General features: G+C 64.9%; 389 protein-coding genes and 4 pseudogenes (2 of these 393 cut by a window edge). 168 read left to right on the top strand and 225 right to left on the bottom strand.

Features of this window, described 5'->3' with window-relative positions:
* Positions 1-296 carry the final stretch of an enoyl-CoA hydratase gene (locus ACVW1B_RS06620; protein WP_076833105.1) on the top strand. 484 nt of this gene lie to the left of the window's left edge, so the window shows 296 of its 780 coding nt (coding positions 485-780); its start codon lies off the left edge, out of view; its stop codon occupies positions 294-296.
* Between the two features lie 75 nt (positions 297-371).
* Here the strand turns inward: ACVW1B_RS06620 and ACVW1B_RS06615 are convergent, their stop codons facing one another.
* Positions 372-2,243, bottom strand: a complete 1,872-nt coding sequence (locus tag ACVW1B_RS06615; protein ID WP_456821372.1) for an acetyl-CoA hydrolase/transferase C-terminal domain-containing protein — start codon at positions 2,241-2,243, stop codon at positions 372-374.
* Between the two features lie 242 nt (positions 2,244-2,485).
* Between ACVW1B_RS06615 and ACVW1B_RS06610 the strand changes: the two genes are divergently transcribed.
* Positions 2,486-3,904: a TolC family outer membrane protein gene (locus ACVW1B_RS06610; protein ID WP_456781145.1), complete on the top strand. Its 1,419-nt coding sequence runs from the start codon at positions 2,486-2,488 to the stop codon at positions 3,902-3,904.
* A gap of 138 nt (positions 3,905-4,042) precedes the next feature.
* Positions 4,043-5,011, top strand: a complete 969-nt coding sequence (locus tag ACVW1B_RS06605; RefSeq protein ID WP_456821371.1) for an amidohydrolase family protein — start codon at positions 4,043-4,045, stop codon at positions 5,009-5,011.
* Here ACVW1B_RS06605 and ACVW1B_RS06600 read toward each other — a convergent pair.
* The 3 genes from ACVW1B_RS06600 to ACVW1B_RS06590 all read right to left on the bottom strand — a co-directional run bounded on the left by ACVW1B_RS06600 (position 5,004) and on the right by ACVW1B_RS06590 (position 11,059).
* Positions 5,004-8,138 carry an efflux RND transporter permease subunit gene (locus ACVW1B_RS06600; RefSeq protein WP_225641774.1) on the bottom strand — a complete coding sequence of 1,045 codons (3,135 nt, stop codon included), beginning with the start codon at positions 8,136-8,138 and terminating at the stop codon, positions 5,004-5,006. The genes ACVW1B_RS06605 and ACVW1B_RS06600 overlap by 8 nt on opposite strands.
* Before the next feature lie 115 nt (positions 8,139-8,253).
* Positions 8,254-9,501, bottom strand: coding sequence for an efflux RND transporter periplasmic adaptor subunit (locus tag ACVW1B_RS06595; RefSeq protein WP_456821370.1), 1,248 nt, complete (start codon positions 9,499-9,501; stop codon positions 8,254-8,256).
* Between the two features lie 151 nt (positions 9,502-9,652).
* Positions 9,653-11,059 (bottom strand): CoA transferase, encoded by a 1,407-nt coding sequence (locus tag ACVW1B_RS06590; protein WP_456781148.1) that lies wholly within the window; start codon positions 11,057-11,059, stop codon positions 9,653-9,655.
* A gap of 122 nt (positions 11,060-11,181) precedes the next feature.
* On the opposite strand from ACVW1B_RS06590, the gene ACVW1B_RS06585 reads away from it, so the two are divergent.
* A complete protein-coding gene (locus ACVW1B_RS06585; protein WP_018270628.1) occupies positions 11,182-11,469 on the top strand; it encodes a hypothetical protein in 288 nt (95 codons plus the stop codon).
* Positions 11,470-12,522: 1,053 nt separating this feature from the next.
* Here ACVW1B_RS06585 and ACVW1B_RS06580 read toward each other — a convergent pair.
* The 3 genes from ACVW1B_RS06580 to ACVW1B_RS06570 are packed head-to-tail and all read right to left on the bottom strand — an operon-like array spanning position 12,523 to position 18,276.
* On the bottom strand, positions 12,523-15,960 hold the full coding sequence (locus ACVW1B_RS06580; protein WP_456821369.1) for an error-prone DNA polymerase: 3,438 nt from the start codon (positions 15,958-15,960) through the stop codon (positions 12,523-12,525).
* Entirely contained in the window at positions 15,957-17,606 is a 1,650-nt protein-coding gene (locus ACVW1B_RS06575) for a Y-family DNA polymerase (RefSeq protein WP_456781150.1), read from the bottom strand. Before ACVW1B_RS06575 ends, ACVW1B_RS06580 begins: the two co-directional genes overlap by 4 nt.
* Positions 17,497-18,276 carry an ImuA family protein gene (locus ACVW1B_RS06570; protein WP_456781151.1) on the bottom strand — a complete coding sequence of 260 codons (780 nt, stop codon included), beginning with the start codon at positions 18,274-18,276 and terminating at the stop codon, positions 17,497-17,499. The genes ACVW1B_RS06575 and ACVW1B_RS06570 overlap by 110 nt, the downstream gene beginning before the upstream one ends.
* Positions 18,277-18,659: 383 nt before the next feature.
* Between ACVW1B_RS06570 and ACVW1B_RS06565 the strand changes: the two genes are divergently transcribed.
* Both ACVW1B_RS06565 and ACVW1B_RS06560 read left to right on the top strand, forming a co-directional pair.
* The gene (locus ACVW1B_RS06565; RefSeq protein WP_456781152.1) at positions 18,660-20,108 is read left to right on the top strand and encodes a UdgX family uracil-DNA binding protein; all 1,449 of its coding nucleotides are present in this window, start codon (positions 18,660-18,662) and stop codon (positions 20,106-20,108) included.
* Positions 20,109-20,647: 539 nt separating this feature from the next.
* The gene (locus tag ACVW1B_RS06560) at positions 20,648-22,270 is read left to right on the top strand and encodes an inorganic phosphate transporter (protein ID WP_057015669.1); all 1,623 of its coding nucleotides are present in this window, start codon (positions 20,648-20,650) and stop codon (positions 22,268-22,270) included.
* Positions 22,271-22,362: 92 nt separating this feature from the next.
* Here ACVW1B_RS06560 and ACVW1B_RS06555 read toward each other — a convergent pair whose 3' ends face one another.
* On the bottom strand, positions 22,363-23,271 hold the full coding sequence (locus ACVW1B_RS06555; protein ID WP_456821368.1) for a LysR family transcriptional regulator: 909 nt from the start codon (positions 23,269-23,271) through the stop codon (positions 22,363-22,365).
* Positions 23,272-23,408: 137 nt separating this feature from the next.
* Between ACVW1B_RS06555 and ACVW1B_RS06550 the strand changes: the two genes are divergently transcribed.
* The gene (locus ACVW1B_RS06550; protein ID WP_456821367.1) at positions 23,409-24,590 is read left to right on the top strand and encodes a cytochrome P450; all 1,182 of its coding nucleotides are present in this window, start codon (positions 23,409-23,411) and stop codon (positions 24,588-24,590) included.
* Between the two features lie 147 nt (positions 24,591-24,737).
* On the opposite strand, the gene ACVW1B_RS06545 is transcribed toward ACVW1B_RS06550, so the two are convergent.
* On the bottom strand, positions 24,738-25,910 hold the full coding sequence (locus ACVW1B_RS06545) for a M20 aminoacylase family protein (RefSeq protein WP_028331680.1): 1,173 nt from the start codon (positions 25,908-25,910) through the stop codon (positions 24,738-24,740).
* Positions 25,911-26,172: 262 nt separating this feature from the next.
* Here ACVW1B_RS06545 and ACVW1B_RS06540 point away from each other — a divergent pair, with 262 nt between their 5' ends.
* A complete protein-coding gene (locus ACVW1B_RS06540) occupies positions 26,173-26,598 on the top strand; it encodes a hypothetical protein (protein WP_057015672.1) in 426 nt (141 codons plus the stop codon).
* A gap of 43 nt (positions 26,599-26,641) precedes the next feature.
* Here ACVW1B_RS06540 and ACVW1B_RS06535 read toward each other — a convergent pair whose 3' ends face one another.
* Positions 26,642-27,268 (bottom strand): pyridoxamine 5'-phosphate oxidase family protein, encoded by a 627-nt coding sequence (locus tag ACVW1B_RS06535; RefSeq protein WP_456821366.1) that lies wholly within the window; start codon positions 27,266-27,268, stop codon positions 26,642-26,644.
* 164 nt (positions 27,269-27,432) lie between these two features.
* Entirely contained in the window at positions 27,433-28,203 is a 771-nt protein-coding gene (locus ACVW1B_RS06530; RefSeq protein ID WP_092079392.1) for an IclR family transcriptional regulator domain-containing protein, read from the bottom strand.
* Positions 28,204-28,373: 170 nt separating this feature from the next.
* Between ACVW1B_RS06530 and ACVW1B_RS06525 the strand changes: the two genes are divergently transcribed.
* From ACVW1B_RS06525 to ACVW1B_RS06505, 5 genes are all read left to right on the top strand, one after another.
* A complete protein-coding gene (locus ACVW1B_RS06525; RefSeq protein WP_028331684.1) occupies positions 28,374-28,865 on the top strand; it encodes a MaoC family dehydratase in 492 nt (163 codons plus the stop codon).
* 11 nt (positions 28,866-28,876) lie between these two features.
* The gene (locus tag ACVW1B_RS06520; protein WP_253609565.1) at positions 28,877-29,329 is read left to right on the top strand and encodes a MaoC family dehydratase; all 453 of its coding nucleotides are present in this window, start codon (positions 28,877-28,879) and stop codon (positions 29,327-29,329) included.
* A 235-nt stretch (positions 29,330-29,564) separates the two neighbouring features.
* Positions 29,565-30,872 (top strand): MFS transporter, encoded by a 1,308-nt coding sequence (locus tag ACVW1B_RS06515; RefSeq protein WP_456781158.1) that lies wholly within the window; start codon positions 29,565-29,567, stop codon positions 30,870-30,872.
* Positions 30,873-30,971: 99 nt separating this feature from the next.
* Positions 30,972-32,591: a GMC family oxidoreductase gene (locus ACVW1B_RS06510; RefSeq protein WP_456821365.1), complete on the top strand. Its 1,620-nt coding sequence runs from the start codon at positions 30,972-30,974 to the stop codon at positions 32,589-32,591.
* Between the two features lie 7 nt (positions 32,592-32,598).
* Entirely contained in the window at positions 32,599-33,501 is a 903-nt protein-coding gene (locus ACVW1B_RS06505) for an alpha/beta fold hydrolase (RefSeq protein ID WP_456781160.1), read from the top strand.
* Positions 33,502-33,527: 26 nt separating this feature from the next.
* Here ACVW1B_RS06505 and ACVW1B_RS06500 read toward each other — a convergent pair whose 3' ends face one another.
* The 6 genes from ACVW1B_RS06500 to ACVW1B_RS06475 form a co-directional block, all read right to left on the bottom strand.
* A complete protein-coding gene (locus ACVW1B_RS06500; protein ID WP_456781161.1) occupies positions 33,528-34,037 on the bottom strand; it encodes a DUF2721 domain-containing protein in 510 nt (169 codons plus the stop codon).
* Between the two features lie 133 nt (positions 34,038-34,170).
* Positions 34,171-35,172 (bottom strand): SphA family protein, encoded by a 1,002-nt coding sequence (locus tag ACVW1B_RS06495; RefSeq protein WP_456781162.1) that lies wholly within the window; start codon positions 35,170-35,172, stop codon positions 34,171-34,173.
* 212 nt (positions 35,173-35,384) lie between these two features.
* The gene (locus ACVW1B_RS06490; protein WP_225163357.1) at positions 35,385-36,818 is read right to left on the bottom strand and encodes a DUF1254 domain-containing protein; all 1,434 of its coding nucleotides are present in this window, start codon (positions 36,816-36,818) and stop codon (positions 35,385-35,387) included.
* A 91-nt stretch (positions 36,819-36,909) separates the two neighbouring features.
* Positions 36,910-37,251 (bottom strand): HdeA/HdeB family chaperone, encoded by a 342-nt coding sequence (locus ACVW1B_RS06485; protein ID WP_057015680.1) that lies wholly within the window; start codon positions 37,249-37,251, stop codon positions 36,910-36,912.
* A gap of 106 nt (positions 37,252-37,357) precedes the next feature.
* Complete coding sequence (locus ACVW1B_RS06480) at positions 37,358-38,026, bottom strand: hypothetical protein (protein WP_225163358.1); 669 nt, start codon at positions 38,024-38,026, stop codon at positions 37,358-37,360.
* Between the two features lie 106 nt (positions 38,027-38,132).
* On the bottom strand, positions 38,133-38,519 hold the full coding sequence (locus ACVW1B_RS06475; protein WP_456781163.1) for a helix-turn-helix domain-containing protein: 387 nt from the start codon (positions 38,517-38,519) through the stop codon (positions 38,133-38,135).
* A 205-nt stretch (positions 38,520-38,724) separates the two neighbouring features.
* Between ACVW1B_RS06475 and ACVW1B_RS06470 the strand changes: the two genes are divergently transcribed.
* Together ACVW1B_RS06470 and ACVW1B_RS06465 are read left to right on the top strand one after the other, a co-directional pair.
* Positions 38,725-39,777 carry a helix-turn-helix domain-containing protein gene (locus tag ACVW1B_RS06470; RefSeq protein ID WP_456781164.1) on the top strand — a complete coding sequence of 351 codons (1,053 nt, stop codon included), beginning with the start codon at positions 38,725-38,727 and terminating at the stop codon, positions 39,775-39,777.
* A 62-nt stretch (positions 39,778-39,839) separates the two neighbouring features.
* The gene (locus ACVW1B_RS06465; RefSeq protein WP_456823005.1) at positions 39,840-40,706 is read left to right on the top strand and encodes a hypothetical protein; all 867 of its coding nucleotides are present in this window, start codon (positions 39,840-39,842) and stop codon (positions 40,704-40,706) included.
* 254 nt (positions 40,707-40,960) lie between these two features.
* Here ACVW1B_RS06465 and ACVW1B_RS06460 read toward each other — a convergent pair whose 3' ends face one another.
* Entirely contained in the window at positions 40,961-41,452 is a 492-nt protein-coding gene (locus tag ACVW1B_RS06460) for a hypothetical protein (RefSeq protein ID WP_456781165.1), read from the bottom strand.
* Between the two features lie 14 nt (positions 41,453-41,466).
* Between ACVW1B_RS06460 and ACVW1B_RS06455 the strand changes: the two genes are divergently transcribed.
* The gene (locus ACVW1B_RS06455) at positions 41,467-41,913 is read left to right on the top strand and encodes a hypothetical protein (RefSeq protein ID WP_456821364.1); all 447 of its coding nucleotides are present in this window, start codon (positions 41,467-41,469) and stop codon (positions 41,911-41,913) included.
* 166 nt (positions 41,914-42,079) lie between these two features.
* The gene (locus tag ACVW1B_RS06450) at positions 42,080-42,313 is read left to right on the top strand and encodes a hypothetical protein (protein ID WP_028331701.1); all 234 of its coding nucleotides are present in this window, start codon (positions 42,080-42,082) and stop codon (positions 42,311-42,313) included.
* Positions 42,314-42,391: 78 nt separating this feature from the next.
* Here the strand turns inward: ACVW1B_RS06450 and cax are convergent, their stop codons facing one another.
* Entirely contained in the window at positions 42,392-43,495 is a 1,104-nt protein-coding gene (cax, locus tag ACVW1B_RS06445; RefSeq protein ID WP_225163363.1) for a calcium/proton exchanger, read from the bottom strand.
* A 403-nt stretch (positions 43,496-43,898) separates the two neighbouring features.
* On the opposite strand from cax, the gene ACVW1B_RS06440 reads away from it, so the two are divergent.
* Positions 43,899-44,273, top strand: a complete 375-nt coding sequence (locus tag ACVW1B_RS06440; RefSeq protein ID WP_411782445.1) for a Spy/CpxP family protein refolding chaperone — start codon at positions 43,899-43,901, stop codon at positions 44,271-44,273.
* Between the two features lie 180 nt (positions 44,274-44,453).
* Here the strand turns inward: ACVW1B_RS06440 and ACVW1B_RS06435 are convergent, their stop codons facing one another.
* Positions 44,454-44,861: a GFA family protein gene (locus ACVW1B_RS06435; protein WP_076833057.1), complete on the bottom strand. Its 408-nt coding sequence runs from the start codon at positions 44,859-44,861 to the stop codon at positions 44,454-44,456.
* A gap of 249 nt (positions 44,862-45,110) precedes the next feature.
* Here ACVW1B_RS06435 and ACVW1B_RS06430 point away from each other — a divergent pair, with 249 nt between their 5' ends.
* From ACVW1B_RS06430 to ACVW1B_RS06415, 4 genes are all read left to right on the top strand, one after another.
* Positions 45,111-46,064 carry a metallophosphoesterase family protein gene (locus tag ACVW1B_RS06430; protein WP_456821363.1) on the top strand — a complete coding sequence of 318 codons (954 nt, stop codon included), beginning with the start codon at positions 45,111-45,113 and terminating at the stop codon, positions 46,062-46,064.
* Positions 46,065-46,076: 12 nt separating this feature from the next.
* Positions 46,077-46,400 (top strand): cupredoxin domain-containing protein, encoded by a 324-nt coding sequence (locus ACVW1B_RS06425; protein WP_028338682.1) that lies wholly within the window; start codon positions 46,077-46,079, stop codon positions 46,398-46,400.
* 94 nt (positions 46,401-46,494) lie between these two features.
* Entirely contained in the window at positions 46,495-47,052 is a 558-nt protein-coding gene (locus ACVW1B_RS06420) for a sigma-70 family RNA polymerase sigma factor (RefSeq protein WP_456821362.1), read from the top strand.
* The gene (locus tag ACVW1B_RS06415; protein WP_057015688.1) at positions 47,049-47,819 is read left to right on the top strand and encodes an anti-sigma factor family protein; all 771 of its coding nucleotides are present in this window, start codon (positions 47,049-47,051) and stop codon (positions 47,817-47,819) included. The genes ACVW1B_RS06420 and ACVW1B_RS06415 overlap by 4 nt, the downstream gene beginning before the upstream one ends.
* A gap of 102 nt (positions 47,820-47,921) precedes the next feature.
* Here ACVW1B_RS06415 and hpnO read toward each other — a convergent pair whose 3' ends face one another.
* Positions 47,922-49,313 (bottom strand): aminobacteriohopanetriol synthase HpnO, encoded by a 1,392-nt coding sequence (hpnO, locus tag ACVW1B_RS06410; RefSeq protein ID WP_050387129.1) that lies wholly within the window; start codon positions 49,311-49,313, stop codon positions 47,922-47,924.
* Positions 49,314-49,415: 102 nt separating this feature from the next.
* On the opposite strand from hpnO, the gene ACVW1B_RS06405 reads away from it, so the two are divergent.
* A complete protein-coding gene (locus tag ACVW1B_RS06405) occupies positions 49,416-50,045 on the top strand; it encodes a DUF2147 domain-containing protein (protein WP_057015690.1) in 630 nt (209 codons plus the stop codon).
* A gap of 86 nt (positions 50,046-50,131) precedes the next feature.
* Here the strand turns inward: ACVW1B_RS06405 and hpnN are convergent, their stop codons facing one another.
* Complete coding sequence (hpnN, locus tag ACVW1B_RS06400) at positions 50,132-52,744, bottom strand: hopanoid transporter HpnN (protein WP_310880720.1); 2,613 nt, start codon at positions 52,742-52,744, stop codon at positions 50,132-50,134.
* Between the two features lie 449 nt (positions 52,745-53,193).
* Between hpnN and ispH the strand changes: the two genes are divergently transcribed.
* Both ispH and hpnH read left to right on the top strand, forming a co-directional pair.
* Positions 53,194-54,120, top strand: a complete 927-nt coding sequence (gene ispH, locus ACVW1B_RS06395; RefSeq protein WP_456821361.1) for a 4-hydroxy-3-methylbut-2-enyl diphosphate reductase — start codon at positions 53,194-53,196, stop codon at positions 54,118-54,120.
* A 44-nt stretch (positions 54,121-54,164) separates the two neighbouring features.
* On the top strand, positions 54,165-55,325 hold the full coding sequence (hpnH, locus tag ACVW1B_RS06390; protein WP_028331712.1) for an adenosyl-hopene transferase HpnH: 1,161 nt from the start codon (positions 54,165-54,167) through the stop codon (positions 55,323-55,325).
* A gap of 67 nt (positions 55,326-55,392) precedes the next feature.
* Here the strand turns inward: hpnH and ACVW1B_RS06385 are convergent, their stop codons facing one another.
* From ACVW1B_RS06385 to ACVW1B_RS06340, 10 genes are all read right to left on the bottom strand, one after another.
* Entirely contained in the window at positions 55,393-56,295 is a 903-nt protein-coding gene (locus ACVW1B_RS06385; protein WP_456821360.1) for a Rossmann-like and DUF2520 domain-containing protein, read from the bottom strand.
* Positions 56,292-57,134, bottom strand: a complete 843-nt coding sequence (locus ACVW1B_RS06380) for a class II aldolase/adducin family protein (RefSeq protein WP_229189446.1) — start codon at positions 57,132-57,134, stop codon at positions 56,292-56,294. The genes ACVW1B_RS06385 and ACVW1B_RS06380 overlap by 4 nt, the downstream gene beginning before the upstream one ends.
* 11 nt (positions 57,135-57,145) lie before the next feature.
* A complete protein-coding gene (locus ACVW1B_RS06375) occupies positions 57,146-58,834 on the bottom strand; it encodes an acyl-CoA dehydrogenase family protein (protein ID WP_456821359.1) in 1,689 nt (562 codons plus the stop codon).
* The gene (locus ACVW1B_RS06370) at positions 58,831-59,475 is read right to left on the bottom strand and encodes a TetR/AcrR family transcriptional regulator (RefSeq protein WP_057015695.1); all 645 of its coding nucleotides are present in this window, start codon (positions 59,473-59,475) and stop codon (positions 58,831-58,833) included. The genes ACVW1B_RS06375 and ACVW1B_RS06370 overlap by 4 nt, the downstream gene beginning before the upstream one ends.
* Before the next feature lie 349 nt (positions 59,476-59,824).
* A complete protein-coding gene (locus tag ACVW1B_RS06365) occupies positions 59,825-60,583 on the bottom strand; it encodes a phosphorylase (protein WP_376708411.1) in 759 nt (252 codons plus the stop codon).
* The gene (shc, locus tag ACVW1B_RS06360; RefSeq protein ID WP_456821358.1) at positions 60,580-62,541 is read right to left on the bottom strand and encodes a squalene--hopene cyclase; all 1,962 of its coding nucleotides are present in this window, start codon (positions 62,539-62,541) and stop codon (positions 60,580-60,582) included. Before shc ends, ACVW1B_RS06365 begins: the two co-directional genes overlap by 4 nt.
* Before the next feature lie 164 nt (positions 62,542-62,705).
* Positions 62,706-63,956, bottom strand: a complete 1,251-nt coding sequence (gene hpnE / locus ACVW1B_RS06355) for a hydroxysqualene dehydroxylase HpnE (RefSeq protein WP_456821357.1) — start codon at positions 63,954-63,956, stop codon at positions 62,706-62,708.
* On the bottom strand, positions 63,956-64,792 hold the full coding sequence (gene hpnD, locus ACVW1B_RS06350; protein ID WP_076833035.1) for a presqualene diphosphate synthase HpnD: 837 nt from the start codon (positions 64,790-64,792) through the stop codon (positions 63,956-63,958). The genes hpnE and hpnD overlap by 1 nt, the downstream gene beginning before the upstream one ends.
* Positions 64,789-65,667: a squalene synthase HpnC gene (gene hpnC, locus ACVW1B_RS06345; RefSeq protein WP_225641688.1), complete on the bottom strand. Its 879-nt coding sequence runs from the start codon at positions 65,665-65,667 to the stop codon at positions 64,789-64,791. The genes hpnD and hpnC overlap by 4 nt, the downstream gene beginning before the upstream one ends.
* Before the next feature lie 194 nt (positions 65,668-65,861).
* Positions 65,862-66,098 (bottom strand): hypothetical protein, encoded by a 237-nt coding sequence (locus ACVW1B_RS06340; RefSeq protein ID WP_092083335.1) that lies wholly within the window; start codon positions 66,096-66,098, stop codon positions 65,862-65,864.
* A gap of 403 nt (positions 66,099-66,501) precedes the next feature.
* Between ACVW1B_RS06340 and ACVW1B_RS06335 the strand changes: the two genes are divergently transcribed.
* A complete protein-coding gene (locus ACVW1B_RS06335) occupies positions 66,502-67,005 on the top strand; it encodes a hypothetical protein (RefSeq protein WP_456821356.1) in 504 nt (167 codons plus the stop codon).
* A gap of 95 nt (positions 67,006-67,100) precedes the next feature.
* On the opposite strand, the gene ACVW1B_RS06330 is transcribed toward ACVW1B_RS06335, so the two are convergent.
* The 4 genes from ACVW1B_RS06330 to ACVW1B_RS06315 all read right to left on the bottom strand — a co-directional run bounded on the left by ACVW1B_RS06330 (position 67,101) and on the right by ACVW1B_RS06315 (position 73,580).
* Complete coding sequence (locus tag ACVW1B_RS06330; protein ID WP_225641687.1) at positions 67,101-69,485, bottom strand: efflux RND transporter permease subunit; 2,385 nt, start codon at positions 69,483-69,485, stop codon at positions 67,101-67,103.
* Positions 69,486-69,682: 197 nt separating this feature from the next.
* Positions 69,683-70,477, bottom strand: a complete 795-nt coding sequence (gene eutC / locus ACVW1B_RS06325) for an ethanolamine ammonia-lyase subunit EutC (protein WP_456781177.1) — start codon at positions 70,475-70,477, stop codon at positions 69,683-69,685.
* 4 nt (positions 70,478-70,481) lie between these two features.
* Positions 70,482-72,068 carry a B12-binding domain-containing radical SAM protein gene (locus tag ACVW1B_RS06320; RefSeq protein WP_456821355.1) on the bottom strand — a complete coding sequence of 529 codons (1,587 nt, stop codon included), beginning with the start codon at positions 72,066-72,068 and terminating at the stop codon, positions 70,482-70,484.
* A gap of 129 nt (positions 72,069-72,197) precedes the next feature.
* On the bottom strand, positions 72,198-73,580 hold the full coding sequence (locus ACVW1B_RS06315; protein WP_456821354.1) for an ethanolamine ammonia-lyase subunit EutB: 1,383 nt from the start codon (positions 73,578-73,580) through the stop codon (positions 72,198-72,200).
* A gap of 336 nt (positions 73,581-73,916) precedes the next feature.
* Between ACVW1B_RS06315 and ACVW1B_RS06310 the strand changes: the two genes are divergently transcribed.
* Complete coding sequence (locus ACVW1B_RS06310) at positions 73,917-75,623, top strand: methyl-accepting chemotaxis protein (RefSeq protein WP_456821353.1); 1,707 nt, start codon at positions 73,917-73,919, stop codon at positions 75,621-75,623.
* A gap of 165 nt (positions 75,624-75,788) precedes the next feature.
* Positions 75,789-77,291, top strand: a complete 1,503-nt coding sequence (locus ACVW1B_RS06305; RefSeq protein ID WP_456821352.1) for a sensor domain-containing diguanylate cyclase — start codon at positions 75,789-75,791, stop codon at positions 77,289-77,291.
* Between the two features lie 47 nt (positions 77,292-77,338).
* On the opposite strand, the gene ACVW1B_RS06300 is transcribed toward ACVW1B_RS06305, so the two are convergent.
* The 11 genes from ACVW1B_RS06300 to ACVW1B_RS06250 form a co-directional block, all read right to left on the bottom strand.
* Positions 77,339-78,217: a transglutaminase family protein gene (locus ACVW1B_RS06300; protein ID WP_456821351.1), complete on the bottom strand. Its 879-nt coding sequence runs from the start codon at positions 78,215-78,217 to the stop codon at positions 77,339-77,341.
* Positions 78,214-80,757, bottom strand: coding sequence for a circularly permuted type 2 ATP-grasp protein (locus ACVW1B_RS06295; protein ID WP_456821350.1), 2,544 nt, complete (start codon positions 80,755-80,757; stop codon positions 78,214-78,216). Before ACVW1B_RS06295 ends, ACVW1B_RS06300 begins: the two co-directional genes overlap by 4 nt.
* 20 nt (positions 80,758-80,777) lie before the next feature.
* Entirely contained in the window at positions 80,778-84,035 is a 3,258-nt protein-coding gene (locus ACVW1B_RS06290) for a transglutaminase family protein (protein WP_456821349.1), read from the bottom strand.
* A 226-nt stretch (positions 84,036-84,261) separates the two neighbouring features.
* Complete coding sequence (locus ACVW1B_RS06285; RefSeq protein WP_253609598.1) at positions 84,262-84,765, bottom strand: GDSL-type esterase/lipase family protein; 504 nt, start codon at positions 84,763-84,765, stop codon at positions 84,262-84,264.
* A 226-nt stretch (positions 84,766-84,991) separates the two neighbouring features.
* Positions 84,992-86,515 carry a UxaA family hydrolase gene (locus tag ACVW1B_RS06280; RefSeq protein ID WP_456781184.1) on the bottom strand — a complete coding sequence of 508 codons (1,524 nt, stop codon included), beginning with the start codon at positions 86,513-86,515 and terminating at the stop codon, positions 84,992-84,994.
* 231 nt (positions 86,516-86,746) lie between these two features.
* Positions 86,747-87,523, bottom strand: a complete 777-nt coding sequence (locus ACVW1B_RS06275) for an HpcH/HpaI aldolase family protein (protein ID WP_018270573.1) — start codon at positions 87,521-87,523, stop codon at positions 86,747-86,749.
* Between the two features lie 41 nt (positions 87,524-87,564).
* On the bottom strand, positions 87,565-88,650 hold the full coding sequence (locus tag ACVW1B_RS06270) for a malate/lactate/ureidoglycolate dehydrogenase (RefSeq protein WP_456781185.1): 1,086 nt from the start codon (positions 88,648-88,650) through the stop codon (positions 87,565-87,567).
* A 36-nt stretch (positions 88,651-88,686) separates the two neighbouring features.
* Positions 88,687-89,415, bottom strand: a complete 729-nt coding sequence (locus ACVW1B_RS06265; protein WP_057015754.1) for an ABC transporter ATP-binding protein — start codon at positions 89,413-89,415, stop codon at positions 88,687-88,689.
* A complete protein-coding gene (locus tag ACVW1B_RS06260; RefSeq protein ID WP_253609601.1) occupies positions 89,415-91,187 on the bottom strand; it encodes a branched-chain amino acid ABC transporter ATP-binding protein/permease in 1,773 nt (590 codons plus the stop codon). The genes ACVW1B_RS06265 and ACVW1B_RS06260 overlap by 1 nt, the downstream gene beginning before the upstream one ends.
* Positions 91,184-92,059, bottom strand: a complete 876-nt coding sequence (locus ACVW1B_RS06255) for a branched-chain amino acid ABC transporter permease (protein ID WP_016841141.1) — start codon at positions 92,057-92,059, stop codon at positions 91,184-91,186. The genes ACVW1B_RS06260 and ACVW1B_RS06255 overlap by 4 nt, the downstream gene beginning before the upstream one ends.
* 75 nt (positions 92,060-92,134) lie before the next feature.
* Positions 92,135-93,286 carry an ABC transporter substrate-binding protein gene (locus ACVW1B_RS06250; RefSeq protein WP_456821348.1) on the bottom strand — a complete coding sequence of 384 codons (1,152 nt, stop codon included), beginning with the start codon at positions 93,284-93,286 and terminating at the stop codon, positions 92,135-92,137.
* 284 nt (positions 93,287-93,570) lie between these two features.
* Here ACVW1B_RS06250 and ACVW1B_RS06245 point away from each other — a divergent pair, with 284 nt between their 5' ends.
* On the top strand, positions 93,571-94,566 hold the full coding sequence (locus tag ACVW1B_RS06245; protein WP_092083321.1) for a GntR family transcriptional regulator: 996 nt from the start codon (positions 93,571-93,573) through the stop codon (positions 94,564-94,566).
* Positions 94,567-94,591: 25 nt separating this feature from the next.
* Here the strand turns inward: ACVW1B_RS06245 and hpaR are convergent, their stop codons facing one another.
* On the bottom strand, positions 94,592-95,119 hold the full coding sequence (gene hpaR / locus ACVW1B_RS06240) for a homoprotocatechuate degradation operon regulator HpaR (RefSeq protein ID WP_456781186.1): 528 nt from the start codon (positions 95,117-95,119) through the stop codon (positions 94,592-94,594).
* A 110-nt stretch (positions 95,120-95,229) separates the two neighbouring features.
* Between hpaR and hpaH the strand changes: the two genes are divergently transcribed.
* The 6 genes from hpaH to ACVW1B_RS06210 all read left to right on the top strand — a co-directional run bounded on the left by hpaH (position 95,230) and on the right by ACVW1B_RS06210 (position 101,675).
* Positions 95,230-96,036, top strand: a complete 807-nt coding sequence (hpaH, locus tag ACVW1B_RS06235) for a 2-oxo-hept-4-ene-1,7-dioate hydratase (protein ID WP_141339477.1) — start codon at positions 95,230-95,232, stop codon at positions 96,034-96,036.
* 21 nt (positions 96,037-96,057) lie between these two features.
* A complete protein-coding gene (locus tag ACVW1B_RS06230) occupies positions 96,058-96,456 on the top strand; it encodes a 5-carboxymethyl-2-hydroxymuconate Delta-isomerase (RefSeq protein WP_076832987.1) in 399 nt (132 codons plus the stop codon).
* Positions 96,449-97,993: a 5-carboxymethyl-2-hydroxymuconate semialdehyde dehydrogenase gene (gene hpaE, locus ACVW1B_RS06225; protein ID WP_456821347.1), complete on the top strand. Its 1,545-nt coding sequence runs from the start codon at positions 96,449-96,451 to the stop codon at positions 97,991-97,993. Before ACVW1B_RS06230 ends, hpaE begins: the two co-directional genes overlap by 8 nt.
* Positions 97,994-98,100: 107 nt before the next feature.
* Positions 98,101-99,084: a 3,4-dihydroxyphenylacetate 2,3-dioxygenase gene (gene hpaD, locus ACVW1B_RS06220; RefSeq protein ID WP_456821346.1), complete on the top strand. Its 984-nt coding sequence runs from the start codon at positions 98,101-98,103 to the stop codon at positions 99,082-99,084.
* A 64-nt stretch (positions 99,085-99,148) separates the two neighbouring features.
* Positions 99,149-100,021: a fumarylacetoacetate hydrolase family protein gene (locus ACVW1B_RS06215; RefSeq protein ID WP_310882592.1), complete on the top strand. Its 873-nt coding sequence runs from the start codon at positions 99,149-99,151 to the stop codon at positions 100,019-100,021.
* Between the two features lie 25 nt (positions 100,022-100,046).
* Positions 100,047-101,675 (top strand): thiamine pyrophosphate-dependent enzyme, encoded by a 1,629-nt coding sequence (locus ACVW1B_RS06210; RefSeq protein WP_456821345.1) that lies wholly within the window; start codon positions 100,047-100,049, stop codon positions 101,673-101,675.
* A 90-nt stretch (positions 101,676-101,765) separates the two neighbouring features.
* On the opposite strand, the gene ACVW1B_RS06205 is transcribed toward ACVW1B_RS06210, so the two are convergent.
* The 10 genes from ACVW1B_RS06205 to ACVW1B_RS06160 form a co-directional block, all read right to left on the bottom strand.
* Entirely contained in the window at positions 101,766-102,980 is a 1,215-nt protein-coding gene (locus ACVW1B_RS06205; protein ID WP_456781189.1) for an MFS transporter, read from the bottom strand.
* Between the two features lie 26 nt (positions 102,981-103,006).
* Positions 103,007-103,660 carry a DNA oxidative demethylase AlkB gene (gene alkB, locus ACVW1B_RS06200; RefSeq protein ID WP_057015725.1) on the bottom strand — a complete coding sequence of 218 codons (654 nt, stop codon included), beginning with the start codon at positions 103,658-103,660 and terminating at the stop codon, positions 103,007-103,009.
* Positions 103,661-103,673: 13 nt separating this feature from the next.
* Complete coding sequence (locus ACVW1B_RS06195; RefSeq protein WP_092083312.1) at positions 103,674-104,417, bottom strand: 2OG-Fe(II) oxygenase; 744 nt, start codon at positions 104,415-104,417, stop codon at positions 103,674-103,676.
* Between the two features lie 254 nt (positions 104,418-104,671).
* The gene (locus ACVW1B_RS06190) at positions 104,672-105,358 is read right to left on the bottom strand and encodes a DUF2848 domain-containing protein (protein ID WP_028331749.1); all 687 of its coding nucleotides are present in this window, start codon (positions 105,356-105,358) and stop codon (positions 104,672-104,674) included.
* Positions 105,351-106,700 carry an amidase gene (locus ACVW1B_RS06185; protein ID WP_456781190.1) on the bottom strand — a complete coding sequence of 450 codons (1,350 nt, stop codon included), beginning with the start codon at positions 106,698-106,700 and terminating at the stop codon, positions 105,351-105,353. The genes ACVW1B_RS06190 and ACVW1B_RS06185 overlap by 8 nt, the downstream gene beginning before the upstream one ends.
* Before the next feature lie 92 nt (positions 106,701-106,792).
* On the bottom strand, positions 106,793-107,512 hold the full coding sequence (locus ACVW1B_RS06180; protein WP_057015727.1) for an ABC transporter ATP-binding protein: 720 nt from the start codon (positions 107,510-107,512) through the stop codon (positions 106,793-106,795).
* Positions 107,502-108,230, bottom strand: a complete 729-nt coding sequence (locus tag ACVW1B_RS06175; protein ID WP_038386390.1) for an ABC transporter ATP-binding protein — start codon at positions 108,228-108,230, stop codon at positions 107,502-107,504. Before ACVW1B_RS06175 ends, ACVW1B_RS06180 begins: the two co-directional genes overlap by 11 nt.
* A complete protein-coding gene (locus ACVW1B_RS06170; protein WP_057015729.1) occupies positions 108,220-109,140 on the bottom strand; it encodes a branched-chain amino acid ABC transporter permease in 921 nt (306 codons plus the stop codon). Before ACVW1B_RS06170 ends, ACVW1B_RS06175 begins: the two co-directional genes overlap by 11 nt.
* Positions 109,133-110,056, bottom strand: coding sequence for a branched-chain amino acid ABC transporter permease (locus tag ACVW1B_RS06165; RefSeq protein ID WP_050386056.1), 924 nt, complete (start codon positions 110,054-110,056; stop codon positions 109,133-109,135). The genes ACVW1B_RS06170 and ACVW1B_RS06165 overlap by 8 nt, the downstream gene beginning before the upstream one ends.
* 45 nt (positions 110,057-110,101) lie before the next feature.
* Positions 110,102-111,349 (bottom strand): amino acid ABC transporter substrate-binding protein, encoded by a 1,248-nt coding sequence (locus ACVW1B_RS06160; RefSeq protein ID WP_456821344.1) that lies wholly within the window; start codon positions 111,347-111,349, stop codon positions 110,102-110,104.
* 231 nt (positions 111,350-111,580) lie between these two features.
* Here ACVW1B_RS06160 and ACVW1B_RS06155 point away from each other — a divergent pair, with 231 nt between their 5' ends.
* From ACVW1B_RS06155 to ACVW1B_RS06140, 4 genes are all read left to right on the top strand, one after another.
* Complete coding sequence (locus ACVW1B_RS06155) at positions 111,581-111,994, top strand: Zn-ribbon domain-containing OB-fold protein (protein WP_016841161.1); 414 nt, start codon at positions 111,581-111,583, stop codon at positions 111,992-111,994.
* Positions 111,995-111,998: 4 nt separating this feature from the next.
* Positions 111,999-113,138, top strand: a complete 1,140-nt coding sequence (locus ACVW1B_RS06150) for a thiolase C-terminal domain-containing protein (RefSeq protein WP_310882601.1) — start codon at positions 111,999-112,001, stop codon at positions 113,136-113,138.
* A gap of 109 nt (positions 113,139-113,247) precedes the next feature.
* A complete protein-coding gene (locus ACVW1B_RS06145; protein WP_028338734.1) occupies positions 113,248-114,162 on the top strand; it encodes an SDR family oxidoreductase in 915 nt (304 codons plus the stop codon).
* 170 nt (positions 114,163-114,332) lie between these two features.
* Positions 114,333-115,445: an SMP-30/gluconolactonase/LRE family protein gene (locus ACVW1B_RS06140; RefSeq protein WP_456781191.1), complete on the top strand. Its 1,113-nt coding sequence runs from the start codon at positions 114,333-114,335 to the stop codon at positions 115,443-115,445.
* Positions 115,446-115,580: 135 nt separating this feature from the next.
* On the opposite strand, the gene ppc is transcribed toward ACVW1B_RS06140, so the two are convergent.
* The 3 genes from ppc to ACVW1B_RS06125 all read right to left on the bottom strand — a co-directional run bounded on the left by ppc (position 115,581) and on the right by ACVW1B_RS06125 (position 121,164).
* Positions 115,581-118,388, bottom strand: coding sequence for a phosphoenolpyruvate carboxylase (gene ppc, locus ACVW1B_RS06135; RefSeq protein WP_456823004.1), 2,808 nt, complete (start codon positions 118,386-118,388; stop codon positions 115,581-115,583).
* 280 nt (positions 118,389-118,668) lie between these two features.
* The gene (locus tag ACVW1B_RS06130) at positions 118,669-120,213 is read right to left on the bottom strand and encodes an acyl-CoA synthetase (RefSeq protein ID WP_456821343.1); all 1,545 of its coding nucleotides are present in this window, start codon (positions 120,211-120,213) and stop codon (positions 118,669-118,671) included.
* A gap of 138 nt (positions 120,214-120,351) precedes the next feature.
* Complete coding sequence (locus ACVW1B_RS06125) at positions 120,352-121,164, bottom strand: crotonase/enoyl-CoA hydratase family protein (RefSeq protein WP_283062863.1); 813 nt, start codon at positions 121,162-121,164, stop codon at positions 120,352-120,354.
* A gap of 100 nt (positions 121,165-121,264) precedes the next feature.
* Here ACVW1B_RS06125 and ACVW1B_RS06120 point away from each other — a divergent pair, with 100 nt between their 5' ends.
* Positions 121,265-122,140 carry an SDR family oxidoreductase gene (locus ACVW1B_RS06120; RefSeq protein WP_456821342.1) on the top strand — a complete coding sequence of 292 codons (876 nt, stop codon included), beginning with the start codon at positions 121,265-121,267 and terminating at the stop codon, positions 122,138-122,140.
* Between the two features lie 243 nt (positions 122,141-122,383).
* On the top strand, positions 122,384-123,964 hold the full coding sequence (locus ACVW1B_RS06115) for a fatty acid--CoA ligase (RefSeq protein WP_456821341.1): 1,581 nt from the start codon (positions 122,384-122,386) through the stop codon (positions 123,962-123,964).
* Positions 123,965-124,306: 342 nt separating this feature from the next.
* Here ACVW1B_RS06115 and ACVW1B_RS06110 read toward each other — a convergent pair whose 3' ends face one another.
* Together ACVW1B_RS06110 and ACVW1B_RS06105 are read right to left on the bottom strand one after the other, a co-directional pair.
* Complete coding sequence (locus ACVW1B_RS06110) at positions 124,307-124,786, bottom strand: GFA family protein (RefSeq protein ID WP_057015736.1); 480 nt, start codon at positions 124,784-124,786, stop codon at positions 124,307-124,309.
* A 15-nt stretch (positions 124,787-124,801) separates the two neighbouring features.
* The gene (locus tag ACVW1B_RS06105) at positions 124,802-126,076 is read right to left on the bottom strand and encodes an acyl-CoA dehydrogenase family protein (protein ID WP_456781195.1); all 1,275 of its coding nucleotides are present in this window, start codon (positions 126,074-126,076) and stop codon (positions 124,802-124,804) included.
* A gap of 220 nt (positions 126,077-126,296) precedes the next feature.
* On the opposite strand from ACVW1B_RS06105, the gene ACVW1B_RS06100 reads away from it, so the two are divergent.
* Complete coding sequence (locus ACVW1B_RS06100) at positions 126,297-127,076, top strand: enoyl-CoA hydratase-related protein (RefSeq protein WP_456781196.1); 780 nt, start codon at positions 126,297-126,299, stop codon at positions 127,074-127,076.
* A 190-nt stretch (positions 127,077-127,266) separates the two neighbouring features.
* Here ACVW1B_RS06100 and ACVW1B_RS06095 read toward each other — a convergent pair whose 3' ends face one another.
* Genes ACVW1B_RS06095 through ACVW1B_RS06085 form a run of 3 tightly spaced genes read right to left on the bottom strand, consistent with a single transcriptional unit; the run spans position 127,267 to position 129,470 of the window.
* On the bottom strand, positions 127,267-127,638 hold the full coding sequence (locus ACVW1B_RS06095; protein ID WP_456781197.1) for a DUF6285 domain-containing protein: 372 nt from the start codon (positions 127,636-127,638) through the stop codon (positions 127,267-127,269).
* Between the two features lie 60 nt (positions 127,639-127,698).
* Positions 127,699-128,682: a phosphotransferase family protein gene (locus tag ACVW1B_RS06090; protein ID WP_456781198.1), complete on the bottom strand. Its 984-nt coding sequence runs from the start codon at positions 128,680-128,682 to the stop codon at positions 127,699-127,701.
* Entirely contained in the window at positions 128,679-129,470 is a 792-nt protein-coding gene (locus ACVW1B_RS06085; RefSeq protein WP_018270541.1) for an enoyl-CoA hydratase/isomerase, read from the bottom strand. The genes ACVW1B_RS06090 and ACVW1B_RS06085 overlap by 4 nt, the downstream gene beginning before the upstream one ends.
* Before the next feature lie 151 nt (positions 129,471-129,621).
* Between ACVW1B_RS06085 and ACVW1B_RS06080 the strand changes: the two genes are divergently transcribed.
* The 5 genes from ACVW1B_RS06080 to ACVW1B_RS06060 all read left to right on the top strand — a co-directional run bounded on the left by ACVW1B_RS06080 (position 129,622) and on the right by ACVW1B_RS06060 (position 133,771).
* Positions 129,622-130,404, top strand: coding sequence for an SDR family NAD(P)-dependent oxidoreductase (locus ACVW1B_RS06080; RefSeq protein ID WP_016845858.1), 783 nt, complete (start codon positions 129,622-129,624; stop codon positions 130,402-130,404).
* A 345-nt stretch (positions 130,405-130,749) separates the two neighbouring features.
* On the top strand, positions 130,750-131,127 hold the full coding sequence (locus ACVW1B_RS06075; protein WP_456821340.1) for a VOC family protein: 378 nt from the start codon (positions 130,750-130,752) through the stop codon (positions 131,125-131,127).
* Positions 131,128-131,301: 174 nt separating this feature from the next.
* Entirely contained in the window at positions 131,302-132,576 is a 1,275-nt protein-coding gene (locus tag ACVW1B_RS06070; RefSeq protein WP_456821339.1) for an acyl-CoA dehydrogenase family protein, read from the top strand.
* Between the two features lie 293 nt (positions 132,577-132,869).
* Positions 132,870-133,484: a flavin reductase family protein gene (locus ACVW1B_RS06065; protein ID WP_092083295.1), complete on the top strand. Its 615-nt coding sequence runs from the start codon at positions 132,870-132,872 to the stop codon at positions 133,482-133,484.
* An 11-nt stretch (positions 133,485-133,495) separates the two neighbouring features.
* Entirely contained in the window at positions 133,496-133,771 is a 276-nt protein-coding gene (locus ACVW1B_RS06060; RefSeq protein WP_456781200.1) for a GNAT family N-acetyltransferase, read from the top strand.
* A 68-nt stretch (positions 133,772-133,839) separates the two neighbouring features.
* Here ACVW1B_RS06060 and yghU read toward each other — a convergent pair whose 3' ends face one another.
* The gene (yghU, locus tag ACVW1B_RS06055; protein WP_456781201.1) at positions 133,840-134,718 is read right to left on the bottom strand and encodes a glutathione-dependent disulfide-bond oxidoreductase; all 879 of its coding nucleotides are present in this window, start codon (positions 134,716-134,718) and stop codon (positions 133,840-133,842) included.
* 278 nt (positions 134,719-134,996) lie between these two features.
* Between yghU and ACVW1B_RS06050 the strand changes: the two genes are divergently transcribed.
* The gene (locus tag ACVW1B_RS06050) at positions 134,997-136,130 is read left to right on the top strand and encodes a nitronate monooxygenase (RefSeq protein ID WP_456821338.1); all 1,134 of its coding nucleotides are present in this window, start codon (positions 134,997-134,999) and stop codon (positions 136,128-136,130) included.
* Positions 136,131-136,272: 142 nt separating this feature from the next.
* Entirely contained in the window at positions 136,273-137,784 is a 1,512-nt protein-coding gene (locus ACVW1B_RS06045; RefSeq protein WP_456821337.1) for an acetyl-CoA acetyltransferase, read from the top strand.
* 123 nt (positions 137,785-137,907) lie between these two features.
* Here ACVW1B_RS06045 and ACVW1B_RS06040 read toward each other — a convergent pair whose 3' ends face one another.
* The 6 genes from ACVW1B_RS06040 to ltnD all read right to left on the bottom strand — a co-directional run bounded on the left by ACVW1B_RS06040 (position 137,908) and on the right by ltnD (position 147,532).
* Positions 137,908-139,110: an efflux RND transporter periplasmic adaptor subunit gene (locus tag ACVW1B_RS06040; RefSeq protein ID WP_057017653.1), complete on the bottom strand. Its 1,203-nt coding sequence runs from the start codon at positions 139,108-139,110 to the stop codon at positions 137,908-137,910.
* Entirely contained in the window at positions 139,097-142,276 is a 3,180-nt protein-coding gene (locus ACVW1B_RS06035) for an efflux RND transporter permease subunit (protein WP_253609625.1), read from the bottom strand. Before ACVW1B_RS06035 ends, ACVW1B_RS06040 begins: the two co-directional genes overlap by 14 nt.
* Before the next feature lie 384 nt (positions 142,277-142,660).
* Positions 142,661-144,352, bottom strand: coding sequence for a methyl-accepting chemotaxis protein (locus ACVW1B_RS06030; RefSeq protein ID WP_456781204.1), 1,692 nt, complete (start codon positions 144,350-144,352; stop codon positions 142,661-142,663).
* Positions 144,353-144,521: 169 nt separating this feature from the next.
* A complete protein-coding gene (otnK, locus tag ACVW1B_RS06025; protein ID WP_456781205.1) occupies positions 144,522-145,811 on the bottom strand; it encodes a 3-oxo-tetronate kinase in 1,290 nt (429 codons plus the stop codon).
* Positions 145,808-146,590: a 2-oxo-tetronate isomerase gene (otnI, locus tag ACVW1B_RS06020; RefSeq protein ID WP_456821336.1), complete on the bottom strand. Its 783-nt coding sequence runs from the start codon at positions 146,588-146,590 to the stop codon at positions 145,808-145,810. Before otnI ends, otnK begins: the two co-directional genes overlap by 4 nt.
* Before the next feature lie 12 nt (positions 146,591-146,602).
* Positions 146,603-147,532, bottom strand: coding sequence for an L-threonate dehydrogenase (gene ltnD / locus ACVW1B_RS06015; protein WP_375167102.1), 930 nt, complete (start codon positions 147,530-147,532; stop codon positions 146,603-146,605).
* Positions 147,533-147,710: 178 nt separating this feature from the next.
* Between ltnD and otnC the strand changes: the two genes are divergently transcribed.
* Positions 147,711-148,367: a 3-oxo-tetronate 4-phosphate decarboxylase gene (gene otnC, locus ACVW1B_RS06010; RefSeq protein WP_253609630.1), complete on the top strand. Its 657-nt coding sequence runs from the start codon at positions 147,711-147,713 to the stop codon at positions 148,365-148,367.
* Between the two features lie 51 nt (positions 148,368-148,418).
* Positions 148,419-148,676, top strand: a complete 258-nt coding sequence (locus ACVW1B_RS06005; protein ID WP_253635992.1) for a hypothetical protein — start codon at positions 148,419-148,421, stop codon at positions 148,674-148,676.
* 176 nt (positions 148,677-148,852) lie between these two features.
* On the opposite strand, the gene ACVW1B_RS06000 is transcribed toward ACVW1B_RS06005, so the two are convergent.
* From ACVW1B_RS06000 to ACVW1B_RS05975, 6 genes are all read right to left on the bottom strand, one after another.
* On the bottom strand, positions 148,853-149,557 hold the full coding sequence (locus tag ACVW1B_RS06000; RefSeq protein WP_018270525.1) for an ABC transporter ATP-binding protein: 705 nt from the start codon (positions 149,555-149,557) through the stop codon (positions 148,853-148,855).
* Positions 149,541-150,272, bottom strand: coding sequence for an ABC transporter ATP-binding protein (locus tag ACVW1B_RS05995; protein WP_253640332.1), 732 nt, complete (start codon positions 150,270-150,272; stop codon positions 149,541-149,543). The genes ACVW1B_RS06000 and ACVW1B_RS05995 overlap by 17 nt, the downstream gene beginning before the upstream one ends.
* On the bottom strand, positions 150,269-151,246 hold the full coding sequence (locus ACVW1B_RS05990; RefSeq protein ID WP_016842863.1) for a branched-chain amino acid ABC transporter permease: 978 nt from the start codon (positions 151,244-151,246) through the stop codon (positions 150,269-150,271). Before ACVW1B_RS05990 ends, ACVW1B_RS05995 begins: the two co-directional genes overlap by 4 nt.
* Complete coding sequence (locus ACVW1B_RS05985) at positions 151,246-152,124, bottom strand: branched-chain amino acid ABC transporter permease (RefSeq protein WP_026192487.1); 879 nt, start codon at positions 152,122-152,124, stop codon at positions 151,246-151,248. Before ACVW1B_RS05985 ends, ACVW1B_RS05990 begins: the two co-directional genes overlap by 1 nt.
* A gap of 191 nt (positions 152,125-152,315) precedes the next feature.
* Positions 152,316-153,563: an ABC transporter substrate-binding protein gene (locus tag ACVW1B_RS05980; RefSeq protein WP_316397836.1), complete on the bottom strand. Its 1,248-nt coding sequence runs from the start codon at positions 153,561-153,563 to the stop codon at positions 152,316-152,318.
* An 87-nt stretch (positions 153,564-153,650) separates the two neighbouring features.
* A complete protein-coding gene (locus ACVW1B_RS05975) occupies positions 153,651-154,469 on the bottom strand; it encodes a putative hydro-lyase (RefSeq protein ID WP_057017644.1) in 819 nt (272 codons plus the stop codon).
* Between the two features lie 120 nt (positions 154,470-154,589).
* Between ACVW1B_RS05975 and ACVW1B_RS05970 the strand changes: the two genes are divergently transcribed.
* The 3 genes from ACVW1B_RS05970 (at position 154,590) to ACVW1B_RS05960 (ending at position 157,824) form a co-directional block, all read left to right on the top strand.
* Positions 154,590-155,507, top strand: a complete 918-nt coding sequence (locus ACVW1B_RS05970; RefSeq protein WP_057017643.1) for a LysR family transcriptional regulator — start codon at positions 154,590-154,592, stop codon at positions 155,505-155,507.
* Positions 155,508-155,630: 123 nt separating this feature from the next.
* Positions 155,631-156,881 (top strand): allantoate amidohydrolase, encoded by a 1,251-nt coding sequence (locus ACVW1B_RS05965; protein ID WP_456781211.1) that lies wholly within the window; start codon positions 155,631-155,633, stop codon positions 156,879-156,881.
* Positions 156,882-156,912: 31 nt separating this feature from the next.
* Complete coding sequence (locus tag ACVW1B_RS05960) at positions 156,913-157,824, top strand: NAD(P)-dependent oxidoreductase (protein ID WP_456781212.1); 912 nt, start codon at positions 156,913-156,915, stop codon at positions 157,822-157,824.
* 390 nt (positions 157,825-158,214) lie between these two features.
* On the opposite strand, the gene ACVW1B_RS05955 is transcribed toward ACVW1B_RS05960, so the two are convergent.
* Positions 158,215-159,294, bottom strand: coding sequence for a tartrate dehydrogenase (locus ACVW1B_RS05955; protein ID WP_310882617.1), 1,080 nt, complete (start codon positions 159,292-159,294; stop codon positions 158,215-158,217).
* A 168-nt stretch (positions 159,295-159,462) separates the two neighbouring features.
* Here ACVW1B_RS05955 and ACVW1B_RS05950 point away from each other — a divergent pair, with 168 nt between their 5' ends.
* On the top strand, positions 159,463-160,239 hold the full coding sequence (locus ACVW1B_RS05950; protein WP_057017642.1) for an SDR family oxidoreductase: 777 nt from the start codon (positions 159,463-159,465) through the stop codon (positions 160,237-160,239).
* Between the two features lie 116 nt (positions 160,240-160,355).
* Here the strand turns inward: ACVW1B_RS05950 and ACVW1B_RS05945 are convergent, their stop codons facing one another.
* Positions 160,356-161,210 (bottom strand): alpha/beta hydrolase, encoded by an 855-nt coding sequence (locus tag ACVW1B_RS05945; RefSeq protein WP_456821335.1) that lies wholly within the window; start codon positions 161,208-161,210, stop codon positions 160,356-160,358.
* 88 nt (positions 161,211-161,298) lie between these two features.
* Between ACVW1B_RS05945 and ACVW1B_RS05940 the strand changes: the two genes are divergently transcribed.
* Positions 161,299-162,723 (top strand): amidase, encoded by a 1,425-nt coding sequence (locus ACVW1B_RS05940; RefSeq protein ID WP_310882619.1) that lies wholly within the window; start codon positions 161,299-161,301, stop codon positions 162,721-162,723.
* Positions 162,724-162,923: 200 nt separating this feature from the next.
* Here ACVW1B_RS05940 and ACVW1B_RS05935 read toward each other — a convergent pair whose 3' ends face one another.
* Positions 162,924-163,556, bottom strand: coding sequence for a TetR/AcrR family transcriptional regulator (locus ACVW1B_RS05935; protein WP_076827173.1), 633 nt, complete (start codon positions 163,554-163,556; stop codon positions 162,924-162,926).
* A gap of 208 nt (positions 163,557-163,764) precedes the next feature.
* On the opposite strand from ACVW1B_RS05935, the gene ACVW1B_RS05930 reads away from it, so the two are divergent.
* The 5 genes from ACVW1B_RS05930 to ACVW1B_RS05910 all read left to right on the top strand — a co-directional run bounded on the left by ACVW1B_RS05930 (position 163,765) and on the right by ACVW1B_RS05910 (position 168,600).
* Positions 163,765-163,971, top strand: coding sequence for a ferredoxin (locus ACVW1B_RS05930; protein WP_016842874.1), 207 nt, complete (start codon positions 163,765-163,767; stop codon positions 163,969-163,971).
* 74 nt (positions 163,972-164,045) lie between these two features.
* Positions 164,046-165,272, top strand: coding sequence for a cytochrome P450 (locus ACVW1B_RS05925; RefSeq protein WP_141340861.1), 1,227 nt, complete (start codon positions 164,046-164,048; stop codon positions 165,270-165,272).
* Between the two features lie 81 nt (positions 165,273-165,353).
* Positions 165,354-166,676, top strand: a complete 1,323-nt coding sequence (locus tag ACVW1B_RS05920; RefSeq protein WP_456821334.1) for an MFS transporter — start codon at positions 165,354-165,356, stop codon at positions 166,674-166,676.
* A gap of 12 nt (positions 166,677-166,688) precedes the next feature.
* Complete coding sequence (locus ACVW1B_RS05915; protein ID WP_456781215.1) at positions 166,689-167,351, top strand: sulfite oxidase-like oxidoreductase; 663 nt, start codon at positions 166,689-166,691, stop codon at positions 167,349-167,351.
* Positions 167,352-167,379: 28 nt separating this feature from the next.
* A complete protein-coding gene (locus ACVW1B_RS05910) occupies positions 167,380-168,600 on the top strand; it encodes a bifunctional alpha/beta hydrolase/OsmC family protein (RefSeq protein WP_456821333.1) in 1,221 nt (406 codons plus the stop codon).
* Positions 168,601-168,867: 267 nt separating this feature from the next.
* Here the strand turns inward: ACVW1B_RS05910 and ACVW1B_RS05905 are convergent, their stop codons facing one another.
* Together ACVW1B_RS05905 and pdxR are read right to left on the bottom strand one after the other, a co-directional pair.
* Positions 168,868-170,184, bottom strand: a complete 1,317-nt coding sequence (locus tag ACVW1B_RS05905; protein ID WP_456821332.1) for an ISNCY family transposase — start codon at positions 170,182-170,184, stop codon at positions 168,868-168,870.
* A gap of 166 nt (positions 170,185-170,350) precedes the next feature.
* On the bottom strand, positions 170,351-171,835 hold the full coding sequence (gene pdxR, locus ACVW1B_RS05900; protein WP_456781217.1) for a MocR-like pyridoxine biosynthesis transcription factor PdxR: 1,485 nt from the start codon (positions 171,833-171,835) through the stop codon (positions 170,351-170,353).
* A gap of 47 nt (positions 171,836-171,882) precedes the next feature.
* Between pdxR and ACVW1B_RS05895 the strand changes: the two genes are divergently transcribed.
* From ACVW1B_RS05895 to ACVW1B_RS05885, 3 genes are all read left to right on the top strand, one after another.
* Entirely contained in the window at positions 171,883-172,824 is a 942-nt protein-coding gene (locus tag ACVW1B_RS05895; RefSeq protein ID WP_092083273.1) for a DMT family transporter, read from the top strand.
* Between the two features lie 65 nt (positions 172,825-172,889).
* Entirely contained in the window at positions 172,890-174,239 is a 1,350-nt protein-coding gene (locus tag ACVW1B_RS05890; RefSeq protein ID WP_253605578.1) for an IS701 family transposase, read from the top strand.
* 205 nt (positions 174,240-174,444) lie between these two features.
* Positions 174,445-175,812, top strand: coding sequence for an IS1182 family transposase (locus ACVW1B_RS05885; RefSeq protein ID WP_310883540.1), 1,368 nt, complete (start codon positions 174,445-174,447; stop codon positions 175,810-175,812).
* Between the two features lie 156 nt (positions 175,813-175,968).
* Here ACVW1B_RS05885 and ACVW1B_RS05880 read toward each other — a convergent pair whose 3' ends face one another.
* On the bottom strand, positions 175,969-176,292 hold the full coding sequence (locus ACVW1B_RS05880; protein WP_256558770.1) for a DUF1127 domain-containing protein: 324 nt from the start codon (positions 176,290-176,292) through the stop codon (positions 175,969-175,971).
* 157 nt (positions 176,293-176,449) lie between these two features.
* On the opposite strand from ACVW1B_RS05880, the gene ACVW1B_RS05875 reads away from it, so the two are divergent.
* The gene (locus ACVW1B_RS05875; protein WP_253609645.1) at positions 176,450-178,030 is read left to right on the top strand and encodes a winged helix-turn-helix domain-containing tetratricopeptide repeat protein; all 1,581 of its coding nucleotides are present in this window, start codon (positions 176,450-176,452) and stop codon (positions 178,028-178,030) included.
* 64 nt (positions 178,031-178,094) lie between these two features.
* Here the strand turns inward: ACVW1B_RS05875 and ACVW1B_RS05870 are convergent, their stop codons facing one another.
* The 18 genes from ACVW1B_RS05870 to ACVW1B_RS05785 all read right to left on the bottom strand — a co-directional run bounded on the left by ACVW1B_RS05870 (position 178,095) and on the right by ACVW1B_RS05785 (position 195,754).
* Positions 178,095-179,534 carry an IS1182 family transposase gene (locus ACVW1B_RS05870; protein ID WP_253607763.1) on the bottom strand — a complete coding sequence of 480 codons (1,440 nt, stop codon included), beginning with the start codon at positions 179,532-179,534 and terminating at the stop codon, positions 178,095-178,097.
* A gap of 138 nt (positions 179,535-179,672) precedes the next feature.
* On the bottom strand, positions 179,673-180,728 hold the full coding sequence (locus ACVW1B_RS05865) for a YeeE/YedE family protein (RefSeq protein ID WP_456781218.1): 1,056 nt from the start codon (positions 180,726-180,728) through the stop codon (positions 179,673-179,675).
* A 145-nt stretch (positions 180,729-180,873) separates the two neighbouring features.
* Positions 180,874-181,908: a quinone oxidoreductase family protein gene (locus tag ACVW1B_RS05860; RefSeq protein WP_456821331.1), complete on the bottom strand. Its 1,035-nt coding sequence runs from the start codon at positions 181,906-181,908 to the stop codon at positions 180,874-180,876.
* Between the two features lie 103 nt (positions 181,909-182,011).
* Complete coding sequence (gene iaaH, locus ACVW1B_RS05855) at positions 182,012-183,442, bottom strand: indoleacetamide hydrolase (RefSeq protein ID WP_456821330.1); 1,431 nt, start codon at positions 183,440-183,442, stop codon at positions 182,012-182,014.
* A 32-nt stretch (positions 183,443-183,474) separates the two neighbouring features.
* Positions 183,475-184,806, bottom strand: coding sequence for a phenylacetate--CoA ligase PaaK (paaK, locus tag ACVW1B_RS05850; RefSeq protein WP_456781222.1), 1,332 nt, complete (start codon positions 184,804-184,806; stop codon positions 183,475-183,477).
* A 20-nt stretch (positions 184,807-184,826) separates the two neighbouring features.
* The gene (gene paaI / locus ACVW1B_RS05845; RefSeq protein WP_456781223.1) at positions 184,827-185,282 is read right to left on the bottom strand and encodes a hydroxyphenylacetyl-CoA thioesterase PaaI; all 456 of its coding nucleotides are present in this window, start codon (positions 185,280-185,282) and stop codon (positions 184,827-184,829) included.
* Between the two features lie 177 nt (positions 185,283-185,459).
* The gene (gene paaE / locus ACVW1B_RS05840; RefSeq protein WP_456781224.1) at positions 185,460-186,539 is read right to left on the bottom strand and encodes a 1,2-phenylacetyl-CoA epoxidase subunit PaaE; all 1,080 of its coding nucleotides are present in this window, start codon (positions 186,537-186,539) and stop codon (positions 185,460-185,462) included.
* Positions 186,540-186,667: 128 nt separating this feature from the next.
* Positions 186,668-187,171 carry a 1,2-phenylacetyl-CoA epoxidase subunit PaaD gene (paaD, locus tag ACVW1B_RS05835; RefSeq protein WP_456821329.1) on the bottom strand — a complete coding sequence of 168 codons (504 nt, stop codon included), beginning with the start codon at positions 187,169-187,171 and terminating at the stop codon, positions 186,668-186,670.
* On the bottom strand, positions 187,165-187,941 hold the full coding sequence (gene paaC, locus ACVW1B_RS05830) for a 1,2-phenylacetyl-CoA epoxidase subunit PaaC (protein WP_456781225.1): 777 nt from the start codon (positions 187,939-187,941) through the stop codon (positions 187,165-187,167). The genes paaD and paaC overlap by 7 nt, the downstream gene beginning before the upstream one ends.
* A 143-nt stretch (positions 187,942-188,084) precedes the next feature.
* Positions 188,085-188,372: a 1,2-phenylacetyl-CoA epoxidase subunit PaaB gene (paaB, locus tag ACVW1B_RS05825; RefSeq protein ID WP_016842890.1), complete on the bottom strand. Its 288-nt coding sequence runs from the start codon at positions 188,370-188,372 to the stop codon at positions 188,085-188,087.
* A 12-nt stretch (positions 188,373-188,384) separates the two neighbouring features.
* Complete coding sequence (gene paaA, locus ACVW1B_RS05820; protein ID WP_456781226.1) at positions 188,385-189,377, bottom strand: 1,2-phenylacetyl-CoA epoxidase subunit PaaA; 993 nt, start codon at positions 189,375-189,377, stop codon at positions 188,385-188,387.
* Between the two features lie 76 nt (positions 189,378-189,453).
* The gene (gene paaX, locus ACVW1B_RS05815; protein WP_028331813.1) at positions 189,454-190,323 is read right to left on the bottom strand and encodes a phenylacetic acid degradation operon negative regulatory protein PaaX; all 870 of its coding nucleotides are present in this window, start codon (positions 190,321-190,323) and stop codon (positions 189,454-189,456) included.
* Between the two features lie 204 nt (positions 190,324-190,527).
* The gene (locus ACVW1B_RS05810) at positions 190,528-191,298 is read right to left on the bottom strand and encodes an alpha/beta fold hydrolase (protein ID WP_028331814.1); all 771 of its coding nucleotides are present in this window, start codon (positions 191,296-191,298) and stop codon (positions 190,528-190,530) included.
* Positions 191,299-191,488: 190 nt separating this feature from the next.
* Entirely contained in the window at positions 191,489-192,772 is a 1,284-nt protein-coding gene (locus tag ACVW1B_RS05805; RefSeq protein WP_141340846.1) for a DUF445 domain-containing protein, read from the bottom strand.
* A 238-nt stretch (positions 192,773-193,010) separates the two neighbouring features.
* On the bottom strand, positions 193,011-193,487 hold the full coding sequence (locus tag ACVW1B_RS05800; RefSeq protein WP_028331816.1) for a phasin: 477 nt from the start codon (positions 193,485-193,487) through the stop codon (positions 193,011-193,013).
* A 181-nt stretch (positions 193,488-193,668) separates the two neighbouring features.
* Entirely contained in the window at positions 193,669-194,265 is a 597-nt protein-coding gene (locus ACVW1B_RS05795) for a GNAT family N-acetyltransferase (protein ID WP_038383826.1), read from the bottom strand.
* Between the two features lie 26 nt (positions 194,266-194,291).
* The gene (locus ACVW1B_RS05790) at positions 194,292-195,374 is read right to left on the bottom strand and encodes a PHA/PHB synthase family protein (protein ID WP_456781229.1); all 1,083 of its coding nucleotides are present in this window, start codon (positions 195,372-195,374) and stop codon (positions 194,292-194,294) included.
* Entirely contained in the window at positions 195,371-195,754 is a 384-nt protein-coding gene (locus ACVW1B_RS05785; protein ID WP_057017659.1) for a hypothetical protein, read from the bottom strand. The genes ACVW1B_RS05790 and ACVW1B_RS05785 overlap by 4 nt, the downstream gene beginning before the upstream one ends.
* Positions 195,755-195,932: 178 nt before the next feature.
* Between ACVW1B_RS05785 and ACVW1B_RS05780 the strand changes: the two genes are divergently transcribed.
* A complete protein-coding gene (locus tag ACVW1B_RS05780) occupies positions 195,933-196,853 on the top strand; it encodes an alpha/beta fold hydrolase (RefSeq protein WP_057017618.1) in 921 nt (306 codons plus the stop codon).
* Positions 196,854-197,126: 273 nt separating this feature from the next.
* Positions 197,127-197,522, top strand: a complete 396-nt coding sequence (locus ACVW1B_RS05775; RefSeq protein ID WP_456781944.1) for a nuclear transport factor 2 family protein — start codon at positions 197,127-197,129, stop codon at positions 197,520-197,522.
* 65 nt (positions 197,523-197,587) lie between these two features.
* Here ACVW1B_RS05775 and ACVW1B_RS05770 read toward each other — a convergent pair whose 3' ends face one another.
* From ACVW1B_RS05770 to ACVW1B_RS05745, 6 genes are all read right to left on the bottom strand, one after another.
* Entirely contained in the window at positions 197,588-198,262 is a 675-nt protein-coding gene (locus tag ACVW1B_RS05770; protein ID WP_456821328.1) for a spermidine synthase, read from the bottom strand.
* Positions 198,263-198,396: 134 nt separating this feature from the next.
* Positions 198,397-201,630, bottom strand: coding sequence for a bifunctional cytochrome P450/NADPH--P450 reductase (locus ACVW1B_RS05765; RefSeq protein WP_456821327.1), 3,234 nt, complete (start codon positions 201,628-201,630; stop codon positions 198,397-198,399).
* A gap of 115 nt (positions 201,631-201,745) precedes the next feature.
* Entirely contained in the window at positions 201,746-202,741 is a 996-nt protein-coding gene (locus ACVW1B_RS05760) for an alpha/beta fold hydrolase (protein WP_411783097.1), read from the bottom strand.
* A gap of 12 nt (positions 202,742-202,753) precedes the next feature.
* The gene (locus tag ACVW1B_RS05755) at positions 202,754-204,304 is read right to left on the bottom strand and encodes a WS/DGAT/MGAT family O-acyltransferase (RefSeq protein WP_456821326.1); all 1,551 of its coding nucleotides are present in this window, start codon (positions 204,302-204,304) and stop codon (positions 202,754-202,756) included.
* A gap of 59 nt (positions 204,305-204,363) precedes the next feature.
* Complete coding sequence (locus tag ACVW1B_RS05750) at positions 204,364-205,155, bottom strand: esterase/lipase family protein (protein WP_456781234.1); 792 nt, start codon at positions 205,153-205,155, stop codon at positions 204,364-204,366.
* An 8-nt stretch (positions 205,156-205,163) separates the two neighbouring features.
* A complete protein-coding gene (locus ACVW1B_RS05745; protein WP_018270495.1) occupies positions 205,164-205,412 on the bottom strand; it encodes a DUF6489 family protein in 249 nt (82 codons plus the stop codon).
* 372 nt (positions 205,413-205,784) lie between these two features.
* On the opposite strand from ACVW1B_RS05745, the gene ACVW1B_RS05740 reads away from it, so the two are divergent.
* From ACVW1B_RS05740 to ACVW1B_RS05685, 12 genes and pseudogenes are all read left to right on the top strand, one after another.
* Positions 205,785-207,383, top strand: a complete 1,599-nt coding sequence (locus ACVW1B_RS05740; protein WP_456821325.1) for an ABC transporter substrate-binding protein — start codon at positions 205,785-205,787, stop codon at positions 207,381-207,383.
* A gap of 102 nt (positions 207,384-207,485) precedes the next feature.
* Positions 207,486-208,466, top strand: coding sequence for an ABC transporter permease (locus tag ACVW1B_RS05735; protein ID WP_038383837.1), 981 nt, complete (start codon positions 207,486-207,488; stop codon positions 208,464-208,466).
* A 10-nt stretch (positions 208,467-208,476) separates the two neighbouring features.
* Positions 208,477-209,436, top strand: coding sequence for an ABC transporter permease (locus ACVW1B_RS05730; protein ID WP_076827131.1), 960 nt, complete (start codon positions 208,477-208,479; stop codon positions 209,434-209,436).
* Entirely contained in the window at positions 209,433-210,416 is a 984-nt protein-coding gene (locus ACVW1B_RS05725; RefSeq protein ID WP_141340834.1) for an ABC transporter ATP-binding protein, read from the top strand. Before ACVW1B_RS05730 ends, ACVW1B_RS05725 begins: the two co-directional genes overlap by 4 nt.
* Positions 210,413-211,405: an ABC transporter ATP-binding protein gene (locus ACVW1B_RS05720; protein ID WP_456821324.1), complete on the top strand. Its 993-nt coding sequence runs from the start codon at positions 210,413-210,415 to the stop codon at positions 211,403-211,405. The genes ACVW1B_RS05725 and ACVW1B_RS05720 overlap by 4 nt, the downstream gene beginning before the upstream one ends.
* A gap of 112 nt (positions 211,406-211,517) precedes the next feature.
* Positions 211,518-213,323, top strand: a complete 1,806-nt coding sequence (locus ACVW1B_RS05715; protein ID WP_456821323.1) for a gamma-glutamyltransferase family protein — start codon at positions 211,518-211,520, stop codon at positions 213,321-213,323.
* Positions 213,324-213,338: 15 nt separating this feature from the next.
* Positions 213,339-214,049, top strand: a complete 711-nt coding sequence (locus ACVW1B_RS05710; protein ID WP_456781238.1) for a DUF1028 domain-containing protein — start codon at positions 213,339-213,341, stop codon at positions 214,047-214,049.
* Complete coding sequence (locus tag ACVW1B_RS05705) at positions 214,046-215,035, top strand: ABC transporter ATP-binding protein (RefSeq protein ID WP_456781239.1); 990 nt, start codon at positions 214,046-214,048, stop codon at positions 215,033-215,035. Before ACVW1B_RS05710 ends, ACVW1B_RS05705 begins: the two co-directional genes overlap by 4 nt.
* A complete protein-coding gene (locus ACVW1B_RS05700; RefSeq protein WP_456781240.1) occupies positions 215,032-216,129 on the top strand; it encodes an ABC transporter ATP-binding protein in 1,098 nt (365 codons plus the stop codon). The genes ACVW1B_RS05705 and ACVW1B_RS05700 overlap by 4 nt, the downstream gene beginning before the upstream one ends.
* 17 nt (positions 216,130-216,146) lie before the next feature.
* Positions 216,147-217,657, top strand: a pseudogene (locus tag ACVW1B_RS05695) (ABC transporter substrate-binding protein).
* A 31-nt stretch (positions 217,658-217,688) separates the two neighbouring features.
* Entirely contained in the window at positions 217,689-218,630 is a 942-nt protein-coding gene (locus tag ACVW1B_RS05690) for an ABC transporter permease (RefSeq protein ID WP_016842919.1), read from the top strand.
* A 4-nt stretch (positions 218,631-218,634) separates the two neighbouring features.
* Entirely contained in the window at positions 218,635-219,525 is an 891-nt protein-coding gene (locus ACVW1B_RS05685; RefSeq protein WP_456781241.1) for an ABC transporter permease, read from the top strand.
* A 275-nt stretch (positions 219,526-219,800) separates the two neighbouring features.
* Here ACVW1B_RS05685 and cnbZ read toward each other — a convergent pair whose 3' ends face one another.
* The 6 genes from cnbZ to ACVW1B_RS05655 all read right to left on the bottom strand — a co-directional run bounded on the left by cnbZ (position 219,801) and on the right by ACVW1B_RS05655 (position 226,941).
* Complete coding sequence (gene cnbZ, locus ACVW1B_RS05680) at positions 219,801-220,544, bottom strand: 2-amino-5-chloromuconate deaminase CnbZ (protein WP_456821322.1); 744 nt, start codon at positions 220,542-220,544, stop codon at positions 219,801-219,803.
* Between the two features lie 132 nt (positions 220,545-220,676).
* Entirely contained in the window at positions 220,677-223,778 is a 3,102-nt protein-coding gene (locus ACVW1B_RS05675) for a multidrug efflux RND transporter permease subunit (protein ID WP_253609674.1), read from the bottom strand.
* A gap of 81 nt (positions 223,779-223,859) precedes the next feature.
* The gene (locus tag ACVW1B_RS05670; protein WP_456781242.1) at positions 223,860-225,053 is read right to left on the bottom strand and encodes an efflux RND transporter periplasmic adaptor subunit; all 1,194 of its coding nucleotides are present in this window, start codon (positions 225,051-225,053) and stop codon (positions 223,860-223,862) included.
* A 1-nt stretch (position 225,054) separates the two neighbouring features.
* Complete coding sequence (locus tag ACVW1B_RS05665) at positions 225,055-225,756, bottom strand: TetR/AcrR family transcriptional regulator (RefSeq protein WP_026192475.1); 702 nt, start codon at positions 225,754-225,756, stop codon at positions 225,055-225,057.
* Between the two features lie 64 nt (positions 225,757-225,820).
* Positions 225,821-226,411, bottom strand: coding sequence for a thiamine pyrophosphate-dependent enzyme (locus tag ACVW1B_RS05660; protein WP_456781243.1), 591 nt, complete (start codon positions 226,409-226,411; stop codon positions 225,821-225,823).
* Positions 226,408-226,941 carry a phosphonopyruvate decarboxylase gene (locus tag ACVW1B_RS05655; RefSeq protein WP_456781244.1) on the bottom strand — a complete coding sequence of 178 codons (534 nt, stop codon included), beginning with the start codon at positions 226,939-226,941 and terminating at the stop codon, positions 226,408-226,410. The genes ACVW1B_RS05660 and ACVW1B_RS05655 overlap by 4 nt, the downstream gene beginning before the upstream one ends.
* A 204-nt stretch (positions 226,942-227,145) precedes the next feature.
* Between ACVW1B_RS05655 and ACVW1B_RS05650 the strand changes: the two are divergent.
* Both ACVW1B_RS05650 and rocD read left to right on the top strand, forming a co-directional pair.
* Positions 227,146-228,370, top strand: a pseudogene (locus tag ACVW1B_RS05650) (cytochrome P450).
* A gap of 117 nt (positions 228,371-228,487) precedes the next feature.
* On the top strand, positions 228,488-229,702 hold the full coding sequence (gene rocD / locus ACVW1B_RS05645) for an ornithine--oxo-acid transaminase (protein ID WP_456823003.1): 1,215 nt from the start codon (positions 228,488-228,490) through the stop codon (positions 229,700-229,702).
* Positions 229,703-230,224: 522 nt separating this feature from the next.
* Here rocD and ACVW1B_RS05640 read toward each other — a convergent pair.
* A complete protein-coding gene (locus ACVW1B_RS05640; RefSeq protein ID WP_456821321.1) occupies positions 230,225-230,680 on the bottom strand; it encodes a hypothetical protein in 456 nt (151 codons plus the stop codon).
* A 51-nt stretch (positions 230,681-230,731) separates the two neighbouring features.
* On the opposite strand from ACVW1B_RS05640, the gene ACVW1B_RS05635 reads away from it, so the two are divergent.
* On the top strand, positions 230,732-231,655 hold the full coding sequence (locus tag ACVW1B_RS05635; RefSeq protein ID WP_456781247.1) for a Spy/CpxP family protein refolding chaperone: 924 nt from the start codon (positions 230,732-230,734) through the stop codon (positions 231,653-231,655).
* A 144-nt stretch (positions 231,656-231,799) separates the two neighbouring features.
* Positions 231,800-232,477 (top strand): potassium channel family protein, encoded by a 678-nt coding sequence (locus tag ACVW1B_RS05630; RefSeq protein ID WP_225160765.1) that lies wholly within the window; start codon positions 231,800-231,802, stop codon positions 232,475-232,477.
* A 46-nt stretch (positions 232,478-232,523) separates the two neighbouring features.
* Here ACVW1B_RS05630 and ACVW1B_RS05625 read toward each other — a convergent pair whose 3' ends face one another.
* From ACVW1B_RS05625 to ACVW1B_RS05585, 9 genes are all read right to left on the bottom strand, one after another.
* Complete coding sequence (locus ACVW1B_RS05625) at positions 232,524-233,387, bottom strand: sugar phosphate isomerase/epimerase family protein (protein ID WP_456821320.1); 864 nt, start codon at positions 233,385-233,387, stop codon at positions 232,524-232,526.
* Complete coding sequence (locus ACVW1B_RS05620; protein WP_456821319.1) at positions 233,387-234,580, bottom strand: dihydrodipicolinate synthase family protein; 1,194 nt, start codon at positions 234,578-234,580, stop codon at positions 233,387-233,389. Before ACVW1B_RS05620 ends, ACVW1B_RS05625 begins: the two co-directional genes overlap by 1 nt.
* Before the next feature lie 14 nt (positions 234,581-234,594).
* Positions 234,595-235,746 (bottom strand): Gfo/Idh/MocA family protein, encoded by a 1,152-nt coding sequence (locus ACVW1B_RS05615; protein WP_456821318.1) that lies wholly within the window; start codon positions 235,744-235,746, stop codon positions 234,595-234,597.
* The gene (locus ACVW1B_RS05610; protein WP_456821317.1) at positions 235,743-237,149 is read right to left on the bottom strand and encodes a hypothetical protein; all 1,407 of its coding nucleotides are present in this window, start codon (positions 237,147-237,149) and stop codon (positions 235,743-235,745) included. Before ACVW1B_RS05610 ends, ACVW1B_RS05615 begins: the two co-directional genes overlap by 4 nt.
* A 14-nt stretch (positions 237,150-237,163) precedes the next feature.
* Positions 237,164-238,009, bottom strand: coding sequence for an ABC transporter ATP-binding protein (locus ACVW1B_RS05605; RefSeq protein ID WP_456821316.1), 846 nt, complete (start codon positions 238,007-238,009; stop codon positions 237,164-237,166).
* A 124-nt stretch (positions 238,010-238,133) separates the two neighbouring features.
* Positions 238,134-239,132, bottom strand: a complete 999-nt coding sequence (locus ACVW1B_RS05600; RefSeq protein ID WP_456821315.1) for an ABC transporter substrate-binding protein — start codon at positions 239,130-239,132, stop codon at positions 238,134-238,136.
* A gap of 136 nt (positions 239,133-239,268) precedes the next feature.
* A complete protein-coding gene (locus tag ACVW1B_RS05595; RefSeq protein ID WP_456821314.1) occupies positions 239,269-240,078 on the bottom strand; it encodes an ABC transporter permease in 810 nt (269 codons plus the stop codon).
* Between the two features lie 264 nt (positions 240,079-240,342).
* Positions 240,343-240,999: a TetR/AcrR family transcriptional regulator gene (locus tag ACVW1B_RS05590; RefSeq protein ID WP_375166778.1), complete on the bottom strand. Its 657-nt coding sequence runs from the start codon at positions 240,997-240,999 to the stop codon at positions 240,343-240,345.
* A 218-nt stretch (positions 241,000-241,217) separates the two neighbouring features.
* Positions 241,218-242,078 carry a VOC family protein gene (locus ACVW1B_RS05585; RefSeq protein WP_456821313.1) on the bottom strand — a complete coding sequence of 287 codons (861 nt, stop codon included), beginning with the start codon at positions 242,076-242,078 and terminating at the stop codon, positions 241,218-241,220.
* A gap of 226 nt (positions 242,079-242,304) precedes the next feature.
* On the opposite strand from ACVW1B_RS05585, the gene ACVW1B_RS05580 reads away from it, so the two are divergent.
* A complete protein-coding gene (locus ACVW1B_RS05580; RefSeq protein ID WP_018270479.1) occupies positions 242,305-243,198 on the top strand; it encodes a sugar kinase in 894 nt (297 codons plus the stop codon).
* 21 nt (positions 243,199-243,219) lie between these two features.
* The gene (gene rbsK / locus ACVW1B_RS05575; protein ID WP_456821312.1) at positions 243,220-244,155 is read left to right on the top strand and encodes a ribokinase; all 936 of its coding nucleotides are present in this window, start codon (positions 243,220-243,222) and stop codon (positions 244,153-244,155) included.
* Between the two features lie 107 nt (positions 244,156-244,262).
* Here rbsK and ACVW1B_RS05570 read toward each other — a convergent pair whose 3' ends face one another.
* On the bottom strand, positions 244,263-245,480 hold the full coding sequence (locus ACVW1B_RS05570) for an NAD(P)/FAD-dependent oxidoreductase (RefSeq protein ID WP_456821311.1): 1,218 nt from the start codon (positions 245,478-245,480) through the stop codon (positions 244,263-244,265).
* 257 nt (positions 245,481-245,737) lie between these two features.
* Here ACVW1B_RS05570 and ACVW1B_RS05565 point away from each other — a divergent pair, with 257 nt between their 5' ends.
* A complete protein-coding gene (locus ACVW1B_RS05565) occupies positions 245,738-246,532 on the top strand; it encodes an enoyl-CoA hydratase/isomerase family protein (RefSeq protein ID WP_253609689.1) in 795 nt (264 codons plus the stop codon).
* 14 nt (positions 246,533-246,546) lie between these two features.
* Here the strand turns inward: ACVW1B_RS05565 and ACVW1B_RS05560 are convergent, their stop codons facing one another.
* The 4 genes from ACVW1B_RS05560 to ACVW1B_RS05545 all read right to left on the bottom strand — a co-directional run bounded on the left by ACVW1B_RS05560 (position 246,547) and on the right by ACVW1B_RS05545 (position 251,358).
* Complete coding sequence (locus ACVW1B_RS05560) at positions 246,547-247,887, bottom strand: TRAP transporter large permease (protein WP_028331861.1); 1,341 nt, start codon at positions 247,885-247,887, stop codon at positions 246,547-246,549.
* The gene (locus ACVW1B_RS05555) at positions 247,884-248,468 is read right to left on the bottom strand and encodes a TRAP transporter small permease (protein WP_209909889.1); all 585 of its coding nucleotides are present in this window, start codon (positions 248,466-248,468) and stop codon (positions 247,884-247,886) included. Before ACVW1B_RS05555 ends, ACVW1B_RS05560 begins: the two co-directional genes overlap by 4 nt.
* Positions 248,469-248,492: 24 nt before the next feature.
* Complete coding sequence (locus ACVW1B_RS05550; RefSeq protein WP_456781260.1) at positions 248,493-249,494, bottom strand: TRAP transporter substrate-binding protein; 1,002 nt, start codon at positions 249,492-249,494, stop codon at positions 248,493-248,495.
* 160 nt (positions 249,495-249,654) lie between these two features.
* Positions 249,655-251,358 (bottom strand): IlvD/Edd family dehydratase, encoded by a 1,704-nt coding sequence (locus tag ACVW1B_RS05545; RefSeq protein WP_456821310.1) that lies wholly within the window; start codon positions 251,356-251,358, stop codon positions 249,655-249,657.
* A 172-nt stretch (positions 251,359-251,530) separates the two neighbouring features.
* On the opposite strand from ACVW1B_RS05545, the gene ACVW1B_RS05540 reads away from it, so the two are divergent.
* Both ACVW1B_RS05540 and ACVW1B_RS05535 read left to right on the top strand, forming a co-directional pair.
* Positions 251,531-252,223, top strand: coding sequence for a GntR family transcriptional regulator (locus ACVW1B_RS05540; protein WP_057017495.1), 693 nt, complete (start codon positions 251,531-251,533; stop codon positions 252,221-252,223).
* 34 nt (positions 252,224-252,257) lie between these two features.
* A complete protein-coding gene (locus tag ACVW1B_RS05535; protein ID WP_253609691.1) occupies positions 252,258-252,824 on the top strand; it encodes an invasion associated locus B family protein in 567 nt (188 codons plus the stop codon).
* Here ACVW1B_RS05535 and ACVW1B_RS05530 read toward each other — a convergent pair whose 3' ends face one another.
* Entirely contained in the window at positions 252,825-253,646 is an 822-nt protein-coding gene (locus tag ACVW1B_RS05530) for an NAD-dependent epimerase/dehydratase family protein (RefSeq protein ID WP_050384739.1), read from the bottom strand.
* Positions 253,647-253,759: 113 nt separating this feature from the next.
* Between ACVW1B_RS05530 and ACVW1B_RS05525 the strand changes: the two genes are divergently transcribed.
* On the top strand, positions 253,760-254,722 hold the full coding sequence (locus ACVW1B_RS05525) for an SMP-30/gluconolactonase/LRE family protein (protein WP_456821309.1): 963 nt from the start codon (positions 253,760-253,762) through the stop codon (positions 254,720-254,722).
* Positions 254,723-254,935: 213 nt separating this feature from the next.
* Here ACVW1B_RS05525 and ACVW1B_RS05520 read toward each other — a convergent pair whose 3' ends face one another.
* Together ACVW1B_RS05520 and ACVW1B_RS05515 are read right to left on the bottom strand one after the other, a co-directional pair.
* Positions 254,936-256,369, bottom strand: coding sequence for an aldehyde dehydrogenase family protein (locus ACVW1B_RS05520; RefSeq protein WP_076827004.1), 1,434 nt, complete (start codon positions 256,367-256,369; stop codon positions 254,936-254,938).
* 180 nt (positions 256,370-256,549) lie between these two features.
* Positions 256,550-258,916, bottom strand: a complete 2,367-nt coding sequence (locus tag ACVW1B_RS05515) for a transketolase (RefSeq protein ID WP_076827006.1) — start codon at positions 258,914-258,916, stop codon at positions 256,550-256,552.
* A 131-nt stretch (positions 258,917-259,047) separates the two neighbouring features.
* Here ACVW1B_RS05515 and ACVW1B_RS05510 point away from each other — a divergent pair, with 131 nt between their 5' ends.
* Positions 259,048-259,509 carry an Lrp/AsnC family transcriptional regulator gene (locus tag ACVW1B_RS05510; protein ID WP_016841346.1) on the top strand — a complete coding sequence of 154 codons (462 nt, stop codon included), beginning with the start codon at positions 259,048-259,050 and terminating at the stop codon, positions 259,507-259,509.
* Between the two features lie 731 nt (positions 259,510-260,240).
* Here ACVW1B_RS05510 and ACVW1B_RS05505 read toward each other — a convergent pair.
* Positions 260,241-261,413 (bottom strand): fumarylacetoacetate hydrolase family protein, encoded by a 1,173-nt coding sequence (locus tag ACVW1B_RS05505; protein WP_456781262.1) that lies wholly within the window; start codon positions 261,411-261,413, stop codon positions 260,241-260,243.
* Positions 261,414-261,561: 148 nt separating this feature from the next.
* Here ACVW1B_RS05505 and ppk2 point away from each other — a divergent pair, with 148 nt between their 5' ends.
* The 3 genes from ppk2 (at position 261,562) to ACVW1B_RS05490 (ending at position 264,338) form a co-directional block, all read left to right on the top strand.
* Positions 261,562-262,509 (top strand): polyphosphate kinase 2, encoded by a 948-nt coding sequence (gene ppk2 / locus ACVW1B_RS05500; RefSeq protein ID WP_456781263.1) that lies wholly within the window; start codon positions 261,562-261,564, stop codon positions 262,507-262,509.
* A gap of 339 nt (positions 262,510-262,848) precedes the next feature.
* Positions 262,849-263,271: a DUF6294 family protein gene (locus ACVW1B_RS05495; RefSeq protein WP_028331873.1), complete on the top strand. Its 423-nt coding sequence runs from the start codon at positions 262,849-262,851 to the stop codon at positions 263,269-263,271.
* Positions 263,272-263,459: 188 nt separating this feature from the next.
* Positions 263,460-264,338 (top strand): transporter substrate-binding domain-containing protein, encoded by an 879-nt coding sequence (locus ACVW1B_RS05490; protein ID WP_028331874.1) that lies wholly within the window; start codon positions 263,460-263,462, stop codon positions 264,336-264,338.
* A 163-nt stretch (positions 264,339-264,501) separates the two neighbouring features.
* On the opposite strand, the gene ACVW1B_RS05485 is transcribed toward ACVW1B_RS05490, so the two are convergent.
* From ACVW1B_RS05485 to ACVW1B_RS05450, 8 genes and pseudogenes are all read right to left on the bottom strand, one after another.
* On the bottom strand, positions 264,502-265,170 hold the full coding sequence (locus ACVW1B_RS05485; protein WP_016839817.1) for an amino acid ABC transporter permease: 669 nt from the start codon (positions 265,168-265,170) through the stop codon (positions 264,502-264,504).
* 58 nt (positions 265,171-265,228) lie between these two features.
* Positions 265,229-266,488 (bottom strand): NAD(P)/FAD-dependent oxidoreductase, encoded by a 1,260-nt coding sequence (locus tag ACVW1B_RS05480; RefSeq protein WP_456821308.1) that lies wholly within the window; start codon positions 266,486-266,488, stop codon positions 265,229-265,231.
* A gap of 4 nt (positions 266,489-266,492) precedes the next feature.
* A pseudogene (locus tag ACVW1B_RS05475) lies at positions 266,493-267,252 on the bottom strand (SDR family NAD(P)-dependent oxidoreductase).
* Positions 267,253-267,359: 107 nt separating this feature from the next.
* The gene (locus ACVW1B_RS05470; RefSeq protein WP_456821307.1) at positions 267,360-268,442 is read right to left on the bottom strand and encodes a zinc-binding dehydrogenase; all 1,083 of its coding nucleotides are present in this window, start codon (positions 268,440-268,442) and stop codon (positions 267,360-267,362) included.
* A 117-nt stretch (positions 268,443-268,559) separates the two neighbouring features.
* Positions 268,560-272,447: an autotransporter domain-containing protein gene (locus ACVW1B_RS05465; protein ID WP_456821306.1), complete on the bottom strand. Its 3,888-nt coding sequence runs from the start codon at positions 272,445-272,447 to the stop codon at positions 268,560-268,562.
* Between the two features lie 246 nt (positions 272,448-272,693).
* Positions 272,694-273,638 carry a DMT family transporter gene (locus ACVW1B_RS05460; protein ID WP_253590479.1) on the bottom strand — a complete coding sequence of 315 codons (945 nt, stop codon included), beginning with the start codon at positions 273,636-273,638 and terminating at the stop codon, positions 272,694-272,696.
* 276 nt (positions 273,639-273,914) lie between these two features.
* Positions 273,915-274,754: an aldo/keto reductase gene (locus tag ACVW1B_RS05455; protein ID WP_456821305.1), complete on the bottom strand. Its 840-nt coding sequence runs from the start codon at positions 274,752-274,754 to the stop codon at positions 273,915-273,917.
* A 266-nt stretch (positions 274,755-275,020) separates the two neighbouring features.
* Complete coding sequence (locus ACVW1B_RS05450) at positions 275,021-276,505, bottom strand: aldehyde dehydrogenase family protein (RefSeq protein ID WP_456781268.1); 1,485 nt, start codon at positions 276,503-276,505, stop codon at positions 275,021-275,023.
* A gap of 117 nt (positions 276,506-276,622) precedes the next feature.
* Here ACVW1B_RS05450 and ACVW1B_RS05445 point away from each other — a divergent pair, with 117 nt between their 5' ends.
* Positions 276,623-277,708: a substrate-binding domain-containing protein gene (locus ACVW1B_RS05445; RefSeq protein WP_456821304.1), complete on the top strand. Its 1,086-nt coding sequence runs from the start codon at positions 276,623-276,625 to the stop codon at positions 277,706-277,708.
* Between the two features lie 94 nt (positions 277,709-277,802).
* Here ACVW1B_RS05445 and ACVW1B_RS05440 read toward each other — a convergent pair whose 3' ends face one another.
* The 6 genes from ACVW1B_RS05440 to ACVW1B_RS05415 form a co-directional block, all read right to left on the bottom strand.
* Positions 277,803-278,702, bottom strand: coding sequence for an SMP-30/gluconolactonase/LRE family protein (locus ACVW1B_RS05440; protein ID WP_456821303.1), 900 nt, complete (start codon positions 278,700-278,702; stop codon positions 277,803-277,805).
* Positions 278,703-278,897: 195 nt separating this feature from the next.
* A complete protein-coding gene (locus tag ACVW1B_RS05435) occupies positions 278,898-279,323 on the bottom strand; it encodes a globin family protein (RefSeq protein ID WP_456781269.1) in 426 nt (141 codons plus the stop codon).
* Between the two features lie 115 nt (positions 279,324-279,438).
* Entirely contained in the window at positions 279,439-280,233 is a 795-nt protein-coding gene (locus tag ACVW1B_RS05430) for an ABC transporter ATP-binding protein (RefSeq protein ID WP_456821302.1), read from the bottom strand.
* A 10-nt stretch (positions 280,234-280,243) separates the two neighbouring features.
* Positions 280,244-281,146 (bottom strand): nitrate ABC transporter permease, encoded by a 903-nt coding sequence (gene ntrB, locus ACVW1B_RS05425; RefSeq protein ID WP_076827017.1) that lies wholly within the window; start codon positions 281,144-281,146, stop codon positions 280,244-280,246.
* A 61-nt stretch (positions 281,147-281,207) separates the two neighbouring features.
* Complete coding sequence (locus tag ACVW1B_RS05420; RefSeq protein WP_456781271.1) at positions 281,208-282,518, bottom strand: CmpA/NrtA family ABC transporter substrate-binding protein; 1,311 nt, start codon at positions 282,516-282,518, stop codon at positions 281,208-281,210.
* Between the two features lie 343 nt (positions 282,519-282,861).
* Entirely contained in the window at positions 282,862-283,776 is a 915-nt protein-coding gene (locus tag ACVW1B_RS05415; protein ID WP_253609703.1) for an intradiol ring-cleavage dioxygenase, read from the bottom strand.
* Positions 283,777-283,945: 169 nt separating this feature from the next.
* Between ACVW1B_RS05415 and ACVW1B_RS05410 the strand changes: the two genes are divergently transcribed.
* From ACVW1B_RS05410 to ACVW1B_RS05400, 3 genes are all read left to right on the top strand, one after another.
* Positions 283,946-285,220 (top strand): serine hydrolase domain-containing protein, encoded by a 1,275-nt coding sequence (locus ACVW1B_RS05410; RefSeq protein WP_456821301.1) that lies wholly within the window; start codon positions 283,946-283,948, stop codon positions 285,218-285,220.
* Positions 285,221-285,456: 236 nt separating this feature from the next.
* On the top strand, positions 285,457-286,914 hold the full coding sequence (locus ACVW1B_RS05405) for a sensor histidine kinase (protein WP_456781947.1): 1,458 nt from the start codon (positions 285,457-285,459) through the stop codon (positions 286,912-286,914).
* Positions 286,915-287,001: 87 nt separating this feature from the next.
* On the top strand, positions 287,002-288,321 hold the full coding sequence (locus ACVW1B_RS05400) for a dicarboxylate/amino acid:cation symporter (RefSeq protein ID WP_225163551.1): 1,320 nt from the start codon (positions 287,002-287,004) through the stop codon (positions 288,319-288,321).
* A 51-nt stretch (positions 288,322-288,372) separates the two neighbouring features.
* Here the strand turns inward: ACVW1B_RS05400 and ACVW1B_RS05395 are convergent, their stop codons facing one another.
* The gene (locus ACVW1B_RS05395) at positions 288,373-288,687 is read right to left on the bottom strand and encodes a hypothetical protein (RefSeq protein ID WP_456821300.1); all 315 of its coding nucleotides are present in this window, start codon (positions 288,685-288,687) and stop codon (positions 288,373-288,375) included.
* A gap of 564 nt (positions 288,688-289,251) precedes the next feature.
* Between ACVW1B_RS05395 and ACVW1B_RS05390 the strand changes: the two genes are divergently transcribed.
* The gene (locus tag ACVW1B_RS05390) at positions 289,252-289,647 is read left to right on the top strand and encodes a helix-turn-helix domain-containing protein (RefSeq protein ID WP_016844123.1); all 396 of its coding nucleotides are present in this window, start codon (positions 289,252-289,254) and stop codon (positions 289,645-289,647) included.
* Between the two features lie 511 nt (positions 289,648-290,158).
* On the top strand, positions 290,159-290,476 hold the full coding sequence (locus tag ACVW1B_RS05385) for a hypothetical protein (protein ID WP_076827027.1): 318 nt from the start codon (positions 290,159-290,161) through the stop codon (positions 290,474-290,476).
* 39 nt (positions 290,477-290,515) lie between these two features.
* On the opposite strand, the gene ACVW1B_RS05380 is transcribed toward ACVW1B_RS05385, so the two are convergent.
* From ACVW1B_RS05380 to ACVW1B_RS05345, 8 genes are all read right to left on the bottom strand, one after another.
* The gene (locus ACVW1B_RS05380) at positions 290,516-291,598 is read right to left on the bottom strand and encodes an isocitrate/isopropylmalate dehydrogenase family protein (RefSeq protein WP_456781275.1); all 1,083 of its coding nucleotides are present in this window, start codon (positions 291,596-291,598) and stop codon (positions 290,516-290,518) included.
* Positions 291,599-291,710: 112 nt separating this feature from the next.
* On the bottom strand, positions 291,711-292,781 hold the full coding sequence (locus ACVW1B_RS05375; RefSeq protein WP_028334327.1) for an alcohol dehydrogenase: 1,071 nt from the start codon (positions 292,779-292,781) through the stop codon (positions 291,711-291,713).
* An 84-nt stretch (positions 292,782-292,865) separates the two neighbouring features.
* Complete coding sequence (locus ACVW1B_RS05370) at positions 292,866-293,834, bottom strand: ABC transporter ATP-binding protein (RefSeq protein WP_057017523.1); 969 nt, start codon at positions 293,832-293,834, stop codon at positions 292,866-292,868.
* Positions 293,831-294,817, bottom strand: a complete 987-nt coding sequence (locus tag ACVW1B_RS05365) for an ABC transporter ATP-binding protein (RefSeq protein ID WP_057017524.1) — start codon at positions 294,815-294,817, stop codon at positions 293,831-293,833. The genes ACVW1B_RS05370 and ACVW1B_RS05365 overlap by 4 nt, the downstream gene beginning before the upstream one ends.
* The gene (locus ACVW1B_RS05360) at positions 294,814-295,686 is read right to left on the bottom strand and encodes an ABC transporter permease (RefSeq protein ID WP_456821299.1); all 873 of its coding nucleotides are present in this window, start codon (positions 295,684-295,686) and stop codon (positions 294,814-294,816) included. Before ACVW1B_RS05360 ends, ACVW1B_RS05365 begins: the two co-directional genes overlap by 4 nt.
* Positions 295,673-296,623 (bottom strand): ABC transporter permease, encoded by a 951-nt coding sequence (locus ACVW1B_RS05355; RefSeq protein WP_456781276.1) that lies wholly within the window; start codon positions 296,621-296,623, stop codon positions 295,673-295,675. Before ACVW1B_RS05355 ends, ACVW1B_RS05360 begins: the two co-directional genes overlap by 14 nt.
* A 6-nt stretch (positions 296,624-296,629) precedes the next feature.
* Positions 296,630-298,171 (bottom strand): ABC transporter substrate-binding protein, encoded by a 1,542-nt coding sequence (locus tag ACVW1B_RS05350; RefSeq protein ID WP_456781277.1) that lies wholly within the window; start codon positions 298,169-298,171, stop codon positions 296,630-296,632.
* 117 nt (positions 298,172-298,288) lie between these two features.
* Positions 298,289-299,521 (bottom strand): CaiB/BaiF CoA transferase family protein, encoded by a 1,233-nt coding sequence (locus ACVW1B_RS05345; RefSeq protein ID WP_456781278.1) that lies wholly within the window; start codon positions 299,519-299,521, stop codon positions 298,289-298,291.
* A gap of 153 nt (positions 299,522-299,674) precedes the next feature.
* Between ACVW1B_RS05345 and glgA the strand changes: the two genes are divergently transcribed.
* Positions 299,675-301,102 (top strand): glycogen synthase GlgA, encoded by a 1,428-nt coding sequence (gene glgA, locus ACVW1B_RS05340; RefSeq protein WP_057017576.1) that lies wholly within the window; start codon positions 299,675-299,677, stop codon positions 301,100-301,102.
* A gap of 180 nt (positions 301,103-301,282) precedes the next feature.
* The gene (locus ACVW1B_RS05335; RefSeq protein ID WP_057017529.1) at positions 301,283-302,341 is read left to right on the top strand and encodes a class I SAM-dependent methyltransferase; all 1,059 of its coding nucleotides are present in this window, start codon (positions 301,283-301,285) and stop codon (positions 302,339-302,341) included.
* Between the two features lie 111 nt (positions 302,342-302,452).
* On the opposite strand, the gene ACVW1B_RS05330 is transcribed toward ACVW1B_RS05335, so the two are convergent.
* The 5 genes from ACVW1B_RS05330 to ACVW1B_RS05310 form a co-directional block, all read right to left on the bottom strand.
* A complete protein-coding gene (locus ACVW1B_RS05330) occupies positions 302,453-304,069 on the bottom strand; it encodes a L,D-transpeptidase family protein (protein WP_456781280.1) in 1,617 nt (538 codons plus the stop codon).
* Positions 304,070-304,331: 262 nt separating this feature from the next.
* Positions 304,332-305,570, bottom strand: a complete 1,239-nt coding sequence (locus ACVW1B_RS05325; RefSeq protein ID WP_456821298.1) for an MFS transporter — start codon at positions 305,568-305,570, stop codon at positions 304,332-304,334.
* 88 nt (positions 305,571-305,658) lie between these two features.
* Positions 305,659-306,231, bottom strand: a complete 573-nt coding sequence (locus ACVW1B_RS05320) for a PRC-barrel domain-containing protein (protein WP_456821297.1) — start codon at positions 306,229-306,231, stop codon at positions 305,659-305,661.
* A 48-nt stretch (positions 306,232-306,279) separates the two neighbouring features.
* Positions 306,280-308,481, bottom strand: coding sequence for an amylo-alpha-1,6-glucosidase (locus ACVW1B_RS05315; RefSeq protein WP_092082668.1), 2,202 nt, complete (start codon positions 308,479-308,481; stop codon positions 306,280-306,282).
* An 84-nt stretch (positions 308,482-308,565) separates the two neighbouring features.
* The gene (locus ACVW1B_RS05310; RefSeq protein ID WP_076827043.1) at positions 308,566-310,329 is read right to left on the bottom strand and encodes an ABC transporter ATP-binding protein; all 1,764 of its coding nucleotides are present in this window, start codon (positions 310,327-310,329) and stop codon (positions 308,566-308,568) included.
* A 313-nt stretch (positions 310,330-310,642) separates the two neighbouring features.
* Here ACVW1B_RS05310 and ACVW1B_RS05305 point away from each other — a divergent pair, with 313 nt between their 5' ends.
* The 7 genes from ACVW1B_RS05305 (at position 310,643) to ACVW1B_RS05275 (ending at position 317,540) form a co-directional block, all read left to right on the top strand.
* Positions 310,643-311,710 carry a glycosyltransferase family 4 protein gene (locus ACVW1B_RS05305; protein ID WP_092082663.1) on the top strand — a complete coding sequence of 356 codons (1,068 nt, stop codon included), beginning with the start codon at positions 310,643-310,645 and terminating at the stop codon, positions 311,708-311,710.
* A gap of 303 nt (positions 311,711-312,013) precedes the next feature.
* A complete protein-coding gene (locus tag ACVW1B_RS05300; RefSeq protein WP_168857900.1) occupies positions 312,014-313,267 on the top strand; it encodes an ABC transporter substrate-binding protein in 1,254 nt (417 codons plus the stop codon).
* Between the two features lie 16 nt (positions 313,268-313,283).
* A complete protein-coding gene (locus tag ACVW1B_RS05295) occupies positions 313,284-314,153 on the top strand; it encodes a branched-chain amino acid ABC transporter permease (protein WP_456781283.1) in 870 nt (289 codons plus the stop codon).
* Positions 314,153-315,139: a branched-chain amino acid ABC transporter permease gene (locus tag ACVW1B_RS05290; RefSeq protein ID WP_456821296.1), complete on the top strand. Its 987-nt coding sequence runs from the start codon at positions 314,153-314,155 to the stop codon at positions 315,137-315,139. Before ACVW1B_RS05295 ends, ACVW1B_RS05290 begins: the two co-directional genes overlap by 1 nt.
* Before the next feature lie 10 nt (positions 315,140-315,149).
* Complete coding sequence (locus ACVW1B_RS05285) at positions 315,150-315,899, top strand: ABC transporter ATP-binding protein (protein ID WP_456781285.1); 750 nt, start codon at positions 315,150-315,152, stop codon at positions 315,897-315,899.
* Positions 315,892-316,596 (top strand): ABC transporter ATP-binding protein, encoded by a 705-nt coding sequence (locus tag ACVW1B_RS05280; protein ID WP_210189588.1) that lies wholly within the window; start codon positions 315,892-315,894, stop codon positions 316,594-316,596. Before ACVW1B_RS05285 ends, ACVW1B_RS05280 begins: the two co-directional genes overlap by 8 nt.
* A gap of 107 nt (positions 316,597-316,703) precedes the next feature.
* Positions 316,704-317,540 carry an IS5 family transposase gene (locus tag ACVW1B_RS05275; RefSeq protein WP_225164260.1) on the top strand — a complete coding sequence of 279 codons (837 nt, stop codon included), beginning with the start codon at positions 316,704-316,706 and terminating at the stop codon, positions 317,538-317,540.
* A 136-nt stretch (positions 317,541-317,676) separates the two neighbouring features.
* Here ACVW1B_RS05275 and ACVW1B_RS05270 read toward each other — a convergent pair whose 3' ends face one another.
* On the bottom strand, positions 317,677-319,620 hold the full coding sequence (locus ACVW1B_RS05270; RefSeq protein ID WP_456781286.1) for an alkyl/aryl-sulfatase: 1,944 nt from the start codon (positions 319,618-319,620) through the stop codon (positions 317,677-317,679).
* Between the two features lie 49 nt (positions 319,621-319,669).
* Positions 319,670-321,490 (bottom strand): flavin-containing monooxygenase, encoded by a 1,821-nt coding sequence (locus ACVW1B_RS05265; RefSeq protein ID WP_456821295.1) that lies wholly within the window; start codon positions 321,488-321,490, stop codon positions 319,670-319,672.
* 122 nt (positions 321,491-321,612) lie between these two features.
* On the opposite strand from ACVW1B_RS05265, the gene ACVW1B_RS05260 reads away from it, so the two are divergent.
* Entirely contained in the window at positions 321,613-322,401 is a 789-nt protein-coding gene (locus ACVW1B_RS05260; RefSeq protein ID WP_225163568.1) for an IclR family transcriptional regulator, read from the top strand.
* 209 nt (positions 322,402-322,610) lie between these two features.
* Here the strand turns inward: ACVW1B_RS05260 and ACVW1B_RS05255 are convergent, their stop codons facing one another.
* From ACVW1B_RS05255 to ACVW1B_RS05240, 4 genes are all read right to left on the bottom strand, one after another.
* Positions 322,611-323,714, bottom strand: coding sequence for an ABC transporter ATP-binding protein (locus ACVW1B_RS05255; protein WP_456821294.1), 1,104 nt, complete (start codon positions 323,712-323,714; stop codon positions 322,611-322,613).
* Positions 323,715-323,729: 15 nt separating this feature from the next.
* Entirely contained in the window at positions 323,730-324,755 is a 1,026-nt protein-coding gene (locus tag ACVW1B_RS05250; protein ID WP_456781288.1) for an ABC transporter substrate-binding protein, read from the bottom strand.
* Positions 324,756-324,778: 23 nt separating this feature from the next.
* Entirely contained in the window at positions 324,779-326,521 is a 1,743-nt protein-coding gene (locus ACVW1B_RS05245; protein WP_050385128.1) for an ABC transporter permease, read from the bottom strand.
* Positions 326,522-327,135: 614 nt separating this feature from the next.
* Entirely contained in the window at positions 327,136-327,498 is a 363-nt protein-coding gene (locus ACVW1B_RS05240; RefSeq protein WP_016846500.1) for a darcynin family protein, read from the bottom strand.
* A gap of 77 nt (positions 327,499-327,575) precedes the next feature.
* On the opposite strand from ACVW1B_RS05240, the gene ACVW1B_RS05235 reads away from it, so the two are divergent.
* The 9 genes from ACVW1B_RS05235 to soxA all read left to right on the top strand — a co-directional run bounded on the left by ACVW1B_RS05235 (position 327,576) and on the right by soxA (position 335,835).
* Positions 327,576-328,199, top strand: coding sequence for a TetR/AcrR family transcriptional regulator (locus ACVW1B_RS05235; protein WP_456821293.1), 624 nt, complete (start codon positions 327,576-327,578; stop codon positions 328,197-328,199).
* Positions 328,200-328,298: 99 nt separating this feature from the next.
* A complete protein-coding gene (locus ACVW1B_RS05230; protein WP_076827063.1) occupies positions 328,299-329,696 on the top strand; it encodes an MFS transporter in 1,398 nt (465 codons plus the stop codon).
* A 153-nt stretch (positions 329,697-329,849) separates the two neighbouring features.
* The gene (locus ACVW1B_RS05225) at positions 329,850-330,299 is read left to right on the top strand and encodes a (2Fe-2S)-binding protein (RefSeq protein WP_016846497.1); all 450 of its coding nucleotides are present in this window, start codon (positions 329,850-329,852) and stop codon (positions 330,297-330,299) included.
* Positions 330,300-330,309: 10 nt separating this feature from the next.
* The gene (locus ACVW1B_RS05220; protein ID WP_456821292.1) at positions 330,310-332,496 is read left to right on the top strand and encodes a molybdopterin cofactor-binding domain-containing protein; all 2,187 of its coding nucleotides are present in this window, start codon (positions 330,310-330,312) and stop codon (positions 332,494-332,496) included.
* Positions 332,497-332,553: 57 nt separating this feature from the next.
* Entirely contained in the window at positions 332,554-333,825 is a 1,272-nt protein-coding gene (locus ACVW1B_RS05215; RefSeq protein ID WP_456821291.1) for an FAD-dependent oxidoreductase, read from the top strand.
* A gap of 13 nt (positions 333,826-333,838) precedes the next feature.
* Complete coding sequence (gene soxX, locus ACVW1B_RS05210; RefSeq protein WP_456823002.1) at positions 333,839-334,267, top strand: sulfur oxidation c-type cytochrome SoxX; 429 nt, start codon at positions 333,839-333,841, stop codon at positions 334,265-334,267.
* 13 nt (positions 334,268-334,280) lie between these two features.
* Complete coding sequence (locus ACVW1B_RS05205) at positions 334,281-334,745, top strand: SoxY-related AACIE arm protein (protein ID WP_456781293.1); 465 nt, start codon at positions 334,281-334,283, stop codon at positions 334,743-334,745.
* Positions 334,745-335,065 (top strand): thiosulfate oxidation carrier complex protein SoxZ, encoded by a 321-nt coding sequence (gene soxZ / locus ACVW1B_RS05200; RefSeq protein WP_076827071.1) that lies wholly within the window; start codon positions 334,745-334,747, stop codon positions 335,063-335,065. The genes ACVW1B_RS05205 and soxZ overlap by 1 nt, the downstream gene beginning before the upstream one ends.
* On the top strand, positions 335,062-335,835 hold the full coding sequence (gene soxA / locus ACVW1B_RS05195) for a sulfur oxidation c-type cytochrome SoxA (protein ID WP_456781294.1): 774 nt from the start codon (positions 335,062-335,064) through the stop codon (positions 335,833-335,835). Before soxZ ends, soxA begins: the two co-directional genes overlap by 4 nt.
* Before the next feature lie 123 nt (positions 335,836-335,958).
* Here the strand turns inward: soxA and ACVW1B_RS05190 are convergent, their stop codons facing one another.
* The gene (locus tag ACVW1B_RS05190) at positions 335,959-336,732 is read right to left on the bottom strand and encodes a ferredoxin--NADP reductase (protein ID WP_018270450.1); all 774 of its coding nucleotides are present in this window, start codon (positions 336,730-336,732) and stop codon (positions 335,959-335,961) included.
* Positions 336,733-336,878: 146 nt separating this feature from the next.
* On the opposite strand from ACVW1B_RS05190, the gene ACVW1B_RS05185 reads away from it, so the two are divergent.
* From ACVW1B_RS05185 to ACVW1B_RS05175, 3 genes are all read left to right on the top strand, one after another.
* A complete protein-coding gene (locus ACVW1B_RS05185) occupies positions 336,879-338,075 on the top strand; it encodes an amidohydrolase family protein (RefSeq protein WP_076827077.1) in 1,197 nt (398 codons plus the stop codon).
* Between the two features lie 386 nt (positions 338,076-338,461).
* Positions 338,462-339,862, top strand: coding sequence for a selenium-binding protein SBP56-related protein (locus ACVW1B_RS05180; RefSeq protein ID WP_076827078.1), 1,401 nt, complete (start codon positions 338,462-338,464; stop codon positions 339,860-339,862).
* Positions 339,863-339,964: 102 nt separating this feature from the next.
* Positions 339,965-340,633 carry a hypothetical protein gene (locus ACVW1B_RS05175; RefSeq protein WP_456781296.1) on the top strand — a complete coding sequence of 223 codons (669 nt, stop codon included), beginning with the start codon at positions 339,965-339,967 and terminating at the stop codon, positions 340,631-340,633.
* Positions 340,634-340,824: 191 nt separating this feature from the next.
* Here the strand turns inward: ACVW1B_RS05175 and ACVW1B_RS05170 are convergent, their stop codons facing one another.
* From ACVW1B_RS05170 to ACVW1B_RS05135, 8 genes are all read right to left on the bottom strand, one after another.
* A complete protein-coding gene (locus tag ACVW1B_RS05170; RefSeq protein ID WP_229192287.1) occupies positions 340,825-341,280 on the bottom strand; it encodes a MarR family winged helix-turn-helix transcriptional regulator in 456 nt (151 codons plus the stop codon).
* 14 nt (positions 341,281-341,294) lie between these two features.
* Positions 341,295-341,999 (bottom strand): ABC transporter ATP-binding protein, encoded by a 705-nt coding sequence (locus tag ACVW1B_RS05165; protein ID WP_456781297.1) that lies wholly within the window; start codon positions 341,997-341,999, stop codon positions 341,295-341,297.
* Positions 341,996-342,787 carry an ABC transporter ATP-binding protein gene (locus ACVW1B_RS05160; RefSeq protein WP_456781298.1) on the bottom strand — a complete coding sequence of 264 codons (792 nt, stop codon included), beginning with the start codon at positions 342,785-342,787 and terminating at the stop codon, positions 341,996-341,998. Before ACVW1B_RS05160 ends, ACVW1B_RS05165 begins: the two co-directional genes overlap by 4 nt.
* Positions 342,784-344,673 carry an ABC transporter permease gene (locus ACVW1B_RS05155; RefSeq protein ID WP_456821290.1) on the bottom strand — a complete coding sequence of 630 codons (1,890 nt, stop codon included), beginning with the start codon at positions 344,671-344,673 and terminating at the stop codon, positions 342,784-342,786. The genes ACVW1B_RS05160 and ACVW1B_RS05155 overlap by 4 nt, the downstream gene beginning before the upstream one ends.
* A gap of 214 nt (positions 344,674-344,887) precedes the next feature.
* The gene (locus tag ACVW1B_RS05150) at positions 344,888-346,102 is read right to left on the bottom strand and encodes an ABC transporter substrate-binding protein (RefSeq protein ID WP_456821289.1); all 1,215 of its coding nucleotides are present in this window, start codon (positions 346,100-346,102) and stop codon (positions 344,888-344,890) included.
* Positions 346,103-346,130: 28 nt separating this feature from the next.
* Positions 346,131-346,715 carry an amino acid synthesis family protein gene (locus tag ACVW1B_RS05145; protein WP_456781301.1) on the bottom strand — a complete coding sequence of 195 codons (585 nt, stop codon included), beginning with the start codon at positions 346,713-346,715 and terminating at the stop codon, positions 346,131-346,133.
* Positions 346,716-346,731: 16 nt separating this feature from the next.
* Positions 346,732-347,640, bottom strand: coding sequence for a UPF0280 family protein (locus ACVW1B_RS05140; protein ID WP_456821288.1), 909 nt, complete (start codon positions 347,638-347,640; stop codon positions 346,732-346,734).
* Positions 347,637-349,076, bottom strand: a complete 1,440-nt coding sequence (locus tag ACVW1B_RS05135) for a 6-hydroxynicotinate reductase (protein WP_253587491.1) — start codon at positions 349,074-349,076, stop codon at positions 347,637-347,639. The genes ACVW1B_RS05140 and ACVW1B_RS05135 overlap by 4 nt, the downstream gene beginning before the upstream one ends.
* Positions 349,077-349,351: 275 nt before the next feature.
* On the opposite strand from ACVW1B_RS05135, the gene ACVW1B_RS05130 reads away from it, so the two are divergent.
* The 5 genes from ACVW1B_RS05130 (at position 349,352) to ACVW1B_RS05110 (ending at position 356,915) form a co-directional block, all read left to right on the top strand.
* Positions 349,352-349,819 (top strand): 2Fe-2S iron-sulfur cluster-binding protein, encoded by a 468-nt coding sequence (locus tag ACVW1B_RS05130; protein WP_438079305.1) that lies wholly within the window; start codon positions 349,352-349,354, stop codon positions 349,817-349,819.
* A complete protein-coding gene (locus ACVW1B_RS05125; protein ID WP_456821287.1) occupies positions 349,819-353,361 on the top strand; it encodes a molybdopterin cofactor-binding domain-containing protein in 3,543 nt (1,180 codons plus the stop codon). Before ACVW1B_RS05130 ends, ACVW1B_RS05125 begins: the two co-directional genes overlap by 1 nt.
* 61 nt (positions 353,362-353,422) lie before the next feature.
* Positions 353,423-354,727: a nicotinate phosphoribosyltransferase gene (pncB, locus tag ACVW1B_RS05120; RefSeq protein WP_028343682.1), complete on the top strand. Its 1,305-nt coding sequence runs from the start codon at positions 353,423-353,425 to the stop codon at positions 354,725-354,727.
* Positions 354,728-354,835: 108 nt separating this feature from the next.
* Entirely contained in the window at positions 354,836-356,131 is a 1,296-nt protein-coding gene (locus ACVW1B_RS05115) for an O-acetylhomoserine aminocarboxypropyltransferase (RefSeq protein ID WP_456821286.1), read from the top strand.
* A gap of 4 nt (positions 356,132-356,135) precedes the next feature.
* On the top strand, positions 356,136-356,915 hold the full coding sequence (locus ACVW1B_RS05110) for an alpha/beta fold hydrolase (RefSeq protein WP_456821285.1): 780 nt from the start codon (positions 356,136-356,138) through the stop codon (positions 356,913-356,915).
* Positions 356,916-357,156: 241 nt separating this feature from the next.
* Here the strand turns inward: ACVW1B_RS05110 and ACVW1B_RS05105 are convergent, their stop codons facing one another.
* The 5 genes from ACVW1B_RS05105 to ACVW1B_RS05085 form a co-directional block, all read right to left on the bottom strand.
* Positions 357,157-357,474 carry a DoxX family protein gene (locus ACVW1B_RS05105; protein WP_456781307.1) on the bottom strand — a complete coding sequence of 106 codons (318 nt, stop codon included), beginning with the start codon at positions 357,472-357,474 and terminating at the stop codon, positions 357,157-357,159.
* A 3-nt stretch (positions 357,475-357,477) separates the two neighbouring features.
* Positions 357,478-358,368 (bottom strand): NAD-dependent epimerase/dehydratase family protein, encoded by an 891-nt coding sequence (locus tag ACVW1B_RS05100; RefSeq protein WP_456781308.1) that lies wholly within the window; start codon positions 358,366-358,368, stop codon positions 357,478-357,480.
* 100 nt (positions 358,369-358,468) lie between these two features.
* Entirely contained in the window at positions 358,469-359,377 is a 909-nt protein-coding gene (locus tag ACVW1B_RS05095) for a LysR family transcriptional regulator (RefSeq protein WP_456821284.1), read from the bottom strand.
* 307 nt (positions 359,378-359,684) lie between these two features.
* The gene (locus tag ACVW1B_RS05090; RefSeq protein ID WP_456821283.1) at positions 359,685-361,196 is read right to left on the bottom strand and encodes a tetratricopeptide repeat protein; all 1,512 of its coding nucleotides are present in this window, start codon (positions 361,194-361,196) and stop codon (positions 359,685-359,687) included.
* A gap of 206 nt (positions 361,197-361,402) precedes the next feature.
* Positions 361,403-362,842, bottom strand: a complete 1,440-nt coding sequence (locus ACVW1B_RS05085; RefSeq protein ID WP_253607763.1) for an IS1182 family transposase — start codon at positions 362,840-362,842, stop codon at positions 361,403-361,405.
* Positions 362,843-363,151: 309 nt separating this feature from the next.
* On the opposite strand from ACVW1B_RS05085, the gene ACVW1B_RS05080 reads away from it, so the two are divergent.
* The gene (locus ACVW1B_RS05080) at positions 363,152-363,259 is read left to right on the top strand and encodes an alpha/beta fold hydrolase (RefSeq protein WP_456821282.1); all 108 of its coding nucleotides are present in this window, start codon (positions 363,152-363,154) and stop codon (positions 363,257-363,259) included.
* Positions 363,260-363,441: 182 nt separating this feature from the next.
* Here the strand turns inward: ACVW1B_RS05080 and ACVW1B_RS05075 are convergent, their stop codons facing one another.
* The 4 genes from ACVW1B_RS05075 to ACVW1B_RS05060 all read right to left on the bottom strand — a co-directional run bounded on the left by ACVW1B_RS05075 (position 363,442) and on the right by ACVW1B_RS05060 (position 368,123).
* Positions 363,442-364,476 carry a S1C family serine protease gene (locus ACVW1B_RS05075; protein ID WP_456821281.1) on the bottom strand — a complete coding sequence of 345 codons (1,035 nt, stop codon included), beginning with the start codon at positions 364,474-364,476 and terminating at the stop codon, positions 363,442-363,444.
* A 236-nt stretch (positions 364,477-364,712) separates the two neighbouring features.
* Positions 364,713-365,162 carry a hypothetical protein gene (locus ACVW1B_RS05070; RefSeq protein WP_456821280.1) on the bottom strand — a complete coding sequence of 150 codons (450 nt, stop codon included), beginning with the start codon at positions 365,160-365,162 and terminating at the stop codon, positions 364,713-364,715.
* Positions 365,163-365,179: 17 nt separating this feature from the next.
* On the bottom strand, positions 365,180-366,781 hold the full coding sequence (locus ACVW1B_RS05065) for a GMC family oxidoreductase (RefSeq protein ID WP_456821279.1): 1,602 nt from the start codon (positions 366,779-366,781) through the stop codon (positions 365,180-365,182).
* Positions 366,782-366,899: 118 nt separating this feature from the next.
* Positions 366,900-368,123, bottom strand: a complete 1,224-nt coding sequence (locus tag ACVW1B_RS05060) for a cytochrome P450 (protein WP_456821278.1) — start codon at positions 368,121-368,123, stop codon at positions 366,900-366,902.
* Between the two features lie 234 nt (positions 368,124-368,357).
* Here ACVW1B_RS05060 and ACVW1B_RS05055 point away from each other — a divergent pair, with 234 nt between their 5' ends.
* On the top strand, positions 368,358-369,992 hold the full coding sequence (locus ACVW1B_RS05055; RefSeq protein ID WP_456821277.1) for a flavin-containing monooxygenase: 1,635 nt from the start codon (positions 368,358-368,360) through the stop codon (positions 369,990-369,992).
* A gap of 184 nt (positions 369,993-370,176) precedes the next feature.
* Here ACVW1B_RS05055 and ACVW1B_RS05050 read toward each other — a convergent pair whose 3' ends face one another.
* From ACVW1B_RS05050 to ACVW1B_RS05000, 11 genes are all read right to left on the bottom strand, one after another.
* On the bottom strand, positions 370,177-373,479 hold the full coding sequence (locus ACVW1B_RS05050) for a carboxyl transferase domain-containing protein (RefSeq protein WP_456821276.1): 3,303 nt from the start codon (positions 373,477-373,479) through the stop codon (positions 370,177-370,179).
* Between the two features lie 17 nt (positions 373,480-373,496).
* A complete protein-coding gene (locus ACVW1B_RS05045; RefSeq protein WP_456821275.1) occupies positions 373,497-374,381 on the bottom strand; it encodes an ABC transporter permease in 885 nt (294 codons plus the stop codon).
* A complete protein-coding gene (locus tag ACVW1B_RS05040) occupies positions 374,378-375,334 on the bottom strand; it encodes an ABC transporter permease (RefSeq protein ID WP_057015154.1) in 957 nt (318 codons plus the stop codon). Before ACVW1B_RS05040 ends, ACVW1B_RS05045 begins: the two co-directional genes overlap by 4 nt.
* Before the next feature lie 3 nt (positions 375,335-375,337).
* Complete coding sequence (locus ACVW1B_RS05035; protein WP_456821274.1) at positions 375,338-376,885, bottom strand: ABC transporter substrate-binding protein; 1,548 nt, start codon at positions 376,883-376,885, stop codon at positions 375,338-375,340.
* The gene (locus ACVW1B_RS05030) at positions 376,882-377,907 is read right to left on the bottom strand and encodes an ABC transporter ATP-binding protein (protein WP_456821273.1); all 1,026 of its coding nucleotides are present in this window, start codon (positions 377,905-377,907) and stop codon (positions 376,882-376,884) included. Before ACVW1B_RS05030 ends, ACVW1B_RS05035 begins: the two co-directional genes overlap by 4 nt.
* Positions 377,904-378,980 carry an ABC transporter ATP-binding protein gene (locus ACVW1B_RS05025; RefSeq protein WP_456821272.1) on the bottom strand — a complete coding sequence of 359 codons (1,077 nt, stop codon included), beginning with the start codon at positions 378,978-378,980 and terminating at the stop codon, positions 377,904-377,906. Before ACVW1B_RS05025 ends, ACVW1B_RS05030 begins: the two co-directional genes overlap by 4 nt.
* Positions 378,980-381,412: a CaiB/BaiF CoA transferase family protein gene (locus ACVW1B_RS05020; protein WP_456821271.1), complete on the bottom strand. Its 2,433-nt coding sequence runs from the start codon at positions 381,410-381,412 to the stop codon at positions 378,980-378,982. Before ACVW1B_RS05020 ends, ACVW1B_RS05025 begins: the two co-directional genes overlap by 1 nt.
* Positions 381,413-381,585: 173 nt before the next feature.
* Complete coding sequence (locus ACVW1B_RS05015; RefSeq protein WP_456821270.1) at positions 381,586-383,022, bottom strand: amidohydrolase family protein; 1,437 nt, start codon at positions 383,020-383,022, stop codon at positions 381,586-381,588.
* Between the two features lie 103 nt (positions 383,023-383,125).
* Positions 383,126-384,151, bottom strand: a complete 1,026-nt coding sequence (locus ACVW1B_RS05010) for an ABC transporter substrate-binding protein (protein ID WP_456821269.1) — start codon at positions 384,149-384,151, stop codon at positions 383,126-383,128.
* A gap of 44 nt (positions 384,152-384,195) precedes the next feature.
* On the bottom strand, positions 384,196-384,972 hold the full coding sequence (locus tag ACVW1B_RS05005; protein ID WP_456821268.1) for an ABC transporter permease: 777 nt from the start codon (positions 384,970-384,972) through the stop codon (positions 384,196-384,198).
* Positions 384,973-384,974: 2 nt separating this feature from the next.
* Positions 384,975-385,829, bottom strand: coding sequence for an ABC transporter ATP-binding protein (locus ACVW1B_RS05000; protein ID WP_456821267.1), 855 nt, complete (start codon positions 385,827-385,829; stop codon positions 384,975-384,977).
* Positions 385,830-386,030: 201 nt separating this feature from the next.
* Here ACVW1B_RS05000 and ACVW1B_RS04995 point away from each other — a divergent pair, with 201 nt between their 5' ends.
* A complete protein-coding gene (locus tag ACVW1B_RS04995; RefSeq protein WP_253640405.1) occupies positions 386,031-386,789 on the top strand; it encodes a GntR family transcriptional regulator in 759 nt (252 codons plus the stop codon).
* Positions 386,790-386,913: 124 nt separating this feature from the next.
* Positions 386,914-388,077: an IS4 family transposase gene (locus ACVW1B_RS04990; RefSeq protein WP_057015126.1), complete on the top strand. Its 1,164-nt coding sequence runs from the start codon at positions 386,914-386,916 to the stop codon at positions 388,075-388,077.
* 165 nt (positions 388,078-388,242) lie between these two features.
* Here ACVW1B_RS04990 and ACVW1B_RS04985 read toward each other — a convergent pair.
* A pseudogene (locus tag ACVW1B_RS04985) lies at positions 388,243-388,663 on the bottom strand (nuclear transport factor 2 family protein).
* Positions 388,664-388,815: 152 nt separating this feature from the next.
* On the opposite strand from ACVW1B_RS04985, the gene ACVW1B_RS04980 reads away from it, so the two are divergent.
* Together ACVW1B_RS04980 and ACVW1B_RS04975 are read left to right on the top strand one after the other, a co-directional pair.
* Positions 388,816-390,078: an amidohydrolase family protein gene (locus tag ACVW1B_RS04980; RefSeq protein ID WP_456821266.1), complete on the top strand. Its 1,263-nt coding sequence runs from the start codon at positions 388,816-388,818 to the stop codon at positions 390,076-390,078.
* 238 nt (positions 390,079-390,316) lie between these two features.
* The gene (locus ACVW1B_RS04975; RefSeq protein ID WP_028334402.1) at positions 390,317-391,531 is read left to right on the top strand and encodes a mandelate racemase/muconate lactonizing enzyme family protein; all 1,215 of its coding nucleotides are present in this window, start codon (positions 390,317-390,319) and stop codon (positions 391,529-391,531) included.
* Positions 391,532-391,703: 172 nt separating this feature from the next.
* On the opposite strand, the gene ACVW1B_RS04970 is transcribed toward ACVW1B_RS04975, so the two are convergent.
* The 3 genes from ACVW1B_RS04970 to ACVW1B_RS04960 form a co-directional block, all read right to left on the bottom strand.
* Positions 391,704-392,942 (bottom strand): ABC transporter substrate-binding protein, encoded by a 1,239-nt coding sequence (locus tag ACVW1B_RS04970; RefSeq protein WP_456821265.1) that lies wholly within the window; start codon positions 392,940-392,942, stop codon positions 391,704-391,706.
* 339 nt (positions 392,943-393,281) lie between these two features.
* Positions 393,282-395,321, bottom strand: a complete 2,040-nt coding sequence (locus ACVW1B_RS04965) for a hydantoinase/oxoprolinase family protein (protein WP_456821264.1) — start codon at positions 395,319-395,321, stop codon at positions 393,282-393,284.
* A 7-nt stretch (positions 395,322-395,328) separates the two neighbouring features.
* Positions 395,329-396,981, bottom strand: coding sequence for a hydantoinase B/oxoprolinase family protein (locus ACVW1B_RS04960; protein WP_456821263.1), 1,653 nt, complete (start codon positions 396,979-396,981; stop codon positions 395,329-395,331).
* Between the two features lie 266 nt (positions 396,982-397,247).
* Between ACVW1B_RS04960 and ACVW1B_RS04955 the strand changes: the two genes are divergently transcribed.
* From ACVW1B_RS04955 to ACVW1B_RS04940, 4 genes are read left to right on the top strand one after another with little or no spacing between them, the layout of a single operon-like run.
* Positions 397,248-397,715, top strand: a complete 468-nt coding sequence (locus ACVW1B_RS04955; protein ID WP_057015145.1) for a DUF305 domain-containing protein — start codon at positions 397,248-397,250, stop codon at positions 397,713-397,715.
* A 12-nt stretch (positions 397,716-397,727) separates the two neighbouring features.
* A complete protein-coding gene (locus ACVW1B_RS04950) occupies positions 397,728-399,185 on the top strand; it encodes a YncE family protein (RefSeq protein ID WP_456821262.1) in 1,458 nt (485 codons plus the stop codon).
* Positions 399,182-399,709, top strand: coding sequence for an RNA polymerase sigma factor (locus ACVW1B_RS04945; protein ID WP_076824317.1), 528 nt, complete (start codon positions 399,182-399,184; stop codon positions 399,707-399,709). Before ACVW1B_RS04950 ends, ACVW1B_RS04945 begins: the two co-directional genes overlap by 4 nt.
* Positions 399,706-400,470 (top strand): anti-sigma factor family protein, encoded by a 765-nt coding sequence (locus ACVW1B_RS04940; RefSeq protein ID WP_456781328.1) that lies wholly within the window; start codon positions 399,706-399,708, stop codon positions 400,468-400,470. Before ACVW1B_RS04945 ends, ACVW1B_RS04940 begins: the two co-directional genes overlap by 4 nt.
* A 111-nt stretch (positions 400,471-400,581) precedes the next feature.
* On the opposite strand, the gene ACVW1B_RS04935 is transcribed toward ACVW1B_RS04940, so the two are convergent.
* The 8 genes from ACVW1B_RS04935 to ACVW1B_RS04900 form a co-directional block, all read right to left on the bottom strand.
* Complete coding sequence (locus tag ACVW1B_RS04935; RefSeq protein ID WP_456823001.1) at positions 400,582-401,817, bottom strand: MFS transporter; 1,236 nt, start codon at positions 401,815-401,817, stop codon at positions 400,582-400,584.
* Between the two features lie 209 nt (positions 401,818-402,026).
* On the bottom strand, positions 402,027-402,872 hold the full coding sequence (locus tag ACVW1B_RS04930; protein WP_456781329.1) for a CmcJ/NvfI family oxidoreductase: 846 nt from the start codon (positions 402,870-402,872) through the stop codon (positions 402,027-402,029).
* Between the two features lie 545 nt (positions 402,873-403,417).
* The gene (locus tag ACVW1B_RS04925; protein WP_456821261.1) at positions 403,418-404,359 is read right to left on the bottom strand and encodes an ABC transporter substrate-binding protein; all 942 of its coding nucleotides are present in this window, start codon (positions 404,357-404,359) and stop codon (positions 403,418-403,420) included.
* Positions 404,356-405,450, bottom strand: a complete 1,095-nt coding sequence (locus ACVW1B_RS04920) for an LLM class flavin-dependent oxidoreductase (RefSeq protein WP_456821260.1) — start codon at positions 405,448-405,450, stop codon at positions 404,356-404,358. Before ACVW1B_RS04920 ends, ACVW1B_RS04925 begins: the two co-directional genes overlap by 4 nt.
* Before the next feature lie 32 nt (positions 405,451-405,482).
* Positions 405,483-406,655, bottom strand: coding sequence for an acyl-CoA dehydrogenase family protein (locus ACVW1B_RS04915; protein ID WP_456821259.1), 1,173 nt, complete (start codon positions 406,653-406,655; stop codon positions 405,483-405,485).
* Positions 406,649-407,446 (bottom strand): ABC transporter ATP-binding protein, encoded by a 798-nt coding sequence (locus ACVW1B_RS04910; protein WP_456821258.1) that lies wholly within the window; start codon positions 407,444-407,446, stop codon positions 406,649-406,651. The genes ACVW1B_RS04915 and ACVW1B_RS04910 overlap by 7 nt, the downstream gene beginning before the upstream one ends.
* Positions 407,440-408,456: an ABC transporter permease gene (locus ACVW1B_RS04905; protein WP_456821257.1), complete on the bottom strand. Its 1,017-nt coding sequence runs from the start codon at positions 408,454-408,456 to the stop codon at positions 407,440-407,442. The genes ACVW1B_RS04910 and ACVW1B_RS04905 overlap by 7 nt, the downstream gene beginning before the upstream one ends.
* Positions 408,434-409,528, bottom strand: coding sequence for an ABC transporter substrate-binding protein (locus tag ACVW1B_RS04900; protein WP_028339421.1), 1,095 nt, complete (start codon positions 409,526-409,528; stop codon positions 408,434-408,436). The genes ACVW1B_RS04905 and ACVW1B_RS04900 overlap by 23 nt, the downstream gene beginning before the upstream one ends.
* A gap of 476 nt (positions 409,529-410,004) precedes the next feature.
* Between ACVW1B_RS04900 and ACVW1B_RS04895 the strand changes: the two genes are divergently transcribed.
* Together ACVW1B_RS04895 and ACVW1B_RS04890 are read left to right on the top strand one after the other, a co-directional pair.
* Complete coding sequence (locus tag ACVW1B_RS04895) at positions 410,005-410,991, top strand: ABC transporter substrate-binding protein (protein ID WP_456821256.1); 987 nt, start codon at positions 410,005-410,007, stop codon at positions 410,989-410,991.
* 331 nt (positions 410,992-411,322) lie between these two features.
* On the top strand, positions 411,323-412,102 hold the full coding sequence (locus ACVW1B_RS04890) for an SDR family oxidoreductase (RefSeq protein ID WP_310881804.1): 780 nt from the start codon (positions 411,323-411,325) through the stop codon (positions 412,100-412,102).
* Positions 412,103-412,265: 163 nt separating this feature from the next.
* Here the strand turns inward: ACVW1B_RS04890 and ACVW1B_RS04885 are convergent, their stop codons facing one another.
* Complete coding sequence (locus tag ACVW1B_RS04885; RefSeq protein WP_021077434.1) at positions 412,266-412,565, bottom strand: HU family DNA-binding protein; 300 nt, start codon at positions 412,563-412,565, stop codon at positions 412,266-412,268.
* 433 nt (positions 412,566-412,998) lie between these two features.
* Between ACVW1B_RS04885 and ACVW1B_RS04880 the strand changes: the two genes are divergently transcribed.
* From ACVW1B_RS04880 to ACVW1B_RS04865, 4 genes are all read left to right on the top strand, one after another.
* The gene (locus ACVW1B_RS04880) at positions 412,999-414,612 is read left to right on the top strand and encodes an ABC transporter substrate-binding protein (RefSeq protein WP_456821255.1); all 1,614 of its coding nucleotides are present in this window, start codon (positions 412,999-413,001) and stop codon (positions 414,610-414,612) included.
* Between the two features lie 237 nt (positions 414,613-414,849).
* Positions 414,850-415,827 carry an ABC transporter permease gene (locus ACVW1B_RS04875; RefSeq protein ID WP_038383993.1) on the top strand — a complete coding sequence of 326 codons (978 nt, stop codon included), beginning with the start codon at positions 414,850-414,852 and terminating at the stop codon, positions 415,825-415,827.
* Positions 415,828-415,829: 2 nt separating this feature from the next.
* Positions 415,830-416,660, top strand: coding sequence for an ABC transporter permease (locus tag ACVW1B_RS04870; RefSeq protein ID WP_456821254.1), 831 nt, complete (start codon positions 415,830-415,832; stop codon positions 416,658-416,660).
* Positions 416,657-418,282, top strand: coding sequence for an ABC transporter ATP-binding protein (locus ACVW1B_RS04865; protein ID WP_456821253.1), 1,626 nt, complete (start codon positions 416,657-416,659; stop codon positions 418,280-418,282). The genes ACVW1B_RS04870 and ACVW1B_RS04865 overlap by 4 nt, the downstream gene beginning before the upstream one ends.
* A 16-nt stretch (positions 418,283-418,298) precedes the next feature.
* On the opposite strand, the gene ACVW1B_RS04860 is transcribed toward ACVW1B_RS04865, so the two are convergent.
* The 3 genes from ACVW1B_RS04860 to ACVW1B_RS04850 all read right to left on the bottom strand — a co-directional run bounded on the left by ACVW1B_RS04860 (position 418,299) and on the right by ACVW1B_RS04850 (position 422,433).
* Complete coding sequence (locus ACVW1B_RS04860; RefSeq protein WP_456821252.1) at positions 418,299-419,516, bottom strand: fructose 1,6-bisphosphatase; 1,218 nt, start codon at positions 419,514-419,516, stop codon at positions 418,299-418,301.
* A gap of 143 nt (positions 419,517-419,659) precedes the next feature.
* On the bottom strand, positions 419,660-420,847 hold the full coding sequence (locus ACVW1B_RS04855; protein WP_283090066.1) for a 6-phosphofructokinase: 1,188 nt from the start codon (positions 420,845-420,847) through the stop codon (positions 419,660-419,662).
* 218 nt (positions 420,848-421,065) lie between these two features.
* The gene (locus ACVW1B_RS04850) at positions 421,066-422,433 is read right to left on the bottom strand and encodes an NAD(P)/FAD-dependent oxidoreductase (RefSeq protein WP_456821251.1); all 1,368 of its coding nucleotides are present in this window, start codon (positions 422,431-422,433) and stop codon (positions 421,066-421,068) included.
* 78 nt (positions 422,434-422,511) lie between these two features.
* Between ACVW1B_RS04850 and ACVW1B_RS04845 the strand changes: the two genes are divergently transcribed.
* From ACVW1B_RS04845 to ACVW1B_RS04830, 4 genes are all read left to right on the top strand, one after another.
* The gene (locus ACVW1B_RS04845; protein WP_456821250.1) at positions 422,512-423,366 is read left to right on the top strand and encodes a VOC family protein; all 855 of its coding nucleotides are present in this window, start codon (positions 422,512-422,514) and stop codon (positions 423,364-423,366) included.
* 115 nt (positions 423,367-423,481) lie between these two features.
* Positions 423,482-424,804: an ABC transporter substrate-binding protein gene (locus ACVW1B_RS04840; protein WP_092082514.1), complete on the top strand. Its 1,323-nt coding sequence runs from the start codon at positions 423,482-423,484 to the stop codon at positions 424,802-424,804.
* A gap of 143 nt (positions 424,805-424,947) precedes the next feature.
* Positions 424,948-425,820, top strand: a complete 873-nt coding sequence (locus tag ACVW1B_RS04835) for a carbohydrate ABC transporter permease (RefSeq protein ID WP_456823000.1) — start codon at positions 424,948-424,950, stop codon at positions 425,818-425,820.
* The gene (locus tag ACVW1B_RS04830; RefSeq protein ID WP_456821249.1) at positions 425,817-426,641 is read left to right on the top strand and encodes a carbohydrate ABC transporter permease; all 825 of its coding nucleotides are present in this window, start codon (positions 425,817-425,819) and stop codon (positions 426,639-426,641) included. The genes ACVW1B_RS04835 and ACVW1B_RS04830 overlap by 4 nt, the downstream gene beginning before the upstream one ends.
* A 144-nt stretch (positions 426,642-426,785) precedes the next feature.
* Here ACVW1B_RS04830 and ACVW1B_RS04825 read toward each other — a convergent pair whose 3' ends face one another.
* Complete coding sequence (locus tag ACVW1B_RS04825; RefSeq protein ID WP_283063114.1) at positions 426,786-427,397, bottom strand: LOG family protein; 612 nt, start codon at positions 427,395-427,397, stop codon at positions 426,786-426,788.
* A gap of 275 nt (positions 427,398-427,672) precedes the next feature.
* Complete coding sequence (locus tag ACVW1B_RS04820; RefSeq protein ID WP_456821248.1) at positions 427,673-428,350, bottom strand: cysteine hydrolase family protein; 678 nt, start codon at positions 428,348-428,350, stop codon at positions 427,673-427,675.
* A gap of 224 nt (positions 428,351-428,574) precedes the next feature.
* Between ACVW1B_RS04820 and ACVW1B_RS04815 the strand changes: the two genes are divergently transcribed.
* Entirely contained in the window at positions 428,575-429,588 is a 1,014-nt protein-coding gene (locus ACVW1B_RS04815) for a formamidase (protein ID WP_028339439.1), read from the top strand.
* 13 nt (positions 429,589-429,601) lie between these two features.
* On the opposite strand, the gene ACVW1B_RS04810 is transcribed toward ACVW1B_RS04815, so the two are convergent.
* On the bottom strand, positions 429,602-430,672 hold the full coding sequence (locus tag ACVW1B_RS04810; RefSeq protein ID WP_456821247.1) for a YeiH family protein: 1,071 nt from the start codon (positions 430,670-430,672) through the stop codon (positions 429,602-429,604).
* An 86-nt stretch (positions 430,673-430,758) separates the two neighbouring features.
* Between ACVW1B_RS04810 and ACVW1B_RS04805 the strand changes: the two genes are divergently transcribed.
* Complete coding sequence (locus ACVW1B_RS04805) at positions 430,759-431,730, top strand: LysR substrate-binding domain-containing protein (RefSeq protein ID WP_456821246.1); 972 nt, start codon at positions 430,759-430,761, stop codon at positions 431,728-431,730.
* Here the strand turns inward: ACVW1B_RS04805 and ACVW1B_RS04800 are convergent.
* From ACVW1B_RS04800 to ACVW1B_RS04790, 3 genes are all read right to left on the bottom strand, one after another.
* The gene (locus ACVW1B_RS04800) at positions 431,678-431,899 is read right to left on the bottom strand and encodes a hypothetical protein (protein ID WP_038377517.1); all 222 of its coding nucleotides are present in this window, start codon (positions 431,897-431,899) and stop codon (positions 431,678-431,680) included. The two genes, ACVW1B_RS04805 and ACVW1B_RS04800, sit on opposite strands and share 53 nt — an antisense overlap.
* Positions 431,900-432,048: 149 nt before the next feature.
* Complete coding sequence (locus ACVW1B_RS04795) at positions 432,049-433,287, bottom strand: ATP-binding protein (protein ID WP_456821245.1); 1,239 nt, start codon at positions 433,285-433,287, stop codon at positions 432,049-432,051.
* Between the two features lie 199 nt (positions 433,288-433,486).
* The gene (locus ACVW1B_RS04790; RefSeq protein WP_456821244.1) at positions 433,487-434,758 is read right to left on the bottom strand and encodes an allantoate amidohydrolase; all 1,272 of its coding nucleotides are present in this window, start codon (positions 434,756-434,758) and stop codon (positions 433,487-433,489) included.
* 373 nt (positions 434,759-435,131) lie between these two features.
* On the opposite strand from ACVW1B_RS04790, the gene ACVW1B_RS04785 reads away from it, so the two are divergent.
* The 5 genes from ACVW1B_RS04785 to ACVW1B_RS04765 are packed head-to-tail and all read left to right on the top strand — an operon-like array spanning position 435,132 to position 440,507.
* Positions 435,132-436,241, top strand: coding sequence for a BMP family ABC transporter substrate-binding protein (locus tag ACVW1B_RS04785; RefSeq protein WP_057015255.1), 1,110 nt, complete (start codon positions 435,132-435,134; stop codon positions 436,239-436,241).
* Positions 436,238-437,347, top strand: a complete 1,110-nt coding sequence (locus tag ACVW1B_RS04780; RefSeq protein ID WP_456821243.1) for an ABC transporter permease — start codon at positions 436,238-436,240, stop codon at positions 437,345-437,347. Before ACVW1B_RS04785 ends, ACVW1B_RS04780 begins: the two co-directional genes overlap by 4 nt.
* 1 nt (position 437,348) lies before the next feature.
* Positions 437,349-438,275 (top strand): ABC transporter permease, encoded by a 927-nt coding sequence (locus ACVW1B_RS04775; protein ID WP_018270387.1) that lies wholly within the window; start codon positions 437,349-437,351, stop codon positions 438,273-438,275.
* Positions 438,276-438,294: 19 nt separating this feature from the next.
* Entirely contained in the window at positions 438,295-438,978 is a 684-nt protein-coding gene (biuH, locus tag ACVW1B_RS04770; RefSeq protein WP_225643493.1) for a biuret amidohydrolase, read from the top strand.
* On the top strand, positions 438,975-440,507 hold the full coding sequence (locus ACVW1B_RS04765; protein ID WP_456821242.1) for an ABC transporter ATP-binding protein: 1,533 nt from the start codon (positions 438,975-438,977) through the stop codon (positions 440,505-440,507). Before biuH ends, ACVW1B_RS04765 begins: the two co-directional genes overlap by 4 nt.
* A 215-nt stretch (positions 440,508-440,722) precedes the next feature.
* Here ACVW1B_RS04765 and puuE read toward each other — a convergent pair whose 3' ends face one another.
* Positions 440,723-441,661 carry an allantoinase PuuE gene (gene puuE, locus ACVW1B_RS04760; RefSeq protein WP_456821241.1) on the bottom strand — a complete coding sequence of 313 codons (939 nt, stop codon included), beginning with the start codon at positions 441,659-441,661 and terminating at the stop codon, positions 440,723-440,725.
* Between the two features lies 1 nt (position 441,662).
* On the bottom strand, positions 441,663-442,076 hold the full coding sequence (locus ACVW1B_RS04755; RefSeq protein WP_016843084.1) for a DUF3830 family protein: 414 nt from the start codon (positions 442,074-442,076) through the stop codon (positions 441,663-441,665).
* Positions 442,077-442,272: 196 nt separating this feature from the next.
* Here ACVW1B_RS04755 and ACVW1B_RS04750 point away from each other — a divergent pair, with 196 nt between their 5' ends.
* The 4 genes from ACVW1B_RS04750 to ACVW1B_RS04735 all read left to right on the top strand — a co-directional run bounded on the left by ACVW1B_RS04750 (position 442,273) and on the right by ACVW1B_RS04735 (position 446,495).
* On the top strand, positions 442,273-443,007 hold the full coding sequence (locus ACVW1B_RS04750) for an SDR family NAD(P)-dependent oxidoreductase (protein ID WP_310881790.1): 735 nt from the start codon (positions 442,273-442,275) through the stop codon (positions 443,005-443,007).
* A gap of 1,126 nt (positions 443,008-444,133) precedes the next feature.
* Positions 444,134-444,982, top strand: a complete 849-nt coding sequence (locus ACVW1B_RS04745) for an Npun_R2479 family HD domain-containing metalloprotein (protein ID WP_057015250.1) — start codon at positions 444,134-444,136, stop codon at positions 444,980-444,982.
* A gap of 227 nt (positions 444,983-445,209) precedes the next feature.
* Complete coding sequence (trpS, locus tag ACVW1B_RS04740; RefSeq protein ID WP_456821240.1) at positions 445,210-446,211, top strand: tryptophan--tRNA ligase; 1,002 nt, start codon at positions 445,210-445,212, stop codon at positions 446,209-446,211.
* Between the two features lie 83 nt (positions 446,212-446,294).
* Positions 446,295-446,495 carry a hypothetical protein gene (locus tag ACVW1B_RS04735; RefSeq protein WP_456821239.1) on the top strand — a complete coding sequence of 67 codons (201 nt, stop codon included), beginning with the start codon at positions 446,295-446,297 and terminating at the stop codon, positions 446,493-446,495.
* 11 nt (positions 446,496-446,506) lie between these two features.
* Here the strand turns inward: ACVW1B_RS04735 and ACVW1B_RS04730 are convergent, their stop codons facing one another.
* The 3 genes from ACVW1B_RS04730 to ACVW1B_RS04720 all read right to left on the bottom strand — a co-directional run bounded on the left by ACVW1B_RS04730 (position 446,507) and on the right by ACVW1B_RS04720 (position 448,768).
* Positions 446,507-447,376: an aldose 1-epimerase family protein gene (locus ACVW1B_RS04730; RefSeq protein WP_456821238.1), complete on the bottom strand. Its 870-nt coding sequence runs from the start codon at positions 447,374-447,376 to the stop codon at positions 446,507-446,509.
* A 112-nt stretch (positions 447,377-447,488) separates the two neighbouring features.
* The gene (locus tag ACVW1B_RS04725) at positions 447,489-448,256 is read right to left on the bottom strand and encodes an enoyl-CoA hydratase-related protein (RefSeq protein ID WP_028334453.1); all 768 of its coding nucleotides are present in this window, start codon (positions 448,254-448,256) and stop codon (positions 447,489-447,491) included.
* A 77-nt stretch (positions 448,257-448,333) separates the two neighbouring features.
* Complete coding sequence (locus ACVW1B_RS04720) at positions 448,334-448,768, bottom strand: MarR family winged helix-turn-helix transcriptional regulator (RefSeq protein ID WP_057015246.1); 435 nt, start codon at positions 448,766-448,768, stop codon at positions 448,334-448,336.
* 303 nt (positions 448,769-449,071) lie between these two features.
* On the opposite strand from ACVW1B_RS04720, the gene ACVW1B_RS04715 reads away from it, so the two are divergent.
* From ACVW1B_RS04715 to ACVW1B_RS04680, 8 genes are all read left to right on the top strand, one after another.
* Positions 449,072-449,971 (top strand): CHAD domain-containing protein, encoded by a 900-nt coding sequence (locus ACVW1B_RS04715; protein WP_233475682.1) that lies wholly within the window; start codon positions 449,072-449,074, stop codon positions 449,969-449,971.
* 165 nt (positions 449,972-450,136) lie between these two features.
* Positions 450,137-450,409 carry a helix-turn-helix domain-containing protein gene (locus ACVW1B_RS04710; RefSeq protein ID WP_253603054.1) on the top strand — a complete coding sequence of 91 codons (273 nt, stop codon included), beginning with the start codon at positions 450,137-450,139 and terminating at the stop codon, positions 450,407-450,409.
* A complete protein-coding gene (gene hyfB / locus ACVW1B_RS04705) occupies positions 450,406-452,421 on the top strand; it encodes a hydrogenase 4 subunit B (RefSeq protein WP_310881785.1) in 2,016 nt (671 codons plus the stop codon). Before ACVW1B_RS04710 ends, hyfB begins: the two co-directional genes overlap by 4 nt.
* Positions 452,412-453,368, top strand: a complete 957-nt coding sequence (locus tag ACVW1B_RS04700) for a respiratory chain complex I subunit 1 family protein (protein ID WP_456821237.1) — start codon at positions 452,412-452,414, stop codon at positions 453,366-453,368. Before hyfB ends, ACVW1B_RS04700 begins: the two co-directional genes overlap by 10 nt.
* On the top strand, positions 453,368-454,030 hold the full coding sequence (locus ACVW1B_RS04695; protein ID WP_016843065.1) for a hydrogenase-4 component E: 663 nt from the start codon (positions 453,368-453,370) through the stop codon (positions 454,028-454,030). The genes ACVW1B_RS04700 and ACVW1B_RS04695 overlap by 1 nt, the downstream gene beginning before the upstream one ends.
* Positions 454,027-455,475, top strand: coding sequence for a hydrogenase 4 subunit F (locus ACVW1B_RS04690; protein ID WP_456821236.1), 1,449 nt, complete (start codon positions 454,027-454,029; stop codon positions 455,473-455,475). Before ACVW1B_RS04695 ends, ACVW1B_RS04690 begins: the two co-directional genes overlap by 4 nt.
* Positions 455,476-455,493: 18 nt before the next feature.
* Positions 455,494-457,005 (top strand): hydrogenase large subunit, encoded by a 1,512-nt coding sequence (locus ACVW1B_RS04685; protein WP_456821235.1) that lies wholly within the window; start codon positions 455,494-455,496, stop codon positions 457,003-457,005.
* Positions 457,006-457,017: 12 nt separating this feature from the next.
* Positions 457,018-457,551 carry an NADH-quinone oxidoreductase subunit B family protein gene (locus ACVW1B_RS04680; protein WP_456821234.1) on the top strand — a complete coding sequence of 178 codons (534 nt, stop codon included), beginning with the start codon at positions 457,018-457,020 and terminating at the stop codon, positions 457,549-457,551.
* A gap of 210 nt (positions 457,552-457,761) precedes the next feature.
* Here ACVW1B_RS04680 and ACVW1B_RS04675 read toward each other — a convergent pair whose 3' ends face one another.
* Positions 457,762-458,772: a LacI family DNA-binding transcriptional regulator gene (locus ACVW1B_RS04675; RefSeq protein ID WP_092090389.1), complete on the bottom strand. Its 1,011-nt coding sequence runs from the start codon at positions 458,770-458,772 to the stop codon at positions 457,762-457,764.
* A gap of 98 nt (positions 458,773-458,870) precedes the next feature.
* Here ACVW1B_RS04675 and ACVW1B_RS04670 point away from each other — a divergent pair, with 98 nt between their 5' ends.
* The 3 genes from ACVW1B_RS04670 to ACVW1B_RS04660 form a co-directional block, all read left to right on the top strand.
* Positions 458,871-459,743 (top strand): phytanoyl-CoA dioxygenase family protein, encoded by an 873-nt coding sequence (locus ACVW1B_RS04670; protein WP_316398695.1) that lies wholly within the window; start codon positions 458,871-458,873, stop codon positions 459,741-459,743.
* 126 nt (positions 459,744-459,869) lie between these two features.
* Entirely contained in the window at positions 459,870-461,216 is a 1,347-nt protein-coding gene (locus ACVW1B_RS04665) for an MFS transporter (protein WP_456821233.1), read from the top strand.
* A gap of 3 nt (positions 461,217-461,219) precedes the next feature.
* Positions 461,220-461,373, top strand: the start of a protein-coding gene (locus tag ACVW1B_RS04660; RefSeq protein ID WP_456821232.1) for a sugar phosphate isomerase/epimerase family protein. The gene runs 707 nt beyond the window's last position; 154 of the gene's 861 nt are visible here — the first part of the coding sequence; its start codon is at positions 461,220-461,222; the stop codon falls past the right edge of the window.

The raw sequence follows: 461,373 nt of genomic DNA, 5'->3' as shown, positions 1-461,373 counted from the left end.
TGACCGGACGGATGATGGATGCGGCGGAAGCCGAGCGCTCGGGCCTCGTGTCGCGGATCGTGCCGGCCGACAAGCTGCTCGAGGAGGCGCTCGCGGCAGCCGAGAAGATCGCCTCGATGTCGCGTCCGGCCGCCGCGATGGCCAAGGAAGCCGTCAACCGCGCGTTCGAGACGCCGCTCGCAGAGGGCATGAATGTCGAGCGCAATCTGTTCCACTCGACCTTCGCGCTCGAGGATCGCTCCGAGGGCATGGCGGCGTTCATCGAGAAGCGCAAGCCGGTCAACAAGAACCGCTAAAGCATGATCCGGAAAAGTGCGAAGCGGTTTTCCGGACAAGATCATGCTCAAACAACAGGCTAAGGCGCGACGATCTCATCGCGCTTTAGCCATTCGGCTCCGTTGCAAAGCCGCGGTGACGAGCGCGCGATAGGCGCGCTCGGCGAAATGCGTCGGCTTGTCGAGACCGAGCCGCGCCAGGCATTCGCGGTCGGGGGCATCGGGCGGATGCCGCATGCCCTGCCACAGCAGGCCGGCGAGTTGCAGCGGCGTGTGCTGCGCCTGCTGCAAGATCTGCAAGGCCGGAATCAACCGCTGCTCGACATCGGTGAAGTCGCTGCCGAACGGGAATGACGGCAGCAGCCCGGCATCGCGCGCGGGCCTCAGCGCATCGCCGATGCGCTCGGGATAATTTTCGCGATGCGCCGCAGGAATCTCGTAGCTGCGTTGCAGCTTGCCGGCATCCTTTGCCCGCCGCATCAATTCGCCCTGGAAGCGGGAGTCCGAGACCTGCAGCATCGCGGCGATCACGTCGGCATCGGATTTCCCCCTGACGTCGGCAACGCCATACTCCGTGACAAAGACATCGCGCAGATGCCGCGGGATGGTCTCATGTCCATAGGACCAGCGGATGTTCGACTGCGCTTGCTTGCCGGACTGACGGGTCGCCTCCAGCGCCAGCACAGAACGTGCGCCCTCGAGCGCGAATGCCTGCGCCACAAAATTATACTGGCCGCCGACCCCGCTTACGACCTGGCCGTCCTCGAGGCCGTCCGAGATCGCAGCGCCGAGCAGCGTCGCCATCATCGCATTGTTGACGAAGCGCGCATCGACCCGGGCGCGACGCTTGCCGTCCTCGTCGCCGAAGATCTCGTTGGTGAAGGAAACCGGCATCATCTGGATTCGCGCCAGCCGCTCCGGTGCCATCTCGCGCAGCACCCGGTAGAATGATGGCGGGCCCAGGAAGAATGCGCCGTGCAGGATCACGCCGCCGACCTCGCGCTTGAGGATTCCGGCGTCGATCAGCCCGAGGAACGCCTCGAACAGCATCTCGCTGACGCCGTAGAGCCCCTTTTCGAACGACCCAGTCTCGGCCGCGGCGAGTTGCCCGGTACCGGGCGCAAGGCGCTGCATGATGCCGTGGAATTCGGCGTTGTCGCGATGGCGGACCACGAGCCCCTGCGCCAGCGCGTCGCCGACCTGCCCGATGCCGATCTGCAACGTGCCGCCGTCGCGGACCAGACCGGCGGCATGCAAGCCGATCGCATATTTGGTGTCGCTGATCGGCTCGGACGGCGGCGCGAACAGCGGGAAATCGGTCTCTGGACTGTCGAGCACCGCGGCGAATTCATCCGCCGGCAGGTCGCCGGCGCCGGGCATGAACGGCAGCTCGGAATTGACCTGGCCGATCAGCTTGAACGACGCCCGCCCCTGCGCACGGGCGCGCAGCACGTCGAGCGTGGTGTCGGTGTTGCAGCTCAGGCTGTAGCGCGGCGCGCCGTCGACCATGCGCTTGGCAACTAGCTGAGGCACGACATTCAGTCCGCGCGACAACAAATATGACGCCGCATGGGTGTAGTTGGCGGAAATGTAGTGCTGTTGCGCGAATGGCTGGTGCAGCCACTGCCCCGCGAGGAAGAAGAACTCGATCACCTTGATGTTGGGCGGAAGTGCGCCAAGATGCAGCGCATCCGCATAGGCGAGATCCGGATAGCCGCCGAACAGGCGATCGATCACCGGACCGATGAAACGCCGTTCGAGCAGGCTCTTCGGTTTCGGCTTTTCCAGCGTCAGCGCGGAGAACAGCGTCAGGTTGATGGAGCGGTCGGCCACTGCTCGCGCATACAGCGCGTTGACGATGTGGTTGGCCTTGCCGAGGCCGAGCGGCAGCCCGACCACCAGTTCGGTTCCGACGTCACGAATGATGTGCTCCGCGATCGCCTCGGGGTCGGAGAAGAATATCGGCATCAGCAATGGACCCGGACGAGACGGTGGATAACCGGCATCGTTGAATCGACGGCCGGCGGTTCAAACTTATACTTCATATGACCGATACGTGCGCCTGTGACGAACCGGCAACAGACAAGAACTGAAATGATGTGCAGATGTCGCGCGGCGGTTTGTCTGTGGCGGCACCGCCCCGTAAACAGGTAGATGTGTCGGCGGCGTCGGCGGGGGCGCACTGCCGGAGTTTTGGTTTGCGGGATCACATGGTTGAGCGTGCCGCGAGGGTCGGCGACGTAGCGAGGCGCGTGCTTTTGTCGGGCATCGGCCTTGGCGTGCTGGCATGTGCGCTGCTGACGGAGACCGCGGCCCGCGCCGAGAGCCTGCCGGAAGCCCTGGTCAAGGCGTATCAGACCAATCCGCAACTCAACGCCGAGCGGGCGCGCCAGCGTGCGACCGACGAGAACGTGCCGCAGGCGCTGGCCGGCTACCGTCCCCAGATCATTGCCGGCCTGTCGGTCGGCCTGCAGGCGGTGCGCGACCAGCTGCCCGGCAATGTGATCCAGACCGCAACGCTGAAGCCGTGGCAGATCGGCGTCACGGTGACGCAGACCCTGTTCAACGGCTTCAAGACCGCCAACAGCGTCCGCGTCGCCGAGTTGCAGGTGCAGTCCGGCCGCGAGGCGTTGCGCAATGTCGGCCAGGGTGTGCTGCTCGACGCCGTCACCGCCTACACCAATGTGCTCGCCAACCAGACCCTGGTCGAGGCGCAGCGCGCCAACGTCGCCTTCCTGAAGGAGACCCGGGCAATCACCGAACGGCGCCTCAATGCCGGCGACGTGACGCCGACCGATACCGCACAGGCCGAGGCACGGCTCAACCGCGGCCTCGCCGACCTCAACGCCGCCGAGGTCAATTATGCGATCAGTCAGGCCACCTATGCGCAGGTGGTTGGCAGCGCGCCATCCCAGTTGCGTCCGGCCGAGACCATCGACCGGCTGCTGCCGCGCAGCCGCGAGGATGCGATCGCGCTCTCGCTCCGCGAGCATCCCGCCGTCACCGCGGCAGGCTTTGACGTCGACGTTGCCTCGACCACGATCCGCGTCGCCGAGAGCAGCCTGATGCCGAATGTCTCCGTGCAGGGCAGCGTCAGCCGCAGCCGCGACACCGACACCACGCTCGGCAGCTTCGGCACCGATCAAGCCTCGGTGATCGGTCAGGTGACGCAGCCGATCTATGACGGCGGCACCGCCGCATCGCAGACCCGGCAGGCCAAGGAGGTCGCGGCGCAGAGCCGGCTGGTGCTGGATCAGGTCCGCAATCAGGCCAAGACCGCCGTGGTCAGCGCGTGGGTCGCCAATGAGGGCGCCAAGATCGCGGTATCTGCCTCGGAGTCCGAGATGAAGGCCGCGGAGGTTGCGCTGGCCGGCGTGCAGAAAGAAGCCGCGGGCGGCCAGCGCACCACGGTCGACGTGCTCAACGCGCAGCAGGATCTGATCACCGCGCGAGCACGGCTGATCGGTGCGCAGCGCGACCGCGTGATCGCCTCCTACACGCTGCTCAGCGCAACCGGGCGCCTTGACGTCAAGACGCTGAACCTGAAGACGCCAGACTACCTGCCCGAGGTGCACTACCATCAGGTGCGCGACGCCTGGCACGGCCTGCGCACGCCGTCGGGACAATAGGCATCGTGGAACCGTTCGCACCGCGAACGGGCCCTTCCCGCCCGCTCTCTCCGCCGATAACCTCCGCCCCCGCCGGCAACCCATAATGCCGGCGCGCGTATGACGCGCATAACAGCCGAGCACGCAGGGAGACGTCCAATGCTGACGCGACGCGATATGATGGTGGCTTCCATCGCAGCCGGAGTGACCATGACCAGCAGCAACGCATTTTCCAAGGCAGCGCAGCCATCGACCGCGGTGAATTTCGACATGCCCGCCGGAGCGTGCGACTGCCACACCCACATCCATGGCGACCCCGAGAAATTCCCGTTCTTCGCCGGCCGCGTCTACACGCCGGAACCGGCCTCGCCGGAGGAGATGAGCGCGCTGCACAAGGCGCTCCATGTCGAGCGCGTGGTGATCGTGACGCCGAGCGTCTATGGCCCCGACAATTCGTCGACCCTGTTCGGCATCACGGCCCGCGGGCCAACCGCACGCGGCGTCGCCGTGATCGACGACAAGACCAGCGAGAGCGATCTCGATGCCATGAACAAGGCCGGCTTCCGTGGCATCCGCCTCAACCTCGCGACCGGCGGCGTCAACGATCCCAATGTCGGCCGGCAGCGCTTCTCGGCCGCGATCGAGCGGATGAAGGCGCGCGGCTGGCATGTGCAGCTGTTCACCAGCCTCGCCATGATCTCCGCAATCAAGGACCTTGTCGCTACAGCGCCGGTGCCGGTCGTGTTCGACCATTTCGGCGGCGCCGAGGCCGCGCTCGGTACAGGCCAGCCGGGATTTGCCGACCTGCTCGCGCTGGTCAAGTCCGGCAAGGCCTATGTCAAGATTTCCGGCGCCTACCGCGCCTCCAAGCTTGCGCCCGATTATGCCGACGCCACGCCGCTGGCGCAGGCACTGATCGCAGCCAATGCCGAGCGCATCGTCTGGGGCACCGACTGGCCGCACCCGGATTCGGTGACGCCGCAAGGCAGGAAGGTCACCGACGTGACGCCGCTGTTTCAGATCGACGACGGCCGCCTCCTCAACCAGCTTCCGGTCTGGGCGCCGGATGCCGCGATCCGCAAGGCGATCCTGGTCGACAACCCGGCGCGGCTCTACGGCTTCACCTGAGGCTGTCCTTCGGCCGGCGCGAGAAGTAGGAGATCAACACCGGCAGCGTGATCAGGATCACCAGCGGCGCCAGCATCATGCCGGTGACAACGACGATGGCGAGCGGCTTCTGCACCTGCGAGCCGATGCCCTCCGACACCGCCGCCGGCAACAGGCCGACGCCCGCCACCACGCAGGTCATCAGCACCGGACGCAGCTGCAGCTCGCCGGTGCGGATCACCGCGCGCATCCGGTCGTAGCCCTCGTCGATCAGCTGGTTGAACTGCGACAGGATGATGATGCCGTCCATCACCGCGATGCCGAACAGCGCGATGAAGCCGATCGCCGCCGAGACGCTGAACGGAATCCCCGAGATCAGAAGCCCGAGCACGCCGCCGAAGATCGCCATCGGGATCACGCTCATCGCGAGCATGGTGTCGACCATCGAGCCGAAATTGAAGAACAGCAGCACCGCGATCAGCGCGAGGCTGATCGGCACCACGATCGACAGCCGCCTGATCGCATCCTGCAGATTGCCGAACTCGCCGACCCACTCGACACGCGATCCCGGCGGCAGTTGCACCTGCTCGTCGATCTTCTGCTGCGCCTCCCGGATCGCGCTGCCGAGGTCGCGCTCGCGCACCGAGAACTTGATCGGCAAATAGCGCTCCTGCTGCTCGCGGTAGATATAGGCCGCGCCGGAGATCAGGTTGATCGAAGCCACTTCGGAGAGCGGGATCTGCGTGATGCCGCCATTGGCGTTGGCCACCCCGATCCGCAGGTTCTGGATCGCCTCCGCGCTCTTGCGATATTCCGGCGCAAGGCGGACGATGATCGGGAAGTGCCGGTCGCTGCCGGGCTCATAGAGGTCGCCGGCGCTGTCGCCGCCGACCGCAACCCGGATCGTGGCGTTGATGTCGCCCGGTGACAGGCCATAGCGCGCGGCGCGCGCGCGATCGACGTCGATCTGGATGGTCGGCTGGCCGAGCGAGGTGAACACCGCAAGATCGGTGACGCCCTGCACCGTCGACAGCACCGACTTGATCTTGTTGGCGGTGTCGGTCAGCGCCTGCAGATCATTGCCGTAGAGCTTGATCGAGTTCTCGCCCTTCACGCCGGACACCGCTTCCGACACGTTGTCCTGCAGATACTGCGAGAAATTGAATTCGACGCCCGGGAATTTCTCCTGCAACTGCGCCAGCAATTGCGCGGTCAGCACGTCCTTGTCGTGAGTATTTGGCCATTCGCTGGCCGGCTTCAGCGGCGCGAAGAATTCGGCGTTGAACAGGCCGGCCGCATCGGTGCCGTCGTCGGGACGGCCGTGCTGCGACACCACCGATACCACCTCGGGACGGCTGCGGATCAGCTTCCGCATCTCGTTGACATAGGCATTGCCCTCCTGCAGCGAGATCGTCGGCGGCAGCGTGGCGCGGATCCACAGATTGCCCTCTTCCAGCTTGGGCAGGAATTCGAGGCCGAGGAAGCGCGCGAAGATGATGGTCATGACCACGAGGCCGGCCGCGCCGGCCATCACCAGCTTGCGGTTGGCGATCGCCCAGTTCAGCACCGGCAGGTAGATCGCGTCGAGCTTCTTGACGATCCAGGTCTCGGTCTCGTGGATATGCGCCGGCAGGATGATCGCGCTGAACGCCGGAGTGACCGTGAACGTCGCCAGCAGCCCGCCGGCCAGCGCGTAAGCATAGGTGCGCGCCATCGGGCCGAAGATGTTGCCCTCGACGCCGGACAGCGTGAACAGCGGCAGGAACGCCGCGATGATGATCGCCGCGGCAAAGAAGATCGAGCGCGACACGTCGGCGGCCGCCGACAGGATCGCGTGGCTCTTCATCCCCATCACCGTGTCCTCGGAGATGTGGCTTCGCTCGTCTTCCGACAGCGCGGTGGTCTGCGACAGCCGGCGGAAGATCGCTTCCACCATGATCACGGTGGCATCGACGATCAGGCCGAAATCGATCGCGCCGACCGACAGCAGATTGGCGGATTCGCCGCGCAGCACCAGGATGATCACGGCGAAGAACAGCGCGAACGGGATCGTCGCGCCGACGATCAGCGCGCTGCGGAGGTCGCCGAGGAAGATCCACTGCAACAGCACGATCAGGAGGATGCCGACCACCATGTTGTGCAGCACGGTGTGGGTGGTGAGCTCGATCAGGTCCTTGCGATCGTAGATCCGCTCGATCTTCACGCCGGGCGGCAGGATCGAGGAATGGTTGATGTCGTGGACCAGCTGCTCGACGCGGGAGATCGTCGGCGAGCTCTGCTCGCCGCGGCGCATCAGGACGATGCCCTGCACGATGTCGTCGTCATTGTCGAGGCCGGCGATGCCGAGCCGCGGCTTCTCGCCAATCGTGACATGGGCGATGTCGCGCACCAGCACCGGATTGCCGCCGGACTGCGAGACCATAGTGTTGGCGAGGTCGTCGATCGAGCGGATCAGGCCGACGCCGCGCACCACGGCCGATTGCGAGCCGATGTTCACGGTGTTGCCGCCGACATTGATGTTGGCGTTGGACACCGCCTGCAGCACCTGCGGCAGCGTCAGTCCGTTGGCGACCAGCTTGTTGAAGTCGACCTGGATCTCGTAGGTCTTGGTCTTGCCGCCCCAGCCGGTGACGTCGATCACGCCGGGCACCGCGCGGAAGCGGCGCTGCAGCACCCAGTCCTGCAGCGTCTTGAGGTCGAGCACGCTGTAGTTCGGCGGTCCCTTCAGGCGGTAGCGGAAGATTTCGCCGATCGGGCTGAGCGGCGAGATGCCGGGCAGCACGTTGCCCGGCAGCGGCGCGAGCTGCGACAGGCGGTTGAGCACCTGTTGCAGCGCCTCGTCATAGGTGTAGTCGAAGGAGAACTGCAGCTTGACGTCGGAAAGGCCGTACAGCGAGATGGTACGGATGGTCTTGAGGTTCTTGATGCCGGCGACCTGGGTCTCGATCGGGATCGTGATGTAGCGTTCGATCTCCTCGGCCGAGAGGCCCGGGCTCTGCGTCACGATATCGACCATCGGCGGGGTCGGATCGGGATAGGCCTCGATGTTGAGCTGCTTGAACGCGAGCAGGCCGCCGATCAAGACGGCCACGAACATGGCCACCATCAAGTAGCGGCGATTGACGGCAAGGGCGACGAGGCGATCCATTCAGATCGGCGCTTTCAACTGGAAGGGAATTTTCTTGTTGAGCGTGATCTCCGCGCAAACGCGTTGCGCGTTTGTCGCGAGGGAAAACCGCTTCCCACTTTTCCGGATCATGCGCTTAGGTGCCTGATGCGGCGCGGTCGATGAAGAGGCTTCCCTTCGTCACGATCTGCTCGCCCGGCTTGAGGTTGCCGGCCACCTCGACGAGGTCGCCATTGATGAGGCCGGGCTTGATCTGACGCAGCTCGATGGTCTTGTCGTCGGCCCTCGCGACCCAGAGCCGAACCTGGTCGCCCTCGTAGATCAGCGCCTGCTTCGGCACGCCGACTGCCGGGTGATCGCCCTTCGAATACAGCGTCACATTGGCGAACATCTCGGGCTTCAGCCGCTTGTCGGCGTTGTCGATGGTGGCGCGAACCAGGAGCCGGCGCGAGGTCGCGTCGATCGCCGCGGCGACATAGTTGACCCGGGCGTTCAGCGTCTTGCCCGGCAGCGCCATCACGCTGAAGGTGAGGTCCTGGCCGACCGCGACATTGTCTGCGTCGGATTCGCGGACAAAGGCGATCAGCCAGACCGTCGACAGATCGCCGATCACGTAGACCGGGTCGCTGGCGCCGGTCGAGACATACTGGCCGGGACCGGCCTTGCGCTGGACCACGGTGCCGCCGATCGGCGCGAACACCGTCGTCTCCGGATTGAGGCGGCCCTTCTGCCGCAGCGTCGTGATGTCGTCGTCGCCGAAGCCGAGAATGTGCAGCTTGTTCTGCGCCGCGTCCAAAAGCGTCTGCGCCGAGCGCGCATCGTTCTGCGCTTGCACCAGCGCGGTCTGGGCCTGCTGATAATCCTTCAGCGGGATCGCCTTGCCCTCGGACAGATCCTTGGCGCGCTTCTCCTGGATCTGCGCCAGGTCGAGCGCCGACTGCGCCTTGTTGAGACCGGTCATCGCCGCGATGTAGTCGTTCTGTGCCTGCACGGTGTCGGCCGCCTCGATCACGAACAGCGGCTGGCCCTTCACCACGGCATCGCCCGGCCGCACCATGAGGCGGGTGACGCGCCCGGTATAGGGCGAGTAGACCGGGGTGGAGCGGTCCTCATCGATGCCGATCTTGCCCTCGGTCACCAGCTCGGAGCGGAAGGTGTGCTCGCTCACGGTCTGGAAGGTCAGGCTGGCCCACTCGGCCGCCGACGGCGCATAGCGCGCGCCGCCCTTGCGGGACTGGCTGGAGACTTCCGAAGATGTCTGCTTTTCCGAGCCGAAACGCGTGTAGCCATAGGCACCCGCGCAGGCAACCGCCAGCAGCGCCGCGGCCACGACCAGGCGCGGGCGGCTAAAGCTCTGCATTCTCTTGGTAAACTCTTTCACCATGCGGTCCGCGGGGTCAATCGTTGCAGCATCCGGCGGGACGGCCCCAGCGGTGCGCTAATAGTGCTGAATTGGCGTCTCAAACAACCTAAAAATCGCCCTTCGGCGATGCCTGTCGTTAAAGTTTGCATAGCCTGAACGGCAGCTGAATGTCTCATCCGGGAAACTCCGGGGCAGGAAACTCCGGAGGGTGGCTGCCGAGCGGCATGGCCGGACGGGACCAATGGGCCGGGGTCCTGGACAGCACGGCGGCATGCCGGACCGAGCTCAGCGTGCCAAAGCCTGACGGCAGCCGTTCGATGAAGGGCTGCACCGCATCCGCCTTCAGGTCCTCGGTCGCAAGGCCTCCTTCGAGGCGGCCGAGATTCCACAGCCAGCGTCCGGTCTGCGCCAGCGATACCCGGACGTGCCAGCTGCCGCCTTCGCGGGCCTGGCGGGCCTTCGCCATCATGGCACCGAACGCCATGAAATATCCGGTGGCGTGGTCGAGCATCTGGGCCGGCAATTCCTTCGGCCCATCTGTGCCGGCCGCCTGTCCTTCGGCATGATTGAAGCCGGTCGTGGTCTGCACCAGCGAGTCGAAGCCGCGGCGCCCGGCCCACGGGCCGGCATGGCCGTAGGCCGACAGTGTCACATAGACGATCCCGGGATTGATCCGCGCCGCTTCCTCCGGCGAGAAGCCGAGCCGCGCGATCGCCTGCGGCCGATATCCCTGCGAGAGAATATCGGCCTGCGCCAACAGCCCCTGCATCACACCCCGCCCCTCCTCGCTCCGCAGTTCGAGGAAGCTCGTGAGCTTGCCGCGGCCGGTGTCGATGGTGAGCCAGGGGATCGCCGGCAGATCGGGACCGGAGATCAGGAGTACGTCGGCGCCATGCGCCGCGAGCGTACGGCCCGCGACGGGACCGGCGATTACGCGCGACAGATCGAGCACACGGATGCCGGCCAGCGGCCGGTTGCCCGCGGGCCACGGCTTCGGTGCGGCCTCGCCGATCTTCTCGATCGAGATCAGCGGCAGTTTTGCCAGTTCTTTGGCATGCGTCGTCGCCGACCACTCGTCGTGCGAGCGCATCAAGGCGACGACGCCGCCGGCGGCGTAGGCCGCGGTCTCGAACGCCTCGCCGTCCCATTGCAGCAGCGCGGCCTGGACCTCGTCACGCTCGGCGTTGCAGCCGAGCACCTTGCAGACGGCGTCGCGATGATGCGGGAAATTGGTGTGCAGGCGGACAAAGCGGTTGTCTTTGACACGATAGACGCCGGCGATCTTGTCCCAGGCCGGCGGCGGCGGCTTGTCGTCGACGCGCAAATAGCGCTCGCTGCGGCATTCGACGACGGCATGGCGGATGTCGACCGCGACGTCCTGCTGCTCGCCGCTGCGGGCCTTCCAGATCTCGGCCGCGGCGAGGCCGGCTGCTGCGATCGGCGCCTGCGCTGCGGCTGCGACCCGAAACGACGACGGCAGCTGCGGCTCGCTGCCGGTCAATGTGACCGCATCGAGCGCGGCCGGCGCGCCGCCGGCGCCGGTCCAGACATCGGAAAGGATTTCACGAATGTCCTGCATGCGCATACCCGTTTGCGATTATCCTATGCCCGAGCATGATGACAAAAAGGCGGTGCCCGATCCCAACAATCATTTCCGGCCCTGCTTATATCCAGCTCTGCCCGACCCACACAGGAGTTGCAATGGCTGCCATCGATCCTCTCACCGCCGGCGCTGTCTTCCTCGCGACCGCAGCGACCGACGCGGTCTATGTCATGTTCACCTCGGCGGTCGTGGCGCGCAAGCGCGTGCCGGCGGCGACCTGGAGCAGCGTCTGGTATGTGCTCTCCTCCTATGCGGTGATCAGCTACACCGAAAACTGGCTCTACGTCGCCTTCGCCGCCCTCGGCTCGTGGGTCGGCGCCTATGCATCGATCACCTTCCTGCACCGCCCGCCGGGCGGACCGCCGGTCGGCGCCGCGGTGGAGTAGCATGCAGCGGCTGAGGAAGTCATCCGTCGTCGATGCGACGTGGGGCCCGTCCGACAGGGACCGGTTGTAAGCTACGTGTCAGCATTGGCGTGTAGGCTACGCGTTCGCATTCACGCGACATCAGTCGATGAACTGGTTGGATGGACAATGGCGCGTTCGCACCGCATGAACTCGGAGAACCCATACGCCGCGGCACCCGCGCATGCGGGTTTTGAACCGAGAGGACACGTCCTCCGCCGTCGTCCCGGCGAAGGCCGGGACCCATACTCCGCAGCGGGTGTTGTGAATGGGACTCGTCGTTCCGGCGTCGCGCAAGACAATTCCCATTTGTGGTTATGGGTCCCGGACGACACTGAATTTGTTACGGCATCGGTGGCATGCACCCGCGTTCTCGCGACATGATCTGTCCGAGCTTTGCATTTCGTTTCGCCACTCTGGAAACAGAGGGCGCAGGGAAAGCCGGGTGCCGATCGCACCCATGGGCCCCGAGCAATGGGTAGAAAGCTCGGGGGTAGGACCACAGGTGTAACCGGAAACAACCCGGCTTTCCCTGCGCGATGGCTTACGGCTTATACGTGCTCTCCCCGGCGAGACTGGGCTTTGTTGTCACCATCTTCAACGCGCATCGCGCAATGCGAAAAGACACCTACCGCTAGGGCGTCAGGCCTGCACGATTTCGCCGTCCGCCTCATGCGCACTCGTCAGTTGCGCAATCAGCGTCCACCGCATCTCGACCCACGTTCGTGACGACCGCGAAGCGCCCCTCGATCGGGTGAGACGGGCATATTGAACATCTGAGTTGGGTCTGCCGTCAAGTCAAATTCCGGAAAGCCGAAGAAAATATTCGGGGATCGACGGCAGAGGATGGGATTGTTTCGTTTCGCTCGCGATAACGTGGATAGAGGATACCGTCATCCTGAGGTGCGCGCGCTTGCGCGCCTCAGGATGCACGGCCCCGCTGGCAGTCGCGCGGAGAAAGCCGGACCGTCGCCCTTCGAGACGACCGCTCCGCGGCCTCCTCAGGGTGACGGTGAGAGAGCCGTCGCACGTGGTTCAATGGAAATCGCGGGACGGCGGCAGGATGCGGACGTTGCGCGGGTGGCGGATCTTTTGCGGCGAGTTGTCGCCGTGATCGCGGCGGTCGTCGTTGAGCGGCTCGATCAGCGCGGGGCCCGCCGGCACCGGATGCTTGCGGCTCAAGGATTCATTTGCGAGGCCGATCAGATCGTGGGAGCGATCGGTCATGCGCTGCGCCACCAGATGCGTCACGCCCTCCGGGCTGCTCTGGATATAGCCCTCGACCAGGATCAGGCGCGCGCCCATCACCTCCTTGCGGTACTGCTCCATCACCTTCGGCCACACCACGATGTTGGCGATGCCGGTCTCGTCCTCCAGCGTCATGAACACGACGCCCTTGGCGCTGCCCGGCCGCTGCCGCACCAGCACGACGCCGGCACAGCGGACGCGGCGGCGGTCGTTGCTCTGGTTGATGGTGTGACAGGCGACGACGCGCTCCTTCGTGAAGGTGTCGCGCAAAAACTCCATCGGATGGCCCTTCAGCGACAGGCGAATGGTCTGATAGTCGGCGACCACCTGCTCCGGACGCGGCATCTCCGGCAGCGGCTTGGCGCCCTCATCCGGCTGCTCGCGTGCGGTGGCGGCCTCGAACAGCGGCAGCGGCACGTCGTCGGGCAGCCGGCGCACCGCCCACAGCGCCTCGCGGCGGTCGAGCCCGAGCGAGCGGAACGCATCGGCGTCGGCGAGCAGGATCAGCGCGCGCTTGGGCAGGCCGGTGTCGCGGGCGAAGTCTTCCAGCGAGGTGAACGGCCGGCGGTTGCGCGCGGCAACGATGCGGTCGGCCCAGTCTGTCTCAACACCGTCATTCCGGGGATCGCGAAGCGAGAACCCGGAATCTCGAGATTCCGGGTCTGGTGCTAGCGCACCATCCCGGAATGACAGTTGAAGCTGTTTCAGCCTCTCCTCGTCCTCATCCAGCCAGTGAAATCCGTCGATCTGGCGAAAGCCGAGCCGCACCGCGCAATGATCGCCGACCTTCTCCTCCAGCGTGTTCTGCGCAAAGCTGAAGGAGACATCGACTTCGCGCACCGTGACGCCGTTCTTGCGGGCGTCGCCGATGATCTGGGCCGGTGCATAGAAGCCCATCGGCTGCGAGTTGAGCAGGCTGCAGCAGAACGCATCGGGATGATGGTGCTTCAGCCATGAGGAGATGTAGACGAGCTGCGCAAAACTCGCGGCGTGGCTTTCCGGGAAGCCGTAGGAGCCGAAACCCTTGATCTGGTCGAAGCAGCTGCGGGCGAAGTCGGGTGAATATCCGCGCGCCACCATGTTGCCGACCAGCTTCTCCTCGTAGCTGCCGATGGTACCGAGATTGCGGAAGGTCGCCATCGAGCGGCGCAGGCCGTTGGCTTCCTCCGACGTGAAATGGGCCGCCTCGATCGCGATCCGCATCGCCTGCTCCTGGAACAGCGGCACGCCGAGCGTCTTGTGCAGCACGTTGTAGAGCTCGTCCTTGTCGCCCTGGTCGGGCGCTGGCGATGGATAGCTGACCTTTTCCTGGCCGTTCCGCCGGCGCAGATAAGGATGCACCATGTCGCCCTGGATCGGCCCCGGGCGCACGATCGCGACCTCGATGACGAGATCGTAGAAGGTACGCGGCTTCAGCCGCGGCAGCATGTTCATTTGCGCCCGGCTCTCGACCTGGAACACGCCGAGCGATTCACCGCGGCACAGCATGTCGTAAACTTTCTTGTCGTCCTGCGGGATCGAAGCTAGCTCCCAGTGCTCGCCCTTGTGGTCGGCGATCAGGTCAAAACATTTGCGGATGCAGGTCAGCATGCCCAGCGCCAGCACGTCGACCTTCATCATGCTAAGGGCGTCGACGTCGTCCTTGTCCCATTCGATGAAAGTGCGGTCGTCCATCGCGGCGTTGCCGATTGGCACATAGGTGTCGAGCCGGTCCTGGGTCAGTACATAGCCGCCGACATGCTGCGAGAGATGACGCGGAAACTCGATCAGCTCGGTGGCGAGCTCGACCGCGAGGTTGATCATCGCATTTTTGGGATCGAGCCCGGCCTGTCGCACCTGCATGTCGTTGAGGCCCTTGCCCCAGCTGCCCCACACGGTGTCGGCGAGCGCCGCGGTGACGTCCTCGGTCAGCCCGAGCGCCTTGCCGACGTCACGGATCGCGCTGCGCGGGCGATAATGGATCACGGTGGCGATGATCGCGGCGCGGTGGCGGCCGTAGCGGCGGTAGACATATTGCATCACCTCCTCGCGCCGCGAATGCTCGAAATCGACGTCGATGTCGGGCGGCTCCAGCCGCTCCTTGGAGATGAAGCGCTCGAACAACAGATCGACCTTGGTCGGATCGACCGAGGTGACGCCAAGCACGAAGCAGACCGCGGAATTGGCTGCCGAGCCGCGTCCTTGGCACAGGATGTTCTGGCTGCGCGCATAGTGCACGATGTCGTGCACGGTGAGGAAGTAATGCGCGTATTTCAGCTCGGCGATCAGCGCGAGCTCCTTGTTCAGGGTGGTGCGAAGCTTTTCGTCGATCTCGCCGCCGAAATATTTGTCGACACCGGCCCAGGTCAAATCTTCCAGATGCTGCTGCGCGGTCTTGCCCGGCGGCACCGGCTCGTCGGGATACTGATATTTGAGCTGGTCGAGCGAGAAAGAGATGCGTGCAGCAAAGCGCATGGTTTCCGCGATCGCGTCCGGCAGATCGCGAAACAGCCTGATCATTTCATGCGCCGGCTTGAGATGCCGCTCGGCATTGGCCTCGAGCCTGCGGCCGACCGCCTCGATCGTGGTCTTTTCGCGGATGCAGGTCAGCACGTCCTGCAGCGGGCGGCGCGCCGGATGGTGATAGAGCACCTCGTTGGTGGCGATGAGCGGCACACCGGCGTCGGTGGCGAGGCCATGCAGCCGCGCGAGGCGGCGCCTGTCGTCGCCGCGATAGAGCAGGCTTGCGGCGAGCCAGACGCCGTCGGCGGCGCTTGCCTTCAGCTTTGCAAGCAGATCGAGCGTGCCTGCCTCCTCAAAGCGATGCGGCAGCGCCAGCACCAGGAGCTGCCCCTCGACGAAGTCGAGGAGGTCGGCGAGCTTCAGATGGCACTCGCCTTTCTCGATCCGCACGATGTCGTCGCCGCGCTTGCCGCGGGTCAGGAGCTGGCACAGCCGGCCATAGGCGGCGCGATCGCGCGGATAGACCAGGATGTCAGGCGTAGAGTCGATGAAGACGATGCGGGCGCCTATCAAAAGCTTTGGCGGATGGGCAACCTTCTCGCTGTCGAGCTCCTTCCAGGCGCGCACCACGCCGGCCAGCGTGTTGTGATCGGCGAGCCCGATCACGGGAATCCCGAGTTCGCTCGCCTGATGCACATAGGCGCGCGGATCGGAACCGCCGCGCAGGAAGGAGAAATTGCTGGTGATGCCGATCTCGGCATAATCAGGTGGAGGTGCGCTCATGCGAACAGCCCATGCACATACCAGTTGGCCGGAACGGGCTTGCCCTCCTCGTCGCGCAGCTCGCTCTCGTAGAGACCGTCGCGAAAGATCCAGAAGCGCTGGCCTTCGGCATCCTCGACGCGGAAATAATCGCGCGTCAGCGACGCGCCGTCCTGCTTCCACCATTCCATCGCGATGCGCTCGGGGCCCTCGACCCGCACCACCTCGTGCTGCGCGCGCCGCCAGGTGAATTGATGCGGCGGACCGTCGGGCACGGTCGCGAACGGCACCTTGATCGGTTCGGGCTGCTCGAATAGCCGCAAGGGACGCAGCGGTGGTTCGCTCGCAACGTGCTCCGGCCAGGCGGCGGCGCTGGCCGCGGCCAGATGATGCTGCGCCGGCAGCGCGAGCGCCGATCGTTCGGGGATGTGGCTCTCCAGCGGCAGATGCACGACGACGCGTTTTCCGCCGATGCGGGCGGCGATGCGGTCGATCAGCGCCGAGAGCTCGTCATTGTCGTGTATGGTGGCGTCGAGATCGCGCTGCTGCTGTACCACGATCTCGGTACGCCCTGCGGCGAGGCGAATGAGATCGAAGCCGAAGCCGGGATCGAGCGGATCATTCAGCGCATCGAGCCGCTCGCGGAACAGGCGATCGATCATCTCGGGCCGCGTCACCGGACGCCCGGTCTCGACCATGATCGCGCGCACCGCACCGTCGGTGCGGAAGAAGCTCGCTTCCAGCTGCCGCGCACCTTTGCCCTGCTTGTCCATCGCCGCAACCAGCATCTTGGCAAGGCTTGAGAGCGTCAGCGCGATCACGGTGTCGGTCGCGATCGGCTCGGGGAAACGCTTCTCGACGATGTAATCGGGCAGCGGCTTGCGCGGGCTGATCGGAGCATCGCCCTGCCCGAGCGCGTGGTTGAGCAAGGTGGTGAAGGCCGCACCGAACCGCGCCGAGATTTCATGCGGCGCGCGCGAGGCGACATCGCCGATGGTCTTCAAGCCGGCGCGGCGCAGGCCGGTGGTGACAGCGGCATCGGCGCCGAGCGCCGACACCGGCAGCGGGCCGACCGCCGCCGCCTCCTCGCCATCGGCGACAATCTTGCCCGAGGCGGTGCGCGTCAGCGTACGCGCCGCGATCGAGGTGCCGGCAATGGCCGCGCTGACGGCAAAGCCGCGCCGGCTCAGCGCCCCCGTCACGGTCTGTAGCAGCGCTCGCTCGCCGCCGAACAGATGCGCGCAGCCGGTGATGTCGAGAAACAGACCGTAAGGCAGATCGAGCGCGACCAGCGGCGTGAAGCGGTCGCACCAGTCGGCGATGTCGTTCAGCGTCTTCAGATCGGCGGCGGGATCGGCATCATAGACCGTGAGCTCCGGACAGATCGCCCGCGCATTGGCGAGCGGCAGCCCGATCGACAGCCCGGCGCGCACCGCGGCCTCGTCGATCGCGTGCAGCAGGATGGCGTTGTGGTCTTTTGCGACGACGACGCTGGGGAGTTCTGCTTTCTTCGCCTCTCCCGCTTGCGGGAGAGGGAGCCCTGCCACCTCCCGTGCATCAGCTTGCGAGGCGATGTCCTGCGCGAGCTTGCGCTTGATGCGGTCGATGGGCAGGCGTGGCAGCCACAGGCTGAGAATACGCCGACGGTTCACTGAATTGGCACTCATCACATTTCCATTCCATGATCCATCGCCCGACCGGGCCATGACGATTGCGCACGAGTTCGGCCTCGAAGCACGGCGCGCCCCACACGCTCGCGGCATTGCCCGGCGGCGAATGCGCCGCGCGCACGATCCAGCGCGTCTCCGCGGTCGAGGGGATCGGGGTTGCCGCGATCCGCAGCACCAGCGCGGTGACGCCGGAGGCCTGCGCGGCCAGGGTCAATTTGCGGCTGGCGACGAGATCGAGCTGGCGCGCCTGGCCCCAGACCTCGAGCACGACCGCGCCGAGCGCATCGCAGGCGAGCGCGTCGGCCGCGGTGCGCAGGCCGCTGTCGACATCGGCGGCGCGCACCGTGACCAAGAGGCGCGGATCGAGGCCGAGCTCGGCAAGCCCGCGTATCGATAGCGCGCCGTTTTCGCGATCGGAAAAATCCTGCCGCACCCAGACCAGCGGCTTGCGTGCCGACAGCCGTCCGGCGAGCCCCGCGATGAAACCGCTCGCCGCGCCGCCTTGATGGCCGGCCGCAAACACCTCGTGCAATGCCGCCGGCGCAAGTCCGCCGCGCAGCATCGCATCCGCGCCGGCGTGTCCGAGCGCGACGCGGTTCGGCATCGCCGCATCCGATGGCGCCTCGATGCGCGCGATGCTGCCGCGCAGAGACGCAAGCGTACCCATGCGTGCGGCGGCGCATGATCCGCCAAAGTGTGAGCGGTTTGGCGACAAGATCATGCGCCTTTCTTAAAAAAGAGGAGCGCGATCGGACGCAAAACCGGCGACCACTTTTGCTGATCGCGCTCCGGCATATGCGCCGCTCCTTCCAACCAAAATTTGAGGCCGTCACTGGTCTGAACAGAGAACCAGGGACTGGCTCATTTGTTCATGATATGTTCTAATATAAAGCTAACAGGGCCCGCAGAGTCAATCGGATTGGTGAGCTCATTGATTCATGAGTGGAATCAATGGGATTCAGCAGCCGCCGAACCGGACGGGCCCTGATCTTCCGCAGTGTTAGCCACGCAGGCCCCGAAAATGGCGCGTGACGGAAACGGAGCAATCGCATGCGCATCATCGTGCTCGACAACGACACCGATTTCGAGGGCTGGCGCAAGGCCGCGCGGCGATTGGCGCTGAACGATGTGAAGCCCGCAGAGATCACATGGACCGTACGCAGCGACGACGAATTGTCGTCGGCATCCTGCGTGAATGAATTGCCGGATACGCCGCAGGCGCGGTTCAATGTGTCGGCCAAATTCGTCGAGCTCGCAAAGGCCGCGATCCTGCATCGCAGTGACGAACGCTTCGCCCTGCTCTATCGCCTGCTGTGGCGGCTGCGCAGCCATCACGATCTGCTCAGTGCGACCGATGATCCCGATGTCGCCGAGGTCCACGCGATGGCGCGCGCGGTCTATGTCGATATCGACAGGATGCATGCGCATCTGCGCTTCCGCGAGATCGGCCGCGAACGGACGGCGCATTACGTCGCCTGGTTCGAGCCGGAGCATCGCATCGTCGAACTTGCCGCGCCGTTCTTCGCCGGCCGCTTCGCCGACATGCCGTGGTCGATCCTGACCCCCGACGTCTGCGCACATTGGGACGGGCACGCGATCTCGATCACGCCGGGCGTCGCCAAATCCGAAGTGCCGACCGAGGACCGGCTCGAGGAGGCCTGGCGGCGTCACGACAACGGCCGCTTCAATCCCGCACGGCTGAAAGTGATGGAGATGCCGCAAGCCTATTGGAGGAACCTGCCCGAGGACTCGATCATTAAACCCCTGATCGAAGACGCAATGCGCATGACCAGCGGCCCCTTCATCGCACGCAAGGCGGCCGAGCCGCAGAAGCGGCAGGATACGCCGATGCCCCGCAAGCAAGTTCAAGGCAAGCAAGTTCAAGACAGGCAAGCTCACGACACCATCGCGGCCTTGCGCGAGGAGGCCGCCGATTGCCGCGCCTGCCCGCTGTGGAAAGACGCAACCCAGACCGTGTTCGGCGAGGGACCGCAAAGCGCAACGCTGATGCTGGTCGGCGAGCAGCCCGGCGACAAGGAAGATCTCGCAGGCCACCCCTTCGTCGGACCGGCCGGCCAGATGCTCGATCGCGCGCTGCAGGAAGCCGGCATCGATCGCCGCAAGGTCTATGTCACCAACGCGGTGAAGCACTTCAAATTCGTGCCGCACGGCAAGATCCGGCTGCACCAGAAGCCGAGCACACCGGAGATCCGCGCCTGCCGCCAATGGTACGAGCGCGAGCTCGCCACCATCAAGCCGGACCTCGTGATGGCGCTCGGCGCCACCGCGGCGCAGAGCGTGCTCGGCAAGATCACGCCGATCAACAAGAACCGCGGCCATCTGATCGACCACGACGGAACCAAGGTGCTCGTCACTGTGCACCCGTCCTATCTGTTGCGGCTGCCGGATGAAAAAGCCAAGGCGCTGGAATATCAGCGCTTTATCGACGACCTGAAAATCGCCGCACATCAGTTGCGCAGATCAGTCGATGCAGCTTGAGTTCCGTAAAACCAGCGGAACCTGAGGAACCACATCGCAACGAGAAATTGTTCTAAGCTGCGGACAAATACCTACAACCTTTAATTGATCCGTGGTAGGGTAGCATGTTCCGCAGGTATCGGGCGTCATGTTCACGCCATGACGTACCCTGAGGCGGGCGCGCTGCGCGGTTTGCTAGCCCCGATCGTGCGGCGCGCCACCTCATCTCTCATCAATCCGCCTCCCTCATTCGCGATCCTCCCACTCGCAGGCGCCCGCCGAATTCTCCGGCTGCCCGGCCGGCCGGATGCCGGTGTGACGTCCTCCGCACATTGTCTCGCCCTGCGAAACGCAGGCCACAGCTTTCCGTCGCGATCCGCGATCCCTTTTTGCTGACGATTGCCACGAGGCCGCGAAGCCACGTGCGCGCTCAATGCGTTGCACAAAAATTCGGCTCGATGTCCACCGTCACCGCAAACCGGTGCATCTCGCGGGGCCGGATTTCAATTGCTTGTCATATGCATCGATCAAAATCGGGAGCATTGGGACAGGAGTTTACCATGAGCGATATGGCGTTACCCGGCTCGATCGAGCCCGCCCTGAAAAAGGGTCCGGACCTCGACAAGGGCTTTCATCCTCTCACCGGGGTTATCTATTTGGGCGTGGTTGCGGCCGCGCTGCTGTTCGTTGCCTACAGCATCTATGCCGATGTCGACGCCACCGGCACGCGCATCACCTCGTTCCTGCCGTACATCCTGCTGTTCGTCGCGCTGCTGATCGCGCTCGGCTTCGAATTCGTCAACGGCTTCCATGACACCGCGAACGCGGTCGCCACCGTGATCTACACCCGCTCGCTGCCGGCGCATGTCGCCGTGGTGTGGTCGGGCATGTTCAACCTGATCGGCGTGCTGCTCTCCAGCGGCGCCGTCGCGTTCGGCATCGTCTCGCTGCTTCCGGTCGAACTGATCCTGCAGGTCGGCAGCAGTGCCGGCTTTGCCATGGTGTTCGCGCTCTTGATCGCCGCCATCATCTGGAATCTCGGCACCTGGTGGCTCGGCCTGCCGGCCTCGAGCTCGCACACCCTGATCGGTTCGATCATGGGCGTCGGCATCACCAACGCGCTGCTGCGCGGCCGTGACGGCACCTCGGGCGTCGACTGGTCGCAGGCGACCAACATCGCGAAGGCGCTGCTGCTGTCGCCGCTGTTCGGCTTCGCGCTCGCCGCCGGCCTGCTCTACCTCCTCAAGATCGCGCTGCAGCGCGCGACGCCGGCGCTGTTCGGCGAACCGGTCGGCGACCAGCCGCCGCCGTGGTGGATCCGCGGCATCCTGATCCTGACCTGCACACTGGTCAGCTTCTTCCACGGCTCCAATGACGGTCAGAAGGGCATGGGCCTGATCATGCTGATCCTGATCGGCACCGTGCCGACCGCCTATGCGCTGAACCGCGCAATGCCCTCGAGCCAGATCGAGCTGTTCACGGCGCACTCGACCGCGGCCAGCAAGGTCATCGAAGGCAAGGCCGCCGGTTACAACGTGATCGGCAACCCGCGCCCGGCCGTGACCAACTATGTCGCGCAGCACCAGATCAACGAAGGCACCTTTCCGTCGCTTGCGGTGCTGGTGCGCGACATCGGCCAGCAGGTTGCCCAGTATGGATCGCTGGCCAAGTTCCCGGCTGACGCGGTCGGCAACACCCGTAACGACATGTACCTGGCGTCCGAGGCGATCCGTTTCCTGATGAAGGACAAGGAAGCCGAGCTGACCGCTGCCGACATCGCCACGCTGAACCAGTACAAGGGCTCGCTCGATGCCGCGACGAAGTTCATCCCGAGCTGGGTGAAGTTCGCCGTCGCCATCGCGCTCGGCCTCGGCACCATGGTCGGCTGGAAGCGTATCGTCGTCACCGTCGGCGAGAAGATCGGCAAGACCCACCTGACCTACGCGCAGGGCGCCTGCGCCGAGATCACGGCGGCCGCGACGATCGCGGCGGCCGACGGCTACGGCCTGCCGGTCTCGACCACGCACGTGCTGTCGTCAGGCATCGCCGGCACCATGGCCGCCAACGGCTCCGGCCTGCAATGGGCCACGATCCGCAACATCGCGATGGCCTGGGTGCTGACGCTGCCGGCCGCGATGATCATCTCGGGCGTTCTCTACTACGTGTTCTACCACCTGTTCTGACGCCCCACGCTTTCGGCGCAGCAACGCGCCGGACAAAGGCCCGCACCGATGGTGCGGGCCTTTTGCTTTGGACCTGCAGCCCGGCTCCTCGCTCAGGCGGCGCAGGCCTTCGCAACCTCGGCCAGCAGGCCGCGCGCCCATTTGTGCAAGCCGGATTTGGCCGTCCGGGCGCCCCAGTACATGTCGATCGAGATCGGCACGCGGAACGGCAGCGCAGCGACATGCCACCCGCCGCGCATCGCCCGCGCCAGATGATGCGGGATGGTCGCAACGAGACCCGTACCGACGATGATGCGCTCCAGACTGTCGTGGTTCGGAAGGTTGACCACCGGCTCGATCTCGATTTCCCTCACCTTCAGCGCCTCGAGATAGAGCGGCTGCCACTCGCCGCTATGGGTGATGAAGACATGCTCGGCCCTGGCATAGGCCGACAGCGCGATCCGGCCGCGCGCCAGCGGATTGGCCCGATCCATCACGCAGACGTAGTGGTCGGTGAGGATATGGCGCCGGAAGAAGCTCTCGCCGACGACCCCGACCGGACCGAGCACGATGTCGCACTGGTTCTGCTTGAGATGGACGTCGCCGTGGCCCGCGGCATCGAGCAGGACGAGACGGACCCGCGGCGCGCCGGCACGCAGCCGCGCGCTGAATTGCGGGATCAGGGTCTGGCGTTCGTGATAGTTGCAGGAGATCGTCACGCTGCCCTGCGCCGTCGCCGGATCGAACTCCGCCGGTGAGGCAAGCCCGTCGATCTCGCCGATCATCTCTCGCGCCCAGGCGACCAGCGCCACGCACCGTTCGGTCGCCGTCACGCCGTTGCCGCTGCGGACGAACAGTGGGTCATGCAGCGCGCCGCGCAGCCGCTCGATCGCATAGCTGATGGTGGACTGGTTGACGTCGAGCCGCTTGGCCGCCGCGGAGAACGACTGCAGGTCATAGACCAGCACGAGGGTCCGCAGAGTCCCGATGTCGATCGGATCGATCGAGGAATTGGCCACCACGCTGCACCTCCCTGCATTACTGGCGGCCAGCCTAGCACAAGGTCATAGAATATTTCGATGAGCCAGATCGATCCCATCGAATTGAGCGATCGCGCGCCTGGGCTAGCTTTGGCGAAAAAGCGCTTCCGGGAGGACCAATGACCAGCGCCGTGCCTGTCGTCACCGATATCGCGTATCAGGATCTGCTCGACGACCCGTATCCGATCTTCCGCCGCCTGCGCGAGATGGCGCCCGCGGTCTTCGTCGCGCCCGCGAAGCTGACGCTGGTGACGCACTTCGACGACATCACGCGGATCGAGCGCGATCCTGCGACCTACTCGGCCGACAATCCGGCCTCGCTGGTCAACAAGGTGATGGGGCCGACCTTCATGCGCAAGGACGGCGCCGAGCACGCGATCGGCCGCAAGGCGATCGAGCCCTCGTTCCGCCCGGCGACGATCAAGGAGCATTGGGCGCCGCAATTCACCGCGATCGCAGAAAAGCTGATCGATGATTTGTTGGCGACTGAAGAGGCCGATCTGTTCTCCGCCCTTGCCGCGCCGATGGCCTCGCTCAGCCTGATGGCGATGATCGGCTTTCGCGCGATGCCCTGGCAGACCCTCGCCGAGTGGTCGCAGGCGCTGATCGACGGCGCCGGCAACTATGCCGCCGATGCCGAGATCGAGCGTAAGGCGATGCGGGCGAGCGCCGAGGTCGATGCCGCGATCGACGTGGTGCTCGAGGAGCATCGCGGCCAGCCCAATCCCTCGATCCTGTCCTCGATGGTCAATGCCGATCCGCCGATGCCGATCGAGGCCATCCGCGCCAACATCAAGGTGATCATCGGCGGCGGCCTGAACGAGCCGCGCGACGCGATCCTGACGCTCGTGCTCGGCCTCCTGGAAAACCCGGCGCAGAAGAACAGCGTGCTGGCAAAGCCGGAGCTGTGGTCGGCCGCGCTCGAGGAAGCGGTGCGCTGGATCTCGCCGATCGGCATGTATCCGCGCCGCGTCACCCGCGATGTCGATCTTTCCGGCATCACGCTGCCGCAAGACCTTCAGATCGGCCTTTGCGTCGGCGCCGCGAACCGCGACGGCAGCCGCTTCGCCGAGCCGGATCGTTTCGACGTGACGCGGCCCAAGCAATCGCATCTGGCGTTCGGCGCCGGACCGCATTTCTGCGCCGGCACCTGGGTGTCGCGGCTGACCGTCGGCAAGATCGTGGCGCCGATGCTGTTCGCGCGCCTGCGCAATCTGCGCCTCCGCGCGGAGGCTCCGCCGGTCGTGCGCGGCTGGGTGTTCCGCGGTCCGGTGACGCTGCCGGTGCGCTGGGACGCTTGATGACGACGTCCTAAAGACAACCACACTCACCGTCATTGCGAGGAGCGAAGCGACGAAGCAATCCATCTATCACCGAGTTGAGGCATGGATTGCTTCGCTTCGCTCGCAATGACGGTCGAGAAGTAGCCCAGCGACTGACAGCGAGCCTCACGCCGCCAATGCGTTCTCGACGATCTTCACGAAATACGACGTGCCGAAGACGATCGCCTCGTCGTTGAAATTGTAGGCGGGGTGATGCAGGCCGGCGCTGTCGCCATTGCCGCAGAAGATGAAGGCGCCGGGTCGCGCCTCCAGCATGTAGGAAAAATCCTCGGCGCCCATCAGCGGCGGCATCTCGTGCACGTTGGATGCGCCCGCGACCTCGCGCGCGATGCGGCTCGCGAATTCGGTCTGCGCCTCATGGTTGACGGTCACCGGGTAGCCGCGCTCATAGGTCAGATCGATCTTGGCGCCGGTCATCTTGGCAACGCCATCCACCACCTCGCGCACGCGCTTCTCGATGAGATCGCGCACCTCGCGAGTCAGCGTGCGCACGGTGCCGCGCAGCTCCGCGGTCTGCGGGATCACGTTGCGGGCGTTGCCGGCGTGGAATTCGCACATCGAGATCACGGCGGAGTCGAGCGGATCGACGGTGCGCGCGACGATCTGCTGCAAGGCGGTGACGAGCTGCGCGCCGACCAGCACAGAATCGATGCATTTGTGCGGACGCGCGGCATGGCCGCCGAGCCCTTCGATCTTGATGTCGATCGCATCAGTTGCGGCCATGATCGGGCCGGTGCGGATCGCGAACGAGCCGATCGGAATCCCCGGACCGTTGTGCATGCCGTAGACCTGCTCGATGCCGAAGCGATCCATCAGGCCGTCCTTGATCATCGCGGCGGCACCCGCGCCGCCCTCCTCGGCCGGCTGGAAGATCACGACCGCATCGCCGGCGAAATTGCGCGTCTCGGCGAGATAGCGCGCCGCCCCCAGCAGCATCGCGGTGTGGCCGTCATGGCCGCAGGCGTGCATCTTGCCCGGCGTCTTCGAGGCGTAGGGCAAATTGGTCTGTTCGTGAATCGGCAGCGCATCCATGTCGGCGCGCAGGCCGATCACCTTGACGTCGCCCTTCGCCGGCCCCTTCTTGCCCTTGATGACCCCGACCACGCCGGTCTTGCCGAGCCCGGTCGCGACCTCGTCGCAACCGAACTCGCGCAACCGGTCGGCGACGAATGATGCAGTGCGGTGCACATCGTAGAGCAGCTCAGGGTTTTCATGGATGTCGCGGCGCCAGGCCTGGATATCGGGTTGCAGATCGGCGACGCGGTTCACGATGGGCATGAGAATTCTGGCCTCAGAGGTTGGACGTAAGTCATCTCTAGCATGCAAGAGCCGGTCCACCCAAACAGATGTGGCATGCTCGCGGCTGGAGCCTGCATTCGCAATCGGGATGCGGGCCGTCCCTCGCTGGACTTTGCGCAGACCTCAGGTCTGATATCATCGCATCCGACCAAAGCCTAATAGTGCGGCACATATCCCGCACGGATACTACCCCAGGTTTCCCGCACCGAAATCCTCTCGCCTTCCAACACGGAGCGGCTGCATGACGCCGGATCAAGCGGTCCTGTTTTCCACCATCATCCTGCTGGTGCCGATGGGATACTTCCTGCTGGCGGCGCCGGCGTTCCTGCTCGTGAAGCTCGACGTCCCGCCGGTCACACGGCTGCTGCGTGGCATGTTCAATGCCTACTTCCTGGTGCTCACTGTTTCGGGCGTGATCGGCACGCTCGCCTTTGCCACGGCCGGCCGGTTCGCCGTTGCGCTTGGCATCGCCTTGATCGCGGCGTTCGCGGTGCTGGCGCGCCGATGGTTCTTGCGGCGGCTCGATGCTGAGGCGGACGCGCGAGACTCGGGTGATCCCACCGCGGTGCGGCGGCTGCGCCAGCTGCATTGGGGCGGCATGCTGTGCAACGCGGTGCAGGTGTTCGCTCTGGTCGGCAGCATTCCCTACATGGCGCCGCTGCCCTGATCGCGGTTTGCTCGCTCGTCCGGATGCGGTTCCCGGCTGTCCGCTATGCGTCACGTTTCCGATGCGGATCGTACTTCGAAAGCACGTCCTTGAGATAATCCCGGCTTTTCCATTCCGGGGCGGGCGGCTCGTACCCGGGCCGAGGCACGTACAGATTCGCCGGTACGTCCGCTGAGGCGCCCATCAGGTCCGGAACGTAGCGCGGGCAATTTGGAAAGATCTCGCATTTGACGCGCACGACGACCTTCGCGCCGTGATGCACGGCAAGCACTTCGGCGCTGTCGTGGATCGTTGCCTTGCCTCGGATGCGCGTGCGAAACGTCTTGCCGTCGAGCCGTACAAACAACAATCCGACGTTCGGGTTGCGGTGAATATTGCCGAGCGTGCGGTACATGTTGTTGCCGTCGTACTCAGGGAATTCAAGCGTATCAGGCCCGGTGATCTTCACGAAGCCGGGATCGCCGGAACGCATCGAGCAATCGACGTTGTCCTGATAGCTGGTCGCGATGAAAAAGAAGCGCGTCTCCTCGATGAGCTTGCGGTCCTGTTCCCAGAACTCGAAGTGGAGGCGATGCTTCTCGAGGCCGTCGGCGACACGCCGACCGTCGAAGCGGTCCTGCAACTCACGCATTCCGTCGTGATAGAAAGGGGCGCGGACTGGGTCGGCCACGGCAATTCTCCGGCAAGTTGAGCAATCGATCTGCACTTTGACGTGGCCGCGATTTTCCTTGGCAGTTCACCCGGCCAGCAAGGCGAAAGACTATTCATTCGGCATGGGCGTGGAAAGCCATCCAGGTCCGGAGCGGGTGAAAAGGCGTCGATAACGGCCGTCCCCTACCCTGATGTCAGCATCTGGCTGCGGATCTCCTGCGCGGTGCGGCGCAGCGGCAGCAGGAACTTCTTGCGCGCGCCGGCTTCGCTCACCGTTCCCGAGATCGTGTTGACGCTGAGCGCGGCGACCACCGCGCCCGCGGGATCGCGCAACGGCACCGCGATGCCGCAGATCGCCGGATCGAGCTCGCCATCGACCCAGGCATAGCCGTCGCTCTCGACGCGCGCGAGCAACTCGCCGAGACGCTCCGGATCGGTGACCGTGCGCGGCGTGACCTGCTTGAAGCCCCCGGTCGCGAGATAGGCTTCGCGGGTGCCGGGCGGCAGCGCCGCGAGCATGACGCGGCCGAGCGAGACCAGATGCGCGGGCAGCCGGCTGCCGACGCCGAGATTGGCGGAAAGAATCCGTCGCGCCGGCAGCCTTAGCGCATAGACGATCTCATCCTCGTCGAGCACCGCCATCGCGCAGGACTCGCCGATTTCGTTGCGCAGGTTTTCCAGCGCACGCTGCGCATGACCCCAGTATGGCAGCGCGTTGAGATAGGACAGGCCGAGCCCGAGCGCGCGCGGCCGCAGGCTGAAATAGCGTCCGTCGGACGCGCAATATTTCAGCGCGACCAGGGTCGCGAGGATACGCCGCGCGGTGGCGCGGTTGAGGCCGGCAGTATCGGCGGCCTCCGCCAGCGTGTGCCGCCCGGGCGGCTTGCCGAGTGCCTCGATGATCGAGAAGCCGCGCGCAATCGCGCGCACGAAGCCGTCACTCTCTTTGCTCATGGCGGGCGCCCAGCTGGTTCCGTCATCGCGCTCACGACATCGCAGCCCGCATGGCTGCCTGCACATGACGCGGCCCTGCGCGCTTGTCAGGGGCTCCCGACCGCGCTAGCGTCAATTCATACAGCGAATGAATTGTTCGCCTGGCGAACTCACTAGCAGGAGGATGCACGATGGCGCAAGCAGAAAGTTCTGCGGCCACCCCGTTCGAAACCGATTTCTGGAAAGACGCGAAGCTGCGCAAGGTGTGGGACGACATCGTCCCCGGCGAGCCGCGCAAGACGCTGCCCTACAAGCTCACGCAGGAAGCGATCGCGCTTTACTGCCGCGCAGTCGGCGAGACCAATCCGCTCTATCTTGACGAAGCAGCTGCGAAGGCCGGGCCCTATGGCGGGCTGATCGCGCCGCCCGCGATCCATATCCTGCTGATGTTCGCCTGCACGCCGGCCGACGACTGGATGCGCTCACCGGGCACCGTCAATGCCGGACAGTCGTGGAGCTACAACATCCCGGCCCGCCCCGGCGACACCATCACCCTGCAGGCTCGCGCACTCGACAAGTTCATCAAGCGCGAGCGGCTGTTCGTGGTGCACGACAACGTCTTCTTCAACCAGCATGGCGACGTGATCTGCTCGGGTCGCGGCCAGACCATCCGTCCGATGTAAGGAGGATCACCATGACCCCGGCGAATTTCGAATCTCTCAAGGCCGGCGACACCATCGACGGCCCGGCATTCGCGGTTTCGCGCGAATCGATCCGCCTGTTCTGCGATGCGTCGCTCGACTACAACCCGCTGCATCTCGACGACAACTACATGAAGGGCGATTTCGGCAAGACCAATTTCGGCGGCATCATCATGCACGGCATGAACAATTTCGGCCTGATCTCGCGCATGTTGACCGACTGGGCGCTTCCGGCCGGCGCGATCCATCGCAGGCTCGAAACGCGCTGGCTGAAGCCGGTGAAGCCCGGCGACACCATCCGCCCGGCCGGCACCATCAAAGCCAAGCAAACGACCGCGAAGTCACGCTGGGTGCTGGTCGACGTCGCCGTACAGAACCAGCGCGGCGAGACGGTCGCGGCCGGCGAAGCGATGCTGGAGTTTCCGCCGAACGCGAAGGCGGGCTAGCCGCGCGCACTCGATCGGAGCAACGGGCTCGACTTACCCCGCCCGCCTGCGGGGAGAGGTCGGAATGCATCGCTGGATGCATTCCGGGTGAGGGGGAGCCTCCGCGAGGGTTGCTGTCACCGTCTATGGGAGACGGCCCCTCACCCCAACCCTCTCCCCGTAAGAACGGGGCGAGGGAGCCTACCGCCGTCGCGGCACCAACAAACAATCAAATAATCATTTCGAGGAGACTTTCATGCAGGATGCGGCCCATTCGCGGCTCTATGGACGGATCGCCTGGCGCCTGATCCCGTTCCTGCTGGCGTGCTACACGGTTGCGATTATCGACCGCTTCAACATCGGCTTTGCCAAGCTGCAGTTCCTGCACGATCTGCAGATCGACGACGCGGTGTTCGGGCTTGCCGCCGGCATCTTCTCGGTCGGCTATGTCGCGCTCGAAGTGCCGAGCAATCTCCTGCTGGTCAAGGTCGGTGTCCGCAAGACGCTGCTGCGGATCATGGTACTGTGGGGCGCAGTCACCGTGCTGCTCGCGCTGGTGCAGAACCAGTATCACCTCTATCTGCTACGCTTCCTGCTAGGCGCCGCCGAGGGCGGCTTCTTCCCCGGCATCCTGTATTATCTGACGCTGTGGTTCCCGGATCGCGTGCGCGGCCGCATGACGAGCCTGTTCGTGATGGCGGTGCCGCTCGGCGGCGTCATCGCGGGTCCCTTGTCGGGCCTGATCATGGATCACATGCAGGGCGTCCATGGCCTGCATGGCTGGCAGTGGCTGTTCATCCTCGAAGGCGGCCCGGCCGTGCTGCTCGGCATCGCCGCCTATTTCTACCTCGCCGACGGACCGCAGGTCGCGAGCTGGCTGAGCGCCGACGAGCGGCGGCAGGTCGCAAGCGACCTCGCCCGCGACCGCGCCGCTGTTCCCGGCACCACGCGGAGCTTCGCGGCGGCGCTGCGCGAGCCGCGCGTCTATCTGCTCTCCTTCATCTACTTCGCGTTCTTCTGCTCGCTCAACACCATCCTGTTGTGGACGCCGACGCTGCTGAAACGCGTCGGCGTGGCGACCACCACCGAGATCGGCTGGCTGAGCGGCGCGATCTCGGTTGCATCCGCGATCGGCATGGTGGCGATCGGCTACAGTTCCGACCGCACACGGGAACGGCGCTGGCACGTGGTCTGCTGCGGCCTCGTCGCGGCGGCCTGCTTCATCGCCTTGCAAGCCGCGCAAGACAGCGTGCTCCTGACCGTGACGCTGCTCGCCGTCGCCTCGATCGGCATCTTCGCGATCCTGTCGCTGTTCTGGACGATTCCGAACGCGATGCTGGAGGGCAGCGCCGCGGCCGGCGGCATCGCGCTGATCTCAGCGATCGGCTCGTTCGGCGGCGCGGTCTGCCCTGCCCTGATTGGCTGGATGACTGCCGCAACCGGGAGCATCTACGCACCGCTCGCCCTCGTCGGCGCCATGCTCGGCATCGGCATGCTGACGCTGATCGTCTGTGTTCCCCGCGCGAGACATGAGGTCACCCTGGCCGAACCGAGCCGCCCCTGATCATCCAGCGCACGCCCGGCATCCACTGCCGGGCTTGTGTCGGCCCGCTGCGTCTGACTAATAAGAACCCAACAAAAGACGCTTGCCGGGAACGAGGACATGCCGCGAAGGCTCGAGGGTGATTTCGACTACATTATCGTCGGCGCAGGCACGGCCGGCTGCATCATGGCCAACCGCCTGTCGGCCGATCCGAAGAAGCGCGTGCTGCTGCTGGAAGCCGGCGGCAAGGACAACTGGATCTGGTTTCATATCCCGGTCGGCTATCTATTCGCGATCGGCAATCCGCGATCGGACTGGATGTTCAAGACCGAGGCCGAGCCCGGCCTCAACGGCCGCGCGCTCGCCTACCCGCGCGGCAAGGTGATAGGCGGCTCCTCCGCCATCAACGCCATGATCTCGATGCGTGGCCAGGCCGAGGATTACGACCACTGGCGGCAGCTCGGCCTCACCGGCTGGAGCTACAGCGACGTGCTGCCGGCGTTCAAGCGGCTCGAGGATCACTTCCTCGGCGAAAGCGAGCATCATGGTGTCGGCGGCGGCTGGCGCATCGAGGCGCCGCGGCTGTCCTGGCAGATCCTCGATGCGGTCGGCGATGCCGCCGAGGAGATGGGCATCAAGCGCATCCCGGATTTCAACACCGGCGACAACGAGGGCACCAGCTACTTCCACGTCAACCAGAAGCGTGGCCGGCGCTGGTCGTCGGCGCGCGGCTTCCTCAAGCCGGTGCTCAACCGCAGCAATCTCAGGCTCGAGACCGACGTGCTGGTTGACCGCCTGGTCATCGAGAGCGGCCGCGCCGCCGGCGTGCTGTTCCGCCAGGGCAATGAGACCGTGGAGGCGCGCGCCAGGGGTGAAGTGATCCTTTGCGCCGGCTCGATCGGAACCACGCAGGTGCTGCAGCGCTCCGGCATCGGTCCGTCCGAATGGCTGTCGCCGCTCGGCATCGACATCGTGCTCGACGTGCAGGGCATCGGCCATAATCTGCAGGACCATCTGCAGCAGCGCGCGATCTACAAGGTCTCCGGCGTGCGTACGCTGAACGAAACTTACTACAATCTCGTGCGCCGCGGCCTGATGGGCCTCGACTACGCATTCCGCCGCCGTGGTCCCCTGACCATGGCGCCGTCGCAGCTCGGCATCTTCACGCGCTCGGACGCGACGCGCTCGCGCGCCAATATCCAGTTCCACGTGCAGCCGCTGTCGCTCGACAAGTTCGGCGATCCGCTGCACCGTTTCCCCGCGATCACGGTGAGCGCCTGTAATCTGCAGCCGAGCTCGCGCGGCACCGTGCGCATCAAATCGTCCGTTCCCGACGACAAGCCGTCGATCGCGCCGAATTATCTGTCGACCGACGACGACCGCCAGGTCGCGGCCGACGCAATCCGCACCACGCGCAGGCTGATGAAGCAGAAGGCGCTGGAGAAATATCATCCCGAGGAATTCCTGCCCGGCCCCTCGGTCGGCGACGACGATGCTTCGCTCGCCAAGGCTGCCGGCGACATCGGCACCACGATCTTCCACCCCGTCGGCACCGCGAAGATGGGAACGACCAATGATCCGATGGCCGTGGTCGACGAGCGGCTGCGCTTCTACGGCCTGCACGGCCTGCGTATCGCGGATGCCTCCGTGATGCCGACCATCACCTCGGGCAACACCAATACGCCGACGGCGATGATCGCCGAGAAGGCGGCGGCGATGATCCTGCAGGATGCGCGATAGAGCGACGATGAACGCCCCGAAGCGCTTCCTGGTTGGCGATGCCGGTGCACAGGTTGCGGTGGCGCAATGGGGCGAGCCGGCCGCGGACAAGCCGCCGACGCTGCTGCTGCACGGTACAGGCTTTGTCGCGGAGGTGTGGACCGAAGTCGCAGAGGCGCTGGCGGCCGATTACACGGTCTACGCGCTCGACCGCCGCGGCCATGGCTTGAGCCACAAGCCGCCGGCCGATCGCTATCACTTCCAGGATTTTGCCGAAGACGTCCGCATGGTGGTGGAGCGCCTCGACCTCCATGACATCTACGGCATCGGTCACAGTGCCGGCGCAACCGACCTGCTGCTCACAGCCAGACTGATGCCCGGTCGCTTCGCGCGCCTGCATGTCACGGAGCCGACCGCGATGGATCCGCGCGCGCCGCGCGCCGGAGGCCTCAGCGACATCGCGAACGGCTCGGTGCAGGGCGTGCTGCGCCGCCGGGCCGAGTTCGACAGCGCCGACGATCTGTTCCAGCGGCTGCGCGCCGCGCCGGCCTTCGCACCATGGACCGAACGGTCGCTGTGGGCCTATGTCCATCACGGCTTTGCGCGGCTCGACGACGGCCGCATGCGGCTGCTTTGTACGCCGGAAATCGAGTCGGCCCTGCTCGGGCCGATCTTCCAGGCCATGGAGCAAATCTACACCGGCGACGCCCGCGGTAATCCGTTCCCCTGGTTCTCCGACATTGCCTGCCCGGTCTGCATCGCGACCACCGAGCAGTCATGGCCGATCTACAAGGAAATGGCCGACCGCGCCGCGGCGCTGATCCCGCATGCGAGCCGCTGGACCTTCGACGGCGTCGGCCATTGCGTCGCGCAGGAAGCGCCGGAGCTGCTGGTGGCAGCGCTCGCGACATTTGCCGCGCGTGCGCGTTAAGGCGTGCACGTATCAATGCGTTGCGTCTAGCCGTAGTGATCGAACTCGCTCAGGGCAATTCGGACCTCTCGCGCGAAATCGACCAACGACACGATGAAAGCCACAACGGCAACAATGAAGAGAATGGCAACGCCCCGCTCGTGCTGGATGTGAAGGAACGCACTCACAAAGCCGACGACGATGACAACGCTGATCGAAATGCTTCCCATGATGGACCAGAAGATCGCGCGATTGATCATGGTGGCGCGCCGAGCAAGACGCGGCAGGTCTGCCTTGAGCCGGCATCTCGCCTGATCCTGATCCGAAATTTGGTTCAGGTAAATCGATCTGTCGATGATCCGGTTCAGGCGGGAAATCAGCAGCGCGATAAAGGCCGCCAATGCGCCAAGCAGAAATGCGGGCGCAGCCGCTTGAGAAATCACTTGAGAGAGCTGACTGACCGACGGCGTATCCGGTAACATCGACTCCACTTTCGGGTTAACGCGGCCGAAATCAACCGGCCGAGCATTGGCAACTTGGGCCCTGCGGCCTGACAATCACGACGCCCGCGTATCGAACCGGCGTCGGCGAAAATTGCCGGGCGGCGTCCGAACGGCGGGCGTCGCCACCGGCACGGTTGCGGCCTATAGTGGCGTGATCTCGGCACAATCGAAGGCGCCAGCAGCGCTGCTATTTTGTCACGACCCGTCGGGTCGGCGTCACGGTGCTGGTCTGCGCCATCGGAGAGATCGAGAACGTCAACCAGGTATTCCAGCCGGCCGGGCGATTCTCTGCTGCAAATTCTCCATACCCTTTGAGATTCAGATAACCCTGCATGTCGCCTACGGGAAACAGGAAGCCGATCTGCGGACCAACGCCAAGCACGCGGGACCGGAAGCCTCCCAGGACAGGGTGCTGGCCGAAATCGTCGGTGACCTGCTGATAGGCATATCCAACCAGGCCAACGAAAACCTGCTTTGACAGGAATTGGGAGGCGCCCCAATCCAGATGGAAGTCGACCCCGCTCTGGTACTGGGTATCCGGATTCTTGAAATTGTAGGTGAAGCCCGCGACCGCGGAAAATTCGTGGCCCGCCTGCTGGTTGAAGTAGGTGTAGCCGCCGCCGGCATCGATGGCCGCGTGACCGATGCCGAGATTGGCAAGGCTGCTCGGGCTGTATGCTCCGACCGGGATGTCTCCCGTTACATAGCTCATGAAATTGTGCACCCCGGCGTTCCACTTCAGCGTCGCCTGCGGGTAGAGGTCGCCGACCGATGTGATCGAATCGCCGAAGCTGCCGGTGCGGGTTGTCGCCAGCGGACCGACGGCCGCCGTCAGCGTCCCCGCAAGATCCGCGCTCGACCGTCCGAACAGCCCGGTCACGCCGATGGCAAGTTGGCCACCCAGCACCGGCGTTGCGAACGTATAAGTGGGATTGAGAAGGATGAGATCCGCCTGCGCGTTGAGATGCAGGTTTAGGTTGACGTTAGCCGCGGCGGGGATTCTGCCGACCTGGATCTCCCTGGCGGCCGCAGCATTGCCGAATGCACTTACGCTGGTGTGATAGTAGACCTCCGCCATCGACCAGCCAGGGACCTGCGGGGTCGCAGCGAGGCTGCCGAAGCGGCCGGGAAGCCAATATGAGACGCCGCTTTCGTCGGCACGCGCGGATTCAGACGAAACTGACGCCATGACCAGTATCATGGCGATGCCGACATCCCTGAGTGTCTTGCCTCGCCCGTTTGGTCGCCGCCTCATCGAAAGACCGCGAAGCCGCATGTCACGCCCCCTTTGGTGCGGTGCGGAACGACCTGTACGGCTCGCTCAGGCGCACGATTCGCCTCCGCAAATTGTAGCACATTGATTCATGCCGGCCCGGTTGGAGCCGGCATGAATCCAGTTTCTCAGGCCCCGATCTTCTTGGCGGCCGGAATCGTCCAAGTGCCGTTGATGATCGAGGGGTCGGTTTCCTGCGGCCAATACATCCGCAGCATGAGTATGAAATCTCCCTCGGGCGCAGGAAGCCAGTTCGATTCCTTGTCTTTGCCGGGCGAGTCTTTCTGAATATAGAGATCGGTCGAGCCGTCCGGATTTTCCTTCAGATTTTCCCGCGCACTGATCGAATATCGGTTGAGCGGATTGTTCACGAAGAAGTAGCTGCTGTCGTACATCGTGAGCGACCAGAATCCCTCGACCGGAGGCAAGTGGCCTTTGGGAAACCGCATAACGTACTTGTTCGCACCATTGTACTTGCGGTCATCCGCATCCTTTTGCGAGGTCGGATAGACCGCATCCTGCGGGCGGTTGGCGCCGAGTCCGATCGCGGTTACCAGGGCCCGCATCAGGTAGTCCGTCCCGTAGATGCCGGTTTTCGTCGTGAACGCAAAGCCATTCTCATCCGTGATGGCCTTGTTGACCTTGAACTGAAGCATGATCCTGTCGAATGACACCTCGGGGACACGCTTCAGGAAGTCCGCCTTCAGCTTGGTCTCGTCAAAGTCCCGCCCGGGTACGATGCCGATGCGGGCAAATTTGGCGAGCTGGGCCGCGTCTGCCGCGTTCGGCGGGTTGCTTTTCATGAGCTCGCATAGCAGCTTGAAATACGACACCGCGTCCATGCGATTGACCTGTTCGCGGACGGCCGTCTTCATGTCGATCGAAGGATCGACCTTTCCTGGAGGCGGTGTGTACGGCTTACCGTAAGCACTGAGCGGAACGAGCTTGCACTCATCCTGCAGCTTGTGGACGGCGGCGTAGTCCTCCGGCGTTCCGGTGCAATAGATGCGGCCGAGCAGCCACACGATATTGGTGGGCGATTTGTACTCCTTCACGCCGTCCGGCAGCGTGCCCTTCCAGCCGGGCCCGGTGATGGCATAGGTTTGGGCACCGGTGCCGGTGGTGCGCTTCCCCGGCACCTGGAACACCGTCGTCCAGCCATCAAGCATGGGCATCAGGAAATAGCGCCCCTTCATGTCCGGGATGCTGAGGACCCACGGCTCTTTGCCGACGTCGAAGAAGGACGTGGTGTAGAGCGTGTCCGCGTTGGGCGCAGTGACGTCACGGAACGACGCGTCCGGATATTGACGCAGCTTGATGATATGGCCCATCGGCCCCCGCGTGCCCACGGGCTCCGCGACGTTGGTGATGATCCTCCGCGTCATCTCCATCGTCACCAACGGATAGCCGAATATGTAGGCGTCGCTCGCGAGCCAGAAGTCCTCCAAGCCCTGACCGACACCCGCGAAAGCTCCCTCCTCGGCGACGGCTGGTCGACCTATCGCCGCTCCGGTGAGCAGACCCATTCCGCCGAGCGCAAGATTGCGACGCGTGATCTCCATTGTTCTCTCCTTTGCAAATCGAATGGTCTTCAAACAATCGTCAGGCTGCTCCGACTGTCGGCCTGCCGTAAAAGGTGTCCGATCCCGCGGGTCAGGGCTGCATCCTGATCCCGAGCGCCGCTCTCATATCCTTGAAGACCGCCGCGATCGCCTCGATGATGAGTTGATCAGGATGAGCCTTGCAATGTTGAATCACTTCGTGCTCGGCCTCGCGGGACTTCTTGATGTCGAGGTAGTGCTTGCGCGCAAGCCCGTTGTACCAACCGCTGTACCAGGCAGTGAGAAGATCGGCGTCTCCCTGCCATGTTCCGGCGAGTTGCGCGCAGGTCAGCTTCTGAACGTCCAGATAGCCTTCGGCGTTGGCGTAGGCGCTGAGGTCTGTCTGCGCGTGCGCCGACTGAATGCCGGCGACGATCAGCGATGCTGCGATCATAGCGGTTCGTCTCATGATGCTCTCCTGTGAGCTCGCGTGCCCGGCTTAGATCGCGGCCGATCTTCCACCTGTCGGCCCAGCGGCTTCGACGCGACGGTCGCGTTGCTCAGTAACAAGGCGGATAAGGATAGTATCCGCATCGGGGGGCATAGTACGGATAGGCTGCCGCAGCTCCAAGTGCGGCCGCACCCGCGACTGCAGCGCCGCGGTAGTAAGCACCTCGCCAGGCGGTGCGGCGGGCAACGCCGGCAAAAGACAGCGGCGTGAATGGACGACCGATGATGTCGATAAAGATCGACGCCGGTCCATCAGCCCCCGCAAGGTCGCCTTCGAGCATATCGACATCGAAAGTCAGCCTGTCGCCTTCGAGCTTGGGCGATTTCAAGACGACGACGGCGTCCGCTACCGATGATCCGTCTTTCCTGAACCCGGACACCGTGGCGTTTGGAGGGTCCTTTGCGAAATTGTCACTGCCATTGCCCCAATCCTCGACAATGCGCGATGTGAGATCATGACCGGCTGCCCTCACGGGCCGATCGGCGAACACGATCGCATTCGGTGAAACCCCCGTCAGCACAAGCTTCCCGTCCTTCAAGCTCGCACCGCGCGAGTTGAGGACGAAGAGCGATGGCACGACTTCCGGCTTTGCCTGACCTATCGACTTCTCGAGCGGTACGTGTGGTTTGTTCTCGGGTGCAGTTTGGGAAAGCACCTTATGGGGAGCGGCAATCAATCCGGCGACGCAAAATACCAACAGAGCTGAGCGAAGGGTCATGTTTGTTATTCCTTTGGGGAGCGCAATCTCGGCAATCAGCTTCGCTAAGCATTTCGCGCCAATTCAAATCGCGCGTCTTGCCATTTCGCGCCAATGATCGGAATTGTCATGGCCCAGCGGCGTGGGATCTCTTGCGATGGCCCGCTTGGCCCTGCCGATCGGCAAGTTGCCGCTGCCTGTAAACGATAGGTTGGATTTTCATCAAACGCACGAACCTGCGGCTGAAGCTGCTGGCGTTGCTGTAGCCGACGAATTTCGCGATTTCCGACAGCCGCTTGCTTGAGTCTGCGAGCAAGCAGCAAGCGATGTTCAAGCGAACTTCCGCAAGCATTTCGCTGTGGCTGGTGCCCAGGCGACCAAGGTGTCGCTGCAACGTGCGCGAGCTGATCTTGAGGGCGTGAGCGGTGCTATCAAGAGTTGCGTCACCGTGTCGCAGCGACGCGACAATGACTGCGCGGACCGCCTGGGCTGAAGGCAATCGGACAGCTCTCATCGGTTGGTTTGAGGCGTGAAGCCCGTGCTCCTGCAAGAGAAACGACGCTTCAAGATAAAGCAGCTTCGTCCACCGATCTGGCCATCAGCCGCCAAAACTTTCGCCAATCGGAATTCGTCGCAGCAGGTTTCGCGATAAAGACAACGCAAGACGAGTTCCGGCCTGCTAAGCTGCGATCGCGGCAAAACTTCTTGGGTAGGTAGTAATGACCGTCATTCCATTGACCCGTTGTCAATTTCTGATCCCGTTCGCTGAGCTCCATTCTGAAATAGGCGGCCCGACGGCAGCACTTCTCGCCAGATTTCAACTCCCGACGTCCTTTGAAGAAAAAGCGGATCATTACGTGCCTTTGCTGCCGGCGGTTCGGTTCGCGACGGCCGCTCAGCAAAAGCAGGGCCTATCGGAAATTGCCTTTCGCGCAGCCCAACGACTCTCGTTCGAACATTTGAGCGAAGCCATGCGGGCGCGGGTGCGCCATGCGCCAACGCTTCTGGTTGCCCTGCAGCAAATATGCCGGTGGGCGCCGTGCGAAGATACGATCCTCCAACTATGGCTCGAGCCAAGCGGCGAGAGTTTGAAGATTTGCAGCAAGCTTATTGGAACGGAGGGCATTTCCCATCTTGAGATATCCCAGTGGCTTCAGAACATATTCGTCCTGCACATCGTCCGTCAGTTCGCCGGGATCAGTTGGTCTCCGAGAGTGATTGCGTTTGAAGCACTCTACACGCCGAGCCCGGAGGTCCAGTCGCATTGGCCGAACACGCGCTTCATGTCGGGTCAAAAGGCGTCATGGATCGAAGTGCCGGTAGAACTCCTCAGTCTTGCAAATCCCGCAAGCGACGTTCGGCCGACGCCCGCCGATCACGAGCCGCAGTCATTCGGAAAGGACGTCGTCAGCGCACTGAAGCTAAGCTTGCCCTCCTACCTTGATCAAGGAGGCCTGACGATCATGCAGGCCGCCGAGATGATGGGCGTGAGCACCAGGAGTCTGCAGCGGAGGCTTTCGCTCGCTGGTCTGACATATTCGGGTCTGCTTGAGCAGGCTCGCTTCAACAATGCGGCCAAGCTTCTGGGCCGCACAGAAATCAAGATCATCGACGTTGCATTCTCGTCGGGCTATGCCGACCCTGCCCACTTCACGCGGGCTTTCCGCCGGATTTCCGGCTGCACCCCACGGGAGTTTCGGCAGAGGTCGAGGAACGGACAAGCCACGATCGATCGGCCTGCCTCCCGATCCAATGGCAATCGCCGCGCCTAGGGAAGGTTCTCGCCTTGAACGCGCCGCCACGTAACAACGCGGGGCTCCTGGCTCCCGGATCGATCTTGAGCGCGGCATTGTGCGCGCTGCTCATCGCCGTCCCGGTTGCGCAGGCCTTTGCCGCAAACGATGATGGCCTTGCCAATGCTTCGGTGCCGACGATCTATCTCGACCTCAGGACGATCTACGCACAGGTTCCGGCAGGATCGCTCGCGTTCGGCTTTGGCCATCCGACGCTGTTCAATACGCAGACGCTTGCGACATCAGGCGGCGCGGCATCTCCGGTCGGCCTGCCAGCAGCGAAATCCCTCAATATGGATTTTCCGCTGACGGTCGATGTCACCGAGAGCGCCTCGCTCTATGCCGGCGTCTCCGGCAGTTCGACGAGCTTTGGAAGCTCCGGCTTTTCGTCCCTTCAAATCACAAGCTGGAACATCGGCTTCCAGGCCGACCTTTACGAGCAGAACGGTGGAACCTTTCCTACCGTGACGCTGCAGTCGACTATCACAAAGTCGATTCCCGATGGTCCACTGAGCACAACCTCCTTCAACCGCATTCTCGAATTTGACTATGCGCTCGATTCCGATGAGACCAGAGGCTTCCTCAGCGGTTTCCAATACACGCGAACCGACGTCGACGGTGCGCTGGGAAGGATCAACCCCAACACGATTGCCTATGTCGGCGGCTACTATCAATGGCCGAACAATTGGAAATTTACCGGCCGCGTGGGCGTGCAATCCTTCGAGGGCGCGCAGCTTCTGAACCTCGCATCGATTCAGCCCTTTGCGCAACCGATCGTGCGGTTCGATCTCGACCGCGTGGACGATAATGACAACCGACTGTTTGGCGTCACAGCCGAAATCATGTGGGTGCCGAAACCGGCCTATCAACTGACGTTCAGAACGCCTCTGTATGCCGTCAAGAACTAGCCGGCGCCCCGGCCGCCCGAGCAAGCAAGCACCGAGACCATCCGACGAGGGTGCGAGCGACCCGCCCCCGACCGTGCTCCTACGACAGGTAGTTCTGCTCCGGTCACTTTGACTGCGTCCTCTGCGGCCATCACCGGGTCGGCCATCGGCGCGCCGGGATGCTGCGCCAATCGGTGCAGTGACACGGCCAAACAGTCATGGCGTCAGCCGTTGCCTCAGAAACCGAAGCGCGCTCGCGGCAACCAATCGTCCGGCTATTGTTGATCGTCGAACAGCTTCGCCGAGGAGACCGGCGCGCGCACCGGCTGGATCGTCAGCCGATAGGCGATTAGGTTGGTGCCATCGAAGGCCTCGAGCAAGTAGTCGCAAACGGGACAGCGATACTCACCTTTGGTGCCAGGTTCGGACCATAGCTCCAACCGCCGGAAACCTGCGCCACAGCACGCGCACGTCACATCCGCTTTGCGCACGTTGATCCTCTTGGCTGCGTTCCGCAGGACGTAAAAACACCAGGTGAACTCGGCAATGAAACGATGGCTGTCGCCTGACTGAGGCGAAAAGCAAATGCCATGGAACTCACGTTCGCATTCCAGGCAAGATGCTTCGGCAGCAAAGTACAGATTGTGCCTGGGGTTGATGACAGCTGCCTGACCCTTTTGGAATGCGCGCCCTGCTGCATTCCGTTGATCTACGTCAATCTCGCGAGGCGAAATTGTCGCAGTGTCGCCGTTCGCAAATTGTCCCATAGGGAGGACACGCCATGCTTCGTTGCATCCTCGCCGCTCTGGCGGCTCTGGTTCTCGTCGCTGTCTGCCTGATTCCTGATGACGCCTATGCCCGTCGCGGAGGAGGCGGCGGCTTCCGCGGCGGCGGAGGCGGCTTTCACGGCGGCGGGATGCGTGGCGGTGGCATGCATGTAGGCGGCGGAAGAGTTCACGGTGGAGGATATCGCGTTGCCGGCCGTCCAGGTGGCCGACCGATTGCAGGGCGTCCGGGCTATCCCGGTCGACCGATTGCAGGGCGCCCTGGCCGCCCGGTCGCCGGCTATGCCGGCTACGGCAGAGGCTACTATCGGCCGGGCTGGGGTTATGGTGCTGCCGCCGTCGGCGCTGCAGCCGCAGCCGGCGCGTATGGCGCCTATGGCTACTACGGCAACCAAAGCTGCTACTACAATGAATACGGGCAAATGGTCTGCCCGCAGTATTGATCCGGCTGAGCTGCAATGGATGGACATGCGGTTGCACCGCACCGGCTCGCTGTCGAGCTTCGGTCAGGCATCGGCATGTCCATTTTGAATGGATCGATCGCAAAGAGACGCCATGATCGCTATCGTGGCGGTCCCTTGAATTTTGCTTTTCCAAGGAGACGGCTCGATGGAGTACGACGCCTTCACCGACGCGAGCCTTAAGATGATGTACGAGGCTGTTCGCGGCGCGCTCGAAGCCGACGATGAGTTCGAGGCAAACGGTGAAGATCCAAAATTCCGGGTCCGGTCGACGGCCGAATGGAAGCGGCATGCCAGCAATCTTGAGGCCGAGATTCTGAAACGGGGGCTCCAGATCGACATCATCGACTGGACGCGCGGTCAGAGCGAGCTACCGCTCTAAAGCCATCAGGGGTCCGCGTGAACGCGACGAAGAACACGCGCCCTCGTCCGGATTGGTGCCGGCAACGCTCGCCGTTGATCAAACCGGGCCGTGCGATCCAGGTGGCACCATGTACAGGGTCATGGCGAAAATCACATAGATGAGCACGAGCAAGGCGCCGATAAACCATGCCGACCGTCCGCTGTTGGTGATGAAGCAGGACGTCACGGAGGCGATCATGACCATCGTCACGGCGCCCGGCCAGAACTGCAAATCCATCGGCTTCGGACCGACGACGTAGCTCAGAAGCACCAGCGCCGGCGCGACAAACAAGGCGATTTGAGACGCGCTGCCGAGCGCGATGCTAACGCTCATATCGAGACGGTTCTTGCGCGCCGCAGAAAACGCGACCGCCATTTCTGCCGCGGCGCCGACCAGCGCGACGATGATGAAACCGACGAACGCCGGGCTCAATCCCAGCGTCTCGCCCGCTTTCTGCACCGAGCTAACGAATATTTCGCTGACCAGTGCAACCAGCACCGTGACGACGAGAAGGGTGCCTAACGCAAGTCCGATCGGCCAGCCGGCGCCGCCGGTTTCGCCATGCTCCTCGCTTGCGAACAGCTCCTTGTGTGTCTTGAGCGAGAACAGCAAGCCGAGCCCATAGGCGCATATCAGCAGCACAGCGAGGCCCGTACTGAGAGCCAGCGCCATGGCCTCGCCGCGCGCCGGATCGAGGTCGGCAACAGCCGAGGGCGCAAGCAACGCAATCGTGGCCATCAGCAGCAGCGCTGCGTACATCCTCCCGCCGGCCCGATTATACTCCTGAACGTGATGGCGGAGCCCACCGAGCAGGAACGATGCGCCGAGCATGAAGAGTGAATTGGTGACGATCGCACCAGCGATCGATGCCTTGACCAGCATGTACTCTCCGGCATGCAGCGCAGCGATCGCGATGATCAGCTCGGTCAGATTGCCCAAAGTTGCGTTGAGCAGGCCTCCGACTGCGTCACCGGTTTTCTCTGCGACGCTCTCCGTCGCGTGGCTGAGAAGGGCGGCCAACGGCACGATGGCCAGGACGGCGAGCACAAACAGGGCGGTGTGGGCGGACGGAGCTGCCGTCTCGACCGCCAGCACGATCGGTACGAAGACCAGCATCCAGAGCAGTGGATTATGTCGAATTTCCTTGAGCAGAAGGTGCATGGTGCAGCCCGGTCGAAATGAGTTCGACGGCAGTTTCTGAACACCGCAGGCAGCGTAACCTTGATCTAGCTCAACAATCCAGCGCCGCCGTCGCGCCGGTCATGGCTTGAGCCGGACCAACCGATCCGGAGCCTCACGGAACTTCCCGAACGGTCAGAAGCGCGTCCATATTTTCCGGCTCCCTCTCCCGCTTGACCTAGATCAACCCGTGGCTGACGTGATTGTGGTTGCTCTCGCGGACATCCTTGATGACCAGCTCAGGAGCTTACAATGACGAGGAACGCAGCTGTCGCAGCGATTGCAATTTTTGGTGACGACCTCGTCTCTCGCGTTTGCAGCAGAGACATCCACGACGGTCGGAGCCGCGCAACCCAGTGCAGCCGATCTGAAGAGCCTGACGGACATGCGTGTCGGCATCGTCAAGGCCGCCTTGCAGCTGACACCCGATCAGGAGAAATACTGGCCGGCCATCGAGGATGCCATCCGTGCGCGAGCGAAAAACCGGCAGGCTCGGTTGGAGCGAATTGCCGAACTCCAGGAGAACGGACCGATGGAAGCCCTTGGTGGAAGCAATCCGGTCGAGATGATGCAACGCAGGGCCGACCGGCTGATTCAGCGCGGGACCGATCTCAAGAAGCTCTCCGATGCCTGGGAGCCGCTCTACAAGACATTGAGCGATGATCAGAAGCGAAGGATGGCATTCGTGTCGTTCGCCGTCATGCGCGGCGTGCGAAACGCGATCGAGCAGCGTGGCGGTCCGGACGACGAAGACGAATAAGGCCAAGCGCACGCAGGCGAACAGCTGCGCGCTGGTTTGTGCGTGAAATGGACGCTCGACCAACGCGAGCGTCACGCGCAGCCGCCAAAAAGGAAAACGCCGTATTGCAACCGTCCATCTATGTTGCGGGCGCGGCGCGCATAGCCGCGTCGCCGGAAAGCGCCGCGTTCATCAACCCGGTCATTCCGGCGGCGGAAACCGGTCGAAGGTCGGCAGCTCATGCGCATCCTCCATCCAGCGCAGCCGCTCCGCGACCTGGATATGCATCGTGGCCGGCACCGCGTCGGGATCGTCATAGGTGCCGCTCTGGATGTCGATGAACCCGGGTAGCATGTTGCCATTGGTATAGAAAAGTCCGCTGCCGCAGTTCGCGCAGAAGTGCCGCCGGCCATGCTCCGAGGATCGGTAGATCCTGGGCTGCCCCTTGGTCACCTTGACCATGTCCTCGGCAACCATGATCCAGCCAACCATCGGCGCGCCGGCGTGGCGCCGGCAATCGGTGCAGTGGCACAAAGCATGGACGACCGGTTCGCCGGTCACCTCGTAACGGATCTCGCCGCAGTGACAGCCGCCGGTGACGTCAGCCATGTTTTCCTCCGCTCGATCAGTGGTTTGCCGGATCGATAACGCTGCGAGCAGCAATGCTTCAATTGCGCATCTTGCCCTTGCGTCGAGCTGTCGCGCGGTCCCCTGCGCCTGCCGATCATGCGGGCCGGCGTCGCACCTCACGAAATCGTCATCCCTGCCCTCGGCCCCGCCCAGGCCTCGGGAATAAAGCCCCAGCCCCGCCGATCACCTCCCCGGAAACCCAATCCCTGGGCCCACGGGAGACTTGCCATGAGCGGACACGATCACGACCGTCGCGATGAGGAAAAAGGCGTCAGCCGACGCAAGGTGCTGGAATGCATGACCTGGGCCGGCACCGGCGTGCTGTGGACCGTCACCGGCGGCGTGCCGCATTCGCTCGGCATCGTCGGCTCGGCCGCGGCTGCGGAAGCTGCGCCCGGCATGACCTTCATGCAGATCAGCGACAGTCATGTCGGCTTCGACAAGCCGGCCAACCCGAACGCCATCGGCACGCTGGAAGAGGCCATCAACAAGGTCCGGGCGATGCAGGTCAAGCCGTCCTTCATGATCCACACCGGCGACATCACGCATCTGTCGAAGGCATCCGAATTCGATGACGCCGATCGCATCATCTCGCAGGCCAAGCTCGACGTGCACTACGTGCCGGGCGAGCACGATTTCATCGACGAGGAGGTCAAGCTCTACAAGGAGCGCTACGGCCGCGGCACCAAGGGTCCGGGCTACTATTCGTTCGATGCCGGCGGCGTGCATTTCATCGGCCTCGTCAACGTCGTCGACCTCAAGGGCGGCGGCCTCGGCAATCTCGGCAACGAGCAGCTCGAATGGCTGGAGAACGACCTCAAGGTCCGCTCGAAGTCGACGCCGATCGTGCTGTTCGCCCACATCCCGCTGTGGACGGTCTATCCGCAATGGGGCTGGGGCACCGAGGACGGCGCCCGTGCGCTGGAATACGTCAAGGGCTTCGGCTCGGTCACAGTGCTCAACGGCCACATCCACCAGGTGATGCAGAAGGTCGAGGGCAACGTCACCTTCCACACCGCGCGTTCGACCGCCTTCCCGCAGCCGGCGCCGGGCTCCGCCCCCTCGCCCGGCCCGATGAAGGTGGAGGATGCCAAGCTGCGCAGCATGCTCGGCGTCGCCAGCATCAACTTCAAGCAGAACAGCCAGCCGCTGGCGATCATCGACACGCCGCTGCAAGGCTGAGGGACAAGACCGATGAGTTCGATCAATCGACGCGACTTCGGGATCGCCGTGGTCGCGACCATGCTGCTGCCGGTCACGGCGGCCCGCGCCGAAGATACCGCGGTTCACATCGACAACTTCTCGTTCACCCCGCCCCAGCTTGACGTGAAGGTCGGCACGACCGTGACCTGGACCAACCGCGACGACATCCCGCACACCGTGGTGTGCGCGGGCAAATTCCGCTCCAAGACCATGGATACCGACGGCACCTTCTCCTTCACCTTCACGGAGCCCGGCGAGTACAAGTATTTCTGCTCGCTGCATCCGCACATGACAGGCAGTGTCAAGGTTGGGTAACGTGACAACCCATACAATCACAACCATGCCCGGCCGGTGGCCCTCCGCTCCCGGCCGGGCACGAGCCGTCTCTCGACATGCCGGGCAGGACACGATGGTTGTCAACGCGTCGCAAGACGATCCCGAAAAGGCGCGGCGCTTCCGCGAGGCCGCGCTGCCGTACCTTGACGACGCCTATACGCTGGCCCGCTATCTGCTGCGCGATACCGCCGACGCCGAGGATGCGGTGCAGGAATGCTATCTGCGCGCCTACAAGCATTTCGACAGCTACCGCGGACCTGCGATGAAGCCGTGGCTGTTCGCGATCCTGCGCAATGTCTGCCGGGCCGAATATGCAAGGCGCAAGACCGCCCCGACCGCGGTCGAGGAGTTGCCCGAAGGCGGCGAGCAGACCCCACTGTGGAATGAAGCCCCGGAGACCCCGGAAAAGCAGCTGCTGCGCCGCTTCGACGGCGAGACCGTGCGCAAGCTGGTCGCGGCGCTTGCCGAGCCGTTCCGCGAGACCTTCGTTCTCAGGGAAATCCAGAATCTTTCATACCGCGAGATCGCCGATGTCGCCGCCGTGCCGGTCGGCACCGTGATGTCCCGCCTCGCGCGCGCCCGCGCCATGCTGCGATCGGCCTGGCTTGCGGAACAGGAGCAAGCGAAATGACCTGCGAGGAAGCCGAAGTGCTGATCCACGCGCTGATCGACGGCGAACTCGACGCCGGCCATGCGCGCGAAGTGGAAGTCCATGTCGAGGGGTGCGCGCATTGTGCCGCGCTCATGAAGGAGTATCAGGAGATCCGCCAGGCGATCGCCGAGAGCGATTTGCGCTACAAGGCGCCGCTCGAGCTGCGCCGCAAGATCGAGAAGTCACTGCCGCAACCGCAAGCGCAGGCGGCGCCGACCCGGCGCTCGGTGCTGCGCGGCTTCGCGCTGGGCTCCGCGGTGTCGGCGATGGCAGCGACCGGCCTTGTCGCGATCGTGCTGCGCAACGATGACGAGCAGCGCATCGAGAACGAGGTGGTGTCGGCGCATCTGCGTTCGCTGCAGGCCGGCCACCTCACCGACGTGATCTCGACGGATCAGCACACGGTCAAGCCCTGGTTCAACGGCAAGCTCGACGTCTCGCCGCCGGTGATCGATCTCACCGCGCAGGGCTTCACGCTGATCGGCGGCCGGCTCGACTACGTCAACGCCCGCGAGATCGGCGCCGTGGTCTACAAGCGGCGCCAGCACGTCATCAACCTGTTCGTGGCGCAGACCGCGAACACCGAACGCAAGGCGGCGAAGATCTCGACACTGCAGGGCTTCAACATCCGCCGCTGGAGCGACCGCGGCCTGAACTACTGGGCGGTCAGTGATCTCGGCGCCGACGAGCTGAGCGAGTTCGGCGACAAGTTCGAGGGCGCGATGCGCGCCAACAAGGAGGGGTGAAATCTTGTAGCCCGGATGCAGCGCAGCGCAATCCGGGAACGGTCTTGCCAGTTGTGAGAATCCCGGATTTCGCTTCGCTTCATCCGGGCTACATCGTGAGGCCTACGCCGACTTGCGCACCGCGTTGTCGACCAGCGTCTTGCCGAGCGACCAGATCGCGCCGGGCACCTTGTGGCTGCCGGCGATCACGTCGTCGAACGACTTCTCGATCCAGGTGCAGTCCGCTTCGGTGATCATGAGCGGCGGCAGCAGCTTGATGGTGTGGAGGCCGTGGCCGGCGACCTGGGTCAGGATCTTGTGATCCTTGAACAGCGGCACCGTGATCAGCTGGCAGAACAGGCCCTTGTTGGCGGTCTCCAGCAGATTCCACGACGCCTTGAGCCGCAGCGATTTCGGCGGACCGAACTCGACGCCGATCATCAGGCCCTTGCCGCGGACTTCCTTCATCAGCTCATAGCCGGGCACCATGCGCGTCAGCGCAAGACGGAGCTCGGCGCCGCGTTTGGCGGCGTTCTCGACAAGCTTCTCGGCCTTGATGACGTCGAGCGTGGCAATGCCGGCGGCCATCGCGAGATCGTTCTTGGCGAAGGTCGAGCCGTGCACCACCGCACGATCCATCTGGTTGAAGATCTTGTCGAAGATGTTCTTGCGCGTCAGCAGCGCGCCGATCGGCACGTGACCGCCGGACAGCGCCTTCGCCAGCAGCACCATGTCGGGCTCGATGCCCCAATGCTCGATCGCGAGGAATTTTCCGGTGCGGCCGATGCCGGTCTGGATCTCGTCGGCGATGAACAGCGTGCCGTACTTGCGGCACAGCGCCAGCGCGCCGGGCAGGAACTCGTCGGTGGGCATGTTGACGCCCTTGCCCTGGATCGGCTCGACGATGAACGCGCCGACCTGGCGCGACGACAGCGCCTTCTCCAGCGCCTCGAGATCGTTGAAGGGAATCGGGGTGCAGCCCGGCAGCAGCGGCTCGAATCCGCCGCGGAAATTCGAATCATCCGTCAGCGACAGCGCGCCGTAGGACAGGCCGTGGAACGAATGTCCGCAATAGACGATACCGGGGCGGCCGGTCGCGCCGCGCGCGAACTTGATCGCGGCTTCGACGGTTTCGGCGCCGGAATTGGCGAAAAAGACCTTGTCCAGATATGGAACATGTTCCAGAAGACGTTCCGCGAGCACGCCGGCGAGCGTCGAGACATCGAGCTGCACGAGATTGGGCAGATCGGCGTCGAGCACGCTCTTCAGCGCCTGGCGCAGGGCCGGATGATTGCGGCCAATCGCAAAAACGCCAAATCCGCTCAATAGATCAAGGTAACGAGCCCCCTGACGATCGAAGAGGTATTGGCCTTGCCCCTTCTGGAAGCCGACGTCGTAGCCGATGGTCTTGAGAACGCGAACGAGCTGCTCGTTGAGGTGACGCGTGTGCATGGCACCGCGCTGCCCCTCGCGCTCCACAAAAATCTCGGAAACGTCTAAATTGGAACTTACCATTCGTTACATACGTCGGTTGATGGCCATCTCGTCAACTTAAAACGCTCGCTAGCGGCGTTTTGACCCCCGCTCGGATCGTCCAGTTAAGCACAGGTTTGGACCATGTTGCACTGCCCAAGAACTTTCGCGCGTACAATAGCCTTTTCAGGTTTATTTTTGGCCACCGTATTATCACCGGCACTTGCAGCGGATCCGACCGGCGACTGGAAGGTCGCTGACGGTGTCGCCACCATCCGCGTCGCCCAGTGTAATGGCAACATGTGGGGTGCGGTGTCTTGGGAAAAAACCCCAGGCGGCAAGGATAAGAACAATCCTGATCCTGCGAAGCAGAGCAGGCCGACGCTCGGCATGCCGATCCTGATCGACATGAAGAAGAAGGCCGGCGCGGATGCGTGGGAAGGTCAGGTCTACAACGCCAAGGACGGACAGCTCTACAGCTCGACCATCAAGCCCGTCGGCACCGATCAGCTCGAGATCCAGGGCTGCGTGCTCGGCTTCCTGTGCGGCGGCGAGACCTGGACCCGCGTCGGTCCGCCGATTCCGGTGAGCGCCGCCGGCAGCCCGGCGGCGAAGGGCACCCAGCCCAAGTCAACAGCACCGCAGAAAACCACCGGTGCCGTGGCGCCGGCCACCAAGCCGGGGCAAAAGCAGGCCCCGGGCAATGCCAATGCGCAGGCTGACGCCGTGGGCGATATCTGCCTGCTCCCCGACATCGCGCGACCGACGCATTAGCGGAAACCTGCGGGAACACCGTCCGCTGACATCGCGGCTCGGCGGCGCCTGCCGCCAAGCCGGTTCGACAGCGAATCGCCAACGCGTCAGGTGACGTCGTTGGCGATGTCCTCCTCCTTGACCTCGCGCGGCTTGCCCATCAGCGCCGGCTGGAACAGCAACACCGCCGCGAGCGTGGTGACCAGCGAGAGCGCCAGCAGCTTGCCCATGCTGGCGGTGCCGGGATGGCTCGACAGCCACAGGCTGCCGAACGCGGTCGCCGTGGTCAGCGCGCTGAAAAAGATCGCGCGTGTCAGGCTCGACTGCAGCAGATTCGTCCTGCCCTGGCGCCACGCCGTGACATAGTAGATCTTGAACGCCACGCCGACGCCGAGCAGCAGCGGCAGCGCGACGATGTTGGCGAAGTTGAGCGGCAGCCCGATCAAGACGCAAATCTCCAGCGTGACGATGCCGGCGACGAGGAGCGGCACCAGCGTCATCAGCACGTCGACGACGCGGCGCAGCGTGAGCCACAGCAGCAGGCTGATCGTGACCAGCGCCAGAATGCCGGCGTGGATGAACGCCTTCACGATGACGTCGCCCGACTTCAGGATCGAGACCGGTCCGCCGATCGCGGTCGGCTCGGCGGCGAGCACGGCGTCGGCAAAGCGGCGCAGATTGTCGTTGTCGTTCGGATCGCCCTTCGGCTCCACCTCGACACGCATCAGGCCGTCCTTGGTCTTCCAGCTGTTGACGAGTTCCGGCGGCAGGTTCTGCAGCGTGACGGTCTGGGCCTGCAGCGTATTGCGGAGCTGATCGAACACGATCTTCATCGGCGCGACGAATGCGTCCTGCGCCTTGTCGCGGGTCGCCTCATTCGCATCGGCGAGCTTCTGCAGCGCGTCGGCGAGCCGGCGCGCGGCCAGCGCACCCGGCCCCTTGCCGTCGCCCGCGGTCTTGCGCAGGCCGTCGACCGAGCTCTTCAGCGACTCGACATTCTCCTGATCCGACGGCGCCGGATCGACCGAATCCGGGTTGAGCGCGGGGCCGAGCGTCTTGGCCGCCTGCGCGATCAGCTTCAGCTTGGCCGGCTGGTCGTCGGGCACGAAGCTGTCGAGCGACATCACGCGCGAGACTTCCGGCAGCTTCTCGAGCTTGGCCTCGATCTTCTTGGCGTCGGCTTCCGAGCGCGTCATCACATTGATCGCATTGGCGCCGGTGTTCGGATCCTTCCTCAGGTCGAGGAAGGTCGCGATCGATTCCACCTTGGAATTGCGCAGATTGATCGGGTTGAAGTCGAACTTCATGTAATGGAGCAGCGGCAGGCCCGCGACCGTGACCAGCAGCGTGCCGACGATGATCGGAACGCGATGCTTCTCCAGGAAGTTATCGAGCGGCGCCAGGAAGGCGTAGCCGACCGGCTCCTTCTCGCCGGGCGGATTGAGCAGATCGAGCAGCGCCGGCAGCACCGTGATGCTGGTGACGAACGCCACCAGCATGCCGGCGCCGGCGATCTTGCCGAGCTCCGAGATGCCCTTGTAGTCGGTCGGCAGGAAGCAGAGGAAACCGGCAGCGGTCGCCATCGCGGCGAGCGACAACGGCACCGCGGAGCGGCGCGCCGCGTTTTCCAGCGCCAGCGTCAGATTGTCGTTCTTGAAGCGCTCGGAGCGGTAGCGGACGCTGAACTGGATGCCGAAGTCGACCCCGAGGCCGATGAACAGCACGGCGAAGGCGATCGAGAGCAGGTTCAACGAGCCGACCATCATCAGGCCGACCGCCGTGGTGATGGCAAGCCCGATGAATAGGTTCACGAACACGGCGAAGATGATCTTGCCGGAATGCAGCGCCATCCAGAGGATGACCAGCACGATCACCACGGTGCCGATGCCGTTGGTGATCGCGCCGTCCTGCACGGTGGCGTATTCCTCGTTGGCGATCGGCACCGGTCCGGTCAGGCGAACGCGCGCGTGATATTCAGTCGGGAATTTCAGATCGGCCGCCGCCTGGCGGATCGCATCGGTCGCGGCCTTGCCCGGCTCCAGCGCCGAATAGTCGATGATCGGCTTGATCTCGATGAAGGCGCGCTTGTCCGAATCGGTCAGCGGCTTGTCGCTGGTGAGCTCGCGCCACGAGAAGGTCGCGTTGCCCTTGGCGAGGACGGTCTCGACCGTCTCGGAGATCAGGTTGAAGGGCGGCGCGGCATTGTCGAGCTTGACCTGCCCGCGCTTGACGCCGGCAAGGCCGGTCTCGAGCGCGCCGGTCAGGCCGCGTATCGAGGGATCGCCGGCCATGATCTCGATCAGAGGCGCGGCCGATTCGAGCTGGCCCGCGACCTTGCCGACCTCTTCGGTCGGCAGGAACAAGAGGCCGTTCTTCTCGAAGAATTCGCCGGAGCCGAGCGCGGTGATCGCTTCGAAGTTCTTCTTGTCGGCCTGCAGCTTCGCGGTGAGCGCCTTCGCGGCCGAGCTGGTCAGCTCCGGCGTCGCTGCCTCGACCACCGCCAGGATCAGCCGCTCGCGATCAAATGCTTCCTCGAACTGGTTGTCGCGCTTGCGCCAATCGAGATCCGGCGAGATCAGCTTGTTGATGTCGGTGTTGATCGAGAAGTTGCGGGCCGTGTAGAAGCCGGCGCCGATCGACAACAGGACAGAGATAATCACAACCGGAAGGGCAAAACGCGTACAGGTTCTAACAACGGAGACGACAATATTTGTCAGCACTTCGTTTCTTTCTATCTCGGGGAAGCATGGCCGAAAACGCCCGCTCTGTAGCGGAGTTCCCGGGACCGATCTAATGTTGTTTTGGTTATCTTCCTCGACGGGACGGCGAGGAGGTTCCAAACCACAGGAACGGCCACGAATGGCCGGTATAAACCGCATCAGTGGGCGATAAAGTGACGAACAAGTGAGGGAGACGGACGGTCGCAGGGGTCGAAACCCACACCATATTACCTCTAACGCCCCTCCTCCGTGACCACGCCCCCATCGAACCGCTACCTTTTTGCCACAAATCGCTGTATTTCCATGCGCTTGGGGCGCAGATCCCGTCCAGGAACTGTGATGGCTCGGACATTGCAACTGACGTTGCGACGTCCGACCTGTGGAATGCGTTGCCGAAAAGGCCGCAGGGCATTGAACGAGATTGGTGCAATTTGCGTAACGGACGTCCGATGGAAGTGTTTCTTGCTCAGCCGCGCGGCTTTTGCGCGGGCGTTGTGCGCGCGATCGAGATCGTCGAACGCGCGCTCGAGAAGTATGGGCCGCCGGTCTATGTCCGCCACGAGATCGTGCATAACAAGCACGTCGTCGAGAGCCTGAAGAAGAAGGGCGCGATCTTCGTCGAGGATCTCTCGGAAGTGCCGGCCAAGGCGGTGACCGTGTTCAGTGCCCATGGCGTTGCCAGGAGCGTCGAGGAGGAGGCGGAAGCCCGCGACCTGCCGGTGCTCAATGCCACCTGCCCGCTCGTCACCAAGGTCCACAACCAGGGCAAGCGCTATATCTCCAAGGGCCGCGCCCTGATCCTGATCGGGCACGCCGGCCATCCCGAGGTCGAGGGAACCATGGGCCAGGTTCCGGGGCCGGTTCTGCTGGTCCAGAGCGTCCAGGACGTGGCGGAACTGAGGCTGCCGAGCGATACGCCGGTCGCCTACATCACCCAGACCACCCTGTCCGTGGACGACACCAGGGACATTATCGCGGCCCTTCAGGCAAAATTTACAGATATTCAAGGCCCGGATATCAGGGATATCTGCTATGCGACACAGAACCGCCAATCTGCGGTAAGGGACCTCAGCAAACTGGTTGACGTCATTTTGGTGGTGGGGGCCGCCAACAGTTCCAACTCGAACAGGCTTCGTGAAATCGGCACCGAGGTCGGCGTCGCGAGTTATCTCATTGCCGATGGGAGCGAACTCAATCCGGATTGGCTCAAGGATGCGAAGGCCGTCGGCATTACCGCGGGCGCTTCTGCGCCCGAAGTTTTGGTCGACGATGTGATCGAGGCTCTGCGGCGGATCGGACCGGTGTCGGTCTCGGTCGTTCCGGGCCGAGAAGAGAATATCGAATTCCGGCTGCCGGCCGAACTGACTACGGGCTGATCTGAACCCACATCCCTTTGATAAGTGCAGAAAGAAATCGTCTAATGGCTATACCGTTCTTCAAGGAAATGCGTATCGGCGGTTATCTGATCAAGCAGAAACTGCTTGGCCGCAAACGCTATCCGCTCGTGCTGATGCTGGAACCCTTGTTCCGTTGCAACCTCGCCTGCGTCGGCTGCGGCAAGATCGACTATCCCGATGCGATCCTCAATCGCCGTATGACGGCGCAGGAATGCTGGGATGCCGCCGATGAGTGCGGCGCGCCGATGGTGGCGATTCCCGGCGGCGAGCCGCTGATCCACAAGGAGATCGGCGAGATCGTGCGCGGCCTCGTGGCGCGCAAGAAGTTCGTCTCGCTGTGCACCAATGCGCTGCTGCTCGAGAAGAAGCTCGACCTGTTCGAGCCGTCGCCCTATCTGTTCTTCTCGGTGCATCTCGACGGCCTGAAGGATCATCACGACAAGGCGGTGTCGCAGAAGGGCGTGTTCGATCGCGCCGTCTCGGCGATCAAGGCGGCGAAGGCGCGCGGCTTCACGGTCAACGTCAATGCCACCATCTTCGACGGTCACCCGGCCGAGGAGATCGCCAAGTTCCTCGATTTCACCACCGAGCTCGGCGTCGGCGTCTCGATGTCGCCGGGCTACGCCTATGAGCGTGCGCCCGACCAGGAGCACTTCCTCAACCGCACCAAGACCAAGAAGCTGTTCCGCGACGTCTTTGCGCTCGGCAAGGGCAAGAAGTGGAATTTCATGCATTCCGGCCTGTTCCTCGACTTCCTCGCCGGCAACCAGGAATACGAGTGCACGCCCTGGGGCATGCCGGCGCGCAACATCTTCGGCTGGCAGAAGCCCTGCTATCTGCTCGGTGAAGGCTACGCCAAGACCTTCAAGGAGCTGATGGACACCACCGACTGGGACACCTACGGCACCGGCAAGTACGAGAAGTGCGCCGACTGTATGGCCCATTGCGGCTACGAGCCGACCGCGGCGACCGCTGCGATCAACAATCCGCTGAAGGCGATGTGGGTCGCGCTGCGCGGCATCAGGACATCAGGCCCGATGGCGCCCGAGATCGACATGTCGAAGCAGCGTCCGGCGCAGTACATCTTCGCCGAGCAGGTGCAGAAGAAGCTCTCGGAGATCCGCCGCGACGAGGCAGCGGCCGCCGCCGCCAAGCAGCAGGCGAAGGCCTCGACCGCCGCCTGACGCGCGATGTGAGCGAAAGCAGAAACATGAAAGCCCCGGTTCAGCGAACCGGGGCTTTTTTCCTGGATCAGGATGCCGCCTGCTCTTCCGGTCTCGTGCGCAGAAGCAATTTCTCGATCTCCGCCGCGCGCGGCGCACTGAGTGTGCCGCGCTCGATCCCGAGCGGGACATTGCGCAAAGCGAGCTCACGATACAGCGCGCCGGATGGAGGAAAGCGCTCATCCAGCGCCCGGAGATGCTTGAGGATTGTTCCGACGTCGCCGCGCGCCACGCAGCCGCCCATGCCATTGGCCAATCCACCGTCGAGAACAGCCGCGACCGTCCCCCGCAGCAGCGGCATCATCGCGCGCAACGCGTCGGCCTCGCTGGCGCCGAAGCTCTTCCAGAGCTCGACGCCCTCCTTGAGCAGCGCGATCAGGAACGGACCGACATAATATGCCGACGCATGATAGAGCGCCCGCGCACCGGCCGGCAGCACCAGCGGTTCACACCCGATGCGGGTCGCAAGCAATTCCAGGTTACGCCTGAAGTCGCCCTCTGCCTCGATGCCGACGGTGCATCCGCGCAACCCCTCGAGCGCGACGTCGGGATTGGCGAACATCTGCATCGGATGAAATCCGCCGGTCGCGGCGCCTGCGGATTTCGCATGATCGAGCGCGGCCAGTTCGGTCGCGCCGCTGCAATGAACCACGCGGTGACGCGGCTCCCAGCGCAAATCGCGGCAGACCGGCAGGATCGCGTCGTCGCTCACGGTGAGGAAAACCATGTCGCAGCGGTCGACGACCTGCTGCGCGTCCGTCATCGGCCGCGCCGACGGGATGCGGGATCCGAGCCGCTGCGCGGCATCGGCACCGCGGTTGTGGAACGCCGCGACGGTCAGCCCCGCGCGGGCGAAGGCCGGCGCGAGCGTTTGCGCCACGCGGCCGGCGCCGATGAAGCCGATCCGTAACGCCGCCAGCGCCGTGCTCATTGCGCGTAGCTCCCGTCGATGCGGTCGAGCCTGCGCCGCAGCGCCGGCCATTCCAGCAGGCCGTAGCCGGCCTGCAGATTTTGCGCCGCTTCATTCAGCACCGGATTGGTGTCGCGCTCATTGTCCAGCGTGATCTCGGTGCCGGCAAAACAGGTCACCGTGTTGCCGATCGCCATCTCGGTCGGCGCATGCAGCGGCCGGCCACAGCCGAGCGCGTCGACCTGGATCCGGCAGGCCTGCTCCAGCCAGTAGATCGCATTGAACGCCTGCGGAATCGTGTTACCGCAAACCAGGAGGCCATGATTGCGCAACACCAACACATTGTTGCGACCGAGATCAGCGACGACCCGGTCGCATTCCTCCCGATCGATCGCCGGCCCCTCGAAATCGTGATAACCGATCCGACCGTGAAACCGCATCGCCGTCTGCGACAGTGGAAGCAGCCCCTCGGCAAGCGCGCTGACCGCGGTGCCAGCCCTGGTGTGGGTATGGAGAACGCAGTTCACGTCGGGCCGCGCGCGATGGATCGGGGCGTGCAGATAGAAGCCGGCCACGTTGACGTTGTAGCCGTGGTCGGGCTGCAGCAGGGTCCGGCCCTCGATGTCGATCTTGACGAGGCTCGACGCCGTGATCTCCTCGTACAGCATGCCATAGGGATTGATCAGATACTGATCGTGATGCCCCGGGACCTGTGCACTGATGTGATTGTAGATCAGGTCGGTCATTCCGTAGAGCGCGACCAGGCGGTAGCACGCCGCAAGGTCGACGCGGGTTGCCCACTCCTCGTCTCCGACGACGGCCCTGACATCGCTGACGGCACAAACTTCGGTCTGACGCATGACTTGGACCCTCAGTGATGGATGACGGAGGCACGTTCGACGATGGCGCCAAGACCTTCCGTCGATGGAAGCCCGCCGAATACCTGCATCCCGTCCGCGCCAAGCCTGGATTTCACGAACAGTTCGGCGGCAGCGGCGTCGCCATGCTTCAGCATCTCGGCGGCCTGCAGCGCATGCGCCATGCGGGTGACGAGTGCTCTCGCATGCCCGTCGTCCGGGTATCGAGCACGCAAGCGATCGGCGAGATCGTCCGTGCTTCGGTCATAGACCGGATTGAGGCCCCTGCTCGCACGCAACTCGTCGACGAATGCGTCCCGGCAATTCGCATCGCGTTGCATGGCGCGCAAAACGTCCATGCACATCATGTTCGAGGTACCTTCCCAGATCGAATTCAACGGCGCCTCGCGATAGAGCCGGGCCATCGGATTCTCCATGATGAAGCCGTTGCCGCCATGCACCTGCAGGCATTCATAGGTGAAGGCCGGCGCGCGCTGGCAGTTCCAGAACTTCATCACGGGTGTCGCGACCCGCGCCAGCAATCGCTCGTATTCGCTTGTCTGCAGGCCATCGGTCGCGCGCGCGATGCGAAACGCGCCGAGCATCGCCGCCTCGCTCTCGAGCGCGAGGTCGGCGAGCACGTTGCGCTGCATCGGAAGCTCGGACATCGGCTTGCCGAACGCCGTTCGCGTTTGCGCGTGGTTGAGGGCGAGGCTCAGCGCCTGGCGCATCAGCCCGGCGGAGCCGACCGCGAAATCCAGCCGCGTCAGATGGGCATGCGAGAGGATTTCCGCGATGCCACGGCCCTCTTCGCCGACCAGGATCGACCACGTATCGTGGTACTCGATCTCGCTCGATGCGTTCGAGCGGTTGCCGCACTTGTCCTTCAGACGCTGAATGTGGATGCGGTTGGCACTGCCATCGGGCAGCAGGCGCGGCACGAACAGGCAGCTGACGCCGGACTGGGTGCGCGCCAGCGTGTAGAATCCGTCGGCCACCGGCACCGAGAAGAACCATTTGTGGCCGGTAATCGCATAGATCTCGCCGTGCGCGCCGCGCTCGACGAAGCGCGCGGTGGTCTGGGTCTCGCGCAGGTCGGAGCCGCCCTGCTTTTCGGTCATGGCGTAACCGATGATCGCGGCGCGCTTGGCCTCGATCGGAAGCCGCCGCGGATCGTAGTCCGCCGCCAGCGTTCGCTCCCGCCACAAATTGAATTGCGGCTTGCCGGAGAACCCGGCGATCGCGGCGTACGCCATCCCGGTGGGGCAACCGACGCCGTTCTCGATCTGGTTCCAGAGATAGCTCAGCGCCGCACGCGCCAGATGGCCGTGTGGTTCGCGCGTCGACCAGGCGAGGCTATGCACCTCGCTCCGGAACGCCAGCGCCATCAATTGATGCCAGGCCGGATGAAATTCGACCCAATCATTGCGGTTGCCATACCGGTCATGGGTCAGGAGCTTCGGTTCGTGCTCGTTGGCCAGCCGTGCCGCCTCCTGCACGGATTCGCTGCCGGCATGAGCTCCGAGCGCGGAAAGCTTGTCTTTCGCCCACGGCGCGATCGTCGCGATCAGGCCACTCAGCGCGCGGTCGTCATCGAACGCATTGAAGCCGAGCGCCGGCCGCGCCTGATTGCGTACTTCATGGGTCGCAAACGGAGCGGCTTTCGCTTCAGCGACGGCAACCGGCTGGACGCGCGCGTTCATGCGGAGACTCGCGATACAGGGATGAGTTCAGGCGTGGCGTGGCGAAACAGCATGCGCGCGGAAAGCCCTGCGATCGACTGTGCGATCGCCTTCGCCGCGTCGGAATCGGGGGCCGCTTCGGGCGCAAGGGGACCGACCAGCGCCTCCATGAAGGCGCCGGTCACGCAGGATGCCGCGACGTTCGCGTCGATCTCGACGAACTCACCGCCGGCGATACCGCGCCGAACCAGCCTTGCGATCTGATCGGCCAGGGCCGCCCGGTATTTCAGGCGCGCCGCGTCGATCTCGGGTTCACAGGGTTCGGCGATCAACGCGTACGCCAGGCGGCGGCCGCGCATCGCCCGGACCGCGAAAGTGTAGATCGCGTCGACCAGGCACTGGGACGCCGAGCCTTCCGCCTCGACGATCGCGGCGACGACAGCCACCTCGCGCTCGGACACCAGGGCGAGCACCTGCGCGTACAGGTCCGCCTTGGAGTCGAAGTAGCGATACACGCTGCCCGTGGCCACGCCCGCCCGTGAGGCGATCAGGGCGATCTGGGCGTCCTTCCAGCCACTCAGCGCAACGGCCTCCCTGGCGGCATCCAGGATGCGTGCCTTGGTCTCGACCAGTTGGTTGAGGCGAACGGCGGCGATTGCCATAGTGAACCTTAATTCATGAATAAAGGATCATAGTTCATTCTCGGATGAATAGCCGTAGCTGTCAAGCATCGACCCAGCGCGGCCCGTGCAGGGCCCCTTCCCTGAGCGCCGGCGCGCTGCTGGCAAGTCGTCAGAGGCTGGCCGCGCGACCACCGACGCGAGGGACACGGATATGCGTGGTCTCTCACCGCACAGCCGACCGCAACTCCCCGCTGATCGCGGAACCGAAACAGCGTGGCATCGAGCGAAACCTTTGGGCATCAAAGCAAAAGGCCCGATCGCGATGCGACCGGACCTTTGTTTTGCGCTTGATACGACGAGAAACCCGGTCCCGACCCGGTGCAGCCGATCAGGCCGCCTTCGCCGTGATCAGAACGTCTTCCACCGGCATCAGCACGTCGTTGCCGAGCAGGAAGCCGCGGCAGCTGCGCAGCGAGCGCAGCGCGCGGTTGAAGTCAATTCCGGTCGACACCAGCGCGCGCAGCGTCCGTGGATTGCGCGCGATGCCGCGCAGCACCTTGCGCAGGTCGATGTCGCCGTTCGGCTTCACCGCGGATTTCGCAAGTTCCGGTAGCGCCCGGTGCGCGGGATCGCTGATTACGCGCAATGCGGCAAACGGAATGCGGGCCTTGGCGGCATAGGCCGCCGCGATATGGCTCTCCATATCGACTGCGGCTGCGCCCGTCATCGAGCGCAGAGCGGCCTTGCAGGCCTTTGCCGCGATCACCTCTTCCACGCCGGCGAGACTGCCGCGGACGATCCTGCGGCGCTTCAGCGCGGCGCTGGCGATCATCTCTTCGTTCAGCGCGGATGCGGCCAGGAAACGGGTATCGCCCGACATCACCTCGGTCGCAACCACGACGTCGCCCGACTTGAGCGACGGATCGAGCCCGCCGGCCACGCCGAACGAAATCACGCCACGGAAGGTGGTCGGATCCAGCGTCGCGAGCAACTCACGCAGCTGCTGCGGATCGCTCGAACTGCAGATTACGATCATGCCGGGGCCTGCCGCGATGCGAGCCTCCTGCACCAATCCAGTCACAATCAATACCGGCCGAGGATCAATTCTACTGCCCACGGTCTCGGCGGCCCCCGCCTCAACAATCACATCCCGACCCCTACCACCCTGCTATTGGTGCTTCTCAAATTTCGATACCGCGCCAGCGCCCAGAGCGGAAAGAACTTCGAGTAGCCATGATATCGCAAGTAAAATACCCGCGGAAACCCCGTAGCTGTGTATCGCTGCTCGTCCCACAGCCCTTTTTCCGTCTGTGTTGCCTTTAGGTACTCCACCCCGCGCGAAACAGCGGGATTTTCGACCTCTCCGGCCGCCATCAATCCAAGCAATGCCCATGCCGTTTGCGAGGAGGTCGAAGGCGCAACTTCATAACCCTTGTAATCCAGCCGGTAACTGACGGCGTCCTCGCCCCAGCCGCCGTCCTGATTCTGGACTGACGCCAGCCAGTCGACCGCCTTCCGAATCATCGGGTCGTTGCGATCGACCCCTGCGACATTTAGCGCCGAGAGCACCGACCAGGTGCCGTAGATGTAATTCAGGCCCCAGCGGCCGTACCAGGAGCCCTCGGCAAGCTGGGTGCGGCGCAAATAGGCGACGCCGTCAGCCATCGCCTTGTTGCTCTCGACGGTCTCGCCGAGCTGGCCCAGCATCGAGATGCAGCGCGCGGTGACATCCTCGGTCGGCGGATCCAGCAATGCGCCATGATCGGAGAACGGGATGTTGTTGAGGTAATATTCGAGGTTGTTGACGTCGAATGCGGCCCAGCCGCCATCGCGGCTCTGCAGCCCCTCGATCCACTCGCGACCGCGCGCGATGGACTCATCATATTCCCTGGTTCCGGTATGACGCCGCACGCGATCCATCGCCATCACGACCACCGCGGTGTCGTCGAGATCGGGATAATGGTCGTTGTTGTACTGGAACGCCCAGCCGCCCGGGCGGACGTCCGGCGCCTTGACCGCCCAATCGCCCTTCAGCTCCAGCACTTGGCGCGGCTTCAGCCAGTCGAGGCCCTGCCTGGCCTTGGCCAGGGTGTCGTCGCCGCCCGCTTCCTGCAGCGCATGACAGGCCAGCGCGGTGTCCCACACCGGCGAGACGCAGGGCTGGCAATAGGCCTCGTGCTCGCCGATCACAAGCAGCTTGTCGATGCCGCGGCGGGTGATGGCGCGCGGCGGGAAATTCTCGTCCTTGCCGAGCGCCTCGTACATCATGACGATGTTGGCCATCGGCGGATAAATCGCGCCCATGCCGTCTTCGCCGTTCAGCCGCTCTTCGGTGAAGGCGAGCGCGGCATCGATCGCGCGCTGGCGCAGGCCCTTCGGAAACATCGGCTCGATTACCCGCAGCACGGCGTCGAGCGAGCGGAACAGATAGAACCAGCTCGCGCTCTGATGCGGTGCCTTCGGCGCCATGCGGACCGATTTCGGATCCTCCAGGAACAGTTCGTCGATGCCGACGCCCTTCGGATTCTTCGCACGCGGCTTCAGCGCGGCAAGCACCATCAGCGGCACCATGGTGGTGCGCGCCCAGTAGGAGATCTTGTTGATGTGGAACGGCGACCACATCGGCAGCAGCATGATCTCGATCGGCAGCACCGGCGTCGCGCGCCAGGTCACGACGCCATAGAGCGCGAGCAGGAATCGCGTGAACACGTTGCTGCCCGAAGCGCCGCCGCGCGAACGGATCGCCTCGCGCGCCCGCGCCATGTGCGGCGCGTCGACGGAATCGCCGATCATCTTCAGCGCGAAGTACGACTTCACGCTGGCGCTCATGTCGAACGGGCCGTCATGCACCAGCGGCCAGCCGCCATGGGCGCCCTGGACGCGGCGCAGATAGTTGCCGATCTTGGCCTCGAGCCCGGCATCGATCGGCTCGGCCAGGTAGTGACGCAGCAGGACATATTCGGCCGGAATGGTGCTGTCGGCCTCGAGCTCGAACACCCAATGTCCGTCGGACTGGCGATAGCCGAGCAGCGCTTCGGTTGCCTTGGAGATACTCTTCTCCAGCGCGACCGGGTCGACTGCAACGCTGTGATCTCTCGCAAGCATTTCGCTCGATATCCTCTTCATCGCGGGCCGGCTGATCGAAAGCCGCGGCCGCTCCAGAGCATGATCCGATTGCATCGGATCACGCTCTTGTCCTTTTGTTCAGTCGCGTTTGCTTAACGCGAACCGGTAGCCACTTCGCTCGAAAACGCGCCAACAGGTCGAATCTAACGTCTGGCCAGAACCAGATCTGCGGCGCGATCACCGGATCGCACCGATCCCTCGATGGTTGCCGGCAACCCGGTAGCAGTCCAGTCGCCGGCAAGGAACAGGTTTTTTTGCGCCGTCGCGGGCCCCGGACGCAGGGCATTCTGTTCCGGCGTCGCCTCAAATGTGGCACGGCGCTCACGCACGATCTGCCAGGGCGGCAGGTCGCCGGAAACCCCCGAGGCCTCGCAGATGTCCTGCCAGATCGCCAGCGCGAGCTCCTCGCGCGGCATGTCGACCAAGCGGTCGCCGTTGCTGATCGTCACCGACAGCCGTTGCGGGAACGCGAACAGCCACTCCACGAGGCCGCCGACCACGCCGAGAATGGGCGCGGCGTCGCGCGGCGGATCGACGCGGAAATGCGCATTCACGATGGCGCGGAATTTGGTCGGGGTTTTCAGGCCGGGCAGCAGCGCGGCCGCGGCGCGCGGCGGCACCGCAAGCACGACGGCGTCGTCGGCTCCCAGCGCGACCTTGTCGCCATTGCCAAAATCGAGCTCAGTGATGCGATCACCCGACATGCCGAGCGCACGCAATTCGTGACTGAACTGGACGCTGTGGGCCCCCTCCTGCAGCAGCTTCACGGCCGGCTCGATCAGGACCGAGCTCAGGCCGTCGCGCGCGATCAGCGGACGGCAGGCCTGCCCGCCAGCGAGCAGCGTCTCGCGCACGATGGCGCCCGCGAGCCCGGCCGAGCCCTCCGGCGGATCGACGTTCAATGCGGCGAGCAGCAGCGGCTGCACCAGGCGGTCATACAGCGTGCCCTTGCAGGGAATAGTGTTGCCGACCAGCGCACCGGTGCCGGCCCAAGCCAGCGGCGCCAAGGCGAGATAGTCGCGCAGGCTAGTGTCCGGGACGCGGCGCGCCTCGTCGAACACCCACAGCGGCAGGCGGGAATCGCCGAGGTCGAGCTGCCAGCGCCGGCCGCTGGCAAGATCGACGAACGGAAACTGCGCGCGCGCAGGCCCGACGAGACCGGCCTCGGTGCCGATCGCGCGCGCGTAGCTCAGCGCATGGCGATTGCCCGACAGCAACAGATGGTTGCCATTGTCGATGGTGAGATTGGTGGCCGCGTCGAAATAGGAGCGGCAGCGGCCGCCGGCCTGCTGCGTTGCCTCATGGACGAACAACTTGTAGCCGCCATTGGCGAGGCGCACGGCCGCGGAGAGGCCGGAAATGCCGGCACCGATGATATGAACGGTCTTTTGCATCAGATGATCGCGTAACGAAGAAGGATGCCGATCTTGGCGGCCTTGGACACACGTACCGGCGCGCGCGGCGCGGTGAAGCCGCGCGCGATCAGAAGATCGAGAATCGCGCGGTAGTATTTCGACATGATCCGCGGCGCGCGCACGGCGCGGCGCGAATTGCGCTTCATGATCTCGTCGGATTTCTGGAAATGCATCTTGGCCCGCTCGGCCAGCGGCGCGCACACCTTCGGCAGCGCGCGGTCGGCGGTGACGCGGGCCGGATCGTTATTGGTGATGCCGGCGTGCCAGAGCCATTCGCGCGGCAGATAGAGCCGGCCGAGGCCGGCATCCTCGTCGATGTCGCGCAGGATGTTGGTGAGCTGCAGCGCGCGGCCGAGGTGATAGGCGAGCTGGATGCCGTCGTCCTCGGGCAGGCCGAACACGCGCACCGACAGCCGGCCGACCGCGCTCGCGACGCGATCGCAATACAAATCGAGCGTCGCGAGATCCGGCGCGCGGATGTCCTGCGGCACGTCCATCTCCATGCCGTCGACGATCGCGACAAAATCCTCGCGCTTCAGGCCGAAGGTCTTCACCGAGGCGACATAGTCCTTCAGCCGCTCCGGCGGATGCCCCGCATAGAGCGCGTCGATATCGTCGCGCCACTGCTGCAGCGCGGCCAGCCGCTCCGGCCGCGGGCCGTCGGAATCGGCGATGTCGTCGACCTGCCGGCAGAAACTGTAGATCTGGAACATCGCCTCGCGCTGCGCGCGCGGCAGAATGCGCATCGCGGCGTAGAACGAGCTGCCCGACGCGGTGCTTCCGTAATTTGCGTTGGCCGCCGCCTCCACGCTCATGCGCCAGCCGCCGATTTGGAGACCGCACGCCGTCCGGTCGCACGCCGCGCCGTCTCGCCGGCCACGCCGCCAAGGCTCTGCAGCAGCAGTTCGAGCGGGCTCAGATGCACGCGCTCGCTGAGCGGATCGCGCACCTTCAGCATGTTGACGATCTTGTCGGCGAACGCCTGGATCACGGAGATCTCGAGCCCCAGCCTGAAATCCTTCACCTCGGCGGCGAGCGACTTGCTCTGGTCGAGCAGCGTCTCAGTGCGCACCGCGAGCGCCTGCAGGCATTTGAGCAGCGCCGGCTGCGATTTCGCCTCGCCGAGCATCTCGACGGTCGCGCCCGCGGCGGCCAGGGCATCGCGCGGCAAGTAGACACGGTTCAGGTTGCGGTAGTCCTTGCCGCAGTCCTGCAGATGGTTGTTGATCTGCAGCCCGGCGCAGAGCGCGTCCGACGCCGCCCAGGTCGAGGTATCCTCGCCGTGCACGTCGAGCATGAACCGCCCGACCGGCATCGCCGAGTACCGGCAATAATCGATCACATCGTCCCAGTTCTCGTAACGCAGCTTGGTGACGTCGAGGCGGAACGCCACCAGCACATCGAGCGCGTGCCGCGGCGGCATGCCGCGCTCGGCGAAGGCGCGGCGCAGATTGACCGCTTCCTTCTGGGTGTCGCCATTGCCAAGCAACTCGGCCTCCATGAGGTCGAGGTAGCGCAGCTTCTCCTCGGCGGGCAGCGTGGCGTGATCGGCGATATCGTCGGCGGTGCGGACGAAATTATAGAAGGCCAGGATCAGGGCACGATGCCGCGGATGAATGATCCACGACGCGACCGGGAAATTCTCGTCGCGGTGGGTCTTTCCGGATCGCAGGTCGCTCGCGGTGGTCATGGGAAATTTGGGCTACACTGGTCATGGCACGACGCAGGCGCGAAAGGTCAGCGCATGCGGGGGATTTGCGAGCCCCATATAGGGGAATACGCCACCAAAACCAATGCTGTCCGTGACCGCCAGCATACCAAGCCCGTGGCCGGCACACATGCCGAGCACGGGCCTTGCGGCGATCCATGGGGCCCGAAGCGGCCTTACTGGCCGTGGGTCTTCAGCACCTGGTCGCAGGCGGTGCTGATCTTGCTACGGTTCTGCTGCAGGCAGGCGAGAATGGTGAAATCGCCCTGATCGATCACGGCGCGGCAGTGACGCTGCACGTCGCGCGTGCAGGCCTTCTGCTCATCGGGTGTCCCGCGCGTCTGCTGCTGGGCGAAGGCGCTGGACGAGAGCGGGATCGACAACAGGGCAAGAGCCAAGAGAAATTTACGCATCGTATTCCTTCATTTCCGACAGCAGAAAATCTGTTCCCGAAAAGCGCTTCGGCATGGCCGGGACGGATTTTGGGGATTGCAGACGCCACGTAACGCGGCAATGGATTGACGACAAGCACCGTTAAATGCGGCTAAATTTGCGGCGCTGTAAACCCCCACATAAGTTATTGATTCGCAATGACGATTCGTGCCATCACTTTGTCGCGTTCGGCTATTGCGGATAGCAGTTGCGCAAAGCTACATGCCATCACGAAGCCGACGGTTTCTGATTCTGTTCGATGACAATATGGGGCCGCGCGCTGTTCTGTCGTTTGAACCTAACATTCTTCGGTGACACTAAACTTTCGATGCGGCGAGACGCTTTCTTGCGTAGGAAGCGTTGATTTTGATGGGAAAATTCACGATGAAACGGTTTGGTTCCAGCCTTTATGGTCAGGCTCTCAGGGCTGTGGGCGTCGGCGCCGCACTGATGCTCTCTGCCTCCGCCGTCCACGCCCAGGCCAGCGGGCCGTTTGCCGGTTTTGCCGGCTCGTGGACCGGAACGGGCACGGTGGCGCTGTCCAACGGCACGACTGAACGGATTCGTTGCAAGGCGGATTACAAGGTCGCGCCCTCGGGCATGAGCCTGAAACAGTCCCTGCATTGCGCCAGCGACAGCTACAAGTTCGACCTCTCCAGCGACGTCACCAGCCAGGGCGACCGGATCTCCGGCAACTGGAGCGAGGCGAGCCGCAACATCTTCGGCAATCTGCAGGGCACCGCGGGCGGCGGGCGGATCGACGTGTTCGTCGAGGCGTCCGGCTTTGCCGCGAACCTGAACCTGCAGACCAACGGCTCCAAGCAGATCGTGCAGATCGACTCCAAGGGCGAGATCCGCGGCGTCTCGATCACGATGACGAAGAGCTGACGCTCCCAGCCGATTGCGCCCACAAGACACAAAGGCCCGGTTCCGAACGCTTCGGAACCGGGCCTTTTTGCTGCAGCTTTTTGATCGCTCGTCGATCAGGCCTTTTCGATCGGCGCGGGCTGGCCGCCCCTGCCGCGGAGCTTTTGCGACAGGTTGATCAGGAACATCGAGGTCGGCCGCAGGATGAAGAGGTCCGCGACCAGGGCTGCTACCATCGAGAACGCGCTGAGCCAGCCGAACAGGCGCAGCGACGGCAGGTCGGAGAACACGGTGACGACGAGACCGCAGGCCAGCACCACCGTGGTCAGGATCAGCGCAGGACCGACCAGGACGGTGGCGCGCTCCACCGCAAGTTCCGGCGTGACACCCGGCTTGGTCTCGAGCCGCAGGCGATTGAGGAAGTGGATGGTGGCGCTGAGGCCGAGGCCGAACGAGACGGTAAGTGCCACGACGCTGGCGAATTGCAGCCCCTCCCCGAGCAGCCACAGCACCGTGCCCGACAGCACCACCGGGAAGATGCCCGGAAGGATGCAGGAGAACATCACCACGATCGAGCGGAATGCGAGCCCGATGAAGATCGCGACCAGCAGGAATTCGATGGTGAGGCCGTGGTTGAGCTTTTCGATCATGCTGGCGCTGTTGCGTGCGGCAATCACCGACAGACCCGTGACCGCGATCTCGTAGCCGGGATGCTCGGCGCGCACCTTGTCCAGCGAATGATCGAGTTTGTTCACCACCGGAAGCAACTGGCTCGAGTCCACATCCGGGACGCGGCCCGACACCACGACAGCATCCTGATTCTTGTCGATGAACCGGCGCACCAGGTGTTCGGGGATCAGGTCGACATATTCCTTCAGCGTCGCGACATCATTGCTGCCGGCCTTTTCGGCGAGCCAGCGCCGCAAGGTCTCCAGCGACCAGACGTTGCCGACGCCGGCAGAGTCCTCGACCATTGCATGGACATCGGCAATCGTCTTCAAGGTCTCCGGCGAGTACAGCGATTGCCCCTTGGGGAATTCGATCAGCACATCGACCGGATTGGCGCCGGTCAGCTTGGCGTCGAGCCGGCTCGACGCCGCCACCGCCTGCCGCTTGTCCGGCACCTGATCGGCGAGCCGGTAGCGCGGCTCGAGATTGGCGTAGATGATGCCGAGGCCGCCGACCACGATCAGCGCAAGCAGGCTGAACAGCCCGGGACGGCCGACCATGCGCACCGCGATCCAGTAGCAGAAATTGCGCAGCGCCTGTACGCCGGCATCCGCGCTCTGGAACTTGACCGCAAAGATCTTCTCGTTGCGCACGAACAGGACGCCGAACACCGGCACCAGCGACAGCACCGCGATCAGCGCGATGATGGTCGCCGCCAGCCCGGCCTCGCCGAACTTGCGGATCAGGTCGGAATCCGAGAACTGCAGCGCGATGAAGGAAATTCCGGCCGTGCCGTGCGTCAGCACGCAGGCCGGTCCGACCACCAGCACCGCATTCTTGAACGCGGTGAACTTGTCCTGCCCCGCGATCAGCCGGTCGCGCGCCGCGAATGTCAGCTGCATCGAGTCGGAGAAGCTGATCACCATGATGAGCGGCGTCATCACGTTGAGGAACATGTTAAGGTTGAAATTGGCCCAGCCGAGGCCGCCGAGCGCGAGCAGGATCGCGATCATCGGCGGGAACGCCGCCGCCACCATGAAGGATATCTTGCGGAAGAAGATGATGGCGATGATGCAGCCGGCGAGGATGCCGAGGATGTTGTAGGTCAGGCCGTCGCGCTCGACCGCGTTGCGGATCTCGAGCTGCATGACCGGCACGCCGGACAATTGCGCATTGAGCCCGCTGCCGCCGAGGTCGTCGGCCATAATCTTCCTGATGTCGCCGACCACCTTGCTGAGCTTGTTGCTGCCGACCACCTCGGGCTCGAGCGATAGCACGATCAGCGCGAGCGTTCCGTCCTCCGACAGCAGCTTGCCGCGGATGATCTCGTTGCTTTTGACGGTCTCGACGAATTTGTCGTAGGCCGCGCCCTCGGGCAGCTCGTTCGGGAACAACGCCGCCGGCAGCTTGCCTCGCTCCGGCGCCTGGCGCGCAGAGAACAGCGACACCAGGCCGCGCACGCCCTCGACGAGTTGCAGATCCGTGACCATGTCACGCAGCTTGCCGAGATTGTCGCGCTCGAGCAGCGTCTTGCCTTCGACCACGACGAGCACGTCGAACTCGGTCGCCGGGAAGCGCTTGGTCACCGCCTCATACTGCTTGTAGTCCTTGGAGTCGGAGCGGAACAGCTGCGACAGCGAGTCGTCGATCTTGATCCGTTGCACGCCGAACACGGCGCCGATCAGCAACAGAACGAGGACGATGCAGGACAGGATCGGCGCCCGCATCGGGATCAGGCCGAGACGCTCGATCCCGAACGCGATGCTGAGGCCCGACCGCGGCTCTTCGATCTTCTCGACGTGGACCTGACTTTCGGAATTCTTTTCGAGCATGCCCTGTCCAGTTCTGAAAACGGCTCAATCTGTCTAGCTTGGGTCTAGGGGCGCGAATGAGGCGGGTGAGCGCAACTGATCGGCGCTAGTCCTTGAAAACACGCGAATATTGACCGGCGCCGGTTTTACCTGCCCGACCCTTTGCTCGCAAGCGCGAGGGGCTGACCAAATCGACAGGGAACCGCCGATCCCCGCCATTAAGTATCTGATTTGTCACACCCTGGTAGCGCATTCCTCGACGATCCACCGCCGCTTTCATCTTTCAAGGCGACCCCTGTGATCTGGCGTGCCAGGCCCTCGCGCACAAGCCACGAAATCCTGAATGCGGCCTCCGCATAGCTCAGCCCGGCATGGTGGATGTTGGAGATGCAGTTGCGGTCGGCGTCGGTGAGACCGATTCGCGGCGCGAAGGTGAGATAGGCGCCGAGGCTGTCGGGAGCGGACAGGCCCGGCCGTTCGCCGATCAGCATCACCAGCATGCGCGCGCCGACGATGGCGCCGATCTCGTCACCGAGCGCGACCCGCGCCCCGGACGCTGCGATCACCGCGCCGGCCTCGATCTTGTCGGCCGCAAGGCGCGGCACGAGATGCCGGATCAATTCGACGGCATGCACATTGACCGCCGTCGGCGACAGGCCGTCACCGATCACGATGGCGCAGGGGCATGCGGTGATGCCGCAGGTCTCGAGCGACCGCCGCGACGCAGAATCCAGCATGCGCCCGAGATCGGGCCGCCGCAGATAGTCGCGCCGGCTGTGCGCTTGGCTCGACACCTCAAGCGGCGTGATGCCGAGGCCGGCAAGACCGGCCGCGATCCCGCTGACATCGAAGGCGGCGTGGACGGCGTCGCGGGCGCGGGCATGGTCGAGCGTGAACGACAGCAGCGCATCGGTCGGCAGGCTGGCCCCGGACCGGCCAAGGCCGACGCGCGCCGGCGTGAGCTCGCGCAGATCGGCAAGCGAAGGGGACATGGGCGCCGGCGGTGTCGTCATGCTGTTATTCGGCGGGGACGGAAGCCTCGCGCAGCCGGATCGAGTAGTTCGAGGCGTTCTGCCGGCCGCTGGAGGCTGCACGCGCAAAGGTGATCAAATGATGCGCAACCAGCGTCGCCGAGATCAACCCCTCGATGTCGCCGCGCTTGAGCCGGCCGAGCGCAAACCTCCAGAACACGCGCTTGTAGTCGCCGAGCACGCCGACCTTCCAGAAGATGTTGCGGAGCATGATCAGGCCGCGCCGGATGTTGGCCCAACTCTTCATTTCTGGGCTGACCGGCACCTTGATGCGATTGGCATAGGTGTAGTTGCATTGATGCAAATAGCGCGCGAACAGCTTGTTCGGCTCGTAGGCAACTTCCATGCATTTGCGCCAGGAACTGACCACGTCCTCATAGGGCAGCAGGAACTCGACGTTGGAGTCGCGGCCCTCGTCATCGATCAGCCGCCCGGCTTTTTCGAGCCGATCCCACAATGGCGTCTTCGGCAGCGCCTGCAGCAGGTTGATGGTGAGCAGCGGAATCCGCGACTCCTCGACGAAGGAGAGCAACGCGTCGCCGGTCTGGGGCTTGTCGGTATCGAGCCCCATGATGATGCCGGAGACGACCTCCATGCCGAACGAATTGATGGTGCGCACGCCCTCGAGGATCGGAACCATCATGTTCTGATCCTTGTGCATGGCCTTCAGCGCGTCGGGATCGGGCGTCTCGATGCCGACGAAGATCGTCACGAAGTAGGCTTCGCGCATCTTCTCCAGGATCTCGGGACGCTTGGCGATGTTGAGCGTCGCCTCGCAAGCGAGGCGCGTGACATATCCGGTCCGCTTCTGCCACTCGATCAGGTGCGGCAACAGCTCGCTCGCGGCCTTACGGTTACCGATGAAATTGTCGTCGACGAAATACACGGTGTCGGTGGCACCACAGGCGCGCAGCTTGTCGAGCTCGGCGATGATCTGCTGCGGCGACTTCAGGCGCGGATTGCGGCCATAGAGCCCGGGGATGTCGCAGAACTCGCACTGATAGGGGCAGCCCGAGGAGAACTGGATGCTGCCGAGGAAATACTTCTTGGTTTCGGCGAGCTCATAGGCCGGCAGCGGGAATTCCGTCATCGGCAGCCGGTCGATGGTTTTAAGCACCACCTGCTCGTCGGGACGGCTGGTATCATCAGCCAGACGCTTGATCAGCTCATTGGTCGCATCGCCGAGCTCGCCGACGTGGAGGTAGTCGAATGAGGGATAGTAGTCCGGGCAAGCACTGACCGACGGGCCGCCGATCGCGACCACCAGGTCATGGTCATGCGCGCGATGGCAGATGTCGTTCATCTGCTGGCGCTGGATATGCATACCGCTGACGAACACGGCATCCGCCCACTCGAAATCCTCCGCCGTCGCCGGACGCAGATTCTCGTCGACGAAACGGACCGGCCAGTTCTCGGGAAGGTATGCGGCGATCAGCAGCAGGCCCTGCGGCGGCATGAACGCCTTGACGCCGTCAGTGAGGGGGTAGGCGTGCTCGAAGGTCCCAAACGACGACGTATAGCGCGGAAAAACGCAGAGGATACGTCGTACTGTCTCTATGCCCTCAGCTCTCATCAAGCGACCCCGAAGCACCGGCAAATCTAACCACGGCGCGGAACGCTGGGCCAGAAATTCTTCAACATTGTGGCACGGCTTAACGTCATAACGACGAGATAGTTGCTCTGCAGAATTTCGCTATCCCCCTCAGGTCAAGAGCCTGGCAGCGAGGTCGGGCAGCCGCTCCGCATCGGCCACGAGGCGGAAGTCCTGCCCGGCAAGGCCGACGCGCGCGAGCCAGTCGTCGAATTCGGGGGCCCGCCTCAGGCCGAAAAGGTCGCGGACATAGAGCGCATCGTGAAACGATGTCGACTGATAGTTCAGCATGACGTCATCCGCGCCCGGCACGCCCATGATGAAGTTCACGCCGGCGGCCGCGAGCAGCGTCAGGAGATTGTCCATGTCGTCCTGATCCGCCTGGGCGTGGTTGGTGTAGCAGACGTCGATCCCGAGCGGCAGGCCGAGCAGCTTGCCGCAGAAGTGGTCCTCGAGCCCGGCGCGGATGATTTCCTTGCCGTCATAGAGGTACTCAGGACCGATGAAGCCGACCACGCTGTTGACGAGCAGTGGATCGAACGCGCGCGCCACCGCATAGGCCCGCGCCTCGCACGTCTGCTGGTCGACCTGGTGATGGGCATTGGCGGACAGCGCCGAGCCCTGCCCGGTCTCGAAATACATCACATTGTCACCGACCGTGCCGCGGCGCAGCGACCGCCCCGCTTCCCGGGCTTCCCGCAGCAGCGAGAGGTCGACGCCGAAACTGCGATTGGCCGCCTCGGTGCCGGCGATCGACTGGAACACGAGATCGACCGGCAGCCCCTGCCCGATCAGTCCGAGCGTGGTCGTGACATGGGTCAGCACGCAGCCCTGCGTCGGAATCTCGAATCGCGTGATGATGTCGTCCAGGAGCCGCAGCAGGGTGCCGATGACGTTCGGGTCGTCGCTCGCCGGATTGATGCCGATGCAGGCATCGCCCGCTCCCAGCAGCAGCCCGTCGAGAATCGAGGCGGTGATGCCCTTGGGGTCGTCGAAAGGATGGTTCGGCTGCAGCCGCGTGCTCATTCGCCCGCGCAAACCGATGGTGTTGCGGAAGCGGGTCGTGACCTCGCATTTCTTCGCGACCAGGATCAGATCCTGGTTGCGCATCAGCTTCGACACCGCCGCAACCATCTCTGGCGTAATGCCGCGCGAGATCTTCTTGATCGCTTCCCCGCTGGCGGCATCCGACAGCAGCCAGTCGCGGAATCCGCCGACGGTGAGCGACGACACCGGCAGAAAGCCGGCAACGTCGTGGCTGTCGAGGATCAGGCGGGTGACTTCGTCAGCCTCATAGGGGATGACAGGCTCATCGAGGAATTGCTTGAGCGGAACATTGGCCAGCGCAAGCCGCGCTGCGATCATCTCCTCCGCGCTGTCGGCGGCGATGCCGGCCAAGCGGTCGCCTGAACGCGGCGGCGAGGCCTTGGTAAGCAGGATGCGCAGATCGTCGAATGCGTAATTGGTGGCGTCGATGGTGTGACGATAGAGCATGGGGGTTCGTCGCGGGCTGGGCAGCGCAATCTAGCACCTCTTTGCGAAAGGCGTGCCATCGGCTTCGCCCCGCGTGCCGGCGCCGTTGGCGGTGATCGCGGCGCATCACCGGCACGGAAGCGAGCCACGAGCACCCGCCAGACTCAATGCAGCCCATAAGGTATTGAGATTATTTACGGATTTTAACGGTTGCGGCGACACAAAACTCGCCCGTTAAGAAATTGTCCATGAAAATTTTGCATAAGCTTTAATCGGCCGAAGGTACTCCCCGGCCTCTTGGAGTGCCCCGCAATGCCCGCCCCCGTCACATTCTCCATCTCCATGTCCCGGCCTCCAATGGCATCCCGATTCTCGCTTGCTGCCAGGCTGTACTCGACGTTTGCGCTGATTGCGGCGCTGACCGCGGCCATCACCTTCCTGTCCGAATACAATGCGCGGCGTAATGCCGAGCTGACCGAGGCCGTCGACCTCGCAAGCCGTGCCGCACTCAATGTCGAGCGGGTCAATTCACTGGTCTACGCCGTGGTGATGGAATCCCGCGGCATCTACATGTCGACCGATCCGGCAGCGGTGAAGAAATACGGCGCCGGACTGCTGGCGTTCAACGAACGTATTCTCGGCGTGGTCAAGAACTGGGAAACCCTGGTGCAGGCCGACGACGCCGCCCAGTTCGCGGTGTTCAAGAAGCGCATCGAGCAGTTCATCGATTTCCGCAAGGAGTTGGTACGCCGCGGCATCGAGATCGGCGCTGCAGCCGGGCGGGAGTGGGGCGACAACGACGCCAACCGCGACGTGCGCACCGCGCTGAACAAGGATCTCGAAGCGCTCTCCAAAGTCTATGCCGAGCGCAGCAAGAAGCTGGCGCGCGAGACCGACACCAACCGCACGATGGCGCTGGTGCTGACCGGCCTCGGCGCCCTGGCCTTGATTGTGGTGGTACTCGGCGTGCTGATCATCGCCCGCTCGGTGGCCCGGCCGCTGTCGCAGATCACCATGACGATCAAGCGCGTCGCCGAGGGCACCGACCATGTCGAAGTACCGCATGTCGGGCGCAGCGACGAGATCGGCGCACTGGCACGCGCCATCAAGGTCTTCCAGGAGGCGATGGACCGCAATCGCAGCCTCAACGCGCAGGTCGTACAGGATTCCGAGGCGCGCGACGCGCGCGGCCGGCATATCGAGACCTTCGTCGAAGCGTTCCGTGGCACGATCGGCGAGGTGCTCCGCGCGGTGCACGACAACGCCGCGACGATGCGTCAAACCGCGCAGACCATCGCAACCGTCGCGTCGGACGCCAGCGCCCGCGCGGTGGCGGCGGCAGGCGCCACCGAACAGGCCTCGAGCAACGTCTCCGCGGTGGCGGGCGCAGCCGAAGAACTCTCCGCCTCGGTCGAGGAGATCGGCCGCCAGGTCAAGCAGTCGTCCGGCGCAGTCGATCAGGCCGGTGCGCGCACCGACCGCTCGATCACCGAGATCGAGGGCCTTGCCGCCACCACCCAGCGCATCGACGGGGTGCTGAGCCTGATCCAGGCTATCGCCGAGCAGACTAACCTGCTCGCCCTCAACGCCACCATCGAAGCCGCCCGCGCCGGCGATGCCGGCCGTGGCTTCGCCGTCGTCGCGCATGAGGTCAAGGCGCTGGCCGGCCAGACCGCGAAGGCAACCGCCGAGATCAGCGAGAATGTGGGCCTGATCCAGGCCTCGACCCGCAACTCGGTGGCCGCCGTGCGCGAGATCGGTCAGGCGGTGCGCGAGATCAGCAACGTCACCGCGAACATCGCGAGCGCGGTCGGCCAGCAGGACGCGGCGACGCGCGAAATCTCCGCCAATGCCCAGATGGCCGCCCAGGGCAACGAGACCCTGGTCACTAATGTCGGCTCGCTCCGCGATGACATGGACCAAACCAGCAAGGCGGCGGAATCGGTGCTCGCGGCCTCGAACGATCTGACCACCACTGCCGAGACGCTGTCGCGCGAGGTCGAGCAGTTCTTCCGCAACCTGCGCAGCGACGCGGCCGACGGCCTGCAGCGGACCGGAACCTGAGCGGCGATCTGGCGGGGCCCTGCGACAGGGCCCCGGCAATCCGGATGGTTAAGACTCTCCCAACGCACGGACACAAATTGCCTCCGCTTCGGGTCGCATTTCTCAATTTGATGCCTCCATAGAAAAGCGTCGCTGCGCGAGGGCGCGGGGAAGTGGAACCGAGCAATGAACGGGCTTTTGCCAAAGCCGAAGGCAGTGCCGACCAAACGGCTCCTTGCGCTCGGGATCGGCCTCGTTCTCTGCTTTTCGGCGATCTGCGCATCCATCCTCTGGGAGATGGCGGGCAAGGACTATCAGCATGCGAAGCAAGGTGCGACCAACCTCGTCGCCTCCATCGCCAGCGAGATCGACCGCAACATCGACCTCTACGACCTCTCGCTCCAGGCGGTCGCCGACGGCGTCAAGCTGCAGGAGCTCGGCAAGATCAGCCCGGAGCTTCGCCAGGTCGTGCTGTTCGACCGCGCCGCCACGGCCAAGGATCTCGGCTCGATCCTTGTGCTGAATGCGGCGGGGGACGTCACGCTCGATTCCAGGACGTTGACGCCGCGGGCCGCAAATTTCGCCGATCGAGACTTCTTCCGGGCACATCAGACGCGAGCGGACGGCGGGCTGTTCATCAGCGCTCCGTGGATTACCTCTGACGGCGAATATCTGATCAGCCTCAGCCGCCGCATCAACAATGACGACGGTTCCTTTGCCGGCGTGGTCGCGGGCAGCATGCGGCTCAGCTATTTCCACAATCTGTTTCGCAAGCTGAATTTCGGCTTCGGCGACAGCATGGCGCTGTTCAACAGCGATGGCGTCATACTGATGCGCGCCCCGTTCGACATCAGCAAGATCGGGCAAAGCATCAAGGACTCTCTGGTCTTCAAGCAATTTCCGGCACGACAATCCGGCTCCTACATCACGAAATCGATCGTCGATCATGTCAGCCGGCTCTATGTTTTCCAGGCGGTCGGACACAATCGCCTGCTCATCGCCGAGGGTCTTGCGCTCGACGGCATCTATGCCGACTGGTGGCAGCAGCTCTGGCTGATCGGCAGCGTGGTGGCAGCGCTCTGCGGCTTCTCGATCGTGCTGATGTTCTACCTGGTGGCCGCTCTCAAACGGCGGGCCGCCGCGGAAGACCGGCTCGCGCACCTCGCGAACACGGATGCACTGACAGGCCTCGCCAACCGCCGCCGCCTTGACGATACCCTTGACGTCGAATGGCGCCGTGGCATGCGCGCAAAGGCGCCGGTCTCGCTTCTGATGATCGACGTCGATCATTTCAAAATCTACAACGACACGTACGGGCATCAGGCCGGCGACGCCGTGCTCACCACCGTGGGACGGTGCATCGCAAGCAGCGCCAAGCGTGCAACTGATCTCGGTGCCCGCTATGGCGGCGAGGAGTTTTCGGTGTTGCTGCCGGGCATCGGCAAGACGGGCGCCCTGGAAATTGCCGAACGGATTCGCACCAAGCTGGCGGCTGCGCGGGAATCCGAGCTTGAATTGCCGACCGTCAGCATCGGATTGTCCTGCCTCGTCCCGGACCACGAGCGCACGTCGCGCGATCTGCTCAAGGCCGCGGACCTCGCGCTCTATCAAGCCAAGCGTGAAGGCCGCGACCGCGTCATCGTCAGCACGATCGGGTGGGACAAATCGGGCAAGCGGCACGTCGCCTGATCGCGACCGCATTGGCGCGGTCGAGCGCGCCGCGCGCCCATCCCGGCTCACCCCACCGGCAGCACGTCGACCGCAACGGCGAGCTTCTGCTTGCGCGCGCCGACGATGACGCCATCGACCGGCGAGACGTCGGCAAAGTCGCGGCCGATGGCGAGAATGATGTGGTCGCTCCCGACCATCAGATCGTTGGTCGGGTCGAACCCGACCCAGCCAAGCGCGCTGCCGCACCAGACCGAGACCCAGGCATGGGTGGCGTCCGCGCCCTGCAGCCGCGGCTGGCCCGGCGGCGGAATGGTGCGCAGATAGCCGCTGACATAGGCCGCGGGCAGGCCGAGGCCGCGCAGCCCTGCGATCATCACATGGGCAAAGTCCTGGCACACGCCATGGCGCTTCTCGAACACGTCGCGAAGCGGCGTCGAGATCACGGTCGCCTTGGGATCGTATTTGAAGTCGTTGCGGATGCGGCGCATCAGGTCGGCCGCACAGGCAAGGGTGCCGCCACCGGGCAAAAAGCTCGCGGAAGCGTAGGCCGTCACCGGCCGCAGCACCGGCACCAGCGCGCTGGCAAAGACGTAGCCAACCGGCGAGGCCGCATCGAGGCTCAACGCCTCGAACGCGTTGTCACGCACGTCCTCCCAGGACGGACTGGCGGCGTCGCGCGCCGGCGGCTGCCGCGCCACCGAGACCCGCGAGCGGGCATCGATGCGCAGACTGCGATGCGCGGTCTCGATCAGGACGCTTTCCGTGAGCGTGCCGAAGAAGTCGCGCCTTGTGGTGCGTTCCGCGGGCTTCGGACGGATCTCGACCGAATGCGAGATCAGCTGCTGCCCGTCGCCGCTGATCGGCTCCAGCCGCAGCGAGCAGCGCGCGAAGCTGACCTGGGTCTCGTAGCTATAAGTCGTGACGTGACGGATGTCGTAGATCACGCCAGCCCCGTGAGCTTCTCCGGCCGGCTGGCATTCGGTCCGTGCGGGAAGTAATGCAGCCCAATCGAGTCGGCGAGGTTGAGCAGATCCTGCTCCAGCGCGAACAGCGTCTTGACGTCGAGACTCGAGGCTTCAGCCGTTGTGAGCATTGCCTCGACCGCGACGGCAAGACGCTGCGGCCGCTCGATCAGGCCGTGCTCCTTCAGGCTCGGCAGCGCGGCAATATGCCCGTTCAGCGCCGCGACCTGGAATGCGACCGAGCGCGGGTTGTAGGGGTCGAGCACCGCCAGATCACGCACCGGTGCGAGCAGCGGCTGCACCAGATAGCGCGAGCGATAAGTGATCTGGCAGTCGACCAGCGTGAGCAGAACGTCGAGGTCCTCGTCGCCGGCTTCGTCATAGGCGAACTGACGGGCAAAGCGCGTGGTGTTGACGGCGCGCTCGGCGCGGCGGCCCATCTCGAGGAAACGCCAGCCGGCGGCGCGGTTCATGTTTTCCTGTGCAAGGCCGGCGAAGCTTGCGAGCTCCTGCAGGGTCAGTTCGGCGGCGCTGACGACGCCGTCATCGTCATGAACTTCGATGGCGAGCCGATCAGCCATCTCGGTGATGACCTGCCAGGCGTCCGGCGACAGCCGCTCGCGGAGCGAGGTCGCCGTGCGCTGCGCCGATCGCACCAGCGACAGGGCCGAGCCGAATTTCTCCTCGCTCTGCAGCGCTTCGAGCGCGACCTTGGCGAGATTGGCGCGCGCGGTCTGCGAGGCCGCGCCCCAGGCGACCAGCATGCGCTGGATGCGCTCGGCCGAATGCATCGCCGGCGCCGAGCCGTTCGAATTCGCGCGCGCAGGATCGCGCAGCGGCGTGCACAGCGCGCGGATCAGCCGGATGGTGGCCTCGGCGCGCTCCAGATAGCGGCCGAGCCAGAACAGATTGTCGGCGGCGCGGCTCGGCAGCACGCCGGCGATGCGGCGGATGCGGACGGTGTCGACCGCCGGCAGCAGGGTCGAGGTCTCAACCGCCTTGTCGGAAACCACCCAGACATCGGCGGACACCGCGCCATCGCCCATCGACACCGCGCGCGCATCGGCCCGATCGGCAATCCGGCAGAAGCCGCCGGGCAGCACAGTCCAGCCGCTCGGCGTCGCCGCCGCGAACACCCGCAACACGAACGGACGCGGCGCGATGCGACCGTTCTCCCATACCGGCGTGGTCGACAGCCGCACGAGCTCCTGACCGACATAATCGATGCCGCGATGGCTGATGGCATCCTTCAGGCGGTCGCGGTCCGCGGCCGACAATTCGCCCGGGAGCACCGGTCCGTTGCCGGGAAAATCCGCAACGCCGCGGCCATAGGCGCCTTCGATCGCGAACTCGTCGAGCCGCGACAGCACCTCTTCACGGGCGGATTTCTGGCCACACCACCAGGTCGCGATGTGCGGCATCATCAGGTCTTCGGAGAGCAGGCGCCGGCACAGATTGGGCAGGAAGCCGAGCAGCGCCCTCGCCTCCATCACGCCAGAGCCCGGCATGTTGGCGACCACGACGCCGCCCTTGCGCAGAACCTCGACAAGCCCGGGCACACCGAGATAAGACGACGCGTCGAGCTCGAGCGGATCGAGCATGTTGGAATCGACCCGGCGCAGCAGCACGTCGAGCCGCTTCAGCCCGGCGACGGTGCGGATGTGGACGCGATCGCCTGAGACCGCGAGATCGTCGCCCTCGACCAGCAGGAAACCGAGATAGCGCGCCAGCGTGGCGTGCTCGAAGTAGGTCTCACTGAACGCGCCGGGCGTCAGCAGGCCGATCCGCGGCTCGTCGCGATCGGCGCTGGCGCGCAGCGAATCGCGGAACGCCTCGAAGAACGGCGCGACGCGCTCGACATTCATCGACTTGTAGAGATTGGAAAAGGCGCGCGACAGCACCAGGCGGTTTTCCAGCGCGTAGCCCGCGCCCGACGGTGCCTGCGTGCGATCGCCGAGCACCCACCAGCGGCCGTCGGGCCCGCGGCCGATGTCGGCGGCATAGAGATGCAGATAGCGGCCCCCCGGCGGCTTGATGCCGCTGACCGCGCGCAGATACTCGCTGCTGCCGGCGATCGCAGCGGCAGGGATGGCGCCGTCGGCAATGAGGCGGCCTTCGCCGTAAAGGTCGGCCAGCACCATCTCCAGAAGCTGCGCGCGTTGCGCGACACCGGCGGCGAGCTGGCGCCAGTCCGCCGCGTCGATGATCAGCGGCAGATGGCTGAGCGGCCAGATCCGGTCGGAAGTGTCGCCCGGCGCGCGATAGGTGACGCCGGCCTCATGCAGATGGCGATCGGCGGAGGCGAAGCGACGCTCGATATCGGCCGGCGACAGCGCGGCAAAGGCATCGAAGAAGCGAGCCCAGACCGGCCGCGGCGCGCCGTCGTCTGCAATATACTCGTCGGGAATGCCGGGCAGCCGGACATAGTCGCGGGTCCACTGCGCCATCCGGCGCTGACCGGGACGGGCCCTGCTCTCCTGACTGCTGCCTTGACTATTGCCTTGGCCACCCGATGCGGACATTCCACTTCCCCTTGACACAATTAGTGCAGGAGCGGCGTCCGCAAGTCGAGGGTCAAGGGAAACTCAATTGTGCGTTCCTCCGGCGGCGTCTCGATCTTGCCGGGGGTATGGCCGTGCTCCTGGAAGCGCGCCAGCCGCCGCGCCTCGGCCTCGTAGGAATTGACCGGCTTAGTCTCGTAGTTGCGGCCGCCGGGATGGGCGACATGATAGACGCAGCCGCCGAGCGAGCGTCCGTTCCAGGTGTCGATCAGGTCAAACGTCAGCGGCGCATGCACGGGAATGGTCGGATGCAGGCCGGAGGCCGGCTGCCAGGCCTTGAAGCGGACACCGGCGACCGCCTCGCCGGCACGGCCGGTCTCGGTCATCGGCATCCGTCTGCCGTTGCAGGTGATGACATGGCGCCCATCGACGAATCCGGTCGCCTTTACCTGCAGCCGCTCGACCGACGAATCGACGTAGCGTACGGTGCCGCCGGAGGTGCCCTCCTCGCCCAGCACATGCCAGGGTTCGAGCGCCTGCCGCAGTTCGAGACCCACGCCACCATGATGAACGCGCCCGAAGGAGGGGAAACGGAATTCAAGTTGCGCCTGGTACCATTCCGGCTCGACGTCGTAGCCGGATTGCTTGAGCTCGGCGAGCACGCCGAGGAAATCCTCCCAGAGGAAATGCGGCAGCATGAAGCGGTCATGCAGCGCGGTGCCCCAGCGCACGAACCGGCCCTGCTGCGGCTCACGCCACAGCTTTGCGATCAGCGCGCGGATCAACAGTTGCTGCGCCAGCGACATCCGCGGGTCGGGCGGCATTTCGAGCGCGCGGAATTCGACGAGGCCAAGCCGGCCGGTCGGGCCGTCGGGCGAATAGAGCTTGTCGATGCAGATCTCGGCGCGATGGGTGTTGCCGGTGATATCGACCAGGATATGCCGAAACAGGCGATCGACCAGCCACAGCGGCCCATCCATGCCCGGCGGCGGCACGTGCGACAGCGCAATCTCCAGCTCATAGAGCCCGTCATGCCGCGCCTCGTCGATGCGCGGCGCCTGGCTGGTCGGGCCGATGAACATGCCGGAAAACAGATAGGACAGCGACGGATGCCGCTGCCAGTACAGCACGAGGCTCTTCAACAGATCGGGCCGGCGCAGGAACGGTGAATCCTCCGGCCTGCTGCCGCCGACCACGATGTGGTTGCCGCCGCCGGTGCCCGTGTGGCGGCCGTCGATCAGGAAACGGTTGGCCCCTAACCGCGTCTTGGCGGAGTCCTCATAGAGGCCGAGCGTGATGTCGACGGCTTCGCGCCAGCTTTGCGCCGGCTGCACGTTGATCTCGATCACGCCGGGATCCGGCGTCACCTTGATCACCTCGATGCGCGGATCGAAGGGCGGCGCGTAACCCTCGACGTGGACCTGCAGCTGCAACTCTTCGGCGGCGGCTTCGATCGCTGCGGTCAGGTCGAGATAATCCTCGACCTTCTCGACTGGCGGCATGAAGGCGCACAGCACGCCGTCGCGAACCTCGATCGACATCGCGGTGCGCACCGGCAGCGGCTCGGGAATCTCCTTCAAGGCTTGCTGCAGCTCGTCGGAAAGCGCATCGCGCGGCGCCATCGGATCGCGTTCGACGACGTAGGGATAATCGTCCGGCGGGACATATTCGAGCGAGGCGATCGGAAGCCGCAAGCCCAGCGGCGAGTCGCCGGGCGACAGGAACAGATGGCTGCGTCGGATCTTCCAGCGCTCGCTGCGCCAGCGTGCCGGCACGCGATCGCCGAGCGGGCTCCAGCGCTGGATCGGCAGCACGTAACCTTTCGGCGTGGTCAGCCCCTCATCGAACACCCGCGCCATCCGGGCGCGCTCTTCCGGATCGGTCAGCTTGGAATTCGCTGGGCTGACATTGGCCGGCAGGCCGGCTTCACGCTGCAGCCAGAAGGCGGGATCTTCATAAGCCGGCATGGCATAGTCGGCGCTGAGACCAAGCTTGGTTGCTGTTACTTCGACGAAACGCTGGGCCTCCGCGATCTCGGCCCTGCGCGAATTCTCAATGCCGGCGATCAACTCGGCATTCTTCCAGATCGGCTTGCCGTCCTTGCGCCAGTAGAGACCGAACGCCCAGCGCGGCAGGCTCTCGCCGGGATACCATTTGCCTTGGCCGTAATGCAGCAGGCCGCCCGGCGCGAACCGCATGCGCAGCTTGCGGATCAATTCGTCGGCGAGCGCGCGCTTGGTCGGACCGACCGCGGCGACATTCCACTCCGGCGATTCCAGATCGTCGACCGAAACGAAGGTCGGCTCGCCGCCCATGGTCAAGCGCACATCGTCTTTCCTCAGATCGGCATCGACCTGCTCGCCGAGCCGGTCGAGCCGCGCCCAGGATTCATCGGAGAATGGTTTGGTGATGCGTGGCGCCTCGCCGATGCGCTTGACGCTCATCTCGAAGCCGAACTCGACATTGGCAACGCCCGCGGTGCCGGTCACCGGCGCGGCCGAACGATAGTGTGGCGTGGCGCAGACCGGGATGTGGCCCTCGCCCGTCAGCATGCCGGAGGTGACGTCGAAACCGATCCAGCCCGCCCCCGGCAGATAGACCTCGGCCCAGGCGTGCAGGTCGGTGAAATCGCTCTCGACCTCGCGCGGCCCCTCGAGCGGATCGATGTCCGGCCGCAGCTGAATGAGATATCCGGAGACGAAACGCGCGGCGAGCCCGAGGTGGCGCAGCGTCTGGATCAAGAGCCACGCCGAGTCACGGCAGGAGCCGGAGCCCGCGGCAAGCGTCTCCTCCGGCGTCTGGATGCCGGCCTCCATGCGGATGACGTAGCTGATCTTCTTCTGCAGCTGCGCGTTCAGCTCGACCAGGAAGTTGACGGTGCTGTCAGCCTGGCGCGGAATCTCCTTCAGGTAAGCCGCGAGCAGCGGCTCGGCCTCATCGGTCTCGAGATAGGGCGCGAGCTCGGTCTTGAGATCGCCGGGATATTCGAACGGAAAGCTGTTGGCAAAGGGCTCGACGAAGAAGTCGAACGGATTGACCACCGTCATGTCAGCGGTGAAATCGACCTCGACCTTGAGCTCGGTGGTCTTCTCTGGAAAGACGTAGCGCGCCAGCCAGTTGCCCTGCGGGTCTTGCTGCCAGTTCACGAAGTGATTGGCGGGCGTGACCTTGAGCGAATAGCTCGTGATCGGCATGCGCGTATGCGGCGCGGGCCGAAGCCGAATGGTCTGAGGCCCGAGATCGATCGGCCGGTCGTATTTGTAGTGCGTGACGTGATGCAGTGCGACTGATATCGACACGGACCGAAGGCTCCAGCAGCTTTTTTGAGCAGAACACTGCTGCCGGTCGACATCAAGCACTAACAACGGGCACGGGGTGCCCAAGGTAAGGGCGCGATCCGTAGCCCTGATGGAGCGAAAGCGAAATCCGGGGCCTTCATCCGCAGGAAGAGTCCCGGATTGCGCGGAGCCTGTCATCGGGCGCGCATTCGCGCGACCCGTTGGCTTCATCCGGGCTACGCGATTGCTAGCGGCCGATTGCGCCGGATACCTGCGAAGCAAGCTGCTCGGCGAGCATATGATAGCCCTCGGGGGTCAAATGCACACCATCGGGCTGATGGGGGAGTCCACCCAGCATCCCGTTAGGGAGCATGATCACCGCGATGCCACGGGCGCTGAGACGACTTTGGATATCCGCGGTCCGGTCAGGCCTGCCCTTGCGCCGGTCATTGCCGCCTGGCTGCAAAATAACCGCACGGGTCCCGTTCGGGACGGCGCGGTCCAGGCGTTGCAGCATCCCTTCCGTGGTGTCGCCGTTGATGCCGGCGTTCACGATGCGGACGCTCAATCCCTTCGCCCGCAAGATCGCTTCGAGCTGCGCGGGATAGGCCTGGTTGCGCGCCACGCCCTTGCCGTAGGTATTGCTCGCGCCAAGCGCGACTATGGTTGCGGCGTCAGCCGAACCGGCGCCGAGGCTCAAAGCGGCAAGAAATGTGATGCATCCAACAATTCCCAACCAACGCGCGCGCATGCTTCCTCCGTCCCATCCGTAGCCCGGATGGAGCGCAGCGTAGTCCGGGAAGCTTCATTCGCCAACGTACTTCCTTGTCGTCCCTGCGAAAGCAGGGACCCAGACCGCGTGGTCCTAATGATGAAAGACGATGGCAGACGCCTCGCACATCACTACGGCCGGTGGTTATGGGTCCCAGCTTTCGCAGGGACGACGGCGGAGTGAAAGGCTAGATCGTGGCTCTAAACTACATCGTCGCGCCCAGCACCCACGGCGCGAATTCAGCGCCGCCGAAGTCAAAGCTCTCGCTCTTGGTCGGCTGGCCCGAGGCGGTCTTGAGGATGAGGTCGAAGATGCGCTGGCCGCATTCCTGCACGCTCTCCTCGCCGTCGAGGATGGTGCCGCAATTGACGTCCATGTCGTCTTCCATCCGCTTGTACATCGGCGTGTTGGTGGCGAGCTTGATCGACGGCGCCGGCTTGCAGCCGAACACGCTGCCGCGGCCGGTGGTGAAGCAGACGAGGTTGGCGCCGCCCGCGACCTGCCCGGTCGCGGCGACCGGGTCGTAGCCGGGCGTGTCCATGAACACAAAGCCCTTCTTGGTGACGGGCTCGGCGTAGTTGAGGACGTCGACGAGGTTGGTGCTGCCGGCCTTGGCCATCGCGCCCAGCGACTTCTCAAGGATGGTGGTGAGACCGCCGGCCTTGTTGCCCGGGCTCGGATTGGCGTTCATTTCGGCGCCCTCACGCTGGGTGTACTCCTCCCACCAGCGCATCAGGCCGACCAGCTTCTCGCCGACCTCGCGGCTGACGGCGCGGCGAGTCAGCAGATGCTCCGCGCCATAGGTCTCGGGCGTCTCCGAGAGGATCACGGTGCCGCCGTGACGGACCAGCAGATCGCTCGCCGCGCCGAGCGCCGGATTGGCGGATACGCCGGAGTAACCATCCGAGCCGCCGCATTGCAGCGCCACGGTGAGCTCGCTCGCCGGCACCGCCTCGCGCTTGACCTTGTTGGCATCGGCGAGCGCCTCCTTGACGAAGGCAACGCCGGCTTCCACTGTCTTGCGGGTGCCGCCGACCTCCTGGATGTCCATCGCGCGCAGGCGACCGGCGAGCTTCTGCTCCTGCATCAGGCCGCCGATCTGGTTCACCTCGCAGCCGAGGCCGAGCACAATGACGTTGGAGAAATTGACGTGGCGCGCATAGCCGCCGAGCGTGCGGCGGAGCAGCGCCAAGGGCTCGTCCTGGGTCATGCCGCAGCCGGTCTTGTGGGTCAGCGCGACGACGCCGTCGACATTCGGGTAATCGGCGAGCGGATTGTCGCCGGTGAACGGATTCTTCTTGAACATGTCGGCCACGATGCCGGCGACATGGGCGCTGCAATTCACCGAGGTGAGGATGCCGATATAGTTGCGGGTCGCGACGCGGCCGTCGGCGCGGCGGATGCCTTCGAATGTCGCCGGCAGATCGAAGTTCGGCACCGGCTTGACGTCGGCGCCATAGGCATAATCCTTGGCGAAATCGCCCATGCCGCAGTTCTGCGTATGCACATGCTGGCCGGGCGCGATCGCCTGGGTCGCAAAGCCAATGATCTGGCCGTAGCGCCGGATCGGCTCGCCTGGCGCGATCGGCTTGATCGCGACCTTGTGGCCCGCTGGAATGCGATCGACCGTGGTGACGCCCTCGGTCACCTCAAGCCCCGGCGGCAGGCTCGCGCGCGCGATCAGGACGCTGTCGTCGGCGTGCAGGCGGATCACTTGTGCCGAGGCCATGGGAGTTCTCCTTGGTGTCTTCTTCACCTCTCCCCGTCCTTTACGGGGAGAGGTCGGATCGCGTCAGCGATCCGGGTGAGGGGCGAGGCACGATGTCACTTACAACGATGGTGCTCGCCGGGTAGAGGCCCCTCACCCCAACCCTCTCCCCGCATCCGCCTTCGCCCGAAGCCGGGCTTCGGCGGACAAGAGAGCGGGGCGAGGGAGCAGAGCTAAAATCGCGGACAGAACTTACGCCTTGCCGCCGGACTTCTCGCGGGTCGCGTTGACCTGCATCTTGGCGTAGACCTGCATCAGGCCGACCTCGTTCGACAGCGTCACGAGCTTGAAGCCCATGTTGATCGCGCGCACCGCGCCCTCGGCGCCCGAGCAGTGGATGCCCGGATTGAGGCCGCGCTTGCCGCATTCCTTGATGATCTTCTCGTAGATCTTGAGGATCTCCGGCTCATCGCGATCGAGCTTCGGCACCAGACCGTAGGAGAAGCCGAGATCGGACGGGCCGATATAGACGCCGTCGATGCCTTCGACATCGAGGATCGCTTCCATGTTCTCGACCGCGGTCTTGGTCTCCATCATCGGCAGCAGCACGATCTCGTCGTTGGCGGTCTGCTGATAGGTGCCGGCCGAGCCGTACATGCCGGCGCGGATCGGGCCGTTGGAGCGCACGCCCTTCGGCGGATATTTGGCGTAGGAGACGAGGTTCTTGGCTTCCTGCGGTGTGTTGACCATCGGGCAGATCACGCCGTAGGCGCCGCCGTCCAGCACCTTGCCGATGATGCCGGGCTCATTCCAGGGCACGCGGACCATCGGCGTCACCGGATGGGCATGCATCGACTGGAAGCACTGCACCATCGATTGATAATCCTGCACACCGTGCTGCATGTCGACGGTGACGCTGTCGAAGCCGCATTGCGCGATCACTTCGGCGGAGAATCCCGAGGGGATCGCGAGCCACGCGTTCACCACCGCCTTGCCCGATGCCCAGACTTGCTTGACCTTGTTTGCCATTGATCGCGTTTCCCTTTGCGGTTTATTGGGGGGACGAGCTTTCAGCTGGTCGCCCGCTGGATAGAAACTTCGCTGACGCCGACTTCGCGCGCGGTATTCACTATCGCCGCCCAGGTGTCGTCAGGCAAGGGGATGCCGTTCCTGGTGCGATCGGCACGGGTTTTCCGCTCGGGATCGCCCGGAATCAGCACGGACTCCGTGCCCGCGATCGGCTTGGTGGCGCGGATGAAATCGGTGTAGCGGGTGATTTCGTCGTCGAAGAAATTGCTGGTGTCGATCACCTTGGGGTCGATGTAGAACGCCATCATGCCGTTGGCGAAGCGCCGGTCCGACGACGTCGCGCCGGTGCCGGTCAGCGCGCCGCCGAGCAGTTCGCAGATGAAGGCGAGACCCGAGCCCTTGTGATCGCCGAAGGCGCGGATCGCGCCAGTTCCCTTGGTGTGGTCGCGCGGTCCGTCCGGCGTGTACGGACCATACAGCACATGCGGATCCTCGCTCAGCGTGCCGTCGGCATCGACGAGCGCGCCGATCGGCAGCTTCTTGCCGCCGCGGCTTGCCACCAGGCACTTGCCCTCGGCGACAACCGAGGTCGCAAAATCGAGCACGATCGGATCCTGGCCCTGACGCGGAATGCCGACGCAATACGGCGCCGTGGACAGGCGCTTCTCGACGCCGCCGTAAGGCGCAACCAGCAGCGAGCCGGCCGCGGTCACGAAATGAATTGAAACAAGGCCTTCGGCTGCGGCCATCTCGGCCCAGTCGCCGACGCGGCCGAGATGACCGGAGTTGCGCAGCGCGACCGCGGCGAGCCCCGCCTTCTTGCACTTCTCGATACCGAGCTTGACCGCAACCGGCGTGACGGTCTGGCCATAGCCGAACTTGCCGTCGACCACCGCGAGCGACGGCGTGTCGACCACCACCTCGGGAGTCTGGTTCGGCACGATCGAGCCCATCTTCTTCCACCTGACATAGACGGGCACACGGATCACCCCGTGGCTGTCATGCCCGGTGAGGTTCGCTGTCGTCAGATAGGTCGCGATGCGCTTCGCCTCTTCCGGAGAGGACTCCGAATGGGAAAACACCTCGGAGACGAAGTTGATGAGGTTATCGACCTTGATGGTGACCATGAAAAACCAGCTCGCTCAGTAAAGCAGGGGACGTTGTCAGGCGTGGGTCTTGGCGTGGCCGCCGAGATAGGCCGCGGCGATGGCTTCATTGCCCCACAATTCGTCGGGCTTGCCGCCCAGCACGATCCGCCCCGTTTCCAGGACGAAGCCGTGATCGGCGACCGAGAGTCCCATGCGCGCATTTTGCTCGACGAGCAAGACCGTGGTGTCCTTCCTGATCTGCGAAATGATGCGGAACACCGCCTGCACGATGACCGGCGCCAGCCCGAGCGACGGTTCGTCGAGCAGCAGCAGCCGAGGCTTGGCCATCAGGCCGCGCGCCACAGCGACCATCTGCAGCTGGCCGCCGGACAGCGTCCAGCCGAGCGCGTTGGAGAAGGCGCGGATGTCCGGGAACAGGTCGAACATCGCGTCGGCCTCGCGCGAGATCTGCGACGCCGGCACCTTCCGGTTCGACGCGCCGAGCATGATGTTCTCTTTCACGGTGAGGCCCGGAAACACGCGGCGGCCTTCCGGCACGTGCGAGATGCCGAGCCGGACGATCGCTTCGGGCCCGAGGCCCGCGATCGAGTGGCCGTCGAACATGATATCGCCGGAGGCGGGCTTGGCGAGGCCTGAGATAGCGCGCAGCGTGGTCGACTTGCCGGCGCCGTTGGCGCCGAGCAGCGTGACCACCTGGCCCTGCTCCACGGCGATGGTGACGCCGCGCAGCGCCTCGATCTCGCCGTAGCGGACCACGAGATTGCGGATTTCGAGCAGCGGCATCATTCGCTCCCGAGATAGGCGGAGACGACGTCGGGATGGCGCAGCACCGCCATGGACTCGCCGTCCGCGATGCGGCGTCCGAAGTTCAGCACGGTGATGTGCTGGGCGGCTTCCGACACCAGCGTCATGTCGTGATCGATGATCAGGATGGTGAGGCCCTGGGCTGCGATGCGCTTGAGCAGCTCGTGCAGCTCCAGCTTCTCGGTCGAGTTGAGACCGGCCGCCGGCTCGTCGAGCAGCAGCAGCGTCGGGTTCGACGCCAGCGCCCGCGCGATCTCGATCAGGCGCTGGTGGCCGTAGGAGAAGCTCGAGATCAATTCGTTGGCGCGGTTGCCGAGGCCGACGAAGGTCAGCGCCTCCATCGCGCGCTCGGTCAGCGCGTCCTCGCCCTTCCCGATCATGGTGTTGCCGGGACGCTCGGCGCCGATCTCGACATTCTCCAGCGCGGTCATCGAACGGAACAGGCGGATGTTCTGGAAGGTGCGTCCGAGGCCGGCCGCCGTGCGCTGATGCGGCGCCATATTGGTGATGTCGGTGCCGTCGAGCACGATCCTGCCCGCGGTCGCCTTGTAGAGACCGGACAGCACGTTCAGCGTCGTAGTCTTGCCGGAGCCGTTGGGCCCGATCAGCGCATGCACGCTGCCGCGCTTCACCGCGATATCGACGCCGTCGACCGCCTTGAGGCCGCCGAAATGCTTCGAGAGCCCGGTCACTTCGAGCACGATGTCGCCGCCTGACGTCGCCGGCTTGAGCTGCAAGGCCGCCGCGGCCGGCGGCGCCTTGGTGTGCGCACGCCAACGCGTGAACGCGTCCGACACAAAACCCCAGATACCGTCGGGCATGAAGCGGATGATCAGGATCACGAACAGGCCGTAGATCGCCAGATAAAGTCCCGGCACGCTCTTCAGGAAGCGCAGCCATTCCGGGATCAGGATCAAGAGGCCCGTGCCGATCACCGAGCCGATCGGCGAGGCCACGCCGCCGAGCAGCGACATGGTCAGGAACACGATCGATTCCGCGAACGAGAACTGGTCCGGGCTGACATAGGCGAAGCCGCCGGCGAACAGGCCACCGGCCAGACCGCCGAGCAACGCGCAGAGGCCGAACGCGTAGATCTTGGTGCGGAATACGTCGATGCCGTTGACGCCTGCCGCAAGCTCGTTGTCGCGCACCGCGCGCATGGCGCGGCCAAGCTTGGTGTCCGGTAGATGCCAGACCAGGTAACCGACGATCGCGAGCATCGCGACGCAGAAGGCCAGATAGCTCTGCGAGGACTGGAACAGCTCCGGCCGGCGAATGTTGGCGACGCCGTCCGGCCCGTGGGTCACGCCGATGGCATTGATCATCACCAGCGTCACGATCTGCTGGAACGAGATCGTCACCATCGCAAGGTAGTGCCCCCCCAATCTGAGCGTCGACATGCCGAGGAACGCGCCGGCGATCAGCGTGATCGCGCAGGCGCCAACCAGGCAGAGCCAGAAGTTCAGGTGCAGGTCCGCGGTGCCGAGCCCGACCACATAGGCGCCGAAGCCGAAGAACGCGGCCTGCGCCAGGTTGATCTGGCCGCACAGGCCGAGCACGACCGACAGCCCGAACACCGCGATCGAGAAGGTCGTGGCCTGCAGCAGGATGTTGAGGATGTACCCGTCGAACCGCATGCCGGCGGCGAGCGCCACCAGCACCGCGGCGCCGATGAAATACGGCAGATGACGGATGATCAGCGGCTTCGAGCGCACGGCCGGCGCGGGGATCATGTTGTCGCTGACGCTCATGCTTTCTCCGCGACACGTTCGCCGAAGATGCCCTGCGGCCGGAACACCAGGAAAGCGATCAGCACCAGGAAGGCAAAGCCGTCCTTGTACGGCACCGAAATATAGGCGGCGCCGAACGTCTCGATGACACCGAGCGCGAGGCCACCGACGATGGCGCCGGCAACGTCACCGAAGCCGCCGATGATGGTCGCGGCAAACGCCTTCAGCGCAATCGTCGAGCCCATCTGGATCGAGACGAACAGCACCGGCGCCACCAGGATGCCGGCGAGACCGCCGAGCACGGCCGAATAGATGAAGGTGATCATGATCATGGTGGAAACGGAAATGCCGAGCAGCGAGGCCATTTCCTTATCCTGCGAGGTCGCCTGCAACTTCTTGCCGAGCAGCGTCTTCTCGAAGAACCAAAAATTGAACAGCACCAGGAGGATCGTGACGCCGATGATCAGAAGATACTGGCTGTCGAGATAGACCGGGCCGAGCTGAATGCCGGGCGTATCGAACCAGCCCTGCAGCACCTGCGGCTGCGGGCCGTAGATCGCAAGCACCGAGTTCGACAGCAGGATCGAGGCGCCGATGGTGGCGATGATCACGGGCAGATAGGTGCGATTGCGCAGCGGATAATAGACGCCGAGATTGAAGATGACGCCGAACAACGCCATGCCGGCGAGCGCGATCAGGAACGACAGCCAGTAAGGCCAGCCGAGATCGACCGAGAACACCACCATCAGATAGGCGGCGACCATCGAGAACTCGCCTTGCGCGAAGTTCACCACGTTGGTGGCACGGAAGATCAGCACGAAACCGAGCGCGACCAGCGCGTAGACCGCGCCGATGCCGATGCCGGTAAAGAGCAGTTGGAGGACGAGATCCATGACGAGCGCTCGATCTGAGAATTGTGTCGCGGGCGAACGGCCTCTCCGAGGTGGCCCGGAGAGGCCGAACCGCTATCAATCGTTGAAGTCGATATGCTTGTCGTAGACGATCTTGCCCTTGTCGTTCTTCACGACATTGTAGCCGTGCAGACCGTCGCCGTTCTTGTCGAAATTGTACTCGCCCTCGGCGCCGGCGAACTTCTGCGTCGCGAGGATGGCGTCGCGGATCTTGTTCGGATCGGTCGAGCCGGCCTTGTTGATTGCCGCCGACAGGATGGTGATCGCATCATAGGGCCAAGCGCTCTGGTTGTCGGGCGCGGTCTTGTAGGCATCGCGATAGGCCTTGCCGAACGCCTTCGCCGCATCGCTTGAATCCTCGGCGAAGTCGGCGACGCCGTAGGTGTTGAACAGCGCGGGGCCGGCGAGCTTGGTCGAGGAGACCGCCACCACCGAGGGCGAGCCGACCCAGGGAATGTTGACGCCGAGCTGGCGCAGCTGCCGGGCAAAGATGCCGAGATCGTTCTCGAAGGTGAAGTAGGTGCCGAGCACGTCAGCGCCGGACTGCTTCACGGCCAGTACGACCGGGGTGAAGTCCTGACTCTGATTGGCATAGCCCTGGTCGAGCACCGGCGGCGCGCCGAGCTTGGTCAGCGCTTCCGAGAGCGCCTTGCCGCCCGCCGTGCCGAAGGCGTCGGTCGAATGCACGATCGCCCATTTCTTCTTGCCGAGCGTATTGACGCCGAAGTCGGCGATCACGCGGCCGGAATAATTGTCGTTCGGACGGAAGCGGAACAGCCAGGGATTGCCGGAATGGGTGAGGTCGGGATTGGTGCCGCCGATCATCACCGGCTTGCCGACCTTGATCACGTCGGGCGCCATCGCCTGCACCTGGGTCGAGCGGATCGAGCCGAGGAAGGCGACGATGTCGGATTGCGCGGCGAGCTTGGAGAATGCCAGCACGATGCCCGGATTGGTGGTCTGATCGTCCTCGATGACGAGTTCGACCTGCTTGCCGAGCACGCCGCCGGCCTTGTTGACCGCGGCCAGCGCCAGCTTGGCGCCGTTCTGGGCCCACAGCCCCTGCTCCGCCGCGGGTCCGGTCACCGGCACGCACATGCCGATCTTGATCGTCGCACCCTGCGCCCAAGCGCTGCGCATCAGCGCGGGTGCAGCGAGACCTGCCGCCAAGCTGGCGGAAAACTCACGTCTCGTCAGTTTCCATTCCATCCTCCCTGTGATGCGCCGAACTTGCTGTCGGCTGCGTTGAGACGAGCTGACGCGTCGATCTGTTGGCCCGTCCGCAGCCATCAAACGGCGCGACGAGCAAACGTGAGCACCGCTGCAGCGCGCAAGCCGTGCAACGGCGACCATCAATCTGGCGTTTGACCCAGCTAAACATGATTGCACATTGCACGCAATAGTCAAAAGTTCGCTGGCAGAGGTGCGTAAATGCCTGCTACGAGCGACCATGACGCGATCACGTGATAGTGTGGCCAGCGGGCAGCCATTCCATGTCGATTCCACGAGCGAAATCGCAAACCAGACGAAAACAGCCGGCCTACGCGCTGATCAAGAGCGCATTGGCAAAGCACATCCGCGCTGGTGACGTGCCACCTGGCACGGTTCTTTCCGAATCGGCGATCGCGACCTTGTTCGGCTCCAGCCGCTCTCCGGTGCGGCAGGCTTTCGAACAGCTCGAGCATATCGGCCTGGTGCGACGGTTCGACGGTCGCGGCGTCATCGCCGGCAAGCGCAAGGTCGACCCTCGGCGCGTCCCGATCACACCGGAAATGTTTGGGCTGACCGACGGCCCCGTCGATGCCGTGCGCAGCGACGCCTGGGATACGCTCTACTACAAGCTCGAACGTGAGATCATTTACCGGTCGCTGTTCGGACGCTTCCGCGTCAGCGAGCTCGCATTGGCGCGGCATTTCCGGGTGGGGCGCACGGTGGCGCGCAACCTGCTGCTGCGCGCGCAGGCGATCGGCATCCTCGAGAAGGGCGCCAAGGCGCACTGGTACGTGGTGCCGTTGGACGAGGACCGCCTCCGCGACATCTTCGAGGTGCGCGCAACGCTCGAGCCGCTGCTCCTCAAATCCGCGACGGCGACAATTCCTGCCGCCCTGCTCGACCGCATGGCGGAGCGGCTGCGCGAGGGGATCCAGCACCGCGACCGCGTCGGCGTCGGCGAACTCGATGAGATCGAAGGCGACCTCCATATCCGCTGCCTGGGTTACGGCGCCAATCGCGAGATGATCGAAGCCCTCAAGCGCACCCACTGCGCTTTCGTGATCGGCAAGCACATTCAGGTCGCCCTGACCGCGCCGCAGATCGATTCCTTCATGGACGAGCATCTGGTGATCATCGAGGCCTTGCGCACGCGTGACGGCGACGCGGCGGCAGCCATCTTGCGCCGCCATATCGAATGGTCCCACTCGAAGGTCGCGGGCTGGATTGCCGAATTCCGCGCCATCAACGTGATTTCGCGCGTGCCCTACATGGCCTGAGCGCGAATGCCGCGCATGATCGAAGCTACTCGTCAGCCTCGACCTCGGCGTCATCGGACGAGCCCATTCCGGCCAGGCTCGCTTCGAGCGCGCCCAGCATCTCCTGCAATTCGGCAAGCTTGCGCGCCCCGAAGCGCCGGGTGATCTCGGCATAGATCGTCTCCGACGTCGGCGCCACCGCCTCGATCAGCTTCAACCCCTTGGCGGAGATCGAAACCACCGCGCGCCGCGCGTCGTTCTCCGCTGCCTTGCGCTCGATCAACGCGCGGCCCTCGAGATCGCGAAGGATTCGCGACAGACTAGGGCCGAGCAGAAACGCCATGCGGGCGAGTTCGGTGACCTCGATCTCGTCGACCGCGGTGAGCGCGCGCAGGATCCGCCATTGCTGCTCGGTCAGCCCGTGATTGCGCAGCGACGGACGGAATTGCCGCATCACCGCCTCGCGGGCGCGAAGCAGCGACATCGGCAGCGAGCGCGAGAACTCGCGCATCGGGGTCCGTCGCGCCGCCACGTCCTCGCCCTGCCCAATGTCGTTCGAATTTTTGCGCGCCATTACCTAATCCTGCGCAACGAAATTTTGCGTTGCAACATGCCTTGATTCAGTTTGCGGGAATTCACTTAACATGTTAATCATCTCCCGACATCCACTTTTGTGTAGCACGCATGGCCCTCTCCAAGGACGATATCCGCGCTGCCGCCGAACGGCTCGACGGCGCGGAAAAGACCCGCAAGCAAATCCGCCAGCTCTCGCTGGAATACCCCCGCATCACCCTCGAAGACGCCTACGCGATTCAGAAGGCCTGGGTCGAGATGAAGGTGGCGCAGGGCCGCGTCGTCAAGGGCCACAAGATCGGCCTGACCTCGAAAGCGATGCAGAGCGCGCTCAATATCGACGAGCCCGATTCCGGAATCCTGCTCGACGACATGTTCTTCGCCGATGGCGGCCTGGTCCCGACCGACCGCTTCATCGCCACCCGCGTCGAGGCCGAGCTTGCCTTCGTGATGAAGCATCGCCTGACCGGGCCGAACTGCACACTGTTCGATGTGCTGAACGCGACCGATTTCGTGGTACCGGCGCTGGAGATCCTGGATACCAGGGTCGAGCGCGTCGATCCCGAGACCAAGGCGACCCGCAAGATCTTCGACACCATCGCCGACAACGCCGCCAATGCCGGCATCGTGCTCGGCGGCCGGCCGATCCGCCCGCTGGACGCCGACCTGCGCTGGATCGGCGCGCTGTGCTTCCGAAATGGCCAGCTCGAGGAAACCGGTCTGGCCGCCGGCGTGTTGAATCATCCGGCGACCGCGGTGGCGTGGCTCGCCAACAAGATCGCGCCGAACGGGCTGGCGTTGGAAGCCGGCCAGGTCGTGCTGGCGGGCTCCTTCATCCGTCCGATCGAGACCCGCAAGGGCGACACCATCCAGGCCGACTACGGACCGTATGGTTCCGTAAGCTGCTACTTCGCCTGACGCCTTCAGCAGGAGCGCTGCATGCCGCATTTCACGCTTGAATACTCCGCCAATCTCGACGATCTGGTCGACATGGGCGCGACGGTCGAACTGGTCCGCAAGGCCGCGGTCGAGACCGGCATCTTCCCGCTCGGCGGCATCCGCGTCCGTGCCGTCAGATGCGAGCACTACGCGATCGCCGACGGCCGCAAGAATTACGGTTTCCTCGACATGGTGCTGCGGCTCGGCGAAGGCCGCGATCTCGCCACCCGCAAGAAGGCCGGCGAGTACATCTTCAAGGCGCTATCGGCTCATCTCGATCCGGTCTTCGCCAACAGCAAATTCGCGTTGTCGTTCGACATGCAGATCAACGACAAGGAAACCAGCTGGAAACGCAACAACATCCACGACGCACTGAAGGTGGAGACGGTCAATGGATAAAGCGACAGCGAAATCGCCAGCCGACGTGTTCCAGGCCAACCGCGATCGCGCCGGCCCGCTGCTTGCAAACTTGAAAGCCGAAGGCATCGGCCATGTGATCGACGGCAAGATCGTGCCGGCGGCCTCCGGCCAGACCTTCGAGACGAGATCGCCGATTGACGGCACGGTGCTGGCGACGGTCGCACGCGGCAATGCCGAGGATATCGACCGTGCCGCAACCGCGGCGTCCAAGGCCTTCAAGGCCTGGCGCGACATGCCGGCGGCGCAGCGCCGCAAGCTGCTGCATCGCGTCGCCGATGCGATCGAGGCGCGCGCCGACGACATCGCCGTGCTCGAATGCATCGACACCGGCCAGGCGCACCGCTTCATGGCCAAGGCCGCGATCCGCGCCGCGGAGAATTTCCGCTTCTTCGCCGACAAATGCGGCGAGGCCCGCGACGGTCTCAACACGCCTTCGGACGAGCACTGGAACATCTCGACCCGCGTGCCGATCGGTCCGGTCGGCGTGATCACGCCGTGGAATACGCCGTTCATGCTCTCGACCTGGAAGATCGCGCCGGCGCTCGCGGCCGGCTGCACCGTGGTGCACAAGCCGGCGGAATGGTCGCCCGTCACCGCCGATCTGCTGGTCAAACTCGCAAAACAGGCCGGCATCCCCGACGGCGTGCTCAACACCGTGCATGGTTTCGGCGAAGAGGCCGGCAAGGCGCTGACCGAGCACCCCGCCATCAAGGCGATCGGCTTCGTCGGCGAGAGCGCGACGGGCTCAGCGATCATGGCGCAGGGGGCGCCGACCTTGAAGCGGGTGCATTTCGAGCTCGGCGGCAAGAACCCGGTGATCGTATTCGACGACGCCGATCTCGATCGCGCGCTCGATGCCGTCGTGTTCATGATCTACTCGCTCAATGGCGAGCGCTGCACGTCGTCGAGCCGGCTGCTGGTTCAGGAGAGCGTCGCCGGCAAGTTCATCGAGAAGCTGACCCAACGCGTAAAGGCGCTCAAGGTTGGCCACCCCCTCGATCCCGCCACCGAGATCGGGCCGCTGATCCATGAGCGGCATCTCGCCAAGGTGTGCAGCTATTTCGACGTCGCCAAGAACGACGGCGCCACGATCGCGGTCGGCGGCAAGCCGCATGACGGTCCCGGCGGCGGCCACTATGTGCAGCCGACGCTGGTAACCGGCGCGAACGCCAAGATGCGGGTCGCGCAGGAGGAGGTGTTCGGCCCGTTCCTGACCGTGATCCCGTTCAAGGACGAGCGAGAGGCGATCGAGATCGCCAACGGCGTGCAGTACGGCCTGACCGGCTATGTCTGGACCGGAGACATGGGCCGCGCGCTGCGCGTGGCGGATGCGCTGGAAGCCGGCATGATCTGGCTCAATTCGGAGAACGTCCGCCATCTGCCGACCCCGTTCGGCGGCATGAAGTCGTCAGGCATCGGCCGCGACGGCGGCGACTACTCGTTCGACTTCTACATGGAAACCAAGCACGTCTCGCTCGCCCGCGGGACGCACAAGATTCAGAAACTGGGAATTTAGCCAGCCGTCGTTCCGGGGCGATGCGCAGCATCGAACCCGGAACCTCGAGATTCCGGGTTCTCGCTTCGCGAGCCCCGGAATGACAATAAAATTGAGGGGAAACACCGATGCCCGTTCCGACACACGTTTTCGATCCGCCGTTCAACATCATCCGCTGCAGCCATGCCGTGCTCGACGTCACGGATCTCGACAAGAGCGCCGCCTTCTACGAGAAGACGGTCGGCCTCCACATCGAGAACCGCGACGACAAGTCGGTGTATCTGCGCGCCAGCGAGGAGCACCAGCATCACTCGGTGGTGCTGCGCAAGGCGCCGAAGGCGGCCTGCAACCGGCTTGGCTTCAAGGTCGGCGACGACGGCGACCTCGACAAGGCGGCCGCCTTCTTCTCCGAGAACGGCATCGCCTACGCTTTCGTCGACCAGCCGTTCCAGGGCCGCACCCTGCAATTCACCGATCCGTTCGGCTTCCAGATCGAGCTTTACGCCACGATGGAGAAGCGCCCGCATCTCTTGCGGCGCTACGATCTCTACAAGGGCTGCCATCCGCAGCGGCTCGACCATTTCAACGTGTTCGCCGCCGAAGTGCAGGACACCGTCGATTTCTACGCCCGGCTCGGCTTCCGCCTCACCGAATATGCCGAGGAGGACGGCGACAACGGCCGCATCGCAGCCGCCTGGATGCACCGCAAGGGCAACGTCCACGACTTCGCGATCACCAACGGCCGCGGCCCGCGCCTGCACCACATCGCTTATTGGGTACCGACCGCGATGAACATCGTGCATCTCTGCGACGTGATGGCCTCCTCCGGCTACCTCAAGAACATCGAGCGCGGCCCTGGCCGGCACGGCATCTCCAACGCCTTCTTCCTGTACATCCGCGATCCCGACGGCCACCGCATCGAGCTCTACACCAGCGATTATTTCACCGGCGATCACGACCATGAGCCGCTGCGCTGGTCGCTGCGCGATCCGCGCCGCCAGACGCTGTGGGGCGCGCCGGCGCCGCGCTCCTGGTTCGAGGAAGGCTCGACCTTCGCCGGCCAGGCGGTGCGCGAGCCGCGCTTCGTCGCCGACGTGCTGGTCGCGGACTAGTGCGCGCCTTCCTCCTCACGTCGTCCCTGCTTTCGCAGGGACGACACCAATTATGGGACTACTAATGCCCTCTCCTCGCCTCGCCACCTATTCCTTCAACGGCGCCACCAGCTATGGCGTCGTCACCGACACCGGCATCGTCGACCTCTCGTCGCGCTTCGCCAAGGACTATCCGACGCTGCGCGAGGCGATCGCCGCCGGCGCGCTGAGCAGGCTCGTGGAGGATGCCGCCAGGCGCGCGCCCGACCATGCGCTCGACGCAGTCGCGTGGCAACCGCCGATCCCGGCGCCGGAAAAGATCATCTGCATCGGCGTCAACTACCCGGACCGCAATGCCGAATACAAGGACGGCTCGGACGCGCCGAAATACCCGAGCATGTTCCTGCGGGTGCCGCGCTCCTTCGTCGGCCACAACACGCCGGTGGTGCGGCCGCGCATCTCGCCGCAGCTCGACTATGAGGGCGAGCTGGTGCTGGTGATCGGCAAGGCCGGCCGGCACATTGCGGAGAGCGCCGCGCTCGATCACATCGCCGCGATCACGCTCTGCAACGAAGGCACCATCCGCGACTGGGTGCGGCACGCCAAGTTCAACGTCACCCAGGGCAAGAACTTCGATTCCACCGGCAGCCTCGGCCCGTGGATCGTGCCCTACACCGGTGAAGAGCAGATCGCCGATATCCGCCTGACCACGCGGGTGAACGGCGAGACCCGCCAGGACGACCGCACCTCGCGCTTGATCTTCGGCTTCCGCTACCTCATCAACTACATCTCGACCTTCACGACGCTGGTTCCCGGCGACATCATCGTCACGGGCACCCCGACCGGTGCAGGTGCGCGGTTCGATCCGCCGCGCTATCTGAAGCCCGGCGATGTCGTCGAGGTCGAGGCCGAAGGCGTCGGCATCCTGCGCAACAGCGTCGTCGACGAAGCCACCTAACCTCACCAGCAAAGTGGACAGTGCCATGACCTCAACATCCGGCGGCGAAGCGATCGTCAACGGCCTCGTCGCCCACGGCGTCGACACCGTGTTCGGCCTGCCCGGCGCGCAGATCTATGGCCTGTTCGATGCCTTCCACCAGGCCCAGCTCAAGGTGATCGGCGCCCGGCATGAGCAGGCCTGCGGCTACATGGCGTTCGGCTATGCGCGCTCCAGCGGCAAGCCCGGCGTGTTCAGCGTGGTGCCCGGCCCGGGCGTGCTCAACGCCTCGGCGGCGCTGCTCACCGCATTCGGCTGCAACGAGCCGGTGCTGTGCCTGACCGGTCAGGTGCCGACGCAGTTCCTCGGCAAGGGCCGCGGCCATCTGCACGAGATGCCGGACCAGCTCGCGACGCTGCGCACCTTCGTGAAATGGGCCGACCGGATCGAATACCCTGATAACGCCCCCGCGCTGGTGTCGCGCGCGTTCCAGGAGATGCTGTCGGGCCGGCGCGGCCCGGCCTCGCTGGAGATGCCGTGGGACGTGTTCACCCAGCGCACCCAGGTCGCAGCCGTCAAGCCGTTCGATCCGTTGCCGGCGCCGCAGCCCGATGCGGACCGCATCAAGGCCGCCGCCGACCTGATCGCCGGCAGCAAGGCGCCGATGATCTTCGTCGGCAGCGGCGCCATCGAGGCGCGCGAGGAGATCCTCGAATTGGCCGAGATGATCGACGCGCCTGTCGTCGCCTTCCGCAGCGGCCGCGGCATCGTCTCCAACGCGCATGAACTCGGGCTCACCATGGCTTCGGCCTACAAGCTCTGGCCGAAGACCGACCTGATGATCGGCATCGGCACGCGCCTCGAGCTGCCGACGATGTCGCGCTGGCCCTACCAGCCCGCCGGACTGAAATGCGTGCGCATCGACATCGATCCGGTCGAGCTGCGGCGCTGGCCGGCCGATGCCGGCGTGATCGCGGACGCCAAGGCCGGCACCGCCGATCTCGCCGCCGCTGTGCGCAAGGTGGGCTACCGCAGGACCTCCGGCCGCCGCGCCGCGATCCGCGAGGCGACGGCCGCGACCGAGCAGGAGATCCAGCGCATCCAGCCGCAGATGGCCTATCTGAAGATCCTGCGCGAGGTGCTGCCGGCGAGCGCCATCGTCACCGACGAGCTGTCGCAGGTCGGTTTCGCCTCCTGGTACGGCTTTCCGATCTACGAGCCGCGGACCTTCGTCACCTCGGGCTATCAGGGCACGCTCGGCTCGGGTTTCCCGACCGCGCTCGGCGCCAAGGTCGCCAATCCGGACAAGCCGGTGGTCGCGATCACTGGCGACGGCGGCTTCATGTTCGGCGTGCAGGAGCTTGCCACCGCCGTGCAGTTCAAGATCGGCGTGGTGACGCTGGTGTTCAACAACAACGCCTATGGCAATGTCCGCCGCGACCAGCGCGAGCGCTTCGACGGCCGCGTCGTCGCCTCCGACCTGGTGAATCCGGATTTCGTGAAGCTTGCAGAATCCTTCGGTGTCGGCGCCGCGCGGGTCACCTCGCCGGATCACTTCCGCCCCGTGCTGGAGAAGGCGCTGGCCGACGGCGGGCCTTACGTGATCTCGGTGGAAGTGCCGACGGATTCGGAAGTCTCGCCCTGGGCATTCATCCATCCGGCGCGGAATAACTAAGCCAAACGCTCGTCATTCCGGGGCGATGCGCAGCATCGAACCCGGACTCTCGAGATTCCGGGTTCGTTTCGCGCCACGGGAATGACGACGCTAAGCGCTCTTCACCCCGCGTTGCAGCCGTGACGCGGCGATCACGAGCAGGCCGGCGCCGGCGACCGACCAGCAGGCGACCGGCGCCCATTGCACCAGCGGCGCATAGTCCGGCATCTTCTGCAGGCCACCCGCGACGGCCGCCATCCGCGCAAAGGTCGCAAGCGCCAGCGCCGAGAACACGAGGCCGGTGACCTTGCCTTCCGCGCCGGTCTCCCCGATCGCGAGCGCCGCGGACACCGCGCTCATCAGCATGCAGCCCCAAGCGGCCCCCGCCATGAATTGCGCCACGATCAGGACGTTGAGACTGCCGGCGATCTCGGCGGCGATGATCGCAAAGGCACCGAGCAGTCCCGCCGCGCCCATCACGATCAGGCCGCCGCGATGCTTGACGACGATGCTTGCCGGAAACATCGCGATGTTGAAGCCGATCCAGAATACCGGCATCAGCCATTGCAGCTCGTCCGCCTTGGCAAAGCGCAAATAGAACGGCGCGCTGTTGATGTTGAAGTGCAGCTGGTAGCCGAGCGACAGCAGCACCATCGATCCGATCAGGAACATCGGCACCGCCCCGAGCCGCTTCGCCGGAGGCGCCGGCCGCGCCGGCTGCGCCTCCGCCGCGATGCGGCGCTCGACGCCTGAGAAGGCGAGCGCGGTCAGCAGCAGCACCGCGCCTGACAGCACGAACGGCAGCCGTGCATCCTGGTTGCGCAGCACGACGCCAAGATAGGGCGAGACCGCGCCCGCGATGCCATAACCCAGCATCGCCAGCGCCGCGAGGAACGGCACCGAGGGTTGCGCGCGATACTTGCCGAGCAGCGTCAGCGGCGGCGCCCGCAAGGCCGACGACGTCACGGCCCAGATCACGATCAGCACGATCAGCCAGACCCTCGCGCCCGGCCCGGTGCCGGCGACGTAAGGCAATGCGACGAAGGCGGCGCAGGAGATCGCGGCAAGGATACCGACAAACAAGCCAAGGCGGCCGACCAGACTCGAAATCCTGTCGGCGGCCATGCCCATCGCCGTGTCGGTGACGGTGAAGATGCCCTGATCCATCATCAGGATCAGGATCACGGTCGACGGTGCGATGCCGACATCGGCGCATAGCTTCGGCAGATAGATCAGATAGGTGGTCCAGCCCAGCGTGAACACGAGCTGCAGCACGGCGAGATAGACGCCGGTGCGGTTGACGGCGCGGTCGGCCTTGGTGGTCATCCGCCAAGTCTAGACCACCCGGCGGTTCAGCGCACCTTGCGGAAGGTCAAATTGATGCGCTGGCGGCCGAGCACGCTGTGCTCGCCATCTGCGAGCGGTGCCACGCCGTGATAAAATAGCCGTGACGAGCCGCCCCACACCGCAACGTCGCCATGTTCGAGTCGATAGCGGCGCGGCGTGTCGCTGCGCTGCAGGCCGCCGAACAGGAAGATCGCCGGCAGCCCGAGCGAGATCGACACGATCGGTGCGCGGTAGTCGAGCTCGTCCTTGTCCTGATGCAGCGACAGTTTTGCGCCGGGGACGTAGCGATTGATCAGGCAGGCCTCAGGCGCGAAGCCGTTGAAGCCGGCTTCATCAGCGGCGTCGGCGGCGAGCCTGCGCAACACCTCCGGCATTTCAGGCCAGGGTTGTCCCGAGACGGGATCGATCGGATCATAGCGATAGCCGCTGGGATCGGAGACCCAGCCGACGCTGCCGCAATTGGTCATCGCGACCGACATGCGGTGGCCGCCCGGCGTGATCAGATGCCGGAACGGCGCCTGCTTGACGATGGCACGCAAGGCCGGGATCAGCTCGGCCTCGAACGGCCGGACAAAGCCGCGCAACAGCACCGCGCCATCCGCGATCGTCTCGCGCGATGGCCGGGCATCGCCAATGGTCTCGAACAGATCGGTGGCCACGCCTCTCTCGCACTCACTTCGCGTCGTGGAAGATCACACCAACGGTGTGGCGATGGCCGGAGCGAATCCTGCTGACGCCGTGGCGCAGATTGACACGATACGGTCCGCGCGTCCCCTGCACCGGGCGATGATGCACGGCAAAGGCCACCGCATCGCCCTTGGTGAGCGGCACCACCTCGGGCCGCGACTGCATCCGCGGCCGCTGCTCGGTCAGCACGAATTCGCCACCCGTAAAATCGCGCCCGGGCTGCGACAGCAGGATCGCGACCTGGATCGGGAACACATGCTCGCCATAGAGATCCTGGTGCAGGCAGTTGTAGTCGCCCTCGCCATATTGCAGCAGCAGCGGCGTCGGCCGCGTCTGTTCGGCGTCATGGCAGCGCTTCAGGAACGCCGCATGCGACGCAGGATATCGGATATCGATCCCCATCGTCTCGTTCCAACGATTGGCTGTCGCGGTCAGCCGCGTATAGAGCGCCGGCCGCAGCTCCGCGATCAGGTCCGGCAGCGGATAGGAGAAATACTTGTACTCGCCGCGGCCGAAGCCGTGACGGCCCATCACGATCCGGCTGCGGAACTGGCTGTCGTCGGGATACAGCGCGGCGATGGCATCGCATTCCTCAGGCGTCAGCAGGCCGTTGAGGACGGCGCATCCCTGATCGTCGAGGTCGGTCTTGATCTGGTCCCAGTCGAGCCCGTCGACGCGGGCCGGGATGCCGGTGGATGGGCGGGTAATGGTTTTGGCTGTTGCTGTCATGGGACGGAATCTGGCCCCTGATTGCGGCCCGCGCCACCCGATTTCCGGCAGGAAATGTCGGGGAACAGCGCCCCAATCCCGCTGTCGTCCCGGCGAAAGCCGGGACCCATAGCCACCGTCGTAATTGTTGAGATCGCTGGGGCTACAACGTGCCAACCACAACACTCTGTGGTTATGGGTCCCGGCTTTCGCCGGGACGACGCACGTGGAGAAAGCGTCGGTCATCTCCCTCACAACAACAACGCGGCGAGCAATCAGCCCCTCACCGGCAGCGTCACCACGTCGTAGCCGTGGCTGATCTTCCGCTTCAGCACCGGATCCTCCAGCTCGAACTCGAAGCGGCTGGCGGGGCGGATGCCGCCCTTGGCCGCGAAGGTGCCGCCGAACATGGCGCAGCCGTCGGGCAGCGCACCTTGGTCGAAGCCGCGCGCGATCAGGTCCTTCACCGGCAGCATGTGATCGAGCGTGCCTTCCTGGTAGAGCACGCGCTGGCCGCCGATCACGGCCCAGGAACGCAGCACCAGCTGGTCCCAGTGGCCGATCACGTCCTCGAGTTCCCACAGCTCCGATGCCATCGGCTTGTCGCACATCTGCTTCGACACCGTGACGCTGTAGCTCTCGACCTTGCGGTCGGTGTGGTCGGAGCCGCAGCCGACGAAGATGCGGCCCTGCCAGCCGATCAGCACGAACTCGACCTCGCCGCTCGAGTCCTCGCCGCAGACTTCGATGGCATCGGCGAAGGTGAGCCGGCGCGCCGAGCAGCGGTAGTAGATCGGCGTGGTCGCGGGCCGCGCGATGCCGAGCGCCTCGAGCTCGGCGATGTGCTTGTCGCGCGCCACCGGATCGCGGCCGGTCCAGCCGGCGATCACGGCCTGCCTGATTTCCAGTGTGAGCGGAGTGGCGACGCCTTTGTCGTCGACATTGAAGGTGAGATCAAACACGGATCACGGTCTCCATTCCGGCAGCGAGCTCGAAAATGCGCCGATCCGAACCGCCCGCGGCGGCGAGCATCAGGCCGACCGGCGCCTCGCCCTCGTGATGCGCGGGCAGCGAGATCGCGCAGCCGTCGAGCACATTGATCAGCGTGCAATTGCGCAGCGCGCGCAAATTCTCGGTGGCGAACGCCTTGTCGTCGGCGAGGCTGGCGATCGTAGGCGGCAGGTTCGCCGTGGTCGGCAGCACCATCGCATCATAGGGCGCGATCCGCTTCTCGGTACGGGCGATGAAGGAGCGGCGTGCGTTGAGCAGATCGATATAGTCGGCGGCCGGAAAGCCCTCGCCGCGCTGGATGCGCACGGCGACGCGCGGATCGTAGATGTCGCCCTTGCTGGCCAGCAGGAAGCGATGCCAAGCATAGCTTTCGGCGGCGGCAAAGCCGCCCTTGGCGTTCATGACGCCGACATCGAGCAATTCGGGCACCTCGATCCGCTCGATCAAGGCGCCTGCGCGCGACAACGCCGCGAGCGCGCGCTCGAAGGTTTTCGCGACGGCCTCGTCGAGGTCGTCGAGAACGACCGTGGTCGGCACCGCGAGCCGCATGCCCTTCACCGGGCGCTGCGCGACCGGCATGACCGGCTGGTCGGCGAGCACCGCGTCGAGCGCGGCGCAGCAGGCCACCGAATTGGCCAGCGGGCCGTAGCTGTCGAGCGTGAACGACAGCGGCACGCCACCATCGAGCGGAATCCGGCGCTGCGTCGGCTTGTAGCCGACGATGCCGTTGAAGGCGGCGGGGATTCGGCAGGAGCCGCCGGTGTCGGTGCCGAGCGCGCCGAACGCCATGCCATCGGCGATCGAGACCGCCGCCCCCGAGGACGAGCCACCCGGCACGTGGCCGGCGCTCCGGTTCCAGGCGCTCTTCGGCGTGCCGTAATGCGGATTGATGCCGATGCCGGAATAGGCGAACTCGGTCATGTTGGTGCGGCCGATCACGATGAAGCCGGCGCGCTTGAGCCGCGCCACGACAGGTGCATCGGCATCCGCCGGCGCGGAATCCTCCAGCGCGCGCGAGCCCGCCCGCGTCACCTGCCCCTTGATGTCGAACAGATCCTTGATCGAAACCGGAATGCCGGCAAATGGCGACGGCGCGGCATTGGCCTTGCGCAGCCGGTCCATGGCGTCGGCGGCCTCGAGCGCGGCGTCGCGGTCGACACGGATGAAGGTGCGTTGGCCCTCGCCTGAGGGATCAGCGATTTTGGCGATGCACTGCTCGACGAGCTTGCGGGCAGAGGTCGCGCCGCCGGCGAGATCGGCGGCCAGGGAGGCGAGTGTCGGATTCTTGGGCATGGCTTTCACTTCACGGCTTGCACTTCATGGCTTGCAGTTGATTGTCGCGCGAACCGAGGCCGATTTCCAGCCCGCCGGCGCCTCACCTCGCATCACTTCAGCCCGAAATAGGCGCGGTGCAGCTCTTCATTGCCGCTCATCTCGGCAACCGTGCCGGAGAAGCGGATCCGCCCGCCTTCCAGCACGAATACGCGGGTGGCAATCTCGAGAAAACCGATATTTTGCTCCGCGATCAAGAGTGCCAGTCCGCGGCCCTGCAGGCTCGACAAGGCGCGCAGCACCTCCTTGACGAACAGCGGCGACAGCCCGGCCGAGGGCTCGTCCATCACCAGCAGCTTCGGCTCGGCCGACAGCGCCTTGGCGATGCCGAGCATCTTTCGCTGACCGCCGGACAGGCTGGACGCGGGATCGCGGCGCTTGTCGCGCAGCACCGGGAACAGGCCGTACAGTTCGTCGACCCGCGCCCCCGGATTGGCATGGCCCAGCGCCTGCGCGCCGACGCGGATATTTTCCTCGATCGACAGGTCGGGAAACACCGCAAGCTCCGACATGTAGGTCATGCCGCGCTTCATGCGGTCCGACGAGCGCATCCTGGTGATGTCCTCACCGCCGAGCTTGATGTGGCCGCTGCGGGCCTCGATCAGGCCGACCAGCGACTTCAGGAACGTGGTCTTGCCCGCGCCGTTGGCGCCGAGCAGCAGCACGGTCTCGCCGGGGCGGACGTCGAGATCGACGCCCCACAGCACCTGCATGGTGCCGTAGCCGGCATCGACGCCCCTCGTGTCCAGAAGCGACACCGCATCAGTGGGCATGCTCGCCTCCCAAAAATACCTCGATCACCTGCGGCTCGCGTACCGCGGTCGCCAGCGTGCCCTCGAAGATCTCCTTGCCCGCATTGAGCACGATGACGCGGTCGGTGATCTGTTCGATGAAGCCCATCAGATGCTCGACCACGATGATCGCCATGCCGGTCGCGGCCAAGGCCTTGATGCGGCCGGCGATCCAGTCGAGCTCCGCCGGGTTGAGGCCGGCCGCGAGTTCGTCGAGCAGCAGCAGCCGCGGCCGCGTGGCGAGCGCACGGGTCAAATCGAGCATCTTCTGCTGCGCGCTGTTGAGATCGGCGGCCGGACGGTCGGCGACCTCCTTCAGCCTGAAATCCTCAAGCAGTTCGGCAATCGACGGCGCACCGGTCGCGCCGCCATAGGCCAGCGCCACCTGGATGTTCTCGCGTACCGTGAGCGACAGGAACGGCTTCGGTACCTGGAAGGTGCGGTTGATGCCGCGGTGAACGAGCTTGTGCGAGGCGACGCCGCCGGCGGACGCGCCGTCGAACACGACCTCGCCGCCGTCTGGCGCATAGAGACCGGAGATCACATTGATCGCCGTGGTCTTGCCGGAGCCGTTCGGGCCGACCAGCCCGAGGATCTCGCCGGGCACGACGTGGAAGCTGAGGCCATCGAGCGCGTGGAAGCCGCCAAAGCGCTTCACCAGCTTCGAGACCTTGAGGATCGGGGTTTTCTCAGGGGACATGCCACCCCCTGCGGGTTGCCAGCGACACCAGTCCAGAGGGCAGGAACAGCACCAGCCCCATGATCAGGAGACCATAGATCAGCTGGAAATATTGCGGCGTGGTGAAGCCGATCAGATTGTAGATGCCGTAAAGGATCAGCACACCGACGATCGGGCCGGTGATGGTGGCAACGCCGCCGAACAGCGCGAACACGATCGCGAAGATCGAGAACTCGCCGGAGAACACGTTGTCCGGATAGAACACCGAGACGTACCAGGCGTAGATGCCGCCGGCGAGGCCAGCGACCAGCGCCGAGGCGAGCCAGGCAATCACCCGCATCTTCACGATATTGACGCCGGCCATCGAGGCCGACACCGCATCCTCGCGCACGGCCTGCAGCGCCAGCCCGAACGGCGAGTTCTTCAGATAGACCACGGCGCCGACCGTCAGCGCCATCACGACGACCGCGGCATAGTAGGCGTGGGTCGGGTTGAAGGTGCCGGTGAGCGACACGCCGTAGGGGCCCTTGGTGATCCCCTCCAGCGCGGGGTTGGCGACGAAATGCAGCACCGCGAGCGAGGCCGCGAGGTTGGCGATCGCGAAATACGCGCCCGACAGCCGCAGCAGCGGCGTCAGCAACAGGCCGAGCGCAACCGCCACGACGCCGCCGACCAGCACGGCGAGCGGCGCCGGTGTATGCAGATGCATCACCATGATGGCGAAGCCATAGGCGCCGGCGCCGAAGAAGCCGACATACCCGAACGGCAGATAGCCGGTGAAGCCATAGATGATGTTCACGCCTTGCGCGAGGATCAGGAAGATCACGAAGTTGAACAGCAGCAGATGGTTTTGATAGACGCCGGGCAGCAGTGCGAACACCACCACCAACGGCGCCAGGATGAACAGCAGGTGCTTCGAGGCGTTATGCAACGCGCACCCGCCTTCCGAGCAGACCGCTCGGGCGCAACAACAGGATCACGATCAACAACACATAGGGCAGCAAGTCGGCCCAGGAACTGAGATAGGTCTGCACCAGCATGTAGCAGAGACCGTAGACGACACCGCCGAGCGCGGTACCGAGCGGATTGCCGAGCGAACCCAGCACGACGATCGCAAACGACGTCACCGTCGCGTCGGCGCCGAACGCCGGCGTCACCGAGCCGAACATGAAGGGCGCGAACACGCCGGCGACCGCCGCGATGCCGAGCCCGATACCGAACGCCGCCGCCGAGACGCGATCGACGTCGATGCCGGTCGCCAATGCCTCGTCGCGCCGTGACATCACCGCGCGGGTCAGGGTGCCGAGCCGGGTGTGGTAGAGATAGAGGTAGACCAGCGCGATCGCGATCAGGCTGGTGATGGCCGCGATCACCCAAGGCGCAGGAAAACCCTGGCCGAAGATCTGGATCGGCCCTGCGCCGCCCGCCTTGCCGCCGAACCATTTCACCTTGATGGTCGTGAACACGGTGCCGAGCAGCCGGCTCTGGATCGAGCGCTCGCTGGTGCCGGCGAAGATCGTGGTGACGGCTTCGATCACCTGCGACAGGCCGAAGAACAGGATGATCGACAGCATTTCCGGATTGGCCGAGCCCTGCAGCCGCGGCACCAGCACCCAGTACAGCAGCACGCCCACCAGCACGAAGACCACGAAGGCGAGCGGCACCGCGAACAGCGGGTCGATGCCGGCGAGGCCGACCACGCCGAGCGCGATGAAGGCGCCGAGCATCAGGATGTCGCCATGCGCAAGGTTGACGATGCGCATGACGCCGAACACGAGATTGAGACCGATGCCGACCAGGCTGAAATACAGCCCGAACAGCACGCCGGCAACCAGCGCATAGGTCATGCTACCGCTCGCCGCCGAAGGTTACGCCTGCCGCACTCACCTGCATCACGGCGCCGGATAGATCGGCTTGCCGTTGGCGGTGTCGTGCGGATAGATCGAAATGAACTTGATGTGATCGTGCTCGTCGACCGTGAGCTGGCCGAGCGGCGTCAGTTCGCCGATCTGGCCGCCGGTCTCATCCAGCGCGAAGGTGCCGTCCAGCGTCTTGAGCTGGCCGCTGAGCGAGAACACCGCGCGGCGCAGCTCCATCTGGTCGAGGCTGGTCGCAACCGACAGTGTCTTCTCGATCACCAGCGCCGTGGTGTAGCCGGCCACCGCGTTGAAGCCGAACTCCATCTTGCCGTCGTTGTACTTCTTGGTCCAGGCGGCGCGGAAATCCTTCATGTTCATCCCGAAATTGACGGGATAGTCCAATTCGGACGGCGGCACGTAGGTCCAGATGTGCTCGAGGCCCTTGGCGCCGACATTCTTCTCGAGCAACTCGGTCTCGAGACCGGCATAGATCGCGAACAGCATCTTGAACTTGGTGCCGACGTCCTGGACGTTGCGCAGGAAGGCGATGTCGTTCGGCGCATAGCCGAAATGGATCACCGCGTCCGGATTGGCGTTGCTGATGTTGTTGATGATGACGTTGTAATTGGTGGTCTCGGTCGGAACGCCCTGGTCATAGACGATCTCGATCGGCGCGCCGGACTCCTTGACGAACTTGCGGAACGCGTTGGCCTGGGTGCCGGTGAACTCGTTGGTCGAATAGAGGATCGCGACCTTCTTGATGCCGAGGCCAGGGCCGTCATGGCTGATGAAGTCGGCGACCGGCTTCGGCCAAACCGTCGACACCGGATCGGCCATCAGCGCGATGTAGGGATTGTCCTTGGAGAAGAAGCTCGCGCCGGTGCCGGTCTGGTCGAACAGGAACATCTTGTGATCGCGCGCGATCGCAACCGCGGGCGCCGTCAGCACTGATCCGGAATCGGCGACCAGGAGATCGACCTTATCCTGGGTGACGAGCTGATTATAAAGCGTCGAGGCGGTCGCGGTGTTGCTCTGGTCGTCATAGGAGACGAGCTTGATCGGGATCTTCTTGTCGAACGCCTTCACGAACACGCCGCCCTCGGCGTTCTTCTGTTCGACCCACAATTTCAGCGAGCTGTAGACCGGCATCGAGATCGAGGCGTAGCGCCCCGAGGATGCGTAGAGCGTGCCGATCTTGATCTCCGACGGTGCGTCGGCGGCCATCGCCTGCGTGGCAAATGCGAGGCTGGCAGCGAGTGCCGCGCCGATGATCCTCAGCATGATATGTTCCTCCCGGCTATCTTGAACGTGTCTTGGACGTATCTTGGACGCGGCCCTTCTACGCGCCGGATCGGAGCGACACAAGCAGCGCGGCCTTAGCAATTGTGCGAGGGGCGGAATATGCGGCATGCGCGGGACACAGGCCGCTGCGCGGAGCATGGATGGACCGTTGACGGGCCTTGGTTCAATGTCGCATCAAGACTGTAACGATTTCGGGAGGAGACATCAGACATGGCCGAGCCCGCGCGCGCGAAACCAAAGCCGACACCGGAGACCCAGCATTTCTGGGATGGCACCAAGGCTGGCGAGCTGCGCCTGCAGCGCTGCGATGCCTGCGCCAATGTCTACTTTCCGCCGCGGCCGTTCTGCCCCTCCTGCGCCTCGCGCAAGGTCTCGATCTTCAAGGCTAGCGGCAAGGGCAAGCTCTACAGCTACGTCATCAACCACCGTCCCGCAGCGCCCGGCTTCACGCCGCCTTATGCGATCGCGGTCGTCGAGCTCGACGAGGGCCCGCGCATGATGAGCAACATCATCGATTGTCCGCAGACGCCGGAAGCGCTCGAGCTCGACATGCGGCTCGAGGTCGCCTTCGAGGCGCTCGACGACAAGATCACGCTCCCTTTGTTCCGTCCGGCAAAGGGATAACGCAATGCGCAGGAACCAGGTTGCCGTCGTCGGCGCGGCCGAAACCACCGAACTCGGCGTCATCCCGAACATGTCGCAGATCCAGCTGCACGCGGACGCGGCGCTGAATGCGATCGCGGACGCCGGCCTGAAGCTGTCCGACATCGACGGCTTCGCTACCGCGGTCGAGACCCCGCAGCAGATGGCGCACTATCTCGGCATCACGCCGACCTGGGTCGACGGCACCTCGGTCGGCGGCTGCTCCTTCATGCTGCATGTCCGACACGCCGCCGCCGCGATCGAGGCCGGCCTGTGCAAGACCGTTCTGATCACGCATGCCGAAAGCGGCAAGTCGATGATCGGCAAGCAGCCGCGCTTCACGCCCGCCGACAGCCTCAACGGCCAGTTCGAGGCACCGTTCGGTGTCTACGGGCCGCCGAGCATGTTTCCGATTCCCGTGCTGCGGTTCATGAAGACCCACGGCATCACGCATGAGCAGCTCGCGATGGTCGCGGTGGCGCAGCGCGAATGGGCGGCGAAGAACCCGCGCGCGACCATGAAGGATCCGATCACCGTCGCCGACGTCCTGAACTCGCGGATGATCGCCTATCCGCTCCGGCTGCTGCAATGCTGCCTCGTCACCGACGGCGGCGGCGCGCTGATCCTCACCTCGGCCGACCGCGCCAAGGATTTCCCGAACAAGCCGGTCTACATCCTCGGCACCGGCGAGAGCGTGGAAACGCCGATGGTCAGCCAGATGAAGACGTTCGACTCATCGCGCGCCTTCAAGGTGGCGGGACCCCTGGCCTTCAAGGAGGCCGGCATCACCCACAAGGACGTCGATCATCTGATGATCTACGACGCCTTCGCGCATCTGCCGCTCTACGGCCTCGGCGACCTCGGCTTCATGCCGTATGAGGAGACCGGCAAGTTCATCGCCGACGGCAACACCCGCCCCGGCGGCAAGCTGCCGCTCAACACCAATGGCGGCGGCCTCAGCTACATGCACTCCGGCATGTACGGCATGTACGCGCTGCAGGAGAGCGTGCGGCAGATGCGCGGCATCGCGCCGGCGCAGGTGCCGAACGCAAAGATCTCGGTCTGCCACGGCGTCGGCGGCATGTTCGCCGCAAGTGGCACGATCATCTTTACGAACGAGAAATAACAGCTCCGTCGTTCCGGGGCGCGCGAAGCGCGAACCCGGAACCTCGAGATTCCGGGTCTGGTGCTCCGCACCATCCCGGAATGACGGAGAGCAAACCAGGAGAACCGACATGGCAAAATCACTGCAGGATAAAGTCATCATCGTCACCGGCGCGGGGCGCGGCATCGGCCGCGAGATCGCGCTGCTCTGCGCGGCGGAAGGCGCCAAGGTCGTGGTCAACGATCCCGGCGGCGCCGCCGACGGCGGCGGCTCGAGCGCCGCGCCCGCCGAGGAAGTGGTCGAGGAGATCAAGAAGCGCGGCGGCACAGCGGTCGCCAATTTCGAGTCGGTGGCGGAAGCCATTCCCGCCAGCAAGATCGTGAAGACCGCGACCGATCATTTCGGCCGGCTCGACGGCGTCGTCAACAACGCCGGCATCCTGCGCGACATGATCTTCCACAAGATGAGCGTGGAGGCGTTCGAGGCCGTCATCAAGGTGCATCTGATGGGCTCGTTCTATGTCAGCCACGCCGCGGCGCGCATCTACCGCGAGCAGGAATCGGGTTCGTTCGTGCACTTCACCTCGACCTCCGGCCTGATCGGCAATTACGGCCAGGCCAACTACGCCGCCGCCAAGCTTGGCATCGTCGGCCTGTCGAAATCGATCGCGCTCGACATGGGTCGCTTCAACGTGCGCTCGAACTGCGTGTCGCCGTTCGCCTGGACCCGCATGATCGGCACCATCCCGACCGAGACCGACGCCGAGAAGGCGCGCGTCGAGAAGATCAAGCAGATGGGCCCGGAGAAGATCGCGCCGGTCTGCGCCTATCTGCTGTCAGACGCGGCCAAGGACGTCACCGGACAGATCTTCGGCGTGCGCATGAACGAGATCTTCCTGTTCGGCCAGCATCGTCCGGTGCGCTCGGTGCATCGCGGCGAAGGCTGGACGCCCGAGACCATTGCCGAGCACGGCATGCCGGCGCTGAAGGGATCGTTCGCCAAGCTCGACCGCTCGGCCGACGTCTTCACCTGGGATCCGATCTGAACTTGATCTGATCCTCCGATCTGATCTGACAGTTTTGTGAAATCGTCGCCTCCGCGAAACAGCGGGGGCGACACACTCTTTGGTTGTTTCATCATGGCGTGCCCGCATTGTGCCAGAATTGCGGGGGTATGATCGTCCTCCCGATAACAAAAAAGCCTGGGAGGACTTTCGTGACAAATCCAAGCAACATTCAGAAACACGAGGGCGACGGTGCGAAGGCGTTCGACCGTCGGACAATCTTGCGCGGCGCAACCGCGCTTGCTGCAACCGCGATGGCGGCATCCGATGCCGCAGCGCGCGACTTCGGCCCCAACACGGAGCCGCAGCGCTATCCCGATCCAGACATCGTCGTGATCGACGACAAGCGCTTCAAGGCCAAGGTCGGCAACACCGCGATCAAGCGGCTCTACACCGGCTGCCTGTGGGCGGAGGGCCCGGCCTGGAACGCGCAGGGCCAGTATCTGGTCTGGAGCGATATCCCGGCCAACCGCCAGTTGCGCTATCTCGACGATGACGGCCACATCTCCGAGCAATTCCACAAGCCGTCGAACGAGGCCAACGGCTCGACCTTCGATTTCGAGGGCCGCCAGATCACCGCCGAGCGCACGCGGCTGGTGCGCTACGAGCACGACGGAACCATCACGCCCTTGGCGGAGCAGGCCAATGGCAAGCAGCTCAACGGGCCGAACGACATGGTCGTGCATCCCAACGACAAGTCGATCTGGTTCACCGATCCCGGCTATGGCGCGATCTCGATCTATGAGGGCCAACTGGCCAACACGGGATCGAAGCAGCCCTACCAGAAGGAAGCCGTCTACCGCATCGATGCTGCGACCGGTCAGATCACCAAAGTCGCCGACGAGCCGTTCAAGCCGAACGGCATCGCCTTCAGCCACGACTACAAGAAGGTCTACGTCTGCGACACCGGCATCACGCACTATCCGAATGCCAAGAACATCGTCTGGCAGTACGACCTCAACGGCGACAAGCTCTCCAACCCGCGCACGCTGATCGACATGACGCTGGACGGCAAGTCAGGCTTCCCGGACGGCCTGCGTGTCGACGTCGACGGCAATATCTGGGTCGGCGCCGGCTGGGTCGGACCGGGCTACGACGGCGTGCAGGTGTTTGCGCCCGACGGCCAGCGGATCGGCCAGATCCTGCTGCCGGAGACCTGCGCCAACCTCACCTTCGGCGGCAAGAAGCGCAACCGCCTGTTCATGACGGCAAGCCAGTCGCTCTACGCGGTCTATGTCGAGACGAAGGGCGCGCACAACTGCTGATCTAACCGTCGTCCCGGCGAAGGCCGGGACCCATTACCACTGCAGTTGGTTGTTGAAGAAAGCTGGGGCCCACATCGTTCACGACACTCCCGGTCGTGGTTATGGGTCCCGGCGTTCGCCGGGACGACGCTGTGGTTACCCGCTATTCCGCAGTCCCGCCGAAATCCCGTTGATCGTGATCTGGATCCCGCGCAGCACCTGCTCGTCCGGGTTCTGCGCGCGATACTCCTTCAGCAGCTCGACCTGCACGTGATTGAGCGGATCCAAGTAAGGGAAGCGGTTGCGGATGCCGCGCTCCAGCAGCGGGTTGCCCTGCAGCAGCCGGTCATGCCCCATGATGTCGAGCAGCGTCTCGATCGACAGGTGCCATTCGCGGCGGATCTGGCCAAAAATCTTCTCGCGCAACGCGACGTCGGGCACCAGCTCGGCATAGCGCGAGGCGATCGCGATCGAGCTCTTCGCCAGCACCATGTCCATGTTGGACAATAGTGTGCGGAAGAACGGCCATTCCCGATAGAGCTCCTGCAGGAACGGCATACCCTGCTCCGGATGCTCGGATATCCAGCTCTCGACCGCACTGCCGAAGCCATACCAGCCCGGCAGCATCAGCCGGCACTGCGCCCAGGAGAACACCCACGGGATGGCGCGCAGGTCCTCGATCTCGCGGGTCTTCTTGCGCGAGGCCGGGCGGCTGCCGATGTTCAGCGTCGCGATCTCATTGATGACGGTCGAACCCCAGAAATAATCGGCGAAGCCTTCGGTCTCATAGACGAGGCCGCGATAGGCCTTGAAGGCGAGCGCGGAAATCTCCTCCATCGCCTTGAGATATTCGGGGCGCGGCGCGCTCTGCCGCGGCTGCAGCAGGCTGGTTTCCAGCGTTGCAGCGGCGAGGATCTCCAGATTGCTGCGGCCGACCTCGGCATTGGAATATTTCGACGAGATGATCTCGCCCTGCTCCGTGATGCGGATCTGGCCGTTCACGGCGCCGCCGGGCTGCGCGATGATCGCGTCATAGCTCGGGCCGCCGCCGCGGCCGACCGAACCGCCGCGGCCGTGGAACAGGCGCAGCCGCACGCCGTGGCGCTCGAACACCTCGACGAGGCCGATCTCTGCCTTGTAGAGCTCCCAACCCGAGGTGACGAAGCCGCCATCCTTGTTGCTGTCGGAATAGCCGAGCATCACCTCCTGCACGCTACCGAGACTGTCGACCAGCTTGCGATAATCGTGCAGCACCAGCATGCGGTCCATGATGCCGCTGGAGGCCTGCAGATCCTCGATGGTTTCGAACAGCGGCACGATGTTGACGGCGCTGCGGCCGGACGGATTGACGAGCCCGACCTCCTTCAGCAGCACCGCGACCTCGAGCATGTCGGACATGCCCTGGCACATCGAGATGATGCATTGGGAGATCACCTCCGGCCCGAACCTGGCATGCGCCTCGGCCGCGGCTCGGAACACGGCGAGCTCGCTTTGGGTCTCCTCGGAATATTTCACGAAGGGCGAGGCCAGCGGCCGTGCATTGCGCAGCTCGCCGAGCAGCAGGCTGACGCGGGCGTCCTCGCCGAGCGCCAGATAGGACATCCCCGGATTGGCGGTGTCGAACAGCTCGGCGATGGTGCGCTCGTGCACCGCCGAGTTCTGGCGGATGTCGAGCCGCGCCAGATGGAAGCCGAAGCAATCCACCGCCCGCCGCAACAGCCGCAGCCGGCCGCGCGCGATCACGCTGGAATTGTTCGCGATCAGCGAGCGGTTGAGCACGTCGAGATCGGCCTGGAACTCCTTCACGGTCGCATAGGGCTCGGCCTTGCCGACCGGCGGCCGCGTGGTCTCGACCTCGAGCCGAGAGGCTGTCGCCGCAAGCCTCGCATAGATGCCCGATACGGCCAGCCGATACGGCTCGCCGCTGCGATGCGGCGAGGTGTCGGGCGAACGCTCGGCGAGGCTCCGCAGCTCGTCCGAGACGTCGGCGAGATGCGCCGCCAGCGACAATTCGGCACCAAGCGCATGCAGCTCCTCGAGGTAGAAGTTGAGCGCCTGGCTCGACTGCAGGCGCAGCGTGCCGCGCATCACCTCCGCGGTGACGAAGGGATTGCCGTCGCGATCGCCGCCGATCCAGCTTCCCATCCTGAGGAAGGAAGCGAGTTCGCCGGCCTCGCCGCCCTCCTTGTTCAGGCGGTCCTCCAGCGCGCAATGCAGCCGCGGCACCTCCTGCAGGAAGGTGTAGTCGTAGAACGACAGGCCGTTGGCGACCTCGTCGAGGACGGTCAATTTGGTCCGGCGCAGCAGATTGGTCTGCCACAGCGTCACCACGGCGCGGCGAAGCTGCTCGTCGCTGGCCTCGCTCTCGTCCGGCGTCATCTGCAGCCGCTCGCGGCGGTCGAGCAGATCGGCGATCTCCATCTCGCGGTCCATCGTGCTCTTGCGGCGGACCTCGGTCGGATGCGCGGTCAATACCGGGCTAACCAGCGCGCTCCTGAAGAAGCCGCGCAGATCGGCCGGGCTGATGCCGGCCTGACGGGCATGCACCAGCGTCTGTTCCAGCGTGCTCGGCCGCGGCGCCCCGCTCGGGCCGCGGCTGCGCATCTGGCGGATGTTGTTCTGGTCCTCGGCGATGTTGGCGAGGTGGGAGAAATAGCTGAAGGCGCGGACGATCTGCAGCGTCTCGGCAATCGACATGCCGTCGAGGATGCTCTCCAGCTCCCGCCGCGCCAGCTTGTCCTCGTCGCGATGGAAGCGAACCGAGGTCTGGCGGATGCGCTCGACCAGGTCGAATACGTCGGCCCCTTCCTGGTCGCGCACGGTGTCGCCGAGAACGCGCCCCAAAAGGCGGATGTCATTCCGGAGCCGCGCATCCTCCTCCTGCGCAGCCGCTTCCAGAAGGCTGGCCTCTGCGGCACGTTTGGCGCGGATTTCGGTCTCGGACGGCATGGTCTGGGGAGGCATTACCTGGGGAGACATGGCTCGCTACTCCGGAGGCTGCCCGGCTCCTCCCGAGTGTGCGCTTTTTTTGCCGCAGCGCAAGATGAACTTGGTGGCGGTGCACACACACCAATGTCGTCCCGGCGAAAGCTGGGACCCATCACCACCGGCGGCTGCGGTCGAAGCAAGCTGGGGCCACTGCAGCGCGCAACACGGAGATTGGTGGTTATGGGTCCCGGGTCGCGCGGAGCCTGTCATCGGGCGGCGCTTCGCGCCGACCCGTTGGCTTGCCCGGGACGACGGGCTAGATCCTCCGCCCCGCCCGCTCCCAATAGGGATCGCGCAGCCGGCGCTTGAAGATTTTTCCGGAATCCTCGCGCGGCAGGCTGGTCTGGATCTCGATGTGCTTGGGCACCTTGTAATCGGCAAGCGCGGTCTTCAGCTGGGCGCGGACGGAGGCGATGTCGAGCGCGACGCCGGGCTGCGGCTCGACCACCGCCATCAGCGCCTCGCCGAATTCGGCATCGGGAATACCGAACACCGCGCAGTCGTGCACGCCGGGGACGGCATGCAGCACCGCCTCGATCTCGGCCGGATAGATGTTGACGCCACCCGAGATCACCATGTCGCGCTTGCGATCGCAGATGAAGACGTGGCCGTCGGCATCGATATAGCCGACATCGCCCGAGGTGATGAAGCCCTGGCGGTCGATCTCGGCGCGCTTCTCGGCCTTGTTGTGATAGGTGAAGTCGGGATTGCCCTTGATCCGCGAATAGATCTCGCCGATCTGGCCCTGCGGCACCTCCTCGCCGTCGTCGCCGATGAAGCGCAACTCGGCACCGGGCGAGATCTTTCCAACCGTGCCGGGCTTCTTCAGTGCGTCCTCGGAATTGGCGAAGGTCACCGCGCCTGACTCGGTCGAGCCGTAGAACTCGTAGATCACCGGCCCCCACCATTCGATCATGGCGCGCTTGACATCGGGCGGACAGGGCGCGGCGGCATGGATGATATGGCGCAGCGACGACATGTCGTACTTCCGGCGCACCTCCTCGGGCAGCTTCATCAGGCGGATGAACATCGTCGGCACCATGAAGATGGTGTCGATCCGCTCGCGCGCGATCAGCTGCAGAAACTCCTCCGCGTCGAAGCGCGGCATCAGCACCAGCGCGCCGCCGAGCTTGCCCGAGCGCAAGCCGAAGGAATTCGGCGCGGAATGGTAGAGCGGTCCGGGCAGGATCGCGCGTGCACCGGGCTTCAGGCCGTAGATCATCGCGCGCATTGCTTCCGCATTGGCGGTCTGCTCCGGCGTCGGCGCGAAGCGGCGCACGCCCTTCGGATGGCCTGTGGTGCCCGAGGTGTAGATCATGTTCTGCGGCTGCGGCACCACCGGGCCGTCATAGCGCGGGAATTGCGCCAGCCAGGCTTCGAAATTGATCGCGAAATCCGGTGTCGCCAGATGATCGGGATTGATCTTGTAGTTGGCGAGGATTTCCGGTGGCGTCGGCACGCTGAGCACGATGACGCCGGGCGGGATCGCGCCGCGCAGCGGATGCAGCATGTCGGCATGACCGATCAGGACGCGCGTGCCGGAATCCGTCAGCACATAGTTGATCTCCTCCGGCTTGAAGTGCCAGTTGATCGGCACGCCATAGGCGCCGAGCCGCATCGCGGCATAGGCAGTCTCGATGAAGGCGATGTCGTTGCGCATCAGCAGGCAGACGCTGTCGCCCGGCTTGACGCCGAGCCCGTTGAGGCCGCTGGCAATACGGTCGGCGCGCTCAGCCACTGCAGCGTGATCGCGCCGGCGACCGCCGCTGACGATGCCGAGGAAGGGCTGGGACGTTTCCATTGTCGTTGTCCGATCTTTCGTCGGGTTAAATGTCATTCCGGGGCGCGCAGAGCGCGAACGCGGAATCTCGAGATTCTCCGGTGCGCAATTGCGCACCATGGTTCGATGCTGCGCACCGCTGCGGAATGACTGCGGTCGTTACCCCGCATCCGCAAACCTTGGCGCGCGCTTCTCCAGATTGGCGCGCACGGATTCGGTCTGGTTCGGGCTGCCGAGCAATTTCTGCTGCTCGACCGATTCCGCGAGCAGCGCGGCCGCCGGGTCGACCGACAGATTGTTGAGCATGCGCTTGGCGGCACGGATCGCATCCGGGCTCTTGCCGGCGATCTCGCGCGCGACTTCGAGCGCCGCGGCGCGCGGGTCGTCGCAGACGCGGGTGGCAAGGCCGTAACTTTGGGCCTCCTGCGCCGAGAAGATGCGGCCGGTATAGGTGAGCTCGCGCAGGATGTCGTCGCGCACGAGGCTCGCCAGAATCGGCGTGCCCGCCATGTCGGGCACAAGACCCCATTTGATTTCCATGATCGACATCCGTGCATCTTGCGAGAGGAAGCGCATGTCGGCGCCGAGCGCGAGCTGGAAGCCGCCGCCGAACGCGACACCGTGAACCGCTGCGATCACCGGCACCGGAAGCTGGCGCCAGCCCCAGACCGCCTGCTGCGGGAAATTGGCCTTGCCGTGGGTGCGGACGGTGAGATCGCGCTTCTCGCCGCCCGGCACTCCGTTACCGCCGTCCTTCATGGCGGCGAAACGGCCCATGTCGAGCCCGGCGCAGAACGCCCGGCCCTCTCCGGACAGCACCACCACCCGAACGGCTTTTTCCCTGGAAAGCCGGTCGGTTGCGGCCACCAATGCCTCGAACATCGCGGCGTCGAGCGCGTTCATCTTGTCCGCCCGCACCAGGCGGACATCGGCGATACCGTCCGAAATCGATATCGAAACGCGATCTTCCATTGAAATCTCCTCCGCTGTTCCTTGTTGGCGCTTTACACAAAGGCCGTTGTCCGCTTTTAGTCAATCGACCAATTAACTGACAACCCCCGTGGAGGAAACGATGTTCTCTGATCAGCTTCTTGCCGGGCGGCGCATACTGGTAACCGGTGGTGGCACCGGCCTCGGCAAGTCCATGGCCTCGCGGTTCCTGCAGCTCGGGGCAGAGGTGCATATCTGCGGCCGCCGCAAGAGCGTCTGCGACGAAACCGCGACCGAGCTGATGGCCGAGTATGGCGGGCGCGTGGTCAGCCACGGCGTCGATATCCGCAACGCCATGGCGGTCGACGAGATGATCGAGGCGATCTGGACCACCAGCGGCCCGCTCACCGATCTCATCAACAACGCCGCCGGCAATTTCATCTCGCGCTCGGAAGAATTGTCGCCGCGCGGCTTCGATGCGGTCGCCAACATCGTAATGCACGGCACCTTCTACGTCACGCACGCGGTGGGCCGGCGCTGGATCGCCGGCAACCATCGCGGCAACGTGGTGTCGATCACCGTGACCTGGGTGCGCAACGGCTCGCCTTACGTGGTGCCGTCGGCGATGAGCAAGTCGGCGATCCACGCCATGACCATGTCGCTCGCCATCGAGTGGGGCCGTCACGGCATCCGCCTGAACACCATCGCGCCCGGCGAGATTCCGACCGAAGGCATGAGCAAGCGCATCAAGCCCGGCGACGAGGCCGGCGCGCGCACCAAGGCGATGAACCCGATGGGCCGCGTCGGCACCATGGAGGAGTTACAGAACCTCGCGGTGTTCCTGATTTCCGGCGGCTGCGACTGGATCAACGGCGAGACCATCGCCATGGACGGCGCGCAGGCGCTCGCGATGGGCGGCAATTTCTACCAGCTGCGCGACTGGAGCGACGACGACTGGACCAAGGCGCGCGAGTCGATCAAGGCCCAGAACGAGAAGGACCGCGCGGCGCGGGGCTGAGGCCCGCGCTTGCTCCTCAATCACTACTGTCGTCCCTGCGAAAGCAAGGGACCCAAACCACCGCTGCGCGTTGTTGAGCTCGCTGTAGCCCCAGCGTCGCGCCACATACAGATTCGTGGTTATGGGTCCCGGCCTTCGCCGGGACGACGATGTTGAAACAGCGTGGCCAATTCCTCCGTATTGTTTTTCGCGCGCGATGCCGCCACACTCCGCGCAACCAAAACAAGACGTCACGGGGGAAACATGTCCGACGCGCCGAAACTGACCAACCTTGCCGACATGGTGCGCGAGCGCGCCAAGAGCCGCGGCGATGCGCTGGCCTATGAATTCGAGGGACGGCAAACCAGCTTCGCCGGGTTCGACATCAAGACCAACCGCGTCGCCAACGCGCTGATCGCGATGGGCGTCGAGAAGGGTGAGCGCATCGCCTATCTCGGCAAGAACAGCGACTTCTATTTCGAGCTGTTGATGGGCGCGATGAAGGCCGGCGTGGTGATGGCGCCGGTGAACTGGCGCCTTGCAGGCCCCGAGGTCGCCTTCATCGTCGACGACTGCAAGGCCCCCGTCCTGTTCGTCGGCCTCGAATTCATCACGCAGGCGCGCAACATCAGCGACAAGCTGCCCAGCGTCCGCACCATCATCACGACCGAGGGCGGCGCGCCGGAATGGCCCGACTTCGTCGCCTGGCGCGATGCGCAGGGCGGCGACGACCCGCGCGTTGCGATCGAGCCGAAGGACATCGCGATCCAGCTCTACACCTCGGGCACGACGGGCAAGCCGAAAGGCGCGATGCTGTCACACGCCAATTTCCTCAACCTCGTGCAAAGCGGCAACGAGGCCGAGAAGCCAGAGTGGAACCGCTGGACCACCGACGACGTCTCGCTGGTCGCGATGCCGATCTTCCACATCGGCGGCTCCGGCTGGGGCGTGATGGGCCTCTATCACGGCGCCCGCGGTGTAATCGCGCGCGAGTTCGACCCGACCAAGGTGCTCGACTTCTTCGAGCAGTCCGGCATCACAAAGCTGTTCATGGTGCCGGCCGCGATGCAGTTCGTGGTGCGGCAGCCGCGGGCGCGGCAGGTCGACTTCTCACGCCTGAAATACATGCTCTATGGCGCCTCACCGATTCCGGCGGCGCTGCTGAAGGAGTGCATCGAGGTCTTCAAATGCGGCTTCGTGCAGATGTACGGCATGACCGAGACCACCGGCACCATCGTCGCGCTGCCGCCGGAGGATCATATCGAGGGGCTGGACCGGATGCGCTCGGCCGGCAAGGCGTTGCCTGGCATCGAGCTTGCGATCCTCGATCCGGACGGCAAGCCGCTGCCGCCGGGCGAAGTCGGCGAGATCGCCACCCGTTCCGGCTCCAACATGGCCGGCTACTGGAATCTGCCCGAGGCCACTGCGCGCACCATCGACAACGACGGCTGGCTGCGCACCGGCGATGCCGGCTACATGGACAGTGACGGCTACCTCTACATCCACGACCGCATCAAGGACATGATCATCTCCGGCGGCGAGAACATCTATCCGGCCGAGGTCGAGAGCGCGCTGTGCGACCATCCGGACGTGGCGGAAGCCGCCGTGATCGGCATCCCCGACGACAAATGGGGCGAGGCGGTGAAGGCGGTGGTGGTGATGAAGCGGGGAAAGACTGCGACCGCGGCCGACATCATCAACTTCACACGCGAGCGGATCGCCGGCTACAAGACACCGAAATCGGTCGACTTCATCCCGGCGCTGCCGCGCAACCCGTCGGGCAAGATTTTGCGGCGGAGCCTGCGTGAACCGTATTGGGCGGGCAAGGACCGGCAGGTGAATTAGCCCTCGCTGTCGTCCCGGCGAAGGCCGGGACCCATAACCATCGTTGTTCATTGTCTGTCGACGCTGGGGCCACATCTCGTTCAACCAATAGCCGACTGTGGTTATGGGTCCCTGCTTTCGCACTAGCGTATATACATATCCTCCGCAGTCTTTCCGGAGTCTTCTCAAAGAGTTGGCCGAAAACCGCAGAGAACTTACTCATCTGCACTAGGGTTGCGCCCGCCGATTTCGGCTCTCGCCTAGTAGCTAACCCCTTGATGATGAGTCGGTTTTCTAGCCTCGAAGAGATGTGTAAATGCCCTAGTGCTTTCGCAGGGACGACGGTGGAGGGAGTGTCGCACTTCACTTCTTCCCCGTCCTCTCCCGCAAGACGCGCCACCGCTCCTGCGCCTCTTTCGGCCAGACCTCTTTCCGATCGTAATACTCGGCGAACACTTTCGCGCCCGGCGGGAAAGTCACCCAGGGCTGCTTCGACGAAGTGAAGATGTGCGCATCCGGCGGGCACTGGCTCGGATCGTCCAGCGTGCCGACGCGGACGAAGCGAACTGCCGGTCCTGCGCCCGGATAGTTGCTCCACACCGCGACCTTGCAGATGGGGCAGCGCGCGATCTTCTGCCCCTTGCCGCTCGCCGAGGGCGTGTCGACGATCTCGGGCTCGGCCGCGATGTGCTCAACCCGCTCGGCCTCGTACAACGCGTTGAGCGCGTGCACGGTGCCGGTCTCGCGCTGGCACCAGGTGCAGTGGCAAGCGTGCACGATCAGCGGCCTGCCGGTCAGGCGGTAGCGGACGTTTCTGCAGGTGCATCCACCTTCCATGCTCATGCCGCCTCCTCTGCGTTAGTGCTTGCCGGCTCCCATGTAGCCGAACAGGAAGCCCGCCACCTTGCGCTTCTGGATCTCCTCGCTGCCTTCCGTGATGCGATAGCGGCGGTGATGGCGGTAGATGTGCTCGAACGGCTTGTGGCGCGAATAGCCCATGCCGCCATGCACCTGCATCGCGCGGTCGGCGGCTTCGCAGCACAGACGGTTTGCCCAGAAATTGCACATCGAGACCCGGTCGGACAGCGTGTGCTCGACCTGCGCCTGGGTCAGTTGATCCATCTCCCAGGCGGTCTTGCGGATCAACAGCCGCAGCATCTCGGCCTGGGTCGCGAGCTCGACCAGCGGCCACTGGATCGCCTGGTTCTCCGCCAGCGCCTTGCCGAACGGCTTGCGGTCGCGGGCATACTTCACGCTCTCATTGATGCAGTACACCGCAGCGCCGAGCGAGCTCGCCGCCTGGCGGATGCGGTTCTCGTGCACGAAGCATTGCGCCAGCGACAGGCCGCGGCCGACCTCGCCGAACTGCGCATCCTCCGGCACGAACACATCGGTGAAGCTGACCCGCGGATGGTCGGTCGGCATGTTGAAGGTCCACATATACTCTTCGACCTTCACCCCCGCCGATTTCGCCGGCACCAGGAAGCAGCTGATGCCGCGCGCGTCGCCGTCATTGCCCGAGGTGCGGGCAAACAGCGCGCAGTGCGTGGCGACATGCATGCCTGTCGTCCACATCTTCTCGCCGTTGATGATCCAGCCCTTGACGTTGTCGCGCGTGGCCTGAACCGCTTTGGTTTCCATATGGGTGGCGTCCGAGCCGTGCTCGGGCTCGGTCAGACCGAACGTGATGCGGTACTTGCCGGTGATCGAGCCGTCGATCATCGCCTTCTGCTCGTCGGTTCCGTAGCGGTCGAGCATGGTCACGATCGGCAGATTGCCGACGATCGAGTGTTCGTTCTGCAGGTCGTTGTGCAAACCGAGACCCTTTGAGGCAAAATGTTCGCGGATCACGGCCATCCACAGGTTGGAGCCGTCCTTGCCGCCATAGCGCTTCGGGATCGCGAAGCGCAGATGGCCGGCGGCATCGGCCAGGTTCTTGGCCTTGCGCAGCAAGAGCTCCCATTCATGGCGCGGCAGGCCGCCCTTGTCGAAATCGGTGCGCGCCCATTCACGGCGATGGTCGAAGAAGCGGATGTTGTCGTCAGCCTCTTCCAGAGGCTTGATCTCGCGTTCGATGAAGCGATCGAGCTCGGCGAGATAGGCTGTCAGGTCAGCCGGCAAGTTGAAATCCAAGGCGGTCTCTCCCGGAAATATTGTTGATTCTGATTTTGCGTCTAGACGCTGTCGCGCATCCGCGTTCGGATTGATTAAGGTGAGAAGCCTGTCGCCAAGTCAAGCAGGCGAGCGAGGCTTGCACGCGCGGTCGCCTTGCGTAATTGGATGGCACGGAACGACGCGCAGGCGCTAGGATATCAGCAATATTCTTCGCCGCAGAAAATCGACGGGAGCAAACATGGATCTGAAATTCTCCAAGGTGACGCGCAAGGGTCCCATCACCATCGTGACGCTGTCGCGGCCCGAGGTCTACAACGCGCTGCATATCGACGCGCATTTCGAGCTCAACAAGGTGTTCGACGAGTTCTCCGCCGATCCCGAGCAGTGGGTCGCGGTCGTCACCGGCGCCGGCGACAAGGCGTTCTGCGCCGGCAACGATCTGAAATGGCAGGCCGCCGGCGGCAAGCGCGGCTGGGACAAGGGCGGCTTCGCCGGCCTCACCACCCGCTTCGACTGCAACAAGCCGATCATCGCCGCCGTCAACGGCGTCGCGATGGGCGGCGGCTTCGAGATCGCATTGGCATGCGACCTGATCATCGCTTCCGAGAATGCGACCTTCGCCCTGCCCGAGCCGCGCGTCGGCCTCGCAGCGCTGGCCGGCGGCCTGCACCGGCTGCCGCGCCAGATCGGGCTGAAGCGCGCCATGGGCATGATCCTGACCGCGCGCCATGTCAGCGCCAAGGAAGGCCTCGAACTCGGCTTCGTCAACGAGGTGGTGCCGCAGGGCGAGGCACTGGCAGCCGCCGAGCGCTGGGCCGAGACCATCACCAAGAACTCGCCGATGTCGATCCGCGCCTCCAAGCAGGCGATCCAGAAGGGCCTCGAAGTCTCGCTGGAGCAGGCATTGGCCGAGCAGCGCGAATATCCGGCGGTGAAGGCGATGGCCGCCTCGCAGGATTATATCGAGGGCCCGAAGGCGTTTTCGGAGAAGCGCTCGCCGAAGTGGCTCGGGCGGTGACACGTCCCTTCTGTCATTCCGGGGCGATGCGAAGCATCGAACCCGGAATCTCGAGATTCCGGGGCTGGTGCTGACGCACCATCCCGGAATGACGGCGATCCTGTCATGACGACGTAGGATGGGTAGAGCGCAGCGAAACCCATCGACGCTTGCCGCGTGTCGTGATGGGTTTCGCTTCGCTCTACCCATCCTACTTTTCGAGCTCCCGCTTGTATGACGCGTAGTTCGGCTGGTCGACGGCGAGCTTGTCCAGCGTGGTCTGCCAGAGATGCTCCGATAGCCCCGGCGTTTTCAGATCGACCTCGCCACCTGCGATCTTCTTTGACAGCACGCGGTTCAGCTCCATCAGCGTCCCGTCGGTGCCCAGCAATTGCTTCAGCCGCGCGGCCTCGGTCGCATCGCCGGCCTCGGCGAGCGCGAGCTGCCGCGTCACCAGGTCGAGCGCGTTGATGCCGACGCGCAGCTTGAAGCCGTTGTGCCCCTTGATCGCGGGCGCGATCTCGCTGCGCAGGAAATCGGCGACGGCCTTGATCAGTTCGGTGGGTGTCGGTTCGTCCTGCATGTCACTTGCTCTCTTTCTTGCGCATGATCGATTCCGAAAACCGGTCTCCACGTTTCGGGATCATGCGCGCGGCGCCAGCAACCGCAGCAGATCGATCTCGGTCTCCGACGCGCGCCGCCCGATCATCGCGCGCTCCATCGAGTGATCCGGGCCACTTCGGAAGCGCTGCATCATGCCGCAGCACATCACGCCCCAGCGCAGCGTGCCCATCACTTCCCAGAACATCACGCGCTCGGGGTCCGCCTTGCGGCCGGCTTCCTCATAGCCCGCGAACAAATCTTCGCGCGTGCCGAAACCGCCGACCGGCTTGTCGATCTCGCCGAAGCGCCATGAGTTGACGCAGATCCATCCGAGATCCTCCATCGGATCGCCGGTATGCGCGAGCTCCCAGTCGAGCACCGCGCGCACCCCGTCGGGACCGATGATCAGATTGCCGTGGCGGAAATCGCCATGCACCAGCGTCATCTCGGACGACGGACCGGGATCGTGATCGCGCAGCCAGCGCAACGCCAGCTCGAACACCGGCCGCGGCCAGTTGAAGCTGTGATATTCGCGGGCGATATCCTCGATCTCCTTGGTCGCCGTCAGACTGCGCAGCTTCGGCAGCTTGGCCTTCGGCAGGCCATGGATGCCGGCGATGACGCGGCCGAGCTGGCGGGCGAGAATCGGCCGCGCGCCGGCAAATCCCTCGTCGCGCAAAATTTTCCGCGCGATGGTCTCGCCTTCGACCCGCGCCATGATGAAGCCGCGGCCAAGGCCGTCCTCCGGCCTCAAGACATGCATCACCTTCGGCGACGGCAGGCCCGCGTCATGCGCGAGCTGCATCAGCGTCGCCTCGGCATCGAGGCCGGCGGCGCGGCCCGGAGCGGCACCGTAGCCCGGCGGCGCGCGGCGCAGGATCGCGCCGACAGTGCCGTTCGGGTGCACGATGTCGAACGACCAGGTCTCCTGGCTGGCGCCGCCGGAGAGTTTTGCCGCGCCGGTGACGCCGGTTGCGCCTGGATGAAACGAGGCGACGCAGCGGGTGAGCTCGGTCTCGATCATTTGCCCTTGAACTTCGCCGGCCGCTTCTCGAGGAATGCGGTGACACCTTCCTTGAAATCCTCGGCGCTACCGGCAAGGCGCTGCGACTCGAATTCCAGATTGAGCTGATCCTCGAGGGTATTTTCCGGGCTGTCCCAATAGAGCTTGCGGATCAGCGACAACGCCACCGTCGGGCCGTTGGCGAGATCGTGCGCGAGCTTCATGGTTTCTTCCATCAGCGCGGCGTCGTCATAGACGCGGTTGACGAGACCCCACTCCAGCGCCTTCTCGGCCGGCAGCCGCTCGCCGAGCAGCGACAGCTCGACCGAGCGCGCCTTGCCGATCAGCCGCGGCAACAGCCAGGTCGAGCCGCAATCCGGCACCAGGCCGATGCGGCGGAACGCCTGCAGGAAATAGGACGAGCGCGCGCACAGGATGAGGTCGCCCATCAGGGCGAAGCTCATGCCGGCGCCGGCGGCCGGGCCGTTCACCGCCGTCACGATCGGACAGTGCAGCTTACGCAATCGGCGCAGGAACGGATGGAACGCGGTCTCCAGCGCCGCGCCGGCATTGCTCTTGCCGGGCTTCTGCTGGTTGCGGCCCTGCAGATTGGCGCCGGTGCAGAAGGCACGGCCCGCGCCCGTGATCACCAGGCAGCGCACCTCGTCGCGCTTGTCGTCGATCGCATCGAGCGCCTCGGCAAGCCCGCCCAGCATGTCGATCGAGACCGCGTTCATGACTTCCTGGTGGTCGAGCCTCAGGATCGCGACCGATCCGTCGAAGTCGAGCGTGACGTGTTTGAACTGCATGGTTTCCTCTTCACCTTGTTTCGGCGGCGGGTACCGCGGTAGGTCGATGCTTCGACCCATATTTGATTTTTGTGCCGGGCTTGTCCATGGTCGGCGGCAAGCCCATCCGTGAACGCGTGATTAGCGCGCACCAAACCAAATGGAAACCCCAATGAGTGGCATCTTCGATCTCACCGGCCGCGTCGCTGTCATCACCGGCGGCAATGGCGGCATCGGCCTCGGCATCGCGCAGGCGCTGAACGCCGCCGGCTGCAACGTCTCGATCTGGGGCCGCAACGCGGAAAAAAATGCCAACGCCGCGGCCTCGATGAAGGCCGGCCCAGGCAAGGTCGCGACGCAATTCTGCGACGTCAGCGATCCCGGCTCGGTCAAGACCGCGATGAAGGCGACGCTGGACACCTTCGGCCGCGTCGACGGCTGCTTCGCCAACGCCGGCATCGGCGGCGGCGGACGTAGAGCCTTCATCGACCGCACCGAGGAGGAATGGCGCAAGATGTTCGCGACCAATCTCGACGGCGTGTTTCACGTATTCCAGGCTGCGGCACGCCACATGACCGACCGCGCCGAGGCCGGCGACAAGTTCGGCCGGCTGGTCGCGACCTCGAGCCTCGCCTCGCTGTTCGGCACCGCGCGCAACGAGCACTATGCCGGCACCAAGGCGGCGCTGAACGCGCTGTGCCGCGCACTCGGCGTCGAGCTCGCGCGCCACGGCGTCACGGCGAACGCGATCCTGCCCGGCTGGATCAAGAGCGACATGACCGCCGGCATCATGGCCAACGACAAGTTCGTCGCCAATGTGATGCCGCGCATCCCCCTGCGCCGCTTCGGCGAGCCGAGCGATTTCGGCGGCATCGCCGTCTACATCATGAGCAAGGCGTCGTCCTATCATACGGCGGATTGTTTTGTGATCGACGGCGGGTACACGGCGTTCTAGCCCGGCTCTTGCCGCATCAACGCCGTCGTCCCGGCGAAGGCCGGGACCCATACGCCGCGGCGGATGTTGTGAACGGGACTCGTCGTACCAGCATCGCACCACAAATGACATCGGTGGTTATGGGTCCCGGCCTTCAACGGGACGACGCTGAATATGTGGCGCGCGGTTGAGTCATACATCCGCACCCTCGCGGCGCAGTTGCGCGGCGTGGAATGACGGCCGGAGAGCGACGGATAGAACAACGCGCGACGCAGCGTCGCTTCCGTCGCGGCAAAACTGCTGCTAGCGTTTGAGCCGCAAGGGACGCAATGAGGCGGCTTTTAACAAGCAGGGAGGATATTTCAGATGTTTTCACACGTGATGGTTGGCACCAACGATCTGGACAAGGCCGAGGCGTTCTATGATGCGCTGCTCGGCACGCTCGATGTCCGGCCGGCCCGGGTTGACGGTCACCGCATCATGTACCTCACCAAGGCCGGCATTTTCATGGTGTCCAAGCCGATCAACGGCGAACCGGCGACGCATGCCAATGGCGGCACGATCGGCTTTGCCTGCTCTTCGCCGGAGCAGGTCCATGCCTGGCACGCGGCCGGCGTCGCCAATGGCGGCAAGCCTTGCGAGGACCCGCCGGGCGTACGGGAAGGTTCTGGCGTGAAGCTCTATCTCGCCTATCTGCGCGACCTCGACGGCAACAAGATCTGCGCGATGCACCGGATGAGCTAACCGGCGTCCGCCGGAATCTTTCACGCTGCACGCGGCGGCGTTCAAACAACGTTTGAAACGCCGTCGCTAAATTCCGCGATGCGGTAGAGGTGATTGGAAAATCGGTACTCGCGCTTGGCGTCGCACGCGTCTATTGTCCGCCGCGAAACGCGCCTTCGCGAGGGAGAAAAGACAGTGAAACATGCCTATGTGCCGCGCACCACGAACTACACGCTCAGTCCAGGCGACGAGCTCAATGACCTGCGCATGTCGGACAAGGTCCGCCCGCTCTACGACCATGTGAAGCAGTTCATCCGCGACACGGTCGACCCGATGTCGGTCGAGTTCTATCGCGCCGGCGAGAAGAAGACCAATCGCTGGAGCTTCACGGACGAGCAGCTCGCGATCCTGCAGAAGGCCAAGGACAAGGCCAAGGAAGTCGGCCTCTGGAACTTCTTCCTGCCCGATGCAGAAACCGGCGAAGGCCTCAACAACCTCGACTACGCCTACATCGCCGCCGAGCTCGGGAAGAGCCCGCTGGCCTCCGAGACCATGAACTGCTCGGCGCCCGACACCGGCAACATGGAGGTGCTGGAGCGCGTCGGCACCAAGTCGCAGAAGGAGAAGTGGCTGAAGCCGCTGCTCAACGGCGAGATCCGCTCGGCCTACGCGATGACCGAGCCGAACGTCGCCTCCTCCGACGCCAAGAACATCTCGACCACCGCAAAGCTCGTCGGCGACGAGTGGGTGATCAACGGCGAGAAGTATTACATCTCCGGCGCCGGCGATCCGCGTTGCAAGATCATGATCGTGATGGTGAAGACCAATCCCGACGCGGCGCCGAGCAAGCAGCAGTCGCAGATCCTGGTGCCGATCGACACCCCCGGCGTGGAGATCCTCGGGCCCATGCACGTGTTCGGCCATGACCATGCGCCGCGCGGCCACATGCATCTGCGCTTCAACAATTGCAAGGTGCCGAAGGAGAACATGCTGCTCGGCGAAGGCCGCGGCTTCGAGATCTCGCAGGTTCGCCTCGGACCGGGCCGCATCCATCACTGCATGCGCACCATCGGCAAGGCCGAGAAGGCGCTCGACATGATGGTGCAGCGTGGCCTGACCCGCGAGGCCTTCGGCAAGAAGATCGCCCATCTCGGCGGCAACATGCAGATCATCGCCCAGGCGCGTTGCGAGATCGAAGCGATGCGGCTGATGGTGCTGAAGGCGGCCAAGGCGATGGACGTGCTCGGCAACAAGGAAGCCCGCGTTTGGGTCTCGATGGTCAAGGCCATGGTGCCCGAGCGCGCCTGCAAGGTGATCGACCAGGCGATCCAGATGCACGGCGCCACCGGCATCTCGCAGTGGTCCCCGCTCGGCGAAATGTACCAGGACGTCCGCCATCTCCGCTTCGCCGACGGTCCGGACGAGGTGCACTGGATGGTGGTCGGCCGCCACGAGCTGAGCATGCCGTAGTCGCTTCTTCTCCTTCTCCCCGCTCTTGCGGGGAGAAGGCCGGGATGAGGGGCCGCCTCCGAAAGCACGGTGAGAGATAGTCTCGCGGAGAATCCCCCTCACCCGGATCGCATCTGACGATGCGATCCGACCTCTCCCCGCAGGCGGGGCGAAGTAAGGGAAGAGCGCTCCAAGGAACAAACAAGCAAGTCTGCAAGGCGGGTTCGCGCGAGCGTGTCCCGCCTTTTACTTTGCTGTCCGGTCGCGGCGGGTTACGCTCCCCTAACCCGCCCTACGAACTTCCGGACATTCCCATGGAATATTCCCCAAGCGACCTCACCCAGCGCGAACGCTACAAGGTGCTGACCTCCTTCGTGCTGCCGCGGCCGATCGCCTGGGTGACGAGCACGAGCGCGGACGGCGTGGTCAATGCGGCGCCGTTCTCGTTCTTCAACGTGTTCTGCGAAGATCCGCCGCTCTGCATGTTTGCGGTCAATCGCCGGCCCGACGGCCGCGAGAAGGACACGTTGGTCAACATCCAGCGTCTCGGCGAATTCGTGGTCAACCTGACCGACGAGCCGCTGGCGCGCGCGATGCATGAGACCTCCGGCGACTTCCCGCCCGAGGTCGGCGAGCCTGATTATCTCGGCCTCAAGCTCGCGCCGTCGAGCAAGATCGCGGTGCCCCGGCTTGCGGATGCGCCGTTCGCGATGGAGTGCAAGACCTGGAAGCTGATCGACGTCAATGGCGACCGCCAGCTGATCATGGGCGAAGGCATCCATTTCCACATCCGCGACGAATTGTGGGACCGCGAGGCGATGCGCGTCCACATGGAGCGCTATCACCCGATCGGCCGCATGTTCGCCGACCGCTATTGCCGCACCGACGACCGCGTGGTGTTCCCCGCGGCCGAGGGCGCAAAGAAATAGAGGATCAGACAATGAGCGAAACATTCCGCGACAACGAAGCGCAGAGCCGGTTCGAGCTCGCCGTCGACGGCTCAACCGCCTTCGTGGTCTACCTCAAGACGCCGGACACGATCACGCTGGTTCACACCGAGGTGCCGGCGGAGCTCGGCGGCCGCGGCATCGGCTCCAAGCTCGCCCGCGCCACGCTCGACGCCGTCCGCGCGCAGGGCATCAAGCTCGTCGTGAAATGCGAATTCATCCAGGGCTTCATGAAGAAGCATCCGGAGTATGACGATCTGTTGGGGTGATCGCAGGGCGGGTTGGCAAAGCTGTCATTTCGTCATGGCCGGGCTTGTCCCGGCCATGACGCGTTTCGTCACGACGCCACCGGCTCGCCGACCTTGTCCTGCGTCTTCGTTTCGAAATCGCTGGCGTCGTGGCGCTCATGGAGCTGGCTCGACGGCTCGCCCCAGGTGCGGTTGACCATGCGGCCGCGCTTCACCGCGGGCCGTGCCGCGATCGCATCGGTCCAGCGCTGCACGTTCTTGTAGTCCTGGACCGAGAGGAATTCGCCGCCGCCATAGAGCAGACCCTTGGCAAGGCTGCCGTACCACGGCCACACCGCCATGTCGGCGATGGTGTAGACATGGCCCGCGAGATATTCGTTGTCGGCGAGCCGGCGGTCGAGCACGTCAAGCTGGCGCTTCACTTCCATCGCGAAGCGGTCGATGGCGTATTCGATCTTGGTCGGCGCATAGGCGTAGAAATGCCCGAAGCCGCCGCCGAGATAGGGCGCGGCGCCCATCTGCCAGAACAGCCAGGAGAAGGTTTCGGCGCGGGTCTTGACGTCGGTCGGCAGGAACGCGCCGAATTTTTCCGCGAGGTAAACCAGGATCGAGCCCGACTCGAACACCCTGACCGGCTCCTTCCCGCTGCGGTCCATCAGCGCCGGAATCTTCGAGTTCGGATTGACCGCGACGAAGCCGCTGCCGAACTGGTTGCCGTCGATCTTGATCAGCCAGGCGTCGTATTCCGCGCCCTTGTGACCCGCCGCCAGCAGCTCTTCCAGCATCACGGTGACCTTGACGCCGTTCGGCGTCGCCAGCGAGTAGAGTTGCAGCGGATGGCGGCCGACCGGCAGTTCCTTGTCGTGTGTGGGACCGGCGATCGGACGGTTGATGCTGGCGAAGCGCCCGCCGCTTTCCTTGTTCCAGGTCCAGACTTTCGGCGGCTCGTAGGCAGGAATGTCATTCACGTCGTTGGCTCCCGATTCATGTTCTTGCCGGGTGGCGCGGCGGCCGCCGTGCCCATCCCATGTCCGCACTAGATGGTGCGCGGGCTGCGCTTTGCCCACCCCGCGCGATCGCATTTTCTATCCAGCGGAATGCACCGCGAGGGATGCAGCCGGAGCAGCGCCTGCACGCAAGATCGCCGTGGCCGAAACCCGCTTGGCTTCGCGGACCGTGATGCGCTAGCGTTGCAGCGGCTGACGCCAACAAGCACAAGAAGCAGCCGCCGGGAGAGAACCAGTCCATGAAATCACCGATCTGCGACATGCTCGGGGTAGACTTCCCCCTGCTCGCCTTCAGCCATTGCCGCGACGTGGTGGCGGCGGTCAGCCGCGCCGGCGGCTTCGGCGTGCTCGGCGCGACCGCGCATTCGCCGGAGACGCTGGAGCAGGAGTTGACGTGGATCGACGCGCATGTCGACGGCAAGCCTTATGGCATCGACGTGCTGATCCCGGAAAACATCTCGACCGCGGGCGAGAAGAACGTCACCTGGAAGAGCCTCGAGGCGCGGGTCTCGCAGGAGCATCGCGACTTCACCCGCAATCTCTTGAAGAAATACGACATCGAGCTGACCAGCCGGAAAGTCGCCGACAACCAGCCGCAGCCGTTCGACGCCGAGACTGCGCTGCAACTGCTCGAGGTCTCGTTCCGGCATCCGATCCGGCTGATCGCGAATGCGCTCGGCGTGCCGCCGAAGGCGATGATCGAGATGGGGCGCAAGCACGGCGTGCCGGTGGCGGCGTTGGTCGGCTCCAAGGAGCACGCGCTGCGCCAGGTCGCGGCCGGTGTCGATATCCTGGTTGCGCAGGGCACCGAGGCCGGCGGCCATTGCGGCGAGGTCTCGACCATGGTGCTGGTGCCCGAGGTGATCAAGGCGGTCAAAAGAATCCGCGACGTGCCGGTGCTCGCCGCCGGCGGTATCATGACCGGCAGCCAGATGGCGGCCTGCATGGCGATGGGCGCGGCGGGCGCCTGGACCGGCTCGGTGTGGCTGGCCACGGTGGAATCGGAGACCTCGGAGATCTTCCGCGAGAAGATGATCGCGGCCTCCTCGCGCGACGCGATCCGCTCCAAGGGCCGCACCGGCAAGCCGGCGCGGCAGCTCCGCTCTGTCTGGACCGATGCCTGGGACCGCTCGCCGGAAAGCCCCGGCGCGCTGCCGATGCCGCTGCAAAGCATCATCAGCCGCGACGCCTTCAACGCCATCGACCGCGCCGCAGCTGGTGGTAACGAGAAGGCCCGCGATCTCGTCAGCTATTTCGTCGGCCAAGGCGTCGGCCTGATCGACAGCGTCAAATCCGCCGGCACCGTGGTGCAGGAGTTCAAGGAAGAGTTCGTCGAGGCCGTCGAGCACATGAACGCGCTGGTGGCGGAGTGACGATCCCTCCCCGTCATTGCGAGGAGCGAAGCGACGAAGCAATCCGCCTTTCCCCGTATCGGAACATGGATTGCTTCGCTTCGCTCGCAATGACGCCCCAAAACAACCATCGAGTCCAAGACCGCAGAGTGAACCAACAAGAATGTCGAACAGCATCCCCGAAGACCGCATTCCCGTCATCGTCGGCGTCGGCGAGATCGTCGATCGACCGAAGGACATCGCCGCCGGCCTCGAGCCGCTCACGCTGCTTGAGGAGGCGCTGAAGCGCGCCGAGGCGGACAGCGGCGCCAGGCTGCTGTCCGACGTGCAGTCGCTCGACGTCGTCAACTTCCTGAGCTGGCGCTACCGCGATCCCGAGAAGCAGCTGGCGCAGCGGCTCGGCATTGCGCCCGCGCATCTCTATTACGGCCCGGTCGGCGGCGAGAGCCCGATCCGCTATTTGCATGAGGCGGCGCAGCGCATCGCACGCGGCGAATGCAGCGTTGCCGCGGTCTGCGGCGCGGAGGCGCAGTCGACCGCGACCAAGGCGCAGCGCGCCGGCGTGGAGCTGCCGTGGACGCCGTTCGCGCACGACGTGGAGGAGCCGAAGCGCGGCGCCGCGTTCCAGAAGCCGATGGCCGTGAGCCTCGGCGTGTTCAGGCCGATCACGGTCTATCCGCTCTACGAGTCCGCAACATCGGCGCATTGGAGCCAGACGCCGCGCGATGCGCTGAAGGAATCGGGCGAGCTATGGTCGACCTATGCGCGCGTCGCGGCCGACAATCCGAACTCGTGGCTGAAGAAGACGTTCACCGGCGACGAGATCACCACGGCCACGCCCGACAACCGGATGATCGCCTGGCCGTATACAAAGCTGATGGTGGCGAACCCGACGGTGAACATGGGCGGCGCGCTGATCCTGACCAGCCTCGCGAAAGCGCGCGCGGCCGGCGTGCCGGCGGACAAGCTGATCTATCCGCTCGGCGGCGCCTCGGCGGAAGAGCCGCGCGACTATCTGATCCGCGATCAGTTCGTCGAAAGCCACGCGCAGACCGCGGTGCTGAAGGCGGTGATGGATCTCGTCGGCGGCGACGGCAAGAAGTTCGACGCGATCGAGCTCTATAGCTGCTTCCCCTGCGTGCCGAAGATGGCGCGCCGGACGCTCGGCCTCGGTGCCGACGTGCAGCCGACCGTGACGGGTGGTCTGACGTTCTTCGGCGCGCCGCTCAACACCTACATGACTCACTCGGCCTGCGCGATGGTGCGCACATTGAGAAGCGGCGGCGCGCTCGGCCTGCTCTACGGCCAGGGCGGCTTCGTCACCAAGCATCATGGCCTCGTGCTGTCGCGCGCGGCGCCGAACGGTGCGCTCAAGCAGGATACCAGCGTGCAGGCGGAGGCCGACCGCAACAGGCGCAACGTGCCCGACTTCACCGCGGAAGCTGCGGGAAAAGGCAAGGTCGAGGCCTTCACGGTGATCTATCGCGCCAATGGCGAGGTCGAGCACGGCGTCACCATGCTGCGCACCGAAGACGGCCGCCGCACGCTCGGCCGCATCCCGGCGAGCGACACGGCAACGCTGGCCTATCTGCAGGACATGGACCGCACGCCGGTCGGCACCACGGGCAACATCGTCACCGCCGGCGATGGCATGCTGGAATGGCGGGTGGGCTGATCCACCAACGCTGTCATGGCCGGGCTTGTCCCGGCCATCCACGTCTTTGCCTCATGAAAGAAAGTAAGACGTGGATGCCCGGGCCAAGCCCGGGCATGACGAAGCAAAAGGGAAGCTTGTGCCCTACCCCTTCACGTCCTGCTTTTCGGATGCCGTGGTCGGCTTGCCCTTGGCGCCGGCACCGGTGACGCGGACATGGTCGCCGTCGGCGAGGCCGTCCGGCGGGGCGGTGATGATGCGATCGTCGGGCGCGAGGCCGGTGGCGATCTCGATCTCCTTGCCGAGGTCGCGGCCGATCTTCACGGTCTTGAACAGCACCTTGTCGTCAGGACCGACGGTTGCGACCCGCAGGCCACTGCTGTTGAAGATCAGCGCGCTGGCGGGAATGCTGAGCGGCGTGGATTCGCGCTGCAGATTGAGCTTCACGCTGGCATAGCTGCCCGGCATCAATTCGCCGGAGGAGTTGTCGAGCCCGAGTTGCATCCGCGTCGTGCCGGAGGCGACATCGACCGCCTGCGAGGAGGCTTCCACCGTCGCCTGGAAGGTGCGGTTCGGGTAATCCGGCAGCGCCAGCGTCGCCTTGGCGCCGATCTTGATCGCCGGGACGTAGTTCTGCGGCACGTTGACATAGACGCGCAGCTTGGTGATGTCCGAGATCGTGAACATCGCCGGGCCCGAGTTGCCGCCGGCGTTGATCAGCGCGCCGACGTCGGTGTCGCGCGAGGTCACCACGCCGTCGAACGGCGCCGTGATCTTCTTGTATCCGGCGAGCGCTTCCAGCCGCTCGACGTTGGCCTGGCCGGCCTTGACCGCACCGTTCTTGTTGGAAAGGTCGGCGGTGCGCTCGTCGATCTCCTGGGCGGAGACGAAGTTCGAGGCCACCAGCGTCTTGCGCCGGTTCAACGTGGCCTCGGAGAGCTTGGCCGAGGCCTGGGCGCTGGCGAGATCGGCGCGCGCCTGCAGCAATTGCTGGTCGAGGTCGGGCGCCTCGATCTCGGCGATCACCTGGCCGGCCTTGACGCGGGCGCCGATGTCGGCGTCCCAGTTCTTGAGATAGCCGGATACCCGGGCATAGATCGGCGCTCGGGAATAGGCCTCGAGCCGGCCCGGCAGGTCGATCGTGGGGCTCAGCGCCTTGGCATTGGGCAGCGCCACCGCGACGGTCGGAATGGCCTGGTCGTCGGTCCATTCCTTCAGCCGCGTGTCCTGTTCCTCACGGGCGCGGATCCCGGTGCCGACGATCAGGCCCGCCCCGACCAGGGCCACCACGCCGAAGATGCCCAGCTTCCGGCGTGAGACCGGGGGGCGCTTTTCAGTGGGCGGCATGCGGAATCTCCGATGAGGCGGCGGCTTTGGCGCCTTGCTTCTTGTGTACCATACTGAATACCACGGGAACAAACATCAGCGTCGCGAAGGTGGCGAAGATCAGGCCGCCGATCACGGCCCGGCCCAACGGCGCGTTCTGCTCGCCGCCCTCGCCCAGCCCCAGCGCCATCGGCGCCATGCCGATGATCATGGCAAGCGCGGTCATCAGCACCGGGCGGAACCGGACGAAGCCGGCTTCCAGGGCCGCCGCGACGGGATCGCCGAGTTCCTCATAGCGCTCGCGGGCGAAGCTGATCACGAGCACGCTGTTGGCCGTCGCCACACCCATGCACATGATGGCGCCGGTGAGCGCCGGAACCGACAGCGTGGTCTCCGTCGTGAACAGCATCCAGACAATGCCGGCGAGCGCAGCGGGCAGCGCCGTGATGATCACGAACGGGTCCGACCAGGACTGGAAGTTCACGACGATCAGGAAGTAGATCAGCACGACGGCGCCGAGCAGGCCGAACAAGAGGCCGGTGAAGGCCGAGTTCATGGTCTGCACCTGGCCGAGCAGCACCACGGACGAGCCCTTCGGCACCTCCTTGGCGGTGTCGGCGATCAGCTTGCGCACGTCGGTCGCGACGCCGCCAAGATCGCGGCCTTGCGTCGTGGCGTAGATCTGCACCAGCGACTGGATGTCATATTGCGACACCACCGCACTCGAGGTCGCGCGCTTGATGTCGGCGATGCCGCCGAGGATCGGTGCCTGGGTGTTGCCGGTCGCGGTGATCGGCAGGGTCTGCAGCGCGCTCAGCGAGTCGATCTGGTATTGCGGCGTCTGCATCACGATCGAATACGACACGCCGTTATCGGGATTGAGATAATAGGTCGGCGCCACCTGCGAGGAGCCGGCGAGGTTGACCACCAGCGAGTTGGTGACGTCGCGCTCGGTCAGGCCGACATATTGTGCGCGGGTGCGGTCGACATCGATGTTGAAGGTCGGGTTGTTCGGCGACTGCTGGATCCGCGCATCGGCGATGCCGGGGATGCGCTTGATCCCGGCCAGCAGCTTGTTGGCATAGGCGAAGTTGGCCTCGAGATTGGCGCCGCGGATCTGCAGGTCGATCGGCGCCGGCGCGCCGAAGTTCAGGATCTGGCTGACGATGTCGGCCGGCAGGAACGCGAAGCTGGTGCCCGGGAACAGCCGCGGCAATTGCTCACGCAGTGCGCGGACATGCTGTTCGGTCGGCTTGTGGCCTTCCTTGAGGCGGATCTGGATGTCGCCATCCTGCGGACCGATCACGCCGGTGTTGTTGTAGGTCATGTTGATGCCGGAGATCGGCATGCCGATGTTGTCGGTCATGGTCTCGATCTCGCCGGGCACCAGCTTGCGGATCGCCTTCTGGATGTCGGCGAGCTGGTTGGCGGTCTCCTCGACGCGGGTGCCGACCTGGGTGCGGACATGCATCAGGATGTTGCCGGCATCGACCGACGGGAAGAAGTTGCGCCCGAGGAACGGCACCAGCAGGAACGACGCGGCGACGACCGCGAGGAAGCAGCTCACGAACACCGTGCGATGACCGAGCGCCATCGCGAGCAGGCCGCGATAGCCGGCGCGGATGCGCTCGAACCGCGCCTCGAAGCCGCGCTGGAACCAGACCAAAGGATTGCGCGATTTCGGCGGCGAGCCCTCATGATGCACATGCGCCTGCAGCAGATAGTTCGCCATGGTCGGCACCAGGGTGCGCGACAGGATGAACGACCAGATCATCGCGAACATCACCGCTTCGGCCATCGGCACGAACAGGAAGCGCGCCACGCCGGTGAGGAAGAACATCGGCACGAACACGATGCAGATACAGAGCAGCGAGACGAAGGCCGGCGTCACGATCTGGTTGGCGCCGTCGAGGATCGACTGCTCGACCGGCTTGCCCTGCTCGAGGTGATAATTGATGTTCTCGATCGTCACCGTGGCGTCGTCGACCAGGATGCCGACCGCGAGCGCGAGGCCGCCGAGCGTCATGATGTTCAGCGTCTCGCCGATCAGGGACAGCATGATGATGGCGCCGAGCACCGACAGCGGGATCGACACCGCGATGATGACGGTCGAGCGCCAGCTGCCGAGGAACAAGAGGATCATGATACTGGTGAGCAGCGCGGCGATCACGCCCTCGAAGGCGACGCCGGTGATCGCGCCGCGGACGAACACCGACTGGTCGCCGATGAAGCCGATCTTCAGCGCGTCCGGCATCTGGTCCTTGACCTCGATTACCTTCTGCTTGATGCCGGAGATGATATCGAGCGTCGAGGTGGCGCCGGCCTTCAGCACCATCATCAAGACCGAGCGGTTGCCGTCGACATGAACGATGTTGGTTTGCGGCGGGTTGCCGTCGCGGACCGAGGCGACGTCACGCACATAGACCATCGCGCCGTTGACCTGCTTGATCGGCAGGTCGCCGAGCTCCTCGAGCCGCAGCGGCGAGTTGTTGAGGTTGATGGTGTATTCGAAATTGCCGATCTTCTGCGTGCCGACCGGCGTGATCAGGTTCTGCGCGGCGAGCGCATTGGCGACGTCCTGGCCCGACAGGCCGCGCGCCTGCAGCGCGGTCGAATTGAGATCGATCTGGACCTGGCGCTGCTTGCCGCCGAACGGATACGGGATCGCCGCACCAGGCACCGTGACCAGCGGCGTGCGCAGCTGGTTGATGCCGATATCGGCGAGGTTCTGCTCGGTCAGTCCCTCGCCCGACAGCGCGACCTGGATGATCGGAACCGTCGAGGCGCTGTAGTTCAGGATCAGCGGCGGCGTCGCGCCCGGCGGCATCTGCTTGAGCAGGGTTTGCGAGATCGCGGTGACCTGCGCATTGGCGGTGCGGATGTCGACGTTGGGCTGGAAGAAGATCTTGATGATGCCGACGCCGTTATAGGAATTGGCGACGATGTGCTCAATGTCGTTGACGGTCGTGGTCAGCGCGCGCTGGAACGGCGTGGTAATGCGGCCGGACATCTGGTCCGGCGGCAGGCCTGTGTACTGCCAGACCACGCCGATCACCGGAATACGGATGTCCGGGAAGATGTCGGTCGGCGTGCGCAACGCCGCCAGCGGTCCGATAATCAGCAGCAGGATCGCGAGCACGACGAAAGTATATGGCCGGCTCAGCGCGATACGGACCAGTGCGATCATAAAAGAAGCGTTCCCGAAATGAAGCCCGCCCAGGCAGAGGAATCGACATTGCAAAAGCCGTTCCGCAGCGGCCGATTTACCCGATGGCGGGCAAAACGCCAACCCGCGGAGCCGCGGCGGCTTTCACTTCCTCGGCATAGTGCGTGAGGCTGCGCGCTCCGAGCGACCGTGCCGGGCGCCGTGCCGTCGATCGCGTGCGGATCATCGTCAAAAAGAGACGGCTCTGCTGCGAATGCGAGCCGGCCGAGGATGCTATTTCGGCCGACGCGAGGTTAACGCATCGCTGCCCTGCGAAAATGTAAAACGTGGTGGGCCGGGTCAGCCCACCACGTCGGCATCGGTTAGGCGAAGGATGGCGGCCGCCCGAGCAGCGGCGCCGCCGGATCAGGCGGCGCGGACGGCGTCGAGGAACTTGCTGACCTCGAGCTTGAGGCGGCTGCTGTCGCCCGAGAGCGATTGGGCCGCCGACAGCACCTGGCTCGACGCCGAGCCGGTTTCGTTGGCGCCATGCTGGACGTCGGAGATGTTGGCCGAGACCTGCTGGGTGCCCTGCGCCGCCTGCTGCACGTTGCGGGAGATTTCCTGCGTCGCCGCGCCCTGCTCTTCGACCGCGGCCGCAATCGTGGACGAGATTTCCGACAGCCGTTCGATGGTCGAGGAGATTTCCTTGATCGCGCCGACCGACTCCTGGGTCGCGGTCTGGATGCCGGCGATCTGCTGGCCGATCTCGCCGGTCGCCTTGGCAGTCTGCTCGGCCAGCGCCTTCACCTCGGACGCCACCACGGCGAAGCCGCGGCCGGCCTCGCCGGCGCGTGCCGCCTCGATGGTGGCGTTCAGCGCCAGCAGATTGGTCTGGCCGGCAATGGTGTTGATCAGCTCGACGACGTCGCCGATCCGCGCGGCGGCCTTCGACAGCTCGCTGACGCGATCGTTGGTGGTGCGCGCCTGGCCGACGGCATCGCCGGCCATCCGTGCCGACTCCTGCACCTGGCGGCTGATCTCGGTCACCGACGACGACAGCTCCTCGGTCGCCGACGCCACCGACTGGACATTGGTCGAGGCCTCCTCGGACGCGGCCGCAACCGATGTGGTCAGCTCCTGCGAGCGCCGGGCGGTCGACGACAGCGTGCCGGCGGAGGCTTCGAGCTGGGTCGAGGCCGACGACACGGTCTGCACGATCTCGCCGATCATCTGTTCGAAATTGCGGGTGATGGTGTCGACCCGGCGGCCGCGCTCGATCTTGGCATCGGCGTCGGCAGCGGCGGCTTCATCGGCCGCCTTCTTGGCGACCAGCGCTTCCTTGAACACCTGCAGCGTATCGGCCATCGCGCCGATCTCGGACTTCTCGCCCTGATGCGGGACGTTTGCGGTCAGGTCGCCGCGGCCCAGCGCCTGCATCGGGCTCACGATCGAGGCGATGCCGGCCGAGACGTCGCGGATCATCAGGAAGCTGACGCCAACGCCGACGATGATGGCGGCGCCAAGGATCATCGCAAGCAGCATGACGGCAGACGCGTAGCTGTTTGCCGCGTCCTGCGCCGCCTTGTCGGCGCCGGCATTGTTGAGCTCGATGTCCTTGCGCAGGATCTCGTCGGCCTCGAGGCCGATCTTGTTGACGGTCTTGGCGTTCAGCTCATGCGCATCGTGCGGGGCCTTGCCGACATCCCTGCGCGACAGCGCCATCACCTCCTCGGTGCCCTTCTTGTAACGGGTCCAGGCATCGACCCATTGATCGTAGAGCGCGCGCTCCGCGGGGGTCGCGATCAGCGGCTCGTAGATCGCGCGGACCTTGAGGTTGGCGTCGACCACCGAGGTCAGGGTCTTCTCCTGCGCGAGCTTGTCCTCCAGCGTCTCGGACAGCATGTGTTCGCGGATCACGTTGCGATAGGTGATGACGCCGGCGCGCAGATCGCCGAGCGCACGCACGCTCGGCAGCCAGCTCGTCGTGATGTCGACGGTGTTGGCGTTGATCGACCGTAAATTCACGACCGCGAGCAGGCCCATGCCCGTCATCGCGACAAGCAGGAACGCAACCACGGCAATAATCTTGGCGCGGATCGAGAATTTGGCGAACATCGTGGGGGTCTCTTGATATCGGGCTCGCGAAGCCCGATCGAATGGCTGGGGCGTGGCGGGACGCCGCAGACATCAAAGCCAGCCCCCCTCCTTAAGTAGGGTTAATTTGGTTCCCCGTTGAACTACGGAGGCGCTCTTCGACACCGTGGCATGATGCGCGCCAGCCGCATCAAGGCATCAACACGAGCGCATCCGAGAAAAACTCCGGCCCGCCGAAATTGCCTGATTTCAGGGCAAGCACCATCTCGCCTCTCCCGGCGCCGACCGCTCGCAGAACCGGCACGCCGGCGGCGATTTCCGCACCGACCAGGAATCCAGGAATGCGCAGGCGATCGACCACGGCGCCCGAAGTTTCACCACCGGCGACCACCAGCCTGTGCACGCCCGACTGCACCAGACCATCCGCGATGTCGGCCATCGCCTGCTCGATGGCATGCCCGGCTGCATCGCGACCATGACGGGATTGCACAGCTGCCACCTGATCCGGGGTCGAGCTGCTCGCAATCAGGATTGGCCCCGCCCCGAGCCGGTCTCTGGCCCAGGCGAGCGCACGCTGCGTTTCGTCCTTGCCGGCGACCACCTGCTCGGGATCGAGGTGCAGGACCGGCATCACTTTCTCGGCGTTTGCGATCTGGCGCAGGGTCGCCTGCGAGCAACTGCCGGCAAGGCACGCCGCCGGGCCGCCGACCGGCGTCGCCAGCATCGCATCCGCGGTGTCCGGTTTGGCTTTGCTCGCGGCGACCAGCGCCCGCGCCAGGCCAAGCCCGATCCCGGAAGCGCCGACTGAAAGACGGTGATCCAGCGCGACCTGCCCGATGGTCTCGAGGTCGCGGTCGAACACCGCATCGACGATGGTGGCGCCGATGCCGCTTTGCGTGAGCTCGGCGAGCTTTGCCCGGACGGCGTCCGCGCCACGGCTCAGCGTCGCCAGATCGACCAGGCCGACCTTGGTCGTGCTTTGCCGCGCCAGCACGCGAACCAGATTGGAATCATGCATCGGGTTGAGCGGGTGGTCCTTCAGCGGACTCTCGTTCAGCGGCACCGAGCCGACGAACAGATTGCCCTGGTAGACGGTGCGGCCGGTCTCCGGGAATGCCGGAGTCACCAGCACGATGGCATCCCTGGAATCGGCGCGCAGCGCGTCCATCACGGGGCCGATGTTGCCGGCATCGGTTGAATCGAAGGTCGAGCAGATCTTGAACAGGATATGTTCGGCGCCGCGGCCGCGCAGCCAGGCCTCCGCTGCGCGCGAACGCGTCACGGCGAGGCCGGCCTCGATCGAACGGCTCTTCAGCGACACCACGACGGCGTCGACCTCGGGCAGCGCGAGATCGTCCGCAGGCACGCCGATGGTCTGCACCGTGCGCAGGCCGGCGCGGGTCAGCGTGTTGGCGAGGTCGGAGGCGCCGGTATAGTCGTCGGCGATGCAACCGAGAGACAGCTTTCCGGCTCGCGTCACGGCTTCACTCCAGCATAGGGCTTGAACCAGGCGAGACCGTCGGTGGTCTTGCCGCGCGGATTGTACTCGCAGCCGACGAAGCCGCCGTAGCCGAGCCGGTCGAGCTCGCCGAACAGGAACGGATAGTTCAGCTCCTCGCCGTCGGGCTCGTTGCGCGAGGGGATCGACGCGATCTGGACGTGGCCGATGATCGGCATCATTTCACGCAGCCGCATGGTGACGTCGCCATGGATGATCTGGCAGTGGTAGATGTCGAACTGCAGCTTCAGGTTCGCGATACCAAGCTCGTTGATCAGATCGCGCGCGAAGATGAAGTCGTTGAGGAAGTAGCCGGGCACGTTGCGCGGATTGATCGGCTCGATCACGACGTCGAGGCCGTGCGGCGCGAAGAACTCTGCGGCATGGGCGACCGATTTGCGAAACGCGGCGACCGCCCTGGCATCGCTGCGGTCGGCTATTCCCGCCATCAGATGCACCCGCTTGACGCCGGTCGCCCGCACATAGGGCAGCGCGGTCTTCAGGCTTTGCTGGAGGTCGGCGAAACGGTCCGGCAGCGCGGCAAACCCCTTCTCGCCGGCGTTCCAGTCGCCCGGCGGCAAGTTGAACAGCGCCTGCGTCAGCCCGTTGCCTTTCAGCCGCTTGCCGACCTCCTCGGCCGGATGGTCGTAAGGAAACAGGAACTCGACCGCGGTGAAGCCCGCCTTCGCGGCCGCCTCGAAGCGGTCGAGGAACGGGACCTCGTTGAACATCATGGTGAGGTTGGCGGCAAAACGGGGCATTGCAAGATCCTCTTATTTCTCGCCTGGAAGCTTGGTGCCGGTAACCTGCGCATACATCCGCGCCACCGACGCATCATCGTCGCGGCCCATGCCGGCGGCCGCGGTCATCAGGAACATCTGCAAGGCCGCGGCCGAGACCGGCACCGGGAAGCGTGCATTGCGCGCCATGTCCTGGATGATGCCGAGGTCCTTCACAAAAATTTCGACGGCGCTGCGCGGCGCATAGTCGCCGTCGAGCACATGCGGCATGCGGTTCTCGAACATCCAGGAATTGCCGGCGGAGGCGGTGATCACCTCATAGACCTTGCGGATGTCGAGGCCCTGCCTGGCGGCAAAGGCGATCGCCTCTGAGGCGGCCGCGATATGCACGCCGGCCAGCAGCTGGTTGATCATCTTGAACGCGGCGCCCTGCCCCGCGGCATCACCAAGCTCGTAGAGTTTCGCCGCCATCGCATCGAGTGCAGGCCGCGCCTTCGCAAATGCCGCGGCGCTGCCGGAGGCGAGAATCGTCAATTCGCCCTGCGCCGCGCGCTGCGCGCCGCCGGAGATCGGGGCATCGAGATAGTGCCGGCCGGTCGCCTCGAGCTGCTTTGCGAGGCGCCGCGCGATATCAGGGTCCATGGTCGCCGAGGAGATGAAGACCGCGTCCTTCGCCAAGGTCTCGGCGACGCCGTCCTTGCCGAACAGGATCGCTTCAGTCTGCGCTGCGTTGACGACAACGCTGACGACAATGTCGGCATCCCGGGCTGCCTCGGCCGGCGACTTGGCGCCCTTGCCGCCGTCGGCGACGAAGCGCGCCACCGCATCGGCCGTGACGTCGCAGCCGGTCACCTCGAAACCGGCCCGCCTGAGCGAGGTCGCCATGCCGTATCCCATCGAGCCCAGCCCGATGACGGCGACACGTGATGTTGCGGAACTGGACATGTGGCGATCCCTGAACATTTTTAGTTGTTTGAGCGTGACCTTTTCGGAAAACCGGCTGTCACTTTGCGCCAGCGCGGCCGGCCGGGTCCGGATCATGCTCGTTGCTGCTTGCCTATCACGGCTTGGCCGCGCTGCCAAAGCATGAGACAAAGCGGAAAACGGATAGCGCCAAGGATGGCGCCACGAGCGAAACCGGATGAGCGAAACAAAGCTTCGTGAGGACATCTGCCGCTTCGGCCGCTCGCTGTTCGAGCGCGGCCTGACGCCGGGGTCCTCGGGCAATATCAGCGTCCGGCTCGACGACGGCGGCTGGCTGGTGACGCCGACCAACGCCTCGCTCGGCTTCCTCGATCCGGCGAAAATGTCACGGCTCGATGACAACGGCCGGCTGGTCTCCGGCGACGCCCCGACCAAGGAAGTGCCGCTGCACACCGCGCTCTACCAGACCCGCACGACGGCCGGCGCCGTGGTGCACCTGCACTCGACCCATTCGGTCGCGCTCTCGATGCTGCCGGAGATCGACCCGCGCGCCGCGCTGCCGCCGATGACGGCCTATTACGTCATGAAGTGCGGCCAGACCGCGCTGGTGCCCTATTATCGCCCCGGCGATCCCGCCGTTGCCGACGCGATCCGGGGGCTGGCCGGGAAATATTCATCGGTGCTGCTCGCCAATCATGGGCCCGTCGTGTCGGGCGATACGCTGGAAGCGGCGGTGTTCGCGACCGAGGAGCTGGAGGAAACCGCAAAGCTCTATCTGCTGCTGCGCGGGCTGAACCCGCGCTATTTGTCGCCCGACCAGGTGGCGGATTTGACCAGGACGTTCGGGCTCGTGCTGCCGGATCACCCTCACTAGATCAAGCGGAGGATCGATATGCGGAAGACAGTCGTGATGAGATTCACAGGCTTGGCGTTAGCGATACCGTTTGCCGTCGGCCTTGCGGCGTCGGACGGACGGACCGAAGAGACTTTGCAAGGCATGCTGGCAACCCAGTTGCGCGCGCAGGGCTATCCTTGCGACAAGCCGCTCAAGGCCGAGCGGGACGACAAGCTCTCCAAGCCCGACAACGAGGCCTGGACGCTGACATGCAGCAACGCGACCTATCGCGTCAGCCGCGTGCCGGACCTCGCCGCCAAGGTCGAGAAGATCGACGAGAGCAAGTAGGCTGCGTGGGCTGGATCAGTAGCCCGCATGAGCGCAGCGATATGCGGGACGCCCCGGATGTCGCTGCGCTCATCCGGGCTACGGGCTGGATTGCGCGCACCGCATACACTGGCGTCATCCCCGCGCAAAGGCAAAGCCTTCGTCGCTGGAGGTGCGAGCGTGGAGATATTCCGTCGCTACAGCCCCAGATACGCCTTGCGCACGTCGGGATTGCCGCTGATCTCGGCGGCGGTGCCCTGCATCAGCACGCGGCCGGTCTGCAGGATGTAGGCGCGGTCGGCGATCTCGAGGCATTCGGCCATGCGCTGCTCGACGATCAGGACCGTCATGCCGGCGTCGCGGATGCGCTTCACGGCCTGGAAGATCTCGTCGACCAGTTTCGGCATGATGCCCTGCGACGGTTCGTCGAGCATCAGAAGCCGCGGCCGCGTCATCAGCGCGCGGCCGATCGCAAGCATCTGCTGCTCGCCGCCGGACAGCGTCTCGGCGCGCTGGTCGAGCCGTTCGCCAAGCCGCGGGAACAGCTTGAACACCAGATCGAGCGGCGCGTCGCGGTCAGACTGACTGCGGTAGAGATAGCTGCCGAGGCGCAAATTGTCGCGCACCGACAGCCGCGGAAACAGCCGGCGGTTCTCCGGCACGTAAGCGATGCCGCTTGACGTGATGACGTGCTGCGGCTGGCCGTCGATGCGCTTGCCGTCGAAGGTGACGGTGCCTGCGCGCGGCCGCTCGGCGCCGGCGATCGATTTCAACAGCGTCGACTTGCCCGCGCCGTTGGCGCCGGCGACGCAGACGATCTCGCCCTTGGTGACGTCGATCGACACCGAGGAGATCGCGACCAGGCCCTGATAGGCGGTGGTGACTTCACGCACCGACAGCATGACGATCCCCGAGATAGGCAGAAATGACTTCCGGATTGCGGACGACCTCAGTCGGCTTGCCCTCGACCAGCACCTTGCCGAGATTCAGCACGATGGCGCGATCGACCAGCGGCATCACGATCTCCATCACATGCTCGACCATCAGCACGGTGATGCCGGCGGCGCGGACCTTGCGCACCAGCTCGACGCCGGTCTGCGCCTCGACCGGCGTCAGCCCGGTGAGGACTTCGTCGAGCAGCAGCAGCTTCGGCTCTGTGGCGAGCGCGCGGGCCACCTCGAGCCGGCGCTTCTCCGACGGCACGAGGTCGGCGGCGAGCTTGTCGGCGCGCGCGGCAAGGCCGCAGAACTCCAGCACCTCGTAGGCCTTCTGCCGCGCGATGCGCATCTTGGTGTTGCGGATCAGCGCGCCGACGATGACGTTGTCGATCACGGTCATGGTCTCAAAACTCTTGACGACCTGGAAGGTACGCCCGACGCCGCGCTGGCAGCGTTCCGCCGCCGGTAGCTTGGTCACGTCCTCGCCGTCGAAGATGATCGAGCCCTGGCTCGGCGGCAGCACGCCCGCGATCAGGTTGAACAGCGTCGACTTGCCGGCGCCGTTGGGGCCGATCAGGCCGACGATCTCGCCGCGCCCGACCGAGATCGAGACATCGCTGTTGGCGACGAGGCCGCCGAAGCGCTGCCATACTCCGCGCGTTTCCAGCAGCGCCGTCATCGTGCAGCTCCCTTGCGCAGGGAGAACACGCTGACCAGTCCGCGCGGCAGCGCCAGCGAGATCACGACGATCAACGTGCCGTAGACGATGAGGTCGACGCCGCGCCCGGAGCCGCCGATGAACGAGCGCGTCAGCTCGGTGAGCGGGATCAGGATGACCGCGCCCAGCACCGGGCCCCACAAGGTGCCGATGCCGCCAAGCACCGCAGGCAGCGCCATCAGCAGCGAGAACTGGAAGCCCATCACGCTTTCAGGATCGATGTAGGAGACGAACTGGGCGTAGAAGCTGCCGCCGACCGCAACGAGGAAGGCCGAGACCGCCGCCGCGCCCATCTTGGAATTGAACACGACCACGCCGAGGCTTTCGGCCGCATCGGGATTGTCCTTCACCGCGCGCCACCAGTAGCCCCATTTGGAATCCTCCAGCCACCAGGTGACGAACCAGGCGATGCAGGCCAGCGCCAGCGCGAAATAGAAGTAAGGCAGCTTCGAGCGGGTGAACTGGAATTTCAGCCAGCTGTCGCCGCGCACCGGGATGTCGATGCCGAGCGCGGCGCCGGCCCAATCCCAGTTCTGGATCAACAGCAGCGCGATCTCGGCGATCACGATGGTCGCGATCACGAAATAATGCCCGCGCAGGCGGAAGCAGGGGTAGCCGAGCGCCATCGCGATCAATGCGGAGATCGCCCCGCCCGCCAGCATGCCGAACCACGGCAGCACGCCGAACTTGGTGAACAAGAGCGCGGTGGTGTAGGCGCCGAGCCCGAAATACAGCGCATGGCCGAGCGAGATCTGTCCGCAATAGCCGGACAGGATGTTCCAACTCTGCGACAGCGCCGCATACATCAGCGTCAGCACCATGATGTTCTGGACGTAGACGTCCTTGACAAACAGCGGCACCAGCGCGGCGATCACCGCGAGGCAGGCCGCCACGATCAGGTCACGCCTGCGGCGTTGGGCGAACTGGGTGTCCATCACATCGATCCGAACAGGCCACGCGGGCGGATGAAGACGACCAGCAGGTAAACGGCATAGATGCCGACCGATTTCAGCGACGGCGGCAGGATCAGCGCGGTGGTTGCTTCCACCAGGCCGACGATGATGCCGCCGGCAAAGGCGCCGAACACGCTGCCGAAGCCGCCGAGCGCCACGGTGACGTAGGCGATCAGGGCGAACGACGCGCCCACGTCGGGGTAGACGTAGAAGAAGATCGCCATGATGGCGCCGGCGAGGCCGACCAGCGCCGCACCGAGGCCCCAGCCGAGCGCGAACACCCGGTTCTTGTCGATGCCGACCAGCGCCACCGCGCCGGCGTCTTCGCGCGTCGCCTCGAGCGCGCGGCCGAAATCGGTGCGATTGATGAAGAAGTACAGCGCGACAAAGGCCGCGATCGAGAGCATCGCGCCGATCAGCTGCGGCTCCGGCAGATAGATGCCGGCGATCGACACCGTCTTGCCGCCGACCCAGGAGTTGGTGACGCTGCGGTAGTCGGGCGTGAAGAAGAACTGGGCGAGGCCCCGCATCACGATCGCCAGCCCGAAGGTCGAGAAGATCTGCACCATGCCGGCATTGGCCTTGGCGCGCATCGCGAAGCGGACGATCAATAGATAGACCACCGCACCGAACACGAACAGTGCCGCGGCGACCAGCGGCGCCGAGAGCAAGGGATCGATCGCGAAGAACGCGAACAGGAAGAAGGTCGCGTACATCGCGATCATCAGGAACTCGCCGTGCGCGAAATTCACGACGTCCATCAATCCGAAGATCAATGCGAGGCCTGCGGCGATCAGTCCGTAGAGCAGCCCCATCAACAGGCCGCTCGCCAAACTCTGGATAATGGTCTCGGCTGTCACCGTCGACGCTCCATGTTCCGACCATTGTCTTTAGACCCCGTCATTGCGAGGAGCGAAGCGACGAAGCAATCCATGCTTCCTTTTCGCGGAGACATGGATTGCTTCGCTTCGCTCGCAATGACGGAACATGCGAGACTCTGAATGATGTCTTCGGCTGTCACCGCCGCTTGCCCCCTCTGGCGCCCGACCGATCAGCTGTTCATCGGCCAGATCGCCTCGGAGACGGCGGCCTGTTCCGGGAAGATCGTCACGAAGTTCTTCGCGGAGTACTGCAACAGCACCGGATCGGCGAAGTTGTTCTGCCCCATCTCGTCGAACTTGACGCGCCGCCACGGCATGATGGTCTGATCGCCCGGCATGTCGGTGGCGACCAGCGCCTCGCGGATCTTGTCGCCGTCGGTCGACTTGGCGCGGTTGATGGCGTCCGCCATCACGATCAGGCCCATGAACTGGCGCGACGAATAGTCGTTGAAGTCCTTGCCCGACTTGGCGCGGTACATCTCGTTGATCAGACCGACCATCGGCCGCTTCTGCGCCAGGTCGAGCGAGAAGCTGCCGCGCGAGATCACTCCCTCGAGCTTGTCGCCGACCGCGTCGTAGGTCGCCTTTTCCGAGAAGCCGGCGTCCTGCGCCATGATGTTCTTCGGCTTGTAGCCGAGCTCGGCCATGGTCTTGACCAGGAGGATCGCGTCGGTGGTGTAGCTCGACGGCATCAGCACGTCGGCATTCGCCGCCTTGAGCTGCTGCACCTCGGCGGTCAGCGACGGCGAGTTGGCGCGGTACTTGATGTCGGCCACGATCTTGTAGCCGCGCTCGGCGGCGAGCTTGGTCTGCGCGTTCGCCGAATCGGTACCGAAGATGGTGTCCTCGTGGAACAGCGCCAGCGTCTCGATCTTCTGGCCCTTCTTCTTCATCGCATCGAAGAAGTCGAACATCGCGGTCGAGAACATCTCGTCATGCGGCGAGGCGCGGAAATAGTATTTCAGGCCGCGCCGATGCAGGCTCGGCGAGGAATTGTCGGCGGAGAGGAACGGAACGCCGTAGCGCTCGCAGATCTGGCTGACGGTGACGGCGACCGCGCTCTGATAGGTGCCGATCACGGCGCAGACCTTCTCCTGCGTGATCAGGCGCTCGGCTTCGGCGCGGCCCTTTTGCGGATCGGCCTGGTGGTCGGCGAACACAAGCTTGACCTTGGCGCCGCCGAGGCCGGACAGGCCCTCGCCCTTGGCGAGCGGCAATGCGAAGTCATAGTTCTTGTTGATGATGTCTGCCGCGGTCTCGAACGCGCGCTGCGCGTCGACGCCGATCTGGGCGCTGGCGCCCGAGAGCGGATAGATCACGCCGATTGCCACTTCACTGGTCTGTGCGCGCGCGGCCATCGGACCGAGCGCGGCAGCGGCAGTGGCACCCAGCAACACGTTACGGCGAGAGATCGTCATCGAAATTTCCCCTTGGTCAGCTTGTTATTATCGATGTGACGCTTGTAGCGCGCAGTAAAGCCTCAATGAATTGCACGAATTGCCTATTCAGAGCACAGCGAGCTGCTTGTTCCTGAGATCGGTCACCAGCATCAGGCCCGGCGAATGCGTGATCGCGAACGGCAGCTTCGCACTTGCGATCACCGATTGCGGCGTGACGCCACAGGCCCAGAACACCGGGATCTCGTCATCGGCGACCGGTACCGCATCGCCGTAATCGGGCTTGGCGATATCCTTGATGCCGATCGCATGCGGATGGCCGAGATGGACCGGCGCGCCATGCACCGACGGGAAGCGCGAGGTGATCTGCACCGCGCGGATCGCATCCGCCGGCTTGAACGGGCGCATCGACACCACCATGGGTCCCGCGAACGGCCCCGACGGGCTGCAGGCGATATTGGTGCGGTACATTGGCACACGCAGATTGCGTTCAATGTGACGGATCGGCAGGCCCTCATCCAGCAGCGCCTCCTCGAACGAGTAGGAGCAGCCGAGCACGAAGGTGACGAGATCGTCGCGCCAGTATTTGGTGATGTCGGTCGGCTCGTCCGCCACCTCGCCGTCGCGCCAGACCCGGTAGCGCGGCACGTCGGTGCGGATGTCGAGGTCGAGACCAAGGGCCGGAATGCGGGGATCGCCGACGTCAGACATGCCGATGATCGGGCACGGCTTCGGATTGAGCTGGCAGAAGCGGTGGAAGGCGCCGGCGAGCTTTTCCGGCAGGATCGCGAGATTGCCCTGGACGAAACCGTTGGCGAGGCCGGCTGTGGTGGCCGAGGCCACGCCGTCACGGCAGGCGCGGCGCGCTTCGACGCTCGCCGGCACTGGTTCCCCCTGAGATCGCTGCACTGCCGCAAAAACAGTCATGGGATTCTCCTGCCCATAATCTCGACAAGGACAAACCAACACCAAGCGTGATATAATGTCTAATCGTCCTTTCTAATCAAAATCGATAAAACAGATTTATCGATCGGGAAAATGCTTCCAATGACGGACTTCCGCTCGATCGAGACATTTCTTTGGGTCGTCAAGCTCGGCAGCTTCCGCGGCGCCGCCCAGCGGCTCAACACCACCCAGCCGGCGATCTCCCAGCGCATTGCCCAGCTCGAGCGCGAAATGGGCGTCAAGCTGCTCAACCGCGACCACCGGGTGGCCTCGCCGACCCCGAGTGGACGGCTGATGATGATCTATGCCGAGAAGCTGATCGGCCTGCGTTCGGAGATGATGGCCGAGGTCGGCGACCGTTCGGCGATGCGCGGCGCGCTGCGGCTCGGTGTCGCGGAGACCATCGTGCACACCTGGCTGCCGCGCCTCGTCAAGAGCGTCAACGAGGTCTACCCAAACCTGTCGCTCGAGATCGAGGTCGACATCACGCCCAATCTGACGCAGCGGCTGCTGGCGCAGGAGATCGAGCTCGCCTTCGTGCTTGGACCGGTCTCGGCGTCCGGCGCGCACAACCACGTGCTGTGCGATTACCCGATCGGTTTCCTGGCGAGCCCGGCGCTCGGCCTCGGCGACGGCCCGGTGGCGCGGCAGGACCTGGCGCGGTTTCCGATCATCACCTTTCCGCGCAAGACCCAGCCCTACGAGACCGTGCGCGCGCTGTTCAACGCCCCCGATCTGCCGCCGATCCGGCTGCACGCCTCGACCTCGCTCGCGACCGTGATCCACATGGCCAATGAAGGGCTTGGCATCGCGGTGATCCCGGCGGCGATCGTCGAGAACGAGCTTGCCGACGGGCGGCTGCTGCTGCTCGATACCGACCTCAAGCTGCCGCCCCTCACCTTCACCGCGAGCTGGCTCGCCTCGCCCGATGCGGTCGCCATCGAGCGCGTCGCCAATCTCGCCAGGCAGATCGCGCAGACGAGCGTGGCGGTTGACGGCGCGAGAGTGGCGCGTCATTGAACGATTGCCGGAGATGAACTGTCATTCCGGGGCGATGCGCGAGCATCGAACCCGGAATCTCGAGATTCCGGGTCTGGTCCTTCGGACCATCCCGGAATGACCGAATACAAATGGACTGACGACATGAGCCGAGCCGCCACCAACCTGCAGATCGATTCCGCCCGTCTCTGGGGCACCATCCACGAAACCGCGCAGTTCGGTGCAACGCCCAAGGGCGGTGTGCGGCGGCTGACCTTGAGCGCCGAAGACAAGCAGGTGCGCGACTGGTTCCGCAAGGCATGCGCGGACGCCGGCCTCGAGGTGCAGGTCGACGCGCTCGGCTCGATGTTCGGGTTGAGGAAAGGACGGGACATGTCGAAGCCGCCGATCGGCGTCGGCTCGCATCTCGACACCCAGCCGACCGGCGGCAAATATGACGGCGTGCTCGGCACGCTGGCGGCGCTCGAAATGGTGCGCACGCTGAACGATGCCGGGATCGAGACCGAGCTGCCGATCTGCATTTGCAACTGGACCAATGAGGAAGGCTCGCGCTTTGCGCCGGCGATGATGGCCTCGGCCGCCTATGTCGGCGACTTCACCACCGACGACATCCTGTCGCGCAAGGACGCCGAGGGCGTCACGGTGGCGCAGGCGCTCGACACGATCGGTTATCGCGGCGACGCCCCGGTCGGCCGCCAGAAGTTCACCAGCTTCGTCGAGCTGCATATCGAGCAGGGCCCGATCCTGGAGGCCGAGAACAAGACCATCGGCGTGGTCGATTCCGGCCAGGGCGTGTTGTGGTACGACGGCAAGATCACCGGCTTCGAAAGCCACGCCGGCTCGACCCCGATGCCGCTGCGCCGCGATGCGCTGGCGACGCTGTCCGAGATCGTGCTGGCGATGGAGAGCATCGCGAAGCAGCACGGCCCGAAGGCGGTCGGCACCATCGGCGAGGCCGTGATCGCCGCGCCCTCGCGCAACGTCATCCCCGGCGAGATCGCCTTCACGGTGGATTGCCGCAGTGCCGACGCCACGATCATGGATGCGCTGGACCGCGACCTGCGTGCCGCCGTGAGCGAGATCGCAGCAAAGCGCAAGGTCGAGGTGCAGCTTGATCTCGTCTGGCGCAAGGCGCCGACGCATTTCGATCCCAAGCTGGTCGACGCGGTCGAGAATGCCGCGAAGCAGCTTGGCTATTCGCACCGCCGCATCACCTCGGGCGCCGGCCACGACGCCTGCAACCTCAACACGGTGATGCCGGCAGCAATGGTGTTCGTGCCCTGCAAGGACGGCGTCAGCCATAACGAGCTGGAAGATGCCAAGCAGACCGATTGCGCCGCCGGCGCCAACGTCCTGATGCATACGGTGCTGGCGCTCGCCGGCGTCGCGTCCTGATCTTCCTTTCTCCTCATCGATGGAGGCTTTCGTGCGCGCAGTGTTTGTCGACGCCAATGAATCGCTCGCTGTCATCACGGAGCGGTTGGAAAAGCCAGGCGATCCCAGGATGCGGATCAACCGCAACCCCGACATCAAGTCCGAGGACTATCCAGCGGTGCTCGACGGCGCCGAGATCGCGGTGGTCGACCACACCGCGCTGCCGACCGATGTTGCGAAGAAGTGCGCCGGCCTGAAGCACGTCGTGTTCCTCGGCACCGGCGCGCGCAGCTACATGAACCCGGAAGAGCTCGCCGAGCTCGGCATCTCCGTGCACCTGATCAAGGGCTATGGCGACACCGCGGTCGCGGAGTCAGCGATCGCGCTGATGTGGTCGTCGGCGCGCGTGATCGCGCAGATGGACCGCGAGATGCGCGCCGGCAACTGGCTGCGAGAAGACGGCATGCAGCTCACCGGCAAGACACTCGGCCTGGTCGGCTTCGGCGGCATCGCCGCCGAGGTCGCCCGCATCGCACTCGGCAGCGGCATGAAGGTGATCGCCTGGAACCGGTCGGCCAAGAGCCATCCGGGTGTCGAATTCGTCGATCTCGACACCGTGCTGGCGAGCAGCGACGTGGTTTCGATCCACCTGCTGCTGAATGACGAGACCCGCGACCTGATCACGCGCGACAAGATCGCGAAGATGAAAAAGGGTGTGGTGCTGATCAACACCGCGCGCGGCGCGATCGTCGACGAGCAGGCGATGATCGATGCGCTCAATTCGGGCCACATCCGCCACGCCGGCCTCGACGTCTACAACATCGAGCCGCTGCCGAAGGATCACCCGCTGACCAGGATCCCGAACGTGACGCTGTCGGCGCACTCCGCCTTCCGCACGCCCGAGGCGAGCGAGAATTTGATCCACGCGGCGTGGGAGCACTGCCGAAGGATCGTGAAGGGATGATTTCACCGTCGTCCCGGCCAAGCCAACGGGTCGGCGCAAAGCGCCGCCCGATGACAGGCTCCGCGCGAGCCGGGACCCATAACCATCACTGCCCATTGTCACGAAGGCTGGGGGCACAGCGAGCACCAACAACGAGACCCTGTGGTTATGGGTCCCTGCTTTCGCATGGACGACAGTGGCCGTAGGGTGGCTAACCCGCCCTACGCAGATTGCGAAGCAATCAATAACGACGTCGTCCTGGACAAGCGAGCGTAGCGAGCGCGATCCAGGACCCATTACCACCGGCCTGCGTCATCGCGCAGGGCGGTGGTCAGACCCAGCAACACAACAAGCACTCGGGGTAATGGGTCCTGGCTTTCGCCAGGACGACCCCGTGCTTGACGGCGCAGCCTAATCCACCATCTCCGCGACGGCCGTGCCGCACGCCGTGGTGTCGGCATTGCCGCCGAGATCGCGCGTGCGCAGCGTGCGTTCGCCGAGCGTGCGCTCGATCGCGCCGACGATCGCAGCCGCCGCCTGCTTCTCGCCGAGATGCTCCAGCATCATCGCGCCCGACCAGATCATGCCGATCGGGTTGGCAATGCCCTGCCCGGCGATGTCAGGCGCCGAGCCATGGACCGGCTCGAACACCGAGGGGAAGTCGCCTTCCGGATTGATGTTGCCCGACGGCGCGATGCCGATCGTGCCGGTGCAGGCCGGGCCGAGATCGGAGAGGATGTCCCCGAACAAATTGGAGCCGACCACGACGTCGAACCAGTCCGGATGCAGCACGAAGTTCGCGGTCAGGATATCGATGTGGTACTTGTCCCACTTCACGCCGGGATATTTCTTGGCCATCGCCTCCACGCGCTCGTCCCAGTAGGGCATGGTGATGGAGATGCCGTTCGACTTGGTCGCCGACGTCAGATGCTTCTTCGGCCGCGACTGCGCGAGGTCGAACGCGAATTTCAGGATGCGATCGACGCCGGTGCGGGTCATCACGGTCTGCTGGGTGACGAATTCGCGGTCAGTGTCCGGGAACATGCGGCCGCCGACGGAAGAGTATTCGCCCTCGGTGTTCTCGCGCACCACCCAGAAATCGATGTCGCCGGGCTTGCGGTTCGCCAGCGGCGACGGCACGCCGGGCATCAGCCGCACCGGGCGCAGATTGACGTACTGGTCGAACTCGCGGCGGAATTTTATGAGCGATCCCCACAACGAGATATGGTCAGGTATTTTCGCCGGCCAGCCGACCGCGCCGAAATAGATCGCATCATGCTTGCCGATCTGGTTCTTCCAGTCGGCCGGCATCATCTCGCCGTGCTTCTCGTAATAGTCGTAAGAGGCGAAGTCGAAATGGTCGAACTTCACGTCGACGCCGTGCTTCTTGGCCGCCGCCTCGATGACGCGTAGGCCCTCCGGCATCACTTCCTTGCCGATGCCGTCGCCGGGAATGACCGCAATCCGATACTGCTTCTTTGCGCTGCTCATCGAGAACACCCTTGTGATTTGCCCGGCCGGCAATGCCGCCTATTCTGATGGTCCTGCAATGGACCAAACTTTGCGCGAGCGCAACGCTGCAGTGCAGTGTTGACCGCGGCGCGACCCTGCCCCACCAAATTCGCCGACACCCACTCCTCATACCAAGCGAGACATCCCATGGATCTGCATCTGCGCGGCAAGCGTGTCCTGATCACCGGCGCCTCCAAGGGCATTGGCGCGGCCGCCGCCGAAGCCTTTGCCGAGGAAGGCGCCAACCTCCTGCTCGCCGCCCGCAACGGCGACCAGCTCAAGGCGCTCGCCGAGCGGCTGCGCTCCGCGCACCAGATATCTGCCGCGACCAGCGTGGTGGATCTGCGCAAGTCCGAGGATCTCGCGCGCCTCGCCGGGGAGGCCGCCGACATCGATATCCTTGTCAACAATGCCGGCGATATCCCCGGCGGCTCGATCGACAAGATCGACGAGGCGACCTGGCGGCATGCGTGGGAGCTCAAGGTGTTCGGTTACGTCAATCTGACGCGCGCGATCTACGCCCAGATGAAGGCGCGCGGCGGAGGCGTGATCGTCAATGACATCGGCGCGGCCGGCGAGAAGTTCGACGCCAATTACATCTGCGGCAGCGCCGGCAATGCCGCGCTGATGGCGTTCACCCGCGCGCTCGGCGGCAAGAGCCTCGCCGACAATATCCGCGTCGTCGGCATCAATCCCGGCCCGGTCGGGACCGACCGCCACGTCACGCTGCTCAAGACCCGCGCCAAGAACCAGTTCGGCGACGAGAACCGCTACAAGGAATTCCAGAAGGGCCTGCCGCTCGGCCGGCCCGCACATGCACGCGAGATCGGCGACCTGATGGCGTTCCTCGCCTCCGACCGCGCGGGCTATACGTCGGGCGTGATCTACACGGTGGATGGCGGGCTGACGTCGGGATGGGGTTAGAAATCGCCCCTCCGCTTGTACCGCCGTCATCCTGAGGAGCCGCGCGTAGCGCGGCGTCTCGAAGGATGGGCCACGGGCTGCGCCATCCTTCGAGGCTCGCCGAAGAGGCTCGCACCTCAGGACGACGCCGTCCGCTCGAACAGCTGCCGGATCAGCGTCGTGATGCGGCCCTGCGGCGCCAGCATCTGGTTCATGATGGAGAAATGATCGGCGCCGGCGATCTCCTCATAGGTCACCGGCAGGCCGTAACGGGCGCGATGGCCGGCGAAATCGGCGGTCTGCTTGCGCAGCAGCGGCAGCTCGGCGCTGCCGACCACCAGCGACAGCGGCTTTGCCGTGCCGCCTTCCGCCATCATCGGCGAGTTGCGCCGCGACGCCGCTTCGTCGAGCCTCAGCTTTTCGTTGAGGTAGGAATGCCTGATCGGCTCGAGGTCGTAGATGCCCGAGATCGCCATGCCGGCCCGGACATGGCCGTTCGACAGCGCCAGCGATGTCAGATGTCCGCCGGCCGACCAGCCCGACACCACGATGCCCTCGGCAGCGGCCCCGAGCGCGGGCAACTGTGCGGCCAGAAAGTCGATGCCGGCATGGATCTCGGCGACGATGTCATCGAGCGTCGCATCGGGCGCGAGCGTATAGCCGATCAGCGCGACATTGATGCCGTGGGCCATCGGCCCCTCGGCGAAGATCGTGAACACTTCCTTGGCACGGGTCTGCCAATAGCCGCCGTGGATGAACAAGAGCGTCGGTGCGCCGTCGCGGACTTTCAGGAAGTCGATCCGGTTGCGCTCGCGCGAGCCGTATCTGAGGTCGAGATGGCCGGCGTGCTTTTGCCGCAGTGCCGCCGAGCGTTGCTCCCAGCCGGCGGCGATCTCAGCGCTGCCCTTGACGGCAACGCCGTTGTTCAAGCCGAGGTCACGCTCCTGCTGGCTCATCGCGCGCCAGTCCAGCGCGGAAAACAACGCTGCCATCCCTGCCCCTTCGGTTCTCGTCGCATTGCCACGACGGCAGGAAATGTTCTACAGCACAAGCAAACAGAAGGCATAGGAGCAACGGTGCATGGCTGATCAGGGCTTGGTGAAGGAAACGGCGTGTGCCGTCGTCGAGAAGCTGAAGGCCGGCGACGTCACGCCGCTCGATCTGCTCGACGTGCTGGAGACGCGCATCGCCGAGGTGGACGGCAAGGTCAACGCGCTGCCGACGCTCTGCTTCGACCGCGCCCGCACCCACGCCAAGGCCCTGATGCAGAAACCGGTCAGTGAGCGCGGCCTGCTCGCAGGCCTTCCGGTTCCGATCAAGGACCTCACCGCCGTCTCCGGCGTGCTGACCACGCTGGGCTCGCCGATCTTCAAGGACAACGTCCCGGCGAAATCCGACATCCTGGTCGAGCGTCTCGAAGAGAATGGCGGCGTGATCTACGCCAAGTCGAACACGCCGGAATTCGGCGCCGGCGCCAACACCTTCAACGAGGTGTTCGGCCCGACCCGCAATCCCTGGGACACATCGCGCTCGGCCGCCGGCTCCTCCGGCGGCGCCGCGGCGGCACTTGCGAGCGGCACCGCGTGGCTGGCGCACGGCTCCGACATGGGCGGCAGCCTGCGCAACCCGGCGAGCTTCTGCGGCATCGTCGGCCTCCGGCCGTCGATCGGCCGCGTCGCGCAGACGCCGAAATTCGGCGTCGACCGCACGCTCGGCCAGCAGGGACCGATGGCGCGCAATGTCGAGGACCTCGCGCTGCTGCTCGACGCGATGAGCGGCGAGCATGCCGCCGATCCGCTGTCGCTGCCCGCACTGCCGACGTCGTTCCTGTCGGCGGCGCGGTCAGGCAGCAGGCCGAAGCGCATCGCCTATTCGCCCGATCTCGGCATCACGCCGGTCGATCCCGAGGTCAAGGCGGTGACCCGCAAGGCGGCGGAGCGGTTCGCGGCAGCCGGTGCGATCGTCGAGGAGGCGCATCCCGATTTCAGCGAAGCCCATGAATGCTTCCACGTGCTGCGCGCGTTCGATTTCGCAATCAGCAAGGCCGAACTGCTGCGCACCAAACGCGATCTGCTGAAGCCCGAGGTGATCTGGAACATCGAGGAAGGGTTGAAGCTCACGGTCGAGAAGCTCGAACGCGCCGAGGCGCAGCGCGTCGCGATGACGGCGCGTGCGCTCGAATTCTTCGACAAGTACGACCTGCTGCTGGCGCCCGCGACCATCGTGGCGCCGTTTCCGGTCGAGAACCGCTATGTCGCCGAGTGCGACGGCAAGAAGTTCGACAACTACGTCGAATGGCTCGGCATCGTCTACGCGATCACGCTGGCCTGCTGCCCGGCGCTGTCGCTGCCCTGCGGCTTCACCGCCTCGGGCCTGCCGGTCGGCCTGCAGATGGTCGCAAAGCCGCGCGCCGAGGCGCAGCTTCTGGCCGGCGCGAAAGTGCTGGAGGACATTCTGGGCGTGCGCGGCACCACCCCGATCGATCCGCGGCCGCCGCGATCCTGACCCTTATGGTGGAGAGGCGGGCGATACCCTCCACTTCGTCATTGCGAGCGAAGCGAAGCAATCTGTCACCGAGCGCGCAGAACGATGGATTGCTTCGTCGTTTCAGCGCAAAATTGCTCTGCAATTTTGTCGCGAGCTCCTCGCAATGACGGGGCTATCTATCTCTATGGGACGAAGGGATAGGCTGCAGACGATCTGCCCTACGCCTTATCTTCGGTCGCCTGCAGCGCCACGGTGAGTGCCGCCTTGGTCTGCTCGACGATTTCGTCCAGCAACTCCTCGCGGCTGATCTGCGCGGACTCGCCGGTCAGCAGTCCCTGCTCGGCGAGCATCACGATGCCGTGCAGCCCGGCCCAGATCTTCAGCGCCTGCCGCTCGCGCAGCAGGCCGACCGCGGGCGCCTCGAACGACTCGATCAGCAGTGCCAGCGTTTCCATCGCCGCGGTGTGCAGCTCGCTGCCCTTCGGCGCGCAGGCCATGGTGCGCGACGCGAACATCAGCCGGTAGATGCCGTGGCGCTCGAGCCCGAAGGCGAGCGCGGCCTGGGCAAAGCGCGACAGTTTCGAGCCCTTGCTCGACTGCTCGATCGCCTCGCGCATGATCACGTTGAACTGCCGGAAGGCTTCCGCGGTCACCGCCTCCAGCAGCGCCTCGCGGTCGGCAAAGTGCCGGTACGGCGCCGGCTGCGAGACGCCGAGCTGCTTGGCCAGCGCCTTGATGCTGATCGCCTCGGGACCACCGAGCTCGACCTCGCGTAACGCGGCCTGGATCAGGGCTTCGCGGAGGTCGCCATGGTGGTAGGTTTTGAACGGCTTACGAACGATTTGTCCCATTGCGGCAATGATCGCTGAATTTTCGCTTGACGCGCAAGCGCGACGATAATGTAATATACTATAACTTGGCGATCCGGTTAAGAGGGCCGGCCGCCCAAGCAAGCCAAGAGCTTGCCTAAACAAGAACTTGCCTAAACAAGGCTTGCATAAACCGGAATGAGGAACCCGGCGCAACCCACAATGCGCCAGAGCCGAGGGAGGTGCTTGCATGTCCAAGCTCAGAATCCGCGTCGACCAGGACAAGTGCCAGGGTCACGCCCGCTGCAAATCACTCGCCCCCGAACTGTTCGAGCTCGACGAATACGGCAACGCCCATGAGGTCGGCGACGGGACGGTCCCGGCCGGGCTCGAGGACAAGGCCTGGCTCGCGCAGACCAATTGCCCGGAAATCGCGATCGAAGTCACCGAGGAATGACGGCCAGCCGGGGACGGCCGTGCGCCGCCCGTTGAGCCAACCAGCGTTTGATCGAACGAGAAGGAAACGAGCTGATGTCCGATTCCCCGTCCGCAAGCTATCTGCCCGAACATCCCCCGGTCTCCGACTGGGTGCACGATTTCGACCATACCGATCCGGTCTGGACCGACGACCCGTTCCCGATCTGGGAGACGCTGCGCGCGGCTTCGCCCGTCGTGCATACCGAGCGCTTCCTCGGCTGCTACATGCCGACCACCTATCAGGCGGTGAAGGAGATCGCCTACGACACCGAGCACTTCTCCTCGCGCCGCGTCATCGTGCGCGACATCCGCCCCGAGATCACCGCTCGCGCGCCGCCGATCACCTCCGATCCGCCGGAGCACAAGCCCGCCAAGCAGGTGCTGCTGCCGCCGTTCACGCCGGACGCGATGAAGCGGCTGGAGCCGCGGGTGCGCGCGATCTGCAACGAGCTGATCGACGAATTCATCGCCGATGGCCATTGCGACGCCGCCGCGCGCTACACCAAGCACATCCCGGTGCGCGCCATCGCCCATATGCTGGGAATTCCCGAGAAGGACGGCGACCTGTTCATCAAATGGATCCACCAGATCCTCGAGCTCGGCATCAAGAACGAAGACGAGCTGATGAACGGCGTGCGCGAGATGACCGGCTACTTCGTGGCCCATCTCGAGCAGCGCAAGCTTGAGCCGGGCGACGATCTGATCTCGCAGCTGCTGCGGGCAAAGGGCCCCGGCGGCCAGCCGCTCACCGACGAGCATGTGCTCGGCTCGCTGCGGCTGCTCTTGATCGCCGGCATCGACACCACCTGGAGCGCGATCGGCTCCTCGCTCTGGCACCTCGCCAAGACGCCGGCCGATCGCGAGCGCCTGATTGCGGAGCCGGCGCTGATCCCGACCGCGATCGAGGAATTCCTGCGCGCGTATTCGCCGGTGACGATGGCGCGCGAGGTGATGAAGGAGACCACGATCTCCGGCTGCCCGGTGAAGGCAGGCAACATGGTGCTGCTGTCCTTCCCCGCCGCCAATCGCGATCCCGCCATGTTCCCCGATGCGGACAAGGTGGTGATCGACCGCAAGGAGAACCGCCACGCCGCCTTCGGCCTCGGCATCCACCGCTGCGTCGGTTCCAACCTTGCGCGGATGGAGATGCAGGTCGCGATCGAGGAATGGCTGAAGCGAATCCCTGATTTCCGGCTCGATCCGGCCGGCAAGGTCACCTGGTCGGAAGGCACGGTGCGCGGCCCGCGTCAACTGCCCGTTCTGTTCGGCAACAACGCCTGAGGAACCGGACAGCGGTTACATCACGTCACCCAATGAGGTAGCTTGCCCCGGAATCGAACCGACGAGTCCGGGAGCAATGCCATGTCCGAACAAACCGCTCAGCCCGCGAGCGATCATCTCGACATCCACGACGTCGAGCGGCGGGTGAAGGCGATCTTCATCGGCTCGGTCGGCAATCTCGTCGAGTGGTACGATTTCTACGCCTACACGGCGTTTGCGCTGTATTTCGCGCCGGCGTTCTTCCCGCACAGCGATCCGGTGGTGCAGCAGCTCAATGCCGCCGTGCTGTTTGCCGCGACCTTCCTGATGCGCCCGCTCGGCGGCTGGCTGTTCGGCTTCATCGCCGACCGCTATGGCCGGCGGCTGTCGTTGACGCTCTCGGTGGTCTGCATGTGCTTCGGCTCGCTGATCATCGCGGTGACGCCGACCTATGCCTCGATCGGCATCGCAGCCCCGGCGATCCTGGCGCTGGCCCGCGTGATCGAGGGCCTGAGCCTCGGCGGCGAATATGGCGCGAGCGCCACCTATCTCAGCGAGGTCGCCGATCCCAAGCACCGCGGCTTCTACTCCAGCTTTCAGTACGTCACGCTGATCGGCGGCCAGCTCACCGCGATCATCGTGCTGCTGTTGCTGCAAAAGGTGTTTTTGATGCCGGACGAGCTGAAGGCCTGGGGCTGGCGGATTCCGTTCGTGATCGGCGCCATGCTCGCGATCGTCGCGGCGGTGATGCGCCGCAGCCTGCATGAGACCGAGGCCTTCGAGGAGGCCAAGAAGGTTTCCAAGCCGACCGGCTCGATCGTCGGCCTGTTGAACTATCCGCGCGAATTGCTGCTGGTGGTCGGCCTCACCGCCGGCGGCACCGCGGCGTTCTATACCTTCACCACCTACATGCAGACCTTCGTGAAGCTGTCGGTCGGCCTCACCGAGGACCAGACCACCTTCGTGATCTTCGGCTCGCTGATCTTCGCGACCATTCTGCAACCGATCTATGGCGGGCTCTCCGATAAAATCGGCCGCAAGCCGCTGCTGATCTTCTTCGGCATCGCCGGCACGCTCGGCACGATCCCGATCCTGACCGCGCTGAAGGATACCAAGTCGCCGTTCATGGCCTTCCTTCTGATCTGCGGCGCCTGGATCTTCGTCGCCGGCTACACCTCGATCAACGCGATCGTGAAGGCCGAGCTGTTTCCGACCAACGTCCGCGCGCTCGGCGTCGGCCTGCCCTACGCCATCACGGTGTCGATCTTCGGCGGCACCGCGCCGGCGGTCGCGCTCTATTTCAAGAGCACCGGGCATGAGGACTGGTTCTACTACTATCTCAGCGGCATGATCTTCCTGTCGCTGCTGATCTACTCGACGATGCGCGATACCAAGCGCGACTCCGCGATGCACCGCCACGAATGATGGCCTGACGCGATGACCGACGATAACGAACCGCCCGAGAGCAAGCTGACGCGCAGCAAGCAGCGTTGGGCGCGCGAAGGCAAATTCCTCACCGGCAAGGTCACCCGCCCGGAGGAGCAGCGCCTGCCGCCGGGCCAGCATCTGACGGCGGATTGGCCGGTGCTCGATCTCGGGCTGATGCCGAACATCTCCCAGGAGCGCTGGCGGCTCGACGTCTACGGCGCGGTCGAGCAGACCATCTACTGGACCTGGCAGCAGTTCATGGCGCAGCCGCAAACGCAATTCGTCTCCGACATTCACTGCGTCACGACCTGGTCGCGCTACGACAACCAGTGGGAAGGGCTCGCCATAAGCGACCTGCTCGCCGCCTGCCAGCCGCGCGAGGACGCGCGCTTCGTCGCGCTGCATTCCTATGACGGCTATACGACAAACCTGCCGATCGAGGACTTCGCCGCCGAGGACGCGCTGCTCGCCCATAGCTGGTCGGGCAAGCCGCTGGAGCAGGAGCATGGCGGCCCGGTGCGGCTCGTGGTGCCCCACCTCTATTTCTGGAAGAGCGCGAAGTGGCTGCAGCGCATCGAATTCCTCACCGAGGATGCGCCCGGCTTCTGGGAGGTCCGTGGCTATCACAATCGCGGTGATCCCTGGGCCGAACAGCGCTATTCTGACGACTGACACACCAACAGAATGATGGAGCCTGCCCGTGCCGCACGAACGCTTTCAATTCACCGGTGTTGGCGGCCATCAGCTGGCCGCCGCGCTTGACACGCCCGACGGGCCGATCAAGGCCTATGCGCTGTTCGCGCACTGCTTCACCTGCGGCAAGGACGTGCTGGCCGCGAAGCGCATCGCGGTCGCGCTCGCGGCCAAGGGCATCGCCACGCTGCGCTTCGACTTCACCGGTCTGGGCTCCAGCGAGGGCGAGTTCGCCAACTCGACCTTCTCGTCGAACGTCGCCGATCTGGTCCGCGCCGCCGACCATTTGCGCGCGACGCACAAGGCACCCGCGATCCTGATCGGCCACAGCCTGGGCGGCGCCGCGATCCTCGCCGCCGCGGGTCAAATCCCCGAGGCCAAGGCGGTCGCGACCATCGCCGCGCCGTCAGATCCCGTCCATGTCACGCATTTCTTCAGGGACCGGATCGAGGACATCCGCACCCAGGGCGAAGGCGAAGTCTCGCTCGCGGGCCGCCCGTTCCGCATCAAGCGCGAATTCCTCGACGACGTCGCCGAGCAGAAGTTGATGGCGCAGGTGAAGCAGCTGCACAAGGCGCTGCTGATCATGCATTCGCCGACCGACGACACCGTCGGCATCGACAACGCCACGCATATCTTCAGCGCCGCCAGGCACCCCAAGAGCTTCGTCTCGCTGGCCGAGGCCGACCATCTCTTGAGCGGCAAACAGGATGCCGCCTATGTCGCCGACGTGATCGGCGCCTGGGCCGAACGCTACATCGATATCGCGCCGCAGCCGGCGGCAGATACCGGCACTGCGCCGCGCAACGTCGTGGTGCAGGAGACCCGCGCCGGCAAGTTTCAGCAGATCGTCACGGCAGGCCCGCATCGCATGCTGGCCGACGAGCCGATCGCCGTCGGCGGTCAGGATTCCGGCCCCGGGCCGTACGACTTCGTGCTGGCCGGGCTAGGCGCCTGCACCTCGATGACGATGCGGATGTATGCCGACCGCAAGTCGCTGCCGCTCGATCGCGTCACCGTAACGCTGACGCACAGCAAGATCTACGCGAAGGATTGCGAGGAGTGCGAGACCCGCGAGGGCATGCTCGACCAGATCGACCGCGTCATCAGGATCGAGGGCGAACTCGACGCCGACCAGCGCAAGCGGCTGATGGAGATCGCCGACAAGTGCCCGGTGCACAAGACGCTGACGTCGGAGATACGGATCGTCACCAGGGCGGCGGAGTGAGCCCGCGACGCAGCGGGAAAGGCCGAGCCGTAGCAGCATCTGGGCGGCGTCCCTCTCCCGCACGGGGGCCGTCGCAGGGGCGTGCTGAAAAATATCGAAAACAACCCCATGCAAAGGTGCCGGCGGCCGCCGGCGCTCGAAGGCACGGCGCTCGAAGGCAACTGTCCGTAGCGGGTGAAGATGTCGTGTTTTTGTAGCTCGTGATCTGTCGCCTTCGTTTCTGATTTGCAGGGGAGCCGGAAGGCGGGGACGGCTTTCCCTGATTGATCATGCCACGGCTGTTGTGGCGGTTTTAGCCCTGTGGGTGAGTTTCTTTGTTCGACTTGAAGCCCGTTTCTCCGTCCCGACCCGCGCTGTCTCGACGGCGGCGCGCGCAGGAGCGGTCAAGGACGCGCGCTTGCGCGCCCGCCAGGGCTTGTCCTTGACGGCTCCGAGCACGCCGCCAGGCTGAGGCGCGTCGGGGCTGATCTGCTGTCCGTCAGGCGCAAACCTCGCCAATCGATGCGGTCCAAGGAACACGCTGACGGTGCCATCGGGATACTCATGTAGCCGCACCAAGGCCTTGACGAAGTGAGGTCTTAGCCGGCTCTCCGGCAACTGCAGCCGCCGACCGTTCCATGCAACGGTATTGTCGTTGGCGACGGTTCGCTCCTCGATCACGCACAGCGCCTCGCGCCAGGCCTCATGCCGGTCGGCCACGAATGCCGAGCCTTCCTGTTCGGGCTTGATCGCAAACGCGGCGTTGTGCCCGGGGATGTAATGCGCCTTCAGCCACGCGTTGGCAGCCTCAACCGTCGTGATCCCGGCAAGCCGCAGCTCCTTCGGCAGCCGGTCCTGCAAGGTGCCGAACACCCGCTCGGAGCGCCCGCGCGCCTGCGGCGAATAGGCTGCGATATGCTCGATCCCAAGATGCGACAAAGCCCGTCCCACCTGGGTTTGTTGCGTCTTCGAGATCTTCTCGCCAGCTTTTGGGGTCAGGAAATAATGGCTGCCGCGGTCGGTGTAGAGCGCGCAGAACAGGCCATGCTCGCCAATCACTTCGCGCAAGGCCTGGAAGGTCGAGGCCGTTCCTTCTTCCTCGACCAGCACCATCGAGTAGATCTCGCTGGTCGCATCGTCCATCGTGACGATCAGGTCCCTCGCGGGCAGGCCTTCGATCCAAACGTGGCGCGATCCGTCCTGGTGCAGCAGCATGCCCCGAAGCGGCCGCCGCGGCCGCTTCTTGCGGTGCGCCGAACGCTTCGGAGCCTTCCGCACCAGCCCTGCCGCGTGCAGCGCCAGCTTCGTCACCGTATAGCCCAGCACATAATCATGCCGCTTTTGCATCTGCTCGTGGAAGTGCTTCACCGTGAAGTCCGCGTACTTGTCCCGGTACAGCGCAAGCATTCGTTCCAGTTCCTCCTCCGGCGCCCGCCGTGGCGAACGACGCCCCAGCCGGCGGTCGACCAGCCCGTCGTCGCCCTCCGCCTCATAGCGCTCCGCCCAGCGTTGAAACGTCCGAACACTGATCCCAAGAACCTCCGATGCTGCCTCCTGCGTCAGTTCCTTCGCCTCCGTCCGATCCAGCAAATCTGAAAACCGCATCCGTCGTACACCCTCGTGAATGGATGCCGTGCCCATCGCGCCCCCTTTGTTCCGGAGCACCGAAAACACGACACTTCACGAGCTACAAACAGGCGACAGATCACGAGCTACTGACACGTTCGACCAAGCAACTTGACACGTCGGGCAACTCAGGGATATTCTTCCATTATTCCGAAATCGTGCGAACGCCCCTCTCTCCACGCGCCGCGCTCTTGCCGGTCAGGCAGTTCGCCATGATCCGCACCGCGGCGCCGATCTCGTTCTCGCGCCAGGCGGCGAAGCCGAGCAACAGGCCGTGGTCGCGCGGCCGCCCCAGCGCGAGGCTCGACAGTGCGCGCACCTCGACGCCGGCGACCACCAGGCGCGTCACAGCATCCCGGTCCGCACGGCCATCCTTGAAACGGGCAATCAGCTGCATGCCGCCCGGCGGCACCTCGGCGGTGAGCACCTCGCCGAGCTGCCGCGCCAGCGCCGCCGCGAGGTGGTCGCGGCGCGCGCGATAGATCCGCCGCATCCGCCTGACATGCGCCAGGAAATACCCGTCGGCCATGAAGCTGGCCAGCGCCTCCTGGACATGCACGGAGGCGATCAGCCCGAGATGCCGCTGCGCGATCTCCATCGTCCGCGCCAGTGATGGCGGCACCACCAGATAGCCGATGCGGATATCGGCGGTCATCGCCTTGGCGAAGGTGCCGAGATAGAGCACGCGTCCCTCGCGATCGAGCCCCTGCAGCGCCGGCATCGGCCGGCTGTCATAGTGAAACTCGCCGTCGTAATCGTCCTCGACGATCCAGGTCTTGCCGGGCTCGGCGGAAGCCAACAGCTCGGTGCGGCGTGCGACCGGCATCACGCGCCCTGTAGGGTGCTGATGTGACGGGGTCGCGAAGATAAGCTTCGGCGCGCGCGTCGCGCGCATCCGCATCATGCCCCATTGATCGAGCCTGACACCGACGACGTCGGCACCGGCGGCACGAAACGCCGCCGCCGCTCCGGGATAGCCGGGATCCTCGGTCCAGACCGCATCGCCGGCGACGATGGTGGTCGCGGCGATCAGCGTCAGCGCCGCCTGCGCCGTCGGCAGGATCAGGATCTGATCGGCCTCGGCGCGCACGCCGCGGCTGACTTCGAGATAATCGCACAAGGCTTCGCGCAGGCTCGACCGGTTGACCACGGTCTGGTCATTGAAGCGGCGGCGCAATGCGCTGCGACGCAGGCAGCGCGCCCAGATCTCGTGCGGAAACTCGCGCGCATCCGCAAGCCCGGGACGGAGCGGCCGGAAATCCGCCTGGTAGGACAGCGGCCAATCGCTATCGGAGAGCTGCAAGGCCCAGGGCGACAGCAACGGTTTGCGGGCGGCATCACGGCGTGGCGCAGGCAGAGCCTTGGCGAAGCGCGCCTCGATGTCGTCGGTCACAACCGGCCGCCGCCGCGCCGCGACCCGTAGATACCCTTCGGCGACGAGCTGCTCATAGGCATGCGTTACGGTGTTGCGCGCCACGTCGAGCTCGGCCGCAAGGCTGCGGCTCGACGGCAGCATGGCGCCGCTCCTGATCCGGCCGCTCGCCATCAGCGCGCGCAGCTGCTGGGTCAACTGCGCGGCCAGCCCGGCGTCGTCCGATCGCTTCAGCGCGAGCAATTCGGCGAGGATCAATCTGGCTCCCTCATTCTACAAAATCTGGCCCTTTCGAGAGAGCCAGCATGATCCTATTCACAAGCGGTATCGCCCGCAAGGATTCTGCCGTGAACCGGTCCCTCTCCCCCGCCAGGGCCGCCGCCCTATTCATCGTCGTGGTGCTGGCCTGGGGCATCAACTGGTCGGTCACGAAATCGCTGGTCGAGGCGGTGCCGCCGCTGTGGACCGCCTCGATCCGCAGCTGGGTCGCCCTGATCGCCCTGCTGGTCATCCTGCGCGCCAGCGGCAATTTGATCATTCCGCGGATCGCCGATGTCCCGGTCGTGCTCAGCGTGGCGCTGCTGCACATGACGTTCTTCTCGACGCTGGTCGCCGCCGGCCTGCGCTATCTCCCGGCCAGCAAAGGCGTCGTGCTCGGCTACACCACGCCGCTCTGGGTCGCGCTCGCAGCAGGCGCCGCGCGGACGGAACGGCTCGGGACATTGAAGCTGATTGGCGTCGCCTCCGGTCTCGCCGGCCTCTGCGTGATCCTCAACCCGGCGTCGCTGGACTGGAGCAATCTGCATGTCCTCGCCGGCGCCGGCATGATCATCATCGCCGCAATCTGCTGGGCCGCGAACATCATCTATATCCGCTCGCACCGCTGGATCGCGACGCCGCTGCAGCTGTTGCTGTGGCAGGTGCTGGTCGCGACGCTGGTGCTGACGACGTCGGCGCTGGTCACCGAAGGCGTGCCCGAGGTGACCTGGTCGCCACACCTCCTGCTGCTGTTTCTCTATTCCGGCTTCATCGGCACGGCGCTGGCCTATTGGGCGATGTCCGTTGTCAACAAGAGCCTGCCGGCGCTGACCACCTCGCTCGGCACCACGGCAACGCCGATCGTCGGCATCGTGACCGCGGCACTCTTGCTCGGCGAGCCGATCGATCTTTCGCTGGCGATCGCCGCGGCGCTGATCGTCGGCGGCATCGCGCTGAGTTCGCTCGCGGACGCGCCGTCGCGTGCGTAATTAGCACTACTTTGGCAGATTGTTGATTTTGCCGCGTTTTATAGGATTCCCGAATCAATTTTTCAATGATTCATGGGTGGTCGGCTCTGGGAGGGCTGACCATGCCCGGATGGGAAGACGAACTCGAACGCTGGCTGATGCCGTTCTTGGACCGGCTGGGTCATAAGACCCGGCAGCGGATGTGTCCTCTGTATGTTGCGGGATTGATCGGTCCGGGCGATCGCAAGAGCGTTCAGCCGATGGCGGAACGCCTTGCCACGAGCAACTACGACCAGTTGCACCATTTCATTGCGGACGGTGTCTGGGACGCGACGCCGCTGGAGACAGAGCTGCTCAACCAGGCGGACCGACTTGTCGGCGGCAGGGATGCGGTGCTGGTTATTGATGACACCTCACTTCCCAAGAAGGGTGAGCGCTCGGTCGGTGTTGCGGCTCAATACGCGTCGGCTCTCGGTAAAACGGCAAATTGCCAAACGCTGGTGTCTTTGACGCTTGCTCGCGGCGAAGTGCCCGTGATGGTCGCGTTACGTCTCTTTCTGCCTGACAGTTGGACAAGCGACATATCTCGTTTGAAGCGCGCTCGCGTGCCAGTCGAACATCGAACGGCACGGTCCAAGCCCGAGATTGCTCTAGCCGAGATTGACCGCGCGATGGCAGCCAACGTGCGCTTTGGATGTGTGCTGGCGGATGCAGGATACGGCCTCAGCGCACCGTTTCGACAAGGGCTAACAGAGCGCGGGCTGACCTGGGCTGTCGGTATCCCTCGGCACCAGAAAGTGTATCCGGTCGATGTGAAGCTCATTTGGCCGATTACCAAAGTCCGCGGAAAACCACGAAAGCACCACGTGCCCGATATCTTATCGATTGCCGCAGAACAAATGCTCGCCAGCGCCAAATGGAAAACCGTGAGTTGGCGTAGCGGGACGAAAGGTCGGCTGAAAGCCCAATTTGCTGCTCTCCGTGTCCGGACCGCCGACGGCCCTCCGCAGCGGATATGGGATAAAGGTCAGCAGCATCTCCCAGGCGACGAAGCCTGGCTCATTGGCGAGCAACGTGCGTCCGGGGAGAAGAAATACTATCTGGCCAACCTTCCGGCGGCGACGGATCTGCGCACGCTGGCCGCCACCATCAAGGCACGGTGGATTTGTGAGCAGGCGCATCAGCAGTTGAAGGAGGAACTTGGACTTGATCACTTCGAAGGGCGATCATGGCAAGGTCTTCATCGCCACGCCTTGATGACAATGATTGCCTACGCCTTCCTGCAACATCGTCGCCTCGCATACGCGGGGCGGAAAAAAAAGAATCAACGGGCCTCCGCCTCAGCCAACCATGCCAGCCGTACGTCACGCCATCGTCGATCTCATCCTTCGGCCGCCGTCTCAGCAGTGCCCATATTGCCGAAAGCAGATCCGTGAAAAACAGCGGCGAAAACACAATCTGCCAAAGTAGTGTTAGGGCCTGTACTCATAGATTCGTCACGTCCGCTTCGGTCTCGGAAGCTGACGTCGAAACCGACGCGCTGCATGTCGGCCTTGGGCCGATTTTGTTGCAAAAGTCGGTTGAGTGAGGCCTCGAACGATGATTCCGTTGTGTTGACGCGATTCTCGGCGAGGTCGATCCATGATGGGCCGTCTGAAGAGTGACCAAGGTCAACTGTTCTACGAGTTTCGTCTTGGCGATGCGGTCCCCGAAGATCATTTGGTGCGGACGATCGATGCTGCTCTCGATCTGTCGTGGCTTCGCGGCGAGCTTGCGTCCCATTATGCGTCCATGGGTCGTCCGTCGATCGACCCTGAACTGATGATCCGGATGCTGGTGGTGGGGTATGTCTTTGCGATCCGCTCGGAGCGATTGATCTGCCGCGAAGTACAGGTGAACCTCGCCTATCGCTGGTTCTGCAGGCTTGGCATCGAAGATGCTATTCCCGACCATTCAGCGTTCTCGCGTGCCCGCAACGAGCGTTTCCGCGAGGGAGATGTTTTTCGCCATGTGTTTGAGCGGGTCGTCGAGGCGTGTATTGCGGCCGGTCTGGTTGGTGGTGAAGGCTTTGCAGTTGATGCGAGCCTGATTGCGGCCGACGCCAACAAGCGGCGCTCGATCGCGGGTCAGGATTGGCGCAGGGATCGCGATCCGGCGAGGTCCAGCCGCGCCGTGAAGGAGTATCTGGCGACTCTCGAAGACACGGCATGGGGTGCCGCTACGGAGGTTGTGCCGAAGTTCGTCTCGCCATCCGATCCCGCGGCGCAGTGGACCGGCGCACACAAAGGGGCGGCATTCTTCGCCTACTCTGACAACTATCTCATCGACATGAAGTTCGGCGTCATCTTGGACGTCGAGGCGTCTCGTGCCATTCGGCAAGCCGAAGTCGGTACCGCAAAGACAATGATCGAACGAACAGAGGAACGTTTTGGCCTCAAGCCGGAGCGGCTCGCGGCCGATACCGCTTATGGATCGGCGCCGATGCTGAACTGGCTGGTAGAGAAGGACATCGCGCCACACATTCCGGTCATCGACAAGTCAAAGCGCGAGGATGGCACCTTCTCGCGCAACGACTTTCGATATGATCCGGCCGGCGACGTCTACCACTGCCCAGGCGGAAAGCGGCTCGGGACAAGCGGCACAGCACACGAGGGCAAGACGCTCTTGTACCGCGCAAGCAAGCTCGACTGCGATGTTTGCCCGCTCAAACCGCAGTGCTGCCCAAAGGAGCCCTCACGCAAGATCCCGCGCGACGTCCATGAGCGCGCCCGAGACGTTGCACGCTCCTTCGCTGGCACCGAGGCCTTTGAACAGTCGCGACGTGAGCGAAAGAAGATTGAGATGCGGTTCGCACACCTGAAGCGCATCCTGAGGCTCGGCCGACTGCGACTGCGTGGCCCACGAGGCGCCCAGGATGAGTTTGTTCTGGCCGCCATCGCTCAGAACCTACGGCGGCTCGCGAGCCTGGTCGCGCGGCCGCCACCGGCACACACGGTGTACACCGCGTAGAGTTGCGTAGAGAGCGTCAGGGCCGGCAAACCAAAGCCGGTCGTCCTTGGCGAGATGGCCGAACAATCCATCGCGAGCAGCCGACTTTTGCAACAAAATCGGCCAGAAGCAGCCATAACGGCTTGTAGCAGACCGCGATCGTTTCCGCGCATTGCACTAGCGAGGTTTGACGCGTGTTTCTGAGAGGTGCTTGTCCCAATGTGGGTGGATTTGGCCGTCTGCTGTTGGCAGGTATTGGACCCATTCGGCTAGTATGCCTCTCGGGTCGATATCTCTGTTCGACACGACGTAGTCAATCTCGCTTCGCGTCGTGCCAATATCCATTAGCTCGCGGTCCGTCAGGCGGCATAATTCCGTCTGCAGCCTCCGGCGTTTGCGCCACATCTGAAATGCCTGCCAGTAGGCTTCGAGCGGACTATAGACCGGCTGGTTAGTAGTTGCTGGATGCTGAAACTTGGTGATCTCGTGGACCGTGCTCATTGCGGTACGTCCTGTCTGCTTTTTCACAGGATGAACATGCCGTACGGTGAGCCACCGCGCCTGACATCCGGCTTACATTTTCCTTACCTCCGGCTTATTCTTTGCCCCCGAACAGCGTTAAAGCCTGAAAATAGAGGGCCGCCTAAGGGATCCTGAGATGCGCTATTTCTTCGAGGAGTACGCATTCGATACTGACCGTCGCGAGCTACATCGCGGGACGATCCCTGTTCCCATCGCGCCACAGGTCTTCGATCTACTCCAATATTTGATCCGGCACAGAGAGCGCGTCGTTAGCAAGGACGATCTCATCAGCGCCGTTTGGAATGGACGCATCGTCTCTGATGCCGCGCTGACAACCCGCCTGAATGCCGCTCGGGCCGCGATCGGTGACGATGGTGATAAGCAGCGCCTAATCAAAACATTGCCGCGCAAAGGCTTCCGCTTCGTTGGCGCAGTGCACGAAGGGCGGAAGCTCTCAACTGCGTCGGTCAGTTCGGCGGTGCAGAACGACGGCGCGGTGCAAAGGCCGGCATCACCGCCTCGTCTTTCCATTGTTGTGTTGCCATTTGCTAACCTCAGCGACGACCCGGACCAAGACTACTTCGTCGATGGTGTGACGGAAAGCCTCACTACGGATTTGTCGCGGATCAGCGGCTCCTTGGTGATCGGGCGACACACCGCATTCACCTACAAGGGCAAAGCGGCTGACCTCAAGCAAATCGGTCGCGAGTTGAACATCCGGTATGTGCTAGAAGGCTCCGTACAGCGCCACGAAAGCCGACTTCGCGTCAACGTGCAGCTGATAGACGCTGAAACCGGCACGCATTTATGGGCGGACCGCTTTGACAAACCCGTCGCCGATCTGTTCGATATGCAAGACGAGATCATATCTAGGCTAGCTAACTCCTTGGACGCGCAGCTCGTCGCAGCCGAGGCCATGAGAGCACAACGTTCGGCGCATCCCAATTCAATGGAGTTGTACTTCCAGGGCAGAGCTAAGCTCAATATGGGCTTGACTTCCGAATATATCTTGCAGGCGCGCCACTTTTTCGAGCGCGCCCTGACGCTTGATCCCGGCAATATCGAAGCGCGTCTGGGCTTAGCGCATGTTGATGGCACTGTTGGTGCCGGCTACATGACCGACAATCGGATGAAGTACCTTACCGTGGCAGAAGTGGCCGTTATGCATGTCCTGACCCTCGCGCCGAGCCACCCCTTGGCTCACTTACATTTGGGAACAGCAAAAATTTTCACGAACCGCGTGTCCGAGGGCATTGATGAACTACAACACGCTTTGGGGCTGGACCGAAATCTGGCCCATGCGCACGGGTTAATCGGTCAAGCCAAGATTTTCCTCGGTCGCGGCGGGGAGACTGAGGCGCATGTCCTAGAGGCACTCCGCCTGTCTCCCCGCGACATTCATGCCTTCATGTGGATGCAGTATGTCGGCTTCGCTAAGTTGCAACTTAGTGCCGACAAGGAAGCCGTCTGTTGGCTCCGCAGGAGCATCGACGCCAACCGAAATTATCCGTTTGCGCATCTTGGGCTCGCCGCTGCCCTAGCACTGCTTGGAGCACTCGATGACGCGCGGGCCGCCGCGCAAGCAGGCCTCGCGCTTCAACCTAATTTCAGCATCCGCCGCTTCCGCGCTAGCCCGTCGACCGATAATCCAGCTTATCTCGCCAAACGTGAGCGCATTTATGAGGGCATGCGATTGGCAGGAGTACCGGAGGGGTAATGTCGCAGATGGGTCTTGGTCGTGTAAAAACGCCAGTCCCGAGGCAGTCGGGACTGGATTGGTGTCATGCCGCGATCGCAGCCATCAGCGGCTTGATCCCGACGATGTTCATGACCCGTGTCAGATTGTAGGCCAGGACGGAGAGCGCCATTTCGGCCGCCACTTTCGGAAGCGTTTTGGTGAGGAAGTGTGTCGCTCCCATGCGGGCCTTCATGGTGCCGAACGGATGCTCGACAGTTTCGCGGCGCTGACGCATGGCGTGCGGGCTTGCATCAAGGCGCTGCTGCACAGCCTCGAGCAGATGCTCATGCTCCCATCGCGTAATCCGCCGTTCTGACCCAGGCGTGCATTGGGTCTTGAGCGAACAGCTTTGACAGGCCGTGGTCCAGTAGCGCCGCAGCACCTTGCTGTCTTCTTCATTCGTATAGCGATATGATAGCCGCTCCCCGGCCGGGCAGCGATAGACGTCCTCCTCTGGCAAATAGGCAAAGTCCTGTTTACCGAAGCGTCCGTCTGCCTTAGCGCCGGACGTTAGCGGTTTGGGCAGAGTTACCGTGATGCCCGCTTCGTGGCACGCAAGGATCTCTGGGCTGTTGAAGTAGCCGCGATCGGCTACAGCTTCGAGCGTCTCAGTCTTCAGAACAGCCTTCGCCCGCTTGGCCATATTGGCAAGTTGTGCCCGATCCGAGCCGCTGTTCGTCACCTCGTGCGTCACAATCAGATGGTGTTCGGTGTCTACGGCGACCTGTACGTTGTAGCCGACAACACCAGAGCCGCGCCCGCTCGTCGCCATCGAGCGGCTGTCGGGGTCGGTCAGGGAGATTTGCTGGTCGGGTGACGCAAGCATCTGCTTCTCGTAGACGGCAAGCTTGCCCATTTCCTCCTTCAGTTTCGTCAGCTTCTCGGTAAGCCTCGTCACCTTCGTGGCCAGGGCCTCGGTCGGCTCCTGGCGGTCGGCCGTGTCAAGTTGGCTCAGATAGCGCGCGACGCTCTCCTCCAACTGAGCACGCCGTCGCTCCATCTTCGCGCGCGTGAAGTTCCTGTCCCGGTTGTTCACGGCCTTGAACTTGCTGCCATCGATGGCGACGCTCGCCGTCGCCAGCAGACCCATCTCTCGGCAGAGTTCGACGAAGCGCGCACATACCCTGCGCAGCGCCAGGCCGTTGTCCTTGCGGAAGTCCGCAATCGTCTTGTGATCGGGAGCGAGCCGACCCAGCAGCCACATCACCTCGACGTTGCGCCCGGCCTCTCGTTCCAGCCGCCGGCTCGACTGTACCCGGTTCAGATAACCGTAAATGTAAAGCTTCAGGAGCACCGAGGGATGGTACGACGGCCGACCGGTGGCCGCCGGCTCCACACCCTCAAAGCCCATCTCAGCCAAACCGAGCGCATCGACAAATACGTCGATCACGCGAACAGGGTTGCTCTCGTCAATGAAGTCATCGAGGCATTCGGGCAACAGCGACCGCTGTCCACGATCCGCCTCTTCAACGAAGCGCCTCATCGATTCCCCCAAAGAATCACAGGAGAATCATAACAGCAGCCCAGCGTTTTCACACAGCCAGGGTCATAAGCCGCCGATAACTACCGAACCGGGCAACTTCCGCTTTATGACGGGAAGCCGACGGTTATGAGTACACGCCTAGGCCGTCGCAAGCGGCCTGACCCGCAAGCTCCCGCGCAGGCCGGCGCCGGTGCCGAGCATGATGCCGGCGATCGCGATGAGGGACGACAGCGACAGCGTCGACAATCCGGTCAGCCCCTGCCCGACCGAGCAGCCGAACGCCATCACGCCGCCCGCGCCCATCAATGCGGCGCCGCTCGCCGAGCGCAGCATATGCTGTGGCGACCGGTAGCCTTCGAGCTGGAAGCGCCCGGTGGCGATGGCCGTGATCAGGCTGCCGGCGAACACGCCGAACACGGTGACGATGCCGAAATTGAGCGTCGAGCCGGTCGACAGCATGACGTATTGCAGGGCGTCGGCGATCGGCGCGATGAAGGTCAGCGACGTCACCGGCACCGGATTGAAATCATCGGCGCCGAGATAGCCGGTCGCGTACCAGCCCCCCGCCACCAGCAGGCCGACGATCAAGCCGGCCGCGATCTGGCCCGGCGACTTGCGGAATGGCGCATGGGCAAAGGCGAAGATGATCAGGACGGCTGCGAGAACCGAGGCCGCCACCATCCGCGCTGGCACCGCGCCGAGGCCGATGTCCGCCAATAGCGCCGGCACCGAATTGGCTGACACCGTGGCCTGTGACGCCTGCACCATCGCGATCCGCCCCGGGGCGATCAGGCCCTTCAGCGTCATCTCGGCGAAAATGCCGAGCACGATCACGACCACGAAGGAGCGCAGATTGCCGCGCCCGAGCAGCACCAGTGCCCGCGAACCGCAGCCATTCGACAGCACCATGCCGTAGCCGAACAGCAGCCCGCCGAGGAACATCACCGGCGCCGAGAAGGACGGCTGCAGATAGATCGACTTGCCGAGATCGACGAGGCCTGCCGCCGCCAACAGCTGCGAGGCCGCGATCGCGACGCCCATCGCCAGCGCATAGGTGCGCGCCAGGCGGCCGTCGCCCTCCGCCCACCAGCCGCGCAGGCCGCTCATCATGCAGAAGCCGCTGAGCAGCCCGACCGAGCCATAGATCAGGCCGATGATCAGGGCGGCGATGATGACGATCGTGGCGGGGTCCATAATAGTCCTTCAATTACGTTCGTCATTGCGAGCCAACCGGTCGGCGCGAAGCGCCGCCGGATGACAGGCTCCGCGAAGCAATCCATACTATCACACTGGAGAGAATGGATTGCTTCGTCGCTTCGCTCCTCGCAATGACGGTGAACTAGGGTCGCAAAATCACGCGGTCGCGCGACGAGCCTGCCACGGCAACAAACGCCGCCTTGGCCTGTTCCAGCGGATAGATCGCGCTCGGCTTGATCGGGAATGGCTTCAGATGTCCGCCGGCAAAGCCCGGCGCGAGCTCGCGCAACACCTCGCCGGTCGCAACCGACGACAGCGCAAGCGTGTCGATGCCGACATAGGAATGCTGGCCGCGGTAGAATTCGAGGATGTTGAACTGCACGATGCGGTCGACCGCCGCGATCAGGATCTGGCGGCCGCGCAGCGCCAGCGACTTGTGCGCGGCCTGGAAATAGGGATCGCCGACCGTGTTGTAGACGATGTCGGCGCCCTTGCCGCCGGTCAGCTCGCGCACGCGAGCGGCGACGTCGGTGGTCGAGGCGTCGATCACCTCGACCGGCGAATTGCTGTGGCCTTCATAAGGCTCGCTCTTGCGCACCACGCCGATCACGCGCGCACCGTGCCAGCTCGCGATCTGCACCGCGGCCTGACCAACCTTGCCGTTGACGCCCATCACCAGCACGGTCTCGCCCGCCTTCGGCAGGCCGGCGCGGCGCAGGCCTTCCATCGCGGTGACGAAGGGCACGCCGATCCCGGCGGCTTCGTCCCAGGAGATGCCGGCGGGCTTTTCCACCACGGCATCGCGCTCGACCACCAGATGCGTGGCATGGGTGCCGTCGCGGCGGATGCCGAGGTCGCCGGACGAGCCGAACACGTCGCGCCCGATGAATTCAGCGGGACCATCGATTACGACACCGGCGTAGTCGCGGCCCGAGGTACGCGGGAATATGGCATAGGGCATCAGCCCGGTCGCGGCCTTGACGTCGGACGGATTGACCGCGGCGGCCCTCACCTCGATGAGCAGATCGTCCGCCCCGCGCGACAACGCAAGGGTCTCGACCACTGGCGCCACCGCCGCCGCGTTCTCCGCCTTCGTCAGCAGACGCACGCAGCGGGCGTCGACAGGATGACGGTTTGCTTGCGGGGCCGGCGGCATCAGCGTTCCAGTCCTGGTCATGAAGCGCGCTGTTGAAGCGCGCGGATGGTGGCGGCCAAGTGGCCTCCGGTCATGACTAATCGACTGACCGATCAATTCAAGGGGCTTGTTGCGGCCGGCGGTGTCAGAGCTTCGGCGGCGGGGCCGTGCCCAGGATCGCCTCGATCGACAGGCCGAGCCCGAGCAGCCTGGCATCGCTTCCGACCGGACCGTCGAGCTCGAGCCCAACCGGCAGGCCATCGGACGTCATGCCGGCATAGAGCGACAGCCCGGGAAGGCCGGCATTGCTGCCGGGATCGGTGTTGCGGATCATGGTGCCGAAGGTCGGCACCGGCGCGCCGCCATTGACCGACATCTCGCCGGACCCGGTCTTTTCGTCGATCAGCGGCGCGGGCGCGACCGTGGTCGGAAACAGGATGGCGTCCAGCCTGTTGTTCCTGATGTAGGTGGCATAGATCGCCTGCAGCGCCGGCCGCTGCACGTTGATTGCATCATCATAGGCGGCGCCGAACGCGTCCGTAGTGATGGCACCGAATGCGCCGACGACATCAGGACTGGCGACGCCGGCCGCGATGTCGGACAGCGTGATCCCCTCGATCCCTGAAGCGGCAAGCCAGGCCGGGATATCGGCGATCGGTTCGTGCAGCGCGACCACGAAGGACACCTTGCCGTTCTGCTCAAACAGATCGGGCATATCGACATCGACCAACACCGCGCCGGCCGCCGAGAGCCGGGCGCAGGCTGCGCGGGCGACGGCTTCGACATCGCGATCGAGGCCGCTCCAGAAGCAGGCGGGAATGCCGAGACGCACGCCGCGTAGCGGGATGCTCGTTGCCAGCGGCGTGCCTGTCATCACGGCATCGAGCAGCGCGACATCGGCGACCGTGCGTCCCATCGGGCCGACGGTGTCGCGGGTATGGCTGATCGGAACCACCTGGTTGTCGTCGTGATAACGCCGCTCGGCGCCGCCATTGCCGACCGAAGGCCGAAGGCCGACGGTCCCGGTCAGCGCGGCGGGCACGCGGGTCGAGCCGCCGGTGTCCGATCCGAGGCCACAGGTGGCGATGCGCGCGGCGATCGCCGCCGACGTTCCGCCGGACGACCCGCCCGGGATCCGGCTCGTGTCGTACGGATTCCGCACCGGTCCTGTGAACGGTGCGAGATTGGTACTGGTGATGCCGAAGGCAAGCTCGTGCAGATTGGTCTTGCCGATGACGACGGCACCCGCATCGAGCAGCTTTTGCAGCGACGGCGCGTTGCGCGCAGGCCGCGCGTGTTGCAGCGCCGGCGTGCCGCCCGATGTCGGCAGATCTGATGTGTTGATATTGTCCTTCACGACGATCGGAAGCCCGGCCAGCACTCCGGTCCGCGTCCCGGCATCGACCTCGCGCGCCGCAGCAAGCGCGCCGTCGCGGTTCAGCACAATGAAGGCGTTGAGGTGCTTGAGCCGCTCCGCACGATCGAGCGCGGCCTCGACGACACTGACCGCCGTTACCTTGCCGGCGCGGATATCAGCCAGGATCCCCGCAGCGGTCGTTTCATTGGTGTCGGCCATACCCTGCGCCCTGTTGAATTGCAGGGATTAGGCTATTCTTTCGGCCGCTTGTCGTAAACTCGTTTCGCCTTGCCGAGCGAACGCTCCAGCGTCTCGGGCGCAACGACGCGGACGCGGGTCGAGATGCCGATCGTGTTCTTGATGAAGGCGGAGACCTTCTCGGCGTGAACAACCAGCCCTTCGCCATCCCAGCTCTCGGGCCGGGCTTCGGCGAGCACCGTCATCTCATCCATGCGGCCCTCACGGGTCAGCTCGATGACAAAATGACCGCCGCACCAGTCGGTCGCCAGCAGCGCTTCCTCGATCTGGGTCGGGAACACATTGACGCCGCGCAGGATGATCATGTCGTCGGAGCGGCCGGTCACCTTCTCCATTCGCCGCATGCCGGGCCGCGCCGTGCCGGGCAACAGCCGCGTCAGATCGCGGGTGCGGTAGCGGATGATCGGGAAGGCTTCCTTGGTCAGCGAGGTGAACACCAGCTCGCCCTTCTCGCCGTCGGGCAGCACCTCGCCGGTCAGGGGATCGATCACCTCCGGATAGAAGTGGTCCTCCCAGATGTGCAGGCCGTCCTTGGTCTCCACGCATTCCTGCGCGACGCCGGGACCGATCACCTCCGACAAGCCATAGATGTCAGTGGCGTCCATGTCGAACGCCTGCTCGATCTCGACTCGCATCGCGTTGGTCCAGGGTTCGGCACCGAAGATGCCGAACTTCAGCGACGATTTGCGCGGATCGAGGCCCTGCCGCTTGAACTCGTCGAGGATCGCCAGCATGTAGCTCGGCGTCACCGTGATGATGTCGGGCCGGAAGTCGTTGATGAGCTGCACCTGCCGCTCGGTCATGCCGCCGGAGATCGGGATCACCGTGCAGCCGAGCCGCTCGGCGCCGTAATGCGCGCCGAGGCCGCCGGTGAACAGGCCGTAGCCATAGGCGTTGTGCATCAGCATGCCGGTGCGGCCGCCGGCGGCGCGGATCGAGCGCGCCATCACATCCGCCCAGGTGTCGATGTCGGCCCTGGTGTAGCCGACCACGATCGGCTTGCCGGTCGTGCCCGAGGAGGCATGGACCCGCACCAATTGCTCGCGCGGCACCGCGAACATATTGAAGGGATAATTGTCGCGCAGATCGGTCTTCACCGTGAACGGAAATTTGGCGAGATCGGGCAGCTGCCTGAAATCGGACGGATGCACGCCGGCGGCATCGAACGCTTTCCTGTAGTGCGCGACATTGTCATAGGCATGCTTGAGCGACCAGGCCAGCCGCCTGGTCTGCAGCGCCATGATCTCGTCGCGCGAGGCGCGCTCGGCCGCATCGAGCTCGGCGTGATAACCGCTGTCCTTGACCTTGAGCTTTGCCGTTGCCATCGACGTTTCCCCTGAAGCCTTTATGCCTTGATGTCCGTGTCGGGCAGCCAGGTGCCCGGTATCACGCGCGAATGCCCGCGGAATTCGGCGATCACGCTGTCGCCGGAGGTCACGCTCACGTCGTAGATTCCCGAGCGGCCATTGCGCGAGATCTCGCGCGCGGTCGCCACCAGACGATCCCCGAGCTTGCCGGGCCGGATGAAAGTGACGTTGCCCTGCGCCGCCACCGCGCGATCGTTGCGGCTGTTGCAGGCAAAGGCGAAGGCTGAATCGGCCAGCGTGAAGATGTAGCCGCCATGACAGATGCGCTGGCCGTTGACCATGTGCGGCTGCACCGTCATCGCCATCACCGCCTGCCCCGGCCTGATCTCGACGAGTTCCATGCCGAGACCCTTGCTGGCGTCGTCTTCCTTCCACATCGCGTCCGCGCAGGCGCGGGCGACATCCTCGGGCGATAGCGTGGCCTTCACGTTCACATCGAACTCCCTGTGCGCGGGCCCGTTGCGGAGGGCCTCTTGGTGTCAAGCGTCAGTGTTGGGCGTGACGCGCGAGGCGTCAACGCTACTTCCGTCATTCCGGGACGATGCGTCAGCATCGAACCCGGAATCTCGAGATTCCGGGTTCGCTTCGCGCCCCGGAATGACAATCAACAACTAGACGTGGTCGTAGTCGACCACGACCTTCTCAGAGCACGGCTTGGCCTGGCAGGTGAGGATGAACCCCGCCTTCAGCTCCCACGGCTCCAGCGAATAGTTCAGGTCCATCGGCGCCTCGCCTTCGACCAGCTTGGCGCGGCAGGTCGAGCACATGCCGCCCTTGCAGGCGAACGGCAGGTCCATGCCGGCGCGCAGCGCGGCGTCGAGGATCGACTCGCCGTCGGCCACCGGGACCTCGCGGCGCTTGCCGTCGATGATCAGCCCGGCAATCGCCTTCGGCGGCGCGCCGGCCGGAACGACGACCTTCGCCCGCGGCTTGCCGCCGAATTCCGACACGAAGCGTTCGACATGGATACGCTCGTCGGCGATGCCGATCTCGCGGCAGGTCGCCTCGATGGTCTCGCTCATCGCGGCCGGACCGCAGACGAAGACGTGATCGACCGTCTCGGCCGGCACCAGCGAGCGCAGCAGCACACGCACTTTCTCGCCGTCGAGCCTGCCGTGCAGGATCGGGATGTCCTGCTCCTCGCCCGAGATGACGTGGAATACCGAGAGCCGCTGCATGAAGCGGTCCTTCAGCTCCTCCAACGCCTCGCGAAACATGACGCCTTCGGTCGAACGGTTGCCGTAGAAAAGGAAGAAGCGGCTGTCCGGCTCGCGCGCCAGCACGCCCTTGATGATCGAGAGGATCGGCGTGATGCCGCTACCGGCGGCAAAGCCGACATAGGTCCGCGCCTCGCCCGGCGCGTGGGCGACGCCGAAACGGCCGGTCGGCGTCATCACGTCGAGCTCGTCGCCGGGCTTCAATTCCTCGGCCGCCCAGTTCGAGAATGCGCCGCCGTCGACCTTCTTCACTGCGATGCGCAATTCGCCGTCGTCGGGACCGGAGCAGATCGAATAGGACCGGCGAACCTCCTCGCCGTCCATCGTGGTGCGCAGCGTCAGATACTGGCCCGGGGTGAAGCGGTAGTCGCCTTGCAGATCGTCGGGGATCGCAAAGGTCATCGAGATTGCGTCCGACGCCTCGCGGCGCAGGTCGCTAACGGATAGGCGGTGGAATCGTGGCGTAAGGGACATCGCTTATCTCTCCCCGTCATTGCGAGGAGCGAAGCGACGAAGCAATCCATCGCTCAGCGTACGCCGAAGCATGGATTGCTTCGCTTCGCTCGCAATGACGGCCTTGGCGGCAAATAACGACATCATAGTCAATGACACTTGAAGTAATCGAAGGGTTCACGGCAGCTCTTGCAGCGCCACAGCGCCTTGCAGGAAGTCGAGCCGAATTCGGAGAGCAGCTCGGTATCTCCCGAGCCACACTGCGGGCACGCGACCGCCTGCTCGCCGAACAGCGCGCGGCGCGAGGAGCCCGGCAGCGGCGGCGCGATGCCGTACTCCTTCAGCTTGCGGCGGCCGTCCTCGCTCATCCAGTCGGTGGTCCAGGCCGGCGACAGCACGGTGCGGACCTTCGGCCTATGAATGCCTTCGCGCTCCAGCGCGAGCTCAATCTCGAGCGCGATCATGTTCATGGCGGGACAGCCGGAATAGGTCGGCGTGATCGCGACCTCGACATGACCGTCGTGGACCGCGACATCGCGCAGTACGCCGAGATCGGCGATGGTCAGCACCGGGATTTCGGGATCGACCACCTGCGCGGCCACGCTCCAGGCGCGCCGGCGCAGATCGGCATCGCTGAGCGCGACGGTCACCATGTTGCCCCCGGAAAGGTCCGCTGCATCGATTGCAGCTCGCTGAGGAGATGGCCGAGATGTTCGCTGTGGCTGCCACTGCGGCCGCCCTGCTGCATCCAATCGCTCTTCGGCAACGACAGCGTCGCCTCTTTGATGATGCCGGTGACCGTCTTCCGCCAGCGCGGCTGCAGCGCCGCGGGATCGATCGCGATGCCGGCGTCGATCAGGCTGCGCTCACCATCGTCCACCGCGAACATCTCGCCGGTATAGGCCCAGAGGTCGTCGATCGCATCCTGCGCGCGGCGATGGCTCTCCTCGGTGCCGTCGCCGAGACGGACGATCCATTCCGACGAATGCCTGACATGATAGGCGCTCTCCTTCTCCGACTTCGCCGCGATCGCGGCGAGCGTCGGATCGGACGAGGCCATCATCGCGCGCCAGTAGAGATCGGCGAATGCCGCGTAGAAGAATTGCCGCACCATGGTGCGAGCAAAGCCGCCGTTCGGCTGCTCGACAAGCAGCAGATTGCGATACTGCCTGACGTCGCGCAGATAGGCGAACTTGTCTTCGTCGTTGCCTCGGCCTTCGACCTTGGCCGCGTAGGTGTAGAGCTCACGAGCCTGACCGAGCAGGTCGAGGCCCATATTGGCGAGCGCCATGTCCTCTTCCATGGCGGGCGCATGGCCGCACCATTCGGACAGCCGATGGCCGAGGATCAGCGCGTCGTCGGCGCGGCGCAGCGCGTAGAGCACCAGCGGCGTTTCGGAGACTTCGATGTTGACGGTCGCCATGTTCTCTATTCCACCTGCATCCACTTGCTCGACGTCATCCTGAGGAGCCTGCGCAGCAGGCGTCTCGAAGGATGGCCGCGGTTACGATCGGGCGTCATGGTTCGAGACGGCGCTGCGCGCCTCCTCACCATGACGGGTGAAATTCACATGTGCCCGACTTCGTCGGGGACGTCGTAGAAGGTCGGGTGGCGGTAGATCTTGGATTCCGCCGGCTCGAACATCATGCCCTTCTCGGACGGATCGGACGCGGTGATCGCGTTCGAGGGCACCACCCAGATCGACAGCCCCTCGCCGCGGCGGGTGTAGATGTCGCGCGCGGCCTGCAGGGCGAGCGTCGCGTCGGCCGCGTGCAGCGAGCCGACATGCTTGTGCGCCAGGCCATTGCGGCTGCGGATGAAGACTTCCCAGAGCGGAACGTTCGGCGTGGCCATCTCGGCGCTCCCTTATTCTGCGGCTTGCGCGAGCTGGCGGCGCTTGCGCTTCTCGGCATAGGCCATCGCGGCCTCGCGCACCCAGGCACCCTCCTCATGCGCCTTGCGGCGCGCGGCGAGACGATCGCGATTGCAGGGGCCGTTGCCTGCCAGCACCTGCTTGAACTCGTCCCAGTCGATCGGGCTGTGTTCCCAATTGCCGTTTGCGTTCTGCTTCATGCCGGGATCGGGGATCGTCAGGCCCAGGAATTCGGCCTGCGGGACGGTGGCGTCGATGAATTTCTGGCGCAGCTCGTCGTTGGAGAAGCGCTTGATCTTCCATTTGGTCGAGGTGTCGCTGTGCTGGCTGACCTGGTCCGGCGGACCGAACATCATCAGCACCGGCCACCACCAGCGATCGAGCGCGTTCTGCGCCATCGCCTTCTGCTCCGCGGTGCCGCGGCACAGCGTCACCATGATCTCAAAGCCCTGGCGCTGGTGGAACGATTCCTCCTTGCAGACGCGGATCATCGCGCGCGCATAGGGGCCGTAGGAGCAGCGGCACAGCGGGATCTGGTTCATGATCGCCGCGCCGTCGACCAGCCAGCCGATGGTGCCGATGTCGGCCCAGGTCAGCGTCGGATAATTGAAGATCGAGGAATATTTCGCCTTGCTCGATAGCATCGCATCGACCAGCTCCTCGCGCGAGGTGCCGAGCGTCTCGGCGGCGGCGTAGAGATAGAGGCCGTGGCCGCATTCGTCCTGCACCTTGGCGAGCAGCGCAGCCTTGCGGCGCAGCGACGGCGCGCGGGTGATCCAGTTGCCCTCGGGGAGCATGCCGACGATTTCGGAATGGGCGTGCTGGGAAATCTGCCGCGTCAGCGTCTTGCGGTAGGCGGCGGGCATCCAGTCGTTCGGCTCGATGCGCTCGTCGGCATCGATGCGGGCCTGGAACTGACTGGCACGGGCGGCATCCTCGACGCCGCGATCGTCGCCGTCGGATGAGTTGAGCGCCTGCGTGTACATGGCCGACCTCCCAATGTGTTGTTAGGCAGCAATGTATAACACAAATTTTCGAATGCAAGAAGTTTTTGTAATATGTTCAGACACCCTCGAAACGGCGCGCCACCGCCCCGTTGGGCTTCGGCAGCGGCCCGTCCTCGTTGGTTGCGTGGTCGTCAAGCCATTGTTCCGACGGCGAAAGCAGCCCGCGATAGATCTCGCCGCAGAGCTTGCGCGCCGCCCTGCCCGGCCAATCCTTCGGCAACAGCTGATAAGGCAGCAGCGGATCGCGCAGCACGACGCGGCGGTAATGGTGGATCAAGAGAATGCGCGCGGTGAAGGCGTCGGCGTCGCTCAGCGTCTCGCCGCGGATGATTGAGCCGTGCAGCGGCTCGAACGTCTTCATGAACTTCAGATAGGCGTCCGCGGTGCGGTCGAGCGGCCAGCTCTCGCTGAGCAGCCGGCGTCCGCTGTCATCTTCCGCGGAGACTTCGAGCCGGATCGCGCGCGATGCTTCATCGGGGATCGGCACGCCCGACGGCGCGACCCACACGCCGGGCAGCGGGCTGCCGAAGCCGGCATTCTTCAACGCCTCGCGCGCGGCGTCGCGGTCCTCGGCATTGCCGATCAACAACAGCTCGAAGCGGCCGGTCCAGTCCGACGGCGGCGGATCGTAGATGTGCCGGGTTGCGGTGTCGAAGGTCTGCCGGCCCTTGGCGTTCAGCCGATAAAAACTGTTGCGGCCGACCTTGTTGCGCTCGAGCCAGCCGTCGGCGGCGAGCCGCGACATCGCGGTGCGCACCACATTGCCGTCGATGTCGAGCGACTTGAAGAATTCGAGCAGCGTGCCGAGCCACACCGAGCCGCCGCGCGGCACGATGGAATCTCCGAACACGGTGATGATGATCGAGCCGGTGCGTGACGGCTCGCGCTTCAGCTGATCGACGATGCGGGCAAGCGGCTGCGGCATGCCCAACGCATAGCGCGTTTTGTCGATTCACGACAATGCGGGTTCTTCTCCTTCTCCCCGCGTGCAGGGAGAAGGTCGGGATGAGGGGGCTCTCCGCAATCACGGTGCGAGTTGCGCTCGTGGAGACTCCCCCTCACCCGGATCGCATTGCGCTGCGCTTCATGCGATCCGGCCTCTCCCCGCAAACGGGGCGAGGCAAGCAAGTCAGCGATTGGGATCCGGATAGACGATGCTGCGCCAGCCGCTGCGATCGAACGGCGCCCACTCGCCTTCCTTCTGCGCGAGCCGATCGGCGACCGCGTAGACCACGGCCGGGTGATGACCCATGCCGCAATGGCTGCTCTCGACCTCGATGCTGTCGGTCATCGACGAGGCCTGCTCGCGGCAGCCCTGCCAGGCACAGACGCCGTCGGTGCGGCTGAAGATCGCGGTGGTCGGCACCGGCGGCGCGCTGGCGAGCGAGCCGCCGAAACGCGAATCCTCTTCATCGGCGCGGCGGCCGCTGGCCATCTCATAGACGCGCCAGGCGTTGGTCGACTTCGGGCCGGCGGCAAACGGGCTGCCGAGCGTGATCACCTGGCGCACGCGCTCCGGCATCATCTTGGCGAGCTGGCGCGCATAGAGGCCGCCGAGGCTCCAGCCGACGACCGAGACCTTGCGGCCGGTGGTTTCATTCATCTCCTGCAGCAGGTCGACCATCCCGTCCTGCACGCCGGCGCGAAGCCCGAGATTGCGGCCCTGGCGCCAGCCGCTGACGGCGTAGCCCTTGCTCCTGAGAAAGTCGCGCAGCGGCCGGGTCGACATGTCGGAAGCGATCAGCCCCGGCAGCACCAGCACCGGATGCCCATCGCCGCGCGGCGCGAGGCTGAGCAACGGCAATGCACCAAGAAAGGCGCCGAGCTCATGAATGGCGCGGCCTTCCAGAAACATCAGCGTCCTGGACGGCGGGCGTAGCGTCTGCGCAGCAACGGACATTTCAGCTCCTCTTCCGGCAGGGCCGCCGGCAATGGGACCAACGAGAATAGGTCAACGGAGTTGACGCGAACCCGGCGGAATCGTTCCGGAACGCAACAATCTGTCCTGAAAAGCTAGGGAACCGGACACTTTCGTGCAAGCGGTCCGGGTCACACTTGCCACAACTAAAGTGACGTTCGTGCTCAATCGGTCACAGCAGCCGCAGCGTGTATTCCAGGGTGTAAAGCGCAAGGCCGGCAAGCCCGCCGATCAGCGCGCCGTTGAAGCGGATGTATTGCAGATCCTTGCCGACATTGACCTCGATCAGGGAGATCAGCTGCTCCATGTCCCAGCTCTTCATCTGGTCGGCGATGAAGCCGGAGACGCCGCTCTTCTGCTCGGCGACGACGGTGCGCAGGATCGCCACGAGGCCCTGATTGATCTCGCCGCGCAGGTCGGTGTCGCCGTCGAGCGCGTCGCCGGCCTCGACCAACATTCGCGCCAGCTGATGCTGCAGCACCTGCGACTCACCCGAGGCGCTGCGTTCGATGAAGTCCTTGACGTTGGCCCAGATGGTGCGCCCGAGATTGGCAAGCTCGGGCCGCGCCATCAAATCGCGCTTGAGACCATCGATGCGATCGGCGAACGCCTTGTCGCTGCCGAGCCGGTCGACAAAGGACAGCAGCATGCGGTCGAACTCGCCGCGGAACGGATGCTGCGGATCGTTGCGCACTTCCTCGAAGAACTTCGTGGCGGACGCGATGATCCGGTTCACCACGAACTTGTCGGCACGATAGAGCCTGAGCAGCGTCGGCATCTCGGCGCGGACCTTGTCGCGGATCACGGCCATGGTCTCCTGCTGCGTCAGCGTCTGGTGCAGCACGCGCAGGATGTCGTCGAGCAGGCCGCCATGCTTGCCCTCCTGCACGAAGCCGCGCAGCGCGCCGGCCGCAAGCGGCGCGAGGTCGATCGAGAGCACCTGCGTCGTGACGCGGCGGCTGATGAACTGCATCAACCCCGAGCTCTCGGTCGCCGCGAATGCCTCGGGCAGCATCCGCAGCACGAAGCGGGCGAGATCCTCCGAACGTTTGCGGTCGCGCAGCCAGTCGGCGATGAACGAACCGAAATCGATCTCGCGCAGCTTGGCCTCGACCGGCCCGGATTCCAGGAAATTGTTCTCGATGAATTCGCCGAGCTTCTCGGCGATGCGCGCCTGATTGCTCTGGATGATCGCGGTGTGCGGGATCGGCAGGCCGAGCGGCCGCTTGAACAAGGCGACGACGGCGTACCAGTCGGCGAGCCCGCCGATGGTTGCGGCCTCGGCAAATGCCGCGATGAAACCGAACACCGGGTGCACCGGCAGCAGCGCCTTCGCTGCGATGAAGATGATGAAGGTTGCCGCCAGCACGCCGGTCGCCAGCCACTTGACGCGCCGCAGCTCGGCCGCGCGTTCGACGTCGACAGGCGTTGCGATGAGGGCGGCGGGAAGGGTCATGGGGTTTCGCAGGGGTGACGAACGAAGCATAGCATAGCCGCACCGCCGTCATTCCGGGGCGTGCGAAGCACGAACCTCAGGTGCGCAATTGCGCACCGGGGAATCTCGAGATTCCGGATCGCCGCTTCGCGTCGTCCGGAATGACGATGGATACATGAGTTATGAAGGACACCGCCAAAAAAGAAGGCCCGCAAAATGGCGGGCCTTCGAAAAGGGCAGTTGGTCAGCGCGGCCGCGATCAGGCGGTCTTGCCGTAGACCTTGGCGAAGTTGTCCTGCGCGGTCTTCGCACCGTCGGTGACGAGCTTGCCGAGATATTCGGTGGTGGCCTTCGCCCGCGAGACGAACAGTTCGCCACGCGCACGGGCCAGCTCCGACTGGATCTGGGCGGCTTCGCTCAGCGACTTGGCCGACGCGAGCTTGTCGATACCGGCGAAGAACGCCTCGGCGTCCTGGTAGATCGCCTGCTGGATGTTGCGGCTGATCTTGGCGGCTTCGGTCACCGAACCGGCAACAGCGGACTCGATCACGTTGGTCACCTTCTCCGAGCCGGCATAGGCATCGGCAGCGCGGGTCTTGGCGGCCTCGGCCTGCTTCTTCACGAACTCACGGGCGGCTTCCGGAACTTCCAGGTTCTGAAGCTTGGTGAACGCCTCGGTGACGGGCGCGAAGGCTTCCTTGACGCTGTTCAGCACGGAATTGGTTTCGGTGGTCATTGGGGTCTCTCCATCCTCAGGTTTGAGCTATGGGCTCACCCCGTCCGGTTTGGCCCGGGGCAACGGTGTTATGACACGCCTCATGATGCACCGCAACATCTATGTTGCAGCGCGATATCACGAACCTGTGAACAGCATGAATGTCCGGCAGATTGCCTAGTGAACCGGCATCAAACGGTTTCTAATTACCGCTTACCGCGTCAGAGACCCCGTACGCCTCCATCTGTGCCCGGACCTGCGCCACATTGTGCCCCAGCACGACAATGTCGTGGGTCTTGCCCTCGACGTCGCGGACATGGTCGCGCAGCAGGGCCTCGGCCTTGAAGCCGAGGCTCTCGAACAGCGCGATCGCCGCCCGCTGGTCGACGGTCATCTGCACCGAGAACTTCTCCAGCCCGGCACCGAGCGCGATGGCGAAGGTCTCCTGCGACAATGCCCGGCCGACGCCCTGCCCGCGCACGTCGAGCGACACCACCATCCGGATCTCGCCGACATGCGGCGACCAGGAATGCGGATCGCGCACCAGGGTGCCGCAGCCGACCACCTTGCCGTCCTTGATCGCGAGCAGGCTCGTGATGTCGCCGCGCTCGATCTCGTTGATCCAGGCCGACAGCACCTTCGGCTGGCTGATGTTGCGCGGCAGGAACAAGAGATCATGCGTCGGCAGCTTTTGCGCGAAAGCCAGCACCGCGGCCTCGTGGTCCCGAATCATCAGGCGAAACTCGATGTCGCCCGCCTCGGTCTTGACGCGGCGCGGATAGGAACGTTGTTCGGTCATGTCGATCTCTCTCAAGTCGACCCTTCTTAGGTCGATCTTTTGCCCAGCCAGGAGTCCAGTTTCGGCCACAGCCGCTTGATTGCGTTGGCGCCGGCGACCAGCGAGACGTGACCGCCTTTCAGCATCACCTCCTCCTTGTCCTCGGAGCCGATCTTGGTGATCAGATGTTTTGCCGCATCATACGGCACGATGTGGTCGTGCTCGGCGACCGCGTGCAGGATCGGCACCTTGATGTCGGCAAGCTTTGCCTCGCGGCCGCCGACGGTCATGGTGTCGTTGTAGAGCTTGTTGTCCCACATCAGGTCCTTGGTGATGGCGCGGAAATATTCGCCCGCGAGCGGCAGCGTGTCGGTCGCCCAGCGATCGAACATCCGGTACGACTTGACGAACTCGTCGTTCCAGATGTTGTCCCAGAGCTGGATCTGGCCGACGACACGCGCGGCCGGCCGCAACATGTCGAACGATTGCAGGATCAGTTCGGGCGGCATGTTGCCGGTGCTGTCGATCAGGCGGTCGACGTCGAAATAGCGGCGGTCGGCGAAATTCGAGAACAGCTTCATCTCGCGGAAATCGATCGGCGTGGTGAAGCAGATCAGGTTCTTCATCGGCCCGTCGTTGAAGATCGAGCCGTAGAGCAGCGACAGCACGCCGCCGAAGCAATAGCCGATCACCGAGACGTCCTTTTCGCCGGAATCCTGCTGCACGCGGCGGACCGATTCCGGAATGAAGTCGAGGACGTAATCCTCCATGCGCAGCGATTTTTCCTCCGGCTTCGGCGCACTCCAGTCCAGCATGTAGACGTCGAAGCCGCGCCTGAGCAGGAATTCGATGAAGCTCTGCCCCGGCACCAGGTCGAGGATGTAGCCGCGGTTGGTGGTCGCCATCACGATCAGCACCGGCACGCGATAGACTTCGCTGGCCAGCGGCCGGTAGTGATAGAGGTTCATGGTGCCGCGCGAATACAGCACGTCTTTCGGCGTCGAGCCGAGCGACGGGCCGGAGCTCGAGAAATACTCGACGCCCTTGATGCTGCGCTGGATCGCGCGCTGCACCTCGGACTGGACCCGCTCGGAGATCGAGGCGAAATCAAAGGGGGTGGGAGCATTCATTTGCTGCCTCCCTCCGCTGGCGGCTGCTTGGTGCGCGGTGGCCGCGGCGTTGCGCCGTGGCCGTCGTCCGGCGCCAGCGAATTGTGGTGCACCTGCTGCAGCAGCGTCTTGATCTCGTTGAGCTGGTTCTCCATCGATTGCAGGCGCTCCGCCATGCCGACGAGCTGGGCGCGGCTCGGCAGGTTCATCGCCAGCAGATATTTCTCCATCAGCTCGCCGAGCTGCTTCTGCGCGCCGGCCGCAACGCCGCCGGCCTGGTTCATCGCCTTGGAAAATTCCGGCGAGCTCATGAGCTGGTTGCCGAAGGAGTTGAACCCCTTCTCCATCTCGCCAATCATCGTCTGCCAGATCACGGCAGGGTCGTTGCCCTTGTCGGCCATGCGGCGCTCCTCCACACCAATTTCGGGCGCTTGCCGCGCTTCCATTTGTTTCTGCCATACGACACTGTTGCTGCTGATCGGTCAACTGCGCGGCGCGACCAGCGACGCCGAGGCTCTTCTGCGCTGCGTCAATCCGTGGCATAGAGGTTCCTGACCGCGACACCAGCAGGGGACGCCCGTGACCACGCTCGCCCATCAGCCGCCGCAGATCATCCGCGCCAATGGCATCGACATCTGCTACGAGATTTTTGGCGATGCGAATGCCGAGCCGCTGCTCCTGATCATGGGCCTCGGCGCCCAGATGATCCATTGGGACGACGAGTTCTGCCGCCAGCTCGCCGCGCGCGGTTTTCGCGTCATCCGATTCGACAACAGGGATATCGGCAAATCCTCCCGCCTGAGCGGCGGCAAGCGGCTGACCGCGCTCGAACTGCTCAAGCTCCGCTTCCTGAAGATCCCGGTCGCAGCGCCCTACAAGCTGGCCGACATGGCGAGGGACACGATCGGGCTGATGGATGTGCTCGGCATCCGCACCGCGCATCTGGTCGGGGCCTCGATGGGCGGCATGATCGCGCAGGAGGTTGCCATCACCTTCCCCGAACGCGTGCGCTCGCTGACCTCGATCATGTCGACCACGGGCAATCCAAAGATCCCGGGCCCGACCCGCGAGGCGACCGCGGTGCTGATGGCGCCGCCACCGAAGAGCAAGGAAGAGTATTTCGTCCGCTTCGGGCAGACCTGGAAAGTCCTGCGTAACGGCTCGTTCCCTGAAGATGAGGCGCTCGATCCCGAACGCGCGCGGCGCACCTTCGAGCGCGGCCTCAATCCGGAGGGCGTCAGCCGTCAGCTCCGCGCCATCCTCGCCTCCGGCAGCCGCAAGGAGCGCCTGCGCGGCGTCAAGGCGCCGACGCTGGTGATCCACGGTACCATCGATCCGCTGGTGCATCCCGAAGGCGGCAAGGACACCGCGGTCTCGATCCCGGGCGCGAAGCTCGTGATGATCGAGGGCATGGGCCACGCCCTGCCGATTCCGATGTGGCCACAGATCATCGACGCCATCGACAAGCACGCGCATGGCGCGGCGGCGAAGGCGGCGTGAGGCCGGAGCGTTTTCGAGCGAAGTGGATACCGGTTCGCGTGAAGAAAACGCCTCAAAGCCAGAATCGAGAGTCCCGTCCCGATTCAATCGGAACGGGGCTCCGGTATCTCCCGGTAACCATGTGAGCCGTGAGTGCGTTCTTCCGGGCGCGGCATGGACGCTGTAGAGAGCGCTATCCACCGCTCAGCCACCGGGAGCAACCAGATGAAGACTCTTCTCCGGCCACGGACGGCCGTCGCCGCTCTCCTCCTCGCACTCGCGTCTTCATCGGCAATGGCGGCCGCCGGCGAGGCGCAGCAAGAGGCCAACCGCAAGGCGGTGCTGGCGTTCTACGAGAAGGGGCTGAACCAGAAGGACGCCGACGCAGCGCTCGCCTATGTCGGCAACCGCTATGTGCAGCACAATCCCGGCGCGGCCGACGGCCCGGAAGGCTTCCGCAAGTTCATCGGCTTCCTGCGCGAGAAGTTTCCGAACTCGCACAGCGAGATCAAGCGCTCATTCGTCGACGCCGACTACGTGATCCTGCACGTCCACGCCGTGCGCGAGCCCGGCACCCGCGGCAACGCGATCGTCGACATCTTCAAGCTCGAGGACGGCAAGATCGTCGAGCACTGGGACGTGGCGCAGCCCGTTCCGGAGAATCCCGCCAACAACAACACGATGTTCTAAGGCATCGTGACGGCTTGTGCTCAGTCACTGGCATGATCAGGCTGGCGAGCGCGCCGGGACGCCGGCTATTGCTTGACCGCGATCCAGATCACGTGGCGGACACCGCGGCCCCGGCCGGTGGCTCGGACGGCAATTTCGTTGACCGCGAACCCGGCCCGGGTCAGCGATTTCGGGAACTTGGCGTTCGGACCGGACGACCAGACCGCAAGCACGCCGCCGCGCCGCAATGCCGCGTGTGCGATCTTGAGCCCGGAGACATCATACAGCGCGTCATTGGCCTTGCGGGTGAGACCTTCAGGCCCGTTATCGACGTCGAGCAGGATGGCATCGAAGCTGAGCGGTTGGCGTTCGATCACGCTGGCAACATCCTCCTCCCGGATGCTCACGCGCGGATCGTTCAGGCTGTCGCCGAAAATCTCCGCCATCGGACCTCGCGCCCAGGCAACGACCGCCGGCACCAGCTCGGCCACCGTGATCCGCGCCTCGGGTCCGAGCACGGCGAGCGCGGCCCGCAGCGTAAAGCCCATGCCGAGGCCGCCGATCAGAAAATGTGGCCGTGCGACCTTCTCGATCTTCTTCGCGGCAAGCGTCGCCAACGCCTCTTCCGAGCCCGACAGGCGGCTGTTCATCAGCTCGTTGGTGCCGAGCATGATCGAGAATTCGCGGCCTCGCCGCATCAGACGCAATTCACCCTCGGTTCCGGGAATGCGCGTGGTATCGATCTTTTCCCATGGAATCATGCGGCGGCTTGTAACATGGCCGGCACCTCTGCCGTAGCCCGGATGGAGCGAAGCGAAATCCGGGGTCTGCCCCGTCCGCATAAGACGCTGTCCCGGATTACGCTTCGCTTCATCCGGGCTACGAAGGCGTGAGCCTACCCACCTGTCCAGACGTCGAGCACGTAGCGGTTCCTGGTGCCCATTTCCTCGATCCAGCGCGCGGCGGCGTCAGTGTCGACACCGGTGCGCTCGCGATAGATCGACATCAGGGTCGCCTTGACGTCGGGCTCCATCCTGCCGCCGTCGCCGCAGACATAGACGATCGCGCCCTTCTGGATCAGCTCCCAGACCCGGTCCTTCTGCGCGGCGACGAGGTGCTGCACATAGGTCTTCGGACCGTCGGCGCGCGAGAAGGCGGTGTGGAGTTCACTGACGCCGTCGGCTGCGAACGCCTTCAGCTCATCCGCATAGATGAAGTCCTGCTCGGGATGCCGGCAGCCGAAGAACAGCATCGCCGGCCCCAGCGTCGCGCCCTGCGCCTTGCGCGCGGCGCGTTCCTGCAGGAAGCCGCGGAACGGCGCGAGCCCGGTGCCCGGCCCGATCATGATGATCGGCACGGCATTGTCATCGGGCAGGCGGAAGCCCGCCTTGGTCTCCTTGATGGTGGCGTGGACGGTGTCGCCGGCGCGGCGGCGCGCCAGATAGTTCGAACAGATACCCTTGTAGATGCCGCGGCCGGAGCTTGCGGGCGCCTCCACGACGCCCACGGTGACGCTGCAGCGCTGCGCCTCGCCGGCCGGAGACGACGAGATCGAATAATAGCGCGGCGCCAGCAGCGACAGCATTTCGAGATAGAGGTGGAACGGCAGCTCGCAGGCCGGATATTCCTCGAGCAGGTCGAACACCGATTTGCGCTTGGCCAGCAACTCGGTGCGATAGCGCGCGGCCGACGCCTCGTCGTCGCCGACATAGGCCATCAGCTTCGGCTTGGTCACCGGGCAGCGGGTGTGCTCGGCCATGATCTGGATCTGCTTGCGGGTCGCGACCTGCTGCAGCTCGACGAACTCGGTGAGCAGCCGTCCGACCGAGACGGCGTTGCCGACCGGCAATTGCGCGCGGCGGCCTTCGGAGACCTGCAGACGGATCTGGTCGGCCGGCAGGAAGCCGAAGCGGCGCGCAACGGAATCGACCAATGTCGGATCGTTGCGCGGCACCACGCTGAGATGATCGCCGACACGGTATTTCAGGCTGACCGGCAGCTCGACCTCGATATGCCGGGTCGAACGCTCCGACGGATGAGCGCCAGCCTTGGTCTGCAGCTCGCTGTTGGCGAGCACCTTCATCGGCACCGCGCCGCCTTGCGTGACGATGGTGTTGACCGCACCCTGCGCCACCGGCTCGATCGCGTAGAGCGGCTCGTCTTCGGCGGTGCGGGTGAAATTCCAGTCGATGCCGAATTCCTTGGTCGCGACCTTGGCCGCCTCCGGGAACCATTTCTGGAACTGGCCGTCGAGATCGCTGCGCGCATCGCCCTCGCCGCGCGGATAGACGGCGCGCGCACCATGCTTGGTGAGCTGCTCGTCGATGAAGCGCGGCACCGACTGGTAGGTCGCCGCCCAATCGCTGTTGCCGCAACCGAACACCGCGTAGCGGACCTTGGCGAAGGCGTCCTTCGGCAGGTCGCTATCGAGCCATTTGACGAACTGCGTGGCGTTGTCGGGCGCCGCGCCATTATAGGAGGCGCAGATGATCAGCACGCCGCCCTCCTCCGGCAGCTTGCCGACATAATCGTCCAGCGGACCCAGCCGCGTCGCGAAGCCGTTGATCTCGGACAGATCGGCCATGCGGGTCGCCAGCTCCTCGGCGGAGCCGAGATTGGAGCCGTACAGCACCAGCATCGGCGTGTTGTGGCCGGGACGCGTGGCCGGCGCGCGCGGTGCCTTCGGCGCGGCCGCAACCGCGCCCGTGCTGCCGGCGAACGCGCCGCGGTCCTTGTCGTCGCGCGGCCGTACCTTGATCCTGAAGCCATCCGGCTTGACCGTCAGCGTCTCCTTCAGATGCATCTGGTAACGATGCACGTCGATCAGCTTGAAGCGCTGCAGGATCATCCCGATCGCCAGCGCCGCCTCGTGCATGGCAAAGCCGCGGCCGATGCAGGCGCGCTGGCCGTTGCCGAACGGCTTCCAGGCGTTGATCGGGCGCTTGGCCTCCGCCTCGCGGCTGAAATTCTCGGGATCGAACACGTCGGGGTTCGGGCCCCAGACGCTGGGATCGCGGTGCAGCGCCATCACCAGGATGGTGATGAAGGTGTTCTTCTTCAGCTTGTACTTGCCGCCGATCATCTCATCGTTGAGCGGCGCGATGCCGTAGGCCGGCGCCGGCGGCCACAGCCGCAGCGCCTCCTTCAGGCATTGGGTGATGTAGGTGAGTTGGGTCACCTGCTGATAGGTTGGCCGCGCATTGACGTCGGGACCGAGGACGCGATCGACCTCCTCATAGGCCTTCTTCAGCACCTCCGGGTGCTTCAGCAGCGCGTAGATCGTGCACGACAACAGGCCGCTGGTGGTCTCGTGGCCGGCGATCAGGAAGGTGTTGATCTGGTAGCGGATGTTGACGTCGTCGAGCTGCTCGCCGGTGGCGCGGTCGACGCCGGTCATCATCGCCGCCAGCATGTCCTTCTTGTCGTCGGTCGCGGCGGTGCTGCCGCGCCGCTCGGCGATGATCTCGTCGACCATCTTGTTCATGAAGGCGACGTCGTCGGCGAGCGTCTTGCGCCGCTTCTGCATCCACAGACCCTCGAGCGGCAGGCCGCGGGTCATCATGATGGTTTCGAGCGAGCGCACCAGCGATTCCACGAACGGGTGGTAGTCGCGGCGGTAGAACGAGTTGAAGCGGTAGTCGAAGCCGCAGAGGCCGATGGTGTCGAGGGTGAGCGCCGTCATGTCGTGGACGACCTCGATCTCCTCGTCGGCGTTGAGGCGCTCCCATTTCTTGACCAGCTGCTCGGCGATGTCGACCATGCTCGGGTGGTACGACTGCATGGCGCGGTTGCCGAACGGCTGCATCAGGATGTTGTGCGCCTTGCTCCAGTTCGGCTCCTTGGTGTCGGCGGTGAACAGGCCGTCGCCGCCGACCGCGCGGACCCGGCGCAGCGAGCCGCGCACGGCCTTGTCGAAGCGCTTCTCGTCGGAGAGCTCGTCGACGAGATCGTGACCGGACACGATCACGAGCGGCGCGCCCATCATGTCGAGCCAGAAGATCGGTCCGAGCTCCTTGGAGAGCTTGACGAGATGCTGGACCGGCGCGGTCGAGTCCAGCGACAGCATGTTGCCGACCACCGGCTTCGTCGGCGGATGCGGAATCGGACTCAGTCTGTTGCCGGACGCCATTTTCGAAGTGCCCCCTCTAACCTCAGTCATTCCGGGATGGTCCGAAGGACCAGACCCGGAATCTCGAGATTCCGGGTTCGATGCTGCGCATCGCCCCGGAATGACGACGCCGTCGTCAGCCAAACCGCTTTCTGCGCCATTCGATCAGCTTCGCGCTGACTTCGTCAGGCTTTTCCTGCTGCGTCCAATGGCCGCTGTCCTTGACGAGATACTTCTCGAGGTCCGGCACCAGCCGCTCCATGCCGTCGGCGGCCGAGGGCGGCAGCACCGCGTCGTTCTCGGCCATGATCATCAGCGACGGCACCCGGACGTGATGGTCCAGCCCGGCCGAGCGCTCCCAGTTGCGGGTGAAATTGCGATACCAGTTGATGCCGCCGGTGAAGCCGGTCTTGGTGAAGGTGTCGACGAACACCTTTTTCTCGTCCGCGGACAGGATCGGCGTGCGCGGGTCATGCTTGGCGTCGTAGTTCGCGATCATCTGCGGAAACGCCAGGTTGAGCCGCGCCGAGGCGCCGACGCCGGCGATCGGCTGTTCGGGCGGCGCGTCCGCCGGACGCGGCACCGGCTTGCGCATGAAGGCGTCGAAGGTCTGCTCGACGCGGCTGCCGAAGATGCGGTCGGGCTCGCGCCCCGGATCCTGGAACTGGACGATGTACATGTGGTCGCCGAAGCGCTGGCGGAACAGCGCGACCGGATCCATCGGGGCGCGGTCCCAATGCGGCGTGTTGACGCCGACGACGCCGGCGACCCGCGCAGGATGCCTGAGCGGCATCTGCCAGACGACAAAGCCGCCCCAGTCGTGACCGACGAAGATCGCCTTGTCGATCTTGAGATGGTCGAGCAGGCCGACGAGATCGCCGGTCAGGTGCTCCATGTCGTAGGCCTCGACCGGCTCCGGCCGGTCGGTCGCGCCATAGCCGCGCTGATCCGGCGCAATCACCCGGATGCCGGCCTCGCCCAGCGCCTTGATCTGGTGGCGCCAGGAGAACGCCAGTTCAGGCCAGCCGTGGCACAGCACCACCGGCGGCGTGTCGGTCTTGGGGCCTGCTTCATAAAACCCCATGCGGATGCCGTTCGTCTCGGCGAACTGCAGCGGTGGCATCTCAATCATCGGCCGGGATCCTTATTCGGCTGCGCCCTTGATGTCCGCGGGCGGGGGAGCGAACGCCGCCTCAAGTACATCGAACTCGAGCGGCAGCATGTCGCACATCACCTGCACGTGGGGAATGATGTTGGCGCCCACGATGAAGCCGAAATCGAGCTGATCGCGGTAGCTCTGCACGGTGATGTTGAGCGCCACGCCGTGGGTCGAGATCGAAACCGGGAAGATGTGCAGCAGCTCGGCACCCGCCGCATACAGCGTCTGCCGCGGCCCCGGCACGTTCGAGACCGTGATGTTGGTGGCCGGCGGCAGCACGTTGGAGAGGTCGGAGCGGCTGTAGAGCAGCGCCATGATCTGCACCAGGATCGGCGCGCCCAGCAGCGAGATGTTGGTGACCTGCGGCACCAAAGCGCGCAGCGGATGCGACATCTCCTTGGACTTGGTCGACTGCGCGATGATGGTTTCCAGCCGCTTCCGGGGATCCTCGATGTCGGTCGCGATCGAGCAGATCATGCCGAACACCTGGTTATTGGATTCGGCGTTGCCCTCCTCCCGCAGCGAGATCGGAACACCTGCCGTCAGCGACTTGTTCGGCAGCGCGCCCTGGCTGATCAGATAGCGCCGCACCACGCCGGAGGCGAGCGCCAGCACGACGTCGTTGAGCTTGCCGCCGGACGCCTTCGCCAGAGCCTTGGCACGCGACAGCGAGATCGAGGTGCCGGCAAAGCTGCGTTCGGACGAGATCGCCTTGTTGAGGATGGTCGGCGGCGAGGACATCGCCTGCAGGCTTTCGCGCGACCTCGGATCGGCGACCTTGGCGACGACGTCGGACAGGCTCTTCATGACCGTCGGCATGGAGCCGGCGAACTTCACCGCGCTTTCGATCTGGAACATGGCGTTGTCGAACAGGATCGAGCCGAGGTCGCTCTTGCCGGAACGCGGCAGCTCCAGGCTCTTCTGCGCGGCGGCGGCCGCCTCGAACGGCTGGGTCCAGAGTTGCTGATAGGCATCGATCAGATTGGCCGCGATGTCGCGCGGCTCCTGCGCGACCCTCTTCGCGCTCGGCGGCTCGATCTCGCGCGGCACCGGCGTCAGGTCGTAGATCATGCTGGTCAGCGCCGCGCCGGCGCCGCCGTCGATGCAGGCATGGTGCATCTTGGAATAGAGCCCGATCTCGTTGTCCCTCATGCCCTCGAAGACATAGAACTCCCAGAGCGGGCGGGCGCGGTTCAACAGCTTGGCGTGCATCCAGCCAACGATACGCTCCAGCGTCGCGCGATCGTGCGGCGCCGGCAGGCTGGCGCGGAAGATGTGACGGTCGATGTCGAACTGATCGTCCTCGACCCAGGACGGATGATCGATATCGAGCGGCGCCTTCTGCAGCCGTGCCTTGAGGATCGGCGCGATGTGCAGCCGCGAGGCGATCATCGCCTTGAACTCCTCGAAGAAGTCGCCCTTGTAGCCGTCGGGCAGGCGGAAGATCGCCATGCTGCCGACATGCATCGGCATTTCCGGCGTTTCCAGATAGAGAAACGATGCGTCCAGCGAGGACAGCTTCTTGGCGTCGCTCATGGTCTCCTCCCGAGAGCCTACTTACGCGGGCGCCTTGGGCGGCGCTTCTCGTCGTTTGGTCAGGATAGTGCCTGTTCTGCGGGCCCGTAGGCAATGGCAAAGGGGCCCGACCGGTCAAAATGCCGGAATTCCCCTTCCGGCTGGGCCAGCCGGTCCGCAATCGCCCACAGCGCCGCGGGATTGACGCCGAGGCCGATATGGCTGGCGAAATGCACCTCGATGTTCTCGGCGGTGGCCGACGGCCGCACGCGCGAGGTCCGCCAGTTCACGATGCCATCGGTGCGGGAATAGATCGAGGTCGTCGGCACCGGCATATCGCCGGCGATCGCGGCGCGGATCTCAGGGATGTCACCCACAGCTTCGCCGGACAACAGCTCATAGAGCCGCGTCGCATTGGTGGCGCGGATGTCGTCGGCGAACGGGCTGCCCAGCGTGATGATGGAGCGCACCAGCTCCGGCATCTGCGACGCCAAGTCGCGCGCATAGACGCCGCCGAGGCTCCAGCCGATGATCGAGACCTTGCGCCCCGACGCCTCATGGACCCGCTTCAGCAGGTCGCGCAGCGCAGCCCGCCTGCTGGAAATCCCGCCGAAATTGCGGCCCATGTTCCAGGCATAGGCATCGTAGCCGAGCTCCTTGAGATAGCGCCGCATCGGCGCCATCGAAAGGTCGCTGGCAAGGAAGCCCGGCAGCGTCAGCACCGGATGACCATCGCCCTTCGGCGCCTGCATCAGGAGGGGCGACAGCAGCAGGCTCGAGTTGAGTTCGAGCACGCCGCGCGCCTCCGCCAGCATCAGGAACAGGCTCGGCGGGCGCAACCGGCGTTCGGTCCCATCAACGCTCCTGTCCATGTCGGTCACTATTTCTTCTTGCTCGCGCCGCCGAAGCCGGCCATCGCCACGAACATGTCCTGGAAGCGCTCGGCGAGCTTCGGATCGAAGGTGAACCAGCTCTGCATCAGCGATTCCGGCGAAATCTTCTCGATGTTCGACAGCATCTGCTGCTGCAGCTTGTCCATGACGGCGGTTTGCATCGGCGCCACATCCGGCAGGCCGAAGAATTGCCGCGCTTCGAGGGGCGTACAATCTATCTCGACGTTGACTTTCATATCCGCCTCCTCAAATGCGCCGTGGCCCGCCACAGTATCGCCGGGACGGGGCGAGTTGCGCAAGCGAGCCGTACCTGCCCCGGGGGGCAGTCGGCCTCAATCATCCGTTATGGTCAACCAAACCGTTTGGAGCGGTTGCTCGAGGCGCGCCGGTGATCATTCCCGTGACCGACAAGCGGCACTCCGAAAGTCGAATGTCACGCGTTCGCGCCGACAGCCTACTCTCCAATCCGGTTCATTGCGCTGCACCCGCGCGGACGGGTTAACCCTTTGGCAAATCGCGCTTGCGCGGCCGGTAAACTCTGGCAACATGGATCAATAATACCAGCCGGACAAAGCAGCCGGCGGACAAGAACGGGGACGCGGGATTACATGTCGGTACGTTGGAGTTTGTTTGCGGCCACTGTCGCCGCACTCGTCGCCTTTGCTTTGCCGGCATCGGCCCAGACGTTGAAGTATGCGAACCAGGGCGAGCTGAAGTCGCTGGATCCCTACACGCTGAAGGAAACCACGACGATCGCGCACCACGCCCACGTCTACGAAGGCCTCACCGCGCGCGACAAGGACCTCAAGATCATTCCGGCCCTGGCGGAAAGCTGGGAGACGCTGAGCCCGACCAAATGGCGCTTCCATCTGCGCAAGGGCGTGAAATTCCACAATGGCGATCCCTTCACCGCCGACGACGTGCTGTTCTCGGCCGAGCGCGTCCGCGCCAAGGGCTCCAACTTCCTCAGCAACGTCCCGGCCGACGCCAAGTTCAGCAAGGTCGACGACTACACCGTCGACGTGACGCTGGACTCGCCCAATCCCATCCTGATCTCGCAATGGGATAGCTGGTACATCATGGACAAGAAGTGGTGCGAGGAGAACAACTCGGTTGCACCGACGCCGGCCTCCGCAACCACGCCGAGCTACGCGGCGCTGCACGAGAACGGCACCGGCCCCTTCACGATCGAGAGCCATCAGCCCGGCGTGAAGACCGTGTTCAAGGCGTTTCCCGGCTATTGGCGCAAGCCCGAGCATAATCTCAAGGAGATCATCTTCACCCCGATCGGCTCCGACGCCACCCGCGTTGCCGCGCTGCTCTCGGGCGAAGTCGACGTCATCGAACCGGTTCCGCTCCAGGACATCCAGCGCGTCAATTCCAGCGGCGTCGCCACCGTCATGACCGCGCCGGAGATTCGTACCATCTTCATCGGCATGGATACGGCGCGCGACGAGCTGCTGTATTCCAACATCAAGGGCAAGAATCCGTTCAAGGACATCCGCGTCCGCGAAGCTTTCTACAAGACGATCGACGTCGATCTGATCAAGACCCGCGTCATGCGCGGCATGTCGACCCCCTCGACGTTGATGATCGCCCCCGAGCTCTATCCGCTGTCGAAGGAATTCACCCGGCCGAAGCTCGATCCTGATGGTGCCAAGAAGCTGCTGGCCGACGCCGGCTATCCGAACGGCTTCGAAGTCACGATGGACTGCCCGAACGACCGCTATGTCAACGACGCCGCGATCTGCCAGGCGGTGGTCGGCATGCTGGCCCGCATCGGCGTCAAGGTGAACCTGCTGGCGCAGCCGAAGGCGCAGTATTTCGCCAAGGTGCTGAAGCCCGGCGGCTACCAGACCTCGTTCTTCATGCTGGGCTGGACGCCCGCGACCTCCGACTCGCACAACGTGCTGCACGACATCCTCGGCTGCCGCGACGATCCGAAGGATGCCACCCGGGGCGAGGCCAATCTCGGTGGCTATTGCAACAAGGAAGTCGACGCGCTCACCGACAAGGTGCTGGTCGAGGGCGACACTGCCAAGCGCGACCAGTTGATCAAGCAGGCCTACGACATCGTCATCAAGGATTACGGCTACATTCCGCTGCATCAGCAACCGCTGGTGTGGGGCGTGTCGAAAAAGGTCAAATTGACCCAGCGCGCGGACAACCAGGTGCTGCTCTACTGGGCGACCAAGCAGGGTGAATAGTGGCTCTGGCGAATTGGGTCCCGGAAGCGCAGGCTTCCGGGACCGCTCGTTTTCCGGCCGCGCAAGGCCGCGCGCCAATGTCAAAAGCAGTGAAAGGTAGAGATGCTGGCTTTCACTCTTCGCCGCTTCCTGCAGGCAATCGGCGTGATGCTCGCCGTGGGCGTGATTGCGTTCGCGATGTTCCGCTTTGCCGGCGACCCGGTGAACCAGATCGTCTCGATCGACACCTCGGCCGCGCAGCGCGCCGAAATCCGGCAGTCGCTCGGCCTTGACGATCCGGTGCTGGTGCAGTTCGGCCGCTACTTCATCAATGCGCTGCAGTTCAAGTTCGGCGTCTCCTACCAGTTCCGCCTGCCGGTCTCCTCGCTGCTGGCGGAGCGGCTGCCGGCGACGCTGGAGCTTTCGATCTGCGCCACGCTGTTCGCGATGGTGGCCGGCATCCTGATGGGGGTCTATTCGGCGCTGCGCCGCGACACAGTGCTTGCCAAATTATTCCAGGCGGTATCGCTGATCGGCATTTCGCTGCCGACCTTCCTGATCGGCATCCTCCTGATCTATCTGTTCGCGGTGACGCTGGGCTGGCTGCCCTCCTTCGGCCGCGGCGAGGTGGTGAAGCTCGGCTGGTGGACCACCGGACTGCTGACCGTCTCGGGCCTGAAGGCGCTGATCATGCCGGCGATCACGCTCGGGCTGTTCCAGATGACCCTGATCATGCGGCTGGTGCGTGCCGAAATGCTGGAAGTGCTGCGGACCGACTATATCCGTTTCGCCCGCGCCCGCGGGCTGACCACGCGCGCGATCCATTTCGGCCATGCGCTGAAGAACACCCTGGTTCCGGTCATCACGGTGGCCGGTCTGCAGTTTGGCTCGGTTATTGCCTTCTCGATCATCACCGAAACCGTGTTCCAATGGCCGGGTATGGGACTTCTCTTCGTGCAGGCCGTGCAAAATGTCGATATCCCGATCATGGCCGCATATCTGTTGATGGTCTCGCTGATCTTCGTCACCATTAATCTCGTGGTCGACATCCTCTACACCGTGGTCGATCCGCGCTTGCGCTCGACCGTCGGCCGCGCGGCGTGAGGGCTGACCGATGTCCGATGCCGTCGTCCCCCATCGTTCCCAAGGCCACCAGGCCCCTGCCGGCTGGTTCAGGCGCGCGCTCGACAGCGACATCTTCTATTCGTTCCGTCGCTCCAGGCTGACGATGGTCGCCGCCGTGATTACGCTGCTGTTCTTTCTGCTCGCAATCTTCGCATCATGGCTCGCGGTGCAGAACCCGTTCGACCCGGCACAGCTGCAGCTGATCAACTCGCGGATCGCGCCGCTGTGGACCGCCGACGGCCAAAGCCCGTTCCTGCTCGGCACCGACGAGCAGGGCCGCGATGTGCTCTCGGCGATCCTTTACGGCCTGCGCATCTCCCTTGCGGTCGGCCTGGCCGGCGTGGTCTTTGCCGGCGCGCTCGGCATCGCCCTCGGGCTGATCGCAGGCTATTTCGGCGGTGTGGTCGACACCGTGATCATGCGGATCGCCGACGTGCAGCTCACCTTCCCCGCGATCCTGATCGCGCTGCTGGTCAACGGCGTCGCCAAATCGGTGCTCGGCAACCGGCTCGACGAGATGAGCACGCTCGGCGTCCTGATCATCGCGATCGGCCTCAGTTTCTGGGTGCAATATGCCCGCACCGTGCGCGGTTCGGTGATGGTCGAGAAGAACAAGGACTACGTGGCCGCGGCGCAGCTGATCGGCCTGCCGGCGCCGAAGATCATGCTGCGGCACGTGCTGCCGAACACGATGGGCCCGATCCTCGTCATCGCCACCATCAACCTCGCGCTCGCGATCATCACCGAGGCGACGCTGTCGTTCCTTGGCGCCGGCATGCCCGACACCATGCCCTCGCTCGGCACCCTGATCCGGATCGGCAACAACTATCTGTTCGCCGGCGAATGGTGGATCGTCGCCTTCCCCGGCATTGCGCTGGCCGGCCTGATCCTCTCCATCAACCTGCTCGGCGACTGGCTGCGCGACGCCCTCAATCCGAAGCTCCGATGACCAAGCCTGTTCTTTCCGTGCGCAATCTCGAGGTGGAATTCGTCACCCGCCGTGCGACCTTGCGCGCCATCAACGGCGTGTCGTTCGACATCGCCAAGGGCGAGGTGCTCGGCGTGGTCGGCGAGTCCGGCGCCGGCAAATCGGTCACCGGCCTTGCCGTGATCGGGCTCATCGATCCGCCCGGGCGGATTTCTGGCGGCGAGATCGAGCTCTCGGGCACGCGGATCGACCATCTGCCGCCGGAGGAGATCCGCCGCATCAGGGGCAGGCGGATCGGCATGATCTTCCAGGATCCGCTGACCAGCCTCAATCCGCTGTACCGGATCGGCGACCAGATCATCGAGACCATTCGCACCCACAGCAATCTGAGCGAGAGCGCCGCGCGCAGGCGCGCCATCGATCTGTTGGCCGAAGTGGGCATTCCAGCGCCGGAGAAGCGCATCGACGGCTACCCGCACGAATTCTCCGGCGGCATGCGCCAGCGCGTCGTCATCGCGCTTGCGATCTGCGCCGAGCCCGAACTGATCATCGCCGACGAGCCGACCACCGCGCTCGACGTCTCCGTGCAGGCGCAGATCATCGCGCTGATCAAGCGCCTCGGCCGCGACCACGGCACCGCGGTGATGCTGGTGACCCACGACATGGGCGTGATCGCCGAGACCTGTGACCGCGTTGCGGTGATGTATTCCGGCCGCATCGCCGAGATCGGCCCGGTGCAGGAGGTGGTGCGCAATCCGCTGCATCCCTACGCCAGGGGCCTGATGGGCGCGATCCCGACGCTTGCCGGCGAGGACAAGCGCCTGGTGCAAATCCCCGGCTCGATGCCGCGGCTGTCGGCGATTCCGCCGGGCTGCCCGTTCAATCCGCGCTGCGCGTTTGCCTTCGATCGCTGCCACGTCGAACGCCCCGAGCCGATCCGGCAGGGCACGCAGTTCGTTGCCTGTCATCTGTTCGAGCCGGCGAAGGAGACGGCGGCATGAGCGGAACATTCATCGAGGTCAGGAACCTGCGCCGCGTCTTCGACGTCTCCAAGCCGTGGCTCAACCGCGTGATCGAGGGCGGCCATCTCGAATTCCTGAAAGCCGTCGACGGCGTCTCCTTCGACATCAAGCGCGGCGAGACCTTCGCGCTGGTCGGCGAATCCGGTTCCGGCAAGACGACCGTCGCGCGCATGGTCGTCGGCCTGCTGCCGCCGAGCTCGGGCGAGGTCGTCATCGACGGCGTCTCGATGACCGATCCGCGGCAGGGCCAGGCGCGCCGCCGGCTGCGCCGGCGCATCCAGATGGTTTTCCAGGATCCCTATGCGAGCCTCAATCCGCGCTACCGGGTCGCCGCCATCGTCGCCGAGCCGATCCGCGCTTTCGACCTGATCCAGGGCGAGCACGACGTCAAGGCCCGGGTCGGCGAATTGCTCTCGCTGGTCGGCCTGCACCCCGACGACGGCCAAAAATTCCCGCACGAATTTTCCGGCGGCCAGCGCCAGCGCATCGCGATCGCCCGCGCGCTGGCATCCGAGGCCGAGTTCATCGTCTGCGATGAGCCGACCTCGGCGCTCGACGTCTCCGTGCAGGCGCAGATCCTCAACCTGATGCGCGACCTGCAGGACAAGTTCGGCCTCACCTATCTCTTCATCAGCCACAATCTCGCGGTCGTCCGCCACATGGCGAGCCGGATCGGCGTGATGTATCTCGGCCGCATCGTCGAGATCGCCGAAGGGCGAGAATTGTTCGAGAACCCGCGGATGCCCTACACGAAGATGCTGCTCGGCGCGGTTCCGGATCTTGCGATGTCCGGCCGCCAGCGCATCCCGGTGAAGGGCGAGATACCGAATCCGATCGATCCGCCGCTGGGCTGCTCGTTCAATCCGCGCTGTCCCCTCGCCTTCGATCTCTGCCGCCAGAAGACGCCGGAACTGATCGACGGCGTCGCCTGCCATGCCGTCAACAGTCCGGCCGTCGTTCCGGCATGATCACGCGGATGGGAGCGGCCATGTCCACCAAGCGGTTGGCATACCAGCCGGCCTGTGATCAAGTGCGCCCGCCGTAGAGACCCAACAACAAACCGACGAACGGTCAATCGCCATGAGCAACATCAACCCCGATCCGTTCACAACCCGGCCCGAGATCGAAGGCACCTTCGGCGTCGTCACCTCGACGCACTGGATCGCCACCGCGGTCGGCATGGCAACGCTGGAGAAAGGCGGCAACGCCTTTGACGCCGGAGTGGCCACCGCCTTCACGCTACAGGTGGTCGAGCCGCATCTGAACGGCCCCGGCGGCGACGTTCCGATCATCGTGCACGACGTCAAGCGCGGCAAAAGCGAGGTGATCTGCGGCCAGGGCCCGGCGCCGGCGAAGGCAACCATCGCGCATTATCGCAGCGAGGGTCTCGAGATGGTGCCCGGCACCGGCCTGCTTGCGGCCTGCGTGCCCGGCACGTTCGAATCCTGGATGCTGCTGCTGCGCGACTACGGCACCATGAAACTGCGCGACGTGCTGGAGCCCGCGATCGCCTACGCGCGCGACGGCTATCCGCTGGTCGAGCGTGCATCGGCCACCATCAGGACCGTCGAACAACTGTTCCGGAAATACTGGACCACATCGGCGGACGTCTATTTGCCCAACGGCGAGGTGCCGAAGCCCGGCACCATCTTCACCAACAGGAAGCTCGCGGAGACCTACGCACGCATCCTCACCGAGGCCGAGAGTGCCGGCGGCGATCGCGTCGCGCAGATCGAGCGCGCGCGGCAGGCCTGGTCGAAGGGCTTCGTCGCTGAGGCGATCGACAAGTTCTGCCGCACCCAAGAGGTGATGGACGTTTCCGGCTCGCCGCATCGCGGCGTCCTGTCGGCCGGCGACATGGCGCGCTGGCAGCCGACCATCGAGGCGCCGCTCACCTACGACTACGGCCGCTACACCGTGCAGAAGGCCGGGGTCTGGAGCCAGGGTCCGGTGATGCTGCAGCAGCTCGCGCTGCTGAAGGGTTTTGAGCTCGACGGGCTCGATCCCGCAGGCCCCGACTTCATCCATCTGCAGATCGAAGCCGCCAAGCTCGCCTATGCCGATCGCGAGACGTTCTACGGCGATCCGAAATTCACCGACATCCCGATCGAAACGCTGCTATCCGATGCCTATAACAACGAACGGCGCAAGCTGATCTCGAAAGACAAGGCTTCGCTCGACTTCCGCCCCGGCGCGGTCGAGGGCTTCGGCGGCGTTGTGAAGTTGCGACACGCCGAAGGGCATCGTGAAGCGGTCGGCGCCATGGGCGCGGGCGAGCCGACCGTCGGCCGGTTCGGCGAAGTGCGCGGCGACACCGTGCATTTCGACATCATCGACAAGGCCGGCAACATGATCTCGGCGACGCCGTCCGGCGGCTGGCTGCAGTCCTCGCCGGTGATTCCCGAGATCGGTTTCTGCCTCGGCAGCCGCGCCCAGATGTTCTGGCTCGAAGAGAACCACCCTGCTTCGCTCGCGCCGGGCAAGCGGCCGCGCACAACACTCTCGCCGACCATGGCGCTGCGCGACGGCGAGCCGTATCTCTCCTGGGGCTCGCCGGGCGGCGATCAGCAGGACCAGTGGATCACGCAGTTCTTCCTGCGTCATGTGCACGCCAGGCTCAATCTGCAGGAGGCGATCGACGCGCCGGCCTGGCACTCCGAGCATTTCCCGATCTCGTTCTGGCCGCGCACCTCGCGGCCCGGCGTCCTGGTGCTGGAAAACCGCGTGCCGAAATCGACCATCGACGAATTGAAGCGCCGCGGCCATGTGGTCGAGATTGGTCCCGATTGGTCGGAAGGCCGCCTCACCGCGGCCTCGAAGGTCGGCGCCCGCCGCCGCGCCGCCGCCAATCCGCGCGGCATGCAGGGTTACGCCGCAGGCCGCTAAACACGAAGGTTTGAGATGACCTGGTCGATCATCGCCCGCGACAGCGCCACCGGCCAGCTCGGCATCGCCGTCGCGACGCGGTTCTTCGCGGTCGGCGCGCTGGTGCCGCACATCGCACCCGCAATCGGCGCGGTGGCGACGCAGGCGCTGGTCAATCCCTATTACGGCATCGACGGCCTCGCGCTGCTGCGCGGCGGCAACAGCCCGCATGAGGTGATCGCGGCGCTGATTGCGCCCGACAGCGGCCGCGAGAGCCGGCAGCTCCACGTCATGGACGTCAGGGGCCGCATCGCGGCGCATTCCGGCAAGGACTGCATCGACTGGTTCGGCCATATCGCCGGCGACGGGTTCTCGATCGCCGGCAACATGCTGGCCGGCCCCGCGGTGCTCGACGAGACCGCGCGCGTCTATGCCGCGAACGAGAAGCTGCCGTTCGCGGAGCGGCTGATCAAGGCGATGTTCGCCGGCGAAGCGGCCGGCGGCGACAAGCGCGGCAAGCAGTCGGCGGCTCTCTTAATTCACGGCGCGGAGGAATGGCCATTGCTCGACCTGCGCGTCGACGACCACGCCGATCCCCTGCGCGAGCTGGAGCGGCTGGAGGCCGTCAGCCGCGAGCACTGGGCGCCATTCCGGAGCTTCATGCCGACCCGCGACAACCCGGCCGGAACCAGCGATCGCGCCACCATCGACGCCGGCATCGCGGCGGCAACCACGAGCCGTAAATGACAGCAGGCCCGCTGATCGAGATCGAAGGCCTGCGCGTCACCTTCCAGGGCGATGACGGCCGCACCACGCATGCCGTCGACAGCGTCGATCTCTCCGTCGCCAAGGGCGCCACGCTCGGCCTGGTCGGCGAGTCCGGCTGCGGCAAGAGCGTGACCTCGCTCGCAATCATGGGGCTGTTGCCGAAGCAATCCGCCGCGGTGTCCGGCGCGATCCGCTTCGAGGGCTTCGACCTGCTCGAGGTGCCGGACGAGACGTTGCGCGACCTGCGCGGCGATCGCCTCGCGATGATCTTCCAGGAGCCGATGACCTCGCTCAATCCGAGCTTTACCATCGGCGACCAGATTACGGAGACGATTCTGCGCCATCGCGGCGGCTCCCGCCGCGCGGCGCGCGAACGCACCATCGAGCTGCTGCGCCGCGTGCATATTCCCTCGCCCGAGAAACGCATCGACGAGTTTCCGCACAAGCTGTCCGGCGGCATGCGCCAGCGCGTGATGATCGCGATGGCGCTGGCCTGCGACCCGCAGCTTCTGATCGCCGACGAGCCGACCACCGCACTCGACGTCACCTTGCAGGCGCAGATCCTCGATCTGATGCGGGAGCTGAAGGCCGCGAGCGGCGCCGCGATCATCCTGATCACCCACGATCTCGGCGTCGTCGCCGAAGTCTGCGACGAGGTCGCGGTGATGTATGCCGGCGAGATCGTCGAGCGCGCGCCGGTCGACGAGCTGTTCGCCAATCCGCAGCATCCCTACACGGTCGGCCTGCTCGGCTCGATCCCGCGGCTCGATCGCCGCACCAGCCATCTCGCCACCATCGAGGGCATGGTGCCGAACATGGCGAAGCCGCCCGCCGGCTGCCGCTTCGCCGCGCGCTGTCCGTTCGTCGAGGATGCCTGCACCAAATCGCCGCCGCCGCTCGCGCTGCTGAGCCCGACCCACGCCTCGCGCTGCATCCGTGCGCCGCTGGAGCGGCTGGTGTCATGACCGCGCTGCTCGAGGTCGAAGGGCTGGTGAAGCATTTCGTCGCCGAACGCTCGCTGTTCGGCCGGCCGACCGCCCATGTGAAGGCGGTCGACGGCGTCAGCTTCACGGTCGAGGCCGGCAAGACGCTGGCGCTGGTCGGCGAATCCGGCTGCGGCAAATCCACCGTCAGCCGGCTGGTGCTGCGGCTGATCGAGCCGGACGCCGGACGGATCCGCTTCGAGGGCCGCGACCTCGGCACGCTCAATGCCGGGCAGCTGCGCGCATTCCGCCGCGACGCGCAGCTGATCTTCCAGGACCCCTACGCCTCGCTCAACCCGCGCATGACGGTGAGCCAGATCCTGACCGAGCCGCTGGCGCTGCATAATCTCGTCCCGGCCGCGGACCGCCGCGCGCGGGTCGAGCAGCTGCTGCGCCTGGTCGGGCTCGAGCCGCGCTTTGCGCGCCGCTATCCGCATGAATTCTCCGGCGGCCAGCGTCAGCGCATCGCGATTGCCCGCGCGCTCGCGGTCGAGCCGAAGCTGATCATCTGCGACGAGCCGGTGTCGGCGCTCGACGTCTCGATCCGCTCCCAGATCCTGAATTTGCTGCGCGACCTGCAGGACCGCCTGAAGCTTGCCTACATCTTCGTCTCGCACGATCTCGCCGTGGTGAAGCACATCGCCGACCGCGTCGCGGTAATGAATCTCGGCACCATCGTCGAGACCGCGGATGCACAGGCGCTGTTCGCCGCCCCGCGCCATCCCTACAGCCGCGCGTTGTTGTCGGCGATCCCGGTGCCGAAGCCGCGTGCGAAGCGCAGCCGCATCGTGCTGGAGGGTGAGCTGCCGAGCGCGCTCAATCCGCCCTCCGGCTGCCGCTTCCATACCCGCTGCCCCTATGTGATCGCGCGCTGCCGCAGCGAAGTGCCGCAATTGCGCGAAGATGGCACCGGATATGCATCGGCCTGTCACCGGACGGGCGAGCTGCCCGACGCGGAGGCGATCGTGCCCTCCGATGGCGGGTTCTCGCCGACACTGGAAAAGCTGGTGGCGGCGTTCAATGCGGCGGAAGCCTCGGGACAGCCCGGGGTTATTTCACAGGGAACAGAGGCGTAGGGAATAAGGGGTTGGCGATGAGATTTTGGCGCTTGGCGGTCCTGATGGCGGCCCTCGTGACATGGTGCGGAACGAGCGCGCGTGCCGAGACGACACTTCGCATCGGGCTCGCCGAGGACCCCGACATCCTCGATCCTTCAATCGGACGCACCTATGTCGGCCGCATCGTCTTTTCAGCCTTCTGCGACAAGCTGTTCGACATTGACGAGAAGCTGAACATCGTTCCGCAACTCGCGCTGTCCTACGAGAACTCGGCCGACGGCAAGGAGATGACGATCAAGCTCCGGCCGGGCGTCAAGTTCCACGACGGTGAGCCGTTCGACGCTGAAGCCGCCAAATTCTCGCTGGAGCGCCATCTGACGCTGCCGACCTCGTTTCGCAAACCGGAATTGGCTGCGCTCGACCACGTCGACGTCGTTGATCCCCTGACCATCAAGCTGGTGCTCAAGACGCCCTACTCGCCGCTGATCGCCCAGCTGACCGACCGCGCCGGCATGATGGTTTCGCCGAAGGCGGTGAAGGAAGCGGGCGACAAATTCGGCCTGCATCCAGTCTGCGCCGGACCCTACAAGTTCGTCGAACGCGTGCAGCAGGACCGCATGGTGTTCGAGAAATTCGGGGATTACTGGAACAAGGACAACGTCTTCATCGATCGCATCGTGTTCCTTCCTATCGTCGATGCCACGGTGCGGCTCGCCAATCTGAAATCCGGCGGGCTCGATCTGATCGAGCGCGTGCTTGCCACCGATATCAAGGACGTCCGAAGTGACAAGCGGCTCGTGCTGTCGACCGCACCTGAACTCGGCTATCTCGGCCTCACCATCAACATCGGCAACGACAAGAGCAAGGGCCGCTCAGCCAGTCGGAAAAGGTGCGCCAGGCGCTCGATCTGTCGATTGACCGCGAGGCGCTCAATCAGGTCGTCTTCAACGGCGAGTTCACGCCGGGCAATCAGTGGGTCAGCCCGACACACCCTTACTATCAGAAGGCGTTTCCGGTTCGGGGCCGCGACATTGCCAGGGCCAAAGCGCTGCTGAAGGAGGCCGGTGTCACGCTGCCCGTCGCCATCGACTACATGGTCCCCAAAGGCGCCGAGAACGAAGCCGTAGCCCAGGTCGTGCAGTCGATGGCGGCCGAAGCAGGCTTTGACATCAAGATCCGCGTGGTCGAATTTGCGACGACTTTCAAGCAGGCCCAGGCCGGCGAATTTCAGGTGTTTCAGATCAACTGGAGCGGCCGGATCGATCCCGACGGCAATTCCTATGTCTTCCTGCACACCAAGGCGCCGCAGAACGATGGCGGCTATTCCAACGCGGAAGCCGACAAGCTGATGGAAGATGCACGGCTGATCAACGATCCCGCCCAGCGCAAGGCAATCTACGAGAAGATGACCAGGATCGTGCTCAATGACGAGCCGATCATCTACATCTATCACCGCACACTCCTGATCGCCCACTCCACCAAGGTCGAGGGTTACCGGCAGATGCCGGACGGATTGGTGCGCGTGGTCGGGCTGAAATTGAAATGATCGCCACAGCGCAGGACACGCGGGGCCGACAATGCTGAACTTCCTCGCCAAGCGGCTGGTTCAGCTGGTCCCGACGCTGTTCTTCGTCTCGCTCCTGATCTTCTCGCTGCAACATTTGCTGCCCGGCGATCCGGCACTCGTCATGGCCGGCGAGGAGCGCGATCCGGCCGTCATCGAACAGATCCGCCAGCAATACCATTTGGATCAACCGATCCCGGTGCAATACGCCTATTGGGTCAAGGGCGTGCTCACGGGCGACCTCGGCGAGTCCCTGCGCAACAAGATGCCGGTGTCGAGCCTGATCGCGCAGAAGCTGCCGGTTACGATGCAAATCGCCGGCATGGCGATCGTGGTCGCCTTCCTGATCGGCATTCCCGCCGGCATCATCTCGGCGGTGAAAATCGGCACCGCGTGGGACTATGGCGCCAATTTGTTCGCGCTGTGGGGTATCTCGACGCCGAATTTCTGGCTCGGCATCATGCTGATCTTCCTGTTCTCCGTCGAACTTGGCTGGCTGCCGGCCTCCGGCTACGTGCCGCTCAGCGAAAACTGGCGCGCGAGCCTCGCCGCATCGGTCATGCCGGCCTTCGTGCTCGGCAATGCGATCGCGGCGATCCTGATGCGGCATACGCGAAGCGCGATGCTGCAGGTGCTGGAGAGCGACTATGTCCGCACCGCGCGCGCCAAGGGCCTGTCCGAGCGCACCGTGATCCTCAAGCATGCGATGCGCAACGCGCTGACGCCGATCATCACGCTCGGCGCGCTCGAGCTCGGCACGCTGCTATCGGGCGCGGTGCTCACTGAGCAGATCTTCTCGATCCCGGGCTTCGGCAAGCTGATCGTCGATGCCGTGTTCAACCGCGACTATGCGGTCGTGCAGGGCGTGGTGCTGACCACGGCGACGATCTACATCACGCTCAACCTGATTGCCGACATCGCCTACATCCTCGTCAACCCGCGGCTGAGGGGCTGATCGGATGACCGACGCTGCACTCAGCCCCCTCGCTCCGCTTGCCGTCGCCGAAACGCTCGAGAGCCCGGCGCGGCGCGCCTGGCGGCGGCTGATCCGGCGCAAGGGTGCCGTGCTCGGGCTCACCGTGATCGCGCTCTTCATCCTGCTCGCCGTGTTCGCGCCGCTGATCGTGCCCTATGATCCCATTGCGACGAGCTGGTCGCTGGTACGCAAGGCGCCGTCGGCGCAGCACTGGTTCGGCACTGACGAACTCGGCCGCGACGTGTTCGCCCGCGTCGTGTTCGGCGCTCGCGCCTCGCTGCTTGCCGGCGTCATCTCGGTCGGCATCGCGCTTGCGATCGGCGTGCCGCTCGGCCTCGTCGCCGGCTATCTCGGCGGCTTCATCGACGCGCTGATCAGCCGCATCACCGATGCGATGCTGGCCTGCCCGTTCCTGATCCTGGCGATCGCGCTCGCAGCATTCCTCGGCCCGAGTCTTAGCAATGCCATGATCGCGATCGGCGTCTCGGCGACGCCGATCTTCATCCGCCTGACCCGCGGCCAGGTGATGAGCGTTAAGGTCGAGGACTATGTCGAGGCGGCGCGCGCGATGGGCAACCCGCGCTGGCGCATCGCGCTGGTCCACATCCTGCCCAACATCCTGCCGGCGCTGCTGGTGCAGGCGACGCTGTCGATCGCGGCCGCGATCATCGCCGAGGCCGCGCTGTCGTTCCTCGGCCTCGGCCAGCAGCCGCCGGCGCCGTCCTGGGGCAGCATGCTCAACGCCGCGCAACGCTTCCTGACCAGCGCGCCCTGGATGGCGGTCTGGCCGGGGCTTGCGATCTTCCTGGTCGTGTTGTCGTTCAATCTGGTCGGCGACGGCCTGCGCGACGCGCTGGACCCGAAGGCGCGGTAGTGGATTCGTGCCACAGCGAGCGCCTATGCTCTCTCCGTCACCCCCGCGCAAAGGCTCGCCTTTGTCGCTGGAGGAGCGCGCATCTTGCGCGCGTCTCGAAGGGTCGACGGCCACCGACCGGGCCGTTCATCCTTCGAGGCTCGCTTCGCTCGCACCTCAGGATGACGGGACACCAAGTTCTCGTCGTTGCGAGCGAAGCGAAGCAATCCACCATCACCGAGCATGCGGAGCTATGGATTGCTTCGTCGCTTCGCTCCTCGCAATGACGGCGGAAGCTAAATCACCACTTCCCGCAGCACCCTGCGGCAATCCATCTCGTATTCGAGATCGACCACCGGCGGGCGGCAGAAGTGCCAGGTCAGGCCGGAGCGGGTGGCGCCGCGGCGGACCAGCTCGTCCACGAGCACGGGATGGATGTCGTGCACGGTGTAGGCCTGCACCGCCGTCGTCTCCTGCCAGCCGAAGCTGAACTCGGCGAGACGGCGTTCCATCTCGCCGGCGGTGAAGCGGACCTTCTCCCGCCACGCGCCGGGGCTGAGATCGCGATAGCAAACGATGCGGTCCGGATAGCTGGCGGCGCCACTGCGCGCCTCAGCGCCGCCGGCGATCACGAAGGACGGCGACGTCGTCGTGCTCGGCCGCGTGAACGAGAACGCATGGAACGACGGCTCGGCCGGCGGATCGATCTCGGGACAGACGTTGCTGCGCGCCACCGGATTGATGGTGCCGTCGAACAGGCCCCATTCGGCGAGCGTCTTGACGTAGTGCTGGTTGAAGGCGCGGAAGCCGTCCTCGGTGAAGGCGGCCGGCGAACGCAATTCGCAGGCGCAGAACGCGGTCAGCGGCCGGCCGGCATCGCGGATGTAGGCCGCGATCCGCGCAAAACCTTCCGCGAGCGGCAGCAGGCGATCGAAGCGCACCCGCTCGATCTCATAGCCCGCGTTCGCCTGCGCGCCGCTTGAATATTGGAACACGGCCGGAATGAACCGGTAATTGCCCGCCGCAAACTCGCTCGCCATGCCTGTTTCCTCCGGATTTCCTTGAGGCGAGTATTTTCTGCCCGCCGTCGGCAAAGGCTATCACGAGACAAAGAAAAGGCGGCAGTGGCTTTCGCCAGTGCCGCCTTCCCTGCGAGCATGAGCTTGGAGGGCTCAGGTCGGTTTCAGCGCGCCGCCGCGACGGTCGAGCTCGTAGTCGGCGATCTGCTTGGCGCGATCGGAATGGGCCGCGGCCTGGTGGTCGGTCGCAATCACCGTGTAGACCATCGGCAGCACGAACAGCGTGAACAGCGTGCCGATCGTCATACCGGCTACGACCACGAGCCCGATCGAGAAGCGGCTGGCAGCGCCCGCGCCCGAGGCCGTGAGCAGCGGCAGCAGGCCGGTGACCATGGCCGCCGTCGTCATCAGGATCGGACGCAGGCGGATCCGGGCGGCCATCTCGATCGCCGCGCGGCGGTCCAGTCCCTCGTTGAGCTGCAACTCGTTGGCGAACTCCACCATCAGGATGCCGTGCTTGGTGATCAGTCCGACCAGCGTCAGCAGGCCCACCTGGGTGTAGATGTTCATGGTGGCGACGCCGAAGAACAGCGGGATCAACGCGCCGACGATCGCCATCGGCACCGAGATCATGATCACGAACGGATCGCGCAGGCTCTCGAACTGCGCCGCCAGCACCAGGAAGATGATGATGATGGCGAACGCGAAGGTGACCAGCAGCTGGTTGCCTTCGTGGACGTATTGCCGGGAGTCGGCCAGGAAGTCGTAGCTGAAGCCGGACGGCAGCTTCTTGGCTTCACCCTGCAGGAACTCCACCGCCTGGCCCATCGAGACGCCGGGCATCGGCACCGCCTGGAAGGTCGACGAGTTGAGCTGATTGTAGTGGGTCAGCGCGTTCGGATCGACGCCGGTCTCGACCGAAACCACGGTCGACAGCCGCACCAGCTGCCCGGTCGCCGTCGGGACGTAGTAATCGTTGAACGCCTCAGGCGCGAGCCGGCTGGCGCGCGGCACCTGCGGGATCACCTGATAGGAGCGTCCTTCCAGATTGAAGCGGTTGACATAGTTGCCGCCGAGCAGCGTCGCCAGGGCGCCACCGATCGACTGCATGGTGATACCGAGGTCGCTCGCCTTGGAGCGATCGACCTTCACCCGGACCACCGGCTGGTTGAAGTCGAGGTCGCTGTCGGTGACGATGAACAGGCCGCTCTTGCGCGCCGCATCCTTCAGCTTGCTCATCTGGTCGAACACCTGCTGGAATCCGGCCGTCGAAGAGATCACCATCTGTACCGGCAGACCGCCGGGGCCGCCGGGCAGCGGCGGCAGGCTGAACGCGAACGCGCTGATGCCCTCGATCTTGGACAGCTCGGCCTGAACCAGCGGCTGCAGCGCCTGCGCGCTGCGCTTGCGCTCATCCCACGGCTTGAGCAGCATGCCCGCGAAGCCGCCCTGCGGACCGGTGATGCCGTTCAGGATGAACCGCAGGTCGGTCTCGGGAAACTTCTGGAACTCCTTGTCCATCTTGTCGCCGTAGAAATCGATGTAGTCGATGTTGGCGTATTTCGGCGCCTTGGTCACCGCGAACACGATGCCCTGGTCCTCCTGCGGCGCCAGCTCCTTCTGGATGTGCATATAGAGGAAGCCGACCAGACCGAGGATGGTCACGGCGAACAGCGCCGTGATCGGGCGGTAATCGAGCGAACGGTCGAGCTGACGGCCATAGGCCCGCGTCAACGCGCCGAACACGCGATTGACCACCTTGGCGAAACGCCCCTCCTCCGCGCTCTTGAGGAACACCGAGCACATCATCGGCGACAGCGTCAGCGCGATCACGCCCGACACGATCACCGAGCCCGCCAGCGTGAAGGCGAATTCGCGGAACAGCGTGCCGGTCACGCCGCCGAGGAAGCCGATCGGCGCGTACACCGCCGCCAGCGTGATCGTCATGGAGATGACGGGACCGACGATTTCCCGGGCACCCTTTAGCGATGCCTGCACCGGTGGCAGGCCCTCCTCGAGATGTCGATGGATGTTCTCCACCACCACGATGGCGTCGTCGACCACGAGGCCGATCGCCAGCACCATCGCCAGCAGCGTCAGCAGGTTGAAGCTGAAGCCGGCGGCCAGCATCAGGATGCAGACGCCGATCAGCGACAGCGGAATGGTGACGACGGGAATGATCACCGATCGCAGCGAGGCCAGGAACAGGAAGATGACGACGACGACGATCAGGACCGCTTCGGTGAGCGTCTTCTCGACCTCATCGATCGACGATTGGATGAACTTGGTGGAATCGTAGGCCACCTTCATCTTCATCGACGGCGGCAGGTTGCGCTCGAGGTCGGGGAACAGCGCGCGCACGCCCTTCACCAGGGTCAGCGGGTTGCCCTGCGGCGTCGCCTTGATGCCGATGAAGATCGCATGCTCGCCGTTGAAGGCGACGCTGGCGTCCGTGCTCTGCGCGGCGAGCTCCACCGTCGCGATGTCCTCGATGCGCACAAAGCCGCCGTCCTTCGCCTTCACGATCATCCGCTTGAACTGATCGATGTTCTGAAGGTCGGTATTGGCCGAGACGTTGGAGACGATGAAGAAGCCCTTGGTCTGGCCGGCGGCGGCCTGGAAGTTGTTGGCGGCGATCGCGGCGGCGACGTCGTTGGGCGACACGCCGCGTCCGGCCATGCGGGTCGGATCGAGCCAGACGCGCATCGCGAAGGTCTGGCCGCCGAGGATGTCGGCCGACGCGACGCCGTCGACCGTCGAGAGCACCGGCTGCACGACTCGGGTCAGATAGTCGGAGATCGACGATCCGGTCAGCTCCTCGCTTGAGAAGCCGAGATACATCACGGCGATGGTGTCACCGGTCGCCTTGGTCACGACGGGATCGAAGGCTTCCTTCGGGATCAGGTATTTGACCGAGTTGACCTTGGCGAGCACCTCGGTGAGCGCTTGGTTCGGATCGTGATTGAGCTTGACGTAGACCTGAATCGTCGAGGTGCCGAGCACCGAGTTCGACGTCATGTAGTCGACGCCTTCGGCCGACGCGACGGCCTGCTCGATCGGCGTGGTGATGAAGCCGTTGATCAGCTCGGGCGACGCGCCGGGGTATGACGTGGTGATCGTCACGACGGTGTTCGAAAGATTCGGATATTGCCGGATTGGCAAAACCATCGCCGCGCGCAGGCCGATCAGCAGGATCAGCAGGCTGACGACGACCGACAGCACCGGGCGCTTGATGAAAATATCAGTGAAGGCCATCGCCAACTCGATTCGTGTTCTGCCGGCTTGCGGCAAGATGTGGCGGAGGGCCGATGGCCCTCCGAGTTCGATGAATGAAGATCAGTAGCGCGGCGGTTCGGCAGGAACCGGCGGCGGCGGATCGGTCGAGATCGCAACCGGCATGCCCGACTGCAGCTTGATCTGGCCGACTGCGACGACCTTGTCCCCCGCCTTCAGACCCTTGAGGATCTCGACACGGCCCTCGACGCGGTTGCCGGTCTTCACGAAGGTGCGGTCCGCGGTCAGGGTGGTCTTGCCGTCGTCGCCCTTCTTCTCGGTGATCAGGAACACCGAGTCGCCGTACAGCGTGTAGTCGACCGCGGTTTCGGGAATGGTCACGACCGGCGGCTTCCCGGGCAGCACGATCGTGGTGGTCGCGAACATGCCGGGCTTGAGGATGCTGTCCGGATTCTGGATCGTGGCCTGCACTCGGATGTTGCGGGTGTCGGTCGCGATCTGCGGCTCGATGGTCGTGATCTTGCCCTCGAAGGTGCGGCCCGGATAGGCGTCGACCGAGACCCGTACGGCCTGGCCGACCTTGATCTGAGAGCTCTGCTTCTCGGTGACGGTCAGGTTGGCGTACAGCACCGACAGATCGGTCAGCGACACGATCTGCGTGCCGGCCGTCAGATACTGGCCGACTTCGACCTGGCGCACGCCGAGATCGCCTTCGAACGGTGCGCGCACCAGCTTCTGCGAGATCAGTGCTTCGGTCTTGGCAATGCCCGCCTTGGCCTGGTCGTAAGCCGCCTGCGCGGTGTCGACGGTCGATTGCGGACCGAACTGGCGCGACGCGAGCTGCTTGGCGCGGTCGAGCTGCAACTCGCCGACGGTCGCCTGCGCCTTGTAGTTGGCGAGGTCGCCCTGCTCCGGTGCGTCGAACAACTGCACCAGCGGCGTACCGGCCTTTACGTGGCTGCCGGCGGTGAACAGGATCTCGGTGATGCGGCCCGGCACGTCGGTCGTGACGTTGACCTGGTGCACGGCGACGAGATCGCCGACGGCGGTCAGCAGGTTCGGAATCACTTCCGTCTTCGCCTCAACGGCCGACACGTTCGCCGGCGGCGGCTTATTGTTGGCAAAGAACTGCGCGATCATGTGGCTGCGGAAGGCATTGAAGCCGACCAGCGCACCGACGAGCAGGGCCAGCAACAGGCCTACGATGATGAACCAGCGCACTATGCGGACGGGACGCTTGGCTTGCTTCTCCTTGATCGGTTGCCCCGAGATGTGGCTTTCGGTCTGAATATTCATGTCATGCACTTTCTGCAGTTACCGACGGTCCTGCGATCGGCGACGGCTGGCGGCCCAAATGAGTTGAAATTGCGGCTTCGGTAAGTCCGATGCCGCGAAGGATGAATTGGCAAAGCTGCCGCTCGGCCGCAGCGGCATCGCCGTAGGGGAGACATGGTGTCGCAGGCAGCTGGGTCAGCGCACCCATCAGCACGGTATGGTGCGCAAACCAGAACAGGTTGAGCGGCTCGTCGCCGATCTTCGTGGCCTCGCCGGCGGCGATCGCCCGCTCGAGCGAGGCGGCGAAGGTCGGGCCGATCAGCTTGCCGACCTTGTCGTAGAGCAGGCGCGCAAACTCGCCGTCGTCGAGATGGCTCGTCACCATCAGCCGCATCCGCTGCGCCTCTTCCTGGTCCGGCGCATCACGCAACTGCATGAAGTGACCGACCATGCCTTGCACCAGCTCGACCAGCGTCGCAGTCGAGGGCTCCTGCCCGAGCAGGTGCGCGAGATCGGGATCCGCCTCGCACTCCTCGGCAAGGATCTCGGCATAGAGCGCCGCCTTGGACGGGAAGTGCTTGAAAAGCAGCCCTTCCGAAATGGCAGCCGCGGCCGCCACGCTCTTTGTCGTGGTGCCGGCAAAGCCGTTGCGGGCGAAACACCGCTTTGCGGCGCTCAGGATCAACTGACGCCGCAAGTCACTCGTCATGCGTAAGGTAGACATTTGGGTCGTGAGTAATCACTCACTTTACCAAAAGTCAAGGTTCTATTGCACCGCGAAAGCCACTTTAAATAGGAGTGTGGCCGATCGACCCTCTGATGCGGTTCACGAGGTAGGTGCCGTCGCGGCTGGACAGCACACGCTCCAGATTGGCCCCGTCGATCTTCGCGCTGGCGAACCGTGGCCCCGCCGTAACGTCTTGCAAAGACGAGGCAAAAGCCTCGACCTCAGCCAGCGTGCTGATCGCCCGGCTATCCCCGATTCCGCAGGCTTTGGCAACACCCACGAGGTCGGCGGTTCCGCCGGTGTGGCTGGCCTGGCCGCCGGTCTCGCCGTAAGCCTCATTGTCCAGCACAATGATCGAGAGATTTTTGGGCTGCTGCAGGCCGACGGTGGCGAGGCTTCCCATCCCCATCAGCATCTCGCCGTCGCCGGTGATCACGACGACCGGCAGCGTCGGCTGGGCCAGCGCGAGGCCGAGCCCGATCATCACGGCGCCGCCCATGCCACCCCAGAGATAAAAGTTGCGGTCGTGGTCGCCGGCAGCGGCGATGTCATAGGTCGAGGCGCCGAGGCCGCCGACGGCGAACGCGCCCTTGCGATCTTTCAGCAGTTCGGAAACGACGGCACGGCGGTCGAGGAGATTGGCTTTGCTCATTTGGTGAAGACCTTTGGCCCGATCAGGCGCTGCGACAGCAGGACGGCGGTGGGCGTGCAGGCGTTAAAGGCCTGCGCTGCGCCGGCCTCGACGACTTCGCGGACTTCTTCAGGGTGCGAGGCGCGCAGCACCTTGATCCCGGACAGTTCGAGTATCCCTTGCGTGTTCGAGCCCATCGGCACCTGCCAGGGATTGAACTCGCCCCATTCGCCGCGCATCGTCACCAGCGTCAGGAACGGCAGGCGGAAGATCTGCACCAGCGACAGCATGTTGATGCAATTGCCGACCCCGCTCGACTGCATCAGCAGCACGCCGCGCTGGCCGCCGGCCCAGGCGCCCGCGAGCAGCGCCACGCCCTCTTCCTCGGTGGTCAGCGCGATGCCGCGCATCGAGGACGACCCCAGCACCCGCTCGATCAGCTCTGAATGGCCGGCGTCGGGCACGTAGGGCACCTGACGCACCTCGAAGCGCTGCAATATCGAGAAGATCTCCTCGGGCCAGGAGGCCGCAGTGTCGGCACGGGCATGCATTGGCGTTTCCGGTCTTGTTGTTTGGTCGCGACTGTAGAGGGGCGCGTGCGCTTCATCAAAGCGCAAAACCGCATATGGCTCTGCGATTTGCTCGCACCACGCGGCGCCCGGCGCGCTGTTCCCGGCGCCTGGCAAATTGTGTTGCGCGGCCGCCGCCCGCGGCTTACGATAGTTGCAAATGAAACTAATTGGGTTGGATGCGCCATGAACGGACACGCGCGGGAGCTGGCTGACGGCTTCGACCTCGAGAAGCTGACGCCGGAGTTCTATGCCGACCCCTACCCGACCTATCGCGCGTTGCGCGAGAGCGCGCCGGTCAAGCGGCTGCCGAACGGCTTGCTATTTTCTCACCCGCTACGACGACCTCATCGCCGCCTACAAGAACACCAAGGCATTCTCCTCCGACAAGAAGAAGGAGTTCTTGCCGAAATACGGCAACTCGCTGCTCTACGAGCATCACACGACCAGCCTCGTCTTCAACGATCCGCCGGCGCATACCCGCGTGCGGCGGCTGATCATGGGCGCATTGTCGCCGCGGGCGATCGCCGGCATGGAGCCTGACCTGATCGCGCTGGTCGACAGCCTGCTCGACCGGATCGAGACCCGCGACCGCTTCGAGCTGATCGGCGACTTCGCCTCGGCCATTCCGGTCGAGGTGATCGGCAATCTGCTCGACGTGCCGCACGACGAACGCGAGCCGCTGCGTGACTGGTCGCTGGCGATCCTGGGCGCGCTGGAGCCGGTGATCGGCAAGGAGGCGTTCGACCGCGGCAACAATGCGGTGAAGGATTTCCTCGCCTATCTCGAAACGCTGGTTGAACGCCGCCGCAAGAAGCCGGGCAATCCCGAACGCGACGTGCTGACAAGGCTGATCCAGGGTGAGGACAATGGCGAGCGGCTGACCGCGAAGGAATTGCTGCACAACTGCATCTTCCTGCTCAACGCCGGCCACGAAACCACGACCAATCTGATCGGCAACGGGCTGGTGACGCTCAGCCAAAATCCGGATCAGAAGCAACGGCTGATCGCGCAACCCGAACTCATCAAGACCGCGGTCGAGGAGATGCTGCGCTACGAAAGCTCGAACCAGCTCGGCAACCGCATGATCGTGGAAGAGACCGAGCTCGGCGGCATCAAGCTGCCGGCGGGCACGCTGGTCACGCTGTGCATCGGCGCGGCCAACCGCGACCCCGCGCAATTCCCCAACCCCGAAGCTTTCGACGTCGCGCGCACGCCGAACCGCCACCTCGCCTTCGGCACCGGCGCGCATCAATGCGCCGGCATGGCGCTGGCGCGCCTCGAAGGCGCCATCGCGATCTCGCGGTTCCTCAAACGCTTCCCGAACTACGCGCTTGACGGCGCGCCGGTGCGCGGCGGGCGGGTGCGCTTCCGAGGATTCCTCAGCGTGCCCTGCAGCATCAGCGCGTAAATTGTCTCCTGCGAATTTGGCCGGCGACACACTTCCCTGTGGAGGAACTGATGCCCAAATCAACTGCAGGCACGATTTGATGTAATCTCTCGTGCGCTGCAGCGGGAGTGACGCATGATGAATGCATCGGTCACTGATTTCCTCGCAACCGAGGCGCGGTTCGGCACCTACAATTATGAGCCGATCGGGGTTGTGCTGTCCCGCGGCGAAGGCGTCTGGGTCTGGGATACCGATGGCAACCGGTATCTCGACTGTCTCTCCGCCTATTCGGCGGTGAGCCAGGGCCACTGCCATCCGAAGATCCTCGCAGCCATGATCGAGCAGGCGCACCGGCTGACGCTGACCTCGCGCGCCTTCCACAACGACCAGCTTGCTCCCTTCTACCGCGAGCTCGCGGAGCTGACCGGCTCGCACAAGGTGCTGCCGATGAACAGCGGCGCCGAGGCGGTGGAGAGCGCGATCAAGTCGGTGCGCAAATGGGCCTATGAGGTCAAGGGCGTGCCGGACGGGCAGGCCGAGATCATCGTCTGCGCCAATAATTTCCACGGACGCACGCTCGGCATCGTCGGCTTCTCGACCGATCCCGGCTCGCGCGACCATTTCGGCCCATTCGCGCCGGGCTTCAAGATCATCCCGTTCGGCGATGCCGCCGCGCTCGAGCAGGCGATCACGCCGAACACCGCGGCCTTCCTGGTCGAGCCGATCCAGGGCGAAGCCGGCGTCGTGATTCCTCCGCCAGGCTATTTCGCCCGCGTGCGCGAGCTGTGCACCACGCATAATGTGATGCTTGTGCTCGACGAGATTCAGACCGGGCTCGGCCGCACCGGCAAGCTGCTCGCCGAGCAGCACGAAGGGATCGAGGCCGACGTGACGCTGCTCGGCAAGGCGCTGTCGGGCGGCTTCTATCCGGTGTCGGCGGTGCTTTCCAACAACGCCGTGCTCGGCACGCTGCGGCCCGGCCAGCACGGCTCGACCTTCGGCGGCAATCCGCTGGCCTGCGCGGTGGCGCGGGCGGCGCTGCGCGTGCTGATCGACGAGGGAATGATCGAGAACGCCGCGCAACAGGGCGCCCGCTTTCTCGCCGGATTGCAGGACATCCGCGCCAACGTGATCCGCGAGGTGCGCGGGCGCGGGCTGATGTTGGCGATCGAGCTGCATCCCGAAGCCGGCGGCGCCCGTCGCTATTGCCTGGCGCTGCAGGCGCGCGGCATCCTCGCTAAGGACACCCATGAGCACACCATCCGGATCGCTCCGCCGCTGGTGATCACGGGCGATCAGGTCGACTGGGCGACGGAGCGGATCGCGGCGACCCTCACGCAGGACGTTTCCTGACGGTTCCCCTCGCCGGAAGACCGTAACGCCGGCCGTAGCCACAACGAACGAATCCGACGTCGGTGCGTTAAAGCACTGCGGGCGACTGTTGAACGGAGAGCTAAGCTCATGCTTTCCCGCGGCGCTTTGCTTGTTGTCTTTTTGATTGGCAGCTCGATGCTCGTGGCGCACGGCGGCGCGTCCGCCCAGCCACACGGAAAGGGTCCACCGGCGGCAAGGCCGGCTGCACCGGCCGCGATGGCGCGTCCCGCCCCGATGGTACACGCCGCCCCTCCCGCAATGGCCAGGCCGCCCGCAATGGCGAGACCGCCTGCAATGGCTCGGCCACCCGCGATGGCACGGCCGGCAGCACCCGCGTTCCACGCCCCGCAACGACCGGCGATGGCGCCGCGCCCGACCCCGCATTTCGCCGCCCCGTCGGTGCGCCAGGCCCCCCATATCGCCGCGCCGCGTGTCGCAACGCCACGCCCCGAATTCCGTCGAGGAGCACCGCAGCGCCAGGCTCCGCATATCGCGGCGCCATCACGTCCGAGCCCACCGTCGCGCTTGAGCGAGCGGCCGTCGCCGACGGAGCGCGTTCAACAGCGCGCGCAGCAGCAGCAGCAAATGATCCAGCAACGCCAGCAGGCGGCGCAGCAGCGGCAGCGTGAGGCGCTCTCGCGCCAGACCACCGAGCGGCAAACCCGGATCGATCGCCTGCAGCAACGCGTGCAGCAATTGCAGTCGCAAAAGGTCCAAGGCGCACGCGCGCAACGCGTCCATGACCGTGCCCTGCAGGCGCAGAGCCGTCTGTTGCAGCGCGAGCAGCGTGCGCAGCAGGCCGACGTTGCCCGCCGGCAGAGATTGGCGCCGGCAGCGACGGTTGGCGCTGCTGTCGCGACCACGGCCGCGACACAGGCGGCTCAGCGTGAGCGATTTGCCGCGCGCTTCCGCGAGCAGGCAGGTGCGCAAGGCCAGGCAGGGCTTGCGGCGCGCCAAGGCGGCTGGGCGCCCCGGCATGCCTGGCGCCGCGGCAGCCACGCGGCCTTCGTGGCGTGGCTTGGGCCGGTGTTCTGGCCCTACGCCTATTCGGACATCTTTGACTACACGTTCTGGTCCTACGCCTACGAGCCCGGCTATTGGGCCTACGCCTATGACGACTTCGTCGACACCGTGTTCTGGGACACCAACAGTCCCTACTCCGCCTATGCCAGCATCAATCCTGGCGACTATCCGGCGACCGCAGGCCGCGATCGGTCCCGTCAACGCACCGACACGAGCCCGCAGGCAGTCAAGCAGCTCTGCGGCGAACCGGACAAGGGCGTCACGGCCTGGCCGCTCGCCGACATCGCGCGGGCGGTACGGCCGGACCAGCAGCAGCGCGCGCTCCTAGATGAGTTGAAGACATCAGCGGCAAAGGCCGCCGATATCTTCAAGGACTCCTGCACGGACAGCTATGCGATGACGCCCACCGGCCGCTTGCGGTCGATGGAGAACCGCATCAGCGCGACACTCGAGGCGATCAAGATCGTGCGGCCTTCGCTGGAGAATTTCTACAGCTCGCTCAGCGACGAGCAACAGGCCCGCTTCAATGCGCTTGGTCCGCACGTCGGCGAGCGTTCGGCGCAACAGGAGGCGACCGCGCAAGCCGGCAATTGCGGCGATTCGAAATCCGACCTGGCCCACCTGCCGATCAACCGGATCGCGGCCTCGCTTCATCCGGCGGGCAAGCAGAAGGAGGCGCTCGACCGCCTGAGCGATGCGACCACAAAAGCCATCGCGGACCTGCAGGCGGCCTGCCCGAACGACGTGCCGCTGACGCCGGTCGGCCGGCTGGAGGCGATGCAGCACCGGCTCGAGGCCATGCAGAAGGCCGCGAAGCTGATCGAGCCCGCACTGGACGAGTTCTATGCGATGCTGAGCAGCGAGCAGAAAGCCCGCTTCAACACGCTGCAGCGGGTCGCGAGCCCCTGAGACGGCCGGACGGCGATCCGGATCGCCGGGCGCGCCACAGAATGCCAGTCCCCCATCTTGCCTTTGCGGCCGGCGCGCAGCAATGTCTGGTACCGGCATCCCGATGCAATGCCGAATGACGGGGCGGGAATGAAGCGCGGCTGGATGAGCACTGGCGAGCTACGCGAGCGCTGGGGCGATTCCTTGTTGACGGTGCTCACTGTCCTGCTCCTGGTCATGATTTTCGTGGTGGCGCCGTTGCAGGCGTTGGGCCTGTTCGAATTCCAGATTTTTGAGCTCCTGCTCGCGCTGGTCCTGGTCGGCGGCGTCTTCCTGATGTCAGGCAGCACGCTGGCGGTCGTCACGATGCTGGTCGCGCTCGTCATGATCGTCACGGGCGGGATCCTGAGACTACGCTCACCTTCAATTTTCGATCTCAACCTGTTCGCCGCATCCTGGCTGCTCGTCGGCCTCACCATGGCCGTGACGGTGGCGCGCGCGACGTTCGCGCCAGGCCGCGTCACCTATCACCGTGTGATCGGCGCGGTCCTGCTCTATCTCACGGTCGCCGTGATCTTCGCGGCGCTCTACACCTTTGTCGGTACGCTGAGGCCCGATGCATTTCCCGGCATGAAGGTGGAAGACAGCCCGACATTGGCAAGCCGCGTCCTCTATTTCAGCTTCGCCACGCTCACGACGACAGGTTATGGCGACGTCGCTCCGTTGCATCCGATCGCGCGGAGCCTGTGCAATCTCGAGGCGATCTTCGGCCAGCTCTATCCGGCAACGCTGCTGGCGCGGCTCGTCACGCTGGAGATCGAGCACCGCAACGAAGAGTCGTAATGAGGCACGAGGCGCGCATGCGGCGCCGTGCCCACCTGACGGTGTCCTAGACCACCGTCCGGTGCCGCTCGATGCAGGTTCGCAGCACCTCGTCCAGCGGACGGCCCCACCAGTCATTCGAGAAGATCTCGATCTCCGAATAGCCGTCAAAGCCCTGCGCCTCGACGGCGGCGCGCACCGATCTGATGTCGATGACGCCGTCGCCCATCATGCCGCGGTCGTTGAGGATGTCCTTGGTCGGCACCAGCCAGTCGCAGACATGGAACGCGAGCAGGCGATCCTGGCCGGCGCGTGCGATCTGGCTCATCAACTCCGGATCCCACCAGATGTGATAGACGTCGAGCGCGACGCCGATCGCGCCGGTTCTGTCGGGATCGAGCGCGTCGCAGATATCGAGCGCATGCTTCGTGGTGTTCACGCAGGCGCGGTCGGCGGCATAGGCCGGATGCAGCGGCTCGATCGCGAGCGGCAGCTTGGCCTGCTTCGCATAGTCCAGCATCTCGGCGATGCCGTCGTGCACCTGCGATCGTGCCAACGCGATATCCTTCGACGCCGCGCTGCCCGGCCGTGAATATTGCGGCAGGCCGCCGACCACCAGCACGATGCAGGAGGCGCCGAGCGCGGCCGCCTCGTCGACCGCACGGCGATTGTCGTCGTGCGCCTCGCTGCGATGCGCGCCATCTGCCGTGAACATGCCGCCGCGGCAATAACCCGACAGATCGAGCCCGGCATCCCTGACCGCACGGACGGCGCGGTCGAGGCCGACGGCTGCGACCTGGTCGCGCCAGGGATCGATGGCTCGGATGCCATGGCGCGCGCAGGCCTCGACGATGGCGAGGAGATCGCCCTGCTTGCTGACGGTCGCCGTGTTCAGCGACAGCCAGCGATGATCGTTGGAGAAGTCGCGCATCAGGCGTCGATGCCACGGGTGGCCAGGATCGTCGTCATCCGGCGCGTCGCGAGCTCCGGATTGGCGAGCAGACCGGCCTTGTCGGCGAGCCGGAACAGCTCTGCAAGATGCAAGGTCGAGCGCGCGCTCTCCTGCCCGCCGACCATCGTGAAATGATCCTGGTGCCCGTTGAGATAGGCCATGAACACGATGCCGGTCTTGTAGAAGCGCGTCAGCGCCTTGAAGATGTGGCGCGACAGCGGCACCGTCGGTCCAAGCACATCGTGGAAGCTGGCCTCATCGCCGGCCGCGAGCCGCGACAGCGCGTAGGACGCCGCCGGTGCGATCGCATCGAAAATGCCGAGCAGCGCGTGGGAAAATCCCTTGTCGTCGCCGGCGATCAGTTCGGCATAGTTGAAGTCGTCGCCGGTGTACATTTTGACCCGCGGATCGAGTCGGCGCCGCATGTCGATCTCGCGCTGCTTGTCGAGCAGCGAGACCTTGACGCCATCGACCTTGGCCGCATTGGCGTTGATGATGGCAACCGCCGTATCCATCGCCTTGTCGAGATCGGCCGTACCCCAGTAACCTGACAGGGCCGGATCGAACATGTCGCCGAGCCAGTGAATGATCACGGGCTCACGGACCTGCGACAGCACACGGTCGTAGACCCTAGCGTAATCCACCGCGCTCTGGCCGAGCTTTGCCAATGCGCGCGAGGCCATCAGGATGATGCGGCCGCCGGCCTTCTCCACTGCCGCGATCTGCTCCTCATAGGCACGGATCACATCATCGATCGACCTGGCATCTTCCACCGCGAGATGGTCGGTGCCGGCGCCGGAAAACACCAGCGCATTGCCCCTGGCCTTCGCCGCCTTCACCGAGCGCTGGATCAGTTCGAGCGAGGTCGGCCAATCCAGCCCCATGCCGCGCTGCGCGGTGTCCATGGCTTCCGCGACGCCGAGGCCGAGGTCCCAGACGTGCTCGCGAAACGCGATCGTCTTGTCCCAGTCGATCGCCGCGGCCAGCCAGGGATCGACGTCGGCGCGCGGATCGGCCACCACATGCGCCGCCGAGAACGCCACGCGGTTCAGCGTACCCTCGAGCTTCGCCGGAAAGGTCCGCGACGCCGCCAGGCGATAGGTCTCGAGGCCGCCGCCAGCGGTCGGCAGCTTCAGCGACAGCGATGACATCGGTCGGACAGGCTTGTTCATGACAAAGTCCCTTCTCAGACTGATATCGGGGCGACGTCGATCCAGCGCCGCTCCTTCCAGCTCTTCAGCGCGCATTCGGCGAGCTGCACGCCCTTGGCGCCTTCGAGCAGGGTGTATTTGTAGGGCGCGTCCTCGCAGACATGGCGGATGAACATCTCCCACTGTTCCTTGAAGCCGTTGTCGTAGACGACGTTCTCAGGCAGCTTCTGCCAGTCGGCATAAAAATCGTGGATCCGCTTCTCGTCCGGATTCCACACCGGCCGCGGCGTCGCCTGGCGTGCCTGGATCACGCAGTCGGTCAGGCCCGCCACCGCCGAGCCATGGGTGCCGTCGACCTGGAAGGTGACGAGGTCGTCGCGGTAGACGCGCGTCACCCAGCTCATGTTGATGTGCGCAATGACGCCGCCCTTCAGGCGGAAGGTGGCGTAGGCGGAATCATCGGCGGTCGCCTGGTATTTCTTGCCCTTCTCGTCATAGCGCTCGGGGATGTCAGTCGTGCCGAGGCAGGTCACGCTCTCGACCTCGCCGAACAGATTGTCGAGCACGTAGCGCCAGTGGCAGACCATGTCGAGGATGATGCCGCCGCCATCCTCGGCACGGTAATTCCACGACGGCCGCTGCGCTTCCTGCCAACCGCCCTCGAACACCCAGTAGCCGAACTCGCCGCGCACCGAGAGCATGCGGCCGAAGAAGCCGGAGTCGCGCAGGAAGGCGAGCTTCTTCAGGCCCGGCAGGAACAGCTTGTCCTGCACGGTGCCGTGCTTGAGGCCCTTGGCATTGGCGAGCTTCACCACCGCAACGGCCTCCTCGAGATTGGTCGCGATCGGCTTCTCGCAATAGACATGCTTGCCGGCATTGATCGCCTTGGTCAGCAGCGAGGGCCGCGCCTGCGTGGTCGCGGCGTCGAAGAACACGGTGTCGCCCTTGTCCGCGAGCGCGCGATCGAGATCGGTGGTGTGGCGTTCGATGTTGTAGCGTTTTGCCAACGCGCCGACCTTCTCGGCGTCGCGGCCGACCAGGATCGGATCGGGCATGACGCGGTCGCCGTTCGCGAGCTGCACACCGCCCTGCTCGCGGATCGCGACGATCGAGCGGATCAGATGCTGGTTGAGCCCCATCCGGCCGGTGACGCCGTTCATGATCAGGCCGAGGCGTTTGGTCGTCATACTGCTTGCTCCTGCGAAACGCGTGGTGTTGGCCGCTTGAGCGGCTGCATGGTGGACCAGTCCGGATGGATCGAACTGGCAAAGCCCGGCGCGGCGGCGATCGATCCCGTCAGCAGATCGCCGTCATGGATCGCGAGGCGGACCTTGCCGCCCTCGCGCGTGTAGAGATCGGAATGCGCGGTGAAGAAGGCGTCGGCCTCGTCAGCCGGGGTGTCGGCAAAGCCATCGACATAATGATGCCCATTGCGCTCGGCATGGGCGACACCGATCAGCGCCCCGAGCGCGAGGTCCTGCTGCACGCCGAGCCCGGCCTGGCAGGTCAGGTCCTCGCCGCTGATGAAATACCCGCCGCTCTCAGCGTTCCACGCCGCCGCGCGGGTGGCGTTGATGATGGACTTGTAGATGCCCTTGCACGATTTCGAGGAGATGCCGCGATAGCCGAGCGCGCGCGCCTGCGGGAATGCATCATAGCAATCGTCGGCCTCGTCGATGATGAAGCCGTGCGCCGCCAGCTTCCCGAGCGGCGAGGCTCTTGTGATATCGCGCGGCATCGGCTGCTCGATATAGAGCAGGTTTGCCCTGATCGGCTGCAGCGCCGCGTCATGGTCGAGCCGGTCGACCAGCGCGTTCAGCGCGGCAAGGTCGGCATATTGCTCGTTGGCATCGAGCGTGATCCTGGTGGCGTAAGGCAGCTTTGCGAGCTCGCAGCCGATCCGTGCCAGCCGCGCCGCGTCATGTTCGGGATCGCCGTTCAGCTTGAGCTTGAAATAGCGCGCACCGGCGTTCTCGTTGCGGTCGGCGACGCCGCCCTCCCCTTCAACCTTGTCGTCCATTCCGACCGTGTGCCTGACGGCGACACGCTCGAGCCGCTTGCGCGTCGACAGGAACCGCGCGATCGCGGCATCGTCAATATCAGGCGTCAGCCGCGCATCGATGCCGGCGATATTGCCGGCCATGCCGTCGAAGAAATTCGCGCCGGCGGCGCGCAGCAATGCGTCCAGGATCGCCTTGTCAATCTCGGCCGGGCCGAAGCCGGCGGCAAGCGGCGGAATGTCTTCCGCAGTGCAGGCCGCGACCTGCGGACCGATACACACGACGTGCAAGCCGAACGCGGTGTCAAAGCCCCTGTTCGTCAGATAGAGCTCGCGCGCAACCGCAAGCGAGCGGCGAAGTCCGTCGAGCGACTGCGCTTCGGTGAGACGCGGCCGCTTGTCGAACCATTTCGGCGCCAGCATCTCGGCGCTGGCGCCGGTGGCGCGGCCCTTGCCTTCCACCTCGATCTCGACCCGCACGAACATCTGCGTCGATGCGGTGATCGTCACCGCGCCGAAGCGGAACGGCCGGGCGAACACCAGCGGCCGTTCGAAGAAGGCGATATCGTTGACTTTGAGGCGAAGCGGCATTGACGGCTCAGGTGTTAGTCCAGCGACCCCTGTGAGAAGAAATGCTTCCGGATCCGCTGCACCAGTTCGTTGAAGACAGGATCGGACATCGTCTCGAGCGAGCGCGGCCGTGGCATCGGCACGTCGTAGATCGCGGCGATCGCGCCGGGCCGCTCGGTCATCACGAGCACGCGGTCGGCGAGGAACACGGCTTCCGGGATCGAGTGCGTGATCAACAGGACCGTCTTGCCGGTCTCGCGCTGGATCCGCATCAATTCGACATTCATCCGCTCGCGCGTCATGGCGTCGAGCGCGCCGAACGGCTCGTCCATCAGCATGATCTTGGGGTCGTGCACCAGGGCGCGACAGATCGAGGCGCGCTGCTGCATGCCGCCGGAAAGCTGCCAGGGCAGCTTCTTCTCGAAACCTTCGAGGCCGACCAGCTTCAGCAGATCCTTGGCGCGCGCGAGATACTTGTCCCGCGGCAGCTGCTTCATGTCGATCGGCAACATCACGTTGGAGAGGATGTTGCGCCACGGCAGCAGCAGCGCGTTCTGGAACACGATGCCGACATTGCCGTGCGGCCTGGTCACCGGCTCGCCGTCGACCAGCACCTCGCCTGTCGTCGGCGGCAGCAGGCCCGAGATCATCTTGAGCAGCGTGGACTTGCCGCAGCCGGAGGGCCCGACCACGACGAAGAACTCGCCGTCATTGATGGTGAAATCGAGCGGCCGCAGCGACGGCACATCGCCGTCGCGCGAGCGGTAAGTCTTCGAGACGCCGGACAGTTTGATGCCCGGCGTGGCACCCGCCGCGCGGTCCGACACCAGGCGCAGATGCGCGGCGGGCTGGACATCGGCTGGTTTGGTTGCAGGATTCATTCTGCCGAATCCACTGGGATGTAGAATGCTGTCATTCCGGGATGGTCCGAAGGACCAGACCCGGAATCTCGAGATTCCGGGTTCGATGCTTTGCATCGCCCCGGAATGACGGTGTTTGTTGCGCTCACGAGTCACCCTTCGGCAGATAGTCGTTGGTGTAGAACGCCTTCGGATTTGCCTTGGCCTTGGCGTCGAGGCCGCCATACTCGACCATCAAATTGACCGACTCGGTCATGTTCTGGTCGGTGACCTGGAACGGCCGCTTGGTCCTGGTCTCCGGCGTACGATAGAGCGGGATCGTCAGCTCGAAGCCTTGCGTCAACGTGTCGATCTTGCCGCCCTTCGGGTTGGCGTCGAGGATCGACTGCGCAGCCGCCTTCGGGTCCTTCTCCGCGGCTTCCACCGCCTTTGTCGTCGCCGACATGAAGCGGCGGACCAGGTCGGCATTGGCCTTCACATAGTCGGAGTTCGCGATGATGCCCGACGACACCATGTTGATGCCGTAGTCGGCGAACTTGATCGGATAGACGTCCTTGCCGGTGGCGTCCTTGATCTTCATCGACTGGTCCATGACGTAGCCGAGCAGCAGGTCAGCCTGGCCGTTGATCACGGCGTTGAGCTTGGTCTGGCCGTCGCCGGCGACGGTGTTGAAATCGCTTTCCTTCAGGCCGGTCTTCTTCAGGAACAGCGGCCAGATCTGCGTCATCGAATCCGCCGGCGTGATCGCAACCGTCTTGCCCTTGATGTCTTCCGGCTTCCTGATGTTCTTGTCGGCAAGGCTCATCGCCGACATCGGGCTGGTCTGCAGCAGCACGCCGGTGGCGATCACGGGCGCGCCCTTCACCGCCGCGCGCATCATCGTCGGCACGTCGACATAGCCGAAATCGGCGGTCTTGGCGGCCACCGCCTGCGTGGTCGCGGCCGAGCCTCGGCCTTCCTGGATCTCGAGGTCGATGCCCTCAGTGGCATAGATGCCCTTGGCCTTGCCATAATAGTACGGCGCGTGCTCGCCATAGACGTACCAATTCAGCATCAGAACGACCTTGTCGGCCGCGGATGCAGGGGCCACCGCAAGCGCGGTCCAGGCCAGCGCGGCAATGACAGCAGTGATCAATCGCATCACGTTCTCTCCCTGTTTCTCGTCATTGCGAGGAGCGAGAGCGACGAAGCAATCCATTCCTCAGCTTGTGGCGCGATGGATTGCTTCGCTTCGCTCGCAATGACGGTTTCCCTTTTCGTTAGGTGGCTCTGCGATATCCCTAGGAAGCAATAATGATGTCGTCGCGCTGGCTGACGTGCCAGGGGATCACCAGCCGCTCGATGCGGTCGACGATCCAGAACAGGATGACGCCGAGCAGCGCGAGGATCACCAGCGCGGCGAACATCGTCGGCAGGTCGAAGGTACCGATCGAGCGCTGCATCACATAGCCGATGCCGGAGTTGGAGCCGACGAACTCGCCGACGACGGCGCCGACCACGGCGAGCGTCACCGAGACTTTCAGGCCGGAGAAAATCGCAGGCATCGCGTGCGGCAGGTTGACCGCGCGGAACACCTGGAAGCGGCTGCCCTGCATCGCGCGCGCCAGATCGACCATATCAGGGTCGACCGATTTGAAGCCCTGCACCGCCGAGACCACCACTGGGAAGAAGCCGAGCAGGAACGCGGAGATCACCTTGGGGATGATGCCGAAGCCGAACCACACCACGAACAGCGGCGCGATCGCGATCTTCGGCACGGATTGGGAGAACACCAGCAGCGGATAAACGTAGCTCTCGACCGTCTTCGAACCCGCGATCAGCATCGCTACGGGAATGCCGAACAGCGCCGAGAGCAGGAAGCCGCAAATCGTTGCATAGGTGGTCGGCCAGGACTGCCGCAACAGCTCCGGCCAGTCGCTCCAGAGCACCGCGACGACGTCGCCCGGCGAGGGAATTTGGTAGGCCGGAATATGGAACAAGCGGATCGCAAGGTCCCAGGCCGCCACGATGACTACCAAAAACAGGAACGGACGTACCCACGCCGCATTCAGCACCTTCGACAGGCCCGAAGGGCTCTTTGCCTCCGCCACGTCACGCTCCCTTTGCAGTCTCTCTGTTCGTTCAGAAATTAACCCGTTGGATAAATACTGTCCAGCCCCAAGCGCGCGGCAAAATCGCACCGAAATACGCTACTTTCGTCAGGCGAGATTTTTTGTCGGATGAGACTTCGTAGCTGTGTAGCCCGGATGAAGCGCAGCGAAATCCGGGACCGGACTATCCGGGACTGAGCTGTCCCGGATTGCGCTCCGCTCCATCCGGGCTACGGGCATCAGTAATGAGCGCGAACGTGCGCCTCACACCACGCGGTGCTCGGCCGCGCGCAGCACCGGCATCGCGCCGCCGAACGCCGCCGTGGATTTGCCGGTCAGCGCCGCCAGCACCAGCGCGATCATGTGCTCGAGGCGCTCGTCGCGGGCGTCCTTCTTCAAGAGGTCGCGGCCGAAGATCACGCTCAGCGTGGCGCTGTTGGATAGATAGAAGAACGCCAGCCCGGCGATCGAGATGTAGAGCTGCACCGGATCGACCGCGACGCGGAAATCGCCGCTCTCGACCCCGCGCGTCACCACGGTACGGATCATCTCGACAAAGGGCGAGTGCATCGACTTGACCTTGGTCGAACGCTTCAGGTGTTTTGCCTTGGCGAGGTTTTCGGTGTTCAGCAGTGCCAGGAACTCGGGATTGCGCAGAAAATAGTTCCAGGTGAAGTCGATCAGACGCCCGATCGCCTCGGGCGGATCGAGATGCTCGAGATCGAGGGTGCGCTCCTCGGCGCGGATCTTCTCATAGGCGCCTTCCAGCACCTCGAGATAGAGATCCTCCTTGTTGCCGACGTGGTAGTACAGCATGCGCTTGTTGGCGTCGGCGTTGGCCGCGATGCGGTCGACCCGCGCGCCGGCGAGGCCATGGGCGGCGAATTCCTGCTTGGCCGCCTCGAGAATCCGCAGCCGCATCCCCTGGGGGTCGCGCTGCCATCTCTGTATTCGCTTTGCCTTGGCCAAATCGATCGCCCGTGATGCTGAATTGATGAATGTAGCATGACGAACGACGTTTGAGAACGAATGTTGTCGTGACGGCCATGCGGGAGTATTTCTCGCAGACGCGGCATGCAGCGTCCTCCCTGCCATTCCCGGATGCACGCTGTCGTGACGACGCGCGCATGAAACGCGGTCTAGTCCGGCTTTCCTTGTGAAGGCTGCACCAGAAGCGTCGGCACACCGCATGTGCTGTTGCGCACCGTCATCACGCGCGTGCCGGGCTTGCGGCCAGTGCGGACCTCGGAGACGTCGACGCCAGCGGCGATCAGCCGCGCACGTGTGGCGTCGATATCGGTGACGCGCCAGCAGATGCCGCGCAGCCGGTCCGGCGCATCCGTCTCCGCCTTGTTGTTTTCCTTGCCCGGCCGGTGCGTGACCTCGACCACGAGGTCGCCGCAGCGGAAGAACATCAGCCGGCCCCACTCCGGATGCGACCGGTCGAGCGCCATGTCAAGCCCGAGCCGCGCGCCATAGAGCGCGGCGGCGCGTTCCGGGTCGGCGGTCGAAACCACCACATGATCCATCGCGGTGATCGAGGCCGGCGTGGTGCGGACCGACAACGGCCGCTCCTGCTCGCGCTCCAGGAAGAACATGCGTACGCCCCGTGTCGCATCGGTCGCAGCGCGGGTCCGCTTCCACGACAGCGTGGCGCCACTGGTGTCGTCGCGGCTCTCGACCTCCGCGACGGGTTCGGGCTTCAGCGTCAAGCGGTCGAGCCTGCGGTGTGTCTTCGCGATATCGCTGGTGCGGAAGCAGAGGCTCGCAAGCCCCTCGCCCTGGGTGGCAAGCGCGCTGCGGACGCGCTGGGCTGCATCGTCGTCGCCGTGCGGCGCCACCAATTCCAGCGTGGTGTTGTCGAGCGTGAACAGCGTGCGGTCCGCGCCGCCGCCGCGGTAGCGCCAGGACGGCGTCCGCGCGAACAGCGTCTCGTAGGCGGCGCTGGCAGCAGCGATGTCGCTGGTCAGGACGACGACGTGATCGAGACCGGTGATCATGGCCGCAACCTCCCCGAATCTGCCGTCATTGTGTTTCTCCCTTAACCCAACCCGGAACCACGGACTGCCGCCGGCCGTTATGCCGCATGCCAGAACGGCCCGGCGCAGCCATCATCTCTACCTGTAAACCAGGCAGGGTTGCGAATATTTTCAGCGATCTCGGCCGACCAGCAATGCTAGTCTGGAACCGCCGGCCGGGACCACACCAAGCCACGACGGAAAGCGAATGCAGGCTCTCTTCATCGGACAGACCTATATCGACGTCACCTTCATCACAGATCACATGCCCGTCGGCGACGAAAAGCACGTCGCCGACGCCTATGCGGTGTCGTTCGGCGGCAACGCCGTGACGGCAGCATTCTGCTGCGCCAAGCTCGGCGTCCCGCCGGACCTGATCGCCACCATGGCCAATGACTGGCTGGGACGGATGTTCTGGGACATGGCCGACCGGTACGGCATCTCGTTCCACCCCCGCAAGGTCAACTCCTCCTCGCTGTCCTTCATCATGCCGAACGACGGCAAGCGCGCCATCGTCCGCTGCCGCGACGACCAGCACATTCACCCCTTTCCGCTGCTGAACATCAAGGGCTGCCGTGCGCTGCACATCGACGGCCACCAGCCGGACGCCGCGATCCATTATGCGAAGCTGTGCCGCGAGGACGGCATCCTGACCTCGCTCGACGGCGGCGGCCTGCGCACCAACACCCACGAGTTGCTCGCATTCATCGACATTGCGATCGTCGCCGAACGCCTGTGCGAGCAGATGGACAAGACGCCGGAGCAGATGCTCGACTATCTCAAGAGCCGCGGCTGCAAGGTCGGCGGCGTCACCATGGGCGAGCGCGGCCTGCTCTGGTATGACGAGGCCGGCACAGTGCGCACGCTGCCGGCTTTCCCGATCCCGCGCGCGCGCGTGATCGACACCAACGGCGCCGGCGACGTCTTCCACGGCGCCTACATCTACTCTTACCTTTCGAACCCGAGCAAAGGCTGGCATGAGCACTTCAAGTTCGCGCGTGCAGCCTCGACCTTCAAGATCCAGAAGCTCGGCAACGAGGCCGGCTTGCCGACACTCGCCGATATCGCAGCGGTCAAGCAGGAATTTCGCGCCGAGGCCTGATATCGGTGAACGAGGCCAGTCATGAGGCACGTCTTCGTCGCCGGCAGCATCAATATGGACGTGGTGGCGACCGCCGAGCGCCATCCGCGGATCGGCGAAACCGTGGCCGGCGAGGCCGTGCTCTATTTTCCCGGAGGCAAGGGCGCCAACCAGGCGGTGGCTTCGGCCAAGCTCGGCGTAGCGACCACGCTGATCGGCCGGCTCGGCACCGATGCGTTTGGCAAGGAGCTGCGGGCGTTCCTTGCCGCGCAAGGCGTCGATCTCACCTCGGTCAAGACCATGCACGGCACGCATTCCGGCACGGCGATCATCACGCTCGCCAATGCCGACAACACGATCGTCGTCGTGCCGGGCGCCAACGGGCTCGTTGACGCTCATGATGTCAAGGTCCCCTCACTTATGAAGGGTGACGTCGCGGTCAGCCAGTTCGAGATCCCGCTGCCGGCGATCGCTGCCTTCTTCCGGCGCGCCCGCGCCGTCGGCGCCACCACGATCCTCAATCCGGCACCGGCAAAACAGGCCGACAAGGCTCTGCTCGATCTCGTCGACATCCTCGTTCTGAACGAGACCGAACTCGGCTACCTGACCGGCACGGAGCTGCGCGACAGCGACACGCCGGAGCGCTTCTCCGAGGCGGCCCGGGCGTTGGGGCAAGGCAGAATCGTTTGCGTCACGCTCGGAAAGCGCGGCGTGCTGGCGCTGGTCGACAACCAGCCGCTGCTCGTGCCGGGACGCGAGGTCAAGGCCGTCGACACCACAGGCGCCGGCGATTGCTTCGTCGGCGCTCTCGCCTCACAGCTTGCCATCGGCAAGCCGCTCGGCGACGCCCTGGCCTACGCCAACGCTGCGGCCTCGATTTGCGTGCAACGGATGGGAGCCGCGCCGTCGATGCCGACGGCGGATGAAGTGGCCGCCGTACTTTCCACGAGTCGTCCCGGCGAAGGCCGGGACCCATAACGACCGGCTACAGTTTGGGGCGACCGCGCAGTAACTGCGTTCGTCTCCGCCAATGACCGCCGCGGAGTATGGGTCCCGGCCTTCGCCGGGACGACGCATTTTTGGACCTACGTCAGCGCACTCTTCAGATCAAAGCTCGCATCCGCCGCCTGCTCCGGGGTGATCGAGCCGCCGGCGCCGAGCAGCCGGCGGCCGAACATGTGATCGCCGGCGCGGTTGACCGACTCGATGCCGAGCAGTTTGTCGCCGCGATAGCAGAACGCCGAGAACGCCCCCTGCGCGCGGTCGCCGCGCACCACGACGCGGTCGTAGCCGGTGGTGAGACCCGCCATCTGCAGCTTGTCGGGGCCCTGGTCGCTCCAGAACCACGGCAGGCCGTCGTAGACCTCGGTCTTGCCGGTCAGCCGCGACGCCACGCAGCGCGCATGGTCGGTCGCATTCTGCACCGACTCGAGCCGCAGCGAGCCGCCGAAGCGTTTGCTGGTGTAGAGCGCGCAATCGCCGATCGCGGAGACATTCGGATCGGCGGTCAACAGATGCTCGTCGACGATGATGCCGGATGCCACCGGCAGCCCGGCCTCCGCCGCAAGCTCGACATTCGGCAGCACGCCGACGCCGACCACGACGAGATCGGCCGGGATATGCGTGCCGTTGCTCAGGCTGACACCGGTAACCTTGCCGCCATCGGCCTCGATCGCCGTGACCTGCACCCCGAGGTGAATCCGTATGCCGGCGGCGCTGTGCCGGGATTGCGAGAACTCGGAAATCTCCGCGGTCACCGCCCGCGCCATCACGCGGGAGGCGAGCTCGACCACGTCGACCTCGAGGCCCTTGGCCCGCGCGGTGGCGGCGAATTCGAGCCCGATGAAGCCCGCACCGATCACCACGACGCGCATGCCGGGCGCGATCAAGTCGCGCAGCGCCTGGCTCTCATCCAGGATGCGCAGGTAGCGGACTGCGTCGAGCTTGGCGTTGGGGATATCGAGCAGCCGGTTCCGCGCACCGGTCGCGAACACCAGATGGCCATAGTCGAGCGATGTGCCGGAGGCGAGCGTCACCTTCCGCGCATTGCGGTCGATCGCATGGGCGCGATCGGTGATCAGCTCGATCTTGTTGTCCTGGTAGAACTTGTCGGGCCGGAACATCAGGGTCTCGGGCCCGCCGGTCCCCTTCAGATAGGCCTTCGACAGCGGCGGCCGCTGATACGGCAAATGGCCTTCGTCATTGATCAGGGCGATGCGCTCGGCAAAGCCGGCCTGGCGCAACGACGCCGCGAGCTGGAAGCCGGCGTGTCCGGCGCCGACGATGATGACCGAGCCTGTCATCGGAACAACCCAAATACGCGCGAGCAGGAGCGACCCATGCCGTTTCCTCTTGTCGATGTTAGCTTGCTTGCCCCGTCCCCACAGCGCTCGTGTCTGCGTACCGAAGGCGCGTGCCATTTGGCCTCATGGCTCGCACCGATGCAAGGGGGTCCCAGGCGATTCTGGGCGCACCCGCGGCCCCCGGGCGCCGGGCCGGATTGCCACGGCTCCCGCCAAGGCCTTAAATGTCCGGAACCAACTAGCCCAAGGTCTTCAATATGCCAGCACCCGCCCCCTCCGCCAACGATCCCGCCTTGCTCCGTATCGACGGCGCCATCGCGACCATCACGCTGAACCGGCCGGCCGCGTTCAACGCGATCGACATGACGATCGCCAAGAAGCTCGAGCAGCTCGGCGCCGAGGTCGAAGCCAACAAGAATGTCCGCGTGCTGGTCATCGAGGGCGAAGGCCGCGCCTTCTGCGCCGGCGGCGATCTGCAGACCATCGGCGCAGCGACCGAAGCCAACAATGTCGCCCCCGTGGTCGGCGAGATGCTTCACCATTACCATGCCTTCATCGAGACGGTCCGGCGGATGCCGAAGATCGTTCTATCCAGCGTGCATGGTTCGGCGGCCGGCGCCGGCATGGGCCTCGCGTTCGTGACCGACCTTTGTATCGCCGCGGACGATGCCCGCTTCACGCCCGCCTATGCCAAGATCGGCGTGTCGCCGGATGGCGGCAGCACGGTCGGCATCGTCGGCACGGTCGGGACCCGTCGCGCGCTGCAGATTTTCCTCGCCGAGGATGGCTTCACCGCGCAGCAAGCCTATGAATGGGGTCTCGTCGTCAAGACCGTCCCCGCGGCCGAGCTGAAGGCAGCGACGCGGCAGCTCGCCGAGCGCCTGGCGCAGAATCCGCCCGCCGCAATCGCGGGGACCAAATCACTGGTCTATCAGGCCGCCACCACGCCGACCAATCAGCAGCTCGACGCCGAGGAACACAAGATCATCACGGCGATGCATACCGACGATTTCCGCGTCGCCGTGAAGAAGTTCACCAGCAAGTCGAAGTAGGCGCGACGGACCGGCTAGTTCGGACAGATATAGCCGGTGCCGCCGGGTGCCTTGAAACAGCCGACCGATTCCGGGATCACCTGCTTGGGCAGCCACAGCACGACCTTCGGAAAATAGATCGTGAAGCAGATCGTGACCAGGAACACGACATAGATCGGCAACGCCGCCCGCAACGCTTTTGCAAAACTGATGCCGACGAATTTCGAGGCCATCAGCAGCACGAGCCCGTAGGGCGGCGTGATCAGGCCGAATGCCAGCGTTGCGATCAGCACCACGCCCATATGCACGCCGTTGATGTCGCCCGCCTGGGTCAGCGCGTTGACCAGCGGCATGAAGATGATGATGGTCGGCACCGGCTCGATGAAGTCGCCGACCACGGTGAACAGCAGCACCATCAAAAGCATGATGAGATGCGGGTCGTTGCCGGCGATCGAGGTGATCCAGTCGGCGATGTAGATCGCGCCGCGCAGATAGGCCAGCATCCAGCCGAACGCGTTCGCGGCACCGATCGTGATCAGCGGCAGCGAGAAGATCAGGCCTGCCAGACAGAAATCATACGGGATCTTCTTCAGGTGCCCGCGGTTCAGCGCCGGGATCACCACGACGATGATGTAGGCGACCGCGACCACCCCGGCCTCGGTCGGCGTGAACCAGCCGGTCAGGATGCCGCCCAGCAGAATCACCGGGATCATCATCGGTAGCGCCGCGTCACCGGCGGCGAACGCAACCTGGCGCAGCGGCGCGCGCGGCTTGCGCAGGCCCGAGGGACCGAAGAAGTAGCAATAAATCATCAGCCCGAAGCCGATCATCAGCCCGGGGACCACACCGGCCATGAACAGCCCGGCGATCGAGACATTGCCGACCGCGCCATAGACCACTGCCGTGATGCTCGGCGGCACCAGCGCTGCGATCGTCGACGCCGAGGCGATGATCGCGGCGATGAAGGCCGGCTCATACCCTTCCCGCCGCATCGGCCCGCCGAGCGCCCGGCTCATGACCGCGACATCGGCGGTGGTCGAGCCCGACATCTCCGAGAAGAACATGCTGAAGACGACGACGACCTGCGACAGCCCGCCCCTGATATGACCGACCAGAGAGACCGACAGATTGGCGATGCGGACCACGACATTTGCCGAGCTCATGAGCTCGCCGACCAGCAGGAAGAACGGGATCGCAAGCAGCGCCTCGGAATCGACGCCGTCGAAGATCTTCTGGATGATCGCCGCCAGCGAGACGTCTGATAGCACTGCGCCGACGAACACGCCGGCCATCAGTGAGAACGGCACCGGCACGCCGAGATAGCCGAAGAACAGGAAGCAGAACGACATCAGCGCAAGCACGACCGGTGCGCTCACGGCTGCACTCCCGTCGTCGCGCGGGTATCGATCGCAGGAATCGGAAGGTCGTCATCCGGCGGCTCCGGATGGTCGAAGCCGTTGCGGATCCCGTTGACGAGCTGCTCGATCGTGAACAGGCCGATCAGGATGCCGGACAGCGGAATCACCGCATAGAGCGATGCGATCGGCGTACCCGACGGCAGGCGGAAGCTGCCGAAGCCTCGCAGGTAATTTTGATAGCCGTACCAGACCAGGCAGAAGGCGACGCCCAGCACCACCAGACGGATGACGATCTCGACGAACAGCCGCGACCTGCCATGCAGCGCTTCGGAGATCGCGGTGAGATAGAGATGGTCGTTGCGCCGTGTCGCGACCGCGGCCCCGATGAAGATCGCGTAGATGAACAGCGTCGAGGTCACCTCCTGCAGCCACAGCCAAGGATGACCGATGGTGCGGGTGACGATATCGGCGGTCACCGACAGCGAGAAGCCGAAGCACAGCAAGCCGCACAGCATCATCAGGATCAGCTCGAGCCGGTCGAGCGCCCGCCATTTCAGATGCCGCTGCCGTTGCAGCACCAGTGTGTCGGCGATGGCCATGCTCGCGCTCCCCGTCGACCCGGGCTAGTTGATCGCGCGGATCAAATTCTTGATCTTCTCCGCATGCGGCCCGAGGTCCTTGGCGAGCTTGTCGAGATAGGGATCGGCGATCGCGGTAAAGCTCTTCTTGTCCACATCCTCGACCACCTTGACGCCGAACGATTTCAGTTTCGCAGCCGCGTTCTTCTCCAATTCGAACGCCTTCGCCGGCTCCTTGGCGCTGACCTCGGCGGCCGCCGTCGTCACCCAGGTCTTCTGCTCGGCTGAGAGGCTCTGCCACAGCTTGTCGCTGACGAACAGCAGCGCATTGTTGGCCTCGTGCTCGGTCATCGAGAGCACCGGCGCGACTTCGTAGTGCTTATTGACGAGGTAAACGTTCACGCTGTTTTCCGCCGCATCGACGACGCCGGTCTGCAATGACGTGTACACGCTGCCGAACGGCATATGGACGGTTTGCGCCGCGTAAGCCGGGAAGATCGTGTCTTCCGTGGCCGTCGCCTGAACGCGAATCTTTACACCCTTGAGGTCGCTGACGTTGTGGATTTCCTTCCTCGCATAGATGCTTCTCACACCTTGGCTGCCCGTCGCGATGACATGAAGGCCTTGCGACGTGTCGTCGATCATAGCCTTGATCGCATCGACCACCTTCTGATCGGCTAGCGCCTTGACCACGTGGTTGGCGTCGCGGAACAGGAAGTGCAGCGACATCACACCGGCCTGCGGCGAGATGGTTGCAGTGTTCGCCGACGAGATGATGGCGAATTCAATGTCTCCGGATTTCACAAGCTGCAGCAGCTGCGGCTCCTGGCCGAGCTGCGCACCGGGATACTGGTCGACGATCATGGTCCCCTTGCTCAATTCCTTGAGCTTGGCGGAGAACATGTCGTAGGCGACGCTATAACCGGTATTGAGCTGCTGATCGTGCGCGAAGCGGAAGTGCTTTACCTCCTGCGCGCCGGCGCCCGCGGACAGCAGCAGCGCTGCCGCGGCCATGGCAATCCCGACGATCCTGGCTGAATAGCCCATCGCAACGTTCCCCCTGTTCTTGATTGAGGGGATCATCCCACCAGTCGCGCGGGATTGTCAATAAAACAGGAGAAACGAGCCGCCTGCGGGTATCATTGAGTGCCGCAACGCAGAAATTATCGACAATTCGACCGCCGGGCCGAACGACACCGGCGACTTGCTACTTGCCCTTGGCGCGCATGAAGTCGAAATCGCAGCCTTCGTCGGCCTGCAGGATGGTGTCGTTGAAGAGATGCGCGTAGCCGCGCTTGGCCCAGTCGGGCGTACCGGCCGGCGCGAGCGCGTCGCGGCGCTTCTGCAATTCGGCTTCGTCGACCAAAAGATCGATGCTGCGCTTGGCGACATCGAGCCGGATCATGTCGCCGTTCCGCACCAGCCCGAGCGGACCGCCGACGGCGGATTCCGGCGTGATGTGCAGCACGATGGTGCCGAACGCGGTGCCGCTCATCCGCGCATCGGAGATGCGGACCATGTCCTTCACGCCGGCGCGCGCGAGTTTCTTCGGGATCGGCAGGTAACCCGCCTCCGGCATGCCCGGCGCGCCCTTCGGGCCGGCATTGCGCAACACCAGCACGTCGTCGGCGGTCACATCGAGCGCGGGATCGTCGACCCGCAGCGTCATGTCCTCGACCGATTCGAACACCACGGCGCGGCCGGTGTGCTGCAATAGTTTCGGGCTCGCCGCCGACTGCTTGATCACGGCGCCGCGCGGCGCGAGATTGCCGTGCAGGATCGCCATCGCGCCTTCGGATTTGATCGGGTTCGCCTTGGAGCGGATCGCATCCTGCCCCGGCACATCCTCGGCATTGGCGACGACCTCGCGCAAGGTCTGGCCGGTGATGGTCTTGGCATCGAGATCGATGAGGTCGCCGAGCTGCGCCATCAGCTTCGGCACGCCACCGGCGTGATGGAAATGCTCCATGTAGTGTTCGCCCGACGGCTTGAGGTCGACCAGCACGGGGACCTCGCGGCCGAGCTTGTCGAACGCCTCGAGGTCGATCTTGTGCGGCGAGCGGTTGGCGATCGCCGTGAGGTGGATCAGCCCGTTGGTCGAGCCGCCGATCGCCTGCATGACGACCTGGGCGTTGCGGAACGAGGATGGCGTCAGGATCTCGCTCGGCTTCGGTCCCTTGGTCTTCGCCATCTCGGCGGCGATGCGGCCGCTGGCCTCGGCGGAACGGAAGCGTTCGGCATGGGGCGCCGGGATCGTCGCGCTCATCGGCAGCGACAGGCCGAGCGCCTCGGTGATGCAGGCCATGGTGGAGGCAGTGCCCATCACCATGCAGGTGCCGACCGAGGGCGCGAGGCGGCCGTTCACCGCCTCGATCTCGTTGTCGTCGATCTCGCCGGCGCGATACTTGCCCCACAGCCGGCGGCAGTCCGTGCAGGCGCCGAGCACCTCGCCCTTGTGATGGCCGACGACCATGGGCCCGACCGGAATCACCACCGTCGGCAGATCGGCGCTGATCGCAGCCATGATCTGCGCCGGCAAGGTCTTGTCGCAACCGCCGATCACGATCACCGCATCCATCGGCTGGGCGCGGATCATTTCCTCGGTATCCATCGCCATCAGGTTGCGCAGATACATCGAGGTCGGGTGCGCAAAGGTCTCCGCGATCGAGATGGTCGGGAACACGAACGGCATCGCGCCCGACAGCATCACGCCGCGCTTCACGGCCTCGATGATGTCAGGCACGTTGCCGTGGCAGGGATTGTAGTCGCTGTAGGTGTTGGTGATGCCGACGATCGGGCGATTGAGCGCATCGTCAGAATAGCCCATCGCCTTGATGAACGCCTTGCGCAGGAACAGCGAGAAGCCGGCGTCACCATAGCTTGTCAGTCCCTTGCGAAGTCCGTCGGCCATTTTCTTCTCGTCCCGTGGTTGTTCGGCCGCACTTAAGGAGCGGCAGGAATTATTGTCAATATGAGATAATCCGGTCGCGGCTTGTGGCTGGTCTGTGGCAAAATCGCCCCCATTATTGACAATAACCGTGGCGCTATGCTGACCTCAGGCACCGATCCAAAGCCGAGAGCGCATGACAGCCGAGCCCACATTGCCCGAACTCCAGGCCCCCTCGCGCGAGGAGGAACAGGCGGAGGTGATCCGCCGGCTGGAGGAGGACATCATCTTCGGCCGCTTCGCACCCGGTTTGCGGCTGGTCGAGGATAACCTGATGCAGCGCTATGGCGCGAGCCGGCATTTCGTCCGCCAGGCGCTGTTCCAGCTCGAGCGCCAGGGCATCGTGCTGCGCGAGAAGAATGTGGGCGCTACGGTACGGTTCTATTCGGCCGAGGAAGTGCGGCAGATCTATGAGGTGCGCGAGATGTTGACGCGCCAGGCCGCGCTGATGATCGCCCTGCCCGCGCCGCAAAGCCTGATCGACCAGTTGAGCGAACTGCAACGGCACTACTGCATCAAGGCCGAGGCGCAGGACATGCGCGGCATTCACGAGACCAACGATGCATTCCACCTCGCGCTGTTCTCCGCCTGTGGCAATCCTTACCTCGTCCGCTCATTGCAGGACTACATGAACCTGACACTGCCGATGCGCGCCAAGAATCTCGCCGACAGCGAGGGCCTCGCATTGTCGCGCCGCCAGCACGAATTGATGATCGAGCTCTTGAAGGGCCGCGACAGCTGGGCGCTGGCGCAGCTTTGCGTCGATCACATGCAGTACAGCAAGGCGGATTATCTCGTCCGCATCTCCAACGACAAAAAGCCGCAATAGCGCGATACGCGGCCTCCTCGTGAAGGAGACCGCGATGCGCTATGTGGCTATATTCCTTGGATCGCTGGCCGTGCAGCTTGCGCTTGGCGGCGTTGGCGAAGCGGCCGATCCGCGCGCGACGCAGCTCACCTACGAGCCCTGGACCAAGACGTGCCTGACAGAGGCGAGCTGCTTCGTCGGCGCAGCCGCGCGCGGTCGGTGCTCGCCATCGGGCGGCACACTCAGCGTCTCGCCGCAGAGCAGCAAGCGCGCGATCGTGAGCGCCAATGTCGGAACGCGGACCATGCTGGAAGGCACGATCAGCCTCCGCATCGATCAGGACGAGCCGATCCAGATCGCGAGGCCGCATTGCTACACGCTCGGCTGCGGCGGCACGCTCGAGGCCGACGGCGAAATGATCGAGCGGCTGAAGCACGCGCAGACGATCGCTGTCGAAGCCAAGAACCTCACCGGGCAGACCATAAGCCTCGCCTTTCCCCTCACGCACTTCGCCGAGACCTTTGACGGGCCCGGCAGCCCGCCCAAGACATCCGGGCAAGGTTCGAAGGAGGCGCAGCAGCACACCGAATCCGTGAAGCAACTGCCGCAATGCGAGGATTGATCACTTCTTCCAGTCGATCACCCTCTCCTTGTCGCCGTCGAACTCCATGCTGCAGAACGCGCCGCCCTGGTAATAGTCGCCGACCGGATCCGGCGGCAGCTTGGCCTGCTCGGCCATCGCGTGCTCGCGGAAATCTTCAGCCCTTCCGGTCGGACGATAGCCGAGATCGTAGGCGCGGTGATTGTCCCACCACGAGCGCTCATTGTAGGACGCGCCGTACAGCACCTCGAAATGGATGTCGGGATGCTCGAGCCCGATGCGGCAGAGCTGGACGAGGTCTTCCGGCTTGAGCCAGATCGAGAGCCTGCGGTGGTCGAGCGGCGCCTCACCGAAATTGCCGATCCGGAGGCACGTGACCTTGATGCCGTGCTTGTCGGCATAGAGCGCGCCGACGCCTTCGCCGAACACCTTGCTCACACCATAACGACTATCCGGCCGCGCGGTGACGTCGGTGCCGATGCGGTGATGACGCGGATAGAACCCGACCGCGTGATTGGACGAGGCGAAGATCACGCGCTTGACGCCCTTTTTGCGCGCCGCCTCGAACAGATTGTAGCAGCCGATGATGTTGGACTGCAGGATCGCGTCCCAGGGTCCTTCGACCGAATAGCCGCCGAAATGCAGGATGCCGTCGACGCCCTCGCAGATCGCCTCGACCTGCGCAAGGTCGGCGAGATCGGCCGCCTTGAACTTTTCGTTGCTGCCGAGATCGGAGGGCTGCTTGATATCGCTCAGCAGGAGATCCGGATAGATCGGCGGCAACAGCTTGCGCAGGCTCGTTCCGATTCCCCCCGATGCGCCGGTCATCAATATGCGTGGCATGCCGTCCCTCTTCTTTCCTGATTGCTGCGATCGAATTGCGGTCGCAGGCCGACAATGATAGCAAACCAGGCGCTCAAGGAAACACCATCGAAACACAACAACGAGAACAGCAAATGTCCGATGTTCATTCCGCCGGCTGGCGTCCCGCGACCTGCTATCCCGATCCCGCGATCCGCACGCTCGATCCGCGCTTCGAGAAATACTGGCTGAAACTCTCCGCCGTCGAACGCATCGCCACCGGCCTACGCTGGGCCGAGGGTCCGGTGTGGTTCGGCGACGGCCGCTATCTGTTGTGCAGCGACATCCCGAACCAGCGCATCCTCAAATGGGAGGAAGAGACCGGCGCGGTCAGCATCTTCCGCAAGCCGTCGAACTTCGCCAACGGCAACACCCGCGATCGCCAGGGCCGGCTGATCACCTGCGAGCATGGCGGCCGCCGCGTGGTGCGCACCGAATATGATGGATCGATTACGGTGCTGATCGATTCCTTCGGCGGCAAGCGGCTGAACTCGCCAAACGACGTCGTGGTGAAATCCGACGGCTCGATCTGGTTCACCGATCCGATCTTCGGCCTGCTCGGCAACTACGAAGGCTACAAGGCCGATCCCGAGATCGAGCCCAACGTCTACCGGCTCGATCCCGCAACCCGCGAGTCCACCATCGTCGCCGAGGGCGTGCTGGGACCGAACGGGCTGTGCTTCTCGCCGGACGAGAAGATCCTCTACGTCGTGGAATCCCGCGGCGAGCCGAACCGCAAGATCCTCGCCTATGACGTCGCAGCCGACGGCAAGACGATCTCCAACAAGCGCGTCTTCATCGACGCCGGCCCGGGCACGCCCGACGGCATGCGCTGCGACATCGACGGCAATCTGTGGTGCGGCTGGGGCATGGGTGATCCCGAACTCGACGGCGTCGTCGTGTTCGCGCCCGACGGCGTCATGATCGGCCGCATCGCGCTGCCGGAGCGCTGCGCCAACCTCTGCTTCGGCGGCGTCAAGCGCAACCGCCTGTTCATGGCGGCGAGCCAGTCGATCTATGCGCTCTACGTCAACACCCAAGGCGCGCTCGGCGGCTAGCCCGGCCGTCATTGCGAGGAGCGAAGCGACGAAGCAATCCATCTGTCCGCCCGTGAGGAGAGATGAATTGCTTCGCTTCGCTCGCAATGACGGCGAGACTGCAACCTTCATCTTCGCAAGATTCGCACTCTGCAAGACATTGCGCCCCCAAAATGGCTGACGCCGGAGCAGTTGCCTGCCCCGGCGCCAGAATGTTGTCTCTCGTGGCTCGGCTTACGCGGCGTTGTAGCCGGCGACCGCCTTGGCCTCGAGATATTCTTCCAGACCGTAGCGGCCCCACTCGCGGCCGTTGCCGGACTGCTTGTAGCCACCGAACGGTGCGGTGCGCTCGTTCGGCACGCCCTGCAGGTTGACGTTGCCGGCGCGGATCTGGCGGCCGACGCGGCGCGCGGTTTCCACGGTGTCGGCGGAGACGTAACCGGCGAGACCATACGGCGTGTCGTTGGCGATCTTCACCGCGTCGGCTTCGTCCTTGGCGCCGAGGATGGTCAGCACCGGTCCGAAGATCTCTTCGCGGGCGATCGTCATGTCGTTGGTGACGTCGGCGAAGATGGTCGGACGGACATAGAAGCCCTTGTTGACGCCCTCGGGCAGGCCCGGGCCGCCGGCGACGAGCGTTGCGCCCTCGTCGATGCCCTTCTGGATCAGCGCCTGGATCTTGTCCCACTGGCCGCGGTTGACCACCGGACCGATCGTGGTGCCGTCGGCACGCGGATCGCCGGCCTTGGTCTTGTCGGCGACGCCCTTCGCGATGGCGGCCACTTCCTTCATCTTGGAGAGCGGCACGATCATGCGCGACGGCGCGTTGCAGGACTGGCCCGAGTTGTTGAACATGTGCATCACGCCGCCGGTCACCGCCTTGGTCAGGTCGGCACCGTCGAGGATCACGTTCGGCGACTTGCCGCCGAGCTCCTGGCTGACGCGCTTCACGGTCGGGGCCGCACGCTTGGCGACGTCGACGCCGGCGCGGGTCGAACCGGTGAACGAGATCATGTCGATGTCCGGGTGCTCGCTCATCGCCGCACCTACCTCCGGGCCGAGGCCGTTGAGCAGGTTGAACACGCCCTTCGGCACGCCGGCTTCATGGAGGATTTCCGCGAAGATCAGCGCCGAGGTCGGGGTGAACTCCGACGGCTTCAGGATCATGGTGCAACCGGCGGCGAGCGCGGGCGCGACCTTGCAGGCGATCTGGTTCAGCGGCCAGTTCCAGGGGGTGATCATGCCGACGACGCCGACCGGCTCGCGCACGATCACGGCGGTGCCCATGGTCTCCTCGAACTCGTACTTCTTCAGCACTTCGAGGGTGTTCATGAGGTGGCCAAGGCCGGCGCCGGCCTGCAGCTTCTCGGCCATCGGCAACGGCGCGCCCATTTCGTCGGAGACGGCCGCGCCGATCTCCTTCATGCGGCCCTTGTAGACCTCGACGATCTTGGTGAGCAGCGCGACGCGCTCCTCGCGGCTGGTCCGGGAAAAGGTCTCGAAGGCGCGCTTGGCGGCGGCGACTGCCTTGTCGACATCGGCCTTGGAGCCGAGCGCAATCTCATACATCGCTTCTTCGGTTGCCGGATTGACGACCGGGGTGGACTTGCCTTTGACGACGGGATCGACCCAGGCGCCGTCGATGTAGAATTGCATGCGATTGACCATCGGAAACCTCTTGTACGGGGCGTATGGAATGGGGAACGAAAGCGTTCGGCAGGCATCCTTGCACGAAAGCCCGGCGAATTGAACCCGCCATATGCGGGACGCGGCTCGTGCGCGTCCGCGAGATATAAGGGCCGAGCCGCACGTGTGGCAAGGCTCCTTCGCACTCCCCTTCCGGTGATGCTACACCGCCATCTTGCGATGCCGCACCGGGGCGCCGACCGAGACGCTTTCCGCCGCGTCGATGATGGCGTTGGCGTCGATGCCGTAGTGGCGGTAGAGGTCGCCGATCGTGCCGGTCTGGCCGAAATGCTCGACACCGAGCGCCTCGACACGGTGGCCGCGCACGCTGCCGAGCCAGCCGAGCGTTGCCGGATGGCCGTCGATCACGGTCACAATGCCGCAGTCGCGGCCGAGCGGCGCCAGCATGCGCTCGATATGACTCAAATGCTGCGCGCCGCGGCGGTCGCGGCGCAAATTCCGCGCGGCGGACCAACCCGCATAGAGCCGGTCGGCGGAGGTGACCGCCAGCAGACCGACGTCGCGGTGGCTCTCGCCGATCAGGCCGACCGCCTCGATCGCCTCCGGCGCGACGGTGCCGGTATACGCAATGACGATGTCGCAGTTCGGGCCCGGCTTGCGCATCCAATAGGCGCCGTCGGTGATGTCGCGCTGCAGGTCCGGGGTCATGATCCGTTGCGGCTGCTCCAGCGTACGGGTCGAGAGTCGCAAGTAAACCGAACCACCCTCGGCACCCTCGCGCTGCATGTGGCCAAAGCCCCAGCCCATGATCACGGCAAGTTCATCGACGAAGGCCGGATCGAACGAGGCGAGCCCGTCCTGCCCGATCCCGATCAAGGGCGTCTTGATCGACTGATGCGCGCCGCCTTCCGGCGCCAGCGAGATGCCCGACGGCGTCGCCGCCACCATGAAGCGGGCATCCTGGTAGCAGGCATAGTTCAGCGCATCGAGGCCGCGTTCGATGAAGGGATCGTACAGCGTGCCGACCGGCAACAGCCGCGCGCCGTTGATCTGGTGCGACAGGCCGAGCGCCGACAGCATGATGAACAGATTCATCTCGGCGATGCCGAGCTCGAGGTGCTGTCCCTTCGGCGAATATTCCCAGGTGTAGGCGGACGGGATCTTCTCCTGCCGGAACAAGTCGTGGTTCTCCGCCTTCGCGAACAGGCCGCGGCGGTTGACCCAGGCGCCGAGATTGGTCGACACGGTGACATCGGGCGATGCGGTGACGATGCGCGAGGCGAGTTCGCTATCGCCGCGCGCCAGTTCGTGCAGCACGAGACCAAAACCCTGTTGCGTCGACATCTGCGCCGAGGCCTTGAAGGCCAGCCGTTCCGGCACGTCGATTTCTGGCGCCGACAGGCGGCGGCGCCCCTCGCGGTTGAACGGCGCCTCGGCCAGGAAGGCCTCGAGCTTCGCAGGCTCCTGCGAAAGGCCCTCGAACTTGTCCCACTCGTGGCCGGGGCGGATATTCTGCGCGGCGCGCCACTTCTCCATCTGGGCGACCGTCATCAGGCCGGCGTGGTTGTCCTTGTGGCCCTGCATCGGCAGGCCGACACCCTTGATGGTATAGGCGATGAAGCAGACCGGCCGATCATGGTCGATCGCCTCGAAGGCCTCGATCATGCTCGCCATATCGTGGCCGCCGAGGTTCGACATCAGCGCCAGCAACTCGTCATCGCTGCGGCGCTCGATCAGCGCCGACACCTCACCCTGGTCGCCAATGTCGTCGCGCAGATGCTTGCGGAACGCGGCGCCGCCCTGAAAGCAGAGCGCGGCGTACATCTGGTTCGGGCAGTTGTCGATCCAGCGCCGCAGCGCCTCGCCGCCGGGCTCGGCGAACGCCTCGAGCATCAGCTTGCCGTACTTCACGATCACCACGTCCCAGCCGAAGTTGCGGAACATGGTCTCGAACTTGGCCCACAGCCCCTCGCGCACCACGGCGTCGAGCGACTGCCTGTTGTAGTCGACCACCCACCAGGTGTTGCGCAGGCCGTGCTTCCAGCCCTCGAGCAACGCCTCGAAGATGTTGCCCTCGTCCATCTCGGCGTCGCCGACCAGCGCGATCATGCGGCCCTCAGGCCGGTCCTGCAGCCAGCCGTGCGCCTTGACGTAATCCTGCACCAGCGAGGCGAACAGCGTCTGCGCGACGCCGAGGCCGACCGAGCCGGTCGAGAAGTCGACGTCGTCGCTGTCCTTGGTGCGCGAGGGGTAGGACTGCGCGCCCTTGTAGCCGCGAAAATTCTCCAGCTTGTCGCGGGTCTGGTGGCCGAACAGATACTGGATGGCGTGGAACACCGGGCTCGCATGCGGCTTCACCGCGACGCGGTCCTGCGGACGCAACACCGAGAAATAAAGCGCCGACATGATGTTGGCGAGCGAGGCCGACGAGGCCTGGTGGCCGCCGACCTTCAACCCGTCGGTAGAGGGCCGCACGTGATTGGCGTGATGGATGGTCCACGAGGACAGCCACAGCACCTTGCGGGCCAGGGCGGACAGCATGTCGAGGCGTTCGGGCGCGATTCCCATGGCAATGCTCCGGGCGATATGCCGGAATGTTACTGCCGCAGGCGGCGGCGAAAATCTCAATTCCACGCGACAGCACAGGAAAAATTGGGATAAATTCCCACGATCCAACTTCAATTGACGAGTTCATCCCAATGCCTGCCCTCGATGCCATCGACCGCAAGATCCTGAGTCTGCTCCAGACCGACAGCCGCATGACCATGCAGGAACTCGCCGACAAGGTCGGGCTGTCGGTGTCGCCTTGCCACCGCCGGGTCAAGCTGCTCGAGGAGCGCGGCGTGATCTCTCGCTACATCGCAACCGTCGACCAGAAGTCGATCGGGCTGCACGTCTCCGTCTTCATCTCGATCAAGCTGGCGCGCCAGAAGGAGGAAGACCTCAACCGCTTCGCGCGCGCGATCTCGAAATGGGACGAGGTGCTCGAATGCTATCTGATGACCGGCAACCGCGACTATCTGCTGCGCGTCGTCGCCGCCGACCTCTCCTCCTATGAGGCATTCCTGAAGAACAAGCTGACCCGGCTCGACGGCATCGCCTCCATCGAGTCGAGCTTTGCGCTGAGCCAGGTGAAGTATTCGACGGCGTTGCCGGTGTGAGGACGTTGGTTGGTCACTCGAATGGCGCCAACCCCACAGTGTCGTCCCGGCGAAGGCCGGGACCCATACGCCGCAGCAGTTGTTGTGAGAGGGACTCGTCGTTGCAGCATCGCTTAACAATTTGCATTTGGGGTTATGGGTTCCCTGCTTTCGCAGGGACGGCACTGAGTGTGTGAATCGTCCGAGCTTTGCGTCTCGTTCCGTTTTGCAAAGGAGGCTTGCGCCGTCGGGCAACTCAGTGATTGGCGCTGGCGCTCTGGCCGGCTCCTCGCCGCGACGACCAGGCTACGGCGCGATCCATATCCCAATCACGATGATGGCCAGTGAGACGGCAATGACCAGCATATCGGTGGTGAGCCAATCGGGCATTCCGTTTGATGGCTGCTCGCTCATGTCCGCGACTCCTTCTGTTCGCGTCGAGCCAATATGCTGGAGCGGACCGGCGCGAACGAGGATGAACTGGTTCACATAAAGCTAGGAAAAAGCGGCAAATTCCGCGTGTTTTAGCGCGCGCAAGTTGCGCCACACGGTCGATCTGCCGCGCAGGTTTCTGAACATGTTCGGCAACGCCGCCGCTTTGGCACAGTCACCATCATCGTCGTTCAACGCGCTGCAAGAGGCGGCTGAACGTCACCGGATTGCGGGCGCAGCGCCGACCTGCCGCCACGCGACAGGCCACACATGGCCGACGAAACGGCCGAGGTAGTGGACTCGCCGTCCCGTCCTGATCCTCACAGCACCTTGCGCTGTGCGAGGTTCGTCATCAGCGCACCGACGCCGAAGGTCCAGGGCTCGCATTCGTCGCTATTGCGCATCCGGTTGACCAGCTTGCCGAGCTGTGGTGCGGCGATGGTCACGATGTCGTCGCGCTTGTGGGTAAAGCCCTCGCCCTTGGCATCGCGATCCTTGACCGGCGCGAACATCGTGCCGAGGAACAGCGCAAATCCATCAGGATATTGATGCACGGGGCCGATGGTCTGGGCGACCAGATCGGTCGGGTCGCGGCTGATCTTGCTGATCGAGGAATGGCCCTCGAGCACGAAGCCGTCTGCGCCAGTCACGGTCAGGCCGACATCCATCTTCCTGACATCGTCGAGCGAGAAGGTCTGGTCGAACAGCCGGAACAGCGGGCCGATCGCGCAGGACGCGTTGTTGTCCTTGGCCTTCGACAGCAAGAGCGCCGAGCGCCCCTCGAAGTCGCGCAGATTGACGTCGTTGCCCAGCGCGGCGCCGACGATCTTGCCGGCGGCGGAGACAACAAGCACGACCTCCGGCTCCGGATTATTCCAGGTCGACTTCGGATGCAGCCCGGCATCCATGCCTGATCCGACCGAGGACAGCGTCGGCGCCTTGGTGAACACTTCGGCGTCGGGACCGATGCCGACCTCGAGATACTGGCTCCAGGCATTCTGATCGATCAGCACCTGCTTCAGTTTCATCGCCTGCTCGGAGCCGGGCTTCAGCTTGGAGAGATCGTCGCCGACCAGGCGCACCACTTCCTTGCGGATCGCGTCCGCCGAGGACGGATTGCCGCGCGCCCGCTCCTCGATCACGCGCTCCAGCATCGAGATCGCGAAGGTGACGCCGGCGGCCTTCAGCACCTGGAGATCGACCGGCGCCAGCAGATGCGGCCTGGTCTTGTCGCGGCCGTCGGGCGGGGTGTTGGCGAGGATCGCCTCGAAATCGTCGATCCGCTCGCCGCGCGTGGCGCGCAGCGCAGCCGCGGGATCGCTTTCCTCGCAAAGCGCGCTCACCGTCGGGAACCGCGCCGTGACGTCGAACACACCGTCCGCCCGCACCGCGACGACGGCCGGCCCGCCGGCCTGCGGCAGCCAGACCCGCCCGACCAGCGTGCCGGCGGTGCCGTCCTCCGGCAGGACGTCTTTTGGCGTGAGTGAAATCATCGGCACATCTCCCTTTTTGGTTTTGTCGGCTTGTTAGCACAGTCCGCCCGGCGGCGTGAAACAGCGGTCACGGCATTGTCATAGAGGGGTAACATCGCCCGTCAATGCTGCCGTCCGATCCATCTAACACACTGAAAGACGGACCTTCATGACGACCTCCGCCCTCACCGACGAAGCCTCCCGGGATGAAGCCTTGCGGGACGAAGCCTTGCGCGCCCGCATCCATCAGGAGATGGCCGACAGCCTCGACGAGGAACTCGAGCTCGAGCTCGACGACATGAGGCTCGACGAGCTCGACCATGACGGCGCCGCCGGCAGGCCGTCGATCGACCGCAAGTTCTATTTCCGCGAATTGCTGCGGCTGCAGGGCGAGCTGGTCAAGCTGCAGGACTGGGTGCAGCACGAGAAGAAAAAGGTCGTCGTGCTGTTCGAGGGCCGCGATTCCGCCGGCAAGGGCGGCGTGATCAAGCGCATCACCCAGCGGCTCAATCCGCGGGTCTGCCGGATCGCGGCGCTGCCGGCGCCCAACGAGCGCGAGCGCACGCAATGGTACTTCCAGCGCTATGTCTCGCATCTGCCGGCCGGCGGCGAGATCGTGCTGTTCGACCGCAGCTGGTACAACCGCGCCGGCGTCGAGAAGGTGATGGGGTTCTGCAGCGACGAGCAGTATGAGGAATTCTTCAACTCGGTGCCGGAATTCGAGCGCATGCTGATCCGCTCCGGCACCGTCCTCCTGAAATACTGGTTCTCGATCACCGACGAGGAACAGGCGTTCCGCTTCTCGATGCGGATCCAGGATCCGCTGAAGCAGTGGAAGCTGAGCCCGATGGACGTCGAGGCGCGGACCCGCTGGGAGCTCTACACCAAGGCGAAGGAAACGATGCTTGAACGCACGCACCTGCAGGACTCGCCGTGGTGGATCGTCGATGCCGTCGACAAGAAGCGCGCACGGCTCAACTGCATCTCGCATCTATTGAGCCAGATCCCCTATCAGGCGGTCACCCACCAGCCGGTGGTGCTGCCGCCGCGGGTGCGCAACCCGGACTATCACCGCGGCCCGATCCCGCAGGAGATGTACGTGCCCGGACGATATTGATTCTGGGCACGAGCACGCTCTGTCCTCCCCCCTTACGGGCAGGGCAATCGCATATGGAATGAACCGATTCTTCCGCGCCGTCATGGCCGGGCTTGTCCCGGCCATCCACGTCTTTTCTTCGCGTGGAAACGAAGACGTGGATGCTCGGGACAAGCCCGGTCATGACGAGTTTGTGGGAACTCCGATCGCCTCAAACCGCCATATGCGATTGCCCTACGCTTACGGGGGAGGATCACTAAATCGCGATTGGAGATTGTGAGGCAGCTCACTGGTCCTTTTGCGCCCTCCCTCTAAACCAGAGGTTGCTCGCAATTCGCGGGCCAGAAGGAGGCGTACGCTATGTTGAAAGAACATCTTGAAAGCAAAAGCTCGGCGACCGACCAGCCAGAAAGCTATAAGGGTGTTGCGACACATGCCATCCAAACCCTTGACCTCAGTTGGAGCGCGCCTATCCGTTACGGCGATTGCAAGCTGTCCGGCTTCTTGAACGGCACCCTGAACAACGGCCCCACTCTCAGGCTTCGTTCTGACGGAACAGCAGAATTGCTGGCAAAATTTTTCTCGACCGACGACGGTGATGTTTGGGTTATCGATCGTCTCGTTCTTTTGGACATTCACGGGACGGTGCTTTTTCAATTTCCACACCTTTCAAGTCCAGAAACCCAGACAGACAACCAAGTGCTCGATTGGGTAGCCGAACTGAGCTTCCCCGCCGTTTTCTTTTCTTCGGTCACAGGGGCGAACATGACCTATCGTTGCTAACCCCTAAGGGCGCGGTTCGCGGCTTATTCGACCTCCCCCACAAGCGGGAGAGGTGAAGTCCGGCACGTAGGCGACCGCGCCCTCGCCTTGCCTACCAATGGTGCAGACGCGCGCAGTGCAGACGCGCGCACTTGCTGGCACCGGATACCGACGCTAGGCTTCCCCCGATCTGGTGCAGGGAGGCCCGCTTGACTCAATCCGACGACATCAAAATCTCCGAAGATCGCCGTGACGCGCTGCGCTATGCGCTCGGGATCGGCAGCGGCGCGGCGCTCGCGGCCGCGATGGCAACGCCGGCCTCGGCGCAGACGCCAGCCGACAACACGCTGGATCGCATCCGGGCCAACAAGGTGCTGCGGATCGCGGTGCTGCCGGGCGAGCTGCCCTATTTCAACAAGGACCTCGCCTCGGGCACCTGGTCCGGCTTCTCGATCGAGATGGCCAACGATCTGGCCAAACTGCTCGACGTCAAGCTGGAATACGTCGAATCTACCTACGGCAATTCAATCCTTGATCTGCAGGCCAACAAGATCGATCTCGGCTTCGCGCTCAACCCGACGCCGCAGCGCGCGCTGGTGGTCGATTTCACCAATCTGGTGTTCCCGCATCCGTTCGGCGCGATGCTGAAGAAGGGGCTGGAAGCCAAGACCTGGGCCGACATCAACAAGCCCGAGGTCAAGATCGCAGTCGACGTCGGCTCGGCCAACGAGGCGGTGGCGCGCCGCTTCGCGCCGAACGCCACCATCAAGTCGCTGAAGTCGCGCGATGAGGTGATGCTGGAAATGTCGTCGGGCCGCGTCGACTGCGTGGTCAACGCGCTGGTGCTCGGGCTGACCGCGATCGCCAAGAACCCGAACCTCGGCACCTACAAGATCCTGGCCTCGCCGTCGGTGACGATCGCGAGCGGCACGGCGGTACGGCGCGAAGCCGACAAGCGCTGGCGCGATTTCCTTTCGGTGTGGATCGACTACAACCGCGGCATCGGCCAGATGCGCGAATGGTTCGTGAAGGGCCTCGGCCTCGCCGGCGTCAAGCCCGAGGATGTGCCGGTGGAGTTGAGTATTTGAGGCGATTGCCGAGACGGCAGTGATCTCCCTCGCCCGCTTGCGGGGGAGGGCCGGGGTGGGGGTGTCGCCACAAGCGACACCCTATGTATGGAGAGAGCCCCCACCCGGATCGCATCTAACGATGCGATCCGACCTCCCCCGCAAGCGGGAGAGGTCAAGCAACTCACACCTTGTCGTAGGTCAGCCCGCGCTCCAGCCGCCTGGCCACCAGCGTCGACGGGAACAGGATCGCGAAATAGATCAGCGCCACGATGGTGTAGACCTCGAGCGGCCGGTAGGTGTCGGCGTTGATCAAGGTCGCGTTGTAGACGAGATCGGGTACCGCGATGATCGAGACCAGCGAGGTGTTCTTGAGCTGCGTGACCGACTGGTTGACATAGGGCGCCATCATCGGCTTCAGCGCCTGCGGCAGGATCACGAGCCGCATCAGGCGCCAGCCGCGGAAGCCGAGCGCCTTCGCCGCGTCCCACTGCCCGACCGGCACGCTCTCGATCGAGCCGCGCACGATCTCGGCATAGAACGCGCCGCCATAGAGCGAGAGCACGCTGACGGCGGCGACATGCGCCGGGATGTTGACGCCGATCACGACCGGAAACGCGTAGTAGAACCAGATGATCTGCACCAGCAGCGGCGTGCAGCGGAACAATTCGATATAGGCGATCAGCAGCCAGTCGATCACGGGAATGCGCCGCAGCCGCAGCATGCCGACGATCAAGCCGATCAGGGTCCCGAGGATGATGGTGCCGATGGTGTAGGCGATGGTCCAGCCGAGCCCGAGCCAGAACAGATGGCTGTACTTGGCAAGGATGCCGAAATCCCAGACGTAGTTCATCCTGCCCCTCGGTTGCCGCGCGCTTGATCGCCAAACATTGCAGGCGGCCTCGCGCGAGTCACGCGATATACCGGGCGGGCGAAAATGCCTTCACCTCGAACGGCGGCGCATCGCCCGCGATCATCGCCGCAATTGCGGCGCCCGTTCCGGGGCCGGTGGTGAAGCCGATATGCTGGTTGCCGAAGGCGAGCCAGAGCCCGCGATGTCGCGGCGCCTCGCCGATCATCGGCAGGCTGTCGGGCAGCGTCGGCCGCGCGCCGCGCCAGCGCTCGCCGACCGCATCGCCAAATTCGACTACGCTGCGCGCCATCGGCACCACCGCCTCGAGCTGCGAAAAATTCGACGGCGCGTCGCGCGTGGTGAGCTCGACGCCGCTGGTGACGCGAACGCCCTGCTCCATCGACGTCATCAGAAAGCCGCCCTCCGCATCATGGATCGGCCGCAGCAATTTGCGTGCCGGGTTCGGCACGAAATGCTGATGATAGCCGCGCTCGAACGCCAGCGGCACGCGATAGCCGAGCGGCTGCAGCAGCTCGGCCGACCACGGCCCGAGCGCGACCACGACATGGCGCGCGGCGATCTCGACGTCGGCGAGCTGCACGCGCCAGCCGTCGCCGTGTGGTTCGATCCGCCGGATTCCGGATTGCCTGATCGTGCCCCCGCCAGCGGCGAACATCTGCGCGTAGGCCTTGACCACTGCGCCGGGTGAATCGACCGATGCCGTCTGCGTGTGCAGCAGGCCGACGCTATAGGCAGGAATGATGTTGGGCTCGAGCGCGGAGATCGCCTGCCGATCAAGCACCTCGCTCCGGATGCCGAACTCGGCGAGCGCTGCTTGCTCGGCCTGGGCGGCGGCGAGCCCGTCGCTGCGCCAGGCCTTGAGCCAGCCGGTCTCGCGGATGCGATGGCCGGCGCCGGCCAGCACGATCCAGTCGCGATGCAGCTTCAGCGAGGTCCCGATCAGGCCGTGCAGCGCGGCGGCGCGCGGTTTGGTCTGCGACGGCGTTGCCGCCGCGAGGAAGCGCATCACCCAGCCGGCATTGGCGAGCGCCCACGCAATGTTCCAGCGCAACGCCGGATGCGCGTTGGTCAGATATTTCGGCAGGTTCTTCAGCAGCGACGGCGTATTGAGCGGCAGGATCGAGCCCGAGGAGATGATGCCGGCATTGCCGTAGGAGGTTTCGCTGCCCGGCTCGCGGCGATCGACGACGATGACGGAGAGACCGCGCTGCCGCGCGGCAAGGCCCGCCGAGACGCCGACCATGCCGGCGCCGAGCACGGCGACATCGACCTGCTGTTTTGACGTGCCGTCGCTCATGGCGTCACATCAAGGTCAAGCCGCCATCGACCGGCAGCGTCGCGCCGGTGACGTGGCTCGCTTCCGGCGACAGCAGGAAGGCGACGACGGCCGCGACCTCGTCGGGCTCGGCCAGCCGCTGCATCGGATTGGCCTTTGCGACGCGCTCCCAGGTCGCGGTATCAAGCGCGCCGAACAGGCCGGGATCCTTGCGGGTGTAGCCGGGCATCACGGCGTTGGCGGTGGCGCCCGATGCTGCAAGCTCGACCGCGAGCGACTTCACCAGCACCTCGAGCGCGGCCTTCGCGGCGGGCCGATCCCGGATAGGTGGCGCCGGGCACGAAGCGATGCGGCCCGAAGCTCGACACCGCGACGACGCGGCCTTGCGCGCTGCGCGTGAGGTCGGGCAGCGCCGCCGCCGCGATTTCATGGAAGGCCGCCGCCATCACCGCGAAGGCGCGCTGCAGCGCCTCGCGCGGCAGGTTGGCGAACTCGCGCCGGTCGGCAAAGCCCGCGGCGTGCACGATGGTCTCGATCGGCCCGAACGCGGCCCGCGTTGCCGCGACCAGCGCGGTGCCGGCGCCGGCCTTGGCGAGATCGCCGGTGCTGACCTCGACCCTTGCGCCCTTGCCGCGGCATTCCTCCGCAACCGAATTCAGCCGCGCGAGGCCGACGGCGGTGGTGCCCTGTCCGTGCAGCATCAGGGATTGAGCGGGGCCGGCGAGCCGGCGCGCGACTGCGGCGCCGATGCCGGAGCCGCCTCCGGTGATGATCGAAATTCGCATGAGGTGCGTGCTGTCAGTGCGATACGAGACAGCGAACTATAGGTTCGGCGTCACGAAATGCAAACCGCGCCCCTCGTCGTTAGTTTAGCGCCGCGTTCAACGCCAAATCAGCGCCACGGCTCGACCAGGATCTTGGTGTGCGCCTCGGGATTGGCGAGATCCGCAAACGCCTGCGCGACGCCGTCGATGCCGACGCGGCCGGTGACCAGCGAGGCGGCGTCGACCTGGCCTTCCGCGATCAGGCGCAGCGAATACGCAAACTCCTCCGGCGTGTAGCCGAGCACATATTGGACGTTGAGCTCCTTGATGATGCCGAGCATCGGCTCGGACTTGTCGGTCTCCATGCAGACGCCGACCACGACGACACGGGCGTTGCGCGGGGCGCCCTCGAACACCTGCTGCAGCACGCCGGGCACGCCGACGCATTCGAAGATCAGCGCGGGCTTCAGCGGCGGCAATAGCGCCTGCATCGGCGGACGCGCCGCCTTCTCCGCGTCGGTCATCTGGGCGTGCTCGGCCCAGCTCGCATAGGGCTGCGTCCTGGCGGGATCGACCACCACATCGGCGCCCATCTTCTCGGCGAGCAGGCGCCGCGCCGGCGAATAATCCGCAGCAACGATCGGTCCGAGCCCCCTGATCTTCAGCGCCGCGATCACCGCCAGCCCGACCGGTCCGCAGCCGATCACCAACGGCACCTCGCCGCCCTGGATGTTGGCCATCGCCACCGCATGCACGCCGACCGCAAGCGGTTCGGTGAGCGCGGCGTGCTCGGCCGCAAGCCCGTTCGGCACTTCGAGCAGCAGCGGCTCGCTGAGCAGCATCTGCTCGGCATAGCCGCCGAGATAATCGTTGGAATAGCCGATGCCCTTCGGGCCCTCCGGCGTCAGCAGCGCCGGCAGCGAGCACACTTTCGTCCCGGGCTTCAGCTTGCGCGTCGTGTTCGGGCCGTAGTCGAGGACCTCGCAGCAGAACTCATGGCCGAACACGACGTCGCGCGACAGATCCATCGGCGTGCGACCGGGCAGGAACTTGCTCAGCTCCACCATGCGGTGGGCATGCTTGCGTGCGTGCAGATCGGAACCGCAGATGCCGCAGGCGAGCGATTTGACCAGCACCTGGCCGGCGCCGGGCTTCGGCTCGGGCACCCGGTCGACGACAATCTCGCCGTTCCTGAAGATCGCTGCGCGCATATTCCCTCCCGCGTGGGTTTTGTCCCACTCATTTTGATGCGTATTTCGTCTCGCGAAATGCTGTCGCGGATCAAGTCCGGGACAAGCTTTCGCCGCAGGAGGCTATAGCACGGAGGGTCACCACGTATAGCGCATAACGCCCTTGCCGGCGTAAGACTGTGTCACGTTGGAGAATTCGCCCTCGAAGGTCGCGGCGGCCGACCAGCCGTTGCGCCACTTCAGCTCGGCGGAGGCCGTGGTCAGCGCCGAGTCGCTGGCCTGCGCCGCGCCGTTGACCACGAAGGCCGCGCCGGGCAGCGTCTGGAACACCGCACCAACGGCGCGGTCCGGATTGAAGTCATGCGCCCAGGCAACGCGGCCGCGCAGCGTGAAGATGCCGCCGTCAATAACGAACGATTTGTCGGAGCGCAGACCGAGTTCGCTCCGGACGTCGGTGACGCTCTTCGCGGCATAATTCAGCGCGAAGGCACCGCCGCCGGAGACCACGCTCTCCGCATAGGCCGGCAGCTCGAAGCTCGTGAACTGCGCCGCCGCATAAGGCGTCAGCCCAATCCACGGCGTGGCAGTGCGATAGCCGCCCTCGAGCCGGCCCGACCAGGCATTGGCATTGAAGTTGGCGCGCAGATGATCGACGCCGGCCGCGGCGACGATGCGATCGGTGGTGACATCCTGCCAGCCATAGGCGAGCGCCGCGCTCAAGTACGCCGCGCCGACGCTGTGGCGAACGAACGCACCGGCCTGGAACAGATCAGAGCGGCCCCAGCCGAGACCGTTGACGCTGAAGCTGCTCGCGCCGCCGGCGAGCGCAAAGCCGGCAATGGTGTTCGGCGAGAAGCGGTAGTCGGCGCCAACCGCGGTGCCATAGAGGCTGCTGCTGGTGTTGTTCGAGCCCAGCACCGCATTGCCGCTGGTGGTCTGCGAGCCGCCATAGCCCGCCGCCCATACGCTCCAGCGCTGCTCGAAATCGACCAGCCGCGGCGGCGCCTTGGTGTAGATCGCGGCCAGCGCATCGCGCGGCTCGCTCTGGCGCGCCGCATAGGCGAGCGGCATGCTCTTCTCGGCGAACGGCGTCGCCCCCGCGCCGCCGCCAAACCCACCATCGCGCCCGGCGACGAACGGATCGGTCAGCAGACCGAGGAACAGGCCCATCGCGTTGAACGTCGCCTGCTGCGAACCGGTCGCGCCCTCGCCCGAGGCCTGCGTCAAGCCGGCCGGCGACAGCCCGGCGAACACCGCGTTGATACCGCCATTGGCGTTGAAGAAGTTCTGCAGTGTGGCGGCAACGTTCTGCTGATTGACGTTCAGCTTCGACTTCGCGCCGTAATCGAGCGTGAAGTTCAGATAGGTGTTGCTCGCGTCATAGCCGAGCGTCGCGACGAGGTTCGACGGCAGCCCGGTTGAATCGATACCGGCGAACGTGCCGTTGCGGCCGCCGGCCGCCGACAGGATGGTGTATTGCTTGGCAATCGTACTGCCGGCGGCGACGCTGACGCCGACCGATCCGGCCAGCGTCGCACTGCCGCTCACCTTGGCCAAGGTGGACGCCGTCGAATTGAGCCCGACGAGGTACAGTGCCCCCGACTGGAAGGCGAGGTTGCCCGCCACGTTCAGGGATGTGCCTGGTGTCGCGTTGCCGGGCATCAGGATGCCGCCGCTTGCAATCGTCGTGTTGCCGACGGTGCCGATGCCGGAGAGCGCGCCGCCGGCATTCACCGTGGTGAGGCTCGACGAGGCGATCGAGCCGTCGACCTGCAGAATGCCGCCATTGACGACGGTGGTGCCGGTGTAGGTATTGGTGCCCGACAGGGTCAGCGTGCCGCTGCCGGTCTTTTCAAAATTCGCCGGACCGGTGCGACCGCCGCCGAAACAGCCACAGATATGGAATGGGTTCAACGGATCGAAGTCGGCAAGCACGCCGCTGAGCGTCGTCGAGAGATTATTGCTGCCAACGGCGAGGGTGTTGCCTGAGCCGATATAATAGAAGCCGGAGCCTGCGATCGAACCCGCGGTGATGCGCCCGTCGCCGTTCAGCCCCGTGCTGAGCGAGAAATCGACCAGTCCGGTGCCGTTGGTGATGAACTGTGCGTTGCCGCCGGTCGCGTTGTTGAAGAACTTAATGGTACTGCCGGCTTCAGTGGTAATGGTGGCGTCGCCCGCGGTAGCGAACGTTGTGAAGATGTGTTGGCTGCCGGCCTGGTTGTCGATAATCGCATTGCCCGCGGTGGCATAGGCATCGAACTGGAGAACGCCGCCAGCCCGATTGACGATCGTCGCGTTGGCCGCGGTCGGCGCCTCCACCGGGTTGATACCGACAGATCCGAAATAGAGCACGCCGCTGTTGTCGAAACTGGCGTTCGCCGCCGTGCTGTTCTGAAAAAAGGCGACCTGACCGCCCGCGAGCGTAACGATGGTTGCCGAAGCCGCAGATGAGGACTCGAAAAACTGCGTCGAGCCGCCATTGGTGCCGTTGGTGATGGTGGCCTGCCCTGCATTGGTGTGGCCCAGAAACACCGCGGCGCCGCCGTTGGAGTTGTCGATCACGGCCTTGGCGGCCGTGCTGGTGTCGGAGCCGCCGGGAGGACCAAACGCGTCGCCGAACACCACAGTGCCGCCGTTGGTGTTGGTGAACCTGGCGTTGCCGGCAGAACTGGTGTCGCGGAACACTGTGAGCGCACCATTGGTGTTGCTCACGGTGGCATTGCCAGCGGTGCTGCTGTCGCGAAACTCCGTGATGCCGAAATTCTGGTTGACGATCGTCGCCGTCGACGCCGTGGTGGAATTGTAGAACGTCGTGGTGGCGATCCCGTTGAAGCCGTCGTTGACGATCTTGGTGATGCCCGCGGTGTTGGCGTTCACGATGTCGAACTTGCCGTCGACGGCGACCTCGCCGACGATCGAAGCGGTGTGGCTGGCGTCGCCGAGTTGCAATGTCGCGCAATCGCAGATCGTGGTGCCGCCGGTGTAGGTGTTGGTGCCGAGCAGCACCACGCGGCCGAGGCCGCCTGAATTATCCAGCACGGTCAGCTTGCCGGGGCCGTTGCCGTCGGCGATGTTGCCGGCGATCGTGAGCGTGACGCCATTGGCATCGATCGCGCTGCCGATGGCCGACGTATTGATCTTGAAGTTGTTGGCGAAGGTCAGGTTGCTGAGGCCGTCGGCCTGAAACGAGGCATTGTCGAGCGTGACGGTGCCTGACCCGACCGAACTGTTGTTGCTGACGACAACGGTCGTATCGACCACCAGCGTGCCGCCGGAATAGGTGTTGGCGCCGGAGAGCTGCACATTGGAGAATCCGGACGCGGACGAGTCGATCAGGCGCAGAACCCCGGCGCCGACGCCGTCGGCGATCACGCCCTGGAGATTGACCTGGGCGCCGTTCGCATCGACCGTGCCGCCGGCCGCATTGACCGCGATGTTGTTGGCGAAGGCGACGCTCGAAACCGTCGGCGACTGCATCTGGAACGTGCCGCCATTGAGCGTGATGGTGCCGGTGCCGACCGAATCCGCATTCGTCACCTGCACGGTACCGGCGGAGATCAGCGTGCCGCCGGAATAGGCATTGGTGCCCGCGAGCACCAACGTGCTGTTGCCGACTTGCTGCACCATCGCCGGACCGCCAATGCCGTCGGTGAGGTTGGCGTTGATCGTGATGATCTGGCCGTTGTTGGCGTGGTTGATCAGGCCGCCGGTCGGCCCGGACAGGCTGAAACCAACCGGGCTGCCATTGATCGTGTAGGATTGCGAATTGGCGGTGAAGGTCCAGGACCCCGGCAGCATCAAGCCAGGCGCGATGGTGACCGTCGCCGATCCCGATGAATCGAAAATTGCTGATTGGCTCGGGAGGATCGGCGGCGCGCCGGCCGACGTGGTCGACCAGTTGGTCGGGAGTTCGTACGCATCGGTACTCGTCGAGCTTCCGGTGCCGCCCCAGGTGTAGCTCTGCGCTCGTGCCGAACCGGTCGGCAACGCGATTGCGGTGGTCAGGGCGCCGATTGCCAGGGCCATCGCAGCGCGAGACGACCGACCGCCTGACAGGAAAAAGAACGAACCAAAATGCACGTACCCGACCCCCAAACGCTCTGCGGCGCTCTTGGGGCTAGGGTTAGCACGCGGCGAAGTGTGAGGTTGCCGATCGTTTCCGAAATCCGGTGATTCAGCGATCCGAGATCAAAGATTTCGGCCCGACTGTTGTACCCGCGCAACGCTAGTTGAAGCCGGCTTCGCAACCGACGCACGATTTCGTCCGGACGCTCAGGCGTTCGGCGACGGCTCGCTGGCCACGGTCAGCAGCTGCGACCGTCGGACGCGCTCGCGATGCGCGGTGTAGAGGCCTGAGGCGACGATGAAGCCGGCGCCGAGAATGGTCCAACGGTCGGGCACTTCGCCGAAGATCATGAAGCCGAGGATGCTGACCCACAGCAGCTGCGTGTAGGAGAACGGCGCGAGCACCGAGGCATCGCCATAGCGGAACGCCAGCACCACGATCCACTGTCCGACGGTGGACGCAACGCCGATCAGGATGCCGAACATGATGTCGTGCCAGCTCGGCGTGACCCAGACGAACGGCACCAGCGCGCTGACGATGGCGACGCCGACGATCGACGAATAGGTCATCACGGTGATCGGGCGCTCGCTGCCGCTCATCATGCGCGTCAGGATCAACGTGGCCGCCCACGCCAGCGCCGAGACGATCGGAAAGATCGCGGCGGGATGGAAGGCACTGGTGCCCGGCCGCAGGATGATGAACACGCCGGCGAGGCCGACCGCGGTCGCGATCCAGCGTCGCATGCCGACCCTCTCACCGAGGAAAGCGATCGACAGCGCGGTGACGAACAGCGGCGAGACGAAGCTGGTGGCGGAGGCTTCGGCGATCGGCAGGAAGCCGAGCCCCGTGATGAAGATCAGCGAGGAGCCGAGCAGCGCGGCGCCGCGCAGCACGTGCAGGCCGGGACGGCTGCTGCGCAGCGCGAACAGCGGCGAGCCTGGCAGCATCGCCGGCGTCATGATCATCGCAAACACCAGGAAGCGGATCCAGGCGATCTCGATCGAGGGCAGCGTGGAGGAGAGATATTTTGCCGTGACGTCGGAGGTGCCCAGGAACACGGTCGACAGCAGGATCAGCGCGATGCCCTTGAACGGCCGGTCGGTGCGGGCGGGCGCCTTGCTTGTCGCTGCGGGCGCGGTCTTTGCGGGCAATGAAAGGGGAACGCTGTCCAGCCTGGCGGCCACGGCTGCGGGGGGCGGTGTCACGGCAATCTCGAAGGCAAAATAAAGGGAATCTGCTCCTCGTACAAAACGCCAATTCCGCCGCGAGAACAATGCCCGAAAACGGGACTCCGATATGCGCCAGCGCGCGCGACCGCCCGCCGCAGGCCGTGTGCCGCCGCAACTGCAACAGTTTGTTAAGAACTGTGTGGAGCGGAACAGCGTGAATCCCGCGAATTGCGGGGCCAAGCCACGAAACTTTCCAGTTCAGAGCATCGGCAGCGAGCGCGGCTTCGGCCCGCGCGGGAACGCGGCATCGAGCGCGGCGAGTTCGTCGCCGCTGAGCTTCAGAGTTCCCGCCACCGCATTCTCCGCCGCGTGTTCCGCGTTCGACGCCTTCGGAATCGCGAGCACCGACGGCAGTCGCGTGAGGAAGCTCAGCGCCACCTGGCGCGGCGTTGCCTTGTGCGCCTGCGCAATCGATTGCAGCACCATGCCGGCCCTGCTCGACGGCGAGGGAAAATCATTGTGACCGAACGGCGAGTAGGCGACGACGGCGACGCCGTGCTGCTCGCACCAGGGAATCACGGCGTGCTCGATGGCGCGCTCCTGCAGATGGTAGAGCACCTGGTTGCACGCGATCTTGCCTTCACCCGCGACATCGAGCAGTTCGTCGAGATCCTCGGTGTCGAAATTGCTGACGCCCCAGGACCGGATCTTGCCCGCGGCGATCAATTCGTCGAACGCCGCGACCGTCTCGGCAAGCGGACTGGTTCCGCGCCAGTGCAACAGATAGCAATCGAGGCGATCGGTCTTCAGCCGCTTCAGCGAGCGCTCGCAGGCGGTGATGGTGCCGCGCCGCGAGGCGTGGCTCGGCAGGACCTTCGAGACCAGGAACAGTTCGTCGCGCCGGCCGGACATCGCATCCGCGATCACGAGCTCGGCGTCGCCATACATCTCGGCGGTGTCGATATGCGTCATGCCGGCATCGATACCGCGCTTCAGCGCAGCGACGGCCGCCTTGCGGTCACCGCGATCGAGATACCAGGTGCCCTGCCCGATCACCGAGACCTGCGGGCCGTTGTCGCCGAATTTTTTCGTCTGCACGATCGCCTCGTTCTGCGTAGTTCCCTTGTGGCTCCGCGCAGGACGATAAAGCATACCGACGACCATGTCTCCACATCGTCATCCCGGCGATGTCTCCACATCGTCGTCCCGGCGAAGGCCGGGACCCATACTCCGCAGCAGTCGTTGTCGGCGGGACTCGTCATTCCACCCGTTGTGCAACAACAGATATTCGTGGTTATGGGTCCCGGCCTTCGCCGGGACGACAGCTGTATTGTGACGCGCGCTCTCGCGTCTCTCGACGCGCATCAAACGTTGAGGTTCATCCACACCGCCTTCGGCTCGGTAAAATTGTCAAGCGCGGCGGTGCCGTGCTCGCGGCCAAGGCCGGAGTCGCGCTCGCCGCCCCACGGCAACCGCACATCGGTGTAGCCATAGGTGTTGATCCACACCGTGCCGGCGCGGGCCTTTTTGGCGAAGCGCTGCACGCGGCCCATATCCGCGCTCCAGACGCCGGCAGCGAGGCTGTAGGCGGTGCCGTTGGCGATGCGCAGCGCATCGGCCTCGTCCTTGAACTTGATCACGCTGACGACGGGGCCAAAGATCTCCTCCTGCGAGATGCGCATCTCGTGCGCGACATTGGCGAACACCGCGGGACTGATGAAATAGCCGCGGTCACCGACCCGCGCGCCGCCGGTGGCCAGTACCGCGCCCTCATGCTTGCCGATCTCGACATAATCGCGGATCGAGCGCATCTGCTTCTCGGAGATGACGGGCCCGAGCGCGGTGGCGCGATCGGCGGGATCGCCGATCCGCAACGCCTCAGCGCGGGCGACCAGACGCTCGACCACCTCGTCATAGGCGTTCTCCTGCACCAGCACGCGCGAGCCGGCCGAGCAGACCTGCCCGGCGTTGAAGAAGATGCCGGCAGCCGCGGCCTTGGCAGCGGCTTCGAGATTGGCATCGTCGAAGATCACATTGGCGGACTTGCCGCCGAGCTCGAGCGAGACCCGTTTGAAGTTGCCGGCGGCGCCCTTCATGATGCCGCGGCCGACGCCGGGCGAGCCGGTGAACGTCACCTTGTCGACATCGGGATGATTGACCAGCGCGTCGCCCACGACGCGGCCGGGCCCGGTCACAATGTTCAGCACACCCTTCGGCAAACCGGCCTCGAGCGCGAGCTCGCCGATGCGCAGCGCCGACAACGAGGTCAGCTCGGCCGGCTTCATCACCACCGTGCAGCCGCAGGCGAGAGCCGGCGCGAGCTTCCACATGCCGATCATCAGCGGGAAATTCCACGGCACGATCGCGGCGACCACGCCGACCGGCTCGCGCACCGTATAGGTCAGCGCGTCGTCGCGCGCCGAGACCACATCGCCGCTGATCTTGTCGGCCCAGCCGGCGTAATAGGTCAGCGTGTCGATGGCGGCGGGAAAATCCTGGCGCAGCACACCCGCAATCGGCTTGCCGGCATCGAGGCTTTCGAGCGCGACAATCTCGTCGGCATGCTGCTTCAGCAGCTCAGCCCATCGGAGCAGGATGTGGCCACGTTCGGCCGCGCGCATGGTGCGCCACTGCCCCTCGAAGGCGCGGCGGGCAGCCGCCACGGCACGATCGACATCGGCTTCATTGCCTTCGGCAATCGTAGCGATCACCTGCTCGGTGGCGGGATTGAGCGACTTGAAGGTATTTCCGGACAACGAACGGACGCGGGCGCCATCGATCAGCAGCAGTTCGTCCCTGATGGTCGGGGCGCGGCGGGCGTCACGCTCATAGTCATATGCAACGGATATCATATTTCCTCCTGGTGTTGTCACTCAACCTAGGAGGCTCTGATCAGCAGTAAATATGATATCTTGTGCCTATTGGCATGCCAAGATATGAAGTCAACTTCATAAATGGTGACCACGATGCTGCAGATCGAGATCGAGACCGTCTGGCGCTTTCGGAAAGAGGACAGCCCGCAGACCGCGGTCGTGATGCTCGGCATCCTCAACGAGATCCGGAAGACCGGAAAGATCACCAGCGCCGCCAGCGATGCGCAGCTGTCCTATCGCCATGTCTGGAACCTGATCGAGCAATGGACCGAGTTCTTCGGCGTGCCGCTGGTTGAAACCCACCGCGGCAAGGGCTCGAAGCTGACGCCATTCGGCGAGAAGCTGGTGTGGGCCGGCGAGCGCATGCAGGCGCGGCTCGGCATGCAGCTCGAGAACCTCGCGCAGGAACTGGTCACCGAGATCAAGCCATTTCTCGAGCAGCGACCGTCGGTGATCCGGGTCCATGCCAGCCACGGCTTTGCGGTATCCAAGCTGCGCGAATTCCTTGACCGCGCGGGCGGCGTCGGCGTCGATCTGCGCTATGTCAGCAACCAGGACTCGCTGGTCTCGCTGGCGCAGGGCGCCTGCGATCTCTCCGGCGTGCACCTGCCGCGCGGCGAATTGCGGGCGCAGGGCATCAAGGCCTGCCGCGAATGGCTCGATCCGCGCGAGGACCGCGTCATCAATTTCGTGACCCGCGAGATGGGCCTGATGGTCAAGCGCGGCAACCCGCTGAAGATCACGACGCTGAAGGACCTCGTCGAGCGCAAGGCCCGTTTCGTCAACCGCGACCACGATTCCGGCACGCGGCTGCTATTCGATCAATTGCTGAGGCTGCATAAGATCCCGGAAGGGCGGATCAACGGCGCCCAGCATATGGAATTCACCCATGCGGCGGTCGCCGCCTATGTCGCGAGCGGCATGGCGGATGCGAGTTTTGGCGTCGAGGCCGCGGCGCGGCAGTTCGGGCTCGATTTCATCCGCTTGCTCACGGAAGATTATTTCTTCGTGTGCAAGCGCGCCTTCCTCGAGACCGAGCCGATGCAGCGCGTGCTCGACATCATGAAGAGCAGCGAGTTCCACAAGGCGGTAGGCGCCCTTCCCGGTTATGTCGCCTCCAACACCGGCGCCGTCAGCGGGGTGAAGGAGTTTCTCGAGAAGCTGCATTCCGACCGCTGATCAGGCAGACCCCGGCAACGGCCGACCTGATGGCCGTCGATCCTTCGGGACTTGCGCCAGGTGCGATGACGATGGTCGACAGTCAGGAAGATATCTAGCCGAGCCCGCTGATGTCGGCGACCAGCACCGAGCCAGTCACCGATTCCGTGATGTAGAGGCGGTCGCGGCTGGCGCCGCCGATGGCGACATTGGTGCAACTCGGCCCGGCGCAGGACTTGATCCGCGCGATACACTCGCCGTTCGGCGCAAACACGAAGACATGGCCGAGCGAGGCGTGCGCGACGAACAGCCGACCGGCGGCGTCCATCGTCATGCCGTCGGGTCCGCTCGGGCCGAACAGCGAGCAGAAGCGGCCGACCTTGGAGACGCTGCCGTCCTTCATGAACGGCGCGCGCCAGACCGCATTGTCGCGCGTCATGGCGACGAACAGCACCGCCTCGTGCGGATCGAGCACCAAGCCGTTCGGGCTGATGCCGGTGTCGATCAGACAGTCGAGCGCTCCGTTCACCCGCAGCCGATAGACGCGGCCGGTCGGATCGTGCAGCCCGGTCTGGCCCTGATCGGTGAAATAGATGTCGCCGTTCGATGCGATGTGCAGGTCGTTGCAGCCGCGGAACGATTCCGAATTGCGCGAGCGCAGCAGCGGCGTGACCTCGCCGGACCTGGCGTCGAGCTCCATCAACCCGTGCCGATAATCGGCGATCAGGATGCGGCCCATCGCATCGATCTTCAGCCCGTTCGGCCAGCCGTCATACTCGGCAACCTGCGACCATGACTTGTCCGGCGCGATCCTGAAGATGCGGCCGAACGGAATGTCGACGATGTAGAGATTGCCGTCGGCATCGAACGACGGTCCCTCGATGAAGCAGTCGGTCACCGCGCCCGGGCGGTTGGCGTCGGCCCATTCGCTCGCCACCCTGCGGCGGAATTCCGCCGGCACGGCGGAGAAGATTTCAGTCGCGATCAGTTTCGGCGGCGTTTCCAGGAACATCATTGTTGGTTCACCCGTTGGCGGAACGGGGCGAACCATAGAGAAGATTGCTGGCGCCGTCGAATACCCCAAAGCCCACCACGTCATTGCGAGCGAAGCGAAGCAATCCATACCTCCATGCGTGGCAAGATGGATTGCTTCGTCACTTCGTTCCTCGCAATGACGGTTGGACAGCCGTCCTGTGCTTACGACGTTTTCCTATTCGGCCGGCTGCGCCGCGCCATAGGCTTCCGAGATCATGTAGCCGGACAGCGTGCCGTAGGCCGCGGTCCATGCGGCGGCGACGTCAGGCGTCCAGGCTTCGCCGAGCCCCTTCTCCAGCGTCCACAACAACGCGCCGCCGACCACCGGATAATGCTCGGGCTTGGCGCCGTAGCTGACATGCCGCTTGGCCAGCGCACTCGCGGCCGGCAGGATCATGTCGAGATTGCTCAGCCCATTCACGACGACGGCAAGCGTCGTCATCAATTTCTTGCGCTGCTCCTTCATGTCGACCGGAAACATCGCCTTCACGGCGGGCGCGACTTCGAACAAGCGGTCGTAGAAAATGACCGCGGCCTGCTCCGAGATCGGCGCGACCTTGCCAAAGCTGTCCTGAACCAGCTTGATTTGAGCCGGATTCATCTCAATTCTCCTCGGTCATGAAATGAGTTCTGCAACGATTTTTCAAAACGCGAGCATTGGTAACCGAAGCCGGCGCTTCGGTTCAAAGCGGAAACGCTTGCCGTCGACGTGATCATCACGCCGCCTCGACGAAGCTGTGGCGCTCATAGAGGAATTCGAGCACGCGCTGCCGGCACTTCAGGTAGCCCTGGTTGGTCGCGAGCTCGAGCCGCTTGCGCGGCCGCGCCAACGGCACCTTGAGCACCTCGCCGATCCGCGCGCTCGGACCGTTGGTCATCATCACGATGCGGTCCGACAGCAGCACCGCCTCGTCGACGTCGTGGGTGATCATCAGGATGGTGTTGCCGAGCTTCTGGTGCAACGCCATCACCGAATCCTGCAGGTGCGCCCGGGTCAGCGCGTCAAGCGCGCCGAACGGTTCGTCCAGCAGCAGCACCTTTGGCTCCATCGCGAGCGCACGCGCGATGCCGACGCGCTGCTTCATGCCGCCCGAGATCTCGCTCGGCCGCTTGTCCTTGGCATGCGCCATCTGCACGAGGCTGAGATTGTGCATCACCCAGGCGTCGCGCTCGGCCTTGCTCTTGGTCCTTGCAAACACCTTGTCGACGCCGAGCTTGACGTTCTCGTAGACGGTGAGCCACGGCAGCAGGCTGTGGTTCTGGAACACCACGGCCCGATCCGGTCCCGGCGAATTGACCTCGCGGTTCTCCAGCAGCACGCCGCCATTGGTGGCGCCGGTGAGGCCGGCGACGATGTTGAGCAGTGTCGACTTGCCGCAACCGGAGTGACCGATGATCGAGACGTATTTGCCCTTCTCGATCGTCAGGTTGATGTCCTTCAGCACCTCCGTGGTGGCGTTGCCGCGGGTGAAGGTCTTGTCGATGTGATCGAGCTTCAGATAGGCCTGCATGACGTCCTCCTCAGTTCGCCGCCGTGCCGCGGGTCACCACTTTGCCGAGGCCCGCAATGAGCCGGTCGAGCACGAAGCCGATGATGCCGACATAGAACAGCGCCAGGATAATTTCGCTGATATGCGAGGAATTCCACGCATCCCAGATGAAGAAGCCGATGCCGACGCCGCCGATCAGCATTTCCGCGGCGACGATCGCGAGCCAGGACAGGCCGATGCCGATGCGCAGGCCGGTGAACATGTAGGGCGCGGCCGCCGGGATCATGATCTTGGTGAAGAACTCCAGCGGATTGAGCTGCACGACCGCCGCGACGTTGCGGTAGTCCTGCGGGATGTTGCGGATGCCGACCGCGGTGTTGATGATGATCGGCCACACCGAGGTGATGAAGATCACGAAGATCGCCGAGGGCTGGCCATCGCGGAATGCGGCCAGCGACAGCGGCAGCCAGGCGAGCGGCGGGATGGTACGCAGCACCTGGAACAGCGGATCGAGCCCGCGCATCGCCCAGACCGACTGTCCGACCAGCGTGCCGAGCGCGATGCCCGCAATCGCCGCCAGCGAATAGCCGTAGGCGACGCGCTGCAGGCTGGCGGAGAGATGCCAGAACAGGCCCTTGTCGATGCCGCCATTGTCGAAGAACGGATCGAGGATCAGCTCCTTGGTATCTTTGAACACTTTCGACGGCGGCGGCAGGCTGGAGCCGGCGCGCCGGCAGATCAGCTCCCACACCACCAGCAGCAGCGCGACCACGATCAGCGGCGGCACCACGCGCGCCGCGGTCTCCTTCGCCATCCTGGCGTAGGTCTCGGCGCGCGGCGCGCGCTTCGGCGTCATGGTCACGACCGGCGCCGCGGCAGCGGCCGGCGGGATCGCGACCGCCGACACTTCGGTCTTCATGGCAGGCATCGACATTGAACGAAAATCTCCATGGTCAAAAAAAGGAGAGCCGCACTGCTCGCGCGGCTCGCTCAAATCAGACGTCAACACGCTTGATGGACAACGACTTCAGATAGGCCGCGGGATCGGCGGGATCGAACACCTTGCCGTCGAAGAAGGTCTCCTTGCCGCGCGAGGTCGAGGCCGGAATGTCGGACACGCCAAGCTCCTTGGCGGCCTCTTTCCAGAGATCCTCGCGGTTCACCTTGGCGATCAGCGCCTTGGTGTCGAAGCCTGCCTCGTACTTGCCCCAACGGATGTCTTCCGTGAGGAACCAGAGGTCGTGGCTCTGATAGGGATAGGAGGCGTTGTCGCTCCAGAACCGCATCTGCTGCGGCGAATTCTCGACCACGCGGCCGGTGCCGTAGTCGAACTTGCCCTTCATGCGGTCGGTGATGTCCTCGACCGGGCAGTTGATCCACTGCCGCTTGGCGCAGATCGCCGCGGTCTCCGCGCGGTTCTCCGCCTTCTCGCACCACTGCTGGGCTTCCATGACAGCCATCAACAGCGCCTTCGCGGCCTTCGGATTCTTGTCGACCCAGGCGGCGCGCAGGCCGAACGATTTCTCCGGATGCTTGTCCCAGAGCTCGCCGGTCGTGATCGCGGTATAGCCGATCTCCTGATGTATCAGTTGCAGATTCCACGGCTCGCAGACGCAGAAGCAGTCCATCGTGCCGACCTTCATGTTGGCCACCATCTGCGGCGGCGGCACCACGATGGTCTCGATGTCCTTGTCGGGATCGATGCCGCCGGCGGCGAGCCAGTAGCGGATCCACAGATCATGCGTGCCGCCCGGGAAAGTCATCGCGGCCTTCACCGCCTTGCCGGAGGCCTTCTTCTTCTCCAGCGCCGCCTTGAACGGCGCGGTGTCGATGCCGACCTTGAGATCGGCATATTCCTTGGCGACCGAGATGCACTGGCCGTTCAAATTGAGCCGCGCCATGATGTACATCGGCGTCGGCTGATTGTTCTGCGTTACCTTGCCGGCCGAGATCAGATACGGCATCGGGGTCAGGATATGCGCGCCGTCGATGCCGTTGCCCTCGGAGCCGAGCACGAGGTTGTCGCGCGTGGTGCCCCACGAGGCCTGTTTCTGCACCTCGACATCGGGCATGCCGTATTTGGCGAAGATGCCCTTCTCCTTGGCGACGAACAGCGGCGAGGCATCGGTCAGCGCAATGAAGCCGAGCTTGGCAGCCTTCACTTCCGGACCGGCGCCCTGCGCGAATGCACCTGCGGGAAAGTTGAGCTTGGCCGCGGCGAGCAGCGCGGCGGCGCCGCTGCTTGCCTTGAGTAGCTGACGGCGGCTGAGGCCGCGGCTTGGCGGCTTGTCGGTGGGCTTGGTCATCGGTCGTCCTTTGCGTCGTTGCGTTGCGGTGTTGCGTCAGTGCGTCGAGCGCCGCCCTCCGGATGGCGACGCGCGCAGGGCGCAAAAAGGCGTGCACCGGGAAGGCCCCGGTCTGGCGGCGTCAGAAATCCGATGGGGTAGCCTCGAGGGACGGCTTCAATGGCGTCGGCTAATGATTATTCAAGCCTTGTGCCAACCTACCGCAGCGCGAAAATGGATTTCGCTGCAAAGCCTTGCGCAACATGTCGCAGCGCGCGCGAGTTTTCCGCGCGCTGCCAAAACTTGCGATTCGCCCAATCTTTGTGCGGCGCACAAGAATTGAGCAGAAACGTTCAGAAACCGATCAGGCGTCCTCGGTGACCTTGGTGCCGAGCGGCGCGGGCGCCATTCCGCCGCCGGGCTTCACACGGAATTCGTAGGTCATCAGGCTCCACGGCCCATCCGATCGCTGGCCATCGGGCATGACAGGATCGGTGCGGCGCTCGACCTTGGCGATCAATTCATCCTTCACGCCGAACACGACGTCGGAATCGATGTACTTGTCGCCCTCGACGAAGACATGCGTGATCAGAGGCTCGTAGCCCTTGGCGTTGACCAGGAAGTGCACATGCGCCGGCCGCATCGGGTGACGGTTGGTCTGCGTGATCATCTGCCCGACCGGGCCGTCGGTCGGGATCGGATAGCTGCACGGCACGATGGTGCGGAAGAAGAAGCGGCCGTCGGCATCGGTGATGAAGCGCGCCCGCGACGACGGACCTTCGGTGGCATAGCTCGGCTTCTGCGAGTCATAGAATCCGTCATCGTCCGCGTGCCAGATATCGACCGGCACATTGGCCAGCGGCTTGCCGTCGAGGTCGGTGACGCGGCTCTGCACGAACATGCGCTCGCCCGGCAGGCTCGCCGAGATGTCGGTGCCGTGCGGCGTCACCTTGTGCTCGCCGACATAGAACGGGCCGAGCACGGTAGTCTCGGTCGCGCCGTCGCGATCGCGATGGTTGACCGCATCGACCAGCATCGACACGCCGAGCACGTCGGACAGCAGGATGAACTCCTGGCGGATGTCGGTGCACTTCTGCCCGGTGCGGGTCAGGAAGCCGATCGCCTGGTCCCATTCCTCGAAGGTGAGATCGGTCCTGCGCACATAATCGTGCAGCGACTTCACCAATTCCTGCAGCAGGAACTTGGCCCGCGGATCGGGTGTCTGGTCGAAGCTGCGGATGACGGCGGCGGTGAGCTCGGTTTCGTTGAACTGGGTCATCTCGGCGTTTCCCTTGACGGATACCTTGGCAGATACTTTGGGCCCCTTCGGGGGCGCGATTGCAGGGGCGACGGTACACCACCAGCTCAATGCCGGTAAGCGGCAGCGGATTGGTGCAGCAGACACTTTTCGGCTATCAAGGCTGCCTTGCAAGCCGGAGAAACGCCTGATGCTAGCCCCCACGCCTGCCTCGCCCGAATCCGCGGGAATGTCGACCACTGCCCTCAACCGCCTCGAAGCGCATCTGAAGAGCCGCTACATCGATGCCGGCCGTTTTCCTGGCACGCAGGTCCTGATCTATCGCCGCGGCAAGATCGTGCATTCCACGGTCCAGGGCTTTGCCGATCTCGAGCGCAAGGTGCCGGTCAAGGACGACACCATCTTCCGCATCTATTCGATGACCAAGCCGATCACATCGGTCGCCTTCATGATGCTGGTCGAGGAAGGCAAGGTCGCGCTCGACGAGCCGGTCGCGAAATATATTCCGGAATGGAAGAACCTCGGCGTATTCGTCGCCGGCACCGCGCCCGCCTTCCTGACCCGCCCACCGACGCGGCCGATGCAGATCGTCGACCTCTTGCGCCACACCTCGGGCCTCACTTACGGCTTCCAGCAGCGCTCCAATGTCGACGCGGCCTATCGCGAGAACAAGATCGGCGAGGTCATCAAGGCCGGCACGCTCGACGGCATGATTGAGGACCTGGCGAAGATCCCGCTGGAGTTCTCGCCGGGCGAAGCCTGGAACTACTCGGTCTCGACCGACGTGCTCGGCTATCTCGTCGGCAAGATCTCCGGCCAACCGTTCGAGCAATTCCTGAAGGAGCGCATCTTCAAGCCGCTCGGCATGAACGACACGGATTTCTTCGTACCCGCCGACAAGGCGCATCGGTTTGCCGCCTGCTATTCCGCCGATCCGCAGGGCGGCTTCAACCCGCTCGCCGCCGAGCGCAAGGGCACACTGACGCTGCAGGACGATCCGACCACCAGCTCGTTCCTGGCGCCGCCTTCGCTGATCTCGGGCGGCGGCGGACTGTGCTCGACCGCGGCCGACTACCTGACCTTCTGCCGGGCGCTGCTCAATGGCGGCGAGCTCGGCGGCGTCAGGCTGCTCGGCCCGAAGACGTTGAAGCTGATGACCTCGAACCATCTGCCCGGCGGGGTCGACCTGCCGGCGATGTCACGCTCGATGTTCGCCGAAGCCGCCTATAACGGCATCGGCTTCGGCCTCGGCTTCGCCGTCACCATGCACCCGTCGCAGACGCTGATCGCCGGCAGCCCGGGCGAATTCAACTGGGGCGGCGCCGCGACGACGTCGTTCTTCATCGACCCGGCCGAGGAGCTGATCACGATTTTCATGACCCAGGTGCTGCCGTCGAGCGCCTATCCGCTGCGGCGCGAGCTGCGCACCATGGTCTACGCCGCGATCACCGAGAGCAATCTCTGACATGACGTCATTCCGCGGCGCACACCTCGTTTGAGCATGATCTCCGCGCGAACGCGTTCCGCGTTTGCCGCGAGGGATCATGCTCAAAGCGCCGCGGAACCTTTCTGATATAAAACTGTTTCCTTTGGCGAATTTTTCCCGCCTCCCCTAAGCTCGCAGCGAATGGGCACCGACCCGGGGACTTCGTGCCGAAACTGACATTGCCAGTCCGTCTCGCGCTTCTGGTCGCGGGAACGATGTTGCCGCTGATCATTTTCGCGGTCGGGATCGCCTTCCACAATTATCAGCGGGATCGCCAGGCCGCCACGCAGCGCGTACTGGAGACGGCGCGCAGCATCCGCCTGCTGCTCGATGCGGAAATGCAGCGCATGACCGGCGGGCTGCAGGTGCTGGCCCTGACCAACTCGCTGCGCAACAGCGACTTCGACAACTTCCGCCGCGTCGCGGTCGGCTTCATCGACCAGTACGGCAAGGACGGCGTGGTGCTGGTGGCGGACCGCGCCGGACGCCAGGTGTTCTCCTCGCTGACGCCGGACACCGCGAGCCTGCCGCCGCGCAACAATCTCGAGATCCTCGAGAAGGTGTTCGCGACGCGGCAGCCGCAATACTCCAACCTGTTCTTCGGCGCGGTGAAGCAGCGGCTGATCATCACCGTCGAGGTACCGGTGATGCGCGACGGCGAGGTGCTCTACGACATCTCCTTCAGCCCGCCGATCGAGGTGTTCCAGGCCATCATCGAGAAGCAGCGCCTCAGCCAGGACTGGACCATCTCGATCTTCGATAGCGACGGCGTCAACCTCGCGCGGGTGCCAAATCCGCAGGCGACCATCGGGCAGCGCGCCTCGCCATCGTTGTTTGCCGAGATGTTCCGCCGCGGCGAGGCGACGCTGCCGACCGTCTCGCTGGAGGGCGTGGCGCTGATCACCGGTTTCACCCGGTCGCGCGTCACCGGCTGGACCGTCGCCGCGGGGATCGCGGAGAACTCGCTGGTGGCGCCGCTGTGGCGCTCGCTGGCGATCACCAGCGTGATCGGCGGCGTCCTGCTGCTGGTCGGGCTCGGCTTTGCGGTGCGGATGGCAACCACGATCGCGCGCGGCGAGATGCTGCACGACCTGCTGATCGAAGAGCTCAACCACCGCGTCAAGAACACACTGGCGATCCTGCAATCGATCGCCACGCAGACCTTCCGCAGTGCAAGCCGCACCGAGCGCGACAAGTTCGAGGGGCGGCTCGGCGCGCTGGCCGAGGCGCACAATCTGCTCTCCACCGACAAATGGCAGGGCTCCGACTTCCAGGACGTCGTCAGCCGCGTGCTGCGGCCCTACCTCTTGAACACGTCCGCGCGGGTCAGGATGTTCGGCCCCCGCGTGCCGCTGTCGCCCCGGCTTGCTTTGGTGCTGTCGATGATCCTGCACGAGATGGCGACCAACGCCGCCAAATATGGCGCACTGTCCAACGACACCGGCACGGTGACGCTGGACTGGGAAATCCTCAACGAGAGCTCCGGACCGAAGCTGCGGATGATCTGGACCGAAACCGGCGGCCCACCGGTCACCGCGCCGGTCCAGCGCGGCTTCGGCTCACGGCTGATCGAGCGCAGTGCCCGCGACCAGCTCGGCGGCGAGGCCACCGTGGATTTCCTGCCCCACGGCGTCGTCTACACCGTGACCAGCACCCTCGAAATCGACGGCTGACCCGGCAGGAGTGCCCGATCCTGCGACATCTTGGCACGCAAGTTGCTATGATTGGCGGGTTCGGCCGGCCAGAAACAGGGAGAAGTCATGTCGACCATCGCAGCGGAAGCGACAGTTGCGCGCAAGCCGCTTTACACATCACTGTTCGTGCAGGTGCTTGTCGCGCTGCTGCTCGGCATCGTCATCGGCATGGCCGCGCCCGATTTCGCGATCGGGTTGAAGATATTCAGCGATGCCTTCCTGAAGCTGATCTCGATGATCGTGGCGCCGATCGTGTTCTGCGTCGTCGTGCACGGCATTGCGGGTGCCGGCGACCTCAAGAAGGTCGGCCGGGTCGGCGTCAAGGCGCTGGTCTATTTCGAGGCGATGACGACGGTTGCGCTCGTGGTCGGCCTGCTGCTCGCCTATCTGTTCGGCCCCGGCCACGGCATGAACATCGACACCGCGACGTTGGATGCCAAGGCGCTCGGCAACTATGCCAGCAACGCGCAGAAGCTGAAGGGCGAAGGCATCGGCAGCTTCCTGCTCAACATCATCCCGACCACCTCGTTCGACGCGCTGTCGCGCAACGACGTGCTGCAGGTCTTGTTCTTCGCCATCATCTTCGGCGTCAGCCTGGCACTGGTCGGCGGCGAGAAGGGCGAGAAGATCTCCTCCTTCATCGACGCGGTCTCGACCGTGCTGTTCCGCGCCATGGGCCTGATCGTGCGCTTCGCTCCGATCGGCGTGCTCGGCGCCGTCGCCTATACGGTCGGCAAATACGGCGTCGGTTCGCTGAAGCAGCTGCTATCGCTGGTCGCGCTGTTCTACGTGTCGGTCGCGATCTTCGTGCTCGGCGTGCTCGGCGCCGTGATGGCGCTCGCCGGCATCAACATTCTCAAGTTCCTCGGCTACCTGCGCGAGGAGCTGATGATCGTGGTCGCCACGGCATCGTCCGACGCGGTGCTGCCGCAGGTGATGCGCAAGCTGGAGCGTTTCGGCGTCAAGGATTCGGTGGTCGGCCTCGTGATCCCGACCGGCTATTCCTTCAACCTCGATGCCTTCTCGATCTACCTGACGCTCGCGGTCGTGTTCATCGCGCAGGCGACCAACACGCCGCTGTCGTTCGGCGACCTGATGCTGGTGCTCGGCGTGTCGCTGATCACCTCGAAGGGTGCGCATGGCGTGCCCGGCTCGGCGATCGTCATCCTGGCGGCGACGCTCAACGCCGTGCCGAGCATCCCGGCGATTGGCCTCGTGCTGGTGCTCTCGGTCGACTGGTTCATCGGCATGGCGCGCGCAGTCGGCAATTTGATCGGCAACTGCGTCGCCACCGTCGTGGTCGCGGCATGGGAAGGTGACCTCGACCGCGACAAGGCCCGTCGCGTGCTCGAAGGCGCCGAGGCGGTTGACGTGACTGCGGGCTGAGCCGCGCGTCCCAAGCCGAGCGGCGTCCCGCGCGTGGCGCGGGGCGCTGACTTACTTGATCAGCCTCAAATACGGCGGCAGTTGCCGGGCCGTCGATTGTTCCAGCATGGGCTCATCCGAAGCGATCATGTCACAGAGGGCCTTCAGCTCGGAATCCGTGACCTTGTGGAGCTCCATCCGAAGCTCGAGGATGGCGAGGGACAACAGCCGTGCCGTCTCCGTGTTCGCCCGGTCGGTCAGGAACGCCTGACATTCCTCCAGCGTTGCAAGCAGCGCCAGCAACCGTTCTTCCGTGTTTGCGACCGGCATATCTTCAACTCCCGAAGCCGCGAGGTAGAGTCGAGGCGTTCCCCTCTTTCGCTTCATTGGCCCCTCCCGCCAGAGTTCGCCGGCTTGTCGTAGGCACACATTTGTTCCAGATGATTGAGAACTTTTGGGCAATTGTCCAGCAACATTCCGAAAGCCTGACTTGGACTTACGTCAAACTCTTGCAAATCGGATGATTCAGTCAAGCACCCGCCGGCCCCTTCTCGACCTCAGGCTGCACTAGCTGGGGTTGCATCCGTGCAACGACGCCCGTACAATATAGTGGCCCGTAGAACTACGGGCGCTGTGCATTGACGCCTATTATGCATGTGCGCAAAATCTGTGTCGATCAAACTCGCGCTAGTTGTGGTTTGGTCAATATTTTGCCAAATGTAGAGGGCGGGGTGTCGACAGACACCTTGGCGCGGTCGACTTCAGGTAGTCGACCGAGTCGGTACTAGGGTGTTTCCTTGCGCGTTTGCGTTTGGATACCATCCCGCGATCTTCCTGGATTTCGTAGTTCAGACGAACTGGCGATCCACTCGAGCTTAACGCGGTACATCATGAACGTGTCCCTGACCCAGCCGGGCCAGGGATTCTCGATTTGAAGGACGGGTCACAAGAATGAACAGATCAGCAGCAAAGAAGATGAAGCAGCGCAGTGCCGGCAAGCCGGACATTGAGTTGGGCAAGCGGATTCGCCTGCGCCGTGTCGAGCAAAAGATCTCGCAGGCCGAACTCGGCGACAAGCTTGGTGTCAGCTTCCAGCAGGTTCAAAAATACGAGAAGGGCGTCAACCGTGTCGGCGCTGCCCGCCTTCAACAGATCGCGACCGCGCTGGATGTGCCGGTCACCTTCTTCTACGACGGCGACAATAAGGCCCGCGAAGTCGAGAGCCTGCTGTTCCTCGACAGCGCGTTCAGCCTCCGGTTGCTGCGCGCCTACAGCAAGATCAAGGATCAGACGGTGCAACGTCAGCTGGTGTCGCTGATGGAATCGATCGCCGCCAACGAAGACTGAGCGCGGATCGGGTCGCGTCACCGCGAACGCGATCCCACCACACCGCAACGGCCGGTCACCGGCCGCTGCGGCTGCACACGCCGGTCGGGCCAGGAAGACGTCGAAGCGCTGCCATCGCCGATGGCGGCGCTTTTTCTTGAGGCGCGGCTGTCTTTCAAGATTTTGTGATCCAGGCGGATAGCTTCAGTCCCCGCCGGATGCGCGGTCATGAAGCGGCGACGAGCATCGCGTCATGATCTCGCCGCTCCACGTGAGCATGATCTTCGCGCATGCGCGCCGCGCTTTTCCAGCTCGCGCTTCGACTGCTCATCTCGCGGAGCGCATGCGCGCGCAATGCGTCGCTATTCTGTCGCGCGGCCAATTGTCGCCCGCGCATCAGGCGACCTCATAACTCCCGCATTTCCTCAGTTGAACCGGCGTCGCCAGAACCAAGTGCACGAGCCTGTCTTTTTTGTCGCAGCAACGAAGTGGCCCGCATGGACGTTCTCAGGCTTCAACCAAGGAGATCTCGATGAATATCAAGCTTGCCGTTATTGGACTCGCCGCGCTTGGAAGCGCAGCGTTGATGTCCGGCGCGGCATCCGCGATGCCCAACGGGCTTCCGCAAGCCGGTCACATCGCGGGCGAAACGTCCAATGTCGACAAGGTGCGCCAGGTCTGCGATCGCTGGGGCCGCTGCTATTGGCGACCGGGCGCATACGGCTACTACGGACCGCGCCATCACGGATGGCATCATCGTCCGCAATTCCACCATCGCCCGCATCATTACGGGCACCGCCCTCATCACGGCGGACATCATGGTGGCCATCACGGCGGACACCATCGCTAATCATCAGCGAGGGGGCTTCGGCCCCCTCACCCTTCCGCGCTAGAGCGCTGCCAATACCGCCTTCGCGACATCGGTCGTGCCGTTGCTGCCGCCGAACTCAAACGGCTTGATGCCGTCGGCGTAGACCTTGTCGACCGCGCGCTCGATCCGCTCGCCGGCCTCGGCGGCGCTTTCGAGTCCATGCTTGTCGGCGAGCCAGTCCAGCATCATCGCGGCCGACAGGATCATCGCGGTCGGATTGGCCATGCCCTGCCCCATGATGTCGGGCGCCGTGCCATGACACGGCTGAAACACCGCGTAGCGGTCGCCGATGTCGGCTGACGGCGCCATGCCCATGCCGCCGATCAGACCGGCGGTGAGATCGGACAGGATGTCGCCGAACATGTTCTCGGTCACCATGACGTCGAAGTCCCACGGACGCTTCACCAGCGCAGCCGCGGCCGCATCGATGTAGAGGTGGTCGGCCCTGACGTCGGGATGACGCTTCGCAGTCTCATCGAAGATGTTCCGGAAGAATGCGAACGCCTTGAACACGTTCGCCTTGTCGACGCAGGTCAGCCCGCCATTGACCTTGCCGCGCGCCTTGCGGCGTTCGGCGAGCCGGAACGAGAACTCGAACAGCCGCTCGGAGGTGTGGCGCGTGATCACCATCGTCTCGCGCGCCTCGCTGTCGGTGACGACGCCCTTGCCCATCGAGGCGAACAGGCCCTCGGTCGATTCCCTGATCACGACGAGGTCGATACCCCGCTGGTCGGCGCCGACGATCGTGCTCGATACGCCGGGGATCAACCGCGCGGGCCGCACGCCGGCATAGAGATCGAAGATCATGCGCAACTCGATCTGCGGCGCGATCTCGGTGTTGTCGGGATAGCGCACCGACGGCAGGCCGCAGGCGCCGAGCAGGATCGCATCGGCCTCCTCGCACAGCCGGATCGTGCTCTCCGGCATCGACTTGCCGGTTTCCTTGTAATGGCCCGCGCCGGCCGGCGCCTCGGTGAAGCGGAATTTGAGACCGGCCGACGCCTCGATCTTGCGCAGCACGTCGAGTGCCGGCGCCATCACTTCGGGGCCGATGCCGTCGCCACCGAGGACGGCGATGTGAAGTGCGTTGTTGGCGGACATGAGAATCTCCGGAGCTCAACAGTCATTCCGGGGCGATGCGAAGCATCGAACCCGGAATCTCGAGATTCCGGGTCTGGTGCTGCGCACCATCCCGGAATGACGGTGAGTTGATCTACGGCGTCAGCACCGCGCGGCCGACCAGCTGGCCCTTCTGCAGATTGGTCAGCGCCTCGTTCGCCTTTGCCAGCGGCATCGGCGTGACCGGGATCGCCGGAATCTTCTTGGTCCGCACCAGGTCGAGCAGCTCTTGGGTCTCGCGCAGATTGCCGACATAGCTGCCCTGGATGGTGACCGCCTTGATCGGGATCAGCGGCAGCGCCCAGGGCGCGCCGCCGCCGAACAGGCCGACGATCACGAGCTTGCCGCCCTTGGTCAGGCAGTCGAAGCCGAGCTGCGAGGTCTGGGCGTTGCCGACCAGATCGATCGCGGCACGGATCGGCTGGCCGGCCTTCTTGACAAGCTGTTCCAGCGCGTCGGGCGCCTTGCCGTCGACGGTCGCGAGCGCGCCTGCGGCTTCGGCCGCCTCGCGCTTCCTGGCGTCGATATCGACCACGATCGCGCCCTTGCCGCCCATCGCCTTCAACAGCGAGAGCGCCATCAGCCCGAGACCGCCGGCGCCGAAGATCACGATCGGTGTGTCGAGATCCTTCTCGACCTTCTTCAGCGCGCTGTAGGTCGTGACACCGGAGCAGGCATAGGGCGCGGCCGTGACGGGATCGAGCCCCTTGAGGTTGAGCAGATACTTCGGATGCGGCACCGTCATGTGGTCGGCGTAGCCGCCGTCGCAATAGACACCGAGCGCATTCGGCTTGATTGCGCACATGTTCTCGTCGCCGCCGAGGCAGGTCGGGCACTTGCCGCAGCCGAGCCAGGGATAGGCCAGCGCGACATCGCCGACCTTGAGGCCGCCCTTGTCGGCGTCCTTGACGTCGGGCCCGAAGGCCACGATCTCGCCGACCGTCTCATGGCCCATTGTGCGCGGCAGCGAGACGCCGCGATCCTTCAGCGACAGCGGCTTGCGGCCGTGGCCGAGATCATAGCCGCCCTCCCAGATATGCAGGTCGCTGTGGCAGACGCCGGCGGCCTTGACCTTGATCAGCACCTGCGTGCCCGACGGCTGTGGCGTCGGCTGATCGACCTCCTTCAAGGGGGCGTTGAAATCGACGACCTGGAAACTCTTCATCGCTGTTCTCCCGTAGCTTGTTCTTGCGGCGGACCTTGCCACGCCTGCCCGTCCGGGACAAACGCGGTGTCGGCCTCCGGATATTTAGATCAGGGGATGATGGCAAGCCGCGAACTGGCCGGGCGCAACCACGCGCAGTTCCGGCACTTCGCTGGCGCAGCGCGCGTCGGCCCGCGGGCAACGGGTGCGGAAGCGGCAGCCGGAGGGCGGCGCAATCGGCGACGGCGGCTCGCCGACCGGCACGCTTTGGGTCGGACGGACATCCGGATCCGGCACCGGGATCGCCTCGATCAGCAGCGCGGTATAGGGATGCGCCGGCCGTGCAAACAACTGCTCCGACGGGCCGACCTCGCAGAGCCGGCCGAGATACATCACCGCGACGCGATCCGAGACCGCCTTCACCACGGCAAGGTCATGGGCGATGAACAGCAGGGTCAGGCCGTAGCGCGCCTTCATCTCCTCCAGCAGATTGAGGATCTGGGCGCGGATCGAGACATCGAGCGCGGACACCGGCTCGTCGCAGATCACGAATTCCGGATTGAGCACCAGCGAGCGGGCGATGCAGATGCGCTGGCATTGTCCGCCGGAGAATTCATGCGGCAGGCGTCCGCTCACCAGCGCCGGATCGAGGCCGACCGCCGACAGCACGTCACTGACGCGCCGCCGGCGTTCCTCGGGATCCTTGACGCCCGCGATCACCAGCGGCTCGGCGACGATGTCGCCGATCCGCCGCCGCGGATTGAGCGAGGCAATCGGGTCCTGGAAGATCAGCTGCACGCGCCGGCGCATCTTGCGCAGCGGCTCGCCCTTCAGCGTGGTGAGATCGTGCCCATCGAACAGCACCTTGCCGGAGACGGCCTGGCGCAATTGCAGCACCGCGCGGCCAAGGGTGGACTTGCCGCAGCCGGATTCGCCGACCAGCCCCAGCGTCTCGCCGCGCGCGATCTCGAGACTGACATCGGAGACGGCATGGATGGTCTTGCCTCCCACCGAATATTCGACGACGAGGTTTTCCACCTTCATCAGCGGATCGGGTGCTGCCTGCAGCATCATGCGCGGACCCCCGCGGTGATCGGATGGAAGCAGGCGTAGAGATGCTCCGGCGTTTCGGCCCGGCTGAGCTGCGGCTTCTCCGCGCCGCAGCGCTCCGCGGAATAGCGGCAGCGCGGCGAGAACGAGCAGCCCTTGAGCGGCCGGGTCGGATCGGGCGGCCGCCCCGAAATCGCCGGCAGCGGCGTATGCGGCGCGACGTCGAGCTTCGGCAGCGCGGCGAGCAGCGCCTCGGTGTAGGGCATCCGCATCTGCTTGAACAAGGCAGGCGTCGGCGCGCGTTCGACGACGCGTCCGGCATACATCACCGCGACCTCGTCGGTGCGGCCGGCGACCACGCCGAGGTCATGCGTGATGATGATCATCGCCATGTGACGGCGCTGCTGCTCGCGCGCCAAGAGATCGAGGATCTGCGCCTGGATCGTGACGTCGAGCGCGGTGGTCGGCTCGTCCGCGATCAGGAGCTGTGGCTCGCAGGACAGTGCCACCGCAATCGCGACGCGCTGGCGCATGCCACCGGAGAGCTGGTGCGGATATTGCGCGAGGCGCTGCTCGGGCGCGGGAATGCCGACCGCCGCCAACAGTTCGATGCTGCGCTGCCGGGCCTCGGCAAGATCGAGCTCGAGATGTTCCACAATGGTCTCGATCAGCTGGGTGCCGATGGTCAGCACCGGATTGAGCGAGGTCATCGGGTCCTGGAACACGACCGCCAGCGAGCGGCCGCGCAGCTTGCGCAATTTCTCGGCCGGGAGTTTCGTCAGGTCCTGCCCGTCGAACATCACGCGGCCGGACAGTTTCGCCTTCTTGGGCAACAGCTGCAGGATCGCGCGCGACAGCATGGTCTTGCCGCACCCGGACTCGCCGACGATGCCGAGCGTCCTGCCGGCGCCGACGGCGAGATCGACATGATCCACCGCCCGCAGATTGCCGCGCGGCGTCGGCAGGTCGACCACCGCATTCTCGACCGAGAGCAGCGTCCGGCTCATAGCGCCCCCTGCCTGGGATCGGTCAGCGCACGCATCGTATCGCCGATCAGGTTGAACGAGAGCACGGTCAGGAACATCGCGATCGCCGGAATGAAGGCGAGCCGCGGCGCCACCTCGAGGCTCTCACGCCCCTCCCCGATCATGCTGCCCCAGCTCGAGATCGGCGGCGGCACGCCGAGGCCGAGGAACGACAGCGAGCCCTCGACCACGATGGTGACGGCGACGCCGAGCAGAAAGAAGGCGAGCAGCGGCAGCATCACATTGGGCAGCAGCTCGCGCAGCAGGATGCGCGCATGCGTGGCGCCGAGCGCCTGCGCCGCGATGACGAATTCGCGCCGCGCCAGCGACAAGGTCGCCGCCCGCGCCACCCGCATGAAGGCTGGAATGCCGAGCACGCCGATGATGCAGGTCAGATTGAAGATCGACTGGCCGAGATAGGCGGTGACCGCAAGCGCCAGGATCAGCGGCGGGAACGCCAGCAGCACGTCCATGCTGCCGACCACGAAGGATTCGAAACGGCCGCGGAAATAGCCCGCGAGCATGCCGAGCGCGCCGCCGATGGTGACACCGATCATCGGTGCGCAGAGGCCGACGATCAGCGAGATGCGCGCGCCATAGATCAACCGCGACAGCTCGTCACGGCCGAGACCGTCGGTGCCGAGCCAATGCTCGGCGGAGATCGGCGCCCGCCGCTCCAGCATGTCCATGTCGGTCGGGCTCGGCAGCGGCAGCAGGTCGGCAAAGATCGCGACCGTGAACACCAGCGCCATCCAGCCGATCGCGATCCAGAACAGCATGCCGAGCCCGCGGCGGCGCCGAGCCGGCGTCGCACCGGCCTCTTCCTCGAGGCTGAGCTCAAGCGTGGCCATGGCGAATCCTCGGATCGAGAAGGGCGTAGAGCATGTCGACGATGAAATTCATGATCACGAAGCCCGCGGCAACCAGCAGCACCACGCCCTGCAGGATGATCAGATCGCGGGTATAGATCGCGCCGACCAGGAGGCGGCCGATCCCCGGCAAGGCGAAGATCGACTCGACGATGACGGCGCCACCGATCAGGCGGCCGATATTGATGCCGGTGATGGTGACGAGCGTCAGCGACGACGGCTTCAGTGCGTGCACGAACAGGATGCGCGACGGCTTGAGGCCCTTCGCCTTGGCGAGCGCGATGTAGTCCTCCTGCAGCGCCGCGATCATGTCGGAGCGCAGCACGCGCATGATGCCCGGCCATTCCGCAAGCCCGAGCGTCAACGCCGGCAGCACCATGAAGCGCAGATTGGCGACCGGGTCCTCGGTGAACGGCACGTAGCCGGTCGCCGGCAGCAGGCGCAGCTCGACCGCAAACAGATAGATCAGCAGGATCGCGGACAGGAAGGTCGGCACCGACAGCATGCCGAAGGCCGAGCCAGTCATGAAGCGGTCGAACGCGCTGCCGGCCTTGGCCGCGCAGGCGATCGCCAGCGGCACGCCGATCACGAGCCCGATCAGCTCGGCCAGGATCATCAGCTCGAACGAGACCGGGACGCGGTCGCTGACAGCCTGCAGCACCGTCTGCCCGGTGCGGAAGGATCGTCCGAAATCACCCTGCAGGATGTGCCACAGCCAGCCGAGGTAGCGCAGCCAGATCGGCTGATCGAGCCCCATGTCGTGACGCAGGGCCGCGACGTTCTCCGGCGTCGCCTGGTCGCCGAGGATCACATAGGCCAGATCGCCGGGCAACAGCGAGGCGATCACGAAAGTCAGGACCGAGACCGCGATCAGCACCGGTACCAGGTACAGGAGCCTGCGCGCGACGAAGAACAGCATGAAAGGCTATTCCTTCCAGGCGTCGGAGACGTCGAGCACCCCGTTGAACATCTTCGGCACGCCCTTCACCTTCGCGCTCGAGATTGCGTAGTAGGTGTTCTGGAAAGTCCAGAACCAGATTGCTTCCTTGTTGATCAGGCGGCTGATCGCGCAATAGTCCTCGGTGCGCTGGGCGACGTCGGCCGTGGTCCGCGCATGCTCCAGCAACCGGTCCAGCTCTGGATTGGAGTAGTTCGCGAGCGCCACCGGGCTGCCGGTGTGGAAATTGGCGTACATCTGCGGATCGGGATCGGCGAGATCGACGATGCGCCACGGCGTGAGCTGGAACTGGCGCATGAAGGCGCGCGGCGGAATGGTTGCCTGATCGACCTGCTCGATCTCCATGTTGGCGCCGATGCGCTTCCAGAATTGCTGCAGCACCTGGCCGCCGGTGCGGCCGCGCGGCGTCGCCGTGACCAGCATCTTGAATTCGACCGGCTTGCCGTAATCCTTGATCAACGCCTTGGCCTTTTCGACATCGTAGGGCAGCGCGCCGTCATCCTTGCACTTCACCCAGGACCCGTCGCCGTAGGGATTGCTGGCCGGTCGCGCCAGGCCATTGGTAATCGCCTGCGACATCTTCGTGCGGTCGAGCGCCATCACCAGCGCCTGACGCACGCGCACGTCGTCGAACGGCGGGACCTTGGTGTTGAAGGCAGCGACTGCAGCCCCCGAGCCTTCATAGGTATGCACGGTCAGGCTCGTGTCCTTGCGCGCCCTGATGATGTTGTCGGCATCGGCTTCGTCGTCCCAGATGATGTCGGCCTCGCCCGATTGCAGCGAGGCAAAGCGCGACTGTGCATCCGGCAAGGGCTTCAGGACGATGCGGTCGAGATACGGCTTGCCCTTGTTCCAGTAGTCCGGGTTCTTCTCGAGCACCATGCGGTCGCCGGCGGTCCAGGACTTCAGGATGTAGGGACCGGTGCCGACCGGGTTGCGGTTGTAGTCGTCGCCCTTGGTCTTCCATGCGGTCGGCGACTGCATGACGTTGTTGGAGCTTTGAATGGTCTGCGTCGCCGGGAAGTTCACGGCCGGGTCGCTGAAATTATAGACCACCGTCAGGTCGTCGACCGGGTTCACGCTGATGATGTTCGTGATGTAGAAGGCGCAACGGCATTTGTTGGCGGGATCCTTCTGGCGGTCGAAATTCTCCTTCACAGCCTTCGCGTTGAATGGCGTGCCGTCATGGAATTTGACGCCTGGCCGCAGCTTGATGGTCCAGGTCTTGAAGTCTTCCGAATGCTCCCATGACAGCGCGAGCTTCGGCTTCACCTCGCCCTTGTCGTCGAGTGTGGTCAGCGTGTCGAAGATTGCGGCCGCCGCGGTATTGGCTGAGGTGTCGTAGACGCCGACCTTGAGCGGGTCGAAGCCGGGAATGTCGAGTTCCTGGCCAACGTTGAGCGTGCCGCCCAGCTTCTGCGCATTGGCCGATGCAGCGAATGCCGCGGCACTGAATCCCGCCACAAGAAATATGCGCGCAACGGCGTGCGCGCGCCCGACCAGCTTCATCAATGCTCCCTCCCAGGTGGGCGACGTCCGGTGTTCCGGATCGTCGTCTGTTGGGCGGCAGATTGTCCGGAATCGCCGCGCGCGACAAGACCGTAATGCGGATGAAAAGCCGCAGGCTTAATGACGCGCCGTCTTTGCCGGTTGCGCCGCGAAGCCTGCGATCTGATCCTCGGAGAGCCCGATCTCCTTCAGATAGGACAGCGTGTGCTCGCCGAGCGTCGACATCCGCTTGCGCGCACCGACCGCAGCGCCGGACATGCGGAACGGCAGATTGAGCACCTTGAAGCTGCCGCCGCCGTCCGCAACCTCGGCCAGCGCGCCGCGATGGGCGATTTGCGGATCGGCGAGCGCCTCGCGCACGGTGCGATAGGCCGATGACGGCACGCCATATTCATTGAGTGCGGCAAGGCAGGCCTGCGTGCTGACCGAGCTCGACCACGCCTCCACGCCCTCCATCAGGCCCGCCCAGTTCTCCCGCCGATCGGAATATTTGGCGAAGCGCGGATCGGACACCCAATCGGGACGACCGATCACCTGCATCAGGTTCTGGAACGTCTTCTCGCTGGCGATCGCCACCATCACGTAGCCGTCGGTGGTCTCGATCGGGCCGAACATCGGGCGCTGGGTTTGCTTCACCTCGAATTGCGACCATTGCAACTCGTTCAGGGTCAGGCTCAGCATCGATTCCAGCATCGAGACGTCGATGTGCTGGCCCTTGCCGCTGGCGGCGCGCTGGTAGAGCGCCGCCGAGATCGCACCGAAGGCGTAAACGCCGGTCAGCACATCGGCGTGGTAGATGCCGCAATAATCCGGCCGGCTGCGGCCCGGTTGGTAGGCGAGATGCGCCATCTCGTAGCCCGAGGCGGCATGGATCACCGGCGCATAGGCCGGCAATTCCGCCGACGGGCCGGTCTGACCGTAGCCGGAGATCGAGCAAAAGATCAGTTTTGGATTGATGTCGCGGATAGAGGCATAGTCGAGCTTCAGCCGCCGCATCACGCCGGGACGGAAATTCTCCACCAGCACGTCGGCGGTGGCGATCAGCCGGCGCACGACTTCGACGCCGGCCGGCGACTTCAGGTCGAGCACGAGGCTGTTCTTGCCGATATTGAGCTGGCCGAACGCCGTCGAGCAATTGTTGCGCACCGGCGGCCGCGTCCGCATCGTCTCGCCCTCGGCGGGCTCGATCTTGATCACCTCCGCGCCCATGTCGGCGAGCATCCGCGTGCAATGAGGTCCGGCGATCGTGGTCGAAAAATCGAGCACGCGAAGGCCGTCGAAGCTCCGTGTCAAATTCCCCTCATCGTCAGCGGCTATGGTCGTCGGCAAGGCTTCCTCCACCTTCGTCATTGGTTGTTCGGCGTCGCGTGACCCTAAAGTGAGCCGCCGTGGCAGGAAAGCGTCTCGTCCAGACCGGGAGCGCGGGCCGTCTTGCATTTTACTCAAAGGCAGATTGGACCCGATCTTGCATAGCCATGTCACGGGCTGGAACGAGGGCGCTTGTTGAAGGTCTTATTCGTCACGACGGAGATGGACGATTTCGTCCGCGTGGGCGGGCTCGCCGCCGTTTCCGCCGCCCTTCCACGGGCGCTCCGCCCGTGGAGCGACGTCAGGATCATGCTTCCCGGCTACCGGGATGTGGTCGAACAGTTCACGCATATTGAAATCGTTGGGCAATGCCGAGCGCTCGCCGAGATGCCGGCCTGCACGCTCGGGCTTGCGTCGACCAGGGACGGACTTCCGGTCTATGTGCTGCTGTGCCCGCAACTCTACGAGAGGCCGGGCAATCCCTATGGCGATGAGTCCGGCCGCGACTGGCCCGACAACGACATCCGCTTCGGCCGCTTTGCCTCCGCCGCTGCCGAACTTGCAGCCGGGATGCTGGACAAGAATTGGGCAGCGGACCTCGTACACGCCAACGATTGGCAGGCGGCGCTCACACCGGCCTACCTCGCCTGGCGCAACGCGCGGATTCCGTCGATCCTCACCATCCACAATCTCGCCTATCAGGGCCTGTTTCCGAAGGACTCGCTGCGGCGGATCGGCGCACCGGAAAGCTCATTCCACATCGACGGGCTGGAGTTCTACGACAAGCTCTCCTTCCTCAAGGGCGGCCTCGTCTACGCCTCGCATCTGACTACGGTCAGCGCGACCTACGCCAGGGAGATCACAACCGCGGAGCTCGGCTGCGGTCTGGAAGGCCTGCTCCGCGTGCGCTCCGACGCCGACCAGCTGACCGGCATCCTGAACGGCATCGACGAGAGTTGGGATCCGCGCCATTGCGCGCAGCTCGCACAGCCGTTCGGCTCCGGCGACTGGAAGGGCAAGCAGGCCAACGCCGACTATGTCCGCCGCCAGTTCGGGCTTGCGGTCTCGCGCGGGCCGATCTTTGGCCTCGTCGCACGCCTCGTGCATCAGAAGGGCGTCGACCTCGTGCTATCCGCCGCCGACGAGATCGTCAGGGACGGCGGACAGATCGTCGTCACCGGCAGCGGCGAGCCGGCCATCGAGGATGCGCTGGTGGCCGCGCATCGCCGCCGGCCCGATGCGATCGGCGTGATCATCGGCTTCAACGATGGGCAGGCGCGCCGAATCTTCGCCGGCAGCGATTTCACCCTGATGCCGTCGCGCTTCGAGCCCTGCGGCCTCAGCCAGATGTATGCGCAGCGCTTCGGCTCGCTGCCGATCGGCCACCAGACCGGCGGGCTTGCGGAAACCATCGCCGACGGCGAGACCGGCTTCCTGTTCGCGCAGCCGTCGGCGGAATCCTTCCTCGGCGGCGTCAGGCGCGCCTTCGACGCCTACCGCGCCAAGGACCGGCTCAACGCCATGCGCTCCAGCGCGATGGCCAAGTCCTACAGCTGGGACCTGTCGGCCGCCTGCTATGGTGCGCTGTACAAAAGGCTGATCATGCCGCGCGTGATGGCGTAGGCGGCTCGCCTCGCGGGCTTGTGAAGCCCGGCGGTTGTGGGATCCCACCGGCCCGGTAACAATCGGGTCATTGCACCGAACCTTTCAGGCAATCACGTCGCCACACGGCTGGACGACGACGCATGCGTGAAATTGCGAATGATGACTTTTGGCCAAACGCGATTGCGATGGAGGAACATCATGGACGTCAACGAAGAGCGCCTCAATTCATTCATGGGAAAGATGATCGGCGATGTCGGCGCGGCGATGAATGCCTCGTTGATGCTGCTGGGCGACAAGCTCGGGCTGTACAGGGCCCTCGCGCAGGGCGGGCCGATGAATGCCGCGGCCCTGGCCAAGGCAACGGGAACGGCCGAGCGCTACATCCAGGAGTGGCTGTCGGCGCAGGCGGCCTCCGGCTACATCGAGTACGACAAGGCATCCGGAAAATTCTCGATGCTGCCCGAGCAGGCGCTCGCGCTGGCCGACGAGGACAGCCCGGTCTTCCTCGGCGCCGTCGGAAGCCTGGTCGGCGCGACCTTTCTCGACGAGCCAAAAATTACCGACGCCTTCAAGACCGGCAAAGGCGTCGGCTGGAACAGGCGCAGCGAGTGCCTGTTCTGCGGCACCGCCCGCTTCTTCCGCACCAGCTACAAGCACTATCTGGTGCAGGAATGGCTGCCGGCGCTCGAGGGCGTCGTCGACAAGCTGAAGAAAGGCGCCGTCGTCGCCGACGTCGGCTGCGGGCACGGCGTCTCGACGCGATTGATGGCGGAGGCGTTTCCAAAATCAACCTTCTACGGCTTTGATTATCACGAGGGCTCGATCGAGGCGGCGCGGAAGTCCGCGCGGGAGGCGGGATTGTCGGACCGCGTTCATTTCGAAACGCATTCCGCCAAGACATTCCCGGCCAAGGGCTATGACCTCGTGTGCTTCTTCGACTGCCTGCACGACATGGGCGATCCGGTCGGCGCCCTCAAGCATACCCGCTCCACCCTCGCCGACGACGGCACCTGCATGCTGATCGAGCCGTTCGCCAACGACCGGCTCGAGGACAACCTCAATCCGATCGGGCGCGTCTACTACGCCGCCTCGACGATGATCTGCACGCCGGCGTCGCTGGACCAGGAGGTCGGGCTCGCGCTCGGCGCGCAGGCCGGAGAGGCAAGACTGCGCGAGGTGGCGCGCCAAGGCGGCTTCTCGCGGTTCCGCCGCGCCGCGGAGACGCCGTTCAACCTGATCCTGGAAGCTCGCCCGTAAGATGGGCAACCGCACAATGCGATTGGGCGGCGGCATCACGCCGCCGCCCAACGCTGCAATGCCGATCTGACGCCGCGGCCGCTCGTTGCGGCCTGCGTCCTCGACGCTCCGTTACCAGTCCTGTTGCGATTGCCAGAAGTACTGGCCGCCGCGCCGGCGCGGATTGGCCGCTTGCGGATTGCCGTAAATCTGGGGATTGCTGTATTGGGGACTGCCATACGGGGTGCCGTATTGGGTGCCCGATTGGGGATTCCAGCTGCGCTGAGAGAAGAAGCCGAAACCGTCGTCGTCCCTGCTCGCAACCATGTCGTCGGTCATCATGGGCCGGGTCGGCTTGCGTGTGATGAAACCGCCCTGGGGCTGGTTGCTCAGAACCGCGACGAACTCGGTGCGATAGTTGGTCTCGGCGCTCAATGGCTCGTCCGAGATGATGATCGAAGAGCGCGCAACGGCGGTCGTCGCGATGCGATCCAGCACATCCTGCGGGATGGTGACACGATCGAGCGCATTCCTGGCGTTGTCGCCATCGTCGATCGACACCTCGGTCCAGCGCAGGCCGCCGGCGTCGTTGCGCGCCATCGCCGTGTAGATGTGCGTGCCGATCGGTTTGTCCGGATCGCGGATGGTTACGGGAACCTCGATGCTCGAGTCGAACACCTCGCCGCCATCAGCCCATGGCTTGTGGGTGTTGCGCCGAACGTAAAGCTTCTGCGTCGCGCGGCTGATGTAGACGGACACCGGCTCCAGCGCGAGCTTCGCCTCGGTCGCCGCCTTCTGGGTATCCGCCTTCTTGGTCTCGGCCGCCTTGGCGGCGTCCTTGGCGGCGGCTGCGGCGTCGAGCTTCGGCTTGGCGTCGCCCTGGGCGGCCTCGAACTGCGTGGTCGCTTCGGCGGCCTTGGCCACCGCCTTCTGCTTCAGATCCTCGGCGCGCGCCTTGGCCTGGTCGGTCTTGGCCGCAGCGAGCGTCTTGTCGGCCAACGCAACCGCAGCGTCGGCACGGGTCTTGATCTGCTGCAATTTGCGCAGCGACGCAGGCGTGAACAGTGCGGCCTCCTTGGTCGCGGCTATCGAAACCTTCTTCGCCTCGTCGGCCGCCTTGGCGGCATCCGCGGCCTCGCGGCCGAGCTTCTCGGCGCGCGCTGGCGCCGCCGCAATGGCTTGCGCGTTCGGCACGAACAGCGCCGGATGGGTGAAATCGACCGGGGCCGGATCGTTCGGCGCGATGATCACCCGCATGCCGATCCTGGTCTTGTCGAACAGCTTCTCGGCAAAATCGTAGGGCATCCGCACGCAGCCGTGGGAGGCCGCATATCCCGGCAGCGGTCCGCCATGCAGCGCGATGCCGTTCCAGGTGATGCGCTGCATGTTGGGCATCCAGGCATCGTCATAGAGGGTCGAGTGGTGGTCCTTGTCCTTCTCGATCAGCGCAAAGACGCCGGCCGGCGTCTCGCGTCCCTTGACACCGCTCGACACCGGCGCCCGGTAGATCCAGCCCTCGGCGTCGTAGAGCGTCACCTTCTGGGCCTTGATCGACACGATCGCCATGATCGGCTCGCCAGCGGTGCGCGGCGCGGTCGCCTCGACGGCTGCCGCGGGACGCTGCTCTTTCGCCGCGACGCCGCCGGTCAGTGACGCAAGTGTGACCATCGCTGCGAAAGTCACAAAGGCGGGTTGGCCCCAACGCCGCATCGCTCCGGTGGTTTGCGCCGTCGTCGTTCGATGTACCATGCCGCTCCTCGGTCGAAATGCCTGCCCGCGCTCCGTCAATCCCGTACCAGACCGCGATTTTGGATTGATTAATCGCCGCCACGGTCCAACGCGCGAACTCGCTCCTGGGGACCATCGGACTCGTTCCAGCAGCAAATCACTTATGTATTCACTCATATATGACGGCACATGCAGGAGAAAGGGTGCCGCGCAGCAAAACCGGCCGGTAGCCGCATCCCGGGTCTGGTCGGCGGCCCAATTGTGCCGCGGTTGCGCCCTGCCATCATGCCGTCCGCCGCGTTTCCGGCATCACCAGCCAGACCACGAACAGCCCGAATGCGGCGATCCCGGCCAGCCCCATGAAGGCCGTGCTGCTGCCGAGCTTGTCGCTGACATAGCCAGCCAGCACCGTGCTGAGCGACGCGCCAATGCCGACCGCGGTGCCGACAATGCCCTGCGCGAGATTGAAATGGCCGCTGCCGAAGGCGATGTCGGCCACGATCAGCGGCACCATCACGCTGAAGATCGCCGCGGTGATGCCGTCGAAAATCTGCACGATGACCAGCAGATAGGGATCACGCACGGTTGCAAACAAAAGGCCGCGGACCGCCAGCGCGACGAATGCGATCAGGAGCAGCGGCCGCCGGCCCCGGATCTGGGCTATGCGGCCGACCGAGGGCGAGGACAAAGCGACGATCGCCTGCGGCACAATGATGCAGGCCGCGATCAGGACCGGCGCCCATTGGCTCGACCGTGTCGTCACCACGCCCGCCATCAAGGGCAGCATCGCGGCATTGGCGAGTTGGAACAGCATCATCGCGCCGGCAAAGATCAGGAGCGGCCGCTGCCGCACCAGCGCGAACACGCTGGTGGCGCGCTTGTCGGGGACTTCCCGTTTCACCTCGCCATGGGCCTGCGCGATGTCGATCTCGCGCTCGCGGATCCGGGCCAGCGACAACAGCGTCGGGATCGCCAGGATGAAGGTGACGAGGAACACCGAGCGGCTCGACAGCAGATAACCGCAGGCGCCCATCAGTGCCGCGGCCGAGCCGCTGCCGAGCGAGGCGAAGCGCGCATTGCGGCCGAGTCGCTCGCCGATCGCAAGCGGCCCGACCAGACCAAGGCTGATCGCGGCGATCGCTGGACCGAGCACGCAGCTTGCTAGCGCGTGCAGCGTCGCGGCGAGCGTCACCACGGGAAAGATCGGCCAGAGCGCATAGGCCAGCGCGCTGGCGCCGATCGCGGCCACCGCGCAGCCCGCAACGACCCGCTCCGAGCGCGCCGCATCGACGATCGCTCCGCCGGGCATCTGGCCCAAGAGGCCGATGATGCCGCCGATCGAGAGCACGAAGCCGATCTCGACCTGGGTCCATTTCTGCGTCGTCAGATAGACCGCGACGAACGGGCCGAAGCCGGTCTGCACGTCGGCCAGGAAGAAGATGAACCAGTCGAGGCCGCGCTGGCTTTCCCGCGACGGCCCGCGCGGTTCCTCCGGAGTGGGCTGATCGGGGACAATTGACACAACGTTGGTGCTGCCGGCTGATCGCTCGCCACGATCGTCGCCAACCGTCTCTAAAGAAGAGTTCGGACGCGCGACCAGCTCTACCCCCCTAATGTTCGTAATCCCATGGATGCAGGCTTCCCGCCGCCCCCAGCACGATCAGCGGCGTATCTTCCTTGTACTCCGGCGCAGCGCTCACCTGCTGCTTGTTGAGGTCCAGCGTGATGCTGTCGCTCTTGCTGGAAACACCGGCGAAACGCAGCGCGTTCCAATCGACCACGATCTTGCGGCTGCCGACGCCGAGGAAGCCGCCGAAATCGATCACTGCGGCGCGGACCTTGCCGTCGCGGTCGACAATGACGTCGACGATACGGCCCATGTTCTCATTGGCGGAACTGCGAACGTCGCGCCCGAGAATGCCGTGCGCATCGCGAGCACCGATCACGGTCACCGACGGCGGCGGCGACGGTTCCTTGGACGATTCCTTTGAGGGCTCCTTCGGCGTCGCAGAGGCTGCTGGCGGCGCCTGGGCTGCCGGCGGCGCAGGAGTTGCTGGCGTTGCTGGCGGCGCCTGCACGGCCGGCGGCGATGGTGCAGGCGCCGGCGCTTCGTCGTCGGCGGCCCGGACACCCGCGCATGCCAGCAGCGCCGCTGCGACCAGCATCATCATCCTCGGACGCATGTTACTCTCCCCGCGATTTCCCGGCGCACGCATGCCGCGCGACGACGCTCAATGCGTCAGCACGATAGACACCTGGATCTGGCCGCGCGTTCGCAACACTTCGAGCGACACCTCGTCGTCATGGCGGCGCAGCCTCAGATCGACACTGGAAGCGCCGAGCCTGAGGTCGCGCAGCACCACGTCGTTGAGGAACTCCGGCAGCCGCGGATCGCGCAAGCGAATCTCGCCGCGCGCGGTGTCGAACTCGAGGCCGAGCGCAGCCTCCAGCAGCGTGAACGGCGTCGCGCTCGCCCAAGCCTGCGGTGCACAGGCCACGGGATAGAGCACCGGGCCGCGCCGGCGCTCGCGGCGGAAGCCGCAGAACAATTCCGGCAGCCGCCGCAGTTCCATATAGCTCGCGGCGTCGAACAGGCCCTTGAACAGATGCGCGACCGAATGCTTGAGGCCGTAGCGGGCAAATCCGAGCGCGATCAGCGCATTGTCATGCGGCCAGATCGAGCCGTCGTGATAGGACATCGGGTTGTAGCGCACTTCGCCCGCGGCGACGGTGCGGATGCCCCAGCCCGAAAAGAACTTCTGGCTCATCAGGTCGGCGGCGACCCGTCGCGCGCGGTCTTCCCGCACCATGCCGGAAAACAATGTCTGGCCGGCATTCGAGGTGCGCACCTTGCACGGCTGCTTGGCGCCGTCGAGCGCGACCGCATAGGTGCCGAGCTCCTCGCACCAAAATGCTTCCTCGAACCGCTCGCGCAGCCGCTCGGCCTCGGCTTCCAGCTTCGCAGCCTTGTCGGCAAAGCCGAGCTTGCGCGCCGCGCGCGCGGCAAGCTGCTTGCCGGCAAACACGTAGCCCTGCACTTCCGCCAGCGCGATATTGCCCTCGGCAAGCGTTCCGTCGGCGTGGAAGATGGCGTCGAACGAATCCTTCCAGCCTTGATTGCGCAGCCCCTCCTCGGTGGCGCGCTGATATTCGACGAAGCCGTCACGATCGGGATCGCCCGGGCCGTCGATCCATTGCAAGCCGGCCTCGACCGCGGGCCACAGCTCGCGCAGCGTGTCCAAATCGCCGGTGCGCTCCAGATAGAGCCCGGCGAGCAGCACGAACAGCGGAGTCGAATCGACGCTGCCGTAATAATGCGCGAACGGCACCTCACGAAGCGCGGCCATCTCGCCACCGCGCATCTCGTGCAGGATCTTGCCAGGCGCGGCATCGGCCAGCGGATCGACCGCCTTGGCCTGGAACAGCGCGAGCCGCTTCAGCACGCCCTTGGCGATCCGCGGATCGACCCACAGCATCTGCAACGCGGTGATCAGTCCGTCTCGGCCGAACGTCGTCGAATACCAGGGAATGCCGGCATAGGGGTAACGGCCCTGCGGCGTCTCCGTCATCAGCATGTTGAGGTCGGCCATCGCCTGGCACAGCACCTCGTTGAAGATGTTGTTCGAGGTTTCGATGCTGGCTGCGCCGGCCGACGAGGTCCGCATCTCGCGGCGGTGCGCCAGCAGCCCGCGGAAGAACGGCACCGGCTTCTGCATGATCGGCTTGTTGCAGGAGACCGCGACGAACAGCGACGTGACCTGCCCGGGCTCGAGATCGAAATGATAGGTCGCCGCGTTGACCGACAGCCGCGTCGGCCGCGGATCGAAATGCAGCGCGGTGATCCGCGTCTGCTCGTCGAGGCCGCAATATTCCAGCACCACGTCGGTCGGGCCGAGCAGCTTGCTCGAACCGATGCCCCGCCGCGGCCGGCGCTCGCCGCGCACCTCGAACAGATCGGCAAAGTCGTTGTCGAACAGCAGCGTGAGATCGAAGCTCGCGGCATGGTCGCCGTGATTCTGCAGGCCGATGCGCTGATAGGCCGTGCCGCGCCACAGGAAGATCGAGCGCACGATGTGCAGCGTGTCCTTCGGCAGCGTGAGGCGGTCGTCGCGATAGACGTCGGAATTGGTAAGGTCGACCGTCAGCGCCGAATTGTCGTCGCGCATGTTGGAGCCGAGCAGGAGCGGCTGCACGTCCTCCAGCACCATTTCCAGCCGCGCCAGGTAGCGGGTGTCGGCGTTGAACAGGCCGTCCGGCCCGCCGGCCGAGGCGCCGATGTCGCCATGGCTGTCGAGCACGATGAAGGTGTCGTCATGCTTGAGCGAGCGCCGCGGCCGCGCCGCGGGCCCGGTCATCGGAATGTAGAACGGCGATTCGGCGACGTGCTCCGTGATGCGAGCGGTGATGATCTGCGTAACGACGTCAGCTGCCATCTGAACCTCTGGCGACTTTGCTTGGCCCGTATCCTGGTTCGAACGAACGCACCGGAACGCACAAACGCACTTGACGACGCGGGGTCAGGCCGCGCTGGTGGAAAGGCGGCCCATCTCGCGCGCGACCAGGTCGCGGTAGGGGCCCCTTCCCTTCACGAGGATATCGGGCGGACCGTCCTCGACGATCCGGCCGCCCTGCAGCACAAGCACGCGGTCGAAGCTGCGCAACGTCGCGAGGCGGTGCGCGATCGCGACCACGGTACGCCCGCGCATCAGCCGCGACAACGCCTCGCGGATCGCCTCCTCGGAGTCGGCATCGAGCGCCGCGGTGGCCTCGTCGAGCAGCAGGATCGGCGCATCCTTCAGGAAGGCGCGCGCGATCGCGATGCGCTGGCGCTGGCCGCCGGAGACCTTGACGCCGCGATCGCCGACGATGGTGTTCATGCCCTCGGGCAAAGTTTCGATGAAGTCGCAGCGCGCCGCGATCGCCGCCCGCAGCACCTCGTCGTCGGTGGCGTCCGGCCGGCCGTAGCGGATGTTCTCCAGGATCGAACGGTGGAACAGCGAGATATCCTGCGGCACCACCGAGATTGCCGCGCGCAGGCTCTGCTGGGTGACGCGCGAGATGTCCTGGCCGTCGACGGTGATGTTGCCCTGCTCAACGTCGTAGAAGCGCTGCAGAAGGGTAAACAGTGTTGACTTGCCGCCACCGGAGTGGCCGACCAGGCCGACCCGCTGGCCGGGCTGGATGCGCAGGCTGAAGCGCTCGAACACCTGCAGGCCGCCGGGATAGCGGAACGAGACATTGTTGAAGGCGATCGCGGCGCCGCTCTTCACCAGCGCCTCGGCCTCCGGATGGTCCTTCAGCTCGTGCGGCTGCAACAGCGTCGCCAGCGCCTCGGTCAGGCGCGCGACATGCTGGGTGACGTCGACCAGCGCGACCGCGAGATCGCGGGTGGCGCTGAGGATCGAGATGCCGAGCGTGCAGACCAGCACCACGTCGCCGGTGGTCGCCGCGCCCTGCTGCCAGAGACTGAGCGCCCAGGCCAGCATCGCGATCGTCAGGATGACGGTCACGCCGGCGTGAATGAGACGAAGCTTCTCGAGGTAGCGCAGGGAACGGCCACGCGCGACGAGTTCCCGATTGACGGTCGCATCGAAGCGTTCGTGCTCATAGCCGAGGCCGCAGAACGCGCGTACCAGCGGCAGGTTGTTGATGACGTCGACCATTTCGCCGTCCACGGCAGCAGCCCTGTTGGCGAAATCGTCATGCAGCGGCCGGCCGGCGGCGGCGATGCGGAACATGGCCACCACCATGGTTCCCGCGATCAAGATCAGCACTGCTGACATTGTCACGCTGACTGTTCCAACCAGGGCGATCGCCGCGAAGGTCGCGATGCAGGGCGGCAACACGTTCCATACGAACATATTCTCGACGGTGAACACCGCGTTCGAGGTCGCCGTGATCCGGCTGGTCAGCATGCCCGGCAGCCGGTCCGTGAAATAGCTCGGCGCGTGGCCGGTGAGATGGCGGAACATGTCGCGGCGAAGATCGCCGGTGACGCTGACAAAGGTGTAGCTCGCGGTCCAGCTCGCGATCCGCCACAGGAAGTTGTCGGCTGCAATCAGTGACATGAGCAGAGCGAATGCCAGCCATACGCCGTTCGCGGCCGACGGCCCTGCCGACAGCGCATCGACCAGATTCTTCACGCCGTATTGCGTGCCTACCGAGCAGGCAACCGCCGCAACAACGGCTGACAAAATCACAACATGCGACGGCAGACGCCGGCGCAGATAGCGCAACACAAAGGGAAACGGACGATGCGCGTATCCTGACAGATGGTCCATGACGTCCTGCAAAGCTGTTGAAGGTGAACGAGAAAATTCTAGTCGAAGCTCTCGCGCACGATGACGTGAAGGGCGGCGGTGGGATTCCTTGATGCAGCCATCACTGCGCAACAATTTTGCAACGCTGGCATAGGCAAAACCGTGTTGGAGCGTGATGGCATCAGCAAGACCACAGTGTGATCGAAGAAAGAAGCGGCAGATCTCCCACATCTAAGGAACCTCGCACGTGCGAGAACGTTCCCGTCTTTGGCATGTCGGTGCCATCTGAGGGCTGAGGGTAGTTCATTCCACATTACAAACAGGAGACGGAGAGATGCGCATCGCGCAGGTTGCCCCGCTGACGGAGGCTGTTCCCCCCAAGCTCTACGGCGGCACCGAACGGGTCGTGCACTGGCTGACCGAAGAACTTGTAACACTTGGACATGACGTGACGTTGTTCGCCAGTGGCGATTCTCAAACCTCCGCGAAGCTCGATGCGACCTGGCCGAAGGCACTGCGGCTCGACGGCTCGGTCCGCGATCCCAATGCGCTCCACATGGTGATGCTGGAACGCGTGCGGCAGAAGGCCGACGACGAGGAGTTCGACTTCCTGCACTGCCATCTCGACTATTATCCGTGGTCGCTGTTCGCGCGGCAGCCGACGCCGTTCGTCACCACATTGCACGGACGGCTCGACCTGCCGGAGCATCAGCCGGTCTTCAACACCTTCCCGAAGATTCCGGTGATCTCGATCTCCAACGCGCAGCGGCGGCCGGTGCCGCAGGCGCATTGGGTGCGCACCATCCATCACGGCCTGCCGGAGAATCTGCTGACGCCGCAACCGGCGAAGCCGTCTTATCTCGCGGTACTCGGGCGCATCGCGCCGGAGAAAGGCGTCGATCGCGCGATCAAGATCGCAACCCGCTGCGGCATTCCGCTGAAGATCGCGGCCAAGGTCGATCGTGCCGACCAGGAATATTACGATGAGTTGATCAAGCCGCTGATCACCAGCAACCCGTTGGTCGAGTTCATCGGCGAAATCAGCGACCGCGAGAAGCCGGATTTTCTCAGCGGCGCGATCGGGCTCCTGGTTCCGATCGACTGGCCGGAGCCGTTCGGCCTCGTGATGATCGAAGCGATGGCCTGCGGCACGCCCGTCATCGCCTATAACCGCGGCTCGGTGCCGGAGATCATCGAGGATGGCCTGACCGGCTTCATCGTCGAGGACGAGATCAGTGCGATCTCCTCCGTCGGCCGCCTAGGAACGCTCAATCGCGACGCGATCCGCAAGCAGTTCGAGACCCGCTTCACCGCGCGGCGCATGGCGCTCGACTATCTCGCCGCCTTCCGCGGCCTGATGGAAGCCGAGCCGCGCTTCAAACTGGTGGCCAGCGCGGAGTAGCAGTTGCAGCAGCCGATCGAATGATCCGGCGGGCCGGCCGGCACCATCCGTGCCGGTTCGTCGGGTCGTTCGATTGTCAATAATACCGTCGTGCGCGGCGGCAACTCTCACGCAGCAAAACACTCCGCATGCGCGCGTCGCGCGATTGCTGCGACGCACCAGCGATGACAGGTTTCCCCATGAGTTCGGCTGATATCGCCTTTGCGAATGCCGAATTACGTGCTCTTATGCGCCGCGCTTGAGCAAAAAATAATAAGCGAGCGGACGGAGCAACCGTGCCGTGATCGCGCAGGGGGGAACGCCATGACAGGGGACCGCAAGCCGTCGGCCATTAATAATGCCGCACCGACCAGAGCCTCACAAAACAAGCTGAACCGCCGCAAATTCCTCGCCAAGACCGGCGGCGTGCTGGCGGCAGGCGCGTTCGGCGCCGTTCCGCTGCGCGGCTGGGCGGCCGACCCGATCAACATCGGCGCACTCTATCCGACCACCGGCAGCATGGCGCAGATTGGCGTCGGCTGCGTGGCTGCGGCCAAGCTCGCGGTCGACATGGTCAACGAGGCCGGCGGCATCAAGTCGCTCGGCGGCGCCAAGCTCAACCTCATCGTCTCGGACGTGCAGAGCGACACCACGGTGACGCGCACCGAGACCGACCGCCTGATCACGGGCAACAAGCTGTCGGCGATCCACGGCTGCTATGCCAGCGCGCTGACCTTGATCGCGAGCGAAGTCTGCGAACGGGCGAAGGTCCCGATCATCACCGGATCGAGCTCCGACCAGCTCAACAAGGGACGCACCTACACCTTCACGCCGTTCGCGCGCGCCTCGCAGTTTGCCAAGGCGCAGCTGCAGATGGCCAAGCTGGTCAGCGAGCAGGCCAAGGTCGCCGTAATCTTCGAGAACACCGCGTTCGGCACCTCGACCTCGAACGGGCTGAAGGAGCTGGCGCCGGGCGAAGGCGTCGAGATCGTGATGTTCGAGCCCTATTCGGCTGGCTTCACCGACGCGAGCCCGCTGATCAACAAGGTCAAGGCCTCCGGCGCCAACACGCTGTTCTCGCTGTCCTATCTCAACGACCTCATCCTGATCGTGCGCACCGTAAAGCAGGTCGGGCTCAACATCGCGATCAACGGCGGCTCCGGCGGCTTCGTGATGCCGGACTTCTACAAGAATGTCGGCAATGCCGCCGAGGGGCTGCAGGGCGTTGCGCACTGGAACCACGACGTCAGCGACGACGCGCAGAAGGTGAATGTCGAATTCAAGAAGCGCACCGGCGAGTTCGCGTTCGAATATGCCGGCGGCCTGGTCGCGCAGACCTTCATGCTGGCCGACGCGCTGGAGCGCGCCGCCTCCGCTGATCCCAAGAAGGTACGCGAGGCGCTTTCGACGCTCGATGTCTCCTCGGGCTTTGCTGCGATGGCGCCGGGCGGCAAGGTGAAGTTCGGGCCGGACGGCAAGAACGTCTACGGCCGCCCGGTCGGCGTGCAGTGGCAAAACACCGATCTCGTCAGCGTCTTCCCGAAGGAAGACGCCCGCGCCCCGCTGATGAAGACCTGAGCCGCGGTCGCATCGCATGTGGGAGACACTGGCCCAGGCCGTGATCAACGGCCTGCTCATCGGCGGCATCTACGCGCTTGTCAGCATCGGCGTCACGCTGATCTTCGGCGTGGTCAAGATCGTCAACTTCGCCCAGGGCGAGTTCGTGATGATCGGGATGTATATCTCGTTCTTCCTCGCCACCCAGTTCGGCATCGATCCGCTGGTCTCGCTCGTGGTCTCGATGCCGGTGCTGTTCGTCGCCGGCGTCCTGATCCAGCATTTCCTGATCCGCAGGGTGCTGGGGCCGAACGACATGCCGCAGATCTTCCTGACCTTCGCGCTGTCGCTGTTGCTGCTCAATCTCTCGCTGATGTTGTTCAGCGCCAATTACCGCACAGTCCACACGTCCTATTCGGATGCGGCGTGGCATATCGGCGGGCTGTACATCCCGGTGGCGAAACTGATCGCCTTCGCGGTCGCGATGGCGCTGAGCGGGCTGCTGTGGGTATTCCTGCACACCACCGATCTCGGCCGCGCGATGCGCGCCGCATCGCAGAACCGCGACGTCGCGATGCTGATGGGGATCAATCCGAACCGCGTGTTCGCGGTCGCGTTCGGCACCGCGCTGGCGCTCGCGGGCGCCGCCGGCTCGCTGCTGATGCCGTTCTATTCAGCCTATCCATTCGTCGGCCAGGTGTTCGTGCTGATGGCGTTCGTCGCGGTCGTGATGGGCACGCTCGGCAATGTGATGGGCGCGCTGATCGCAAGCCTGATGATGGGCGTCGCGGAATCGCTCGGCATCCAGTTCGTCGGCGCCGATTCCGGCTTGATCGTGGTGTTCGCGCTGCTGCTGCTGACGCTCGCGTTCAGGCCGAGCGGGCTCGGCGCCAGGAGGGGCCGGTGATGCAGACGTCCAGCAACTTCAAATGGCTGTGGCTCGCGATCGGGGCGGTCGTCATGCTCGCCTTGCCCCAGCTCGTCACCTCATCGTTCGCGATCGACATCTTCATCCGCATCCTGCTGTTCTCCTTCATCGGCGTCGCCTGGAACCTGATGGGCGGCTACGCCAAGCAGCTGTCGCTCGGCCACGCCGCCTATTTCGGGCTCGGCGCCTACACCTCCACCATCATGCAGGTGAACTACGGCATCTCGCCCTGGATCGGGATGATCGCGGGCGGCGTGGTCGCGATGCTCGCAAGCCTGCCGATCGGCTGGCTCTGCTTCCGCCTGCGCGGCCCCTATTTCACCATCGCCACCATCGCGACCGCCCAGGTGCTGATGCTGATCTTCCTCAAGTTCCGCGACTTCGCCTGGGGCGCCGAAGGCACCACGATCCCGAACCTCGGCAGTGCGCCGTTGATGATGCAGTTCGAGGAAAAGTCGTCGTACTATTACGTCGTGCTCGGCCTGCTCGTGGTCGGGCTGTGGATCACCCACAGAATCGAGAAATCCTGGATCGGCTACTATCTCGTCGCGATCGGCGAGGATGAGGACGCCGCCGAGGCGGTCGGTGTCAACGCGCCGAAGGTCAAGCGCGACATCTACATGATCAGCGCGTTCCTGACCGCGCTCGCCGGCACCTTCTACACGCAATACATCTACTTCATCGATCCCGCGACCGCGTTCAGCTTCAGCGTCTCGATCGAGGCGGCGCTGGTGACGATCGTCGGCGGCATCGGCACGCTGTGGGGACCGGTGATCGGCACCGTGCTGCTGGAGACCACGTCGGCGCTGCTGCAAAGCTGGCTCGGCAGCTCGGTCGGCGGCATCCAGCTCACGGTCTACAGCCTGATCCTGATGGCTGTCATCCTGTGGCGGCCGACCGGACTGATCGGGTTCGCGACCGACATCTATCACCGCACCGCCCGGCGCAAGCCGGCGCGCGCCTGAGGTCGTCGCGATGGCAGAAGCACTCGTCATCAAGGGTCTCAGCAAGCGCTTTGGCGGCCTGCGCGCCGTGCAGGACGTCAGCTTCACGGTGCAGGAGAACGAGACGGTCGCGCTGATCGGGCCGAACGGCGCCGGCAAGACCACGAGCTTTCATTTGATCACGGGATTTCATCGGCCGGATTCCGGCTCGGTGCTCGCCTTCGGTCACGAGATCGTGGGGCTCAAGCCGCATGATGTCTGCGCGCTGGGCCTTGCCCGCACCTTCCAGGTGGCAAAGCCGTTCGGCGCGATGACCGTGCTCGCCAATGTGATGACCGGCGCGTTCCTGCGCGACCGGCATATTGCGGCCGCGCGCAACAAGGCGCTCGAGGCGATCGAGTTCGTCGGCCTCTCCGCCAAAGAGCAGACCCCGGCCAAGGACCTCACCACCATCGACCAGCGCCGGCTGGAAATGGCCCGCGCGCTGGCAACGCGGCCAAAGATCCTGCTGCTCGACGAGGTGATGGCCGGACTCAACCCGGCCGAGATCGACCAGGCGGTGGCGCTGGTGAAGAAGCTCTCCGCCAGCGGCCTGACCATCGTGATCGTCGAGCATGTGATGCGCGCGATCATGGCGGTGGCTCGCCACATCGTGGTGCTCGACCACGGCCAGAAGATCGCCGAGGGCGCGCCGAAGGAGATCGTGGAGAATCCGGAAGTGATCCGCGCCTATCTCGGCTCCTATGTGCATCCGCCGGCGCAGGGAGACGCCCATGCTTGAGCTCTCCCGGGTCAGCGCCAGCTACGGCTCGGTCCCTGCGATCACCGATGTCAGCATCTCCATTGGCGAAGGCGAAGCCGTCGGCCTGTTAGGCGCCAACGGCGCCGGCAAGAGCACGACGCTGCGCGCCGTCTCCGGCCTCGTCAAGCTGTTCGGTGGCAAGGTCACGTTCGACGGCGTCGATCTCGCCACGCTGCCACCCTACCGGATTCCCGAGCTCGGCATCGCGCATGTCCCGGAAGGCCGCCAGGTGTTCCCGGAAATGACGGTGCAGGAGAATCTCGAGATCGGCGCCTACACGCCGAAGGCCAAGGCGGATCGCGCGCGCACGATGGAGCTCGTCTACAGCATCTTCCCGCGGCTCGCCGACCGCAGGAAACAGCTCGCCGGCACCATGAGCGGCGGCGAGCAGCAGATGGTCGCGGTCGGCCGCGGGCTGATGCTGAAGCCCCGCCTGCTAATGCTGGACGAGCCCTCGCTCGGCCTCGCGCCTGTCATGACCGACGTGACCTTCGAGAAGATCGGCGATATCCACAAGATGGGCACCGCGATCCTCTTGGTCGAGCAGAATGTCAGCCGCGCGCTGTCACTGGTGCAGCGCGCCTATGTGCTGGAAAGCGGCAACGTGATCATGCAGGGCACCAGCGCCGAGCTCGCGGGCAACAAGCAGGTGCAGGCGGCGTATCTCGGGATTTGAGGCATCGTCTGCCAACCCGTCATCCTGAGAGCCTGACTGAAAAATGGGTGAGTGATCTCAGTGGGGTGTGATTCCATCGGATTTGCAAAGATTCGAGGGAGAGCACGATGCCCTGGACCAAGATCACTCGGGAGCAATATCGGCGGGACGATCTGCGTTATGCAAGCGATATGACCGATGCGGAGTGGGCGCTGATCAGACGCCTGTTGCCGCGAGCGAACCGGCGCGGCCGGCCGCGTAAGACGGAGCTGCGTCGTGTGATCGAAGCGATCCTCTATATCGTTTCGACCGGCTGCCAGTGGCGGGCGTTGCCGCAGGAGTTCCCGCCCTATTCGACGGTGCAGGGCTATTTTTATAGATGGCGGGATACAGGCCGGTGGCAGAGGATTGTCAGCGTGCTTGTCCGACGGGCGCGAAAAAAGCTTGGACGGACACCGAAGCCGACGGCAGCCGTGATCGACAGTCAAAGTGCGCCGACCACGCAAGCTGGCGGACCGCGCGGCTACGATGCAGGCAAGCGCATCTACGGCCGCAAGCGGCATATCGTGACGGATACCAATGGCCTCCTCCTCGGGGTTCATGTTCATCCGGCCAACGTTCAGGACTGCCATGGCGCCGTACCGCTGCTGAAGAACGTGCGGATGAACTTCCCCCGGCTGCGCCACGTCTTTGCCGACCGGATCTACCGCGGAAATCAACTCCTCGACGCGCTCTCAGACTGCGGTCCATGGACTGTCGAGATCGTCGAGCGGCCTCAAGGCGTCAAAGGCTTCCAGCTTCTGCCGAGGCGGTGGGTGGTTGAACGCACATTCGCTTGGTTCGGCAGATGCCGCCGCCTCGCCAAGGACTTCGAGGCGACGGTGGCAACCGAAGCTGCCTGGCTGCTGATTGCACACATCAGGCTCCTGACCCGCAGACTCGCGGCTGCAGCTAAGGTTGGGTGATTTATGAGTCAGACTCTGAGGAGCCGCGTAGCGGCGTCTCGAAGGATGAATCGGCCACCAGCCGGGCCGTCGCCCCTTCGAGACGCGCGTTCCGCGCTCCTCAGGGTGACGGTTTGTAAATTCCGCGTGCGTGGCTCTACGTCACCGCCGTCCGCTTCGGCTCGACAATCTCGAACATCCGCGGGAATTCGTCCATCAGCGCCATCAATTCATCGAGCCGCTGCGGCTCGCCTGATGCCTTGATCCTGCCGGCATCGACGGCGTCCAGGAACGTGGTCAGCTTGGCGATGACCTCGTCGAGCACGCTGCGCGCCAGCGTGAAGCTCGCATGCGCATCGGCCGCCTGCGCATCCCCAACGTAGGTCAGGGCTGAATTCTCGAGATTGAGCACGAAGGTCTCGCCGGTATCGGTGAAGCTCCAGTTCAGCACGATGCGCTTGCCCTCGGCCTTGGGGCCGTTGAGGCGGATGCCGAGCACGTCCCAAAGCTGCTCGGTGCGCAGCGCGGCCAGCGTCTCGCGCGGCATCGGCGAGCGCGGCGGCGTCTTCGGCATGCCCTGCCGCAGTTCCTGCGCGCCGAACAGATAGGCGTTGCGCCAGGTCGAGCTTTCCGCGGCATAGCCGAGCTGCTCGAACGTGTCGGCGAGGAGCGAACGCGCGGCCTGATTATCAGGCTCGGCGAACACGAGATGGCTGACGGCCTGCGCCACGAAGCGGAATTCGCCCTTGGCAAAATCGGCCGCGGCGCGTTTCAGGATCGCGTCGGCGCCGCCCATATACTCGACATATTTCCTGCCGGCCTCGACCGGCGGCAGCGGATCGAGGTTGACCGGATTGGCGTCGTACCAGCCGAGATATTTCTGGTAGATCGCCTTCACATTGTGCCTGATGTGGCCGTAATAGCCGCGGCCGTGCCAGGCGCCCTCCAGGCTCTGCGGCAGGCGGATCGTCTCGGCGATCTCGGCTGCATTGAGCCCATGGTTCATCAGACGGATGGTCTGGTCATGGGCGTATTTGTAGAGGTCGCGCTGCTCGCGGATCATGGTGTCGATCCGCTCCCGCCCCCACACCGGCCAGTGGTGCTGGCCGCACATCGCTTCCGCCTTGCCGCCCCACATCTGCAGCGCCTCGCCGAGATATTTCGACCAGGCCAGCGCATCGCGCACATCCGCGCCGCGGAACGGCAGCAGATTGTGGAAATTGTGCGTGCAATTCTCCGCAAGATTCAGGAGCTTGTAGCGCGGGATGAAGACATGCATCTCCGCCGGCGCCTCGCTGTTCGGCGCCATCTGGAATTCGAACTCGACGCCGTCGATCACGCGCTTGTCGCCGGTGGCGATGATCAGATCGGTCGGCCGCAGCAGCGCCACACCGCCCGCCGCCATGGTCTTGCCGAGGCCGCAGTCGACATGGCCGCGCACGCCCTTGGCGAGGAACGGCCCGAACTGGTATTGCGCACGGCGCAGCATCGCCGGCCCCGCGATGATGTTCTCGGAGACCGCGTGCTCCATGAAGAAGTTCGGCGCGATGATCGGCACGCCCGCCGCCAGCATGGCGTCGTCGAGCACGCCGCGCGCGCCGCCCCAATGGTCGGTGTGGGTGTGGGTGAAGATGACGGCGGCGACCGGCCGCTTGCCGCGGTGCCGGAAGTACAATTCCATCGCGGCGCGCGCGCCCTCGATCGAGGTCAGCGTGTCGACCACGATGACGCCCGTGTCACCCTCGATGAGCGTCATGTTGGCGATGTCGAGGCCGCGCACCTGGTAGACACCCGGCACCACCTCGAACAGGCCGTGATGCATGTTGAGCCGCGACTGCCGCCACAGGCTCGGATCGACGGTCGCGGGCGCTTTCTCCTCTGACAGGAATCCGTAAGGCTCGAGACTCCAGACCACCCTGCCCTGGGCCGAGGTGACGCGTGCGTTCTCGATGGTGCCGAGAAAGCCCCGCGCGGCGTCGTCGAAATCCCTGGTGTCGGCAAACGGCAGCGCCTTCAGCGTCGCCGCGTGCTGCGCGATGACCGGCGCGGATGCTGCCTTCGGACCTTCATGCGACGCTTCACCTGCGGTTGGCTGGGTCATTACTTAAGCACTCCTCGTTTGGCGAACATCAGTTTCGATCGCGCTCCCCTCAGCGGAATTGCACGCCCTCGAACTGGCCGCTGCGGCGCCAGCCGTCGATATATTTGAAGTAGGCCAGCGCGCCCGACGGATGGCCGACATTGAGCTTGGCAGCGGGACCCGGCTCGCGCCCCTCATTGTTGTAGTAACCGGGCGTGCAATCCGGCCCGCCGATCATCCGCCCGACGCCAGTCAGCAGCAGTTCGACCCAGCGATCCTCGGCTTCCTTGCTGACCTCGATTTCCTTGAAGCCGTTGTCCTGCGCGTGGCCGACCATCAGCGCGATGGTCCGCGCCGCTTCCGTCAGGTTGTGCGGCACGTTGGAGATCAGATTGGCGCCCTGGGTCGGCTGCACGAAGAACACGTTGGGGAAGCCGTGCACGTGGATGCCGTGCTTGGTACGCATGCCCTCGGCCCAGTGCTCCGACAGCTTGACGCCGTCGCGGCCGGTCAGATCGAAGCCCGCGCGCCGCTTGTACTCGGTACCGACCTCAAAGCCGGACGCATAGATGATGCAGTCGAGCGCGTATTCCTTGCCCGCAACGACGATCCCGTTCTCGGTGATCTCCTCGACGCCCTTGCCGTCGGTATCGACCAAATGGGTGCCCGGCGTATTGAACGCCTGCAGATAGGCGTCGTGGAAGCATGGCCGCTTGCAGAGCTGGCCGTACCAGGCCTTGAGATTCCTGGCAGTGTGGGCATCGCGGACGATGGAGTCGACCCGGTTGCGGATTTCCTCCATCTTCTCGAAGTCGGAATCCTCGAATGCGGCCCGCATGTTCTCCACGCTTCGCTGCTCGCGCGGCAGCAGCATGATCTTGGCGCGGATCCGCTTCGACAGGTCGGTCCAGCCGTCCTGCACCAGATCTTCCTCGGCCGATCCGCCGGCCTGGTTGGCGGTGAAATTCTCCAGCCAGCGCTGTTGCCAGCCCGGCGTCGCGATCTCGGCAAACCAGTCGGGATCGATCGGCCCATTGCCGCGCACGTCGACCGACGATGGCGTGCGCTGGAATACGTAGAGCTCCTTGCAGGCGCGCGCGAGGTGGGGAATGCTTTGCACCGAGGTCGCGCCGGTGCCGATGATGCCGACGCGCTTGTCGGCAAGCCTCTCCATCAGCGCGCCCGCAGGGTTACCGCCGGTGTAGTCGTAATCCCAGCGGCTGGTGTGGAACGAGTGGCCCTTGAAGCGCTCGATGCCGGGAATGCCGGGCAGCTTCGGCACGTGCAGCGGGCCGGTGCCGATGCCGACATATTGCGCGGTGAACGCGTCGCCCCGCGTGGTGCGGATGATCCAGCGCGATTGCGCGGCGTCCCAATCGAGGCTCGTCACCTCGGTGTGGAACAGCGCGTTGTCGTAGAGATTGAATTGCCGGCCGATCCGCTGGCAGTGCGCGAGGATCTCCGGCGCATGCGCGTATTTCTCGGACGGCATGTGGCCGGTCTCTTCGAGCAGCGGCATGTAGACCATCGACGCCGTGTCGCATTGCGCGCCGGGATACCGGTTCCAGTACCAGGTGCCGCCGAAATCGCCGCCCTTCTCGACAATGCGGACGTCCTTGATGCCGGCCTCGGTCAGCCGCGCCGCGGTGGCGAGCCCGGCGAAGCCGCCGCCGATAAAGGCGAAGGTGACGTGATCGGTCTTCGGCGCGCGCTCAACGACCGGCGTGTAGGGATCGTCGAGATAATGCGCGAGCTGGCCCCTGATCTGGAGATATTGGTCATTGCCGTCGGGACGCAGCCGCTTGTTGCGCTCCTCCTGATACTTCAGGCGCAGCCGCGCCTTGTCGATCGCGGCGCGCTTTGCGTCTCGGACTTGCTCGGTCATCGTCATCGGAGGGCGCCTCGCTCCAGCGGTCCTTATCCTTATTCCCGGCAGATAAACCGATATCGATACGATTTGCAAATTCATTCCGATATATTGACAAATCCGACCATCTGAGACCAATATTCCGTATGACAGCATCTTCCCCTGCCGAGGTTCAGGCGGATCCGTCCTTTGCAACCACCCTGGCGCATGGGCTCGACGTGCTGGCGGCGTTTCGCCGTCATCCCGGCTCGCTGTCGAACGCCGAACTCGCGTTGCATACCGGGCTGTCGCGGCCGACGGTGTCGCGGCTGACCTACACGCTCGAGCAGCTCGGCTATCTCAGGCGCGACACCAAGGGCCGCTTCGTGCTCGGACTGGGCGCGCTCGCCGCCGCCTATCCTGTGTTGTCCGCGCTGAAGGTGCGTCAACTGGCACGTCCGCTGATGCGCGACTTCGCGACCTATGCCGGCGGCACGGTGTCGATCGCGATGCCGTTCGGCATCGACTTCATCTATGTCGAGACGTTGCGCACGACGGATACGGCGCCGCACGTGCCCGACGTCGGCTTTGTCAGCACGCTGGCGCCGACCGCGGTGGGGCGCGCCCTGCTGTCGCTGTTCACCGAGCAAGAGCTCGGCGCCTATGTCGCGCGCGTCAAGGCCGAGCGCCCCGACGAGTTCGACTACGTGCAGAAGCGCACGTTGCCCGACATCGAATTGTGCCGCGAGCGCGGCTTTGCCGTCTCGCTCGGCGAATGGCGGCGCGAGATCTTCGGCGTCGCCGCCCCGCTCTATCGCACGCCGACCGGCGAATGCCTGTCGGTCAATTGCGGCGTCCCCTCCTTCCGCTTCAGCGCCGAGCAGATCGAGCGCGAATGCGGCCCGCGCATCCTCGGACTCGCCCGCAGCATCCGCGCTCTGGTGGAGGAAGGCTAGCCCGAGAACCGGCGGCCGCCGCTTCACCTCGCCCCGCGTGCGGGGAGAGGTCGGAACGCATCGTTAGATGGGTTCCGGGTGAGGGGGAGCCTCCGCAAACGCAACTATCACTGTATTCGCGGAAGCAGCCCCTCACCCCACCCTCGCCCCGCGAAGAGCGGGGCGAGGGAGCCCAGCCCCTTCGCCACTCGACGCGACAATACCACGCTCTACTCATGCGATGCCGGCCCGCTGTCGCGATAGGCCCACAGGCATTCGCGCGGCAACGCGACCTGTGCCTCGACGCCGACCTGATGGCGCGCGGCGGTGCCGAGCTCGATCGCTTCCAGCCGCTTGCCGAACAGCTCGATGCCGTAGGCGGTCTGGGTGCCCTGATATCTGCGGTCGAGCACCTTTGCCGAGAACGTGTTGGCGCCGTCGGGCCGGCCGATCGCGATGTTCTCGGGCCGCAGCGCGATCCGCACTTTCTCGTCGGGCTTGAGCGTCTGGCACAGCGCGACCTCGCCTCGCCGGCCGTCACCGAAATCGACCACCCCATAGCGGCCATCGCATGTGACGAGCGTGCCCGCGAGTTCGTTGGTGGCGCCGGTGAAATTGGCGACGAACAGATCGGCCGGACGGTTGTAGATCACGTCGGGCGTGTCCATCTGCAACAGCTTGCCGTCGCGCATCACGCCGATCCGGTCGCCGAGCACGACCGCCTCGGCCTGGTCATGGGTGACGTAGAGCGCGGTCATCCCGGTCTGCTTGAGGATGACACGAAGGTCGTCGCGCAGCCGCAGGCGCAATTTGGCATCGAGGTTCGACAGCGGCTCGTCGAGCAGCAACAGTTGCGGCCGGTACACCATGCTGCGCGCCAGCGCGACGCGCTGCATCTGGCCGCCCGACAGCGCCACCACCGGCCGGTCGGCATAGTCGGACAGTCCGACCAGCGCCAGCGCCTCCTCGACCATGCGAGCAGCATCGGTGCGCCCGATCTTGCGGTGCTTCAGCGGATAGATCACGTTCTGCCGCACCGTCATATGAGGCCACACCGCATAGGACTGGAACACCATGCCGAGATCGCGCGAACGCGGCGGCACGAGGATGCCGCTTGCCGGCGAGGAGACCACCCGCCCGGAAATGCTGATCTCGCCGCCGGTCGGATGCTCGAGCCCGGCGACGCAGCGCAGCGTCGTGGTCTTGCCGCAGCCGGACGGCCCCAGCAGCACCACAATCTCGCCGGCCGGCACGCCAAAGCTGACGCCGTCGATGGCCGGGCGGCCGATCGAGAACTGCTTCCTGAGATCGGTGACTTCGAGCGTCGCCGTCATCGCTGCACCATCAGCCTATTGCCGGTAGCCAAACGTCTTGTCCCAGTCCGCGACCCACGCCGCATGCAGCTTCACATACTCGTCGAACTTCGGATACCAGAGCTTGACCACCTTTGGATCGAACCCCTCCGGATATGCCGGCGGCGCCTTCAGGGATGTGAGATTGCCGAGCTCCTTGATCATGAAGGTCTGTCCTTCGTTGGACAGACACCAGTTCAGGAACAGCTTTGCTGCATTGGGATGAGCCGCCGTCTTCGGAATGCCGGTCGCGTAGGGATTGACCGGAGCACCTTCAGGCGGAAAGAAGATCTCGATCGGCGCGCCATCCTTCTTCTTTTGGTAGATCACGTTGTAGAGCAGCGGCGCGATCGCGATCTCGCCGCGCACCAGCGCATCGGCCGTCGGCGCGCCGGAGGGATACAGCACCGGATGGGTCGCCGCCTGCTTGGCCCAATAGTCTTCGCCGAGCACCTGGCGCTCGAACATGATCCGCGTCCAGGTGGTGCCGCCGGACTGCGCGAACACCTGCCCGATCAATTTGTCATACTGCGGCTTGGTCAGGTCCATCCAGGATTTCGGCGGGTCCTTCACCAGCTCGGTGTTGTAGGCGATCGACCAGGCGATCGTCGCGCGCGGCCAGTATTTCGGCGAGATCAGCGCGTGCGGATCGTAATCGGCCGCGTTCGGCGGCGCGTAATCCTGGAACAGGTCTTCCAGCGGCTGCATCAGCGCGCGGTCGGAATGGTCGACGACGTCGGCGATCAGCTTGCCGGCCGCGGCCTCAGTCTTCACGCGGGTGATCAGCTGGCCGCCGGGCGCCCGGACCATCTCGACCTTGATCTCGGGAAAGCGCTTATTGAAGGCCTTGATGACCTGCTGCTCGATCTCGGCGAAGTTCGCGGTGTAGTAGACGAGCTTGCCTTCGGACTTGGCCGCCGCGATCAACTCCGCCGAGCCGAACTCCTGCGCCTGTGCCGCAGGCGCCAATGCAAGCGTCGCCACGCTTGCCAAGGCCAGTGTGGTGAAGGTTCGTCTATCCATCGCAATCCTCCCCTTATTCGTTGTTATCCGGTCCGCGCCACGTTGCCCTGCGCCGATCCGCGCGACAGCCAGTTTGCGCCGCCGATCAGAACACCGAGCAGCACGGTCTGCACCAGGCTGAAGGCCGCGGTCTTGCCGATATTGCCGCCCTCATAGTAGTCGAGCAGCAGCACCGACATCACCATGGTGTTGCTGGTGTAGAGGAACAGCGACGAGCCGAGCTCGCGGATCGCCAGCACGAACAGCAGCGTCATCGACGCCAGCACGCCCGGCCGCGCCAGCGGCAACACGATCGTCCTGATGGTGCCGAGCATGCCCTTGCCGCAGACCCAGGCCGCCTCCTCGAGCTCGCGGTGGATCTGCAGGAACGAGGTCGACAGCGCCTTCACGGTGTCCGGCATGAAGCGCGCAATGAAGGCCAGCGCGAGAATCCAGATCGTGCCGTAGAGCCCGCCCGGCACGCCGATCCAGGCCCAGAGATAGGCGACGCCGACCACCAGCCCGGGGATCGCGACCGGCAGGGTCGAGATCAGGTCGATGGCGCCGCGTCCGCTGACGCGGGTGCGATGGATGGTGTAGCCGATCGCAAAGGCGAGCGCGCCGCCGACAACGGCCGTGATGACGCCGACCTCGACCGCATTATAGATCGAGCGCATCGTCAACGGATTGTCGAAGATGCTCTCGAAATGCGTCAGCGAATATTGCCGCATGTCGAACAGGCTCGCGACGTCGCGGATGAACATGAACTTGCGGAACGCCGCGACGATCAGCGCCAGCGACGGCAGCACCACGACGATGAGGAGGTAGACGATCCCGATCGCGAAGGTGAGCCAGCGCCATGGGCCGAGATCGAGGCTGCGCGGCCGGAACGCCTTGCCCGCGACGGTGGTATAGCTGCGTCCGCTCAGCAATTTCTGCTGCAGATAGACCAGGAGCCCCGTGACCACCATCAGGATGATCGCGACCGCAGCCGCGGTGTTGTAGAGCGGCGGCGACCAGTTGGTGAGCTTGAAGATGTAAGTGGTGAGCACGTTCAGGTTGGTCGGCGCGCCGAGCACGGCGGGGATGCCGTAGATGCCGAGCATCACGATGAACGACAGCAGCATGCCCGAGACGATCGCCGGCATGATCAGCGGGAACGTCACCGTGAACAGGGTCGCGACCGGGCTCGCGCCGGAGATTTCCGCGGCCTCCTCCAGGCTCGGGTCCATGTTGCGCAGCGCCGACGAGGTGAACATGTAGACATAGGGCGCGTAGTAGATGCCGAACACGAACACCAGGCCCCACATCGAATAGAGATCGACGCGCAGGTCGGAGCCCATCCACTTGAACATCGTGTTGATCAAGCCGGTCTTCGGCGAACCGAGAATGGCCCAGGCCACCCCCGCGACCAGCGGCGGCGCGAACAGCGGCAGGATGCTCGCCGCGGCGATGAAGCCCTTGAACGGCGTGTTGGTGCGCACCACGATCCAGGAGAACAGGAGCCCGATCGCGACCGCGATCACCGTGCCGCCGCCGCAGGCAATCAGCGTGTTGAGCAGCGCTTCGGCGACGTTCGGATTGGCCAGCACGGCGAGGAAATTGGCGATCGACAAATGGCTCAGGCTGAGACGGATGCCGTCGACCACCGGATTGGTGTCGGTGAGCGCGCCGAGCAGCAGCATGAAGACGGGATAGATGACCAGGAAGGTCAGGATCGCCAACAATGCCGCGACCCAGAGGCCGGTGAACGCGCGGCGGCGAGTTCCCTCGCTGGCGCTTCGCATGGCTTCGCTGCGCCGGTCGGCCTGTCCGTGCAATGCGCGTTCCCTCTTGCGGCCCGATCTGACGCCGGGCCTGCTTGTATACCAAGGTAGTCGATCGCGACTGTGACGCAAGCTATCCGAAAGTCGCTTCGGCGCGTTTCTGTGACGCACCATGGGAACACGAAATCGATTGATCGCGTTCGCACGCTGCATCCACCGCCGTCGTCCCGGCGCAGGCCGGGACCCATACTCCGCGGCGGATGTCTTGAACGGGACTCGGCGTTCCAACACGCCCGATAAGCAGCATCGGTGGTTATGGGTCCCGGCCTGCGCCGGGACGACGATGCGGGTAGGGCGCAATTCGAGATGTCAAAACAGCCACTCCGTGTCATCACCCGCGAAAGCGAAAGCGGGTGATCCAGTATTCCAGAGACGCCAGTGCTTGAGCCGATGGGCCGCGGCGTACTGGATCGCCCGGTCCCGTTTTCGCCAAGGCTTCGACGAGGCCATGCATCCATGGCGCGCCGAAGCTTTAGCGGAGGCGGCGAGCCGGGCGATGACAGATGGGGACGCAGTTGCGTCGCCACAGGCTGCCGGGACGCCGGCCCGGAACGATCCGGGCCGGCGTCGGCGTTCTAGGCAAGGTAATTGCCTTCGAGTGCCGGCATGATGTCGAGCACTTCGAAATAGTGGTCCCAGAACCTCGTCTCGCGCAGATGGTCGCAGAACCACGCCCAGGCCGAGAGGTCATCGGTCTCGCAGATCATGACGTCGGTCGCCCTGGTCGAGAAGGCCTCCGGCTCGAACCAGCGCACCTTCAGCTCCGGACGGCGCCGGAGCAAGGGAATGACCTCCTCGTGCAGGAAGGCGAGGCGCTGCTCGGTCTTCAGATCGAGCCAGTGCCGCGTGGTCTTGACCATGACGAAGATATGAAACCTGTGCGGATCGTCCTCGTGCTCGGGAAGCACGGGAGACGAGGTCGTTTGCAGTGTCACCATTGATCGGTTCTCCTTTCACGGCCATAATGTGAGTAATTGCTCATATTCCACAACTCGCGTTTTGGGAGACGCCCGCCATGCCGCCGAAGCGGCGCATAAAGGCCCGCAAACAGCCGCTTCAGCAGCGTTCGCGGGAAACCGTGGCGGTGATTCTGGAAGCGGCGGCTCGCGTTTTGGAAGCGGGCGGGCTCGAGGGCTACAACACCAATGCGGTCGCCGAGTGCGGCGGGATCAGCGTCGGCTCGGTGTACCAGTACTTCCCGAACAAGGACGCGCTGACGCTGGCATTGATCGCCAGATTCGAGGACGCGCTGCTGGCGAAAGTACGGGATGCGGTCGCGGCATCCGAGGGCAAGAGCCTGACGGCATCGCTCAACCTGATCGTTCGGGCCCAGTTCGAGGCGCATGCCGAGCGGGCCGGGCTCAATCGCATTCTGGAGGCCGAGGAGGATCGCCTGCGCGCGGCGTCATCGGGCACGTCAGCGGCCGGCGAATTGAAGGAGCTGGTCGCCGCCCTGCTGGCGCGGCATCGTCGTGAGATCGCAAGGCCAGTCGACGATGACGCCATCGAGGATCTGATCGTGATCAGCCGCGCCATGGTCGACCACGCGCTTCAAAACGACCTCTCGCAGGCTGCGGCCACCCGGCGGGTACTGCGCGCCATCGAGGGATATCTGTTCGGTCCGCGGCCGGACTTTTGACGCTTCCGGCAAGGCCGCTTCGCATACGCATCATGCAATGGCGCGGCTGGGGAACGGGATGCCGGCGTAGTACATGGCGGTCGCGGAGACATTTCAGGCATGCTCGAGAAGACCCCGACCACCGCGGCAACGGCGCCGATCACCGATGGGTTGCCTTGGGAACGCCGCCGCTGGGCGGTGGCCGCGATCTTCACGGCGCTGGCGATGGCCTCGCTCGATACCGCGATCGCCAATATCGCGCTGCCGGCGATTGCGAGCGATCTGCATGTCAGCCCTGCGGAAGTGGTCTGGGTCGTCAACGTCTATCAGATCGCGCTGGTCGCGACGCTGCTGCCGCTCGGCGCGCTCGGCGAGATCGTCGGCCACCAGCGAATCTATCTCGGCGGCCTTCTGCTGTTCACATTGGCGTCACTCGGCTGTGCCCTGGCGTGGTCGCTGCCGAGTCTGCTGGTTGCGCGCACCTTGCAGGGGCTCGGCGCCAGCGGCCTGATGAGCGTCAACACAGCGCTGGTGCGCTTCGTCTATCCGAGCCGGATGCACGGCCGCGGCTTCGGCCACAATGCGCTCGTGGTCGCGACCGCCTTCACGCTGGGGCCGACCATCGCCTCCGGAATCCTCGCGCTCGGCCCATGGCCCTGGCTGTTCGCCGTCAATATTCCGTTCGGCGTCGTCGCGTTGCTGATCGGCATGAAGACGCTGCCGACGACGCCGCGCGCCACCCACGCCTTCGATTTCGCAGGCGCGGCGCTGGCCTGCGCCTGTCTCGGCCTCTTCATCATCGGCATCGGCAGCGCCGCGCACAAGGCCGCGCCGGCGCTTGTCATCGCCGAGCTTGTCGGCGCCGTCCTGTTCGGATGGATCCTGACCCGGCGGCATGCCGACCATCCGGCGCCGATGCTGCCGATCGACCTGTTCCGGCGGCCGATCTTCGCGCTGTCCGCCGCGACCGCCGTCTGCTCGTTCGCTGTGCAGGGCCTCGCCTTCGTGTCGCTGCCGTTCTACTTCGAGGACATATTGCACCGCTCGCAGGTCGAGACCGGCTTCTTCATGACGCCCTGGCCGCTGGTGGTCGCCTTCATGGCGCCGATCGGCGGCCGGCTGTCGGACCGCTATCCGGCCGGCATCCTCGGCGGCATCGGCATGCTGCTGCTCGGACTTGGCATGGTGCTGCTCGCGACCCTGCCGGCCGAGCCCAGCGTCGCCAACATCGTCTGGCGCACGATGATCTGCGGCATCGGCTTCGGCTTCTTCCAGACTCCCAACATGAAGGCGATCATGTCGAGCGCGCCGTCGCATCGCAGCGGCAGCGCCAGCGGCATCGTCGCGACCGCGCGGCTGACCGGGCAGACCACCGGCGCCGCCCTCGCCGCGCTCTGCTTCGCGCTGGCCGACCGCGAGGGCGCCACCGTGGCGCTGGCGCTGGGTGCCGGATTTGCCGCGCTCGGCAGCGTCATGAGCTTCCTGCGTTTGGCGGTCGCTTCACCGCAAAAGTCATGACAGGTATGCGGCGCGCACAGTCCGCGGCCAAACACCACAGCATCAACTTTCTTTCGCGCTGCGAGCGCATTTTCTTGATTTGAACCGTTCCAGTTTCAAGGCCAACATCGCACTGCAGTCCGGTCGGAGGATCGGACCATTCAGGGGATCGCGATGGCAAACCTCAAAATTAACGGCAAGACAATCACTGTAGACGTCGAGGACGATACGCCACTGTTGTGGGCAATCAGAGAGAACGTCGGACTCACAGGGACCAAATACGGCTGCGGCATCGCCCAATGCGGCGCCTGCACCGTGCATATCGACGGCGTCGCGATGCGCTCCTGCGGCGTCACGGTGAGCGAAGCGGCCGGCAAGGAAATCACCACGATCGAGGGTCTCGCGGCGGGCGGCGTGATGCACAAGGTGCAGCTCGCCTGGATCGCCAGCGACGTGCCGCAATGCGGCTATTGCCAGAGCGGCATGATCATGGCCGTCGCGGCGCTCTTGAAGGACAATCCGAAGCCGACCGACGACGACATCAACGACGCCATCACCAATATCTGCCGCTGCGGCACCTTCCAGCAGGTGCGCGAGGCGATCCATGCTGCCGCGAACGCATAGGGACGCAGCGATGAACCAGCACGTCATGCCAAAACTGAATCGCCGCGCCTTTGTGATCGGCACCGCAACCGCCGGCGCCGGCCTCGCGCTCGGCCTCGACCTGCCGTTCGGCGGCCCCGCCGTGGTGCGCGCGGCCGACGGCGCGCCTGAAGTCAACGCCTGGGTCGTGATCCGGCCCGACGACACCGTGGTGATCCGCATCGCCCGCTCCGAAATGGGCCAGGGCACGCTCACCGGCCTCGCCCAGCTCGTCGCCGAAGAACTGGAATGCGACTGGTCGAAGGTCACGACAGAATATCCGACGCCCGGCCAGAGCGTCGCCCGCAAGCGCGCCTGGGGCGACTTCTCGACCGGTGGCAGCCGCGGCATCCGCACCTCGCAGGACTATGTCCGCAAGGGCGGCGCCACCGCGCGCGTGATGCTGATCCAGGCGGCAGCCAACGAGTGGAAGGTGCCGGCCTCGGAATGCAAGGCCGTCAACAGCGTCATCACCCACACGCCCACGGGCAAGACCACGACCTACGGCAAGGTCGCGGAAGCCGCCGCCAAGCTCGAGCCGCCGGCCGACGTCAAGCTGAAGGACCCGAAGGACTGGACTATCGCCGGCAAGGGCCTGAAGCGGCTCGACACCGTCGACAAGACCACCGGCAAGATGGTCTACGGCATCGACGTCAAGCTGCCGGGCATGCTGAACGCCGCGATCAAGGATTGCCCGGTGTTCGGCGGCAAGGTGAAGAGCTTTGGCGAGGCCAAGGTCGCCGGCATGAAAGGCGTCAAGAAGGTGGTGCAGGTCGGCGACAGCGCGGTTGCCGTCGTCGCCGACACCTGGTGGCACGCCAAGACCGCGCTGGATGCGCTGCCGATCGTCTGGGACGAAGGCCCCAACGCCAAGGTCTCCAGCGAGACGATCGCGACATGGCTCGCCGAAGGCCTCGACAATGCGCAGCCGGCCTATGTCGGCAACCAGAACGGCGACGCCAAGGCGGCGATCGCCAGCGCTGCCAAGAAGGTCGAGGCGGTCTACAGCTATCCCTACCAGAACCACGCCACGATGGAGCCGATGAACGCCACCGTGCTCTATACGCCTGACAAATGCGAGGTGTGGTGCGGCACGCAGAATGGCGAGGCGGCCTTCGCCGCGGCGCTCGAGGCCTCCGGCCTGCCGGCGGAGAAGGTCGACGTGCACAAGCTGATGCTCGGCGGCGGCTTCGGCCGGCGCGGCATGACCGACTATGTGCGGCAGGCGGTGGCGATCGCCAAGCAGATGCCGGGCACGCCGATCAAGCTGCTGTGGTCGCGCGAAGAGGACATGCAGCACGGCAAGTATCACCCGATCACGCAGTGCAAGCTGACCGGTGCGTTCGATGCCGACAACAACCTGGTCGCGCTGCACTACCGGCTGTCGGGTCAATCCATCCTGTTCTCGGTGCGCCCGGAAGCGCTGCAGAACGGCATGGACCCCGCCGCGTTCCAGGGCGTCGCGCAAGCCGGCGAGGCCGCGATCGGCTATTCGGTGCCTAACCTGCTGGTCGAGCATTCGATGCGCAACCCGCACGTTCCACCGGGCTTCTGGCGCGGCGTCAACGTCAATCACAACGCGATCTACATGGAATGCTTCATGGACGAGCTGGCGCTGGCGGTCGGGCAGGACCCGCTCGAATTCCGCCGCAAGCTGATGGGCAAGCACCCCAAGCATCTCGCCGTGCTCAACGCCGTGGCCGAGAAGATCGGCTGGGGCACGCCGGCGCCGCAGGGCGTCTATCGCGGCATCGCGCAGGTAATGGGCTATGGCAGCTATGTTGCCGGCGCCGCCGAGATCTCGGTGACCGACGGCAGCAAGGTCAAGGTGCATCGCATCGTCGCCTCCACCGATCCCGGCTATGTCGTCAACCCGGCGCAGGTCGAGCGGCAGATCGCGGGCTCCTTCGTCTACGGCCTCAGCGCGCTGTTCTACGGCGGCTGCACCGTGAAGGACGGCCGCATCGAGCAGACCAATTTCGACACCTACAACTCGATGCGCATCAACGAGATGCCGAAGGTGGAATCGGTGATGGTGCCGAGCGGCGGATTCTGGGGCGGCGTCGGCGAGCCGACCATCGGCGTTGCGGCGCCGGCGGTGCTGAACGCCTATTTCGCCGCGACGGGAAAGCGCATCCGCAGCTTCCCGCTGCGCAACCAGAACATCAGCTTCGCCTGATCAAACCGGAAGGGGCGGCCCGACCGGCCGCCGCCTCCTTTTTTCGGATTCTCGTGCATGGCCGTCACGCGTCATCAGACGCGCAGGGATGTGATCCGTGGCGCCGCTGCCGTCGCAGCGGCCGCCTTGGCGCGTCCGGCGTTGGCGCAGGCGGCGCCGCGCATCGCGGTGATCGGCGGCGGCTTCGGCGGCGCGGCCTGCGCGCGGGCGCTGCGGCGGCTCGACACCAAGCTTCAGGTCACGTTGATCGAGCCGAACAAAACTTTCACCGCCTGCCCGTTCAGCAACGAGGTGATCGCAGGGCTGCGCGAGCTTGCCGCGCAGCAATTCACCTATGACAAGGTTGCGGCCGACGGCATCACGATTGCCGCACAGGCGGCGACGAAGGTCGACGCGCAGGCGCGCAGCATCGCGCTCGCTGATGGGACAACGCTGTCCTATGACCGGCTGGTGCTGGCCCCCGGCATCGACATGCGCTTCGACGCCCTCTCCGGCTATGACGAGGCAGCGGCCGAGAAGATGCCGCACGCCTGGAAGGCCGGCGAGCAAACCATGCTGCTGCGCAAGCAGCTTGAAGCCATGGACGATGGCGGCCTCGTCGTGATCGAGGTGCCGGCTGCGCCGCTGCGCTGTCCGCCCGCCCCTTACGAGCGCGCCAGCCTGATCGCGCATTATCTGAAGACGAACAAGCCGAAGTCGAAGATCCTGGTGCTCGACGCCAAGGACAATTACTCGCAGCAGAAGCTGTTCGAGAAGGCCTGGACGGAGCTCTATCCCGGCATGATCGAACGGATCGCGCTGTCGCAGGGCGGACGGGTGACGTCGGTCGATCCGGCGACCAACGAGATCGTCACCGACTTCGGCAATTACACCGCCGCGGTCGCCAATGTGATCCCGCCGCAAAGGGCCGGCCGCATCGCTGACATCGCCGGAGCAGCCGACCACACCGGCTGGTGCCCGATCGATCCCGTCACCTTTGCTTCAAGGCTCGTGCCCAACATCCACGTCATCGGTGATGCCGCGATCGCCGGCGGCATCCCGAAATCCGCCTCCGCGGCGGCAGCGCAAGGCCGCGCCTGCGCGGCCGCGATCGTGAGCGCGCTTGCCGGCAAGGCGCCGGAGACGCCGCGGCTGGATGGTGCCTGCTACAACACGGTCGCGCCGGGCTACGCCTTCTCGCTGAAGGGCATCTATCAGCCGAAGGAAGATCAGTACGCCGAGGCGGAGATCACCATGAGCCCGGTCGATGCGCCGCACGAGGTGCGCCAGCGCGAGGCAAATCAGGCGCTCGACTGGTTCAAGAGGATCACGGGAGATGCCTTTGGCTAGGCTCGCCCTCACAATGCTTCTCGCCGCGGGACTGTTCGCGGCCAGCTGGCCCGTCGGCGCCGAGGAGCTGCGATCCTACACCGTCGTGGGCGATGCGATTCCGGCCTCGCTGACGGGAACCAGGGGCGATGTGGCGCGCGGCCGCGCGCTGATCGTCGAGCGTTCCTCCACTTGCATCCTCTGTCACAGCGGCCCATTTCCCCAGCAGGCGTTCCAGGGCGACCTCGCGCCGAACCTTGCCGGAAGCGGCAGCCGCTGGTCGGAAGGACAGTTGCGGCTCCGCCTGGTCGATGCGTCGCATCTCAACGCGGCGACGATCATGCCGTCCTACTATCGGGTCGAAGGGCTCGTGCGGGTCGGCACCTCGTGGCGCGGCAAGCCGATCCTGTCGGCGGAGCAGATCGAGGATCTCGTGGCTTACTTGACGACACTGCGGAACTAGGACCAATCAATCGATGGCGAATTCGGACCACACCACACGCCGGACGTTTCTGAGCCTGACTGGCGGCGCCGCCGCGCTGGTGATCGTGCGCCCCGTGGACGCGACGCCGGCGATGCTGTCGGCCGCGATCCGCAATGTCGTCGGCGAGGCCGATGTGCACACCGGCAAGGTCAAGCTCGACATTCCGCCGCTGGTCGAGAACGGCAACACGGTGCCGATGACGGTCAGCGTCACCAGCCCGATGACGGCGGACGAGTATGTGAAGAGCATCCACGTCTTCGACGAGAAGAACCCGCAGCCGAACATCGGCAATTTCCATCTCGGGCCGCGCGCCGGGCGCGCCCAGGTATCGACCCGCATCCGCCTCGCCGACAGCCAGAAGGTCATCGCCATCGCGCGGCTGTCCGACGACACGTTCTGGTCAGCAACCGCCGACGTCGTGGTGACGCTCGCTGCCTGCACCGAGGAGGCGATCTGATGCCGTCGGCCCTGATCAATGTCCCGGCCAAGGCCAAGCGCGGCAGCGTCATCGAGATCAAGACGCTGATGTCGCACATCATGGAGACCGGCTACCGCCACACGGCCTCGGGCAGCGTGGTGCCGCGCGACATCATCACGAGCTTCACTTGCCGCTTCAACGGCAAGGAAGTGTTCCGCGCCGATCTTTATCCTGCGATCGCGGCCAATCCGTTCATCACCTTCTTCACCACGGTGACCGAGAGCGGCAAGTTCGAATTCGAATGGATCGGCGACAAAGGGTTTTCGGAGACCGCGCAGGCTTCGATCACGGTCGAATGAGGATTGCGGTCTGCATCGCGCTGCTGACGGCGATGGCGGGCGCCGCGCTCGCGACCGAGATTCCGCGATCCGAACGCCGCTCCGGCTACAGCTTCATGAGCGCCGACAGCAAGGCGATGCAGGACGAGGACACCGCCAATCCCGGCATGCTGTCCGTGCTCGACGGCGAGGCCTTGTGGACGCGCAAGGCCGGCACCGCCAACAAGGCCTGCGCCGACTGCCACAACGACGCCCGCGTCAGCATGAAGGGCGTCGCGGCGCACTATCCGGCCTTCGACAAGGCGCTGCAAAAGCCGGTCGACCTCGAGGAACGGATCAACCTCTGCCGGACCAACCACCAGCAGGCCTCACCTTTCGCCTATGAAAGCCGCGAGCTGCTGGCGCTGACCGCCTATGTCGCACGGCAATCGCGCGGCATGCCGATTACGGCCGGCGACGATCCGGAGCTCGCGCCGTTCGTCGAACAGGGCCACGCGCTGTTCATGCAGCGGCAGGGTCAGCTCAATCTCGGCTGCACCAATTGCCACGATGATAATTGGGACAAGAAGCTCGCGGGCAGCGCGATCACGCAAGGGCAGCCGACCGGCTATCCGCTGTACCGGCTGGAATGGCAGGCGCTCGGATCGCTGCAGCGACGGCTGCGCGCCTGCATCACCGGCATCCGCGCGCAGGCTTATGATTACGGCTCGCCCGAGCTGGTCGAGCTCGAGCTCTATCTGATGTCGCGGGCGCGCGGCATGCCGGTCGAGACGCCGGCGGTCAGGCCTTGACCACACAGCTCCATCCGCGTCATTGCGAGGAGCGGAGCGACGAAGCAATCCATCCCTCCGCGCGCTGGGTAGCAATGGATTGCTTCGCTTCGCTCGCAATGACGGCGAGATGCGTGCCGAGCTTCAGCGCTCGGCGAACGCCTTCTCCACCACAAACTGCGCGGGCTCGCCGTGATTACCCTCGACGAAGCCGCGGCCATTCAGCAGCGTGCGGGTGTCGGCGACCAGCGCCGGCGAGCCGCAGATCATGACGCGGTCATGGGCGGCATCGAGCGCCGGCAGGCCGATGTCGGTGAACAGCTTGCCCGAGGTGATGAGGTCGGTGATGCGGCCGCGGTTGCGGAACGGATCGCGCGTCACGGTCGGGTAGTAGATCAGCTGGTCGCGCACCAATTCGCCGATCAGTTCGTCCTGCGGCAGCTTCTCGGTGATCATCTCGCCATAGGCGAGCTCCTTGACGCGGCGGCAGCCGTGCAGCAGCACGACCTTCTCGAACCGGTCATAGGTCTCGGGATCCTTGATCACGCTGAGGAACGGCGCGAGGCCGGTGCCGGTGCCGACCAGATAGAGGTTGCGGCCGTCCTCGAGATTGTCGATGACCAGCGTGCCGGTGGCCTTGCGGCTGACGATGATCTCGTCGCCTTCCTTGAGGTGCTGGAGGCGCGAGGTCAGCGGGCCGTCCGGAACCTTGATCGAGAAGAACTCCAGCGTGTCCTCGTAATTCGCGCTGGCGACGCTGTAGGCCCGCAGCAGCGGCTTCTCGCCGACCTTGAGCCCGATCATGGTGAACTCGCCGTTGCGGAAGCGGAACGACGGATTGCGCGTGGTCTTGAAGGAGAACAGCGTATCGGTCCAGTGGTGAACGCTGAGGACGCTTTCCTGGTTGAAATTGCTCATCGTCAGTTTCCTTGACGCGCGGGCCGGATTGGCGGCAAAATCATTTGTACACGATCGTTCGTATACAAATGAATAATCCAGCTTGATCCGGCCGTCAAGCCACGGGCACAATGGCCGGCGAAGGCGTTGAACCAAAAGGAAAAACCATGGCGCACGATGCACCCCAGGCGACCGGTCCGAGCAAGCTGGTGATCCGCAATATCGGGCTGTTGCTGTCGGGGGCCCTGGAGAAGCCGATCCTGGATGCCGATACCATCGTCGCCGAGAACGGCAAGATCACTGCGATCGGCCGCCTCAAGGATGTCGACACCGAAGGCGCCACCACCATCGTCGATGCCAATGGCACGACGGTCGCGCCCGGCCTGATCGACAGCCACGTCCACCCGGTCGCCGGCGACTGGACGCCGCGGCAGAACCAGATCAACTGGATCGACAGCTACCTGCATGGCGGCGTCACCACCATGATCTCCGCCGGCGAGGTGCACATGCCCGGGCGTCCGCGCGACGTCGTCGGGTTGAAGGCGATGGCGATCTTCGCACAGCGCGCGTTCTGGACGCTGCGACCGGGCGGCGTGAAGGTGCATGCCGGCGCGCCCGTGATCGAATGCGAGATGGTGGAGGACGACTTCAAGGAAATGGCCGCCGCCGGCGTCAAGCTGCTCGGAGAGGTCGGGCTCGGCGGCGTCAAGGATGGACCGACCGCGCGCAAGATGGTCGGCTGGGCGCGCAAGTACGGCATTCAGAGCACGATCCACACCGGCGGCCCGTCGATCCCGGGCTCCGGCCTGATCGACAAGGACGTGGTGCTGGAGGCCGACACCGACGTGGTCGGTCATATCAATGGCGGCCACACCGCCCTGCCCGACGACCAGATCCGCTGCATCTGCGAGGGCTGCAAGCGCGGGCTCGAGCTGGTGCATAACGGCAATGAGCGCTCGGCGCTGTTCACGCTGCGCACCGCGCGCGAGATGGGCGATTTGCACCGCGTCATCCTCGGCACCGACGCGCCCGCCGGCTCCGGCGTGCAGCCGCTCGGCATCTTGCGGATGGTCTCGCTCTTGTCCTCGCTCGGCGAGCTCCCGGCCGAGCTGGCGTTCTGCCTGGCGACCGGCAACACCGCGCGGATGCGCGAGCTCGATTGCGGCCTGATCGAGGTCGGCCGCTCGGCCGATTTCGTGCTGATGGACAAGGCGCAGCATTCACCGGGCAAGAACATCCTGGAGAGCGTTCAGCTCGGCGATCTCCCGGGCATCGGCATGACCATCATCGACGGCATCGTCCGCACCCAGCGCAGCCGCAACACGCCGCCCGCGGGCAAGGTGCCGGAGGTGGTGGCGAAGTGACGTGCACCAAGGCCGTTGCGCGGCGGTGACGGGGTGAACAGCGGTGCAACATATCCGGTGTCGCCCCGGCGAAGGCCGGGACGACACTGAGCGTTTGGTGCCACTCGTCAGTCATACATTCACTTGCTCTCAGGGTGATCGTGCTGGATAGGTGTTTGCTCAACCCCTTGAGCGGGCTGCCAGATCGCGCGCCCGGCGGCGCGCGGCTTTGCCGCGCCGCCTGCGTAACCGAACCTTGTTTTCACCGGTCACCGTTGCGGTGTATCCTGACCGCAAGCGAACCTTAGCCGGCGGCACTCGCAAGAGGCATTTTCGATCCGGATAGTTCTTGCTGCTGCGTGCCGCCATGCCGTGTTGATCTACACCAGGCAATCAGGAGGCAGCCGATGACGATGAGGCCAGATCCTACGTTCCACGCGTCGCCGAAGCTCGCGATGGAAGCGCCGGCCGAGAGCTTTGCCTACACCGTGCTGCTCAGCCCGGATTTTTCAAAGCCGGACGCGCTCGCGGTGATCGACGTCAAGCCCGGCTCTCCGACCTACAGCAAGATCGTCCACACGGTGACGATGCCCAACAAGGGCGACGAGTTCCACCATTTCGGCTGGAACGCCTGCTCGTCGGCGCTGTCCCCGCTGGCCGGACACGCCTTCCTCGAGCGTCGCTACCTCATCATCCCCGGCATGCGATCCTCCCGGATCTATATCGTCGACACCAAGCCGGACCCGACGCAAGCGAAGATCCACAAGATCATCGAGCCCGAGGAAATCTTCAAGAAGACCGGCTACTCGCGGCCGCACACCATCCACTGCGGGCCGGAGGGCATCTATGTCAGCACGCTCGGCGGGAGCGGCAAGGACGGCACCGACGGGCCGCCCGGCATCTTCATCATGGACTGCGAGACATTCGAGGTGCTCGGCCGGTGGGAGATCGATCGTGGGCCGCAGACCAAGCATTATGACTTCTGGTGGAATCTGCCACGCGACTACATGGTGAGCAGCGAGTGGGCCTTGCCGCCGCAGTTCGAGAACGGCATCGTGCCGGAAGACCTGCTGTCGAACAAATACGGCCATCGGCTGCATTTCTGGGACCTGCGCGCCCGACGCAATGTCCAGACCATCGACCTCGGCGCCAATCATCAGATGGCGCTGGAGGTGCGTCCGGCGCACGATCCGGTTCGCGAACACGGCTTCGTTGGCGTCGTGGTCGATACCACGAACCTCGAGGGTTCGATCTGGACCTGGTGGCGCGAGGGCGGCAAGTTTCACATCGAGAAGACGGTGACGATCCCGCCCGAGCCCGCATCGAAGGACCAGCTGCCGCCGCTGTTGCAGGGTTTCGGCGCCGTACCTCCGCTGGTGACCGATATCGACTTGTCGATGGACGACAAGTTTCTCTACGTCGCCTGCTGGGGCACCGGCGAGATGCGCCAATACGACGTCAGCGATCCGCGCAAGCCGAAGCTCGCCGGATCGGTCCGCATCGGCGGCATCGTTCATCGCGCGCCTCACCCGAACGGACAGGCTTTTGCCGGCGGGCCGCAGATGGTCGAGATCAGCCGCGACGGCAAGCGGGTGTACTGGACCAATTCGCTCTACTCGACCTGGGACGACCAGTTCTATCCGCAAGGCATTCCCGGCGCCGAGGTGATGGCGAATGCAAGCCCGGGCGGTGGGCTCGAACTGGCGAAGGACTACTGGGTCAGCTTCCCCGACGGCTACCGGGCGCACCAGATCCGGCTCGATGGCGGTGACTGCTCCACCGACTCCTTCTGCTATCCGTCGGTCTAGAGCGTTTTCGAGCGAAGTGGGTACCGGTTCGCGTGAAGAAAACGCGTCAAAACAAGAATCCAGAGCCCGTTCCGATTCGATCGGAACGGAAAGGGCCCTGACGTGAGCCCGGCCGACTGGACTCCGGCCTGGCTGTGGCTGGCGGTCATCGCGAGCGGCCTCTACCACGGGATCAACCCGGGCATGGGCTGGCCGCTCGCGGTTTCCGCGGGATTGATGCAGAGGAGCTCGCGCGCGCTGCTGACCGCGCTTGGCCCGCTCGCGATCGGTCATTTGCTGGCGATGCTGCTGGTGATCCTTCCGTTCGCGCTCTTGATCACCCTCGTCGAATGGCAGCGCACGATCCGGATCGGCGCGAGCCTGCTCGTCATCTTGTTCGGTGTCTACCGGCTGATCGACCGGCGCCATCCGCGGGCCCTGGTCCGGATACCGCCGACGCAACTCGCTTTGTGGTCGTTCGCGGTGGCGATCGCGCATGGCGCGGCGCTGATGCTGGTGCCGATCTATCTGGGGCTGTGCCGCGAGGCTGAAGCGGACCAAGGCCATGCGGCCGCCAACAGCCTGATCGACACCAGTCTCACGATGGCCGTGCTGGTCTCCATCGTCCATGCCGGCGCGATGATCGCCGCCGGCGGATGCCTGGCGTGGCTGGTCTACCGCTACCTCGGCCTGAAATTCGTATCCCGGAGCTGGTTCAATCTGGACACGGTTTGGGCGCTCAGCCTGGTGCTGGTGGGTGTCGTCGCGCTGGTGCTTGCTCTTGCGACGTAGTGCGGGCGCGGCACGCTGCCCGTAGGTAAGACGCTGGAGATCGCACGAAGTAGTAGCGGCGACCCGTCACCCTGAGGTGCACGCGCAAGCGTGCCTCGAAGGGTGAACGGCCCACGGCAGAAGTCGGGGCCGTCGACCCTTCGAGACGCCACGCTGCGCGCGGCTCCTCAGGGTGACGGTGATAGATTGCGTCACCGCAGCCTGCCGAGCAGCGCGATCAGCGTCTCGCGCTCCTTGGCATCGAGCGGCGCCAGCGTCTCCCTGGAGATCACCAGCGCATTGGGTGCGGCCTTGTCGGCCATCTGCTGGCCGGCGCGCGTCAGACTCACCAGCAGGCGGCGGCCATCGTCGGGATCCGGCGAGGTCTCGGTCAGGCCGCGCGCGGTCAGGCGATCGATCACGCCCTTGATGGTCGCGACGTCCATCGACGTCAGCCGCCCGAGCTGGTTCTGCGAGCAGGCGCCGACCTCGGACAGCTTCGACAGCGCCGCCCACTGAGTCGGCGTCAGATTGATGCCGATCTCTCGGGCGAAGATCACGGCGTGGCGCTGCGACACCTGGCGCAGGATGAAGCCGATCTGCTCGTCCAGCACATATCCCGGCCTGGTCGCTTTCCCGTTTCGCTTCGGTGCCGCACTCCTCGCCATCGTCCACTCCGCCCTTACAGCGACAGATGCGCGTCCCGGATATCCGGACGCGCATCGAGCTCCGCCATGGTGCCGCCGAAACAGATCCGGCCGCGCTCGATGATATAGGCGCGATCCGAGATCAGCCGGGCGAAATGCAAATTCTGCTCGGAGACGACGATGCTGACGCCCTCTTTCTTCATCGCCAGGATCGCATCGACCATCTGCTCGACGATTTTCGGCGACAGCCCCTCCGAGGGCTCATCGAGCAGCACCAGCGACGGATTGCCCATCAGCGTGCGCGCGATCGTCAGCATCTGCTGCTCGCCGCCGCTCATGCGCCCGCCGGGCCGGCCGCGCATCTCGCCGAGGTTCGGGAACAGCTTGAACAGTTTTTCGCGATCCCATTGCGGCGCGCCTGCCCGCCTCGGCTGGCGGCCGACCTCGAGATTCTCCTCGACCGTCAGATCCGTGAAGATGCGCCGCTCCTCCGGGACGTAGCCGAGCCCGCCGCGCACAATCGCGTGCGTCGGCAGATCCGAGACGTCCCGGCCCTCGAACATGACGCGGCCGGAGCGGTTCTGGACCAGGCCGACGATGGAGCGGAACGTGGTCGATTTGCCGGCGCCGTTGCGCCCGAGCAGGGCAACCACTTCGCCCTCGCCGACCTCGAGCGCGATGTCGAACAGGATATGCGCCGGGCCGTAGAAGCTGTTGAGATCCTTCACCGTCAGCTTCATGCCGATGCCCCCTCGCGGTGCCGGGCGTCATAGACGAGGCCCTCGCCGAGATAGATCGCCCGCACCTGGGCATTGCCGCGCACCTCTTCGGGCGAGCCTTCGGCGATCAGGAGGCCGCGGTTCAGCACCAGGATGCGGTCGGCATGCTCGAACACCACGTCCATGTCGTGCTCGGTGAACAGCACGCCGATCGACTGCTCGCGCGCGATCCGAGCCGTCAGCCGCATCAGCTCGACGCGCTCGCGCGGCGCCATGCCGGCGGTCGGCTCGTCCATCAAGAGCAGCTTCGGCTGGTTGGCGAGCGCGATCGCAAGCTCGAGCCGCTTGACGTCGCCATAGGCGAGCTCGCCGCAGGGCCGCTCCGCATAGGCACCCATGCCGACCAGATCGAGCAGCCGCCCCGCCTCGTCGCGCGCGTGGCGGGCGGTCGAGGCCCACAGGTTGAACAATTGCCCGCCATGCGAGACCAGCGCGACCTGCACGTTTTCGCGTACCGTCATGGTGGGGAATGTCGCCGCGATCTGAAAGGTGCGGCCGACGCCCATGCGCCAGATCACGCGCGGCTTCTTGCCGGTGGTCTCCGCGCCCAGCACGCGGATGCGGCCGCTATCGGGAATGTTCTGGCCGTTGAGCATGTCGAAGCAGGTGCTCTTGCCTGCGCCGTTCGGCCCGATCAGCGCCAAAATCTCGCCGGCGCGCAGTTCGAAGGAGACGCCGCGCACGGCATGCACGCCGCCATAGGATTTGGTCAGCCCCTCAACCGACAGCAATGTGGGAACCATGCTCATTCGGCGCTCTCGATGCGGGAGGTCAGCAAGGGCGATACCGACGACGAGGATTTGCGCCGGCGATGCATGAAGGCTTCGAGCGTGCCGACGATGCCCTTCGGGAACGCGACCACGATCAGCACGACGAAGCCGCCGAGCACCAGCTTGGAAAGATCGGTCTGGCTGACCAGCCAGATATTTAGCGCCTTGTAGACGATGGCGCCGACCACCGCACCCGACACCGTCTCGACACCCCCGAGCAGCACCATGACCAGCGCATCGACCGACAGCGAGATGCCCATATTGTCGGGGAACACGCTGCCCTTGAGATAGGCGAACAGCGCGCCGGCAAGGCCGGCGACCGTGCCCGCGATCACGAAGGCGGTCCACTGGATGCGTTTGCCGTCGATGCCGATGGATTCGCTGCGGAGCGGCGAATCGCGCGTCGCGCGCAGCGCAAAGCCGAACGGCGAGAACACGATGATGCGGAGGATCACCACCGCGAGCGCGGCGATGCCGAGCGACAGCCAGTAGAAATGCGACGGGCTCGCAGCCCATTTTTCCGGCCAGACCCCGAGGATGCCGTTGTCGCCGCCGGTGACCGACACCCACTGGAACGCGATCGACCAGACGATCTGGGCAAAGGCCAAGGTCAGCATCGCGAAATAGACCCCGGAGAGCTGCACCGCGAAGAAGCCGAATACGGCGGCGCCGAGGAGCCCGAGCAGCGGCCCGAGCAGCAGGCAGGCAATCATCGGCAGGCCGGCCATCTTGGCGAGCAGCGCCACGCCATAGGCGCCGAGCCCGAAATAGGCCGCGTGGCCGAACGAGGCGAGCCCGCCGACCGACATCAGGAAGTGCAGGCTGACCGCGAAAATCACGAAGATCGCGATCTCCGAGCCGACCGTGAGCAAATAATTGCCGGCGACGAACGGCAGCGCGGCGGCAACGATGAGCATGGCAATCGCGGCGAACCGCTCGTTCATCGTCAGCGGCCGCCACGGATTGACGGTCAGCCCCGGCGTGCGCCGTGCCGGCGCCTCCGGCTTGCCGAACAGCCCCCACGGCCGGACGATCAGCACCACCGCCATCACCAGGAACACCAGGATGATGGAGATCTTCGGAAAGATCAGGATGCCGAAGGCGTTGAGCTCCGACACCAGCACCGCCGCGACGAAGGCGCCGATGATGCTGCCGAGGCCGCCGATCACCACCACGACGAAGACCTCGACGATGACGCGCAAATCCATCGCGTGATTGACCGCATCGCGCGGGATCTGCAGCGCGCCGCCGAGCGCGGCGAGGAAGACGCCGAGCGCGAACACGCTGGTGAACAGCCATTTCTGATTGACGCCGAGCGCAGCCACCATGTCGCGGTCCTGCGTCGCCGCGCGCACCAGCACGCCCCAGCGGGTGCGCTGGAACAACAGCCAGAGCACGCCGAGCACGACCGGCCCGAGCACGATCAGGAACAGGTCATAGCTCGGAATATTCTGGCCGAAGAAATCGATCGCGCCCTTGAAGCCGGGCGCGCGGCGGCCGACCAGATCGTCCGGGCCCCAGATCAGCACCACGAGATCCTCGACCATCAGCGTCAGGCCGAAGGTGGCGAGCAACTGGAACAGCTCCGGCGAATGGTAGATCCGGCGCAGCAGCACCATCTCGACCAGCACGCCGATCGCAGCAACCGCCAGCGCCGCAACGACGATGCTGCCCCAGAAGCCGAGCGCGCCGGAAAAGCGCTCGGTCAGGGTAAAGGCGACATAGGCGCCGAGCATATAGAACGCGCCATGCGCGAAATTCACGATCCGCGTCACGCCGAAGATGATCGACAGACCCGAAGCGACCAGGAACAGCGACGCCGCGCTGGCAAGACCGGTCAGGAACTGGACGACATAGAAGGCCATGGGCGGTCCGCGTTGGAGTTTCCGTTCACCTCACCTCGCCCCGCCTGCGGGGAGAGGTCGAATTCAAGCGCCAGCTTGAATTCGGGTGAGGGGGACTCTCCGCGCGCTCGTTCGCGGAAATAGCCCCTCACCCCAACCCTCTCCCCGTAAGAACGGGGAGAGGGAGAAGTTCAAGTCTCTCCCCGCAAGAGCGGGGCGAGGGAGAAGAAAAAAATCAATCCTTCGGCCGCAGCTTCTCGATCTCGGCATCGCTGGGCAGATAGTCCGCCCCCTTGCGATAGGCGGTGTCGACCATGATGCCCTTGCCGTCCTTCAGCGCGGTCTTGCCGGTGAAGGCGCCCAGCGTCGACTGGTGATCGATCTTGCGGAAGGTGATCTCGCCGAATGGCGACGGCATCGAGATGCCTTCCGCCGCCGCGATCAGCTTCTCCGGATCACTCGAGCCGGCCTTGGCAAGGATCGCCGCCGCCGCCTTGATGGTCTGGTAGCCGACGATCGAGCCGAGCCGCGGATAGTCGTTGTACTTGGCCTGGTAGGCCTTCAGGAACGCGTCATGTTCCGGCGTCTTGATCGCGTACCAGGGATAGCCGGTGACGATCCAGCCTTCCGGCGTCTCGTCCTTCAGCGGATCGAGGTATTCCGGCTCGCCGGTCAGGAAGCTCACCACGGTGCGGCCCTTGAACAGGCCGCGGGTGTTGCCTTCGCGCACGAGCTTGACGAGGTCGGCGCCGAAGGTGACGTTGAGGATCGCTTCCGGGTTCGCCGCGGCAACCGCCTGCACCACTGGGCCGGCGTCGATCTTGCCCTGTGGCGGCCACTGCTCGTCGACCCACTGGATGTCAGGCCGTTTCGCCGACATCAGCTTCTTGAACACCGCGACCGCCGACTGGCCGTATTCATAGTTCGGCGCGATCGTCGCCCAGCGTTTTGCAGGCAGTTTTGCGGCTTCTTCCACCAGCATTGCCGCCTGCATGTAGTTCGACGGACGCAGGCGGAACGTGTAGCGGTTGCCTTTCGACCACGTGATCGCGTCGGTCAAAGGCTCAGCCGCAAGGAAAAACACCTTCTTCTGGTTGGCGAAGTCAGAAACCGCAAGGCCGATATTGGAGAGGAACGTGCCGGTGAGCATCGCGACGTTCTCGCTCGACACCAGCTCGTTCGCCGCGGTCTGCGCATCCGCCGGCTTGCCGCCGTCGTCCTTGGAAACGACAACGAGCTTCTTGCCGCCAATGCCGCCGGCGGCATTGATCTCTTCCACCGCGAGCTGCCAGCCCTTGCGATAGGGCTCGGTGAACGCCGGCAGCAGCGAGTAACTGTTGATCTCGCCGATCTTGATTTCGCTCTGCGCCAAGGCCTGCGTTGTCATGGCGCTCGTTGCCATGCTCGCGACCGCGATCGCCAATCCCGCCCCTACGAAATAACCACGCATCCCGTCCTCCAGTTTTTCTTCAAAGAGATTATCGCAATCCGTCTTCGCCCTTGATCTCGCCGACCGTCAGCCCGCCGACGCGCGGCAGTGGCCGTCCGCTGTCGGTCACCGCGACCGCGACCATGATCTCGTTGGCCCGCGGCGCGTCGTTGATCTGCACCTCCATGCCGTCGAAATGGCTGCGCACGAAAGCCGCGTCCTTGTGCCCGAGCGGAATATCCAGCGTGGTGCCGGGCCCCGAGCGCTTCTTCGACGACGGGATCAGCGCCGCGCCCTTCGACAGCACCTTGCGCACCGGCGCACCCATCTTCGGATGCAGGATCGCTGCCGCATGCTCGAGCTCGCCATTCTCGCCGACGGCGGCGGCCTTGCCGTAGCTGTGCACCTTGGCGCCGTCGATGCCGAGCGCGGCGACGGCCCGCTTCGAGAGCAGTTCGCCGAGTTCCTCGCCGATCGCGATCAACGGCGACAGATCCTCGACATAGCGGCCGGCAAAGGGGTTTTCGATCACGGCGATCGCGGCGGCCCGCCTTGTCGGCGGTGCGATGGTCTTGCCCATCTCCAGATGGGTCTCCTCGACCACGGTGACGATCTTGCGAATGACGGCGCTCATCTTGCCTCGCTTCCAGTCATGCCCGCAGCATGTGTTCTATCGTTTGTCCCTGAAACGCGTGCGACGCCGGCGCCCCAATCCCAGTTGCACCGACAAGCCGCGTTTCGCCCAGTAGACGCAATGCCGCGCCCTCGATCAATCCCGACATCAGGAGGTCGCGCGCCCGCGTCGCCCCCACCTCGAGCGCCTGCTCAACCTCGTGTTCCGCCAGCCGCCCGACATCGCGGGTCACCAGCCGCGCGCCGAGGTCGCTGTCGGGCTGCAGCTCGTTCGCCGCAACGCGCAGGATCGCGGGATGATTGGGCAGATCGACCGCATTGGCGATCACCGTCGCCGCGGCATCCGCTTGCGACGCCGTCCGCGCCAGCACGGTGACGGCATCGGCGATACCGAGCGAAAAGCTGCGGCCGTGCCGGCCGCTGGTCGCGATGCCGCGGACCGGCGTCTCGGCATCGACCGTCATGGTGCGCATCACGCCGTGGCGGTCCGGCCGGTCCATCAGGCCGACGGTGAATTGTTCGCCGTCGCCGAGATGCAGGGCAATGTCGCCGCCGTTGTTGACATAGGCACGGTCGAGCGGCGCGGCCTCAAGCATCGTGCCCAAAACTTCCTCGGCGACCGAGCCCGCGACCGCTGCCATAGGCGTGATGAAGCAATCGGCGGCAAACGGCGCGACCGCCGCATGCATGCGCCGCGCGACCACGCCTCTCAACACGCAACGATTCGGATCGGCTGCACTGCGCAGCTCGGTGAGTTCCGCGCATAGCTCGTCGAGCAAACCGGTGAAGCGCTCGGTCGCCGCTCGATAGGCGGCGCTGACGTCGTCGTCCCTGCCCTTCGCCTCGATGACCAGATCAATCGGACCATCCTGCAAATGCAGCCGCTTGCCGTCAGGAAGAAGCGCGTTTTGCGGAAGCCTAGTCATGCGCGCCGCCCGGGCATCGGCCGGACCTCAGCGCTGTCCCGCAGTGACGACAGCGGCCGGACATAGTCCATGTGACCGCCCAGCGCCGCATAATCGGACCTGCGCATCGTGAATTCAATCGGCGCCACCAGTGCCGGGGTCGGCACATAGCCGAAGGCACCGGCCGGCATCTGCGTGACATCGACCATGTAGGTAATGCCCCCGCCCGGCCAAACATAGACCGGCGCGCCGCCGCTGGTCACCCGCGTCAGCGCGTCCTTGACCGAACGGGTCAGCCGCACCGGATTATCGGTGACGCCGGCGCGCAACGATCCGCCCGCGCCGCCCATGAACAGCACGGTGCACAGCGCCGGCTCGCAATTCTCCTGGATGCGCTCGACCGAAAATCTGAGATCGGCGGGCATCTCGGTCTCGACCGGCTTCAACGCCTCGTCGAGCACGTAATAGGACGCATGCTCGCCGGTGGTCGAGACCATCAGCATGGTGAGCCCCGGCCGCGCCTCCTTCGCATTGAAGGGGCCGAGGATCGACAGCGGATCGGAGATGTTGGTGCCGCCCCATCCGGTGCCGGGATCGGCGACCTGGAAATAGCGGCCCGGCGTCGAGCGCCGCCCCTTCATCTTGATCCCGGTGTCGGCGATGTCGAGCAGCTTGCCGGCCTGGTGCTCGCTGAGCACGCCGGTGATGTGATCGTCGACCACCACGACCTCATCGACCTTGCCGTGCCATTGCTTGGCGAACATGCCGATCGTCGCCGAGCCACAGCCGACCCGCATGCGCTCTTCTGCCACACCATTGACGATCGGCGGCCTGCCGGCCTGCACCACGACGGTGGCGCCGCCGTCGATGGTCAACTCGACCGCCTTGCAGTTGGAGAGATCCATCAGCGTGTCGCAGGTGACGCGGCCTTCCTTCTTGGAGCCGCCGGTCAAATGATGCACCCCGCCGAGCGAGAGCATCTGCGAGCCATATTCGCTGGTCGTGACATGGCCGACCGCCTCACCGTCCGAGCGCACGGTCGCGGTTTCCGGGCCGAGGTAGCGGTCGGTGTCGATCTTCACCTTGACGCCGCAATACGAGAAAATGCCTTCAGTCACCACGGTGACCATGTCGACGCCGTCGACCTCCGACGACACGATGAAGGGCGCCGGCTTGTAATCCGGATAGGTTGTTCCTGCGCCGATCGCGGTGACGAACAGTTCGGGCTGGCGGACGATCTTGCCGTCCCAGTCGCCGCTCACCTGGAACGGAACCAGCTTGCCGCCATGCGACACGGTGCGCTCCAGCACGACGTGCGGATCGACGCGCACCAGCGTGCCGTCATGATTGGCATAGCGGTCGCAGGCGCCGGCCGCGCCCGGCTTGATGTAACACATCACCGGACAGGCATCGCAGCGGATCTTGTCGCCGGCGGCGACGGTCATTGTGTCAGCCATCGTGACCAAGCCTGGACTTGTGGCGGCGGTCGATCATACTGCGCTTCCGCCTCCCATGCATATCGTTCGTATACGAATGATCCTGCGCGCGAGCCCGTGACCTGTCAAGCGGCCTTTGCAATCAAACCGTGCCCTTCGCGTGCGCACCCTGTTCATAAAGCGGGCACGCGCTGCAGCGCGGCATGCCGCCGCTTGCACGTTTGTATACAAACGTTATCCTCGTCGGCGATCCGACGCTGACGTTGCAGCGCAAACATCAAGGGAGAACCGGGGCAATGCGCCTGACCGTGAACGGCAGGAATCATGATGTCGACGCCGCTCCCGACACCGCATTGCTTCACGTGCTGCGCAACGACCTCGAATTGAACGGGCCGAAATATGGCTGCGGGCTCGGCGAGTGTGGCGCCTGCGCGGTGCTGATCGACGGCGTCGCCGCCCGCGCCTGCGTGATTCCGATCGAGGGCTGCGCCGGACGCAATATCGTCACGCTCGAAGGCCTCGGCAGCCGCGAGCATCCCGATCCGGTGCAGGATGCCTTCATTCGCGAACAGGCCGCGCAGTGCGGCTATTGCCTCAACGGCATGATTATCACCACCAAGGCCTTGCTGATGCGCAATCCCAATCCGTCCGAGCATGAGGTGCTGGAGGCGTTGCGCTACAATCTCTGCCGTTGCGGCGCGCATATCGAGATCATCCGCGCGGCGATGCGCGCGGCCGGTCACGCCCTTGAGGCGCGCGATTGATGGTGGACGCACGGGCTCCTGAGCAACGCCAGCGCGGCTCGCTGTCGGTCGTCCGCCCTGCGGTGCTGGGCGCCGAAGATGAGTTCGAGACCTTCATCACCATCACGGCCGACGGCACGGTCAATGCCTATAACGGCCATGTGGATCTCGGCACCGGCATCCGCACCGCGCTCGGTCAGATCGTTGCCGAAGAGCTCGACGTCTCCTTTGCCCGCGTCGTCGTGATCCTCGGCGACACCGCCGTGGTGCCGAACCAGGGCCCGACGATCGCAAGCGAAACCATCCAGATCACCGCCGTTCCCCTGCGCAAGGCCGCCGCGCAAGCGCGGCATTTTTTGCTTGCGCGCGCCGCCGAGCGATTGGAGCTAGCTGTCGACGAGCTCACGATCGAGGACGGGCTGATCCGCGGCCACGACAACCGCAGCGTCAGCTATGGCGAGCTGATCGCGGACGAGATCATCCGGCTCGATCTTGCCGATGAGGTTCCGGTCAAGGCCGTGAGCGCCTATTCGGTGGTCGGCAAGTCGATACCGCGCGTCGATGTGCCGGCGAAGGCGACCGGCGAGCTCGTCTATGTCCACGATGTGCGCGTGCCCGGTATGCTGCATGGCCGCGTGGTCCGCCCGCCTTACGCCGGCGTCGATGCCGGCCCGTTCGTCGGCACCAGCCTGATTGCGGTCGATGAAGCCTCGGTGCGCGATATTCCAGGCCTCGTCGCGGTGGTGCGGATCGGCGATTTCGTCGGCGTCGTTGCTGAGCGCGAGGAGAATGCGACCAAGGCTGCCGCGCAGCTCACGGTGAGCTGGAAGCCCGGACCGGCACTGACCGATCTTGCCGACGTGGAGAAGGCGCTGCGCGCCAATCCCTCGACGCCGCGCCAGCTGATCGACAAGGGCGACGTCGACGCCGCGATCAAGGCGGCCGCCAAGCCGATGCAGCGGACTTACGTCTGGCCCTACCAGATGCACGGCTCGATCGGCCCGTCCTGCGCGGTTGCCGATTACAGCGAGGGCGCGATCCGGGTCTGGTCCGGCACGCAGAACCCGCACATCCTGCGCGGCGACCTCGCGCTGCTGATCCAGCGGCCGGAATCCGAGATCGACGTGATCCGGATGGAGGCGGCCGGCTGCTACGGCCGCAACTGCGCCGACGATGTTTCCGCCGATGCGCTATTGCTGTCGCGCGCGGTCGGCCGTCCTGTGCGCGTCCAGCTCACCCGCGAGCAGGAGCATGCCTGGGAGCCGAAAGGCACCGCGCAGCTGATGGACGTCAATGGCGGGCTCAACGCCGACGGCAGCGTCGCCGGTTACGATTTTGCCACGCGCTATCCCTCGAACGGCGCGCCGACATTGGCGCTGCTGCTCACCGGGCGGATCGCGCCTGAAGCCGCGGTGTTCGAGATGGGCGACCGCACCGCGATCCCGCCCTACGACTACGAGAACATGCGCGTGATCGCCAACGACATGCCGCCGATCGTGCGCGCGTCATGGTTTCGCGGCGTCTCGGCGCTGCCGAACACCTTTGCGCATGAATCCTACATCGACGAGCTTGCGGCGGAGGCGAAGGTCGATCCGATCGAGTACCGGCTGCGCTATCTGAAGGATAAGCGCGCGATCGATCTCGTCAATGCCGTTGCCGAGCGCGCCGGCTGGACGCCGCGCCCGGTGTGGAAAGAGCCCGAGGCGGACGGCGACATCGTGCGCGGCCGCGGCTTTGCCTATGCGCTCTACGTGCACAGCAAGTTTCCCGGTTACGGCGCGGCGTGGTCGGCATGGATCGCCGACGTCGCTGTCAACAAGGCGACCGGCGATGTCAGCGTGACCCGCGTCGTCGCCGGCCAGGATTCCGGATTGATGATCAATCCGGAGGGGGTGCGGCACCAGATCGAGGGCAACGTCATCCAGTCGACCAGCCGCGCGCTGATGGAGGAGGTCTCCTTCGAGCGCGGCGCGGTGGCGGCGCGGGAATGGGGCGCCTACCCCATCATCAAGTTTCCTGAGCTGCCGAAGATCGATGTGTTGATGCTGCCGCGGCAGGATCAACCACCGCTCGGCGTCGGCGAGTCCGCCTCGGTGCCGAGTGCCGCCGCGATCGCCAACGCGATCTACGACGCGACCGGGGTCCGCTTCCGCGAATTGCCGTTCACGCCGGAGCGCATCCTGAAGGGATTGCGCGGCGAGCAACCGGTCGCGCCCGCCCCGCTCCCGCCGCCTGCGCAGACGGCCGACCTCAACAGATGGCAGAATCCCTTTGCAAAGCGCGGCGGCGTGCTCGCCGGCATTGCCGCACTCTGCGCAGCGGCGATCGGCATCGGCGCGGCCGTGCTGCCCTGGCGCGCGATCGCGCCGATCGCCCGGCCCGACGCCTCGGTCTATTCCGCTGCGACGATCGCCCGTGGCAAGGAGCTTGCAGCGCTCGGCGCCTGCGCCGTCTGCCACACGTCGGAGCATGGCGTCCTGAATGCCGGCGGCCGGCCGCTGGAGACGCCGTTCGGCACCATCTACACCACCAACATCACGCCCGATGTCGACACCGGCATCGGCGCCTGGTCCTATCCCGCCTTCGAGCGCGCGATGCGCGAGGGCATCCATCGCGACGGGCGCCATCTCTATCCGGCGTTCCCGTACACGCATTTCGCCAGGACCAGTGATGCCGACCTGCAGGCGCTCTATGCCTATCTGATGGCGCAGACGCCGGTGCGCGCCGAGACGCCGGCCAACGCGCTCACCTTTCCGTTCAATCTGCGGCCGCTGCTCGCCGGATGGAATGCGCTGTTCCATCGGCCCAACACGTTCCAAGGTGATCCCACTAAATCGGAAGTGTGGAATCGCGGCGCCTATCTGATCGAAGGGTTCGGCCATTGCAGCGCCTGCCACTCGCCGCGCAATGCGCTCGGCGCCGAACGGCAGCGCGCCTATCTCGCCGGCGGCTTCGCCGAGGGCTGGGAGGCGCCGGCGCTGACGTCGCTGTCGAAGGCGCCGATCCCCTGGAGCGAGGACGAGCTCTACGCCTATTTGCGCACCGGCGAGTCGCGCCTGCACGGCGTTGCCGCAGGGCCGATGGCGCCGGTCGTGCAGGAGCTCGCCGCGCTGCCCGACCAGGACATCCGCGCGATGGCGGTCTACCTCGCCTCGTTCAACGAGGGCACCAATCGGTCGGCCCACGATGCCATTGCCGCGAAGCTCGAAGCCGGCACCGTCGTCACCACCGCCGCCTCGGCGGGGGCGCGGATCTATCAAGGCGCCTGCGCAGTCTGCCATGAGGTCGGCGGCCCGCCGCTGTTCGGCAGCCGGCCATCGCTGGCGCTGAACAGCAATTTGCACAGCGACGCGCCCGACAATCTGATCCAGGTGATCCTGCACGGCATCGCCAAGCCGGCCGTGACCGATCTGGGCTACATGCCGGCGTTCAAGGACAGCATGAGCGACGGCCAGGTCGCCGAGCTCGTCACCTTCCTGCGGCGGCAATTTGCCCCTGACAAGCCGGCCTGGGCCGATGTCGCCGCCACCGTCGGCCGTATACGGCAGACCATAGCGCGCTGACCTGCCATGTTCCGCCCGATACCCACTGGGCGGGCGGCGCCCGGCAGGCTAAGGTTCCCGCATGACCGTGACAGATATCGCGACCCGGACCTACAACCATGGCTGGCGGCTCGACCCGATCGTGCGCAGCCTGCTGGACACCGATTTCTACAAGCTGTTGATGCAGCAGATGATCCGGGAATGCTATCCGGACACCCGCACGACCTTTTCGGTGATCAACCGCTCGACCCATATCCGGCTCGCCGAGGTCATCGACGAGGCCGAGCTGCGCGCCCAGCTCGACCACGCCCGCACCATCCGCTTCACCAAGAAGGAGCTGATCTGGCTCGCGGGCAACACGTTCTACGGCAAGACCCAGATGTTCTCGCCCGACTTCATCAACTGGCTGTCGAACTTCCGGCTGCCCGAATACGAGCTGCACAAGGTCGACGGCCAGTACGAGCTCCATTTCCACGGGCCGTGGACCCACACCACGATGTGGGAGATCCCGGCGCTCGCGATCCTCAACGAGCTGCGCTCGCGCGCGGCGACCAAGACCTACGGCCGCTTCGCGCTCGACGTGCTCTACGCCCGCGCCAAGGCCAAGCTGTGGGCCAAGGTCGAGCGGCTGCGCAAGCTGGACGGCTTGCGGCTGTCCGATTTCGGCACACGCCGCCGCCATGGCTTCCTCTGGCAGCGCTGGTGCGTCGAGGCGGTCAAGGAAGGCCTCGGCCCCTCCTTCACCGGAACGTCGAACGTGCTGCTCGCGATGGACAACGACCTCGAGGCGATCGGCACCAACGCGCACGAGCTGCCGATGGTCGCCGCCGCGCTCGCCAATGACGACGAGGCGCTGCGCTGGGCGCCCTATCGCATCCTCGATCAGTGGCGCCACACCTATGGCGGCAACCTCTTGATCGCGCTGCCCGATGCCTTCGGCACCAAGCCGTTCCTGCGCGACGCGCCCGATTGGGTCGCCGACTGGACCGGCTTTCGTCCCGACAGCGCGCCGCCGATCACGGCCGGCGAAGAGATCATCAAGTGGTGGAAGCAGAAGGGCCGCGATCCCAAGGAGAAGCTGCTGGTGTTCTCCGACGCGATGGATGTCGGCTCGATCGAGGAGACGTTCCACCATTTCAAGGGACGCGTGCGCGTCAGCTTCGGCTGGGGCACCAACCTCACGAACGATTTCGTCGGTTGCGCACCCGATGGCACCGCCGAGCTCGACCCGATCTCGATCGTCTGCAAGGTGACGTCGGTCGACGGACGCCCGGCCGTCAAGCTCTCCGACAATCCGGAGAAGGCGACCGGCATCCCGTCCGAGGTCGAGCGCTATTTGCGCGTGTTCGGCAATGTCGGCCGTGTTCGCACCGCAGTTCACGTCTAACAAAGCGTTTTCAAGCGAAGTGGACACCGGTTCGCGTGAAGAAAACGCGTCAAATAAAAGACTCCTCGCCAACCCACCACTCCCATCGACTGACCTGACGAGCTTCGCATGCCCGCACCCAAGCCGCCTGCCTTCGAAACCCTGAGCCTGCACGCCGGCCAGCGCCCCGATCCCGCGACCGGCGCGCGCGCGGTTCCGATCTATCAGACCACGTCCTACGTGTTCCAGGATGCCGATCATGCCGCGGCGCTGTTCAATCTGGAGCGCGCCGGCCACATCTACACCCGCATCTCGAACCCGACGACATCAGTGCTGGAGGAGCGGATCGCCGCGCTTGAATGCGGCGTCGGCGCGATCTGCACCGCCAGCGGCATGGCCGCGATGCATCTTGCGATCGCGACCCTGCTCAATGCCGGCGACCACATCGTCGCCTCCGCCTCGCTCTATGGCGGCACCATCAATCTGCTGGCGCACACGCTGCCGCGGTTCGGCATCACCACGACGTTCGTGAAGCCACGTGCGCTCGACGAATTCCGTGCCGCGATCAAGCCGAACACCCGCCTCGTGATCGGCGAGACCATCGGCAATCCCGGCCTCGAAGTACTCGATATCCCCGCGGTGGCTCAAATCGCGCATGACGCGAAGATTCCGCTGCTGATCGACAACACCTTCGCGACGCCCTATCTCAGCCAGCCGATCGAGCTCGGCGCCGACATCGCGATGAACTCGGCGACCAAGTGGATGGGCGGCCATGGCATCGCGATCGGCGGCGTGATCGTCGATGGCGGGCGGTTCGACTGGCGCGCCTCCGGCAAATTCCCGCAGCTCACCGAGCCCTATGCCGGCTATCACGGCATCGTCTTCGACGAGCAGTTCGGCAAGGCCGCGTTCATCATGCGCGCCCGCACCGAGGGCCTGCGCGATTTCGGCGCCTGCCTGTCGCCGACCAACGCGTTCCAGCTGCTGCAGGGCATCGAGACGCTCGGCGTCCGCATGGATCGCCATGTCAGCAACACCCATGCGGTGCTGGACGCCCTCGCCGCGAACAAGGCGGTCGACTGGGTGCTGCATCCCTCGCTGGAGACGCATCCGGATTACGCGCTGGCCAAGAAGCTGCTGCCGCGCGGCGCCGGCTCGATCGTCAGCTTCGGCATCAAGGGCGGCCGCGCCGCCGGCAAGAAGTTCATCGAGTCGTTGAAGCTGATCAGCCATCTCGCCAATGTCGGCGACGCCAAGACGCTGGTGATCCACCCCGCCAGCACCACGCATCAGCAGATGGACGCCGAGCAGCTCAAGGCCGCCGGCATCGGCGAGGAGCTGGTGCGGCTGTCGGTCGGCATCGAAACCGCTGAGGATATCATCGACGATCTCGGCCAGGCGCTGCGCGCCTCGCAAAGGACTTAAGCCCATGCAGCTTTCCGTGAACGGATCAGACACCTTCATCGCGACCGGCGGCAGGCCGTTCGATCCGTCGCTGCCGGCGGTGGTGATGATCCACGGCGCCGGCTTCGATTCCTCGACCTGGGCGCTGCACAGCCGCTGGTTCGCCCATCACGGTTTTTCCGTGCTGGCGCCGGACCTGCCGGGCCATGGCCGCTCCGCCGGCAAGCCGCTCCCGACCATCGCCGAGATGGCCGACTGGATCGCGGCGCTGATCACGGCGGCCGGCGCATCGAAGGCGCGGCTGATCGGCCATTCGATGGGATCGCTGATCGCGATTGAGACCTCGGCGCGGCATCCCGACAAGGTCTCCGGCCTCGCGCTGATCGGCACCGCCGCGACCATGACGGTCGGCCCCGATCTGTTGAAGGCCGCCGAGGCCAATGACGTCGCTGCGATCGACATGGTCTCGATCTGGGGCCTCGGCTTCAAGGCCGAGCTCGGCGGCAGTCTCGCGCCGGGCCTGTGGATGCATCAGGGCGCGCAGCGGGTGCTGCAGGAGGCGAAGCCCGGCGTGCTGTACAACGACCTCAACGCCTGCAACGCCTACCAGAACGCGCTCACGGCTGCTGCCGCGGTTAGGGTGCCCGCCACCTTCGTCCTCGGCGAACGCGACATGATGACCCCGGCCAAGGCCGGCAAAACACTCGCCGCCGCGACGCCGAACGCCCGCACCGTCGTACTGTCAGGCGCCGGCCACATGATGATGGTCGAGCAGCCGGACGAGCTGCTGGCGGCGTTGCAGTAGCGCTCGAGACCCCTCAGCCGGCTCCGGTGCTTTCGCATTCGAAGTGCCTTTGCCGCCGCCACTGCCGGTGACGTTGGCGAACCTCCCTCGAAGGCGAGCGGCCCCAAAATATCGAAAACAACCCCATGCAAAGTAGCCGGGGGGCCGCCGGCCCTCGGACAAGCAACTTGACACGTCGGGCAACTCAGCGATATCTTCTATTATTCCGAATTTCCGCGAACGCGCCGGAGCCACCGATCTTTCAGGAAATCCGGCTCGCCATCAGGAGCAAGGCAGCGAAGCAACCGATCGGTACGAGATGGGAAAACTCCCGATGTCGCAGGATGGTCAAAGCTGCCGCTGCGAGAATGACGGCGCAGAGGGTCAAGCCGGCTGCACGGGTTGCCGGTAGTGTGACCAGGATTGCGGCCGATATCTCCAATCCGCCGGTGACCCGGCACCACCACGCGGGATACCCCCATCGAACAAAGTTGCTCCGCGTCGTCGACGTCGCGATCGCATTGAACAAACCTGCACTGGCGAAGGCAGCGGCAAGCAGCCTGATGAATATCGTGTGCATGACCTAAGCGACCGCCAACACATAAGCGCGCAACTCGTCGATGATCGATCGCCGCGAAGGATTCCAGCCGAGTTCGCGCTTCGCTTTCTCGCCCGAGATGATCTGATCGGAGGCGATCGCATCGGCGAAACCCCAGAGGACCTTGCGCGCCTCTTCGAGCGGCCATGCCGCCACTCGGCCCCCGGCACCGCCCAACTCGCTCGCTGCGCGTGCGATCTCGACGAGCCGCGGCGCCGAACCGTGCGCGCCATTGAAGACGGATCCCGCCGGTGCCTGCTCGAGCGCGAGCGCATAGAGATCGGCCAGATCGTCGGCATGCACGGTCGACCAGCGATTTTGACCGTCACCGACATGAAGTGCCGCACCATGTTCCTTGGCCGATGCGACCATCATCATCGCGGCGCCGCCCCAGTTGCCATACACCCAGGCAGGCCGGATAACGACCGGATGGACGCCCCCGGCTTCGGCCGCGAGGATCTCGCGTTCCAGCGCCTGGCGCCAGCGGACCATCTCGACCGGGTTCAGTGGAGTGTGCTCGGTCACTGACGTGTCACCCGTGGAGCCGTAGACCAGGCTGCCACTGGTATAGATGAAGCGCTGACCCGTTCCGCGCTGCGCTTCGAGGATCGCACGCGTCGCAATCTCATCGAGAGACGCAGCGTTCTGATCGTTGGGCGAAGCGGCATGGACGACGGCGTCCACGCCCCGTACCGCCGAGGCCAAGCTCACCGGGTCGGCAAGCTCACCTGTCTCCGCCACGAAGCCTCGGTCGAGCAGCTTGGCCGCGCTCGCTTCCGACCGGGCGAGTCCCACGACTTCATGACCTCCCTCTTTCAATCGGTGCGCTACCGCACCGCCGATCAAGCCAGTCGCGCCTGTTACCAAAACTCGCATGTCGATCACCCTTCAATTTCGGTGAATTCAACAAAGCGGAACGGCAATGCGGATGGAAATCGCGAGTTCTGATGTGGCGCTATCGATCGCGCCGATGGCGTCAAGCCGAGGCGGCGATTTTGGTGATGATGCCGCGCAGCCAGGCAATAGCCCCATGCGTATCCGCCCGCCGGTGCCACATCAGGTGGAGTGGCCAGGTGGGCAGTTCGAGCGGCGGATCATAAATCGCTATGCCTGCTCCGGTACCAGCGAACCTTCGTGCGACCCGGGAGGCCAGCGTCGCGATGAGGTCGGTCCCGGCGATCACGAAGGGGGCGGCCAGGAATTGTGGCAGGCTCAGCACGACGCGTCGTTCGAGGCCGAGATCGGCAAGCCTCAGATCGACGATCCCGGAGCGGTCGCCTTCCGGAGAGACCAGAAGATGCGGCGCCGCTGCGAAAGCCTTGAGGCTTGGACCATCCGCGAACGCCGGGTGTCCCTCCCGCACGACGCAGGCGAAACTCTCAAAAAAAAGCGGGCTGCTGATAATGCGCGCCGACGTCTCGACGGGGAAACCGATCGCCAGATTCGCCTCGCCGCTGTCGAGCAGCGTGATGGCTTCGTCTCGTCCGAACATCCCGCAGACCCGCACGTTGATGTGTGGGGCATCGATGCTGAGGCGGGCCATGAGCGGCGGCAACAAGACGAACGCCGCATAGTCGCTCATCGCGAGCGTGACGGTATTGTCGGCCGTCGCGGGGTCGAAGCTATCGGCCTGTAGCGCGCTCCGGAGAAGCCGGAGCGCATCCGAGACGGGACCAGCAAGGTCATGGGCGCGGGGCGTTGGCTGCATGCCTGAAGGCGTTCGCACGAAGAGCTCGTCCCCAAGAAGCTCTCGCAAGCGCGTGAGCGCGCCGCTCATCGCCGACTGGCTGAGGCCGATCCGCGATCCGGCGCGCGTCACGTGGCGCTCCGCGTACAGCGCATCAAAGGCCTTCATCAAGTTGAGGTCGAAGCCGGCTATATCCATGTGGCCGACCATAAGGGAATGCGCCGAACGGGGATAGCGGCCGTACGTCAAGCGCACGCCGCTCAGGAGGCGGCGCCGAGGGTCAATAGGTGCCGTCCTCCTTCCAGTCTGTGCTAATGTGGTGCGTCATTTGGTGCAGGTGGAGCGTGCACTCACAAATCGAGGTGGCTCGGATCACGCGCGTTGGATGTCTGCCATGGCCCTGACAGGAGCGCGAAAGCGGACATTGCCGTAAGTCCGAGAGGGTCAATAGGTGACATTCGAGATGGAAGAGGCCGTCAGCGTCAGCAAGCGAACGTTCTTCACCTTATTGCTCCCGGACGCCCCCCTTCCTAAGCCCATCGAGTATGTCATCGATCTCTCGACGAAACTGCGGGTTGGTTGACATTGGGTAAACGAGATCACGGTACCAATGGATCGTAAAGTCTGGTCGGCGCTTGTTCAATTCAGTCAAGCTCCGCTGTGCCTGTTCCAATTGCCCCGTGGCTCCATAAGCCGATGTCAGATCCACATAGGCGAACCAGGGCGAGTTGTTCAGATTGACCGAGCGCCCGCATTCCTCGATCGCTTCTCCATATTGATGGAGGTGCAAGTGTGCATGGCAGAGCCAGAAGCGCCACTGGAAAGCAAAAGGATCTCTGGGACTGAGACGGAGAGCCAACTGGGCCGGCGAGAAGGCCTCGCGCGCTCGCCCGGAGACGACGAGTGCAATTGCTTTAGCAGCGTAGGCAGCTGGATTATTTGGATCAATTTCGAGCGCAGCATCGAATTCAGCCAATGCCTCCTCAGGATGTCCAAATAGAAGAATGGTTCCCTTGGTCGTACGAGCACTCGCGCTTGCCGCGTTTTTGGACAGAACTCTGTCGATGAGGTCGATTGCTTGCATTTTGTCTTCAACAACGGACGCAGACCATCGGTTGTTCGCACCAATTGCTAAACACCGCGCTTTGCCAATCATGGCCTCAACGTTGTCCGGATCGAGGCGCAACGCACTGTCGAACAGCTCTTCTGCCTGAACGTTTTGGATCTTCGACTGCGGCTCGTAGAGCTTTGCCCAGCCGCGCATCGTGAAGTCCATGGCGTCTGGATTCGTTGATCGGTCCACTTCGCTGCGGCGGCTTTCGGCTTGGATCAGTTCAATGTTCAGTGAGCGAGCGAGCCGCGCTGTGATCTGGTCCTGCAAAACGGCGAGGTTCGTGCGATCGCCGTCGAAACGATCGGACCAGACGTCGCGATTGCTCGCGACATCGGTAAGTGAGACGTTGACCCGGACCTGCTCCCCGTTGCGCCGCACCGCGCCTTGGACCGCCCAGCGGATGCCAAGATCTTTGCCGAGCGTCCTGAAGTCGATCTGCTTGTTCTTGTATGTAAAGGCCGTTCCGCGTCCGATAACGAACGCGCCGGGCATTTGCGCGAGGTCGGTCGTCAGATCAGTCGTAATGCCATCGGCGAAATAGTCCTGCTCCGGATCGTTGTTGAGGTTTGCGAACGGCAGGACGACGAGTGACAAGCGGGGAGCAATGTCGGGCCGGGCGGTAGCCTCCCTCTGCGTCTGCTGCTTGTCCGGGAACACGTCGGTGCGGAGCGTTTTCCACACAGTCCAGTAGCCGATGAGACCACCCGCGATCGCGCCTATTGCGGCAATCGAAGCGAGCGCCCCACCGATCAACTGCAATCGCGCTCGGAGGCGCCCCTTAAAGTTGAGAGTCGACGCCGATTTGTCCGTTGGCTCGTTATCAGATGCCGTTTCGTTCAGTGGGCCATCATCGGATGCCGGCTTGTCCGGTAGGTCGTTGGAGAATTCCGACTTCGTCACCATAGCCTCCCGCAGGGGCCAAACGTCCGGATACTCAAGCCTAGCAGATTTGTTGCGGCTTCACTTGGTCAACGTTGCTGACTAAGTTTTCACGCCTCTTACAAGTCGTTGCAGGACGGTGGTCGCTTTTACGACGTTGAATAGATTTCCGGTCAGGGTCTTGGTCGTGTAAAAACGCCAGTCCCGAGGCAGTCGGGACTGGATTGGTGTCATGCCGCGATCGCAGCCATCAGCGGCTTGATCCCGACGATGTTCATGACCCGTGTCAGATTGTAGGCCAGGACGGAGAGCGCCATTTCGGCCGCCACTTTCGGAAGCGTTTTGGTGAGGAAGTGTGTCGCTCCCATGCGGGCCTTCATGGTGCCGAACGGATGCTCGACAGTTTCGCGGCGCTGACGCATGGCGTGCGGGCTTGCATCAAGGCGCTGCTGCACAGCCTCGAGCAGATGCTCATGCTCCCATCGCGTAATCCGCCGTTCTGACCCAGGCGTGCATTGGGTCTTGAGCGAACAGCTTTGACAGGCCGTGGTCCAGTAGCGCCGCAGCACCTTGCTGTCTTCTTCATTCGTATAGCGATATGATAGCCGCTCCCCGGCCGGGCAGCGATAGACGTCCTCCTCTGGCAAATAGGCAAAGTCCTGTTTACCGAAGCGTCCGTCTGCCTTAGCGCCGGACGTTAGCGGTTTGGGCAGAGTTACCGTGATGCCCGCTTCGTGGCACGCAAGGATCTCTGGGCTGTTGAAGTAGCCGCGATCGGCTACAGCTTCGAGCGTCTCAGTCTTCAGAACAGCCTTCGCCCGCTTGGCCATATTGGCAAGTTGTGCCCGATCCGAGCCGCTGTTCGTCACCTCGTGCGTCACAATCAGATGGTGTTCGGTGTCTACGGCGACCTGTACGTTGTAGCCGACAACACCAGAGCCGCGCCCGCTCGTCGCCATCGAGCGGCTGTCGGGGTCGGTCAGGGAGATTTGCTGGTCGGGTGACGCAAGCATCTGCTTCTCGTAGACGGCAAGCTTGCCCATTTCCTCCTTCAGTTTCGTCAGCTTCTCGGTAAGCCTCGTCACCTTCGTGGCCAGGGCCTCGGTCGGCTCCTGGCGGTCGGCCGTGTCAAGTTGGCTCAGATAGCGCGCGACGCTCTCCTCCAACTGAGCACGCCGTCGCTCCATCTTCGCGCGCGTGAAGTTCCTGTCCCGGTTGTTCACGGCCTTGAACTTGCTGCCATCGATGGCGACGCTCGCCGTCGCCAGCAGACCCATCTCTCGGCAGAGTTCGACGAAGCGCGCACATACCCTGCGCAGCGCCAGGCCGTTGTCCTTGCGGAAGTCCGCAATCGTCTTGTGATCGGGAGCGAGCCGACCCAGCAGCCACATCACCTCGACGTTGCGCCCGGCCTCTCGTTCCAGCCGCCGGCTCGACTGTACCCGGTTCAGATAACCGTAAATGTAAAGCTTCAGGAGCACCGAGGGATGGTACGACGGCCGACCGGTGGCCGCCGGCTCCACACCCTCAAAGCCCATCTCAGCCAAACCGAGCGCATCGACAAATACGTCGATCACGCGAACAGGGTTGCTCTCGTCAATGAAGTCATCGAGGCATTCGGGCAACAGCGACCGCTGTCCACGATCCGCCTCTTCAACGAAGCGCCTCATCGATTCCCCCAAAGAATCACAGGAGAATCATAACAGCAGCCCAGCGTTTTCACACAGCCAGGGTCACAACCGGTAAAGCTCAGCACGAGCACTAGATTTCCGCTTCGCCTCCAAGACCCGACATTTTGCGCGAGCACGACCACGCAGGCTGTCGGAAACAATTTCCAAGCGGCTGCTAGAGCATGATCCGGAAAAGTGCGAAGCGGTTTTCCGAAAAGATCACGCTCAAACAAAGAGCCAAAGCGCGATGACGATTCAACCTAATCTCACCGCGCTTTAGTGGCACCCGTCGGACGGCGAAGGCGCTGTTTGGCGGACGATGCCGCGACGCCGAATGCCCGCGTTGTGGTGCTGCGAGGCGCCGGCCACATGATGATGGTCGAGCAACCCGACGAGCTGCTGGCGGCGCCGCAGTAGCGGTGCTCGAGGCCTCCTTCCCTTCTCCCCTTGTGGGAGAAGGTGGCGCGGACGCAGTCCGCGACGGATGAGGGGTCTCTATCCGCGGAGAGAACCCCTCACCCGGTTTCGCTGCTTTCGCAGCGAAACCACCCTCTCCCACAACGGGAGAGGGTGCATCTCGTGCGCGGCTGGGACTATCCTTACTGCTTCGCCGGCTTCCTTTCGATCGGATGGATCTCGATCGCGCGCAGGCGGCCGAGGCGGAGCACGTCCATCGACAGGCTCCGGTCGATCCGGCTGTGATCGAGCGCGCGGATCAGGTCGTCGACACCGTTGATCTCGATGCCGTCGAGCCTGATCACGACGTCGCCGGGCAGCAGCGCCGCCCGCGCGGCCGGGCTGTCCGGTTCGATCTGCATCAAGAGCGCGCCCATCTTGTTCTCGACCCCGGCCAGTACCGCGTGCCGCCGCGGCACCGGCGCAGTCTGCCCGGCAACGCCGATATAGGCACGGCGGACATAGCCGTGCCGGATGATCTCGGACAGCACGAACTGCGCGGTGTTGCTGGCGACCGCAAAGCAGATGCCCTGCGCGCCGTTGATGATCGCGGTGTTGATGCCGATCACCTCGCCCTTCGACGACACCAGCGGCCCGCCGGAATTGCCGGGGTTGAGCGCGGCGTCGGTCTGGATCACGTCCTCGATGGTGCGCCCGCTCACCGAGCGGATCGAGCGTCCCAGCGCCGACACCACGCCGGCGGTGACCGTCGATTCGAAGCCGAGCGGATTGCCGATCGCGACCACGAGCTGGCCGCGCCGCAGCGTCTTGGAGTTGCCGAGCGACGCGTAAGGCAGATCGCGCGCGCCATCGGCCCGCAGCAGCGCGAGATCGGTGTCGGGATCGACGCCGAGCACATGCGCATCGGTGACGAAGCCCTCGGTGTCGCGCAGGCGGATCTCCTTCGACGATCCGACCACGTGGCTGTTGGTCAGCACGAACCCGTCGGGCGAGATCACGATGCCCGAGCCGAGGCCGCCGCGCTCGCGCGCATTGCGCACCTTCGGCCCGGTTTCGACCCGGACCACGGCGGGCCCGACGCGGTCGGTGACGTCGATCACGGCATTCGAATAGGCATCCAGCAAGGCCCGGTCATCGACCTGGGTTGCGACCTGGGCAGCATCGGCCGTCGCCGCTGACGGCGTGTCACCGGCGGTATCTGAGGTAATATCCAGCATGGCGAGAGTCCTTTGGTCTCCTCAGATGGTGACCGGCTCTCGCCGCCGCAAGTGGTTACGCCCTGCACCTGCCCGGATGGCTAGGGCTGCGTCTCTGACGCGCGATTGACTCAGTGTCATTCCGGGGCTCGCGAAGCGAGAACCCGGAATCTCGATGCACGACCTCTGGATTCCGGGTTCGCGACTTCGTCGCGCCCCGGAATGACGGAATGGACTGTCAAGTCACGGACACAACGCTAGGTCGCCCGCCGCAACACCCCGCCGCGCGCTTTGACCGGATCGAGCAGCGACCAGTCGCCCTCCGGCAGCACATGGCCTTTCGGGAACGGCGCGCGCAGCTCGAGGCCGAGCGAGCGCAGCACGCGGTCGTCGCGGTAGTAGCATTGCAGCACCACGCGGACGAGCGTCGCCGCGGCCGCGCCGCCACGGATACGAAACTCCTGCGCCACCGCATCGCGCCCGGCATCGTCGAGCTCGGCGAGCGGCTTGCCGGCGAGATCAGCCAGATGATCCAGCGCCTGTGCGACCAGCGCGGTGTCGCGGCCGAGCGTCGCCAGCATGTCAGCCTGGATCGCGGCATCGTCCGCCCCCGGCACCTTGTACTCGTCGCTTGCGGGAACGATCATCGCGGCGACGGTGCGCAGATCGGCGCGCTGGGCTGCAGTCAGTTGATTGCTATCGGACATGTCGGTCTCTGGCGGTCTCAGTCGAACAGATTGGCGAGGCGCTGCTTCATCTGGTCGGCGATGTAGAGCGCAAGGGCCTGGATGGTGGAGGTCGGGTTCACGCCGCCCGAGGTGACGAAGATGCTGCCGTCAACGATGAAGAGGTTCTTCACGTCGTGCGAGCGGCCCCATTCGTTGACCACGGAGCGCGCCGGATCGGTGCCCATCCGCGCGGTGCCGAGCAGATGCCAGCCGCCCCACGGGATCGGATCGTTGACGCAGATATCGGTGGCGCCGGCGGCCTCGAGAATCTCCCGGCCGCGCGCCAGTCCATGGTCCATCATCTTCCGGCTGTTCGCGCTGATCGTGTAGTCGATCTTCGGCGCGGGGATGCCGTGGCTGTCCTTCAACACGGGATCGAGCGTGACGCGGTTGTGCTCCTCCGGCAGATCCTCGCAGATCGCCGATACCGCGAGACGATGGCCGTTGAGCTTGCGGAACACGCGGTGATGATCCTTGCCCCAGGGTAGGATGCCCTTCTGCTCGCTCGCGACCGCCTCGAACACCGGCCCGGCGCCGCGGCCGAACTGGATGCCGTAGCCGCGGACGAAGCCGCGCGACAGATCGGTGTCGTAGAACTCCTTGCTCCACAGGCAGGTCGGCGGGGCGCGGTTGCTGTCGGTCGGCTCCTTCACGAAGCCGTAGATCTGCGCGTAGGGGTGGAACATCAGGTTCTTGCCGACCAGGCCCGACGAGTTGGCGAGGCCATTCGGGAATTTGCCCGACACCGAATTGAGCAGCAGCCGCGGCGTGCCGACACCGTTGCAGGCGATGATGACGACCTCGGCCGGCTGAAACTGCTCGACGCCGTCCTTGTCGTAATAGACGACGCCGGAGGCCATGCCGTGCTCGTTGGTCAGGATCTCGCGCACCCGGCAATGGGTCTTCAGCTCAACCCCGGCGCGGACCGCGTGCGGCCAGTAGGTGATGTCGGTCGAGGCCTTGGCACCCTGCGCGCAGGCCGGCGTGCAGTGGCCGAGATTGATGCAGCGCGCCCTGCCCTCGTAATCCATCGTCGCCACGGTCGTGTCCGACGGCCACCAGTGCCAGCCGAGCTTGTTCATGGCCTTGCCGATCAGCGGGCCCGACAGCCCGAGCGGCTGCTGCGGCATCGGCGGGTGGCTCAGCGGCGACAGCGGATCGCCCGACAGGCCCGAGACGCCCATCATCCTATCGTTCTCCTCGAAGAACGGCGTGAGTGCGTCGTAATCGATCGGCCAGTCATCGGCGACGCCGTCGAGCGTCTTCACCTTGAAGTCGGACGGATGCAGCCGCGGCCAGTGCGCGGTGTACATCACCGTCGAGCCGCCGACGGCGTTGAAGTTGACGACCTTGATCGGCGAATTGTCGTCGTTGATCGGATAGTCCTCGGGCCGCTTGCGGACGTTCGGGCTGGACGACCACTCGCCGTAGAACTTCGCCTCCCAGTCGCGCCCGGTGCTCGGATATTCGGCAGGATTCATCCAGCCGCCCTGATCGAGGCAGAGGATATGCATCTTGGTATCGGCGAGGCTCCAGGCCACCGCGGCACCGGACGCGCCGGCGCCGATGATCAGGACGTCAACGGGATCGTTCTTCATTCTTGTTCCTTGATCTCAGATGACCCCGTCATTCCGGGATGGTCCGAAGGACCAGACCCGGAATCTCGAGATTCCGGATTCGATGCTCCGCATCGCTCCGGAATGACAACCCACAACTTCAATTGACGATTCTCACCGGCAAGCTTCGTATACCGCGGATGAAATTGGAATAGAGCCTTTGCGGCGGGCCCATCAGCTCAAAACGCAGATCGCGCGCCAGAACCTCCTCCCAGAGGATGCGCAGCTGCTGCTCGGCGAGGCGATCGCCGACGCAGCGGTGGACGCCGGCGCCGAAGGCGAGATGCTGGCGCGGCTTGGCGCGGTCGATGATGAATTCATCGGCACGCTCGATCTTGTCCTCGTCGCGGTTGCCGGAGATGTACCACATCACGACCTTGTCGCCCTTCTTGATCCGGCGGCCGGCAAGCTCGACGTCGTTGCGTGCGGTGCGGCGCATGTGCAGCACCGGCGTGTGGTAGCGGATGGTCTCGGACACCAGGTTCGGGATCAGCTCCGGCCTCGCGCGGACCAGCTCGAACTGCTCCGGGTTCTCGCACAGCGCCATCAGCCCGGCCGACATCGAATTGCGCGTGGTGTCGTTGCCGCCGACGATCAACAGCCCGATCGTGCCGATGAACTCGCGCGGCTCCAGATTCCGCGTCGCGTCCGAATGCGCCAGCATCGAGATCAAATCGAAGGTCGGCGGCGCATCGGCCCGCGCGTCCCACAGCTTGCGGAAATATTCTCCCATCTTGACCAGTTCGGCGGTGCGTTCAGCCTCCGAACGCACCACCGCGTCGGGGGATTCGACGTTGGCGATCGCAACATCCGACCACCAGGTCAGCTTGGCGCGGTCTTCAGGGGGGAAATCGAACAGCGTCGCCAGCATCATGTTGGTGAGGTCGACCGAGACCCGCTCGGCCCAGTCGAAGGTCTCGTTGCGCGGCAGCGCATCGAGTACGGCTGAGGTGCGCTTGCGGATCAGGGCGTCGAAATTGGCGAGGTTCGACGGCGCTACGATCGGCGCCACCGTGCGGCGCTGCGCGGTGTGGCCGGGCGGATCCATGCGGATGAAGCTCGGCCGCTCCTGCCCCTTCGGCTGGTCCGTGACCTGGATACCGCCAAGCTCGGAGGCCGACGAATAGTTCTGGTGATCCAGCTCGACCGCGAAGATGTCGTCGTAGCGCGTCACCGACCAATAGGGGCCGTAGGCCGACGCCTCGCAATAATGCACGGGATCGTCGCGGCGGAGTTGCGCGAACAGCGGCCGCCAGGTGTCATCCTGGTAAAGCCGGGGATTGCTGACGTCTGTCGACGTCGGCCTGCGCAGCGCCTCTCCCATCGCTTCACTCCCGTTAGGTTCCGTCGCCGCTTGGCGGGCGATCGTTGTGTCGGACGACGATAGAGGGAATCGCGCGGCCGAGTAAAGCCGCGAGGCGGACAGTCCGCCGCGCGGAATGCGCGCGGGCCGACGCACCCGGCAAATCCCGATAGCTGCCCCGCTGTTCGATGTTTGTCGGCAGCAGGAAGACCGGCTAGCCTTGCCGGCAATCAATCCATCAGGGAGCAACGACAGGTGGCCGAATTGCGCCAGGACAACATCGCCCAGACGGCTGCGCTGGACTACGACGTCATCATCATCGGCGCCGGCCTGTCCGGCATGTACCAGCTTTACCGGCTGCGCGAGCTTGGTCTTAGCGCGCGCGTGTTCGAGGCCGGCACCGGCGTCGGCGGCACCTGGTACTGGAACCGCTATCCCGGGGCACGTTTCGATTCCGAGAGCTATTCCTACGGCTACTCGTTCTCGAAGGAGCTGCTCGCGGAATGGGAATGGTCGGAGCATTTCGCCGGCCAGCCCGAGACCTTGCGCTACTGCAACCATGTCGCCGACAAGTTCGACTTGCGCCGCGACATCCAGTTCGAGAGCCGCGTCACGTCCGCGATCTACCAGGACGACACGCGAAACTGGCGGGTCACGCTCGAAAGCGGCGCGCAGCACTCCTGCCGCTTCCTGATCACCGCGATCGGCCCGTTGTCGACGCCGACCCTGCCGCGCATCGAGGGCCGCGACGATTTCAGGGGCCAATCCTTCCACACCGCGCGCTGGCCGAAGGAGAAGGTGGATTTCACCGGCAAGCGCGTCGCCGTGATCGGCACCGGCGCGACCGGCATCCAGACCATCCAGACCATCGCCGGCGAGGTCGGGCATCTCACCGTGTTCCAGCGCACCGCCAACTGGGCGGCGCCGCTGCACAACGGCAAGATCGACGCCGAGACGCAAGCCAGGATCAAGGCCGGCTATCCCGAGATCTTCGCGCGCTGCAAGGAGACCTTCGCCTGCTTCGTGCATACGCCCGATCCGCGCGGCGCATTCGAGGTGAGCGCGGAGGAGCGCGAAGCGTTCTACGAGAAGCTCTATGGCGAGCGCGGCTTCGGCATCTGGCAGGGCAATTTCAAGGATATCCTGATCGACCGCAAGGCGAATGCGACGATCAGCGATTTCGTCGCGCGCAAGATCCGCGAGCGCGTGAAGAACCAGGCGGTCGCCGAGATGCTGATCCCGAAGAACCACGGCTTCGGCACGCGGCGGCTGCCGCTCGAGACCTTCTATTACGAGGTCTACAACCGCGACAATGTCGAGCTGGTCGATATCAAGGAGACGCCGATCGAGCGGATCACGCCCGAGGGCATCCGGACGACCGACAAGGACTACGCCTTCGACATCATCATCTACGCCACCGGCTTCGATGCCATCACCGGCAGCTTCGACAAGATCGATTTCCGCGGCGCGCACGGTGCGCGGCTGAAGGAGAAATGGACGCACGGCCCGGAAACCTATCTCGGGCTGATGGTCGACGGCTTCCCCAACATGATGATGCTGATGGGGCCGCACACCGCGCTTGGCAACATCCCGCGCAGCATCGAATACAGCGTGGATTGGGTCACCGGGCTGATCCGCTTTGCGCAGGAGAGAGACCTGACCTTCCTCGACGCCACGCCTGAAGGCACCGCCGACTGGACCGAGCATGTCAAAACGCTCGGCGTCGGCCTGCTCTCCAACGAGGTCGATTCCTGGATGACCGGCATCAACCGCAACGTTGAGGGCAAGCAGACCCGCATCGTCGCCCGCTACAGCGGCAGCGCGCCGGCATATCGCGCGCGATGCGACGAGGTGGCGGCGAAGGGGTATACGGAGTTGCGGTTGGGCTAACATGCGTATTGAGACGATGCGCGAGCCACACCCACCGCCGTCGTCCCGGCGAAAGCCGGGACCCATAACCACAGGGTTGGGTTGTTGAAGGAGGCTGTGGCCCCGGCACCGTGCAACAATGACCATCGGTGGTTATGGGTCCCGGCTTTCGCCGGGACGAGACAGAGTGTGTTGCGCCGTCACCTCACCACGCATCGATACACGGCCGCTTGCGGTGGGTCCGTGGCTCGACCTTCGGCACCGAGCGCAGGCCGGCCATGATCCAGTGCCTTGTGTCGGCGGGATCGATCACCTCGTCGATCTCGAGCACCGAGGCGATCGAGACCGCCTTGCCGTTGGCGTAGAGCTCGGCGACCTTGGTCTGGAAATACTTCTCGCGCTCGACCGGGTCCTCGATCGCCTCCATCTCCTTGCGGAAGCCGAGCCGGACATAGCCTTCGAGACCCATGCCGCCGAACTCGCCGGTCGGCCACGCCACCGTGAAGAACGAGGCGTGGAAGCCGCCGCCGATCATCGATTGCGCCCCTAAGCCATAGCCCTTGCGCAGCACGATGCCGAACAGCGGCACCGTAATGCTCGCGCCGGTGACGAACATCCGCGCGACATGACGCACGATCGCGGTCTTCTCGGCCTCGGGGCCGACCATGAAGCCCGGCGTGTCGCAGAGCGAGACGATCGGGATGTCGAAGGCGTCGCACAGCTGCATGAAGCGCGCGGCCTTGTCGCCGGCAGGCGCATCGATCGCGCCGCCGAGATGCTTCGGATTGTTGGCGATCAGGCCGAACGGCTTGCCCTCGATGCGGATGAAGGCCGTGATCATGCCGACGCCGAAATCCCTGCGGATCTCCAGCACCGAGCCCTCGTCGGCGATCAGGTCGATCACGTTGCGGACATCGTAGACCCGCAGGCGATTTTCCGGGATCGCGCGGCGCAGCAGCCGCTGGTCCGGCGCCTTCCAGTCCTGCACCGCGCCCTGGAAGTAGGACAGATATTTCTGCGCCACCCTGGTCGCCTCGGCCTCGTCCTCGACCAGGATGTCGATCACGCCGTTGGGCGACTGGAACGAGACCGGGCCGACCTCGGCCGGATGGTAGACGCCGAGCCCGCCGCCCTCGATCATCGCCGGACCGCCCATGCCGATCGAGGCATTTTTGGTGGCGATGATGACATCGCAGACGCCGAGCATCGCGGCGTTGCCGGCGAAGCAATAGCCGGAGACCACGCCGACCACGGGCACCAGCCCGGAGAGTTTTGCGAACTGCACGAAGGACGGGCCGTCGAGGCCGGTCATGCCGAGCCGGTCGGTATCGCCGGGACGGCCGCCGCCGCCCTCGGCGTAGAACACCAGCGGCATCCGCCACTGCTCGGCGAGGCCGAGCATGCGGTCGATCTTCTTGTGGTTCATGTGCCCTTGCGTGCCGGCGAGCACGGTGTAGTCGTAGGAGATCACCATGCAGCGCGCGCCGTCGGCGCCGAAATCCTTGGCGTTGACGGTGGCGACGCCTGATATCAGGCCGTCGGCCGGCGTGTTCTTGATGAGGTCCTCGACCTTGCGCCGGCGGCGCTGCGCCGCGATCGCCAGCGAGCCGTATTCGACGAACGAGCCCTCATCGACCAGCTGCGCGATGTTCTCGCGCGCGGTGCGCTGGTTGGTCTTGCGGCGGCGCTCGACCGAGGCCGGGCGGTTCTCGTCCAGCGTGATCGCCTTGCGCGCGATCAGTTCGGCGAGATCAGGCCGGATGTGATCGAGATCGATCGCGGCCTCCTCCGCAGCGTGATGGCCGTCGACCTCGGCAGGCTCAAAGAACAGGATCGGCTCGCCATGCATCAACGTGACGCCGATGCCGCCCGCGATCCTGGTCACCCGGCCGCCATGCGGTGCCGTGACGAGATGCTCCATCTTCATCGATTCCAGCACTGCGATCTGCTGGCCGGGACGGACCAGATCGCCCTCCGCGACCTCGATCGCCACGATGGTGCCCTGCAGCGGCGCGGGCACCGGGAGCGATCCCTCGGGAGGCGCCTCAGTCGCGACGGTCTTTGTCGCAGCCACCTCGCTCACTTCGATCAAGGGTGCGGCCAGATCCTGCGCCGCGCCGACCAGCGCCGCCACATGGGTATCGATGAAGTTGGTGCTGATCTTGTTCCGCCCAAAACTCTGATGCGCCAGGATCGCGCCGAGGAACGGGATGTTGGTGGCGACGCCGCCGATCCGGAATTCACGCAAGGCGCGCGATGCCTTGTGCACCACGTCGGTCCATTTTGGGCTCGGCGAATGCACGATGACTTTTGCGAGCAGCGAGTCGAACGCGGCAGAGGTCCGGTAGCCGGAATAGCCGAACGTATCGACGCGAACGCCGGGGCCGGACGGCAGGTCGAACACACTGAGCGTGCCGCCGGTTGGCTTTGTGATGCCCTTCTCGTCCATCACCTCCATGTTGACGCGAAGCTGCATCGCATAGCCGCGCGGCAGCGGCACGGTGGCCTGCGCCAGCCCAAGCGAAGCGAGCGTGGCGCCGGCGGCGACCGCGAGCTGAGAACGCACGAGGTCGACGCCGAGCACCTCCTCGGTGACGGTGTGCTCGACCTGGAGCCGCGGATTGGCCTCGATGAATGCGAAGGCACCCTCACCTTCGCCGGCTTCGTCATCGACCAGGAATTCGAAGGTGCCGAGATTGTCGTAGCGCGCGGCGGTCGCGAGCTGCTTTGCCGCCTCGATGATGCGCGCGCGCATGCCATCACTCAGCGACGGGCTCGGCGCCACCTCGATGAGCTTCTGGTTGCGGCGCTGGATGGTGCATTCGCGCTCCCAGAGATGGCTGATGGCGCCGTAACGGTCGCCGATGATCTGCACCTCGATATGGCGGGCCTTGCGGATCAGCCGTTCGACATAAACGGCATCGCTGCCGAACGCCGCTTTGGCCTCCGACTGGCAGCGCGCATAGGCCTCGTCGAGCTTGGCGGCATCCTCGACCACGCGCATGCCGCGCCCGCCGCCGCCGGCGATCGCCTTGATCATCACGGCGGCGCCGGCGCCGAGCGAGCCGAAGAAGGCCTTTGCCTCGTCCAGACTGGTCGCGCCCGAAGTGCCAGCAATGATCGGGACGCCGCATTTCTTCGCCAGCGCCTTTGCCTTGGCCTTGTCGCCGAACAGATCGAGCGCCTCCGGCGACGGGCCGACGAAGGTGATCTTCTCCTCGGCACAGCGCCGCGCCAATTGCGTGTTCTCGCTGAGGAAGCCGTAGCCCGGATGCAGCGCGTCACAGCCTGCGGCCTTGGCCGCCGCAACCACCGCCTCAATGTCGAGATAGGCCCGCGCGCCGCGGCCTGGAATCTCGTGGCTCGCGTCGGCGGATCGGACATGCAGCGAGGCGGCATCGTCGGCGGGATAGATCGCGACGGTCGCGATGCCGCTGTCGGCAGCGGCGCGGGCAATCCGGATCGCGATCTCACCGCGGTTCGCAATCAGCAATTTTTTGAAGGACATGACATCTTCACCAAAAATCAGCGATCCTTCATGGTCGGATCGAGCACGACACGCAAGGACTCCCCGAGCGCGTTGAACGCCAGGGAGACGACGAGAATGGCAAGGCCCGGCGCATACATCTGCTCCGGGGCGATTTCCATGTATTGATAGGCGCGCGCCAGCATCGCGCCCCAGCTCGGGTCCGGCGGCTGGATGCCGAGGCCGAGGAACGACAGGCTGGCTTCGGCCAAGAGGGCAGCGGCGAGCAAGAGCGTCACTTGCACGATGACAGGCTGCAGCGTGTTCGGCAGCACGTGCCGCCACAGCACATGCCATGTCGGCGCGCCGAAGCCTCTGGAGGCATCGACATAGAGCTCCTGCCGCACGATCAGCGTGCGGGCGCGGACGATGCGCGCCAGCGCCGGAAACATCGTGATGCCGACCGCGATCATGCCGTTGGTCAGCCCGATGCCGAGCGCGCCGGTGACCGCGATCGCCAGCACGATGGCGGGGAACGACAGGAAGGTGTCGATGATGCGGCTGATGATGTCGTCGATCCAGCCGCCGAAATAGCCGGCGATCAGCCCGACCGGCAGCCCGATCAGGACCGCGACGCCGACCGCAAGCAGGCTTGCGTAGACGGTGGCCGGCGCGCCGTAGATCAAACGGGAGAAGATGTCGCGGCCGAGATCGTCGGTGCCGAGCAGATGGGCCGGCCCCGGCGGCGCCAGCATGTTGTTGACGTCCTGCGCGGTCGGCGCATAGGGCGCGATCCAGGGCGCACCGATTGCGACGACGACGAGCACCACGAGCACCAGGATCGACAGCGCGGCGCGGAGGTCGCCGGCGAGCCAGCGCGCAAAGCGCCGTAGCCGCGTCCGCCGCGCCGGTGCCTTCAGGGGAGCGAGCGCCACCTCGGTCATTGCTCGATCCTCGGATCGACCGCGGCGCAGAGCAAATCGGTGATCAGGTTCACCGCGATCACAACCACCACCATGGTGAAGACGACGCCTTGCACGATCGGGAAATCGCGCTGGATCGCGCCGCGCACGATCAGGCTGCCGAGTCCGGGAATGGCGAACACCGCCTCGATCACCACGGTTGCCGCCAGCATGCGGTTGACCAAAAGGCTGATGATGGTGAGCAGATTGACGCCGACATTCTTCAGGCCGTGCTGCCAGAGGATGCGCGACATCGACAGCCCCTTGGCATGCAGGGTGCGGACATATTGCGACGACAGCACCTCCAGCAGCGCGCCGCGCAGCTGGCGCGCGACCTCGGCCATGCCGTAGGCCGCGATCGCGATGCCGGGCAGCAGCGCATGCCTGATCGCATCGACCGGCGAGGCGCTGAAGGATTTTGCGCCGGTCGCCGGCAGCCAGTTCAGCTTCAGCGAGAATTCCGCCACCAGGATCATCGCGAGCCAGAAGCCGGGCACCGCGACGCCGAGCGACGCCAGCATGCTGATCAGCTTGTCGATCCAGCCGTTCGGCTTGATCGCGGCCATCACGCCCATCGGGATGCCCGTGACCAGCGCCAGCGCCAGCGCGATCACGACGATCAGCAGCGTGTTCGGAAACGCGCGCCCGATCGAGTCCGCGACCTTCTCGCCGGTCAATAGCGATTGCGAGAGATCGCCTTGCGCGACATTGCCGAGCCAGGCGCCATATTGCACCAGGAACGGGCGGTCGAGGCCGTAGATCTTCCTGATCTCGGTGATCCGTGCGTCGGTCGCGTTGTCGCCCGCCAGCGTCACGGCGATGTCGCCGGGCACCAGCTTGAGTAGCGCGAACACCATGAAGGTCGCGAGCAGGATCACCGGCAGCGCCTGCACGAGGCGGCTGCCGACGACCTTGACCGGTGACCGCCGCGCCATCGCCTAACTCCCGAGCCAGACGTCGTCGTATTTCGGCTTGCCAAGCAGGTTCGGCCGATAGCCCTGCACCTTCTTGTTCATGGCGACCAGCTCGAACTGGAACGCCAGCGGCGCGACAAAGGCGTTCTCCATCACCAGCCGCTGCACGGTGGAGAACGCCTTGCGCCTGGTGTCGATATCCTCCGAGGCGCGCGATTCCCTGATCGCGGCCTCGAGCTCGGCCGGCACCGGCGCGCGGCCGCCATTGTAATAGGCGTCCTTGGTGAACATCAGCGAATAGGTCAGGCTCGGGTCGGGCCGGCCGGTCCAGGCCGAGAGCAGCCCTGCCCCCTTCTTCTCCGGACCGAAGAAGGCGGCAGAGGCTTCCGCGACCGGCGCGTTGACGAAGCGCGCGTTGATGCCGGCCTTGCGCAGCTGCTCGATCAGGATCTCCTGGCGCTGCACCGAATCCTGGTCCGGATAGCCGCCGAACTCGATTGGAATGCCCTCCTTGAAGCCGGCCTCGGCGAGCAGCTTGCGCGCCTTGTCGGGATCGTACGGATAGAGCTTTGCGACCTCGGCATCATAGGCCCAATGCGCCTTCGGCAGGTTCATGTAGGCCGGCTCGGCGAGGCCGGCGAGCGCAGCCTTGACGAAGGATTCGCGGTCGATCGCGAAGTTCAGCGCCTGGCGGACCTTGACATTGTCGAACGGCGGCTTGGCCCAGTTCAGGAAAATCTGAAACACGTAAAGCGTCGGGCCATGCACCACCTTAACGCTGGAGGCACGCTCGATGATCACCTTCTGCCGCGGCGGCAGCTGGTAGATCAGGTCGTTCTGCCCGGCGGTAACCGAGCGGGCGCCGGTGGTGAGCTCGGGAATGATCGAGATCTCGATGGCGTCGGGAAGCGGCCGCTCCGGCTTCCAGTATTTCTCGTTGCGCTTGACCACGATCTTCTCGCCGTCGGCCCAGCTGACGAACGAATAGGCGCCGGCGCCGACCGGCTTGCGCGTCACGACGCCGCCCTCGGCCGCCTTCAGCGCCGTCGGCGACACCATCATGCCCGCGCGGTCGGAGAGAATCCCGGGCAGCGCGGTATCGGGTGTCTTCAGCTTCAACGTCACCTGCTGCGGGCCAGTGACCTCGACCGCGGCGACGGAGAGCAGGTCGGCCTTGATGTTCGACTTCGCATCGCTGCGGTTGCGCTCGAGATTGAACTTGACGGCTTCCGCATCGAGCGGCGTGCCGTCATGGAAGGTGACGCCGGCGCGGATGTTGAGCACCAGCGTGGTGGGGTCGGTGAACTTCCAGCTTTCGGCAAGGCCGGGCTTCGGCTTCAGCGTGTCGAACTCCCATTCGGTCAGCGTGTCGTACATCGTGAACAGGAAGGCGTGGTCGGAGCCGGCGCCGCCGGTCGCCGGATCGAGGCTCGACGGATTGGCCGGCGCCGAGATGCGCAAGGTGCCGCCCTTCTTCGGCGCGCCTTCCGCAAACGCACGGCCGCTGAGCGTGGTGCTGGCCAATGCGCCCGAGATCAGCGCCATGGCCTCGCGTCGTGTCGTCATTGTCATGGCGTCGTCTCCGGTTGTGAGTTCGGCGAAAAATTCAGGCGGTCGGCGAAATGGCAGGCCACCCAGTGATCGGGCTTCAGCTCGCGCCACTCCGGCACGCGGTCGGTGCAGAGCGGCTGCGCGTGCGGGCAGCGGGTACGGAAGCGGCAGCCCGAGGGCGGATCGATCGGGCTCGGCACCTCGCCCTGCAGGACGATGCGGCTCTCCTGCCGCATCGTGGATGGCAGCGGCCGCGGCTCGGCCGACAGCAGCGCGATCGTGTAGGGATGCAACGGCCGCTCGGCGACCTCTTCGGTCGGCCCGAGCTCGACGAACTGGCCGAGATACATCACCGCGACGCGCTCGCTGATATGCGAGACCACGGCGAGATCATGGGTGATGAAGACATAGGTCAGCCCGAGGTCGCGCTGCAGATCGGCAAACAGATTGAGCACGTCGCCGCGGATCGACATGTCGAGCGCGGCCACCACCTCGTCGCAGACGATCAGTTTCGGTTTGAGCGTCAGGGCGCGGGCGATCACGACGCGCTGCTTCTGGCCGCCGGACAGCTGGTGTGGGTAGCGCGCGCCGAACTCCTGCGGCAGGCCGACGCGCTCCAGCGCCTCCCGCGCCTGCCGCTCGCGCTCGGCACGGCTGCCGACACCTGCGAGCTCCAGCGGCTCCAGCACCGAGGCCAGAATGGTCATGCGCGGATTCAGCGCGGCGTTCGGGTCCTGGAAGATGATCTGGTAGTCGCGGCGATGACTTTGGAATTCCCGGCGCGGCAGCGCCAGCGGATCGATGCCGTCATGCAGGATGGCGCCGGCGCTGGGATTGAGCAGGAACACCAGTGCGCGGCCGATCGTGGTCTTGCCCGAACCGGACTCCCCGATGATGCCGAAGGTCTCGCCGCGGCGGACGTCGAAATTGACGCCGTCGACCGCCTTCACGGTCGCGCGGCGGTCCGAGGTCTGGAAGCCGACCTGAAGGTCGCGCACCGAGACGATGGCGTCGCGGCGGGGCTCGGCACCGGCTGTGGTCATTGCGTCGCGACCTTCGCAGCCGCCGGTGCGCCGGGCGGATGCAGCGCGCCCGGCAGATTGAGCTCGGCAAAGCGCCAGCAGCGCACTCTTCTGCTGCCGCCGGCGTCCCGCAGCTTCTGCTCGGCCTCGCAACCCTTGGCCGCATGTAAGCAGCGGGCGCGGAAACGGCAGCCGTTCGGCATCTCCGCTATCGACGGCACCCGGCCCGGGATCGACGGCAGCCGGCCGTGGCGCGGGCTCAAATGCGGCAGCGAGCGTAACAGTCCCGACGTGTAGGGATGCAGCGGCCGCACTAGCGCCTCGTCGACGGTGGCGTCCTCGATCACCTCGCCGGCGTACATCGTGATCATCCGCGTGCAGGTCTCGGCGACGACGCCGAGATCGTGGGTGATCAGCATCAGCGCGGTCTTCGAGGTCTCGCTGATGTCGCGCAGCAGCTCGAGGATCTGCGCCTGCACGGTGACGTCGAGCGCGGTGGTCGGCTCGTCCGCGATCAGAAGCTGCGGCCCGCAGATCAAACTCGCCGCGATCATCACGCGCTGGCGCATGCCGCCGGACAGCTGGTGCGGATAGTCGTCGATCCGCCGCTCGGGCGAGGCGATGCCGACGCGGCGGAGCATCTCCAGCGTTTTGGCGCGCGCCTCCTCATGGGAAACGTCGGTATGGACGCGCAGCGTCTCGGCGATCTGGTGGCCGACGGTGAAGACCGGGTCCAGCGCGCTCATCGGCTCCTGGAAGATCATCGCGATGCGCTTGCCCCGGATCGCGCGCATCTGCCGCGCGCTGCAGGAAGCGAGATCGACGCCGTCGAACAGGATCTTGCCGTCGAGGCCGGCAAAATTGCCCGGCAACAGCCGCAGGATCGACAGGCCGGTGATGGTCTTGCCGCAGCCGCTCTCGCCGACGATGCCGACGCGCTCGCCGGGCGCGATGTCGAAGTCGACGCGGCGCGTCGCCTGCCAGACGCCCTGCCCGGTCTTGAAGCGGATGCCGAGCCCGCGCACGGACAATAGCGGCGGCGCGCCGTCGCGCGCACCCTCCGCCCTGCGCTGTGCCGGCTGGCCTGCCTCCATCAGCCCGCCGCCCGCTTCTTTTCTTTCACCAGCTGCTCCTCCATCAGCATCTCGGTGCCGATGATGCCATCGCGGGCGAGTTCATCGAGCTCGGCGTCGGAAAGCCCGAGCATGCCGCCGAGGATCTCGCGGTTGTGCTCGCCGAGCGTCGGCGGCACCGAGCGGATCGCGAACGGCGCATCGCTCTCGCGAAACGGCATCGATGGCTGCGGATGTCGTCCGATGAACGCGCGGTCGACATGCTGGATGAAGCCGCGCGCGTGGAGCTGCGGATCCTCCAGGAGATCGATCGGCAGCCGCGCCACGCCGGAGGCAACGCCGGCAGATTGCAGCGCGGTCATCGCCGCATCGGCATCGCGCGCCGCGGTCCAAGCCGTGATCGCAGCCTCGATCTCGGCCTCGATGGCGCGGCGGCCCGCGGCCGTCTTGAGTGCCGCGTCCGCTGCCCAATCCTCGCGGCCGAGCAGCCGGGCGAGCTTTGGCCACATCGCGGCGTCGGACGCCGCGACGACGATCCAGTTGTCTTCTCCGGCGCAGCGAAAGCAGCCATGCGGCACGAAATCCGGATGGCGGTTGCCGTATTTGGTCGGCGGCTCGCCACTGGTCGAATGCGCGACGATCCAGGGCGCGGCGAACGGCATCATGCATTCGATCTGGGCGAGATCGATGAATTGCCCCTGCCCCGTCAGTTTGGCGTGGATCAGCGCGGTCAGCACCGCGGCGGCGCCGTTGAGGCCCCCGACGGCGTCGCCGAACGCGGTATGGCTCATGACCGGCGGACCAGCGGGATCGCCGACCACGCTGGGCAGGCCGGAGCCCTGCTCCAGCGTCGAGCCGTAAGCGCGGCAATCGCGATGCACGCTGCCGGCGCCGAACGCCGACATCGACATCATCACCAGCTTGGGATTGATCTTGCTCAACACGTCATAGCCGAGGCCGAGCTTGGGCAGCACCTCGACCGAATAATTGTCGACCACGAGGTCGGCATCGGCGAGCAGGCGCTTCGCCAATTCAAGCCCCTTCGACCGGGTCAGATCGAGCGTGATGCCGCGCTTGTTGCGGTTCATGATGCAGTAGCGCACCGACTTCTCGTACATCTGCTCCAGCACATAGGCCGGACGGCGGTCGACGCCGCGCCACCAGTCCGGATACTGGGTCGCCTCGATCTTGATGACGTCGGCGCCGAGATCGGCGAGCGTGCGGGTGCAGATCGGCCCGGCCCAGCCCATCGAAAAGTCGACGACGCGGATGCCCTCGAGCGGCAAGCGATCGGTTGCAGCGGGCTTGGGCGCTGGCACGCGCGGCGCAGCCTCGCGCCTCGCCTGCTGCTCGCCGAGATCAGGCACCCGGCCGCCGCGCAGCGGCGGCGTTGCGGTCAGCCGCTGCATCGTGCCGGCGGAAAAGCCGGTCTCGTCGCCGATGGTGATCGGGACGATGGCACCACGCGCACGCTTCTTCTCATCGGCGATGAGATCCGAGACCTCCGGCACCGGCACGATTGGAATCTTGCGCTTGAGCCCTTCGGCGAACCATTCCTGCGCGGTACGCTGCTTCAGCTTCGGCAGGATCTTGGCTTCGATCTCGGCGACATGGCGCAGCCGGTCGACCCCCATGACCAGTGTCGGATCGTCGCGCAGCTCGTTGAGCCCGAGCATCTCGCAGAACGCGCGCCACTGCGCCGGGGTCACCGTGGTGACGCCGAGCCAGCCCTGCTTGGTCTCGTAGATGCCGACCGGAAAGGTCGGCCAGAACCGGTTGACGCCGATCCGCCGCATGATGTCGCCGCGCTGGAATGCCTCGAACATGATGTATTCGGTGACGGCGATAGAGGCCTCGAACAGGCTGAGATGGTTTGCGCGCCCGCGCCCGTTCTGCATGCGCCCGAGCACCGACGATGCGGCGGCGATGAAACCCCACAGCCCGCCCAGAATCCCGATCTGGAAATCCGGCGCATGCATCGGCGGCCCCTGCTCCGGACCGACCAGCTTCACCAGCCCGGTCAGCGCGCGGATCGTGGAGTCGGTCGCCGCGAAATTGGCGTAGGGACCGCGATCGCCAAACCAGGCGAGGTCGAGATGGATCAGGCCCGGATTACTCTGCTTGATCGCGTCGAGATCGATCTCGGGACAATCCGCCGCAGCGATGCCGCGCCCGTCGAGCAAGATGTCGCAGCCGGCAATCAGCTCCCGCAAGCGGGATGCCGCGCCCGCATCGCGCGTGTCGAGGACGACACTCGACTTGTTGAAGTTGAGGAACGCAAACCACGCGCTCCGGCCTTTGGGCGTCAGCGGCGCGGTGCGGCGAAGCGGATCGCCCTGCGGCGGCTCGACCTTCTGCACATCGGCGCCGAAATCGGCAAACAGCCGCGCGCAATAGCTCGTCGCCGCAGCACTTCCGATCTCGACAATCCGCAGATGCGACAACGCGCCCATCAGGCTTCCTCGCGACACATGACCAGCCGGTGACAGCGACTGATTCAGTTTTCTTGTTGGGTGAACTTGAAGCCGCGCGACGAGTGTGATGCAAGTGGAATTTTCTTCCGCTTGACGGAATTAGCGAGCGTATGACCGAAGCTGCTGCTCAGCGCGAAGCGAAGATTGTGCAGCTAATTGCAGGTGAGCTGCGCTTCGAACCAGTGTTGCACTGAGTTCGACAATCGCGGCCATGCGCGCAAGACATGCGCGTATGTGGCCGCGCTCGCGCAGGTGATGCCGCGCAGTTCCTGCTCAATGGCGGGAAGATCAACACCGAGGCACCGGCCGGCCCTGGCGACGGTGCGACCATCGACCACAAGCTCTGAGATCAGCGACGCATTGCCGCGCGCGAACAAGAGGTCGAGCGGATCGGCATCGAGAATCTGATCACCCTCGAGGCGATCGAGATCGATGCTGACGAAATCGGCCGGCGCACCGACCGCGAGCTCGCCGGTGCCCGGCGCGCCGGTGGCGCGGCGGCCGTCGCGGATCGCGAGCGTGAAGAATTCCTGAGCAGTCCATGTACGCTTGAAGCCGAGACCACCGTGCATCATCTGCACCAGCCGCATCTCGCGCAGCAAATCGTCATCCTCATCGAGCGCCAGGCCATCGACGCCGACGGCAATTCCGCAACCGCAGGCGTGCGCCGCGGCGATCGGCGCGAGCCCCGAGCGCAGATGCAGGTTGGAGGAAAAATTGGTGACGATGCGTGCGCCCGACGCCGCGATCATCTCGAGCTCGTCGGGCCGAGCGTGGATGCAATGCGCGAGCGTCAGCCGCTCCGAGAGGAAGCCGATATCGCGGAGATAGCGCACGATGCCGCCGAGAAAATGCTGGTCGGCCCAGGCGCGCTGGTAGGTCGTCTCGAGCAGATGCATGTGGATGCGGCGGCCGGTCCGCACCGAGTTCTCCGCGACCGCCTCCAGCAGCGGCTTCGAGCACCACTGCACCCCGGCCGGGCCAAGCTGCACATCGACCTTCGGCCCGCCGATCGCCGCAGCGATCGCGTCGGTCAGCTCGATATAGGCCTGCGGCGACATCGGGGCGCGCACGAACAGCTGTTCGATCGTCTTGCGGTCATCGGCCGGAAGACCTGACAGCACCGCTTCGCTGTCGCCATAGACGACCGGGTTCTGGTCGCGCACCGCGATGGCAAAGGCGATGCGGATGCCGACATCGCCGGCGGCGCGAGCGATCGCCCTGGCTTCATCGACGAGCGGCATGGTGCCACTCGGGCGGGTGTAGTGCACCATCATTGCCGCGCAGCCGGCCTGCGCCGCGCGGGCAAACGCCGAGGCCGCGGTGAGATAGGGATCGACCGGCGTGCCGACCACCGTGCGCAGGATCCAGCTCTCCAGGGGCATGCCGACCGCGCCGAAGCTCGAGGCGCGCGGGCGGGCGTGGTCGTGGGCGTTGACGAAGGCGGGAAGGATGAGGGAACGCGGGCCTGTCGCCGGGCGCGCGGCTTCGGAAATATCGGTGATGACGCCGCCGTCGTGACGGAGCACGACGGCGTTGCGGATGTCGTGGTCAGAACCGCAGAACAGACGGGTTGCCGTGACGTCCATCGGTCCCTCCGCCGTCATTGCGAGGAGCGGAGCGACGAAGCAATCCATCTATTCCCGTGCCGAAGAATGGATTGCTTCGCTTCGCTCGCAATGACGAGTAAACTTAATTCGCCGTATACACCAGCTCCCGCTCCGCGCGCGGCGGCAGGAATTCCCGCGAAAACACTTCGGCCGGGGCCGGCGTGCGGGTGAGCTGGTAGCCTTCGACGATGAAGCCGATGGCGCGCGCCATGCGGTCGTCCTTGACGTCGCCGATGCCGATGTCCTTCATCTCGGGCGAGACGATCAGCTTCTCGAAGGAATATTGCAGCCGGCGCTTCTCGACATCGACATTGATCAGATTGTCATAGTTCAGCGTCGCCTTCATGGCCGCGTTCTGGTCCTTGGCGACCGCGATCGCGCCCTTGTTGATGGCGCGCACCAGACCGGCCACCGCCTTCGGGTTCGAGGCGATCAGCTTGCGCGAGACCATCACGCCGTTGGAATAGAGGTCGAGCCCGTAATCGCCGAACGAGAACCATTTGAAGTCCTTGTCGGGGTCCTGGCGGTTCAGCACCAGGTTGAAATAGCTCGTGATGTTGAACACCAGCGCGGCGTCGATGTCGCCCTTGATCAGCATCGGCTCCTGCAGGTTCGGCGCCATGTTGGAGACCTTGATCTTCTCGCCATCGAGCCCGTTCTTGTGCACGAACACCGGCAACAGCCGCGTGGTCGGCGTCCCCTGCGCGCCGCCGAGCGTGTGGCCCTCGAAATCCTTGATCGTCTTGATGCCGCTCGAGTTCTTGGCGACGATCGCGAATGGCGGCTGGTTCCACATCATGTAGACCATGACCGGCGCATCCTGCGGCTTGGTCGCGGCGTTCTGGATGATCGCGTTGACGTCGCCGAAGCCGGCGTCATAGGCGCCCGACATGATGCGCGTCACGGTCGCGCCGGAGCCCTCGCCCTGGTCGATCACGACGTTGAGGCCTTCCTCCTTGAAGTAGCCGTTGTCCTTGGCGTAGAAGAACGCGGCGTCCGAGCCTTGCGTCTTCCAGCCCAGCGTGAACTTGATGGTGGTTTCCTCGGCGCGCGCGGGGCCGGCGACCAGGGCCAATCCCAACAGCGCGGCGCTTACTTTTCTCAGCATCGAGATCTCCTTAAGCTTCATTGCTTGACGGTTGGCGAAGTGTCTCAAGTGGCGATGACATTGTCCTTGCGCGTCGCCCAGCCGGTGACCTGACCCTCGATCAGCGAGAACAGGACGTAGAGCGCGACACCGAGGCCGGCGAGCACGAACAGCCCGGCGAACACCAGCGGCACGTTGAAATTGGAGGACGCGGTCATCATGACGTTGCCGATGCCGCGGTTCGAGGCGACGGTTTCCGACAGCACCGCGCCGACGAAGGCGTAGGAGACCGCGACCTTCAGCGAGGCGAAGAAGAACGGCATCGTCCTCGGCAGGCCGACATTCCACAGGATGTCGAACTTGCTGGCGCCGAGCGCCTTCAGCACGTCCTCGAGCTCGGGCTCGGTGGTGGCAAGGCCGGTGGCGATGTTGACGACGATCGGGAAGAAGCAGATCGACAGCGAGGTCAACACCGCCGGCACGGTGCCGGAGCCGAACCACAGCACGAAGATCGGCACCACGGCGACCTTCGGGATCGACGAGAAGCCGACCAGTAGCGGATAACAGGTGTCGTAGGCGGTTTTTGACACCCCGATCACGGCACCGAGCGCGACGCCGAGCGCCACGCCGAGCACGAAGCCGATCATGGTGGTGACCAGGGTCTGCACGATGTGCGGCCACAGGATCGGGAATTTCTCGAACAGCGTGACGAAGATCTGCGACGGCCGCGGCAACACGAGGTCCGACATCCCCGTCATCAGGCAGAACAGCTCCCAGGCGACGAAGAACAGCACGATCAGCGCCGCGGACCAGGCCTTCTGCCTGATTTCTGACACGGACATGGTCAGGCTCCCTCTCGCGCCGCGGTGCGCGCATCGACAATGAAGGCGCGGAGCTTCTGGTTGAGCGCGACGAAGTCGGGCTCGAAGGTCATCGCCACGGTACGCGGACGGGCGAAATCGACCCTGGAGTCGTCGAGGATGCGGCCGGGCCGCGCGCTCATCACGCAGATACGGCTGGCGAGGAAGCCGGCCTCGCGCAGATCATGGGTGACCAGCAGCACGGTCGGCCTGTGGGTCATCCAGAGCTGCTGAAGGATTCCCCACAGCTCCTCGCGGGTGAACTGGTCGAGCGCGCCGAACGGCTCGTCGAGCAGCAGCATGCGCGGCTCGTGGATCAGCGCGCGGCACAGATTGGCGCGCTGGAGCATGCCGCCGGAGAGCTGCCACGGATAGCGGCCGCCGAACCCCTTCAGCCCGACCTGCTCGAGCAACGCATTGGCCTTGTCGCGGAACTCGGTCTTGCGCAGCTTGCGGAACTGCGAGCGGAACGGCTCGACGATCTTCAGCGGCAGCATGATGTTCTTTTCGATCGTCATCCACGGCAGCATGGTCGGGTTCTGGAACGCCATGCCGACCCGCACCGCGCGCGCCGCGACCTCGCGGCCGCCGACGATGACGACGCCGGTGGTCGGCCGCGCCAGGCCACTCACCAGCCGCAGGATGGTGGACTTGCCGCAGCCGGACGGGCCGACCAGCGCGACGAACTCGCCGTCGGCGATCCGCAGCGTGGTTGTTGACAGAGCCGGCACGGCGCGGGCGCCGCGGCCGAAGGTCACGGAGGCGTCCGACAGCTCGATCGCGGTCGGCGCGGATCCGGCGGCCATCGGCTCGCCGGCAAATTCGGAGTTTGGTTGCATGCGCATCACGAGCAAAGTGCATGCAAGCCGGATGCCAGCGGCCGTAGCGTTGAAAATCAAGGAGATCGCGCGTTCCGCGCCTCAAAGGCCGGATTCCTTTTGGGCAATCCGCGGCTCAAACTGCATGCAATTCGAGCGCCCGATTGCTTTGGCGGTATGATAAAGAGGCGTTCGAAGCACCTTCGAGAGGGATTCGCGGCAATGGCGGGGCGCGCCGACAGCAGCAAGACGGCTGAATCGTCAGACAAGGTCAGCGTGATCTGCCGCGCGCTGCGGCGCGCGATCATCGAGCAGGCGCTGGAGCCCGGCGCCAAGCTGCCCGAGGATTCCCTCGGCGAGCGCTTCGGCGTCAGCCGCACCATCGCACGGCATGCGCTCGGGCAATTGGCGGCGGAAGGCCTGGTCGAGCTGCGCCGCAACCGCATCGCCGTGGTGGCGACGCCGAGCTGGCAGGAGGCGCGCGATGCCTTCGATATCCGCATCGAGCTCGAGCGGCTGGTGGTGCGGCAACTCGCGGGCAAGCTGACCAAGGCGCAGATCGCCGAACTGAATGCCCATGTCGACGCCGAGGATCGGGCCCGCGACGGCACCGACGCGGTGTCGATCCGGCTCGCCACCGAATTCCACATCCTGCTCGCCCACATGACGAACAGCCCGATCCTGGTGCGCTATGTCAGCGAGGTCGCGTACCGCTGCTGCCTGACGCTGTCGCTGTACAGCCGGCCGCATTCATCGGAATGCGCGATCAACGAGCACCGCGCGATCATCGCCGCGCTGGCGAAAGGCGACGTCGACAAGGTGATGGGGCTGATGCACAGCCATCTGGATTCCGTGGCGACCCGCGCGCTGGTCGCGCCAAGCCCGCAGCGCGGGCGCGATCTGCTGGATATTCTGGCCCCCTATGCCGACGAGGCAAGCGGCGAAAAGGTGGTGAAGCTGACGAAGGCGGCGCGGCGCTGATGCTCTTACCTCGCCCCGCCTGCGGCAGGGGTGTCCGGGGAATGATTCACTGTGTCGCGGTGCATGCTCGGCAGGACCGAGGCAAATCGGTCTTTTCTGGTTGTCGAGACACAGAGGGCCGAGCATGCGATATCGCGGTAGCATTTTTGGAAGGCTGCTTGAACCGATCAATCGACGGCAGTTTCAGACGGTTGTGGATCGTCTGGACGGGGATGCCTACGACAAGTCGTTCAGGAGCTGGGATCATCTGGTGGCGCTGATCTATGCCCAGCTTAGCGGCAACAGCAGTCTGCGCGGGGTGGTGACTGGCTTCAACGCCAATTCGCAGCATCACTATCACTTGGGAACCGGCAAGCTGTCGCGCTCGACGTTGTCCGATGCCAATGCCCGCCGTCCGATCGGCATTTTCGCGCAAACCTTTGCGGCGCTGTCGGCGATGGCGCGTCGCCAGCTGCGGAGTGAAGGCATGGAGATGGTGCGTCTGATCGACGCCAGTCCGATCCCGCTCGGCAAGGTCTGCAGTTGGGCGACGTGGAACGGCCGCATCCGCGGCATGAAGCTGCATGTCGTCTACGACCCAAGGAGCGATGTCCCGACCTGCGTCGAGATGACGGCCGCGAACGTCAATGACATCGAGATCGGCCGACAGACCCCAATCCAGCCCGCCACCACCTATGTGTTTGACAAGGGCTATTGCCGTTTCGACTGGTGGCAGAAGATAAATGATAGCAAGGCTTTCTTCGTTACCCGGGCGAAGACGAGCATCCGTCTTCGCTCGCTCAGGCATCGCGCCATCCGCAAGCGTAACGGGGATGGCTTCGAAATCCTTGCCGATGACGAGGTGAAGCTCACCAGCAAGGGCGATTCGCGCCTTCCAATCCCGCTCCGCCGCATCAAGATCAGACGCGAGAAAGGCGGCAAGATCACACTCCTGACCAACGACCTTGCCCGTAGCGCCGTCGAGATCGCCGCCCTCTACAAGAGCCGATGGCAAATCGAGCTGCTGTTCCGCTGGATCAAGCAGCATCTCGATATTCGCAAGTTCCTCGGCGCCAACGACAACGCGATCCGCCTTCAGGTGCTCGCTGCGATGATTGCCTACCTGCTGCTGCGCATCGCCGCTCACACCAACTGCATCAAAATGCTCCCGCTCAGGTTCGCCGAACTCGTCGGCCAGCTCCTGCTCACGCGTCGATCCCTCGCTGCCATCGACAAACCTCCGCCCATCAACCCCAGCCGTCGGAAATCAACCATCTCACCTGACCAGATGGAGCTCCGCTATGCCTGAATTTCCCCGGACACCCCTGCGCCTGCGGGGAGAGGTCGGATCGCATCGCAGATGCGATCCGGGTGAGGGGGTACAGGTCTATCCGCGGCCGATACTCGCGGATGCAGCCCCTCACCCCGACCCTCTCCCCGCAAGAGCGGGGCGAGGGAGAACTGGCACCGCTTCCTACGCCTCGATCCCCCGCTGAATCAAAATCCGCCTCGGCGCTGTCGTTCCAGACGTCCATCTTGACGATCTGCCCGCCCCGCACCACGAAGCGGTCGACATAGCGGTTGCCTTCGAACGGCGTGCCGTCCGTCCACTCGCCGTAGAGCGTGCCGACGCTGTAGACGACGGTCTCGCCGGTGCCAGGGCAGACATCGAAGCGGTCCATCTTCTTCTTCACCCAGCGATAGCGCTTCGCATTGAAGGCGGTCGGCCCGCGCGGATGGTCGAATTCGCGCCCGCCGGTGAAAGTGATCACCGTGCCCGGCTTCATATAGGCCGCGGCCGCATCCGGATCGGGGATCATCGACGCCGTCAGATAGGCCTCGACGATCTCGACATCGGACATCGGGCGGGCATCGGCTTTGGCGGGTGCGGACATGGGGCCTCCAGGAATAATCAGGACTCTACAATCTGCCGGCAAAAGTGTATGCATATTTTTTAGACAGTCGAACCATAAAACTGCACACAATCTGGTGCTGCCGGATCCTCGCCCCTCCGCTAGGCTGAAACCATCCTGATGTTTCCTCGCCGATGATCGCGAAACCTGCCTTTGACCTCGTCTTCCGCAATGCCGTGACGCGCAGCTCTGCCGCCGCGGTCGATATCGGCATCGCCGGCGGCAGGATCGCCGCGATCGCGCCGCGCCTCGTGTGTGAGGCGGTCGAAGTCGACCTCAACGGCCGGCTGGCGTTGCCCGGCTTCGTCGACACCCATATCCATCTCGACAAGGCCTGCCTGCTCGGCCGCTGCGGCCACGATCACGCCAGCCTCGGCGAGGCGATCCGCGCGGTATCGGCGATGAAGCGCGACTTCACGATCGAGGATGTCCATGCGCGCGGCTCAAAAGTGATCGAGCGCGCAATCACGGCGGGCACCACGCGGATGCGGACGCATGTCGAGATCGACCCGAGGATCGGGCTGCGCGGCTTCGAGGCGGTCAAGGCCTTGAAACGCGACTATGCCTGGGCGCTCGACCTCTCGCTCTGCGCCTTTCCGCAAGAGGGCCTGACCAACGATCCCGGCGCCAACGAGCTCTTGGTCGCGGCGCTCAACGACGGTGCCGAGGCGGTCGGCGGCTGCCCCTATGTCGACAGCGATCCGAACGCGCATATCGCGCGCATCTTCGATCTCGCGCAGCAATTCGACGTCGATGTCGACCTCCATCTCGATTTCGACCTCGATCCCTCCTGGTGGCACATGGAGGAGGTCTGCCGGCAGACCGAGCGGCGCAACTATCACGGGCGCGTCGCGATCGGGCACGCCACCAAACTCTCCGCGCTGCCGCCTGATCGGTTGAAGAAAGCCGGCGCTCGGCTCGCCGAGGCCGGTGTCGCGGTCACCGTGCTGCCGGCGACCGATCTCTATCTGATGGGCCGCGACGCCACCCACAACGCGCCGCGTGGGCTGACCGCCGCGCATCGGCTCGTCGCCGATGGCGTGCTGTGCTCGGTCGCGACCAACAATGTGCAAAATCCCTTCACGCCGTTCGGCGATGCATCGCTGCTGCGGATGGCCAATCTCTACGCCAATGCGGCGCATGCCGGGATCGGCGAGTTCGACGCCTGCCTCGATCTCGTCACCGACCTGCCGGCGCAGCTGATGAACCTGAAGGATTACGGCATCACGGTCGGCAATCCCGCCGACATCGTCGTGCTCGACACCGACAGCGGAACCAACGCCATCGCCGAGCTGCCCGACGTGCTGATGGGCTTCAAGCGCGGCCGCAAGACCTTCGAACGGCAGCGGCCGACGCTGTTCCGGCCTGACACCGAGATGTTTGTCCCGTCGTCCTGAGGCGCGAGCTCTTGCGAGCCTCGAAGGATGCACGGCCCCGTGAGATCCACACGGAGAGAGCCGGCCCGTCGACCCTTCGAGACGCGCGCAAGAGCGCGCTCCTCAGGGTGACGGTGAACGAAGAGGCGAGTGCCGCCTTGCCAATACGCATTGTCGCCTTGCCCTGGCGCGAATTGACGCGTCCGCCGATCCGTTGTTGGTATCCCGCCAACAGCAACAAACAACCGGGCAGGAAACCATGAGCAAATCCACCACAATCAAAAGCGTCGAGACGCTCGCCTGCGATGCCGGCTGGCGGAATTATCACTTCGTCAAGGTGACGACGACGGACGGGCTGGTCGGCTGGAGCGAATATGACGAGGGCTTCGGCGCGCCCGGCGTGACGGCGGCGATCGAGCGGCTGTCGGCGCGGGTGGTCGGCAAGAACGCGTTCGAGCACGAGCGGATCTATGTCGAGCTGTTCGCCGCGACGCGCCCTGCCGCCGGCGGCGTGGTGGCGCTGGCGCTCGGGGCGATCGAGAACGCGCTGCTCGACGTCAAGGCCAAGGCGCTCGGCGTGCCCTGCTACGACCTGCTCGGTGGCAAGATCCGCGACCGCGTGCGGGTGTACTGGTCGCATTGCGCGACCTGGCGCATCAATCATCCCGACTGGTACAAGCCGGCGATCACTGATCTCGACGGCGTCAAGGCGATCGGGGCCGAAGTGCGCGAGAAGAAATTCACGGCGATGAAGACCAACATCTTCGTCTATACCGACGGCAAGCCGCAAGGCTGGCGCCCCGGCTTCGGCTCGCCGTTCCAGCCCGAGATCAATATCGACCGCACCGTGCTGCGCAATCTCTGCATGCACCTGGAGGCGATCCGCGACGGTGCGGGGCCGGATGTCGATCTCCTGCTCGACCTCAACTTCAACGCCAAGACCGAGGGCTATCTGAAAATCCTGCGCGCCATCGAGAAGATGGACATGTTCTGGGTCGAGATCGACACCTTCAATCCACAGGCGCTCGGCTATATCCGCCGCCAGAGCCCGCACCCGATCTCGTCCTGCGAGACGCTGCTCGGCCTGCGCGAATTCCTGCCCTATTTCACCGAGCAGGCGATGGATGTCGCGATCATCGACACGCCATGGAACGGGGTCTGGCAGTCGATGAAGATCGCCGCCGCCGCCGAGCATTTCGAGGTCAACGTCGCGCCGCATAATTTCTACGGCCACCTCTGCACCATGATGAACGCGCATTTCTGCGCCGCGGTGCCGAACCTGCGCATCATGGAGACCGACATCGATCGGCTGGCCTGGGACCACGAGCTGTTCACCCACGTGCCCGAATTCGTCGACGGCCATCTGGTGATCCCGGATCGCCCGGGCTGGGGCACCGAGCCGAACGAGGAAGGCCTGCGCGCGCACCCGCCGAAGAACAAGGGCGGGCTGCTGAATTATGGATTGAAGAAGTAGACGTTTGTTGCGCCGGCCCACACCCCATCGTCGTCCCGGCGAAGGTCGGGACCCATAACCACCGCTGCCTGGTGTGTAAGGGATTATCGCCCCAGCAGAGCAAAACAATGCGCAGTTGGGGTAATGGGTCCCGGCCTTCGCCGGGAAGACGCATGACCCAACTCAACGGCCCTCAATTATCCTCGCGCACCGCCGTGAACGCGCTGTCGATCACGTCGCCGATCGGCTGCCAGGCATTGCCGTCGAACTGCACCAGGCGCATCTGCTTGATCGGGCGGAAGTCCTTCGGTCCGGTGTTGATCACGATCCCGGGCAGCGCGATCGGGCTCTGGTAATCCTTCAGCGACGCGGCCTGCCGCATGATGTTCTCGCGCGACAGATCGTCGCCGCACTGGCGCAGCACCTGCATCAGCGTATCGGCGGCGGCGTAGCCGAACACGGCGTAGATGTCGTCCTTATCGCCGTCGGGATAATACTTGTCCATGAAGGCGAGCCACGCCTTGATCTGCGGATCGTCCTTCCAGGAGGCATCGCCGGCATCCTTGAGGAACGAGGTCGAGATCACGCCGAGCGAATTCTGCAGGCCCGCCGGCCGCAAGGCGCTGGCGATCGAGGCCGACGCGTTGTCGAGGATGAACACCGGATGCCAGTCGAGGTCGGCGGCGACGCGGATCGCGCGCGCCGCGATCGCCGGCGCGCCGTCAAACACCAGAATATCGGCGCCGGAGTTCTTCAGGATTCCGATCTGGTTCTGGATCGCGGTCTCCGATGCATCGAAAGCGAGATCGGCGACGATCATGCCCGCGGTGTCGCCGAGCCCTTCCTGCAATCCCTTGAACAGGTCGCGGCCGAACTGATCGTTCTGCCAGAGCACCGCGATCTTGCGGGAGGGATAGGCCGCTTGAATGTAATTGGCGTAGATCCGCCCCTCGGCGCGGAAGGTCGGCTGCCAGCCCATGGTCCAGGGAAAGGTCGCAGGATGCGCCCACGCCTCGTCGCCGGAAGCGACGAACAGCTGCGGGACCTTGTTCTCGTTGAGGTACTTCCGGACCGCGAGGTTGCTCGGCGTGCCGAACGAGCCGAACATCAACAGCACGTCCTGCTTCTCGACGAGATCGCGGGTCTGCTCCATCGCGATCTTCGGATTGGAGCTATCATCGACCGAGACGAACCTGACCTTGCGGCCGTTGATGCCGCCATGCTCGTTGACCATGTCGAAATAGGCCGCCTCCGCCCGCCCGATGGTCGCGAACGCCGCGAGCGGTCCGGTATAGGGCATGACATTGCCGATGCGGATCTCGTTGCCGGCCGCCGGCTGCGCCTGCTGCGCGCGCAACGGCGCCGCCGCGAGGACAGCTGTGAGGACGAGGGATATCGAAAGCGCCGTTTGTCTTTTTGTTTGCATCAACATCGCCACAAACGCCGGCGGCTGGCCGGCGCTCCTCCCGAGCGAGCGGAGTTTATCGCCCAAGCCAATGCCGGAAAAATGAAATGTTGATGGCGGAGGCGGGCCTTCTTTCACCTCCCCTGCAAGCGCAGGGCAATCGCATATGGCAGCGAAAAGCTTGGCGGCGCTATTTCCACATCGTCATGGCCGGGCTTGTCCCGGCCATCCACGTCTTTTTCGCGCGGAAACCAAGACGTGGATGCCCGGCACAAGGCCGGGCATGACGAGTCTGTGGAGGGATCGAGCGCACATGCGATAGCCCTCCCCGCAAGCGGGAGAGGGAGCGCAGTTCCCGCATAGCGATCAGCGCAATGTTATGTCGAGCCAGCCCAGCGGGTTGACCGCGACGCGGTCGCCGGTGTCGACCAGGACGGTCGTGGTTTCAGCCTCAATGATCGCGGGACCGGCCAGCGAATGGCCCGGCCTGAGATCGTCGAGCGCGTAGACCGGCACCTCGCGCCAGGCACCGAACCAGGCCTGCCGCTTGCCGCGCGGCGCGCAGGGCGCAGCCGAGCTGGCCTTGCCGGCATCACCGCTGCCGCGCGCCACCTTGCCGACGGCGGCAACGCGGGCGTTGACGAACACCACCTCCTGCCCGCGCGAGGCATAGGTGTAGAGCTCCTCGTGGCGGCGATGGAAGCGTTCCTCGATCTGCGCCACCAGGTCGGCGACGCCGAGATCGAGCTCGCCGAGCGGCACGTCGATCTCGAACACCTGCTCGCCGTAGCGCATCTCGGCCGAGCGCTCGATGCCGATATCGCCCTTGAACCAGTCGCGCAGCCGCCCCGCCGCCTGCTCTTCCAGCCCGGCGAACAAGGCGCGAACCTCGTCGGCGGAAATCCGGCCGGTGCCGTAATGGGTGCGGCTGACCTCGTAGCGCAGATCGCTGGTCAGCATGCCCCAGGCCGAAAGCACAGAGGCGACCGTCGGCACGATGATGCGCTTGATCTCGAGCTCGCGCGCGACCTCGGCGGCGTGCATGCCGGCGGCGCCGCCGAAGCTGAGCAGCGCGAATTTGCGCGGATCGACGCCGCGGCGCAAGGTCATCAGGCGGATGCCGTCGGCCATCTTCAGATTGATCATCTTGTAGATGCCGGCGGCGGCCTCGATCCGCGACAGCTCGAGCGCTGCGGCGATCCGGTCCACCGCGGCTTCCGACGCCGCACGGTCGAGCGGCCGCGCGCCGCCCATGAAGGCGGCGGCGTCGAGATAACCGAGCACGACATTGGCATCGGTGACGGTGGCAGCCGTGCCGCCATTGCCGTAGCAGGCCGGGCCCGGCACCGAGCCCGCGCTCTCCGGCCCGACCCGCAGCGTGCGGCCGCCGTCGACGCTCGCGATCGAGCCGCCGCCGGCGGCGATGCTGGCGATGTCGAGGCTGCGCAGCGCGATGCGCTGGCCGGCGAGCATGCCATCCGCCGACAGCGAGGCCTGGCCATCTGCGATCAGCGAGATGTCGGTCGAGGTGCCGCCCATGTCGAACGGCACGAGATCGGGGATCCCGAGCATCTCGGCGCAGCGGCGGCTGCCGGAGATGCCGCCGGCCGGCCCCGACAGCACCGTGCCCGCGGCGAGCCGCGAGGCTTCCTCCACCGGCGCCATGCCGCCATGCGACAGCACGACGAACAGCGAGCCCTTGAAGCCCGCCTCATGCAGGCTACGCTCCAGATTGGTGAGATAGCGTCGCACCGTCGGCGCGACATAAGCGTTCACGATTGTGGTCGAGACACGCTCATATTCCTTGATCTGCGGCAGTACGTCGCTCGAGCGCGACACGCTGACGTCGGGCAGCTCCTTCGCCAGCTGCTCGACGGCGGCAAGCTCATGCGCCGGGTTGAGATAGGCATGCAGAAAGCAGACCGCGACGGAATTCGCACCCGAACGTTTCACTTCCGCGATGACGTCGCCGAGCGCGGCGGCATCGAGCGCAACCGCAGCGCTGCCGTCGGCCTTCAGCCGCTCGCGCGCGCCAAAGCGGCGCTCGCGCGGCACCAGCGGCTCGGGCGGCGGCGTGCGCAGATCGTAGCGGTCCGGCTTCAACCCCTCGCGCATCTCGACGACGTCGCGATGACCTTCGGTGGTCAGCAGCGCAACTTTGGCGCCCTTGCGCTCGAGCAGCGCATTGGTCGCAACCGTCGTGCCGTGCACCAGGCGATCGGTCGCGGCGAGCATCGCCGCGCGCGTCACGCCGAGACGGCGCGCCAACTCTTCCAATCCCGCCATCACGCCGATCGACTGATCGGCCGGCGTGGACGGCGATTTCGCAAAAGCGGTGCGCCCGGTTTGATCCGTTGCAACCAGGTCGGTGTAAGTGCCGCCGACGTCGACCCCAATCGTGTACATCGCTGCCCTACACCGCTTTCGAAACCAAACCTTGCGCAAGATCGCGCGCCCGCGCTTCCGCCGAGCGCTTCTCCGATGGACCCCAGCCGCCGCCGCCGGAGGACCGGATCTCGAGGCAATCGCCGGGGCGCAGCTCGATGCCGACTTCCTTCGTCTTCAACACGCGCGGCGCGCGGCCTTCCGAGAGCAGCCGGTAGTGATGCGGCTCGCCGTCCTTGCCGCCGAGCATGCCGCAGGGACCATGGCGCGCGCCGTCGCCGGCGGTGTTGCCCTTGGCCGGCTTCTGCGTCTCCAGCACCATGTCGAGCGCGACGCCAAGGCCGCCGCGATGCTGGCCGTCGCCGCCGGAGTCCGGCCGAAATTCGTGCTGGCGGAAATGCAGGGGAAAGCGCACTTCGGCAACCTCGATGCTGCCGAATTTCAGCCCGCCGACCGAGTGCCACTCGCCGATCGACGAATAGCCGTCGCCGCCGGGCGAGGCGCCGCCGCCGGGCCGTGCCTGGAACATGTGCCAGATGAAATTGCGTCCGTTGCGCGGATCCTCGCCCTGGATCGCGATGCGGAAGCGGCGCCCCCAGCCGCCCATCACCCGATCCGGACAGGACGCCGACATCGCCTTGATGATGGCTTCGACGATCTCGTTGGAGGGATGGCTGGTGCACAAGGTGACGGGACGGCCGGGATCGGCCCAGACAATCGTGCCCTGCTTCGCCACCACCTTGAGCGGCCGCAGCGCGCCGGTGTTCTTGGGAATGTCGGCATCGATCAGATAGGCAAAGGCCATCGCGACCGCCGCCTGCATGTTGGCATGCGAGGAATTGACAAAACTGGTCGACTGCGGATCGGAGCCAGTGAGATCAACCTCGATGTCGCTGCCCTTCTTCGTCACCTTGGCGGCGATCCTGATGTCGGTGCGGCCGTGGCCGTCATCGTCGAGCAGCGCCTCGCCGTAGAACACGCCGTCCTTCCAGCTCGACACCACGGCGCGGGTCTGCTGCTCGGTCGCGTCCAAAATCGCCTCGATCGCGGCTTCGACCGTCTCCGCGCCGAACTCGCTGAACAGTTTCGAGACGCGGCGTTCGCCGAGATGCGCGGCCCCGAGCATTGCCGCGAGGTCGCCGCGGAATTCACGGGGGTTGCGGATGTTCAAAGCCAGGAGGTCGAGCAGATCCTCGCGCGGCTTGCCGGCCTCGTAGAGCTTGATCGGCGGAATGCGGATGCCTTCCTGATAGATCTCGGTGGCGGCTGGATTGTAGGCGCCGTGGGTGGCGCCGCCGATGTCGCTCTGATGCGCGCGCACGATGGTCCAGAGCAGCCTTTTTCCGCCATCGAATACCGGCACGAAGGCCGTGAGATCAGGCAGGTGGCTGCCGCCCTGATAGGGATCGTTGAGCAGGATGACGTCGCCGGGCACGACATCGTTGAAGCGCTCCTCGACCGCCAGCGTCGCCCAGGGCAAGGCGCCGACATGAACCGGAATGTGGTCGGCCTGCGCGATCAGCCGCCCGTTGGTGTCGCAGATCGCCAGCGAGAAATCGCGGCTGGAATTGAGGATCTGCGAATACGAGGTGCGAAGCATGGCTTCGCCCATCTCCTTCACGATCGACGACAGGCGGTGCTGGACGACGGAGCGGGTGATCGGATCGATCTTGGCGGACATCTTGGCCTTCTTGGCGCGAGGATTTGCGCAGGGAGGATGGTGGAACCGGTTGATCGAAACCGGAATTCCTTCTTATAGCCAGTGGCTTGCGGATCGCAAATCGGCTGCCCCGGCCGAAACGGATCATTCCGGCGATCAGCAAGTCGTGATCGACAAGAATCTGCCTGACGACGGAATAGAACTCACGCTGCTGCGTCCCACCCATGCAAGCCGGCCCAAGCCCGTAACCGCTCGGGCCTCCCCGACAACTCCCAGGGTGAACGCAAATGCTTCCTCGATTCCTTAAGTCCGGCCTCGCGCCGCTCGCCGGCGCCGCCCTGCTCGCTTTTGCAGCTGCGGCGGCTGCTTTCGCGCATGACGACCATCATCCGGTCCAGACCGGGCAGACGGCCGAAGAGAGCGCCTTCCTTGCTGAAAACGATACCGCGATGACCAAGATGATGAATGACATGGCGGCCAAGCCGAGCGGCGACATCGACCGCGACTTCGTCGCGATGATGCAGCCGCATCATCAGGGCGCGATCGACATGGCCGTGATCGAGCTCCGCTACGGCAAGAACGAGCAGCTGCGCCGGATCGCGCAGGAAATCATCGTCGAGCAGCAGCAGGAGATCGACGCCATGAAGCTCGCGATCGGAGATCCGGTTACGGCGTCCGCGCCCGCCCCAACACAGCAGACCCCGGCGCCTGCCGCTCACGATCATATGAACATGTCCCACGGAATGAAGAACTAGGAGCCTCAAACGATGAACCGTCAAATCCTCAAGAGCCTGCTGGCCACGACCGTGCTGGCGATGTCGAGCCCTGCTTTCGCCGGACAGGCGCCGGGCGCTGCGTCCGCGCCCGACATTCCGGTCAGCCATCACGATCGCGTCTACGCCGCCGAGCAGTTCTCCAACACGGTGTCGGTCACCGACCCGGCCGACAACAAGCTGCTCGGCGTGATCCGGCTCGGCGACCCGCAGCCGGGCAATTTCAGCCCGCTCTACAAGGGCCAGGTGCTGGTCCACGGCATGGGCTATTCGCCCGACCATCACACGCTTGCTGTGGTTTCGATCGGCTCGAACTCGGTGAGCTTCATCGACACGGCAACCAACGCGGTCAAGCACGTCACCTATATCGGGCGGTCACCGCACGAGGCGTTCTTCACGCCCGACGGCAAGGAAGTATGGGTCACGGTGCGCGGCGAGAATTACATCTCGGTCATCGACGCGCAGAGCTTCAAGGAAACGACGCGCATTGAGGTGCCCGCGGGACCCGGCATGCAAATCTTCTCGCCCGACGGCAAGTACGGCTACATCTGTTCGTCGTTCAATCCGGAAACCGACGTGGTCTCGGTGGCAGACCATCAGATCGTCGCGAAGGTGAAGCAGGAAAGCCCGTTCTGCCCGAACATCGCGGCCTCGCCCGATGGCGACCAGGTCTGGTTCACGCTGAAGGATGTCGGCAGGACGCAGGTGTTCAACGCCAAGCCGCCGTTCAACCTGATCAAGACCATCGACAGCGGCCCGATCACCAACCACGTCAATTTCGCGAAGACGCCTAAGGGCACGCTCGCCTATGTCACGATCGGCGGCACCAATGAGGTCAAGGTGTTTCGAACCGACGACTTCTCGCAAGTCGCGACCATTCCCGTCGGCAATCTGCCGCACGGCGTCTGGCCGTCCGGCGACGGCACGCGGGTCTATGTCGGTCTCGAAAATGCCGACGCGCTGGCCGCGATCGACACCGCGACCAACAAGGTGATCGCCAACATCCCGCTCGGCCAGGCGCCGCAGGCGATCGTCTATGTGCCGAACGCCGCGCCAAATCCGGAAGATCGCCAGAACCTGCAAGCCCTCGGCGTCGCCGGCCAGGCCGCTCACCTCGCGCTCGCACCGAAAAAGCAAGCCAAGGACGAGAAGCCGCCGACCAGCGTATCGCTGTTCGATCAAGGGCTGATCCAGGTGCTGCAGGCTTCCGTGACCGGGCTCGAGCCGAAGCAGCGCTACGTGCTGGGATTGGCCGAACACGCTGACGGTGGCGGCATGGTGGAGCCGCTGGCAGCTTTCATGACCAATCCGGCCGGCTCCGCGATCGTCAACGCGGCCGGTCCGATCCGGCAGATCGTGCAGAGCGCGGCCAGGGCGGAGCGACGCTACCTCGTCATCGCAGCCGGCGAGCCGGCGAAACTCGGCGCGGTCGTCCAGGTCCAAGCGCCATGAGCGACATGCTGCACCTGGTCGAGCCGCTGATACCCGCCTTGCGGCGGTATGCGCGGGCCCTGGTCCGCGATCACGCCGCGGCCGACGACCTGGTGCAGGATTGCCTGGAACGCGCCGTCATTCACTGGGAGCAGCGGCGGTCGGACAATCCGCGCCCGTGGCTGTTCGCGATCCTGCATAATCTCGCCATCAACCAGTTTCGCCGCGCAACGGTGCGCGGCGTTCATGTCGCGATCGACGAAACCAACGAGGATGCATTCGGCCAGGAAGCGGCGCAGGAGCACAAGGTAATGTATCGCGATGTCATGGCGAAGCTCGCCAGGCTTCCGCATGACCAGCGTGCGGTGCTGCTGCTCGTCGGCGTTGAGGATTTGTCCTACGCCGATGCCGCGAAGGTGCTCGGTGTGCCTGTTGGCACGGTGATGTCCCGCCTCGCGCGCGCCCGCGAGCGGTTGCATCACGAACTGGAGGGAACTCCTGGCGACCTGGATCATAATATCGTGCAATTGCGGAACAAGACATGAGCAACCGACCCATTACAGAAGACGACCTGCACGCCTATGTCGATCGCGCGCTCGAGCCGGAACGCGAGGCCGAGGTCCGAGCCTATCTGGACAAGCATCCGGACGTGGCCAAGCGCATCACCGCCTACTCCGATGAGCGTAACCTTTTGCGATCGGCGCTGCTGCCGATCGCCGAGGAGCCGCTGCCGCCGCGGCTCAACCTCGCCAGGATGATCGAGAGCCCACGCCGCCGCCCTTCGTCGTTGCGCTGGGCCATCGCAGCGATGCTGATGCTCTCGATCGGCGGCCTTGGCGGATGGATGATCCGTGGCGCAACGCTTGCGCCGGCGGGCGGGCTCGCAGCGCTCGCCGAGGAGGCAAGCGATTCCTACAAGGTGTACGCCTCCGATCACACTAGGCCGGTGGAGCTGCGTGACAGCACCGAGCTTGTGCAATGGGTCTCCAACCGGTTGCATCAACCGGTGAAGCTGCCGGATCTCACCAAGTCGGGATATCGTTTGATGGGCGGACGGGTGGTGCCGACCGCACATGGTCCTGCGGCCATGTTCATGTACGACGACGATCGCGGCGAGCGGCTTGTGGTTCTCACCCGCCCGATGACGTCAGACCAGAACGCGCCGATGGCCGCGCATTCGGGTGGTGACGTAGCGGGCTTCTCGTGGGCTGACGGCGGTACGGGCTACTCCCTGGTGGGGCCACGCGGAGTGGACTCCCTGCGGCCGCTCGCCAACGAGATTCGCAAGCAGGCGCAGACGATCTGATCGGAACGGCGCGCTAAAGCATGATCCGGAAAAGTGCGAAGCGGTTTTCCGAAAAGATCATGCTCAAAAGAGCCAAGGCGCGATGACGATTCAACCCAATCTCATCGCGCTTTAGGGCCTGGTGTAGACCAGGAACAGCACGGTCCCGATCACCAGAGCGCCGGCGATGAACAGCAGCACCGCGGGCAGCCCGAACAGCGCCGCGACGCCGGCGGTGCTCGATTGCAGCAGCGCTGCGCCAAGGAAGAACGCGAGATTGACCGAGGACAGCGCCTTGCCGGTGTTCTGTGCGGCGACAAGCTGCCGCGTCATGCCGTAGATCAGCGGCTGCGCCGACGTCGCAAGCCCGATCAGGATCAACAGCACCAGGTCATATTGCGTCGGCATCACGGCAACGCCGAAGAGGTTCGAGACCGGGAAATGCGGTGCACCGGCCGCCATCAAGACGAGCAGCAGCGCGGCGATGGCATGCGTCACCGCCACCATGGCACGGCGGTGCCCGAACTTGCGATCGAAAGCGCCGATGCAGGCCGGGCCGACGATCATCGCCAGCGTGAACAGGCCGAGCACATTGCCGGCCTCGATCCGGCTCAGCCCTTTCTCGTCCATCAGCCACGGGCCGCCCCACAAGCCGCGCAAGGTCAGCGACGCGCCGAGCGACACCAGCGACAGCGCGATCAGGCCGCGCAGGCCGCGCGACATGCCGAGCCGCAGTACCTCGGCCATCTGGTGCAGCGGCGAGGAATCATCCGCATGCGCCGCCGGCTGCCGCGGCACCAGCGCGAACACCGCGATCAGCACGACAATGCCGAAGCCGGCCGAAACCCAGAAACCGGCGCGCCAGCCGAACTGATCGACCACGAAGGCCAGCGGGCTTGCCGACAGCAGCATGCCGATATTGCCGATCGAGAGGATCAGGCCGGACCACAGGCCGAACTTCGTCGCCGACATCTGTTTCGCCGCGAGCGTCATCGGGCACATCAGCATGCCCGAAGTGGCGACGCCGAGCATGAGCTGGCCGAGCACAAAGCTCGCAGGCCCCGTCGCCAGCGCCGAGACCAGCGTTCCGATAACGGTACCGGCGAGCAGGCTCAGCGACACCGGCCGCACGCCGAAACGATCCATCGCGGCGCCGACCGGGATTTGCGAGGCGGCAAAGGAGAAATGATAGATCGAGGTGAGGCTCGCGAGCGCCTGCGGCGAGGTGCCGAAATCCGACGCCATCAGATCGAGACTGATCGCCGGGATGGTCCGCAGCAGCGTCGACAGCATGTGGCCGGAGGCCAATACCAGAAGTGCAAGCACCAGGGCGCGGAACCCGATCCCCGCCTCTTCCTTCGTCACCACGCCGTCCACGAATCGCCTCTTCCCCGAGCGGTTTGGCGACGGGCGTAACATTATTGGGCGGATGGTGCCAACTTTGGAGGCAATGCTGCTGCCTCGACGCCGTCATGGCCGGGCTTGTCCCGGCCATCCACGTCTATCTTCACGCAGAACCAAAGACGTGGATGCCCGGGACGAGCCCGGGCATGACGAGTTTGTGGGGACTGCGTCCCTCACTGCTTATGGAACACCAGCGTGCGCAGCTCGATGCTCTCGCGCGGCGCGGCGTCTGCGGGCGTGGTCGGATCGACAAACGCGGTATGCGGCCCGAACCGCGTCCGGCCGTCGGTCGCCGAATCGTAGCATTTCAGCAGGATCGCCTCGTCCGGCGTCATCTCGGGAATGTAGAACCAGCGATGGTTCGGATTGTACTTCACCGAATAGGTCTCGCCGCTGCGGTTCGGATAGATCAGGTCGGAGGCGATCAGATCCTCCGGCGCCACTGTCGTACCGTCGGCCATCGCAAGCGGTGAATCGCGCAATGGCCCGCGGATCGGGCGCCACAGATTGATCACCTGGACGCGGCCCTTCACCAGCTGCTCAGCCTCGTCGGGCAGGTGCTCGAACACGCGGTTGCGGCCGGAGACGGCGGTCTGGTCGACATGGACGCGGGTTGCCGGCTGGCGCGGTCCGCCGCCGCGGATGTCAGCCGCGCCCTCGACGCGCCTGCGCACGGTGTGATCGAAGATGAAGACGCGGTCCGCCTTCAGCGTCGCCTTCAGGAAGGCTTCCACGGCCGGGTAGTAGACGTTGCGGACTTCGTTCTCGTCGTAATAGTCCTTCACACTGGTCGGATGCTTGACCAGCGCAAAGCCCTCGCGGTCGAGCGAGAAGCTGTCGGCGATCAAACGCCCGTCAAAGATCGGAACGTTGTGGGCTTCGGGCAGCGCGGTGGATTTGGGTTCGCCGGGCGGCGGATCGAAGGCGTAGGTCCGGGGCTTGCCCGGCGTCGGCGCGAGATAATTCAGTTCAGCGGTCACAAACGGCAGCGACTCGATGCGAGTTTGTTGAAGGCCCATGGTGATCTCCCGGACTCGATTGTTCGTCTGTTGGATCTTGGCAGCGCCGGAGGAAGCGACAAGGCCGCGGCGAAAATAGCAACGTTGCCGTTTTGGAACGTGCCAAACGGGGAAAATCCTTGCCGCGCGGCAGCCCGCGGACGAATGGATGTTTTGAATCACGGGTTCGTTAGCGGTGCAATGGTGCGGCGTTGAATCGCTTCCGCGCAGACGATCCACATCTCCCGCTTGCAGGGCCCCCGCAGATGCGTCGGCAAAATATCGAAAACAACCCCATGCAAAGGACCTCGCGGCTGCCGGCCTTCGACAGGGCACCTTCGACAGGGCACTTCGACAGGGCAGCTTGACACGTCGGGCAAATCAGGGATACATTTCCAATATTCCGAAATCGTGCAAGCACCCGCCGTCCTGGCGAAAGCCAGGACCCATTACCACTGAATTTGATAGTGAGCGGGATCGCGGCCCCAGCGTCGTACAACAACTGCCATCCGGGGCAATGGGTCCTGGCTTTCGCCAGGACGACGCTGGTGTCGCTTGCAGACTGCCTACAGTCCCGCGCCCTTCTCGACCGCGGTGCCAAACGAGCGATCGACGACGTCGGCGGCGTTGATCTTCTGCCGGATCAGGCCCCAGCGGTCGTAGAGGTCGATGGTCTTCTGCTCGTCAGCCACCACGCTGTCGTCGATCGGCGCGATGCGGATCTTGGCCCGCGTCAGCCAGTTCACCGCCACCGCGGGCGGGATGTTCATCAGCCTGCCCCAGGTGGCGGCGTAGCCCTCGACATTGTTCTGCGACCATGCGCGTGCGGCCGCCAACCGCCGCACGAAATCCTCGAGCTCGACGCGCTTGTCCTTGATCGCATCGGGCGTTGCGACCTGGAAGCCGAGGCCGGGCGTGATGCCGTCGGCCGTGATGACGCGGCGCGACTTGAACAGCACCTCTTCCTGGCTCACATAAGGCTCCCAGGTCGACCAGGCGTCGACCGAACCTTGCGTGTAGGCGACCTTGGCATCCGACGGCGCGAGGAACACGATCTGCACGTCGTTCGCCTGCCAACCCCTGGATTCCAGCGCCGCCAGGATCAGCTGATGGCCGATCGAGCCGCGGCCGGTTGCGATCTTCTTGCCGCGCAGATCGTCGAAGCTCTTGATCGCGGAGTTCTCCGGCACCACGACCGCGAGCCCGTCGCGCGACTGCCGCACCGCGGCGATCGCCTTGACCGGAATTTTGGCGGCCGCCGCGAAGGTGAACGGCGCGTCGCCGACCAGCCCGGTATCGATCGCGCCTGCGCCCAGGGCCTCCAGCAGCGGCGCGGCTGCGGCGAACTCCTTCCACTCGATCTTGTAGGGAACGTCCTTGAGCACACCGGCCGCTTCCATCACGGCCTGCGAATTGCCCTTCTGGTCGCCGACGCGCAGCGTGGTCTGCGCGAAGGCCGCGTCGACGGCGACGAGCGCAAGCACTGCCGCAACAATGAGACGGATCATTCGGCGGCAATCCCCTGCTGCTGGTCGCGCGCTTCGATCAGCTTGCGGGTCAGCGGGATCAGCGCCCGGCCATAATCGATCGCATCGACCAGCGGATCGAAGCCGCGGATCAGGAAGTGGCTGACGCCGAGATCGTAATAATCGCCGAATACCTCGGCGACCTGCTCGGGTGTGCCGACCAGCGCCGTGGTGTTGCTGTTGGCGCCCGTCAGTTTGGCGATCTCGGTCCACAGCCGCTTGTCGATGCGCGTGCCCTGATCGGCGAGCGCCAGCAGCCGCTTGGCGCCGTCGGTCGCATGGTTGGGACGGCGATAGCCGGTCTGGTCCTGCAGCGCGGTGGCGCGCTCGAGGATATGTTCCGCCTTCTTCCACGCCTTCTCCTCGGTGTCGGCGAGGATCGGCCGCACCGACAGGCTGAAGCGCGGCGTCGGCCTTCCGTGCCTGGCCGCGGCGGCGCGCACCCGCGCGGTGACGTCGCGCACCTGCGCGTAGGACTCGCCCCACAGCGCGAAAGTATCGGCGTGCTTGCCCGCGACCTCGACCGCGGCGTCCGAGCCGCCGCCGACGAAGGTGTAGATGCCGCCCTTCTGCAACGGCTTCACCTGCGAGAAGCCGTTCTCGACGTTGTAATACTTGCCGCTGTAGTTGAACGGCTTCTCGCTGGTCCACTCCAGCCGCACCACGTCGAGGAATTCGCTGGTGCGGGCGTAACGCTCGTCCTTGTCGTCGAGCGTGTTGCCGTCCTGGCGCAGCTCGATGGCGTTGCCGCCGGTGATGACGTGCAGCGAGACGCGGCCGCCATAGAACTGATCCAGCGTCGCAAGCTGCCGCGCCAGCAGCGTCGGCGCGGTGAAGCCCGGGCGCTGCGCGATCATCACCTTGAGCTGCTTGGTGATGGTCAGGACATGCTGCGCGACCTGCAACGCATCCGGCGTGGTGGAGTGGAACGCCAGCAGCGCGCGATCGAAACCGGCGAGCTCATGGGCCTTGGCCACCGTCTCGATATAGGGCGGATCGAGCACCGGGCCTGAGCGGACGATGGTCTCGGAGGCATTGTTGTTGGTGATGAAGCCGATGAACTCGACCGGCATGACGGGAACTCCGTTGTTGTTGGCTATTGTTTTCAGACGCCCAGCGCGAAGCGTCCGGCGGAGACACGGGTGGCATCGTCTTGCGGGGTATGGACGCGGCCACACAGCACGTCACGGTAATGCCGCTCCAGCGGATTGGTGCGCGACAGGCCGTGATTGCTGGTCAGCGACAAGGCATCCTCCACCACTGCCGCGGCGTTATTGGTCACCGTCAGCTTGATGATGTTAGACTCGATCGCGAACAGCGGGAAGCCGTTATCGAAATCGGCGGCGAAGCTGTCGATCAGGCGAGCATTGACCGCAAGGCGGGCCTCGATCGCGCCGACGACCTCCTGCATCCGCGGCAGGGTCGCGAGCGGCGCGCCGAGATTGGCGGGCACCCGCTCCTTCAGGAATTCGACCAGCCAGTCGCGGGCCGCGCGGGCGATGCCGTCGTAGATCGCGGCGACGAAGATCGCATGCACGGTCGCCTGGGTCACGTCAGGAACCTTCCAGTCGTCGGGCCTGCGGACGTCGATCTCGTAATCCAGCGGAAACACCACGTCGTCGAAGATCACGGTGTGGCTGCCGCTGGCGCGCAGGCCAAGGTGGTCCCAGCTCTCCTCGATCCGCGTTCCCGGCAACCCGGCCGGAACCAGAAACAAGCCGACACGGGTCTCCGGCTCATCGGTCTTTGCCCAGACCGAATACCATTTCAGGATCGGCGCGCCGGTCGAATAGATCTTCTTGCCGGTCAGCCGCCAGCCGGTCTCGGTGCGGCGCGCCGTGGTCGCCGGCAGGCCGCCGCGCGCGGGCGAGCCGAGTTCGGGCTCGACGCGGAGCGCGTTGATCAGCGCCACGCCCTCGACCGTTTCCCTGGCGAGCTTGCGCGACAGCCGGCCCGGCCAGCGCATGCTGTGCGCCATCACCAGATGCTGGATGTAATGCATCGACAGCACCAGCGCGGTCGACGGATCGGCCTTGCCGATGATGCCGAGCACGCGCGTGGCGTCGCGGGCACCTGCTCCGCCGCCGCCGAGCGCGGCCGGCACGGTCAGCGCCAGCAGGCCTTCGCGCGAGAGATCGGCGAAATTCTCGAACGGAAAGCTGGCATCGCGGTCGTGCGCCGGTGCACGCGCTGCAAACACGGCGGCGAGCCGCAACACGCGCGCGATGTGCTCGGGCTCGTCCGCCGGATGCAGCTCCCTCGCCGCAGATGTCACCATGTCGCCTCCAGTCCGAGCAGGCCGAGGATCTGCTTGCGCAGCTCGGCCAGATAAGGATCGCCGCGATGCCGCGGGTACGGCCGGGCGACGGCGATGTCCGCCTTGATCCGCGCCGGCCGATCGGAGAGTACGATGACGCGGTTGGCGAGCACCAGCGCCTCCTCGACGTCATGGGTGACCAACAGCGTGGTGAAGCCTTTGCGCTGCCAGAGCGCGACGAGTTCTGACTGCATGGCGATCCGCGTCAGCGAATCGAGCTTGCCGAGCGGCTCATCGAGCACCAGGATCTTCGGCTCGTTGACCAGCGCGCGCGCCAGCGCCACGCGCTGCGCCATGCCGCCGGACAGCTGGTGCGGATAAGCGTTGCGGAACGAGGACAGGCCGACCAGCTCGATGACGTCATCGACGCGGTGACGCTGCGCCTTCAGGATGCCCTGCGCTTCGAGGCCAAGCGCGACATTGTCCCACACCGTGCGCCACGGAAACAGCGTCGGATCCTGGAACACGACAACCCGCGACGGATGCGGGCCGGCGATGCGGACTTCATCCTCGCGCAGCGTGCCTGCGCGCGGCTTCTCCAGCCCCGCGACCAGCCGAAGCAAGGTCGACTTGCCGCAGCCGGACGGGCCGAGCAGCGCGACGAACTCGCCCGGCGCGATCGCGAGGTTGACATTGTCGAGCACCGGCAGCGTGGCGCCATCGATATCGAAGGCGTGGCTGACGCCTTCGATATCGAGCTCGGCGCCGACCGCCGGATAGGTGATCGCCTCAGCTGCGGACTGCGCTACCATTTGACGACGCCCTTCTGCCAGACCAGCAGGCGGTCGCGGGTGCGGAACAAGAGCGTGATCGCGCCGGAGCAGAGCAGCGACATCACGATCAGCGCCGCATACATGTTGGCGTAGGCCGCCCAACCCTGCGCCCATTGCAGGTACCAGCCGAGCCCGGCCTTGACGCCGATCATCTCGGCGACGACGAGCACGGCGAAGGACGAGCCGAGCCCCATGAACAGGCCGACGAACACATGCGGCAGCGCGGCGGGGATCGCGACCTTCAGCACCAGGAATGACGGCTTTGCGCCGAGCGTGCGCGCGACGTCGTAATAGGCGCTGCTGACGCTCGCGACGCCCGACCAGGTCAGGACCGTCACCGGAAAGCCGGTGGCGAGCGCGATCAGGAAGGTCGAGGCGCTCCAGCTCGACGGGAAGGTGAAGAAGGCGATCGGCAGCCAGGCCGTGGCCGGCAGCGGGCCGATGAAGCGCAGCACCGGATGCACCCAGTAACCGATCTTCTGCGACCAGCCGATCGAGACACCGGTGATAAAGCCGACGGTTGCGCCGATGATGTAGCCGCCGAGCTGCAGCTTGATCGAGGCGAACACGCTGTCGAGCAGTTTTGGCAGATCGTCGGTATAGACCTCGAGGATCGACTGCGGCGGCGGGAAGAACGGCAGCGGCAGCCAGGCGAACTTTGCGGTGGCGATCTCCCACAACGTCACGAAGGCGCCGAACGCCACCAGCCACGGCGCGCGTTTGCGCAACGCCTGCCCGGCGCCGCCGAGATAATCCGCGCTGAATGTGCCGAACAGGATGAACGCGGCGATGACGATCGCGCCGATGCCGAGCGATCCGGTCCGCGACCAGTCGCCGACATCGGGCCAATAAAGGCATGAGAGGCCGAATGCGAGCCAGACGAGGCTCGCCGCAAGGCCGACACCGTAACTGCCGGAGAGGTCCGCGAGCGTGATCGCCGCGCGCGGCGCGGCCGCGGCCGTCGTGTCAGACACTGAATACGTCGACATAGATCCGCTCCGCGAATTTGGCCGTGTCGGTGCTCTGCTTGAACACCTGCACCGTCTTGAGGTCGTCGGCGTAGCCCTTCAGCTCGCGCTTGAGCACTTCGCCGGTCGGGTGATGGTGGTGGGTGTGGTAGCGAGCCATTGCCTCGAGATCGGCGAGGCTCGCCGCCTTCGGCGCATAGGGTTGGAACGACTTCGCCGCCTTGTCCGGGTTCTGCGAGGTGAACATCGCGGCGTCGAGCAGCGCCTGGGTGATGGCGCGCGCGACTTGAGGCTCCTCGCGCACCAGGCTGCCGCGCAGGCCGACGATGCAGCAGCTCTTGTCGCGATATTCGCCGTCGAGGTTGGAGGCGACCTCCTTGTACTGCGCATCCTTCAACCAGAGATAGGCCAGCGGGTCCGACGACAAGAAGGCCTGCACCTCGCCCTTCTCGACCGCAACGTTCAGGAGATTGCCGGGATAGGCGCGCCAGTCGACGTCCTTGATCGGGTCGATGCCGAGCTTGGCCAGCTGGATCGAGAAGAAATTCTTGTCGGGACCGGCGAGATCGCCGACCGCGACGATCTTGCCCTTGAGATCGGCGAGCTTGCCTATGCCGGAATTAGTGCGAGTCAGGACGCGCATGCAACCGCCATGGGTGCCGGCAGCGATCTTGACGTCAAAGCCCTGCTCCAGCGGCTTCAACCAGCGCAGCGCCATGCCGAGACCGGCGTCGCTCTTGCCGGTGGCGATCGCCTCCAGCAGCTGGTCGGTCGAACCCGAATAGTTGACCAGCTCGACGTCGAGATTCTGCTTCTGGAAGAAGCCGTGGTCGATCGCGACCGGCAGCGGCGCAAGGCAGACCGCGCCGGCGTTCCAGGACAGCTTCAGCTTGCGCGGCGCGCCGGTCAAAGCCGGTGCATCGGATGCGGTCTTGCAGATCGGGAATTCGGAGAAGTCGATCGCCGGCGTGATCGCCCGTGGCGCGAAGGCCTGTGCGCTATAGGCCCCGATCGGCGCGGCAAAGGCCGCGGCGGCGCCGGCACGCAGCAATGTGCGGCGATCCATCACCGTCTTCTTGTTATCTCTCGACATCATCACTCCTGCATTTCGGCAAGGCTCCGCCCCGCGCGCAAAACGTCTCCGTTTGCACGCCCCGTCGTTCGAAGCACATGGTTCAGAAAAAAGCGGATTTCTCCGGCGCGATTGCACTCAAAGCAACATGCAAATGATGCGGCGCGACAAGATCATCGTCAATGAAATGGAATTTCGAATGTTGTCGGCGCCACAGCTAAACTCTCCACGATCGCATCGCGCGGCGATGAAAGGATTTTCACGATCGTCCCAGACGGAGATGCGGCGCGATCACCCGTGACTGCATCAAATTTAGGCGTTTTGCGGCCGCATGCGCGATGTCTTCTACGCGCGGCCTGCTTGACGAGATCATCCTTGCCGCGCAGCCGGCGAATTCAGATTTCCGTTTCGTTGACGGCGAACGGCTTGCTCATAGACTTGATCGAACGCTGCCGCGCGTTCCGCGGCGCAGCGAATGAATCAGGAAGAAAATTCATATGCGCAAACTGACCCGCTCGGGCCCTGCCTATTCTCTCACCCGCCGCACGGCGGCAGCGCTGATCACGGCCGTGATCACGCTGTCGACATCGGCTGCGGCGCTCGCGGCCGACGCGATCGTGCTGCGCGTCGGCGACCAGAAGGGCGGCAACCGCTCGCTGCTGGAGATTTCCGGCCTCGCCAAGGATCTGCCCTACAAGATCGAGTGGTCGGAATTCCCCGCCGCAGCCCCGATCCTGGAAGCGATCAACGCCGGCGCGCTCGACGTCGGCTACACCGGCGATCTGTCCTTCCTCACGGTCTATGCGTCGGGCGCGCCGATCAAGGCGATCGGCGGCACGCGCTCCGATGCGCGGACGCAGGCGATCCTGGTGCGCGGGGATTCACCGATCAAGACGGCGGCCGATCTGAAGGGCAAGCGCCTCGCCGGCACCCGCGGCGGCTGGGGCCAATTCCTGATCAACGCGACGCTGGAGAAGGCCGGCAGCAGGATCGAGGACGCGACCTTCGCCCCGCTCGGCCCGGTCGACGCCAAGATCGCGCTGCTCGCCGGCTCGATCGACGCCTGGGCGGTGTGGGAGCCGTACATCTCCTACGCCACGCTGAAGGACAAGGCGCGCGTCGTCGCCGACGGCGAAGGGCTGACGCCGACCGTCACCTTCATCGTCGCCTCCGACAACGCGATCGCAACCAAGCGCGCGGCGGTGCAGGACCTGGTGCAGCGGCTCAACAAGGCGCGGCTGTGGTCGCTCGACCATCTCGCCGAGTACGCCAGGAACACGGCCGAGCTCACAAAACTGCCGGAGGACGTGCTGCTCGCCGCCTACACCGCGCAGAAGACGAGCCCGATCGCGATCGACGAGGCCGTGGTGAAGCAGGTGCAGGCCGCCTCCGATCGCGCCACCCGCTACGGCATCCTCGGCAAGACGCTGGATGTCGGCAAGGCTGTCGACCGCAGCTTCACGGCGAGCGCGAGCTTGAACTAGCGGCGCGCGTGAACCGGGCACGCTCTTTCCTCACCTCCCCTTGCAAAGGGGAGGTCGGATTGCACAGCAATCCGGGTGGGGATCCTGCCTCCGCAGACGCCGGCGTCCGTGGAGAGCAACCCCCACCCCGCCCTCCCCCTTTCAGGGGGAGGGCGACAGACGGCGGTGCTCGCCTGACGACAAATAAGCCGCGCACCACCATGGAGATCTCCGATGTCCGGTCCGCTCCATCTCGCACTGATTGTCACAGCACACCTGCTCTGCATGACCTTGTTGGTCGCGCTGTCGGTTTGATAGCGTCCTCTCCGGGCCAGCCCCAGGGAGAACAACAATGAACCTATCAATGAAGGACCGCGTCGCGGTGGTTACCGGCGGCAGCAAGGGCATCGGGATCGCGGTGGCGCGGCGGTTTGCCGAATCCGGCGCCAGGGTCGCGATCCTCGCCCGCGGCGCGGCCGACCTCGCTGCGGCGCGCGAAGCGCTCGCCAGGGACGGCCTTGTGGTACGCGATTATGTCTGCGACGTCGCGAAGGCTTCCGACATCAGCAAGGCTCACGACCAGATCGTTGCCGATCTCGGCAAGATCGACGTTCTCGTCAACAACGCCGGCACGGCGCGCACGCTGGCGTTCGAGAGCATCAGCGACGAGGCCTGGCAGGAGGACCTCGACCTGAAACTGTTCGCCGCGATCCGCTTCAGCCGGCTGGTATGGCCGGGCATGAAGCAGCGCAGATGGGGCCGCATCATCAACGTGCTCAACACCTTCGCCAAGGCGCCGGCCGGCAATTCCGCGCCGACCTCGGTGTCGCGCGCGGCCGGCATGGCACTGACCAAGGTGATGGCCAATGAAGGCGGCGAGCACAACATCCTGGTGAACGCGCTGCTGGTCGGCCTGATCATGAGCGATCAATGGGTCAAGCGGCATGCTGCCCAGGCGCCGAACACGGATTTCGGGGAATTCGCCAAGGGCCTTGCCAAGGGCACGCCGCTCGGCCGCATCGGCACGGCGGAGGAGTTCGCCAACCTCGCCTGCTTCCTGGCCTCGGAGCAAGGCTCCTACATCACCGGCACCGCCATCAATGTCGATGGTGGCCGGTCGCCGGTAGTCTAGAGCCCCGGTCCTGGTTCAAACCAGACCGGAGCTCCAGATTCTGCTTTGGCGCGTTTTCTTCACGCGAACCGGTGTCCACTCGCTGGAAAACGCGGGCTGGCAACCAACGGCAGGAAGCGACGGCTCAAAAGCAAAAGGCCTCCGTCACCGGAGGCCTTTCATCTTAAACCGCGTCCTTGGCGGCCTTGACCGGCCGTGCGCGGACGATCTTCCGGGCCGGCTTGGCCTTGAACATCATCTCTTCGCCGGTGAAGGGGTTGGTGCCCTTGCGCGCCTTGGTCGCAGGCTTCTTGACCACAACGAACTTCGCGAAGCCGGGGACGAGGAACACCCCGGCCTTCTTCAGCTCCTTGTGGCCGACATCGACAAGCGAGTCCAAAACGTTCTTGACGTCGCGCTTGGAGAGTTCGGTGGTGGTCGCGATCTTCTCGATCACTTGCGACTTCGACAGTTGGGTAGCCATGGTTGCTCCATTGATTCTGGAGTGGGCACGATATGGCGGAAAACGCCGAGAAAAACAGTGTTTTCTGCACTCCCCACCACAATATCGCTGTGGACAGCCTCCGAATCAGGGTTTTTTCCAGTGTTTTTTCAAGTCAAGGCGCTTCCGACCCCTAAAATTACAGGGTTTGCGCGGCTTCGGCGCTCCCGAAACGTCCCTTCGAGAGAATCACCAGGCGCATCTCGCGCGGCCCAAGTGCGACAATGCCGCGCGCAATCCGGGTTGCGAAGCGCTGCGGCGGGCCACTTCAGGTTTTGGAAACGATCCTCCAAAAGGCCGAGGCATTAGAAAATGACTCGGGTTCCCAATCCAAGGTAACATCCGCGAAGCGTGGCCAGGACCGATCGGCTGGCCGCCCGATGCAAGCCTTTATGTAAGTACCGGAGACCCGCGTATGGATTTGAGCCGCCTCGAGATCAACCGCCGCACGGCCCTTCTGACCTCGGCCGCGATTGCGGCCAATGTCATCAATCCGATGCGGGCATTCGCGCAGGAAACCCCGCGCAAGGGCGGCGTGTTCAACGTCCATTACGGCGCCGAGCAGCGCCAGCTCAACCCCAGCATCCAGGCCTCGACCGGCGTCTACATCATCGGCGGCAAGATCCAGGAGAACCTGGTCGACCTCGACGCCAACGGCCAGCCGGTCGGCGTGCTCGCCGAGAGCTGGGAGGCGACGCCGGACGGCAAGACCGTCACCTTCAAGCTGCGCAAGGGCATCACCTGGCACGACGGCAAGCCGTTCACCTCGGAGGACGTCGCCTTCACCGCGATGAACATGTGGAAGAAGATCCTCAACTACGGATCGACGCTGCAGCTGTTCCTCACATCGGTCGATACGCCCGATCCGCAGACCGCGATCTTCCGCTACGAGCGGCCGATGCCGCTCAACCTGTTGCTCCGGGCCCTGCCCGACCTCGGCTACGTCTCCGCCAAGCATCTCTACGAGAGCGGCGACATCAGGCAGAACCCGACCAATCTGGCGCCGGTCGGCACCGGCCCGTTCAAATTCGTCAAATACGAGCGCGGGCAATACATCATCGCCGACCGCAACCCGGACTACTGGCGGCCGAACGCGCCCTATCTCGACCGCATCGTCTGGAAGGTGATCACCGACCGCGCCGCCGCGGCCGCCCAGATGGAGGCCGGCGAGCTGCACTACAGCCCGTTCTCGGGCCTGACGATCTCGGACATGGCGCGGCTCGGCAAGGACAAGCGCTTCGTCGTCCAGACCAAGGGCAACGAGGGCAACGCCCGCACCAACACCATCGAGTTCAACTTCCGCCGCAAGGAACTGGCGGACATCCGGGTCCGCCGCGCCATCGCGCACGCGATCAACGTGCCGTTCTTCATCGACAATTTCCTGGGCGATTTCGCCAAGCTCGGCACCGGCCCGATCCCGTCGACCTCGACCGACTTCTATCCCGGGCCGAACACGCCGCAATACCCCTATGACAAGGCCAAGGCGATCGCGCTGCTCGACGAGGCCGGCTTCAAAGCCTCCAGCGGCAACCGCTTCTCGCTGAGACTCCTGCCGGCACCGTGGGGCGAGGACATCTCGCTGTGGTCGACCTTCATCCAGCAGTCGCTGGGAGAAGTCGGCATCCAGGTCGACATCGTACGCAACGACGGCGGCGGCTTCCTCAAGCAGGTCTATGACGAGCACGCCTTCGATCTCGCGACCGGCTGGCACCAGTATCGCAACGACCCCGCGGTCTCGACCACGGTATGGTACCGCTCCGGCCAGCCCAAGGGCGCGCCGTGGACCAACCAGTGGGGCTGGGAGGACAAGACCGTCGACAAGACCATCGACGATGCCGCCACCGAAGTCGATCCGGCCAAGCGCAAGGCGCTCTATGCCGATTTCGTCAAGGAGGTGAACACCGAGCTGCCGGTCTGGATGCCGATCGAGCAGATCTTCGTCACCGTGATCACGGCCAAGGCGCGCAACCACTCCAACACGCCGCGCTGGGGCTCGACGAGCTGGCACGATCTTTGGCTGAGCGCATGAGGCCACATCTGCGCTAGGCGTGGCGCCCTCTTCTCCCTCGCCCCGCTCTTGCGGGGAGAGGGTCGGGGTGAGGGGCTCGCTCCACGATATTGCTCCATCGATAGACCTGTACCCCCTCACCCGGATCGCATCTGGCGATGCGATCCGACCTCTCCCCGCAAGCGGGGCGAGGTAAGAAGGGGCCGGTGCCCACCCCGAACCGGTGTCCACATCGTTCGAAAACGCTATAGATAAAATATGCGTATCCTGAGCCTTGCGGGGCGGCGGCTCGCCGCCTCGATCCCGACCCTGTTCCTGATCCTGATCGGCGTGTTCCTGCTGCTGCAGCTCGCGCCGGGCGACACCGTCGATGCGCTGATGGCGCAGATGGGCGGCGGCGACGCCGCGACCGCCGAGGCGCTGCGCAAATTCTACGGGCTGAACCTCTCGGTTCCGGCGCAGCTCGGGAACTATCTGTGGCACCTGGTCCGGCTCGACCTCGGCTTCTCCTCGATCTACGGCAAGCCGGTGGCGACCGTGATCCTGGAACGGCTGCCGCCGACCATCCTATTGATGACGGCGTCGCTGTCATTCGCGTTCTTCTTTGGCCTCGTGTTCGGCGTGATCGCCGCGCGCGGCGTCAACCGCTGGCCGGACACGATGATCTCCACGCTCGGCCTGATCTTCTACGCCACGCCCTCGTTCTGGTTCGGGCTGATGGCGATCGTGGTGTTTTCGGTCTATCTGCAGTGGCTGCCGCCGGGCGGCTTCGAGGATATCGGCAACGTCCAGACCGGAATATGGCGCGTGCTCGATATCGCGGCGCATCTGGTGCTGCCGACGCTGACGCTCGGGCTGATCTTCCTCGCGATCTATTTGCGCATCATGCGCGCCTCGATGCTTGAGGTCCTGAACCTCGATTTCGTCCGCACCGCCCGCGCCAAGGGGCTGGACGAGACCCATGTCATCACCCGCCATGTGCTGCGCAACGCGCTGCTGCCGATGGTGACGCTGATCGGATTGCAGGCCGGCACCATGCTCGGCGGCTCGGTCGTGGTGGAGAGCGTGTTCTCCCTGCCCGGCCTCGGCCGCCTCGCCTATGAATCGGTGGTGCAGCGCGACCTCAACACCCTGCTCGGCATCGTCTTCGTATCCGCGCTGCTCGTCATATCCGTGAACTTCGTCGTCGACCTGCTCTACGCGCGGCTCGATCCGCGCATCGCGGCGGAGGGCTGACGATGGATGCCGTGAAACGCTACTTCCGCAGCCCGGTCGCGGTGATCGGCCTGATCCTGCTGCTGCTTGTCATCGCGATGGCAATCAGCGCGGGTCTCCTCTATCCGCGCGATCCCCTTGCCCTCGCGGGCCGGCCGCTGATCTGGCCGTTCTCCAATCCGCGCTTCCTGCTCGGCACCGACAATTCCGGCCGCGACATCGCCGCCCAGATCTTCTACGGCGCGCGGATCTCGCTGCTGATCGGCGGCGTCGCCACCGTGATCGCGATCCTGATCGGCATCCTGGTCGGCGCCTTCGCCGGCTATTACGGCGGCTGGGTCGACAATGTCTTGATGCGGATCACCGAGGCATTCCAGACGCTGCCGAACTTCGTGCTGCTGCTGGTGCTGGTCGCGGTGTTCGGCTCGACCCTGACCACGGTGACGATTGCAGTTGGCGTGGTGTCGTGGCCGGCGCCGGCGCGGCTGACCCGCGCTGAGTTCCTGTCGCTGCGCAACCGCGAATTCGTGCAGGCCGGCAAGACGCTCGGCATGAAGGACGTCCAGCTCATTCTTGGCGAAATCCTGCCCAATGCGCTGCCGCCCGTCATCGTCTATGCCAGCGTGGTGATGGCGGTCGCGATCCTGCTGGAAAGCGCGCTCGCCTTCCTGCGTCTGTCCGATCCCAACGTCGCCTCCTGGGGCAATCTGATCGGGCTCGGCCGCGACGTGCTCCGGGTGCAATGGTACGTCTCGGCAATCCCTGGCATTGCGATCCTCGTCACCGTGCTCGCGGTGTCGCTGGTCGGCCAGGGCCTGAACGATGCGCTCAATCCGAGGCTGAAGAGCCGATGAGAGACACGGTCCTTTCGCTCGACGCCCTGACGGTGCGCCTGCCCAAGGGCGCCGACCGGCCGCATGCGCTGTCCGACGTTTCGCTTTCAATTGCGTCGAACGAGATCCTCTGCGTGGTCGGCGAGTCCGGCTCCGGCAAATCGATGATGGCGAACGCCATCATGCGGCTGCTGCCGAACGAGGTGACGATCGAACGGGGCCGGATGATGTTCGACGGCCGCGACCTCTGCGCCGCCGACAGCGCCGAAATGCGCGATGTGCGCGGCGCCGGCATCGCGATGATCTTCCAGGAGCCGATGACCGCGCTCAATCCGCTGCGCACGATCGGCGACCAGATCGGCGAGATGTTTGCGATCCACACCGCTCTCTCGAAGGCCGAGATCAATGCTCGTGTGCTGGCGCTGCTCGAGGACGTCCGCATCCCCTACCCCAAGGCTGCCGCAAAAGCTTACCCGCACGAGCTGTCCGGCGGCCAGCGCCAGCGCGCGATGATCGCGATGGCACTCGCGCTCGACCCCAAGCTCCTGATCGCGGACGAGCCGACCACCGCGCTCGACGTGACGACACAAGCACAGATCCTGAAGCTGATCCGCGATTTGCAGCAGCGCAAGAAGACCGCGGTGCTGTTCATCACCCATGATTTCGGCGTGGTCGCCGAGATCGCCGACCGCGTCGTGGTGATGCAGCATGGCGCGATCGTCGAGCACGGCACGGCCGACAAGGTGCTGAACGATCCGCAGCATGCCTACACGAAGCAGCTGATCGCAGCCGTTCCGCCGCTGAAGGCGCCGCCGCCGCGCATCCTTTCCGGCAAGGACATCCTGACCATCGACGGCGTCTCCAAGACCTACCGCACCGGCGGCTTCCTCGGCCGCGGCGCGCGGATCACGGAGGCCGTCAAGAACGTGTCGCTGCACCTGCCGCGCGGCGCGACGCTCGGCATCGTCGGCGAATCCGGTTCGGGCAAATCGACGCTCGCGCGCTGCATCGTGCGGCTGATCGATCCGGACACCGGGTCGATCGTGCTCGACGGCAAGGACTGGGCAAAGCTCGGCCGCGACGATATCAGGCGCGAGACCCGCCACATCCAGATGGTGTTCCAGGATCCCTTCGCCTCGCTCAATCCGCGCCGCAAGGCGGCCGAGCTGGTGGCGCAGGGACCGATCGTGCACGGCACCGACCGCGCCACCGCGATCGCGGAAGCGCGAAAGCTGTTCGAGCTGGTCGGCCTCGATCCGTCCGCGGGTGACCGCTACCCGCACGAATTCTCCGGCGGCCAGCGCCAGCGCATCGGGCTCGCCCGCGCGCTGGCGCTGAAGCCGGATGTGCTGGTGGCCGACGAGCCGGTCTCGGCGCTCGACGTCTCGGTGCAGGCGCAGGTCTTGAAGCTGCTCGCCGGGCTGCGCCAGCAGCTTGGCCTCTCCATCATCTTCATCACCCACGATCTGCGCGTCGCCGCCCAGATCTGCGATCTCGTCGCCGTCATGAAGGACGGCGCCGTGGTCGAGCAAGGGCTGACCGCCGAGGTGTTCGGCAAGCCGCAGCACCCCTATACGCAGGACCTGCTGTCAGCGATCCCCGGCGGCGCGTTCGCGCGCGAGCACGGCACCGCAACCGTGTAGCCGGGTACGCGCGGCCCTACTCCGCCGCTTGTGGCTTGGGCTCCTCGCGCAGCCGGAAGCGCTTCAGCAATCCGGATACCGTGTCGCGGAAGCCGCCATATTCCAGCTCTGAATAGGGCAGCATCGCAGCGCCGGACCAGCCCTGGCTGCGCATCTCGATCGCCTTGCGCTGCGCGCGCTGGCGGACCTCGTCCCAGGCAAGGTTGTCAAAGAAGTCGGTATAGGACTCCGAGAACTTCCCGTCGCGGTCGATCGAGAAGCCGACGCAGGACACGATCGGCAGGCAATACATCCCCGTCACCGGGGTGTTGAGCGGCACCGGCATGAGCGGCATCACATGCGAGCCGCGCGCATCGCCGCCCACGAAGTGCGCCTTGGTGAACGGCGAGATGATTTCTTCGGGCGCCGCGAAAATGCCCTGGTTCCTGACGACCGCGACCGGATCATCCTTGCCGGTGTACTTGCCTGCGATGGAGTGAAGGCGCTGCGCCGAAACGGCGACGGCGACCTCGCCATAGGTTTTCGAGACGATGCGATCAATGCCGAAGCGCTCGTTGTCGCGAAGCAGCGCCGCAATGTGGTAGCCGTCCGCGGGCGCATCGAGTTCGATCACGCTGTCGCCGGCCGTGTTGTCCATATCGATGATATGGAAACGGAAGCCCTTGATCATCGGGGGCAGCATCAGCCCGGCGCAATACATGGGATCGGCAAAAGCCAGATAGAGCGGCAGGTTGTAGGCACCGGGGCCACATTTGTCTGCGGCGAACACCATGAAGGACTCCGCGGGTCTCGCGCCCGAAAGGCTGTGGTCGAAGCTGAGTTCGGCGACGGCCGGGCCCGCGCCGCGAACGTTTCCGGAGGGGGCGTCGACGAGAAGATCCTGGCCGGCGCCGTAGAGGCCGGAGGTCTTCGCAACCGCGGTGGCCACGAGAAACGTCTTCCAGGCGAATTGGTGGACTTCGGAGCTCCCTTCGCCCCGCGTGTGCGTCATGACGATCGCAATATCGTCGCCGGTATGGCGCACGAACCCGTCGATCAGGAGACCGTTTTCGATCGCTTTCGCGACCTCCCCTTCGACAGCCGCCATCATGCGCGCAGATGGTTTCGTGTGGCCCCCAACGGAGCCAATGTCAGCCTTGATGACCGAAATGGTGAGTTTCATGAGCATCCCTCCGACCGCAGCGCAGCGCCTTCGCCTCGGCGCTCGCTGCGCCGGGGGCGACGGCGCGCTCATTTGCGAAAAAGAACGTCGCTTGGTGCGACAGGTTCCCCGCGCAAATTCCTTGCGGAACTATGGCCCCTCCGTCACCGCGTGTCGATACGGGCTATCGACGCATCTGGAATAACTCGTCATGCCCGATGGGGTTACCACCCGCCCTATGAAGCGCGGTTGAGAAAGATCGGCAGGCCCCGCTTGTTGGAATAGAGAGGACGGTAGCGCTCGGTGTTGTACGCGCTTGCGACGTCCAATTTGCGTGGCCCGAGCTTGGCGTCGGGGATCGGCACGAGGTCGTAGCGGCCCTCGACCAGCGCCGACATGAGGCCGGTTTTGCCTTCCAGGATCGCATCGTAAGCCATGTTGCCGAACGTCAGCGCCACAAGCTTGTCGATGAAGTCCGGATCGCCTGACCGCAGGTCGTAGGTGAGGTCAGAGACGATGGTCTCCTCGCCGGTGCGCCGCTTGATCTCGTCCGCGAACGCTTCGGCCACGCTCGCCTTCCTGCGGTGACCGTAGGCGTCAGGCTCGCCGAATTCCTGCACCTTGTAGCCCTCCCACTCGGCGCCCTCGCTGAGCACGATCAACGCGTAGTTGCTTGGGTTGCCGTGCTTGTCATCGAGGAGAAGCTGGATCAGCTTGTCGAGATTGACCTTGTACTCCGGTATGGCGCATCGGATCGAGGTTGCGTATGCGGTATAGAGCGCCGTAAAGCCGGCATCGCGACCAAAGACGCGGAAGATGCCGATTCGCTCGTGCGAGCCGACGGTGGTGCGCTGGCGCTGGATGGCATCGCTGGCACGGGTGATCGCGGTCGAAAAGCCGATGCAGTATTCGGTGTTGCGAACGTCGTTGTCCATCGTCTTCGGGATGGCAATGATCTTGACGCCTCGCCTGTTGAGCTTGTCCGCGTAGCTGAGAGTATCGTCGCCGCCGATGGCGATCAGATGTTCGATACCGAGCCCCGCGAGGTTCGCGAGCACCTCGTTGGTGAGGTCCCACGTCGTGGTTGCGATGCCACCCTTGGTGCTCTGGGAAACCGGAAAGTCGCGGCCCGCGAGATGATCGGGCAACTTCTTCATTTTGGAGGGATTGGTGCGGCTCGAGTGCAGCACGGTGCCGCCGCGCCGGTCGATGACGCGCGTATTTTCGCGGTTCAGCGGGATGATGTAATGGGACTTGCTCGACGGGTCGTCGAGGTTCAGGTGCGTGAGGGCCTCCCAGCCCCGGCGGAGACCGACAACCTCGATGTCGTCCTCGCTGCCGCGATAAGTCACGCTCTTGATCACCGCGTTAAGGCCGGGGACGTCACCGCCTCCCGTGAGAATACCAATGCGCTTCCTCGCCATGCCCACCTCCCAGGGTTGCTATCTGGCAATAACGCCTGCGTCGCGTCGGGGTTTCCACAACGCTATCCGCCAACGGCGGAATCCTCGTGATCACGACACCCGGCCGAACCTGCTTGAGTCCCACTCTTCCAGCGACGTTCTCCGACCAGTCCCCACCTCGGGCGGCTTGCCCCTCCATGCCCTTTGTCTCGCCTGCATGGCGCGACGTTGCTCCGCGCTTACCGCGAACGGCGCGAGGCGAGGAAATACTCAGCCCAGCGCAGCAACTCGAAGCGATCGCCCTTGACCAGCTCCTGTGCATCGCGGCGGCGGTAGAGCACCAGCATCCAGGGCGCCAGCTTGCGGAGCAACCCGTGCGCCACGTACTGCACCGGCTCGGTCAACGGCAGCGCCAGCTCGCTTTCCGGCACGCCCTGCACCGCGCGCGCCAATTCGCGGCCGAGCGGGATCGTCAGCGCGACCGCACGGCCGTTGCAGCCGGTCCAGCCAAAGGCGTTGGGACCCAGCCGGTGCATGCGCGGCAGGAAATCCGCGGTCATCCCGACATAGCCGTTCCAGACATAGTCGAAGGAGACCTCGCCGATCTGCGGCCACAGGCGCTGCAACCGCTCGGTCACCCGCGCCTTCAGCCGCCCGGTCTTGTCGCCCGGACCGAGCACGGCACCACCGGTGACGAGGCGGTTGCGGGCGTCGTAGCGCGCGAAATAGAGTTCGCCATGGGTGTCCGACATCGCCTGCCGGCCGGGAATGATGGTCTTGCGCACATTGTCCGACAGCGGCTGCGTCGCCATCTGCCACGACAGCACCGGCATCACCTCGGTTGCGATCTCCGGCACCAGCGATTTCGCGAACTCGCCGCTATAGGCGTTGGTCGCGACCACCAGCGCGCGACCGGAGATTTCACCCTTTTCCGTCTTCACCACCCAGCGATCGCCGCGGCGCTCGAAACTCGTCGCAGGCGAGCGGGCATAGATTCGCGCGCCGAGGCCGAGCACGGTGCGCGCAAGGCCGCGCGCCAGCGCCAGCGGATTGACGTGGCCGCCGGTCCTGTTCCAGAAGCCGCCGTACCAGGCATCCGAGCCGAGCATGTCGCTGGTCTGATCGCGCGACAGCAGCTCAACAGGCGCGCCGAATTTCGACCATTGCTGCACCCGTCGCTCCGCGATCTTGATGCGGCCCGGCGAGTGCACCGGCTGCACCCAGCCGGCCTGCTCCTGCTCGGCCTCGATGTTGTAGCGCCTGACGACGTCGAACAGCATGGCCGCACTGTCACGCAGCAACGCGACGAAGCGCTCGCCGGCCGCGCCGTGCCTCGCGATGATGTCATCCGGATCGGGGCGCGACAGCGTCGGGATCACCTGGCCGTTGTTGCGCCCCGAGGCGCCCCAGCCCGGCTCCGCGGCCTCGACGATCGCGACGTCGACATTGGCCTCGCGCAGATGCAGCGCGGTCGATAGACCCGTGAAGCCGCCGCCGATGATGACGACGTCGGCCTGCTGCGCGCCAGTCAGTTCGGGACAATCGGGGCCGGAGGGCGTCACTGCTGCCCAGAGCGAATTGGGCCAGCGCACGGCATTGCTGTTCATCATGATCCTTCCTTGCGGCCGCCCGGTCATTCTGGTTAGCTTTACTCTACTCTCCTATTCCAGCCGGGAAGACAACAAGTGGCACTCAAGAACGTCATCGGAATCGATCACGCCGTGGTCATGGTGAAGGACCTCGACAAGGCGGCCGAGAACTACAAGCGGCTCGGCTTCACCGTGTCGCCGCGCGGCACCCATAGCGCGCATATGGGATCGGGCAATTACACCATCATGTTCGACCCCGATTATATGGAATTGCTCGGCGTGCTGACCCCGACCGAACACAACGCTCCGGCGCGCGCCTTCCTCGAGAAGCGCGGCGAGGGCATCGAACGCATCGCGTTCACCGCGGTGGATTCCGCTGCTGGCGCCGAGGAGATTCGCGCGCGCGGCTATGCGCCGATCGGGCCGACCGATTTCGAACGCCCGGTGACCTTGCCTGATGGCACGGTCTCCGCGGCGAAATTCCGCACCTTCCAGTGGCCGACCGCGGAGGCGCCCGGCGGCGTCCGCATTTTCGCCTGCCAGCACAAGACCCGCGAGACGGTGTGGATTCCCGAATTGATGACGCACGCCAATGGGGCAAAGCGCCTCAAGCAGTTGCTGATCGTCTCGCCCGATCCCGGGGCCGATGCCGCGCATCTCTCCAGGATGATCGATATCGCCGTCAGGAACGACGCCGACGGTGCGGTTGCGGTGCCGTCCGGCGGCAACCGCGCCGACTTCGTGTTCCTGACCAGGGATCAGCTCGGCAAACGTTATCCCGGCGTATCGCTGGATGGCCTGCCCGACCGCGGCGGCGCCGGCCTCGTGATCGCGGCCGACCTTGCCGCGACCGAGAAAGCGCTGGGCTCAGCCGGCGTGAAGAGCGGCAATAGCATCACCGTGCCGCCGGCTTCCGGCAACGGCACCCTGCTCGCTTTCGTCAAGCCATAGCTGCCATACCATGCGCGGCGCAGCGTTATGCAACGGCGCCGCGCATGTGGGACTAGGCACAGAAAGTTGAGGCGCTAGTATCTCTCCCAAACAAGAACCGTCCAGGGAGAGAAACATGTCGCATCACCTGATCTCGCGCCGGCAGATGCTGGCCGGCACCGCGGCCGCCGGCGCGGTTGGACTGACCGGATTTCCGGCCCGCGCCGACGTCAACTGGAAGAAATATTCCGGCACCACGCTCGAGGTGATTCTCGCCAAGGGGCCGCGCGGCGACAATCTGCAAAAATACATCAAGGAATTTACCGAGCTCACCGGCATCAAGGTCGAGTCGGAGCAGATCCCCGAGCAGCAGCAGCGCCAGAAATGCGTGATCGAGCTGTCCTCGGGCAAGCCGAGCTTCGACGTCGTGCACCTCAGCTATCACGTGCAGAAGCGGCAGTTCGAGAAGGCTGGCTGGCTCGCCGACATGTCGGGCTTTCTGAAGGATCCGAGCATGACGCCGCCGGACCTCGTCGAGAGCGATTTCTCGGCGGCCGGGCTGCAATATGCGCGCAACGACAAGGGCCAGATGCTGTCGCTGCCATGGTCGGTCGACTATTTCATCCTCTACTACAACAAGGAGCTGTTCCAGAAGAAGGGCGTCGAGGTCCCGAAGACGCTCGAGGAGATGGCAATCGCGGCCGAGAAGCTGACCGATCCGAAGGAAGGCATCTACGGCTTCGTCGGCCGCGGCCTGCGCAACGCCAACATGGCGATGTGGACCAACTTCTATCTCAACTATGGCGGCGAATTCCTCGATGCCAAGGGCAACATCCTGACCGACGGCCCCGAAGCGATCGAGGCCACCAAGCTCTATCAGCGGCTGCTGACGAAATGCGCGCCTCCCGGCGTCGCCGGCTTCAACTGGATGGAGTCGATGGCGTCCTTCACGCAAGGCAGGTCCGCGATGTGGATCGACGCCGACGGCTGGGCGCCGCCGCTGGAAGATCCCGCCGCCTCGCGCGTCGTCGGCAAGGTCGGCTACACGCTGGTACCCGCCGGTCCCAAGGGCAAGTTCTCCTCGACCTATGGCGACGGCGTCGGCATCGCCGCGGCGAGCAAGAACAAGGAAGCCGCCTATCTGCTCTGCCAATGGGTGGTCTCGCGCGGACAGGGCGCGCGCCTGCTGCAGGCCGGCGGCGGCGTGCCGTTCCGCAACTCCATCGTCGACGATGCCGAAGTCGCCAAGGGCGTGAAGACCAAGGAATGGCTGCAGTCGGTGGTTGACTCCGCCAAGATCTCCAAGCTCGGCCTGCCCGTCATCATCCCGGTCGCCGAATTCCGCGACATCGTCGGCGCGGCGCTGACCGCGACGCTGTCCGGCGCCGATCCCGCCACCGAGCTGAAAAAGGCGCACGAGCAATTCCGCCCCATCCTGGAGCGTAGCGAAAAAGCGTGAGCGTGGTGACTCAGACTGAGCCGGCGGCGGCCGGCAAAGCGTTTTCAAGCGAAGTGGGTACCGGTTCGCGTGAAGAAAACGCGTCAAAGCAAGAGTCCAGAGCCGCAGGCTCTGGAGAGGCCGCCCCGGCGCGTGAATGGCGTCTGCCGTCCTATTGGCCGTTCGTGATCCCGGCGCTCGTCGTGGTGCTGGCGGTGATCATCTTTCCGTGGGTCTTCACGATCTGGATGAGCCTGCAGGAATGGAAGGTCGGCTCGCCGACCGTGTTCGTGGGGCTCGCGAACTATCTGCGGCTGCCGACCGATCCGCGCTTCGTCGAGGCGGTCGGGCACACGCTGTCCTATACAGCGCTGTCAGTGCTGTTGCCGCTGGTGTTCGGCACGCTGGCGGCGGTGGTGTTTCATCAGAAATTCGCCGCGCGCGGCTTCTTGCGCGGCATCTTCATCATGCCGATGATGGCCACTCCGGTGGCGATCGCGCTGGTGTGGACTATGATGTTCCACCCGCAGCTTGGCGTCTTGAACTATCTGCTGTCGCTGGTCGGGCTGCCGCCGCAGCTCTGGGTATTCAACCCCGCGACGGTGATCCCCTCGCTGGTGCTGGTCGAGACCTGGCAATGGACGCCGCTGGTGATGCTGATCGTGCTCGGCGGCCTCGCCGCGATCCCGACCGAGCCCTATGAGAGCGCGCAGATCGACGGCGCCAATTTCTGGCAGGTGTTCCGCTTCATCACACTGCCCCTGATCATGCCGTTCCTGTTCATCGCCGGCATGATCCGCATGATCGACGCGGTGAAAAGCTTCGACATCATCTTCGCGATCACGCAAGGAGGGCCGGGCTCGGCGTCGGAGACCATCAACGTCTATCTCTACAGCGTCGCCTTCGTCTATTACGACCTCGGCTACGGCTCGGCGATCGCGGTGGTGTTCTTCCTCCTGATCGTGGCGCTGGCGGCACTGCTGCTTTACTTGCGCAAGCGCCTGCTGTGGACATCTGAACTCGGGGGCGAGGCATGAACCCGCGCCAGATTCTCGGGCGGATCGGGCTTTGGCTGTCGGTGTTCGTCATCGTCTCGCCGGCGATCCTGTTCTTCCTCTGGATGGCCTCGCTGTCGCTCAAATTCGAGATCGACAACGCCTCCTACCCGCCGGTGTTCTTTCCGGAGCATATCACCTGGAAGAACTATGCCGACGTGTTCGCGTCCAACCGGTTCCTGACCTATTTCAGCAACAGCCTTGTGGTCACCGGCTGCGCCACGGGGCTTGCGATGCTGGTCGGCGTGCCCGCCGGCTACGGCATCGCGCGGATGGCGGCGCATAAATCGGCGATCGTGATCCTGATCGCGCGCATCACGCCGGGCCTGTCGTATCTGATCCCGTTGTTCCTGCTGTTCCAGTGGCTCGGCCTGCTCGGCACGCTGGTGCCGCAGATCATCATCCATCTCGTGGTCACGGTGCCGATCGTGATCTGGATCATGATCGGCTATTTCGAGACCACGCCGCTGGAGCTGGAGGAAGCTGCGCTGATCGACGGCGCGACGCGCTGGCAGGTGTTCCGCCATGTCGCGCTGCCGATCGCAAAGCCCGGCCTTGCGGTTGCCTTCATCCTCGCGGTGATCTTCTCCTGGAATAATTTCGTGTTCGGCATCGTGCTGGCCGGGCGTGAGACCCGCACGCTGCCGGTCGCGGTCTACAACATGATCTCGTTCGACCAGCTGAGCTGGGGCCCGCTCGCCGCCGCCGCCTTGATCGTGACGGCGCCGGTGCTGCTGCTCACCGTGATGGCGCAGCGGCAGATCGTGGCGGGACTGACGGCGGGCGCGGTGAAGGGCGGTTAGAGCGCGTACTTGTAAATCCGCCTGCCGAATGACGCCTGCATTACCGTCAGAAGCGGACAAACGACACGCGCTCGGTCATGTCGGCTGAGGCCAATAGCGGAAGCCGATGGCACCCGGCCCCATTACGTCTGAGGACACTGAAATCTACATCTTGTCGATGATCGACGAACCACCGACTTCGGACGCGCTCTCTTTAGCAGCGGCCGCAACAATCGCGGGGATTACGTCCTCGGCACGATCAACGATAATGGGTTGAAGGAGGTGGTCCCTATGAAGGAAACCTGCACTGCGTATGTGGTCCAGCATCGCCATCATCGGCGCCCAAAAACCTTTGATGTTCACCAGGACCATCGGCTTACGGTGCTGCCCAAGCTGGGCCCAAGTCATTATTTCCACGATTTCCTCGACGGTACCGATGCCACCCGGAAGTGCCACGAAGGCATCAGAACGCTCGAACATTCTGTGTTTGCGCTCGTGCATGGTGTCTGTGATCGTCAAGTCTTCGAACATCTTGAGCGCATCAGTCGTCGTTTCCCAGTTTGTGAGAAATCTCGGAATGATCGCGCCGACCTTGCCGCCGTTATTCAGTGTGCCGCGAGCGACCGCGCCCATCACACCATGGGTTCCGCCGCCGTAGATCAGCGTCAATCCCGATGCGGCAAGAGCGTGTCCCAATCGTTCGCCTGCCTCGACGTAGGCAACATCATGACCGGGCGAGGAGCCGCAATAGACGCAGACTGCTTTGATCGTGCTCATGTGGAGGATAAACGCGATGCACGGCCATAGCGTCAAGCTTGTTGTGCTCGCCAGAGTCCGCTTTGGGTCACCAAGGCGATATCCCTGACGCGTCCCTCGCCCCTCTAGCCAGCGAGCGCCTCCAGCCTTGTAGCCCGGATGAAGCGCAGCGTAATCCGGGATTCTGGGCCTGCGTGAAGACCGGTCCCGGATTTCGCTTCGCTGCATCCGGGCTACGAAGTCTTCTCTTTCCCACACGCGTGAGAGGGAGCCCAGTGCCTTCGCGGTCGCATGCTCTATGCAGCGAGCGCCTCCAGCACCGCGGCCGAATCGGTGACCCAACCGAAAATGCCGCCCTGGGCCTTGATCATCTTCAGGCCCATCTCGTGGAATTCCGGAAAATAAGACGCGCAGCCGTCTGATATCACGACGCAGCGGTAGCCGCGGTCGTTGGCCTCGCGCACCGTGGTGTTGACGCAGACCTCGGTGGTGACGCCGCAGACCAGGAGATTCTCGATGCCGTATTTCTGCAGGATGTCGCCGAATTCGGTGGCGTAAAACGCGCCCTTGCCGGGCTTGTCGATCACGATCTCGCTGTCGAGGGGATAGAGCTCCGGAATGATGTCGTGCCCCGCCTCGCCGCGGATCAGGATTCGTCCCATCGGTCCGGGATCGCCGATCCGAAGCGACGGCGCGCCGCGCTCGACCTTCGCCGGCGGCGCGTCGGAGAGATCGGGCGGATGGCCCTCGCGGGTGTGGACCACGAGCAGCCCGGCGTCGCGCACCGCCGCGAGCACCGCGGCGATCGGCTGCACCGCGCGGGCAAGCCGGCTGACGTCATTGCCGAGCGTCTCGCCGAAGCCCCCTCGCTCCATGAAATCGCGCTGCATGTCGATGATGACGAGCGCGGTCCTGCTCCAGTCGAGCGTGATCGGCGCCGGCTCCGCCGCGATTGTCCCGCTTGAATTCGCCATGACGCACGCCCCGAATGCGAGAAAACCCGCATTGATTAAGCAAACCGCGTGCCATTGCGCAATGATGCGGCGCATCGCGGCGATCCCGATCAGCATGCGACCGTACGCTGCATTTGCGCATTCTGCGATCTTGCTGGCATGATCGTTGCTAGCTGGGAGCCCGACCGAACGAAGATCATCGTTCGCGAAATGACAGCCCATTTCAAACAGGCGGGAGGACAGGCATGAATGGACTTGGCGGTCTCAACAAATCACCGAACGGCGTCGTGATCGGACTGGTGCAGCTGCAGTTGCCTGTGGTTGCGACAAGGTCCGACCTGGCACGGCAGACGGAGCGCATCGTATGGATGGTCGGCAAGGCGCGGCGCAACCTCGGAACCATGGACCTCGTCGTGTTCCCCGAATACTCGCTGCACGGCCTCTCGATGGATACCAATCCGGAGATCATGTGCCGGCTCGACGGGCCTGAAGTCGCGGCTTTCAAGCGGGCCTGCATCGAGAACAAGATCTGGGGCTGCTTCTCCATCATGGAGTTCAACCCGCATGGTAACCCCTATAATTCAGGGCTGATCATCGACGATCACGGCGATATCAAGCTGTACTACCGCAAATTCCATCCCTGGATTCCGGTCGAGCCGTGGGAGCCCGGCAACATCGGCATTCCCGTGATCGATGGACCGAAAGGCGCGAAGATCGCGCTGATCATCTGCCATGACGGCATGTTCCCGGAAATGGCCCGCGAATGCGCCTACAAGGGCGCGGAGATCATGATCCGCACCGCAGGCTACACCGCGCCGATCCGCGACAGCTGGCGCTTCACCAACCAGGCCAACGCGTTCCAGAACCTGATGGTGACGGCCAATGTCTGCATGTGCGGCTCGGACGGGTCGTTCGACTCGATGGGCGAAGGCATGATCGTCAATTTCGACGGCAGCATCATCGCGCACGGGACCACAGGGCGGGCCGACGAGATCATCACCGCCGAGGTGCGGCCCGACCTCGTGCGCGAGGCGCGGATCAACTGGGGCGTCGAGAACAACATCTATCAGCTCTGGCACCGCGGCTATGTCGCGGTGAAGGGCGGTGCGATGGATTGCCCCTACACGTTCATGCAGGACATGGTGTCCGGCCGCTTCCGCCTGCCTTGGGAAGATCAGGTCAAGATCACCGACGGCACGTCCTGCGGCTTTCCCGCACCGACACGGATGTTCGGCAAGACCGCGAAGGCCGCCGAGTAGCCACCTCCGGCGGCTACTTGAAGAAGTGCACGAGGCCGATGCTCAAGCCCAGCAGCAGCATCAGCGACAGCGTGACGGCGGCCGTCACCCGGCCGCCGACGGTCGAGAGCACCCGCACATCGACACCGAGCCCGAGCGCTGCCATTGAGACGACGGTGAGGATCGCCGCCGTCTTGGTCACCGGCGCGATCGCGATGTCAGGCACGAGCTGGAACGAGCGCAGCGCGGCCAGCGCCAGGAAGCCGATGATGAACCAGGGCACCAGCTTGAACGGGCTGATCGAGGCGGCCTTCGAGGTGCCCTCCCTGGCGGCGCCGGCCTTGCGCCGCCGCGCCACCAGCAGCGAGAGGCCAATCACGATCGGGCCCAGCATCAACACCCGCACCAGCTTGACCAGCGTGCCGATCTGGGTGCTGACGATGCCCGCCGGCACGGTCGCTGCCAGCACCTGCGGCACGGCATAGACGGTGAGGCCGGCGAGGATGCCGTATTGCGTCGCCGTCAGCTTCAGCAGCGGGATCAAGAGCGGCAGGCCGAGCACCATCAGCACGCCGAGAATGGCGGTGAACGAGATCGACGAGGCGATGTCGTCGCCATCGGCCTCGATCACCGGCGCCACCGCCGCGATCGCCGAGTTGCCGCAGATCGAATTGCCGCAGGCGATCAGGATCGCGAGTTTGGTCTTGAGCCCCAGCATCCGGCTGAGGCCATAGCTCACCGCCAGCATGATCACGACGGTCACCGCGATGGCGCCGATCAGCAGCCCGCCCGACGCCACGATCGCGGCAAAGCTGATGGAGGCGCCGAGCAGCATCACCGCGACCTCGAGCAGCTGCTTGGCGCTGAAGGCAATGCCCGAGCGCCAGCGCGCCGACGGCTCCCAGGCGGTGCGCACCGCCATGCCGAGCAGGATCGCGACGACGAGGGCCTCGATATAGGGATGGTCGAAAACGCGCTCCTCGGCGGCCTGGATGCCGAGCGAGATGACCGTGACGACCCCGCAGAGCAGAATCCCCGGAATGAGCTGGAATATGCGCCGCAGCGCCCCCTGCTTCTGCCCCTGGTCTTGTTCTTGTTCCGGCACAAAATCCTCTTTTCGGAGAAGATTTTATGCGCCAAGGCACACCTCTTGGCTAATATATTTTCGGACTGCCCCGATAGAGAGAAGTTATGTCCCTCAACCTGCATCTGCTCCGCCTGTTCGCGGCCGTGGCGAGAACCGGAAGTTTCTCCCGCGCCGCCGACCTCCTGCACATCAGCCAGCCGGCGATCTCCAAGGGCGTGCGGGATTTCGAGCTGCAGGTCGGCTGCCGGCTGCTCGACCGCACGCCGAAGGGGGTGCGGCCGACCCGGGAGGGCGCGGCGCTGGCGCGGCATGCCGAGACGCTGTTCGCGGCCGAACGCGCCGCCGAGGACGAATTGCAGGCGCTGCGCAATCTCGACAGCGGCTCGCTGCGGATCGGCGCCAGCACCACGATCGCGACCTACATGATCCCGGAATATCTCGGTGTGTTCCACCGTGCCTTTCCCGGCATCGATCTGCACGTCGTCAGTGCCAACACCAGCGATATCGCCGCGCTGATGCTGGGACACGAGATCGAGATCGCGCTGGTCGAGGGGCCGGTCGAGGACGAGAATTTGATCAGCGACGCCTGGCGCACCGACGTGATGGCGCTGATCGCAGGTCCGGATCATCGCTTCGCAGCGGTCCCGGGGCCGATCGACATCCGGTCGCTGAACGACGAGATCCTGATCGTGCGGGAACCCGGCTCAGGCACGCGCGAGGTGGTCGCGCAGGCGCTGGCGGCCCACCACGTCGAGCCGCAGCGGACACTCGAGATCGGCAGCACCGAGGCGATCAAGCAGGCGGTGGCATCAGGCGTCGGCGTCGCCATCGTGTCGATCGCAACGATCGACGATCAGGTGAAGCTCGGAAAGCTGAAGGTGATCCCGATCAAGGGCATCCATATCGAGCGCACGCTCTGGCAGCTGAAATCGCCCGGCCGGCTCGAGGTGCCGGCGGCGGTCGCGTTCGAGGGGATCATTCGGGAGGCGCAAAGGGCCAGGACGGCGCCGCGCGGACCTGCGGCTAGAGCGCGGCGAACAGACCCTGCGCCCAGGCAACGGCATGCTCGAAGCTGAACACGCCGGGCTCGAAATAGACGGCCCGTGCCAGCACGATGCCGACCACCAGCACCCAGAACACGCTGGTGCCCGCGGTCTTCAGCCATTTCGACACGCCCTCGCTCGCGATCGAAGGATCGACCGCGGGGACCGGCTCGCCGAAGGGATCGAATGCGGATTGGCTCATCGTCGTAACCATCAGGAATACCCTGAGAATGTCGCGACGACGGGGGCAGAAGCAAGGGTAGTGGAATGCCTTTTGCGGCGGTTACTTGGAAGGACGTTTTCCGGTCCGAAAGCCGCGGAGCATTTCCTTCTCGGCCTCCCCTGTAACCATCAACCATCGGTCACGCGCTGCGGCGCCACGCGTGGCAGCGTGATCCGCATGCGTGTCCCCATGCCCGGGGCACTGTCGAGATGGAGCTCTCCACCCAGCCGGTTCGTCACGATGTTATGAACGATGTGCAGACCAAGCCCGATACGGCCGATATCGCGGCGCGTGGTGAAGAATGGATCGAAGGCTTGCCGCAGCACGTCGTGATCCATCCCGCAACCGTTGTCGGCGAACAGGATCTCGACCTGGTCCGCGCCTGAGGCGCGGAGCCGGATCGCGATGATGCCGCCCTTGCCATCCGGAAACGCATGCGCCACCGAATTGACGAACAGGTTGGTCAGCACCTGGCCATAAGGGCCGGGATAGCTGTTCATGGCAAGACCGGGCGGGCAATTGACCTCGAGCGCCAGGTTGTTCTTCGGCAAGGCCGGACGCAGGCTCGAGAGAACCTGCTCGGTCGCCGCGCCGAGATCGAACTGGCTCCGGTCGAAATAGCTGCGATCGACGGCCACCTGCTTGAACGATTGCACCAGGTCTGCCGCGCGCTTGAGGTTGCCGACAAGCAGCGACGAGGCGCTTTCGACGACCTCGATGAAATCGCTCAGGCTGGATCGCTTCAGCTTGCCGCGCGCAGCCTCGGCAGCGAAGTCGGCGCATTTCTGCTCCAGGACCGAGGCGACGGTGAGACTGGTGCCGACCGGACTGTTGATCTCGTGCGCGACGCCGGCCACCAGCCGGCCCAGCGCCGCGAGCTTTTCCGCCTCGATCAGCGACGCCTGGGTCTCCTGCAGATGGTGCAACGCCTTCTCGGCTGCATCGCGCGCGGCGCGGATCTCGCGTTCGCTGCGCTTGCGATCGGTGATCTCCTCGGCCGCAACGTTGACGCCGACGATGCTCCCGTTCGGTTCGCGCTGCGGATGCCAATGCGTGATCCAGCATCGCTCGTCATTGTGGCCGGGGCGCTGGCCGTAAACCTCCACGTCGGTGACGGGCTCTCCGGTCTCCATGATCGACTGAACGATACCTTCGACCGCCGAAGCCAATGCGGGCACGCAATCGTGCACCGTACGCCCGAGGTGACCTTCGACCGAAATGCCGCAGATCTCGGTGAGACGCTGGTTGATCTGAAGGTAACGGCAATCCGGAGAGAGGTAGGCGAGCCCGATCGGCGCAGTGTCATAGATCAGCTGCAGCGCCGGTTGCTTTGGGAACTGAACGTCCTGGACGACGGACGACCTCATGTCCACTACCCCCCGTTGCACCAAGTCTAGCGCTTCACGCCCGGCCCGCAAATAGGCCAGCTGAGCCGGAAACGGTGGTCTGATCTGTCCGGATCAGGCATGGGTCGGGCCGGCAGCGGCCCCTGACCAGTGCCTGCGGCGTGCTGACGCAACGTGGGCAGCAAGCGCCCCTCGGCGCAGGCCTGCGAAGCGCGCAATTTTAGCTATTCACTGCAACGTGCGGACGAAAATTCTCGACGACGCGCAGCAGCACCCGCGCGCCGATGTCGGCATCGGCGAGTTCGACATGCTCGGCCGGATTGTGGCTGATCCCGCCGCGGCAGCGCAGAAAGATCATGCCGATATCGGCGACATCCACCATCGCCATCCCGTCATGCCCCGCCCCGCTCGGCAGCTCGAACGCGGCATAGCCCTCGGCCGCGACGGCCTCGGCGATCTGGGACTTCAGCCATGGCGCGCAGGGCACGCTGCGGTTCTCGTGGGTGACGTCGATCTGCAAGGCGAGGTCGCGGCGTTTTGCGATCGCCTCGATCTGCCGCACGATGTCGGCGACGGCGCGCTTGCGATGCATGTCGTTCTGCGAGCGGATATCCATGGTGAAGGACACCTTGCCCGGGATCACATTGGTGGCGCCCGGCATCGCGTTGACATAGCCGACGGTGCCGACGAGGCCTTGTTCGTCGGACCTGCAAAACTGTTCGATCGCAACGATGCATTCGGCAGCGCCCGCCAGCGCATCGCGCCGCAGCTTCATCGGCACCGTGCCGGCATGGCCGGCGACGCCGGTGAGACTGGCGGCCAGCCGGGTCGCGCCCGAAATCGCACTGACGACGCCGACCGGCAGCGCCTTCTCTTCCAGCACGGGACCCTGCTCGATGTGCAGCTCGACATAGCCGAGCAGCTCGCGGCGGGCGCGCGCCGCCTTGCCGATATGATCGGGATCGAGCCCGAATTGAAGCAGCGCATCGCGCATCGACGTCCCGGTGCGGTCGCGCGTGTTGAGCAAGCTCTCGTCGAAGGTGCCGGCGACCGCGCGGCTGCCGAGCAGGGTCGAGGCGAAGCGCACGCCCTCCTCGTCCGCAAAGCCGACGATCTCGATCGCAAACGGCAGTCGCGTGCCGTGCCGGTTCAGATCGGCGATGCAGGCGATTGCGGTGATGACACCGAGCGGGCCGTCCCATCGGCCGGCGTCGCGCACGGTGTCGTAATGCGAGCCGAGCATCAGCGCCGGCAGGCCCGGCCGCTCGCCTTCATAGCGGCCGCAGACATTGCCGATGGCGTCGAGATGCGCGCTCATGCCGGCCTCGCGCATCCAGGACAGGATGAGATCGGCCGCCTTGCGGTGCTCCTCGGTGAGGAAGATTCGCGCCAGATGCTCAGGCGTCTCGGAGATCGTCGCGAGCTGATCGATCCGCGCCACGATCTCTTCGCCAAGGGAAGACGATTTCGAGGACGGTTTTGTCTCGCTCATGCTGTTTCCCATCAGTCCAACGCGGCCGGCGGAGCCCGCTTCACTCGTAGCAGGCCCGATACGATTCACCAGCCGGCAAATGGCGCGTCGTGCGCCGGCCCCGACCGGGGTCGCACCGGCCGTCCAGCGGTTAGCGACTGCTTAACGGCATTGCATACAACAGCGATCGATCGCTCATAAAATAGGCAAACCAGTCTCAATCAGCTTCCGAGCTATCTGGGAGCAATCACCATTCCAACATACATTCAACCACTTATGGAAGGCCGATCGCCAAACATGCTCTGGCATGAAGCTTGCGACACTTTCCCCAAGCTCCGCCGTCAGGCGGCTGCGACAGGGACAGGCGGGCCGGACCCGCCGGAGGGAGCGAGCGATGGATTTTGGCAGGATTTCAAGAAGGCATTTATTGCAGGGCAGCGCCGCACTGGCGCTCGGCAGCACGCTCGGCATTCGTGGCGCGGCGGCAGCGGAAACCACGATCGGCTTCATCTATGTCGGGTCGCGCGACGACTACGGCTACAACCAGGCGCACGCGCAAGGAGCCGCGGCGGTGAAGAAGCTTCCCGGCATCAAGGTCGTCGAGGAAGAGAAGGTGCCGGAGACCGATGCGGTCGAGAAGACCATCGAGTCCATGATCAATCTCGACGGCGCCACGCTCATGTTCCCGACCTCGTTCGGCTACTACAACCCGCACGTCCTCAAGATGGCGGGCAAGTTTCCAAAACTGCGCTTCGAGCATTGTGGCGGCCTGTGGTCCGACAAGGACCCGAAGAACGCCGGCAGCTATTTCGGCTATATCGACGAGGCGCAATACATCTCCGGCATCGTGGCTGGCTATTCGACCAAGAGCGGCAAGCTCGGCTTCGTCGCCGCCAAGCCGATCCCGCAGGTGCTCCGCAACATCAACGCATTCACGCTCGGCGCCCGGCTCGCCAATCCGAAGGCGACCACGCAGGTGATCTTCACCGGCGACTGGTCGATGCCGGTCAAGGAGGCCGAGGCGACCAACAGCCTGATCGACCAGGGCGTCGACGTGCTGACCTGCCATGTCGACGGACCGAAGACGATGGTCGAGAACGCCGCGCGCCGCGGCGCTCTTGTATGCGGCTATCACGTCAACCAGTCGCCGCTGGCGCCGAAGGCCTATCTCACCGGCGCCGAGTGGAATTGGGAGGCGCTCTACCCGAAATTCGTCAAGATGATCACCGCGGGCGAAGCGATCCCGAACTTCTATCGCGGCGGCCTCAAGGAAGAGATCGTCAAGGTGTCGCCCTATGGCGAGATGGTGTCCGCCGAGGCACGCAAGCACGCCGACGACGTCAAGGCCAAGTTCATGGCCGGCGAGTTTACGATCTTCAAGGGCCCGCTCGTCGACAACAAGGGCAAGACGGTGATCGCTTCCGGCACCGATCGCGGCCAGCAGGATCCCGAACTCGAGAAGATGGACTATCTCGTCGAGGGCGTGATCGGAGCCACCGCGTGACGACCGAGACGGCGGAATCGGTGGAGGCGGCCGGCATCGCTCCGGCCGCCGATCCCGGATTCCTCCAGCGCCACGGCGCGCGCATCGAATACATCCTGATCCCGGGCGCGGCGCTGGTCGGCGCGCTCGCGGTGTTCGGCGGCTTTGTCGCGCTCTACGGCAAGAACTCGCTCGATCTGTATTTCTACATGTATTACGGCGCGTTCGGCACCGCCTTCTCCTGGCAGAACACGCTGACCCGCGCCGCGCCGTTGATCCTGACCGCGCTGTGCACGGCGCTGCCGGCGCAGCTCGGCATGGTGATCATCGGCGGCGAAGGCGCGTTGTTGATCGGCGCGCTGTCGGCGACCGCGGCGGCGCTGGCGCTGCAGGGTGCGGCACCGATCGTCGTGCAGATCGCGATGGTGATCGCCGGCATGATCGGCGGCGGTCTCTGGATCACGCTGTCGGGCGGCCTGCGGCAATATCGCGGGGTCAACGAGACGATCTCGAGCCTGCTGCTGGTCTATATCGCGCTCGCCATCCTCAACCATCTGGTCGAGGGGCCGATGCGCGATCCGGCGAGCCTCAACAAGCCGTCGACGCGCGAGATCGGCGCCGCCAACATGATCGGCACCATTCCCGGCACCGACGTGCATTGGGGCCTGGCGTTCGGCCTCGTCGCCGCCATCGTCGCCTACATCCTGATCTATCACACCACTTTCGGCTTCGCGGCGCGCGTCGCCGGCGGCAACATCCGCGCCGCCAAGATCGTCGGGCTCAGCGTCGGCAAGCTGATCCTGACCGTCTGCTTCCTCGCCGGCAGCTGCGCCGGCCTTGCCGGCATGATCGAGGTCGCGGCCGTGCAGGGCCGCACCAACGCCAATCTCGCGGCGGGCTACGGCTTCACCGGCATCCTGGTTGCGTTCCTGGCGCGGCAGAATCCGCTGGCGATCATTCCGGTGGCGATCCTGCTCGGCGGCATCTCGGCTTCCGGCGGCCTGCTGCAGCGGCGGCTCGGCCTGCCCGACGCCTCCGTGCTGGTGCTGCAAGGCATCATCTTCGTGTTCGTGCTGGCCAGCGACGCGCTCTACGGGCGCATCGGCTTCCTGAAGGGAAAGTCCTGACATGGCGGACGCATCGCTCGGGCTCTGGACCGTTCCGCTGGCCGTGTTCGGCGGCGCCATCCGCGTCTCGACGCCGTTCCTGTTCGTCAGCCTCGGCGAGTGCATCACCGAGCGAAGTGGCCGCATCAATCTCGGCCTCGAGGGCACGCTGGTGATGGGCGCGATGAGCGCCTACGGCATCTCCTATCTCTCGGGCTCGCCGTGGCTTGGCGTGCTCGCGGCCGGCATCACCGGCGCGCTGTTCGGCGCGCTGCATGCCGGGATCTGCTCGCTGCCGCGGGTCAACGACATCGCGGTCGGCATCGCGCTGATGCTGCTCGGCACGGGCCTCGCGTTCTTCCTCGGCAAGCCGCTGATCGAGCCGACGGCGGCCCGGCTGCCCGCGATCGATTTCGGCTGGTGGAGCGACATCCCGCAGGTCCGCGCGGCGCTGCGCATCAACGTGCTGTTCCTGATCGGCGTCGCGATCGCGCCGCTGCTCTATTGGGCCTTTAGGACCACGCGCTGGGGCCTCTTGATCCGCACCGCCGGCGAGAGCGCCGATGCGGCGCGCGCGATGGGCCATTCGGTACTGCTGATCCGGCTGCGCGCCACCATGGTCGGCGGTTTCCTCGCCGGCATCGGCGGCTCGTTCCTGTCGCTGTTCTATCCGGGCAGCTGGAACGAAGGCCTCTCCTCGGGACAGGGCATCACGGCGGTGGCGCTTGTCATCTTCGCGCGCTGGGACCCGATGCTCTGCCTGTGGGCCTCGCTCGCCTTCGGCGGCGCCGCCGCGCTCGGGCCCGCGCTGCAATCGGTCGGCATCACCTCCGGCTATCATTTGTTCAACGCCGCGCCCTACATCCTGACGCTCGCGATCATGATCATCACCTGCTCGCCGAAGCGCACGCTGACCGGCGCACCCGCCGAATTGTCCATCACCCGATAGCATCTCGAAAGATCATTTCATGCCCGAGCGCTTCATCAAGTCCGAGCCCTACGCCTGGCCCTACAATGGCGATCTGCGGCCAGAGAATACCGCACTCATCATCATCGACATGCAGACCGATTTCTGCGGCGTCGGCGGCTATGTCGACAAGATGGGCTACGACCTCTCGCTGACCCGGGCGCCGATCGAGCCGATCAGGAAGCTGCTCGCGGTAATGCGCGCGCAGGGCTTTCACATCATCCATACGCGCGAGGGGCACCGGCCTGATCTGGCCGACCTGCCAGCCAACAAGCGCTGGCGCTCGCGCCAGATCGGCGCCGGCATCGGCGACCCCGGCCCCTGCGGCCGCATCCTGGTGCGCGGCGAACCCGGCTGGGAAATCATTCCGGACCTCGCGCCGCTGCCGGGCGAGCCAATCATCGACAAGCCCGGAAAAGGCTCGTTCTGCGCCACCGACCTCGAGCTGATGCTGCGGCTGCGTGGCATCGAGAACATCGTGCTGACCGGCATCACCACCGATGTCTGCGTCCACACCACGATGCGCGAGGCCAACGACCGCGGCTTCGAATGCGTGCTGGTCGAGGACTGTTGCGGCGCGACCGACAAGGGCAATCACGATCACGCGCTGAAGATGATCAAGATGCAGGGCGGCGTGTTCGGCGCGGTGACCAGATCCGCCGACCTGATCGGGGCGCTGTCGTGATCATCGGCGAGCCGCCCGCACCATCAGGCGCGTTCGGCGTCGACGCCATCGCCATGACGATGCGGTTCGGCGACTTCACAGCGCTCGACAATGTCGAGCTCAAGGTGCGTCCCGGCTCGTTCCACGCCTTGCTCGGCGAGAACGGCGCGGGCAAGAGCACGCTCGTCAAATGCATTATGGGCTACTACCACGCGACCGAAGGCGACATCATTGTCGGCGGCCGCCAGCAGGCGATCGCCAATCCGAAGGACGCGCATGCGCTCGGGCTCGGCATGGTCTACCAGCACTTCACTTTGGTGCCGGCGATGACGGTTGCCGAGAATTTGGTGCTGGCGCGCGACGACGTGCCTGCCGTGGTCGACTGGCGCAAGGAGAAGAAGGAGCTGGAGGCCTTCCTGGCGCGGATGCCGTTCAAGGTGCCGCTCGACGCAAAGGTCTCGGATATCTCCGCCGGCGAACGGCAGAAATGCGAGATCCTCAAGCAGCTCTATCTGAAGCGGCGCTTCCTGATCCTGGACGAGCCGACCTCGGTGCTGACGCCGGGCGAAGCCGACGAGGTGCTCGGCATGCTGCGCGCGATGGTGGTCGCGGGCGAGCTCACCATCCTGATGATCACGCACAAGTTCCGCGAGGTGATGGCCTTTGCCGACGAGGTGACCATCCTGCGTCGCGGCAAGCTTGCCGGCACCGGCCGGGTCGCCGAGCTGACGCCGGACGAGATGGCCCGCACCATGATCGGCGCCGAACAGCTGACGGTGCAGCCGCCGCGCACCGGCGAGACCGGCGCGCCGCGGCTTGAGCTCGACAGGCTCACCGCGCTTGACGATGCCGGCGCGATCGCCGTGCACGGCGTATCGCTGACCGTGAAAAGCGGCGAGATCGTCGGCATCGCCGGCGTGTCCGGCAACGGCCAGCGCCAGCTCGTGGAGGTCCTGGCCGGCCAGCGCGAGGCCGAGAGCGGCGCGATCCGCGTCCAGGGCGAGACCTATGCGGCGAGCCGCGCGGAGATGCGGCGCCACAGGATGTCGCTGTTGCCGGAAGAGCCGCTGAAGAACGCCTGCGTCGGCGGCATGAGCGTCGCCGACAACATCGCATTCCGCGAATTCGATCGTGCCCCGTTCGCGCGCGGCGGCTGGTGGCTGAACCGCTCGGCCTTCCGCAACGACGCCGAGCGCAAGATCAATCGCTACAAGATCAAGACCCGCACGCCGGAGACGCCGATCGCGGCGCTGTCGGGCGGCAATGTGCAGCGCGCGGTGCTGGCGCGCGAGCTGTCGGGCGACGTCGAGGTGCTGATCGCCGCCAATCCCTGCTTCGGACTCGACTTCGCGGCGGTGGCGCAGATCCACGCCGAGATCATGGCCGCCCGCAACCGCGGCGCTGCGGTGCTGTTGGTCAGTGAGGATCTCGACGAGCTGTTGGAGCTGTCGGACCGGCTGGTCGTGATGTTCCACGGCGCGTTCGTGCATGAGGCCCGCGCCAGCGAGGCCGACCTCACCGAGATCGGCCGGCACATGGCAGGGCATTGAGGTCGAAGAAAAGGGCGGATGGTGCCCGCAACGGCACTGCGCCCCCTCGCCCCGTTCTTACGGGGAGAGGGTTGGGGTGAGGGGCTCTCTCCGCGCAAATGGCGGCAGCTGGACTCGCGGAGACTCCCCCTCACCCGGAACGCATCTGTCGATGCGTTCCGGCCTCTCCCCGCAAGCGGGGCGAGGCGAGGAGGCAGCGGCCCGCTAACGATCGCCTAGCCGATCTCGAACGCCTGCTCGGCGAGATGCTTCAGATTGGCGTGCCAATGCTCGGCGATCGCAAGCCGCGTCGGCACCCAGACGTGCTCGTGCTTCTGGATGTAGTCGAGAAAGCGCATCAGCGCGGCGGCGCGGCCGGGACGCCCGACGACGCGGCAATGCAGACCGATCGACATCATCTTCGGTGAGGTTGCGCCCTCGGCATAGAGCACGTCGAAACTGTCCTTCAGGTAGCTGTAGAACTCCTCGCCGCCGCCAAAGCCCTGCGCGTTGATGAAGCGCATGTCGTTGGCATCGAGCGCATAGGGGATCACGAGATGCGGCTCGGTGCCGGTTGCCTTGATCCAGTACGGCAGATCGTCGGCATAGGAATCGCAGAGATAGCGCAGGCCGCCCGCCTCCATCAAAAGCCGCAGCGTGTTGATTGAGGAGCGGCCGGTGTACCAGCCGAGCGGCCGCGCGCCGGTCGCCTCGGCATGCACGGCAATGGCGCGGGCGATCTCCTCGCGCTCCTCGTCCTCCGACATGTCCTTGTGCTCGACCCAGCGCAGGCTGTGGCTTGCGATGTCCCAGCCCGCCTCCTGCATCGCGGCGACAACGTCCGGATTGCGCTTCAGCGCCATCGCGACGCCGAACACCGTGGCCGGCAGCTTCCGCTCGGTGAATATCCGCCACAGCCGCCAGAAGCCGGCGCGCGCGCCATATTCGAACATCGTCTCGATATTGGCGTGCCGCCGGCCGACCCAGGGCTGCGCGCCGAGCACGTCGGACAGAAACGCTTCCGAGGCGCGATCACCGTGCAGGATGTTGTTCTCCCCGCCCTCCTCGAAATTGACCACGAATTGCACGGCGATGCGCGCCGCGTCGGGCCATTTCGGATCGGGCGGATTGCGGCCGTAGCCGCGGAGATCGCGCGGATAGCGGGCCTCGGTCACATCAGATTTCCTCGAAGCGGATGTTCTGCGCGCCCTTCCACAACACGGTCTTGCCGAACGCGGTGAGGTTCTCCAGCCCCGAGGTCAGCGTGATGAAATGATTGCCGGCGAGCTGGCCCATCTTACTGGCGAAATGCACGCCGCCATAGGCGAGCAGGATTTCGGTCTCGCTGATGCCGCCCGGATAGAGGATGATCTGGCCCGGCGCCGGATAGCTGGTGTGGTTCTCGTAGGACACGCCGAAGTCGAGATCGCCGAGCGGCATCCAGACGCCCTCGCCGCTCCAGCGCACGTGGATCGCCTGGCTCTCGAACGGCATCGCCTTGCGGAACGCGGCGACCGTCTTCGGCGCCAGCTGCTCCTCGAAACGGGCGTCAAAGGTGAACTCGCCGGCGCGGACAATCAGTTTGCTCATCGATCTCTCGTGGGTGGGCTAAGAAGTGATGTCCCAACCATTGCCGCCGGCCCGGGCCGGACGCAAGGCCGATTCCGGCCCCGGAAGCCGGTTTTTCGCCGCGCGGCGGCCTTCAACGCAGATTTGAGCAGAGTTGCATTGCGCCGCGCCTTCCCGTTTGCGAGCCTGCGAGGGGACGTCGAACAGGGTGACCTTGATGACAACAAGCAGTCTGCACGGACATGTGGCGCTGGTGACCGGCGGATCGCGCGGCATCGGCGCGGCCATCGTCAAGATGCTGGCGGATGCCGGCGCCGCCGTCGCCATCAATTATCGCGAGCGCTCGGCCGAGGCGGAGACGCTGGCGAAGGGCATCACCGCCGCCGGCGGCCGCGCCGTCGCGATCGCCGCCGACGTCTCGGAAGCCGCCGCCGTGGCCGCGCTGGTCGAGCGCGCCAAATCCGAGCTCGGCCCGGTCGACATCCTCGTCAACAATGCCGGCATCGCGATCGTCAGGGGTGTCGACGACCTCACCGAAGAGGATTTCGACCGCACCATCACGGTCAATCTCAAATCGGCGTTCCTGTGCACGCAAGCGGTGCTGCCGATGATGCGCACCCGAAAATGGGGCCGCATCGTCAACATCTCCTCCGGCGCGGCGCGCGGCGCCGGCTCGATCGGGCCGCACTACAACGCATCCAAGGCGGCGATGGAGGGGATGACCCGCGGCTATGCCGCGCGCCTAGTCAAGGAGGGCATCACCGTCAACGCCGTCGCGCCGTCGCTGATCGAGACCGACATGATGAGGGGACAGAGCGAGCTGGTCAGCCGGATCCCGGTCGGCCGCTTCGGCACAGCGGAAGAGGTGGCACAGGCCGTGATGCTGCTGGTCAACAATCCCTACATGACCGGACAGACCATCGCGATGAGCGGCGGCATGGCGTTCAACTAGGGCACGTACCATAAACACAGTGGCGTCATGCGATGAAGCTTACGTCCGCGTTGTCCTTATAGCGGTCATTTGTGCAGCATCGGAACATGTCGCGATGGGCCATTTCCGGACTCTTGCATGGCAAGAGTCCCGCAAGATGACGGGCCAATTCAAATGTCCGCCCGGAGTGGTGCCTGCTACTTGCAACCGCGGCAAATCGTAAGCTTGCCCTTTAGTTTGTCATCGTCCCCGGGATCGACCGATTGCTGCCGAGAGACACGATCCGCTTCTTGATCGAGCTTGGGCTGCTTTGCCCGGTGTGACCTGACGGGTCGCGTCGTCCGGCTTGACGTGTCGTCGTCGATGCCGACGCTAAAACCATCGTAATCGGGGACCGGTCCAGCCGACGGCGGCGACCTGTCGATCACCTGTGCTGGCGAAGCGCTGCCTGACTCTACCGGCGTGTGTTCGACAGTGGCAGATCGTGGGGCAGTGGAGCGTGGCAAAGACTCCTTGGCGGCTCGGGGCAGTACCGAACTCTTAGCGGTCGCCGGCGGCGGCCAGACGCTGTTGGTTGCAGCCGGCGATGCCGATCCCTCGTCCGACGGCGGCGGCGCAAGCGAAAGCGGAGGGGAAAGCGAGGTCTGACATCTCGCGCTGTCTTGTGACCAAACTCCCGCCGTCAATAAACCAAGGGCAAGCAGTGTTGCGTTCTTCATTACTCGTCCTGCAAATCACCTGGAATGAAAGCATTGATTGCGTGACTCCTATCGCCACGCTTCGACAAGAATTTCCACATCTGACATGGCGATCAAAAATTGACGGAAGTTGGGAGCCATGGGCGGATACATGCGCGCTTCGGTCCACCCTCGTTACTGGCCCCACTGCCCGCTTCTTGTCCAATCGCGACCGTTTGGCCCCGGTCTCGGTAAGATCCGGTATGCACCTCACAGCGGACCGTTTGGCGGTCGGGTGCATTGATCGCGATGGGCCATCAGCGGTGGTTCAGCCTTACCTCATCCCGGGTAGCCCCCAAACCAGGGCTCGACAGGCCTCCGGGCCACCAGGCTCCGGCCCAATTCGCGGGACCAACAACCCGGTGACGAAATACCCAAACCGGCATAGCATCCGCGCATTGGAGGCGATCATGTTCAACCCAACTCAAATTGTCATCCAAGCGTTTGTCGATCAGCTTAAGGGTACATACGGCCAAATCTACGGAATCCTCGAGCCCGCCTATCCGGACATCATCGGTTTCGTTGGGCGCCTCGCGTTGGAGAATATTGCCAATAGCGATGCGGCCTACCATGACATGAACCACACCATCATGGTGACGTTGGTCGGACAGAACATTTTACTCGGGAAGCATACGAGCGAAGGCGGCGTCAGGCCGCGCGACTGGCTCCATTTCATGATTTCGCTCTTATGCCACGACATCGGCTATGTACGCGGGGTATGTCGAGGCGACCGGGACGGACTTTATGTTTGTAACGAAAACGGTGATCGCGTCCGGATATCTGCTGGAGCCACGGACGCATCCTTGACCCCCTATCATGTGACACGATCCAAGCTCTTTGTCCGCGAGCGTTTCGGCAAGGTGAGCTTAACCTCCATCGACACAAAGGAAATCGAAGCGAACATCGAGCACACGCGCTTTCCGGTCCCGGGGGAAGAGGAGCATACCAGTACGGCGGATTATCCCGGCCTGCTTCGTGCCGCGGATTTGATCGGCCAGTTGGCCGACATTGACTATTTGCGGAAGACGTCAGCCTTGTTTGCCGAATTTCAGGAGACTGGCGCAAGCGAGAAACTCGGATATCAGACTCCCGATGATCTACGCGCAGCGTACCCTGCTTTCTTCTGGAAGGCCGTCTGCCCCTATATCGGCGACGCACTTCGATATCTGCGGGTCACGCAGGAAGGTAAGCAATGGATCGCCAACCTTTATGCGCACGTGTTCTCGGAGGAGCACCGGGGAGCGATTACTCGAGCATAGCCGGGTGGAAGAATAACTGGCTATGCCGTCTTGACCCGCTCGTTCGATCGCCTTACGCCTCACGCCATGAACCGCTCGATCCTGATCGCCAATCTCTGGTGGCTCGCCGACTGACAGGCGGGCCGAACGCGTTCATGCATTTCGGGGCCGCCGCATTGGGCGGCCTTTTTCTTTCACCTCATCCAGCCCGCCTGCGGTGTCCCCATTCAACCGAATGGAGATAAGCCGTGACCAAACCGATCATCCTCACCGGCGACCGCACCACCGGGCCGCTGCATCTCGGCCATTACGTCGGCTCGCTCAGAAGCCGCCTCGCGTTTCAGGACAGCCATGAACAATACCTGCTGCTCGCCGACATGCAGGCGCTGACCGACAACGCGCACGACATCGGCAAGGTCCGCGGCAACGTCATCGAGGTCGCGCTGGATTATCTCGCCGTCGGCATCGATCCCGAACGGACCTCGATCTGCCTGCAGTCGCAGCTTCCGGCGCTCGCCGAATTGTCGATGCTCTATCTCAACCTTGTCACCGTCGCGCGGCTGGAGCGCAATCCCACCATCAAGGACGAGATCCGCGCCCGCGGATTCGGACGCGACATCCCTGCGGGCTTCCTGTGCTACCCGGTGGCGCAGGCCGCCGATATCACCGCGTTTCGGGCGACCGTCGTGCCGGTCGGCGAGGACCAGGCTCCCCTGATCGAGCAGACCAACGAGATCATCAGGCGTGTCAACGCGCTCGCCGGTCGTGCGCTCCTGCAGGAGGCGGTGGCCGTCATACCGCGCGCGGGACGGCTGCCGGGCGTCGACGGGCGCGCGAAGATGAGCAAATCCGCTGGCAATGCGATTGTTCTCTCGGCCTCGCCCGGTGACATCACGGCTGCGGTGCGCGCGATGTTCACCGATCCCGATCATCTGCGCGTCGGCGACCCCGGCAAGGTCGAGGGCAATGTCGTCTTCAGCTATCTCGACGCGTTCGATGACGATCACCACGCCGTCGAGGAATTGAAGGCGCGCTATAGGCGTGGCGGTCTCGGCGACGCGGCCGTCAAGCGGCGGCTGGAGGACATCCTGCAAGCCCTGATCGCACCGATCCGGACCCGGCGCGCCGAGCTGGCAAGCAATCGCGACCATGTCGCTGACGTGATCCGGCGCGGAACCCTGAAAGCCCGCGAGATCACCGAGCGCACCAAGCGCGATGTGATGGCGGGGCTCGGCGTGTTCCAGCCCTGAATGCGCTGTCATCAAACCATGGCAGGAACTTTGCTTGCCTGTAGCAGTTGTCCGCTTGGCGAAAACCGGATTTGGAGCCTGTCGTGATCGATCCGAAAACGCTTCTCGAACGCGCCGCGCAATTGACCGATCAGGCCAAGAGCGAGGAAGAAGCCGGCATCAGCGAGCGGCTGCTACGCATGGCCGAGCATTACCGCGACCTGGCCGCGCATGAGGCCTGGGCGAACGAGAACCCGCCATCGGTCGGCGCGATCACCAGTGCGCTCAGCCCCCGCGCACATTAACCTGTTCTTCGTCAGCTCACGCGAATGCGATAGCCCAGTGACTGCCGCGCGCCCGGCGCGATGTGCATGAGGCCGGGCTTGCCGGCGAACTCGCCATCGAATTCGACCGGGCTGGCGAAACCGTGCCACGGCTCGATGCAGAGGAACGCCGCGCCGCCGACCTTCGACCAGACACCAAGTTCGCGAAAGCCGCGCCAGGACACCTCGATCGCGGGCCCCTGCGCAGCAGCAAAGCGAACCGACGCGCTCGCAACCTGATCGAGGATAATGGCGTCGTCGTCGAACAATTGCTCGGACAACGCCAGCACCCTGCCCCTGATCGGAGAGGGCTCGGCCTGCGGCCGCATCAGCCCGCCCTCAAGTCGCCGGATCGGCGTCGGCTCGTCCTTCGCGAAGGTCAGCGCGTAGGCTTCCTTTGCCAATCCCGGAAGCAGCGGCCAGTTGAAGGCGGGATGACCGCCGAGCGAGGCCGGCAGTGTCTCGGCGCCGGTGTTGACGATGTCGAAGGCGACGTCGAGATCGGCGCCATCAACGGTATAGGTGACCTCGAGCCTGAACGCGAAGGGATAGCGCGCACGCGTCTCCGCATCGTCGGTGAGCGCGAGCTTGCAGGATCGGGGCCCCTGCTCCACCCAGGCAAAGCGGCGGTCGCGCGCAAAGCCGTGCTGCGTCATCGGATAGGTCTTGCCGTTGTGGCGCAGCGTATCGTTCTTCAAGCGGCCGACGATCGGGAACAGGATGGGCGCATGGCGCGGCCATTGCGGGCCGGCCTGCCACAACAGTTCGGTCCCGTCGGCATTTCTGAGCGACGACAATTCGGCGCCCTGCGCCGAAATGGTCGCGGCGATTCCTTCGCCGCGCAGCGTGTGACTGTCGCTCACGCCTCGCCTCGCCGGGTTGCGCTATGCCCCGACAGGAGATGTTCGAAGCCGGCGAGGCCGTCAACCCCAAAGCAATAGCGCCGCCCACGCGTGGCGGGCCACGCTCCGTGGCCTAACCGGTAATCTTGGAGAAATCGGGCTGGCGACGCTCGGCAAAGGCGGCAAAGGCCTCGCGCGCTTCCGCACTCATCAGCCGTTCCTGGAAGATCTCGCCCTCGCGCGCCATTTGCGCGCTGATCCTGGCGGGGTCGCGCATCAGCGCCTTGGTGTGCTGGAGCGAGCCGAACGGCCGCTTCGCCAGCGCGTCCGCCGCCGCGCGTGCCTTGGCACGCAGGTCCGCGAGCGGCACGACCGCGTTGGCGAGGCCGATCGAGACCGCCGTCTCCGCCTCGACCGGTTCGCCGAGCGCGAACATCGCATAGGCCCGCGCATAGCCGATGCGCTGCGGCAGCAGATAGGTCGAGGCCGCCTCCGGCACCAGCGCCAGATTGACGAACGGCGTGATCAGACGCGCGGTCGGCGCGAGGTAGACGAGGTCGCAATGCAGCAGCATGGTGGTGCCGATGCCGACCGCATTGCCCTGCACGGCGGCAACCAGTGGCCGCGTCGCCTTGGCAAGTCCGGCGAGGAAGCGCGTCACGTGGCGCTCGCCCTGCACGCCGCGCGACACCGCCGCGAAATCGGCGAGATCGTTGCCCGCGGTAAAGCTGTCGCCGTCGCCCTGCAGCAGCACGGCGCGGATCGCGGAATCGCCCTCCGCGCGCTCGAGCGCATCGGCCATCGCGCCATACATCGCGTTGGTGATCGCGTTCTTCTTGTCCGGGCGCGCCATCGTCACGGTGAGGACACCGCCGTCCAGCACTACGACCACTTCACTCATGCTTCACTCCTGTTGCTCGGTTCTTGCTTGACGCGTCTTCTTCACGCGAACCGGTAGCCACTTCGCTTGAAGACGCTCTAGCTGTCCTTGCCTTTCGGAAACTTGTCTTGCAGGCTGGTCAGCCAGCGCGACACCACGTCGATCTCCGCGTCCGAGAACCCGTCCATCAGACGGTTGTTGATCGCCCTGGTCCGCGTTGCGGCGCGTTTGCCGAACTCCTGCCCCGCCGCGGTCAGGTGGAGCCGCTGGCTGCGGCCGTCCTCGCCATCGCGCCGGCGCTTCACGAGGCCTGCACGTTCCATCCGGTCGGCGAGGCCGCTCATCGCCGACGGCACGATGTCGAGCGCCTGCGAGACGTCGCCGATCAGCGCGCCGTCATTGCGCCCGAGAAAGAACAGCACGCCGGCCTGGGCCGACGTCAGATCGTGCGTGGCCGTCTCCTGCTCGATGGCGCGCTGCAACCGGCGATAGGCCACGGTCAGAAGAAAGATCAGCCGGTGTTCCGCTTTCATGCCGTCCGTTATATATTTCGTACGCGAAATATCAAGATACTTCGTGCACGAAATATCCGACGCTGCGGCGAAGTCCGCTGGCTGGTCGGGCCGGAAACCATGGTGTTCCCTCAAAAGCCCGGCCTGCATATCGACTGGAATGAGCTCCCGCCAACGGGTTGATTGCGACATTTTGATCCTGTCGCTGGATCGTCGCACTGCGGCCCAGCAGAAAATCCTTGATCGACATCGATCAAACGGGAAATCTTCCCACCCGGGAGCCGCCCGGTTGCGTTGCGGCACCGGCGGGGTCACGAGAGTGTCATGACGTTAGCGGCAAGTCCGGCCAAGGAGCGTGTTGTCCGCCCAAAGCGGCCGCGCCATCTAAGCGAAGCCATGCGCTGTGAGACCGCGTTTCGCCTGATCCTGTCCGAATGCCTCGAGGAAGTCGCCACCAATCACGAGGCCATAAGTTCCGGCGATTCCGCCGCGCTGCACCAGACCCGTATCGCGCTGACGCGGCTGAAGGCGGCGATCGCCTTCTATGGGCCGATGGTGGCGGACACCGAATGGACGCGACTGAAATCCGAGTTGAGATGGCTGAGCGCCCATCTCGGCGCCACGCGCGACCTCGACGTCGCGATCGAGAACAGCAAGGGCCTGCCTGAAGAAGGCATGCTCCAGACGGCGCGAACCGACGCGTTCGAGGCGCTCAAGGAGGCGTTGCAAAGCGATCGATACTGGCGATGGTTCGACGGCATGTGGGACTGGGTCGGCAGCGGCCCCTGGACCACGCGGCAGGACCCCCGCGCCGCGCAGCGGCGAGCCGTGCCGGTCGCGGTGTTTCACGCGCGGCGGCTGGCGCGATGGCATGGCAAGCTGTGCCAGAAGAGCCGCGGGCTGCAAGGCATGGGCAAGAACAAGCGCCACCGCGTCCGTCTCGCCAGCAAGCGGCTGCGTTACGCCATCGAGTTCTCGGAGGGCGGCTTGCCTCCCGACGAATACGCGTCATGGCGGATTATCCTGAAGCATCTGCGCAAGGGACAGCAATTGCTCGGCGAATTGAACGATGACGAGGTCCGTCGCGGGCTGCTCGAGAGCGTCGATGCACCCGCGCAGCGCGCCCACGAGCGCAAGGCCAAGCACCAGCGCGTGCACGAACGGAAGCGCAAGAGCCGGCTGCTGCGCCACGCCGCGGCGGTCTATCGAAAAATCTCCGACTGAACGCGCATCAGCGCAACTCCGTCGGCGCGCGGATACCGCTCGCGTTGACGACTGCGCCTAGGAATGATGTATAAAACATCACTTATTGCCCTTGTGCCATCATTACTTGATGTGCATAAATGACATTCAAATAGACGCGACTCTCACATCGACGGCCATCAATCGATGATCACCGCGGCGCAGCTACGAGCGGCCAGGGCCTTGCTCGGCATCGACCAACGGCAGCTCGCCGAACTGTCCGGACTTTCGGTGCCAACCATCCAGCGGATGGAGGCGAGCGAAGGAACCATTCGCGGCAACGTCGACTCGCTCGTGAAACTGATCGACGCGCTCGGCACAGCCGGCGTCGAGGTCATCAATGAGGGCGCCGTCAGCAGTGGCGGCGGCCGCGGGGTGCGATTGAAGGCCGGATCAGGCTCACCGAAGGTGCGGACATGATCCCGGCGGTCACTCAGCAGATCTGGTGTGTAGCCGCCCTGCTGGGAACGACCGCTCTCGCGATTGCAACGAGCAGATCGCGCCAATCGACAGCCATCGTCTACGGCGCGACTTTCGCGATTTCGTTGATCGCGCTGGCCGGGGCCATGATTTCGCTCATCTCCCGTACCAGCGCGACGGAACTGGCTCTGCCGATCGGGTTGCCCTGGCTGGGATCGCATTTCCGCCTCGATGCGCTCGCCGCATTCTTTCTCGTCGTGGTCAATCTCGGCGGTGCGGCCGCAAGTCTTTATGGCCTCGGCTACGGCAGCCACGATTCCGCGCCGCAGCGCATCCTTCCCTTTTTCCCGGCGTTCCTGGCCGGCATGAATCTCGTCGTGCTCGCCGACGATGCGTTCACCTACCTCTTGTGCTGGGAATTCATGTCGCTCGCCTCGTGGGCGCTCGTCATGGCGCATCACCGTGACGCGGATAATGCCCGCGCAGGCTACGTCTATCTCGTGATGGCAAGCTTCGGAACGCTGGCTCTGTTGCTTGCCTTCGGCCTGCTGGCGGGAGCGGGCGGCAGCTACAGCTTTGCGGCCATCCGCGCTGCCCAGCACACCCCGTCCGAAGCCGCACTGGTGCTCGCGCTGATGTTGCTCGGCGCCGGGTCGAAAGCCGGCCTGATCCCGTTGCACGTGTGGCTGCCGCTGGCTCATCCCGCCGCGCCGAGCCATGTCTCGGCGCTGATGAGCGGCGTGATGACGAAGGTCGCGATCTACGGATTCATCCGGGTCGTGTTCGATCTGCTCGGGCCGCCAAGCTGGTCGGCGGGTGTCGCGGTTCTCATCCTCGGCGGCGCCACGGCCGTCATGGGGATCCTCTACGCGCTGATGGAGAAGGATCTCAAGCGCCTGCTCGCCTACAGCACGATCGAGAACATCGGCGTCATCTTCGCAAGCCTCGGCCTTGCGCTGGCATTTCAGGCGAACGGCCTTGGCCTCGCGGCCGCCCTCGCCTTCACGGCCGCATTGTTCCACGTGCTCAACCATTCGTTCTTCAAGAGCCTGTTGTTCTTCGGGGCCGGCGCGGTGCTGACGTCGACCGGCGAACGCGACATGGAGAAGCTGGGCGGCCTGATCCACCGCATGCCGCTCACGAGCTTCGTCTTTCTGGTCGGCTGCGTCGCGATCTCGGCGCTGCCGCCGTTCAACGGGTTCGTGTCGGAATGGCTGATGTTTCAGGCCGTCCTGCAGAGCCCCGACCTGCCGCAATGGCTGCTGAAGATCATGGTGCCCGCGGTCGGCGCCTTGCTGGCGCTGGCCGCGGCGCTCGCCGCCGCATGCTTCGTCAAGGCCTTCGGCATCACGTTCCTCGGCCGCGCGCGGAGCCCGGCCGCGGAAGCCGCCGGCGAAGTCGATCGCTATTCGCTCGCCGCGATGTTCAGCCTTGCCGTGCTCTGCTTCCTCGCCGGCATTCTGCCCGGCCTGGTGATCGACGCGCTTTCGCCGGTCGCGCAGACCGTGATCGGCCACCGGATGCCGCTTCAGGCGGACGATCCCTGGCTCTCGATCGTGCCGATCGAGGAGAGCCGCAGTTCCTACAACGGATTGCTCGTCTTTGCTTTCATCACCGCCGCGGCGTCGCTCGCGGTGTACTTTATCCATCGCTTTGCGTCGCGCGCGATCCGGCGCGGACCGGCCTGGGGTTGCGGCTTCTCCGACCCGACACCGGCGGCGCAGTATTCCGGCGTGAGCTTTGTGCAGCCGATCCGCCGCGTGTTCGGCACGCTGGTTTTCCAGGCCCGCGAGCATGTCGACATGCCTGCGCCGGGCGAACTGCGGCCGGCCCGCCTCAGGGTCGATATGCACGACCTGGTCTGGGAGCGGCTCTACACACCCGTGACTGACCTCGTGTGGTTCTTCGCCGATCGGCTGAACCAGCTCCAGTTCCTGACCATCCGCCGCTACCTCAGCCTGGTGTTCGCAACCCTCGTCACATTGCTGCTGGCGCTCGCGATATGGTCGTGATCTCTGACATCCTCGTTCAGCTCGGCCAGATGGCGCTTGTGCTGATGCTCGCGCCGCTCCTGACCGGCGTCGTGCGCAAGATCAAGGCGCGGCTGTTGCGGCGAAAAGGACCGTCGATCTTCCAGCCCTACCGCGACCTGCTGCGGCTGCTGCGCAAGGAGGTCGTGCTCGCCGAAAACGCGTCCTGGCTGTTCCGCGTCACGCCCTATGTGACGTTCGCGGCCATCTGGGTCGCGGCGGCGCTGGCCCCGACATTCGCGACCGGCCTCCAATTCAACTGGAGCGCCGACCTGATCGCGATCGTCGCCCTGCTCGGCAGCGCGCGCTTCTTCCTCGCGCTTGCCGGCATGGACGTCGGCACCAGCTTCGGCGGCATCGGCTCCAGCCGCGAGGTGATGATTGCCGCGCTCGCCGAGCCGGCCATGCTGTTGATGGTGTTCTGCGTCGCGCTGATTGCCGGCTCGACGCAGCTGTCGACGGTCGCGACCTTCATGGCGTCGTCGGAAGTCGGACTGCGCGTCTCTCTCGGCATGGCGATGATCGCCCTCATCATGGTGGCGCTCGCCGAAAACGCCCGCATCCCGGTCGACAACCCGGCGACGCATCTGGAGCTGACCATGGTGCACGAGGCGATGATCCTCGAATATTCCGGGCGCCACCTCGCCATGATCGAGTTCGGCGCCTTCCTCAAGCTGCTGCTCTACATCTCGCTGATCATCTGCGTGTTCTTCCCGTGGCAGATCACCACCGAAGGCGCGGGCCCGCTGTCCTATCTGGTGAGCGTTGCCGCCTACATCCTCAAGCTTGCGGTCGCGAGCTTCCTCCTTGCCGTGTTCGAGACCGCGACGGCCAAGATGCGGGTGTTCCGCGTCCCCGAATTCCTCGGCGCGGCGCTGATGCTAGGCCTGCTCGGCACGCTGCTTCGGTTCGTGTCACGGGGCTTCTGATGCACAACCTCGCCTTCGACATCGCCCATCTGCTCGCCGGCGGGCTCGTGCTGATCAGCTTCATGATGCTGTACCAGGACCGCCTGTATGCGCTGCTGAACATCTTCGCACTTCATGCCGTGGTGCTCGCAGCTTCCGTCGCCTGGCAGGCCTTCATCCAGAATGCGCCGCATCTCTACGTGACCGCGGCCATCGCACTGGTCTTCAAGGCGATCGTCATCCCGGTGGCGTTGCATCGGATCATCAAGCAGCTCGGCATTCATCGCGATATCGAGACCGCGGTGAGCATCGGCCCGACCATGCTTGCCGGCATGGGGCTCGTCGCCCTGTCCATGGTGCTGATGCTGCGCGTCACCGGCGCCGCCGATCCGCTGGCAAGGGAAGACCTCGCCTTCGCGCTGTCGGTGGTGCTGCTGGGATTGCTCGTCATGGTGACGCGGCGCAACGCCGTCAGCCAGGTCGTCGGCTTCATGTCGCTGGAAAACGGCCTGGTGCTGGCCGCGACGGGCGCCAAGGGCATGCCGCTCGTCGTAGAGATCAGCGTCGCCTTCTCGATCCTGATCGCATTCATCGTGATCGGCGTGTTCCTGTTCCGCATTCGTGAGCGGTTCGACACCGTCGACGTCGGCGCGCTCGATGAATTCAGGGGGGAGCGCCGATGACTGCCGCGTCGGATGCCGTCACCTGGGTTTTGTTGATACCGATCACCGCCGCGGCGGTGCTGGCCGCGCTGCCCGGTTACCGGCTGACCGCGGGCCTCAATGTCCTGGCCAGTCTCGGCACCTTGCTGGCCGCGCTTTCGCTGCTCGTGGCCGAGCGCCCGCAACCCGGCCAGTACCTGCTGATCGACGATCTCAACATCGTCTTCATCGTGCTCAACACCTTCGTGGGATTCACCACGAGCGTGTTCAGCGCCAGCTATATCGCCCATGAACTCGAAACCGGACGGCTGACGCCGGGCTATCTGCGATTCTACCATGCCATGTATCAGGTGATGATGTTCGGCATGAACCTCGCATTCGTGTCGAACAATATCGGCCTGATCTGGGTCGCGGTCGAGGTCGCGACGCTCACCACCGTGCTGATGGTCGGCATCTACCGGACCCATGCGGCGCTGGAAGCGGCCTGGAAGTACTTCATCCTCGGCAGCGTCGGCATCGCGCTGGCGCTGTTCGGTACGATCCTGGTGTACATGGCCGCACTGCCGGTGGTCGGCGAGGGTCAGGATGCCATGGTGTGGACGGTGCTGATCAGCCGTGCGGCGACGTTCGACCCGGCATTGCTCAACGTCGCCTTCATCTTCCTGCTGCTCGGATACGGCACCAAGGTCGGCCTGGCGCCGCTGCACGCCTGGCTTCCGGATGCGCATGCCGAGGGCCCGACCCCGATCTCCGCCGTGCTCTCCGGCCTGCTGCTCAACGTCGCGCTCTACGCGGTGCTCCGCTTCAAGATCCTGCTCGCCGCCAATCCGGATGCGATATCGCCGGGCCCGCTGATGGTGACGATGGGGCTGACCTCGCTGCTGTTCGCGGCCTTCATGCTTTACCGCCGCCGCGACATCAAGCGGCTGTTCGCCTACTCCTCGATCGAGCACATGGGCATCATCGTGTTTGCGTTCGGCATGGGTGGCCCGCTCGCCAACTTTGCCGGCCTGCTGCACATGGTGATGCACAGCCTCACCAAGTCGGGAATCTTCTACGCGGTCGGCCACATTGCGCAGGTGAAGGGCACGCAGCGGATCGCCAACATTCGCGGCCTGACCGAGACGCATCCGGCACTCGGCTGGAGTCTCGTGATCGGCGTGGTCGCGATCGCCGGCCTGCCGCCGCTCGGTATCTTCATGAGCGAATTTCTCATCGTCAGCTCCACTTTCGCGCGCCAGCCGCTGCTCGCCATCCCGCTGGTGTTCGGCCTGCTGCTCGCCTTCGGCGCGCTGATCCTGCGCCTGACCAGCCTTGCGTTCGGCGAGCCGCGCGGCAATGCCGCGCCGGCGGATGCGTCCTATTTGCCGATGTTCGCGCATTTCGCACTGGTGCTGACTGCGGGCATCTACCTTCCGGGACCGCTGGTCGTCTGGTTCCAGCACGTCGCCAACCTGCTGGGTTAGCGCGAGGGAGAGCAGGATATGCCGAGGTTGATCGATCTGATCCGGGCGGGCCACAGGATCGAACGACATCATCCATGGCCGCGCGCCGTGGTCGACGGCGATACCTGGCGCGCCGCCGCTCACGCGCTTGCGGATGGCGGCCTGAGCCTGCTCGGGCTGTGGGGCGAGCCGTCGCGCGTGCACATGGCCGTCCTCGACGACCGCACGTCCGATATCGGCGTGATCAGCCTGGATTGTCCCAATCGCCAATTTCCTTCGGTTGCGGCCCATCATCCGCCGGCGCTTCGATTGGAGCGCACCCTGCACGACCTGTTCGGATTGCAGGCGACAGACACACCGGATTCCCGTCCCTGGCTCGATCACGGCCGTTGGCAAACGCGCTTCCCGCTCGGCGAACGTCGCGATGCATCGGCGGACGCCGCGCCTTATCAATTCCTTCCGGCCGAGGGGGACAGCTTGCATCAGATCGCAGTCGGTCCGGTGCATGCCGGCATCATCGAGCCCGGGCATTTCCGCTTTACCGCGAGCGGAGAGACGGTCGTCCGCCTCGAGCAGCGGCTCGGCTACACCCACAAGGGCGTCGAAGGGCTGATGGCGGGCAGCACGATCGAGCAGGCCGCGCGGCTCGCCGGCCGGGTCTCCGGCGACAGCACGGTCGCCTGTGGGCTGGCGTTCGCGCAAGCCGTCGAGGCCGCGCAGCGGATTGCCGTGCCGCCGCGCGCGCTGTTGCTGCGCGCGCTGATGGCGGAACTCGAGCGGCTGGCCAATCATCTCGGCGATATCGGCGCGATCTGCAACGATGCGTCGTTTGCGCTGATGCAGGCGCATTGCGCCGTGCTACGCGAATCCGTGCTGCGCGCGGCCGACGCTGCATTCGGCCACCGCCTGATGCGCGACCTCATCGTTCCCGGCGGCGTCGCGCGCGATATCGCCGGCCATGGAGCCGACGCGATCCGGGCCGCGCTCGACCAGATCCGCCGGCATTTCCCTGCGCTGGTCGAGCTCTATGACAACACTGCCTCGTTGCAGGACCGCACCGTCAGCACCGGCATCGTTGCTCCAACGCTCGCCCGGCAATTCGCCGCCGGGGGCTATGTCGGGCGCGCGAGCGGCCGCGATCATGATGCCCGACGCAAGCCCGGCTATCTCCCCTATGATGGCCTCCGCTTCGAAGTCCCCGTCCTGAGCGACGGCGACGTCAACGCCCGGGTCTGGATCCGGATCCGCGAGGTTGAGCAGAGTCTCGCGCTGGCGTACCAGATCCTGATCGGCCTCGAGGCCGGCCCGGTGCAAGTGCCACTGCACAATACGGCGGAGCCTTGCGAAGGCATGGCGCTCGTCGAAGGTTTCCGCGGCGACATCCTGGCCTGGCTGCGCCTGAACGGCGATCGGATCGAGCGATGCCATCTGCGCGATCCGTCGTGGTTTCAGTGGCCGCTGCTCGAGGCGGCCATCGAAGGCAACATCGTGGCGGACTTCCCACTCTGCAATAAGTCGTTCAACTGCTCCTATTCCGGGCAGGATCTCTGAGGGCTTGAGGCGATGCGCAAACTTCTGTTCCAGAGCCTGTTTCGCCAGCCATTGACGGAGCAAGCGCCGCGCCCCGATGACGCTGCGCTCGCGGAGCTGGCGGCTGCCGTCGGCCACACCGCACGACGACGCCTCGGCCGCAGCCTCTCGATCCGCGAGGTTGATGCAGGCTCCTGCAACGGATGCGAGCTGGAAATACACGCGTTAAGCAATCCGTATTACGACGTCGAACGGTTTGGAATCCGGTTCGTTGCCTCGCCCCGTCACGCCGATGTGCTGCTGGTCACGGGTCCGGTCACCAAGAACATGCGTGAGGCGCTGGAGCGCACCTACCGTGCGACGCCAGATCCCAAATGGGTTGTCGCTGCGGGCGATTGCGCAAGGGATGGCGGATGCTTCGCCGGCAGCTACGCCGTGGTTGGCGGGGTCTCCGCGGTTGTTCCGGTCGATCTCCACATTCCGGGTTGCCCGCCTTCGCCGATCGCCATCCTGCGGGGCCTGGTGACCTTGCTCGAGGCGGTCGACGCCGGGGTCGCGACAAGGTGAAAGCACGGAAAGAGACGAGCACCTCCGCCCGCACCGTGGGCGAGGCGCGCTAGTGTCCCGAATCCGAAGTTCGCATCATTTGCCGCACCTTCGGAGCGAACTTCGGATTCGATAAGGACACTAGCAAACTTATGATTTTAGTGTGCTTTATGAATGCGAAGTTCGTGAAAGTGGCTGCCGCGAAATCACACGAACTTCGCATTCAGCACACTAGCCGCTGTCGCGCAGCACCAGTTCGAAGCCGAGATCGACGCGGCGCTCGCCGCCGCGCTCCAGCGTCAGCGTCGCCGCGGTGCGGCCGATCGCGTCGCCGTGCACGCTGATCGTGCTCAGGGTCGGCGAGATCAACTGGCCCATTTCGAGATCGCCAAGCCCGATCACGGCGACCGGCTGCGCCGATGCAGGCCCGTCGCGCAGCAGCCCGGCCTTGCGCAGCCCGGACATGAAGCCGATCGCATGCGCATCGTTGGCGGCGAACACCGCGTCGACACCAGGCAGGCGAGCATGCGCCGCCACGCTGCCGGAATCCTTGCGGTCCAGGATCAACCGGCGCGGCTCGGCAAGGCCGCTGGCCAGCGCCTCGTCCCTGAAGCCGAACCAGCGGCGCGTGCCGCGCGGATCGTCGCCGCCGATGAAGGCGAGCTGCTTGCGGCCCTGCGCGACCAGATGCTTCGCGACGGCGACACCGGCCTTGTAATTGTCGAAGCCCGCGACCGCGTCGATCGGGTTTGCCGGCAGATCCCAGGTCTCGACGATCGGGATGCGCGCATTGCGCAGCAGGCGGCTGCCCTCCTCGGTCGCCGGCGAGCCGACCATGATGATCGCCTCGGGCCGCCGCGACAGCAGCGCCGCCAGCATGCGGTCCTCGCGCTCCGCGTCATAGCGCGACTGCGCCAGGATCACGGAGAAGCCGAGCGGCTCGAGCTTGTCGGACAGGCCCTGCACCGTGTCGGCGAAGATCGAGTTGGCGATGGTCGGTACCAGCACGCCGACCGAATTGGTCCGTGCGCTCGCCAGCGCGCCCGCCACCAGGTTCGGGATATAGCCGAGGTCGCGCATCGCCTGCTCGACCCGCGCCCGGGTCTCCGGGGCGACCAGGTCGGGCATCCGCACCACCCGGCTCACCGTGATCGAGGAAACGCCGGCGCGCTTGGCCACCTCTGAAAGGGTGGGCGCGGCACCGGCCGGGCCGGTCCCGGGGGCGGTCAGTTCGGAGCTCATGGGCCGGAGCCTGCACGATTCCGGGTTGCCAAGCCATGATGTTAGCGCTAGCATAACCTCATGTTAGCGCTAACATGGAACAAAAAGGGAGAAACGGCATGATTTCGGACGAACAGGCCCAGGCTTACAAGCGCGACGGGGTGATCGTGGTCCCCGAGGTGCTCAACCAGGAAACCCTGGCGAAGGTGCGCACGGTACTCGCGGAGCTCGTGGCCGGCGCCGCCAGCGTGAGCGAGCACACCGACGTCTACGACCTCGAGCCGGGCCATTCGCCTGACAATCCGCGCGTCCGCCGCATCAAGGCGCCGCACAAGGTGCACCCGATCTTCGACGAGATCGTGCGCAGCCCCGCCGTGATCTCGATCCTCACCAAGCTGATCGGCCCCGGCCTTCGCTTGCACGGCTCCAAGCTCAACATGAAGTCGGCGCAATACGGCTCGCCGGTTGAGTGGCATCAGGACTGGGCATTCTATCCGCACACCAATGACGACATCCTCGCGATCGGCGTGCTGCTCGACGATTGCGATATCGAGAACGGTCCGATGCTGGTGACGCCGAGGTCGCACACCGGCGCCACGATGTGGGATCATCACGGCGAGGACGGCCACTTCGCAGGCCTGATCGATCCCGACCAGATTCAGGACGACATCAAGCGCGCGGTACCCTGCATGGGCAAGGCCGGCAGCATGTCGTTCCATCACGTGCGCGCGCTGCACGGCTCGGCGACCAACACATCGAACCGGCCGCGCAACCTGCTGCTCTATGAAGTGGCTGCCAGCGACGCCTGGCCGCTGATGGGCGTGAAGGACTTCGACGAATTCAACAGCCGCCTGCTGGCGGGTCCGCCGGTGGTCGCGCCGCGGCTCACCGATGTGCCGGTGCGGATGCCGCTGCCGCCGGCCAAGCGGCAAGGATCGATCTACGAGACCCAGTCGGCGTCGAAGAAATCCTATTTCACGCGCGCCGCTTAAGACCGACCACAATGCCCGCGGCCAGGCCGCGGGCATTGCTGCTTTCACGAGCACGATCCGCCGCGACAAACGCGGAGATCGTGCCCGATCAAAACGACCATAAAAACCAAAACAACGGGGAAACGAATGACCGAGATGGCAAGAGATGGCGCTCGCACATCGCGCCTGCGTGTGATCCTGGCCGCAAGCATCGGCTCCGCGCTCGAATGGTACGACTTCTTCCTCTACGGCACCGCAGCGGCGCTGGTGTTCGGCGAATTGTTCTTTCCGAAGAGCGATCCGGCGGTCGGCACGCTGTTGTCGTTCCTGACCTTCGGCGTCGGCTTCGTGGTGCGGCCGTTCGGCGGCCTCTTGTTCGGCATCCTCGGCGATCGCTATGGCCGCAAGCCGGTGCTGGTCTCCACGCTCCTGATGATCGGCATCGGCACCACCGCGATCGGCTTCCTGCCGACTTATGGGCAGATCGGCGTCTGGGCGCCGATCCTCCTGGTCGCGATGCGCGTCATCCAGGGCCTTGGCGCCGGCGCCGAATATGGCGGCGCGGTGATCTATCTGGTCGAGAACGCACCGCCGAAGCATCGCGGCTTCTGGGGCGGCTTCGCGCCGCTCGGCGTCTCCGTCGGCAACCTGCTTGCGGCCGGCGCCTTCGCGCTGGTGACCATGCTGCCGCGCGAGGATTTGATGAGCTGGGGCTGGCGCCTGCCCTTCCTGGCGAGCTTCCTCCTGATCGTGGTCGGCATCTTCGTCCGCATGCGCATCACCGAGACGCCGGTCTACACCGAGGCGGTGGTCGCGCGCGGCAAGGTCGAGAGCAATCCGGCGATGGAAGCGTTGCGCCGACACCCGCGCAACTTCTTCGTCGTGCTCGGCGCCCGCATGGCCGAGAACGGGCTCGGCTATTTCTTCCCGGTGTTTGGGCTGAGCTACGTGATCACCACGCTCGGCGTGCCGAAAGCCGAGGCGCTCAGCGCGCTGATGCTGGCATTCACGGTCGAACTGTTTGCGATCCTCGGCTTTGCGGCATTGTCGGACCGGATCGGGCGGCGGCCGGTCTACATGTTCGGCGCGCTGGCCGGCGTGGCGCTCGCCTTCCCGTTCTTCTGGATGGTCGGCACCAAGGAGTGGATCATGATCGCGCTCGCCTTCATCCTGGCGCGCGCCGTGGTAACGGCGGCGATGTTCGGGCCGCAGGCGGCGTATTTCGCCGAGCTGTTCCCGCCGCAACGCCGCTTCGCGGGCTTTGCCTTCGCCCGCGAGCTCGGCTCGCTGCTGTCGGGCGGCCCGGCACCGTTCGTCGCCACCGCACTGGTCGCGGCCTACGGCACCTGGTGGCCGGTCGCCTGCTACGCGATGTTCCTGTCGGCCTGCACCGTCGTTGCGATCTGGATCGGGCCCGAGACCTACCAGGAGAACATCGCCGCCGACGAAGGCGAACAGGCCGAGCTGCCCACGGCGATCCCGGCGCGGGCCTGACCGGTGGCGCAGCAACTGCGCGTCCTGCAGTCGCTCTGGGCGATGGAGCGACGGCTGGCCGATGAGGGCGAATGGCCGCTGCAAACCCAGCTCGCGATGATCCGCGATGCCGGGTTTGACGGCGCCGGCGTGCGCTTCATCGATCCTGTCTTTGCGC

It is taken from the genome of Bradyrhizobium sp. USDA 4502, from assembly GCF_054063355.1.
Note: the sequence above shows the minus strand (reverse complement) of the source record. Positions and strands in the feature narration are given on the sequence as shown.

Excerpts from the sequence above, each read along its gene's own strand:
- ACVW1B_RS06615 (WP_456821372.1), bottom strand. The coding sequence starts at position 2,243 with ATGCCGATATTCTTCTCCGACCCCGAGGCGATCGCGGAGCACATCATT.
- ACVW1B_RS06610 (WP_456781145.1), top strand. The coding sequence starts at position 2,486 with ATGGTTGAGCGTGCCGCGAGGGTCGGCGACGTAGCGAGGCGCGTGCTT.
- ACVW1B_RS06605 (WP_456821371.1), top strand. The coding sequence starts at position 4,043 with ATGCTGACGCGACGCGATATGATGGTGGCTTCCATCGCAGCCGGAGTG.
- ACVW1B_RS06600 (WP_225641774.1), bottom strand. The coding sequence starts at position 8,138 with ATGGATCGCCTCGTCGCCCTTGCCGTCAATCGCCGCTACTTGATGGTG.
- ACVW1B_RS06595 (WP_456821370.1), bottom strand. The coding sequence starts at position 9,501 with ATGGTGAAAGAGTTTACCAAGAGAATGCAGAGCTTTAGCCGCCCGCGC.
- ACVW1B_RS06590 (WP_456781148.1), bottom strand. The coding sequence starts at position 11,059 with ATGCAGGACATTCGTGAAATCCTTTCCGATGTCTGGACCGGCGCCGGC.
- ACVW1B_RS06585 (WP_018270628.1), top strand. The coding sequence starts at position 11,182 with ATGGCTGCCATCGATCCTCTCACCGCCGGCGCTGTCTTCCTCGCGACC.
- ACVW1B_RS06580 (WP_456821369.1), bottom strand. The coding sequence starts at position 15,960 with ATGAGCGCACCTCCACCTGATTATGCCGAGATCGGCATCACCAGCAAT.
- ACVW1B_RS06575 (WP_456781150.1), bottom strand. The coding sequence starts at position 17,606 with ATGAGTGCCAATTCAGTGAACCGTCGGCGTATTCTCAGCCTGTGGCTG.
- ACVW1B_RS06570 (WP_456781151.1), bottom strand. The coding sequence starts at position 18,276 with ATGGGTACGCTTGCGTCTCTGCGCGGCAGCATCGCGCGCATCGAGGCG.
- ACVW1B_RS06565 (WP_456781152.1), top strand. The coding sequence starts at position 18,660 with ATGCGCATCATCGTGCTCGACAACGACACCGATTTCGAGGGCTGGCGC.
- ACVW1B_RS06560 (WP_057015669.1), top strand. The coding sequence starts at position 20,648 with ATGAGCGATATGGCGTTACCCGGCTCGATCGAGCCCGCCCTGAAAAAG.
- ACVW1B_RS06550 (WP_456821367.1), top strand. The coding sequence starts at position 23,409 with ATGACCAGCGCCGTGCCTGTCGTCACCGATATCGCGTATCAGGATCTG.
- ACVW1B_RS06545 (WP_028331680.1), bottom strand. The coding sequence starts at position 25,910 with ATGCCCATCGTGAACCGCGTCGCCGATCTGCAACCCGATATCCAGGCC.
- ACVW1B_RS06540 (WP_057015672.1), top strand. The coding sequence starts at position 26,173 with ATGACGCCGGATCAAGCGGTCCTGTTTTCCACCATCATCCTGCTGGTG.
- ACVW1B_RS06530 (WP_092079392.1), bottom strand. The coding sequence starts at position 28,203 with ATGAGCAAAGAGAGTGACGGCTTCGTGCGCGCGATTGCGCGCGGCTTC.
- ACVW1B_RS06525 (WP_028331684.1), top strand. The coding sequence starts at position 28,374 with ATGGCGCAAGCAGAAAGTTCTGCGGCCACCCCGTTCGAAACCGATTTC.
- ACVW1B_RS06520 (WP_253609565.1), top strand. The coding sequence starts at position 28,877 with ATGACCCCGGCGAATTTCGAATCTCTCAAGGCCGGCGACACCATCGAC.
- ACVW1B_RS06515 (WP_456781158.1), top strand. The coding sequence starts at position 29,565 with ATGCAGGATGCGGCCCATTCGCGGCTCTATGGACGGATCGCCTGGCGC.
- ACVW1B_RS06510 (WP_456821365.1), top strand. The coding sequence starts at position 30,972 with ATGCCGCGAAGGCTCGAGGGTGATTTCGACTACATTATCGTCGGCGCA.
- ACVW1B_RS06505 (WP_456781160.1), top strand. The coding sequence starts at position 32,599 with ATGAACGCCCCGAAGCGCTTCCTGGTTGGCGATGCCGGTGCACAGGTT.
- ACVW1B_RS06495 (WP_456781162.1), bottom strand. The coding sequence starts at position 35,172 with ATGGCGTCAGTTTCGTCTGAATCCGCGCGTGCCGACGAAAGCGGCGTC.
- ACVW1B_RS06490 (WP_225163357.1), bottom strand. The coding sequence starts at position 36,818 with ATGGAGATCACGCGTCGCAATCTTGCGCTCGGCGGAATGGGTCTGCTC.
- ACVW1B_RS06485 (WP_057015680.1), bottom strand. The coding sequence starts at position 37,251 with ATGATCGCAGCATCGCTGATCGTCGCCGGCATTCAGTCGGCGCACGCG.
- ACVW1B_RS06480 (WP_225163358.1), bottom strand. The coding sequence starts at position 38,026 with ATGACCCTTCGCTCAGCTCTGTTGGTATTTTGCGTCGCCGGATTGATT.
- ACVW1B_RS06475 (WP_456781163.1), bottom strand. The coding sequence starts at position 38,519 with ATGAGAGCTGTCCGATTGCCTTCAGCCCAGGCGGTCCGCGCAGTCATT.
- ACVW1B_RS06470 (WP_456781164.1), top strand. The coding sequence starts at position 38,725 with ATGACCGTCATTCCATTGACCCGTTGTCAATTTCTGATCCCGTTCGCT.
- ACVW1B_RS06460 (WP_456781165.1), bottom strand. The coding sequence starts at position 41,452 with ATGGGACAATTTGCGAACGGCGACACTGCGACAATTTCGCCTCGCGAG.
- ACVW1B_RS06455 (WP_456821364.1), top strand. The coding sequence starts at position 41,467 with ATGCTTCGTTGCATCCTCGCCGCTCTGGCGGCTCTGGTTCTCGTCGCT.
- ACVW1B_RS06450 (WP_028331701.1), top strand. The coding sequence starts at position 42,080 with ATGGAGTACGACGCCTTCACCGACGCGAGCCTTAAGATGATGTACGAG.
- cax (WP_225163363.1), bottom strand. The coding sequence starts at position 43,495 with ATGCACCTTCTGCTCAAGGAAATTCGACATAATCCACTGCTCTGGATG.
- ACVW1B_RS06440 (WP_411782445.1), top strand. The coding sequence starts at position 43,899 with ATGCGTGTCGGCATCGTCAAGGCCGCCTTGCAGCTGACACCCGATCAG.
- ACVW1B_RS06435 (WP_076833057.1), bottom strand. The coding sequence starts at position 44,861 with ATGGCTGACGTCACCGGCGGCTGTCACTGCGGCGAGATCCGTTACGAG.
- ACVW1B_RS06430 (WP_456821363.1), top strand. The coding sequence starts at position 45,111 with ATGAGCGGACACGATCACGACCGTCGCGATGAGGAAAAAGGCGTCAGC.
- ACVW1B_RS06425 (WP_028338682.1), top strand. The coding sequence starts at position 46,077 with ATGAGTTCGATCAATCGACGCGACTTCGGGATCGCCGTGGTCGCGACC.
- ACVW1B_RS06420 (WP_456821362.1), top strand. The coding sequence starts at position 46,495 with ATGGTTGTCAACGCGTCGCAAGACGATCCCGAAAAGGCGCGGCGCTTC.
- ACVW1B_RS06415 (WP_057015688.1), top strand. The coding sequence starts at position 47,049 with ATGACCTGCGAGGAAGCCGAAGTGCTGATCCACGCGCTGATCGACGGC.
- hpnO (WP_050387129.1), bottom strand. The coding sequence starts at position 49,313 with ATGGTAAGTTCCAATTTAGACGTTTCCGAGATTTTTGTGGAGCGCGAG.
- ACVW1B_RS06405 (WP_057015690.1), top strand. The coding sequence starts at position 49,416 with ATGTTGCACTGCCCAAGAACTTTCGCGCGTACAATAGCCTTTTCAGGT.
- ispH (WP_456821361.1), top strand. The coding sequence starts at position 53,194 with ATGGAAGTGTTTCTTGCTCAGCCGCGCGGCTTTTGCGCGGGCGTTGTG.
- hpnH (WP_028331712.1), top strand. The coding sequence starts at position 54,165 with ATGGCTATACCGTTCTTCAAGGAAATGCGTATCGGCGGTTATCTGATC.
- ACVW1B_RS06385 (WP_456821360.1), bottom strand. The coding sequence starts at position 56,295 with ATGAGCACGGCGCTGGCGGCGTTACGGATCGGCTTCATCGGCGCCGGC.
- ACVW1B_RS06380 (WP_229189446.1), bottom strand. The coding sequence starts at position 57,134 with ATGCGTCAGACCGAAGTTTGTGCCGTCAGCGATGTCAGGGCCGTCGTC.
- ACVW1B_RS06375 (WP_456821359.1), bottom strand. The coding sequence starts at position 58,834 with ATGAACGCGCGCGTCCAGCCGGTTGCCGTCGCTGAAGCGAAAGCCGCT.
- ACVW1B_RS06370 (WP_057015695.1), bottom strand. The coding sequence starts at position 59,475 with ATGGCAATCGCCGCCGTTCGCCTCAACCAACTGGTCGAGACCAAGGCA.
- shc (WP_456821358.1), bottom strand. The coding sequence starts at position 62,541 with ATGCTTGCGAGAGATCACAGCGTTGCAGTCGACCCGGTCGCGCTGGAG.
- hpnE (WP_456821357.1), bottom strand. The coding sequence starts at position 63,956 with ATGCAAAAGACCGTTCATATCATCGGTGCCGGCATTTCCGGCCTCTCC.
- hpnD (WP_076833035.1), bottom strand. The coding sequence starts at position 64,792 with ATGAGCGTGGAGGCGGCGGCCAACGCAAATTACGGAAGCACCGCGTCG.
- hpnC (WP_225641688.1), bottom strand. The coding sequence starts at position 65,667 with ATGACCACCGCGAGCGACCTGCGATCCGGAAAGACCCACCGCGACGAG.
- ACVW1B_RS06340 (WP_092083335.1), bottom strand. The coding sequence starts at position 66,098 with ATGCGTAAATTTCTCTTGGCTCTTGCCCTGTTGTCGATCCCGCTCTCG.
- ACVW1B_RS06335 (WP_456821356.1), top strand. The coding sequence starts at position 66,502 with ATGAAACGGTTTGGTTCCAGCCTTTATGGTCAGGCTCTCAGGGCTGTG.
- ACVW1B_RS06330 (WP_225641687.1), bottom strand. The coding sequence starts at position 69,485 with ATGCTCGAAAAGAATTCCGAAAGTCAGGTCCACGTCGAGAAGATCGAA.
- eutC (WP_456781177.1), bottom strand. The coding sequence starts at position 70,477 with ATGACGACACCGCCGGCGCCCATGTCCCCTTCGCTTGCCGATCTGCGC.
- ACVW1B_RS06320 (WP_456821355.1), bottom strand. The coding sequence starts at position 72,068 with ATGAGAGCTGAGGGCATAGAGACAGTACGACGTATCCTCTGCGTTTTT.
- ACVW1B_RS06315 (WP_456821354.1), bottom strand. The coding sequence starts at position 73,580 with ATGCTCTATCGTCACACCATCGACGCCACCAATTACGCATTCGACGAT.
- ACVW1B_RS06310 (WP_456821353.1), top strand. The coding sequence starts at position 73,917 with ATGGCATCCCGATTCTCGCTTGCTGCCAGGCTGTACTCGACGTTTGCG.
- ACVW1B_RS06305 (WP_456821352.1), top strand. The coding sequence starts at position 75,789 with ATGAACGGGCTTTTGCCAAAGCCGAAGGCAGTGCCGACCAAACGGCTC.
- ACVW1B_RS06295 (WP_456821350.1), bottom strand. The coding sequence starts at position 80,757 with ATGTCCGCATCGGGTGGCCAAGGCAATAGTCAAGGCAGCAGTCAGGAG.
- ACVW1B_RS06285 (WP_253609598.1), bottom strand. The coding sequence starts at position 84,765 with ATGCGCGCGCGTTGGTTGGGAATTGTTGGATGCATCACATTTCTTGCC.
- ACVW1B_RS06280 (WP_456781184.1), bottom strand. The coding sequence starts at position 86,515 with ATGGCCTCGGCACAAGTGATCCGCCTGCACGCCGACGACAGCGTCCTG.
- ACVW1B_RS06275 (WP_018270573.1), bottom strand. The coding sequence starts at position 87,523 with ATGGCAAACAAGGTCAAGCAAGTCTGGGCATCGGGCAAGGCGGTGGTG.
- ACVW1B_RS06270 (WP_456781185.1), bottom strand. The coding sequence starts at position 88,650 with ATGGTCACCATCAAGGTCGATAACCTCATCAACTTCGTCTCCGAGGTG.
- ACVW1B_RS06265 (WP_057015754.1), bottom strand. The coding sequence starts at position 89,415 with ATGCCGCTGCTCGAAATCCGCAATCTCGTGGTCCGCTACGGCGAGATC.
- ACVW1B_RS06260 (WP_253609601.1), bottom strand. The coding sequence starts at position 91,187 with ATGAGCGTCAGCGACAACATGATCCCCGCGCCGGCCGTGCGCTCGAAG.
- ACVW1B_RS06255 (WP_016841141.1), bottom strand. The coding sequence starts at position 92,059 with ATGGATCTCGTCCTCCAACTGCTCTTTACCGGCATCGGCATCGGCGCG.
- ACVW1B_RS06250 (WP_456821348.1), bottom strand. The coding sequence starts at position 93,286 with ATGGAATGGAAACTGACGAGACGTGAGTTTTCCGCCAGCTTGGCGGCA.
- ACVW1B_RS06245 (WP_092083321.1), top strand. The coding sequence starts at position 93,571 with ATGTCGATTCCACGAGCGAAATCGCAAACCAGACGAAAACAGCCGGCC.
- hpaR (WP_456781186.1), bottom strand. The coding sequence starts at position 95,119 with ATGGCGCGCAAAAATTCGAACGACATTGGGCAGGGCGAGGACGTGGCG.
- hpaH (WP_141339477.1), top strand. The coding sequence starts at position 95,230 with ATGGCCCTCTCCAAGGACGATATCCGCGCTGCCGCCGAACGGCTCGAC.
- ACVW1B_RS06230 (WP_076832987.1), top strand. The coding sequence starts at position 96,058 with ATGCCGCATTTCACGCTTGAATACTCCGCCAATCTCGACGATCTGGTC.
- hpaE (WP_456821347.1), top strand. The coding sequence starts at position 96,449 with ATGGATAAAGCGACAGCGAAATCGCCAGCCGACGTGTTCCAGGCCAAC.
- hpaD (WP_456821346.1), top strand. The coding sequence starts at position 98,101 with ATGCCCGTTCCGACACACGTTTTCGATCCGCCGTTCAACATCATCCGC.
- ACVW1B_RS06215 (WP_310882592.1), top strand. The coding sequence starts at position 99,149 with ATGCCCTCTCCTCGCCTCGCCACCTATTCCTTCAACGGCGCCACCAGC.
- ACVW1B_RS06210 (WP_456821345.1), top strand. The coding sequence starts at position 100,047 with ATGACCTCAACATCCGGCGGCGAAGCGATCGTCAACGGCCTCGTCGCC.
- ACVW1B_RS06205 (WP_456781189.1), bottom strand. The coding sequence starts at position 102,980 with ATGACCACCAAGGCCGACCGCGCCGTCAACCGCACCGGCGTCTATCTC.
- ACVW1B_RS06195 (WP_092083312.1), bottom strand. The coding sequence starts at position 104,417 with ATGACAGCAACAGCCAAAACCATTACCCGCCCATCCACCGGCATCCCG.
- ACVW1B_RS06185 (WP_456781190.1), bottom strand. The coding sequence starts at position 106,700 with ATGCCCAAGAATCCGACACTCGCCTCCCTGGCCGCCGATCTCGCCGGC.
- ACVW1B_RS06180 (WP_057015727.1), bottom strand. The coding sequence starts at position 107,512 with ATGCCCACTGATGCGGTGTCGCTTCTGGACACGAGGGGCGTCGATGCC.
- ACVW1B_RS06175 (WP_038386390.1), bottom strand. The coding sequence starts at position 108,230 with ATGTCCCCTGAGAAAACCCCGATCCTCAAGGTCTCGAAGCTGGTGAAG.
- ACVW1B_RS06165 (WP_050386056.1), bottom strand. The coding sequence starts at position 110,056 with ATGACCTATGCGCTGGTTGCCGGCGTGCTGTTCGGGCTGTATTTCAGC.
- ACVW1B_RS06160 (WP_456821344.1), bottom strand. The coding sequence starts at position 111,349 with ATGCTGAGGATCATCGGCGCGGCACTCGCTGCCAGCCTCGCATTTGCC.
- ACVW1B_RS06155 (WP_016841161.1), top strand. The coding sequence starts at position 111,581 with ATGGCCGAGCCCGCGCGCGCGAAACCAAAGCCGACACCGGAGACCCAG.
- ACVW1B_RS06150 (WP_310882601.1), top strand. The coding sequence starts at position 111,999 with ATGCGCAGGAACCAGGTTGCCGTCGTCGGCGCGGCCGAAACCACCGAA.
- ACVW1B_RS06145 (WP_028338734.1), top strand. The coding sequence starts at position 113,248 with ATGGCAAAATCACTGCAGGATAAAGTCATCATCGTCACCGGCGCGGGG.
- ppc (WP_456823004.1), bottom strand. The coding sequence starts at position 118,388 with ATGCCTCCCCAGACCATGCCGTCCGAGACCGAAATCCGCGCCAAACGT.
- ACVW1B_RS06130 (WP_456821343.1), bottom strand. The coding sequence starts at position 120,213 with ATGGAAACGTCCCAGCCCTTCCTCGGCATCGTCAGCGGCGGTCGCCGG.
- ACVW1B_RS06125 (WP_283062863.1), bottom strand. The coding sequence starts at position 121,164 with ATGGAAGATCGCGTTTCGATATCGATTTCGGACGGTATCGCCGATGTC.
- ACVW1B_RS06120 (WP_456821342.1), top strand. The coding sequence starts at position 121,265 with ATGTTCTCTGATCAGCTTCTTGCCGGGCGGCGCATACTGGTAACCGGT.
- ACVW1B_RS06115 (WP_456821341.1), top strand. The coding sequence starts at position 122,384 with ATGTCCGACGCGCCGAAACTGACCAACCTTGCCGACATGGTGCGCGAG.
- ACVW1B_RS06110 (WP_057015736.1), bottom strand. The coding sequence starts at position 124,786 with ATGAGCATGGAAGGTGGATGCACCTGCAGAAACGTCCGCTACCGCCTG.
- ACVW1B_RS06100 (WP_456781196.1), top strand. The coding sequence starts at position 126,297 with ATGGATCTGAAATTCTCCAAGGTGACGCGCAAGGGTCCCATCACCATC.
- ACVW1B_RS06095 (WP_456781197.1), bottom strand. The coding sequence starts at position 127,638 with ATGCAGGACGAACCGACACCCACCGAACTGATCAAGGCCGTCGCCGAT.
- ACVW1B_RS06090 (WP_456781198.1), bottom strand. The coding sequence starts at position 128,682 with ATGATCGAGACCGAGCTCACCCGCTGCGTCGCCTCGTTTCATCCAGGC.
- ACVW1B_RS06085 (WP_018270541.1), bottom strand. The coding sequence starts at position 129,470 with ATGCAGTTCAAACACGTCACGCTCGACTTCGACGGATCGGTCGCGATC.
- ACVW1B_RS06080 (WP_016845858.1), top strand. The coding sequence starts at position 129,622 with ATGAGTGGCATCTTCGATCTCACCGGCCGCGTCGCTGTCATCACCGGC.
- ACVW1B_RS06075 (WP_456821340.1), top strand. The coding sequence starts at position 130,750 with ATGTTTTCACACGTGATGGTTGGCACCAACGATCTGGACAAGGCCGAG.
- ACVW1B_RS06065 (WP_092083295.1), top strand. The coding sequence starts at position 132,870 with ATGGAATATTCCCCAAGCGACCTCACCCAGCGCGAACGCTACAAGGTG.
- ACVW1B_RS06060 (WP_456781200.1), top strand. The coding sequence starts at position 133,496 with ATGAGCGAAACATTCCGCGACAACGAAGCGCAGAGCCGGTTCGAGCTC.
- ACVW1B_RS06050 (WP_456821338.1), top strand. The coding sequence starts at position 134,997 with ATGAAATCACCGATCTGCGACATGCTCGGGGTAGACTTCCCCCTGCTC.
- ACVW1B_RS06045 (WP_456821337.1), top strand. The coding sequence starts at position 136,273 with ATGTCGAACAGCATCCCCGAAGACCGCATTCCCGTCATCGTCGGCGTC.
- ACVW1B_RS06040 (WP_057017653.1), bottom strand. The coding sequence starts at position 139,110 with ATGCCGCCCACTGAAAAGCGCCCCCCGGTCTCACGCCGGAAGCTGGGC.
- ACVW1B_RS06035 (WP_253609625.1), bottom strand. The coding sequence starts at position 142,276 with ATGATCGCACTGGTCCGTATCGCGCTGAGCCGGCCATATACTTTCGTC.
- ACVW1B_RS06030 (WP_456781204.1), bottom strand. The coding sequence starts at position 144,352 with ATGTTCGCCAAATTCTCGATCCGCGCCAAGATTATTGCCGTGGTTGCG.
- otnI (WP_456821336.1), bottom strand. The coding sequence starts at position 146,590 with ATGCCCCGTTTTGCCGCCAACCTCACCATGATGTTCAACGAGGTCCCG.
- ltnD (WP_375167102.1), bottom strand. The coding sequence starts at position 147,532 with ATGTTCAGGGATCGCCACATGTCCAGTTCCGCAACATCACGTGTCGCC.
- otnC (WP_253609630.1), top strand. The coding sequence starts at position 147,711 with ATGAGCGAAACAAAGCTTCGTGAGGACATCTGCCGCTTCGGCCGCTCG.
- ACVW1B_RS06000 (WP_018270525.1), bottom strand. The coding sequence starts at position 149,557 with ATGCTGTCGGTGCGTGAAGTCACCACCGCCTATCAGGGCCTGGTCGCG.
- ACVW1B_RS05995 (WP_253640332.1), bottom strand. The coding sequence starts at position 150,272 with ATGACGGCGCTGCTGGAAACGCGCGGAGTATGGCAGCGCTTCGGCGGC.
- ACVW1B_RS05990 (WP_016842863.1), bottom strand. The coding sequence starts at position 151,246 with ATGGACACCCAGTTCGCCCAACGCCGCAGGCGTGACCTGATCGTGGCG.
- ACVW1B_RS05980 (WP_316397836.1), bottom strand. The coding sequence starts at position 153,563 with ATGACGATCTCTCGCCGTAACGTGTTGCTGGGTGCCACTGCCGCTGCC.
- ACVW1B_RS05975 (WP_057017644.1), bottom strand. The coding sequence starts at position 154,469 with ATGACTGTTTTTGCGGCAGTGCAGCGATCTCAGGGGGAACCAGTGCCG.
- ACVW1B_RS05970 (WP_057017643.1), top strand. The coding sequence starts at position 154,590 with ATGACGGACTTCCGCTCGATCGAGACATTTCTTTGGGTCGTCAAGCTC.
- ACVW1B_RS05965 (WP_456781211.1), top strand. The coding sequence starts at position 155,631 with ATGAGCCGAGCCGCCACCAACCTGCAGATCGATTCCGCCCGTCTCTGG.
- ACVW1B_RS05955 (WP_310882617.1), bottom strand. The coding sequence starts at position 159,294 with ATGAGCAGCGCAAAGAAGCAGTATCGGATTGCGGTCATTCCCGGCGAC.
- ACVW1B_RS05950 (WP_057017642.1), top strand. The coding sequence starts at position 159,463 with ATGGATCTGCATCTGCGCGGCAAGCGTGTCCTGATCACCGGCGCCTCC.
- ACVW1B_RS05945 (WP_456821335.1), bottom strand. The coding sequence starts at position 161,210 with ATGGCAGCGTTGTTTTCCGCGCTGGACTGGCGCGCGATGAGCCAGCAG.
- ACVW1B_RS05940 (WP_310882619.1), top strand. The coding sequence starts at position 161,299 with ATGGCTGATCAGGGCTTGGTGAAGGAAACGGCGTGTGCCGTCGTCGAG.
- ACVW1B_RS05935 (WP_076827173.1), bottom strand. The coding sequence starts at position 163,556 with ATGGGACAAATCGTTCGTAAGCCGTTCAAAACCTACCACCATGGCGAC.
- ACVW1B_RS05930 (WP_016842874.1), top strand. The coding sequence starts at position 163,765 with ATGTCCAAGCTCAGAATCCGCGTCGACCAGGACAAGTGCCAGGGTCAC.
- ACVW1B_RS05925 (WP_141340861.1), top strand. The coding sequence starts at position 164,046 with ATGTCCGATTCCCCGTCCGCAAGCTATCTGCCCGAACATCCCCCGGTC.
- ACVW1B_RS05920 (WP_456821334.1), top strand. The coding sequence starts at position 165,354 with ATGTCCGAACAAACCGCTCAGCCCGCGAGCGATCATCTCGACATCCAC.
- ACVW1B_RS05915 (WP_456781215.1), top strand. The coding sequence starts at position 166,689 with ATGACCGACGATAACGAACCGCCCGAGAGCAAGCTGACGCGCAGCAAG.
- ACVW1B_RS05905 (WP_456821332.1), bottom strand. The coding sequence starts at position 170,184 with ATGCGGTTTTCAGATTTGCTGGATCGGACGGAGGCGAAGGAACTGACG.
- ACVW1B_RS05895 (WP_092083273.1), top strand. The coding sequence starts at position 171,883 with ATGATCCTATTCACAAGCGGTATCGCCCGCAAGGATTCTGCCGTGAAC.
- ACVW1B_RS05890 (WP_253605578.1), top strand. The coding sequence starts at position 172,890 with ATGATTCATGGGTGGTCGGCTCTGGGAGGGCTGACCATGCCCGGATGG.
- ACVW1B_RS05885 (WP_310883540.1), top strand. The coding sequence starts at position 174,445 with ATGATGGGCCGTCTGAAGAGTGACCAAGGTCAACTGTTCTACGAGTTT.
- ACVW1B_RS05880 (WP_256558770.1), bottom strand. The coding sequence starts at position 176,292 with ATGAGCACGGTCCACGAGATCACCAAGTTTCAGCATCCAGCAACTACT.
- ACVW1B_RS05875 (WP_253609645.1), top strand. The coding sequence starts at position 176,450 with ATGCGCTATTTCTTCGAGGAGTACGCATTCGATACTGACCGTCGCGAG.
- ACVW1B_RS05870 (WP_253607763.1), bottom strand. The coding sequence starts at position 179,534 with ATGAGGCGCTTCGTTGAAGAGGCGGATCGTGGACAGCGGTCGCTGTTG.
- ACVW1B_RS05865 (WP_456781218.1), bottom strand. The coding sequence starts at position 180,728 with ATGGACCCCGCCACGATCGTCATCATCGCCGCCCTGATCATCGGCCTG.
- ACVW1B_RS05860 (WP_456821331.1), bottom strand. The coding sequence starts at position 181,908 with ATGACCAGGACTGGAACGCTGATGCCGCCGGCCCCGCAAGCAAACCGT.
- iaaH (WP_456821330.1), bottom strand. The coding sequence starts at position 183,442 with ATGGCCGACACCAATGAAACGACCGCTGCGGGGATCCTGGCTGATATC.
- paaK (WP_456781222.1), bottom strand. The coding sequence starts at position 184,806 with ATGGCAACGGCAAAGCTCAAGGTCAAGGACAGCGGTTATCACGCCGAG.
- paaE (WP_456781224.1), bottom strand. The coding sequence starts at position 186,539 with ATGTCCCTTACGCCACGATTCCACCGCCTATCCGTTAGCGACCTGCGC.
- paaD (WP_456821329.1), bottom strand. The coding sequence starts at position 187,171 with ATGGTGACCGTCGCGCTCAGCGATGCCGATCTGCGCCGGCGCGCCTGG.
- paaC (WP_456781225.1), bottom strand. The coding sequence starts at position 187,941 with ATGGCGACCGTCAACATCGAAGTCTCCGAAACGCCGCTGGTGCTCTAC.
- paaB (WP_016842890.1), bottom strand. The coding sequence starts at position 188,372 with ATGGCCACGCCGAACGTTCCGCTCTGGGAAGTCTTCATCCGCAGCCGC.
- paaA (WP_456781226.1), bottom strand. The coding sequence starts at position 189,377 with ATGTACACGCAGGCGCTCAACTCATCCGACGGCGACGATCGCGGCGTC.
- paaX (WP_028331813.1), bottom strand. The coding sequence starts at position 190,323 with ATGCCGCAGCCGCTTGCCCGCATCGTCGATCAGCTGAAGCGCGAGCCG.
- ACVW1B_RS05810 (WP_028331814.1), bottom strand. The coding sequence starts at position 191,298 with ATGTCCGTTGCTGCGCAGACGCTACGCCCGCCGTCCAGGACGCTGATG.
- ACVW1B_RS05805 (WP_141340846.1), bottom strand. The coding sequence starts at position 192,772 with ATGACCCTTCCCGCCGCCCTCATCGCAACGCCTGTCGACGTCGAACGC.
- ACVW1B_RS05800 (WP_028331816.1), bottom strand. The coding sequence starts at position 193,487 with ATGACCACCGAAACCAATTCCGTGCTGAACAGCGTCAAGGAAGCCTTC.
- ACVW1B_RS05795 (WP_038383826.1), bottom strand. The coding sequence starts at position 194,265 with ATGACCGAACAACGTTCCTATCCGCGCCGCGTCAAGACCGAGGCGGGC.
- ACVW1B_RS05790 (WP_456781229.1), bottom strand. The coding sequence starts at position 195,374 with ATGAATGCTCCCACCCCCTTTGATTTCGCCTCGATCTCCGAGCGGGTC.
- ACVW1B_RS05785 (WP_057017659.1), bottom strand. The coding sequence starts at position 195,754 with ATGGCCGACAAGGGCAACGACCCTGCCGTGATCTGGCAGACGATGATT.
- ACVW1B_RS05775 (WP_456781944.1), top strand. The coding sequence starts at position 197,127 with ATGGCGGCCGCCGGCGAGGCGCAGCAAGAGGCCAACCGCAAGGCGGTG.
- ACVW1B_RS05770 (WP_456821328.1), bottom strand. The coding sequence starts at position 198,262 with ATGATTCCATGGGAAAAGATCGATACCACGCGCATTCCCGGAACCGAG.
- ACVW1B_RS05765 (WP_456821327.1), bottom strand. The coding sequence starts at position 201,630 with ATGGCGTCCGGCAACAGACTGAGTCCGATTCCGCATCCGCCGACGAAG.
- ACVW1B_RS05760 (WP_411783097.1), bottom strand. The coding sequence starts at position 202,741 with ATGATTGAGATGCCACCGCTGCAGTTCGCCGAGACGAACGGCATCCGC.
- ACVW1B_RS05755 (WP_456821326.1), bottom strand. The coding sequence starts at position 204,304 with ATGAGCGACGCCAAGAAGCTGTCCTCGCTGGACGCATCGTTTCTCTAT.
- ACVW1B_RS05750 (WP_456781234.1), bottom strand. The coding sequence starts at position 205,155 with ATGGACAGGAGCGTTGATGGGACCGAACGCCGGTTGCGCCCGCCGAGC.
- ACVW1B_RS05745 (WP_018270495.1), bottom strand. The coding sequence starts at position 205,412 with ATGAAAGTCAACGTCGAGATAGATTGTACGCCCCTCGAAGCGCGGCAA.
- ACVW1B_RS05740 (WP_456821325.1), top strand. The coding sequence starts at position 205,785 with ATGTCGGTACGTTGGAGTTTGTTTGCGGCCACTGTCGCCGCACTCGTC.
- ACVW1B_RS05735 (WP_038383837.1), top strand. The coding sequence starts at position 207,486 with ATGCTGGCTTTCACTCTTCGCCGCTTCCTGCAGGCAATCGGCGTGATG.
- ACVW1B_RS05730 (WP_076827131.1), top strand. The coding sequence starts at position 208,477 with ATGTCCGATGCCGTCGTCCCCCATCGTTCCCAAGGCCACCAGGCCCCT.
- ACVW1B_RS05725 (WP_141340834.1), top strand. The coding sequence starts at position 209,433 with ATGACCAAGCCTGTTCTTTCCGTGCGCAATCTCGAGGTGGAATTCGTC.
- ACVW1B_RS05720 (WP_456821324.1), top strand. The coding sequence starts at position 210,413 with ATGAGCGGAACATTCATCGAGGTCAGGAACCTGCGCCGCGTCTTCGAC.
- ACVW1B_RS05715 (WP_456821323.1), top strand. The coding sequence starts at position 211,518 with ATGAGCAACATCAACCCCGATCCGTTCACAACCCGGCCCGAGATCGAA.
- ACVW1B_RS05710 (WP_456781238.1), top strand. The coding sequence starts at position 213,339 with ATGACCTGGTCGATCATCGCCCGCGACAGCGCCACCGGCCAGCTCGGC.
- ACVW1B_RS05705 (WP_456781239.1), top strand. The coding sequence starts at position 214,046 with ATGACAGCAGGCCCGCTGATCGAGATCGAAGGCCTGCGCGTCACCTTC.
- ACVW1B_RS05700 (WP_456781240.1), top strand. The coding sequence starts at position 215,032 with ATGACCGCGCTGCTCGAGGTCGAAGGGCTGGTGAAGCATTTCGTCGCC.
- ACVW1B_RS05690 (WP_016842919.1), top strand. The coding sequence starts at position 217,689 with ATGCTGAACTTCCTCGCCAAGCGGCTGGTTCAGCTGGTCCCGACGCTG.
- ACVW1B_RS05685 (WP_456781241.1), top strand. The coding sequence starts at position 218,635 with ATGACCGACGCTGCACTCAGCCCCCTCGCTCCGCTTGCCGTCGCCGAA.
- cnbZ (WP_456821322.1), bottom strand. The coding sequence starts at position 220,544 with ATGGCGAGCGAGTTTGCGGCGGGCAATTACCGGTTCATTCCGGCCGTG.
- ACVW1B_RS05675 (WP_253609674.1), bottom strand. The coding sequence starts at position 223,778 with ATGGCCTTCACTGATATTTTCATCAAGCGCCCGGTGCTGTCGGTCGTC.
- ACVW1B_RS05670 (WP_456781242.1), bottom strand. The coding sequence starts at position 225,053 with ATGAATATTCAGACCGAAAGCCACATCTCGGGGCAACCGATCAAGGAG.
- ACVW1B_RS05665 (WP_026192475.1), bottom strand. The coding sequence starts at position 225,756 with ATGTCTACCTTACGCATGACGAGTGACTTGCGGCGTCAGTTGATCCTG.
- ACVW1B_RS05660 (WP_456781243.1), bottom strand. The coding sequence starts at position 226,411 with ATGAGCAAAGCCAATCTCCTCGACCGCCGTGCCGTCGTTTCCGAACTG.
- ACVW1B_RS05655 (WP_456781244.1), bottom strand. The coding sequence starts at position 226,941 with ATGCATGCCCGTGCCGACACTGCGGCCTCCTGGCCCGAGGAGATCTTC.
- rocD (WP_456823003.1), top strand. The coding sequence starts at position 228,488 with ATGAATGCATCGGTCACTGATTTCCTCGCAACCGAGGCGCGGTTCGGC.
- ACVW1B_RS05630 (WP_225160765.1), top strand. The coding sequence starts at position 231,800 with ATGAGCACTGGCGAGCTACGCGAGCGCTGGGGCGATTCCTTGTTGACG.
- ACVW1B_RS05625 (WP_456821320.1), bottom strand. The coding sequence starts at position 233,387 with ATGCGCGACTTCTCCAACGATCATCGCTGGCTGTCGCTGAACACGGCG.
- ACVW1B_RS05620 (WP_456821319.1), bottom strand. The coding sequence starts at position 234,580 with ATGAACAAGCCTGTCCGACCGATGTCATCGCTGTCGCTGAAGCTGCCG.
- ACVW1B_RS05615 (WP_456821318.1), bottom strand. The coding sequence starts at position 235,746 with ATGACGACCAAACGCCTCGGCCTGATCATGAACGGCGTCACCGGCCGG.
- ACVW1B_RS05610 (WP_456821317.1), bottom strand. The coding sequence starts at position 237,149 with ATGCCGCTTCGCCTCAAAGTCAACGATATCGCCTTCTTCGAACGGCCG.
- ACVW1B_RS05605 (WP_456821316.1), bottom strand. The coding sequence starts at position 238,009 with ATGAATCCTGCAACCAAACCAGCCGATGTCCAGCCCGCCGCGCATCTG.
- ACVW1B_RS05590 (WP_375166778.1), bottom strand. The coding sequence starts at position 240,999 with ATGCGGCTGCGGATTCTCGAGGCGGCCAAGCAGGAATTCGCCGCCCAT.
- ACVW1B_RS05585 (WP_456821313.1), bottom strand. The coding sequence starts at position 242,078 with ATGATCACCGGTCTCGATCACGTCGTCGTCCTGACCAGCGACATCGCT.
- ACVW1B_RS05580 (WP_018270479.1), top strand. The coding sequence starts at position 242,305 with ATGCAGGCTCTCTTCATCGGACAGACCTATATCGACGTCACCTTCATC.
- rbsK (WP_456821312.1), top strand. The coding sequence starts at position 243,220 with ATGAGGCACGTCTTCGTCGCCGGCAGCATCAATATGGACGTGGTGGCG.
- ACVW1B_RS05570 (WP_456821311.1), bottom strand. The coding sequence starts at position 245,480 with ATGACAGGCTCGGTCATCATCGTCGGCGCCGGACACGCCGGCTTCCAG.
- ACVW1B_RS05565 (WP_253609689.1), top strand. The coding sequence starts at position 245,738 with ATGCCAGCACCCGCCCCCTCCGCCAACGATCCCGCCTTGCTCCGTATC.
- ACVW1B_RS05555 (WP_209909889.1), bottom strand. The coding sequence starts at position 248,468 with ATGGCCATCGCCGACACACTGGTGCTGCAACGGCAGCGGCATCTGAAA.
- ACVW1B_RS05550 (WP_456781260.1), bottom strand. The coding sequence starts at position 249,494 with ATGGGCTATTCAGCCAGGATCGTCGGGATTGCCATGGCCGCGGCAGCG.
- ACVW1B_RS05545 (WP_456821310.1), bottom strand. The coding sequence starts at position 251,358 with ATGGCCGACGGACTTCGCAAGGGACTGACAAGCTATGGTGACGCCGGC.
- ACVW1B_RS05540 (WP_057017495.1), top strand. The coding sequence starts at position 251,531 with ATGACAGCCGAGCCCACATTGCCCGAACTCCAGGCCCCCTCGCGCGAG.
- ACVW1B_RS05535 (WP_253609691.1), top strand. The coding sequence starts at position 252,258 with ATGCGCTATGTGGCTATATTCCTTGGATCGCTGGCCGTGCAGCTTGCG.
- ACVW1B_RS05530 (WP_050384739.1), bottom strand. The coding sequence starts at position 253,646 with ATGCCACGCATATTGATGACCGGCGCATCGGGGGGAATCGGAACGAGC.
- ACVW1B_RS05525 (WP_456821309.1), top strand. The coding sequence starts at position 253,760 with ATGTCCGATGTTCATTCCGCCGGCTGGCGTCCCGCGACCTGCTATCCC.
- ACVW1B_RS05520 (WP_076827004.1), bottom strand. The coding sequence starts at position 256,369 with ATGGTCAATCGCATGCAATTCTACATCGACGGCGCCTGGGTCGATCCC.
- ACVW1B_RS05515 (WP_076827006.1), bottom strand. The coding sequence starts at position 258,916 with ATGGGAATCGCGCCCGAACGCCTCGACATGCTGTCCGCCCTGGCCCGC.
- ACVW1B_RS05510 (WP_016841346.1), top strand. The coding sequence starts at position 259,048 with ATGCCTGCCCTCGATGCCATCGACCGCAAGATCCTGAGTCTGCTCCAG.
- ACVW1B_RS05505 (WP_456781262.1), bottom strand. The coding sequence starts at position 261,413 with ATGATTTCACTCACGCCAAAAGACGTCCTGCCGGAGGACGGCACCGCC.
- ppk2 (WP_456781263.1), top strand. The coding sequence starts at position 261,562 with ATGACGACCTCCGCCCTCACCGACGAAGCCTCCCGGGATGAAGCCTTG.
- ACVW1B_RS05495 (WP_028331873.1), top strand. The coding sequence starts at position 262,849 with ATGTTGAAAGAACATCTTGAAAGCAAAAGCTCGGCGACCGACCAGCCA.
- ACVW1B_RS05485 (WP_016839817.1), bottom strand. The coding sequence starts at position 265,170 with ATGAACTACGTCTGGGATTTCGGCATCCTTGCCAAGTACAGCCATCTG.
- ACVW1B_RS05480 (WP_456821308.1), bottom strand. The coding sequence starts at position 266,488 with ATGAGCGACGGCACGTCAAAACAGCAGGTCGATGTCGCCGTGCTCGGC.
- ACVW1B_RS05470 (WP_456821307.1), bottom strand. The coding sequence starts at position 268,442 with ATGCGCGCAGCGATCTTCAGGAACGGCGAGATTGTCGTCGACCGGGTG.
- ACVW1B_RS05465 (WP_456821306.1), bottom strand. The coding sequence starts at position 272,447 with ATGGCCCTGGCAATCGGCGCCCTGACCACCGCAATCGCGTTGCCGACC.
- ACVW1B_RS05445 (WP_456821304.1), top strand. The coding sequence starts at position 276,623 with ATGCTGCAGATCGAGATCGAGACCGTCTGGCGCTTTCGGAAAGAGGAC.
- ACVW1B_RS05440 (WP_456821303.1), bottom strand. The coding sequence starts at position 278,702 with ATGATGTTCCTGGAAACGCCGCCGAAACTGATCGCGACTGAAATCTTC.
- ACVW1B_RS05435 (WP_456781269.1), bottom strand. The coding sequence starts at position 279,323 with ATGAATCCGGCTCAAATCAAGCTGGTTCAGGACAGCTTTGGCAAGGTC.
- ACVW1B_RS05430 (WP_456821302.1), bottom strand. The coding sequence starts at position 280,233 with ATGCAGGCCTATCTGAAGCTCGATCACATCGACAAGACCTTCACCCGC.
- ntrB (WP_076827017.1), bottom strand. The coding sequence starts at position 281,146 with ATGTCGATGCCTGCCATGAAGACCGAAGTGTCGGCGGTCGCGATCCCG.
- ACVW1B_RS05420 (WP_456781271.1), bottom strand. The coding sequence starts at position 282,518 with ATGACCAAGCCCACCGACAAGCCGCCAAGCCGCGGCCTCAGCCGCCGT.
- ACVW1B_RS05415 (WP_253609703.1), bottom strand. The coding sequence starts at position 283,776 with ATGACCCAGTTCAACGAAACCGAGCTCACCGCCGCCGTCATCCGCAGC.
- ACVW1B_RS05410 (WP_456821301.1), top strand. The coding sequence starts at position 283,946 with ATGCTAGCCCCCACGCCTGCCTCGCCCGAATCCGCGGGAATGTCGACC.
- ACVW1B_RS05405 (WP_456781947.1), top strand. The coding sequence starts at position 285,457 with ATGTTGCCGCTGATCATTTTCGCGGTCGGGATCGCCTTCCACAATTAT.
- ACVW1B_RS05400 (WP_225163551.1), top strand. The coding sequence starts at position 287,002 with ATGTCGACCATCGCAGCGGAAGCGACAGTTGCGCGCAAGCCGCTTTAC.
- ACVW1B_RS05395 (WP_456821300.1), bottom strand. The coding sequence starts at position 288,687 with ATGAAGCGAAAGAGGGGAACGCCTCGACTCTACCTCGCGGCTTCGGGA.
- ACVW1B_RS05390 (WP_016844123.1), top strand. The coding sequence starts at position 289,252 with ATGAACAGATCAGCAGCAAAGAAGATGAAGCAGCGCAGTGCCGGCAAG.
- ACVW1B_RS05385 (WP_076827027.1), top strand. The coding sequence starts at position 290,159 with ATGAATATCAAGCTTGCCGTTATTGGACTCGCCGCGCTTGGAAGCGCA.
- ACVW1B_RS05380 (WP_456781275.1), bottom strand. The coding sequence starts at position 291,598 with ATGTCCGCCAACAACGCACTTCACATCGCCGTCCTCGGTGGCGACGGC.
- ACVW1B_RS05375 (WP_028334327.1), bottom strand. The coding sequence starts at position 292,781 with ATGAAGAGTTTCCAGGTCGTCGATTTCAACGCCCCCTTGAAGGAGGTC.
- ACVW1B_RS05370 (WP_057017523.1), bottom strand. The coding sequence starts at position 293,834 with ATGATGCTGCAGGCAGCACCCGATCCGCTGATGAAGGTGGAAAACCTC.
- ACVW1B_RS05365 (WP_057017524.1), bottom strand. The coding sequence starts at position 294,817 with ATGAGCCGGACGCTGCTCTCGGTCGAGAATGCGGTGGTCGACCTGCCG.
- ACVW1B_RS05360 (WP_456821299.1), bottom strand. The coding sequence starts at position 295,686 with ATGGCCACGCTTGAGCTCAGCCTCGAGGAAGAGGCCGGTGCGACGCCG.
- ACVW1B_RS05355 (WP_456781276.1), bottom strand. The coding sequence starts at position 296,623 with ATGCTGTTCTTCGTCGCGCGCAGGCTCCTGTACCTGGTACCGGTGCTG.
- ACVW1B_RS05350 (WP_456781277.1), bottom strand. The coding sequence starts at position 298,171 with ATGAAGCTGGTCGGGCGCGCGCACGCCGTTGCGCGCATATTTCTTGTG.
- ACVW1B_RS05345 (WP_456781278.1), bottom strand. The coding sequence starts at position 299,521 with ATGACGAAGGTGGAGGAAGCCTTGCCGACGACCATAGCCGCTGACGAT.
- ACVW1B_RS05335 (WP_057017529.1), top strand. The coding sequence starts at position 301,283 with ATGGACGTCAACGAAGAGCGCCTCAATTCATTCATGGGAAAGATGATC.
- ACVW1B_RS05330 (WP_456781280.1), bottom strand. The coding sequence starts at position 304,069 with ATGGTACATCGAACGACGACGGCGCAAACCACCGGAGCGATGCGGCGT.
- ACVW1B_RS05320 (WP_456821297.1), bottom strand. The coding sequence starts at position 306,231 with ATGCGTCCGAGGATGATGATGCTGGTCGCAGCGGCGCTGCTGGCATGC.
- ACVW1B_RS05315 (WP_092082668.1), bottom strand. The coding sequence starts at position 308,481 with ATGGCAGCTGACGTCGTTACGCAGATCATCACCGCTCGCATCACGGAG.
- ACVW1B_RS05310 (WP_076827043.1), bottom strand. The coding sequence starts at position 310,329 with ATGGACCATCTGTCAGGATACGCGCATCGTCCGTTTCCCTTTGTGTTG.
- ACVW1B_RS05305 (WP_092082663.1), top strand. The coding sequence starts at position 310,643 with ATGCGCATCGCGCAGGTTGCCCCGCTGACGGAGGCTGTTCCCCCCAAG.
- ACVW1B_RS05300 (WP_168857900.1), top strand. The coding sequence starts at position 312,014 with ATGACAGGGGACCGCAAGCCGTCGGCCATTAATAATGCCGCACCGACC.
- ACVW1B_RS05295 (WP_456781283.1), top strand. The coding sequence starts at position 313,284 with ATGTGGGAGACACTGGCCCAGGCCGTGATCAACGGCCTGCTCATCGGC.
- ACVW1B_RS05290 (WP_456821296.1), top strand. The coding sequence starts at position 314,153 with ATGCAGACGTCCAGCAACTTCAAATGGCTGTGGCTCGCGATCGGGGCG.
- ACVW1B_RS05285 (WP_456781285.1), top strand. The coding sequence starts at position 315,150 with ATGGCAGAAGCACTCGTCATCAAGGGTCTCAGCAAGCGCTTTGGCGGC.
- ACVW1B_RS05280 (WP_210189588.1), top strand. The coding sequence starts at position 315,892 with ATGCTTGAGCTCTCCCGGGTCAGCGCCAGCTACGGCTCGGTCCCTGCG.
- ACVW1B_RS05275 (WP_225164260.1), top strand. The coding sequence starts at position 316,704 with ATGCCCTGGACCAAGATCACTCGGGAGCAATATCGGCGGGACGATCTG.
- ACVW1B_RS05270 (WP_456781286.1), bottom strand. The coding sequence starts at position 319,620 with ATGACCCAGCCAACCGCAGGTGAAGCGTCGCATGAAGGTCCGAAGGCA.
- ACVW1B_RS05265 (WP_456821295.1), bottom strand. The coding sequence starts at position 321,490 with ATGACGATGACCGAGCAAGTCCGAGACGCAAAGCGCGCCGCGATCGAC.
- ACVW1B_RS05260 (WP_225163568.1), top strand. The coding sequence starts at position 321,613 with ATGACAGCATCTTCCCCTGCCGAGGTTCAGGCGGATCCGTCCTTTGCA.
- ACVW1B_RS05255 (WP_456821294.1), bottom strand. The coding sequence starts at position 323,714 with ATGACGGCGACGCTCGAAGTCACCGATCTCAGGAAGCAGTTCTCGATC.
- ACVW1B_RS05250 (WP_456781288.1), bottom strand. The coding sequence starts at position 324,755 with ATGGATAGACGAACCTTCACCACACTGGCCTTGGCAAGCGTGGCGACG.
- ACVW1B_RS05245 (WP_050385128.1), bottom strand. The coding sequence starts at position 326,521 with ATGCGAAGCGCCAGCGAGGGAACTCGCCGCCGCGCGTTCACCGGCCTC.
- ACVW1B_RS05240 (WP_016846500.1), bottom strand. The coding sequence starts at position 327,498 with ATGGTGACACTGCAAACGACCTCGTCTCCCGTGCTTCCCGAGCACGAG.
- ACVW1B_RS05235 (WP_456821293.1), top strand. The coding sequence starts at position 327,576 with ATGCCGCCGAAGCGGCGCATAAAGGCCCGCAAACAGCCGCTTCAGCAG.
- ACVW1B_RS05230 (WP_076827063.1), top strand. The coding sequence starts at position 328,299 with ATGCTCGAGAAGACCCCGACCACCGCGGCAACGGCGCCGATCACCGAT.
- ACVW1B_RS05225 (WP_016846497.1), top strand. The coding sequence starts at position 329,850 with ATGGCAAACCTCAAAATTAACGGCAAGACAATCACTGTAGACGTCGAG.
- ACVW1B_RS05220 (WP_456821292.1), top strand. The coding sequence starts at position 330,310 with ATGAACCAGCACGTCATGCCAAAACTGAATCGCCGCGCCTTTGTGATC.
- ACVW1B_RS05215 (WP_456821291.1), top strand. The coding sequence starts at position 332,554 with ATGGCCGTCACGCGTCATCAGACGCGCAGGGATGTGATCCGTGGCGCC.
- soxX (WP_456823002.1), top strand. The coding sequence starts at position 333,839 with ATGCTTCTCGCCGCGGGACTGTTCGCGGCCAGCTGGCCCGTCGGCGCC.
- ACVW1B_RS05205 (WP_456781293.1), top strand. The coding sequence starts at position 334,281 with ATGGCGAATTCGGACCACACCACACGCCGGACGTTTCTGAGCCTGACT.
- soxZ (WP_076827071.1), top strand. The coding sequence starts at position 334,745 with ATGCCGTCGGCCCTGATCAATGTCCCGGCCAAGGCCAAGCGCGGCAGC.
- soxA (WP_456781294.1), top strand. The coding sequence starts at position 335,062 with ATGAGGATTGCGGTCTGCATCGCGCTGCTGACGGCGATGGCGGGCGCC.
- ACVW1B_RS05190 (WP_018270450.1), bottom strand. The coding sequence starts at position 336,732 with ATGAGCAATTTCAACCAGGAAAGCGTCCTCAGCGTTCACCACTGGACC.
- ACVW1B_RS05185 (WP_076827077.1), top strand. The coding sequence starts at position 336,879 with ATGGCGCACGATGCACCCCAGGCGACCGGTCCGAGCAAGCTGGTGATC.
- ACVW1B_RS05180 (WP_076827078.1), top strand. The coding sequence starts at position 338,462 with ATGACGATGAGGCCAGATCCTACGTTCCACGCGTCGCCGAAGCTCGCG.
- ACVW1B_RS05170 (WP_229192287.1), bottom strand. The coding sequence starts at position 341,280 with ATGGCGAGGAGTGCGGCACCGAAGCGAAACGGGAAAGCGACCAGGCCG.
- ACVW1B_RS05165 (WP_456781297.1), bottom strand. The coding sequence starts at position 341,999 with ATGAAGCTGACGGTGAAGGATCTCAACAGCTTCTACGGCCCGGCGCAT.
- ACVW1B_RS05160 (WP_456781298.1), bottom strand. The coding sequence starts at position 342,787 with ATGAGCATGGTTCCCACATTGCTGTCGGTTGAGGGGCTGACCAAATCC.
- ACVW1B_RS05155 (WP_456821290.1), bottom strand. The coding sequence starts at position 344,673 with ATGGCCTTCTATGTCGTCCAGTTCCTGACCGGTCTTGCCAGCGCGGCG.
- ACVW1B_RS05150 (WP_456821289.1), bottom strand. The coding sequence starts at position 346,102 with ATGCGTGGTTATTTCGTAGGGGCGGGATTGGCGATCGCGGTCGCGAGC.
- ACVW1B_RS05145 (WP_456781301.1), bottom strand. The coding sequence starts at position 346,715 with ATGAGCGCCGTCATTCGCAAGATCGTCACCGTGGTCGAGGAGACCCAT.
- ACVW1B_RS05140 (WP_456821288.1), bottom strand. The coding sequence starts at position 347,640 with ATGACTAGGCTTCCGCAAAACGCGCTTCTTCCTGACGGCAAGCGGCTG.
- ACVW1B_RS05135 (WP_253587491.1), bottom strand. The coding sequence starts at position 349,076 with ATGGCTGACACAATGACCGTCGCCGCCGGCGACAAGATCCGCTGCGAT.
- ACVW1B_RS05130 (WP_438079305.1), top strand. The coding sequence starts at position 349,352 with ATGCGCCTGACCGTGAACGGCAGGAATCATGATGTCGACGCCGCTCCC.
- ACVW1B_RS05125 (WP_456821287.1), top strand. The coding sequence starts at position 349,819 with ATGGTGGACGCACGGGCTCCTGAGCAACGCCAGCGCGGCTCGCTGTCG.
- pncB (WP_028343682.1), top strand. The coding sequence starts at position 353,423 with ATGACCGTGACAGATATCGCGACCCGGACCTACAACCATGGCTGGCGG.
- ACVW1B_RS05115 (WP_456821286.1), top strand. The coding sequence starts at position 354,836 with ATGCCCGCACCCAAGCCGCCTGCCTTCGAAACCCTGAGCCTGCACGCC.
- ACVW1B_RS05110 (WP_456821285.1), top strand. The coding sequence starts at position 356,136 with ATGCAGCTTTCCGTGAACGGATCAGACACCTTCATCGCGACCGGCGGC.
- ACVW1B_RS05105 (WP_456781307.1), bottom strand. The coding sequence starts at position 357,474 with ATGCACACGATATTCATCAGGCTGCTTGCCGCTGCCTTCGCCAGTGCA.
- ACVW1B_RS05100 (WP_456781308.1), bottom strand. The coding sequence starts at position 358,368 with ATGCGAGTTTTGGTAACAGGCGCGACTGGCTTGATCGGCGGTGCGGTA.
- ACVW1B_RS05095 (WP_456821284.1), bottom strand. The coding sequence starts at position 359,377 with ATGGATATAGCCGGCTTCGACCTCAACTTGATGAAGGCCTTTGATGCG.
- ACVW1B_RS05090 (WP_456821283.1), bottom strand. The coding sequence starts at position 361,196 with ATGGTGACGAAGTCGGAATTCTCCAACGACCTACCGGACAAGCCGGCA.
- ACVW1B_RS05085 (WP_253607763.1), bottom strand. The coding sequence starts at position 362,842 with ATGAGGCGCTTCGTTGAAGAGGCGGATCGTGGACAGCGGTCGCTGTTG.
- ACVW1B_RS05075 (WP_456821281.1), bottom strand. The coding sequence starts at position 364,476 with ATGCTGGATATTACCTCAGATACCGCCGGTGACACGCCGTCAGCGGCG.
- ACVW1B_RS05070 (WP_456821280.1), bottom strand. The coding sequence starts at position 365,162 with ATGTCCGATAGCAATCAACTGACTGCAGCCCAGCGCGCCGATCTGCGC.
- ACVW1B_RS05065 (WP_456821279.1), bottom strand. The coding sequence starts at position 366,781 with ATGAAGAACGATCCCGTTGACGTCCTGATCATCGGCGCCGGCGCGTCC.
- ACVW1B_RS05060 (WP_456821278.1), bottom strand. The coding sequence starts at position 368,123 with ATGGGAGAGGCGCTGCGCAGGCCGACGTCGACAGACGTCAGCAATCCC.
- ACVW1B_RS05050 (WP_456821276.1), bottom strand. The coding sequence starts at position 373,479 with ATGTCCTTCAAAAAATTGCTGATTGCGAACCGCGGTGAGATCGCGATC.
- ACVW1B_RS05045 (WP_456821275.1), bottom strand. The coding sequence starts at position 374,381 with ATGACCGAGGTGGCGCTCGCTCCCCTGAAGGCACCGGCGCGGCGGACG.
- ACVW1B_RS05040 (WP_057015154.1), bottom strand. The coding sequence starts at position 375,334 with ATGGCGCGGCGGTCACCGGTCAAGGTCGTCGGCAGCCGCCTCGTGCAG.
- ACVW1B_RS05035 (WP_456821274.1), bottom strand. The coding sequence starts at position 376,885 with ATGACAATGACGACACGACGCGAGGCCATGGCGCTGATCTCGGGCGCA.
- ACVW1B_RS05030 (WP_456821273.1), bottom strand. The coding sequence starts at position 377,907 with ATGACCACAGCCGGTGCCGAGCCCCGCCGCGACGCCATCGTCTCGGTG.
- ACVW1B_RS05025 (WP_456821272.1), bottom strand. The coding sequence starts at position 378,980 with ATGGAGGCAGGCCAGCCGGCACAGCGCAGGGCGGAGGGTGCGCGCGAC.
- ACVW1B_RS05020 (WP_456821271.1), bottom strand. The coding sequence starts at position 381,412 with ATGGGCGCGTTGTCGCATCTGCGGATTGTCGAGATCGGAAGTGCTGCG.
- ACVW1B_RS05015 (WP_456821270.1), bottom strand. The coding sequence starts at position 383,022 with ATGGACGTCACGGCAACCCGTCTGTTCTGCGGTTCTGACCACGACATC.
- ACVW1B_RS05010 (WP_456821269.1), bottom strand. The coding sequence starts at position 384,151 with ATGCTGAGAAAAGTAAGCGCCGCGCTGTTGGGATTGGCCCTGGTCGCC.
- ACVW1B_RS05005 (WP_456821268.1), bottom strand. The coding sequence starts at position 384,972 with ATGTCCGTGTCAGAAATCAGGCAGAAGGCCTGGTCCGCGGCGCTGATC.
- ACVW1B_RS05000 (WP_456821267.1), bottom strand. The coding sequence starts at position 385,829 with ATGCAACCAAACTCCGAATTTGCCGGCGAGCCGATGGCCGCCGGATCC.
- ACVW1B_RS04995 (WP_253640405.1), top strand. The coding sequence starts at position 386,031 with ATGGCGGGGCGCGCCGACAGCAGCAAGACGGCTGAATCGTCAGACAAG.
- ACVW1B_RS04990 (WP_057015126.1), top strand. The coding sequence starts at position 386,914 with ATGCGATATCGCGGTAGCATTTTTGGAAGGCTGCTTGAACCGATCAAT.
- ACVW1B_RS04980 (WP_456821266.1), top strand. The coding sequence starts at position 388,816 with ATGATCGCGAAACCTGCCTTTGACCTCGTCTTCCGCAATGCCGTGACG.
- ACVW1B_RS04975 (WP_028334402.1), top strand. The coding sequence starts at position 390,317 with ATGAGCAAATCCACCACAATCAAAAGCGTCGAGACGCTCGCCTGCGAT.
- ACVW1B_RS04970 (WP_456821265.1), bottom strand. The coding sequence starts at position 392,942 with ATGTTGATGCAAACAAAAAGACAAACGGCGCTTTCGATATCCCTCGTC.
- ACVW1B_RS04965 (WP_456821264.1), bottom strand. The coding sequence starts at position 395,321 with ATGTACACGATTGGGGTCGACGTCGGCGGCACTTACACCGACCTGGTT.
- ACVW1B_RS04960 (WP_456821263.1), bottom strand. The coding sequence starts at position 396,981 with ATGTCCGCCAAGATCGATCCGATCACCCGCTCCGTCGTCCAGCACCGC.
- ACVW1B_RS04955 (WP_057015145.1), top strand. The coding sequence starts at position 397,248 with ATGCTTCCTCGATTCCTTAAGTCCGGCCTCGCGCCGCTCGCCGGCGCC.
- ACVW1B_RS04950 (WP_456821262.1), top strand. The coding sequence starts at position 397,728 with ATGAACCGTCAAATCCTCAAGAGCCTGCTGGCCACGACCGTGCTGGCG.
- ACVW1B_RS04945 (WP_076824317.1), top strand. The coding sequence starts at position 399,182 with ATGAGCGACATGCTGCACCTGGTCGAGCCGCTGATACCCGCCTTGCGG.
- ACVW1B_RS04940 (WP_456781328.1), top strand. The coding sequence starts at position 399,706 with ATGAGCAACCGACCCATTACAGAAGACGACCTGCACGCCTATGTCGAT.
- ACVW1B_RS04930 (WP_456781329.1), bottom strand. The coding sequence starts at position 402,872 with ATGGGCCTTCAACAAACTCGCATCGAGTCGCTGCCGTTTGTGACCGCT.
- ACVW1B_RS04925 (WP_456821261.1), bottom strand. The coding sequence starts at position 404,359 with ATGATCCGTCTCATTGTTGCGGCAGTGCTTGCGCTCGTCGCCGTCGAC.
- ACVW1B_RS04920 (WP_456821260.1), bottom strand. The coding sequence starts at position 405,450 with ATGCCGGTCGAGTTCATCGGCTTCATCACCAACAACAATGCCTCCGAG.
- ACVW1B_RS04915 (WP_456821259.1), bottom strand. The coding sequence starts at position 406,655 with ATGGTGACATCTGCGGCGAGGGAGCTGCATCCGGCGGACGAGCCCGAG.
- ACVW1B_RS04910 (WP_456821258.1), bottom strand. The coding sequence starts at position 407,446 with ATGGTAGCGCAGTCCGCAGCTGAGGCGATCACCTATCCGGCGGTCGGC.
- ACVW1B_RS04905 (WP_456821257.1), bottom strand. The coding sequence starts at position 408,456 with ATGTCGACGTATTCAGTGTCTGACACGACGGCCGCGGCCGCGCCGCGC.
- ACVW1B_RS04900 (WP_028339421.1), bottom strand. The coding sequence starts at position 409,528 with ATGTCGAGAGATAACAAGAAGACGGTGATGGATCGCCGCACATTGCTG.
- ACVW1B_RS04895 (WP_456821256.1), top strand. The coding sequence starts at position 410,005 with ATGCGCAAACTGACCCGCTCGGGCCCTGCCTATTCTCTCACCCGCCGC.
- ACVW1B_RS04890 (WP_310881804.1), top strand. The coding sequence starts at position 411,323 with ATGAACCTATCAATGAAGGACCGCGTCGCGGTGGTTACCGGCGGCAGC.
- ACVW1B_RS04885 (WP_021077434.1), bottom strand. The coding sequence starts at position 412,565 with ATGGCTACCCAACTGTCGAAGTCGCAAGTGATCGAGAAGATCGCGACC.
- ACVW1B_RS04880 (WP_456821255.1), top strand. The coding sequence starts at position 412,999 with ATGGATTTGAGCCGCCTCGAGATCAACCGCCGCACGGCCCTTCTGACC.
- ACVW1B_RS04875 (WP_038383993.1), top strand. The coding sequence starts at position 414,850 with ATGCGTATCCTGAGCCTTGCGGGGCGGCGGCTCGCCGCCTCGATCCCG.
- ACVW1B_RS04870 (WP_456821254.1), top strand. The coding sequence starts at position 415,830 with ATGGATGCCGTGAAACGCTACTTCCGCAGCCCGGTCGCGGTGATCGGC.
- ACVW1B_RS04865 (WP_456821253.1), top strand. The coding sequence starts at position 416,657 with ATGAGAGACACGGTCCTTTCGCTCGACGCCCTGACGGTGCGCCTGCCC.
- ACVW1B_RS04860 (WP_456821252.1), bottom strand. The coding sequence starts at position 419,516 with ATGAGCGCGCCGTCGCCCCCGGCGCAGCGAGCGCCGAGGCGAAGGCGC.
- ACVW1B_RS04855 (WP_283090066.1), bottom strand. The coding sequence starts at position 420,847 with ATGGCGAGGAAGCGCATTGGTATTCTCACGGGAGGCGGTGACGTCCCC.
- ACVW1B_RS04850 (WP_456821251.1), bottom strand. The coding sequence starts at position 422,433 with ATGAACAGCAATGCCGTGCGCTGGCCCAATTCGCTCTGGGCAGCAGTG.
- ACVW1B_RS04840 (WP_092082514.1), top strand. The coding sequence starts at position 423,482 with ATGTCGCATCACCTGATCTCGCGCCGGCAGATGCTGGCCGGCACCGCG.
- ACVW1B_RS04830 (WP_456821249.1), top strand. The coding sequence starts at position 425,817 with ATGAACCCGCGCCAGATTCTCGGGCGGATCGGGCTTTGGCTGTCGGTG.
- ACVW1B_RS04825 (WP_283063114.1), bottom strand. The coding sequence starts at position 427,397 with ATGAGCACGATCAAAGCAGTCTGCGTCTATTGCGGCTCCTCGCCCGGT.
- ACVW1B_RS04820 (WP_456821248.1), bottom strand. The coding sequence starts at position 428,350 with ATGGCGAATTCAAGCGGGACAATCGCGGCGGAGCCGGCGCCGATCACG.
- ACVW1B_RS04815 (WP_028339439.1), top strand. The coding sequence starts at position 428,575 with ATGAATGGACTTGGCGGTCTCAACAAATCACCGAACGGCGTCGTGATC.
- ACVW1B_RS04805 (WP_456821246.1), top strand. The coding sequence starts at position 430,759 with ATGTCCCTCAACCTGCATCTGCTCCGCCTGTTCGCGGCCGTGGCGAGA.
- ACVW1B_RS04800 (WP_038377517.1), bottom strand. The coding sequence starts at position 431,899 with ATGAGCCAATCCGCATTCGATCCCTTCGGCGAGCCGGTCCCCGCGGTC.
- ACVW1B_RS04795 (WP_456821245.1), bottom strand. The coding sequence starts at position 433,287 with ATGAGGTCGTCCGTCGTCCAGGACGTTCAGTTCCCAAAGCAACCGGCG.
- ACVW1B_RS04790 (WP_456821244.1), bottom strand. The coding sequence starts at position 434,758 with ATGAGCGAGACAAAACCGTCCTCGAAATCGTCTTCCCTTGGCGAAGAG.
- ACVW1B_RS04785 (WP_057015255.1), top strand. The coding sequence starts at position 435,132 with ATGGATTTTGGCAGGATTTCAAGAAGGCATTTATTGCAGGGCAGCGCC.
- ACVW1B_RS04775 (WP_018270387.1), top strand. The coding sequence starts at position 437,349 with ATGGCGGACGCATCGCTCGGGCTCTGGACCGTTCCGCTGGCCGTGTTC.
- biuH (WP_225643493.1), top strand. The coding sequence starts at position 438,295 with ATGCCCGAGCGCTTCATCAAGTCCGAGCCCTACGCCTGGCCCTACAAT.
- ACVW1B_RS04755 (WP_016843084.1), bottom strand. The coding sequence starts at position 442,076 with ATGAGCAAACTGATTGTCCGCGCCGGCGAGTTCACCTTTGACGCCCGT.
- ACVW1B_RS04750 (WP_310881790.1), top strand. The coding sequence starts at position 442,273 with ATGACAACAAGCAGTCTGCACGGACATGTGGCGCTGGTGACCGGCGGA.
- ACVW1B_RS04745 (WP_057015250.1), top strand. The coding sequence starts at position 444,134 with ATGTTCAACCCAACTCAAATTGTCATCCAAGCGTTTGTCGATCAGCTT.
- ACVW1B_RS04725 (WP_028334453.1), bottom strand. The coding sequence starts at position 448,256 with ATGAGTGAAGTGGTCGTAGTGCTGGACGGCGGTGTCCTCACCGTGACG.
- ACVW1B_RS04720 (WP_057015246.1), bottom strand. The coding sequence starts at position 448,768 with ATGAAAGCGGAACACCGGCTGATCTTTCTTCTGACCGTGGCCTATCGC.
- ACVW1B_RS04715 (WP_233475682.1), top strand. The coding sequence starts at position 449,072 with ATGACGTTAGCGGCAAGTCCGGCCAAGGAGCGTGTTGTCCGCCCAAAG.
- ACVW1B_RS04710 (WP_253603054.1), top strand. The coding sequence starts at position 450,137 with ATGATCACCGCGGCGCAGCTACGAGCGGCCAGGGCCTTGCTCGGCATC.
- hyfB (WP_310881785.1), top strand. The coding sequence starts at position 450,406 with ATGATCCCGGCGGTCACTCAGCAGATCTGGTGTGTAGCCGCCCTGCTG.
- ACVW1B_RS04700 (WP_456821237.1), top strand. The coding sequence starts at position 452,412 with ATGGTCGTGATCTCTGACATCCTCGTTCAGCTCGGCCAGATGGCGCTT.
- ACVW1B_RS04695 (WP_016843065.1), top strand. The coding sequence starts at position 453,368 with ATGCACAACCTCGCCTTCGACATCGCCCATCTGCTCGCCGGCGGGCTC.
- ACVW1B_RS04690 (WP_456821236.1), top strand. The coding sequence starts at position 454,027 with ATGACTGCCGCGTCGGATGCCGTCACCTGGGTTTTGTTGATACCGATC.
- ACVW1B_RS04685 (WP_456821235.1), top strand. The coding sequence starts at position 455,494 with ATGCCGAGGTTGATCGATCTGATCCGGGCGGGCCACAGGATCGAACGA.
- ACVW1B_RS04680 (WP_456821234.1), top strand. The coding sequence starts at position 457,018 with ATGCGCAAACTTCTGTTCCAGAGCCTGTTTCGCCAGCCATTGACGGAG.
- ACVW1B_RS04675 (WP_092090389.1), bottom strand. The coding sequence starts at position 458,772 with ATGAGCTCCGAACTGACCGCCCCCGGGACCGGCCCGGCCGGTGCCGCG.
- ACVW1B_RS04670 (WP_316398695.1), top strand. The coding sequence starts at position 458,871 with ATGATTTCGGACGAACAGGCCCAGGCTTACAAGCGCGACGGGGTGATC.
- ACVW1B_RS04665 (WP_456821233.1), top strand. The coding sequence starts at position 459,870 with ATGACCGAGATGGCAAGAGATGGCGCTCGCACATCGCGCCTGCGTGTG.